The sequence below is a fragment of the Piscinibacter gummiphilus genome, from assembly GCF_002116905.1.
Taxonomy (GTDB): Bacteria; Pseudomonadota; Gammaproteobacteria; order Burkholderiales; family Burkholderiaceae_C; genus Rhizobacter; species Rhizobacter gummiphilus.
Genome location: NZ_CP015118.1, coordinates 4,718,827 through 5,163,189 on the forward strand (window position 1 = coordinate 4,718,827; position 444,363 = coordinate 5,163,189).

General features: G+C 69.2%; 447 protein-coding genes, 2 tRNA genes, 3 pseudogenes and 2 riboswitches (2 of these 454 cut by a window edge). Of the genes and pseudogenes, 191 read left to right on the top strand and 261 right to left on the bottom strand.

Annotation, left to right across the window (positions count from 1 at the left end; genetic code table 11):
* From A4W93_RS21415 to A4W93_RS21455, 10 genes are all read right to left on the bottom strand, one after another.
* Nucleotides 1-198 carry the beginning of a TIGR03016 family PEP-CTERM system-associated outer membrane protein gene (locus tag A4W93_RS21415; RefSeq protein WP_085752534.1) on the bottom strand. Its footprint begins 1,524 nt before the window's first position, so only the first 198 of its 1,722 coding nucleotides appear in the window; its start codon is at nt 196-198; its stop codon lies off the left edge, out of view.
* Nucleotides 195-1,184 (bottom strand): XrtA-associated tyrosine autokinase, encoded by a 990-nt coding sequence (locus tag A4W93_RS21420; RefSeq protein WP_085752535.1) that lies wholly within the window; start codon nt 1,182-1,184, stop codon nt 195-197. The genes A4W93_RS21415 and A4W93_RS21420 overlap by 4 nt, the downstream gene beginning before the upstream one ends.
* Before the next feature lie 13 nt (nt 1,185-1,197).
* On the bottom strand, nt 1,198-2,742 hold the full coding sequence (locus A4W93_RS21425; protein ID WP_085752536.1) for an XrtA system polysaccharide chain length determinant: 1,545 nt from the start codon (nt 2,740-2,742) through the stop codon (nt 1,198-1,200).
* A gap of 205 nt (nt 2,743-2,947) precedes the next feature.
* Nucleotides 2,948-3,565, bottom strand: coding sequence for an XrtA/PEP-CTERM system exopolysaccharide export protein (locus tag A4W93_RS21430; protein ID WP_085752537.1), 618 nt, complete (start codon nt 3,563-3,565; stop codon nt 2,948-2,950).
* 44 nt (nt 3,566-3,609) lie between these two features.
* Nucleotides 3,610-5,013: a TIGR03013 family XrtA/PEP-CTERM system glycosyltransferase gene (locus A4W93_RS21435; RefSeq protein ID WP_085752538.1), complete on the bottom strand. Its 1,404-nt coding sequence runs from the start codon at nt 5,011-5,013 to the stop codon at nt 3,610-3,612.
* Between the two features lie 218 nt (nt 5,014-5,231).
* Entirely contained in the window at nt 5,232-5,369 is a 138-nt protein-coding gene (locus A4W93_RS29820) for a hypothetical protein (protein ID WP_157131728.1), read from the bottom strand.
* 53 nt (nt 5,370-5,422) lie between these two features.
* Nucleotides 5,423-6,154, bottom strand: a complete 732-nt coding sequence (ubiE, locus tag A4W93_RS21440; RefSeq protein WP_085752539.1) for a bifunctional demethylmenaquinone methyltransferase/2-methoxy-6-polyprenyl-1,4-benzoquinol methylase UbiE — start codon at nt 6,152-6,154, stop codon at nt 5,423-5,425.
* Between the two features lie 23 nt (nt 6,155-6,177).
* On the bottom strand, nt 6,178-6,594 hold the full coding sequence (locus A4W93_RS21445) for a gamma-butyrobetaine hydroxylase family protein (protein ID WP_085752540.1): 417 nt from the start codon (nt 6,592-6,594) through the stop codon (nt 6,178-6,180).
* A 5-nt stretch (nt 6,595-6,599) separates the two neighbouring features.
* The gene (locus tag A4W93_RS21450) at nt 6,600-7,028 is read right to left on the bottom strand and encodes an HIT family protein (protein ID WP_085752541.1); all 429 of its coding nucleotides are present in this window, start codon (nt 7,026-7,028) and stop codon (nt 6,600-6,602) included.
* Nucleotides 7,028-10,924, bottom strand: coding sequence for a DUF3683 domain-containing protein (locus tag A4W93_RS21455; RefSeq protein WP_085752542.1), 3,897 nt, complete (start codon nt 10,922-10,924; stop codon nt 7,028-7,030). The genes A4W93_RS21450 and A4W93_RS21455 overlap by 1 nt, the downstream gene beginning before the upstream one ends.
* Before the next feature lie 262 nt (nt 10,925-11,186).
* On the opposite strand from A4W93_RS21455, the gene ugpB reads away from it, so the two are divergent.
* The 5 genes from ugpB to ugpQ are packed head-to-tail and all read left to right on the top strand — an operon-like array spanning nt 11,187 to nt 16,111.
* Nucleotides 11,187-12,509: a sn-glycerol-3-phosphate ABC transporter substrate-binding protein UgpB gene (gene ugpB, locus A4W93_RS21460; RefSeq protein WP_085752543.1), complete on the top strand. Its 1,323-nt coding sequence runs from the start codon at nt 11,187-11,189 to the stop codon at nt 12,507-12,509.
* A 9-nt stretch (nt 12,510-12,518) separates the two neighbouring features.
* The gene (gene ugpA, locus A4W93_RS21465) at nt 12,519-13,400 is read left to right on the top strand and encodes a sn-glycerol-3-phosphate ABC transporter permease UgpA (protein WP_085752544.1); all 882 of its coding nucleotides are present in this window, start codon (nt 12,519-12,521) and stop codon (nt 13,398-13,400) included.
* Complete coding sequence (gene ugpE / locus A4W93_RS21470) at nt 13,400-14,251, top strand: sn-glycerol-3-phosphate ABC transporter permease UgpE (protein WP_085752545.1); 852 nt, start codon at nt 13,400-13,402, stop codon at nt 14,249-14,251. Before ugpA ends, ugpE begins: the two co-directional genes overlap by 1 nt.
* Before the next feature lie 24 nt (nt 14,252-14,275).
* Nucleotides 14,276-15,343 (top strand): sn-glycerol-3-phosphate import ATP-binding protein UgpC, encoded by a 1,068-nt coding sequence (locus A4W93_RS21475; RefSeq protein WP_085752546.1) that lies wholly within the window; start codon nt 14,276-14,278, stop codon nt 15,341-15,343.
* 9 nt (nt 15,344-15,352) lie between these two features.
* On the top strand, nt 15,353-16,111 hold the full coding sequence (gene ugpQ / locus A4W93_RS21480) for a glycerophosphodiester phosphodiesterase (protein ID WP_085752547.1): 759 nt from the start codon (nt 15,353-15,355) through the stop codon (nt 16,109-16,111).
* A 9-nt stretch (nt 16,112-16,120) separates the two neighbouring features.
* Here the strand turns inward: ugpQ and A4W93_RS21485 are convergent, their stop codons facing one another.
* Both A4W93_RS21485 and A4W93_RS21490 read right to left on the bottom strand, forming a co-directional pair.
* On the bottom strand, nt 16,121-16,786 hold the full coding sequence (locus tag A4W93_RS21485; protein WP_099959957.1) for a tetratricopeptide repeat protein: 666 nt from the start codon (nt 16,784-16,786) through the stop codon (nt 16,121-16,123).
* Nucleotides 16,787-16,860: 74 nt separating this feature from the next.
* Nucleotides 16,861-18,822 carry a phosphatase PAP2 family protein gene (locus tag A4W93_RS21490; RefSeq protein ID WP_085752549.1) on the bottom strand — a complete coding sequence of 654 codons (1,962 nt, stop codon included), beginning with the start codon at nt 18,820-18,822 and terminating at the stop codon, nt 16,861-16,863.
* Nucleotides 18,823-19,049: 227 nt separating this feature from the next.
* On the opposite strand from A4W93_RS21490, the gene A4W93_RS21495 reads away from it, so the two are divergent.
* Nucleotides 19,050-21,137, top strand: coding sequence for an Ig-like domain-containing protein (locus A4W93_RS21495; protein ID WP_085752550.1), 2,088 nt, complete (start codon nt 19,050-19,052; stop codon nt 21,135-21,137).
* Nucleotides 21,138-21,156: 19 nt separating this feature from the next.
* On the opposite strand, the gene A4W93_RS21500 is transcribed toward A4W93_RS21495, so the two are convergent.
* The 3 genes from A4W93_RS21500 to A4W93_RS21510 are packed head-to-tail and all read right to left on the bottom strand — an operon-like array spanning nt 21,157 to nt 22,738.
* Nucleotides 21,157-22,068 carry a cation diffusion facilitator family transporter gene (locus A4W93_RS21500; protein ID WP_085752551.1) on the bottom strand — a complete coding sequence of 304 codons (912 nt, stop codon included), beginning with the start codon at nt 22,066-22,068 and terminating at the stop codon, nt 21,157-21,159.
* A 4-nt stretch (nt 22,069-22,072) separates the two neighbouring features.
* Nucleotides 22,073-22,378 (bottom strand): DUF1330 domain-containing protein, encoded by a 306-nt coding sequence (locus tag A4W93_RS21505; RefSeq protein WP_085752552.1) that lies wholly within the window; start codon nt 22,376-22,378, stop codon nt 22,073-22,075.
* 54 nt (nt 22,379-22,432) lie between these two features.
* Nucleotides 22,433-22,738 (bottom strand): hypothetical protein, encoded by a 306-nt coding sequence (locus A4W93_RS21510; protein WP_157131729.1) that lies wholly within the window; start codon nt 22,736-22,738, stop codon nt 22,433-22,435.
* A 176-nt stretch (nt 22,739-22,914) separates the two neighbouring features.
* Between A4W93_RS21510 and A4W93_RS21515 the strand changes: the two genes are divergently transcribed.
* Entirely contained in the window at nt 22,915-23,313 is a 399-nt protein-coding gene (locus tag A4W93_RS21515; RefSeq protein ID WP_085752554.1) for a nuclear transport factor 2 family protein, read from the top strand.
* Here A4W93_RS21515 and A4W93_RS21520 read toward each other — a convergent pair.
* Both A4W93_RS21520 and A4W93_RS21525 read right to left on the bottom strand, forming a co-directional pair.
* Nucleotides 23,310-24,005, bottom strand: a complete 696-nt coding sequence (locus tag A4W93_RS21520) for an aspartate/glutamate racemase family protein (protein ID WP_085754274.1) — start codon at nt 24,003-24,005, stop codon at nt 23,310-23,312. The two genes, A4W93_RS21515 and A4W93_RS21520, sit on opposite strands and share 4 nt — an antisense overlap.
* A gap of 17 nt (nt 24,006-24,022) precedes the next feature.
* Nucleotides 24,023-24,313 carry a hypothetical protein gene (locus A4W93_RS21525; RefSeq protein WP_157131730.1) on the bottom strand — a complete coding sequence of 97 codons (291 nt, stop codon included), beginning with the start codon at nt 24,311-24,313 and terminating at the stop codon, nt 24,023-24,025.
* Between the two features lie 131 nt (nt 24,314-24,444).
* On the opposite strand from A4W93_RS21525, the gene A4W93_RS21530 reads away from it, so the two are divergent.
* Nucleotides 24,445-24,831: a VOC family protein gene (locus tag A4W93_RS21530; protein ID WP_085752556.1), complete on the top strand. Its 387-nt coding sequence runs from the start codon at nt 24,445-24,447 to the stop codon at nt 24,829-24,831.
* 674 nt (nt 24,832-25,505) lie between these two features.
* Here the strand turns inward: A4W93_RS21530 and A4W93_RS21535 are convergent.
* The 27 genes from A4W93_RS21535 to A4W93_RS21665 form a co-directional block, all read right to left on the bottom strand.
* On the bottom strand, nt 25,506-25,793 hold the full coding sequence (locus A4W93_RS21535; RefSeq protein ID WP_085752557.1) for a hypothetical protein: 288 nt from the start codon (nt 25,791-25,793) through the stop codon (nt 25,506-25,508).
* Nucleotides 25,790-26,191 (bottom strand): GFA family protein, encoded by a 402-nt coding sequence (locus A4W93_RS21540; RefSeq protein ID WP_085752558.1) that lies wholly within the window; start codon nt 26,189-26,191, stop codon nt 25,790-25,792. The genes A4W93_RS21535 and A4W93_RS21540 overlap by 4 nt, the downstream gene beginning before the upstream one ends.
* 52 nt (nt 26,192-26,243) lie before the next feature.
* Nucleotides 26,244-26,558: an NIPSNAP family protein gene (locus A4W93_RS21545; RefSeq protein WP_085752559.1), complete on the bottom strand. Its 315-nt coding sequence runs from the start codon at nt 26,556-26,558 to the stop codon at nt 26,244-26,246.
* Nucleotides 26,555-27,109: a DUF2867 domain-containing protein gene (locus tag A4W93_RS21550; RefSeq protein WP_085754275.1), complete on the bottom strand. Its 555-nt coding sequence runs from the start codon at nt 27,107-27,109 to the stop codon at nt 26,555-26,557. Before A4W93_RS21550 ends, A4W93_RS21545 begins: the two co-directional genes overlap by 4 nt.
* A 36-nt stretch (nt 27,110-27,145) precedes the next feature.
* Entirely contained in the window at nt 27,146-27,787 is a 642-nt protein-coding gene (locus A4W93_RS21555; protein WP_085752560.1) for a DJ-1/PfpI family protein, read from the bottom strand.
* A gap of 27 nt (nt 27,788-27,814) precedes the next feature.
* Nucleotides 27,815-28,399, bottom strand: a complete 585-nt coding sequence (locus A4W93_RS21560; protein ID WP_085752561.1) for a DUF1877 family protein — start codon at nt 28,397-28,399, stop codon at nt 27,815-27,817.
* Between the two features lie 68 nt (nt 28,400-28,467).
* Nucleotides 28,468-28,872 (bottom strand): VOC family protein, encoded by a 405-nt coding sequence (locus tag A4W93_RS21565; protein WP_085752562.1) that lies wholly within the window; start codon nt 28,870-28,872, stop codon nt 28,468-28,470.
* Nucleotides 28,873-28,881: 9 nt separating this feature from the next.
* Nucleotides 28,882-29,349, bottom strand: coding sequence for a helix-turn-helix transcriptional regulator (locus tag A4W93_RS21570; RefSeq protein WP_085752563.1), 468 nt, complete (start codon nt 29,347-29,349; stop codon nt 28,882-28,884).
* On the bottom strand, nt 29,346-29,822 hold the full coding sequence (locus A4W93_RS21575; protein ID WP_085752564.1) for a RidA family protein: 477 nt from the start codon (nt 29,820-29,822) through the stop codon (nt 29,346-29,348). The genes A4W93_RS21570 and A4W93_RS21575 overlap by 4 nt, the downstream gene beginning before the upstream one ends.
* A 34-nt stretch (nt 29,823-29,856) precedes the next feature.
* Nucleotides 29,857-30,603, bottom strand: coding sequence for a type I methionyl aminopeptidase (map, locus tag A4W93_RS21580; protein WP_085752565.1), 747 nt, complete (start codon nt 30,601-30,603; stop codon nt 29,857-29,859).
* Between the two features lie 28 nt (nt 30,604-30,631).
* Nucleotides 30,632-30,988 (bottom strand): ankyrin repeat domain-containing protein, encoded by a 357-nt coding sequence (locus A4W93_RS21585; RefSeq protein WP_085752566.1) that lies wholly within the window; start codon nt 30,986-30,988, stop codon nt 30,632-30,634.
* Between the two features lie 160 nt (nt 30,989-31,148).
* Entirely contained in the window at nt 31,149-31,640 is a 492-nt protein-coding gene (locus A4W93_RS21590) for a GNAT family N-acetyltransferase (protein ID WP_218919158.1), read from the bottom strand.
* Nucleotides 31,625-32,056 carry a GNAT family N-acetyltransferase gene (locus A4W93_RS21595; protein ID WP_085752567.1) on the bottom strand — a complete coding sequence of 144 codons (432 nt, stop codon included), beginning with the start codon at nt 32,054-32,056 and terminating at the stop codon, nt 31,625-31,627. Before A4W93_RS21595 ends, A4W93_RS21590 begins: the two co-directional genes overlap by 16 nt.
* A gap of 19 nt (nt 32,057-32,075) precedes the next feature.
* Nucleotides 32,076-32,588 (bottom strand): ASCH domain-containing protein, encoded by a 513-nt coding sequence (locus A4W93_RS21600; protein ID WP_237357595.1) that lies wholly within the window; start codon nt 32,586-32,588, stop codon nt 32,076-32,078.
* Nucleotides 32,589-32,614: 26 nt separating this feature from the next.
* The gene (locus A4W93_RS21605; protein ID WP_085752569.1) at nt 32,615-32,902 is read right to left on the bottom strand and encodes a hypothetical protein; all 288 of its coding nucleotides are present in this window, start codon (nt 32,900-32,902) and stop codon (nt 32,615-32,617) included.
* A gap of 88 nt (nt 32,903-32,990) precedes the next feature.
* Complete coding sequence (locus A4W93_RS30240; protein WP_237357596.1) at nt 32,991-33,833, bottom strand: GNAT family N-acetyltransferase; 843 nt, start codon at nt 33,831-33,833, stop codon at nt 32,991-32,993.
* A 45-nt stretch (nt 33,834-33,878) separates the two neighbouring features.
* Nucleotides 33,879-34,262, bottom strand: coding sequence for a DUF6841 family protein (locus A4W93_RS21615; protein ID WP_099959958.1), 384 nt, complete (start codon nt 34,260-34,262; stop codon nt 33,879-33,881).
* 81 nt (nt 34,263-34,343) lie between these two features.
* Nucleotides 34,344-34,637, bottom strand: coding sequence for a hypothetical protein (locus A4W93_RS21620; RefSeq protein ID WP_085752572.1), 294 nt, complete (start codon nt 34,635-34,637; stop codon nt 34,344-34,346).
* A 46-nt stretch (nt 34,638-34,683) separates the two neighbouring features.
* On the bottom strand, nt 34,684-35,001 hold the full coding sequence (locus A4W93_RS21625) for a hypothetical protein (protein ID WP_085752573.1): 318 nt from the start codon (nt 34,999-35,001) through the stop codon (nt 34,684-34,686).
* 1 nt (nt 35,002) lies between these two features.
* A complete protein-coding gene (locus A4W93_RS21630) occupies nt 35,003-35,332 on the bottom strand; it encodes an antibiotic biosynthesis monooxygenase family protein (RefSeq protein WP_085752574.1) in 330 nt (109 codons plus the stop codon).
* Nucleotides 35,333-35,394: 62 nt separating this feature from the next.
* Nucleotides 35,395-35,769: a nuclear transport factor 2 family protein gene (locus A4W93_RS21635; RefSeq protein WP_157782210.1), complete on the bottom strand. Its 375-nt coding sequence runs from the start codon at nt 35,767-35,769 to the stop codon at nt 35,395-35,397.
* Nucleotides 35,770-35,782: 13 nt separating this feature from the next.
* Nucleotides 35,783-36,226 (bottom strand): PaaI family thioesterase, encoded by a 444-nt coding sequence (locus A4W93_RS21640; protein WP_085752576.1) that lies wholly within the window; start codon nt 36,224-36,226, stop codon nt 35,783-35,785.
* Nucleotides 36,227-36,266: 40 nt separating this feature from the next.
* On the bottom strand, nt 36,267-36,821 hold the full coding sequence (locus A4W93_RS21645; RefSeq protein ID WP_085752577.1) for a dihydrofolate reductase family protein: 555 nt from the start codon (nt 36,819-36,821) through the stop codon (nt 36,267-36,269).
* Nucleotides 36,822-36,918: 97 nt separating this feature from the next.
* Nucleotides 36,919-37,227: a hypothetical protein gene (locus A4W93_RS21650; RefSeq protein WP_085752578.1), complete on the bottom strand. Its 309-nt coding sequence runs from the start codon at nt 37,225-37,227 to the stop codon at nt 36,919-36,921.
* A 4-nt stretch (nt 37,228-37,231) separates the two neighbouring features.
* Nucleotides 37,232-37,738 carry a DUF3806 domain-containing protein gene (locus tag A4W93_RS21655; protein ID WP_237357597.1) on the bottom strand — a complete coding sequence of 169 codons (507 nt, stop codon included), beginning with the start codon at nt 37,736-37,738 and terminating at the stop codon, nt 37,232-37,234.
* 33 nt (nt 37,739-37,771) lie between these two features.
* Nucleotides 37,772-38,203 carry a nuclear transport factor 2 family protein gene (locus tag A4W93_RS30130; protein WP_157782211.1) on the bottom strand — a complete coding sequence of 144 codons (432 nt, stop codon included), beginning with the start codon at nt 38,201-38,203 and terminating at the stop codon, nt 37,772-37,774.
* Between the two features lie 382 nt (nt 38,204-38,585).
* Nucleotides 38,586-39,038 carry a VOC family protein gene (locus tag A4W93_RS21665; RefSeq protein ID WP_085752580.1) on the bottom strand — a complete coding sequence of 151 codons (453 nt, stop codon included), beginning with the start codon at nt 39,036-39,038 and terminating at the stop codon, nt 38,586-38,588.
* A gap of 155 nt (nt 39,039-39,193) precedes the next feature.
* On the opposite strand from A4W93_RS21665, the gene A4W93_RS21670 reads away from it, so the two are divergent.
* The gene (locus A4W93_RS21670; RefSeq protein WP_085752581.1) at nt 39,194-39,526 is read left to right on the top strand and encodes a YciI family protein; all 333 of its coding nucleotides are present in this window, start codon (nt 39,194-39,196) and stop codon (nt 39,524-39,526) included.
* A 61-nt stretch (nt 39,527-39,587) separates the two neighbouring features.
* Here A4W93_RS21670 and A4W93_RS21675 read toward each other — a convergent pair whose 3' ends face one another.
* The 26 genes and pseudogenes from A4W93_RS21675 to A4W93_RS30795 form a co-directional block, all read right to left on the bottom strand.
* Nucleotides 39,588-40,019 (bottom strand): cupin domain-containing protein, encoded by a 432-nt coding sequence (locus A4W93_RS21675; RefSeq protein ID WP_085752582.1) that lies wholly within the window; start codon nt 40,017-40,019, stop codon nt 39,588-39,590.
* Nucleotides 40,020-40,124: 105 nt separating this feature from the next.
* Nucleotides 40,125-40,496, bottom strand: coding sequence for a hypothetical protein (locus A4W93_RS21680; protein ID WP_157131731.1), 372 nt, complete (start codon nt 40,494-40,496; stop codon nt 40,125-40,127).
* 12 nt (nt 40,497-40,508) lie between these two features.
* Nucleotides 40,509-40,949 (bottom strand): hypothetical protein, encoded by a 441-nt coding sequence (locus A4W93_RS21685; RefSeq protein WP_085752584.1) that lies wholly within the window; start codon nt 40,947-40,949, stop codon nt 40,509-40,511.
* 65 nt (nt 40,950-41,014) lie between these two features.
* Nucleotides 41,015-41,764, bottom strand: a complete 750-nt coding sequence (locus tag A4W93_RS21690; RefSeq protein WP_085752585.1) for an AAA family ATPase — start codon at nt 41,762-41,764, stop codon at nt 41,015-41,017.
* Between the two features lie 60 nt (nt 41,765-41,824).
* A complete protein-coding gene (locus A4W93_RS21695; protein WP_085752586.1) occupies nt 41,825-42,721 on the bottom strand; it encodes a DUF4262 domain-containing protein in 897 nt (298 codons plus the stop codon).
* Between the two features lie 102 nt (nt 42,722-42,823).
* A complete protein-coding gene (locus A4W93_RS21700; RefSeq protein ID WP_085752587.1) occupies nt 42,824-43,396 on the bottom strand; it encodes an RNA 2'-phosphotransferase in 573 nt (190 codons plus the stop codon).
* Nucleotides 43,397-43,417: 21 nt separating this feature from the next.
* Nucleotides 43,418-43,813, bottom strand: a complete 396-nt coding sequence (locus tag A4W93_RS21705) for a hypothetical protein (RefSeq protein ID WP_085752588.1) — start codon at nt 43,811-43,813, stop codon at nt 43,418-43,420.
* Between the two features lie 4 nt (nt 43,814-43,817).
* Nucleotides 43,818-44,186, bottom strand: coding sequence for a hypothetical protein (locus A4W93_RS21710; protein ID WP_085752589.1), 369 nt, complete (start codon nt 44,184-44,186; stop codon nt 43,818-43,820).
* Between the two features lie 82 nt (nt 44,187-44,268).
* A complete protein-coding gene (locus tag A4W93_RS21715; protein WP_157131732.1) occupies nt 44,269-44,676 on the bottom strand; it encodes a hypothetical protein in 408 nt (135 codons plus the stop codon).
* A gap of 202 nt (nt 44,677-44,878) precedes the next feature.
* Nucleotides 44,879-45,442, bottom strand: a complete 564-nt coding sequence (locus tag A4W93_RS21720; protein WP_085752591.1) for a GNAT family N-acetyltransferase — start codon at nt 45,440-45,442, stop codon at nt 44,879-44,881.
* 82 nt (nt 45,443-45,524) lie between these two features.
* Nucleotides 45,525-45,989, bottom strand: coding sequence for a GNAT family N-acetyltransferase (locus tag A4W93_RS21725; protein WP_085752592.1), 465 nt, complete (start codon nt 45,987-45,989; stop codon nt 45,525-45,527).
* Nucleotides 45,990-45,991: 2 nt separating this feature from the next.
* Nucleotides 45,992-46,414, bottom strand: coding sequence for a hypothetical protein (locus A4W93_RS21730; protein ID WP_085752593.1), 423 nt, complete (start codon nt 46,412-46,414; stop codon nt 45,992-45,994).
* 6 nt (nt 46,415-46,420) lie between these two features.
* Entirely contained in the window at nt 46,421-46,984 is a 564-nt protein-coding gene (locus A4W93_RS29825) for an SEL1-like repeat protein (RefSeq protein ID WP_157131733.1), read from the bottom strand.
* Between the two features lie 37 nt (nt 46,985-47,021).
* Entirely contained in the window at nt 47,022-47,564 is a 543-nt protein-coding gene (locus A4W93_RS21735; protein ID WP_157131734.1) for a hypothetical protein, read from the bottom strand.
* 90 nt (nt 47,565-47,654) lie between these two features.
* A complete protein-coding gene (locus tag A4W93_RS21740; protein WP_085752595.1) occupies nt 47,655-48,104 on the bottom strand; it encodes a hypothetical protein in 450 nt (149 codons plus the stop codon).
* A 42-nt stretch (nt 48,105-48,146) separates the two neighbouring features.
* Nucleotides 48,147-48,740 carry a 3'-5' exoribonuclease domain-containing protein gene (locus A4W93_RS21745; protein WP_085752596.1) on the bottom strand — a complete coding sequence of 198 codons (594 nt, stop codon included), beginning with the start codon at nt 48,738-48,740 and terminating at the stop codon, nt 48,147-48,149.
* A gap of 40 nt (nt 48,741-48,780) precedes the next feature.
* Complete coding sequence (locus A4W93_RS21750; protein WP_085752597.1) at nt 48,781-49,302, bottom strand: SEL1-like repeat protein; 522 nt, start codon at nt 49,300-49,302, stop codon at nt 48,781-48,783.
* Nucleotides 49,303-49,377: 75 nt separating this feature from the next.
* Nucleotides 49,378-49,566 (bottom strand): hypothetical protein, encoded by a 189-nt coding sequence (locus A4W93_RS21755; RefSeq protein ID WP_157131735.1) that lies wholly within the window; start codon nt 49,564-49,566, stop codon nt 49,378-49,380.
* A 418-nt stretch (nt 49,567-49,984) separates the two neighbouring features.
* Nucleotides 49,985-50,392: an ankyrin repeat domain-containing protein gene (locus A4W93_RS21760; RefSeq protein ID WP_218919159.1), complete on the bottom strand. Its 408-nt coding sequence runs from the start codon at nt 50,390-50,392 to the stop codon at nt 49,985-49,987.
* Nucleotides 50,393-50,407: 15 nt separating this feature from the next.
* Complete coding sequence (locus A4W93_RS21765) at nt 50,408-50,815, bottom strand: DUF2251 domain-containing protein (protein WP_085754279.1); 408 nt, start codon at nt 50,813-50,815, stop codon at nt 50,408-50,410.
* Between the two features lie 198 nt (nt 50,816-51,013).
* Nucleotides 51,014-51,613 carry a hypothetical protein gene (locus A4W93_RS21770; protein ID WP_218919160.1) on the bottom strand — a complete coding sequence of 200 codons (600 nt, stop codon included), beginning with the start codon at nt 51,611-51,613 and terminating at the stop codon, nt 51,014-51,016.
* Nucleotides 51,589-52,050 carry an SseB family protein gene (locus A4W93_RS21775; RefSeq protein WP_085752599.1) on the bottom strand — a complete coding sequence of 154 codons (462 nt, stop codon included), beginning with the start codon at nt 52,048-52,050 and terminating at the stop codon, nt 51,589-51,591. The genes A4W93_RS21770 and A4W93_RS21775 overlap by 25 nt, the downstream gene beginning before the upstream one ends.
* 177 nt (nt 52,051-52,227) lie before the next feature.
* On the bottom strand, nt 52,228-52,566 hold the full coding sequence (locus A4W93_RS21780; RefSeq protein ID WP_085752600.1) for an aminoacyl-tRNA hydrolase: 339 nt from the start codon (nt 52,564-52,566) through the stop codon (nt 52,228-52,230).
* Between the two features lie 161 nt (nt 52,567-52,727).
* The gene (locus A4W93_RS21785; RefSeq protein ID WP_157131736.1) at nt 52,728-53,231 is read right to left on the bottom strand and encodes a hypothetical protein; all 504 of its coding nucleotides are present in this window, start codon (nt 53,229-53,231) and stop codon (nt 52,728-52,730) included.
* A 97-nt stretch (nt 53,232-53,328) separates the two neighbouring features.
* The gene (locus tag A4W93_RS21790) at nt 53,329-53,883 is read right to left on the bottom strand and encodes a YdeI/OmpD-associated family protein (RefSeq protein WP_085752602.1); all 555 of its coding nucleotides are present in this window, start codon (nt 53,881-53,883) and stop codon (nt 53,329-53,331) included.
* A 60-nt stretch (nt 53,884-53,943) separates the two neighbouring features.
* Nucleotides 53,944-54,237, bottom strand: a pseudogene (locus A4W93_RS30795) (ankyrin repeat domain-containing protein); the annotation flags it as partial.
* A gap of 702 nt (nt 54,238-54,939) precedes the next feature.
* Here A4W93_RS30795 and A4W93_RS29830 point away from each other — a divergent pair.
* On the top strand, nt 54,940-55,089 hold the full coding sequence (locus A4W93_RS29830) for a hypothetical protein (protein WP_157131737.1): 150 nt from the start codon (nt 54,940-54,942) through the stop codon (nt 55,087-55,089).
* A 54-nt stretch (nt 55,090-55,143) separates the two neighbouring features.
* On the opposite strand, the gene A4W93_RS29835 is transcribed toward A4W93_RS29830, so the two are convergent.
* The 9 genes from A4W93_RS29835 to A4W93_RS21835 all read right to left on the bottom strand — a co-directional run bounded on the left by A4W93_RS29835 (nt 55,144) and on the right by A4W93_RS21835 (nt 62,459).
* Nucleotides 55,144-55,932 (bottom strand): hypothetical protein, encoded by a 789-nt coding sequence (locus A4W93_RS29835; RefSeq protein WP_157131738.1) that lies wholly within the window; start codon nt 55,930-55,932, stop codon nt 55,144-55,146.
* 180 nt (nt 55,933-56,112) lie between these two features.
* Nucleotides 56,113-56,559, bottom strand: coding sequence for a hypothetical protein (locus A4W93_RS21805; RefSeq protein WP_085752605.1), 447 nt, complete (start codon nt 56,557-56,559; stop codon nt 56,113-56,115).
* A 1,450-nt stretch (nt 56,560-58,009) separates the two neighbouring features.
* Complete coding sequence (locus A4W93_RS21810) at nt 58,010-58,504, bottom strand: rod shape-determining protein (protein WP_085754281.1); 495 nt, start codon at nt 58,502-58,504, stop codon at nt 58,010-58,012.
* 47 nt (nt 58,505-58,551) lie between these two features.
* Complete coding sequence (locus A4W93_RS21815; protein WP_085752606.1) at nt 58,552-59,088, bottom strand: hypothetical protein; 537 nt, start codon at nt 59,086-59,088, stop codon at nt 58,552-58,554.
* Nucleotides 59,089-59,199: 111 nt separating this feature from the next.
* Nucleotides 59,200-59,643 carry a DUF4826 family protein gene (locus A4W93_RS21820; RefSeq protein WP_085752607.1) on the bottom strand — a complete coding sequence of 148 codons (444 nt, stop codon included), beginning with the start codon at nt 59,641-59,643 and terminating at the stop codon, nt 59,200-59,202.
* A gap of 74 nt (nt 59,644-59,717) precedes the next feature.
* Nucleotides 59,718-60,242, bottom strand: coding sequence for a hypothetical protein (locus A4W93_RS21825; RefSeq protein ID WP_157131739.1), 525 nt, complete (start codon nt 60,240-60,242; stop codon nt 59,718-59,720).
* A 72-nt stretch (nt 60,243-60,314) separates the two neighbouring features.
* Complete coding sequence (locus A4W93_RS29840) at nt 60,315-60,818, bottom strand: hypothetical protein (RefSeq protein ID WP_157131740.1); 504 nt, start codon at nt 60,816-60,818, stop codon at nt 60,315-60,317.
* A gap of 134 nt (nt 60,819-60,952) precedes the next feature.
* Nucleotides 60,953-61,459 (bottom strand): zinc-ribbon domain-containing protein, encoded by a 507-nt coding sequence (locus A4W93_RS30800; protein ID WP_407081691.1) that lies wholly within the window; start codon nt 61,457-61,459, stop codon nt 60,953-60,955.
* Nucleotides 61,460-62,072: 613 nt separating this feature from the next.
* Nucleotides 62,073-62,459 carry a hypothetical protein gene (locus A4W93_RS21835; RefSeq protein ID WP_085752610.1) on the bottom strand — a complete coding sequence of 129 codons (387 nt, stop codon included), beginning with the start codon at nt 62,457-62,459 and terminating at the stop codon, nt 62,073-62,075.
* A 660-nt stretch (nt 62,460-63,119) separates the two neighbouring features.
* On the opposite strand from A4W93_RS21835, the gene A4W93_RS21845 reads away from it, so the two are divergent.
* A complete protein-coding gene (locus tag A4W93_RS21845; protein ID WP_085752612.1) occupies nt 63,120-64,073 on the top strand; it encodes an IS110 family RNA-guided transposase in 954 nt (317 codons plus the stop codon).
* A gap of 411 nt (nt 64,074-64,484) precedes the next feature.
* Here the strand turns inward: A4W93_RS21845 and A4W93_RS29845 are convergent, their stop codons facing one another.
* Nucleotides 64,485-64,784, bottom strand: coding sequence for a hypothetical protein (locus A4W93_RS29845; RefSeq protein ID WP_157131741.1), 300 nt, complete (start codon nt 64,782-64,784; stop codon nt 64,485-64,487).
* An 81-nt stretch (nt 64,785-64,865) separates the two neighbouring features.
* Here A4W93_RS29845 and A4W93_RS29850 point away from each other — a divergent pair, with 81 nt between their 5' ends.
* Nucleotides 64,866-65,141: a hypothetical protein gene (locus A4W93_RS29850; protein ID WP_157131742.1), complete on the top strand. Its 276-nt coding sequence runs from the start codon at nt 64,866-64,868 to the stop codon at nt 65,139-65,141.
* Nucleotides 65,142-66,124: 983 nt separating this feature from the next.
* Here the strand turns inward: A4W93_RS29850 and A4W93_RS30805 are convergent.
* Nucleotides 66,125-66,622 (bottom strand): HNH endonuclease, encoded by a 498-nt coding sequence (locus A4W93_RS30805; RefSeq protein WP_085752613.1) that lies wholly within the window; start codon nt 66,620-66,622, stop codon nt 66,125-66,127.
* Nucleotides 66,623-66,704: 82 nt separating this feature from the next.
* Nucleotides 66,705-67,157, bottom strand: a complete 453-nt coding sequence (locus tag A4W93_RS21855; RefSeq protein WP_085752614.1) for a DUF4279 domain-containing protein — start codon at nt 67,155-67,157, stop codon at nt 66,705-66,707.
* Nucleotides 67,158-68,794: 1,637 nt separating this feature from the next.
* On the opposite strand from A4W93_RS21855, the gene A4W93_RS29855 reads away from it, so the two are divergent.
* A complete protein-coding gene (locus A4W93_RS29855) occupies nt 68,795-68,995 on the top strand; it encodes a hypothetical protein (protein ID WP_157131743.1) in 201 nt (66 codons plus the stop codon).
* Between the two features lie 214 nt (nt 68,996-69,209).
* Here A4W93_RS29855 and A4W93_RS21860 read toward each other — a convergent pair whose 3' ends face one another.
* On the bottom strand, nt 69,210-69,695 hold the full coding sequence (locus A4W93_RS21860; RefSeq protein WP_085752615.1) for a YfbM family protein: 486 nt from the start codon (nt 69,693-69,695) through the stop codon (nt 69,210-69,212).
* Nucleotides 69,696-69,924: 229 nt separating this feature from the next.
* Between A4W93_RS21860 and A4W93_RS21865 the strand changes: the two genes are divergently transcribed.
* Nucleotides 69,925-70,878 (top strand): IS110 family RNA-guided transposase, encoded by a 954-nt coding sequence (locus A4W93_RS21865; protein WP_085752616.1) that lies wholly within the window; start codon nt 69,925-69,927, stop codon nt 70,876-70,878.
* A gap of 106 nt (nt 70,879-70,984) precedes the next feature.
* On the opposite strand, the gene A4W93_RS29860 is transcribed toward A4W93_RS21865, so the two are convergent.
* The 5 genes from A4W93_RS29860 to A4W93_RS30135 form a co-directional block, all read right to left on the bottom strand.
* Entirely contained in the window at nt 70,985-71,335 is a 351-nt protein-coding gene (locus A4W93_RS29860) for a hypothetical protein (RefSeq protein ID WP_157131744.1), read from the bottom strand.
* Between the two features lie 110 nt (nt 71,336-71,445).
* Entirely contained in the window at nt 71,446-71,763 is a 318-nt protein-coding gene (locus A4W93_RS29865) for a hypothetical protein (RefSeq protein ID WP_157131745.1), read from the bottom strand.
* A 565-nt stretch (nt 71,764-72,328) separates the two neighbouring features.
* Nucleotides 72,329-72,727, bottom strand: a complete 399-nt coding sequence (locus A4W93_RS29870; RefSeq protein ID WP_157131746.1) for a hypothetical protein — start codon at nt 72,725-72,727, stop codon at nt 72,329-72,331.
* A gap of 404 nt (nt 72,728-73,131) precedes the next feature.
* Nucleotides 73,132-73,518: a hypothetical protein gene (locus A4W93_RS29875; RefSeq protein WP_157131747.1), complete on the bottom strand. Its 387-nt coding sequence runs from the start codon at nt 73,516-73,518 to the stop codon at nt 73,132-73,134.
* Nucleotides 73,519-75,162: 1,644 nt separating this feature from the next.
* Nucleotides 75,163-75,573: a DUF2314 domain-containing protein gene (locus A4W93_RS30135; protein WP_157782213.1), complete on the bottom strand. Its 411-nt coding sequence runs from the start codon at nt 75,571-75,573 to the stop codon at nt 75,163-75,165.
* An 818-nt stretch (nt 75,574-76,391) separates the two neighbouring features.
* On the opposite strand from A4W93_RS30135, the gene A4W93_RS21880 reads away from it, so the two are divergent.
* Entirely contained in the window at nt 76,392-77,399 is a 1,008-nt protein-coding gene (locus tag A4W93_RS21880; RefSeq protein ID WP_085752619.1) for an integron integrase, read from the top strand.
* Nucleotides 77,400-77,413: 14 nt separating this feature from the next.
* Here the strand turns inward: A4W93_RS21880 and A4W93_RS21885 are convergent, their stop codons facing one another.
* The 5 genes from A4W93_RS21885 to A4W93_RS21905 all read right to left on the bottom strand — a co-directional run bounded on the left by A4W93_RS21885 (nt 77,414) and on the right by A4W93_RS21905 (nt 84,296).
* Nucleotides 77,414-77,953, bottom strand: a complete 540-nt coding sequence (locus A4W93_RS21885; protein ID WP_085752620.1) for a BON domain-containing protein — start codon at nt 77,951-77,953, stop codon at nt 77,414-77,416.
* 27 nt (nt 77,954-77,980) lie between these two features.
* Nucleotides 77,981-78,862, bottom strand: coding sequence for a pirin family protein (locus A4W93_RS21890; RefSeq protein ID WP_085752621.1), 882 nt, complete (start codon nt 78,860-78,862; stop codon nt 77,981-77,983).
* Nucleotides 78,863-78,889: 27 nt separating this feature from the next.
* Nucleotides 78,890-80,119 (bottom strand): bifunctional glutamate N-acetyltransferase/amino-acid acetyltransferase ArgJ, encoded by a 1,230-nt coding sequence (argJ, locus tag A4W93_RS21895; RefSeq protein ID WP_085752622.1) that lies wholly within the window; start codon nt 80,117-80,119, stop codon nt 78,890-78,892.
* 238 nt (nt 80,120-80,357) lie between these two features.
* Entirely contained in the window at nt 80,358-83,105 is a 2,748-nt protein-coding gene (gene secA / locus A4W93_RS21900) for a preprotein translocase subunit SecA (RefSeq protein WP_085752623.1), read from the bottom strand.
* 222 nt (nt 83,106-83,327) lie between these two features.
* Nucleotides 83,328-84,296: a M23 family metallopeptidase gene (locus A4W93_RS21905; RefSeq protein ID WP_085752624.1), complete on the bottom strand. Its 969-nt coding sequence runs from the start codon at nt 84,294-84,296 to the stop codon at nt 83,328-83,330.
* Between the two features lie 37 nt (nt 84,297-84,333).
* On the opposite strand from A4W93_RS21905, the gene A4W93_RS21910 reads away from it, so the two are divergent.
* Nucleotides 84,334-84,624 carry a DciA family protein gene (locus A4W93_RS21910; protein ID WP_085752625.1) on the top strand — a complete coding sequence of 97 codons (291 nt, stop codon included), beginning with the start codon at nt 84,334-84,336 and terminating at the stop codon, nt 84,622-84,624.
* A gap of 116 nt (nt 84,625-84,740) precedes the next feature.
* On the opposite strand, the gene A4W93_RS21915 is transcribed toward A4W93_RS21910, so the two are convergent.
* The 6 genes from A4W93_RS21915 to petA all read right to left on the bottom strand — a co-directional run bounded on the left by A4W93_RS21915 (nt 84,741) and on the right by petA (nt 89,064).
* Nucleotides 84,741-84,816: transfer RNA gene (locus A4W93_RS21915), tRNA-Thr, on the bottom strand.
* 65 nt (nt 84,817-84,881) lie between these two features.
* Nucleotides 84,882-85,427 carry a ClpXP protease specificity-enhancing factor gene (locus tag A4W93_RS21920; protein WP_085752626.1) on the bottom strand — a complete coding sequence of 182 codons (546 nt, stop codon included), beginning with the start codon at nt 85,425-85,427 and terminating at the stop codon, nt 84,882-84,884.
* Between the two features lie 46 nt (nt 85,428-85,473).
* The gene (locus tag A4W93_RS21925) at nt 85,474-86,085 is read right to left on the bottom strand and encodes a glutathione S-transferase N-terminal domain-containing protein (protein ID WP_085752627.1); all 612 of its coding nucleotides are present in this window, start codon (nt 86,083-86,085) and stop codon (nt 85,474-85,476) included.
* A gap of 144 nt (nt 86,086-86,229) precedes the next feature.
* Entirely contained in the window at nt 86,230-87,003 is a 774-nt protein-coding gene (locus tag A4W93_RS21930) for a cytochrome c1 (RefSeq protein ID WP_085752628.1), read from the bottom strand.
* A 23-nt stretch (nt 87,004-87,026) separates the two neighbouring features.
* Entirely contained in the window at nt 87,027-88,427 is a 1,401-nt protein-coding gene (locus A4W93_RS21935; RefSeq protein ID WP_085752629.1) for a cytochrome b, read from the bottom strand.
* A gap of 37 nt (nt 88,428-88,464) precedes the next feature.
* Entirely contained in the window at nt 88,465-89,064 is a 600-nt protein-coding gene (petA, locus tag A4W93_RS21940) for a ubiquinol-cytochrome c reductase iron-sulfur subunit (protein WP_085752630.1), read from the bottom strand.
* Between the two features lie 250 nt (nt 89,065-89,314).
* On the opposite strand from petA, the gene mscL reads away from it, so the two are divergent.
* Together mscL and A4W93_RS21950 are read left to right on the top strand one after the other, a co-directional pair.
* A complete protein-coding gene (gene mscL / locus A4W93_RS21945) occupies nt 89,315-89,743 on the top strand; it encodes a large conductance mechanosensitive channel protein MscL (RefSeq protein ID WP_085752631.1) in 429 nt (142 codons plus the stop codon).
* Nucleotides 89,744-89,909: 166 nt separating this feature from the next.
* On the top strand, nt 89,910-92,519 hold the full coding sequence (locus tag A4W93_RS21950; RefSeq protein ID WP_085754282.1) for a DUF1631 family protein: 2,610 nt from the start codon (nt 89,910-89,912) through the stop codon (nt 92,517-92,519).
* Here the strand turns inward: A4W93_RS21950 and pdxA are convergent.
* Together pdxA and A4W93_RS21960 are read right to left on the bottom strand one after the other, a co-directional pair.
* A complete protein-coding gene (gene pdxA, locus A4W93_RS21955; RefSeq protein ID WP_237357598.1) occupies nt 92,516-93,520 on the bottom strand; it encodes a 4-hydroxythreonine-4-phosphate dehydrogenase PdxA in 1,005 nt (334 codons plus the stop codon). The genes A4W93_RS21950 and pdxA overlap by 4 nt on opposite strands.
* Nucleotides 93,517-94,269: a Nif3-like dinuclear metal center hexameric protein gene (locus A4W93_RS21960; protein WP_085752632.1), complete on the bottom strand. Its 753-nt coding sequence runs from the start codon at nt 94,267-94,269 to the stop codon at nt 93,517-93,519. Before A4W93_RS21960 ends, pdxA begins: the two co-directional genes overlap by 4 nt.
* Nucleotides 94,270-94,286: 17 nt before the next feature.
* Between A4W93_RS21960 and A4W93_RS21965 the strand changes: the two genes are divergently transcribed.
* A complete protein-coding gene (locus A4W93_RS21965; protein ID WP_085752633.1) occupies nt 94,287-95,462 on the top strand; it encodes a S1C family serine protease in 1,176 nt (391 codons plus the stop codon).
* Between the two features lie 119 nt (nt 95,463-95,581).
* Here A4W93_RS21965 and tatC read toward each other — a convergent pair whose 3' ends face one another.
* The 10 genes and pseudogenes from tatC to A4W93_RS22010 form a co-directional block, all read right to left on the bottom strand.
* A complete protein-coding gene (gene tatC / locus A4W93_RS21970; RefSeq protein WP_085752634.1) occupies nt 95,582-96,364 on the bottom strand; it encodes a twin-arginine translocase subunit TatC in 783 nt (260 codons plus the stop codon).
* Nucleotides 96,365-96,376: 12 nt separating this feature from the next.
* Nucleotides 96,377-96,544, bottom strand: a pseudogene (gene tatB / locus A4W93_RS30810) (Sec-independent protein translocase protein TatB); the annotation flags it as partial.
* Between the two features lie 83 nt (nt 96,545-96,627).
* Nucleotides 96,628-96,856, bottom strand: a pseudogene (tatB, locus tag A4W93_RS30815) (Sec-independent protein translocase protein TatB); the annotation flags it as partial.
* An 83-nt stretch (nt 96,857-96,939) separates the two neighbouring features.
* Nucleotides 96,940-97,176, bottom strand: coding sequence for a Sec-independent protein translocase subunit TatA (gene tatA / locus A4W93_RS21980; protein ID WP_085752636.1), 237 nt, complete (start codon nt 97,174-97,176; stop codon nt 96,940-96,942).
* A 53-nt stretch (nt 97,177-97,229) separates the two neighbouring features.
* A complete protein-coding gene (locus A4W93_RS21985; RefSeq protein ID WP_085752637.1) occupies nt 97,230-97,580 on the bottom strand; it encodes a histidine triad nucleotide-binding protein in 351 nt (116 codons plus the stop codon).
* 1 nt (nt 97,581) lies between these two features.
* On the bottom strand, nt 97,582-97,959 hold the full coding sequence (locus A4W93_RS21990; protein ID WP_085752638.1) for a DUF4870 family protein: 378 nt from the start codon (nt 97,957-97,959) through the stop codon (nt 97,582-97,584).
* On the bottom strand, nt 97,956-98,306 hold the full coding sequence (locus A4W93_RS21995) for a phosphoribosyl-ATP diphosphatase (RefSeq protein ID WP_085752639.1): 351 nt from the start codon (nt 98,304-98,306) through the stop codon (nt 97,956-97,958). The genes A4W93_RS21990 and A4W93_RS21995 overlap by 4 nt, the downstream gene beginning before the upstream one ends.
* Entirely contained in the window at nt 98,303-98,692 is a 390-nt protein-coding gene (hisI, locus tag A4W93_RS22000) for a phosphoribosyl-AMP cyclohydrolase (protein ID WP_085752640.1), read from the bottom strand. Before hisI ends, A4W93_RS21995 begins: the two co-directional genes overlap by 4 nt.
* Before the next feature lie 26 nt (nt 98,693-98,718).
* On the bottom strand, nt 98,719-99,168 hold the full coding sequence (locus A4W93_RS22005; RefSeq protein ID WP_085752641.1) for an NUDIX domain-containing protein: 450 nt from the start codon (nt 99,166-99,168) through the stop codon (nt 98,719-98,721).
* Between the two features lie 74 nt (nt 99,169-99,242).
* Entirely contained in the window at nt 99,243-100,118 is an 876-nt protein-coding gene (locus A4W93_RS22010) for an ATP-binding protein (protein ID WP_085752642.1), read from the bottom strand.
* A 238-nt stretch (nt 100,119-100,356) separates the two neighbouring features.
* On the opposite strand from A4W93_RS22010, the gene A4W93_RS22015 reads away from it, so the two are divergent.
* The 3 genes from A4W93_RS22015 (at nt 100,357) to A4W93_RS22025 (ending at nt 103,721) form a co-directional block, all read left to right on the top strand.
* Nucleotides 100,357-100,986 carry an esterase/lipase family protein gene (locus A4W93_RS22015; RefSeq protein ID WP_157782214.1) on the top strand — a complete coding sequence of 210 codons (630 nt, stop codon included), beginning with the start codon at nt 100,357-100,359 and terminating at the stop codon, nt 100,984-100,986.
* A 120-nt stretch (nt 100,987-101,106) separates the two neighbouring features.
* On the top strand, nt 101,107-102,714 hold the full coding sequence (locus A4W93_RS22020; protein WP_085752644.1) for a peptidylprolyl isomerase: 1,608 nt from the start codon (nt 101,107-101,109) through the stop codon (nt 102,712-102,714).
* Nucleotides 102,711-103,721, top strand: coding sequence for a lipase secretion chaperone (locus A4W93_RS22025; RefSeq protein ID WP_085752645.1), 1,011 nt, complete (start codon nt 102,711-102,713; stop codon nt 103,719-103,721). The genes A4W93_RS22020 and A4W93_RS22025 overlap by 4 nt, the downstream gene beginning before the upstream one ends.
* Before the next feature lie 666 nt (nt 103,722-104,387).
* On the opposite strand, the gene slmA is transcribed toward A4W93_RS22025, so the two are convergent.
* Genes slmA through argB form a run of 3 tightly spaced genes read right to left on the bottom strand, consistent with a single transcriptional unit; the run spans nt 104,388 to nt 106,668 of the window.
* The gene (gene slmA, locus A4W93_RS22030; RefSeq protein ID WP_085752646.1) at nt 104,388-105,041 is read right to left on the bottom strand and encodes a nucleoid occlusion factor SlmA; all 654 of its coding nucleotides are present in this window, start codon (nt 105,039-105,041) and stop codon (nt 104,388-104,390) included.
* A gap of 29 nt (nt 105,042-105,070) precedes the next feature.
* Nucleotides 105,071-105,760, bottom strand: coding sequence for a pyrimidine 5'-nucleotidase (locus A4W93_RS22035; protein WP_085752647.1), 690 nt, complete (start codon nt 105,758-105,760; stop codon nt 105,071-105,073).
* Complete coding sequence (argB, locus tag A4W93_RS22040; RefSeq protein WP_085752648.1) at nt 105,757-106,668, bottom strand: acetylglutamate kinase; 912 nt, start codon at nt 106,666-106,668, stop codon at nt 105,757-105,759. Before argB ends, A4W93_RS22035 begins: the two co-directional genes overlap by 4 nt.
* Before the next feature lie 134 nt (nt 106,669-106,802).
* Between argB and A4W93_RS22045 the strand changes: the two genes are divergently transcribed.
* Nucleotides 106,803-107,300: a phasin family protein gene (locus A4W93_RS22045; RefSeq protein WP_085752649.1), complete on the top strand. Its 498-nt coding sequence runs from the start codon at nt 106,803-106,805 to the stop codon at nt 107,298-107,300.
* Between the two features lie 15 nt (nt 107,301-107,315).
* On the opposite strand, the gene A4W93_RS22050 is transcribed toward A4W93_RS22045, so the two are convergent.
* Both A4W93_RS22050 and A4W93_RS22055 read right to left on the bottom strand, forming a co-directional pair.
* Nucleotides 107,316-107,921: a hypothetical protein gene (locus tag A4W93_RS22050; protein WP_085752650.1), complete on the bottom strand. Its 606-nt coding sequence runs from the start codon at nt 107,919-107,921 to the stop codon at nt 107,316-107,318.
* Nucleotides 107,922-107,979: 58 nt separating this feature from the next.
* Nucleotides 107,980-108,465, bottom strand: coding sequence for a YqaA family protein (locus A4W93_RS22055; RefSeq protein WP_085752651.1), 486 nt, complete (start codon nt 108,463-108,465; stop codon nt 107,980-107,982).
* A gap of 110 nt (nt 108,466-108,575) precedes the next feature.
* Between A4W93_RS22055 and dusB the strand changes: the two genes are divergently transcribed.
* From dusB to A4W93_RS22095, 8 genes are all read left to right on the top strand, one after another.
* Complete coding sequence (dusB, locus tag A4W93_RS22060) at nt 108,576-109,622, top strand: tRNA dihydrouridine synthase DusB (RefSeq protein WP_085752652.1); 1,047 nt, start codon at nt 108,576-108,578, stop codon at nt 109,620-109,622.
* Between the two features lie 43 nt (nt 109,623-109,665).
* Nucleotides 109,666-109,902 carry a helix-turn-helix domain-containing protein gene (locus A4W93_RS22065; RefSeq protein ID WP_085752653.1) on the top strand — a complete coding sequence of 79 codons (237 nt, stop codon included), beginning with the start codon at nt 109,666-109,668 and terminating at the stop codon, nt 109,900-109,902.
* An 87-nt stretch (nt 109,903-109,989) separates the two neighbouring features.
* A complete protein-coding gene (purH, locus tag A4W93_RS22070; protein WP_085752654.1) occupies nt 109,990-111,579 on the top strand; it encodes a bifunctional phosphoribosylaminoimidazolecarboxamide formyltransferase/IMP cyclohydrolase in 1,590 nt (529 codons plus the stop codon).
* Between the two features lie 22 nt (nt 111,580-111,601).
* Nucleotides 111,602-112,222 (top strand): lysophospholipid acyltransferase family protein, encoded by a 621-nt coding sequence (locus tag A4W93_RS22075; protein WP_085752655.1) that lies wholly within the window; start codon nt 111,602-111,604, stop codon nt 112,220-112,222.
* Nucleotides 112,222-113,190 carry a phosphatidate cytidylyltransferase gene (locus A4W93_RS22080; RefSeq protein WP_085752656.1) on the top strand — a complete coding sequence of 323 codons (969 nt, stop codon included), beginning with the start codon at nt 112,222-112,224 and terminating at the stop codon, nt 113,188-113,190. The genes A4W93_RS22075 and A4W93_RS22080 overlap by 1 nt, the downstream gene beginning before the upstream one ends.
* Nucleotides 113,191-113,195: 5 nt before the next feature.
* Nucleotides 113,196-113,744 (top strand): crossover junction endodeoxyribonuclease RuvC, encoded by a 549-nt coding sequence (gene ruvC, locus A4W93_RS22085; protein WP_085752657.1) that lies wholly within the window; start codon nt 113,196-113,198, stop codon nt 113,742-113,744.
* A gap of 58 nt (nt 113,745-113,802) precedes the next feature.
* Nucleotides 113,803-114,231 (top strand): response regulator, encoded by a 429-nt coding sequence (locus A4W93_RS22090; RefSeq protein WP_085752658.1) that lies wholly within the window; start codon nt 113,803-113,805, stop codon nt 114,229-114,231.
* Between the two features lie 135 nt (nt 114,232-114,366).
* Nucleotides 114,367-115,305: a PEP-CTERM sorting domain-containing protein gene (locus tag A4W93_RS22095; protein WP_085752659.1), complete on the top strand. Its 939-nt coding sequence runs from the start codon at nt 114,367-114,369 to the stop codon at nt 115,303-115,305.
* A gap of 4 nt (nt 115,306-115,309) precedes the next feature.
* Here the strand turns inward: A4W93_RS22095 and A4W93_RS22100 are convergent, their stop codons facing one another.
* The 5 genes from A4W93_RS22100 to A4W93_RS22120 all read right to left on the bottom strand — a co-directional run bounded on the left by A4W93_RS22100 (nt 115,310) and on the right by A4W93_RS22120 (nt 121,252).
* A complete protein-coding gene (locus A4W93_RS22100; RefSeq protein WP_085752660.1) occupies nt 115,310-116,413 on the bottom strand; it encodes a DUF2855 family protein in 1,104 nt (367 codons plus the stop codon).
* A 129-nt stretch (nt 116,414-116,542) separates the two neighbouring features.
* Complete coding sequence (locus A4W93_RS22105; protein WP_085752661.1) at nt 116,543-117,766, bottom strand: M20 family metallopeptidase; 1,224 nt, start codon at nt 117,764-117,766, stop codon at nt 116,543-116,545.
* An 8-nt stretch (nt 117,767-117,774) separates the two neighbouring features.
* Complete coding sequence (gene uraD / locus A4W93_RS22110) at nt 117,775-119,550, bottom strand: 2-oxo-4-hydroxy-4-carboxy-5-ureidoimidazoline decarboxylase (RefSeq protein WP_085752662.1); 1,776 nt, start codon at nt 119,548-119,550, stop codon at nt 117,775-117,777.
* On the bottom strand, nt 119,547-120,491 hold the full coding sequence (puuE, locus tag A4W93_RS22115) for an allantoinase PuuE (protein ID WP_085752663.1): 945 nt from the start codon (nt 120,489-120,491) through the stop codon (nt 119,547-119,549). Before puuE ends, uraD begins: the two co-directional genes overlap by 4 nt.
* A 5-nt stretch (nt 120,492-120,496) precedes the next feature.
* The gene (locus A4W93_RS22120) at nt 120,497-121,252 is read right to left on the bottom strand and encodes a GntR family transcriptional regulator (RefSeq protein WP_085752664.1); all 756 of its coding nucleotides are present in this window, start codon (nt 121,250-121,252) and stop codon (nt 120,497-120,499) included.
* Nucleotides 121,253-121,327: 75 nt separating this feature from the next.
* Here A4W93_RS22120 and uraH point away from each other — a divergent pair, with 75 nt between their 5' ends.
* Together uraH and A4W93_RS22130 are read left to right on the top strand one after the other, a co-directional pair.
* Nucleotides 121,328-121,681: a hydroxyisourate hydrolase gene (uraH, locus tag A4W93_RS22125; protein ID WP_085752665.1), complete on the top strand. Its 354-nt coding sequence runs from the start codon at nt 121,328-121,330 to the stop codon at nt 121,679-121,681.
* 27 nt (nt 121,682-121,708) lie between these two features.
* Nucleotides 121,709-122,917, top strand: coding sequence for a urate hydroxylase PuuD (locus A4W93_RS22130; RefSeq protein ID WP_085752666.1), 1,209 nt, complete (start codon nt 121,709-121,711; stop codon nt 122,915-122,917).
* Between the two features lie 138 nt (nt 122,918-123,055).
* Here the strand turns inward: A4W93_RS22130 and A4W93_RS22135 are convergent, their stop codons facing one another.
* The 3 genes from A4W93_RS22135 to A4W93_RS22145 are packed head-to-tail and all read right to left on the bottom strand — an operon-like array spanning nt 123,056 to nt 124,985.
* Nucleotides 123,056-123,454 (bottom strand): group II truncated hemoglobin, encoded by a 399-nt coding sequence (locus tag A4W93_RS22135; RefSeq protein WP_099959962.1) that lies wholly within the window; start codon nt 123,452-123,454, stop codon nt 123,056-123,058.
* The gene (locus A4W93_RS22140) at nt 123,451-124,266 is read right to left on the bottom strand and encodes a MinD/ParA family protein (RefSeq protein WP_085752667.1); all 816 of its coding nucleotides are present in this window, start codon (nt 124,264-124,266) and stop codon (nt 123,451-123,453) included. Before A4W93_RS22140 ends, A4W93_RS22135 begins: the two co-directional genes overlap by 4 nt.
* Nucleotides 124,263-124,985 (bottom strand): GGDEF domain-containing protein, encoded by a 723-nt coding sequence (locus tag A4W93_RS22145; RefSeq protein WP_407081718.1) that lies wholly within the window; start codon nt 124,983-124,985, stop codon nt 124,263-124,265. Before A4W93_RS22145 ends, A4W93_RS22140 begins: the two co-directional genes overlap by 4 nt.
* A gap of 229 nt (nt 124,986-125,214) precedes the next feature.
* Between A4W93_RS22145 and A4W93_RS22150 the strand changes: the two genes are divergently transcribed.
* The 3 genes from A4W93_RS22150 to A4W93_RS22160 are packed head-to-tail and all read left to right on the top strand — an operon-like array spanning nt 125,215 to nt 127,880.
* Entirely contained in the window at nt 125,215-126,087 is an 873-nt protein-coding gene (locus A4W93_RS22150; protein ID WP_085752669.1) for a CheR family methyltransferase, read from the top strand.
* A gap of 34 nt (nt 126,088-126,121) precedes the next feature.
* Nucleotides 126,122-126,760, top strand: coding sequence for a chemoreceptor glutamine deamidase CheD (gene cheD, locus A4W93_RS22155; RefSeq protein WP_085752670.1), 639 nt, complete (start codon nt 126,122-126,124; stop codon nt 126,758-126,760).
* 31 nt (nt 126,761-126,791) lie between these two features.
* On the top strand, nt 126,792-127,880 hold the full coding sequence (locus A4W93_RS22160) for a protein-glutamate methylesterase/protein-glutamine glutaminase (protein WP_085752671.1): 1,089 nt from the start codon (nt 126,792-126,794) through the stop codon (nt 127,878-127,880).
* Nucleotides 127,881-127,984: 104 nt separating this feature from the next.
* Here A4W93_RS22160 and hemW read toward each other — a convergent pair whose 3' ends face one another.
* The 5 genes from hemW to A4W93_RS22185 all read right to left on the bottom strand — a co-directional run bounded on the left by hemW (nt 127,985) and on the right by A4W93_RS22185 (nt 132,516).
* Complete coding sequence (gene hemW / locus A4W93_RS22165; RefSeq protein ID WP_085752672.1) at nt 127,985-129,157, bottom strand: radical SAM family heme chaperone HemW; 1,173 nt, start codon at nt 129,155-129,157, stop codon at nt 127,985-127,987.
* Between the two features lie 52 nt (nt 129,158-129,209).
* Entirely contained in the window at nt 129,210-129,815 is a 606-nt protein-coding gene (gene rdgB / locus A4W93_RS22170; protein ID WP_085752673.1) for an RdgB/HAM1 family non-canonical purine NTP pyrophosphatase, read from the bottom strand.
* Nucleotides 129,816-129,820: 5 nt separating this feature from the next.
* A complete protein-coding gene (gene rph / locus A4W93_RS22175; RefSeq protein ID WP_085752674.1) occupies nt 129,821-130,549 on the bottom strand; it encodes a ribonuclease PH in 729 nt (242 codons plus the stop codon).
* A gap of 86 nt (nt 130,550-130,635) precedes the next feature.
* Nucleotides 130,636-131,550 (bottom strand): PP2C family protein-serine/threonine phosphatase, encoded by a 915-nt coding sequence (locus A4W93_RS22180; RefSeq protein ID WP_085752675.1) that lies wholly within the window; start codon nt 131,548-131,550, stop codon nt 130,636-130,638.
* A 3-nt stretch (nt 131,551-131,553) separates the two neighbouring features.
* Complete coding sequence (locus A4W93_RS22185) at nt 131,554-132,516, bottom strand: serine/threonine protein kinase (RefSeq protein WP_056671489.1); 963 nt, start codon at nt 132,514-132,516, stop codon at nt 131,554-131,556.
* 28 nt (nt 132,517-132,544) lie between these two features.
* Here A4W93_RS22185 and A4W93_RS22190 point away from each other — a divergent pair, with 28 nt between their 5' ends.
* The 4 genes from A4W93_RS22190 (at nt 132,545) to A4W93_RS22205 (ending at nt 136,744) form a co-directional block, all read left to right on the top strand.
* The gene (locus tag A4W93_RS22190; protein ID WP_085752676.1) at nt 132,545-133,489 is read left to right on the top strand and encodes a YicC/YloC family endoribonuclease; all 945 of its coding nucleotides are present in this window, start codon (nt 132,545-132,547) and stop codon (nt 133,487-133,489) included.
* Between the two features lie 13 nt (nt 133,490-133,502).
* Nucleotides 133,503-134,123 (top strand): guanylate kinase, encoded by a 621-nt coding sequence (gene gmk / locus A4W93_RS22195; protein ID WP_085752677.1) that lies wholly within the window; start codon nt 133,503-133,505, stop codon nt 134,121-134,123.
* 31 nt (nt 134,124-134,154) lie between these two features.
* The gene (gene rpoZ, locus A4W93_RS22200; protein WP_056462407.1) at nt 134,155-134,358 is read left to right on the top strand and encodes a DNA-directed RNA polymerase subunit omega; all 204 of its coding nucleotides are present in this window, start codon (nt 134,155-134,157) and stop codon (nt 134,356-134,358) included.
* Nucleotides 134,359-134,461: 103 nt separating this feature from the next.
* Entirely contained in the window at nt 134,462-136,744 is a 2,283-nt protein-coding gene (locus A4W93_RS22205; RefSeq protein WP_085752678.1) for a RelA/SpoT family protein, read from the top strand.
* Here the strand turns inward: A4W93_RS22205 and greB are convergent, their stop codons facing one another.
* Nucleotides 136,745-137,296 carry a transcription elongation factor GreB gene (gene greB, locus A4W93_RS22210; protein WP_085752679.1) on the bottom strand — a complete coding sequence of 184 codons (552 nt, stop codon included), beginning with the start codon at nt 137,294-137,296 and terminating at the stop codon, nt 136,745-136,747.
* A 102-nt stretch (nt 137,297-137,398) separates the two neighbouring features.
* Between greB and A4W93_RS22215 the strand changes: the two genes are divergently transcribed.
* On the top strand, nt 137,399-138,523 hold the full coding sequence (locus A4W93_RS22215) for a GGDEF domain-containing protein (protein WP_085752680.1): 1,125 nt from the start codon (nt 137,399-137,401) through the stop codon (nt 138,521-138,523).
* Between the two features lie 148 nt (nt 138,524-138,671).
* Nucleotides 138,672-140,768 carry a putative bifunctional diguanylate cyclase/phosphodiesterase gene (locus tag A4W93_RS22220; RefSeq protein WP_085752681.1) on the top strand — a complete coding sequence of 699 codons (2,097 nt, stop codon included), beginning with the start codon at nt 138,672-138,674 and terminating at the stop codon, nt 140,766-140,768.
* A 13-nt stretch (nt 140,769-140,781) separates the two neighbouring features.
* Here the strand turns inward: A4W93_RS22220 and A4W93_RS22225 are convergent, their stop codons facing one another.
* From A4W93_RS22225 to A4W93_RS22250, 6 genes are all read right to left on the bottom strand, one after another.
* On the bottom strand, nt 140,782-142,434 hold the full coding sequence (locus A4W93_RS22225; RefSeq protein WP_237357599.1) for a glycoside hydrolase family 43 protein: 1,653 nt from the start codon (nt 142,432-142,434) through the stop codon (nt 140,782-140,784).
* Between the two features lie 14 nt (nt 142,435-142,448).
* Complete coding sequence (gene xylA, locus A4W93_RS22230; protein ID WP_085752682.1) at nt 142,449-143,762, bottom strand: xylose isomerase; 1,314 nt, start codon at nt 143,760-143,762, stop codon at nt 142,449-142,451.
* A gap of 14 nt (nt 143,763-143,776) precedes the next feature.
* The gene (gene xylB / locus A4W93_RS22235; protein WP_085752683.1) at nt 143,777-145,246 is read right to left on the bottom strand and encodes a xylulokinase; all 1,470 of its coding nucleotides are present in this window, start codon (nt 145,244-145,246) and stop codon (nt 143,777-143,779) included.
* Between the two features lie 95 nt (nt 145,247-145,341).
* Complete coding sequence (locus A4W93_RS22240; protein WP_085752684.1) at nt 145,342-146,334, bottom strand: Gfo/Idh/MocA family protein; 993 nt, start codon at nt 146,332-146,334, stop codon at nt 145,342-145,344.
* Nucleotides 146,335-146,379: 45 nt separating this feature from the next.
* Nucleotides 146,380-147,633, bottom strand: coding sequence for an ROK family transcriptional regulator (locus tag A4W93_RS22245; RefSeq protein WP_237357600.1), 1,254 nt, complete (start codon nt 147,631-147,633; stop codon nt 146,380-146,382).
* 61 nt (nt 147,634-147,694) lie between these two features.
* Nucleotides 147,695-148,954: an extracellular solute-binding protein gene (locus A4W93_RS22250; protein ID WP_085752686.1), complete on the bottom strand. Its 1,260-nt coding sequence runs from the start codon at nt 148,952-148,954 to the stop codon at nt 147,695-147,697.
* A 149-nt stretch (nt 148,955-149,103) separates the two neighbouring features.
* Here A4W93_RS22250 and A4W93_RS22255 point away from each other — a divergent pair, with 149 nt between their 5' ends.
* Together A4W93_RS22255 and A4W93_RS22260 are read left to right on the top strand one after the other, a co-directional pair.
* Nucleotides 149,104-150,588 (top strand): S8 family serine peptidase, encoded by a 1,485-nt coding sequence (locus A4W93_RS22255; RefSeq protein WP_099959963.1) that lies wholly within the window; start codon nt 149,104-149,106, stop codon nt 150,586-150,588.
* A 7-nt stretch (nt 150,589-150,595) separates the two neighbouring features.
* Nucleotides 150,596-150,859: a hypothetical protein gene (locus tag A4W93_RS22260; RefSeq protein WP_085752688.1), complete on the top strand. Its 264-nt coding sequence runs from the start codon at nt 150,596-150,598 to the stop codon at nt 150,857-150,859.
* 51 nt (nt 150,860-150,910) lie between these two features.
* Here the strand turns inward: A4W93_RS22260 and A4W93_RS22265 are convergent, their stop codons facing one another.
* Complete coding sequence (locus A4W93_RS22265) at nt 150,911-153,181, bottom strand: carbohydrate-binding module family 20 domain-containing protein (protein WP_218919161.1); 2,271 nt, start codon at nt 153,179-153,181, stop codon at nt 150,911-150,913.
* Nucleotides 153,182-153,389: 208 nt separating this feature from the next.
* On the opposite strand from A4W93_RS22265, the gene A4W93_RS22270 reads away from it, so the two are divergent.
* Complete coding sequence (locus A4W93_RS22270) at nt 153,390-154,043, top strand: hypothetical protein (protein WP_157131748.1); 654 nt, start codon at nt 153,390-153,392, stop codon at nt 154,041-154,043.
* 15 nt (nt 154,044-154,058) lie between these two features.
* On the opposite strand, the gene A4W93_RS22275 is transcribed toward A4W93_RS22270, so the two are convergent.
* The 4 genes from A4W93_RS22275 to A4W93_RS22290 form a co-directional block, all read right to left on the bottom strand.
* Nucleotides 154,059-154,499: a response regulator gene (locus A4W93_RS22275; RefSeq protein ID WP_085752691.1), complete on the bottom strand. Its 441-nt coding sequence runs from the start codon at nt 154,497-154,499 to the stop codon at nt 154,059-154,061.
* 22 nt (nt 154,500-154,521) lie between these two features.
* On the bottom strand, nt 154,522-155,895 hold the full coding sequence (locus A4W93_RS22280; protein ID WP_085752692.1) for an RAD55 family ATPase: 1,374 nt from the start codon (nt 155,893-155,895) through the stop codon (nt 154,522-154,524).
* A gap of 104 nt (nt 155,896-155,999) precedes the next feature.
* Nucleotides 156,000-157,463, bottom strand: a complete 1,464-nt coding sequence (locus A4W93_RS22285) for a sensor histidine kinase (RefSeq protein ID WP_085752693.1) — start codon at nt 157,461-157,463, stop codon at nt 156,000-156,002.
* On the bottom strand, nt 157,460-158,176 hold the full coding sequence (locus A4W93_RS22290; protein WP_085752694.1) for a response regulator transcription factor: 717 nt from the start codon (nt 158,174-158,176) through the stop codon (nt 157,460-157,462). Before A4W93_RS22290 ends, A4W93_RS22285 begins: the two co-directional genes overlap by 4 nt.
* 145 nt (nt 158,177-158,321) lie before the next feature.
* Between A4W93_RS22290 and msrB the strand changes: the two genes are divergently transcribed.
* The 4 genes from msrB (at nt 158,322) to A4W93_RS22310 (ending at nt 161,960) form a co-directional block, all read left to right on the top strand.
* A complete protein-coding gene (msrB, locus tag A4W93_RS22295) occupies nt 158,322-158,801 on the top strand; it encodes a peptide-methionine (R)-S-oxide reductase MsrB (RefSeq protein WP_085752695.1) in 480 nt (159 codons plus the stop codon).
* Nucleotides 158,802-158,826: 25 nt separating this feature from the next.
* The gene (locus A4W93_RS22300; protein ID WP_085752696.1) at nt 158,827-160,629 is read left to right on the top strand and encodes a cytochrome c biogenesis protein DipZ; all 1,803 of its coding nucleotides are present in this window, start codon (nt 158,827-158,829) and stop codon (nt 160,627-160,629) included.
* 28 nt (nt 160,630-160,657) lie between these two features.
* Nucleotides 160,658-161,386 (top strand): peptide-methionine (S)-S-oxide reductase MsrA, encoded by a 729-nt coding sequence (msrA, locus tag A4W93_RS22305; RefSeq protein ID WP_085752697.1) that lies wholly within the window; start codon nt 160,658-160,660, stop codon nt 161,384-161,386.
* Nucleotides 161,387-161,492: 106 nt separating this feature from the next.
* Nucleotides 161,493-161,960, top strand: a complete 468-nt coding sequence (locus tag A4W93_RS22310) for a DUF4124 domain-containing protein (RefSeq protein ID WP_085752698.1) — start codon at nt 161,493-161,495, stop codon at nt 161,958-161,960.
* Here A4W93_RS22310 and A4W93_RS22315 read toward each other — a convergent pair.
* Both A4W93_RS22315 and prpR read right to left on the bottom strand, forming a co-directional pair.
* Nucleotides 161,945-162,751: a TetR family transcriptional regulator gene (locus A4W93_RS22315; RefSeq protein WP_085752699.1), complete on the bottom strand. Its 807-nt coding sequence runs from the start codon at nt 162,749-162,751 to the stop codon at nt 161,945-161,947. The two genes, A4W93_RS22310 and A4W93_RS22315, sit on opposite strands and share 16 nt — an antisense overlap.
* Nucleotides 162,748-164,625 (bottom strand): propionate catabolism operon regulatory protein PrpR, encoded by a 1,878-nt coding sequence (gene prpR / locus A4W93_RS22320; RefSeq protein WP_085754286.1) that lies wholly within the window; start codon nt 164,623-164,625, stop codon nt 162,748-162,750. Before prpR ends, A4W93_RS22315 begins: the two co-directional genes overlap by 4 nt.
* A 26-nt stretch (nt 164,626-164,651) precedes the next feature.
* On the opposite strand from prpR, the gene A4W93_RS30650 reads away from it, so the two are divergent.
* The 15 genes from A4W93_RS30650 to A4W93_RS22390 all read left to right on the top strand — a co-directional run bounded on the left by A4W93_RS30650 (nt 164,652) and on the right by A4W93_RS22390 (nt 180,372).
* Nucleotides 164,652-164,786 (top strand): hypothetical protein, encoded by a 135-nt coding sequence (locus A4W93_RS30650; RefSeq protein ID WP_257790065.1) that lies wholly within the window; start codon nt 164,652-164,654, stop codon nt 164,784-164,786.
* A complete protein-coding gene (prpB, locus tag A4W93_RS22325) occupies nt 164,783-165,685 on the top strand; it encodes a methylisocitrate lyase (RefSeq protein ID WP_085752700.1) in 903 nt (300 codons plus the stop codon). Before A4W93_RS30650 ends, prpB begins: the two co-directional genes overlap by 4 nt.
* Nucleotides 165,686-165,705: 20 nt before the next feature.
* Nucleotides 165,706-166,866, top strand: coding sequence for a bifunctional 2-methylcitrate synthase/citrate synthase (gene prpC, locus A4W93_RS22330; protein ID WP_085752701.1), 1,161 nt, complete (start codon nt 165,706-165,708; stop codon nt 166,864-166,866).
* Entirely contained in the window at nt 166,866-169,460 is a 2,595-nt protein-coding gene (gene acnD, locus A4W93_RS22335) for a Fe/S-dependent 2-methylisocitrate dehydratase AcnD (protein WP_085752702.1), read from the top strand. The genes prpC and acnD overlap by 1 nt, the downstream gene beginning before the upstream one ends.
* A 17-nt stretch (nt 169,461-169,477) precedes the next feature.
* Nucleotides 169,478-170,668 carry a 2-methylaconitate cis-trans isomerase PrpF gene (gene prpF / locus A4W93_RS22340; RefSeq protein ID WP_085752703.1) on the top strand — a complete coding sequence of 397 codons (1,191 nt, stop codon included), beginning with the start codon at nt 169,478-169,480 and terminating at the stop codon, nt 170,666-170,668.
* A 246-nt stretch (nt 170,669-170,914) separates the two neighbouring features.
* Nucleotides 170,915-171,334, top strand: a complete 420-nt coding sequence (locus A4W93_RS22345) for a response regulator transcription factor (protein WP_218919162.1) — start codon at nt 170,915-170,917, stop codon at nt 171,332-171,334.
* A gap of 85 nt (nt 171,335-171,419) precedes the next feature.
* Nucleotides 171,420-172,100 (top strand): response regulator transcription factor, encoded by a 681-nt coding sequence (locus A4W93_RS22350; protein ID WP_085752705.1) that lies wholly within the window; start codon nt 171,420-171,422, stop codon nt 172,098-172,100.
* 97 nt (nt 172,101-172,197) lie between these two features.
* Nucleotides 172,198-172,929, top strand: a complete 732-nt coding sequence (locus A4W93_RS22355; RefSeq protein ID WP_085752706.1) for a response regulator transcription factor — start codon at nt 172,198-172,200, stop codon at nt 172,927-172,929.
* A 183-nt stretch (nt 172,930-173,112) separates the two neighbouring features.
* A complete protein-coding gene (locus A4W93_RS22360) occupies nt 173,113-174,105 on the top strand; it encodes an alpha/beta fold hydrolase (RefSeq protein ID WP_218919163.1) in 993 nt (330 codons plus the stop codon).
* A 66-nt stretch (nt 174,106-174,171) separates the two neighbouring features.
* Nucleotides 174,172-174,927: an SDR family NAD(P)-dependent oxidoreductase gene (locus A4W93_RS22365; RefSeq protein ID WP_085752708.1), complete on the top strand. Its 756-nt coding sequence runs from the start codon at nt 174,172-174,174 to the stop codon at nt 174,925-174,927.
* 148 nt (nt 174,928-175,075) lie between these two features.
* On the top strand, nt 175,076-175,906 hold the full coding sequence (locus A4W93_RS22370) for an alpha/beta fold hydrolase (protein ID WP_157782215.1): 831 nt from the start codon (nt 175,076-175,078) through the stop codon (nt 175,904-175,906).
* A gap of 8 nt (nt 175,907-175,914) precedes the next feature.
* On the top strand, nt 175,915-177,204 hold the full coding sequence (locus A4W93_RS22375; protein ID WP_085752710.1) for a sensor histidine kinase: 1,290 nt from the start codon (nt 175,915-175,917) through the stop codon (nt 177,202-177,204).
* Between the two features lie 2 nt (nt 177,205-177,206).
* Nucleotides 177,207-178,478 (top strand): sensor histidine kinase, encoded by a 1,272-nt coding sequence (locus tag A4W93_RS22380; protein WP_085752711.1) that lies wholly within the window; start codon nt 177,207-177,209, stop codon nt 178,476-178,478.
* An 86-nt stretch (nt 178,479-178,564) separates the two neighbouring features.
* Nucleotides 178,565-179,857, top strand: coding sequence for an epoxide hydrolase family protein (locus tag A4W93_RS22385; RefSeq protein WP_085752712.1), 1,293 nt, complete (start codon nt 178,565-178,567; stop codon nt 179,855-179,857).
* Between the two features lie 47 nt (nt 179,858-179,904).
* On the top strand, nt 179,905-180,372 hold the full coding sequence (locus tag A4W93_RS22390; protein WP_085752713.1) for a nuclear transport factor 2 family protein: 468 nt from the start codon (nt 179,905-179,907) through the stop codon (nt 180,370-180,372).
* A gap of 18 nt (nt 180,373-180,390) precedes the next feature.
* On the opposite strand, the gene A4W93_RS22395 is transcribed toward A4W93_RS22390, so the two are convergent.
* On the bottom strand, nt 180,391-181,281 hold the full coding sequence (locus tag A4W93_RS22395; protein ID WP_085752714.1) for a LysR family transcriptional regulator: 891 nt from the start codon (nt 181,279-181,281) through the stop codon (nt 180,391-180,393).
* A 133-nt stretch (nt 181,282-181,414) separates the two neighbouring features.
* On the opposite strand from A4W93_RS22395, the gene A4W93_RS22400 reads away from it, so the two are divergent.
* Both A4W93_RS22400 and A4W93_RS22405 read left to right on the top strand, forming a co-directional pair.
* Complete coding sequence (locus tag A4W93_RS22400) at nt 181,415-181,924, top strand: universal stress protein (protein ID WP_085752715.1); 510 nt, start codon at nt 181,415-181,417, stop codon at nt 181,922-181,924.
* Nucleotides 181,925-181,930: 6 nt separating this feature from the next.
* Complete coding sequence (locus A4W93_RS22405; RefSeq protein WP_085752716.1) at nt 181,931-182,893, top strand: TerC family protein; 963 nt, start codon at nt 181,931-181,933, stop codon at nt 182,891-182,893.
* Here A4W93_RS22405 and A4W93_RS22410 read toward each other — a convergent pair whose 3' ends face one another.
* Nucleotides 182,894-183,817: a LysR substrate-binding domain-containing protein gene (locus A4W93_RS22410; protein WP_099959965.1), complete on the bottom strand. Its 924-nt coding sequence runs from the start codon at nt 183,815-183,817 to the stop codon at nt 182,894-182,896. It lies immediately after the preceding gene.
* Between the two features lie 145 nt (nt 183,818-183,962).
* Between A4W93_RS22410 and A4W93_RS22415 the strand changes: the two genes are divergently transcribed.
* Complete coding sequence (locus A4W93_RS22415; RefSeq protein ID WP_157782216.1) at nt 183,963-184,262, top strand: DUF2917 domain-containing protein; 300 nt, start codon at nt 183,963-183,965, stop codon at nt 184,260-184,262.
* Nucleotides 184,263-184,297: 35 nt separating this feature from the next.
* The gene (locus A4W93_RS22420) at nt 184,298-184,768 is read left to right on the top strand and encodes a DUF4275 family protein (protein ID WP_157131750.1); all 471 of its coding nucleotides are present in this window, start codon (nt 184,298-184,300) and stop codon (nt 184,766-184,768) included.
* A 34-nt stretch (nt 184,769-184,802) separates the two neighbouring features.
* Here A4W93_RS22420 and A4W93_RS22425 read toward each other — a convergent pair whose 3' ends face one another.
* Nucleotides 184,803-185,366: an RNA ligase family protein gene (locus A4W93_RS22425; RefSeq protein WP_085752720.1), complete on the bottom strand. Its 564-nt coding sequence runs from the start codon at nt 185,364-185,366 to the stop codon at nt 184,803-184,805.
* Nucleotides 185,367-185,755: 389 nt separating this feature from the next.
* On the opposite strand from A4W93_RS22425, the gene truD reads away from it, so the two are divergent.
* A complete protein-coding gene (gene truD / locus A4W93_RS22430) occupies nt 185,756-186,769 on the top strand; it encodes a tRNA pseudouridine(13) synthase TruD (protein WP_085752721.1) in 1,014 nt (337 codons plus the stop codon).
* Between the two features lie 56 nt (nt 186,770-186,825).
* Here the strand turns inward: truD and A4W93_RS22435 are convergent, their stop codons facing one another.
* Nucleotides 186,826-187,734 (bottom strand): LysR family transcriptional regulator, encoded by a 909-nt coding sequence (locus A4W93_RS22435; protein ID WP_085752722.1) that lies wholly within the window; start codon nt 187,732-187,734, stop codon nt 186,826-186,828.
* An 83-nt stretch (nt 187,735-187,817) separates the two neighbouring features.
* On the opposite strand from A4W93_RS22435, the gene A4W93_RS22440 reads away from it, so the two are divergent.
* Genes A4W93_RS22440 through leuD form a run of 3 tightly spaced genes read left to right on the top strand, consistent with a single transcriptional unit; the run spans nt 187,818 to nt 190,779 of the window.
* Nucleotides 187,818-188,732, top strand: a complete 915-nt coding sequence (locus A4W93_RS22440) for an alpha/beta fold hydrolase (RefSeq protein WP_085752723.1) — start codon at nt 187,818-187,820, stop codon at nt 188,730-188,732.
* Complete coding sequence (leuC, locus tag A4W93_RS22445) at nt 188,729-190,132, top strand: 3-isopropylmalate dehydratase large subunit (protein WP_085752724.1); 1,404 nt, start codon at nt 188,729-188,731, stop codon at nt 190,130-190,132. Before A4W93_RS22440 ends, leuC begins: the two co-directional genes overlap by 4 nt.
* On the top strand, nt 190,129-190,779 hold the full coding sequence (gene leuD, locus A4W93_RS22450; protein ID WP_085752725.1) for a 3-isopropylmalate dehydratase small subunit: 651 nt from the start codon (nt 190,129-190,131) through the stop codon (nt 190,777-190,779). Before leuC ends, leuD begins: the two co-directional genes overlap by 4 nt.
* Nucleotides 190,780-190,782: 3 nt before the next feature.
* Here leuD and A4W93_RS22455 read toward each other — a convergent pair whose 3' ends face one another.
* The 6 genes from A4W93_RS22455 to A4W93_RS22480 form a co-directional block, all read right to left on the bottom strand.
* Nucleotides 190,783-191,400 (bottom strand): PEP-CTERM sorting domain-containing protein, encoded by a 618-nt coding sequence (locus A4W93_RS22455; RefSeq protein ID WP_085752726.1) that lies wholly within the window; start codon nt 191,398-191,400, stop codon nt 190,783-190,785.
* A 100-nt stretch (nt 191,401-191,500) separates the two neighbouring features.
* On the bottom strand, nt 191,501-192,100 hold the full coding sequence (locus A4W93_RS22460) for a YdeI/OmpD-associated family protein (RefSeq protein WP_085752727.1): 600 nt from the start codon (nt 192,098-192,100) through the stop codon (nt 191,501-191,503).
* Between the two features lie 41 nt (nt 192,101-192,141).
* Nucleotides 192,142-193,503: a DUF2403 domain-containing lipoprotein gene (locus A4W93_RS22465; RefSeq protein ID WP_085752728.1), complete on the bottom strand. Its 1,362-nt coding sequence runs from the start codon at nt 193,501-193,503 to the stop codon at nt 192,142-192,144.
* Between the two features lie 155 nt (nt 193,504-193,658).
* Nucleotides 193,659-194,459: a hypothetical protein gene (locus tag A4W93_RS22470; protein WP_157131751.1), complete on the bottom strand. Its 801-nt coding sequence runs from the start codon at nt 194,457-194,459 to the stop codon at nt 193,659-193,661.
* A gap of 56 nt (nt 194,460-194,515) precedes the next feature.
* Nucleotides 194,516-195,190: an SDR family NAD(P)-dependent oxidoreductase gene (locus A4W93_RS22475; protein ID WP_085752730.1), complete on the bottom strand. Its 675-nt coding sequence runs from the start codon at nt 195,188-195,190 to the stop codon at nt 194,516-194,518.
* Nucleotides 195,191-195,264: 74 nt separating this feature from the next.
* The gene (locus A4W93_RS22480) at nt 195,265-197,214 is read right to left on the bottom strand and encodes a PAS domain-containing hybrid sensor histidine kinase/response regulator (protein ID WP_169726577.1); all 1,950 of its coding nucleotides are present in this window, start codon (nt 197,212-197,214) and stop codon (nt 195,265-195,267) included.
* Between the two features lie 144 nt (nt 197,215-197,358).
* Here A4W93_RS22480 and A4W93_RS30140 point away from each other — a divergent pair, with 144 nt between their 5' ends.
* Complete coding sequence (locus tag A4W93_RS30140; RefSeq protein WP_169726578.1) at nt 197,359-198,735, top strand: hypothetical protein; 1,377 nt, start codon at nt 197,359-197,361, stop codon at nt 198,733-198,735.
* A 7-nt stretch (nt 198,736-198,742) separates the two neighbouring features.
* Here A4W93_RS30140 and A4W93_RS22485 read toward each other — a convergent pair whose 3' ends face one another.
* The 4 genes from A4W93_RS22485 to A4W93_RS22500 are packed head-to-tail and all read right to left on the bottom strand — an operon-like array spanning nt 198,743 to nt 202,274.
* Nucleotides 198,743-199,459, bottom strand: a complete 717-nt coding sequence (locus tag A4W93_RS22485; protein WP_169726579.1) for an ABC transporter ATP-binding protein — start codon at nt 199,457-199,459, stop codon at nt 198,743-198,745.
* On the bottom strand, nt 199,456-200,244 hold the full coding sequence (locus A4W93_RS22490; RefSeq protein WP_085752732.1) for an ABC transporter ATP-binding protein: 789 nt from the start codon (nt 200,242-200,244) through the stop codon (nt 199,456-199,458). The genes A4W93_RS22485 and A4W93_RS22490 overlap by 4 nt, the downstream gene beginning before the upstream one ends.
* Nucleotides 200,241-201,335 (bottom strand): branched-chain amino acid ABC transporter permease, encoded by a 1,095-nt coding sequence (locus tag A4W93_RS22495; RefSeq protein WP_085752733.1) that lies wholly within the window; start codon nt 201,333-201,335, stop codon nt 200,241-200,243. The genes A4W93_RS22490 and A4W93_RS22495 overlap by 4 nt, the downstream gene beginning before the upstream one ends.
* Nucleotides 201,336-201,350: 15 nt before the next feature.
* On the bottom strand, nt 201,351-202,274 hold the full coding sequence (locus tag A4W93_RS22500) for a branched-chain amino acid ABC transporter permease (RefSeq protein ID WP_085752734.1): 924 nt from the start codon (nt 202,272-202,274) through the stop codon (nt 201,351-201,353).
* 325 nt (nt 202,275-202,599) lie between these two features.
* Here A4W93_RS22500 and A4W93_RS22505 point away from each other — a divergent pair, with 325 nt between their 5' ends.
* The 6 genes from A4W93_RS22505 to A4W93_RS22530 are packed head-to-tail and all read left to right on the top strand — an operon-like array spanning nt 202,600 to nt 208,320.
* Complete coding sequence (locus A4W93_RS22505) at nt 202,600-203,205, top strand: CDP-alcohol phosphatidyltransferase family protein (RefSeq protein ID WP_085752735.1); 606 nt, start codon at nt 202,600-202,602, stop codon at nt 203,203-203,205.
* Nucleotides 203,202-204,974 (top strand): bifunctional alpha/beta hydrolase/class I SAM-dependent methyltransferase, encoded by a 1,773-nt coding sequence (locus A4W93_RS22510; protein ID WP_085752736.1) that lies wholly within the window; start codon nt 203,202-203,204, stop codon nt 204,972-204,974. Before A4W93_RS22505 ends, A4W93_RS22510 begins: the two co-directional genes overlap by 4 nt.
* On the top strand, nt 204,971-206,275 hold the full coding sequence (locus A4W93_RS22515; protein ID WP_085752737.1) for a phosphatase PAP2/dual specificity phosphatase family protein: 1,305 nt from the start codon (nt 204,971-204,973) through the stop codon (nt 206,273-206,275). The genes A4W93_RS22510 and A4W93_RS22515 overlap by 4 nt, the downstream gene beginning before the upstream one ends.
* Nucleotides 206,272-206,688, top strand: coding sequence for a hypothetical protein (locus tag A4W93_RS22520; protein WP_085752738.1), 417 nt, complete (start codon nt 206,272-206,274; stop codon nt 206,686-206,688). Before A4W93_RS22515 ends, A4W93_RS22520 begins: the two co-directional genes overlap by 4 nt.
* Nucleotides 206,689-206,704: 16 nt before the next feature.
* Nucleotides 206,705-207,355, top strand: coding sequence for a lysophospholipid acyltransferase family protein (locus A4W93_RS22525; RefSeq protein WP_085752739.1), 651 nt, complete (start codon nt 206,705-206,707; stop codon nt 207,353-207,355).
* Nucleotides 207,352-208,320 (top strand): phosphatidate cytidylyltransferase, encoded by a 969-nt coding sequence (locus A4W93_RS22530; RefSeq protein WP_085752740.1) that lies wholly within the window; start codon nt 207,352-207,354, stop codon nt 208,318-208,320. Before A4W93_RS22525 ends, A4W93_RS22530 begins: the two co-directional genes overlap by 4 nt.
* Before the next feature lie 18 nt (nt 208,321-208,338).
* Here A4W93_RS22530 and A4W93_RS29885 read toward each other — a convergent pair whose 3' ends face one another.
* The 6 genes from A4W93_RS29885 to A4W93_RS22555 form a co-directional block, all read right to left on the bottom strand.
* Entirely contained in the window at nt 208,339-208,665 is a 327-nt protein-coding gene (locus A4W93_RS29885; protein ID WP_157131753.1) for a hypothetical protein, read from the bottom strand.
* Between the two features lie 595 nt (nt 208,666-209,260).
* Complete coding sequence (locus tag A4W93_RS22535) at nt 209,261-209,515, bottom strand: helix-turn-helix domain-containing protein (RefSeq protein WP_085752741.1); 255 nt, start codon at nt 209,513-209,515, stop codon at nt 209,261-209,263.
* Between the two features lie 85 nt (nt 209,516-209,600).
* Nucleotides 209,601-210,914 (bottom strand): replication-associated recombination protein A, encoded by a 1,314-nt coding sequence (locus tag A4W93_RS22540; protein WP_085752742.1) that lies wholly within the window; start codon nt 210,912-210,914, stop codon nt 209,601-209,603.
* Between the two features lie 7 nt (nt 210,915-210,921).
* Entirely contained in the window at nt 210,922-211,542 is a 621-nt protein-coding gene (lolA, locus tag A4W93_RS22545) for an outer membrane lipoprotein periplasmic chaperone LolA (protein WP_174694892.1), read from the bottom strand.
* Between the two features lie 20 nt (nt 211,543-211,562).
* Nucleotides 211,563-213,953: a DNA translocase FtsK gene (locus tag A4W93_RS22550; protein ID WP_085752743.1), complete on the bottom strand. Its 2,391-nt coding sequence runs from the start codon at nt 213,951-213,953 to the stop codon at nt 211,563-211,565.
* Nucleotides 213,954-214,097: 144 nt separating this feature from the next.
* The gene (locus tag A4W93_RS22555) at nt 214,098-214,763 is read right to left on the bottom strand and encodes a Crp/Fnr family transcriptional regulator (RefSeq protein ID WP_085752744.1); all 666 of its coding nucleotides are present in this window, start codon (nt 214,761-214,763) and stop codon (nt 214,098-214,100) included.
* 188 nt (nt 214,764-214,951) lie between these two features.
* Between A4W93_RS22555 and trxB the strand changes: the two genes are divergently transcribed.
* The 4 genes from trxB to A4W93_RS22575 all read left to right on the top strand — a co-directional run bounded on the left by trxB (nt 214,952) and on the right by A4W93_RS22575 (nt 217,106).
* A complete protein-coding gene (gene trxB / locus A4W93_RS22560) occupies nt 214,952-215,914 on the top strand; it encodes a thioredoxin-disulfide reductase (protein ID WP_085752745.1) in 963 nt (320 codons plus the stop codon).
* A 209-nt stretch (nt 215,915-216,123) separates the two neighbouring features.
* Nucleotides 216,124-216,357: a 50S ribosomal protein L28 gene (rpmB, locus tag A4W93_RS22565; protein WP_085752746.1), complete on the top strand. Its 234-nt coding sequence runs from the start codon at nt 216,124-216,126 to the stop codon at nt 216,355-216,357.
* A 15-nt stretch (nt 216,358-216,372) separates the two neighbouring features.
* The gene (gene rpmG / locus A4W93_RS22570; protein WP_056664409.1) at nt 216,373-216,540 is read left to right on the top strand and encodes a 50S ribosomal protein L33; all 168 of its coding nucleotides are present in this window, start codon (nt 216,373-216,375) and stop codon (nt 216,538-216,540) included.
* Nucleotides 216,541-216,749: 209 nt separating this feature from the next.
* On the top strand, nt 216,750-217,106 hold the full coding sequence (locus tag A4W93_RS22575; protein ID WP_085752747.1) for a hypothetical protein: 357 nt from the start codon (nt 216,750-216,752) through the stop codon (nt 217,104-217,106).
* Between the two features lie 122 nt (nt 217,107-217,228).
* Here the strand turns inward: A4W93_RS22575 and A4W93_RS22580 are convergent, their stop codons facing one another.
* Both A4W93_RS22580 and A4W93_RS22585 read right to left on the bottom strand, forming a co-directional pair.
* Complete coding sequence (locus A4W93_RS22580; RefSeq protein WP_085752748.1) at nt 217,229-218,452, bottom strand: DesA family fatty acid desaturase; 1,224 nt, start codon at nt 218,450-218,452, stop codon at nt 217,229-217,231.
* A gap of 163 nt (nt 218,453-218,615) precedes the next feature.
* Nucleotides 218,616-219,875 (bottom strand): RsmB/NOP family class I SAM-dependent RNA methyltransferase, encoded by a 1,260-nt coding sequence (locus A4W93_RS22585; RefSeq protein WP_085752749.1) that lies wholly within the window; start codon nt 219,873-219,875, stop codon nt 218,616-218,618.
* Nucleotides 219,876-219,898: 23 nt separating this feature from the next.
* Between A4W93_RS22585 and A4W93_RS22590 the strand changes: the two genes are divergently transcribed.
* Nucleotides 219,899-220,144 (top strand): DUF1653 domain-containing protein, encoded by a 246-nt coding sequence (locus A4W93_RS22590; protein ID WP_085752750.1) that lies wholly within the window; start codon nt 219,899-219,901, stop codon nt 220,142-220,144.
* Here A4W93_RS22590 and purN read toward each other — a convergent pair.
* Nucleotides 220,132-220,758 (bottom strand): phosphoribosylglycinamide formyltransferase, encoded by a 627-nt coding sequence (gene purN, locus A4W93_RS22595; protein WP_085752751.1) that lies wholly within the window; start codon nt 220,756-220,758, stop codon nt 220,132-220,134. The genes A4W93_RS22590 and purN overlap by 13 nt on opposite strands.
* Before the next feature lie 75 nt (nt 220,759-220,833).
* Here purN and A4W93_RS22600 point away from each other — a divergent pair, with 75 nt between their 5' ends.
* From A4W93_RS22600 to A4W93_RS22610, 3 genes are read left to right on the top strand one after another with little or no spacing between them, the layout of a single operon-like run.
* Nucleotides 220,834-222,135 (top strand): tryptophan--tRNA ligase, encoded by a 1,302-nt coding sequence (locus tag A4W93_RS22600; RefSeq protein WP_085752752.1) that lies wholly within the window; start codon nt 220,834-220,836, stop codon nt 222,133-222,135.
* Nucleotides 222,136-222,152: 17 nt separating this feature from the next.
* A complete protein-coding gene (locus tag A4W93_RS22605; RefSeq protein WP_085752753.1) occupies nt 222,153-222,608 on the top strand; it encodes a DUF3717 domain-containing protein in 456 nt (151 codons plus the stop codon).
* On the top strand, nt 222,605-223,978 hold the full coding sequence (locus A4W93_RS22610; RefSeq protein WP_085752754.1) for an MATE family efflux transporter: 1,374 nt from the start codon (nt 222,605-222,607) through the stop codon (nt 223,976-223,978). Before A4W93_RS22605 ends, A4W93_RS22610 begins: the two co-directional genes overlap by 4 nt.
* Nucleotides 223,979-223,987: 9 nt before the next feature.
* Here A4W93_RS22610 and A4W93_RS22615 read toward each other — a convergent pair whose 3' ends face one another.
* The 3 genes from A4W93_RS22615 to A4W93_RS22625 all read right to left on the bottom strand — a co-directional run bounded on the left by A4W93_RS22615 (nt 223,988) and on the right by A4W93_RS22625 (nt 226,692).
* Nucleotides 223,988-225,343, bottom strand: coding sequence for a sensor histidine kinase (locus A4W93_RS22615; RefSeq protein ID WP_320409203.1), 1,356 nt, complete (start codon nt 225,341-225,343; stop codon nt 223,988-223,990).
* Nucleotides 225,340-226,053: a response regulator gene (locus A4W93_RS22620; RefSeq protein WP_085752755.1), complete on the bottom strand. Its 714-nt coding sequence runs from the start codon at nt 226,051-226,053 to the stop codon at nt 225,340-225,342. Before A4W93_RS22620 ends, A4W93_RS22615 begins: the two co-directional genes overlap by 4 nt.
* An 81-nt stretch (nt 226,054-226,134) precedes the next feature.
* On the bottom strand, nt 226,135-226,692 hold the full coding sequence (locus A4W93_RS22625) for a Spy/CpxP family protein refolding chaperone (RefSeq protein WP_085752756.1): 558 nt from the start codon (nt 226,690-226,692) through the stop codon (nt 226,135-226,137).
* A 296-nt stretch (nt 226,693-226,988) separates the two neighbouring features.
* Between A4W93_RS22625 and A4W93_RS22630 the strand changes: the two genes are divergently transcribed.
* The 13 genes from A4W93_RS22630 to A4W93_RS22685 all read left to right on the top strand — a co-directional run bounded on the left by A4W93_RS22630 (nt 226,989) and on the right by A4W93_RS22685 (nt 245,896).
* Nucleotides 226,989-228,203: an EAL domain-containing protein gene (locus A4W93_RS22630; RefSeq protein WP_169726580.1), complete on the top strand. Its 1,215-nt coding sequence runs from the start codon at nt 226,989-226,991 to the stop codon at nt 228,201-228,203.
* On the top strand, nt 228,200-229,393 hold the full coding sequence (locus A4W93_RS22635; RefSeq protein WP_157782217.1) for a GGDEF domain-containing protein: 1,194 nt from the start codon (nt 228,200-228,202) through the stop codon (nt 229,391-229,393). Before A4W93_RS22630 ends, A4W93_RS22635 begins: the two co-directional genes overlap by 4 nt.
* Nucleotides 229,362-230,483 (top strand): GGDEF domain-containing protein, encoded by a 1,122-nt coding sequence (locus tag A4W93_RS22640; RefSeq protein WP_157782218.1) that lies wholly within the window; start codon nt 229,362-229,364, stop codon nt 230,481-230,483. The genes A4W93_RS22635 and A4W93_RS22640 overlap by 32 nt, the downstream gene beginning before the upstream one ends.
* Before the next feature lie 76 nt (nt 230,484-230,559).
* Nucleotides 230,560-231,630, top strand: a complete 1,071-nt coding sequence (locus tag A4W93_RS22645) for a flavodoxin family protein (protein WP_085752760.1) — start codon at nt 230,560-230,562, stop codon at nt 231,628-231,630.
* 24 nt (nt 231,631-231,654) lie between these two features.
* Nucleotides 231,655-232,092, top strand: coding sequence for an OsmC family protein (locus tag A4W93_RS22650; protein WP_085752761.1), 438 nt, complete (start codon nt 231,655-231,657; stop codon nt 232,090-232,092).
* Between the two features lie 20 nt (nt 232,093-232,112).
* Nucleotides 232,113-232,286, top strand: a complete 174-nt coding sequence (locus A4W93_RS29890) for a hypothetical protein (protein ID WP_157131754.1) — start codon at nt 232,113-232,115, stop codon at nt 232,284-232,286.
* Nucleotides 232,287-232,420: 134 nt separating this feature from the next.
* Nucleotides 232,421-233,818 carry a CHASE3 domain-containing protein gene (locus A4W93_RS22655; protein WP_157131755.1) on the top strand — a complete coding sequence of 466 codons (1,398 nt, stop codon included), beginning with the start codon at nt 232,421-232,423 and terminating at the stop codon, nt 233,816-233,818.
* Nucleotides 233,815-234,456, top strand: a complete 642-nt coding sequence (locus A4W93_RS22660) for a response regulator (protein ID WP_085752763.1) — start codon at nt 233,815-233,817, stop codon at nt 234,454-234,456. The genes A4W93_RS22655 and A4W93_RS22660 overlap by 4 nt, the downstream gene beginning before the upstream one ends.
* Nucleotides 234,457-234,569: 113 nt before the next feature.
* Nucleotides 234,570-234,953 (top strand): response regulator, encoded by a 384-nt coding sequence (locus A4W93_RS22665; RefSeq protein ID WP_085752764.1) that lies wholly within the window; start codon nt 234,570-234,572, stop codon nt 234,951-234,953.
* Nucleotides 234,954-235,140: 187 nt separating this feature from the next.
* Nucleotides 235,141-235,644: a DUF11 domain-containing protein gene (locus A4W93_RS22670; RefSeq protein ID WP_085752765.1), complete on the top strand. Its 504-nt coding sequence runs from the start codon at nt 235,141-235,143 to the stop codon at nt 235,642-235,644.
* Nucleotides 235,645-235,655: 11 nt separating this feature from the next.
* Nucleotides 235,656-238,271 carry a beta strand repeat-containing protein gene (locus A4W93_RS22675; protein WP_085752766.1) on the top strand — a complete coding sequence of 872 codons (2,616 nt, stop codon included), beginning with the start codon at nt 235,656-235,658 and terminating at the stop codon, nt 238,269-238,271.
* A 21-nt stretch (nt 238,272-238,292) separates the two neighbouring features.
* Nucleotides 238,293-243,197 carry a DUF11 domain-containing protein gene (locus A4W93_RS22680; protein WP_085752767.1) on the top strand — a complete coding sequence of 1,635 codons (4,905 nt, stop codon included), beginning with the start codon at nt 238,293-238,295 and terminating at the stop codon, nt 243,195-243,197.
* Nucleotides 243,194-245,896 (top strand): DUF11 domain-containing protein, encoded by a 2,703-nt coding sequence (locus A4W93_RS22685; RefSeq protein ID WP_085752768.1) that lies wholly within the window; start codon nt 243,194-243,196, stop codon nt 245,894-245,896. Before A4W93_RS22680 ends, A4W93_RS22685 begins: the two co-directional genes overlap by 4 nt.
* Here A4W93_RS22685 and A4W93_RS22690 read toward each other — a convergent pair.
* From A4W93_RS22690 to A4W93_RS22720, 7 genes are all read right to left on the bottom strand, one after another.
* Nucleotides 245,877-247,826, bottom strand: coding sequence for an ATP-binding response regulator (locus A4W93_RS22690; protein ID WP_085752769.1), 1,950 nt, complete (start codon nt 247,824-247,826; stop codon nt 245,877-245,879). The two genes, A4W93_RS22685 and A4W93_RS22690, sit on opposite strands and share 20 nt — an antisense overlap.
* A complete protein-coding gene (locus tag A4W93_RS22695) occupies nt 247,823-248,698 on the bottom strand; it encodes an ATP-binding protein (RefSeq protein WP_085752770.1) in 876 nt (291 codons plus the stop codon). The genes A4W93_RS22690 and A4W93_RS22695 overlap by 4 nt, the downstream gene beginning before the upstream one ends.
* 1 nt (nt 248,699) lies before the next feature.
* A complete protein-coding gene (locus A4W93_RS22700; RefSeq protein ID WP_099959966.1) occupies nt 248,700-249,716 on the bottom strand; it encodes an ATP-binding protein in 1,017 nt (338 codons plus the stop codon).
* A 2-nt stretch (nt 249,717-249,718) separates the two neighbouring features.
* A complete protein-coding gene (locus A4W93_RS22705) occupies nt 249,719-250,099 on the bottom strand; it encodes an anti-sigma regulatory factor (protein ID WP_237357601.1) in 381 nt (126 codons plus the stop codon).
* Nucleotides 250,100-250,106: 7 nt separating this feature from the next.
* A complete protein-coding gene (locus tag A4W93_RS22710) occupies nt 250,107-250,487 on the bottom strand; it encodes an STAS domain-containing protein (RefSeq protein ID WP_085752773.1) in 381 nt (126 codons plus the stop codon).
* A 7-nt stretch (nt 250,488-250,494) separates the two neighbouring features.
* A complete protein-coding gene (locus A4W93_RS22715) occupies nt 250,495-251,349 on the bottom strand; it encodes an STAS domain-containing protein (protein WP_085752774.1) in 855 nt (284 codons plus the stop codon).
* A 90-nt stretch (nt 251,350-251,439) separates the two neighbouring features.
* Entirely contained in the window at nt 251,440-251,700 is a 261-nt protein-coding gene (locus tag A4W93_RS22720; RefSeq protein WP_085752775.1) for a hypothetical protein, read from the bottom strand.
* 231 nt (nt 251,701-251,931) lie between these two features.
* Here A4W93_RS22720 and A4W93_RS22725 point away from each other — a divergent pair, with 231 nt between their 5' ends.
* The gene (locus A4W93_RS22725; protein WP_085752776.1) at nt 251,932-252,231 is read left to right on the top strand and encodes a hypothetical protein; all 300 of its coding nucleotides are present in this window, start codon (nt 251,932-251,934) and stop codon (nt 252,229-252,231) included.
* On the opposite strand, the gene A4W93_RS22730 is transcribed toward A4W93_RS22725, so the two are convergent.
* Nucleotides 252,210-253,091, bottom strand: coding sequence for a LysR family transcriptional regulator (locus A4W93_RS22730; protein ID WP_085752777.1), 882 nt, complete (start codon nt 253,089-253,091; stop codon nt 252,210-252,212). The two genes, A4W93_RS22725 and A4W93_RS22730, sit on opposite strands and share 22 nt — an antisense overlap.
* 96 nt (nt 253,092-253,187) lie before the next feature.
* On the opposite strand from A4W93_RS22730, the gene A4W93_RS22735 reads away from it, so the two are divergent.
* Entirely contained in the window at nt 253,188-253,946 is a 759-nt protein-coding gene (locus A4W93_RS22735; RefSeq protein WP_085752778.1) for a sulfite exporter TauE/SafE family protein, read from the top strand.
* On the opposite strand, the gene A4W93_RS22740 is transcribed toward A4W93_RS22735, so the two are convergent.
* From A4W93_RS22740 to baeS, 11 genes are all read right to left on the bottom strand, one after another.
* On the bottom strand, nt 253,943-255,310 hold the full coding sequence (locus A4W93_RS22740) for an efflux transporter outer membrane subunit (RefSeq protein WP_085752779.1): 1,368 nt from the start codon (nt 255,308-255,310) through the stop codon (nt 253,943-253,945). The two genes, A4W93_RS22735 and A4W93_RS22740, sit on opposite strands and share 4 nt — an antisense overlap.
* On the bottom strand, nt 255,307-258,324 hold the full coding sequence (locus tag A4W93_RS22745; RefSeq protein WP_085754290.1) for an efflux RND transporter permease subunit: 3,018 nt from the start codon (nt 258,322-258,324) through the stop codon (nt 255,307-255,309). Before A4W93_RS22745 ends, A4W93_RS22740 begins: the two co-directional genes overlap by 4 nt.
* Complete coding sequence (locus A4W93_RS22750; protein WP_085752780.1) at nt 258,321-261,392, bottom strand: efflux RND transporter permease subunit; 3,072 nt, start codon at nt 261,390-261,392, stop codon at nt 258,321-258,323. The genes A4W93_RS22745 and A4W93_RS22750 overlap by 4 nt, the downstream gene beginning before the upstream one ends.
* A gap of 2 nt (nt 261,393-261,394) precedes the next feature.
* Nucleotides 261,395-262,573 carry an efflux RND transporter periplasmic adaptor subunit gene (locus tag A4W93_RS22755; protein ID WP_085752781.1) on the bottom strand — a complete coding sequence of 393 codons (1,179 nt, stop codon included), beginning with the start codon at nt 262,571-262,573 and terminating at the stop codon, nt 261,395-261,397.
* A 167-nt stretch (nt 262,574-262,740) separates the two neighbouring features.
* The gene (locus A4W93_RS22760) at nt 262,741-265,065 is read right to left on the bottom strand and encodes a TonB-dependent receptor (RefSeq protein ID WP_085752782.1); all 2,325 of its coding nucleotides are present in this window, start codon (nt 265,063-265,065) and stop codon (nt 262,741-262,743) included.
* A gap of 103 nt (nt 265,066-265,168) precedes the next feature.
* Nucleotides 265,169-265,594 (bottom strand): Fur family transcriptional regulator, encoded by a 426-nt coding sequence (locus tag A4W93_RS22765; RefSeq protein ID WP_085752783.1) that lies wholly within the window; start codon nt 265,592-265,594, stop codon nt 265,169-265,171.
* Complete coding sequence (locus A4W93_RS22770; RefSeq protein WP_085752784.1) at nt 265,594-267,966, bottom strand: TonB-dependent siderophore receptor; 2,373 nt, start codon at nt 267,964-267,966, stop codon at nt 265,594-265,596. The genes A4W93_RS22765 and A4W93_RS22770 overlap by 1 nt, the downstream gene beginning before the upstream one ends.
* 86 nt (nt 267,967-268,052) lie before the next feature.
* Entirely contained in the window at nt 268,053-269,015 is a 963-nt protein-coding gene (locus A4W93_RS22775; protein WP_085752785.1) for a FecR domain-containing protein, read from the bottom strand.
* Nucleotides 269,008-269,505 (bottom strand): sigma-70 family RNA polymerase sigma factor, encoded by a 498-nt coding sequence (locus tag A4W93_RS22780; RefSeq protein WP_085752786.1) that lies wholly within the window; start codon nt 269,503-269,505, stop codon nt 269,008-269,010. Before A4W93_RS22780 ends, A4W93_RS22775 begins: the two co-directional genes overlap by 8 nt.
* A 99-nt stretch (nt 269,506-269,604) precedes the next feature.
* Nucleotides 269,605-270,291 (bottom strand): response regulator, encoded by a 687-nt coding sequence (locus tag A4W93_RS22785; protein ID WP_085752787.1) that lies wholly within the window; start codon nt 270,289-270,291, stop codon nt 269,605-269,607.
* On the bottom strand, nt 270,288-271,688 hold the full coding sequence (gene baeS / locus A4W93_RS22790; RefSeq protein ID WP_085752788.1) for a sensor histidine kinase efflux regulator BaeS: 1,401 nt from the start codon (nt 271,686-271,688) through the stop codon (nt 270,288-270,290). The genes A4W93_RS22785 and baeS overlap by 4 nt, the downstream gene beginning before the upstream one ends.
* 130 nt (nt 271,689-271,818) lie before the next feature.
* Between baeS and A4W93_RS22795 the strand changes: the two genes are divergently transcribed.
* The 3 genes from A4W93_RS22795 to A4W93_RS22805 are packed head-to-tail and all read left to right on the top strand — an operon-like array spanning nt 271,819 to nt 277,527.
* On the top strand, nt 271,819-273,003 hold the full coding sequence (locus A4W93_RS22795; protein ID WP_085752789.1) for an efflux RND transporter periplasmic adaptor subunit: 1,185 nt from the start codon (nt 271,819-271,821) through the stop codon (nt 273,001-273,003).
* 10 nt (nt 273,004-273,013) lie between these two features.
* The gene (locus A4W93_RS22800) at nt 273,014-276,154 is read left to right on the top strand and encodes an efflux RND transporter permease subunit (protein WP_085752790.1); all 3,141 of its coding nucleotides are present in this window, start codon (nt 273,014-273,016) and stop codon (nt 276,152-276,154) included.
* Nucleotides 276,151-277,527, top strand: coding sequence for an efflux transporter outer membrane subunit (locus A4W93_RS22805; protein WP_085752791.1), 1,377 nt, complete (start codon nt 276,151-276,153; stop codon nt 277,525-277,527). Before A4W93_RS22800 ends, A4W93_RS22805 begins: the two co-directional genes overlap by 4 nt.
* Before the next feature lie 421 nt (nt 277,528-277,948).
* On the opposite strand, the gene A4W93_RS22810 is transcribed toward A4W93_RS22805, so the two are convergent.
* From A4W93_RS22810 to A4W93_RS22830, 5 genes are all read right to left on the bottom strand, one after another.
* The gene (locus A4W93_RS22810; RefSeq protein ID WP_157131756.1) at nt 277,949-278,821 is read right to left on the bottom strand and encodes a DUF1444 domain-containing protein; all 873 of its coding nucleotides are present in this window, start codon (nt 278,819-278,821) and stop codon (nt 277,949-277,951) included.
* Between the two features lie 70 nt (nt 278,822-278,891).
* The gene (locus A4W93_RS22815) at nt 278,892-279,461 is read right to left on the bottom strand and encodes a TMEM165/GDT1 family protein (RefSeq protein WP_085752793.1); all 570 of its coding nucleotides are present in this window, start codon (nt 279,459-279,461) and stop codon (nt 278,892-278,894) included.
* Nucleotides 279,462-279,651, bottom strand: a riboswitch (yybP-ykoY riboswitch).
* Nucleotides 279,652-279,668: 17 nt separating this feature from the next.
* Complete coding sequence (locus A4W93_RS22820; protein ID WP_085752794.1) at nt 279,669-280,385, bottom strand: LrgB family protein; 717 nt, start codon at nt 280,383-280,385, stop codon at nt 279,669-279,671.
* The gene (locus tag A4W93_RS22825) at nt 280,378-280,731 is read right to left on the bottom strand and encodes a CidA/LrgA family protein (RefSeq protein WP_085752795.1); all 354 of its coding nucleotides are present in this window, start codon (nt 280,729-280,731) and stop codon (nt 280,378-280,380) included. Before A4W93_RS22825 ends, A4W93_RS22820 begins: the two co-directional genes overlap by 8 nt.
* Before the next feature lie 54 nt (nt 280,732-280,785).
* A complete protein-coding gene (locus A4W93_RS22830) occupies nt 280,786-281,187 on the bottom strand; it encodes a heme-binding protein (RefSeq protein WP_085752796.1) in 402 nt (133 codons plus the stop codon).
* An 84-nt stretch (nt 281,188-281,271) separates the two neighbouring features.
* A riboswitch (cobalamin riboswitch) is annotated at nt 281,272-281,519 on the top strand.
* 121 nt (nt 281,520-281,640) lie between these two features.
* Between A4W93_RS22830 and A4W93_RS22835 the strand changes: the two genes are divergently transcribed.
* The 9 genes from A4W93_RS22835 (at nt 281,641) to A4W93_RS22875 (ending at nt 294,310) form a co-directional block, all read left to right on the top strand.
* Complete coding sequence (locus tag A4W93_RS22835) at nt 281,641-282,270, top strand: HupE/UreJ family protein (RefSeq protein WP_085752797.1); 630 nt, start codon at nt 281,641-281,643, stop codon at nt 282,268-282,270.
* Between the two features lie 10 nt (nt 282,271-282,280).
* A complete protein-coding gene (gene cobW / locus A4W93_RS22840; protein ID WP_085752798.1) occupies nt 282,281-283,330 on the top strand; it encodes a cobalamin biosynthesis protein CobW in 1,050 nt (349 codons plus the stop codon).
* A 3-nt stretch (nt 283,331-283,333) separates the two neighbouring features.
* Complete coding sequence (gene cobN / locus A4W93_RS22845; RefSeq protein ID WP_085752799.1) at nt 283,334-287,071, top strand: cobaltochelatase subunit CobN; 3,738 nt, start codon at nt 283,334-283,336, stop codon at nt 287,069-287,071.
* A complete protein-coding gene (locus A4W93_RS22850; protein ID WP_085752800.1) occupies nt 287,068-288,084 on the top strand; it encodes a magnesium chelatase ATPase subunit I in 1,017 nt (338 codons plus the stop codon). The genes cobN and A4W93_RS22850 overlap by 4 nt, the downstream gene beginning before the upstream one ends.
* Nucleotides 288,085-288,146: 62 nt before the next feature.
* Entirely contained in the window at nt 288,147-288,701 is a 555-nt protein-coding gene (locus A4W93_RS22855; RefSeq protein WP_085752801.1) for a vWA domain-containing protein, read from the top strand.
* 90 nt (nt 288,702-288,791) lie between these two features.
* Nucleotides 288,792-290,339, top strand: a complete 1,548-nt coding sequence (locus A4W93_RS22860) for a carboxylesterase/lipase family protein (protein WP_157782219.1) — start codon at nt 288,792-288,794, stop codon at nt 290,337-290,339.
* Nucleotides 290,324-291,517 (top strand): ABC transporter substrate-binding protein, encoded by a 1,194-nt coding sequence (locus tag A4W93_RS22865; protein WP_218919164.1) that lies wholly within the window; start codon nt 290,324-290,326, stop codon nt 291,515-291,517. Before A4W93_RS22860 ends, A4W93_RS22865 begins: the two co-directional genes overlap by 16 nt.
* A 5-nt stretch (nt 291,518-291,522) precedes the next feature.
* Nucleotides 291,523-293,634, top strand: coding sequence for a hybrid sensor histidine kinase/response regulator (locus A4W93_RS22870; RefSeq protein ID WP_085752803.1), 2,112 nt, complete (start codon nt 291,523-291,525; stop codon nt 293,632-293,634).
* Nucleotides 293,635-293,701: 67 nt separating this feature from the next.
* Nucleotides 293,702-294,310, top strand: coding sequence for a mechanosensitive ion channel family protein (locus tag A4W93_RS22875; protein WP_085752804.1), 609 nt, complete (start codon nt 293,702-293,704; stop codon nt 294,308-294,310).
* On the opposite strand, the gene A4W93_RS22880 is transcribed toward A4W93_RS22875, so the two are convergent.
* From A4W93_RS22880 to A4W93_RS22905, 6 genes are all read right to left on the bottom strand, one after another.
* Nucleotides 294,307-294,951, bottom strand: a complete 645-nt coding sequence (locus A4W93_RS22880; RefSeq protein WP_085752805.1) for a glutathione S-transferase family protein — start codon at nt 294,949-294,951, stop codon at nt 294,307-294,309. The genes A4W93_RS22875 and A4W93_RS22880 overlap by 4 nt on opposite strands.
* Before the next feature lie 79 nt (nt 294,952-295,030).
* On the bottom strand, nt 295,031-295,513 hold the full coding sequence (locus A4W93_RS22885) for a GreA/GreB family elongation factor (protein ID WP_085752806.1): 483 nt from the start codon (nt 295,511-295,513) through the stop codon (nt 295,031-295,033).
* Between the two features lie 215 nt (nt 295,514-295,728).
* Nucleotides 295,729-296,706 (bottom strand): hypothetical protein, encoded by a 978-nt coding sequence (locus tag A4W93_RS22890; protein ID WP_085752807.1) that lies wholly within the window; start codon nt 296,704-296,706, stop codon nt 295,729-295,731.
* Nucleotides 296,707-296,934: 228 nt separating this feature from the next.
* Nucleotides 296,935-297,396 (bottom strand): hypothetical protein, encoded by a 462-nt coding sequence (locus tag A4W93_RS22895; RefSeq protein WP_085752808.1) that lies wholly within the window; start codon nt 297,394-297,396, stop codon nt 296,935-296,937.
* Between the two features lie 104 nt (nt 297,397-297,500).
* The gene (locus tag A4W93_RS22900) at nt 297,501-298,868 is read right to left on the bottom strand and encodes a sigma-54-dependent transcriptional regulator (RefSeq protein ID WP_085752809.1); all 1,368 of its coding nucleotides are present in this window, start codon (nt 298,866-298,868) and stop codon (nt 297,501-297,503) included.
* Nucleotides 298,865-300,649: a sensor histidine kinase gene (locus tag A4W93_RS22905; protein WP_085752810.1), complete on the bottom strand. Its 1,785-nt coding sequence runs from the start codon at nt 300,647-300,649 to the stop codon at nt 298,865-298,867. Before A4W93_RS22905 ends, A4W93_RS22900 begins: the two co-directional genes overlap by 4 nt.
* 120 nt (nt 300,650-300,769) lie before the next feature.
* On the opposite strand from A4W93_RS22905, the gene A4W93_RS22910 reads away from it, so the two are divergent.
* The 3 genes from A4W93_RS22910 (at nt 300,770) to A4W93_RS22920 (ending at nt 304,374) form a co-directional block, all read left to right on the top strand.
* Nucleotides 300,770-301,390, top strand: a complete 621-nt coding sequence (locus A4W93_RS22910) for a DUF4166 domain-containing protein (protein ID WP_085752811.1) — start codon at nt 300,770-300,772, stop codon at nt 301,388-301,390.
* Nucleotide 301,391: 1 nt separating this feature from the next.
* Nucleotides 301,392-302,888 (top strand): TIGR01777 family oxidoreductase, encoded by a 1,497-nt coding sequence (locus tag A4W93_RS22915; protein WP_085752812.1) that lies wholly within the window; start codon nt 301,392-301,394, stop codon nt 302,886-302,888.
* A gap of 124 nt (nt 302,889-303,012) precedes the next feature.
* On the top strand, nt 303,013-304,374 hold the full coding sequence (locus tag A4W93_RS22920; protein WP_169726581.1) for a HipA domain-containing protein: 1,362 nt from the start codon (nt 303,013-303,015) through the stop codon (nt 304,372-304,374).
* 41 nt (nt 304,375-304,415) lie between these two features.
* On the opposite strand, the gene mmsB is transcribed toward A4W93_RS22920, so the two are convergent.
* The 3 genes from mmsB to A4W93_RS22935 are packed head-to-tail and all read right to left on the bottom strand — an operon-like array spanning nt 304,416 to nt 308,057.
* Nucleotides 304,416-305,294, bottom strand: a complete 879-nt coding sequence (gene mmsB / locus A4W93_RS22925; protein ID WP_085752814.1) for a 3-hydroxyisobutyrate dehydrogenase — start codon at nt 305,292-305,294, stop codon at nt 304,416-304,418.
* 16 nt (nt 305,295-305,310) lie between these two features.
* Complete coding sequence (locus A4W93_RS22930) at nt 305,311-306,813, bottom strand: CoA-acylating methylmalonate-semialdehyde dehydrogenase (RefSeq protein WP_085752815.1); 1,503 nt, start codon at nt 306,811-306,813, stop codon at nt 305,311-305,313.
* Between the two features lie 23 nt (nt 306,814-306,836).
* A complete protein-coding gene (locus A4W93_RS22935) occupies nt 306,837-308,057 on the bottom strand; it encodes an ABC transporter substrate-binding protein (RefSeq protein WP_085752816.1) in 1,221 nt (406 codons plus the stop codon).
* Nucleotides 308,058-308,226: 169 nt separating this feature from the next.
* Between A4W93_RS22935 and A4W93_RS22940 the strand changes: the two genes are divergently transcribed.
* The 3 genes from A4W93_RS22940 to A4W93_RS22950 all read left to right on the top strand — a co-directional run bounded on the left by A4W93_RS22940 (nt 308,227) and on the right by A4W93_RS22950 (nt 311,258).
* Nucleotides 308,227-309,126: a LysR family transcriptional regulator gene (locus A4W93_RS22940; protein WP_085752817.1), complete on the top strand. Its 900-nt coding sequence runs from the start codon at nt 308,227-308,229 to the stop codon at nt 309,124-309,126.
* A 111-nt stretch (nt 309,127-309,237) separates the two neighbouring features.
* Nucleotides 309,238-309,810 carry a superoxide dismutase family protein gene (locus tag A4W93_RS22945; RefSeq protein WP_085752818.1) on the top strand — a complete coding sequence of 191 codons (573 nt, stop codon included), beginning with the start codon at nt 309,238-309,240 and terminating at the stop codon, nt 309,808-309,810.
* Between the two features lie 146 nt (nt 309,811-309,956).
* The gene (locus A4W93_RS22950; protein ID WP_099959967.1) at nt 309,957-311,258 is read left to right on the top strand and encodes a response regulator; all 1,302 of its coding nucleotides are present in this window, start codon (nt 309,957-309,959) and stop codon (nt 311,256-311,258) included.
* 9 nt (nt 311,259-311,267) lie between these two features.
* On the opposite strand, the gene A4W93_RS22955 is transcribed toward A4W93_RS22950, so the two are convergent.
* Nucleotides 311,268-311,828: a YqcI/YcgG family protein gene (locus A4W93_RS22955; protein ID WP_085752820.1), complete on the bottom strand. Its 561-nt coding sequence runs from the start codon at nt 311,826-311,828 to the stop codon at nt 311,268-311,270.
* 118 nt (nt 311,829-311,946) lie between these two features.
* Nucleotides 311,947-313,845 carry a PAS domain-containing hybrid sensor histidine kinase/response regulator gene (locus A4W93_RS22960; protein WP_085752821.1) on the bottom strand — a complete coding sequence of 633 codons (1,899 nt, stop codon included), beginning with the start codon at nt 313,843-313,845 and terminating at the stop codon, nt 311,947-311,949.
* Nucleotides 313,846-314,001: 156 nt separating this feature from the next.
* On the opposite strand from A4W93_RS22960, the gene A4W93_RS22965 reads away from it, so the two are divergent.
* From A4W93_RS22965 to A4W93_RS22995, 7 genes are all read left to right on the top strand, one after another.
* Nucleotides 314,002-314,367 carry a response regulator gene (locus A4W93_RS22965; RefSeq protein ID WP_085752822.1) on the top strand — a complete coding sequence of 122 codons (366 nt, stop codon included), beginning with the start codon at nt 314,002-314,004 and terminating at the stop codon, nt 314,365-314,367.
* An 84-nt stretch (nt 314,368-314,451) separates the two neighbouring features.
* Nucleotides 314,452-315,921, top strand: a complete 1,470-nt coding sequence (locus tag A4W93_RS22970; protein WP_085752823.1) for an alkaline phosphatase — start codon at nt 314,452-314,454, stop codon at nt 315,919-315,921.
* Between the two features lie 26 nt (nt 315,922-315,947).
* Complete coding sequence (locus tag A4W93_RS22975) at nt 315,948-317,384, top strand: alkaline phosphatase (protein ID WP_085752824.1); 1,437 nt, start codon at nt 315,948-315,950, stop codon at nt 317,382-317,384.
* 1 nt (nt 317,385) lies between these two features.
* Nucleotides 317,386-318,093, top strand: a complete 708-nt coding sequence (locus tag A4W93_RS22980; protein ID WP_085752825.1) for a hypothetical protein — start codon at nt 317,386-317,388, stop codon at nt 318,091-318,093.
* A gap of 201 nt (nt 318,094-318,294) precedes the next feature.
* Nucleotides 318,295-319,434, top strand: a complete 1,140-nt coding sequence (locus A4W93_RS22985; protein ID WP_085752826.1) for a zinc-binding metallopeptidase family protein — start codon at nt 318,295-318,297, stop codon at nt 319,432-319,434.
* Entirely contained in the window at nt 319,431-320,063 is a 633-nt protein-coding gene (locus A4W93_RS22990; RefSeq protein ID WP_085752827.1) for a response regulator, read from the top strand. Before A4W93_RS22985 ends, A4W93_RS22990 begins: the two co-directional genes overlap by 4 nt.
* Nucleotides 320,063-322,201 (top strand): acyl-CoA dehydrogenase, encoded by a 2,139-nt coding sequence (locus A4W93_RS22995; RefSeq protein WP_085752828.1) that lies wholly within the window; start codon nt 320,063-320,065, stop codon nt 322,199-322,201. The genes A4W93_RS22990 and A4W93_RS22995 overlap by 1 nt, the downstream gene beginning before the upstream one ends.
* 3 nt (nt 322,202-322,204) lie before the next feature.
* Here A4W93_RS22995 and A4W93_RS23000 read toward each other — a convergent pair whose 3' ends face one another.
* Entirely contained in the window at nt 322,205-323,473 is a 1,269-nt protein-coding gene (locus tag A4W93_RS23000; protein ID WP_085752829.1) for an ANTAR domain-containing protein, read from the bottom strand.
* 264 nt (nt 323,474-323,737) lie between these two features.
* Here A4W93_RS23000 and A4W93_RS23005 point away from each other — a divergent pair, with 264 nt between their 5' ends.
* Nucleotides 323,738-324,196, top strand: a complete 459-nt coding sequence (locus A4W93_RS23005; RefSeq protein WP_085752830.1) for a nitrate reductase associated protein — start codon at nt 323,738-323,740, stop codon at nt 324,194-324,196.
* Nucleotides 324,197-324,209: 13 nt separating this feature from the next.
* Here A4W93_RS23005 and A4W93_RS23010 read toward each other — a convergent pair whose 3' ends face one another.
* Nucleotides 324,210-324,881 (bottom strand): M24 family metallopeptidase, encoded by a 672-nt coding sequence (locus A4W93_RS23010; protein WP_085752831.1) that lies wholly within the window; start codon nt 324,879-324,881, stop codon nt 324,210-324,212.
* A gap of 135 nt (nt 324,882-325,016) precedes the next feature.
* On the opposite strand from A4W93_RS23010, the gene modA reads away from it, so the two are divergent.
* Genes modA through A4W93_RS23030 form a run of 4 tightly spaced genes read left to right on the top strand, consistent with a single transcriptional unit; the run spans nt 325,017 to nt 327,995 of the window.
* On the top strand, nt 325,017-325,769 hold the full coding sequence (modA, locus tag A4W93_RS23015) for a molybdate ABC transporter substrate-binding protein (protein ID WP_085752832.1): 753 nt from the start codon (nt 325,017-325,019) through the stop codon (nt 325,767-325,769).
* Nucleotides 325,770-325,772: 3 nt separating this feature from the next.
* A complete protein-coding gene (gene modB / locus A4W93_RS23020; RefSeq protein ID WP_085752833.1) occupies nt 325,773-326,447 on the top strand; it encodes a molybdate ABC transporter permease subunit in 675 nt (224 codons plus the stop codon).
* Between the two features lies 1 nt (nt 326,448).
* The gene (locus tag A4W93_RS23025; RefSeq protein ID WP_085752834.1) at nt 326,449-327,135 is read left to right on the top strand and encodes an ABC transporter ATP-binding protein; all 687 of its coding nucleotides are present in this window, start codon (nt 326,449-326,451) and stop codon (nt 327,133-327,135) included.
* Between the two features lie 35 nt (nt 327,136-327,170).
* Nucleotides 327,171-327,995, top strand: a complete 825-nt coding sequence (locus A4W93_RS23030) for a TOBE domain-containing protein (RefSeq protein ID WP_085752835.1) — start codon at nt 327,171-327,173, stop codon at nt 327,993-327,995.
* Between the two features lie 21 nt (nt 327,996-328,016).
* Here the strand turns inward: A4W93_RS23030 and ggt are convergent, their stop codons facing one another.
* Nucleotides 328,017-330,041 (bottom strand): gamma-glutamyltransferase, encoded by a 2,025-nt coding sequence (gene ggt, locus A4W93_RS23035; RefSeq protein WP_085752836.1) that lies wholly within the window; start codon nt 330,039-330,041, stop codon nt 328,017-328,019.
* Nucleotides 330,042-330,205: 164 nt separating this feature from the next.
* Between ggt and A4W93_RS23040 the strand changes: the two genes are divergently transcribed.
* Together A4W93_RS23040 and A4W93_RS23045 are read left to right on the top strand one after the other, a co-directional pair.
* Nucleotides 330,206-331,462 (top strand): hypothetical protein, encoded by a 1,257-nt coding sequence (locus A4W93_RS23040; RefSeq protein WP_085752837.1) that lies wholly within the window; start codon nt 330,206-330,208, stop codon nt 331,460-331,462.
* 48 nt (nt 331,463-331,510) lie between these two features.
* Nucleotides 331,511-332,344, top strand: a complete 834-nt coding sequence (locus tag A4W93_RS23045) for a hypothetical protein (RefSeq protein ID WP_157131757.1) — start codon at nt 331,511-331,513, stop codon at nt 332,342-332,344.
* A 23-nt stretch (nt 332,345-332,367) separates the two neighbouring features.
* On the opposite strand, the gene A4W93_RS23050 is transcribed toward A4W93_RS23045, so the two are convergent.
* On the bottom strand, nt 332,368-333,387 hold the full coding sequence (locus tag A4W93_RS23050; RefSeq protein WP_085752839.1) for an AraC family transcriptional regulator: 1,020 nt from the start codon (nt 333,385-333,387) through the stop codon (nt 332,368-332,370).
* 142 nt (nt 333,388-333,529) lie between these two features.
* On the opposite strand from A4W93_RS23050, the gene A4W93_RS23055 reads away from it, so the two are divergent.
* The 6 genes from A4W93_RS23055 (at nt 333,530) to A4W93_RS23080 (ending at nt 337,294) form a co-directional block, all read left to right on the top strand.
* Nucleotides 333,530-334,363: a class I SAM-dependent methyltransferase gene (locus tag A4W93_RS23055; protein ID WP_085752840.1), complete on the top strand. Its 834-nt coding sequence runs from the start codon at nt 333,530-333,532 to the stop codon at nt 334,361-334,363.
* 4 nt (nt 334,364-334,367) lie between these two features.
* Complete coding sequence (locus A4W93_RS23060; RefSeq protein ID WP_085752841.1) at nt 334,368-334,910, top strand: DUF3455 domain-containing protein; 543 nt, start codon at nt 334,368-334,370, stop codon at nt 334,908-334,910.
* A complete protein-coding gene (locus tag A4W93_RS23065; protein ID WP_085752842.1) occupies nt 334,907-335,515 on the top strand; it encodes a LysE family translocator in 609 nt (202 codons plus the stop codon). The genes A4W93_RS23060 and A4W93_RS23065 overlap by 4 nt, the downstream gene beginning before the upstream one ends.
* 72 nt (nt 335,516-335,587) lie before the next feature.
* Nucleotides 335,588-336,349: a CPBP family intramembrane glutamic endopeptidase gene (locus A4W93_RS23070; RefSeq protein ID WP_085752843.1), complete on the top strand. Its 762-nt coding sequence runs from the start codon at nt 335,588-335,590 to the stop codon at nt 336,347-336,349.
* A 4-nt stretch (nt 336,350-336,353) separates the two neighbouring features.
* A complete protein-coding gene (locus A4W93_RS23075; protein WP_085752844.1) occupies nt 336,354-336,917 on the top strand; it encodes a nucleotidyltransferase family protein in 564 nt (187 codons plus the stop codon).
* Complete coding sequence (locus A4W93_RS23080) at nt 336,914-337,294, top strand: c-type cytochrome (RefSeq protein WP_237357602.1); 381 nt, start codon at nt 336,914-336,916, stop codon at nt 337,292-337,294. Before A4W93_RS23075 ends, A4W93_RS23080 begins: the two co-directional genes overlap by 4 nt.
* Nucleotides 337,295-337,364: 70 nt before the next feature.
* Here A4W93_RS23080 and A4W93_RS23085 read toward each other — a convergent pair whose 3' ends face one another.
* The 6 genes from A4W93_RS23085 to A4W93_RS23110 form a co-directional block, all read right to left on the bottom strand.
* The gene (locus A4W93_RS23085; RefSeq protein WP_085752845.1) at nt 337,365-337,637 is read right to left on the bottom strand and encodes a hypothetical protein; all 273 of its coding nucleotides are present in this window, start codon (nt 337,635-337,637) and stop codon (nt 337,365-337,367) included.
* A 210-nt stretch (nt 337,638-337,847) separates the two neighbouring features.
* A complete protein-coding gene (locus tag A4W93_RS23090; protein ID WP_085752846.1) occupies nt 337,848-338,525 on the bottom strand; it encodes a nitroreductase in 678 nt (225 codons plus the stop codon).
* Nucleotides 338,526-338,801: 276 nt separating this feature from the next.
* Nucleotides 338,802-338,889, bottom strand: a tRNA-Ser gene (locus A4W93_RS23095).
* Nucleotides 338,890-338,951: 62 nt separating this feature from the next.
* A complete protein-coding gene (gene serS / locus A4W93_RS23100; RefSeq protein WP_085752847.1) occupies nt 338,952-340,247 on the bottom strand; it encodes a serine--tRNA ligase in 1,296 nt (431 codons plus the stop codon).
* A gap of 38 nt (nt 340,248-340,285) precedes the next feature.
* Entirely contained in the window at nt 340,286-341,263 is a 978-nt protein-coding gene (gene ispH / locus A4W93_RS23105; RefSeq protein WP_085752848.1) for a 4-hydroxy-3-methylbut-2-enyl diphosphate reductase, read from the bottom strand.
* Entirely contained in the window at nt 341,263-341,706 is a 444-nt protein-coding gene (locus A4W93_RS23110) for an FKBP-type peptidyl-prolyl cis-trans isomerase (RefSeq protein WP_237357603.1), read from the bottom strand. The genes ispH and A4W93_RS23110 overlap by 1 nt, the downstream gene beginning before the upstream one ends.
* Before the next feature lie 87 nt (nt 341,707-341,793).
* Here A4W93_RS23110 and radC point away from each other — a divergent pair, with 87 nt between their 5' ends.
* Genes radC through A4W93_RS23125 form a run of 3 tightly spaced genes read left to right on the top strand, consistent with a single transcriptional unit; the run spans nt 341,794 to nt 344,046 of the window.
* Nucleotides 341,794-342,465, top strand: a complete 672-nt coding sequence (gene radC, locus A4W93_RS23115; protein ID WP_085752850.1) for a RadC family protein — start codon at nt 341,794-341,796, stop codon at nt 342,463-342,465.
* Between the two features lie 22 nt (nt 342,466-342,487).
* Nucleotides 342,488-343,219 carry a Smr/MutS family protein gene (locus A4W93_RS23120; protein ID WP_085752851.1) on the top strand — a complete coding sequence of 244 codons (732 nt, stop codon included), beginning with the start codon at nt 342,488-342,490 and terminating at the stop codon, nt 343,217-343,219.
* A complete protein-coding gene (locus A4W93_RS23125) occupies nt 343,216-344,046 on the top strand; it encodes an urease accessory protein UreD (RefSeq protein ID WP_085752852.1) in 831 nt (276 codons plus the stop codon). The genes A4W93_RS23120 and A4W93_RS23125 overlap by 4 nt, the downstream gene beginning before the upstream one ends.
* A gap of 73 nt (nt 344,047-344,119) precedes the next feature.
* Here the strand turns inward: A4W93_RS23125 and A4W93_RS23130 are convergent, their stop codons facing one another.
* Complete coding sequence (locus A4W93_RS23130; RefSeq protein ID WP_085752853.1) at nt 344,120-344,542, bottom strand: DUF4148 domain-containing protein; 423 nt, start codon at nt 344,540-344,542, stop codon at nt 344,120-344,122.
* Between the two features lie 237 nt (nt 344,543-344,779).
* Nucleotides 344,780-345,454 (bottom strand): glutathione S-transferase family protein, encoded by a 675-nt coding sequence (locus A4W93_RS23135; protein WP_085752854.1) that lies wholly within the window; start codon nt 345,452-345,454, stop codon nt 344,780-344,782.
* A 225-nt stretch (nt 345,455-345,679) separates the two neighbouring features.
* On the opposite strand from A4W93_RS23135, the gene A4W93_RS23140 reads away from it, so the two are divergent.
* On the top strand, nt 345,680-346,429 hold the full coding sequence (locus A4W93_RS23140) for a DUF4397 domain-containing protein (protein ID WP_085752855.1): 750 nt from the start codon (nt 345,680-345,682) through the stop codon (nt 346,427-346,429).
* 58 nt (nt 346,430-346,487) lie between these two features.
* Here the strand turns inward: A4W93_RS23140 and urtE are convergent, their stop codons facing one another.
* From urtE to A4W93_RS23175, 7 genes are all read right to left on the bottom strand, one after another.
* Nucleotides 346,488-347,180: an urea ABC transporter ATP-binding subunit UrtE gene (gene urtE, locus A4W93_RS23145; RefSeq protein WP_085752856.1), complete on the bottom strand. Its 693-nt coding sequence runs from the start codon at nt 347,178-347,180 to the stop codon at nt 346,488-346,490.
* 15 nt (nt 347,181-347,195) lie between these two features.
* Entirely contained in the window at nt 347,196-348,080 is an 885-nt protein-coding gene (gene urtD / locus A4W93_RS23150; protein WP_085752857.1) for an urea ABC transporter ATP-binding protein UrtD, read from the bottom strand.
* The gene (urtC, locus tag A4W93_RS23155) at nt 348,077-349,219 is read right to left on the bottom strand and encodes an urea ABC transporter permease subunit UrtC (RefSeq protein WP_085754293.1); all 1,143 of its coding nucleotides are present in this window, start codon (nt 349,217-349,219) and stop codon (nt 348,077-348,079) included. The genes urtD and urtC overlap by 4 nt, the downstream gene beginning before the upstream one ends.
* A gap of 23 nt (nt 349,220-349,242) precedes the next feature.
* Nucleotides 349,243-350,844: an urea ABC transporter permease subunit UrtB gene (gene urtB, locus A4W93_RS23160; RefSeq protein ID WP_085752858.1), complete on the bottom strand. Its 1,602-nt coding sequence runs from the start codon at nt 350,842-350,844 to the stop codon at nt 349,243-349,245.
* Between the two features lie 93 nt (nt 350,845-350,937).
* Entirely contained in the window at nt 350,938-352,209 is a 1,272-nt protein-coding gene (urtA, locus tag A4W93_RS23165) for an urea ABC transporter substrate-binding protein (RefSeq protein ID WP_085752859.1), read from the bottom strand.
* A gap of 118 nt (nt 352,210-352,327) precedes the next feature.
* Nucleotides 352,328-353,395, bottom strand: a complete 1,068-nt coding sequence (locus tag A4W93_RS23170; protein WP_085752860.1) for an FAD-dependent oxidoreductase — start codon at nt 353,393-353,395, stop codon at nt 352,328-352,330.
* Between the two features lie 90 nt (nt 353,396-353,485).
* A complete protein-coding gene (locus tag A4W93_RS23175) occupies nt 353,486-354,379 on the bottom strand; it encodes a LysR family transcriptional regulator (RefSeq protein WP_085752861.1) in 894 nt (297 codons plus the stop codon).
* 117 nt (nt 354,380-354,496) lie between these two features.
* Here A4W93_RS23175 and A4W93_RS23180 point away from each other — a divergent pair, with 117 nt between their 5' ends.
* The 7 genes from A4W93_RS23180 (at nt 354,497) to A4W93_RS23210 (ending at nt 364,338) form a co-directional block, all read left to right on the top strand.
* Entirely contained in the window at nt 354,497-356,050 is a 1,554-nt protein-coding gene (locus tag A4W93_RS23180; RefSeq protein ID WP_085752862.1) for an AMP-binding protein, read from the top strand.
* 16 nt (nt 356,051-356,066) lie between these two features.
* Entirely contained in the window at nt 356,067-357,230 is a 1,164-nt protein-coding gene (locus tag A4W93_RS23185) for an acyl-CoA dehydrogenase family protein (protein WP_085752863.1), read from the top strand.
* Nucleotides 357,231-357,249: 19 nt separating this feature from the next.
* On the top strand, nt 357,250-358,524 hold the full coding sequence (locus A4W93_RS23190) for an MFS transporter (protein WP_085752864.1): 1,275 nt from the start codon (nt 357,250-357,252) through the stop codon (nt 358,522-358,524).
* Nucleotides 358,521-359,138, top strand: coding sequence for a DUF599 domain-containing protein (locus A4W93_RS23195; RefSeq protein WP_085752865.1), 618 nt, complete (start codon nt 358,521-358,523; stop codon nt 359,136-359,138). The genes A4W93_RS23190 and A4W93_RS23195 overlap by 4 nt, the downstream gene beginning before the upstream one ends.
* A 25-nt stretch (nt 359,139-359,163) precedes the next feature.
* Nucleotides 359,164-361,122 (top strand): alkyl/aryl-sulfatase, encoded by a 1,959-nt coding sequence (locus tag A4W93_RS23200; RefSeq protein WP_085752866.1) that lies wholly within the window; start codon nt 359,164-359,166, stop codon nt 361,120-361,122.
* A 70-nt stretch (nt 361,123-361,192) separates the two neighbouring features.
* Nucleotides 361,193-363,028: a hypothetical protein gene (locus tag A4W93_RS23205; protein WP_099959968.1), complete on the top strand. Its 1,836-nt coding sequence runs from the start codon at nt 361,193-361,195 to the stop codon at nt 363,026-363,028.
* A 131-nt stretch (nt 363,029-363,159) separates the two neighbouring features.
* Nucleotides 363,160-364,338, top strand: coding sequence for an IS4 family transposase (locus A4W93_RS23210; protein WP_085752868.1), 1,179 nt, complete (start codon nt 363,160-363,162; stop codon nt 364,336-364,338).
* Nucleotides 364,339-364,405: 67 nt separating this feature from the next.
* Here A4W93_RS23210 and A4W93_RS23215 read toward each other — a convergent pair whose 3' ends face one another.
* Entirely contained in the window at nt 364,406-365,338 is a 933-nt protein-coding gene (locus A4W93_RS23215) for a response regulator transcription factor (protein ID WP_085752869.1), read from the bottom strand.
* Nucleotides 365,319-368,780 (bottom strand): ATP-binding protein, encoded by a 3,462-nt coding sequence (locus A4W93_RS23220; RefSeq protein WP_099959969.1) that lies wholly within the window; start codon nt 368,778-368,780, stop codon nt 365,319-365,321. Before A4W93_RS23220 ends, A4W93_RS23215 begins: the two co-directional genes overlap by 20 nt.
* A 59-nt stretch (nt 368,781-368,839) precedes the next feature.
* On the opposite strand from A4W93_RS23220, the gene ureA reads away from it, so the two are divergent.
* Genes ureA through ureC form a run of 4 tightly spaced genes read left to right on the top strand, consistent with a single transcriptional unit; the run spans nt 368,840 to nt 371,808 of the window.
* The gene (ureA, locus tag A4W93_RS23225; protein WP_085752870.1) at nt 368,840-369,142 is read left to right on the top strand and encodes an urease subunit gamma; all 303 of its coding nucleotides are present in this window, start codon (nt 368,840-368,842) and stop codon (nt 369,140-369,142) included.
* A 28-nt stretch (nt 369,143-369,170) separates the two neighbouring features.
* Nucleotides 369,171-369,764 carry a HupE/UreJ family protein gene (locus tag A4W93_RS23230; RefSeq protein ID WP_085752871.1) on the top strand — a complete coding sequence of 198 codons (594 nt, stop codon included), beginning with the start codon at nt 369,171-369,173 and terminating at the stop codon, nt 369,762-369,764.
* 9 nt (nt 369,765-369,773) lie between these two features.
* A complete protein-coding gene (locus A4W93_RS23235) occupies nt 369,774-370,079 on the top strand; it encodes an urease subunit beta (RefSeq protein ID WP_085752872.1) in 306 nt (101 codons plus the stop codon).
* A 13-nt stretch (nt 370,080-370,092) separates the two neighbouring features.
* Entirely contained in the window at nt 370,093-371,808 is a 1,716-nt protein-coding gene (gene ureC, locus A4W93_RS23240; RefSeq protein ID WP_085752873.1) for an urease subunit alpha, read from the top strand.
* A 36-nt stretch (nt 371,809-371,844) separates the two neighbouring features.
* On the opposite strand, the gene A4W93_RS23245 is transcribed toward ureC, so the two are convergent.
* Entirely contained in the window at nt 371,845-372,411 is a 567-nt protein-coding gene (locus A4W93_RS23245) for a hypothetical protein (protein WP_085752874.1), read from the bottom strand.
* A gap of 203 nt (nt 372,412-372,614) precedes the next feature.
* Here A4W93_RS23245 and ureE point away from each other — a divergent pair, with 203 nt between their 5' ends.
* The 14 genes from ureE to A4W93_RS23315 all read left to right on the top strand — a co-directional run bounded on the left by ureE (nt 372,615) and on the right by A4W93_RS23315 (nt 386,463).
* The gene (gene ureE, locus A4W93_RS23250; protein ID WP_085752875.1) at nt 372,615-373,283 is read left to right on the top strand and encodes an urease accessory protein UreE; all 669 of its coding nucleotides are present in this window, start codon (nt 372,615-372,617) and stop codon (nt 373,281-373,283) included.
* A complete protein-coding gene (locus A4W93_RS30740) occupies nt 373,283-373,840 on the top strand; it encodes an acyltransferase (RefSeq protein ID WP_085752876.1) in 558 nt (185 codons plus the stop codon). The genes ureE and A4W93_RS30740 overlap by 1 nt, the downstream gene beginning before the upstream one ends.
* 58 nt (nt 373,841-373,898) lie before the next feature.
* Nucleotides 373,899-374,600: an urease accessory protein UreF gene (locus A4W93_RS23260; RefSeq protein WP_407081692.1), complete on the top strand. Its 702-nt coding sequence runs from the start codon at nt 373,899-373,901 to the stop codon at nt 374,598-374,600.
* 173 nt (nt 374,601-374,773) lie between these two features.
* Entirely contained in the window at nt 374,774-376,171 is a 1,398-nt protein-coding gene (locus A4W93_RS23265; RefSeq protein WP_157131758.1) for a lipopolysaccharide biosynthesis protein, read from the top strand.
* A 4-nt stretch (nt 376,172-376,175) separates the two neighbouring features.
* On the top strand, nt 376,176-377,285 hold the full coding sequence (locus tag A4W93_RS23270) for a polysaccharide pyruvyl transferase family protein (protein WP_085752878.1): 1,110 nt from the start codon (nt 376,176-376,178) through the stop codon (nt 377,283-377,285).
* A 16-nt stretch (nt 377,286-377,301) separates the two neighbouring features.
* The gene (locus A4W93_RS23275; RefSeq protein WP_157782220.1) at nt 377,302-378,444 is read left to right on the top strand and encodes an acyltransferase family protein; all 1,143 of its coding nucleotides are present in this window, start codon (nt 377,302-377,304) and stop codon (nt 378,442-378,444) included.
* A gap of 180 nt (nt 378,445-378,624) precedes the next feature.
* Entirely contained in the window at nt 378,625-379,836 is a 1,212-nt protein-coding gene (locus A4W93_RS23280; RefSeq protein ID WP_085752880.1) for a glycosyltransferase family 4 protein, read from the top strand.
* 14 nt (nt 379,837-379,850) lie between these two features.
* Entirely contained in the window at nt 379,851-380,594 is a 744-nt protein-coding gene (locus tag A4W93_RS23285) for a GDSL-type esterase/lipase family protein (protein ID WP_085752881.1), read from the top strand.
* Between the two features lie 6 nt (nt 380,595-380,600).
* Nucleotides 380,601-382,037 (top strand): MBOAT family O-acyltransferase, encoded by a 1,437-nt coding sequence (locus A4W93_RS23290; protein WP_085752882.1) that lies wholly within the window; start codon nt 380,601-380,603, stop codon nt 382,035-382,037.
* 1 nt (nt 382,038) lies between these two features.
* Nucleotides 382,039-383,127 carry a hypothetical protein gene (locus tag A4W93_RS23295; RefSeq protein ID WP_085752883.1) on the top strand — a complete coding sequence of 363 codons (1,089 nt, stop codon included), beginning with the start codon at nt 382,039-382,041 and terminating at the stop codon, nt 383,125-383,127.
* Between the two features lie 34 nt (nt 383,128-383,161).
* Nucleotides 383,162-383,410 carry an acyl carrier protein gene (locus A4W93_RS23300; RefSeq protein WP_085752884.1) on the top strand — a complete coding sequence of 83 codons (249 nt, stop codon included), beginning with the start codon at nt 383,162-383,164 and terminating at the stop codon, nt 383,408-383,410.
* On the top strand, nt 383,407-383,856 hold the full coding sequence (locus A4W93_RS23305) for a MaoC/PaaZ C-terminal domain-containing protein (protein ID WP_157131759.1): 450 nt from the start codon (nt 383,407-383,409) through the stop codon (nt 383,854-383,856). The genes A4W93_RS23300 and A4W93_RS23305 overlap by 4 nt, the downstream gene beginning before the upstream one ends.
* A complete protein-coding gene (locus A4W93_RS23310) occupies nt 383,846-384,538 on the top strand; it encodes an SDR family oxidoreductase (protein WP_157782221.1) in 693 nt (230 codons plus the stop codon). Before A4W93_RS23305 ends, A4W93_RS23310 begins: the two co-directional genes overlap by 11 nt.
* The gene (locus tag A4W93_RS23315) at nt 384,535-386,463 is read left to right on the top strand and encodes an HAD-IIIC family phosphatase (protein WP_085752887.1); all 1,929 of its coding nucleotides are present in this window, start codon (nt 384,535-384,537) and stop codon (nt 386,461-386,463) included. Before A4W93_RS23310 ends, A4W93_RS23315 begins: the two co-directional genes overlap by 4 nt.
* A 106-nt stretch (nt 386,464-386,569) precedes the next feature.
* Here the strand turns inward: A4W93_RS23315 and A4W93_RS23320 are convergent, their stop codons facing one another.
* From A4W93_RS23320 to epsF, 8 genes are read right to left on the bottom strand one after another with little or no spacing between them, the layout of a single operon-like run.
* Entirely contained in the window at nt 386,570-387,628 is a 1,059-nt protein-coding gene (locus A4W93_RS23320; protein WP_085752888.1) for a glycosyltransferase family 2 protein, read from the bottom strand.
* 4 nt (nt 387,629-387,632) lie between these two features.
* Nucleotides 387,633-388,682 carry a glycosyltransferase family 2 protein gene (locus A4W93_RS23325; RefSeq protein ID WP_085752889.1) on the bottom strand — a complete coding sequence of 350 codons (1,050 nt, stop codon included), beginning with the start codon at nt 388,680-388,682 and terminating at the stop codon, nt 387,633-387,635.
* Nucleotides 388,679-390,046 (bottom strand): hypothetical protein, encoded by a 1,368-nt coding sequence (locus tag A4W93_RS23330; protein WP_085752890.1) that lies wholly within the window; start codon nt 390,044-390,046, stop codon nt 388,679-388,681. The genes A4W93_RS23325 and A4W93_RS23330 overlap by 4 nt, the downstream gene beginning before the upstream one ends.
* The gene (locus A4W93_RS23335; RefSeq protein WP_157782222.1) at nt 390,043-390,885 is read right to left on the bottom strand and encodes a glycoside hydrolase family 16 protein; all 843 of its coding nucleotides are present in this window, start codon (nt 390,883-390,885) and stop codon (nt 390,043-390,045) included. The genes A4W93_RS23330 and A4W93_RS23335 overlap by 4 nt, the downstream gene beginning before the upstream one ends.
* A 5-nt stretch (nt 390,886-390,890) precedes the next feature.
* Nucleotides 390,891-392,075 (bottom strand): glycosyltransferase, encoded by a 1,185-nt coding sequence (locus A4W93_RS23340; protein ID WP_085752892.1) that lies wholly within the window; start codon nt 392,073-392,075, stop codon nt 390,891-390,893.
* Nucleotides 392,072-393,079, bottom strand: coding sequence for a glycosyltransferase family 2 protein (locus A4W93_RS23345; protein ID WP_085752893.1), 1,008 nt, complete (start codon nt 393,077-393,079; stop codon nt 392,072-392,074). Before A4W93_RS23345 ends, A4W93_RS23340 begins: the two co-directional genes overlap by 4 nt.
* A 7-nt stretch (nt 393,080-393,086) precedes the next feature.
* Nucleotides 393,087-394,004 (bottom strand): polysaccharide biosynthesis tyrosine autokinase, encoded by a 918-nt coding sequence (locus A4W93_RS23350; protein ID WP_085752894.1) that lies wholly within the window; start codon nt 394,002-394,004, stop codon nt 393,087-393,089.
* Nucleotides 394,005-394,027: 23 nt separating this feature from the next.
* Nucleotides 394,028-395,455 (bottom strand): chain length determinant protein EpsF, encoded by a 1,428-nt coding sequence (epsF, locus tag A4W93_RS23355; protein WP_085752895.1) that lies wholly within the window; start codon nt 395,453-395,455, stop codon nt 394,028-394,030.
* A gap of 276 nt (nt 395,456-395,731) precedes the next feature.
* Here epsF and A4W93_RS23360 point away from each other — a divergent pair, with 276 nt between their 5' ends.
* The 6 genes from A4W93_RS23360 (at nt 395,732) to ureG (ending at nt 401,000) form a co-directional block, all read left to right on the top strand.
* Nucleotides 395,732-396,340: a sugar transferase gene (locus A4W93_RS23360; protein ID WP_237357605.1), complete on the top strand. Its 609-nt coding sequence runs from the start codon at nt 395,732-395,734 to the stop codon at nt 396,338-396,340.
* Nucleotides 396,341-396,451: 111 nt separating this feature from the next.
* A complete protein-coding gene (locus tag A4W93_RS23365; RefSeq protein WP_157782223.1) occupies nt 396,452-397,525 on the top strand; it encodes a glycosyltransferase in 1,074 nt (357 codons plus the stop codon).
* Between the two features lie 44 nt (nt 397,526-397,569).
* Nucleotides 397,570-398,280 (top strand): response regulator, encoded by a 711-nt coding sequence (locus A4W93_RS23370; RefSeq protein WP_085752898.1) that lies wholly within the window; start codon nt 397,570-397,572, stop codon nt 398,278-398,280.
* Nucleotide 398,281: 1 nt separating this feature from the next.
* The gene (locus A4W93_RS23375) at nt 398,282-399,454 is read left to right on the top strand and encodes an ATP-binding protein (RefSeq protein WP_099959972.1); all 1,173 of its coding nucleotides are present in this window, start codon (nt 398,282-398,284) and stop codon (nt 399,452-399,454) included.
* Nucleotides 399,455-399,471: 17 nt separating this feature from the next.
* A complete protein-coding gene (locus A4W93_RS23380; RefSeq protein ID WP_085752900.1) occupies nt 399,472-400,329 on the top strand; it encodes a dioxygenase family protein in 858 nt (285 codons plus the stop codon).
* 17 nt (nt 400,330-400,346) lie between these two features.
* A complete protein-coding gene (gene ureG / locus A4W93_RS23385) occupies nt 400,347-401,000 on the top strand; it encodes an urease accessory protein UreG (RefSeq protein WP_085752901.1) in 654 nt (217 codons plus the stop codon).
* A gap of 82 nt (nt 401,001-401,082) precedes the next feature.
* Here the strand turns inward: ureG and A4W93_RS23390 are convergent, their stop codons facing one another.
* Genes A4W93_RS23390 through A4W93_RS23405 form a run of 4 tightly spaced genes read right to left on the bottom strand, consistent with a single transcriptional unit; the run spans nt 401,083 to nt 404,100 of the window.
* The gene (locus tag A4W93_RS23390; protein WP_085752902.1) at nt 401,083-402,087 is read right to left on the bottom strand and encodes a S49 family peptidase; all 1,005 of its coding nucleotides are present in this window, start codon (nt 402,085-402,087) and stop codon (nt 401,083-401,085) included.
* A 9-nt stretch (nt 402,088-402,096) separates the two neighbouring features.
* A complete protein-coding gene (locus A4W93_RS23395; RefSeq protein WP_237357606.1) occupies nt 402,097-402,510 on the bottom strand; it encodes a Rieske (2Fe-2S) protein in 414 nt (137 codons plus the stop codon).
* Nucleotides 402,503-403,165, bottom strand: a complete 663-nt coding sequence (locus tag A4W93_RS23400) for an HAD family hydrolase (protein WP_237357607.1) — start codon at nt 403,163-403,165, stop codon at nt 402,503-402,505. The genes A4W93_RS23395 and A4W93_RS23400 overlap by 8 nt, the downstream gene beginning before the upstream one ends.
* On the bottom strand, nt 403,162-404,100 hold the full coding sequence (locus tag A4W93_RS23405; RefSeq protein WP_237357608.1) for an RluA family pseudouridine synthase: 939 nt from the start codon (nt 404,098-404,100) through the stop codon (nt 403,162-403,164). The genes A4W93_RS23400 and A4W93_RS23405 overlap by 4 nt, the downstream gene beginning before the upstream one ends.
* Nucleotides 404,101-404,748: 648 nt before the next feature.
* Between A4W93_RS23405 and A4W93_RS23410 the strand changes: the two genes are divergently transcribed.
* Entirely contained in the window at nt 404,749-407,835 is a 3,087-nt protein-coding gene (locus tag A4W93_RS23410) for an Rne/Rng family ribonuclease (RefSeq protein WP_085752906.1), read from the top strand.
* A gap of 505 nt (nt 407,836-408,340) precedes the next feature.
* Here A4W93_RS23410 and nagZ read toward each other — a convergent pair.
* The 22 genes from nagZ to A4W93_RS23520 all read right to left on the bottom strand — a co-directional run bounded on the left by nagZ (nt 408,341) and on the right by A4W93_RS23520 (nt 427,995).
* Nucleotides 408,341-409,423 carry a beta-N-acetylhexosaminidase gene (gene nagZ / locus A4W93_RS23415; RefSeq protein WP_085752907.1) on the bottom strand — a complete coding sequence of 361 codons (1,083 nt, stop codon included), beginning with the start codon at nt 409,421-409,423 and terminating at the stop codon, nt 408,341-408,343.
* On the bottom strand, nt 409,420-409,836 hold the full coding sequence (acpS, locus tag A4W93_RS23420; RefSeq protein WP_085752908.1) for a holo-ACP synthase: 417 nt from the start codon (nt 409,834-409,836) through the stop codon (nt 409,420-409,422). The genes nagZ and acpS overlap by 4 nt, the downstream gene beginning before the upstream one ends.
* On the bottom strand, nt 409,833-410,636 hold the full coding sequence (locus A4W93_RS23425) for a pyridoxine 5'-phosphate synthase (protein ID WP_085752909.1): 804 nt from the start codon (nt 410,634-410,636) through the stop codon (nt 409,833-409,835). Before A4W93_RS23425 ends, acpS begins: the two co-directional genes overlap by 4 nt.
* Before the next feature lie 12 nt (nt 410,637-410,648).
* Complete coding sequence (gene recO / locus A4W93_RS23430; protein WP_237357609.1) at nt 410,649-411,455, bottom strand: DNA repair protein RecO; 807 nt, start codon at nt 411,453-411,455, stop codon at nt 410,649-410,651.
* Nucleotides 411,456-411,468: 13 nt separating this feature from the next.
* Complete coding sequence (gene era / locus A4W93_RS23435) at nt 411,469-412,449, bottom strand: GTPase Era (protein ID WP_085752911.1); 981 nt, start codon at nt 412,447-412,449, stop codon at nt 411,469-411,471.
* A gap of 2 nt (nt 412,450-412,451) precedes the next feature.
* The gene (gene rnc, locus A4W93_RS23440) at nt 412,452-413,156 is read right to left on the bottom strand and encodes a ribonuclease III (protein ID WP_085752912.1); all 705 of its coding nucleotides are present in this window, start codon (nt 413,154-413,156) and stop codon (nt 412,452-412,454) included.
* Nucleotides 413,157-413,187: 31 nt separating this feature from the next.
* The gene (locus tag A4W93_RS23445; protein WP_085752913.1) at nt 413,188-413,556 is read right to left on the bottom strand and encodes a DUF4845 domain-containing protein; all 369 of its coding nucleotides are present in this window, start codon (nt 413,554-413,556) and stop codon (nt 413,188-413,190) included.
* Between the two features lie 52 nt (nt 413,557-413,608).
* Nucleotides 413,609-414,592, bottom strand: coding sequence for a signal peptidase I (gene lepB / locus A4W93_RS23450; protein ID WP_085752914.1), 984 nt, complete (start codon nt 414,590-414,592; stop codon nt 413,609-413,611).
* Nucleotides 414,592-416,400 (bottom strand): translation elongation factor 4, encoded by a 1,809-nt coding sequence (gene lepA / locus A4W93_RS23455; protein WP_085752915.1) that lies wholly within the window; start codon nt 416,398-416,400, stop codon nt 414,592-414,594. The genes lepB and lepA overlap by 1 nt, the downstream gene beginning before the upstream one ends.
* Nucleotides 416,401-416,963: 563 nt before the next feature.
* Nucleotides 416,964-418,394, bottom strand: coding sequence for a Do family serine endopeptidase (locus tag A4W93_RS23460; protein ID WP_085752916.1), 1,431 nt, complete (start codon nt 418,392-418,394; stop codon nt 416,964-416,966).
* 132 nt (nt 418,395-418,526) lie between these two features.
* Nucleotides 418,527-419,573, bottom strand: a complete 1,047-nt coding sequence (locus A4W93_RS23465; RefSeq protein ID WP_085752917.1) for a MucB/RseB C-terminal domain-containing protein — start codon at nt 419,571-419,573, stop codon at nt 418,527-418,529.
* Between the two features lie 3 nt (nt 419,574-419,576).
* Nucleotides 419,577-420,275, bottom strand: a complete 699-nt coding sequence (locus A4W93_RS23470; protein ID WP_237357610.1) for a sigma-E factor negative regulatory protein — start codon at nt 420,273-420,275, stop codon at nt 419,577-419,579.
* Between the two features lie 90 nt (nt 420,276-420,365).
* Nucleotides 420,366-420,974, bottom strand: coding sequence for an RNA polymerase sigma factor RpoE (gene rpoE / locus A4W93_RS23475; RefSeq protein WP_085752918.1), 609 nt, complete (start codon nt 420,972-420,974; stop codon nt 420,366-420,368).
* A gap of 10 nt (nt 420,975-420,984) precedes the next feature.
* Entirely contained in the window at nt 420,985-421,413 is a 429-nt protein-coding gene (locus tag A4W93_RS23480; RefSeq protein ID WP_085752919.1) for a hypothetical protein, read from the bottom strand.
* 21 nt (nt 421,414-421,434) lie between these two features.
* Nucleotides 421,435-422,679, bottom strand: a complete 1,245-nt coding sequence (gene fabF, locus A4W93_RS23485) for a beta-ketoacyl-ACP synthase II (RefSeq protein ID WP_085752920.1) — start codon at nt 422,677-422,679, stop codon at nt 421,435-421,437.
* A 32-nt stretch (nt 422,680-422,711) separates the two neighbouring features.
* Nucleotides 422,712-422,951, bottom strand: coding sequence for an acyl carrier protein (acpP, locus tag A4W93_RS23490; protein ID WP_056664864.1), 240 nt, complete (start codon nt 422,949-422,951; stop codon nt 422,712-422,714).
* A gap of 133 nt (nt 422,952-423,084) precedes the next feature.
* On the bottom strand, nt 423,085-423,834 hold the full coding sequence (fabG, locus tag A4W93_RS23495) for a 3-oxoacyl-ACP reductase FabG (RefSeq protein WP_085752921.1): 750 nt from the start codon (nt 423,832-423,834) through the stop codon (nt 423,085-423,087).
* Nucleotides 423,831-424,769 (bottom strand): ACP S-malonyltransferase, encoded by a 939-nt coding sequence (gene fabD / locus A4W93_RS23500; RefSeq protein WP_085752922.1) that lies wholly within the window; start codon nt 424,767-424,769, stop codon nt 423,831-423,833. Before fabD ends, fabG begins: the two co-directional genes overlap by 4 nt.
* Before the next feature lie 67 nt (nt 424,770-424,836).
* On the bottom strand, nt 424,837-425,829 hold the full coding sequence (locus tag A4W93_RS23505; RefSeq protein ID WP_085752923.1) for a beta-ketoacyl-ACP synthase III: 993 nt from the start codon (nt 425,827-425,829) through the stop codon (nt 424,837-424,839).
* A complete protein-coding gene (gene plsX, locus A4W93_RS23510) occupies nt 425,826-426,938 on the bottom strand; it encodes a phosphate acyltransferase PlsX (protein ID WP_085752924.1) in 1,113 nt (370 codons plus the stop codon). The genes A4W93_RS23505 and plsX overlap by 4 nt, the downstream gene beginning before the upstream one ends.
* Before the next feature lie 152 nt (nt 426,939-427,090).
* Nucleotides 427,091-427,273, bottom strand: a complete 183-nt coding sequence (gene rpmF / locus A4W93_RS23515) for a 50S ribosomal protein L32 (RefSeq protein WP_085752925.1) — start codon at nt 427,271-427,273, stop codon at nt 427,091-427,093.
* 173 nt (nt 427,274-427,446) lie between these two features.
* Nucleotides 427,447-427,995: a YceD family protein gene (locus A4W93_RS23520; protein ID WP_085754297.1), complete on the bottom strand. Its 549-nt coding sequence runs from the start codon at nt 427,993-427,995 to the stop codon at nt 427,447-427,449.
* A 65-nt stretch (nt 427,996-428,060) separates the two neighbouring features.
* Between A4W93_RS23520 and A4W93_RS23525 the strand changes: the two genes are divergently transcribed.
* From A4W93_RS23525 to A4W93_RS23540, 4 genes are all read left to right on the top strand, one after another.
* The gene (locus tag A4W93_RS23525) at nt 428,061-428,654 is read left to right on the top strand and encodes a Maf family nucleotide pyrophosphatase (RefSeq protein ID WP_085752926.1); all 594 of its coding nucleotides are present in this window, start codon (nt 428,061-428,063) and stop codon (nt 428,652-428,654) included.
* Nucleotides 428,655-428,664: 10 nt separating this feature from the next.
* Nucleotides 428,665-429,465, top strand: a complete 801-nt coding sequence (locus tag A4W93_RS23530; protein ID WP_085752927.1) for an SAM-dependent methyltransferase — start codon at nt 428,665-428,667, stop codon at nt 429,463-429,465.
* A 102-nt stretch (nt 429,466-429,567) separates the two neighbouring features.
* Complete coding sequence (locus A4W93_RS23535) at nt 429,568-430,338, top strand: hypothetical protein (protein WP_085752928.1); 771 nt, start codon at nt 429,568-429,570, stop codon at nt 430,336-430,338.
* A gap of 74 nt (nt 430,339-430,412) precedes the next feature.
* Nucleotides 430,413-431,249, top strand: coding sequence for an aldo/keto reductase (locus tag A4W93_RS23540; RefSeq protein WP_157782224.1), 837 nt, complete (start codon nt 430,413-430,415; stop codon nt 431,247-431,249).
* 39 nt (nt 431,250-431,288) lie between these two features.
* Here the strand turns inward: A4W93_RS23540 and A4W93_RS23545 are convergent, their stop codons facing one another.
* Nucleotides 431,289-432,755, bottom strand: a complete 1,467-nt coding sequence (locus tag A4W93_RS23545) for a DEAD/DEAH box helicase (RefSeq protein WP_085752930.1) — start codon at nt 432,753-432,755, stop codon at nt 431,289-431,291.
* 87 nt (nt 432,756-432,842) lie between these two features.
* Here A4W93_RS23545 and rfbB point away from each other — a divergent pair, with 87 nt between their 5' ends.
* From rfbB to A4W93_RS23600, 11 genes are all read left to right on the top strand, one after another.
* Nucleotides 432,843-433,898 carry a dTDP-glucose 4,6-dehydratase gene (gene rfbB / locus A4W93_RS23550; RefSeq protein ID WP_085752931.1) on the top strand — a complete coding sequence of 352 codons (1,056 nt, stop codon included), beginning with the start codon at nt 432,843-432,845 and terminating at the stop codon, nt 433,896-433,898.
* Nucleotides 433,895-434,788, top strand: coding sequence for a dTDP-4-dehydrorhamnose reductase (gene rfbD / locus A4W93_RS23555; RefSeq protein WP_085752932.1), 894 nt, complete (start codon nt 433,895-433,897; stop codon nt 434,786-434,788). The genes rfbB and rfbD overlap by 4 nt, the downstream gene beginning before the upstream one ends.
* A 13-nt stretch (nt 434,789-434,801) precedes the next feature.
* Nucleotides 434,802-435,686: a glucose-1-phosphate thymidylyltransferase RfbA gene (gene rfbA / locus A4W93_RS23560; protein WP_085752933.1), complete on the top strand. Its 885-nt coding sequence runs from the start codon at nt 434,802-434,804 to the stop codon at nt 435,684-435,686.
* Nucleotides 435,686-436,237 (top strand): dTDP-4-dehydrorhamnose 3,5-epimerase, encoded by a 552-nt coding sequence (gene rfbC, locus A4W93_RS23565; RefSeq protein ID WP_085752934.1) that lies wholly within the window; start codon nt 435,686-435,688, stop codon nt 436,235-436,237. Before rfbA ends, rfbC begins: the two co-directional genes overlap by 1 nt.
* Before the next feature lie 171 nt (nt 436,238-436,408).
* Nucleotides 436,409-437,851, top strand: coding sequence for a mannose-1-phosphate guanylyltransferase/mannose-6-phosphate isomerase (locus A4W93_RS23570; protein ID WP_237357611.1), 1,443 nt, complete (start codon nt 436,409-436,411; stop codon nt 437,849-437,851).
* A gap of 9 nt (nt 437,852-437,860) precedes the next feature.
* Nucleotides 437,861-438,787 carry a GDP-L-fucose synthase family protein gene (locus A4W93_RS23575; protein ID WP_085752935.1) on the top strand — a complete coding sequence of 309 codons (927 nt, stop codon included), beginning with the start codon at nt 437,861-437,863 and terminating at the stop codon, nt 438,785-438,787.
* Between the two features lie 31 nt (nt 438,788-438,818).
* Nucleotides 438,819-439,940, top strand: coding sequence for a GDP-mannose 4,6-dehydratase (gmd, locus tag A4W93_RS23580; protein ID WP_085752936.1), 1,122 nt, complete (start codon nt 438,819-438,821; stop codon nt 439,938-439,940).
* Between the two features lie 6 nt (nt 439,941-439,946).
* Nucleotides 439,947-441,272, top strand: a complete 1,326-nt coding sequence (locus A4W93_RS23585; protein WP_085752937.1) for a UDP-glucose dehydrogenase family protein — start codon at nt 439,947-439,949, stop codon at nt 441,270-441,272.
* On the top strand, nt 441,269-442,273 hold the full coding sequence (locus A4W93_RS23590; protein ID WP_174694893.1) for a GDP-mannose 4,6-dehydratase: 1,005 nt from the start codon (nt 441,269-441,271) through the stop codon (nt 442,271-442,273). Before A4W93_RS23585 ends, A4W93_RS23590 begins: the two co-directional genes overlap by 4 nt.
* Nucleotides 442,273-443,622: a flippase gene (locus tag A4W93_RS23595; RefSeq protein WP_157131760.1), complete on the top strand. Its 1,350-nt coding sequence runs from the start codon at nt 442,273-442,275 to the stop codon at nt 443,620-443,622. The genes A4W93_RS23590 and A4W93_RS23595 overlap by 1 nt, the downstream gene beginning before the upstream one ends.
* 25 nt (nt 443,623-443,647) lie before the next feature.
* A protein-coding gene (locus A4W93_RS23600; protein ID WP_085752939.1) for an FkbM family methyltransferase crosses the window boundary here: on the top strand, nt 443,648-444,363 show its 5' portion. The gene runs 46 nt beyond the window's last position; 716 of the gene's 762 nt are visible here — the first part of the coding sequence; its start codon is at nt 443,648-443,650; its stop codon lies off the right edge, out of view.

A 444,363-nucleotide genomic window follows, 5' to 3' on the forward strand; every position in this document is an offset into this window, starting at 1 on the left:
CACCGCGGGCACGCCGGGCGTTTGCACGGGGTCCGGGACGACCGGCAGCGGTACGTCGCCGGGCACGGGCATCTCGCCGGGAATGCGGACGCCCTGGGCCTGGACGGAACACACCCCGGCCAGCAGCAGCGCTGCCAGCGTGCCGCGGCGAAGTGCCGCGGGCCGGTGGTGGAGACTGCCCGGCCGGTGTCCGATCACGCAACCCCCTGGGCTTCGGCGTACATCGAGTCGGCGTTGTAGCCGTAGACCATGTTGGTGTTCGATTCCTTGCTCTTGTTGAGCGCGGTCATGACCACGGGGCAGGATTCGAGCGTGTCCATCGCCTGCGCGAAGGCGGCGGCCGACGTGCGGCCGGCTTCCACCACCACCACCACCTGGCCGGCGCGGGCGGCCAGCACCTGGGCCTCGCTGGTCTGCAGCAGCGGCGGGGCATCGAACACGATGATGCGGTCGCGGTAGCGCGTGGCCAGTTCGTCGAGGAACTCGCCCATGCGGGCGCTGGCGAGCAGTTCGGTGGACTGCATCGAGCGGCTGCCGGCCGGCAGCAGGCTCAGCTTCGGGATGTTGGTGCGCAGCATCACTTCCGACGCGTCGATCTTCGGGTCGGTCAGCATGTCGAGCAGGCCGCGGCGCTGGGGCAGGCCCATGCGGGACATCACGGCCGGCTTCAGGATGTCGGCTTCGACCAGCAGCGCGGAGGCGTCGAGCTCCATCGCGATGCTGAGCGCGAGGTTCATCGCGAAGAAGGTCTTGCCCTCGCCCGCGAGCGAGCTGGTCACCACGATGAGGTTGCCGTGGTGCACGGGCGCGGCGCCCTTGCCCTGGGCGTTGCGGATCAGCGGACGCTTGATGACGCGGAACTCCTCGCCCAGCTGCGTGCTGGAGTGCCCCGGCACGAGGTAGCCTTCCTCGGCCAGCTTGACGAGGTCGAGGTTCACCAGTTCGGACTGTCGGCCGCTCGGCGTGTGCACGGCCGGCATGGTGGGCATGGCCGGCATCACGGGCATCGGCAGCGGCTGGGATTGCGCCTGCAGCGCGCCGGGTTCGGCCGGCGGGACATCGCCCGATTCGGCCAGCGCGGCGGCACGGGCCTTGGCCTCGGCGTCGTCGGCTTCCCAGGGGATGGCGACGCCCGCGCGGCGCAGTTCCTCGAGGCGTTTGGCGGCTTGCTGGATGGTGCTCATGGGTACTCCGGAGTCACAGGCCGTGGCGGGCGATCAGCACGACCCACACCACGTGAAGCGCGAGGAAGACCCCCATCACGCCGGCGAAGCGGTAGATGTCGCGCTTGCGGCGCGAGCGCTGCTCGGGGCCGCGGATCAGCGACACGGAACCGAGGATCGGGCGGTCGGACAACTGCTGCAGCACCGCAAGGGAATCGACGGTGGGACGCAGGCGGCCGAGGCCGAACACCGCGGCACCGGCGAGCGCCAGCGAGGCGAACATCGCCAGCACGGCCAGCACCTTGCGGCTCGGGAACACCGGCGTGGGCGCCACGCGGGGCGGTTCCACGATGCGGAAGTCGGCGAGCTGCGACGACTGGTCGATCTTGACGCCGAGCGAGGCGGCCTCGCGGCGCGACACCAGCTGCTCGTAGTTCTTGCGCACGATGTCGTAGTCGCGGTTGAGCTGGGCGAGGTCGGCCTCGACCTGCGGCATGCGGTTGGCGAGCGCCCGGACCTGCTCGAGGCGGCCCTGCTGCACGGTCAGCTGCGAGCGCAGCGATGCGATGTTGGCCTCGGCCTCGGCGAGCGACACCCGCAGGCGCTGGTACACCGGGTTCGTGGCCGCGGCGCCACGGCCCCGGCCGTTGCCCTTGGCCTTGCCCTCGGCCTCTTCCTTGATCTGGCGTTCGATGGACGCGATCATGCGGCGCGCGCTGATCACGTCGGGGTGGTCGTCGGTGTAGCGGCGCAGCAATTCGTCGAGCACACGGTACTGCGCCTGCAGGCGCTGCTCCAGCTCGCTCGGCTGGGCGGCCACGCTCGGCAGCGATTCGGGGGGCAGCTGCGGGTCTTCGTTCTGCAGTTCGCGCTTGAGGGCGTCGCGCGACTGCTCGGCCGACGACAGCTCCAGGCGCAGCTTCGCCACCTCGTCCGACAGCGAGGCCAGGCGCGTGAAGTGGTCCTGGTTGGCCGTGCCGGTGACGCCGAAGTTCTGGATCTTGAAGTCCTTCAGGCGGTTTTCCGCGTGGACCAGCTTCGCTTCATAGTCCTTGATCTGTTCCTCGATGAAGCGGCTGGCTTCGGTGGAGTCGCGCTTCTTGGTGTCGGCGCTCGACTCCACGAAGATGGACACCAGCGCCTCGACCAGCCGCTGCGCCCGGGCCGGGTCGCTGTCGCGGTAGGTGATGGCGAAGAGGTTGCCGGAACCGCTCGGGGACACCTTGATGGAATCCTTGAGCTTCTCGAGCTGCCGGTCGTACTGGCTGGCCTCGGGCTGCTCCAGGCCGATGTGCGGGTTCTGGAACAGGCGTTCGACGTTCGGCCGCGAGATCAGCGTGCGGGCCAGCATGCGCACCTGCTGGTCGATGTCGGGCTGGAACGCGAGGCCGGCCATCAGCGGCTTCAGCACGGTCTGGGTGTCGACGTAGATGCGCGCGGACGCCTCGTAGCGGTCGCGGACGAGGAACACCAGGAGCCCGAGCACCAGCGCGAGGCCCCAGGCGATGGTCGCGGCGAGCCAGCGGCGATCCCACATCCGCCTCACGTCGTACCGCAGCATCGTCAAGAATATTTGCATGGCCTGTCTGGTCTACAGCTGGAAGGAACCGGCAGCCGCCGGGACGACCGCCGCGGCACGGAACCGCGCCCGGAAGCCGGGCGACGACCCGTGCCGAGGGGAATGATGCACCGCCGGCTTGACGTCTGCGCGTTGGGCCGGTCTCGGGGGTGGAGATTCCGACGTCAGGATCCGGGGCCCGGGAAGGCGGGCCACGGCGCCGGGGTCAGAACCAGCTCTGCGGGACGATCACGATGTCGCCCGGCAGCACCGGCACGTTGGCGGAGATGTCGCCGCGCTTGAGCAGGTCTTTCAGGCGGACGGAGTACTGCTTGCCGTTCTCGGAGCCCCGCACGAGCACGGCGCCGTTGCCGTCGGCGTAGTCGGTGAGGCCGCCCACCTGGATCATCACGTCGAGCACCGTCATGTTCTGGCGGTACGCCACCGACTGCGGGCGCGCGGCCTCGCCGACGATGCGGATCTGCTCGGAATAGATGCCCTGGAAGGTGTTGACCACCACGGTCACGACCGGGTCGCGCACGTACTTGCCGAGCACCCCCTCCACCTCGCGGGCGAGGTCGACCGGGCTGCGGCCCGCGGCCACCAGGTCTTCCACCAGCGGGGTGGAGATGCGGCCGTCGGGCCGCACCGTGACGATGGAGGACAGCTCGGGGTTGCGCCACACCACGATGTTGAGGGTGTCCAGGGGGCCGATGCGGTAACGCGCCTCGGCTGACACGGTGGCCTGGGGGGCCTGCGGGTAGTTGCCCATCGACCCGCAGGCCGACAGGAACACAGCCGACAGCAGCACGCTGCACAGCATCACGACACGCTTGGCACTCATTTGAATTTCCCTTTGCAATCCACTGAAACTGAACCGCACGTCATTCAATGAGCACCTTCGCGGAAGAGCACCACGCTCACCGTTTCAATCAACACCAGGATGTCCAACAACAGGGAGTTGTTCTTGACGTAGTAGAGGTCGTACTGGTGCTTCTTGCGTGCGTCATCGACGGATGCGCCGTAACTGTAACGAACCTGCGCCCAGCCGGTGACACCCGGCTTGATGCTGTGCCGCACATCATAGAACGGGATCACTTCCTTGAGTTCCTTCACGAACGTGGGACGTTCGGGGCGCGGACCCACCATGCTCATCTCGCCCTTGAGGACACTGATCAGCTGGGGCAGTTCATCGATGCGGGTCTTTCGGATGAAGGCGCCCACGCGCGTCACCCGGGTGTCGTTCTTCTGGGCCCAGACGGCCTTGCCATCCTTCTCGGCGTCGGTGCGCATGCTGCGGAACTTCAGGCACATGAAGCCCTTGCCACCCAGGCCCACGCGTTCCTGGCTGTAGAGCACCGGGCCCTTGCTGTCGAGCTTGATGGCCAGCATCGTGAACAGCATGATCGGCGAGGCGATCAGCAGCAGCACCGACGAGCTGACGATGTCGAACGTGCGCTTGGCGATCTTGCGGGCGCGGCCCTGCACGAAGCCGTGGCCGTACACGAGCCAGCTGGCCTTCAGGCTGTCGATGGGCACTTCCGACTTGGCGCGCTCGTAGAAGCCAGCCAGGTCGAGCACGGGGATGCCGCGGATGCGGCAGGCGAGCAGCTGGTCCATCGGGACGCCGCCGCCGCGCTGCTCGCGCACCGCGACGATGATTTCATCGACCTGGTTGGCGTCGACGATGTCCTCGATGGACTGGTCGCCGGCGAACACCGGGTGGCCGCGCATCGTGCCGCTCTGGGCCGCTTCCGGGTCGGTGGCGAAGAAGCCCACCACGTCGCGCTCGACGCGCTTGAGGGTCATCAGGTCGGTGGCCACGCTCTGGGCTTCCGGGCCGGTGCCGACGATCAGCACGCGCGGGGTGGTGGCCAGGCGGCGCATGGCGAACAGCGCGCCGCGCACGACGACCAGGCCGACGAGCAGGTACAGCACCACCGACAGCATCAGTTGCTCGGCGTACTCGCGCTGGGCGAGCTGGTTCAGCACCAGGTAGGTCAGGTAGCCGCCGACGAGCAGCGCCACGAGCGTGCGACGGAGCATGGCACCGAAGGCGATGGGCGTGGGGCGGTACAGGCCGACGAAGGCGTACAGCAGCGACATCACCATCGCGAAGCCGCTCGCGAACAGGAAGATGTGCGGCGTGGTGAGGGCGGCCTGCGCCGACGAGCCCGGGACGAGGTGCAAGGACGAGGCGGCCATGAGGACCGCGAAGAAGCACAGCAACCCGTCGGCGATCATGCCGGCGAAGGTGGCGATGGAAACGTGGAGCTGGAACACTTTTAGCATTTGGCTCATCCTTGTTGGGCTTGCACCCTCGTCGACCGGACCGGGAAATGCCCGGCCGTCACGCAACGATTCGATGGCCGCAATTTTCGTTGGCGCCCCCCCTGGCACCATCCTCCAATTGAGGGTTCCCCCCCGTGATCGGGGGGGCCGAAAGGGAGGAATCCACACTTGTCATCGCCCTGGAAAAACACCCCTTCGAGGCCCCCTTGAACGCACGTTCAGCGCATCGCCTGCCACAGGTCGATGGCACGCGACACCGCCCATCGGCGGCGCACGGCGGCGCTTCCGTGAACCAGGTCACGGATGGTGGCGAAACGGAGGATGAAGTTGGACGCCGAGGTTCCGGACGAGGCCATCGGCGCGCGGGCGGCATCCCGCCGCCGCGTGCGATCGGCGGATCAGCCGGAGATCAGCACTTGATGCCGACGTGCAACGCCACCACACCCGCACTGAGGTTGTGGACATCGACGTGGGCGAACCCGGCGGTCTTCATCATCGCCTTGAGTTCCTGCTGGCCCGGGTGCATGCGGATCGATTCCGCCAGGTAGCGGTAGCTCTCGGCATCACCCGCCACCACCTGCCCGATGCGGGGCAGCACCTTGAAGGAATACCAGTCGTACGCCTTCTCGAGGGGCTTGGCCACCTTCGAGAACTCGAGCACCAGCAGCTTGCCGCCCGGGCGCAGCACCCGGTTCATCTCGGCGAGCGCGCGATCCTTGTGGGTCATGTTGCGCAGGCCGAAGGCCACGCTGACGAGGTCGAAGCTCGCGTCCGGGAACGGCAGGGCCTCGGCGTCGCAGGTCATCGTGGGCAGCACGAGGCCTTCGTCGAGCAGGCGGTCGCGGCCCTGGCGCAGCATCGCCTCGTTGATGTCGGTGTGCACCACGAGACCGCGGGCACCCACCTTCTTCGCGAACGCGCGGGACAGGTCGCCCGTGCCGCCGGCGATGTCGAGCACGCGGTCGCCTTCGCGCAGGCCGGCCACCGTGACGGTGTAGGCCTTCCACAGCCGGTGCAGGCCCATCGACATCAGGTCGTTCATCACGTCGTACTTCGACGCGACGGAATCGAACACGCCCCGCACGCGGCCGGACTTCTCCTTCTCGTCGACGGTCTGGAAACCGAAGTGGGTGTTGCTCATGGCGGAACCTCTTCTTGTCTGGGTCAGTGCGAATGTCCGCAGCCGGGGGCGGCGGGCGGGGGCATCTCGGTGTCGCGGGTGGCGCCGGCGGCGGCGAGGCGCGCCTCGTAGTCTCGCCACAACTCGTCCTGCTTCTCGCCGAGGAAGTACAGGTACTCCCACGTGAAGATGCCCGAGTCGTGACCGTCGGAGAACCGGGGCTGGATGGCGTAGTGCCCCACCTGGGACAGGTCGTCGAGGCCGACGCCGCGCTTGCCGGTCTGCAGCACCTCCTGGCCGGGCCCGTGGCCCTGCACCTCGGCGGACGGCGAGTACACGCGCATCAGCTCGAAGGGGATGCGGAACTGCTTGCCGTCGGCAAAACCGATCTCGAGCACGCGCGACTGCTGGTGCACGACGATCGACGTCGGCGCGGGCGTGTCCTTCGTGAGGCCGGCCATGGCGGTCAGCTCGCGGCGACAGCGGCCCGCACCGCGTCGTCCAGCACCTCGAGCGGCAGCTTGAGCCGCGCGGCGGCGGCCGGCGCCACCTCGCGCTGGCGAGCGCCCCACACGGGATTGGGGAAGTGGCTGTCCCAGTCGAACCGGGCGATCACGTGCCAGTGCAGGTGCGGCACCATGTTGCCCAGCGACGCGAGGTTGATCTTCGTGGGCGACAGCCGCCCGCGCAGCACCGACTCGACCCGCGCGACCACGTCCAGGCAGGTGGCGCGATCGGCCGGGGACAGGTCGGTGAACTCGGCCACATGGGCGGTCCACACCACGCGGTAGAACGCCGGGAAGTCGGCGTCGGCCACGCGGATCACGCGCCACGTCGGGCCGGACGCGACGGGCACGCCGCCCGGCTGCTCGCAGAGCTCGCAGGCGACCGGCATCAGACCAGCACCCGTTCGATGCCGCCGTCGTTCGCACGGCGCACATAGTCGGGCATCCAGTCGGGGCCGAGGATCTTGTTGGCCATCTCGACGACGATGTAGTCGGCCTCGAGCAGGCCGTTGTTCAGGTCGTTGCCGTAGCGGCTCAGGCCCTGCAGGCAGGACGGGCAGCTCGTGAGGATCTTCACGTCGCCCTGGGCGCCCACCTCGCTGCTGGCACGCAGCGCGGCCTCGTTCTTCTTCAGCTCTTCTTCCTTGCGGAAGCGGATCTGCGTCGAGATGTCGGGGCGCGTCACGCCGAGCGTGCCGCTTTCGCCGCAGCATCGTTCGCTCTTGAGCACGTTGTCGCCCACGAGCGCCTTGACCGTCTTCATCGGGTCCTGGAGCTTCATCGGCGTGTGGCACGGGTCGTGGTACAGGTACCCGCCCTGCCCGCCGAGCGTGATGCCCTTCTCGAGCAGGTACTCGTGGATGTCGATGATGCGGCAGCCCGGGAAGATCTTGTCGAACTGGTAGCCCTGCAGCTGGTCGTAGCACGTGCCGCAGCTGACCACCACCGTCTTGATGTCGAGGTAGTTCAGCGTGTTGGCCACGCGGTGGAACAGCACGCGGTTGTCCGTGATGATCTTGTCGGCCTTGTCGAACTGGCCGCTGCCGCGCTGCGGGTAGCCGCAGCACAGGTAGCCCGGCGGCAGCACCGTCTGCACGCCCGCGTGCCACAGCATCGCCTGCGTGGCGAGGCCCACCTGCGAGAACAGGCGTTCCGAGCCGCAGCCGGGGAAGTAGAACACCGCCTCGGTCTCGGCCGTGGTGGCCTTCGGGTCGCGGATGATCGGGACGTAGTCCTTGTCCTCGATGTCGAGCAGCGCACGCGCCGTCTTCTTCGGCAGCCCGCCCGGCAGCTTCTTGTTGATGAAGTGGATCACCTGCTCCTTGATGGGCGCGGTGCCCACCGAGGAGCGCGGGGCGGCGGTCTGCTTCTTCGCGAGGCCGCGCAGCAGGTTGTTCGCGAGACGCTGCGCCTTGAAGCCCACGTCCACCATGCCCATGCGCAGCAGCTTGATGGTCTCGGGATTCGTGGCGTTGAGCATCATCATGGCCATCTTGTTGCCCGGACGGAAGCTCTTCTTCCCCATCTTGGTCAACAGGTTGCGCATGTTCATCGACACGTCGCCGAAGTCGATCTTGACCGGGCACGGCGTGAGGCACTTGTGGCACACGGTGCAGTGGTCGGCCACGTCCTCGAACTCGGCCCAGTGCTTGATGCTGACGCCGCGGCGGGTCTGCTCCTCGTAGAGGAACGCCTCGACGAGCAGCGACGTGGCGAGGATCTTGTTGCGCGGGCTGTAGAGCAGGTTCGCGCGCGGCACGTGCGTGGCGCACACGGGCTTGCACTTGCCGCAGCGCAGGCAGTCCTTCATCGAGTTGGCGATGTCGCCGATGTCGCTCTGCTGCATGATGAGCGACTCGTGCCCCATCAGGCCGAAGCTGGGCGTGTAGGCGTTGGTCAGGTCGGCCTTGAGGCCGTCGAACGCGGCGCCGCGCAGCAGCTTGCCCTTGTTGAAGCGGCCTTCGGGGTCGATGCGCTGCTTGTAGTCGCTGAAGTCGCGCAGCTCGGCGTCGCTCAGGAACTCGAGCTTCGTGATGCCGATGCCGTGTTCGCCCGAGATCACGCCGTCGAGCGAGCGGGCCAGCACCATGATGCGCGCCACGGCCTCGTGGGCCGTCTGCAGCATCTCGTAGTTGTCGCTGTTGACCGGGATGTTCGTGTGCACGTTGCCGTCGCCGGCGTGCATGTGCAGCGCCACCCACACGCGGCCGCGCAGCACGTCCTTGTGGATGCGCACGCACTCGTCGACGATGGGCGACAGCGCCGAACCCGCGAAGATCTGCTGCAGCGGGCCGCGGATCTGCGTCTTCCACGATGCGCGCAGCGTGTGGTCCTGCAGGTCGAAGAAGTAGCTGCGGCCGACGTCGGGCTGGATCACGTCCAGCTGCTGAAGCCACTGCGACCACAGGTCGCGCACCTCGCGCAGCAGCGTCAGGGCCTGCTGCACGCGGTCTTCCAGCAGTTCGGCCGAGGCGATCTCGCCGGCGTCGTCGCTCTTGCCCAGCGGCAGGTTGCCGCGCAGGAAGAAGCTCTCCAGCGCGTCCACCAGCGCCAGCTTGTTGCGCAGGCTCAGCTCGATGTTGATGCGCTCGATGCCGTTGGTGTACTCGCCCATCCGCGGCAGCGGGATCACCACGTCCTCGTTGATCTTGAAGGCGTTGGTGTGCTTGCTGATGGCGGCGGTGCGCTTGCGGTCGAGCCAGAACTTCTTGCGGGCGTCGGCGCTCACCGCGACGAACCCTTCGCCGGCACGGCCGTTGGCCAGGCGCACCACCTCGCTGGTGGCGCGGGCCACGGCGTCGGGGTCGTCGCCGGCGATGTCGCCGATCAGCACCATCTTCGGCAGGCCGCCGCGCTTGCTCTTCGTGGCGTAGCCCACGGCCTTCAGGTAGCGGTCGTCGAGGTGCTCGAGGCCGGCCAGGATGGCGCCGCCGGCCTTGGCCTCGGCGAACATGAAGTCCTTGATCTCGACGATGGACGGCACGGCGTCCTTCGCGTTGCCGAAGAACTCCAGGCACACGGTGCGCGTGTGGGCGGGCATCTTGTGCACGACCCAGCGGCAGCTGGTGATCAGGCCGTCGCAGCCTTCCTTCTGGATGCCGGGCAGGCCGGCCAGGAACTTGTCGGTGACGTCCTTGCCGAGGCCTTCCTTGCGGAAGGTGCGGCCCGGGACCACGAGGCGCTCGGTGCGCTCGACGGTCTTGCCGGAGGCGTCGAAGTACTTCAGCTCGAACGTGGCCGTTTCCACGTCGTGGATCTTGCCGAGGTTGTGGTCGAGGCGGGTGACCTCGAGCCACTTGGCTTCCGGCGTGACCATGCGCCACGAGGCCAGGTTGTCGAGCGCGGTGCCCCACAGCACGGCCTTCTTGCCGCCGGCGTTCATGGCCACGTTGCCGCCGACGCACGAGGCTTCGGCCGAGGTCGGGTCCACCGCGAAGACGAAACCGGCCCGCTCGGCGGCGTCGGCCACGCGCTGGGTGACCACGCCCGCTTCGGTCCAGATGGTGGCGACGTCGCGGTCGAGGCCCGGCAGGCGGACGTGCTCCACCTCGGTCATGGCCTCGAGCTTCTCGGTGTTGATGACCGCGCTGTTCCACGTGAGCGGCACGGCGCCGCCGGTGTAGCCGGTGCCGCCCCCGCGCGGGATGATGGTGAGGCCCAGCTCGATGCAGTGCTTCACCAGCGAGGCCATCTCGGCCTCGGTGTCCGGGGTCAGCACGACGAACGGGTACTCGACGCGCCAGTCGGTCGCGTCGGTCACGTGGGCCACGCGCGAGAGGCCGTCGAACTTGATGTTGTCCTTGGCCGTGTGGCGGCCGAGCACCTTCGTGGCCCGGCGGCGCAGCTCGGCGACCTGCTCGAACTGCTCGGCGAAGGCGGTCACGGCCCGGCCGGCGGCGTCCAGCAGTTCACCCACGGAGGCGTCGCGGGCGGCGTCGGACGCCGGGTCGCGGCGGTGCTGCACCTCGTTCAGCCGGTGGTGCAGCGCCTCGATGAGCAGGCGGCGGCGCTTCGGGTTGTCGAGCAGGTCGTCCTGCAGGTACGGGTTGCGCTGGACGACCCAGATGTCGCCGATCACCTCGTACAACATGCGGGCGGATCGGCCCGTCTGGCGTTCCTCGCGGAGTCGGTCCAGCAGTTCCCAGGCGCGGGGGCCCAGGATGCGGATCACGATCTCGCGGTCGGAGAACGAGGTGTAGTTGTACGGGATCTCGCGCAACCGGGGCGCATGGTGGGCAGCGTCGACCGCGGCGGCGATGTGATTGAGCGGGAGGGGTGCGTTCATGGACTCCAGGTGGCGCATGCACCTGTATGGCACTTGAAGGCGAATGTTACCCCAAGCCCCGGGCGCGCCCCGGGCTTGGGGTAACCCCGGCGGAGGCCGGGGTCCTGGGCGGCGAAAAGCGAAAACAAGCGAAAAACAAGGAACCGTTGTGGTTATCCCGAATGCCCTTGACCGTTTCGGAAGGTGATAAACCAGCCTGTCACATCCGTTTGGCCTACTCGGCGGTTTTTCCCGCCGCCCGCCGGCACCCTGGAGTCCCACCATGCAACACAAGAACACCGCCGCCGCTCTCGCCGCCGGCCTGCTCGCGCTCGCCGCCCACCCCGCCGCCCACGCCCAGATCGAGATCCAGTGGTGGCACTCGATGACCGCCGTGAACGGCGAATGGGTCAACGACCTGGCCCGCGACTTCAACGCGAGCCAGAAGGACTACAAGGTCGTGCCCACGTTCAAGGGCAGCTACGAGGAATCGATGCCGGGCGCGGTGGCCGCGTTCCGCGCCGGCACCGCGCCGCACATCCTGCAGGTCTACGAGGTGGGCACCGCCACGATGATGGCCAGCAAGGGCGTCGCGATCCCCGTGGGCCAGGTCATGAAGGAGGCCGGGCTGCCGTTCGATCAGTCGGTGTACATCCCCGCCGTGGCGAGCTACTACACCGCCCCGAACGGCCAGATGATCAGCCTGCCGTTCAACAGCTCCACCACGGTCTTCTACTACAACAAGGACGCCTTCAAGGCCGCCGGCCTCGACCCGAACAAGGGCCCGACGACCTGGCCCGAGGTGGTCAGCGCCGCCGCGAAGCTGAAGGCTTCCGGCCACAAGTGCCCGTTCACCACGGCCTGGCAGGGCTGGACCCAGCTCGAGAGCTTCTCGGCCTGGCACAACGTCGAGTACGCCAGCAAGCGCAACGGCCTGGCCGGCATGGACGCCCGCCTGATGATCGACTCGCCGCTGCACCTGCGCCACATCGAGAACCTCGCCAACATGTCCAAGCAGGGCCTGTTCGTCTACAAGGGCCGCGGCAACGTGCCCGAGGCCTCGTTCGTGTCCGGCGAATGCGCGATGGTGACCACGTCGTCGGGCTTCCTCGGCAACGTGCGCAAGAACGCCAAGTTCGGCTATGGCGTCTCGGCGCTGCCGTACTACCCGGACGTGCCGGGTGCCCCGCAGAACACCGTGATCGGCGGCGCGAGCCTGTGGGTCATCTCCGGCAAGAAGCCGGCCGAGTACAAGGGCGTGGCCACGTTCTTCAAGTACATCTCGTCGCCCGAGGTGCAGGCCAAGAGCCACCAGCGCACGGGCTACCTGCCCGTCACCACCGCGGCGTACGAGCTCACCGAGAAGTCGGGCTTCTACAAGGAGAACCCGGGCTCCGACGTGGCCGTGACGCAGATGGTGCGCAAGGTGACCGACAAGAGCCGCGGCATCCGCCTGGGCAACTACCCGCAGATCCGCACCATCGAGGACGAGGAACTCGAACAGGTGTGGGGCGGCAAGAAGACCGCCAAGGAAGCCCTGGTGGCCATCGTCAAGCGCGGCAACGAACTGCTCGAGAAGTTCGAGCGCGCGAACAAGGGCCGCTGATCCCCTCGCATGGAAAAGCGCGTCGTCTTCCGTTCGGCCTGGCTCCCGTGGGCGCTTCTGGCGCCCCAGATCGTGATCATCACGGTCTTCTTCTTCTGGCCGGCGGCCCAGGCCCTGCTGCAGTCCCTGCAGCAGGCCGACGCGTTCGGCACCTCCGTCGAATGGGTGGGCCTCGACAATTTCCGTGCGCTCTTCGATGACCCGAGCTACCTCGCGTCGTTCAAGACCACGGCGATCTTCTCGGTGCTGGTGGCGGGGCTCGGCATCGCGCTGTCGCTGATGCTCGCGGTCTTCGCCGACCGCATCGTCAAGGGCACCACCCTGTACCGCACGCTGCTGATCTGGCCGTACGCAGTCGCCCCGGCCGTGGCCGGGGTGCTGTGGCTCTTCCTGTTCGCGCCCAGCATCGGCATCGTGTCGTACGGCCTCCAGGCGATCGGCTTCGCCTGGAACCACCTGCTCGACAGCGACCACGCGATGGCCCTCATCGTCGTGGCCGCCGTGTGGAAGCAGATCTCCTACAACTTCTTGTTCTTCGTGGCCGGCCTGCAGAGCATCCCGAAGTCGCTGATCGAGGCCGCGGCCATCGACGGCGCCCGCCCGTGGCGGCGCTTCTGGACGATCCAGTTCCCCCTGCTCTCGCCCACCACGTTCTTCCTGCTCGTGATCAACGTCGTCTACGCCTTCTTCGAGACCTTCGCCATCGTGGACGCGTCCACGCAGGGCGGCCCGGGGCGCGACACGGCCATCCTCGTCTACAAGGTCTACTACGACGGGTTCAAGGCGATGGACCTGGGCGGCTCGGCCGCGCAGTCGGTGGTGCTGATGTTCATCGTCGTGGCGCTCACCGTCATTCAATTCCGGTTCGTCGAGAAGAAGGTCAACTACTGATGGTCGAGCGCCGCCCAACCCTCGGGATCCTCGCCCACGTCGTGCTGATCCTCGGCGTGATCATCGTCGCCTTCCCGCTGTACGTGACCTTCGTCGCGTCCACGCAGACGGCGCAGGACATCGTCAACGCCCCCATGTCGCTGTGGCCCGGCAGCCACCTGGTCGAGAACTACACCGCCGCGATCCAGGGCCGCAGCAGCGGCGCCGGGTCCACCGCGCCGGTGGGCCGCATGATGTTCGTGAGCCTGGTGTCGGCCCTCGTCATCGCCATCGGCAAGATCGCGATCTCGCTGCTGTCGGCCTTCGCCATCGTCTACTTCCGGTTCCGCTTCCGCATGGTGGCCTTCTGGGCCATCTTCATGACGCTGATGCTGCCGGTGGAGGTGCGCATCTCGCCCACCTACAAGGTGGTGGCCGACCTCGGCATGCTCAACACGTTCGCGGGCCTGACCGTGCCGCTGATCGCCTCCGCCACGGCCACCTTCCTGTTCCGCCAGTTCTTCCTGACCGTGCCCGACGAACTGCTGGAGGCCGCGCGCATCGACGGCGCCGGCCCCATGCGCTTCTTCAAGGACATGCTGCTGCCGCTGTCGCGCACCAGCATGGCCGCGCTCTTCGTGATCCAGTTCATCTACGGCTGGAACCAGTACCTGTGGCCGCTGCTCGTGACCACCGACGAATCGATGTACCCCGTGGTGATCGGCATCAAGCGGATGATCGCCGGCGGCGAGGCGGCCAACGAATGGAACCTCGTGATGGCGACCGCGGTGCTCGCGATGATCCCGCCCGCGCTCGTCGTCATGCTGATGCAGAAGTGGTTCGTCAAGGGCCTCGTGGACACCGAAAAGTAAAAGACTCCGGAAGAACAAGACACCATGGGTTCCATTTCCATCCGCAACGTCACCAAGCAGTACGGCCTGCCGGGCAAGGGCACGCCCGTGCTCCACGGCATCGACGCCGAGATCGCCGACGGCGAGTTCATCGTCATCGTGGGGCCGTCCGGCTGCGGCAAGAGCACGCTGCTGCGCATGGTGGCCGGCCTCGAGGAGATCTCGGGCGGCCAGATCGCCATCAGCGGGCGGGTCGTCAACGACATCGAGCCGTCCGAACGCGACATCGCGATGGTGTTCCAGAACTACGCGCTCTACCCGCACATGAGCGTGTTCGACAACATGGCCTACGGGCTCAAGATCGCGGGTGTGCCGAAGGCCGAGATCCAGCAGCGGGTCGACAAGGCCGCAGGCATCCTGCAGCTGGGCGCGCTGCTGCAGCGCCGTCCGCGCGAACTCTCCGGCGGCCAGCGCCAGCGGGTCGCGATGGGCCGCGCCATCGTGCGCCAGCCGCAGGTGTTCCTGTTCGACGAACCGCTGTCGAACCTCGACGCCAAGCTGCGTGCGCAGACCCGCATCGAGATCCGCAAGCTGCACGCCGAGCTCGGTGTCACCTCGCTGTTCGTCACGCACGACCAGGTCGAGGCCATGACACTCGCGCAGCGCATGATCGTGATGAACGCCGGGCGCGTGGAACAGATCGGCTCGCCCGAGGCCGTGTACGCACGGCCGGCCACCACGTTCGTCGCCGGTTTCATCGGCTCGCCGCCCATGAACCTGCTGCGCGGCCGCGCCGAGGGCGCCACCTTCCACCTCGGCGGCCAGGTGCTGCCGCTCACGCACCGTGCCCCGCGCGACGGCGACATCATCCTCGGGCTGCGGCCCGAACACGCGGCCATCGGCGAATCCGTCGGCTGGCCGCTGCAGGTGGAGCTGCTCGAGATGCTGGGCGCTGAACGACTGGTACACGGCAAGCTGGGCGGCGCGGAATTCACGCTTCGCCTGGACGGCACGCTGACGCCGCCCGCGGAAGGTCACACGGTGCCGCTACAGTGGTCGCGTGACCATCTGCACTGGTTCGACGCCACGACCGGTGCCCGCATCGAAAGCTGAACCGCCATCATGTCCCTGCCGACCTGGCCCTACCCGCTCTGGATCGCCCACCGCGGCGCCGGCCACCTCGCACCCGAGAACACGCTCGCGGCCTTCCGCGTGGGCGCGTCCCACGGCTACCGCGCCTTCGAGTGCGACGTGAAGCTGAGCGCCGATGGCGTGCCCTTCCTGATCCATGACGCCACGCTCCAGCGCACCACGCCCGGCCACGGCCCGGCCGCGGAACTCACCTGGGCCGAACTCTCGCGCACCGACGCGGGCGGCTGGCACGGCCGCACCTGGGCGGGCGAGCCCATCCCGTCGTTCGAGGCCATCGCGCGCTACTGCCTGCGCAACGGCTTCGCGCTGAACATCGAGCTGAAGCCGCCCACCCCCGAGGTGGAACACGAGACCGGCCGCGCGGTGGCCGAACTCGCAGCAACCCTGTGGGCCGGCGAGACGGTGCCTCCACTGTTCAGTTCGTTCAAGCCCGAGGCCCTCGCGGGCGCGCGGGCCGGCGCGCCCGACCTGCCGCGCGCGCTGCTGCTCGACCAGTTGCGCGACGGCTGGCTGGAGGAAGCGCTGGGCCTGGGCTGCGTGGCCGTGGTGTGCCACTACCCGCTGCTGGACGCCGCCGTGATCGGCCGCATCCACGAGGCGGGGCTGCGCGCGCTGTCGTTCACCATCAACGACCCGGCGGAAGTGCGCCGGCTGGTGGCCGCCGGCGTGGACGGGCTCATCACCGACGCCGTCGAGAAGTTCTCGCCCGGCGTCGGCGTGTTCGACTGATCCGGGTCTTCAGGACACCTTCACACCGAGGTACTCCCGCCCGGCACCCGGCAGGTACTTCAGCGCGAGGCTCATGTCGATCCGGCCGCTGATGGTGTCGCCGGCCGCCTGCCGGGCCAAGCCGCGCCCGAACAACGCCCGCATGTGGTTGGCCTGGACCAGCAGCGCCTCGTTGAACGCCGCGACGGCCTCCGCGTGGCGGCCGAGCAGCAGCTGGGCCTGCCCCTTCGACGTCCAGGCATTGGCCTTCGACCCGGGCAGGGTCAGCGCGCGATCGCAGTCGGCCAGGCCGGCGTCGCTCCGTTCGGCGGCGACACGGATCACGCACAGCGCCCCCACGGTGCGCATGTCGTCGGGCTTCAGTTCCGCCGCGAGCTTGATGTCGGCGAGGGCCTCGGCCTGACGGCCGGCGGCGTGCAGCAGGATCGCGCGGTCGCGCAGGGCCAGCTGCTGCCGCGGGTCCAGTGCCAGGGCCCGGGAGAGTTCGGCCATCGCCTCGTCCACCCGGTTGGCCTCGGCCAGCTGGTGGCCGCGGCGGGCCAGCGCTTCAGCGGTCTCCGCGGGCGGGGTCGCCTGGGCGGGCGGCGCCGGCTCGACCACGGTGACGGTGGAACAGGCGGCGAGGCCCAGCAGGGCCAGCACGGGCACGCAACGCAGCAACGGGTTCAAGGTCAAGGCGGACTCGTCAAAAAGAAATGAAGGGAGCGCGAGCATAGGCCCGCCCTCCCCGCCCCGCCATCCCTACCCGCTCAACCGTCGATGTGCAGCTGCAGGCCCGTCGCCGTGTAGTTCGGCGTGACCTTGTAGCCGTCCACCGTGATGGTGGTGAACTTGCCGAGCAGGCGCGTGCCCGAGATCAGCTGGAGCGTATCGCCCACCGACGGCGTCTGGCCCGCCTTGAAGCGCACGTTCAGCGTGCCGCCGGCGATCGTCGCGGTGCCCGCGACCGCCAGGCGGCCCGCACCACCACCGCCCACCACGAGGTCGAGCGTGGTGCCCGGCAACTGCGTGTAGGCGCCCGAGACGGCCACGGCCGACTCGATCACCAGGCGGCCACCGGCCACGTGCACGTCCCCCTTGCCGAGGGCCGACGACGACGCGGCCTGCAGCGTGCCGGCGCTCAGCGCCACGCCGCCGGTGAACGTGTTCGCGCCGGCCAGGCGCAGCGCGCCCGTGCCGAGCTTCGCGAGGCGGCCCGCGCCGGCGATGTCGTTCCACCACACGTCCTGGGCGTTGTAGCCGCCGAGCGAGGCGTCCATCGTCACGGCCACGTCGCCGTCGAAGCGGCCGTAGCCGTCGGCGGCGTCGAAGAGGTTCAGGCGGCCCCAGCCTTCGGCGTCGTCCATCGCGGGGAAGCCCGACGGCAGCGCCGTGGTCTTCAGCACCACGCGGCGCTGGTCGGCGGTGAGGTAAGGCAGGCGCGTCTCCAGCAGCACCTCGGCGCCCTTCGGCACCACGGCGGGCTTGTTGGTCGCGGCGATGGCCGTGAAGCCGAACGTCATCAGGCGGCGGTGCGTCGCCTTGTTCGCGGCGTGATCGGCGTACGGGTCCTGGGCCGTGGTCTGCGAGTGCGCGAAGGCGATCAGCGCGGCGTCGTTCGCGGAGCCGGTCGCGGTCATCAGCGTGCTGCGCGCCTGGGCGCGGGCCGCCACGCGGGCATCCTTGTTCTGGCCGGTCGAGAGACTGGCCGCGGCCACGGCGAGGCCCTGGATGCGGCCGCCGATCACGTCGAGCGGCGAGTGCATGCCGGCGAGGATGCGGTTCTCGCCGAGCACGAGAGACCGCGTGAGCATCTCCTGGTAGCGCTCGGGCACGACGTAGGCCATGGCCAGACCCTTGCGCACGGCCTCGGCGGTGTGACCGCTGACGAAGCCGCCGTCGGTGCCGGGCGTGGTGCTCTTGGCCGGCTCGAGCGCGGGCACGACCTTCACGCTCGTGCTCCAGCGCCACGGACGGGCGTACTTGTAGAAGCGCTTGGCGGGTTCGGTGGAGCCGTTCTCGCCGATGTTGCCGATGAGGTCGACCACCTGGCCGAACTCGGCGTTGGCCGAGCCGCCCACGCCGTTCTCGATGCCGCCGTCGTCGTACTTGACGGTGGTGGCGTCCGCGGGAATACCGGTGATCGTGGTGGTCTGGCGGCTGGCCGAACGCCAGGCGGCGGTCAGCGGGCCCATGCCGTCGGCGATGCTGTAGGTCTTGCCCCGGCGGTCGTCGAGGTAGGCGGCGAGCGCCTGGGCTTCGGTGCGGTTCGTCGTCGCCTGCACGACGTAGGCGATGTTGGCGTCGTGCACGGCTGCGTTCAGCACCTTGCCGTCGGTGGCATCTCCCGGGATGCCCGTCCAGGTGGACGCGGCCACGGCGGGGAAACCGTCGCGCGCCGGCGCGGCGGCGCCGGCGTCGACCAGCAGCGTCGACGGCTGCCAGATGTCCAGGAACCCGGCCACGAGGCGCACGCCGGCGTTGGTCTCCTTCGTCGCGTAGCGGGCGTCGCCGCGCTGGTTCGTCGCGCTGTTGTCGACGTACGGCGGCGTCGTGGCCTCGGCCGCGACGGGAGCGGTGTCGGCGGTGCCCAGACCCTTGGGCGCCTCGGGAACGGTGACGACGTCGTTCGACGGCGCGACGGTGTCGTCGTCACCGCCGCAGGCGGTCAGCGACAGCGCGGCGGCCAGCGCGAGGGACAGGGGGTGGCGGACAAGGGGAAGAGACTTCATGGGCCGGAAAGAGGATGCGAAAGCGGCGGACTCTAGAGATGGCGGATGTCAGCCGCATGACCGATCAAGACGGCCAAACCGGACGCCCGTGCGGCCATCCAGGCCACCAAGGCTGGTTTCGTGCCCGCAGCACCCAGGAGAACGGGTGGGCAAGCCCGAATGTGAACGGACGTGCAATTTTCGTACGATCAGGACGGCTTCAGACCATCACAAGGGAGAGAACACACATGACGACGCCTTCGGCGGCCGGGCGCGGCCGCCTGTCCCCTGCCACGCCCGTGCGCCTCGCCGCACTCGGTTCCCTGTTCGTGCTGGCCGCCTGCGGCGGCGGTAGCGACGACAGCGCCCCGCCGGCACCCGCCCCCGCGCCAGCCGCGACCACCACCACCGTGAGCGGCGTGGCCGCCTCGGGCGCGGCCTTCACCGGCGCCACGGTCACCGTCACCGACAGCCGTGGCACCGTCGTCGGCACCACCGCTGCCCCCGTGGGCGACACGGGCACCTACAGCATCACGCTGGCCGCCGGCGCGGTGCCGCCCTTCGTGCTGACGGCCACCCGCACCATGGCGAACGGCGCGACCGATTCGCTCGTCAGCGTGCTGCCCGCGGCCGGCACCGCCACCGTCAACCTGACACCGCTCACCACCCTCGTCGCCTCGCGCCTGAGCGCGAGCGGCAACCCGCTGTCCCTCGCCGCCGAGGTGCAGGCGAAGACGGCCACCGTGGATGCGACCACCGTCGCCGCGAAGACCGCCGAGGTGCGGCAGATCGTCGCGCCGGTCCTGGCCGCCACGAACACCACGAACGTCGACCTGCTCAACGGCACCTTCGCCGTCGACGGCACCGGGCACGACCGCCTGCTCGACACCCTCACGGTCAACATCATCCCGGCCAGCGGCACCACCGCGAACATCGAGGTCGGCCTCAAGGTGCAGGGCGCCGCGGGCGCGCAGCCGCCGGTGATCCGCTTCACCAACGCCGACAACCTCGCGGCCATCGCCGCCGCCAACGCCGCGGTGCTCGGCACGCAGATCGACCCGGCCACCGTGGTGGCGTCGGGCACCAATGTGCGCGTCCAGGAGTTCCTCGCCCGGCTGACCGCCTGCCATGCGCTGCCGCTCGCCGAACGCGTGGGCGGAACCGCGACCGTGGCCGCCGACGTGGCCGCACCCGCATGCCGCTCGCTGTTCCTCGGCGACAACCCCGCGAACTACCTGTCCGACGGCAACCCCGTGGGCCGCTTCTACGCACTGCCCTCGCTGTTCCTGCCCACCGGCAACGGCCTGGTGTTCGGCCAGGGCTCGTACGAGTACACCCTCGCCAACGGCGACATCGCCATCGGCTACACGAGCCGCACGCCCGGCGGCGCGGAAGCGGTCGACACGCTCGTCGTGCGCCTCGTGGGCTCGGCGTTCAAGCTCGTGGGCAACGGCCACGTCTACCCGGGCCACGTGTACCCGTTCATGCAGCACCGCCGCTTCGACGTGACGGGCACGCCGACGTACAACTACCGCAGCACCGGCTACGTGACGCAGGTGATCAACCGCGTGAACCCGCAGACCGGCGTGCCGATCTTCGACCGCGTCGAGGTCGTGACCCCCGGGGGAGCCACGCTCGTGATGCGCCCCGCTGCCGCCACGCAGACGCTCGTGCTGATGCGCGGCGACCAGCGCACCAACACGAGCTACGTCCGCCTGCGTTCCGCCTTCGACGACACCGCCACCGCCGGCACGCCAGCCGCCATCGAGTCGCCGAACATCTTCTTCCTGAGCCAGGACCTGTCCGACGCCGACGTCGCGGCGATCCCGGCCCGGTCGGTGTGGACGTACCGGTACTACCTCGCGTCGAACCCGACCGTGCTCGCCGCCACGCAGTACTACCGCACGCGGGCCCGCGCGCTCACGATCCCGGAACTGCGCACCAAGCCGCTCGCGGCCTTCGGTCCGCAGACCCTGGCCGGCTTCCAGACGGCGGCCGCCGACGGTGTCGTCGACCTCGCGGGCCAGGCCGGCGTGAGCCTCGGCTGGACGGTGCCGGACGGCGGGTTGCCACCGGTCCAGGCCATCCTGTTCGGCACGGTGCCGAGCGGCAATGGCACGGCCCCGTTCACCGACTACGTCGACGTCGCGTCGACCGCGCGGCAGACCACCATCCCGTGCGCCGCCGCCACGGTGGCCGACACGCACTGCACCAACGAGACGCCGCGGAAGTTCGCGGCCGGCACGGTGGCCACGGGGGCCTACCTGCTCGCGCGGGAACGCAGCGGGCGCGAGTTCGCCACGTACTACGCCACCTACAAGGTGCCGGTGAACTGAGCGGCACCTCCCCGCGCGCTCAGCGCGCGGGGGGCGCCCGCCACGGGTCCAGGTGGGTCATCACGTCGAGCACGCGGTGGTGGCCCATGACCCGTTCGCGGGCCGCCACCGAGATCGCGTGGCCGGCCTCGACGGTGAGGTCGGCGTCGACGTCGAGGTGGGCATCCACCACGATCATGTCGCCCATCTTGCGCGTGCGCACCGCATGCACACCCACCACGCCGGGCGTGCCGGCCAGCGTGGCCTCGATGGCCACCACCTCGTCGTGGTCGGCCGCGCTGTCCATCAGGTCGCTCAGGGCCGACCACGTGAACGTGGCGCCCATGCGCCCCACGAGGAAGCCGACGATGGCCGCCGCGATGGGGTCGAACAGCGGGTACCCGAGCAGGTTGCCGACGATGCCGAGGCTCACGACGAGCGACGACGCGGCGTCCGAGCGCGCATGCCACGCGTTGGCGATCAGCATGCTCGAGCGCACGCGCTTGCCCACCGCGAGCATGTAGCGGAACAGCGCCTCCTTCGCGACCATGGTGCCGCAGGCGACCCACAGCGCGGCCACGTGCACCGTGGGCACCGGGGCGCCGCTGGCGAGGTTGCCCACCGCGGACCACAGCATGCCCGCGGCCACCGAGAGCAGCAGCAGGCCCAGCACGAGCGACGCGGCGGTCTCGAAGCGCTGGTGGCCGTACGGGTGGTCCTCGTCCGGGTCCTTGCGGCCGTGGCGGTTCGCCACCAGCACGACGAAGTCGGCGAACAAGTCGGACATCGAGTGCAGGCCGTCGGCGACCAGCGCCTTCGAATGGGTCTGCCAGCCCACGACGATCTGCACCACCGACAGCACGACGTTGACCACGACGCTGGTCCACGTGCTGCGCGCCGCGGCGGCGGCCCGTTCTTCGGGGCCGATGGGCGCCTCGGGGCGGGACACCATCGCCTCAGGCCGACGGCGGTGCGTCGTAGCCCTCGACGATGATCACGTCAGCGGTGGAATGCGGCAGGCGCAGGTCGCGTGCCCGCTGGTAGGCCGGCGAGTTCCAGCAGTCGAGCGCCCGCTGGTAGCTCTCGAACTCGATCACGACGTTGCGCGCACGGCTGCCACCCTCGACGTTCTGGAAGGTACCGCCGCGCACGAGGAACCGCGCGCCGAACTGACGGAACGGCTCGGCGTTCGCCGCCACGTAGGCCTTGTAGCCCTCGGGGTCGGCCACATCGACCCGCGCGATCCAGTATCCCTTGGCCATCGTCGGCTCCTGAGTTTCCGTGAGACGGGGAACTCTACGCGAAGCCGCAAGCCTTCACCTGGCCGGGGCCGGACGGCGACACCACCGCGCCACGAGCGCCACCGGGATCGCCCACATCACGCTCCACGCCACGAGCAGCATGACCCAGCCCGCGGCGTTCGGCCCGGGCCAGCCGCCCGAGGGTGCCGGACCGAAGACCGGCACGCCCACGGCCGACAGCGGCCACAGCGGCAGGTAGACGGTGGCTGCGAGGGCGGGCGCCCAGGCGTCCGGCAGCGCCCCGACGAACGCCACGGCGCCGGCATGGAGCGCCACGAGGGCGGCGATCGCGAGGATCGCGAACACACGATTCGATTGCACGCTTCTCCCTGCGGTCGTTGCCTTGCTGGCCGGTACTCTACGGCAGGCCCGTGCCCGTTTCGCCCGCCCTTTCGGGGGTGCGTAGGAAGGTGCCTACCGCCCCCATGAAACTTGTCCGATGGCACTGGAAAGCCGCAGGCGCAACATCGCTCTTTTCACCCTGACGGAGATCCACCATGCCGACAGCAAGCAAGACACTCGTCGACCTCGAAACGAAGTTCTGGCAATCGATGGTCGACCAGGACACCCCCGCAGCGCTCGCGATGCTGAACGAACCCGCGATGATGGTCAGCTCACACGGCGCGATGAAGTTCGACCATGCGGGCTACCGCCGGATGGCCGAACAGGGCCCGATGGTCATCACGTCGTTCGAGCTCAGCGACATGGAGGTCGTGTTCCCGAACGACACCACGGCGATCCTGACCTACCACGTGAAGCAGGAAGTCGCATCGCGCGGCGATGGCGACGTGGAAGGCGCGACGCAGGAGATGAACGACACGTCGACCTGGGTGCAGACCGCCGGCGGCTGGCGGTGCGTGATGCACACCGAGACACCTTCCGAAGTGCGGCACTAAGCCCGCAATGCTTCTTCCGCGGCGGCCTTCGCGTGCAGCGCCGTGGTGTCGAACAGCGGCACCTCGGCGTCGTCCGGACCCACGAGCAGCGAGATCTCGGTGCACCCGAGGATGACGGCCTGCGCGCCGCGGGCCACCAGGTCCGCGATGATCCGCCGGTACGCGGCCCGCGAGGCCGGCTCGATCGCGCCGAGGCACAGTTCTTCGTAGATGACGCGGTGCACCACGTCCCGGTCCTCGTCGCCCGGCACCAGCACCTGGAGGCCGTGGCGTTCGACGAGGCGGTCCCGGTAGAAGGCCTGCTCCATCGTGAAGCGGGTGCCCAGCAGTCCGACGGTGGACAGCCCCGCGCGCCGGATCTCCGCCGCCGTGGGGTCGGCGATGTGGAACAGCGGGAGGCCCGCGGCTGCCTCGATGTCGGCGGCCACCTTGTGCATCGTGTTCGTGCAGAGCACGAGGAAATCGGCACCCGCCGCCTTCAGCGCGCGCGCCGCATCGCCCAGCAGCCGGCCCGCGGCCGCCCAGTCGCCCGACCGCTGCAGCGCCTCGATCTCGTGGAAGTCGACGCTGTAGAGGACGATGCGGGCCGAGTGCAGGCCACCCAGGCGTGCCTTCACGGCCTCGTTGATCTGCCGGTAGTACGGCACGGTCGACTCCCAGCTCATGCCGCCGAGGAGACCGATCGTCTTCATGCGGGTTTCGGGCGCCATCAGCAGGCCCTCGCGGTGAACGACAGCGTCATCTTCGCCTTCAGCTGGGTCTCGAGCTCGTGGTGGAACTGCGAGACCCGCGCGGGCGGCGTGGACGAGCAGGTGTGGACATGGACCTCGTGCGGCCGCCGCCGCACCACCTCCGAGACGACCGGGGCCGGCACGGCCGACACCACGTCGCCCACCCGGTACTCGTGCGGCAGGATCGTCACGTCCACCGTGGTGTGGCCCGACGTGCAGGCGGCCGCCAGCGCCACGGCCATCGGCAGGAAACCCGTTCGAAATCCCATGGCGCGTCTCCCTGTCGTTGTCTCGTGGCCCGGCCGTCGTCTGCCATAGCCTAACGGATGTTGAAGACGTCGGCGCCGAGGCGTAAGCTGGCAATCGTCCGGCCCCGTCCGGCCGGGTGAAAGGACTGCATATGCTCTCCCATGCATCCGTCACCACCATGCTGCCCGTCGTCGACCTGGCCCGCGCCCGGCGCTTCTACGAGGGCTGCCTCGGCCTCGAGCCCGGCGGCCTCCAGCCCGACGGCAAGTTCGTCTACGCCGTGGGCGGCACCACCCTCGCCCTTTTCCCGAAACCCGAAGGCACGAAGGCCGACCACACCGCCATCAGCTTCAAGGTCGACGACATCGGCGCCAGCATCGCCGAACTCGAACGCGCCGGCGTCCGGTTCGAGGACTACGACTTCCCCGACCTGAAGACCGTGGACCACGTGTGCGTGCTGGGGGCCGAGAAGGCGGCGTGGTTCAAGGACACGGAGGGGAACTACCTCTGTCTGCACGAAGACTTGCCGAACGCCTGATCGGCCCGAGGCCGAAGGATTCCGGTGACCCCGAAGCACTCGTCATCCCGGCGAATGTCCATTGCTGTCCGGGGAAAATCGAAGCGCCAGGGGACTGACCCGATCGGAAGCTGCATGCAGCGGACTTGCCGATCTGCCGACTCGATCGCGTTGCAAAAGCAAGTTGTCGTCCCGGCGCAGGCCGGGACCCTGGGCCTGGCCCGAAGCGAGGACACCAGCTTCGGCTTACTCGGCTCTGCTGCTCCTGCTCCGCGGGACTCGCGCGTCGAACGCCGAGAACTCGATGACGCCAGGACTTCTCGCCAGGCTCTGACTCGCGGGGTCTGCCTTCGCGAGCGCTCGGTTCAATCGAGCCACTCGCGTCGTTCCGCGCAGGGCGGAACATCCTGCCGCGCGCAGGCGCAGGCGCCTGCGCGCGGCGGCATCGGGTTCTGCGATGACGCTGTGTTCGCGCGCCCGGTCCAGGGTCCCGGCCTGCGCCGGGACGACAGTTTTGTTCTTTGCGGCGCGATCGAGTCGGGAGACCGGCAGCAGTGGGCCCCGGCGTTCGCCAGGGTGACCATGGCTCCGATCTGCTCCTGGATCTCGTCTGCAACCGTCGGTCGCAGGCGATCCGGGAGACCCCGTCCGCGGCGAACCCGAGAGAGACCGCGATGGCAGGTCCCCCATGGGGTTCATGTGCCTCCGCCCATGCCGAAGACCGAAAAGGGAAAGCACACCAGCGTGGTGACCTTCGGAAACGCGATCCCCAGCAACAGCCCGGAGACCGCGGAGGCGAGACCTGCGAGCCCCACGGTGGAGAACGACACGGGCGAGGGCATGAGCGAGACGCTCAGCAGGACACCGATCCAGAAGCCCCCCAGGGCCCCGACGAACGCCCCCAGGGTGCGATCCCTCCTCGACGATGGCGCTCGCCACCAGCCCGAGAAGGCTCGAACGCGCCGGGCAACGAACGTCGTCACTCGCCTTCCCGCCCCGGCAGGCCCGTGAGGTCCCCGGTCCACTTCAGCGCCGACCGGCACCACTTCTGCGCCGTCGGCACCAGCGCCTCGCGCTCGTCGATGCAGCCCACGCGCAGCCCGTAGACCTTGGGATGATCCGCATCGTGCGCGTACAGCGGCGAGCCGCACGTGGCGCAGAACGCGAGGGCGCGCCGCGAGCCGCTGTCGGCCACCTTGATGTAGACCGACGGCGTGCCCGACACGAGCCGGAACGAGCCCTCGCGGGCCGGCACCGACACGCGGTAGGCCGTGCCGGTGAGCTTCTGGCAATCGGTGCAATGGCAGAGGGTGGTGCGCGCCGGGTCGACCTCGGCCTCGTACCGGATGGCGCCGCAGTGGCAACCGCCGTGGATCTGCATGAAGGTTCTCGATTCGTGAACGGAGGGACGGAAAGGAACGATCGACCGCGTGTCAGTGGCCACCCGGAAACACCGGTCGGAAGAAGCTGCGCTCGTAGCTCACGATGCAGCGCGTCTCCTTCGCATACGCGAACGCGGCCTGGCACTCGGCGTCCTGGAACGAGCGGGTGCGGTAGTCCTCGTAGGCCGCGAACGACGGGAAGGAGAACAGCGCCAGCGCGATGTTGTTCGCGCCCTCGGACGGCATGAAGTAGCCGTGGTGCGTGCCGCCGAACTTCGCGACAAGCGGCAGCCACAGCTTGCCGTAGTGCTCGAACTCGCGGGTCTTGTCGGGGTCGATGACGTAGCGCAGGTAGCAGGTGATCATGCGGTGTCTCCGTGGGCATGGGCCGGCGGCCATCCGACACGGGCCGCCCGGCCGAGGCTCGCCTTGACCACCAGGCGGTGGAACGGCGCGATGACGCGGAGGTAGGTGCGGCCCAGCAGGTTGTGGCAGTGGACCACGGTGGAAACGGTGAGCCGGCGCTGCGCCGTCCCGGGCCCCGCGGTGCACAGCACCGACAGGCGGAAGTCGAGGTGCTTGTCGTCCTCGCCCAGCACCACCTCGTGGCCCGTCGAGCCGTAGACCCTGAAGATCCCGATGCGCGCGGGCTGGCCTTCACCACCCAGCGTCGCCAGGTGCACCGCGGTCTTGAGGCCGAAGCCCGCGACGAGGACGTCGCGCAACCGCGTGAGCGCCCCGATCCAGGCCGGCTGGTGTGCGACGAGGTGGCGTGCCAGCACGCCGGGGTCGCCGGACGCCTGGGCGGGCAGGCGGATCGAGAACGCGTCCGCGAGGTTCAGGGAGGGGTAGATGCCGACGACGGCGGACGTGGCGGGCAGCGCCACCTCGGTGGCGCGGCTGAATTCGAGGGACATCGGCATCGGCTCCAGGGCTTCCGGCACGAGCCTACCTCAGGCGGTGACCGTGTGCACGCCGCGCACGTACGCGGGCGCCTTCGGATGCCGCTCGAAGCCACCGTAGCGGTGCGTGCCGGGGTAGTACTCGGCGCCGGCCTGCACCTTGCCCGCGGCCTCGTCGCCCGCTTCGCCGGCGATGAAGGCGAGCAGCATGTCGGTGCCGGCGGACACCCCGGCCGACGACCAGACGTTGCCATCCTGCACGTGGCGCTCCTCCACCACCTGCACGTCGCCGAGCGCGCGCAGCCGGTCGAGCGAGCCCCAGTGCGTGGTGGCCCGCCGACCGGACAGCAGGCCCGCGGCATGCAGCACGAACGAACCCGTGCACACGGACAGCACGGCCTTGCAGGACCGGGCCCGTTCCGAGACGAACGCGATCAGCGCGGGGTTGTCGACCTCGCGGCGGGTGCCCTCGCCACCCGGCACCAGCAGGTAGTCGAGCGGCGGACAGGTCTCGAACGAGACGTGCGGGTTCACCGACATGCCCTTGGCACAGGCGACCGGCGCCAGGCGCTGCGCCACGAGCACGCAGTCCTTCGGCCCGCCGGCGAACCTGCTCCACATCGTGGCCATCTCCCAGGGCCCGACGAAGTCGAGCTCCTCCACTTGATCGAACAGCACGATCCCGAATGTCATCCTCGTCTCCTGAAGTGTTCTTCTGTGTCAAGTGAACCGCAGCACCACCCCGAGCGAGTGCTGCGCCGCATGCTGCAGGAACGCCCGCAGCACCAGGAAGTTGTCCACGAGGTACGCATCCACCTCGTCGTCCTGCCGCTGCCACAAGCCCTTGGGGTACAGGCCGGCGTGATCGAGCGAGCGGTACGTGTCGAGCAGTGCCGCTTCGGACACCGGCGCATGCGCCCGGCCGATGCGCTGCACCGTCTCGCCCAGGTGGTACAGCGCGGGGCCGTAGCCGACCTCCACCTCGCCGATGGGCCCGCTGCCCTCGAAGAAGTCCGGCACGTCCGGCGCCAGCCGCTTCAGGCAGGCCCGCAGGCCGTCCCAGGACTTGTCGAGGTCGGCCTCGTGCAGCTCGGGTGCGGAGAACCTCAGCGTGCGCGCCTCCGGCTTCGGGCCGCCCTTGCCGAACAGCCGCGCGAGCAGCGGCACCTTCGACTGCGAGGCCAGTTCGTCGAGGTAGGCGCTTTCGTCCTCGGCCTCGACGACCCGCCAGACCAGCGGCGGATCCGCCAGGCACTGAGCGATGTTCTCATCGCTCACGGCGTACAGGACACAGCAGACACCCATGGGACCTCCCCGGCCTTCGATGCGGATGGGCGCCACTCTACGCGATCGCCCGCGGCCGGGACCGGCCTTCAGGCACCCTCGATCATCTTCCAGCCGTTGCCCGAAGGATCACGGAAACCCGCGTCCACCTTGCCGTAGCGGTCCACCGGCTCCTGCGTGAACTCCACGCCTCGGGCGCTCAGGCGGTCGTACTCGGCGCGGCAGTTGGTGACGGACAGCACGAGCGGCGGCATCGCCCCCTTGGCCACCATCTCGCGCAGCGTCTGCGCCGTGGCGGCATCGTGCACCGGCGGGCCGGGCACGTACAGGCCGAGCTGGAACGACGGCTGGTCGGGGTGCTGCACCGTCAGCCAGCGGTAGGGGCCGTTGCGCACGTCGGTGTGGACGACGAAGCCCAGCTTCTCGACGTAGAACGCGAGCGCCTCGTCCTGGTCACGCACATACACGCCGGCGACGTTGACACCTTGGGTCATGGAATCTCCTCAGTTGGTTGGGAAGTCCACTGTGCCAGCGGGCTTCGTCCGGCGCTTCTCCGAAACTGCGGTGTTGAGGTCGGGCCGGGCCGCGGCGCGCGCGACACACTCGGGCACGTGCTCGCGCACCGGCGGAGCCGCCCGCTCGACCGTTCGCACGTCCCCCGGGCTCGCCCCGGTGATGTCCTTGAAGATGCGCCCGAAGGTGCCGATGCTGTTCCAGCCGGTCTGCAGCGCCACCTCGATCACGGGCAGGTCCGTGTCACGCAGCAGCGCGGCGGCGCGCTCGATGCGGCGGGTCAGCAGGTAGCGGTGGGGCGGCAGGCCGAAGGCCTTCTTGAACTCGCGCGCGAAATGGGCTTCCGACACGGCGCTCACCTCGGCCAGCCGCGCCACCGGCCAGTCCTGGTCGGGGGCACCGTCCATGCGGTCCTTGGCACGCAGCAGGCGACGCAGCAGTTCGGGGGGCTGGCTCATCGCGCCGACGGCGAGAACTCGACCACGGCCTCGATCTCGACGGCGAACCCCTTGGGCAACGACCCGACACCGATGGCGGAGCGGGCGTGTTCCCCCCTCTCGCCGAGCACCGCCACGAAGAGATCGGAACACCCGTTGATCACCTCGGTATGGGCCGTGAAGTCGGGGTGGGCGTTGACCATGCCGAAGACCTTCACGACCCGGGTCACGCGGTCGAGGTCACCCAGAGCGTCCTTGATGCCGGCGAGCAGGTACAGGCCCACGTCCCGCGCGTGGATCCGGGCCTGTTCCACCGTGACCTCCCGACCGACCTTCGGCACCGGGGGGCCGTCCTCGCGCAAGGGGGCGCCCTTTCCCGAGAGGTAGAGCATCGAACCGGACACGACGTACGAGCGGAAGTTGCCGCGCGGCGCCGTCACCGCGGGCAGTTCCAGGCCGAGGTCGCGAAGGCGTTGTTCAGGAGAGGTGTTCATGGCGTCGGAACGTGAAGGATGCTGGAGAGACGCGTCACGGCCTCGTCACCACGATGGGCTCGCCCTTCGTGATGATCATCGTGTGCTCGTACTGCGCCGACAGGTTGCCCGGCACACCCACCAGCGTCCATCCGTCGGCCGCCTCGTTCACCACGCGGCTCTTCGTCGACAGGAAAGGCTCGATGGTGATCACCATGCCCTCGTGCAGCACGCGGCGGTCCGACGGGTCGAAGTACCCCGCGATGTGCTCGGGTTCCTCGTGCAGCGCCCGGCCCACGCCGTGGCTGCCGAGGTTCTCGATGACCTTGAAACCGTAGGTCTTCGCGGTGCGTTCGATGGCCGCGCCGATGCCGTTGAGGGGCTGGCCCGCGCGGGCGCCTTTCATGGCCGCCTCGAGGGCCGTGCGCGTGGCGTGGCACAGGCGTGTCTTCTGCGGATTGCCTGGGGGCACCACCCGCGTGCCGCCGGTGTCGGCGAAGTAGCCGTCCCGTTCGGCGGACACGTCGATGTTCAGCACGTCACCGGGACGGATCACGCGGTCGCCCGGGATGCCGTGCGCGGCCTCCTCGTTGATGCTGATGCAGGTGGCGCCGGGGAAGTCGTACGTGAGCTGCGGTGCCGACCGGGCCCCGTGTTCGGCCAGCCACCGTGCCCCGAGCGCATCCAGTTCGCGCGTCGTCATGCCGGGTTCGGCGGCGTCCAGCATCCGGTGCAGCACGGACGACACGATGCGGCCGATGCGCTGCAGCGCGACGACGTCGTCTTCGGTTTCGATGGTCATGGCGGCTCCTGGGGATCGACCCCGGAGACTACCTTGAAATCGATTCCCCGCGAACGCCGAACCATCGCTGCCAGAACGGCCGCGCCGGTTCCTTCGCGCCCATGGCCTCCAGGAGCTCGACGAGCGGGACTCGGCCGTGCCGCCGGGCGGCCTGCAGGGGCGTGAGGTTGTCCATCTCCGACAGCAGGTCCGGGTCCGCGCCATGCGCCAGCAGGTGGCGGGCGACGTCGTCGTGCCCGTTCACCAGGCTGGCCACCAGCGGGGTGCAGAGGATCTCGGGATGCTGGTAGTTCGGGTCCACGCCCTCGTCGAGGTGATGGCGCACGAGCGGCAGGTTGCCCGACGTGGCCGCTTGGTAGAGGTCTTTCCAGTCTCCTGCCGACATTCGTGTCTTCCTTGACGGTCTCTCGATGTGCGCCGACTCTACGGGTTTGCGGGCAGCCGGGGCATCGGGATTGCCAGCAAGTGTCCGACCCGCCTCAGCCCCGGAGAACGTGATGGACATCAGAAGCACAGGCATGGTGGTGAATGGAACCTCGTCGGGCTCAACGAAACTCGAAGAGCACGTCCGGGCAGCGCTCCTCGTTCGCCTGACCATCGGTGAACGCGACGGCCCGGAACCCGTGCCGCTCGTAGAAGCGCCGCGCGCCGAGGTTGGCCTGGAAGCAATGGAGCCTCAAGGGCCGGCGACACGACACCATCGCATGGCCCAGCAGCGTCGCGCCGATGCCCCGGCCCGTGAATCCGGGTGCCACGTACAACTGGTCGACCCAAGCGCTACCGTCCGACTCCGACGTCGCCAGCACCCCGGCCACGGCCTCCGCCACGCAGGCGACCGTGACACCGCCGGAGGGAACGAGGACTTCTCGCACCCACCGGCGCACGTCCGCTGGGTCGTGGGCCATCGGCGCGTACGGCATGAAGGCGCGTCGCGTGGCGATGAGCACGTCGGCGACCGCCGGTGCGTCGGCATCGGTCGCGGGACGCAGCACGGCCGCGTCCCGCGCTTCGAGCGCCCCGATCACGGCAGCTGCCACTCCCAGACCGTGCCGTCCTCGGGGTGCATGGTGGCGCCGGCCCACCGGAAACCGAGCTTCTCGAGGATGCGCGTGGAGGCGTTCGGCTCGGGCAGGGTCTGCGCACGGATCTGCGCCGCACCGTGCTCGCGGGCCAGGGCCACGAGCTCCCGCGCCATGCGTGCCGCGTGGCCGCGTCCCTCGTGCCCTGGGAACGTGAAGTACGCGATCTCGACGGCGCCGTCCACCGGCGGCGACTTGAACGCGCAGCTGCCGACCCACTCGCCGTCGACCTCCGCGAGGTAGCCGATCCAGGGCATCACGGGACCGCCCGGCGGATAGATCGCCATGGTGGACGAGCACACGCCGGTCACGAACTCGGACCCGGCCACGCGCGCCGTGGCCACCAGGTCGGGCAGGATGGGGATGAGCTTCATGCGATGGGTCGGGCCTTGGTCAGGCACCGAGCGTAGCTGAAGCCGGGGCGCGGTAGACGACCTCGAACCGTTCGCACAGCACGGGCATGTCCTCGCTGAACGTGCGTCCCCCTCGCTCGCACTCGCGCGTGAAGTACCGCCGATGTCCCTCCCGCCACGATGCCAGCGAACCGTCGCCCTCCGCTTCCGCCGCGGCGAAGTCGGCCGGGACCTCGTCGAACGGACGCACCACCGCCTCGATCGTCTCGATCACGCAGAGCGGTTCGCCCGACCACGTGGTGACGATGCTCAGGTCCCCGGGCGCGGGCAGGCGCAGGCCGCGGCGCTCGAACGACCACACCGATCCGGCGGTAGCTCGCTTGGCGCCGTGCAGCACGAGGGCGGCCAGTTCCCGCGCCAGAGGTTCGCTGTCGCCGAAGGCGAAAGCTTCGTGGAAACGCGTCGGATCGACGCCACCGCGGCTCGCGGCGAAGCGCTGCCAGAAGGCTTCGAGGTGGGATGGGACGGGGTGATGCTGCTGCATGGAATCCATGGCCGAGGAACCTCGGGTGTGCCCGATCAGCGGGAGATCTTGCGCTCGATGTTGGAGACCACTCCCGCATGGAAGGTGATGATCGTGAGCGTCTGCGGATCCCTCGGGTCGGGCAGGTACGACCACGTCTTCTCTTCCTCCTGGCCCCGTGCGCTCCGGATGACGGCTTCGTGGTCGGGTTTGCCGATGCGGTTCAGCACCTCCGCCTCGTGCATGCCCTTGCTGATGAAGCTGCGTTCGCGCGCATCGGCTGCGGCCGCCAGGGCGCAACTCACGGAAAGCAGGGAAAAGACGAACGTCTTGAAGAAGACCACGGGGTGCTCCTGGAACTCGAAACGGAATGATAGGCAGCCGGTGGGGACGTGTCGATGGGAACGGCCGGCGTCATGCGCAGGGGCGGCCTCATCGGGCGCCGCCCACGAACCGCAACGCCTCCCGGGCCAGCGCGAGCCGGTCCTGCGAAGACCCTGGATCGAGCGCCAGCCATTCCTTCATGAGGCGGCCGTGCCCCGGATCGAAACGTCGGCCCTGCCCCGCCGCCTCGAGTTCGTCGACACGCCCTTTCGGCAGCTTGACCACGAAGGCCCCGTCGGACGACACCATGGCGAAGATCTTGCCGCCCACCTTGAGTGCGGACGCGCCGAACCCCTTCTTCCCGTCGGCCCCGATCGAGACGCCAGGGTCCTCGGCTGCCAGCGTGCGGGCGATGACCATGAACTGCGCCGGCAAGGTCGTTCGAGCTTCGGTCATGGAGTCTCCAAGGCATGAATCGCTCACGCGGCCCGGGGGGGGCGGCCGATCCGGTTCGCCCGAGTTCCTCAACGCATAGTCATAGCGGATGAATCCAGCATGCCTGGCGACTTGGTCGTACAGGCGCCGCGCCTCGGCATTGTCCTCGTGCGTCGACCAGTAGCAGCGGGTCGCTCCGGCCGCTTTCGCCGCACCACCCACCGCGTGGATCAGTTCGCGAGCCGCCCCCTTTCCGCGGGCAGGCGGCGAAACGAACAGGTCTTCCAGGTAGCACACCCGGACCGCCCACGGGCTCGTGTGGAACAGGTAGTGCGCGATGCCCACCAACCTGCCCTCGAACTCCGCGCCGAGGCCGTGCACCCCGTCACCGGCCAGGAGGCGGGACCAGGCCACGTCGTATTTCCCGGCGGGCAGCGGCGTGTTGTAGAACGCCTTGTAGCCCTCGGCAAGGGACAGCCACTCGGCCTTGTCGGCTTCGCGCAGGGGACGAATCAAGCAAACCATCGAACGCATCTCCTCGAGCAGGGGGCCGCGCGGCGATCACTCGGCATGGTCGGTCGACGCGAACACGCGCAAGCCACCGTCCACGAGGCACAGGTTGTAGGACTCCCGCCAGACGCTGATCACCGACCGGTCTTGCGCGAGCAGTTCCCACGTCACCGTGGCCAGCACGCAGTCCCGGCCGAGCGGCACCACCGCCAGGTCCTCGTAGCGGCAGGACCGGCAGCCCCGCCCGTGGTAGTCGGTGACGATGCGCTGGAAGTACGCGGCGATGTCGGCGCCGGTGGCGAACACCTGGACCGAACCGGGCGCGTGGAAGGCCAGGTATGGCGGCAGGTAGCGCGACGCGATGACCCCGCCGTCGAAGGTCCGGAACGCCTCGACGAACGCGTCGAAGAACTCGCGGACGCGATCGTGGGACACAGGGGCCGGCCGGCTCAACGCGAGCCTCCGTCGAAGCGATGGGTCATGTAAATCCTCTCGACGAAGGGCGTGGGTCCGAGATCACGACGACGTCGATCCTGCGAACCACAGGATCCCGCACGGCCGGCAATGGTGAAGGATGGGCTCGCCCTCCTCGATGCTGTTTTCCAGGGCCGGGGGCAACGGGCAGCGGCACTCGGGGCACACCTTCGTGTCGCGCTCACGCGGCCCGGCGCGCCACAGCACGATGCCGAAAGGCAGGAGCGCGAGAGACGAGACGCCCACGGCGACAAGGCGGTCGCCGAGGAGCGCGAACGCCGCCACGGACACGATGCCGCCGGCGAGTGCACAGGCGAACGCGGGGACGTCCAGCATGGAACGGTGTCTCGGCAGGGTTCGAACGCGAAGCATCGTGCCCTCCTCAGACCGCGGACAGCCACCGGAGCAACGCCGGCAGCAGCACGGACTTGCTCAGCGCGGCATAGGCCACGAACAGCGCCACCCCCACCAGGCCGAGCCGGGAGGACGACGCAACGGCCGGGCGGGACGCCTGCGTCGACAGCAGCCCGACGCACATCGGCGGGAGCACCAGGATGCAGGTCGCGAGGAAGGCCACGCCGAGAGGCGCATCGATCCACCACGCGCCCAGGGCCACCAGCCCACACGCGGCCACGAGGACGACCCCGAGCCGGTCCTTGCGATGCAGCGGAATGCCGAGGCTGCGAGGTTCGAGTTCCACCTCAGCCCCCCCCCGCGAGCGGCAAACGCGAGTCGAACGCGAGCGCCAGGATGCGTGGCGTGCCCACCGTGACGGCCCCGAGCGCCGCGGCCTCGTCGCGGGCCTCGCGGGCCGTGTCACCACTGGCGTCCAGGGCCTCGCGGCTCGCCCAGAACGACAGGCCCACATAGCAGCCGCTGTCGCGGTCCGTGAAGGCCTCGTAGCCCAGGAACCCGTCGTGCCGCGAGAACGCGGGCACGACCCGGTCGCGGAAGAGCGCGACGACCTCGTCGAGGGCCGCCGGCGGCACCTCGAACGTGCCCATGCGGGCGTGAGAACGACCTTCGACCATGCGACCTCCCCAGGTGCTGTTTGGGTTCTTGTTCAGGCCGCTACTTTACGGCATGGGTCCGCTCACGGCTCATACGGCGTCCCCTGGTGAAATCGCATGACCCACGCGCCTTCCGTCCACGTCCACAGCGAACTCCGTCGGGCATGCTCCACGACCCCCTCGTACTCGACGTGGCTGTTGTAGGTCACCTGGATGGTGTGCGTGTCCAGCCGACGGAACGCCAGCGCATCCAGCGGCAGGCGGGCGCGGATGACCTCCCTCGCGCTTTCGGGAAGGATTGCTTGCGCTCGGGCGTAGGTCCGACCCGAGCGGCCGAACTCGAAGAAGTCGTCGGCGAAACGCCGTTCCTGGAAGGCCGCGTCGTACCGGCTCGCTTCCGACCACATGGCCTCTTCGAGCCGGGTCAGTTCGTCGATCTCCAGGGGACTCAGGGACATGGCGGGTATCACGTCACGGTGCCGCGGCACCGGCTTCGGAGATCGCATAGACGGCACGCGCCTTGGCGATGAGCTTGCCGTCGTGGCGCCGGACCGTGGCCTCGATGTGGTACATGCGCCGGCTCTGGTTGACCACCTCCGCCTCGAGGGTCACGGCCCCGTCCTCCGGGAAGCAGGGCCGGAAGTAGCTCACCGACAGCTCCGCGGTCGAGCAGACCTTGTCGTCCGGCAGCAGGGTCATCGCCGCATGGGCGGTGACGTCGTCGAGCAAGGCGGACAGGTAGCCTCCGAACACGGCCCCGCTCGAGTTGGCGAAGCGGCCCTCGATGACGTGGGAACACCGCACATGGCCTGCACGGTACGCGTTCACCAGCGGGAGGTTCATGGACTCTCCGCAGCGGGACCGTTCGTGGGTCCCGGCGATCATGCGGTCGAGCTTGTCGGTCCCTCGGGTCATGAACACTCCTGGTCGTCGGACATGGGTGGGTGCGTGGATGTCACTGGGGTTCGTACCGCAACGACACCGCCCCCGAGCCGAACTCCTTGCGACCCACGAGCTTCAGGTCCAGGTACTTCGACAAGCCGGCGAACGGCGTCGGCCCGTGGCCGGCCAGCCGGGGGGTCACCACGAACTCGTATTCGTCGATCAGGCCCAGTTCGGCCAGCGCCAGCGGAAGTGTCACGCCGCCGACGAACAGCCCCTTGCCCGGCTGCTGCTTGAGGGCCCGGACCGCGGTCCCCAGGTCGCCGCGCACCAGCTCCGAGTTCCAGTCGACCCGCTCCAGGGTGCTCGACACGACGTACTTCTTCGCCGCGTCGATCGTCTCGGCGAAGGGCTTCATCCAGTCGCTCATCCAGTCGGGCCACGCACCCGACGCCGGCCGCCGCCACGCCGACTCCATCATTCCGTAGGTGACGCGGCCGAACAGCAGCGCGTCGGCCTGCGCGAGGCGGTCGGCGAAGTGGCGGTGCCGCTCCTCGTCCGCGGTGCCCGCGAGGTGGTCGCAGCATCCGTCCAGCGTGACGTTGATGGAAAACCGAAGAGGTCGCATGGCGTGCTCCTGGGGTGGTCCGGTGGCCGGAAGCTTAGCGGCATTCGGGCACCGGCCCTTCCTGCCCCTGGGGCACGCACCCGCGCCCGCGGCCTCGTCAATCGCTGCGGCACCGGATGTCCTGACCCGTGCGATGCGCCGCGCCGAAGAATGCCGCGAGCCGCAGCACCACGGTGGCCAATGGCTTGTTGCCCGCGCCACCGTTCGAGACAAGCAGCTCGATCAGCTCATGCACGAGGCGGTTCGCCCGGGCCGCGGAGATCCGAGGGTCGTCGTGGAACTCGCGCGCGAGTGCCACCAGCTCGGGATACCGCGCCTCGTCGCCCTGGGCCAGGGGAAAGATGAACTCCTCGTGGTGGCCGATGCCGTCGCGCCCACCCTCGCCCAGGAACATGTCGAAGGCCATCGGATCACGCGTCCGCGTCGATCTCTCGCCGGATCGACTCGAGCTGGCTCTGCATCACGTCATAGAGCGACTCGACATCGACGCTCTCGCCCGCCTCCACCCGCTTGGAGATCATCGTTTTCGGGAACACGCGGATGGAGGTCTCCTTGTAGCGGATCGCGGCGACTCGCCCGTACTCGTCGTCCACCATGCACCAGTCGTAGCCCGCGTTGTTCCGGACGAAGACCCGGCCGAAGGCGACCCCGAGCGACTGAAGCGAGTAGGTCGCCTCCGGCTCGACCTGCCTCGAATCCAGGACCTTCTGGATCGACCGCAGGTCGTGCAGCTCGCCGGCCAGCTTGCCGACCCCGCCAGCGGCGCGGGAGAGCTCCTCCGCATGCATCACCTGCAGGGCGAGTTCGCGGAGATCGTCCCTCTTCGGCGCCTCGATGAGGACCGGTCTCTTCGGCGTCGGCCGTGCCTTCTCGGCGGGGGCTTTCGAGCCAAAGACGGAAGCGAGCAGCTTTTTCATGTGATGCGTGGAGGTGAGGAGCGCGTTGGCCGTTCAGCCCGCCTTCGGCATCGACTTCGCCGCGATGCGATCGGGCAGCACGCGCTCGATCAGCGCCGTGTCGCAGTACTCCTCGTACCGGACGATCTTCCCGTCCTGGAAGTGGATCACGAAGACATAGTCGTTGTCGTAGCGCTGGCCGTCGCGCGTGAGGTTCCGGCCCCGGGCCTGGACGACGACGATGTCGCCACCATCGATCACGCGGGTGGGCACGGTGGCACGTTCGACGAGGGCGCGGTTCAGCGGGCGGAACACCTCGTCGATCACGGTCTGCTTGCCGGCGAACTCGCCGCTCCAGGACCCGGTCCCGATGGTGCGCCACACCAGGTCGTCGTGGCACGACTCCCAGAAGGGAACGCCGTTGCCCTTGGCGATTTCATCGAAGATGGCGGTGACGAGCCGGGCATTGGGTGAAAGGATGCTCATGGGAGAGAACCTCGTGATACGGCTTCCGCCTTGCGATCCGCATCCGCCTTCCAGCAGGGATCGCAGAGAACCCGTCGTTGATGAATGGACCGTTTCCGGACCTCGCAGGCATCGCGCTGCTGCTCCGCCGTGAACACCGCGGGCGCCGCACACCGCCGGCACCAGTAGTACTCGTTGGTGTAGCTCTGGCCCGGCTCGCCGCTGAAGCTCCGCGAGCGTTTGCTCGACTCGGACCATGCCTCCGGGTTCACCGGGACCTTCGGCTCCGAGGTGCGGTGCCGCCACCGAAGCGCGCACAGCAGGCATCGGCCGCGACTGAAGGCTGAGAACCCGCGGAACGTCGGATCGCCACAGTTCCTGCACCCCGTGCGGAAGAACAACGTCATGGGGCGGCACGCTCCGGGAGTTCCTGGGCCAGCCCGATCAGGATTCCTTCCGGCCCGCGGATGTAGCAGAGGCGATACGTGTCTTCGTACTGGACCACGTCGCCGACCAGGGTGGCGCCGTGCTGCCGGAGCCGGGCCAGCGTCTCGTCGATGTCCTGCACGGTGAACATGACACGCAGGTAGCCGAGTGCGTTCACCGGCGCCACGCGGTGGTCGGCCACCACAGGGGGTGCGAGGAAACGCGAGAGTTCGAGGCGTCCGTGGCCATCCGGCGTGCGCATCATCGCGATCTCCACACGCATGTCCTTCAGGCCCGTGACCCCATCCGCCCAGTCCCCTTCGATCGGGGCACGCCCCTCGAGCTCGAGGCCCAGCTCGATGAAGAAGCCGATGGCCGCCTCGAGGTCGGCCACCACGATGCCGATGTTGTCCATACGCTTGACCGTCACGATCGCTCCCTGGGGTCCACGTGCCTGTGTTGGTTCCCGCGCCTCGACGGCCCGGGGACGTGCCATGGGGTCATCTTAGTGGGCGTCCGGGATCGCCGGCACGGGAGCGCCGATTGCCTCCACGCACGGCGTGTTCCTCGAACAGGAGAGCCGACATGGCGAAGTTCATCACGATCGGATATGGCGATGAGGCCGGCTACCAGCGCACGGCCGAGCCCGTGCGCGCGGCAGCCCACGCCCAGGACGCCCGGCTGCGCGACAGCGGCGCGTTGATCGGCATCGCCGGCCCCCCGGTGCAGGTCAGAAACCACGACGATGCCGGGGTCCAGGTGACCCAGGGTGCCTTCCTGCGCAGCGACCTGCCGATCGCGGGGTTCGCCGTGATCGACGCCAAGGACCTGCAGGAAGCCATCGCCCAGGTGTCGAAGTCGCCCTGCGCGGTTGCGCAGGGGGTCGTCGACGTCTGGCCGCTGCAGGAGATGCCCTGACCCGACCCCCCTCCCGCAGTCATGGCGCAACGCCGATCCGGGCGTTTCGAGAGGATGCCGATCAGGCATCGGTGGCATGCCATGCACCCGCCGGCCCGGCTGGCCGGAGGAAGGGCTCGACCAGGTCCTGCTCCGCGGGATGGTTCCTCGCCACCACGGCCCGTGCCGGTGCCGTGGCACTGAGGTTGATGGCTTCGTGCGGCACACCGGGCGGCACGAAGAGGAAGTCACCCGCCTCGCTGACGACCTCGTTCTCCAGCGCCGGCCCCCAGCGCGTGAGCACCTTGCCTTCCAGCACGTAGATGCCCGTCTCGTACCCGACGTGGAGGTGCGGGTCGGCCCGCGCGCCCGGCGAAATCACGACGAGGTGCATCGACAGGCCGGTGGCACCCACCGTGTCGCCCGAGATGCCCACGAAGTACGGCAGGCGCTGCCGGGTCAGGACTTCGCGGTCGGGCCTCAGGCCTCGTACTTCGCGTGTGGCGTCGTTCATGGCACCTCCCCGGAGAGGGAATCACCCCGAAATCGGCAACGGCTGCCGATGGGCCACTACTCTACGCCATCGACAGGGAACTCCCGCTCATGACGATCGCGACGCTCACCTGGACAGGAGGCCGACGAAGAGTGCCAGCAACGAGGCCGACCAGGACAGCTTCAGGGCCGAGTCCCTCTGGCCTGCGGAGATCCTGGTCAGCGGGGCCGAGTGCCAGCGCCACACGTAGAACCCCAGGACCGCCACCGTAAACAGCCAGAAGCACACCGACGACTTGAGGGCCACCGCAAGAAAGCCGCCCGCAGTGAGCATCAGCGCGCTCGCAGCCAGGATGCCGCTCGCGTTGACGACCGGTACGGCAACGAGGCCGCCGCACCTCCTGCATTCGGCGGGCGTCCGGATGCTCGATGCCCACTTGTGCAGCCCATGGATACCGGGTTCGTTGCAGTAGGGGCATGGGTACATGGTCGTCGTCACCTGGGTGTGGGTTCAGATGTTGCCGAGAAACGCCTCGGCATCGCCGGCTTCGCATTTCCAGTCCGCGAAGACCCCCGTGAGCTGGCATCGCGAGCAGTGGCAACCGATGTAGTACCAGCGCACATCGTTGCTGCCGTCGTACAGGGCGACGCCCGACAGCAACTCGAACGCCTCGCCCCCGCACACGCATTCATGGGCCTCCAGATTCGCCCCATCGGCGTACTGCTCGCCATCGCCCATGAGGTGAAGACTCCCGCAGGCCGTGCAGGTTCGCCGGGCCACACCTTCGTCCTCATCCGTCTCGAGCTTGAACGTCCTGTTGTTGCAGGCACAAGCGGATGCCGCGAACTTCACCGCCTCGTGCGCATTGAGCTTGCTGTATCGGCCGACCTCGGTCCGCGTGTCCTCCGGGGTGGTCCCGTACCAGTACTTGCCCTTCTTCTTCAGTGTCATCAGTCCTCCTTCACCACAGGGTCAACTCCCCAAGTTCACTCGCCCGCGACCGGGCGCGACGGGGCTCAGATGTCGGGCTCATCCTGCAGCAGCTGCTCGAGGCGCCGAGGGTAGTGATTGAGAAAGTCCCGCGTGACGGCGTAGTGCTCGGTGTCCTCGTATGCGACTTCGGTCACCCCCGTCTTGTCCAGCAGGAAGATCTTCGCGTGGGGATACGACAGCAGGATCGGCGAATGCGTCGCGATGATGAACTGGGAATGGTCCTCGACCAGCTGGTGGATCGCACTGAGTGCGGCCAACTGGCGATTGGGTGACAGTGCCGCCTCCGGTTCGTCCAGCAGGTAGATGCCGTTGCCGCGCAGCTTGTTCAGCAGCACGGCCGTGAAGGACTCCCCGTGGGACTGCGAGTGCAACGACTTTCCGCCGTAGCTGTCGAGGTATCCCGTCCCGTCCATGTAGCTCGCCACGTTGAAGAAGCTCTCGGCGCGGAGAAAGTATTCGTCGCGTGGTTTGGGAATGCCCCGGATCAGCCGCAGGTGGTCGTGCAGGGCGGAGATGGCGCCCGCCGACTGGAACTGCACGTTCCTCGTTCCGCCCTCCGGTCCGAAGCCGAGGGCCACGGCGATGCCTTCCATGACCGTCGACTTGCCGGCGCCGTTCTCACCCACCAGGAAGGTGACGTTCGGATGGAAGTCGATGCTCTCGATCTCCCGCACGGCGGGGATGCTGAACGGCCAGGTGTCGTAGTCCACGTCGGTGTCGTCGTCGGGACGAATCGACGCCCGGATCAGATACGGCTTGGTTCGTCTGGTCATCTGAAGTGCTCCGAACACCTGGCGTTCGACATGGGCGGCCTGCCCGATGGGTGGAAGGGGTCAGGTTGCCGCGGCGACCTGGAACGTGCCCATCGCCGGCTGCCCCGTTGCACGAAGCGGCGCCCGGGTGCTGTATGCCATGGGGAACACGGCAGCATGCGGCAAACCGAGCTGCTTCAGCGTGGCCTTCACTGCCGCCTTCGAATCCGCCACGGTGAACAGGACTCGCCCTTCGAGCGTCAGCAGGGCGACCCCATTGAAATCGCCCACCTCACCAAAGAGAACCGCCGGATAGACGAGGCCATTGGCCAGGCGGACGGCGGCCCCGGCACAGAGGGAAAAACGCTCGTGGATCACGGCCTCGTCGATCGGACGAACCCAGGTCTCGTCCTGCTCGTCGCTGCCCTCTTCATCCCATGCGAACTCCCAGACGGGATAGGTCTCCAGGTCCTCGACCGACATGTCTTCGACGGGCTTGCGTGTGGCCAGTGTGGGCTTCATGGAAAAGGCGGGGTTGGACGTGAGGATGGGTTGCCATGACTTGAACCAGGCGCTCGCTTCCGGCTGCCAGGGCCAGACACCCGACGTGTTGGGGTAGACGAGCTGCACGACCTCGAAGGACGGCCCCTCGTTGAACCAGAGGTTGTAGCCGAAGTACTCTTCGTAGAACGATGGATCCACCTTCTCGGCCGCGAGGTCGAACCCCTGGACGAAGCCCGAATGCATCCTGCCGGGCAAGACGGGCTCACCGGCTCGGACCCTCCGGTTGTATTCGTTCACGACGAAGTGGGCCATCGGTTGCTTGAGTCCGATGACCACCACTTCGGGAGCCGAAGCACTCTTCGTGATGCCGACGGAGTAGGCGAACGGCGGAAGATCACCTTCCGCGGCGATGTGCAGCACCGAGCAACCGTAGGTCTCGATGTCCTGGCGAACCTTGCGATCGAATTCTTCCACTGCGAGCCCTGATGTTCAAGGTAGGGTACTGCCTTCGGTCCTGCTCAGGCATCGACTCTACGACATGGTCACGGGGGACCGATCCGGCGGGCAACGAAGGGGTCAGGCCGCATGCCCGCCCTCGCCCAGCGTCCGCATGTACCGAGGCGGCACGGCCGAGGTCAGCCACACGCCGTTCTCCGAAAGGTGGAAGCGATGCCCGTCGCGCTGCATGCCCTTGGCATCCACCACGAGGATGACCGGCCGGCCATGGCGCGCGCCTACCGAGCGCGCCACCTCGACGCTGGAAGACAGATGCACGTGCTGCCGCGACTGCGAGTTGACGCCGGTCGACAGGATCGATGCGAGGAACCGGTCTGCCGTGCCATGGAACAGGATGTCGGGTGGCTCCTTCGCCTCCAGCCCGAGGTCGACCTCGACGGAGTGGCCCTGGTTGGCTCGAATGCGCGAGCGATCGGCGCTCAAGGCGAAGCGCTTCTTGTCGCTGGTCTCCACGATCTCCTCGACGAGAGCCCGGCTCAGCGCCTGTCCGTGAGCGTTCGCCAGCGAAATCAGTTCATCGACGTTCGCCCACCCCGAGCCGTCGAGGGTGAGCCCGATGGTCTCCGGCGCATGCCGCAGCACGAGGCTGAGGAACTTGCTGAACTTCTCGATCTGCTTGCCTTGGGTTGTCATGGGTTCATTCCCTGCATGGGGTCATTCGTTGGCAGACACGCTTCTGCGGCGGCGCGCGGTCGATCCGGCGGCGCCCCTCCGGACATGGAGCCAGGCGAGGCCGAGAAGACCGGTGATTGAAACGCCCAGGAGCAGACAGCCCCAAAGGCGCGTTGTTCTTGCCGCCTGTTCGCTCTGCTGCAGCGACCCGGGCACTTCCCGTTCGGTTGCGACCAGCGCCAGGACGGCGAGGGCCTCTGCGAACGATGGGTCCGTTTCCGCGGTGCGACCCGTCTGCAGATGCCGTTTCGCCAACACGGTGGCCTGCAGCGAGAAGTTCGCTTCCGCCACCGTCTTCGCTCCCAGGAGCGCGCCGAACACGGCGGCCACGGCCAGAACCTTGATCACGGTGAGCCCGGAGCCCGATGCAGCGCCCATGGTGTCAGCCCAGCACGAGCTTCGAGGCGACGAACAGACCCGCCACGAGAATGCCCGGGATCAGCAAGGCACCGATCGCGGTGATGAAGACACCCCGAACAAACGTCGTTCCCAACACGAAGCGATTCGTGAGGCCGGACACCAGGGCGACGATCGCCAGCGACAGCAGGCCTTGTGTTTTTCCGAAGAACGCCATCGTCAGGCCGCCCCCGAACACACCCGAGACGCCACCGCCCAGGACACCCGCGATGAGCACGGCGAAGAAACATGACACCCAATCGTTGCGATCGGCATCCAGCCAGCCCGCCGCCAGCTTGAACGGAAAGACGACGAACACGGTGTAGATGACCACCGCGATGACGATCGATTCCATGAGCTCCCCCTTCTGTTCTTGATGTGATGACTCGCTGATCCTGCCGGTTGCCGATGAGTGCCCGGGAGCACTTTCCGCACGGCTACTTTCGCACGCGTGCAAGGAAGCCCTTGCCGAGAATGAGCGGCGAATCGCCCATGGGCGCCCCTGCCCGGACTTCTTCGGAAGTCTCCCAGTCAAGCCCACCGCCCTTCAGCGTCGCACGACCTTTGACCACGGTCCCGGTCCGGCCGCTCGTGACGAACAGCAGCGCGTGGTCTCCGTCCACTTCCCCGTGGACCGAGCCTTCGCCGCCTTCGTTGATCCGACCGCAACCGGCGGTCGCCATGGTGTGAGCGCCGGTGATCCGGCGGCCCGTCTGCTCGAGGACGAACGAGGCTTCTCCACACCCGGCACGCTGCGCGCGTTGCGCGGGCGTGCGCAGGTCGATCGACCATGCGCCGGAGAACCCCTCGTCCGCGGCGTGCGCGCTGTGCATGGCCAACGCCATGAGCGACACGAGAAGGCGTGCCCGGGGACGCGCCATGGACCGGTGGTCGCCCCCCCGGCGTCCCACGCGAACCGCTTCGGACCACCCGGCTCTGTGCCGATGCGAACTGCCTTCGACCATGCGACCTCCCCAGGTGCTGCGTTCGTTCTTGTTCGGGCTCTACTCTAAGGCACAACGCGTCCGATCGACGAAAGGGTGCGTGTCACGATGCCAAGGCAATCCGAAAGCGCAGGCAGGGCTTGCCGCCGAACTGCGGCGGCTTGTCGAACCGCTCATGAAGGGCTCCACCTGCGGCCAGGATGACTTTCTGCGAAGGCAGGTTGTCCACGTCCGCCGTGATCTCCACGTAGGGAAGTCCCAGTCTGCGAGCTTCGTCCAACATGCTCAGGAGCGCCGACGTGGCATGGCCCCGCCGCCGCATCCATGGGGCAACGGAGTACCCGATGTGGCCCAGGCAATAGGGCGGAAGCTCGACCGTCCCGCGCTTCCATCGGAAGCCGATGCTTCCGACGACCTCCCCGTCCCACATCCAGCGCCTGAAACCCGGCAGGCGGGGCACCATCGATCCATCGGGCATCTTGACGGGAGCGCCGCGCCCGTCCATGTCATCGAGGGACGCGACAAAGGCGGCAGGATCGGTTTCGATCTGGGCGAGCTCTTCGAGCGCCGCGGCCGCACCGCGCTCGTTGTTCGGCGACCAGCCGCGGCGGAGTGCCGCTGCATAGCTGGGCAGATACTGCTCGGAGGGAACGACGAGTTGGAGCATTGAATGGACACCCGACATCTTGAAATGAGCGACGGAATCGCAGTGGCAGCGGCTGATCGGTCGCGTGCGTTCCACGTGCAGGTCAGACACCTGCGGCAGAGAGCAACTTGGCAAAGCAAGCAGCTTCGATGTTGCCCACATACTTTCCGAAGTTTGAAATACGAGCGTAGCCGTTCCTCTCATAGAACGCGACTGCGCGCACGTTCACGAGACGCGTTTCCAACCACAGCTCGGAATAGCCCAGCGCCTGCGCCTCGGCCTCCAAGTGGGCCAGTACGGCACTCCCCGCACCCGACATGCCCGGCACCGCGTACATGCGCTTGACCTCCGCAACGGACGCCTCGAGCGGGCGGAACGCACCACAGCCCGCGGGTACCCCTGCAGTCGTGCGTGCGACAACAAAGCGTGCCCTCTCCCCCCGAACGTCACCTGGATCGAAGGATGACTTTCCGCTGTCACCGGTGATTCTGGCGAGTGTCTCCGAGAGCGCGTCCATCAGGCTCGCAGCCACCGGCGATTCAGGATCCTCTCGATTCACGGTATACATGGTCAATGCGCTTCAGGCACCCGCGTTCCATTCGACAGTACACACCAACCTCCATCGTGGTTGATCGCAAGCCCGAGGCGCCCCGGCACAACGGAAACGAAGCCCTCGAACACAGCCAATTCCCCGAGCAGTGCGTCTTGAAGCCTCTGCCGCGAAAGACCTGGCCGTTCATGACCGCAGCGCAGAACGGTCACCTCGGACTCAGCGTGAGCGGCGAACTTCACCGCCGCCAGCAGTTCCTGCGCACTCCCATTCCACTCGGACACCGTGGGGTGGTCCAGGTAATGCCACACCCGCCACGGGTCGAGCTTGCTCCACCGACTCGGCTTGAAGCCGAGCAGTTCCGAGAACCGACCGGCCAGGTCCGCTGGCAGCGTCGCAGTGAACAAGGCACACAACTCGGCTTTCATCGAATCGACGGGCATGGAGTCTCACGTACGGCGTGAACGGCGGAGTGCGCCGGGATGGTTCCGCTCGATCGAAGCGCCGGGAGCCACATGCCACGAGACCATTTCTTGAGCACGCTCGTGGCCCAGCGCGGCCGCGCAGTAGAGCCAGTCGAGTGCGACCGCATGGTCACCAGGAACACCGATTCGCCCCGCCAAGTAGTTCATTGCGACAGCGAAGACAGCCTGCACGTCTTCAGACAGGACGGCATACGCCTCCAAGTGCCGAAGAACCCGCCGAGACTTCTCCTCGTAGTCACATTCCCCAAGAAGAAGTTCATGCGCGCCTCGCAATGCCCAATGCAACGTGACGTCATCACCTGCGATTCGCTCCGCGGCCTCCACGATCCGCCCAGCCTCCCCATCAGAAACTCCAGCCTCTTCGCCGAACATCGCGAGCCGAACCCGTGCGGCGACACTCCCGGCTTCCGCTGCGCGCTGCGTCACAAGAATGGCTTCACCGTGCTTCCCGGAAGCCATCAGGTGAACCACCAGCCCCCACCATGCTTCCATGTTGAACGCCCGATGTTCGAGATGAGATGTGGACATGAGCCGAAGGCCATGGTGCCCCGGTTCGGCGGAAGCGTCATGAATCGCGGCACTCGACGCCTCTGAGGCCCAGCATCTTGCAGATGGCATCCAGCCGGAACTCCGTATCGTCTTCGGTCACGAAGTATTGCCCCGCGTTCAACGCGCTCAGCGCGGATTCGAACGCGAAAACTTCCGGATCGTGGTTCTGGACAGAGCCCTCGAGGTAGTACGAGAACGGGTTGATCTTGCGCTTGTTGCTGTAGACGCACTCCTGCGTGGAAAGCCACTTCGAGAATGCGGTACTGATCTTGTGAACCGCCGGGAATCGCTCCCGCAACGGCGTGGCGAGGAAATGCACCTCGCCGACGGTCCACAGCGCTCCGCGTCGAATGCGCGGAAGAAAGATGCTGGCAACTGGAGACGCCTTCGCGTCGACTCGACCGTCTGCGTTGAAGTTCACGGGACCAGCTTCCTGGAAATGCAGCGTGAGTCCCCTCTCCGATTTCACCTCTCTGGGCGGAGCCTCGAGGTTTCGAAACCAGCCGAGCACGCTGGATGAAGCGGCTGGATCTTCCATGAAGCGAAATGTCGTGCCCATTGCGATGCCTGTCGTTTCACATGAACGAGACCCCGAAGCCCAAGGCTTCTGGGCGACCGATCGATGGATGGGCCGGATCTCCCGCGCCCATCAGGTGTCGTACTCGCCGCTGTCCCAAGGCTCGAAGAATGCCATGTAGTTTCCCGGCTGAGCCTCCACCGCCCAGTCATCGTCTTCGTCCTCGGGTGTCCGGAGGACCAGGCCGAAGACGGTGCCGAATTTCTCGACCGAGAACGGCGCGATCTTGATCCGCTGAGACTTCACCGGCTCGATCTCGGACAGGCGTCGCTCGTGGAGTTGCTGTCGCGCGGCTTCATCCATCGAGTCCCGAGGCCCGAGGCTGTCGATCCGTGCTTCCAAGAGCGCGCCCTTCTTGTCAAACAGATACAGCGCGACGAACTCCTCTCCGGCCTTATCTCCGATGGCGGGCTCGAATGGGGTCGTCAAGAAAAACTGGCGACCGTCGACGGTCTTTCCGACGAACTCCGCGTGGTAGTCGTCGTGATCGATGGCGATGAGCTTGGGGGGCTTGTTTGGCATGTTCTGTCGAGGTCTGACGTTCGGGATGAGCGGCGCCGCAGGTCATCGGCTCGAATGCGGCGGAGTTTCGGACCAGGCACCGCTCTTCGACTGATTCGCCTTGAGCATGTTGCAGAACAGCGCCCCCTGTTCGATCGCATCATCGAGTGCGACGTGCGTGTGGGGAAACTTGTCGAACCATTGCTTCGGCATGTTGCGCTTGGTGCTCTCGCGATACTCGGTCTTCATGACCGCCATCGCATACGACTTCATGTCCAGTGCCGAATGGCTGAAGGGGCTCTCGCCCACGAAGCGCATGAGATACCAGTAGACGAAGAGGAAGTCGAAGCCTGCGGGATAGGCGACGAACACGGGCTTCCCTTTGAGCGACTTGATCCAGTCGACATAGGCCCGCATGGCGCTTTCGGGGTTCTGCAGGTCTTTCCTGCATGCAGCCCATGCCGCGGGCTGTGTCGCCCACCACTCGGCCGTCTTGGGATGAGGGGCGGCCCCCTCCAGCGTTTCCAGGTTGGCGGAGAAAGTCGAGACGAGCTGCTTGTCCGAGGTGTAGGCGGCGGAACCGAAGCTCAACATGGAGTGAGGGCCGGGGATCGGGCCATCGGTCTCGACATCGGTGCTGAGGTAGATCTCGCTCATGGGGATGTCCGTGTGGGCATGTCGATGGACGGGGCAGGCATCACCTCCCCTCCAGGTGCGAAATGTAGCGGCGCAACTGGGCGACCACTGCGGCATCGCCCTCGTCGGTCTCGCCGAGCCTGCCATAGCGGCGAAGTGCCTCCCGGCAATAGCCCAGCGCGACGTTCCGATTCTCTTCGGCATACGCGTGGCACAGGTGATAGGCCGCCTCTTCGTGGCCGGCCTTCTCAGCCGGCAGCCAGTACTGCTGGATCGCGAGCTCCGTGTTCTTCCGGACACCCAGCCCCATGTAGTAGAGGTAGCCCAGGTTGTTCTGGGCGTTGAGTCGCAGGTACTCGAGCTCCTTCGGCAGTTCCTTGGCCTCCATGACGGCGAGCCATTCCTGCAAGGCTGCCTGATAGTCCTTCTCCCGGAAATGCCTGGTTCCCTTGTAGAAGTGGCACTCCGGGTCGTCGCTGGCCACCGACTCCAGTTCGGGCTCCTGGCACGGCGCGGCGGCCGCGGCGGTTGCCGACGAAGCGACGGCCAGTGCAGCGAGCGGGACAGCGATGGAGAAACGCATGGGATACCTCACGATGACAGGAGCGGAGGAGTGAAGCGGGCGGGGTCCACTGGCCCCGTCCGCTCGACCGACGGGTCACGCGGTGGCATGGAGCGGCCCCAGTTCCACCCCTTTGAGCGCGGCCGATTCAAGCGCTGCGCCGGTGCTTTCACCCACGACAACGCCGAACGATTTCAGGGGCACCGAGCCGAACTCCATGCTGGAGCGGTACACCCCGGGTGACAGCGGCTGGGCCAGCTGCGCCAGGAACAGCGGCACCGGCACCACGGCATCCGCGAACTGCCCACATGAATCGCAGCGCCGCAGGCACTCCTCACCGAGTAGCTCAGCACGGCCGTCGGACGGAGCCAGAAGTACCCCGGGTCAGCCGGCAGCGCCACGAAATCGGCGGCGTCGGCACCGCTCTCTTTCAGGACCTCGCACAGGCGCACCGAAGCCAGGAGGTACCCGTCGTACGTCGCCGTGAGATCCCTTCGCCGCTTCTTCACCCGGTAGTGCGGATTCACGTAGCCGGCATCGATCTTCCCGCCACACGCGGTGCAGGTGGCCGGATGCGGAAGCCCTTCACGTCCGAAGCGCCAATCCCCTGGGGCCGATGCCGGCTCGAAGGTCTCTTCGCCCAGCATGTACGAGTCATCGTCCTGGCCGGTCAGCTCGTACGCGAGGATGGTTCGTGCTTTGCTCATCTTCTGTTCTGGCGCTCTCCACGGCGAACGGGAACGAGCTTGGCGAAGATCCCGCCGACTCGCTGTGCAATGTCTTGAGCCGTCTCGCCGAATCCGGAGCGGATCGTCGTGCGCGCCCCCGCCTCCACGAACAGGCGGACCAGCGCTTCGTTCTGCTGATTCAGCGCGACATGCAGCGGTGTTTCACCCATGTCGCCCGCGGCATTCACGTCGGCCGCAGCTTCGACAAGCACCCTCGCCGACGCCACGTCACCTCGCCAGACGAACACGTGCAGCGGTGTGTCGCCGTCAAGGCTTCTGGAATTCACATCGATCGAACCGTCATCGTCTTCGGCCGGGAACATGCTTTGCGCCGCAGAACGGAGCACCTCCTGCAGCTTCTCCGGTTGATCGCTCGTGGACATGATCGAACGGCCCCGTCACACGAACAGCTGCAGCGCCGCGTCGTCCCACCGATGGCCCCCCACGGACCAGGGTCCCTCCCCGGACGGTGGCGGGAATCCCGTCCTGCAAAAGCCCCGCTTCGACTCGAAGTCGAAGACGGCGTGCGGGTGGCCGTTGATGAGCAGAACGACTTTCCTCGAATCGGCGGACCAGCCGATCTGGACGACCGAAGGTGCGTCCCGATCCGCCACGTTCGCCACGTTGTAGATGTGGACGGCATCCTGGATCGGGTTGCCTCCGGCGGACGGGTCGACCGCATAGAAATAGCCCGTGTCGCCGTCGTCTTCAAAGACGGCAACGCAACGTCCCTCGGGCGCGGGCCCCTCGACAACGGCGGACGCTCCGATGGAGATCGTCTCTTCGGCGGTGACCTGGATCGGCATGGATGCGATGCACTCCGACTGAAATGGGGTTGCCTGCTGCTCGCCGGAAGCTCTCGACATCCGAGCCTCCTCGCCGTGCATCCTACTGTGAACGCAGCGTCGCGGGCGCTGGTGCCATCCGGCGGTGCGGCGGCCTTCCGCCTTCGTCGGGTTCAGCCACGAGATCGATCCTTCCTGGCGGCGGGTCGGACCGCCGGGTCATTGTTCATCTCCGTCCCGCAATGGCGTGTGACGCCACGCGAACGCCTGGAGGACCCGGGACGCCTCTTCATCGAACTCCGCGCGGTAGTGATGCTGGTGCGGAGAAGGCACCTGCACACGTCCCCGCTCGAAACCAAGACGCTGAAGGACGAACTCGAAACGCGTGAGCGGGCCATACGCGAAGACCTGGTTGTGGCGATCCCAAACCACCGTGGCGCCGTCATCCGGTGAGTGGGCCCAGATATCGAAGCGGGCATCCGCAGAAAGGAACTCCGAGAACCTCGTCAGAAACGCCTGGACATCTTCCGAACTGATCGCCGGACTTTGGTAACGACCCGCCTCCCCTTCGCCTCTCGGGGTGTGAAGCACATACAGCAGATGGAACGGAGGTGTCAGCGAAGCGACCAGACTGCCGAAAACCTCCGGGTTTCCGCGCGGAACTCCGGCAACGATGCGCTGATTCGAGCCCCCAGGCGGGGAAACTTCATACACGGCCGGATGCACGTGTTCAACCCACTCGTCACTTTCAAAATGTCCCAGCTTGTGCATGTTCTCGGGGAATGGGCCCGGCTTCATCTCTTCCAAGGCTTCCACCATGGACGTTTCGCAGGACCATCCTGGCCTGGCGGGGCGGACTGCAGAAACCGTTGAATGTCGACTCGTTCCATCGGAAGGCTGATGGGCGCTTCGGCACTGTTCAGCAGGATGCCGTCACAAGTCTGGTTGTGAAGCGCGACCTTGAAGACATCTTCACCCAGCATCTCGCCGTTGAACCGCGGGCCGAAGTTGGCAATGAACTCCTTGGGGTCGGCGAAGGCCAGGACGCGGGACTTGCCGTCACCGTGTCGGGACGACCCCAGTGAAATTCGCTCGCCATCCGCCTTCAACGTTCCGCCCGGGTTCCCCTCAGGCGCACCGATGACCACCACTCCCACCGAGGACTGGCTGAAGATGGAGAGAAAGTGTTCGTACTTCTCCCCGCCTGGCTGCGCTTGCAGGGCCTCGATGAGCATCGAAAGAGAGGGCTGGCTCATGGACGTCCCGGCTGCGATGCTTGATGTTCGACATGAGAGACCTGGCCTGGCATCCCAGGGCGGATCCTCTCGATGAAAAGGTCCGTGCGCATTCTCGCCGCCAGCAACGAACCACCGAACGGCCACCATGGCGCCGCCCAGGGCGCCAAGGACACGGCGGGCCAGATGCAGAGTGTGTCAGGCATCCCCGGTGCCTGGCGCGGCCGAAGGCGCATCGCGGTAGAGCCTCAGGAATCTGAACATCTTGGGCCATTCCGCTCGTGGCTTGAAAACGATCGCGACTTCCTGGTTGCCAAGTGCCGACTCCGTGAGGACGACATGGTCCGGCACGCGCTTGGCGTTGTCGAACTCCTTCGGGTTGGCTTTGCAGATCGCCTTGAAGAACGGACCGGCGAGCCACTCTTTCGTTTCCGGCGCATCCTGGAACTTCAGGTACCCAGCGAGGGATGCGTGTGCGACCGCGACCATGGCGAAGCCGAGCGGGATGTCGTCTCGGACCAGGATGTACATCTTCATGCCGATTCGCCTACGAGTTGGACGCGCCTGAACGTCAGCGGTCCAGCAGGAATGCGGATGAGCCGATTCAGTGACATCGTGTCCAGACTGTGCGTGATGACTGACGTTTGACAGGAGAGGCGGCGGCCGGATTGCCGGCCGACGCCCTTTCGATGGGAGGGTCAGGCTTCTCGATGGGAGCGCGCACCGGAGAGCCAAAGGGGCTTGATCTTGTGCAACTTCACCAGATACGGAACCTGAAGCAGCAACTCCAGGCGGATGGTGAGGGTGCCTTGCGAGGCAACTGAGTGGACCATCGAGCCAAGGCAGATGGCAACACCACCATACCCGGTGACCAGGCACGCAGCGAGCCCCCACGACTTCCCGAAGAGCAAGCCATACGCTGATGCTGCCAACGACAGAATGATCGCAGAGATGGCGAGCGCCATGGGGTCGAACGGAGCGCCTTGATGGTGAAGGCCGAAGATCTCGTAAGTCGCAGGCTTGCCAAGAACGGGCGCCGCCATCGGCAGAACGAAGCTCGCGATCCCCAGGGCCATGAAAATCCACCCAAAAATCTTGATCCAGAGCGGAACGAGCTTCTTGCGCTCGGTTGCCGCGTCAGAGGTCGCCGCCGAATCTGCGACTTCGGCCCATGGTGGGTTGCGAGGTTTCGAATTGCTCATGCTGGATGGTGCCGAGGTTGGGTCTGGGAGATCTGACGTTTGACACGACCGGCGGGCGAAGGGCGCAGCCCCCTGGGACGTCAGCTCGATGGATGCGTCAGTCGCGCCTGGAGTCCACCGGGTCGTGGGGTGGACTTGTGCCGCCTCCAACGTTCCCTTTGTCTGCGAGCTCCTCCCTCCGCTGGTATGCAGCCATCACGACATCCGTGATTCGCTTCTCGCGCGTCTTGGGGCCGACCGCCTCGTCGATTCGCCGGATCATGAAATTCTGCTTTCCGGGCGGCAGTGACTTGAATGCCTCCACCACATGTTCGGCTTGAAGCGCACGGAGCAGGTCGTCAGGAATCGTGACACTTGCCCGATCGAGGACCGTCATGCGCAACCGGATGAGATCACCGGTCTTGGTGTTCGTCTCCTGACGCACTTTCGCCTTGATGCGAATGTAGTGCTGGCCGCCGCCGACCGGAAAGAGGCTGACCTGGAAGGGCTCCGAGTCGTTCACGCGCGCGAGGACCAGCACCGGCCCCGTCGTCCCCAGAGCCTGGGTGATCTCGGCGGGAACCGGAACGGCGCAGTAGTCCATTCCTTCGGCCCAGTTCTCCAACTCGGCTTCGAACGAAAGTTTCCGTCCTGGGGTGGGTGTGTTCTTCATGCTCTGATACTTCGGTACCTGCAGATTGTGCGGGCTTCGCCTTTGACATGCATGGACGACCTAGGCATTGCCGAGGTACGAAGCAATCTCATGCTTGCCACGCTCCCTCGCGACCTGTTCAGGCGTTGAACCCGCCTCGTTCAAGGCCTGTGCGTCTGCCCCGGCCTGGACCAGCAACCTCACCGTTTCCAGGTTGCCCCAACCCGCCGCCCGGTGGAGGGGTGATGAGCGGTTCGGCATTGAAGCGCCGAGCTCCGCGCCTGCATCGATCAGGTATCGGACCATCTCGGCGTGCCCCCATTCAACGGCACGATAGATCGCGGTTTCTCCAATGGAGTCTCTTTCGTTGACCTTGGCCCCCCTCGAACGAGCGACCTCGCTCGTTCAACATCGCCACTCCACGCGGCCAGATGCAAGGGTGGATCGGCTGAGCCCTCCTTGACAGGTCGTCGACTCGACGGACGTTTCGCAGCGGAGGAACCTGACAACGCGGCCCCAACCACCACGACCACGAAGCGAATTGCCCACGAAGCGAAAAAAATGGCACCGACAGCGAGCAGATGGAAACCTATTCCAAAAGCTGCCGGGCCCTCCCCTCGTTTGGTATGGGCCAGGCTCACCACTACGCACACCAGGAAAACGAGCAACCCGACCACGAATCCGGCGAGGGACAGCGAGAACCCGCGCAACGACGTCGAACACGCTGGAAGCATGGCCAGCACAGGCAACGCGAAGAACAGAACCGCTGCCAACGTACCGAGCACCTGGACGTAGAAGAACTCCACGATGCCACCTAATCTTCGACATGAGCTGCGGCCCGCGGGCGTGGCCCGCTGGACATCGGCTCGACGGAAGCGTTGGAGCGCTGACTCGATGCACACGTCCAGGACGGCGGTGCCCCGACGGTATGGCGCGCGAGCCCTTGCGGACCGCCCTGCCCTTGCTCGCATGAATTGCCTTCGACCACGCGACCTCCCCAGGCCTTTGGTTCTTGATTGACCGCTACTCTACGCCATTGCCGGTAGCGGCTCCGCATGTGCCACCTCCGTTGCCATCATGCGGATCAACACCACCCACTTCGGTATCGATGACGTCGGCGCGGAACTCGGACTTCAGCATCTGCCCTTCGACGTGATGTGTGCCGCGACCAAGGTCTTGGAGAAACGCGACGGGGAGAGCGTCAGCGACACCCAACGTTCCATGTGACGGGTGTGACGCAGCGGGTGAAGCCTGCTGTGGTGCGTCCACTCGGTGGAAGGGTCAGGCCTCATCTGCCTCATGGGGATTGCGGATGACGGACGCCTTCCCCTGGAGAAGCGACTCGATCGAGACGACAAAGGAGGACACATTGTTCAGCTTTGCGTAATACCTCCCTTGGCTGGATGCCGCTGGCCTCGCGATGACATTTCCATCGATGATCTTGACTTTCCCTCCGACAAATCCGCATTCATCACTGAGCTTGCTTTCGAAGAGCACGCAAGTCCCATGAACAAGGCTGGAACGATCAGTCACGGTCAACAACAAGCGAGCCATACCGGGCCACGTCGGCATTGTGTAGGCGAGTTCGGCCAAGTGGGTCTTTGTCTTTGCCGACGCGAGCGGGAATCGAAGGTCTTCGCCGCCCGCTTCTACGAGGCTCGCCGCCTCGTCAACGGATTCGATTTGCTCTGAGGGGACGATCTCCCGCAAAGACTGGAGAGTGGCCATCCACACGCGCTCGACCCTGGACTCTTCGTCGCCCTGATTGAAGCTCAAAGGAAGGCCATACATCACATAGCGCTGCCATACTTCACGGCGAAAATCTGTCAGGCGGACAACGCCATCGGGAAGGGCGGGAGTGAAGCAAAGGTACAAACAGCTTTTCGTGATGCTCACTTTTCTCCGGTAGCAGAGCGTCGCAAGGCGATTCGCACGCGCCACGGCCAAACTCGGAACCTGAAACAGCCGGCCTGTGTAGTGATCGTATGAGCCGTCATCGACGACACCTTCGCACTCGAAGTAGCGAATGTCATCAAGCGGGATTGGCCGAGCGTGGGTGTTCCGGTTCATGCGAGCCTCACGTTTCAATGACCTGCATGACCCGGTTTGCCTGGGCATGTCAGCTCGATGGAAGGGCCAGGCACCCCGTTACCAAAGGACCTGGTCTGTTTGCTTTCAGTTGCCCGTGCCAGAACGAGTGACGCCATATGAAGCCCTCATGTTCTGATGGAAGGACGAGGCCTCTGCGAACTAGCCAAACCGAATGCTGATTCCGTTGTTGTCTCCATCGTCATCGCCTTTCAGCCAGCCGATCCCTACCGCGATGAGCATGGCTCCACCGAGAAGTGCGAACCACTTCCAGTGCTTGTAGTGGTCGATTTGTTCACCCTCTCGCATGATGCGAGTGCACATCTGGAAAATCTTTGTGGACTGCACCTCAATGGAGTCGCCGTCTCTCAGCATTGCGTACACGGAGTAGCCAACTGAGCAAGACGACAAAGTTCCGCCTATCAAGTGGATCTTGTAGCTTGTATCTGCCCACCTGCCATCACCACTGCGGGTTGATCGCTGGTCGGTCTGCGTTTGGCTTGTGTGTTGATCAACCCGCAACTGCTCGGTGCGAATGGGTAGCAAGACATCGAGGATGAGCGCCACCCCGGCAATGAAGAACACGCAGCGGATCAGGAATTTGAGCAAAGTGACTCCTCAGACGCCAGACGTTGGACATGAGAATGGTTAGACCGCATCGCCACAACGATGCTCGGAAAGTCCAGTTGGGCCTCCTCGCGGCGACTCGCCAGTGCGCCTTGACCGGGCAACCGCTTGACAGCCCTGAAAGCCAGAAATCCAGTGGCAAGAACTGCTGCAATGGAAGCGAATCTTGCCGCCATCACTGTGCGTTGGGAACCGAATCAGGCGCTCGGTCGATGCAGGCGCATTGAGTTTCTCTGCGTCTGGCAGCCTGGTTTGAGGTCGCGCGCTGACGTCAAACAACGCCATCTCGCCAACGTCCGTTCCGGCAGGCAGTCGATGTTGTGCCATGCCGTCTAACGTCGGACTTGAACGGCCGGACGGACATGACGAAGCGAGCCTTGGCACGTCCGCCCGAAGGACGGGTTGGACCGGTGGTTCGCAGCGCAAGACCCAGTCGACGCCGCACATGCGGGCCGCCCGCGGCATGATGCCGATGCTCGCTGCTGGATGTGAGAACAACCTTCGACCACGCGACCTCCCCAGGTGCTGTTTCGTTCTTTCTCAGGACCCTACTCTACGGCACGGCCCGAACACGCTCCACCGCTCCACGTTCGCTGCGAACGACCGCACGTGCAGTGCGTCACGCCGCTCGCCCGCAGACCGCCGCGGGACGGGCAGCCCACGCCGATGCAGGAACGCAGAGCCTGTCCGACGCGAGGCCCTTGAGCGCGATCTCGCGAAGCCCGGCGCAGACCCCGCAAGGTTTCCACGCTCCGTATCAGAGAGCGGCCCTGACAGCGCAGCTCGTGCTCTGCTCATCTCCTGCGCTTTCGGCGTATAGCAAGACTCCAATTGCCACCGGGCTGGCCACCAGCAGGGAGCCGACTGCGCGCAGGACCGTGCGTGGAAGCGATGCGCCCACCGGCGCTGCGAACAACGCTGCAAACAGCGAAAGGCCGGGAAGCATGAGCCACACGGACACCAACTGATGGCCAACGGACGCGGCCGTACTCCCCGCCCCATTCTGCCCACAACCTGCCAGGTAGGAAATGACTACGGCACCTGCAACCAGCACGAAGGCAACTAGAGCGATCGACATCGCCATTGCAATGGAAGCGCTCCGAAATCTCACGGCGCCCAAGGACGGTCTGCACAACGTGACGACAGGCGGAACACAGGCGACTTCGTCGGTACACAAGGGGCGTTCTTTGCGAGTGGGCCATGTACCCGAGTTGGGGAAGCGCTCAGGCTGGTCGCCCAGCCGCACTTCTCGCGCATTGCAAACGCACTCATCTCTTGGCTCCCATCAATTCTCGCCTCGCCATCCACAGATTCGACAGCGCGAACAGCGTGACGATCTGCGCCGTGTTCTTCGCCAGCCCGACATTTGGCATGAGCGTCATGACCTGGCTTGCCGGAGCATGTCAGCTCGATGGACCGGTCAGGCATTGTTCTACTCATGGAGGCAACCTGTACTTGGAAACTGCCCTCGCATGATTTGCTCATCTGTGAGATCAGGACCTTCCCAGAGGCGAACCTTCGACGCACCCGCGCCAAGGCCGAGCTCACGCATTGCCCGGAGTTCGATCTGGGTCAGGCCGCCTGCCTGCTCGCCGAGCGGATGCATCACCACAACAGGTGCTGGAACAAGAATGGCGTTTCCGCGCAGGCGCAGCATGAAAGCCTTGAGCAGCAGTTCTGCAACGGTGAAGTCGGAGATCAGTGATCGTGGATGGGCGAAGGGGTTGTGAACGGCCGTGTGCGGCTCGGATCCGGCGAGACGAGCGGCTGATCCGACGGCGGCGACGCGCGCTTTCTCACCCGGAGTCTTGCGGATCGCGATTTCAGGCACCTCCGATATCGAGACCTGTTTGACCGGATCTCGGACCGCGAGCCGCTGCGGGGAAAGCTGTACGTAGACGAACTGTTTGAAGAGATTCGCGAACATGAAGTTGCCAAAAGCGCATCTGGCGATGCCTGACATTGAAGGATGGGTCAGACTTCGTCGCGCGCAGTGCGCCTGACCGACTGACGCCTGAGGTAGAAGACCGCTGCGACGACACCGACCGCTGTGAAGAAGATTGCCACACCAGCAAGTGAGCTGAAGATGGGAGAGAGGAGCACCAACAGATAACCGCTTGTTCCGAGGAACGCCGCACCCAGCTGAAGCCAGAAGCGAGCACGACTCTCTCTGCCAACGAATCGAGGCAGAACCATCGAAAGTGCGATGAAGCTGGTGCCGGAAAGATAAGCCCATGCGGCCAGCCAACTGACGCTTGGCCGCGGGTAACGCCTGACCCCAGGCAAGGAAACGGTGCCTTGCTGCACGGCGCTGACAGCCGCCTCGGCCAGGGCCCAAAGCGCCGCGCCTCCCATGAGCAACCCGAACACGAGCCAGAAGCCTCGAGTAGCAAGCAGCGGCAGCCGTTCCGCCACCTCGACTTTGCGGTACCTGCGGCCAGACTCCGTGAAGCCGTACTCAGGCTTTGCTTTCACAGAGAAGAAGACAGCGAGCAGCAAGCTGATTGGCATGAAGCCGATCAGGGTTTCCGCTGTTGTTAGAGATGACGGCACTGAGCCCCCCGACGTTTGACATGAGAGGAATGACCCGGCATGCGGTGGCGTGCCCTCCCGCTGGAAGGGTCAGGCCCCATCTTCGACCCAAGCCTCATCGTCATCGACCCACTCAAGAAGAAGCCCGGCTCTGGATGCCAACATGGGGCCGAGTTCTTCATCCTGATGCCCTGATCCGATGCTGAACGACGGATGCCTCTCACCACGCGCCATGCATTCCGCTGCTTCCTGCCAAAGCGAGGCGATGGCTCGAACCGCCTCGCGAGGAGACTTTGCATCGCTCGATGAGACATGGTCACTCGGCAGATCTCCAGAGATGGCCCACCAACCGACAGCCCCTGGATGCGATAGGCTCTCGATCGCCCAAACAGAGACGTATGGGCAAACCTGCCAAGCCGGCCACTCACCAACCCGGCCATGCGCAAGCCCCTCGCCGCGGAGATAGTCGCTGACTTCTTGACGCCGTTCCGCGCACCATTGAGCCTCTGTCTCGGGATCGTCGTAGTCACTCATGATGGGTCCTGACGTTTGACCTGAACTGCGGACAGCGGGCGCAGCGCCCGTTGGACCTCAGCTTGATGAAAGGGTTAGATTCGCCGCTCCACGGCGCCAATGAAGTCTTCGGTGGTTGCAGCGGGGCCATCACCAAAGTTGCGATGTGCACCGTCGGCCCACTCGCACATGACTGTTCTTGTCGATCCGTCGAGGTTCTTTCCATACTCGAGCGTGAAGTAGCGGAACTGAGCTCGACTCGCTTCGTTCCCGGCGTCCCCGGGCTCGGGACTGCTGGTGAGAAGCACCGCGACGAAATGCGCTTCCGCCGAGGCCTCAGGAGGTGGCATTCTGAAGATGATCGCCGGGCAGTCCTTGACTCTGCCCGTCGTCACGCTCAATTCCGCCGTGTTGACCTCCGAGACCGGCGCTCCAATCCGCTTGGCAGTGAGCTCCCAAAGCCAGGCCAGGAACTTGGGTTGCTCTGGCGACCCGACGATGGAGAAGAACTGCAATGGATCTTGCTCACAGACCTCTCTGACGGTGTAGTGTGCGAAGACGTAGTGGTGCTCCCTCGGCTCTGTGCGAACGCTTCGAGCTTTCTTGCGATTCCAGAACATGGCGCCTCTGAACATCTGACGTTGGAGTTCAGCGACTGCCGAAGGCAGTTCGCCGCAATGACGGGTTGGGCATCACTTGATCGCCTCGCTTTCGCAAACCATGTCCACGTACCCCTTCTCCCACGTCCAGTCGCTGGCAGTGCAGCGCTCCAGTACGACTTCAGCCCCCACCTGCCTGGCTGCCAGCCTGGTGACCACGGGCGCTCTCCCCATGCAAGGCCAATTGAATGGCTGAGGGGAAACGTCGAGGAAGACTTCTTTCCTTCCGCCGACCTCGAACCGAGAGAGCGCAACGTGACCCGCGCCCATGCACTCTCCATTCGAGGCCGGATAGACCTTGACGGTCGCTGTGACGCGACGCCCACCCACGTTGCATCGTAACGCGTGATCGCCATAGGGAAGGCGGCTGGCATGCCCCTGACGTCGCGTGATGACAGTGACTTGATCGCTTGTTTCGACAACGCCCGCAATCTCGAATTCGTTGGTTTCGCACCGGTAGGCGGCACCGAATTCAATGCTGTCGGCATGAGCAACGGGCGGGTGAAGAACGCCAGAACTCATGGCAATCGCAAGCATTCTTCGAACGAGTAGCCCCCAACGTTTGTCAGGAGCGGCGGGACACAGCGGGCGAAGCCCGCTGAGGCACGTCCGCTCGATGGATGGGTTAGGCATTCTCGAGGCGGAGTTCTGGTCGCGAGTTGCGAACAACCTCACAGCCGACGAACTCCACACGAGCCACAGTGCCAATCGGGTTGATCCAAGAGTGGTACTTCGCAGTACGGGCATGACGTGTCTGTTGTGGGTTCAGCATCACTTGATGCAACGCGAGTCGACTGCTTCGACCTAATCCGCACCAAATGGAAAGCAGTGGCCACGAGCCCGACCGGAAGCGCCAAACGCATGACCCAGGCGATTGCTTCATCCCCCGGCTCGATCGGTGTGAACCAAATCGCAAACGATCCGAAAGCAAGCAGGAGAAGTCCTGCGATCTTGAACGAGTACCTGGTCCTTTGAATTCCATGCGGAGCCTTCCCACACGTCGTGCAAGACCAAGTCTCGTGATCACCGATAGGGATCAGCGGGATCCAGAAGAGGTGGAGGAAGTCGCTCGTCACCGTGCTCTCTACCCGGCGAGATGCGTTGCAGTGCGTGCAGAACTCGTTTCGAAAGCCATATCGCCTCGGTGAGAACCGATAACGGCCGAAGAAGAAGATCATTTCGACATCCCGAAATTCCTAACGTTTGACATGAGCGGAGGCGTGACCGCGTAGCCGGCAAGACGTCCGCTCGATGGAAGGGTTAGGCGTTTGCATGCAATTGCTTGGCAGTTCTTGTCACCGAAGGAGCTTCATTTCTCTAACGAGAGAACTATTGCACCTTCTACAAATGCTGCCTTGACAATGATTTCCAGCTCTTCCTTGACTACGAAGTGAAGCGTGTTTGATTCTTGTCGGTCTTTCTTCGTATGGTCTTCTTCTCGTACAACGATGCGATGTTCACCTTGAGGCAGAGTCGCGTACCACTTCAGAGGGTCTATTCTTGTAGATCCTGGCCCGCGCCGATGAACGCTCCCATCGATATAGACACTCCAAGACCAAAGTTCCCCAGGAATCTTCTCTTCGCGCAGCATCAACTGGCATAGGTGATCGCCCCTCTCTGCTAGAGCGGTGGCGCACAAGTTGTCTGTAGTCAACGTTGGTTCCTCCGGGGACAGGTGGCGAAATGATCTCGCGTAGCTTTCGCGCACCGTACAAAAACGCCTAACGTTTGACATGAGCGGCGGGACGCGGCGGGCGAAGCCCGCCGTGGCACGTCCGCTCGATAGATGGGTTAGGCATTTCCATTCCGCCAAGAGTCTGCAGACAACGATTCAAGCGCCGCATTCAATCTCACCTGCATCGACTGCGCTTTCTCGGGCGTTGTGTTGAATCCTTCGTGCACGAAGTCCATCACGACTGAACCAATGGCATGTACGGCATCGTGCCGCGACAACCCCTGTTTCTGCAATCGCACCAACGCTCGGCAACTTGGTCCGAAACCCATAGCGAGTTGATTCTCCACCACGACATGAATGACAGCATGAAGCTTCAGGCGAGGCACGCGAATCTTGCGATTCACGTGAAAACTCTGCGCGAGCCGAATTCGTTCACCCTCATCAAGCGCTAACCATTCGCCGGGCTCCGGCGCAGCCTCTGCATCGTAGTGGGTCTGCGACATTCTGCGGCCTAACGTTTGACATGAGAGGCGTCACAAGGGCGTAGCCCTTGTGACGTCCTCTCGATGGAAGGGTTAGGCATCTGCTGCCGGCGCGTTGATTCTCTCTCTAAGCCTTTGGCAACCAACATCTTGGCCTCGTGCACTTGCGGAAGTTAAACCGCTGACTTTCTTCGAACCCACGGTTGTTCTCTACTACTTCTAGAGGCTTCCCATCCGATAGGTAGATCAGCAAGCTCAAGGAGGCTCGAATCCAGGGCTACTGCGTTCTTCAGTGCGACCACCAGACCATCGGCGACATTAAACGGGCCGCCGGTAAGGAACTGCCAGCCTCCGTCCTCTTCGTCATGCAGGACAAGAAGTATTGGATGCTTGTCGTAAACAATCTGCCTCACGGTTATGGCTGCGACGTTTTCAGGATCGTGGAATGGCCAGGTGCTCATTTTTTGCGGATGCCTTGTATGTTCAAACCACCGATTCCGCAGAAGAATCGGCACCTGAGCAGGCGGCAGTTGCACCTGCGGTTGCCGACCCGGCAGCCCGTTGAAGCCTTGGGCCAACCAGCCCGCACGTTAGCGCGGGGCGCCGGGTCGGATGTTCTTGTAACCCGAACAGTTGATCGGGCCCTCTGGAGCCCGGATTCTTGCAAGGCAGGGTACCTGAATGAACAACCCAGATTCTTTCCTCGGCATCGACATCGCCAAGGACTGGCTCGATGTCGCCTGGCTCTCGGGGCAAACGCTTCGCATCGACTACACCGACGAGGCCGTGGCCGGCCTCACCGAGCGACTGCTGGCCGATCCCCCTTCCCTCGTGGTGATGGAAGCCACCGGCGGCCTGGAAACCGCTGTGGCCAGCGCGCTCGCCGCCGCCGGCCTGCCCGTGGCCGTCGTCAACCCACGTCAGGTGCGTGACTATGCGAAGGCCCGTGGCCGACTGGCCAAGACCGATCGCATCGACGCCCTCATTCTGGCCGCCTTCGCAGCGGCCATCCGTCCACAGGTGCGCGAACTCCCGGACGAGCACACCCGTGCCCTCGGTGAACTGCTGGCTCGCCGTCGCCAGCTCGTCGAGATGCGCGTGCAGGAAAAACTGCGCATCCAACGCGCCTCCGCGCTCCAGAAAGCCAGCTTGCGCGAGCACATCGCTTGGCTGGACGAGCGCATCAGCCGTCTCGACATCGACCTCACCCACGCGCTCCGAACGTCGGACGCCTGGCGCGACAAAGACGATCTGCTCAAGGCCATCCCCGGCGTGGGCTCGCTCACGCGTGCCACCCTGGTGGCCCTGCGCCCTGAACTCGGAACGCTCACCCGAAGGCAAATCGCCGCGCTGGTCGGCGTGGCGCCCTTCAACCGCGACAGCGGCAAGCACCAGGGCGATCGCGTCATCTGGGGTGGCCGTGCCCAAGTACGCCGAACGCTCTATATGGCCGCCGTCAGCGCCATGCGCTGCAACCCCGTCATCCGGGCCTTCTACAAACACCTGCGCAGCCAAGGTAAACCCGCCAAGGTCGCCCTCACCGCCTGCATGCGCAAGCTCCTCGTGATCATGAACGCCATGCTCAAGCATCACTCCCCCTGGTCTCCGGAGCTTGACTTGCAACACAGTTGCTAACGTTTGACATGAGCGGCGGGACGCGGCGGGCGAAGCCCGCCGTGGCACGTCCGCTCGATGGATGGGTTAGGCAGCATTGAGGCAGCGACTGAGCACTTGCGCACGATCGTATGGGCCGTCATCGCTGAGGTCATGCTGCGGAGTATCGAACTTCACCCAATACAAGTGCTCTTCGCCCTGCACAGTTTCTACTTTCTCGGCAGTGCTGATGACAACGCCCAGACAATCCTGCCGCCAACCCGCACATGTTGCGGCCACGATCACCCGCGCACCCAACGCGAACGATTGGAGCGATGGGTACGGGTTGTAAGGGTCAGTCATGCGTCCTCGCCTGTAACGGCCTAACGTTTGACATGAGCGGCGGGACACGGTGGGCGAAGCCCGCCGTGGCACGTCCGCTCGATGGATGGGTTAGGCAGCATTCTGCTCGTGGCGGCCGAACAGAAGGCGGACACCAGCCAAGCAAACCGGCAACGCAACCAGTAGCGCCGCAAAACAGCACAGCCATATGGCAACAAATTCTGCGTCAGCGACTTCCTCTTGGCTGATCGGATTCCAGGCTTCTACGACGTAGAACAGCAACTTCTGCGGCACGAGCGACCACAGGAGTTCATGTCGAACTACGACGGCTGCTGCCAGCATCGCGACGAAAGCTGTCGCCATCGCGACAAGCACCCATTTTCCGAAAGTCCGCGTGAACAGAGAACGCACGGTCGGCCTAACGTTGTACTTGAGCGGCGGGACGAAGCTGGCGAAGCCAGGTTTGGCACGTCCGCTCGAAGGACGGGTTAGATGGATTCGTTGCTACAGCGCCCACTTCTTTTCCGCCAATACTGGATGGGGCTCCCCCCTCTTCTTTACGTGCAAGCGATTGATGATCCTGCGAAGCCAAAAGAACAGGAGTCCAGCAATCACTATCACGATGATCTTGATAGTGACCACCGCAAGAACAGAACCCACGCCTGGACTTGGGCCGCCTTGCTTAAGCAACCAAGCTACCGCCTCCACCACATGAATGGCCTGCAGCGCGAAGACAAAGCCGCATATCCCTCTGACAACTCGCAGTAGAACGAACATTGAACCCTCGACTTTGAAATCAACGAAGACAGCCTAAAGGTGAAGCCAAGCGCCGAAGGATGACAACGCCTACTCGTCCTTTTTCTCAATCGCCTGAGTCATGCCAACCACCACAACAGTTCCTAGTAGGCCTCCGACGACGCGGCCTACATCACCTTCACCGAACAGCGCTCCGGAAATGGCGAATGCGACGAAGTAAATCGCAAGGACCCCAAAGAGAAACGCAACTGTCTTCATCCTGGGGCGAGCTCTCTTGATCCATCTAACGTACTACATGAGCGGCGGGACGCAGCTGGCGAAGCCTGCTGCGGCACGTCCGCTCGATGGACGGGTTAGGGTGCATCGCCCGCATGTACGCGTACCCGCATAGGAAGACCTGCGCCAAGCGCAAACCCCAACGAAACCACGACAAGAAGCGTAACGCTACTTGCAATGGAGAACAGCAGGGCCGTGAGTGGTTGCGGCCGAGCGAGAGCTGCAAGAGCGCCGACCAACACACCCACACCGCCGGACAACGCGAGAAGCAGCATCCCGTGCGCTCGACCTTTCGCCCCCAGCCACGCGGCAACGGGACTTGAAAAGCAAGCCGCGACGGCCCAACCGACGAGGCTACCGACAAAGAATGTGTACTCGAGAGATACCCGAGACAAAAGCAAAGCACCCCCGATGGGAACGGCCTCGATCCAAGGGCGTACTCCCGCTAGGTGGGCACCGATCAATGAAAAGTTTGCCGCCGCAACGCCAACGAAATATCCGGCCCACCGGCGCCGACCTCCCAATGCTGCAAGCGCAGTCGGATATGAAACGCGCAGTGAAAGGCGCGGAAGTAGGAGAACGAATGCAAGGAGCACCGCGCCCCACGGGCTGTCAGTTAGAGCAGACTCATTGACCTGCATCGTACGACCTAACGTACTACTTGAGCGGCGGGACGAAGCTGGCGAAGCCAGCTTTGGCACGTCCGCTCGAAGGACGGGTTAGGCGCCATTGCGTAGCTCATGCTCTACTTGCTGCAGAACCCAGGCGATAGTTGACGGATTGAGTTCTCCTTGTCCCCAGTGAGTACTCGCCCGTCGCATGTACCTGGAAAGCGCATCCTCTATCGCCGGCATCGCGTTCTCGATGTTCATGCCAGCGAATGGCATCCTACCGAATAGAAACTCGTACTCTCTGAATCCTCGCTGCCGCCAGTACGTGCCATAGAACGGGGCCCCATGCGCTCGCAACCAGGCCCACATGAATGTTGGATCTTCAACGTTGGGGGCTTCTGCATGACACTGCGCACAGAGAAGCACAAGATTGCTCGGAAGCTCTGACCCTCCGAGTGCGCGGGGAACAATATGGCAACGCTGCAACTGTCGGCCCTGCGCGCATCGCCAGCACAGCCTCTCGGCTTCGGCCCAATCTACAGAGAGGCCGCATTCGTCAGCATTAGCGGACCAGTAGCCAACGACTTCGCCATGAGTTGTGTCCATGGGGCCTAACGTTGGACTTGAGCGGCGGGACGAAGCTGGCGAAGCCAGCTTTGGCACGTCCGCTCGAAGGATGGGTTAGGCATCACTCGTCAAGTTCCAAGTATGGATCGATGAGCAGCGCAAGCCCGCGTCTTGAAAGCTCGTTTGCCGCAAGCGGCCCCAGCTTGAACTCAGCGTTCATCTGATCGGTGTACAGCACCAGACGTACCCGTGGCTCGTAGCTTTGAAGTGACTTCCAAACCGTTGCTTCGCTTGGGAGCGATACAAGCAAGTCGTGGAGACGCTTGTCGCCTTCACCATCGGCAAGTTGCAACTCTCCTGAGTCAAGAATCCAGCCGCCAGTCCTATAGTGCTGAGCCCCCCTCGGACGCTCATCGCCCTTGCGATAGCTCTTCGTCGGGACAATCCCCAAAATCTCGGTGACTGCTTGTGGATCCAAGTCATCCCCAAACATCTCCAGCAGGAAGAATGCGCGATTAAAGCTGCCCCCCATGCGGGCAAAGAGGCCGGTCTTGTGGTCTTTCAAACGATGCATGCCAGTGTAGATTTTGTGAGGCCTAACGTTCTACATGAGCGGCGGGACGCAGCGGGCGCAGCCCGCTGGGGCACGTCCGCTCGATGGACGGGGTAGGCAATGCTATTGGCACAAAGCAACTTCCAACGCCGGCGGAGCCTCTCCGATGTACTCGGCACTAGGCGCGCAAGAGGATCGCATATTCAAGTTGATGGCGACAAAGCCAAAGAAGCCAAGCACGACAAAACCAAACAACACCTTCCCAAGGGCCGCAATTCTCGAACGCCACAGCAGCACGATGACCAACGCTCCGAAGAACAGTGTTGCTGTCGTAGCAGCTGCACGCCAAGCGCTTACCGTGACTTGACCTGGCCAAAGTGCACCGAGAAGCTGATGCGTGGCGCTGGCCCAAAGGAGTGGCGCCGCGAGTAGCGCGACAACCTTGATCACGGACACCAATGCGGGACGAGAATTCAATTACACGGCTCCCTGTGCGGCCTAACGTACTACTTGAGCGGCGGGACGAAGCTGGCGAAGCCAGCTTTGGCACGTCCGCTCGAAGGACGGGTTAGACCGGTGGCTTGCAGCACAAGACTCAGGCAACGCCGACCATGCGCACCGCGGCAGGCATGACACCGATGCCGCTGCTGAATGTGAGAACAATCTTCGACCACGCGACCTCCCCAGGTGCTGTTTCGTTCTTGCTCAGACCCCTACTCTACGGCACGGCCCGAACACTCTCCACTGCTCCACGTTTGCAGCGAGCCACCTCACGTGCAGCGCGTCACGCCGCCCGCCCGCTGACCGCCGAAGGACGGGCAGCCCGCGCCGATTCATGCATGCCCAGCCTGGCCGGAGCGAGGCCTTTTGTATTCATTGCTCCCGTCTCCTGAGCGTGACGCGGAACACGCCGTTTCACCGCATCGACAAGCACACGAGCATAGGCATGGCACGGCCCCACTGGCTCGCGGGCTCTAACGTTTGACATGAGCGGCGGCACAAAGCCGAAGGCTTTGGGACGTCCGCTCGATGGAGGGGTTAGGCTTCAAATCGGCGCCCACCCGACCGCATGACCACTCCGAGATTTCAAGAGTGCCTCGGAGAATGGCACCAACGATTCGTTCATGTGCATGGATTTCAAACACCAGATGCCATTTCGACGCGACTCGGCGGCACCCGAGGGAACGGCCACCAAGCCAACGGCATGCGCATCACGGCGGTACAACACCGACGGCGTGAGGGGTTGAATCTCCACATGAACTCCCGCGTCAGGCTCGTAACCGGCAGGAACAATGCAATGTTGCAGCACCGCCCCCGAAGTGATGATGACTTGACGGCTCCCGTCTCGAAGATGGTGATACTGCGCCGCCCACCTGTGTTTGGTCTCCCACTTCGGGGATTTTCCCCAGCACATCTCATTCCTGAACCAAGCGAATAGAAGGAGCTTCGTCGGGACCTCGAAGGTGAAGTCACCTGCGAGGGACCTGCGTCCCCATTCGTCTTCGAACAACCTCAGTTCTGCTTTCACGGCAAGCCTAACGTTCTACATGAGCGGCGGGACGCAGCGGGCGCAGCCCGCTGGGACACGTCCGCTCGATGGCCGGGTTAGGCAATGCTATTGGCACGAAGCAACTTCCGCCGCCCGCGGAGCCTCTCCGATGTACTCGGCGCTGGGCGCACAAGAGGACCGCAAATTCAAGTTGATGGCGACAACGCCAAAGAAGCCGAGCACGACCAAACCAAACAACACCTTCCCAAATGCCGTGATTCTCGAACGCCACAGCAGCACGATGACCAACGCTCCGAAGACCAGTGTTGCTGCCGTAGCAGCTGCACGCCAAGCGTTGACCGTGACTTGACCTGGCCAAAGTGCACCGAGACGCTGATGCGTGGCGCCGGCCCAAAGGAGTGGCGCCGCGAGTAGCGCGACAACCTTGATCACGGCCACCAATGCGGGACTAGGATTCAACTGCGCGGCTCCCTTGTGCGGCCTAACGTTGGAGTTGAGCGGCGGGACGCAGTGGGCGAAGCCCACTGCGGCACGTCCGCTCGAATGACGGGTTAGGCGGCACTCTATGAAAGGTGCAGAAGCATTGCTTTGCCAGCAGCAGCGGCCTCGGAGAAATATGTTCGGAGCGGTTCGTAGTTCTCCGACACGTACTCGAATTGCATCTCATCGCCAATCCATCCATAGATCTCGGCAACCTCATCGTCCTCTGGGATGAACCGTACCCACAAGTCAGCTGGTGAGATTTCAGCTAGAGCCTTGGCTGTTGACTGAACTTCATCTGGAGTTAGGTAGCGGAATGGCCCATATCCAGCATCAGTTCCGGGCAGTTCGGTTCCACCCAGAACTGCGTTGCACAACGGATACTCGCCACCCCACACCTCGCCAGTAAGCAAGAAGTGGATTACGTGCCAAGTCTTATCTATGTCGAGTGGCTCGGCCGGGTAGTTCCCGTCTTCCGGCCACACGAGATCACTGACATCAACGGATTCGCTGATGACGGCCTCAAGTTGCTCAGCCGAGAGCTTTAAGTACCTTCCGGTCATCGACATATCTGGGAATTCCTTGTGACACCTTGTATGTTCAAACCACCGATTCCGCAGAAGAATCGGCACTTGAGCAGGCGGCAGTTGCACCTGCGGTTGCCGACCCGGCAGCCCGTTGAAGCCTTGGGCCAACCAGCCCGCACGTTAGCGCGGGGCGCCGGGTCGGATTTTCTTGTAACCCGAACAGTTGATCGGGCCCTCTGGAGCCCGGATTCTTGCAAGGCAGGGTACCTGAATGAACAACCCAGATTCTTTCCTCGGCATCGACATCGCCAAGGACTGGCTCGATGTCGCCTGGCTCTCGGGGCAAACGCTTCGCATCGACTACACCGACGAGGCCGTGGCCGGCCTCACCGAGCGACTGCTGGCCGATCCCCCTTCCCTCGTGGTGATGGAAGCCACCGGCGGCCTGGAAACCGCTGTGGCCAGCGCGCTCGCCGCCGCTGGCCTGCCCGTGGCCGTCGTCAACCCACGCCAGGTGCGTGACTATGCGAAGGCCCGTGGCCGACTGGCCAAGACCGATCGCATCGACGCCCTCATCCTGGCCGCCTTCGCCGCGGCCATCCGTCCACAGGTGCGCGAACTCCCGGACGAGCACACCCGTGCCCTCGGTGAACTGCTGGCTCGCCGTCGCCAGCTCGTCGAGATGCGCGTGCAGGAAAAACTGCGCATCCAACGCGCCTCCGCGCTCCAGAAAGCCAGCTTGCGCGAGCACATCGCTTGGCTGGACGAGCGCATCAGCCGTCTCGACATCGACCTCACCCACGCGCTCCGAACGTCGGACGCCTGGCGCGACAAAGACGATCTGCTCAAGGCCATCCCCGGCGTGGGCTCGCTCACGCGTGCCACCCTGGTGGCCCTGCTCCCTGAACTCGGAACGCTCACCCGAAGGCAAATCGCCGCGCTGGTCGGCGTGGCGCCCTTCAACCGCGACAGCGGCAAGCACCAGGGCGATCGCGTCATCTGGGGTGGCCGTGCCCAAGTACGCCGAGCGCTCTATATGGCCGCCGTCAGCGCCATGCGCTGCAACCCCGTCATCCGGGCCTTCTACAAACACCTGCGCAGCCAAGGTAAACCCGCCAAGGTCGCCCTCACCGCCTGCATGCGCAAGCTCCTCGTGATCATGAACGCCATGCTCAAGCATCACTCCCCCTGGTCTCCGGAGCTTGACTTGCAACACAGTTGCTAACGTTTGACATGAGCGGCGGGCCGCGGTGGGCGAAGCCCGCCGTGGCACGTCCCCTCGATGGATGGGTTAGACATCGGTAGCGCCTCGAACGTTGACGTGGGTGAACTCATGGAGGGGCCGCAAGCACAGCTTCAACCTCGACAGACGACGCAACCAGAAAGAACACTTGCCGATCGAACGACGCCATAGTCTCCGCTTCGATTGCAAGCACGGCGTCCTCTGGATCGACTGGCACTACCTTTTCGATCTTTTCTCGTTCAACGAGGCTCGCAATACGAAACTTCGGATGACTAAATTCAAATGGAAGCGAGACATATGAAACGCCAATGAATGCTGCAACTGGCGTGGCGTATTCGACGGATGTGCCACTCGAGAGACTGAGGCGCCAGCCATCGTAAGACTTGATCACGCAGTCCCACCCACAGCGGGAGTTCAGAGCGTCGAGCAGTTGCTTCATCTGCGATGCCTAACGTTTGACATGAGCGGTGGCACAAAGCCGAAGGCTTTGGGACATCCGCTCGATGGAAGGGTTAGGCCCCAGCGCAGAGGTCCCGTACATGGGTCGCGTCATTCTTCTCCCTGCCATTCCTTGTGCTGCGGAATCATGCGTTTGACTCGCCACTCTTCAAGACTCGAATAGATTGATGAGGCAGGCCAGGGTGGCTTCTGCCTCCCTTGCCAGACAAGGTGCACCTCGGCAACGCGACCCGTTCCATCGAGCATTTCGAACAATGCGTCGTCTCCGTCACCTCGACCGATAAGCAGCACCTTAACGCCATGAAGCTCATGGCCGCGCCGAGTTTCGCGCTCAAGCTGTTCGGCAAAGGTGTGGAGGTACGAAGACTCTTCGCCTTCAGTTGATCCCCACGGATCGAGCCACTCCATAGCAGTTCTTCTGCGGCCTAACGTACTACTTGAGCGGCGGGACGAAGCTGGCGAAGCCAGCTTTGGCACGTCCGCTCGAAGGACGGGTTAGACCGGTGGGTTGCAGCACAAGGCCCAGACGACGCAGACCGTGCGAGCCGCGGCCGGCATGACGCCGACGCCAACTGCTGGATGTGAGAACAACCTTCGACCACGCGACCTCCCCAGGTGCTGTTTCGTTCTTGCTCAGGCCCCTACTCTACGGCACGGCCCGAACACTCTCCACCGCCCCACGTTCGCAGCGAGCGCCTGCACGTGCAACGCGTCACGCCGCTCGCCCGCTGACCGCCGAAGGACGGGCAGCCCGCGCCGAAGCATGCATGCCCAACTTGGCCGGAGCGAGGCCTTCTGTATTCATCGTTCCCGCCTCCTGAGCTTGACGCGGAACACGCCGGTTCATCGCATCGATAAGCACACGAGCGAAGGCATGGCTCGGCCCCACTGGCTCGTGGGCTCTAACGTTGGACATGAGCGGACGTCACCAAAGTGGCGAAGCCGCTTTGGTGACGTCCGCTCGATGGATGGGTTAGGCCGATCCATCATCGGACATTGGATCGCCGATACTAAAGCGTACGCGACGGGCCTTACTCGTAAGTTTGTGCCGCTTGTTAAATGCCATGCACCCACAGACAAGAGCAAGCAAACCAAACACAAAGGTAATTGCAACGTATCGACTCCTATCGCTCTCTGCGGCCTGAACGATAGCGACGAGAAATCCTGTGACGGCTGAGGAAAGGATTGAGGTTAGAAATATCCAGACTTCGTAGTCACCTAACGCACTGGCATCGACCAGCTTTACCTCTACTGAGTCTGGTACAGATAGGGTGATGCTCGCCGACTGAGCGAACGGATTCGAGGTGGGCGGCTTCTTCGATGGATGGGCAACGAGATCTTGGCTGGATGCGGACGATTCCGTGGTGTTCATCACATCGTCCTTTCATTGATCTTTGCCCAATTGTCCGCGGGAAGGTAGCCCTGATATTGACCACCGACCATTGCTGGCGTTATAAGGAAGTGAACTGTTGCTCCAGCGGACTTGGCGACAGATGTCATGGAATTTAAGATCTGTGTTCGGTCGGCCTCGCTGTAGATCTTGACGACGTAGAAGGTTGATAGGGGGCGTATCCACGGATACGCTTGAATTACCCCTCGCAGGCGCTCATCAATCTGAGCCCACTGAGCTCCGCTCGCGGTGATATCCCATGAAACTGCTATGTGCATTCGTCCTCCCGAACTTCGGTGATATGTCAGATGTGGTTGCAGAGCGGCCTAGCGTTTGACATTGCTGCGTGACCTGGCTTGCCGGAGCACGTCAACTCGATGGAAAGGTTAGGCCTCGCCGCCATCGCCGGCGAGAAGCCTCTCATATCGTTCCTTTTCTTCGACCGAGGACACATCAATAAACGGATGAGGTTCGAACCCCTGATCTACTTCGTGCGGAGCTAGGTACTTGCCGCTCAAGTGAATGGCGCCGCCGATTCGCAGTTGATCAGATATCAATCTTTTCATCTGTTCCGAAGACTGAAGGGCGTAGAAGTTCTTTTTGAACTGGACTTTTTCAACTCCGCCCGGAAAACGATAGACGACTCGTTGAATCGAATCGTGGAGATACCACGTGCATCCTTTTGTCCCGCACGCCAGCTCCGCGACGTAGCACTTTACGGAGCGATGCACACGATATCGGTTGTCCGGCTGCGGAGGTCTCTGGATTGCCATGTCAGTGAGGCCTAACGTACTACTTGAGCGGCGGGACGAAGCTGGCGAAGCCAGCTTTGGCACGTCCGCTCGAAGGACGGGTTAGACCGGTGGCTTGCAGCACAAGACTCACGCAACGCCGACCATGCGCACCGCGGCAGGCATGACGCCGATGCCCGCTGCTGAATGTGAGAACAACCCTCGACCACGCGACCTCCCCAGGTGCTGTTTCGTTCTTGCTCAGACCCCTACTCTACGGCACGGCCCGAACACTCTCCACCGTCCCACGTTCGCAGCGAGCGCCCGCACGTGCAGCGCGTCACACCGGCCGCCCGCTGACCGCCGAAGGACGGGCAGCCCACGCCAATGCGTGCATGCCCAACTTGACCGTAGCGAGGCTTTTTGTATTCATCGTTCCCGCCTCCTGAGCTTGACGCGGAACACGCCGGTTCATCGCATCGACAAGCACACGAGCGAAGGCATAGCTCGGCCCCACTGGCTCGTGGGCTCTAACGTTGGAGTTGAGCGGCGGGACGCAGTGGGCGAAGCCCACTGTGGCACGTCCGCTCGAATGACGGGTTAGACCGGTGGTTTGCAGCACAAGGCCCAGACGACGCAGACCATGCGCACCGCGGCTGGCATGACGCCGATGCCTGCTGCTGGATGTGAGAACAACCTTCGACCACGCGACCTCCCCAGGTGCTGTTTCGTTCTTGCTCAGGCCCCTACTCTACGGCACGGCCCGAACACTCTCCACGGCTCCACGTTTGCAGCGAGCGACCTCACATGCAGCGCGTCACACCGGCCGCCCGCTGACCGCCGAAGGACGGGCAGCCCGCGCCGATGCAGAAACGCAGAGCCTGGCCGTAGCGAGGCCTTTGAACACGACCTCGGACAGCGCCGAGCAGACCATGCGCGACCTCAGCTCGCACGCCTGAGCGGGCTGTGGCATTCGGTATTTCGCTGCCCGCACCTCGCTGACCAGACGCGGAACACGCCGGTTCACCGCAACGACAAGCACGCGGGCGCAGGCATGGCACGGCCCTACTGGCTCGCGGGCTCTAACGTTGGAGTTGAGCGGCGGGACGCAGTGGGCGAAGCCCACTGTGGCACGTCCGCTCGAATGACGGGTTAGACCGGTGGTTTGCAGCACAAGGCCCAGACAGCGCAGACCATGCGCGCCGCGGCCGGCATGACGCCGACTCCTGCTGCTGGATGTGAGAACAACCTTCGACCACGCGACCTCCCCAGGTGCTGTTTCGTTCTTGCTCAGGCCCCCACTCTACGGCACGGCCCGAACACTCTCCACTACTCCACATTTGCAGCGAGCGACCTCACGTGCAGCGCGTCACACCGGCCGCCCGCTGACCGTCGAAGGACGGGCAGCCCGCGCCAATGCAGAAACGCAGAGCCTGGCCGCAGCGAGGCCCTTGAACGCTGCATCGCGAAACACGGCGCCGACCATGCGCAAGGGTTCCACGCCCCGTTCTAGCGAGCGCGGCTGACAGCGCGGAGCGCATCTGCAAGCACGCGAGCGCTGGCATGACGCGGCCCCACTGGTTCGTGGGCTCTAACGTTGGACTTGAGCGGCGGGACGAAGCTGGCGCAGCCAGCTTTGGCGCGTCCGCTCGAAGGACGGGTTAGGGGCTGCCCGCAAGGAAGAACTCACTGCTTTGGTTTGCATGCCACTCCCCAGTAGGTCATCTGTTCCTTCGCTTCCTTCTTGGACATGGCTTTGAACTCAGAACATACGTTGTAGTGACCGTAGATGACGCGGCTCTCCCTGTCTTGGTAGGTCCAGTCAAGCACATCTTTGCCTTGCACCCGTACTTCTTGTCCGAACTGAAGGCTAGAGACCTCTCTTGGGATTGCCTCCAGCCTACCGACATACTCCTTACCGTCTAAGCGCGCGTGATTGAGCCAGAACCTTTCGGTCTTCTTGTCTTCTCGAATCTCGACTAGTACACGCGGCAGGGTTGCACGCTTCGGATCCGCTATGGCTTCGTTGAAGTAGTGAAGCTCCGCTTGCGCCGCCGCATATGGGTTTGGCTCTTCGGCGATGGCATGGAGAGCCATGGCAAGCCCACAGGCGGACAAGCAAAGTCTCGTGGTTGCAGAGGCTATGGGCATGCAGCGCCTAACGTTTGACATGAGAGGCGCTTGGAGGCCGAAGGCCGGAGAGCGTCCTCTCGATGGAAGGGTTAGGCATCGCGAAACTCTCTTCTGAGCCGTGCAGAGAGTTCTCTGCGAACCCATGCACGCGCCGCGCCCCCTAATGCGGCTACAGCCGTCCCGACGGCTGCGATAGTTAGGCCTAGGCTCAACCCTGGATGAACAATGATGATGTCTATCACGATGAAAATTGCCGAGAGGACGGCGCTGCCAAGGAAGGCTTGAAGCCACCCCCGGACAGACCGCGGTGTGCTCTGTTCTCCGGCCTTGTTGCCAAACAAACGGCCACGCCACATGGTCACTGAAATTGGGACGGTAAACAATGAAGCAGCGCCCGCGACTCCCCAGTACGCCTTTCCCTGCATGAAGAGCGCGGTGGCACCAAAGATGACGGCGAGGATGGTGGCAATTCCGGCCACATACGCAACCAGTTCCCTTCGCCATCGCTGTGCGAGCACAGTGCGCATAGTGATGCCTAACGTGAGATAGACATATTGTTTTGCTTCCGCCCGCGTCACCTAGTCAGTCCATCCGTCACCTAACGCATCCGGCACAGACTTTTAGGGCGACACCCGGGCTCTCAGGCAAAGACACCCTCAACTCCCCAGCACCGCGTATCTCGCCCTCCTCGAATCCTACAGGCCAATGCCGCCCTAAACAACGCGGCGATACCTCCCGGCCCGCATAGGGCGTGCGAATTGGGGCGGCCGAAAAATTGCCGGATGGAAGCTCCCGTCCCTGAAGCGGAATTCGTCGGCCCGCCCCGCCCGGCCAAACTGCTGACCCAATTGCGCGCCCACCTTCGCACGCGCCACTACAGCATCCGCACGGAGCAGGTCTACGTCGACTGGGTGCGTCGGTTCATCCAGTTCCATGGCCTGCGGCACCCTTCCGAGCTGGGTCCCGCCGAGGTCGGTGCGTTCCTGTCGCACCTTGCGGTGGAGCGTCACGTGGCCGCCTCTACGCAGAACCAGGCGAAGTCGGCCCTGCTCTACTTCTACAAGAACGTGCTCGAGCTCAACTTGCCCTGGCTCGACGAGGTGGTGCAGGCGAAGGCGCCCCGGCGACTGCCGCTCGTGCTCACCGAACGCGAGGTGCGTGCACTGCTGGAAGCGATGCACGGTCCGATGTGGCTGATCGCGAGCCTGCTCTACGGCACCGGCATGCGCCTGCTGGAATGCCTGCGGCTGCGCGTGAAGGACATCGAGTTCAACCGCCGCGAGATCATCGTGCGCGAGGGCAAGGGCCACAAGGACCGGGTGACGGTGCTGCCGGACAACCTCGTGCAGCCCATGCGCGATCAACTGTCCCGGACACAGGCACTCCACCGCAAGGACTTGTCCGAGGGTTTCGGGCAGGTCTACCTGCCGAACGCACTGGCGGTGAAGTTCCCGCACAGCGACCGCGCCTGGGGCTGGCAGTACGCGTTCCCGGCAGCGTCACGCTCCCGCGACCCGCGCGAGGATGTCCCTCGCGAACACCGGCATCACGTGCTGCCCGAGTCCGTGCAACGCGCCGTGCGCGAGGCCGCCCGCCGCAGCGGCTGCGTGAAGCCGGTGACGCCGCACGTGTTGCGCCATTCGTTCGCCACCCACCTGCTGCACGCAGGCTACGACATCCGCACGGTACAGGAGCTGCTGGGCCATGCCGACGTCAGCACGACGATGATCTACACCCACGTGCTCAACCGCGGCGGGCGCGGCATCCGCAGTCCGCTCGACGCGCTCTGACGGAGCACTCCCTCTCAACGCCGACGGCCTGCATCACTCCCTGAAGCCGCAGCCAGCACCGGGTACGGCACCTCACCCTTCGCCCCGACACGCACCCGGACGATCACGTGGCCGACGTCCGGCACCGTCCACGTGAAGTCTTCCAGCGCGGCCACCGTGGCCGCACGGGTCACGCAGCCCTCCACGAACACGATCCGCCCCTGCACGGTCACCCACAGCGCGGTGCCCTTGAACAGGGCCGGAAACCGGGCGGCCTGGGCACGGAAGGCCAGGGCAATGTCCTGGTCGTAGTGGAAGGCATTGGGCCGACTGCAGGTGCCGGCCAGCCAGCAGGTGGTGCCTCGCTCGGCGCGGTTGTGGGACTGCACGTCGCGCTGCTGTGCGGTGCGGAATGGCCCCCGAGGCAACGGGCAACCGGGGCCTTGGGCGGACACCTGAAAGAACGGGTCGCCGAACCAGTTGCGCTGTTCGGTGGGCGGCTCCTCGCCATGGCACGGCAGGCTGGTGGACCCGGCCGCCAGGATGACGACAAGGACGCGGGCAAGCGGGACCATGCACACGCCCGCCCCGCCCGCCGCCGGTCACACCTTCAGCGGCGGCCCCGGGATGAACTCGGTCTCACCCTCGACGTGCCCCATGCGCTGCGCCTCCCAGTCGGCCGCGGCCTCCGCGATGCGCTCCTTGCGGCTGGACACGAAGTTCCACCACATGAATCGATGACCCAGCGGCTTGCCGCCGACGAGCACGACACGCGCGGCCTGCGGCGCCGACAGCACCGGCTCGCGGCCGGCGGGCAGCACCACCATGGTCTGGGGCGCCACCTCGATCCCATCGACGGTGAAGGCTGCATCCACGCCGTACAACGCCCGCTCCTCGGCCACATCGGGCACGGTGACGGAAGCACCGGCCTGCAGCGCGAAGTCGACGTACAGCGTGGGCGACAGCGTGGGCGTGGGCGAGGTGGCGCCGAAGGCGCTGCCGATCATCACGCGCACCTGGACGCCGGGCAGGTCCACCTTCGGCACGTCGGCCGCGGCCGTGTGGTGGAAGCTCGGCGCGTCTTCCTCGTGTTCAGCCGGCAGCGCGGCCCACAGCTGCAGGCCGTGGCTGCGGCGTTCCACGCCGCGCAGGTCGTCGGGGGTGCGCTCGGAGTGCACCACGCCGCGGCCGGCCGTCATCCAGTTGATGGCGCCGGGTTCGATGCGCTGGGTCACGCCCGTGCTGTCACGGTGCATCATCGCGCCCTCGAACAGGTACGTGACGGTGGCCAGGCCGATGTGCGGGTGCGGCCGCACGTCGTGGTTGTCGGTGGGCTTCGCGGTGATGGGGCCGAAGTGGTCGAAGAAGATGAACGGGCCCACCGACTGCTTCTGCACCGCGGGCAGCGTGCGGCGCACGACGAAGCCGCCACCGAGGTCCTTCGTGTGGGGCTTGAGTTGCAGGAAGTCGGGGGTCTCGGCCATGGGGACGGTCCTTCGGGAACAGGGGGATCAGCTGCGGTAGTCCGCGTTGATCTTCACGTATTCGTAGCTGAGGTCACACGTCCAGACGGTAGAGGACGCGCCCCCCCGTTTGAGGTTGACCCGCACCGTGATTTCGGCCTGCTTCATGACCCGCGCGCCGTCCTCTTCACGGTACGCCGGGTTGCGCCCGCCGTCCACCGCCACCGACACGTCGTCGAGGTGCAGATCGATCTTCGTCTGGTCGAGGTCGGTGATGCCGGCGTAGCCCACCGCGGCGAGGATGCGGCCGAGGTTCGGGTCGCTGGCGAAGAAAGCGGTCTTCACGAGCGGCGAGTGGGCGATGGCGTACGCCACCTGGCGGCACTCGTCTTCGGTGCGGCCGCCGTCGACCTGCACGGCGATGAACTTGGTGGCGCCCTCGCCGTCCCGCACGATGGCCTGGGCCAGCTTCTCGGCCACATCGATGACGGCCGCCTTCAGCACGGCGCCGTCGCCGCTGTCGAACGACGTGATGGGCGTGTTGCCGGCCTGGCCGGTCGCCACGATCACGAACGAGTCGTTCGTGGAGGTGTCGCCGTCGATGGTGATGCGGTTGAACGAGCGGTTGGCCGCGTCGGTGACCAGGGACTGCACGAGGCCCGGAGCCAGCGCGGCGTCGGTGGCGAGGAAGCCGAGCATGGTGGCCATATTCGGGCGGATCATGCCGGCGCCCTTGCTGATGCCGGTGATGGTGACGGTCTTGCCGCCGAGGGTGATGCGCTTGGACGCGGCCTTGGGCAGCGTGTCCGTCGTCATGATGGCCTCGGCGGCCACGGCCCAGTTGCCCTCCTTCAGGTCGTCCAGCGCGGCCGGCAGGCCCGCGGCGATGCGGTCGTGGGGCAGCGGCTCCATGATGACACCGGTGGAGAACGGCAGCACCTGCTCGGGCGCCAGCTCGAGGTGGCGGCCCAGCGCCACGCAGGTGGAGAAGGCGCGCACGAGGCCGTCTTCACCCGTGCCCGCGTTCGCGTTGCCGGTGTTGATGACAAGGGCGCGCGTGCCCACGTTGGCGGCCAGGTGCTTCTGGCACAGCTGCACGGGCGCCGCGCAGAAGCGGTTGGTGGTGAACACGCCGGCCACCTGCGAGCCCTCGGACACGGTGATCACCGTGAGGTCGCGCCGGTTGGCCTTTCGCACGCCCGCCATCGCGATGCCGAGCTTCACGCCGGGCACGGGGAACAGGTCAGCGGGGTTCGGGGCTTGCAGGTTGACGGGCATCTCGGGGCTCGCTTTGGGAAAGGGGACTGGTGGTCGATTGTAGGAACAACGGGGGGCGGAATGGTGAAATCCGCTTCGTCATCCCGGCGCAGGCCGGGACCCTGGGCGGTCGCTCGAAGCACTGCTCTGCGAGCCCACGCCCGGGGTCCCGGCCTGCGCCGGGATGACGGCGTTTTCTTTTGCGTGCGCACCATGAAAAACGGAGCCCGAAGGCTCCGTTTTTCATGGCATCACACGCTCAGCTCAGCTTGCCGTGGCACTGCTTGTACTTCTTGCCGCTGCCGCACGGGCACGGGTCGTTGCGGCCCACCTTCGGCAGGCCGCCGTCGGGCATCGTGGCGGGGTCGGTCTCCTGCGCGATGCTGCCGTCCTCGTTCGGGTGCGTGTAGGTGATGTTGCTGATGGCCTCGGCGCGGTCCTCGATGGCTTCGGCGGCCTGGGCCACCTGTTCCTGGCTCTGGATGCGCACGGTCAACAGGATGCGCGTGACGTCCATCTTGACGACGTCGAGCAGCTGGCTGAACAGCTCGAAGGCCTCGCGCTTGTACTCCTGTTTCGGGTTCTTCTGCGCGTAGCCGCGCAGGTGGATGCCCTGGCGCAGGTAGTCGAGCGCGGCGAGGTGTTCGCGCCAGTGCTGGTCGATGGACTGCAGGAAGATCATGCGCTCGAACGGCAGGAACTGCTCGGCGCCCACGCGCTGCAGCTTGTCGTCGAACGCGGCGTGGCCGGCCTTGACGACCTGCTCCAGCACGTCGTCGTCGGTGATGGCGTTGCTCTTCTCGACCGTGGCCTGCAGGGGCACGTCGAGCTGCCATTCGTCGCGCAGCACCTTCTCGAGCCCGGGGAGGTCCCACTGCTCTTCGAGGCTCTCGGCAGGCACGTACGTGCGCACCACGTCGTTCAGCGTGCTGGCGCGCAGGTTGGTGATCTGCTCGTCGAGCGACGAGGCCTCGAGGATCTCGTTGCGCTGCTGGTAGATGACCTTGCGCTGGTCGTTCGACACGTCGTCGTACTCGAGCAGCTGCTTGCGCACGTCGAAGTTGCGGGCCTCGACCTTGCGCTGCGCGCTCTCGATGCTGCGCGAGACGATGCCGGCCTCGATGGCCTCGCCCTCGGGCATCTTCAGGCGGTCCATGATGGCGCGCACGCGGTCGCCGGCGAAGATGCGCATCAGCGAGTCTTCGAGGGACAGGTAGAAGCGCGAGGAGCCCGGGTCGCCCTGGCGGCCCGAACGGCCGCGCAGCTGGTTGTCGATGCGGCGCGACTCGTGGCGTTCGGTGGCGATGATGCGCAGGCCGCCGGCGGCCTTGACCTGCTCGTGCAGGCCCTGCCATTCGTCGTGCAGCTGCTTGATGCGCGCGGCCTTGTCGGCCTCGGGCAGCTCGGTGTCGGCCTCGAGCACCTGCACCTGCTTCTCGACGTTGCCGCCCAGAACGATGTCGGTGCCGCGGCCCGCCATGTTGGTGGCGATGGTGATCACGCCCGGGCGGCCGGCCTGGGCCACGATCTCGGCTTCCTTCGCGTGCTGCTTGGCGTTCAGCACCTGGTGCGGCAGGTTCACCTTCTTGAGCTTCTCGGAGATGAGTTCCGAGTTTTCGATGGAGGTGGTGCCCACCAGCACGGGCTGGCCGCGCTCGTGGCAGTCGCGGATGTCCTGGATGACGGCGTCGAACTTTTCCTTGTCGGTCTTGTAGACGAGGTCGAGTTCGTCCTTGCGGGCCGTGGGCTTGTTCGGCGGCACGATCACGGTTTCCAGGTTGTAGATCTCCTGGAATTCGTAGGCCTCGGTGTCGGCCGTGCCGGTCATGCCGCCCAGCTTGCCGTACATGCGGAAGTAGTTCTGGAACGTGATGGACGCGAGCGTCTGGTTCTCGCTCTGGATCTTCACGCCTTCCTTCGCCTCGACGGCCTGGTGCAGGCCGTCGGACCAGCGGCGGCCCGTCATCAGGCGGCCGGTGAACTCGTCGACGATGACCACCTCGCCGTCCTGCACCACGTAGTGCTGGTCGCGGTTGTAGAGGTGGCGGGCGCGCAGCGCCGCGTACACGTGGTGCATCAGCGAGATGTTCGCCGCGTCGTACAGGCTGGCGCCCTCGGCCAGCAGGCCGGCCTCGGCGAGGATGCGCTCGGCGTTCTCGTGGCCGTCCTCGGTCAGGTAGACCTGGTGCGACTTCTCGTCGACGGTGAAATCGCCCGGATCGATCACGCCTTCGCCCGTGCGCAGGTCGAGTTCACCGATCTGCTTCTTGAGCTTCGGCACCACGGCGTTGATGCGCACGTAGAGCTCGGTGTGGTCTTCCGCCTGGCCGCTGATGATCAGCGGCGTGCGGGCCTCGTCGATCAGGATGGAGTCGACCTCGTCGACGATGGCGTACGTGAGGCCCCGCTGCACGCGGTCGGCCGTTTCGTAGACCATGTTGTCGCGCAGGTAGTCGAAGCCGAACTCGTTGTTCGTGCCGTACGTGACGTCGGCAGCGTAGGCGGCCTGCTTCTGCTCGCGCGGCATCTGGGGCAGGTTCACGCCCACGGTCAGGCCGAGGAAGTTGTAGAGCTTGCCCATCCACTCGGCATCGCGCCGGGCGAGGTAGTCGTTGACCGTGACGACGTGCACGCCCTGGCCCGTCAGCGCGTTCAGGTACACCGGCAGCGTGGCCATCAGCGTCTTGCCTTCGCCGGTGCGCATCTCGGCGATCTTGCCGCCGGTGAGCGCCATGCCGCCGATCAGCTGCACGTCGAAGTGGCGCATCTTCAGCACGCGCTTGCCGCCCTCGCGCACCACCGCGAAGGCTTCGGGCAGCAGCGCGTCGAGCGACTCGCCCTTGGCGATGCGGTCCTTGAACTCGGCGGTCTTGGCCTTCAGCGCCTCGTCGTCGAGCGACTCGAACTGCGGTTCCAGCGCATTGATCCGCTGCACCACCTGACGGTACTGCTTGAGCAGCCGGTCGTTGCGGCTACCGAAAATCTGGGTGAGAAGCTTGGGCAACATGCAGCGTCGGGAAAATAGGGGCTGGGGTCAGCGGGACGAACATGCGAAAGGGCCGCGCAACGGCACGACCCGCACACACGCAAGCAGGGGAACAACCGCGGTCAGATGGGAGTCGCCCCGCGGATTGCAAGGCACCTCTTCCCCGTACCGGCGGCAAAAGCCGCGGATTTTAGCACCGGGGTGGAGCACGTCCGCCCGGCAGCGGAACAGGGTTGACCCTTCTCAGTGGCCCTTCGTTCCGCCGGCGTCGGCCTGGTCGAACGGCACGTTGCCCTTGCCGGCCAGGAACTTGGCCGGATCCTGGGGCACGCCCTCCACCAGCACCTCGAAGTGGAGGTGCGGGCCGGTGGAGCGCCCCGTGGTGCCCACTTCGGCCACCACCTGGCCGCGCTTGACCAGGTCGCCGGCCTTCACGAGGATGCGCGACGTGTGCGCATAGCGGGTCACGAGGCCGTTGCCGTGGTCCACCTCCAGCAGGTTGCCGTAGGCCGGGTGGTAGTCGGTGGACCGCACCACGCCACCGGCCGCGGCCATGATGGACGTGCCCGTGTCGGCGGGGAAGTCGAGGCCCGTGTGCAGCGCGGCGCGGCTCGTGAACGGGTCGCTGCGGAAGCCGAAGCCGGAGCCCACCGGGCCGTTCAGCGGACGGGAGTTGGGCACCATCAGCGACGACAGGCGCCGCTCGAACAGGCGGGACTCGACGAGCGTGAAGAGGTCGGTGTTCAGGTCGGCCGAGGAGTCCAGCGACGTGACCAGGTCGTTGAGCTGCTGCATGGACGGCGTCTTGGCCGGCACGAACGGCCCGCCCTGCCCGCCGCCCTTGGCCGGCGGCGCGGTCATCTGGCGCAGTTCCTCGGGTTTCACGCCAGCCAGGCCCGAGACCCGTTCACCCATGGCTTCCAGGCGCACGAGCTTGGCCTGCATCTCGCCCACCTTCTGCGCCATGGCGTCGAGGTTCTCGCGCATGAACCGGTCGCGCTGGGCGAACTCGTCGCGCACCACCAGGCGCACCACCTGGCTTACCACGGGCCAGCCTTCGCGGGCGGCCTTCAGGAACACCGCATGGTAGATGGTGCCGGACAGCGCCATCAGCACGATCACCAGCCCCACGAGGGCCGCGGCCAGCTGCAGGCGGTTGAAGCTCAGCACGCGCGTGCGGGCCAGCGAGCCGTGGGTGATCAGGATCTGCATCGTCGTTAAACTCCTCGCGGTGAAACCTCGTCGCCCCATGACCCCGGACGCCCTGCCCATCGAGCAGGCCATCCAGCGCAGCTCGCCACTCGCACGGCTGCAGCACCTGTTGAAGGAGTCCGAGGCGCGCCTCGCCGTGGTCCGGTCGGTCGTGCCTTCGGCCCTGGCCCCTCACCTGAGACCCGGTCCCCTCGACGAAGACGGCTGGACGCTCCTGGTGGCCAATGCCGCCGTCGGCTCGAAGCTGCGCCAGCTCGCCCCGCGGCTGGAGGAAGCCCTCCGAGCCAAGGGAATGCAGGTTAAGGCAATCCGCATCAAGGTTCAATGAGGCGGCGCCCGCCGATCGCACGAGCGAAACCCGGTCTCGCGGACCTCGGCGGATGTGAAAAAGGCTCCAGCCGGTGAATGGCGTGGAGCCTTGGAAAGCCTCGAAAGGCCCATGGATGGTGCCCCCGGCAGGGATCGAACCCGCGACCTTCGGTTTACAAAACCGCTGCTCTACCAGCTGAGCTACAAGGGCTGAATCTGTGATTCTAGCGACGCAACTGTCACGCTTTGATGCGCTTCGGTGCGTCTTGCGAACGCTTACTTGATGCGCTTGAGCGACGGGCGGCCGCCGCCCGGGGCCGGCGGCTCCGGCGCCGGGTCCGTGGGCCCCGACGACTCGGCCGTGCCCTCGCCCGCCGGAGCGGACTGGGGCTGGCCATCGGTGCTCGCCAGGCGCAGGCCGCCCGAGGCGCCCGGCCGTTCGGACGCGCCGGCCTCGGCCGCGTCGCCCTCGGCGGGCACGTGGGCCTCGGTGGGCGCCGGGAAGGCCATGCCCTGGCCGTTCTCGCGTGCGTAGATGGCGATCACGTGGTCGACGGGGACGATGATGTCGCGCGAGGTGCCGCCGAAGCGGGCCTTGAACTCGATGTACTCGTTGCCGAGCTTCATCCCCGTGGTGGCCTCGAACCCCACGTTCAGCACGATCTCGTTGTTCTTCACGTACTCCATCGGCACCTTGACGCTGGCGTCGACGAACACCGCGATGTACGGCGTGAAGCCGTTGTCGGTGCACCAGTCGTGCAGCGCACGGATCAGGTACGGGCGCGTCGAGGTGCCGCTGTTGCCGGGTGTGGATGGAATCATGGTGAAACGGGAGTTCTCGTGCCGGGACGCGGGCGTCGTCGCGCTCTTACTTGCGCATGACCTTTTCGGAAGGCGTCAGCGCCTCGATGTAGGCCGGGCGCGAGAAGATGCGCTCGGCGTACTTCAGCAGCGGCACGGCGTTCTTCGACATGTCGATGCCGTAGTAGTCGAGGCGCCACAGCAGCGGGGCGATGGCCACGTCGAGCATCGAGAAGTCGTCGCCCAGCATGAACTTGTTCTTCAGGAAGATCGGGGCGAGCTGGGTCAGGCGGTCGCGGATCTGGGCGCGGGCCTTCTCGAGCTGCTTGTCGTTCGGCTTGATGTTGCGCGACTCGAGCACGTTGACGTGGGCGAACAGCTCCTTCTCGAAGTTGAGCAGGAACAGGCGCACGCGGGCGCGGGCCACCGGGTCGCCCGGCATCAGCTGCGGGTGCGGGAAGCGCTCGTCGATGTACTCGTTGATGATGTGCGACTCGTACAGGATCAGGTCGCGTTCGACGAGGATGGGCACCTCGTTGTACGGGTTCATCAGCGCGATGTCTTCGGGCTTGGCGAACAGGTCGACGTCGCGGATCTCGAAGTCCATGCCCTTTTCGAACAGAACGAAGCGGCAACGGTGCGAGTAAGGGCAGGTCGTTCCGGAGTAAAGCACCATCATGGTGGCGGCTCCTTATGGGCAGAGAAAAAACAGTAAAAGCACAAACGGAGCAGACAGCCGCCGGGGCGGCCTCCACTCCGTTGCAACACGGACAAACTGCGGACGGGCGGGCACCGAGCGGCACCCTGCCCGACCGGCGGGTTGTTATTTGATGTCTTTCCAGTACGCGGCGTTCAGTCGCCACGTGATCACGGAGAAGAACGCCAGGAAAATCAGCACCCAGACGCCGAGGCGCACGCGGTGGTTCTGGGCCGGCTCGCCCATCCACTGCATGTAGGCCACGAGGTCGGCGACGGTGTCGTCGAACTGCACCGGGGTCAGCGTGCCGGGGGTCACCTGCTCGAAGCCGGCGAAGCGGTGGACCACCTCACCGTGGTGATGCGGATCCTTCTCTTCGACGTACTTGGCGGTGCGCTGGCCCTGCAGCTCCCACAGCACGTTGGGCATGCCCACGCTCGGGAAGGCCAGGTTGTTCCAGCCGGTGGCCTTCGTCTCGTCACGGTAGTACGAGCGCAGGTAGGTGTAGAGGTAGTCGGCGCCGGAGCCCTTGCCGATGTCGGCGCGCGAGCGGGCGATCACGGTCAGGTCGGGCGGGGTGCCGCCGAACCATTCCTTGGCCTGCTTCGGATCGAGCGCGATCTTCATGGTGTCGCCGACCTTCTCGGTCGTGAACATCAGGTTCTGCTTGATCTGGTCTTCGGTGAGGTTCAGGTCGCGCAGGCGGTTGTAGCGCATGAACGCGGCCGAGTGGCAGTTCAGGCAGTAGTTGACGAAGAGCTTCGCGCCGTTCTGGAGCGAGGCCACGTCGGTCAGCTTCGCGCTCGGGAACTTGTCCCACGCGACGCCGCCTTCGGACGCCTGAACCTGCGTCGACAGCACGCTCAGCGACGCCAGGAGGATGAGGATCAGTTTCTTCATGGTGTGGTTTCCGTGGCGGCGGCTCAGTGGGCGTGGAACACGACTCGGTCGGGCACGGGGCGCGACTGGCCGATCCGGCTCCACCAGGGCATCAGCAGGAAGAAGCCGAAGTAGAACAGCGTGCCGACCTGCGACACCCGCTCACCCACCGGCGACGGCGGCTGCACGCCGAGGTAGCCCAGCACGGCGAACACGAACACGAAGATCGCGTACATCCACTTGTGCCACGTGGGGCGGTAGCGGATGGACTTGGCTTCGGCGTGGTCCAGCCACGGCAGGAAGAACATGATCACGACGGCACCGCCCATCACCACCACGCCCCAGAACTTGGGCTCGAAGGTGAGCAGCAGGGCCGCGGCCACGACGGCCGCCACCGCGATGGCGCCCTTGATGGCGCCGGAGAAGCGGCCCTTCAGGATGGCGAGCGCGGCGCCCAGGCCGATCAGCGCGACGAACACGTACACCAGCTCGGTGGTGGTGGCGCGCAGCATCGAGTAGTACGGCGTGAAGTACCAGACCGGGGCGATGTGCGCCGGGGTCTTCAGCGGGTCGGCCGGGATGAAGTTGTTGTACTCGAGGAAGTAGCCGCCGAACTCGGGCATGAAGAACAGCACGGTCGAGAACACGAACAGGAACACGGTGACGCCGAAGATGTCGTGCACGGTGTAGTACGGGTGGAACGGGATGCCGTCGAGCGGGCGGCCGAGGGCGTCCTTCTTCGACTTGATCTCGACGCCGTCCGGGTTGTTGGAACCCACTTCGTGCAGCGCGATGATGTGCGCGACGACGAGGCCCAGCAGCACGAGCGGCACGGCGATCACGTGGAAGCTGAAGAAGCGGTTCAGCGTGGCGTCGGACACGACGTAGTCGCCGCGGATCAGCAGCGCCAGGTCCGGGCCGATGAACGGCACGGAGGCGAACAGGTTCACGATCACCTGGGCACCCCAGTACGACATCTGGCCCCAGGGCAGCAGGTAGCCCATGAAGGCCTCGGCCATCAGGCACAGGAAGATCGCGCAGCCGAAGATCCAGACGAGCTCGCGCGGCTTGCGGTAGCTGCCGTAGATCATGCCGCGGAACATGTGCAGGTACACGACCACGAAGAACGCCGAGGCGCCGGTGGAGTGCATGTAGCGGATGAGCCAGCCCCACGGCACGTCGCGCATGATGTACTCGACCGAGGCGAAGGCGAGGTTCGCGTCGGGCTTGTAGTGCATCACGAGGAAGATGCCCGTGACGATCTGGATGACGAGGACGAGCAGCGCGAGCGAACCGAAGATGTACCAGAAGTTGAAGTTCTTCGGAGCGTAGTACTCGCTCATGTGCTCTTTGTAGAGCTTGCTCGCCGGGAACCGGTTGTCGACCCAGTTCAGCAGTTTCTCGGCCACCGGCGCGTTGGCGGCGACTTGTTTGAATTCAGCCATGGATTGATTGCTCCTGGAATACCGTGACTGACTGCCGTCAGGCCTTCTTGTCTTCGCCGATGATCAATCGGGTGTCGGACAGGTACATGTGGGGCGGGATCTCGAGGTTGTCCGGCGCCGGCTTGTTCTTGAACACGCGGCCGGCCATGTCGAACGTCGAGCCGTGGCACGGGCAGAGGAAACCGCCCGCCCAGTCGCTCGGCAGCGAGGGCTGCGGGCCCGGCACGAACTTGTCGGACGGGGAGCAGCCGAGGTGGGTGCAGATGCCCACGGTGACCAGGAATTCAGGCTTGATCGAGCGCCATTCGTTGCGGGCGTACTCAGGGGTCAGTTCCGAGGGCTTGCGCTCCGACTTCGGGTCGGCGAGCTGGCCGTCGAGCTTCGGGAGGGCCTCGAGCTGGGCCTTCGTGCGGCGCACGATCCAGACCGGCTTGCCGCGCCATTCCACCGTGAGCTTTTCCCCTTCCTTGAGGCCGCTGATGTCGACCTCCACCGCTGCACCCGCCGCGCGGGCGCGTTCGGAGGGCTGGAACGTGCTCACGAAGGGGACGGCGACGGCCGCACCACCCACCACACCGGCGCAACTGGAGGCAATGAGCCAGGTGCGTTTACCGCTGTCGACTTGCTGGTCACTCATGGGATTCCTCAGACGAAGACTTCTGATCTTGGGTAACCCGGCATTCTAACGGAGGTGTCAAGGGGGTCCGCCAGCCTCGACTGCCCCAGTTGCGCGAGGTCCACAGGGTATGCACGCTCCCGGACAGGCCGCCTTCCGAGAAAAACGTCACGCGGCCTGCCGGGACGCCCCGGGAGCGATGACAATAGCCCGCAGCGGCACGCCGCGCCACCGAGGCGCGCAAGACAACACGTCAACAAGGAGCGGATCCATGGGTTTCATGACAGAGTTCAAGCAGTTCGCAATGAAGGGCAACGTGGTCGACCTCGCCGTGGGCGTGATCATCGGTGCGGCCTTCGGCAAGATCGTCGACTCGGTGGTCAAGGACCTGATCATGCCCATCGTGGGCAAGGCCGTGGGCGGCCTCGACTTCTCGAACTACTTCTTCCTGCTGTCGAACCCGCCGGCGGGCTACAACGGCCCGATGACCTACGAGGCGCTCACCAAGGCGGGCGTGCCCCTGTTCGCCTACGGCAACTTCCTGACCGTGGCCCTGAACTTCGTGATCCTCGCCTTCATCATCTTCGTGATGGTCAAGCAGATCAACCGCCTGAAGAAGGACGAGCCGGCCCCGCCGCCCGCCGAGACCCCGGAAGACACCGTGCTGCTGCGCGAGATCCGCGACTCGCTGAAGAAGTGATCCCCGACGCCCAGCGCCCACCCACCGTCGCCGGCGCCCCACGGTCGCCGGCACCGATGTTGCAGTGCCGCACTGGCGGAATTCGTTTGGGGCCATACTTGCGGAACCTGCGCGCCGGTCCAGCCCCCCGGCGCGTCTCCTGGCGCGCCCCGCGGCTTTGTTCGACATGAACCTGACCGATCCCCGATCACAGGCTGCCTTCGATGCAGCGATCAACCACATCCGGACGACCACCGCGGCCGTCGCGGATCGCGTGGCCACCCACCTCGGGGTGCTGGCTTCGGCGGCCACGCGCATCTTCGAACGCGACGCGCTGATCAACGCCCAGCTCGACCTGCGCCGCAACATGAGCACGTACGTGCTGCTGCTGGGCGACACCCTCAGCAAGCGCGTCACCCGCGAGATCAACCCGCAGAGCGAACCCGGCCGCCGCCTGGCCGAGACCGACTGGCAGTCCCTCAGCCTCGTCAACGACGCCGAGGTGGAAGAGCGCATGTTCGCCGACCGCATCAGCCAGGCCATCACGCACGGCTGCGAGTGGGAGCTGCGCGACCTGTCCGCCTACACCGGCGCCATGCTGGGCATCGGCCGCGCCGACCACGACCGCAACCCGCTGCGCCCGGAGGTGCTGGGCGCCGCCGTCTACCGCGCCATCAGCGGCATCACGAACGACCAGGAGAGCCGCAAGCTGCTCGCCCGCGAACTGGGCGCGGCCCTCGCGAAGGTGATGCCCGGCTGCTACCGCGACATCGTCACCGACCTGCGCGCCCGGGGCGTCACCCCCGTCAGCCTGACCGTGCGCGGGGTCGAGGGCCCCGGCAACGAATTCGCCCGCGACCGCGTCATCTCGGGCTACGACACGCTGCACCACGACACCGGCATGTCCACCCGTGCGGGCGGTTTCGCCGGCAGTACGGGCTCGGAGTTCGACTCCGGCGCCCTGCCCAACCACACCGGCCCGGGCGGCCACCCGTCCACCATGGGGACTGGCGGCGCGCGCAGCAGCTGGAGCACGCAGTCCGGCCCAGGCCGCGGCCCCGGCCAGACGGGTGCCGGGCGGTTCACGCCCCGCCCGGGTGTGAACCCGCAGGCCGACGCCGAGCTGATGGCGCTGATCCGCCGGCTCACGTTCCTCGCCAGCCGTCCGGCCGACCTGACCGACATGCAGGCGGTGCCGGGGTCCGGATCCGTGTCCGGAGCGGCCACCGGTTTCGGCGGCGGCGCCGACAGCGGGGTCACGCCGTTCTCGGCCAGCCGCCCCGGCCCGCCGGCCATGATGGCGGTCAACATGATCCGGGCGCACCGCGACGAGTTGCGCCAGGCCTCCACCGGCACGCTCGACCACATGGTCATCGACGTGGTCGGCAGCCTGTTCGACCAGATCCTGTCCGACCCGCGCGTGCCGCCCCAGATGGCGCGCCAGATCGCCCGGCTGCAGCTGCCCGTGCTGCGCGTTGCGCTGGCCGACCAGACCTTCTTCTCGTCGCGCAAGCACCCGGTGCGGCGCTTCGTCAACCGCATCGCGTCGCTCGCGCTCGCCTTCGAGGACTTCGAAAGCGGCTCCGGCAAGCAGTTCCTCGCCCGCGTGCGCGACCTGGTCCAGGAGATCGTCGAAGGCGACTTCGACCAGATGGAGGTCTACAACGCCAAGGTCGCGGCGCTCGAGGCCTTCATCGCCCAGCAGGCGAAGGAGGACGTGTCGCAGGCCTCCGAGGCCGTGGCCGTCGTCAACAACAAGGAATCCGACCTGCGGGTGCAGCAGCGCTACATGCTGCAGCTGCAGACGGCCCTCGCGCCGCTCTCGCTGCAGGAATACCTGCGCAACTTCCTCGCCCAGGTGTGGAGCCAGGCGCTCGCGCTCGCCTCGCGCAAGGAAGGCCCGCAGTCGGAGCTGGTGCAGCGCCTGCGCCGTGTCGGCCGCGACCTCGTGATGAGCGTGCAGCCCAAGGGCTCGCCCGCGCTGCGCAAGAAGTTCCTGATGCAGCTGCCGCCGCTGATGAAGGACCTGAACGAGGGCCTTCGCCTGATCGGCTGGCCCGAGGCCGCGCAGAAGGAGTTCTTCGGGCATCTGCTGCCCGCGCACGCCGAGTCCCTCAAGGGCCAGCCCATGACGGAGCTGGAGTACAACCTGCTCGCCAAGCAGCTCGAGGCCGTCTTCAACACGCCGGTGCCCGAGAACGACACGCTGCTGCGCGACGTGCCCATGAGCAGCACCGGCTCGGCGCCCATCGAGCCGCAGTTCACGCCCGAGGAGGCGCAGCGCATCGGCCTCGTCGAGGAGAGCGCGGTCAACTGGTCGGGCGAGATCGACATCGACCTCTCCGCCGGCCCCGAGGTGGAGCCCGTCTCGAGCGACCCGAACACCGCGCCGGCGGACCTCGACATCGACCTGTCCGCCATCGGCCTCGACATCAACCTCGACGCCGCGCCGGACCCCACCGAGGCCCCCACGCAGGGTGCCCACCTCATCGACCACGTGCGCCTCGGCTTCGCGTACCAGATGAACCTGAACGACGAGTGGCAGAAGGTGCGCCTGAGCTACGTCAGCCCGGGGCGTGCGTTCTTCGTGTTCACGCGCGGCAAGCGCCACACCGAGACCGTGTCGCTGACGTCGCGCATGCTGTCGCGCATGTGCGAGACCGGGCGCTTCCGTGCGTTCGAGAGCGCCTACCTGATGGAACGCGCCACCGCGCGCGCCCGCAAGCAGCTGGCGGCGCTGTCGAAGGGCGGCAAGGAGCGCGGCAACACCGACCGGGCGCCGCTGGGCAAGCGTTAGTCCGGCGTCAGCAGACGGGCCATCTTCACCGCGGCCACGAGGCTGGCCGCGTCGGCCCGCCCGGTGCCGGCCAGGTCGAAGGCCGTGCCATGGTCCGGGCTCGTCCGCACGAACGGCAGGCCCAGCGTCACGTTGACGCCCTGCTCCACCCCGAGGTATTTCACGGGGATCAGCCCGTGGTCGTGCACCATGGCCACCACCACGTCGAACTCGCCGGGGTGGCCCGGGACGTCGCGGGCGCGCATGAACACCGTGTCGGGCGCGTAAGGGCCGCTGGCGTCGATGCCGTCGGCGCGTGCCGCCGCGATGGCCGGGGCGATGACCCGGACCTCCTCGTCGCCGAACAGCCCGCCCTCCCCCGCATGGGGATTGAGCCCCGCCACCGCCACGCGCGGGCGGGCGATGCCCATGGCCCGCAGCGAGCGGTCGGCGATGCGCACGGTCTCCAGCACGGCGTCGAACGTGACCGCGTCGATCGCTCGGCGCAGCGACACGTGGATGGTGACCAGCACCGTGCGCAGTTCGTCGTTGGCCAGCATCATGCGCACGGGTGGCGGCTCTCCCGTGTCCACCGACAGTGCCTGCAGCATCTCGGTGTGCCCGGGGAACGGCACGCCCGCGGCCGACAGCGCTTCCTTGTGGATCGGGGCGGTGACGATGGCCCGCCCCTCGCCGGACCGCACGAGACGCACGGCCTCGGTGATGCAGGCCGCGGCGGCCGCGCCGGCGCGGGCGTCGATGCGGCCGAAGGGGACGTCGGCGACGTCGGACGGGAGGCTCGCGGGCTGCAGCACCGGCAGCGCGCCGGGCGCGGCGGACCGGACCGGACCATCGATCGGCTGTACCGTCACGCGCCCGCCGAGCAGGGCCGCGGCGCGGCGCATCACGGCGACGTCGCCCAGCACCACCGTGTCGTCCAGCTGCCCCGCCTCGAACGCCTTCACGATGATCTCGGGCCCGATGCCGGCGGCGTCGCCCATGGTGAGCAGCAGCGGCTTCATGCCGGGTTGTCGATCTCGATGAATTCGTGCTCGAGCCCGAACTTCTCCGCCAGGTGAGCACCGAGCGCCGGCGCGCCGTAGCGTTCGCTGGCGTGGTGGCCGCAGGCCAGGAAGGCGACCCCGGTCTCGCGCGCGAGGTGCGCCTGCGGCTCGGAGATCTCGCCGGTGATGTACGCGTCGGCGCCCGCCGCGATCGCGGCCTCGAAGTAGCCCTGCGCGCCGCCCGTGCACCAGGCCACGCGCTTGATCGGGCGGCCCGGCGCCCCGTCGGCCACGACGGGGTCGCGCCCGAGCCGGAACTTCAGCAAGGCCGCCAGCGCCGCGGTGGTGAGCGGCTGCGACGGCGAACCGATGAAGCCGAGGTCCTGGTCGCCGAAGCGGGCATCGGCCGTGAACTTCAAGCGCTGCCCGAACTGCGCGTTGTTGCCGAGCAGCGGGTGCGCGTCGAGCGGCAGGTGGTAGGCGAACAGGGTGATGTCGTTGGCGATGAGCCGCTCGATGCGCTGCTTGAGCCAGCCCGTGATGCGCCCCTCGTACCCCTTCCAGAAGAGGCCGTGGTGCACCAGCACCGCGTCGGCCTTCTTTTCGATGGCGGCCTCGATGAAGGCGAGGCTCGCGGTGACGCCGGAGACGAGGCGGCCGACCCCGGCCTTGCCCTCGACCTGCACGCCGTTCGGCCCATAATCCCGGAACTTCCCCACGTCGAGCAAGGTGTTCAGGTACGACTCGATTTCAGTGCGTGGGGTCATGGAACAGGATCTCGGTGATGCGCAGAACGTGGCTCATTTTCTCCCAAGCGGTCACCGTGTCGGTGGCAGTGTTGTTCGTGGTCGCCACGCTCAAGCCCGACTGGCTCCGCAAGGGCAACCGCCAGGGGGTGCTGCCGAACATCGTGTCGATCATCGAGGCCGCGCCGGCGGTCGAGGGGGCGGCCAGTGGCGCGGTGACGAGCTACAGCGCCGCGGCCAAGCGCGCCACGCCCGCGGTGGTCAGCATCACCGCCAGCAAGGCCCCGTCCCGCAGCCCGCATGCCGACGACCCGTGGTTCCGCTTCTTCTTCGGCGAACAGGGCCAGGGCCGCCAGCAGCAGCCGCAGATGGGCCTCGGCTCCGGCGTGATCGTCTCGCCCGAGGGCTACCTGCTCACGAACAACCACGTGATCGAAGGCGCCGACGACATCGAGGTGCAGCTGCCCGACCGCCGCCAGGTGCGCGCCAAGGTCGTGGGCACCGACCCCGAGACCGACGTGGCCGTGCTGAAGATCGAGCTCGACAAGCTGCCCGTCATCGCGTTCGGCAGCGCCGACACGCTGGAGGTGGGCGACGTGGTGCTTGCCATCGGCAACCCGTTCGGCGTGGGCCAGACGGTCACGTCGGGCATCGTCAGCGCACTCGGGCGCAACCAGCTGGGCATCAACACGTTCGAGAACTTCATCCAGACCGACGCCGCCATCAACCCCGGCAACTCGGGCGGCGCGCTGGTCGACGCCCAGGGCAACCTGCTCGGCATCAACACGGCCATCTACTCGCGCAGCGGCGGCAGCCTGGGCATCGGCTTCGCGATCCCGGTCACCACGGCGCGCCAGGTGATGGAGGGCCTGATCCGCGACGGCCAGGTCACGCGCGGCTGGATCGGCGTCGAACCCCGCGACCTCACCCCCGAGATCGCCGAGACGTTCAACCTGCCCATCCGCCAGGGCGTGCTGATCACCGGCGTGCTGCAGAACGGCCCGGCGAGCGCCGGCGGCCTGCGCCCGGGCGACGTGGTGGTGAAGGTGGCCGACACCCCGGTGGTCAACGTGTCGCAGCTGCTGACCGCGGTGGCGGCGCTCAAGCCGCAGGAGAAGGCGGTGATCGGGGTGCAGCGGGGGGACAAGGCGATGGAACTGACCGTGACGGTGGCCCAGCGCCCGAAGGTCTCGCCCAAGCGATCCATCGAATAGAAACCAGGATGTCATCCCGGCGAAGGCCGGGACCCTGGGCGTTCACCCGAGGCACTGTCCCGCCAATCCACACCCGGGGACCCGGCCTTCGCCGGGATGACGGGCGCGGGTGGTGCGGATCAGGCGGCGGGCGGCGCTTGCTCCGGAGGAGCTTCCTCCGGTGCCTTCGTGTGGCGGATGAAGAGCACGGCCGCCCAGATCCCCAGTTCGTACAGCAGGCACATCGGAATCGCCAGCGCCAGCTGCGACACCACGTCGGGCGGCGTGATGACCGCCGCGATGATGAAGGCGATCACGACGAAGTAGCCGCGGAAGGCCTTGAGCTTGTCGATGGGCACGAGGCCCATGCGTGCGAGCACCACCACCACCACCGGCACCTCGAACGCGGCGCCGAAGGCGATGAACATGCTCATCACGAAGCTGAGGTAGGCCTCGACGTCCGGCGCGGCCGTGATGGCCTTCGGCGCGAAACTCTGGATGAAGTGGAACACCTGCCCGAACACGAAGAAATAGCAGAACGCCACGCCCACGATGAAGAGGACGGTGCTCGAGACCACGAGCGGCAGCACGAGCTTCTTCTCGTGGATGTAGAGGCCCGGTGCGACGAACGCCCACACCTGGTACAGCACGACCGGCAGCGCCAGCAGGAAGGCCGTCATCAGCGTGACCTTCAGCGGCACCATGAACGGCGAGATCACACTGGTGGCGATCATGGCGCCGCCCGAGGGCAGGCTCGCGATCATCGGGTGCGCCAGCAGCTCGAAGAGGGCCGCCGGGCCGGGGTACAGCGCCAGCGCGCCGAAACACACGCCGATGGCGATCACGGACCGGATCAGGCGGTCACGCAGTTCGATGAGGTGCGAGACGAAGGGCTGCTCGGTCCCTTCCAGTTCGTCGTTCATGGGGAGGTGGGGTCAGGTCGACGAACGGGGCGGGCGGAAGCGGGAGACCCGCGCGGCGCCGGACAGCGCCTTGCTGCGCACGCCGTGGCGTTGCTTGTACCACTGCGGCATGGCCGAGCGGCGCAGGCGCCAGTGCTTCTTGGGGTGCTTGTACTCGGGGACGGGCGTGAGGCCATCGTGCAACCCGCCACTGAACGGGGCCGGCTCGGCGTCGTTCCAGGCGTTGTTCAGGTCGCTGGTGGTCTGGTGGATCTGCTCGTTGACGGACTGCTCGACACCGCGCGCCGCGTCCTCGAACTCGCCCTTCATCTTCTTGAGCTCGTCGAGCTCGATGGAGCGGTTCACCTCGGCCTTCACGTCGGCCACGTAGCGCTGCGCCTTGCCGATCAGGTGGCCCACGGTGCGGGCCACGCGGGGCAGCTTTTCCGGGCCGATCACGATGAGGGCGACAGCGCCGATGAGGGCGATCTTGTCGAAGCCGAAGTCGATCATGCTGGAGGGTCAGGAAGGTGCGAAGGCACCGGCGAGGCCAAGCGGCCCGCCGGAACGCTCCCGGAGCGGGAGCGTGACATCGTTCACGACTTGGACTTGGCTTCCACGTCGACCGTGTTCGGGTCGGTGGCCTTGTTGGTGGTGACCTGCTGGTTGGGGGCGGACGCGTCGGCGGACGAGGAACCGTCCTTCACGCCGTCCTTGAAGCCCTTGACCGCGCCGCCGAGGTCGGAGCCGATGTTCTTCAGCTTTTTCGTGCCGAACACCAACACCACGATGACCAGCACGATGAGCCAGTGCCAAATGCTGAAGGAACCCATGATCTATCTCCTGAAGGAATGTGAGGATTTTAGGCGATGCGCGGACCCGCGAATCAGCCTTTCGCCCAGGGGCGGGGCCCGCCGATCACGTGCATGTGGAGGTGGTACACCTCCTGCCCGCCGTCGGAGCCGGTGTTGATGACGGTGCGGAAGCCATTGTGGGCCCCCTGCTCTTTCGCCAGCCGGGGCGCGAGCGCGAGCATCCGCCCGAGCATGCCAGCATGCTGTGACGGGTCGGTGTCGGCCAGCGTGGGGATGTGGTCTTTGGGAATGACCAGCACGTGCACCGGCGCCCACGGCGCGATGTCGTGGAAGGCGAGGAACTCGTCGTCCTCGTAGGCCTTGCGGCTCGGGATCTGGCCCGCGACGATCTTGCAGAAGATGCAGTTGTGGTCGGTGTTCATGTCATTCCGGCATCGGCGTGTTGGAGTTGAGGTTCACCCAGCCGCGCACCACGCGGTACAGGAACCACAGCGAGATCAGGCCCCAGGCGATGGCGCCGGGGAAGTAGAACAGCAGGAAGAGCCACGAGGTGACCACGTAGAGCCCGAAGGCCCACAGCACCGAGCGGATGCGCCAGGCGAAGTGGCCCGCCTGCCAGGTGCCGGCGGCTTCGTCCTTCTTGACGAGGTCGAGCACGAACGCCACGAGCAGCAGGACGATGCTGGGCTGGGCGCCCGGCAGCACGGCGGCCACGGCCACCACCGCATGCAGCGCGTAGCTGATGTGGCCGATGGTCTTGAGACCCTGATCCTTTTCGCTGAGCGTGACGAGATCGTTCATGACCCTTCTCCCTCGCGTTGCTGGAGCTTGCGGGCTGCAAACTCCTCCAGTCCTGAGAGCCCCTCGCGCCGCTCCAGTTCCGCCAGCACGTCGGCCGGCTTGAGGCCGTACGCGGCGAGCGCGAGCATGGAGTGGAACCACAGGTCGGCCACCTCGTAGACGATCTTCTTCGGATCGCCGTCCTTGGCCGCCATGACGGTCTCGGTGGCTTCCTCGCCGATCTTCTTCAGGATGGCGTCGTTGCCCTTGTGGAACAGGCGGGCGACGTAGCTCTTGTCCGGGTCGCCACCGCGGCGCGACTCGATGACCTCGGCCAGCCGGGCCAGGGTGTCGTTGCTGCTGCTCATTTGTAGATGCGCTCCGGGTCCTTCAGGACGGGCTCGACCGTGGTCCACGCGCCGTCCTGGTATTTCTGGAAGAAGCAGCTGTGCCGGCCGGTGTGGCACGCGATGCCGGGCTCGTGCCCGTTCTGCGTGACCTTCAGCAGCACGACGTCGTTGTCGCAGTCCATGCGGATCTCGTGCACGGTCTGGGTGTGGCCGGACTCCTCGCCCTTGTGCCACAGGCGCTTGCGCGACCGGCTCCAGTACACGGCCTCGCCCAGCTCGGCGGTCTTCGCGAGGGCCTCGCGGTTCATGAACGCGAACATCAGCACGTCGTTCGTGCCGACTTCCTGCGCGATCACGGGCACGAGCCCCTGCGCGTCCCATTGGATGTCTTCAAGCCACTTCATGGGGTCAGTGTAACCATCCACCGGGGTCAACCCGCGTGCGTGGCGCCCGTGAATCCACGTTCCTCGGCGAACCACTGCAGCACGGGCACCGTGCCCGGCAGCACCGGCTGTTCCGCCACCGGCAGGGTCTGCCAGGACATGGACTGGCGCTCGCGCATCTCGAAGTCGCCGGACCAGGCGAACACCTTGCAGAAATTCAGCTTCACGCGGGCGTGCGGGTAGTCGACGAGCTCGATGCGCCACGGCACGGCCGCGCCGATGGTGATGCCCAGCTCCTCGTGCAGCTCGCGGCGCAGTGCCTGCTCCACCGTCTCGCCGGCCTCGAGCTTGCCGCCCGGGAACTCCCAGTAGCCGGCGTACACCTTGCCCTCGGGGCGCGACGTGAGCAGGAAGCGGCCGTCGCCGTCGATCAGCACGCCCACGGCCACGTCCACCACCGGGCGGTCCTCGGCCAGGTCGGCGAGGCTCGTGCCCATCTCGTGCGCGGTCCCTGGAGTACCTTCGCCCTGTCGGGCTGCGGTGCGAGCACCTTCGGGCGGCCGGGCGGTGCTCATGCCAACCTCCCGCTGAGGTCCTTCGCGTACTGGAAGGCCACGCGGCCCGATCGCGAGCCACGCTCCAGCGCCCACACGAGGCTCTCCTGGCGGTGGGCGGCGATGTGCTCCTCGGAGACGCCGAAGCCCCGCAGCCACTGGGCCACGATGGCGAGGTACTCGTCCTGGCTGAACGGGTAGAAGCTCACCCACAGGCCGAAGCGTTCGCTGAGCGAGATCTTCTCCTCGACCACCTCGCCCGGGTGCACCTCGCCGTCCTCCGTGTGCTTGTACGTGAGGTTCTCCTTCATGTACTCGGGCAGCAGGTGGCGGCGGTTGCTGGTGGCGTAGATCAGCACGTTGTCGGCCGACTGCGAGACGGTGCCGTCGAGGATGGACTTGAGCTCCTTGTAGCCGGGCTCGCCCTCGTCGAAGCTCAGGTCGTCGCAGAACACGATGAAGCGCTCGGACCGGTCGGTGACCAGATCGAGAATGTCGGGCAGGTCGACGAGGTCGTGCTTGTCGATCTCGATCAGCCGCAGGCCCTGCGGCGCGTATTCGTTGAGGCAGGCCTTCACGAGCGAGCTCTTGCCCGTGCCGCGCGCGCCCGTGAGCAGCACGTTGTTGGCCGAGTGGCCCGTGACGAACTGCAGCGTGTTGCGCACGAGGCGCTCCTTCTGCGGGTCGACCTCCACGATGTCGTCGAGGCGGATGCGCGCCACGTGGCGCACCGGCTCGATGCGGCTGCCACCCGAGCGCTTGCGGTAGCGGAAGGCCGTCGAGGCCGACCAGTCGGGCGCTTCCAGCGGGTGCGGCAGCACGGCCTCGAGGCGGGTGATCAGCGCCTCGGCGCGCGTGATGAGGTGTTGCAGGGCGTCGGGAGCGAGGGGCATGGGAAGTGGGTGTCGGACCGGAACCAGCGGCCAGTTTACCGGCCGGCGGCTTCCGATCATTTCGCAGCGGATTGGCGTTCCGGCCTTTGAAACGCAAGGGATTTCTCTATGTTGCCTTGCCTTTACTTTCAGCAACACTGGGCCCGCGCCGGTCGGTCGACCGGACGCAACCCGGGTGACCTGCCCGTCCACGCAGACAGCAGGCGCCCTCCATGTTCACAACATCGGAGACAAAGCCATGAAGATCAATGCAAAGTGGATTGCAGCCGCGGCGCTGACCGTCTGTTCCGTGGGCTCGGCCCTCGCGCAATCCGAACCCGTCGTGTTCGTGCACGGCTACAGCGGCAACTCGAGCAATTTCAGCTCGATCATGGGCCGCATGACCGCCAGCGGCTACCCGGCCAACAAGCTCTACGGCTTCAACTACAGCTCGCTGCTGGTCAGCGACACGGCCAGCGGCCGTGAACTCGCCTCGTACGTGCGCAACGTGCGCGCCGCGAACGGCAACGCCAAGGTCGCCATCGTCGCGCACTCCAACGGCGGCCTCGTGACCCGTTCGTTCCTCGTGAACGAAGGCGGCCAGGCGGCCACGCGCCGCTTCGTGAGCCTCGGCTCGCCGCACTCGGGCACCACGTCGGCCTGGGCCTGCTTCAGCCCCGCCTGTTTCGACATGCGCGCCGGTTCGCTGTTCCTGCTGCAGCTGGCCGGCCGCGGCTGCGACCGCTCGCTGTGGTCGTCGGTCGACGGCGTGATCCTGCCCGCCTCCAGCGCGCGCTGCGGCAGCAGCACGCAGGTGGCGAGCGTGGACCACCTGACGCTGCTGACGAACCAGAGCGTCTACAACAGCCTGCGCACCGCACTGCGGTGATCCGCGGGGGGGCTGGGATGGCCCCCTTGCGCAGGGTTTTCGGTTCGGTGCACAGTGCCGGACACCGGGTCCGCCGTCACGGACGGGCCCGGTCATGAAAACACCGACGGAGACGAACCCATGCTGTACCCCCGCACCCGCACCTGGCGGCGCGGTCTGGCCGCGTGCGCCCTGCTCGCGGCCGGCATCGCCGGCGCCGCCCACAAGGTCCAGAACACCCCCGTGGCCTGGGTCAACGGCCAGGCCATCCAGCGCACCACCCTCGTGGAACTGCTGAACCTGCGCAACGGCTCCGGAGACAACACCGGCCGGCCGCTGCCACCGGTCACGCTCGAAGACCGCCAGCGTGCGCTCGACGACATCATCCAGATGGAACTCATCGCGCAGAAGGCGCGCGACCAGGGCCTCACCGCCACGCCCGAGGCAGCCAGCGAACTCGCGTACCAGCGCGACCAGGTGCTGAGCCAGCGGCTGCTGCGCCTGCTGACGCAGGAGACCGTGGTCGACGAGGCCGCAGTGCGCGAACGGCATGCCGCGATCCCCACCGAACACGAGGTGAGCGTGCGCCACATCGTGCTCGCCGACGAGGCCGCCGCCCGCGACACCATCGTGCGGCTCGACGCCGGCGCCTCGTTCGCCGACCTCGCCCGCAAGCGGTCGATCGACAAGGAGTCCCGCCGCCAGGGCGGGCTGCTGCCCACGATGAAGACCACGTCGTTCGTACCGCCCTTCGCCGCGGCGGCGATCGCGCAGGCGCCCGGGCGCCACAGCGCCGAGCCGGTGCACACCGAGTTCGGCTGGCACGTCATCCGCGTCGAATCGCGCCGCGAGATCCCGCCGCCGTCCTTCGAGGAGGCGCGCGGCTGGCTCGGACCGCAGTGGGTCAACGAAAAGGTGGACGAGCAGGTCACCGCCTGGCGCCGGGCGGCCGACGTGAAGGTGCTGCAGCCGCTCGGCGACGGCCCGCTCGCCGACACGAGCGGGGTCGTCGCCACCGTCGACGGCCGACCCATTCCGCGTGTCATGCTCGAGCAGCTGGTGAAGGCCCGCAACGGCATCGAGAACCCGTACGACCCCGTGGATCCGAACCAGCCGGCGCGCCCGCTGGCGGGCCGGGAAGCCACGCTCGAGGAACTCGTGATGACCGAGGTCCTCGCGCACCAGGCCCGCGAGCGCAAGCTCGACGAGAACCCGTCGGTGCTGGCCGAGGCGGACCTGCAGGAGAAGACGATCGCGGGGCGCATGTACGTGCGCTGGCTGATCTCGCAGACCCGCATCGGCACCGACGAACTGAAGGCGCTGTACCGCAGCGACGTGCCCGTGCACGACTTCAAGGTGAGCCAGATCGTCGTGGCCGAGGAGGCGCAGGCCACCGCGCTGATCGCCCGGCTCGACCAGGGCGCCCGCTTCCCGGTGCTGGCGCGCGAGTTCTCGCTCGACGACGGCACGAAGAAGCAGGGCGGCTCGATGGGCTGGCTGCTGAACAACCAGATGCCCACGGCGGTCTCGGCCGTCGTGCGGCCGCTCAAGCCCGGACGCCATGCCGCGAAGCCGGTGCGCACCGAGGCCGGCTGGGTCATCGTGCGGCTCGATGCCGTGCGGCCCACGGCGCGCCGCCCCGGCCTCGACGAGGCCACGGCGTGGCTGTACCCGAAGCTGATGAACGACAAGGTGCAGGTGCGGCTGCAGCAGCTGCGCGCCAGCGCCGACATCCAGCTCGTCCAATGATCACCGTCGACCGCCCCTCCCCCGCGCGCCGGCCACTCCTGGCGGCCGCGGCCTGCGCGGGCCTCGCCGCGCTGGTGTGGCTCGCCTGGCCGTCGGTGGATCCCGTCGACCTGCCGTCCGCACCCACGGCCGCCGGTGCCGCGGGCGCGTCGACCGTGACGGGCCCGGGTTCGCGCCCCCGCGTGCTGCCCGTGCCGGGCAGCAGCGAGCCGGTCGACCCCGCCCGCATGTTCGACCTGGGCGTGGCGGGTGACCTGCGCGTCGACCTGGAGACCAAGACTGCGCTCGACCTGATCGTGGCCGAACTCGGCGACAACCCGTCGGCCGAGGCGCTGGCGAAGCTCGAACGGTCGCTGCGCGGCGGGCTGCCCCGCGAGGCGGCCGAGCAGGTGCTGGCGATGGTGCAGTCCTACCGCGGCTACACGCAGGCCCTCGCGAGGTCGACGGCGCTGCAGCGCCCGCCGCAGACCCCGGAGGAGATGCGGCAGCTGCTGGCACAGGACGCCGCGCTGCGCCGCCAGCACTTCGACGCGGCCACGTCGAACGCGCTGTTCGGCGTGCAGGAGGCCTACTCGCGCTACACGCTCGACGCCCAGGCCATCGAGTCGGACCCGCGGCTCAGCGCCGTCGAGAAGGCCCGCCAGATCCACGCACTGCGCGCGGCGCTGCCGGGCGAGGTGGCCGAACTCGAACCGGCCCTGTCGCCGAAGGCGAGCGAACTCGCCCTGCGCATCGCCGAACTGCGCGAACGGGGCGGCACCGAGGCGCAGGTGCAGGCGCTGCGCACGCAGTACATGGGTTCGGACGCCGCGTCGAGCATCGGCGAGATGGACGCGCAGAACGCCCAGTGGGCCGAGCGGCACCAGGCCTTCCGGCAGCAGCGCGATGCGCTGCTGGCCACGTCACCGGCCGACCCGCAGGCGGCGGTGGAGCAGCTGATGGCGCAGCATTTCTCGGCGGAGGAGTTGCCCGGCGCCCGGGCCTACGATCAGCAGGCGAAGCGCTGATCCCCCAAACGAAATGTCATCCCGGCGAAGGCCCACTACTGTCCGGGGAAAATCGAGGCGTCGGCCAACAGGCCCGATCCAAAGCGGGATGCGCTGAATTTGCTGATTTCCCGACTCGATCGCATCGCAAGAACCAAGATGTCACCCCGGCGCAGGCCGGGGCCCTGGGCCTGGCGCGCGAACAGCCCGTCATCGCAGAGCCCGACGCGATCGCGTGCAGGCGCCAGCGCCTGCGCTCAGCAGGATGTTCCGCCCTGCGCGGAACGACGCGAGTGGCTCGATTGAACCGAGCGCTCGCGAAGGCAGACCCCGCGAGTCAGAGCCTGGCGAGAAGTCCTGGCGTCATCGAGTTCTCGGCGTTCGACGCGCGAGTCCCGCGGAGCAGGAGCAGCAGAGCCGCATAAGCCGAAGCTGGTGTTCAGGTGCTTTGTTGGTTACTTATTTGCACCAGCAAATAAGTGACTCGCCCGCCGGGGCGAACTCCCGGCGCGGTCCCACTCACGAGGGGAACGGTGGCGCGCGCAGCCGGCACGGCCTGACCGAGCATGGCCATCCGCGCTTCGGGTCAGGCCCAGGGTCCCGGCCTGCGCCGGGATGACGGGTGTTTTGAAGGCGTCTCGATTTTCCCCGGACAGTAGTGGGCGAAGGCCGGGATCACGGCTTATTTCAGCCCGCGACCAGCAGGTCCAGCGCCGCGTCGAGGTGCTCGACCGGGCTGCGCTTGAAGCCCGACCGGGCGTAGCGCTGCAGGCGCCCCACCACGAAGCCGGTCAGCACCGAGGCCTGGGCGTTGGCGTCCACCGTGGGGGTGCTGGAGCCGTTCGACTCGGCAACACCGCGCAGGCTCTGGCGCAGCTGCGATTCGATGCGGTCGAAGAACTGGTTCATGCGCGCCACGAGGCGTTCGTTCTCGAACACCAGGGCATCGCCCACCATCACGCGGGTCATGCCGGGGTTCTTCTCGCTGAACTGCAGCACCACGGTGAGGATCTGGCGGGCCTGGACCGCGCCCGAGTCACCACGTTCGGTGATCTGGTTCACGAGGGAGAAGACGCTCTGCTCGATGAACTCGATGAGCCCCTCGAACATCTGGGCCTTGCTGGCGAAATGGCGGTAGAGGGCCGCTTCGGACACCTCCAGCCGGCCGGCCAGCGCGGCCGTGGTGATGCGTTCGGCGCCGGGCTGCTCGAGCATGGCGGCGAGGGTCTGGAGGATCTGGACGCGGCGCTCGCCCGGCTTCGGGCGCTTGCGCACCGGCGCTTCCGCGCCTTCCGCGGGGGCAACGACCGAGTCTTCAGGGGTGGGCGTGGTGTCGGTCATTGCAAAGTCCGGCGCTGGTCTAGGGATTGTCAAAGCCTGTAGAGCATCCTCAGCGACCGGATTCTTGCACACACATAGGGGGGCGTCGGACAAGGGTGTCTACCGACTTCCGTGCGGGATTCCGCACGCTTCAGGTAGCGCTGCATCCACACCGTGCGCATTCCGAGGCCCCGGGCGGCGCGCTGGTGCTGCAGGGTGTCCTCCACCAGCACGCACCGCGACGGCCGGACCTTGAGCCGGGCGGCCACCGAACGGAGCATCCGCCGGTCCGGCTTCGGGCGGTGTTCGCCGAACATCTCCATGTCCTCGATGCACAGGATGCCGTCGAACTCCGACGTGAGCTGCAGCGTGTCGAGCACCCGCATCGCGTACGCCCGCGGGGCGTTCGTCAGGATGTACTTGCGGCCGGGCAACCGCCGCAGCGCGGCGCGGTCGTGGCTGCTGGTTCGCAGCCGTTCCTCCAGGCCCGGCAGGCGGTGCGTCACCTCGAGGAAGTGGTGCGGCCGCACGCCGTGGTGCCGCACCAGCCCGAGCAGCGTGGCCCCGTACCGGTCCCAGTAGCGCTGCCGCAGCAGCGCCGCCTCGGCCTCGGTCACCTCCACGTGTTCGACGATGTAGTCGTTCATGGCCTGGTTCGTGGGGCCGAAGGCCGCGAACGAGGCGTCGTGCAGGGTGTTGTCGAGGTCGAAGAGCCAGACCGGCAGGGGACGCTTCTTCAATGGCTTCTGATCATCGTGCCGTAGGCTTGCTCGGAGAGAATTTCGAGCAGCATCGAGTGCGGCACGCGGCCGTCGATGATGTGCACCGCGGTCACGCCGTTCTTCGCGGCCTCGAGCGCCGAGGCGATCTTCGGCAGCATGCCGCCGCTGATGGTGCCGTCGGCGAAGAGCTCGTCGATCTCGCGCGCCGACAGGTTGGTCAGCAGGTTGCCGGCCTTGTCGAGCACGCCCGGGATGTTCGTCAGCATCATCAGCTTCTCGGCCTTGAGCACCTCGGCCAGCTTGCCGGCCACGACGTCGGCGTTGATGTTGTAGTTCTCGTTGTTCGCGCCGAAGCCCAGCGGCGAGATCACGGGGATGAACTGGTCGTCCTGCAACGCCTTGACCACCGACGGGTCGATGGATTCGATCTCGCCGACCTGGCCCACGTCGTGCACGACGCTCGGGTCCTTGTGGTCCACCATGCGCAGCTTGCGCGCGCGGATCAGGCCGCCGTCACGCCCCGTCAGGCCCACGGCCTTGCCGCCCGCGACGTTGATCAGGCCCACGATGTCCTGCTGCACCTGGCCGGCGAGCACCCATTCGACGACTTCCATCGTCTCCTCGTCGGTGACGCGCATGCCCTGGATGAACGTGCCCTTCTTGCCGATCTTCGCGAGGGCGTCCTCGATCTGCGGGCCGCCACCGTGCACCACCACCGGGTTCATGCCGACGAGCTTGAGCAGCACCACGTCTTCGGCGAAGTCCTGCTGCAGCGCCGGATCGGTCATCGCGTTGCCGCCGTACTTGATCACGATGGTCTTGCCGTGGAACTTGCGGATGTACGGCAGGGCCTCGGCCAGGATCTCGGCCTTGTCACGGGGCGCGATGTGGGTCAGGTCGTGGGCAGCAGGGGGCTCGTGGCTCATGGCGGGGGGCTTTCCGGGAACGATGAATGCGGCAAATTGTAGAGGCGCGCACCCGATTCCGTAGGGGTGGGCCCCTAAAAGCGGCGCGGGGCGGCCCGTATAGTCAGTCATCTTCCCTTCACCGAAAGGCGATCATGGTCAAGAAGACGGACAACCCGAACCCCGATTTCGTCAACACGGTCCGCGAGTCGGCCCAGCAGATCTGGCTGGCCGGCCTCGGGGCTTTCGCGAAGGCGCAGGCCGAGGGTGGCAAGGTGTTCGAGACCCTCGTCCAGGAAGGCACCACCATCCAGCGCAAGACCCAGGCCGCCGCCGAGGAGAAGTTCGGCGAGATGGGCTCGCGCTGGAGCGGCCTGGCCGGCGACATGACGTCGAAGGCGGGCCAGCAGTGGGACAAGCTGGAGTCGATCTTCGAGGACCGCACGGCCCGCGCCCTCACCCGCCTGGGCGTGCCCAGCGCGAAGCAGGTGGAAGACCTCGAGGCCCGCGTGGCCGAGCTGGCCGAGCAGGTGGCGAAGCTGCAGAAGGCGGCGGCACCGGCCCGTCCGGCGGCGGCGAAGCGGTCCGCCGCGCGGTCGGCCACGCCCACCGCGGGCACGAAGCCGTCGGCACGCAAGCGCGCCTCGCCCTGAGCGTTCCCGAGGGGGTCAGCGCTCGGCCGGGGGCGCCGCCTTCGGATCGGGCGCTTCGTCGAGCGGCGCGCGGTCGGTGTTGCCGGTGAACGAACGTTCCCACTCCTCGTTCGCCTGCATGAACGTGGTGACACTCGCCTCCTCGACCTCCACGTCGCCGTGGCCCGCGGCCGCCCGCCGGTTCTCCTGCCGCTGGGCTTCGGCCCGCTCGCGGCCGGCGATGGCCACCGCGGCCTTCGAGCGCAGCGTGGAGAGTCCTTCGACGGACCAGTCGGTGACGAGCGTGTCGAGCTGCTCGAGCGCGCAGCGGATGGTTTCGACCGGCATGTCGTCGAGCGCGAAGCGGCCCTTCTTCTGCAGGCCGTGTTCGAGGGCGCGCGCGTAACGCATCACCTTGCGGGACTGCGGGTGCTGGTCGAGCACCTCGCCCAGGTGGCGGCGCACCACCTCCAGTTCGGCCTTGTCGAGCGTGGACGTGCGGGCGGGCGGCACGCGCTTGACCGGCGGCTCGGGCGCGCGGCCCAGCAGCCGGCCGATCCAGCGCCGTGCGCGCGCGAGCGTGCCCGGGGCACGGGCGGCTCCGCGGGAGGTCTTCTTGTCGGCGGGGGAACGCGTCAGCACGGCAGTCTCGGGAACGGTGGGAACGCACATCCTGCCACACGCCCGCCGCCGCAGTGCCTTACCCCGGCATCGCGGTTGGCATCGACGCCCCCACGAACAGCGCGGTCAAGGCCGCATAACGCAGGAACTTGCCGAGGGCCATCCACGCGAGGCACGGCCAGAACGGCAGCCGCAGCCAACCGGCCACCGCGCACAGCGGGTCGCCCACCACCGGCAGCCACGCGAACACGCAGGCCATCGGGCCGAAGCGCGTGAGCCAGCGCCTACCCCGGTCGTGGTGCGGCGACGTGCCCAGGCGTTCGTACAGCTGCTCGGCGCCACGTCCCATCCACCAGGTGACCGCGCCACCCAAGGTGTTGCCCAGCGTGGCCACGAGCACCGCGGGCACCATCAGCGAACGGTCGGCGGCGAGCACCGCGTAGAGCAGCGCCTCGGACCCGAGCGGCAGCAGCGTGGCCGACAGGAAGGCAGCCACGAACAGGCCGCCGAGGCCGACACCGGGCAAGGCGAGCAGGGCCTTCACCGACTCGATCCAGGCATCCATCGATTGCATTATGCGCATCGGGAAAAAGTCAGTCGGCGGCCTCCCGCCAGCGGCTATACTCTGCCTCTTTTTTCGGCAGCGCTGCCCCGTCTCCGCCCCCTTCCCGCGCCATGAACATCGGCCCCATCACCCTGCCGAACCGGTTGTTCGCCGCCCCCATGGCCGGCGTCACGGACCGCCCGTTCCGCCAGCTGTGCAAGCGGCTGGGGGCCGGCTACGCGGTGAGCGAGATGGTGACGTCGCGGCGCGAACTGTGGAACAGCCTGAAGACCTCGCGCCGGGCCAACCACGACGGTGAAGTGGCGCCCATCTCCGTGCAGATCGCCGGCACCGAGCCCGGCATGATGGCCGAGGCCGCCGCGTACAACATCGACAACGGCGCCCAGATCATCGACATCAACATGGGCTGCCCGGCCAAGAAGGTGTGCACGAAGTGGGCGGGTTCCGCGCTGATGCAGGACGAACCGCTCGCGTTGCAGATCGTGGAAGCCGTGGTGGCCGCCGCCGCGCCGCGCGGCGTGCCGGTCACGCTCAAGATGCGCACCGGCTGGTGCAACACCGAACGCAACGCCGTGGCCATCGCCCGCGCCGCCGAACAGGCCGGCGTCGCGATGGTGACCGTGCACGGCCGCACGCGCGAGCAGGGCTACAGCGGCCACGCCGAGTACGACACCATCGCCGCGGTGAAGGCCGCGCTGCGCATCCCCGTGGTGGCCAACGGCGACATCGACTCGCCCGAAAAGGCCCGCCTCGTGCTGGACCGCACCGGCGCCGACGCCCTGATGATCGGCCGTGCGGCACAGGGCCGCCCATGGATCTTCCGCGAGATCGGCCACTTCCTCGAGACCGGCGAACACCTGCCCGCGCCCGAGACGGCCGAGGCGAAGGCCTGGCTGCTCGAACACCTGATGGACCACTACGGCCTCTACGGCGAATACGCCGGCGTGCGCACCGCGCGCAAGCACATCGGCTGGGCCGTGCGCGCCCTGCCCGGCGGCGAGGCCTTCCGCAAATTCATGAACACGCTCGAGACCTGCGACACGCAGGTCCGGGCCGTGACCGACTGGTTCGACGAACTGGCCGGCCACCACCCCCGCCTGCCCACCCTCGAGGCCGGCGGTGACGACTCAACCGAAGAAGAACTGACGACCACATGAACCAACCAGAACAACATCGGGGAGCGGGCCCCGTGGAGGCGCGATGAGCAAGAAGCACATCGAGGAATGCATCCGCGACAGCCTGGAGGTCTATTTCAAGGACCTGCGCGGCGTCGAGCCCACCGCCATGTACGACATGATGCTCAAGGTCACCGAGCGCCCGCTGCTCGACGTGGTGATGAAACACGCCGACGGGAACCAGAGCAAGGCGGCCGAGTGGCTCGGCATCAACCGCAACACCCTGCGACGCAAGCTGCTCGACCACAAGATGATCAAGTGACGCGCAGACGAAGTCCCCGCGTCATCCCGGCGAAGGCCGGGATCCTGTGCCTGCAACAGCGCACCCCCGAATAGAAAGAACCTCCCCATGCAAGCCCTCCTCTCCGTCTCCGACAAGACCGGCGTCCTCGACTTCGCCCGCGAACTCAACGCCCTCGGCGTCAAGCTGCTCTCCACCGGCGGCACCGCGAAGCTCCTGGCCGACGCCGGCCTGCCCGTCACCGAAGTCGCCGACCACACCGGCTTTCCCGAGATGCTCGACGGCCGCGTGAAGACGCTGCACCCGACCATCCACGGCGGCCTGCTGGCCCGCCGCGACGTGCCCGAGCACATGGCCGCGCTGACGAAGCACAACATCGCCACCATCGACCTGCTGGTCGTGAACCTGTACCCGTTCGAGGCCACCGTGGCCAAGGCCGGCTGCACGGTGGAAGACGCCATCGAGAACATCGACATCGGCGGCCCGGCCATGGTGCGTTCGGCCGCGAAGAACTGGAAGGACGTGGCCGTGCTGACCGACGCGTCGCAGTACGCCGGCGTGCTGGCCGAACTGAAGAAGGACAAGGCCGTGAGCCGCGCCACGAAGTTCGCGCTGTCGGTGGCCGCGTTCAACCGCATCTCGAACTACGACGCCGCCATCAGCGACTACCTGTCGTCGCTGCAGGTCGACGGCGACGTGACCGGCGTGCCGGCGCGCAGCGAGTTCCCCGCCCAGAGCAACGCCCGCTTCGTCAAGCTCCAGGACCTTCGCTACGGCGAAAACCCGCACCAGGCCGCCGCGTTCTACCGCGACCTGCACCCGGCCCCCGGCTCGCTCGTCACCGCGAAGCAGCTGCAGGGCAAGGAACTCTCGTACAACAACATCGCCGACGCCGACGCCGCGTGGGAATGCGTGAAGAGCTTCGACACGCCCGCCTGCGTGATCGTCAAGCACGCCAACCCGTGCGGCGTGGCCATCGGCGCCAACGCGGCCGAGGCCTACGGCAAGGCCTTCAAGACCGACTCCACGTCGGCCTTCGGCGGCATCATCGCCTTCAACACCGAGGTGGACGTGGCCGCGGCCACCGCCGTGTCGAAGCAGTTCGTCGAGGTGCTGATCGCCCCGAGCTTCTCGGCCGAGGCCCTCGCCCTCTTCGCCGCCAAGCCCAACGCCCGCGTGCTGCAGATCGCGCTGCCGCCGGGTGGCGCCACCGCGTGGGAACAGGGCCGCAACCTGCAGGACGTCAAGCGCGTCGGTTCGGGCCTGCTGATCCAGACCGCCGACAACCGCGAGCTCGACAAGTCCGAACTGAAGGTCGTGAGCGCCAAGCAGCCCACGCCCACCGAACTGGAAGACCTGCTGTTCGCGTGGAAGGTCGCCAAGTACGTCAAGAGCAACGCCATCGTCTTCTGCGGCGGCGGCATGACCCTCGGCGTGGGCGCCGGCCAGATGAGCCGCATCGACTCGGCCCGCATCGCCAGCATCAAGGCCGAGAACGCCGGCCTCACGCTCAAGGGTTCGGCCGTCGCGAGCGACGCCTTCTTCCCGTTCCGTGACGGCCTCGACGTCGTGGTCGACGCCGGCGCCACCGCCGTCATCCAGCCGGGTGGCAGCATGCGCGACGACGAGGTGATCGCCGCCGCGAACGAACGCGGCATCGTGATGGTGCTGACCGGCGTCCGTCACTTCCGCCACTGACCCGCCGGGTTACGATGGCTTCATGACTCGTCCTGAAGCCGTCGGCCTCGCCCTGTCGTTCCTCGCGCGCCTGATCACGGGCGCGCAGGGGCACTGGTACGGTTGTCCGCCGAAAGCGGAGCAGCGCATCTACTTCGCGAACCACCAGAGCCACTTCGACTGGGTGCTGATCTGGGCGTCGCTGCCGCGCGACCTGCGCGCGCAGACACGCCCCATCGCCGCCCGCGACTACTGGACGGCCACGAAGCTCAAGCACTGGATCACCCGCGAGGTGTTCAACGCCGTCTACGTGAGCCGCGTGCGCACCGAGGACGAAGACCCGCTGGAGCCGCTCGCCGAGGCGCTGCGCAACGGCGATTCGCTGGTGATCTTCCCCGAGGGCACCCGCGGCAACAAGGGCGACCCCGCCGCGTTCAAGGCGGGCCTCTTCCACCTCGCCGAACAGTTCCCCGACGTGCAGCTCATCCCCACCTGGATCGACAACGTGCAGCGCGTGATGCCCAAGGGCGAGGTCGTGCCCGTGCCCATCCTGTGTTCGGTCACGTTCGGCGCGCCGATGCAGCTGGCCAGGGACGAGGACAAGCGCACCTTCCTCACCCGCGCGCGCGACGCCGTGGTGGCCCTGCGGAGCGTGGCCGCCTGATGGGCTCGCTGCGCGCCCTCACCGTCTCCCAGCAGATCGGCCTGCTGTTCGTCGCCATCTTCGGGCTGCTGATCCTCGCCACCGTGCTGGCGTTCTGGCGGTCGCTGAAGGAGATGACCCCGCGGCAGGCCGCGCTGCACCACCGCTTCGTGCTGGACCTGCGCGCGGTGTGGATCGGCACCGTGCTGTTCTGGATCTCCTGGGCGCTCGGCGCGGCCGTCGCCACGCTGCTGTTCGCGGTGGTGTCCTTCCTCGCGCTGCGCGAGTTCATCACGCTGACCCACACGCGGCGGGCCGACCACCGCGCGCTGCTGGCCGTCTTCTTCGTCGTGCTGCCGCTGCAGTACGTGCTGGCCGCGGGCCGCGCGTTCAACCTGTTCTCGGTCTTCATCCCCGTGTACGCGTTCGCCGTGCTGCCCATCCTGGCCGCGCTCGGCAACGACGCCACCCGTTTCCTCGAACGCACCGCGAAGATCCAGTGGGGCACGATGGTGTGCGTGTACGGCATGAGCCACGCGCCCGCACTGCTGCTGCTCAGCTTCCCGCGGTACGAGGAGCGCGGCGCGTTCCTCGTGCTCTACATCGTGATCGTGGTGGCCGTCGCGCAGATCACGCACGAACTCGTGGCCCGCCGCCTGCGCCGCCGCCCCATCGCGCGCCACATCAACCGCAACCTGTCGTGGCGCACGTGGCTCGCCTCGGCGCTGGCCGGCGGCCTCGCGGGCGGCCTGCTGTACTGGATCACGCCGTTCAAGCCACCGCAGTCCTTCCTGATCGCGTTCATCGCCGCCGGCTGCGCCATCTTCGGCGACCTCGTGATGAAGGCGATGAAACGCGACGCCGGCATCCAGCGCCAGGGCAGCACGGGTTCGGTCACCGGCGCCGTGGGCCTGCTCGACCGCGTCGCGCCGATGTGTTTCGCGGCGCCCGTCTTCTTCCATTCGGTGCGCTGGTACTTCGGCGCGTGATCCCCATGCGAGTCCTCGGCATCGACCCCGCATTGCGCACCACCGGCTTCGGCGTCATCGACGTCGAGGGGCCGCACCTGCACTACGTGGCCAGCGGCACCATCAAGACCGAAGCCGTCGACACCGGCCACCTGCCCGGTCGCCTGAAAGTCATCTACGACGGCATCCGCGAGATCACCACGCGCTACAGCCCCACCTGCGCGTCCATCGAGATCGTGTTCGTCAACGTCAACCCGCAGAGCACGCTGCTGCTGGGCCAGGCCCGCGGCGCGGCCATCACCGGCCTCGTGGCCGCGGGGCTCGACGTGTCCGAGTACACCGCGCTGCAGATGAAGAAGTCCATCGTGGGCCACGGCCACGCGAAGAAAGAGCAGATCCAGGAGATGGTGATGCGCCTGCTGCACCTGCCGGGGCTGCCGGGCAAGGACGCGGCAGATGCACTGGGGCTCGCGATCTGCCATGCGCATGCGTCGAAGTCGTTCGCGGCGATCGAGAAGGCGACGCAGCGGGAGCGCAGTGTCACGGCGCAGTACAAGGGCGGGCGGGTTCGCTGAGCGGTTGCCTGCCGGCAGGGCGTAGACTCCGCGCATCCTCAGTCTCGATCACGAATTCATGGCCGCCGATTCACAGGTTTCGCCCCAGACGCAAGTGGACGTCCTCGTGGTGGACGATGATCGAGACAGCGCGGACACCCTGGGCCTCGTGCTCTCCGCCAGGGGCCACACGGTCCAGTGCGCCTACGGCGGCGTTGCGGCGCTCGAGCTGATCTTCAAGCTGCGCCCCGCGGTCATCGTGACCGACATCGCCATGCCCAGCTTCGACGGCATGACCGTGGCCGCGTCGGTGAACCGCATGGCCCTGGAACGCCCGCCCACCCTGATCGCCTACTCGGCGCTCATCGCCAGTCCCGACGTTCTTCGCGCATCGATCGAGTGCGGCATCGTCGACAGTTTCCTGAAGCCGGACCAGCTGGACGAACTTTGCGCTCGCGTCGATGAGGCCCTGGCAGACCCGGACGTGACGCGCCCCGTCGGCCCCTGAGCCCGGGCACGGCGCCGTGCGCCACCCGGCGGACCATCCGCAAGCCGCCCGTACTGGCGTCCTCCGAGGGGGCATGTCCCCCGACGCGAACCTCGGCTCCTAGACTGGGCGACCCGTTGCTCCCGGAGGTTCGTCATGGTGCCTGCCCCCTCGCTCTCCGGCGTCCCGACGTGGGCGCGGCGCGCCGCGCTGCTGGTCCTGGCGACCGCGCCGATGTGGGCCCACGCCCAGTCGGCGCTCGGCGATGTCGATGCCATGGCCGACGTGTTCGAGGGCCCCACGCCATCGCCCGTGACGGCCAGCGACGAGCAGTTGCAGCCGTCGGGCGTGTCGGTCCTGGCCATCGCGCAGACGGCCCATGAACAACGCCAGGCCCACGGATTCGCCCAGGTCAATGCCGACCCTGCGGGAGCCGGTTCCGGCACCTTCGCACGGGCCCGCGGGGACGCGGGCGCGGGTGCCACGGCGGAGGCCACCGCACGCTGGGCCTTCTCCGACGGTCTCACCATCGACCGCGCCGACCTCACCGGCCGCGCCGGTGTCGTCACGGTCGCCATCCGCTATGGGGGCCACGCCACCGCCGATGCCGTCGGAGACAACACGGCGTGGTCGTCGGCCTCGCTGGTCGCCCGCTTCGGCGGGGACTCGGCCGAAGCGTCGGCCTCGGCGTCCGTGCGCGACGGGGTCCGCACCGAGGACCCGCTGACGGACGTGCCAGGTGCCACGAGGGGGGAGTTCCTGCTCACCACGTCGTTCACATGGGGCGAGGCGATCGACCTGTCGCTCGACAGCTTCTCGAGCGTCGCGAGCTACACCTCCGGCCTGGCAGAGAGCTACGCGACGGCCGGGGTGTCCGGTTTCTGGGACCGCATCCGGTCCGTGTCCGTCGACGGCGTCGCCGTGCGCGACTATCAGCTGAGTTCGCTGTCCGGGTACGACTACCGCTGGCCATTCGGGCAGCTGCCGCCCCCCGTGCCGGAACCCGGCATGGCCGCCGCGATGGCGCTGGGCGCCGTGCTGGCCGCGCTCGGGGCAAGGCGTCGGCGCCCGCCCCGTCAGGGCCCGGAGGCCTGAGACGTCAGAGCACCACCACGTGCCCGAGTTGCGGGTCCACGCGGCCCGACCCCAGCGCATCCACGAGGTCCTGCGCTGCCGCGAACCCCTTGTGCTCCTGCACCCGCATCCACGGGTTCTGCGCATCGCCCACGCGCCGGATGAACGCCAGCTGGGCCTCGTTGAACTTGCGCGTCACCTCGGCGCCACCCCAGTCGGCATTGCGCTTCTTGATCTGGTTCGGCGCGAAGTAGGCCTGCGGCTTCGGACCCGGGAAGTCCTGCGGCGCGGTGCTGATGTGGTCGTGCGTGTGGGCCGAGCCGGCGTAGCAGTCGTGCACCAGCGAGGCGCCGAAGTGCTCGTGCACGCGTCGGCGCAGGTCCACGTCGCCGGAGAAGTCGACGTACAGCGTGGGCACGGCCGGATCGAGCGACGTGACGTCGGCGTAGTTGACGCTGCGGTCGTACGCGCCCAGGCCGTCGACGAACGCGCGGTTGCCCGGCGACGTGAGGCCCACGAGCGTGATGCCGGGGCGGTCCTGCAGGCAGAAGACGGTGCCGTAGGCGGTCTTGCTCGACGCGCTGGAGACCACGATCTGCTTCGCGCCGAAGAACTGGTTGTCCTCCAGGAAGTCGGCCAGCATGAACGACGTGATGAAGAGCGGGCGCACGAGCATCTGGTAGTTCTCGTCGGCGGCGCGGTACGCCGCGTCGGTGCGGGTGCGCTGGTACTGGTTGTAGGCCGAGGTCAGGTCGAGGCGGTGCGGGGTGCCGTCGTAGAAGCCGCGGTCGGTCACGCGCACGGGCTGCACCACGAGGTGGCTGGCGATGGGCCAGTAGCCGTAGAAGCGTTCGCCGGCTTCGATGCCGTCCACGGTGCTTTCGACCACGTCGGCGAAGCCCCAGGCGGGCATGTGGCCCCAGGCCGCGTCGCCGGTGGGGAAGAAGCTCCAGTAGCGCAGGTGCGGCGTGTCGCCGAACGCGGCGTACGTGATGTTGTTCGTGGTGACGGCCAGGCGGTCGATCTTCAGCAGCGCTTCGCCGGGCTGCAGCGGGGGCAGCGGTTGCGATTCGACGCGGGTGCGGTGCAGCGCGGTCTTGTCGGTCTGCAGGCGGCTGAGGGTGGTCATGGGGGCGTCTCCTTTGTGTTTGGGTCTGTGCCCTCACTGTAGAAGCGGCCCCGTCGGCGCGGGTTCGGAAACGCCCTGTCCTGGGCGAACACGCCGCCACCGGGGATTCGGCGGCGAAGTGTTCGGATTTCAGCGCAGCAGGTCGAGCAGCGTCCGCGCCACCACCTTCGTGGCCTTGCGCAGGTCGTCGAGCACCACGTGTTCGTCGGACCGCTTCGCGTTGGACTCCAGCAGCGTGCGTGGCCCGGCGCCGTAGATCACGGCCGGGATGCCGCGTTCGCCGTAGAGGCGCGCGTCGGCGTACAGCGGCGTGCCGCACTCGGCGATGGGCTCGCCGAAGACGGACTCGCCGTGGCGCTTCAGCGCATCGACCAGCGGCCGGTTGCCCGGCAGCGGTTTCAGCGGGTTCGCGAGGAGGATTCGCCGCACGTCCACGGACACACCGGGGCAGCGCGCGGCGGCCTCGGCGATCACGCGGCGCACGTCGGCCTCGACGTCGGCCGGAACCTCCTCGGGGATCATGCGGCGATCGAGCTTGAGCACGACCTTGCCAGGGACCACGTTGGTGTTGGTGCCGCCGTCGATGCGGCCCACGTTCAGGTACGGGTGGGTGATGCCGGCGACCGCGGAGGTCACCTGCCTGTACTTGTCGTTCTGGGCGTACAGCGCCTGCAGCAGCGTGACCGCCGCCTGCAGTGCGTCGATGCCGGTGTCGGGGATCGCCGCATGCGCCGCGCGCCCGTGCACCGTCACCTCGAATTGCAGGCAGCCGTTGTGGCCGGTGACCACCTGATAGCTGAAGCCGGCGGCCACCACGAGGTCGGGCTTCGTCAGGCCCTGGGCCAGCAGCCAGCCGGGGCCCATCTCGCCGCCGAATTCCTCGTCGTACGTGAAATGCAGTTCGACGCCGCCCTTCAGCGCGAGGCCGAGTGATTCGAGGGCGCGCACCGCGAACGTGAACGTGGAGAAGTCGCTCTTGCTGACGGCCGCGGCGCGGCCGTACAGCTTGCCGTCGGCCACCTCGCCGCCGTACGGGTCGTGCGTCCAGCCCTCGCCCGGCGGCACCACGTCGCCGTGGGCGTTCAGCGCGACGGTGCGGCCTTCGCCGTAGCGGCGGCGCACGATCAGGTTGGTGATGGCTTCGAGGCCGTAGGCGCGCACCTCGGCTTCGGGCACGGCGTGGCGTTCGGCGTCGAAGCCGAAGGGGGCGAGCAGTGCGGCGGTGCGCTCCGCGTGCGGGGCGTTGTTGCCGGGCGGGGTGTCGGTGGGGACGCGGACGAGCTGCTGCAGGAACTGCACCTGTTCGTCGAAGTGCGCGTCGACCCACGCGTCGAGTCGGTCGTGGTCGGTCATGGGTTCGCTCAGGGGGTCGGCATCGCTTCGGCCAGCTGGTCGACGAGGTGCAGGAACGCCTCGACGCTCAGTTGGGCATCGTCGCTGGTGATGGTCTCGAGGGGGTTGTGGCTGATGCCGCCGTTGCCGCCGCGCACGAACAGCATGGCCTGCGGCATCACCTCGTGCAGCTTCATCGCGTCGTGGCCCGCGCCGCTCGGCAGCCGGAACACCGGCACGCCGGTCGCGACCACGGCCGATTCCCAGCGCAGCTGCCAGGCGGGGGCGCTGGGTGCGGCGGACGCGCGCATCGTCTCCTCCAGCGAGTACAGCACGCCACGGCGTTCGGCGATGCGTTCGAGCGCGGCCAGCACGTCGTTCATCAGCGCGTCGCGCAGTTCGTCGCTGCCGGCGCGCAGGTCCAGGCTGAACTGGCAGCGGCCGGGCACGACGTTGATGGAGCCGTCGGGCACGGTGAGCATGCCCACGGTGCCCACCACGCCGGGTTGTGTGGCGGCGCGCAGCTCCACGTACAGCGCGAGTTCGGCGACCGCGGTGGCCGCGTCGCGGCGGCGGTCCATCGGCGTGGTGCCGGCATGGCTCGCGACACCGGTCACCTCGCCCACGAAGCGCACGCTGCCGTTGATGGAGGTCACGACGCCGAGCGGCAGGTCGAGTTCGGTGAGCACCGGGCCCTGCTCGATGTGCACCTCGACGAAACCGAGGTACTTCGACGGGTCGCGCTTCAGCGAGGGCACGAGCGAGGGGTCGCGGCCGGCCTCGGCCATGGCCTCGCGCATCGTGATGCCACCGGCGTCGCGCTGGTCGAGCCAGGCGGTGTCGAACTGGCCGATGAGCGCGCCCGAGCCGAGGAACGTGGCCTTGTAGCGCTGCCCCTCCTCTTCCGCGAAGCCGACGACCTCGATGGCGAACGGCAGGCGGCGGCCCTGCTGGTGCAGCTCGCGCACGGCCACCATCGGCACGAAGATGCCCAGGCGGCCGTCGTACTTGCCGCCGTTGCGCACGGTGTCGTAGTGGCTGCCGGTGAGCAGGCGCGGCGCGTCGGGCGATTTCCCGTGGTACACGCCCACCACGTTGCCCACGGCGTCGACGGTCACCTCGTCGAAGCCGCAGTCGTTCATCCAGCGCTGCAGCTGCACCTGGCAGGCCTGGTGGGCCGGGGTGAGGTACGTGACGGTGAGCTGGCCCAGCGTGTCGAAGCCGGCGTCGGTGTGCTGGGCCAGCAGTTCGGCGCAGTCCCACACCTGGTTGCCGAGCACGGGTTCGAGGCCCAGCTTGTCGTTGAGTCGCAGCTCGGCGATGCGGTGCACGTTGCGCAGGCACTCGCCGAACTCGGCGTCCGGCAGCGCCAGCAGGCGGCGTTCGAACGTGGCGATGATCTCGGCGCGCGTGAGGCCGGTGCCTCGCGGGCCGCGCACCGCCACGATGAACGGCCAGCCGAACTTCTCGAGGTAGGCGGCGTTGAGTTCGCGCAGGCGGGCCAGCTCCTCGGGCGAACAGGCCTTCAGGCCCGCGCGAAGCTGCTCGCTGGTGGACTCGGCCGTCAGTTCACCGCGTTCGGCGAGTTTGCCGGCCAGTTCCGGGTGGGCGCGCAGCAGCGCCAGCTGCAGGTCGCGCGGGGCCTCGCGCACGGTCTGCGCCATCGCGTTCCTGAGTTGCGCCGCGCTCGCGTACGGGCGGCGGTCGACCACCGCCTCGGCGACCCACGGCGAGTGTTCGTACAGGCCGTGCAGCCAGGTCAGCGCGTCCTCGCGGGACGCCAGGTTCAGCGTGTCGAGGCTCATGCGGTCTCCGGGGCGGGATGGTGTTCGCGCCAGTGGCGCGCGATGTCGATGCGCCGGCACACCCACACGTCGGGGTGTGCGGCCACATGGTCGAGGAACCGCACCAGCGACTGGAACCGCCCCGGGCGGCCCAGCAGGCGCGAGTGCATGCCGATGCTGAGCATCTTCGGACGGTCGAGGCCGGCCGGGTCGCCCTCCGCGTACAGCACGTCGAACGCGTCCTTCAGGTACTGAAAGAAGTGCTCGCCGGTGTTGAAACCCTGCGGGGCGGCGAAGCGCATGTCGTTGGTGTCGAGCGTGTAGGGCACGACGAGGCGTTGCAGGGTGCTGCCGTCGCTCTTCGTCACGGGCATCCAGAACGGCAGGTCGTCGCCGTAGTGGTCGCTGTCGTACTCGTAGCCGCCATGGTCGGCCACGAGCCGCTTGGTGTTGGGGCTGTCGCGGCCGGTGTACCAGCCGAGGGGCCACTGGCCGCCGGTCATCTCGCGGATGATCTGCGTGCCGCGGGCGATGTGCTCGCGCTCCTCGGCCTCCGGCATGTGCTGGTAGTGGATCCAGCGCCACTGGTGGTTGGCGATCTCGTGGCCGGCGTCGAGGAAGGCCTGCGTGAGTTCGGGGTGGCGCTGCAGCGCCATGCCCACGCCGAAGATGGTGAGCGGCAGGCCGCGGCGCTCGAACTCGCGCAGCAGGCGCCACACGCCGGCACGCGAGCCGTACTCGTAGATGCTCTCCATGCTGAGGTGGCGCGTGGCGTAGCTCTGCGCGCCGATGATCTCGGACAGGAAGGTCTCGGAGCCGGCGTCCCCGTGGAGCACGTTGTTCTCGCCGCCCTCCTCGTGGTTCAGCACGAACTGCACGGCGATGCGGGCGCCGCCGGGCCAGCGGGCGTGCGGGGGGTTGCGGCCGTAGCCGACGAGGTCGCGGGGGTAGTCGGGGGTCATGGGGGTCACTTCTCCGGCCGCAGCACGGATTCGAGGTCGGGGATGCGGGGCAGCGTCTGCAGGTTGTGTTCCACGTGCTGCAGGTGCTCGCCCATCAGCTGCACGGCGGCGCGCGCGTCGCGGCGTTCGAGGGCGTCGACGATGGCCACGTGTTCCGCGTACGAATGTTCCGCCGAATGGGCGCTCTGGTACATCAGCGAGATCAACGAGCTGCGCGACAGCAGGTCGCGCAGGATGTCGGCGAGCGTGTCGTTGCCGAGCATGGAGGCCAGCACCACGTGGAAGTCGGCCAGCAGCCGCGTGCGGCCCGACACGTCGGTGCGCTGCACCGCCGAGCGTTCATCTTCGAGATGGGCGCGCAGGCGCACGATGTGGGCCGGCGTGAGTTCGAGCGCGGCGCGGCGGATCATCGAGCTCTCGAGCATGTGCCGCACCTCGAACACCTGGCGGGCCTCTTCGACGCTGGGCTGGGCCACGCGGGCGCCGCGCGCCTTCTCGAGCGTGATGAGCTTGTCGCGGCTCAACTGGTGCAGCGCCTGCCGCACGATGGTGCGCGAGACCTGGAAGATGTCGGCGATCTTCTGCTCGGCGAGCTTGGTGCCGGGCATCAGGCGCCGCTCGACGATGGCGGTCGTGATGGATTCGATGATGCGCTGGGCCGTGTCGACCGGCGTGGCCGGCGCGGCCGGGACTGCGCGCGGAACTTGCTTCCGTGTCGGACGGATCGATTGCAGGGCGGGCGTGGAACGCGGGGGCGGCATGGCTCGAAGCTTGCGTGAATGGCTAAACTGTATACACTTTTGCCTGTCCTGCAACTTCTTTCTCGGCCTCGCCCCATGGGAAAACTCACCACGCACGTGCTCGACACCATGAACGGCTGCCCGGCGGCCGGCATGCTCATCGGCCTGTACAGGGTGCAGGACGGCCAGCCCGTGCTCGTGCGCCAGGCCGTGCTCAACCACGACGGCCGCACCGACGGTCCGCTGCTCGACGACACCACCTTCGCCACCGGCCGCTACCGCCTCGTGTTCGAGGTGGCGGCGTACTTCCGGGGCCGCGGCGTCGAACTGCCCGAGCCTCCGTTCCTCGAGGCGGTGCCCATCGACTTCGGCCTCGCCAACCCGCTCCAGCACTACCACGTGCCTCTGCTCACGAGCCCGTGGGCCTACTCCACGTACCGCGGCAGCTGACCCTCCTGTTGTATACACATTTCCCCCATGGATCTCTACCTGCTGGACTGGCTCAACCTGCTGCTGCGCTGGGCCCACGTGATCACGGCCGTGGCCTGGATCGGTGCGTCCTTCCACTTCGTCGCCCTCGACAACAGCCTCACCCCGCCGGAAGACCCGGCCGAACGCGGCAAGGGCATCGGCGGTGAACTGTGGGCGGTGCACGGCGGCGGCTTCTACCACCAGCAGAAGTACCCGGTCTCGCCGAAGAACCTGCCGGAGAAGCTGCACTGGTCCATGTGGGAGAGCTACTCCACGTGGCTCACCGGCTTCGCGCTGTTCACGGTGCTGTACCTCTTCAACGCCAGCACCTTCCTGATCGACAAGAGCCTGTTCGACTGGTCCCCCGCCGCGGCCATCGCCACCGCGCTCGGCTTCCTCGCCGCGTTCTGGGTGATCTACGACGGCATCTGCCGGCTCTTCGGTGAACGGAAGAACGGCGACGTGATCGTGGGCGCGCTGGTGTTCGTGTTCGTGGTGTTCGCCGCGTGGCTCTCGTGCCAGCTGTTCGCCGGCCGCGCCGCGTACCTGCTGGTGGGCGCGATGCTCGCCACGACGATGAGCGGCAACGTGTTCTTCTGGATCATCCCCGGCCAGCGCAAGGTGGTGGTCAGCCTGCGCGCCGGCACGCCGGTGGACCCGGTCCACGGCAAGCGCGGCAAGCAGCGCAGCTTCCACAACACCTTCTTCACCCTGCCGGTGCTGATCGCGATGCTCAGCAACCACTTCGGCTTCCTGTACGCCGCGCCGTTCAACTGGTTCTGGCTGATCCTCGTGATGCTGGCGGGTGCCCTGATCCGGCTGTCCTTCGTGCTGCGGCACAAGGCGCTGGCGTACGGTCATCCCGTGCCGTGGCGGTACGCGGCGATCGGCACGGCGATGCTCGCGGGCGTGATCGTGGCGATGGCGCCGTCACCGAAACCGGCGGCGGCGCCCGCCGCCGTCGCCCCGCCGGCACCCACCTTCGCCGAGGTCAACGCGGTGATCACGCAACGCTGCGCGATGTGCCACAACGAAGGCCTGGCCAACAAGGGCGTGATGCTGCACACACCGGCCCTGGTGGTGCAGCACGCGAAGCAGATCTACCAGCAGGCCACGCTGCTGAAGGCGATGCCGCTGAACAACGCGACGCAGATGACGGAGGCGGAGCGGGAGTTGATCGGGCGGTGGGTGGAGGCGGGGGCGAAAGGGCCCTGAGCACATCACACAGACATCACACATGCCTCTGTCATCCCGGCGCAGGCCGGGAGCTTGGGCGGCGGCTCACGCAACGGCGCATCGAACGAAGCCCAGGGTCCCGGCCTTCGTCGGGATGACCACTTTTCTCGAGAGGCGTCAGCCTCCCTTGTTGCGCATGAAGTCAGCGGTCTGGAAGAACGACTTGTCCAGACGCTCGACCAGCTCCGGGTCGAGCTGAAGCTCGACTATCGCCTGGTGCATGCACGCCAGCCACTGATCCCGCTCCTTGATGCCGATGGCGAACGGCATGTGCCGCATCCGCAGCCGCGGATGACCGAAACGCTCGACGTAGTACTGCGGCCCGCCGAGCCAGCCGCACAGGAACCAGAAGAACTTCTCCCGGGTGGTCTCGAGCGTGGTGGGGTGCATGGCCCGGAGTTCGGCGTAGGCCGGCTCCAGGTCCATCAGGTCGTAGAAGCGGTCGGACAGCGCCCGCACCTTCTCCTCACCCCCGACCCATTCGAACGGGGTGTCGAACGGCTTGCCGGACATCATGGCGCGGCGAGGCGCATCGCCACGGCGGTGATGCCCTTGGCAGCCTCGCTGCCCGGGTAGGCCTCGAGCAGCAGGTGGCGCTTCTGCACCGCCTCGCGCACCGCGGTGTCGGCGGGCACCTCGCCCACCAGGTCGAGCTTGAACGGCACGGCCGGGTCGGGCAGGGACGGCGTGACGAAGCGGTCGACGACCTGCTGCAGCTGGCCGCGGATGACCCGGCCCTCGCCGATGCGGCTCACCTGGTTGACGACGAGCGACACCGCGCTGCGCTGCTGCTGCGTGGCCAGCACCTTGATGGTGGCGTAGGCATCGGTCAGCGACGTGGGTTCGGGCGTGGCGACCACGAGCACCTCGTGGGCCAGCGACACGGCGTAGAGCACCACGTCGGAGATGCCGGCGCCGGTGTCGATCAGGATGCGGTCGAAGCGCGGGGACACGGTCTCGATGATCTCGAGCAGCTTGTCGCGCACCTCGGGCGTGAGGCGCGAGTACTCGACGAGGCCGGACCCGGCCAGCAGCACGGAGAACCCGCCCGGTGCGGGCAGGATGGCGTCTTCGAGCGGCGCCTTGCCGGTGAAGACGTCGTGCAGCGTGATCTTCGGGAACAGGTTCAGGACGACGTCGAGGTTCGCGAGGCCCAGGTCGGCATCGAGCACGAGCACACGCTCGCCCATGCGTGCGAGGGCCGCGGCCAGGTTGGCCGAGACGAAGGTCTTGCCCACCCCGCCCTTGCCGCTCGTGACGGCGACGATGCGCGCCCGCTTCGGCGAGGGCGACCCGGGAGGTGGCGTGGAGGAGATCGGCGTGCTCATGGAAGGGGTTCGATGTCCTGGAATTGGGAGGTCCCGAACAGCAGACCCTTTTCTTCGGCGCTGACCATCGACACCGTGGGCTGCTCCAGACAGGCGCGGTTGCGGCCTTCGGCCTTCGCCCGGTAGAGCTGCTGGTCGGCGCGTTCGATCCACAGCGTGGCCGACGAGCGGACCCACTGCGGGGCGTACGCTCCCCCGAGGCTGATTGTCACCGACAGTTGCTGCTGGCCCGCGACAGTGACCCCACCGGTCTCGACCTTTCGGCGGATGCGCTCGGCCACGGTGGCGCCGAAGGCCGGCGGGCAGTTGGGCAGGATGACGGCGAATTCCTCGCCGCCGAAGCGGGCCACGGTGTCCATCGGGCGGACGCAATCCATCAGCGCCTCGGCGACGAACTGGATGACGAGGTCGCCCGCGGCATGGCCGTGGGTGTCGTTGACGGACTTGAAGCGGTCGATGTCGACCATCAGCACCAGCGCCGGCTCGCCGACGCGGGCGACGCGGTCGATTTCGCGGGCCAGGGCCAGTTCGAAGTGGCGGCGGTTCGCGAGGCCGGTGAGGGGGTCGCGGCTGGAGAGGTCGCACAGCGCGTCGATGACGGCCTGCAGCCACACGGTGGAGCCGGCCTCCTCGAGGGTGGGCAGCCGGTGGCCGGACTGGGCCAGCAACTGCAGCGCGGCGCCGAGTTTCAGCGTCGCCGGGGCGTCGCCGGGCGTCACCGGGGTCTGGGGGTCGGGGGTTGCGGGGCTCGTCACGGGAAAAGGCCTGTTGCGACTCAGTCTAGCAGCGCCCCTCCCGGCCGAAGGGTCGAGTTGGATGCCCAATCCGGCGCATCTTGCACGTTCGGGGCGCCTCAAGCCCCGCAGACTGGCGGCCGATATACCCCCCATGCACCACCCGGCTGGCCTGCCCGGCCGGATTCGTGCCCCAAGATTGACTGGAGACTTCATGAGCGCCGCATCTCCTGCCGAACTGGCCGCCCTGCGCACCATCGCCCAGCCCGCCAGCGAGCAGGAATTCACCTTCGGCAAGGACGACTTCGAGCGCGTCCGCGAGCTGATCTACCAGCGTGCCGGCATCAGCCTGCACGCGGGCAAGCAGGCCATGGTCTACAGCCGCCTGTCGCGCCGCCTGCGCGAGACGGGCCAGACCTCGTTCAGCCGCTACCTCCAGTGGCTGCAGAGCGCCTCGGGCGCGGCGGCCGACGCCGAGTGGCAGGAGTTCATCAACTGCCTGACCACCAACCTCACGTCGTTCTTCCGCGAGGAACACCACTTCGTCTCGCTGCTGAGCGACCTGAAGGCCCGCGCGGGGCATCCCCAGCGCATCTGGTGCAACGCGGCGTCCACCGGCGAAGAGCCGTACACCATCGCGATGACCTGCGTCGAGGCGCTCGGTGCCACCGCGCCGGTGAAGATCGTCGCGAGCGACATCGACACCAAGGTGCTCGCCACCGCGAGCCGGGGCATCTACCCGGCGGATTCGCGCGGCCTGTCACCGGAACGCCTGCGCGCGCACTTCCTGCGCGGCAAGGGCGACAACGCCGGCTCGATCCGCGTGAAGCCCGAACTGGCGAAGCTCATCGAGTTCCGCACGCACAACCTGATGGACACGCGCTGGTCGCTCGGCGATCCGTTCGACATCGTGTTCTGCCGCAACGTGATGATCTATTTCGACGCTCCCACCCAGCGCAAGGTGCTGGAGCGCATCCATGCGGTGATGAAGCCGAAGAGCCTGCTGTTCGTGGGCCACTCGGAGAACTTCACCGAATCCAAGGATCTGTTCCGCCTGCGTGGCAAGACGATCTACGAGCGCGTCTGACCCGACACGCTCACCCCTGCCACACGGAGTCGCCATGGCACTGACCACCTCCCCCGCACCGGTTTCCCGCCTCGACAAGCTCAAGGCCGCGCCGCGCAAGCCGGGTGAAGCCTCGTTCTTCTTCTACGACGCGCACTTCAAGAACGATGCCGTCAAGATCCTGCCCGGCGAGTACTTCGTGCACCACGAGGACATGCTGATCATGACCACGCTCGGGTCGTGCATCGCCGCGTGCATCTACGACCGCAACGCGAAGGTCGGCGGCATGAACCACTTCATGCTGCCCGACGGCGCCGGCGACTCGGGCCGCTACGGCTCGTACGCGATGGAACTGCTGATCAACGAGATGATGAAGCGCGGCGCCAGCCGCCTCACGATGGAGGCGAAGGTGTTCGGTGGCGGCCAGGTGGTCAGCGGCATGACGACCATGAACGTCGGCGAGCGCAACACCGCCTTCGTGATGGACTACCTGAAGACCGAACGCATCCCCGTGGTCTCGAAGGACGTGCTCGACGTGTACCCGCGCAAAGTGTGTTTCCTTCCGGGAAGCGGCAAGGCGATGGTCAAGCGGCTCGCGCCCACCAACACCGACACGCTGGTGGCGCAGGACCGCGCCGCGGCGCAACGGGCCGTCCCGGCCGCCACGGGCGGTGGTTCGGTCGATCTGTTCTGAAGACAAGTCTCCGGGCAAGGAGCAAGACAACATGGCAAAGACACGTGTCATCGTGGTGGACGACTCGGCGCTCGTGCGCAGTCTCCTCACCGAAATCATCAACCGGCAGCCCGACATGGTCTGCATCGGCGCCGCGGCCGACCCGCTCGTCGCGCGCGAGATGATCCGCGAACTCAACCCGGACGTCATCACGCTCGACGTGGAAATGCCCCGCATGGACGGCATCGACTTCCTGAGCAAGCTGATGCGCCTGCGCCCGATGCCGGTCGTGATGGTCTCCACGCTGACCGAACGCGGCGCCGAGGTGACGATGAAGGCGCTCGAACTGGGCGCCGTGGACTTCGTCGCGAAACCGAAGATCGGCATCGCCGACGGCCTCCGCCTGCTGGCCGAGGACATCACGGACAAGGTGCGCATCGCATCGAAGGCCACCATCCGCAAGCACCATGCGCCCGCCCCCGCGGCGCCCGGCACCCCGGCCGCCGCGAAGCCCGCGGTGCCGGCCTCGGTGGGCCGCCTGTCCACCGAAAAGATCATCTTCATCGGCGCCTCCACCGGCGGCACGGAAGCCACGAAGGAAGTGCTGATCAACCTGCCGCCGGACTGCCCGGCCGTCGTGATCACGCAGCACATGCCGCCGGGTTTCACGAAGAGCTATGCCGCGCGCCTGGACGGCCTGTGCCGCATCAGCGTGAAGGAAGCGCAGGACGGCGAACGCATCCTGCCCGGCCACGCGTACATCGCGCCGGGCGGCCTGCACCTCAGCGTGGAGCGCAGCGGCGCGAACTACATCGCCCGCGTGCAGGAAGGCGAACCCGTCAACCGCCACCGGCCGTCGGTCGAGGTGCTGTTCAAGTCGGCGGCCCGCGTGGTCGGTCCCAACGCACTGGGCATCATGCTCACCGGCATGGGCGCCGACGGCGCGAAGGCCATGAAGGAACTGCGCGACGCGGGCAGCTACAACTACGTGCAGGACGAAGCGAGCTGCGTGGTGTTCGGGATGCCGCGCGAGGCCATCAATGCAGGCGCGGCGCACGAGGTGCTGCCGCTCACGCAGATCGCGCCGAAGCTGATCGAGCGGTTGCGGTCCACTGCGGGTATGTCGACCAACCGCGTCTGATCCCATCACACACCGTCATCCCGGCGAACGCCGGGATCCACCGTGGCCGCAGCGCACTGGCGACCGGTGGGCCCCGACATTCGTCGGGGTGACACGTTTTCTTGCTACAGAAAGAGTTCCTGCAGGTCGTTGAGGAAATCGAACCCGCGCGCCGTGGGTTCGACCCGCGCCATGTCGCGCGTGATCCACCCCTTCGCCTCGGCCTCGTCGAGCGCCTTGCGGATGCTCGTGACGGGCAGCCCCGTGCGCTCGGTGAACCGCATCAGCTCGAACCCCTCCCGCAACCGCAGCCCGTTCAGCATGAACTCGAACGGCAGGTCCTTCCGGCCCACCTCCTCGTCCTTCGCGACCGCGCGCCCGGCCATCGCCTGCGCCATGTACTTCGCCGGGTCGCGGTAGCGCACCTGGCGCACCACGCGGTGCGGGAACGACAGCTTCGAATGGGCGCCCGCGCCGATGCCGAGGTAGTCGCCGAACTGCCAGTAGTTGAGGTTGTGCTGGCAGCGGTGGCCCGGCTTCGCGAATGCGGAGACCTCGTAGCGCTCCAGCCCCGCCGCGCCCGTGCGCGCGGTGATCACGTCGAGCATCTCGAAGGCCGTGTCGTCGTCGGGCACCTTCGGCGGGTACTTCGCGAAGTAGGTGTTGGGCTCGATGGTGAGGTGGTAGACGGACAGGTGCGGCGGCGCGTGCGCGAGCGCCTGGTCCAGGTCGGCCTCGAACTGCGCCACCGACTGGCCCGGCAGCGCGTACATCAGGTCGAGGTTGAACGTCTCGAAATGCTCGCGCGCCTCGGCGACGGCGGCATGCGCCTGCGCGGCGTCGTGCACGCGGCCCAGCGCCTTCAGCATCGTGTCGTCGAAGCTCTGCACGCCGATCGACAGGCGCGTGACACCGGCGGCCCGGAAGGCCTTGAAGCGGTCGCGCTCGAACGTGCCCGGGTTGGCCTCGAGCGTGACCTCGCAGCCGGGCTCGAACGGCAGGCGGGCGCGCAGGTCGGTGACCAGCTGGTCGATGGCGGCCGGGGAGAACAGGCTGGGGGTGCCGCCGCCGATGAACACGCTGTGGATGCGCCGGCCCCACACGAGCGGCAGCGCCGCCTCCAGGTCGGCGCGCAGGGCGGCCAGGTACTCGTCCTCGGGCACGCCGCCGCGCTGCTCGTGCGAGTTGAAGTCGCAGTACGGGCACTTCTTCAGGCACCACGGCAGGTGCACGTACAGCGCGAGCGGCGGCAGCGCCCCGAGGGTCATGATGCCCGGGCGCATGTACCGCGACACCATGTCCTCCGGTGCCACGCCGGCTTCGTCAGGCGAAGCCGGAACGATCGGGATCTCAGCCAAGGCGCCACACCTCTTGCATCAGCCCGAGCATCTGCCGCGAGGCGATGGCACGGTGGCTGACGCGGTTCTTCTCGGCCGCCGGCAGCTCGGCGACGCTCGCCGACAGCGACGGGATCCACAGCAGCGGGTCATAGCCGAAGCCGCCCTCGCCCTTCGGGGCCTGCAGCACCTCGCCGTCCCAGCGGCCGAAGGCGATCAGCGGCTCGGGGTCTTCGGCCGAGCGCACGGCCACCAGCGCGCACACGAAGCGCCCGCGGCGGTCGGGGTGCGGCAGCAGCTTCTCGAGCAGCACGCGGTTGTTGTCCTCGTCCGACTTCGGCTGGCCGAACAATGTGGCGTAGCGGGCCGACAGCACGCCCGGCGCGCCACCGAGCGCGTCGACGCACAGGCCCGAGTCGTCGGCGATGGCGGCGCCACCGGCCGCGCGCGCCGCGTGGCGCGCCTTCTCGAGCGCGTTCTCGACGAACGTGCCGTGCGGTTCCTCGGCCTCGCCGATGCCGAGCGAGCCCTGTGTCACCAGGTCGAGGCCCAGCGGCGCGAAGAGCGCCTGCAGCTCGACGAGCTTCTTCGCGTTGTTGGAGGCGAGGACGAGGCGCATGGCGGTCAGTCCTGCGCCAGGGCCGCGGCCTGCGCGACGATCAGTTCGCGGATGCCCTTGTCGGCCAGGCCCAGCATGGTGGCCATCTCGGCGCTCGAGAACGGTTTGCCTTCGGCGGTGCCCTGCACCTCCACGAAGCCGCCGTCGGCCGTCATCACGACGTTCATGTCGGTGTCGCAGGCCGAGTCTTCCACGTACTCGAGATCGAGCACCGGTGTGCCCTCGACGATGCCCACCGAGATCGCGGCCACGGCCTGGAGGATGGGCGAGGCCGAGATCTTGCCAGCCTTCTGGATGGACCGCACGGCGTCGACGGCCGCCACGTAGGCGCCGGTGATGGCCGCGGTGCGGGTGCCGCCGTCGGCCTGCAGCACGTCGCAGTCGAGGTGGATGGTGCGTTCGCCGAGCGCCTTCAGGTCGAACACGGCGCGCAGCGAGCGGCCGATCAGGCGCTGGATCTCCTGCGTGCGGCCGCTCTGCTTGCCGCGTGCGGCCTCGCGGTCGCTGCGGGTGTGGGTGGCACGCGGCAGCATGCCGTACTCGGCCGTGACCCAGCCCTCGCCCGAACCCTTCTTGTGGCCGGGCACCTTCTCCTCGACGGACGCGGTGCACAGCACCTTCGTGTCGCCGAACGCGATCAGCACCGAACCCTCGGCGTGTTTGGTGTAGTGGCGCGTGATGGTGACGGGGCGCAGGCTGTCGGCGGCGCGACCGAGGGGGCGGATGAAGGTCATGGAGGGGTCCTGTCGAAAGGCAAAACGCCCCGCGGGCGACCGCGGGGCGTGGGGGGATTATCGCAGCGGAGCGGTGACCCGGGGGTTCAGGGCTTCTTCTGGGACGACCGCTTGATGGCTTCGTTGATCTCGCGGATGGAGCGCTCGATCTCGGCGTCGTCGAGTTCGTCGGCCGGCGCCTCGCCCAGCACGCTGGCCTGGATGGTGGACGCGAAGACTTCCTCGCCGAGCGACTGCGTGGACACGCCGCCGCTGCTGTCGTTGTCTTCCGCCGACTCCCATTCCATCGCGAGCACCGTGACGTTGTCGCTCTTGGCCCCGCCATTGCGCAGCGCCTGCTCGACGAGTTCGGGCACCGCGTCGGCGATGCCGTTGCGCGAGAGCTGTTCGGTGATGACGGTGTCGCTCACCGTGCCCCACAGGCCGTCGGAGCACAGCAGCAGGCGGTCACCGCTCTGCAGCAGCAGCGGGCCCACGGTGTCGACCACGGGCTTGCCCGGGCTGCCGAGGCACGTGAACAGCACGTTGCGGTTGAAGCGTTCGGGCATGGGCACCACGTGGCTCATGGTCTCCTGGAGTTCGGAGTACGAGTGGTCACGGGTGCGGGCGATGAGCTTGTCGCCTCGAACGAGGTACAGGCGCGAGTCGCCGCAGTGGGCCCAGTAGGCCGAGTTGCCCTGCAACACACACGCCACGACGGTGGTGCGGGGCGTGTCGATGAGGGCCTTCTGCGTGGCGTAGCGCAACAGCTGGTGGTGGCCGGCGATGATGGCCTCGTGCAGGAACCGCATGGGTTCCTTCAGCGTGGGCTTGGCATCGCGCTGGAACATGGCAGCGAGGGTCTGCAGCGCGAGCTGCGAGGCGACCTCCCCCTCGGGGTGGCCACCCATGCCGTCGGCGAGGGCGAAAAGGCCCGAATCGCGCGTGTAGCAATAGCCCATGCGGTCTTCGTTCTTCTCGCGGCCGCCCCTGCGACTGACCTGATACACGGAAAATCGCATCGTTCAACTCTTGGCGGTCAGGTTTTCGAGCTGCAGCTTCAGGCGTTCGCTGAAGCTGAGCTTGGTATAGCGCCGTTCGGTCTCGCGCGCCAGTTCTTTTTGCAGAGAGAACACGCTCTGCGGACGGGACAGCGGATCGAGCGACATGCACCACTCGGTGACTTCGATCAGGTTGTCGGAGTACACGTTGCGCAGCCGGGACAGGCTCAGCGCGAGCCGGTCCTTCTCGATGCGCTGGGGTGAATCGTTGGGCGGGTAGCCCTGCATGCACGCGTAGATGCACGCGCCGATGGCGTAGATGTCGGTCCACGGGCCCAGCGTGCCGTCGCGGCGGTACATCTCGGGGGCCGCGAAGCCCGGCGTGTACATCGGGCGGATGAAGTTGCCTTCCTTGCTCAGCACCTCGCGCGCCGCGCCGAAGTCGAGCAGCACCGCCTTGTTCTCGTTCGTGATGAAGATGTTGGCCGGCTTGATGTCCAGGTGGAGCATCTTGTGCTGGTGCACGATGCGCAGGCCGCGGAGGATCTCGTCGAACAGGGAGCGGATGGTGGACTCGCGGAAGACCTTGTCCCGCTTGAGGTCGCGCGCCGTCACGATGAAGTCCTGCAGGGTGTCACCCTGCAGGTAGTTCATCACCATGTAGACGGTCTCGTTCTCGCGGAAGAAGTTCAGCACGCTCACCACGCTCGGGTGGCTGATCTGCGCGAGCGAACGCCCTTCCTCGAAGAAGCTTTTCAGCCCGAGGCGGTACAGTGGCTGCTTCTCGGGCTTGACCCGGGGAGTGAGTTCGCCCGGGGCCCGTTCGGCCAGCGACGACGGCAGGTATTCCTTGACCGCCACGAGGTGGCGTTCGGCGTCTTCGGCGAGATACACCACGCCAAAGCCCCCGGCCGCCAACTTCTTGATGATCTGGTAACCGCCGACCACAGTGCCGGAAGGCAGTGGCGCAGGCTTCGGCTTTGACATAATCGGATTTTGCAATGCGATAAATTGAATGCCAGTCTACAGCATGACCGGGTATGCCAGCGCCACCTCCGGGGCGCAAACTGCGGCAGATACCACAGCAGGCGGTGAAGGGACTCCGGCGCGCAACGGCGCGGCGTCCAACGCCAGCGTGCTGGTGGAGCTGCGTTCTGTCAACGGCCGGTTCCTCGACCTGGGCTTCCGGCTGCCGGACGAATTCCGGGCCCTCGAACCCGCGCTGCGCGACCTCATCTCCGGCACGTTCCGCCGCGGCAAGATCGAACTGCGCCTGAACACGCACCACGTGAGCGAGGTGAACTGGCCCCAGCCCCAGCCCGACCAGCTCAACCGCCTGAGCCGGCTCGAGAGCACGGTGCAGGGCTGGCTGCCGAAGGCGCAGCCGCTGTCGGTGCACGAGGTGCTGCAATGGTGCAAGGGCAGCGCGCCCAGCGAGAAGCTCGACGACGTCGCCCTCGACGCCGCCAAACGGGCCGTGGCCGGCCTGCTGGAAGCCCGGGAGCGTGAAGGCGCCAAGCTCGTCGCCGTGCTGATGGACCGCGTCAAGCGCCTGCGCGAACTCGCGAACGAGGCCGAACCTCTCGTGCCAGCCGCCGTCGAACGCCAGCGCCAGAAGTTCATCGAACGCTGGAACGAGGCCCTGGTGGCCACCAACGCGTCGCAGTCGATCTCGCAGGAACAGCTGCAGGAGCGCGCCGTCAACGAGGCCGCCGCCTTCTCGATCCGCATCGACGTGGCCGAGGAACTGGCCCGCCTGCGCGCCCACCTCGAGGAAATCGCCCGCCTGCTCACGAAGGGCGGCGAGGTCGGCAAGCGCCTCGACTTCCTGATCCAGGAGCTGCTGCGCGAGGCCAACACGCTCGGATCGAAGGCGTCGTCCCTTGAGTTGACGAACATTTCGGTCGAAATGAAGGTCGCGATCGAGCAGCTGCGCGAGCAGGTGCAGAACCTGGAGTAACGGAACCAATTCGATGGACTACCCCGGCAACCTCTTCGTCGTCGCCGCCCCGAGCGGCGCCGGCAAGTCGAGCCTCGTGAAGGCGCTGCTCGAACTCGATTCGCACCTCGTCGTGTCGGTCTCCCACACCACGCGCAAGCCGCGCGGGCAGGAGCAGCACGGGCGGGAATACCTGTTCGTGGACCCCGCCACGTTCCAGTCCATGATCGACGCGGAAGACTTCGTCGAATGGGCGGAGGTGCACGGCAACCGCTACGGCACGTCGCGCGCGGCCATCATGGAACGCGTGGCCGTGGGCCAGGACGTGGTGCTCGAGATCGACTACCAGGGCGCCCTGCAGATCAAGAAGCTGTACCCGAACGCCATCCTGATCTTCATCCTGCCCCCGAGCTGGGAAGAGCTGGCCCAGCGCCTGGCCCGCCGTGGCGAGGACGCCGACGACGTGATCGCCCAGCGCCTCGTGAACGCCCGCACGGAGGTCGACCAGGCCCGGCACTTCGACTTCGTTATAATCAACGCCCTGTTCGAAACCGCGCTGTTCGATCTGAAAGCGATCGTCCATGCGCAGCGGCTCAAGTACGCGGTGCAGAAGAAGGCCAAGCCTTCGGTGTTCGCAGCCCTCGGACTGAACTGATCTTTCTTTTCGCTTTCCCCGGAGTGACCCCATGGCCCGCATCACCGTCGAAGACTGCCTGACCAAGATCCCGAACCGCTTCCAGCTGGTTCTGGCCGCCACGTACCGTGCGCGCATGCTGAGCCAGGGCCACGCCCCGAAGATCGAGACGAAGAACAAGCCCGGCGTGACCGCGCTGCGCGAGATCGCCGCCGGCGAGATCGGCATCGAGATGCTGCGCAAGGTCCCGGTCTGATCGAACCGGCTCCTGCGTGAACGACGGCCCTTCGGGGCCGTTTTGTTTTGTGGCGGACAACCCTGCGAGGTACGCTCCCCGGCAATCGGGGTAAATTAGGGGGATGGGCGCCCCCTCCTCCTCGCTGCGAAAACCTGAAGTTTCCGGTTCCGGCCGTCGGAACCCGCCCCCGTCGTTGCCTGCGGCCGCCACCGACGCGGCCGCTGCCTCGTTTGCCGCGCTGACGCACAAGCTCGACTACCTCGACCCGGCCGACATCAAGCGCGTGCGCGACGCGTACCGTTTCGCCGACGAGGCCCACCTGGGCCAGTTCCGCGCCAGCGGCGAGCCGTACATCACCCACCCCATCGCCGTCGCCGGCATGTGCGCCGAGTGGAAGCTCGACGCCCAGGCGATCATGGCCGCGCTGATGCACGACGCCATGGAGGACTGCGGCGTCACGAAGGTGGAACTGATCGAGCGCTTCGGCGCCCCCACCGCCGACCTGGTCGACGGACTCACGAAGCTCGACAAGCTGCAGTTCTCCACGAAGGAGGAATCGCAGGCCGAGTCGTTCCGCAAGATGCTGCTGGCGATGGCGCGCGACGTGCGGGTCATCCTGATCAAGCTGGCCGACCGCCTGCACAACATGCGCACGATGTCGGCCATGGCCGCGTCGAAGAGCGTGCGCATCGCCCGCGAGACGCTCGAGATCTACGCCCCCATCGCGCACCGCCTGGGCCTGAACCAGACCTACCGCGAGCTGCAGGAGCTGTCCTTCCAGTACCTGCGCCGCTGGCGCCACGCCGCGCTGTCGAAGGCCGTGCTGCGCGCGCGGGGCTACCGCCGCGACATCGTCGACCGCATCCAGCGCGAGGTGGAGAAGGCCTTCGCCGACCAGGGCGCCAAGGCGCAGGTGTACGGTCGCGAGAAGACGCTCTACTCGATCTACACGAAGATGCGCGAGAAGCACCTGAGCTTCGCGCAGGTCAACGACATCTTCGGTTTCCGCATCGTGGTGGCCACGCTCCCGGAGTGCTACCTCGCGCTCGGCGTGCTGCACCAGCTCTACAAGCCGCTGCCCGGCCGCTTCAAGGACTACATCGCGATCCCGAAGGCCAACGGCTACCAGTCGCTGCACACCACGCTCGTCAGCCCGCTCGGCACCGCGGTCGAGTTCCAGATCCGCACCGACGCCATGCACGCCGTGGCCGAGAAAGGCATCGCGGCGCACTGGATGTACAAGGCCGGCGGCGGCCAGGTGCAGGACGCACAGCGCCTGGGCGCCCTGTGGCTGCAATCGCTCGTCGACATCCAGGACGAGACCCGCGACGCCAGCGAGTTCCTCGAACACGTCAAGATCGACCTGTTCCCGGACGCGGTCTACGTGTTCACGCCCAAGTCGAAGATCATGGCGCTGCCCCGCGGCGCCACGCCGGTCGACTTCGCCTACGCCATCCACTCCGACATCGGCGACCACTGCGTGGCGGCCAAGGTCAACGGCGACCCGGTGGCGCTGCGCACCGAGCTGCGCAGCGGCGACGTCGTGGAGGTCATCACCGCGCCGGGCGCCCGCCCGAACCCGGGCTGGCTCAACTTCGTGCGCACGGGCCGCGCCCGCTCGAAGATCCGGCACTACCTGAAGAACATGGAGCAGGAGGAGTCGCAGCAGCTCGGCGAGAAGCTCCTCGCGCAGGCGCTGCGGGCCGAGGGCCTCACGCTGCCGCCGGCCGACGCCCCCGACGCCCCGGCGGGAAGCCTCTGGCAGCAGCTCACGCGCTGGAGCGGCAACCGCACGCGCGCCGACCTGCTGATCGACGTGGGCCTCGGCCGCAAGATCGCCACCATCGTGGCCAAGCGCCTGGCCCAGCTGATGGTGGAACACGGCGTCAAGCCCGACGCGCTCACGCTCACGATGGGCCGCTACGCCGCCGCCGACGACGCCACGCCCACCCAGGGCCTCGTGGTCATCGACGGTGCCGAGGGCGCGTCGGTGCAGCTCGCCACCTGCTGCCGCCCCATCCCGGGCGACCCGATCGTGGGCTACCTGGGCCGCGGCGAGGGCCTGATGGTGCACACCGCCGAATGCGGCGTCGGCAAGCGCCTGTTCGAACGCGACAGCGAACGCTGGATGACGGTCGACTGGGCGGAGGAACCCACCCGTGCCTTCGAGACCGGCGTCACCATCCTGCTGAAGAACGGCAAGGGCGTGCTCGCCCAGATCGCGGCGGCGGTGAGTTCGGCCGAGGCCGACATCACGCACATCGAGATGGGGAACGAGCCGGCGTCCGAGACGGCGGAGCTGCAACTGCTGATCAGCGTGCGGGACCGGCTGCACCTGGCCGACGTGATGCGCACGTTGCGGCGGGCGAGTGCGGTGCTGCGGGTGACCCGCGTGCGGCCGTGATCAGGGCGCCGGGTACTTCACCTCCAGCACTTCCACCCGCTCCACCCCACCCGGCGTCATCAGCTGCACCTCGTCCCCCACGTGCGCCTTCAGCAGCGCACGCGCGATGGGGGCGATCCAGCTGACCTCACCGACCGTGCTGTCGGCCTCGTCGATGCCCTTGATGGTGATGGTCTTCTCCTCGCCGCGCTGGTTCTCGTAGGTGACGGTGGCGCCGAAGAACACCTGGTCGCGGCCGTGGTGCAGCGACGGGTCGGTGACTTCGGCGATGTCGAGCCGCTTCGTGAGGAAGCGGATGCGCCGGTCGATCTCGCGCAGGCGCTTCTTGCCGTAGAGGTAGTCGCCGTTCTCCGAGCGGTCGCCGTTCTTGGCGGCCCAGGACACCACCTCGACCACCTTCGGGCGCTCGACGTCGAGCAGCGAGATCAGTTCCTCGCGCAGCCGCCGGTAGCCAGCGGGCGTGATGTAGTTCTTCCCGCCCGCGGGCAGGGCCGGCAGCGCGAGGTCGTCGTCGTCGTCGCCGTCGGATTCCTTCGTGAAAGCCTTGCTCATGCACGAATCCTCTCACTTTTTGGCAGCCGTCACGGAACCGGGGACAGGTTTTGGGCATCATGGGCCAACGCTCACTTCGTGCCGATCCGAACGTTCCTGCCGATGACCCTCGACATCCAGACCATCCTCGTGGTGCTGCTCGCCAACGTCATCGGCACGGCCGTCGCCCTGCCGGTGCTGATGGGATGGCGCGTCAGCCGCGCCGCCCGTGCCTTCCAGGGCGCGGCGGTGGCGCAGGCCGTGGGCTGGACCGCCTTCCTGGTGGCGCCCCGCATCGGCGACCGGTGGGTCTCCACGCTGTCGATGGCGTGCCTGGCCGCGAGCTTCGTGCTGCTCTGGACCGCGCTCGACACCTGGCTGGGCAAGCGGCGCGGACACCGCCTGATGCTCGCGCTCGCGGTGGCCGTGCCGGCCGGCTACGGCCTCGGCTTCGCGTCGTACCCGTTCCGCGTGGGCTGGTCCAACGCCGGTTTCGCGCTTCAGCTCGCCCTGCTGTGTTTCGCCCTCGCCAGCCCCGCCCCGCACGCCAGCCGGCGCTGGCGCGGCCTCGTGCTGCTGTGCCTGCTGGCGCTGGCCGTCGTGACCCTGTGGCGCGGTGTGCTGGGCGCCTTCTTCACCGAGGCCTACCCGTTCTACCGCGCCACGCATCCCGTCAACGTGGCGGCCGCACTGCTGTACCACGTGGCGCTGGCGCTCTCCACCATCGGCTTCCTCGTCGCCTGGCGCGAGGAGGCGGAGCGCGAACTCCGGGTGCAGGCCAGCACCGACGGGCTCACCGGACTGCTCAACCGCCAGGCCTTCGCCGGGCGGGCGGGCGACGTCATCGCCGCGGCGCAACGCTACCGCGAACCGCTGGCGCTCCTGATGATCGACATCGACCACTTCAAGCGCATCAACGACACCCGAGGCCACGCCGCCGGCGACGAGGCGCTGCGCACCGTCGCCCGGGCGCTGAAAGCCAGCGCTCGCCGTGGCGACCTGGTCTCGCGCCACGGCGGCGAGGAGTTCTGCGTGTTGATGACCCACGCCGGCATGGCCGAGGCCGCCGCATTCGACCGCCGCCTGCGGGAACGGCTCGCCCGCGAACCGGACGGCGCGCCGGGGCTCAGCGCGGGCGCGGCCACCCTCCTCCCCGACGACACCCTCGACCAGTTGGTGCACCGCGCGGACCAGGCGCTGTACCGGGCCAAGGCGGAAGGCCGGGGACGCCTGGTGCACGCCGCGTGAGGTATCGCACGGCACCTCCGGCCGCGGTGGCCGATCGGCCGGGTTCCCGCTCAATCGTGACCGGAAACATCCGATAGTCAGCCGGGGACGGCACATTCGCCGCCCTGTCACCCCTCCCCCCCCCGCACCGAGGTCCGTTGCGCCCAAGATGAACACCGAGAGCCGCGATCTCCCTTCGCTCGTTCCGTCCACCGGCGACCGCCGCTGGGCGGGGCTGCGGGATGCGCTCCAGGTGGTGGGCCGGATTCGCTGGTCCGCGAAGGACGAGCGCATCGAAGCGTGCGCCGACACCCGCCGGCTGCTGCGCCTGCCCGCGGGCGACCGCCTCGAACTCGTCCCCCTCGTCTCGCTGATCCGCCGCGGCCGCCTCGGCGCGCTGCGCAAGGCCTGGCTCGACGCCGTCTCGGCCCGCCAGCCCCAGGTGGTGATCGACGTGCCGCTCGTCCACGACGGGGGCGTGCACCAGCACGTGCGCATCGCCGTCGCGATCGACTACGGCCCGAACGGCGAGCCGCTCGACTGCGAAGGGGCGCTGCACGACATCACCGAACACCAACTCCTGATCGAGCGGCTGCAGATCGCCGAGCGGCGCCTCGACGAAGCCCAGGAACTGGCCCACGTGGGCCACTGGGAATGGGACTTCGCCCGCAGCCGGGCCAAGTACTCCGACCAGGCCCGCCGCATCATCGGCCTCCCGGACGGCGCCGCCCCCGACCTGCAGCAGTTCGCGCGCACCATCCCCGACGAGCAGCGTCCGGCCATCGTCGACGGCTTCACGGCCGCGCTGGCGCAGCGCCAGCCCACCTTCCGCTACGCGTACCACGCGACCGGCACCGATGGCCGGCGGCGCGACTTCCACGGCGTGGTCAAGGTGCTCTACAACCGCGGCCGTGCGCCGCGCCAACTGCTCGGCACCATCCAGGACGTGACCGAGCTGAGCGCCTACCGGGAGCGGCTGCACGCCCTCTCCAACTACGACCCGCTCACGCAGCTGCCCAACCGCTCGATGTTCGTCGACCGCACCCGCACCGCGATGGCCGACGCCGCCCGCGACGGCAAGGTGCTCGGGGTGCTGATGCTCGACCTCGACCAGTTCAAGCACGTCAACGAATCGCTCGGCCACGCGAGCGGGGACGAGCTGATCAAGCAGGCCGCGCAACGCCTCACCAGCGCGCTGCGCGACCATGACACGGTGGCCCGCCCCGGCGGTGACGAGTTCGCCGTGCTGCTGCCCGCCGTGCGCGCCGCGGTTGACCTGGACCTGATCGCCAACAAGCTGCTGCGGGCCTTCGAGTCGCCCTTCCGCCTGCTGAACCGCGACGTGTTCGTCACGACCAGCATCGGCGCCGCGCTGTTCCCGGCAGATGCGGACCACCCCGACCAGCTGGTGCTGCATGCCGACGCGGCGCTGTCGGAAGCCAAGGCGCGCGGCCGCAACAACGTCCGCTTCTACTCGCCGCAGCTGACCGCCCAGGCCTCGGCCCGCCTCGCGCTCGAGACCGAGCTGCGCCAGGCCGTCGACCAGGACCAACTCGTGCTGCACTTCCAGCCCAAGTTCGACCTCGCGAGTGGCGACCTCGTGGGCGCCGAGGCGCTGATGCGCTGGAACCATCCCGCACGCGGCATGGTGTCGCCGGTGCAGTTCATCCCCGTGGCCGAGGAGACCGGCCTGATCGTGCCGATGGGCGCGTGGGCGCTGCACCAGGCGTGCCGGGCAGCGGTCACATGGAACCAGCGTCCCGCCGCGCGCCAGGTGAAGGTCGCGGTGAACCTGTCGGCCCGCCAGTTCGCCACGGGTCAGCTCGTGGAGACCGTGTGCGAGGCCCTGTCCAGCACCGGCTGCCTGCCCCAGTGGCTCGAGCTCGAGATCACCGAAAGCCTGCTGATCGACAAGCGCAGCAACGTCCGCGAAGACCTCGAAACCCTGGCCGCGCTGGGCGTGACCATCGCGCTCGACGACTTCGGCACGGGCTACTCCGCGCTCAGCTACCTCACGCACTTCCCCGTGCACACGCTGAAGATCGACCGGTCCTTCGTGAAGGACCTGCCGGGCGACCGCCAGAGCGGCGAACTCGTGAAGGCGATCGTGTCGCTCGGCCGCAGCCTGAACATGGAGCTGGTGGCCGAGGGGGTCGAGACCGACGAACAGTCCCGCCTGCTCGCCGCCATCGGCTGCCACATGGCCCAGGGTTTCCTGCTCGGCCGGCCGGTACCGCAGGACCAGTTCGAGGCCCTGCTCGGCTGACCGGTCGGTCCGCTCAGTCGGTCAGTTCGCGGTACCCGAAGTGGTCGAAGTCGGCGTGCCGACGGCCACCGCCCAGGTCCTGGCAGGCCACCCCCACGTAGTTGCCCGTGAACCCGAAGCCGCGGGCGATGCCGTCCTCGAACCGGGTCGCGTGTTCGTCGGACAGCATGGCCGTCCGCAGGTCGCCGCCGATGTCCGTCCAGGCGCCGTCGTCGAGCGCGTAGGCGAAGCGGAACACCGGGCCATCGAAACGCACCTTCAATGCCACGCGCTTCGCCGAGCCCAGAGGCACCGGCGCGGCCGGTTCCGACGGCAGCCCGGAGTCGTTGACCGACAGCCGCAGCACGCGCCCGCCCGCGGTCTCGTCGAACGTGACGTGCAGGTACGCGTGGTTCTGCGTGTTGTAGTACGCGACGAGGCCGGCCATCTGCTGGAAGCCGTCCGGCGCGAACTCGACCACCGTGTCGGCCTCGCAGCGGAAGTGCTGCTGGCGCCGGGCCACGAGGCTCTGGTCGAACTGGGACATCAGCGATTCGCGGCCGCGCAGGCGCAGGAAGCCCGGGCGTTCCGACAGCGTGATCCACGACGGATCGAACGGCACGCGCAGCGAGTTGAAATGGCCCGACAGCACCCCCTCGTCGAACGTGTCGCGCTCGGGTTCGGGTTCGACCGGTGCGAGCGGCAGCGCCGGCGGCGGCAGCTCCGACACGGGCGCGGGTCCGCCCGACGCGAGCCGCGGCCAGCCCTCGGTGGTCCACGTCACCCGCTGCAGCGCGGTCTCGCGGCCCAGCGGGCAGTGCAGGCCTTCGTAGGCCTCGGGGGCCGACGCGGGCGGCTGCTCGCGCCATTCGAGCGGGCGGCCGCACAGGTGCGCGAGGTACCACTCGCCGTTGCCGGCGTCCACGAGGCTGCCGTGGCCCGCACGCTGCAGGCCGGCCGGTGATTCGTGATGAGCGGTCAGCAGCGGATGGTGCGGACTCACCGCATAGGGACCGTCGATGGACCGCGACCGCGCGATGGTGATGGCGTGTTCGTAGAACGTGCCGCCTTCCGCGGTCAGCAGGTAGTACCACCCGTCCTTCTTGTAGAGGTGCGGACCCTCGACCACGCCGAGGTCGGTGCCGAGGAAGATGCGCCGGACCGGGCCCTTCAGGCGCTGCGTCTCGCGGTCCCACTCCTGCATCAGGATGCCGCAGAACGGGTTGTGCCCGGCGCGGTGGTCCCACTGCATGTTGAGGAACCAGCTGCGCCCGTCGTCGTCATGGAACAGCGACGGGTCGAAGCCGCTGCTGTTCACGTACACCGGCTCCGACCACGGCCCCGCCGGGTGCGGCGCGGTGACGATGTAGTTGTGCGTGTCCTTGTACGTGCCGATGGTGCTGCGCACGTTCGTGTAGACCATGTAGAACACGCCGTCGTGGTGGCTCAGGCACGGGGCCCAGATGCCGCACGAGTCGGGGTTCCCGCGCAGGTCGAGCTGGCTCTTCCGCGTGCACGCGTACGACAGGTGCTGCCAGTTCACGAGGTCGCGCGAGTGGTGGATGCGCACGCCCGGCCACCACTCGAACGTGGACGTCGCGATGTAGAAGTCGCGGCCCACGCGCAGGATCGACGGGTCGGGGTGGAACCCCGGCAGCACCGGGTTGCGGATCATCGTCTCGGACATGCTCGGGGCGCTCGTCAGATGAAGCGGTTGAGCCAGTTCTCCAGCGCCTCCTGGCGGCCGGAGACGGGGCGGGTGTCGGTGTTGCGGTTCAGCGTGCGGTCGGCCAGCGCGTCGAGGCTCAGCGTGCCGCCGCGGATGTCGCGGCCCAGTTCGCCCTCCCAGCCGGCGTAGCGCGCCTTCACGCGGGCGGCGAGGCCGCCGTCCTCGATCATCGCGGCGGCGATCAGCAGCGCGCGCGCGGACACGTCCATGCCGCCGATGTGGCCCATGAACAGGTCCTCGGGGTCGATCGACTGGCGGCGCACCTTCGCGTCGAAGTTCAGGCCGCCGGACGTGAAGCCGCCGCCCTGGAGGATGTGGTACATCGCGAGCGCCGTGTCGGGGATGTTGTTCGGGAACTGGTCGGTGTCCCACCCGCACTGCATGTCGCCGCGGTTCATGTCGATGGAGCCGAAGATGCCGAGGGCCACGGCCGTGGCGATCTCGTGCTCGAAGCTGTGGCCCGCGAGCGTGGCGTGGTTGGCCTCGATGTTGACCTTCACGTCGTTCTCGAGGCCGCGCGCCTTCAGGAAGCCGTAGACCGTGGCCACGTCGAAGTCGTACTGGTGCTTCGTGGGCTCGCGCGGCTTCGGCTCGATCAGGATCGGGCCCTTCAGGCCGATCTTGTGCTTGTGCTCCACGGCCATCGACAGGAAGCGGCCGAGGTTGTCCAGCTCGAGCTTCATGTCGGTGTTGAGCAGCGTCTCGTAGCCCTCGCGGCCGCCCCAGATCACGTAGTTCTCGCCGTCGAGCGCCTTCGTGGCGTTCATCGCCTCGCGCACCTGCAGCGCGGCGAGCGCGAAGATCTCGGGGTCGGGGTTCGTGGCCGCGCCACTCATGAAGCGGCGGTGGCTGAAGACGTTCGCCGTGCCCCACAGGAGCTTCAGCCCCGTGCGCTGCTGGTGTTCACCGAGCACACCCACCATGCGGCGCAGGTTCTCGACGCTCTCGCGCGGCGTCGCGCCTTCGGGGGCCACGTCGCGGTCGTGGAAGCAGTAGTAGGGCACGCCCAGCTTCGAGAAGAAGTCGAACGCGGCGTCGGCCTTCGCCTTCGCGGCTTCCATCGGGTCGGCCATGTGCTGCCACGGGCGCTCGAAGGTGCCGTCGTACCCGAACGGATCGAAGCCGTTCCAGCAGAACGTGTGCCAGTAGCAGGCGGCGAACCGCAGGTGCTCTTCCATGCGCTTGCCGAGCACCACGCGGTCCTTGTCGTACCAGCGGAAGGCGAGTTCGTCCGTGGTGGTCGGGCCTTGGTGGCGGATCGGTTCGATCTTGTCGAAGTAGCTCATCGGGGTCTCCGGATTCAGCGGGGGGGGAAGCTCGGTCGCAGCGTCGTGTACAGCGCACGGAAGCGGTCGAGGCGCTCGCCCAGGCGGGCTGCGCGGGCGGGGTCGGGGGAAAAGGTCTGGCGCACCGGGGGCAGGCGGCACACGTCGTCCTCGGGGGCGCCGTCGGCCAGCCACGCGAGGCGCGCGGCGCCGAGTGCGCCGCCGGTCTCGCCACCATCGAGGGTGACGAGTTCGACGCCGAAGAGATCGGCATGCAGCTGCACCCAGAAGGCGCTGCGGGCGCCACCGCCCACGACCGCGAGGCGGCCGGGTTCGGTGCCGGCGGCACGCAGCGCGTCGAGGCCGTCGCGCATGCCGAAGGCCACGCCTTCGAGCACCGACCAGGCGAGCACGGCCGGGTCGGTGTCGTGCGTGAGGCCGAACAGCACGCCGCGGGCATTCGCGTCGTTGTGGGGCGTGCGTTCGCCCGACAGGTACGGCAGGAACAGCGGCGCGTCGAGGCGGGCCGCCTCGGGCAGCGCTTCCATGCGGGCCAGCAGGTCGGCCTCGCCGGACGAGCCCGTGAGCTTCGTGGCCCACGCGAGGCTGGACGCGGCCGACAGCATCACCGACATCTGGTGCCAGCGGCCGGGCACCGCATGGCAGAACGCGTGCACGGCCGAGGCCGGGTTCGGGCGGAAGCGGTCGTTGACGACGAACACCACGCCGCTCGTGCCGAGCGAGACGAAGCCCTCGCCCGGACGCACGGCACCGATGCCCACGGCACTGGCTGCGTTGTCACCGCCGCCACCGGCCACGACCACGCCCCGGGGCAGGCCCCACGCGGCGGCGATGTCGTCGCGCACCGTGCCGCTGACGGCGCTGCCTTCGACCAGTTCGGGCATGTGCGAACGCGTGAGCCCCGTGAGCGCGAGCAGTTCGTCGGACCAGCGCCGCGCCGCGACGTCGAGCCACAGCGTGCCGGCCGCGTCGGACATCTCGCCGACGAAGGTGCCGCACAGGCGGTACCGCAGGTAGTCCTTCGGCAGCAGCACCTTGGCCGTGCGCGCGAAGATGGCCGGTTCGTGCTTGCGGACCCACGCGAGCTTCGGCGCGGTGAAGCCGGGCATCGCGAGGTTGCCGGCGATGTCCGGCAGCGATGGCAGCGTGGCCATCATCTCGCCGCATTCGGCCGCCGACCGCACGTCGTTCCAGAGGATGGCCGGGCGTTGCACCTCGCCCGCCGCGTCGAGCAGCACGGCCCCGTGCATCTGGCCGGACAGGCCCACCGCCCTCACCTTCGCCCACGCGGCCGGGTGTTCGGCGCGCAGCCGCGACGCGGCGCTCACGGTGGCCGCCCACCAGGCCTGCGGATCCTGCTCGCTCCAGCCCGGGTGGGGGCGGGAGATGTCGAGCCGCACGCCGGCCGACGCGGCGATCGCGCCGCGGTCGTCCAGCAGCAGGAGTTTCACTTCGGACGTGCCGAGGTCGATGCCGAGGTACATGCTCACCCTTTCGTTGCGGTGAATGTATGTTAGTTCGACGGTCGAAATAAATCAGGGTTTGTGCGCGGTCGGGCCGACCGCACACGCCCGACCGTTCACTCGAACGGGTAACGCACCCCCACGGCCGCCCGGATCTCGTCCATGCAGCGCATCACCGCCAGCGTGTCGGCCCAGGGCACCACGTCGCTCTGCAGCAGGCCCGCCTGCATGCATCGTTGCACTTCCCGCACCTGGTACTCGAAGCCGTTGACCACGTACGGCGCATGGGAGGCGACCGGCGCCTCGCCGCGCCGCAGCAGGATGGCCTGCCCCGAGTCCCAGAACGGTTCGGTGACGAGGATCTCGCCCTCGCTGCCCTCGATGCGGAAGCTGTTGTAGAACTTCTGGGTCATGCTCGCGTGCATGCGCAGCTCGACGGCCAGCTCGCCCACCGCGATGCGTGCGCGCAGGTCCTCGTCGACGCCCGTCGCGCCCACCGTCGCCGAGGTCTCCAGCACCCGCAGCGGGCCCTTGAAGAGGTGGTGCGACATCGAGATGCAGTAGATGCCCACGTCGAGCAGCGCGCCACCGGCCAGGTCGGCGCGGAACAGGCGGTCGTCGAGGTTGCGCGGCTGCGCGTAGCCGAAGAAGGATTCGATGCCGGTGACCTTCCCCACGCGGCCCTCGTCGAGCCAGCGGCGCACCTGCGCGAATACGGGCAGGAACCGCGTCCAGAAGGCCTCCATCACGAAGCGGTCGGCCGCCTTCGCCGCGGCGAACACCCGCTCGGCCTGGGGCGCGTTCACGGTGAGCGGCTTCTCGCACAGCACGGCCTTGCCCGCCTGCAGCGCCTGGATGGCGACGTCGGCGTGCTGCGCGTGGGGCGTGGCGACGTAGATGGCGTCGACCCCGTCGTCGCGGAAGAGCGAGGCGTAGTCGCCGTGGTGGCGCTCGCCGCCGTGCCGCGCGACGAAGTCACGGGCGCGTTCGGCATCGCGGCTGGCGGCCGCGACGAGGCGCGCGCCGGGCACGGCGGTGAGGCATTCGGCAAAGCGGTTCGCGATGCGGCCGGGGCCGATCACGCCCCAGCGGACGGTGGTGTCTGGCATGACGGGAAACTCCAGGAAGGAAAGGCCCGGACGGCGGGTCGCCGTTCAGGCCGTGACCGGCGCGGATGACGCCGGCAAGGTGCCCGCGCGCGCGGTGGGCGCGTGCGAGTAGGGTCTCAGCAGCGAGTGCAGCGCGTAGGCGGCACCGCCCACGGCGGTGGCCAGCTCCGCGTACTTCGCCACACGCACCTCGGGGCACGACAGCCCCGCCTGCGCGGCGAACTGCTCGAGCCGGCCGATGGCGGCTTCGAGGAAGTGTTCACCGCCCAGCACGGCGGAGGCGCCGCCGACCACGATCACCTGCGGGTTGAAGGTGGTCCACACGTTCTGCAGCAGCACCCCCAGCACGTCGCCGGCCGCGGCGAACGCGCCGCGGGCCTTGGGCGCACGGCGGCCCACGAGGGCCTTCAGCGCGGGCTGGTCGATGCTGCCGTCCTCGCGCAGGCAGCCGGCCTCGTCGGCCACGGCCTTGAGGCCCGCATAGGCTTCGGCGCAGCCGAGGCGACCGCACGAACACGGGCGGCCGTCGATGAACAGCGTGGTGTGACCGATCTCGCCGGCCGAGCCGGTGGCGCCGGTGAAGAGCGAATCGTTGAGGATGATGCCGGAACCCACGCCGACGCCGCAGCTCACGTAGACGAGCGGGTCCTCGACCGGGCGCGCGCCGAACTCGGCCTCGCCCACGGCCGCGAGGTCGGCCTCGTTCTGGTAGTACACGGGCACCGCGCCGAGGCCGGCCGCGGCCAACTCGGCGCCCAGGCGGCGGCCCACCTCGACACCGCGCCAGCCGATGTTGGGAGCGAACTGCAGCACACCCGAGACGGTGTCCACCGCACCGGGCAGGCCCACGCCGATGCCCAGCAGCGAAGCCCCCGCCGACGCCACCTTGGCCGACTGCGCGGTGACCATCTGCACGAGCTGGTGGCACGCGGCGTCCGGGTCCTTCGACTTGAGCGCGGCCTGGTTCATCTCGAGCACCTCGCCGCGGATGGACACGGCCACGACGCGGATGGTGTCGATGTCGAGCTCGGCGCCCATCAGCACGAGGTGGCGGCCGTCGAGGCGCAGCGGCGTGGGGCGCCGGCCGAGCGCGCCGGTGACGAGCGCACCGTCCTCGACCAGCCAGCCCTCGTCGATCAGTTCCTTGGTGATCAGGCTGACGGTGGACTTCGTCAGGCCGCTGCGGTTCGCGAGGTCGGCCCGCGAGAGGCCCGATTCGTCGCGCAGGAGGCGCAGCAGCGCCATGCGGTTGAGGTTCTTGACGAAGCGCTGGTCACCCGTCATCGGGGCTGTGGGCATGGCTCACCTTCTCCGGAGTTCCCGGCCGCATCCATTCGGCCGGGTTCCGAATCATTGCACATCAACGCCGGGTGCGGCGCTTGAGCTGGTCGTTCGCGGCCTTGAGGGCCTCGTCGACCGGCTTGCCGCGTTCGAGCACGTCGTCGAGCGCGGCGTTCATGATCTCGAGCGCGGTGCCGTCGAAGCGGTCCGGCTTCATCGCGGGAATCTTCGCGGCGGCGTCGGCCCACAGCAGGCGGGCCGGCTGCCCGCCGAGGTAGGCGATGGGCTCGTTCAGGAAGGCCTTGTCCTGCGCCTCGACGATGGCCGGGTACGCGCCCATCTTGCGGAAGGACAGCGTCTGCATCTCCTTGTTCGTGGTCATGAACTTCACGAACTCCCATGCTTCCTTCTTCTGCTTGCCCACCTTCGGGATCGCGTAGAACGACCCACCCCACGACGCGAACGCGCCGTTGGGTAGCGGCGCGGCGCGCCACTGGCCCGCGGCCTCGGGGTTGAGCCAGTCGGTGAGGTGGCCGGCGAGCCACGCGCCCATCATCTGCGAGGCGAGGCTGCCGCGGCGGAAGGCCTCGCGCCACTCGTTGCTCCACGGCGCGATCTTGCCGTCGATGTCGGCCTTGCGCGCGGCCACGGCCAGTTCGAAGGCCTTCTTGAAGCGCGGGGTGTCCAGCTGCGGCTTGCCGGCCTTGTCGAAGTACAGGCCCTCGCCCGGCTTGATGGTGGCGCGGATGTAGATGTTGACGATGTCGGCGGCGCTCGTGAGCATGTAGGCGCCGGTCTTCTCGCGCACCGTCTTGCTGGCGGCGATGAAGGACTCCCACGACTTGGTGAGGTCGGCTTCGGTGACGCCGGCCTTGTCGAGGATGTCCTTGCGGTAGAACAGCGTGCCCGGGCCCACGTCGGCGGGGATCGCGGCCACCGCGCCGTTCGCGTCCATGCCCTGCGGGAACGCGAAGGCGTGGAACAGCTTCTGCATCTGCTTCGCGTTGTAGGGCGGCTGGCCCAGGTCCTCCAGGCCCTTCGACTCGGCGAACTTGCCGATGTAGTTGATCTCGAGGCCCATCACGTCAGGCAGGTTCGAGCCCGTGGCCAGCGCCGTCGTCATGGCGGTGTGGTGGTCCGGGTAGGCGAGGCTCACCAGCTTGATCTCGACGTCCGGATGCAGCTTCTTGTAGAGCGGGATCGCGAGCTTGACCGACTCGTCGAAGCTCGGGAACGAGGCCACGGTCAGGGTCGTGACGGCCAGGGCGCCCTGCGCGGCGGCGAGGCCCAGGGCCCCCAGCAGGAGGGCTCGGCGGACGGGGTGGGCGGGGGTGTTCATCGGCACTCCTTCGTAGGGGACGTTCGGGCATCGAACGAGCGGGAGTGTCCGGGCAGCGCATTAATTCGTGCACTAGGGAAACTAATTAAGTGGTGACCGCCGGTGACGAGGCTCACGCCCTGATCCTCCCGGCCACCACAATGGGCCTCATGACCCCGCAGACCCACGATCCCCTGCCCCGCCTGATCCTCATTCCGAAGGACGCCTCGCTCGCCGAGTCCGGTGCCGTGCCGCACACCCTGCGTGCCGTGGCGGCCGCGGTGCGCGCGGCGAATGCCTCGCGCCCGACGGTACGCGGGCTGCATGTCGTGGACCGCTCGCGGCCCGACGGGGCGGTGCTCGTGGAGCCGGGCGGGCTCACGGTCGACGACGTGAAGGCGGTGGCGCCCGACATGAAGGTGTTCGAGGAGCAGTGGTACGAGCTGGAGCGCTTCGACCTGATGCTGCCGCGCCTGGCGCGCTCGCGTTCGAAGGCGGGCGCGGGTGCCGAGCGGCTCTGGACCGTGGTCGTGCGCGCGGACGGCGCACCGCTGAAGGACGTGCGCATCACGGCCGTCGTCGACGCCGACACCGGCGTGGTCACCGAGGCCGTCACCGACCGCCACGGCCGCGCCGCGCTGAAGCTCGGCGCGCGGGTGACCGGCGTGCAGGCGCTGCACGTCGACCCGCTGCATGGGGCGTGGCCCGTGATGCTGCCGGACGTCGATGCCCGCGGCGAGGTGTTCGAGGTCGCGCTGCCGCCCATCGTGGCCTCCGCCGCCGATGCGCGCGGCCTCGTCTACGGCAAGCCGAAGGCGGGCGCCGGCCGGCGCGTGACCGTCGCCGTCGTCGACACCGGCGTGGGCCGCCACGACCTGCTGCGCGTGGCCGGCGGCCGCAACACCACCGGTGAATCCCCGCGCCGCCTGAGCGACTGGCATGGCCACGGCACCCACGTGGCCGGCGTGATCGCCGCACGGGCGAACGGCTGGCGCCGGGGCGAGGCGGCCTCGGCCACGCTGCGGGCGTACCGCGTGTTCGCCGAGCAGGCAGACCACGCGTCCACCTTCGCGATCAGCACCGCGATCAAGCAGGCCGCCGTCGACGGCTGCGACCTGATCAACCTGAGCCTGGGCGGGGGCCCGGCCGATGGCGCCATCCGCGACGCGGTGGACCAGGCCTGGCAGCTCGGCTGCGTGTGCGTGGCCGCCGCCGGCAACGACGGCCGCGGCCAGGTCGACTACCCCGCGCGGTACCCGCGCACCCTCGCCGTCTCGGCCATCGGGCTCGACGGCAGCTGGCCCGAGGGCGCGTCGCAGGCGCTGCACCGGGGCCGCGCCCGCGGAAAGGCGATCGACGGCCGCGAGGTCTTCCTCGCGACGTTCTCGAACCGCGGCGCGAAGGTGGCGCTCACCGCGCCCGGGGTCGGCATCGTCTCGACGATCTTCAACAACCGCTGGGGCGTGATGGACGGCACGTCGATGGCCGCCCCGGTGGCGACGGGCGTGCTGGCGCGGCGGCTGGCCGCCACGCCCGCGGTGCGCGACCTGCCCCGCGACGCGGCCCGGTCCGAGGCCATCGTGGCGCTGGCCCGGGCCCACGCCGAGGACGTCGGACTCCCCCGGGAGTTGCAGGGAGACGGCCTGGCGCGATAATCGGGCCATGGACCGCTACGTCTTCTACGCGAAGGACTCGCTCGACGCGAAAACCGTGCGCGCCGCCCGCGCCACGGCGAGCGCGCTCGGCGCCACCGTCGTGCGCACGGGCGTGGGCACCCTGCTGCTCGAGATCGCCGCCGGCGACGTGCGCAAGCTCGCCCGCGCCCTGCCCGACTGGCGCTACAGCGCCGAGCGCCACGCCACGCGCATTCCCGAACGATCCCCCGCCGAACGCGTGCGCCGCACGGTGGCCAGCGCGGCGCGCTGAGCTTCTCCCGAAAAGTCATCCCGGCGCATGCCGGGATGACGGGTCAGTGGTTCACTTCCACACGTCGGTGAAGGTCTGCACCCCGCCCGAGGACGTGGTGGTCGCAGCCCGGTTCCCCCCGCTCTCCCACGTGGTGTTCCCCGCCGCATCCTTCTTGATGTACTTGTACTGGATGGCGGTACCGGACGGCAGCGAGAACGTCGCACTCCACTGGTTCTGCTGGCCCGACCCGGTGCCCGGCACCACCGACAGCGCCTTCGCGTTCGTCGGCGTCCAGACCCCCAGCGCCGTGTGGTCGCCCACCACGTAGAGGTTCTGGCCCACCACCGTGCTGGCGGTGACCTTGAACGTGACGCTCGCGGTGCCCGGCGTGGTCGGGGTCGTCGGATCGGTGGGCGTCGTCGGGGCCGTGGTGGAACACGTCGCCGTGCTGCCGAACACACCGCACACGCTCGACCCCGAGGCCGACGTGGTCAGCGACCGGTTGCCGCCGCTCTCCCACGTGGTGCTGCCGCAGGTCTGGTACTTGATGAACTTGTACTGGACCGCGGTGGACGCCGGCAGGTTCACCGAGCCCTTGAACTGCGTGCCGTCGGCGGCGAGCGCCACGGCCTTGCACGGGTCCCAGCCGCCCAGCAGCGCGTGGTCGCCCACCACGTAGACGGACTGGCCGCTCGACGGCGCCGCGCCCTGCACCGTGAAGGTGGTCGTGGGGGACGTGCCCGGGTCGGTCGGGGTCGTGGTGGACCCGGACTTCGCGTTGACGTGGATCGCCGCGGCCGAGAACGCGGCCACCGTGATGTTGGCCATGCCGCCCGAGGCCACCGTGACCAGGTTGCCGCCGCAGACGCCGTTGACCACGTCGCCACCGATCACGTCGCAGTACTGGCCGGCCGGCAGGCCCGTCTGGAAGCTGCGCGACAGCGTCGAGGCCTCCTTGTTGATGACGACGAAGCCCTTGTCGCCGCGGCCGAACGCGATCTGGTTGTTGCCGTTGTCCCACCAGTTGTTGACGGTCCAGTTCGCCGCGGTGGCGTTGCGGAAGCCCACCATGTTCGCGATGGGGCGGAAGCGGTGTTCGCACACCCAGCCGCCACGCGTCTGGTTCAGGCAGGCCGGCGTGGTGACACCGCCGTCCCACGGCCCCTTCGTCGAGCCGTCGCTGTTGTACGGCGGGCCGTAGCTCGAGTCGTACAGCGTGCCGGAGTTGTTGAAGGCGTAGCTCGACATCACCTGCGGGTAGCCATACGGCCACGCGAGCATGAACACGTTCGCGAGGTCGTACTGCGCGCCCCAGTGGTACGTCATGTACGTGCCACCGCCGCCGTGGCCGCGCTGCTTGTCGTGGTTGTCGATGAACGCCACGCCCTTGCTGCTGGGTGAGAGGCCCCAGCTTTCACCGAAGGTCTTCAGCTCCGAGATCCTGCCGCTGAACTTGCTCGCGACCGACGAGCCGTACTTGAACTCGAGCACATTGACCAGCCCGTCGCCGAGGCCGAAGTACTGGTTCGGCTGCACGGCCTCGCCGTCGGCCTGGATCACCTCCAGGTACCAGTACGGCTTGGTGGCCAGGCGGCCGTTGACGGCGCTGATGATGGCGCCGAGGTCGCCCGGCGAGATGTGCTTGGCCGCGTCCACGCGGAAGCCCTTCACGCCGATGTTCGCGAGGTCGACGAGGTAGTCGGCGATCTTGCCCTGCACGTAGGGGCTGCCGGTGTTCAGGTCCTGCAGGCCCGACAGCTCGCAGCCCCACACGCGGCCGGCGTCGCTGCGGTAGTCGGCGTCACCGATGCCGCACACGGGCTGGTGGAAGTCGTTGCTGCCATACGGCACGCGCGGGTAGCTGTGATGGCCCCAGCCGTTGCCGGCGCTGGACGTGCCGCCGTTGCCGCCCGACATGTGGTTGATCACCGCGTCGACGTAGATGCCGACGCCCACCGCGTTGCAGCGCTGGACCATGTTGACGAACTCGGCGCGCGTGCCGCTGCGGCTGCGGTCGAGGCTGTAGCTCACGGGCTGGTACCGCATCCACCACGGGAAGGGTGCACCGTCGCCCACCGACACCCAGTTGTGTTCGTTGGGCGGCGACACCTGCACCGCGGCGAAGCCCTTCGGACCGAGGTGGGCCTCGCACTCCTTCGCGATGTCGGTCCACTTCCATTCGAGCAGGTGGACGAACGCGGTGCGGGGGGTGGTCTGCGCGTGGCCCGCGCAGGTGGCGGCGAGCAGCGACAGCGCCGCCACGCCCTTCAGGCCCTTCATCAGGCGCGAGCGGATCCGGGCAGGCGCATGCGCGCCGGCCGATGGGTCAACGGGTTTCATCGGAACGGGACTCCTGGGTCGGGACGCACGCGGCGCCCATGGGGTTACGGCATGCGCCCACGTTCCGGACCGCGGCGCCGGGGTGCATTCTGAATCGGTAAAGAGATTGGCGCCAGGGTCTCGGTCTCAGGACTTTCCCGCGGCTGCCATGCAAGGAGCGGGCATTCCGCTTGCCGCAAGGTCCGGTACCGCCCCTCGGGCATCACCCATGTCATCATCGAAGCGGCCCGACGACGGCCTGCCACCCTTCCAGCCCGTGACACGCACGCCGACCTCCCGCCGCATCGCCGCCGCCCGGCTGCTCTCCCTCGTCGGGCATCCCGCGCTGCTCGTGCCGTCGGCGGTCGTCTGTTCCGTCGTGGGGGCCGGCCGGGAGGCGCCCGGCCTCTGGCTGGCCGGCGTGGCGGCGGTGGCGCTCGCGGGGTGTGTCGTCGCCTACAGCCTGTTCAAGGTGCGCCGAGGCCGCTGGCGGGATGCCGATGCCTCGCTCCCTGCCGAACGCGCCCAGCTCACGGCGTTCCTCTTCCCGCTGATGGCCGCGGGCGCGCTCGCGATGGGCCTCGTCGGCCTGCCGGTGGCCGCGGTCGCGGGCCTCGGGTTCGGCGCGGCGATGGTGGCCGTGGCCCACGCCACCGGGCCGTGGATGAAGCTGTCGCTGCATGCCGCGTTCGCGGTGTATGCGGCGGCCCTGTTGTGGTCGTGGCCGGCGGTGGTGGCCGCCTGCCTGCTGCTGGCGGCGGGCGTGGCGTGGTCGCGCGTGGTGCTCGGCCGGCACACGGTGCTCGAGGCGCGGCTCGGCCTGGCGCTGGGTGCGGCGGGTGGCATGGCCCTGCATGCCGTGGCCGCCGCGGCGCCGCACTGAACGGCCCGCGCCGGCTCAGGTGGGGGGCAGCTTCACGCCCCGCAGCAACTGCCGCATCGACCGTTCGATCTCCGGATCCCGCTTGCCGGCCACACGGCCCTTCTCGACGAGGTGGGCCAGCAGCCGCAGCAGGCCCGCCGCCACGAAGGGTTTCTGCACGAACGCGTCGTAGTCCTTGAAGACGTCCTGCACGAGCGACTCGGCGCTCGCGCTCATGATCACGATGGGAATGTCGGCGAGCGCCGGATCGGCCCGCACCGCCACGCCCAGCTCGGCCCCGGTCATGTGCGGCATCATGAAGTCGGTGACGATGGCCGCGGGCTTCTCTCCCGACAGCAGGTCGAGCGCGGCCTTGCCGTTGGCGGCTGCGGCGACGCGGTAGCCCTCGGCTTCGAGCAGCATCTGCAGCACTTCGGCATTGCCGTACTCGTCTTCGACCATCAGGACCAGTTTCATCGTCAACGATCTTCCCGGAGGGTTACGTTCGTGGCGTGGCGAAGGCCTCGAGGCCCAGCCGGAACCGGTTGCGATCGAGGCGCACGCCGCGCATCTTCCTCACGACCAGTTCACGGGCATCCACCGCGTCGCCCGCATCGGACAGTTCGAGCACGTTGTCGAACCAGGCGACGAGGCCCTCGCCGGAGACCCCGCCCGCCGCCGAGGCGAGTGCCGCCGGGTCGAGCGTGAACACCGACGTTATGCCCCGCGCCCGGAATTCCCGCAGCAGCCGCCCGATAAACCGGTATCCCCGCTCGGGAAATGCCACCGTGTCGGCGAGCGCGGCGAGGCCGTCGATCACCAGGCGCCGCGAGCCGAACTCGTCGACCAGGCGCAGCAGCCGGTGCCCGATCTCGTCCATGCTCTCGTCCTCCTGCGGCTCCCAGTGGACCTCCAGCGCCCCGCTGTGGATGCCCTCCTCGATCGGCAGACCGAACTCGGCCCCGAAGCGGGCCAGGCCACCGGGCGAAGCGGCGCTGGTCAGCAGCAGGCAGCGGTCCTCCAGCGTGGCCTGCGCGGCGAAGGCCAGCGCCAGCAGGGTCTTGCCGGCGCCGCTGTCGCCCACGACCACCGTGCTGCTGCCCTGCGGGAACCCGCCGAGCCGGCTGGCCTCGTCGAGCGGACGCACCCCGGTGGGCACGCCGGTGTCGCCCGGCTCCGGTTCGGGACGGGTCCACGGCAGGCCCTCCAGGCGCGGGAAGAACCGCAGGCCGTCGTCGGTGATGCAGAACGTGTGCTTGCCGCGTTCGACGGCGCTGCCGCGGAACTTGCGGATCTGGACGCGCCGTTCGGCACGCCACTGGAACATGTAGTCCTCGAACGTGAAGATGCCGTCGACCATGGTCTGCTCGGCGTTCAGCGAGCGGTTGCCGCCGCTGGTCAGCAGCAGGCCCGTGCAGCCCATCGCGGAGGCGAGGCTCTGCAGGCCGTGCACGAACTGGCGCACGCGCTCGTCGGGCCCCAGTTCGTGGTTCTCGAGCACGAGACCGTCCACCACGAACAGGGTCGCCTGGTGCCGCGCCACCTCGCCGCGCACCAGGTCGATCACGGCCTTGAGGCCCTGCTGCTCGAGTTCGCGGTAGGCGCTGACGTAGATCACCGCCGAGTCCACGGCCTGGGGCCGGAAGTACGTCTGGTCGCGCATGTGCTGGATCATTCGCGCGTGCGATTCGGCCAGCAGCGTCACGTAGAGGGTCTTCGTGCCGTCGTGCGTGTTCGCCTGGTAGGCGATCTGGTTCGCCAGCGTGGTCTTGCCGACACCGGGCGGGCCTTCGAGGATGTAGACGCCGCCCTCGAACAGACCGCCGTGCAATATCTCGTCCAGGCCTGGTACGGCCGTCGCCCGCCTTTTCATCGCAGTCACCTCGTCTCCCACGTCATCGCGATCACTTCCGGTTCACCTCTCGTCTCGAAGACGCCGATCTTGCGCCTTCCCACCGGAGTATCGCCGCTGGATCATCACGCGCCAGCCGCCGGGAGCGAGAAGCGGAAGCGCGCCCCGGCCCCGTCCCCGTCCAGCAATTCGATGCGGGCGCCATGCAGTTCGAGGATGCGGTGCACGATGCGCAGGCCCAGCCCGCCATCACGGCGTGCGCCGCCCACCGTGAACGGCTTCTGGAACAGGCCCTCGCGCAGCTCCGGCGGAATGCCCGGCCCGGTGTCGGCCACCGTCACGTCCACCGCCACGTCCCGTCGCGCGAGCGCGACTTCGATGGACCCGCCCTCCGGCGTGTACCGCAACGCGTTGTCGAGCAGGTTGCCCAGCACCCGCTCGATCAGCCCCAGGTCGCCATCCACGGCCGGCAGCTGCGGCGGGAACGTCGCCTTCAGCGCGACCTGCCGGGCCTCGGCCGCGAGTTCGAACTTCTGGAAGACGTCCTGCACGAGGTCGGTCATCGAGAACGCCTCGCGCTCGGGCGTGACGAAGCCGTACTCCAGCCGCGCCAGTTCGAAGAGGCTCTGCGCGAGCGCCCCCACCTTGCGGCTCTGTTCCAGCGCGATGCCGAGGTAGCGGCGGCGCTCCGGCGGCGCGAGGGTGTCGTCCTTCAGCAGCAGGGTCTCGAGGTAGCCGTGCAGCGAGGACAGCGGCGTGCGCAGGTCGTGCGACACGTTGGCGATCAGCTCGCGGCGCTCCTGGTCCTGGCGCGAGAGCGCCTGCCACTGCTCGTCGATGCGCGCCACCATCTGGCGGTACGCGCCGTCGAGCACCGCGATCTCGTCGCCGCCATGACCCTCCGCCAGGGGCGGCACGGTCCGCGGCGCGCCGCCCACGTCGAAGTGGCGCACCGCGTCGGTCAGCCGGCGCAGCGGCCGCGTGATCAGCGTGAACGCGACCAGGCCCGCGGCGAGGCACAGCACCGCCACCATCCCGATGGACCACAGCGCCGTCTTCAGCACCGCGTTGGCGGAGCCGCGCGCCGCGTACTGGTCGTGGTCCTCGCCCAGCAGCACCACGTAGATGTAGCCGACCTCGCGTCCGTCGACGCGCAGCGGCGCCACGCTGAACACCTTGCGGCCGTCCGCGCTGCGCGGGTCGTCACCCAGGATGGGCAGTGCCGCGCCGTCGATCATCCGCCGCACGGGTGCGAGGTCGACCCGGTCGCGCCGCAGCCGGCCTTCCGGCGCGGCGTGGCCCGCGATGCGGCCGTCGGGCTCCAGCAGGTACACCTCCACGCTCGGGTTGACCATCATCAGCTGGTTGAACAGGGTGCGCACGGCGCCCGGCATCAGCCCGTGGGCGTCGGTGAGCTGCACGTCGCGGGCGATGCTCTCGGCGACGTCGCGCGACAGGCCCTGCACCACCTCCAGCTCGTGCATGCGGTTCGCCCGCAGCTGCAGCCACGCCGACGTGCCGCTGCACAGCAGCAGCAGCCCGGCGAACACCAGCGAGAGCCGCTGCGTCAGCGTCAGCCTCGCCATCATGCGGCCCCCTCCGGCTCCGCGAACTTGTAGCCGCGGCCCCAGACCGTGAGGATGCGTGCGGGCTGGGCCGGGTCCGGCTCGATCTTCGCGCGCAGGCGGTTGATGTGCGTGTTGACGGTGTGCTCGTACCCCTCGTGCTGGTAGCCCCACACCGCGTTGAGCAGGTCCATGCGCGAGAACACCTTGCCCGGCTGGCGGGCGAAGAAGTACAGCAGGTCGAATTCGCGCGGGGTGAGGTCGACACGGCGACCGTCCAGCTTCACCTCGCGGGCGATCGGGTCGACGGACAGGCCCGCGACCGAGAGGCTGCCGGTGTCCAGTTGCGCGTTCCGGGCCAGGGCATCGACCCGCCGCAGCAGCGCCTTCACGCGCGCCACCAGTTCCAGCACCGAGAACGGCTTCGCGAGGTAGTCGTCCGCCCCGAGCTCCAGGCCCAGGATGCGGTGCACCTCGCTCGACCGGGCGCTGATGATGATGATGGGCGTGTAGCGGGTCATCGCGCGGGCGCGTCGGCAGATCTCCAGGCCGTCGACGCCGGGCAGCATCAGGTCCAGCACCAGCGCGTCCCATCCGCCGCGCTCGAGTTCGCGCAGGCCGTCGTCGCCCCGCGCGCAGTGGACGACCTCCAGGCCCTCGTCACGCAGGTGCAGGGACAGCAGGTCGGCGATGTGGGCGTCGTCTTCGACCAGCAGGACGCGGCGCGGGGAGGTCATCGAGGGGAACCAGGGGGACAGGGAGTTTCCATTGTGCGCAATCCCGGCCGGCCGAGTTGTCACGATTCCTTGAACTTTGCGTGAGGACTTCGGGAACGCCGCTGCCTAAGCTTCGTTCATCGCACCACCGCACCCCGAGGATTCCATGCCAACCCGACGCCACCTCCTGCTGGCCAGCACCGCCGCCGGCCTGTTCGCCCGCCACGCCGCGGCCGCCCAACCGGCCGAGGTCTTCGAAGTCACGTTCACCGACGCGCAATGGCGCGAACGGCTGACGCCGCAGCAGTACGCCGTGCTCCGCCAGCAAGGCACCGAGCGGCCCGGCTCGAGCCCGCTCGAACGCGAGCACCGCGCCGGCACGTTCACCTGCGCGGGCTGCGCCCTGCCGCTGTTCTCGTCCACCACCAAGTTCGAGAGCGGCACCGGCTGGCCCAGCTTCTGGAAGCCGCTGGACGGCGCCGTGGCCACCCACCAGGACCGCGCCTACGGCATGGTGCGCACCGAGGTGCACTGCCGCCGCTGCGGCGGCCACCTGGGCCACGTGTTCGACGACGGCCCCAAGCCCACCGGCCTGCGCTACTGCATGAACGGCGTGTCGCTGAACTTCGCGCCCAAGGCCTCCTGACTCCCTTCGCCACGGGAACCTCCCCATGCTGCTCATCGTCCTCGCCTACCTCGGCGGGGTGCTGACCATCCTCAGCCCCTGCATCCTCCCGGTGCTGCCGTTCGTGTTCTCGCGCGCCCGCCAGCCCTTCACGCGCAGCGGGCTGCCGCTGCTCGCCGGCATGGCGCTGACCTTCGCCGCCGTCGCATCGCTCGCCGCCGTCGGCGGCGGCTGGGTCGTCGCCGCCAACCAGTACGGCCGGTGGGTGGCCCTGGCACTGGTGGCCGTGTTCTCGCTGACGCTGCTGTGGCCCGGCCTGGCCGAGCGCCTCACCCGGCCGCTCGTGGCCCTGGGCGGCCGGCTGTCGGAGACCTCGGGCGGCGGCGACACGCCCCGCCCCGGCGCCTCGCTGCTGCTGGGGGTCGCCACCGGCCTGCTGTGGGCGCCGTGCGCCGGCCCCATCCTCGGGCTGATCCTGACCGGCGCCGCGCTGCAGGGCGCGAGCATCGGCACCACGCTGCTGCTGTTCGCCTACGCCGCGGGCGCGGCCACGTCGATGGCGGCAGCCCTGCTGCTCGGCGGCAAGGTGTTCGCCGCGCTCAAGCGATCGCTCGGCGTGGGCGAATGGGTGCGACGTGGCCTCGGCGCGGCGATGCTCGCCGGCGTGGCCGCCATCGCGACCGGGCTCGACACCGGCGTGCTGGCGCAGCTGTCCACGGCCTCCACGGGCGCCCTCGAACAGGCGCTGGTGGACCGCCTCGGCGCGCCCCGCCCGGACGGCGGCGCGATGGCGATGCGCGGCGAGCCCGCGATGATGATGCAGGGCGGCCCCGCCATGATGGCCGCCGGCGCCGCGATGCGCGGCCCCGAGGCCGGCGCCCTGCCCGACGAGGGCGAGGTGCCGCCGCTCGACGGTGCCACGCAGTGGCTCAACTCGCCCCCGCTGACCACGGCCGGCCTGCGCGGCAAGGTGGTGCTGGTGGACTTCTGGACCTACTCGTGCATCAACTGCCTGCGCACGCTGCCGTACGTCAAGGCGTGGGCCGGGAAGTACCGCGACCAGGGCCTCGTGGTGGTCGGCGTGCACGCCCCCGAGTTCGCCTTCGAGCGCGACCTCGCCAACGTGAAGAAGGCCGTGTCGGACCTGGGCATCACGTACCCCGTCGCCATCGACAACCAGTACGCCATCTGGCGCGCCTTCCGCAACCAGTACTGGCCGGCCCACTACCTGATCGACGCCCAGGGCCGCGTGCGCCACCACCACTTCGGCGAAGGCGACGAGGCCGGGACGGAGCGCGTGATCCAGCAGCTGCTGCGCGAAGCCGGTGCGGCGCAGGTCTCCGCCGGGCTCACGGAGGTGGACGCGAAAGGCGTGCAGCAGGCCGCGGACATGGCCGCCGTGCGCTCCCCCGAGACCTACCTCGGCTACGAGCGTGCGGAGAACTTCGTGTCCACCCCGAACGCGCGCCATGACGAAGCGGCCGCCTACGCCACGCCCGCGCGCCTCGCGCTCAACGACTGGGGCCTGGCCGGCCACTGGAAGGTCGGCCCCGAGAGCGCGACACTCGCGGCGACGTCCGGCCGCATCGTCTACCGCTTCCAGGCCCGCGACCTGCACCTCGTGCTGGGCCCGGGCCCCGACGGCAAGCCCGTGCGCTTCAAGGTGCGTGTCGACGGCCAGGACCCCGGCGACGCACGCGGCGTCGACGTGGCCCCCGACGGCAGCGGCACCGTGACCTCGCAGCGCCTCTACCAGCTGGTGCGCCAGCCCGGCGACGTGCGCGAGCGCACCTTCAGCATCGAGTTCCTCGACCCCGGCGTGTCGGCCTATGCCTTCACGTTCGGCTGACCCCCATCCCCTCCGGAGACCCTCCATCATGACCACTTCGTCATCCCCCGCCGTTCGCCGCCGCGGCATGCTGTTCCTCGCCGCAGGCGCCGCCGTGCTCGCCGCAGGCCTCGCGTGGCAGGGCCCGGCCCTCCACGCCGCCGAGGCGGCCGTGCAACTCCCCGCACCGCTGCAGGACGTGCCGGCCGACGGCCCCCGCCTGCAGAAAGCGGTGTTCGCCGGCGGCTGCTTCTGGGGCGTGCAGGGTGTCTTCCAGCACGTGAAGGGCGTGCAGCGCGCGGTCTCCGGGTACAGCGGCGGCTCGGCGGCCACCGCGTCGTACGACGCGGTGAGCAGCGGCCGCACGTCCCACGCCGAAGCGGTGGAGGTCACCTTCGATCCCACCCAGGTCAGCTACGGCGCGCTGCTGCAGATCTTCTTCTCGGTGGCCCACGACCCCACGCAGCTCAACCGCCAGGGCCCGGACCGCGGCACCCAGTACCGCTCCGCGATCTTCACGCAGGACCCGGCGCAGGTGAAGGTGGCCCAGGCCTACATCGCCCAGCTGGACGCGGCCCGGGCATTCGGCGCCCCGATCGTCACGCGCGTGGAACCGGGCCCGGCGTTCTACCCGGCCGAGGTCTACCACCAGGACTACCTGACCGAAAACCCGCGCGCGCCGTACATCGTCGTCCACGACCTGCCCAAGCTGGACAACCTGAAGAAGATGTTCCCGCAGCGCTGGCGCCAGGAGCCGGTGCTGGTGAAGCGGACCTGAAGTCCGGACGGCCGCAGGGCCGTTCGGCGCCGCCGTTGCAAGGGCCGGCCGCACGTCGTCCAATGGACGCCGAGGCCGGCATCGCACCGGCTGCCAGGAGACTGTCGTGAAACCTCGACGCGCGTGGCCCGTTTTCGTGTGTTGCCTGCTGGCCGCCGCCGGCGCCCGGTCCGCCGAGGTGTACCGGTGGACCGACGCCAACGGCCGGGTGTTCTACGGCGACCGCGCGCCCGAGGGGCGCCGCACCTCGGCGAAGGTCATCCCCATCGACCCGCCGCCGCCGGTGCGCGTGAACACCGCGGAGCCCATGGAATCGCCCCGGCCCGCCGTGACGGCGAACACGCGGCCGGCCCCACCCATGCAGACCGCCCCGGCCGTGATCGGCCCTTCACAGTCGCTGGCGCCGCTCGAGGACAAGGCCACGCGGTGCGCGGCCGCGTGGCGCCGGTTCGACGAAAGCAGTGCCTGCTTCGCGGCGTTCCGCGTGGACGGCGGCCGGGTGCTGGCGCAGGCGTACCAGCGGTGCGAGTCCGTGGCGATGCCCACCGACTGCGGGGTTCACCCCGGCCAGTAGGCCCCGCCGTACCCGCGGTGCGGGTTGCCGTACACCTGCCGCCCCGCGGCTTCGTGCGCGGCCATGAAGGCTTCGACGGCCTCGGGCGTGCCGCCCTTGAACATCTCCTTGACCTGCCCGTCGGGCAGCCACGCGCGGTAGCGCACCGGCACGCCGGCATAGGCCGCGCCCTCGGCGAGGTCCATGGGCACGCGTGTCGGGTCGAGGAAACGCGCCTCGCCGGAGGCGTGGTCGAAGCGCTGCTTCACGTGCCGTGCGGCGTCGAGGATGCCGGTCATCACCTCGGTCAGCGACCGCTTCGCGATGAACGCCTTCCACGACGCGCGCAGGAACAGCAGCTCGTCGGGATCGACGCCGGGGCATTCGCCCTGGTAGGCCGCGGTGAGGCAGTGGTCGCTCGCCGCGAGCAGCCGCTGCGTGGGCGTGGGCTCGCGGGCGAGCAGGGCCAGCACCTGGCCGAGCGACGAGCCGCGCAGGTAGTCGGCCGGCGGCGCGGTGAAGCCCGGGTCGCCGGGGTGATGGTGGTCGACGCGCACGAGCGGCTCGCGGCCGGCGATGCGGCACTCGACCCACACGGTGGGCGCGGTGGGTCGCAGCACCGCGGCGCGCACGATGCCGTCGGCCCCGGCACGCGCGACCCCGTCGGCCTCGTACGCCGTCTGAGGCGTGCACCGCAGCCCGTTCGACGCGGCATGGAAGACGGCGTGGCCCGCCGCGGTGGCCACCCGCTCGATCTCGCGCATCTCGGGGTCCTGCGCGCCCAGCACGAACACGGCGTCGCGGTCGATCATGAATCCTCCTGCAGGCGGCGCCACAGCGTCGTGCGGCTGATGCCCAGGCGCTCGCACGCGAGCGTTCGGTCGCCGCCGCACGCGGCCAGCACCTCGTGCACGTGGCGCAGGTCGGCGGCACGGCGCTGGTCCGACAGCGAGGGCGCTGGAGCGGACTCGAACCATTCCGGCACCAGCGCCCGCAGCGCCTCGCGCCCACCCGACAGCTCCGACCCGTGCACCACGAGCCGCTCGACGATGTTCTCCAGCTCGCGCACGTTGCCCGGCCAGCCGTACGCCCCGCCGAGCGCCAGCAGGTCGGGCCACACGGCCTCCAGCGGCGCGGGCGACAGGCCCACGCGCGACGAGACCTTGTCGAGCAGGTGGGCGAACAGCAGCGGCAGGTCCTGCAGCCGCTCGCGCAGCGGCGGCAGCGACAGGCCGAGGATGTTCAGCCGGTAGTACAGGTCGTTGCGGAAGCCGCCGCCGGCCACCTGCGCCTTCAGGTCGCGGTGCGTGGCCGCGATCACGCGCACGTCGATCGGGATGGGTTCCGTGGCGCCGATGCGCACGATCTCGCGCTCCTGCAGCACGCGCAGCAGCCGCGTCTGCAGCGACACGGGCATCTCGCCCACCTCGTCGAGGAAGATGGTGCCGGTGTGCGCGGCCTCGAACAGCCCCGCGCGGCCGCCACGGCGCGCGCCGGTGAAGGCCCCTTCCTCGTGGCCGAACAGTTCGCCTTCGAGCAGCGATTCGGGGAAGGCCGCGCAGTTGATCGCCACGAAGGGCTGGCGCCGCCGGCTGCCCGCGTTGTGGATGCCCTGCGCGAGCAGCTCCTTGCCGGTGCCGCTCTCGCCGGTGATCAGCACCGTGGCCTGGCTGCGCGCGCAGTGTTCGGCCCGGGCCTTCGCCGACACCACCGCCGCACTGGTGCCGATCAGGTGGCCCAGTTCATAGCGCGCCTGCGCCTCGCGCGGCGCCTGGCGCGCGCGCAGGTGGCGGTCCACGCGGTGGATGGAGACGGCGTCCTGGCACGTCAGCACCGCGCCCGTGAGCCGGCCCTGTTCCAGGATGGGCATGCGGCTCGCGACCAGGGTGCGGTTGCCGTGGCGGTGGATCTGCTCGGGTTCGTCGCGCGCGTCGCGCAGCGTGTGGCGCAGGCTCAGCTCGGGCGCCACCTCGCTCAGCGGCCGCCCCAGCAGCGCTTCGGCGGGCGCACCGAGGAACTTCGCCATCGCCGGGTTCACCGTGTCGATGCACTCCTTCAGGTCCACCGCCACCACGCCGTCGGTGAGCTGGCCCAGCACGGTGTTGAGCCGCTCGCGCTTGGCGAGTTCGATGCGGCCGATGCGGGCCATCTCGATGGCGTCGTCGAGGGCCTCGCGCACCGCGTCCTGCGAATACAGGAACACACCCACCATGCCGGCCTCGTCGGCGAGGTCGGCGACCAGCCCCGGCGCCACCACGGCCTCGGTGCCCAGCGCCTTCAGCTCGCGCACCACGTCGCGGGCGTCCTCTTCCGTGGTGTACGCGCGCTGCACGATGCCGAGGCCGAACAGGCGGTCGAACTGCTGCACCTCGTCGGGCACGTCGCCATAGGTCACGAGGGCGATGCGCGTGGCCACGCCGCGAGCCCGGCCCAGGGCCCGCATCACGTCGAAGCCGCCCACCTTGACCAGCACCACCGGCACGTCGAGCTGCTGGCGCAGGAAGGCGCCGTTGGAGCCGGCGGCCACCACCACGTCGGCGGGTCGGGCGCGCAGTTCGGCCACGGCCTCGTCGAAGCCCTTGTCGAGCACCTCGACGTCGGCCACGGCCTTGTACATGGGCGCCAGCGCCTGCAGCAGGCCCTTGAGCCGGTGGAAGCCGACGGCGACGATGCGCGTTTCACTCATGTTCCACATTGGAACACAAGCGTTTCATGAATGAAACATCAACCGCCGCAAAAGCCTTGCTCCGCAAGCGCTTTTCCTTTGAAATCAAGGTCTTGCGTGCGCCGCCCCGACCCGGCACGCGCCTTGCGCTGGAAGACCCATCACAGGAGAACCCCGCATGACGACTTCCCAGATGCCCACCAGCGCCGGCGCCCGCTTCCGGCAGGCCCTGAAGGACGAATCCCCGCTGCAGGTGATCGGTGCCATCAACGCCAACCACGCCCTGCTGGCCAAGCGTGCGGGCTACCGCGCCATCTACCTGTCGGGGGGTGGCGTCGCCGCCGGCTCGCTGGGCCTGCCCGACCTGGGCATCAACACCCTCGACGACGTGCTGACCGACGTGCGCCGCATCACCGACGTGTGCGACGTGCCGCTGATGGTCGACATCGACACCGGCTTCGGCCCGAGCGCGTTCAACATCGCCCGCACCGTCAAGAGCCTGATCAAGTTCGGCGCCGCCGCCTGCCACATCGAGGACCAGGTGGGCGCCAAGCGCTGCGGCCACCGCCCGGGCAAGGAGATCGTCACCGCCGACGAGATGGTCGACCGCGTGAAGGCCGCCGCCGACGCGCGCACCGACGCGAACTTCTTCCTGATCGCCCGCACCGACGCCATCCAGGTGGACGGCGTGGACGCCGCCATCGAACGCGCCGTGCGCTGCGTCGAGGCCGGCGCCGACGGCATCTTCGCCGAGGCCGCGTACGACCTGCCCACCTACCGCCGCTTCGTCGACGCCGTGAAGGTGCCGGTGCTGGCCAACATCACCGAGTTCGGCAAGACCCCGCTGTTCACGGTCGACGAGCTGCGCTCGGCCGGCTGCGGCATGGTGCTGTACCCGCTCAGCGCGTTCCGCGCGATGAACAAGGCGGCCGAGGCCGTCTACACGGCGATCCGCCGCGACGGCCACCAGAAGAACGTCGTCGACCTGATGCAGACCCGCGAAGAGCTCTACGATCGCATCGGTTACCACGAGTTCGAGGCCCACCTCGACCAGCTGTTCGCCAGCCGCAAGTCCAACTGACCCCGACAGGAGACACACGCATGTCCACCACCGACACCACCCTCCCCGGCTTCAAGCCGAAGAAGTCCGTCGCCCTGTCGGGCACCACGGCCGGCAACACCGCCCTCTGCACGGTGGGCCGCACCGGCAACGACCTGCACTACCGCGGCTACGACATCCTCGACCTGGCCACCGCCTGCGAGTTCGAGGAAGTGGCCCACCTGCTCGTGCACGGCAAGCTGCCGAACGCCCCCGAACTGTTCGCCTACAAGGCCAAGCTGCGCGGCCTGCGCGGCCTGCCGGCCGCCCTGCGCAACGTGCTGGAGCAGCTGCCCGCGTCCACCCACCCGATGGACGTGATGCGCACGGCCGTCTCCACCCTCGGCTGCGTGCTGCCCGAGAAGGACGACCACAACCACCCCGGCGCGCGCGACATCGCCGACCGCCTGATGGCCAGCCTCGGCTCGGCCCTGCTGTACTGGTACCACTTCAGCGTCAACGGCCGCCGCATCGACGTCGAGACCGACGACGACGGCATCGCCGGCCACTTCCTGCACCTGCTGCACGGCAAGAAGCCCATCGACGCCTGGGTGCGTGCGATGAACATCTCGCTGAACCTGTACGCCGAACACGAGTTCAACGCGTCCACGTTCGCCTGCCGCGTGGTGGCGGGCACGGGCAGCGACTTCTACTCGGCCATCACCGGCGGCATCGGCGCGCTGCGCGGCCCGAAACACGGTGGTGCCAACGAGGTGGCCCTCGAGATCCAGGCCCGCTACGACAACCCGGACGAGGCCGAGGCCGACATCCGCGCCCGCGTCGAGCGCAAGGAAGTGGTGATCGGCTTCGGCCACCCGGTCTACACGGTCAGCGACCCGCGCAACGTGGTCATCAAGACCGTCGCCCGCGACCTGTCGAAGGCCGCCGGCAACACGAAGCTGTTCGACATCGCCGAGCGCCTCGAGTCCGTGATGGCCGACGCCAAGAAGATGTTCCCGAACCTCGACTGGTTCAGCGCCGTCAGCTACCACCTGATGGGCGTGCCCACCGCGATGTTCACGCCGCTGTTCGTCATCTCGCGCATGAGCGGCTGGAGCGCCCACGTCATCGAGCAGCGCATCGACGGCAAGATCATCCGTCCGAGCGCAAACTACACGGGTCCGGAGGACCAGACCTTCGTGCCACTGAACAAGCGTCCGTGATGAACACCGCCCACCGCAAACCCCTGCCCGGCACCGCGCTGGACCACTTCGACGCGCGTGCCGCCGTCGACGCGCTCCAGCCCGGCGCCTTCGACCGCCTGCCCTACACCTCGCGCGTGCTGGCCGAGAACCTCGTGCGCCGGTGCGATCCGGCCACGCTGGACGACTCGCTGCGCCAGCTGATCGAGCGCCGGCGCGACCTCGACTTCCCGTGGTTCCCGGCCCGGGTCGTCTGCCACGACATCCTCGGCCAGACCGCCCTCGTCGACCTGGCCGGCCTGCGCGACGCCATCACGGCCCAGGGCGGCGACGCCTCGCTGGTCAACCCGGTGGTGCCCACGCAGCTGGTGGTGGACCACTCGCTGGCCGTCGAGTGCGGTGGTTTCGACCCCGATGCGTTCGCGAAGAACCGCGCGATCGAGGACCGCCGCAACGAGGACCGCTTCGACTTCATCAACTGGACCAAGAAGGCGTTCAAGAACGTCGACGTGATCCCCCCGGGCAACGGCATCCTGCACCAGATCAACCTGGAGCACATGTCGCCGGTGGTGCAGGTGACCGACGGCGTGGCGTACCCCGACACGCTGGTGGGCACCGACAGCCACACGCCCATGGTCGACGCGCTCGGCGTGATCGCCATCGGCGTGGGCGGGCTGGAAGCCGAGACGGTGATGCTGGGCCGCGCGTCGTGGATGCGCCTGCCCGACATCGTGGGCGTCAAGCTCACCGGCAAGCCGCAGCCGGGCATCACCGCCACCGACACCGTGCTCGCGCTCACCGAGTTCCTGCGCCAGCAGAAGGTGGTGTCGGCGTACCTCGAGTTCTTCGGCGAAGGCGCCTCGGCCCTCACGCTGGGCGACCGCGCCACCATCGCCAACATGGCGCCCGAATTCGGCGCCACGGCCGCGATGTTCTACATCGACGAACAGACCATCAAGTACCTGCGGCTCACCGGCCGCGAGGACCAGCAGGTCGCGCTCGTCGAGGCGTACGCGAAACACACGGGCCTCTGGGCCGACAGCCTCGTGAACGCCGAGTACGAACGTGTGCTGGAGTTCGACCTGTCCTCCGTCGTGCGCAACATGGCCGGTCCGAGCAACCCGCACAAGCGGCTGCCCGTCTCCGACCTGGCCGCCCGCGGCATCGCCGCCCCGTGGACCGAAACGCCGGGGCAGATGCCCGACGGCGCCGTGATCATCGCCGCCATCACCAGCTGCACGAACACCAACAACCCGCGCAACATGGTGGCGGCCGGCCTGCTGGCCCGCAACGCCAACCGCGCGGGCCTGACCCGCAAGCCGTGGGTCAAGAGTTCGCTCGCCCCCGGCTCGAAGGCCGTGACGCTGTACATGGAAGAGGCCGACCTGCTGCCCGAGCTGGAACAGCTGGGCTTCGGCGTGGTGGCGTACGCCTGCACGTCGTGCAACGGCATGTCGGGCGCCCTCGACCCGGTGCTGCAGCAGGAGATCATCGACCGCGACCTGTACGCCACCGCCGTCCTCTCGGGCAACCGCAACTTCGACGGCCGCATCCACCCGTACGCGAAGCAGGCCTTCCTCGCCTCGCCGCCGCTCGTGGTGGCCTACGCCATCGCCGGCACGATCCGCTTCGACATCGAGAAGGACGTGCTGGGCACCGATGCGCAGGGCAAGCCCGTGATGCTCAAGGACATCTGGCCCACCGACGCGGAGATCGACGCCGTCGTCGCCGCCAGCGTGAAGCCCGAGCAGTTCCGCAAGGTCTACATCCCGATGTTCGCGCGCGGCGCGGACGACGGCGAGAAGGTCAAACCGCTGTACGACTGGCGCCCGCAGAGCACCTACATCCGCCGCCCGCCCTACTGGGAAGGCGCGCTGGCAGGCGTTCGCACGCTGCGCGGCATGCGGCCGCTGGCGGTGCTGGGTGACAACATCACCACCGACCACCTCTCGCCGTCGAACGCGATCCTGCTCGACAGCGCGGCTGGCGAGTACCTCGCGAAGATGGGCCTGCCGGAGGAGGACTTCAACTCCTACGCCACCCACCGCGGTGACCACCTGACGGCGCAGCGCGCCACGTTCGCGAACCCCACGCTGCAGAACGAGATGGCGGTGGTGGACGGCAAGGTCAAGGCCGGCTCGCTCGCGCGCATCGAACCCGAGGGGAAGGTGACGCGCATGTGGGAAGCCATCGAGACCTACATGGCCCGCAAGCAGCCGCTGATCATCATCGCCGGCGCCGACTACGGCCAGGGTTCCTCGCGCGACTGGGCCGCCAAGGGCGTTCGCCTGGCCGGTGTCGAGGCCATCGTGGCCGAGGGCTTCGAACGCATCCACCGCACGAACCTCGTCGGCATGGGCGCGCTGCCGCTCGAGTTCAAGCCCGGCGTGAACCGCAAGACGCTCGGCATCGACGGCACCGAGACCTTCGACGTGGTGGGCGAACGCACGCCGCGCGCGACGCTGACGCTCGTGATCCACCGCCGCAACGGCGAACGTGTGGAGGTGCCGGTCACGTGCCGCCTCGACACCGCCGAAGAGGTGTCGATCTACGAGGCTGGCGGCGTGCTGCAGCGCTTCGCGCAGGACTTCCTCGAATCGGCGCAGGCCGCCTGAGGCTCACAGGAATCCCCATGGCCCACGTTCCGCAAGTCAAGATCCCCGCCACGTACATCCGTGGCGGCACCAGCAAGGGCGTGTTCTTCCGCCGCGAGGACCTCCCGGCCCGCGCCCGCGAACCGGGCGCCGCGCGCGACGCCCTGCTGCTGCGCGTGATCGGCAGCCCCGACCCCTATGCCAAGCAGATCGACGGCATGGGCGGGGCCACGTCCAGCACCAGCAAGACGGTGATCGTGGACCGCAGCGCCCGCGACGGCCACGACGTCGACTACCTCTTCGGCCAGGTGTCGATCGACTCGGCCTTCGTCGACTGGAGCGGCAACTGCGGCAACCTGTCGGCGGCCGTGGGCCCGTTCGCGATCAGCAACGGCCTCGTCGACCCGGCCCGCGTGCCGCGGGACGGTGTCGCCGTCGTGCGCATCTGGCAGGCCAACATCGGCAAGACCATCGTCGCGCACGTGCCGATGACGAACGGCGAGGTGCAGGAAACCGGCGACTTCGAACTCGACGGTGTCACCTTCCCCGCCGCCGAGGTCCAGCTGGAATTCATGGACCCCGCCGCCGAGGAAGAAGGCGCCGGCGGCTCGATGTTCCCCACCGGCAACCTCGTCGACGACCTGGAGGTGCCGGGCCTCGGCACCCTCAAGGCCACGATGATCAACGCCGGCATCCCCACGATCTTCGTGAACGCCGAGGCCATCGGCTACAAGGGCACCGAGCTGCAGGACGCCATCAACGGCGACCCCAAGGCGCTGGCGATGTTCGAATCGCTGCGCGCCCACGGCGCCGTGCGCATGGGCCTGATCAAGTCCATCGACGAAGCTGCGAAGCGCCAGCACACCCCGAAGATCGCATTCGTCGCGAAGCCGGTCGGCTACACCGCGTCGAGCGGCAAGCCGGTGGCCGCGGGCGACGTCGACCTGCTCGTGCGCGCGCTGTCGATGGGCAAGCTGCACCACGCGATGATGGGCACCGCGGCGGTGGCCATCGGCACGGCGGCGGCCATTCCGGGCACGCTCGTGAACCTCGCGGCGGGCGGTGGTGAACGCCAGGCCGTGCGCTTCGGCCACCCGTCCGGCACCCTGCGGGTCGGTGCCGAAGCGGTGAAGGTCGAGGGCGAATGGAGCGTGGCCAAGGCCATCATGAGCCGCAGTGCGCGGGTGTTGATGGAGGGGTGGGTGCGGGTGCCGGGCGACAGCTTCTGACGAAGCCAGGCAAGAATCTAGACGAAGGTCTAGTACCCACCCGGAAGGCGTGTCGGTACACTGGCCCGCAGGTCGTCCGTTCGCGACCTGGCGCGCGAGGCGAACGCGTTCGCTGCCTCTCGGACAGCCACGCTCATCAAGGCATTGAATGAATCGCCAAAACCCTCCTGGGTTTTTCGGCGACGGATTTGTCGAGCGCACACGTGCGACATACAGGTCACGGGCCGGAACCTCGAGTTCTCCCCCGTGCGGTACGTCGAATTGAGTTCCCCGCGCGAGGCAAGACTTGCTTTGACCAGACCCCCTCTCACCGCATTGGTCGATGACGACGAGGCAATACGCGAGGCGGTCATCGACCTCCTGGAGTCCGTGGGGCTCCACTGCATCTCGTTCGAATCTGCGGAACAGTACCTCGTGGATCCCCGGCGCACGGACGTCAGATGCTTGATCCTGGACGTCAACCTTCCCGGCATGAGCGGACTCGAACTGCATCGGCGCCTCGTGGAAGCGCATGACGGAACGCCCGTGCTGTTCCTCACGTCCGTCGATGACCCTCCCGTGCGAGAGCGAGCGATGCAATTGGGGGCCAGGACCTTCTTCTCGAAGCCCGTCGACAGTGCACTGCTGCTCTCGGGCATCCAGGATTGCCTGATGGGTGGCTGCTGAAACGGGCATCGGCACCCGCACGCGCCTTGTCGACGTCACGCACACCCCACGCATACACTCTCTTCTGCCTCAAGGCGTGAAGCTCATGGATTTCCAGACCGATCCCACTGCGTCCGCGGACGCACCTCCGCTGGTTCATGTCGTCGACGACGACGAGAACATGCGGGACGCGCTGTCGGATCTTCTGGCCAGCGTGGACCTCGAGTGCCGCGTCTACGCCTCCACGGAAGACCTGCTCTCGGCCCCGCTGCCCGAACGTCCGAGCTGTTTGATCCTGGATGTTCGCCTGCCGGGAGACAGTGGGCTGGACCTGCAGGCGCAGCTCGCCGGGCGGGGCCGGCATCTTCCGATCATCTTCATCACCGGCCACGGCGACGTGGAAACCTGCGCGCGCGCCATGAAGCGCGGTGCGCTCGAATTCCTCACGAAACCGTTCCGTGACCAGGACATGCTCGACGCGATCGCATCGGCCCTCGCGAAAGACCGGACCTGGAGGGCGCAGGAGGCCCGCATCGCCGGCATCGCGCGGCTGGCGGCGTCGCTGACGCGGCGCGAAACCGAGGTCATGGGCTTCGTGGTCGAAGGGCTCGCCAACAAGCAGATCGCGGCGAAGATGGGCATCACCGAAGTGACCGTGAAACTCCACCGCGGCAACGTCATGCACAAGATGGAAGCCACATCGCTCGCCGACCTCGTGCGCAAGGCCGGCAGCCTCACGGGCAGCGAAGGGAGCGGGTTCCCGGCCAAAAGCTCTACTTCAGTCTAGTAGATACGGCGCAGGGCAAAACGTAGAGTTGCGTTCATCGCGAACGCCTGCGCATCTTCGGAACAGGTCGATCGCCTGACCCACTCGGAGATCCTCCATGTCCCTTCCCCCCAATCGTCCACGGCTTGTCCGGGTGCTGATCTCCGAGATGAACCCGCTGATCTCATCCGGCATCGCCGCAGCCCTGACGAGCTGCAGCTCGTTCGAGGTCCGGTCGGGTCGCCTCGACGAACTCCTCGAGGGGCATTCGGACGGACTGGATTCGATCGACGTGGTGGTGATCGATTGGCAGGCGGGCCTGCGCCTCGCGGCCGAACGCTCGCGGCCCGATGCACGCGCACGCGTCAGGGCCGTTCGAATCTTCGCGATCAACCAGGCCTGTGGCGAACGTGACATCCGCAGGGCATTGGAAGCAGGCGTGCACGGGTACGCGACCCTCAGCCTGGGCCTGGAAGAGTTCCAGGACGGCGTCAGATCGGTGGCCCATGGGCTTCGGTATGTCTGCCCCCGTTCGGCACAGCGCCTGGCGAACAGCATGACACACGAGCAATTGACGCCGCGCGAAGTAGAGGTGCTGGCCCGGCTGTCGCAGGGGAGCTGCAACAAGGTCATCGCCAGCGAGCTCGCGATGGCGCTCGGCACGGTCAAGGCGCACGTCAAGTCCCTGATGGCCAAGCTGGACGCGAGGACCCGCACCCAGGTGGTCAGCGTGGCGATCTCGCGCGGCCTCGTCGACACCGCCTCCGGCTTCGACAGCGCCCGGGCGAACGGCAGCCGTGCCACCGGTTCGCGCTCCCGCGCGGACGAACTCGCGCTCGCGGCCGGCTGAGCCGCGGCGCGGCGCGGCGTGCCGTGCGCCGTGTCCGAATGGACGAGCGATGTGTGTCCACTCGCCGGATTGTTCGCCGCGTGCGCGAGTGGTCTCATCGATGCATCAAGAACGTCTGTCGGCCTCGATCGCGGATGCCCCGTCCGCGGCACCACGGCCCAGCCCCTGCACATGGAGCTTTCAGTGATCCCTCGTCGCCTGCTTTCCCTGACGCTCTTCCTGGCGTCCCTGCTCATCGCGGCCGGGTCCCGCGCCGCCCTGCCGGAACCTCCCGCCGGATCCTCCGACGAGGCGCTCGTGTCCGAACTTCCGGGATTCGAGAACGGCGTGGCCGCGGTCAACGGCATCCAGCTGCACTACGTGATTGGCGGTCGCGGGCCGTTGCTGGTCTTGCTGCCAGGCTGGCCCCAGAACTGGTGGGAGTACCACAAGGTCATGCCCGCCCTCGCCCAGAGCTACCGTGTGGTGTCGGTCGACCTGCGTGGCATGGGGACGTCCGACAAGCCCGAGGCCGGCTACGACAAGAAGACCATGGCGAAGGACATCGCCGATCTGATTCGCCACCTCGGCGCGAAGGAGGCACACGTGGTGGGTCACGACATCGGCGCCCAAGTGGCCTTCGCCGTGGCCCAGAACCACCCCGAGGTCACCCGCCGGCTCGTGATGATCGACGTCGTCCATCCCGACGACGGGTTCGCGAAGCTCGCGCTCCTGCCCGAGGTCGGCCAGTTCGGCGACAAGGTAGGCGACGCGAGCCACCAGTACCTGTGGTGGTTCGCGTTCCATCAGGTCAAGGGTGTGCCCGAGCGGCTGATGGCCGGCGGCGGCATCCGCGTGGAGCAGGACTGGTTCTTCCACTACCTCACGGTGGACGACCGGTCCATCGACGCGCGGTCCCGTGATGTCTACGCCCGCGCGTACTGGACGGCCGACGCCATCCGGGCGGGCAACGCGTGGTACCAGGCGTTCCCGCAGGACATCGTCGACGCGCGCAGCCACGGGGTTCTGCGCATGCCGGTGCTCGGCATTGGGGGCCCGGGTCACGACTACCTCAAGCTTCGACTGACCGCGCAGGCCGCCGACCTCGAGATGGTGAAGGTCGAGAACTCCGGCCACTTCATTCCGGAAGAACAGCCCGCCGTGCTCATCCGGAGCCTGAAGAAGTTCCTCCAGTAGCAAGCACCCTCGCCTCGATTCCTCATGCCGGCACATCGGGCCGGCAAGCCAACGAAAGTGAAAACCATGGCAAATCGTCTCAACGGAAAAGTCGTCCTCGTGACGGGCGGTACCAGCGGCATCGGCTTCGGCGCGGCCCAGGCCCTCGCGGCCGAGGGCGCGAAGGTCTTCATCACCGGACGCCGGCAGGCCGAACTGGATGCGGCCACCCAGGCGATCGGAGACGGCTGCATCGGCGTTCGCGGCGACGTCACCAAGCTCGCCGATCTGGACGCACTGTTCGATCAGATCAAGCGCACCTCCGGCCATCTCGACGCCGTCTTCGCGAATGCGGGTGGCGGCACGATGCTCCCACTCGGCGAGATCACGGAGCAGCACTACGCGGACACCTTCGACCGCAACGTCAAGGGGGTCGTGTTCACGGTCCAGAAGGCCCTCCCGCTGCTCAAGGATGGCGGTTCGATCATCCTCACCGGCTCCACAGCGGGCAGCAAGGGAACGGCATCCTTCAGCATGTACAGCGCCTCCAAGGCGGCCGTGCGCAACTTCGCACGCAGCTGGGTGCTCGATCTCAAAGAGCGGAAGATCCGCGTGAACGTGGTCAGCCCGGGCCCGATCCGCACAGCGGGCCTCGCGGACCTCGCAGGCGACAGCAAGGAGGCGCAGGAAGGTTTGCTGGGATACCTCGCATCGCTGGTTCCCAGCGGGCGCCTCGGAGAACCCTCCGAGGTGGGCCAGGCCGTCGTGTTCCTTGCGTCGGACCAGTCGAGTTTCATCAATGGCGCCGAACTCTTCGTGGACGGAGGCCTGGCCCAGGTCTGAGACCTGCCGCATCGTGGGTCCCTTTCCGTCCATGCGCCAGCACGAACGAACGGCCTCCCGTATAGTCACCCGCACAGTGGTGTTTCGTGAGCAGGATCGCGCGGCGACTTTCCCGGACCACCCTGCCAGGTCCCCCGGAGAGCCGTTCGTGAGCGAAGTTGAAGAAGCAGTCCATCCCTCGGCTCACCGACAAGGCGAGGCGTTGGCGCACGACGGCAGGCGCATTGCCTGGACCGAGGTCGGAGCAGGCGAAACAGCGCTTCTGTTCCTGCACGGCTGGTGCTGCGACCAGTCGAGCTGGCGGCACCAGATGGCCGCATTCGCCGACCGCTTCCGATGTGTCAGCCTGGACCTCGCCGGCCATGGCAGGACTTCCGCCATCGCCCCCGCGGAGACGACCCTCGTGGCCATGGCCTCCGACGTACACCTCGTGCGCGAGGCGCTCGGCCTGGTCAACGTCTTCCTGGTGGGTCACTCGATGGGGGGCCCGGTGGCGGTCGAGGCCGCGCGCCACAACCCGGATGGCGTTCTGGGCATCGTCGGTGTCGACACCCTGACGGATGCACGCATGTACGCACGCCGCCCCGAAGAGGAGATCGCCACGCGCCTGGAGCCGCTCGAGGCCGACCTGCCAGGGTCGATCGCCGGACTGGTGCGGATGATCACCCTCGTCGACCGGAATGGCGCCGGTGTCGTCGACGAACTGACCGCCACGATGGCATCGGTGCCGCCGTCGGTGGCGATCCCGTCCATGCGCGCGCTGCTGGCGTGGGACATCGATGAACGGTGGCCGCGGGCGGGTGTGTCGGTCCAGGCGATCAACTCTCGAGCGCTCATTCCCTTGATCGAGGAGCTGCCGCGTCGCGAACGGTTGACGGTTCGAACAATGGCGGACGTCGGGCACTTCCCCATGCTGGAGGACCCCGACGCGTTCAACGCCGAGCTCTCGGCCTTGCTGGGCGAATTGCCTTGGCCGTAGCCTCGGCCATGGCCCTGTTGGCAGGGTTGCTCGCATGCTGGGGTGCGTGGGCATGGCTTCGGCGTCTGCTGCACCGCGTGCACGCCGCCGAGGCACGCGCGGAGCAGCTCTACCGCACGCACTTCGACGACGCGCCCATCGCCATGCTCCAGGAGGACTGGTCGGGTGTGAAGGCCCTGGTCGACCAGCTCGTCGCATCGGGCGTCGAAGACCTGGAGGGGTACCTGAAGGACCACCCGGACTTCTTCTTCGAGGCGCGCAAGACCCACGTCTTCCTCGACGCCAACCGGGCGACCGTGGCCCTGTTCGGCGCGAAGGACAAGGCGGACTTCCTCGCCCGGGCCCCCACGCTGCTCCCCGGCTCGCCGGAAAGCAACATCCACGTCATCCGCGCGTTCGCAAAGGGGCACGGGTTCGCGCAGGGCGAGCGCATTCTTCACACGATGGATGGCCGCAAGGTGCCGATCCTCTGGCAGGTCAACATCCCCGCAGGCCGCGCGGATCGCTTGGTTTTCCTCGCCACGAACGTCACCTCGCTGAAGGAGGCCGAGGAGGCGCTGATGACGGCGCAGGCGGAGCTGGCACACGCCGCGCGGGTCGCCGTGCTGGGAGAGCTGGCCGCGTCGATCACCCATGAGGTCAACCAACCCCTCGGAGCCATCCAGTTGTTCGCCGACACGGCCTTGCGGTGGATCGACCGTCCCGAACCCAATCTCACGCGCGCCCGGGCCAGCATCGGGCGCATCGCACGCAGCGCGGAGCAGGCCTCGAACGTCATCCGCAAGATGCATCAGTTCGTCCGGAAGACCCCGCCCGAGACCACGGCCCTCGACGTCCGCGAGGTGCTCTCCGACACGCTGCTCCTGGTCGAACGCGCCGCGGCCAAGCACCAGGTCACCCTGGATCTGGTGATCGCGCCGGACCTGCCCCCGGCCCGCGGCGATCGCGTGCAGCTCCAGCAGGTGCTGGTGAACCTGACCATGAACGCCATCCATTCGGTGGCGGTTCAACCGGCGAGCGAGCGCGAGGTGAGATTGCGAGCCGAACTCGACCCGGAAGGCCGGCTGCGGTTCTCTTGCGAGGACACCGGCCCCGGCGTCGCACCTCACCACCTTCCGAAGATCTTCGAGCCCTTCTTCTCGACCCGAACAGGAGGACTGGGGCTCGGGCTCGCGATCTGCAGGTCCATCGTGGAGGCGCACGGGGGTGCGTTGCGTGCCGAGAATCGATCGGCAGGCGGTGCGCGGTTCCAGTTCGAACTTCCGGTTCACGAATCCGGAAGCGGCGCCGCGCCTTGACGATGACCGAGCATCCCTCTCCCAGTCCGGCCATCGCAGAAGCGCTGGATGCAGCCGATGCGAGGCGCGAACTCGAGTACCACAAGGTTCTTCATCGCGCCTTGTTCGACGATGCCCCCGTTCCGATGATGCTGGAGGACTGGACCGGCATCAAGGCCATGGTGCGGGAACTTCGAGCTGCCGGCGTCGAGGACTGGGAGGCGTACTTCGCCACCCACCCCGAGTTTTTCGTCCGTGCGCAGCAGCACCTCGTCTACCTCGATGCCAACAAGGCCACCATCGCGCTGTTCGGCGCCGAGAGCAAGGAGAAGTTCTTCCACGCGGTGCGGGAGCTGCTTCCGAAGGACCCGGGCAGCGACAGCGAGATCGTGCGGGCCATGGCCCGGGGCGATCGGGTCGCGCGGGGGGAGCGCCACATCCGGACGTTCGACGGGCGGAGACTCGCCATCATGTGGCAGGTGGACGTGTCGCTGGATTCGTCGGACCCCATGCTCTTCATCGCCATCGACATCACGGAGCGGATGAACACGGAGGAAGCGCTGCTGAAGGCACAGGCCGAGCTGACGCACGCGGCGCGGGCCGCGGTCCTCGGTGAGATGGCCGCGTCGATCGCTCACGAGGTGAACCAGCCGCTGGCCGCGATCTCGATCAACGCGGACTCGGCGCTTCGGTGGCTGGAACGAGACGTGCCGGACCTCGCCCGGGCACGTGCGAGCCTGCAGAAGATCGTCAGGAGCGCTCGCCATGCCGGAGACGTGGTGCGCAAGATCAAGGGTTTCGTGCGCAAGGAGCCACCCGAGTACGGCACCTTGAACATCGGGGACGTGCTCATCGACGCCGAACTCATCGTCCAGCGCGAAGCCCGCGACAGCCACGTCGTGCTGAAGTTCGAGGTCGACTCCGGCGTACCCGGTGTAAGGGGCGTCAAGGTGCAGGTCCAGCAAGTCCTGGTCAACCTCGTCATGAACGCGATCCATGCGCTGGCCGAGCACGCCGGACCGGCGCGTCGGGTGAACGTCCTCGTCAGGGCCGGGAGCGCCGGCAAGGTCGAGTTCGAGGTGCGCGACAGCGGGCCCGGCATCCCTCACGCGGATCTCGATCGCATCTTCGAACCCTTCTTCTCCACGAAATCGGAAGGCCTCGGCCTCGGGCTGTCGATCTGCCGGTCGATCGTCGAAGCGCACGGGGGGTCGATCCGTGCGTTCAACCACGCATCGGGCGCGGCATTCGTGTTCGAACTCGTGGGCGTGTCCGAAAGACCATTCGATCGCTGATCGAACGGGTGTTCCGCGCGGCAGCGGGTCTTCATAGCATTTGCACAGGCGAATGCGAGACCGCGAGCCGTACACAAGGAACCCCGATGTCCGAAGAATCGAATCTGTTGTCCTCCCACGGCATCGCACGTCGTGACGTCGTGCGTGCCCTGGCCCGCGGCGCCTCCGCCGTGGCCCTGTCTTCCACCCTCTGGTCCCGAGGTGTCCTGGCGGCGGAGCCGGCAGCGCCGGGCGAGGCGATCACGCCCTTCCGCGTGGCCGTGCCACAAGCTGCGATCAACGACCTCAAGCGCCGGCTGGCCGCCACGCGGTGGCCCGAGCGGAGCACGGTGAACGACTGGTCCCAGGGCGTGCCGCTCGAATCGGCGAAGGCGCTGGTGACCTACTGGCACGACCGCCACGACTGGCGGCGATTCGAGCGCACCCTCAACAGCCATCCCCAGTTCCGCACGCGGATCGACGGGCTCGGCATCCACTTCATCCACGTCAAGTCGAGGCACGAGAACGCGTTGCCGATCATCCTGACGCACGGGTGGCCCGGCTCCGTCGCGGAGTTCATCCGGGTCATCGCCCCGCTGACCGATCCGACCGCCCACGGCGGACGTGCCGAAGACGCGTTCCACGTCGTGATCCCGTCGCTGCCGGGCTTCGGGTGGTCCGACAAGCCGGCGGAGACCGGGTGGGACGTGGTCCGAACGGCGAAGGCCTGGGGTGTCCTGATGAAACGCCTCGGCTACTCGCGCTGGGTGGCGCAAGGGGGCGACTGGGGCGCGGGCGTGACCCACGCGCTCGCCCACCTGAAGCCGGAGGGCTTGATCGCGGCGCACGTCAACTGGCAGTTCGTGTTCCCCGCCAAGATGCCCGAGAACCCCACACCGGAGGAGAAGGCCGCGATGGAGGCTGTGGGGCGTTTCGCCAACGACCAGTTCGGCTACTTCAAGCAGCAGGCCACGCGGCCACAGACCCTCGGATACGCCCTCGCCGACTCCCCCGCGGGACAGGCGACCTGGATCTACGAGAAGTTCCAGGCGTGGACGGACAACCAGGGGCGGCCCGAGGACGCGTTGTCGATGGACGCGATGCTCGACGACATCTCCGTCTACTGGTTCACCAACTCGGCGGCATCGTCCGCCCGGATCTACTGGGAGAACACGCAGAAGGGCAACACCGGCTTCGATGGCGGGATCATCGATCTCCCGATGGCCGCGACCGTGTTTCCCAAGGAGATCTTCCGCGCGCCGAAGGCGTGGGCCCAGGCGCACTGGCCGAACCTCATCTACTGGAACGAGGTGGATCGCGGCGGGCACTTCGCCGCATTCGAACAGCCGCAGCTGTTCTCGGAAGAGATGCGCAAGGCGTTTCGTTCCGTCCGCACCTGATGCCCTCTCTTCCCATCCCACGTCGTCAACAGGAAACGAACATGCCCATGGCCCCCACCGCGACCGCGAGCCTGAACGAGCAGGTGATTCGCGAACTCTACGAAGCTGCCGAGGTCCAGGACGTCGAGCGTTTTGTCTCGCTCTTCGCACCGAACGGCTATTTCTGGGACGTGTCCGCCGGGGCCAAATACTTCGGCGACGACATCGGCCGCACGGTCTCGATCTACGCAGCCGCCTTCCCCGACATGCATCGCGCACTCGACAAGTTCTACGTGGTCGGCGACGTCGTCGTGGTCGAACTGTCCCTCAACGGCACGCACCGCGGCCCCCTGTCGCTGCCCGCGGGGACGATCCAGCGGACCGGCAAGGAAATCCATGCGCCGTGCTGCGACGTCTTCCACCTCGAGGATGGCAAGGTCACGTCGTTCCACTGCTACACCGCGGCGACGATCCTGCTGGGGCAGTTGGACGTGCTCGGCAACCTCGGGGCGGCCTTCGCGGCCACGCCGACCTGAGCGCCGGATGCGAAGGTTTCACTGCACCACTTTCTGCATGAGCAACGTCCGGATCAGCGGATCCTCGATCTTGCGCTCCGCACTGATCGCATAGATCTGCTCCGACACCTCGGGCGAACGGCCCAGCAGCTTCAGGCCCTGCCGGCGGGTCAGGTCGGCATGGGACCAGCCCGTCGCCGGGAAGGCGCCCATGCCGTACGCACCGAACGTCGCGATCATGCCGCTGTCGGCGAACTCGCCGATGACGTTCGGCCGGATCGACTGCCGTTCGAACCAGAGGCCGATGCGCTCTCGCAGCGCCATGTCCGGCGTGGGCAGCAGCAGCGGCAGTTCACCCAGGCACTCGGGAAAGCGCGCGCTCGTCGAGGCCTTCAGCGCGGGCGTCGCGTACCACCGGATCGAGGCCTCGCCCAGGTGGTGGTTGAACACCTTGAGGTTGGGGTTGGCCGGGGCCGCGCGGTCGGCCAGCACCAGGTCGAGCCGGTGCAGGGCCAGCGCGGCCAGCATGTCGTGGAAGCCGTACTCCCAGGCCTGCAGGTGCACACCGGGCACGCGCGCCACCGGTTCCAGCAGGCGCTCCACCGCGGCCTTCGGCAGCCCGTTGGTGATGCCCACCGCGAAGCGCCGGGACGTCGACGTCGCCACCTCGCGCACCGACGCGGCCAGCTGCGTCCCGAGCTGGAAGATCGCGTCCGCATGCCGGAAGGCCTCCTGACCGGCCTCGGTGAGTTCGAGGCTGCGCCCCGACGACTTGAACAGCGCGAAGCCCAGGGCGCCTTCGAGTTCGCGCACCTGCCCGCTGACGGTCTGCACCGCCATGCCCAGCCGCTCGGCGGCCCGGGCGATGCCACCTTCCTTGACCACCACCCAGAAGTAGTGGAGGTGCCGGTAGTTGAAGGGCAGGTTCATCTCGAATCTCCAAGTCCCCGGTGCGGTCGTGGTTCGAAAAAACCGAAGTTGAACGACTGTAAGTTCACCTTCCTCGACGTGCACGGGTGGCCTAGATTTCTCCCCACGGAGATGTCGCCGAAGGAGCCACACCATGTCGACCATCCTGCTGCCATTCGATGGATCCACCAACGCGCGGCTCGGCGTGCAGCACGTCATCGACCTCTCGCGCAAGGACGCAGACCTGCAGGTCCATGTGCTCAACGTCCAGACGCCCCTGCCGGGCCACGTGGCGAGCCACATCGGCCACCAGGCCTGCACCGACTTCCACCGTGAGCAGGCGGTCCCGGTGCTCGCCGGTGCGAGCCGTTCGCTCGACGCCGCGGGGGTGCGCCACACCGTGCACTGGGAGGTCGGCGACCGCGCGTCGTGCATCGCCGAGGCCGCACGGCGATTCCGGTGCGACCGCATCGTCATCGGCACCACGCGCAAGAACCTGCTGCTCCGGATGGTCGAAGGGTCGGTCGTCAACCGGGTGATCGCGCTGACCTCCGTGCCGGTCGAGGTGATCGCGGGGGACGTGCCCTCGCGGCTCGAACGCTTCGGCATTCCGGCGGGCATCGGCACCGGCCTCACGGCGCTGTGGGTCGCCACGGCGGACTGAACGACGATGAACATCGAATCCCTCGCCACCGCCCCGATGTGGGCCGGCTTCATCGCCTTCGTGCTGGCGATGCTGGCCCTGGACCTGTTCGTCTTCGGCGGCAACAAGGCCCACCGCGTGTCGGTGCGGGAAGCCGGGGCGTGGGTGACGGCCTGGGTGCTGCTGGCCTTCGCGTTCGCGGGCCTGCTGTGGTGGTACGTCGACACCACCGTGGACCGGCCGACGGCCCACCGCATCGCGCTGGAGTTCGTCACGGGCTACCTGATCGAGCAGTCCCTCTCGGTCGACAACATGTTCGTCTTCGTGATGATCTTCGGCTACTTCGCGGTGCCGCCGCACCTGCAGCGCCGGGTGCTGCTCTACGGCGTGCTCGGTGCCATCGTCATGCGCGCCGCGATGATCCTGGCCGGCGTGTGGCTCGTGACCGAGTTCGAGTGGGTGCTCTACGTCTTCGGCGCGTTCCTCGTGATCACCGGCATCAAGATGCTGGCCTTCGCCGAACAGCAGCCCGACCTCGGCAAGAACCCGCTGCTGCGCTGGCTGCGAAGCCACATGCGCATCACCCCGGAGTTCCAGGAGGAGAAGTTCTTCGTGATGCGGGACGGCCGCCGCTGGGCCACGCCGATGTTCCTCGTGCTCGTGATGATCGAGGCCAGCGACCTCGTGTTCGCGGTGGACAGCATCCCGGCCATCTTCGCGGTCACCACCGACCCGTTCATCGTCTTCACGTCCAACATCTTCGCCATCATGGGCCTGCGCGCCCTGTACTTCCTGCTCGCCGACATGGCGCAGCGATTCCACCTGCTCAAGTACGGCCTGGCGATCGTGCTCGTGTTCATCGGCGGCAAGATGCTGATCGGACCGTGGTTCCACATGCCGGTGCAGTGGTCGCTGCTGGTGGTGGGGGCGATCGTCGCGGGATCCGTGGTCCTCAGCCTGAAGCGCTCGCCGGGCAAGCCCGCGCCCTGATCACCGGTCGGTGGTGACGCGGCACGCCCGCGCCTCCGCCTCGAGCCAGTCGGCCACGACCCGCACGTCTTCGCGCGGGTGCTCGTCGGCTCGCACCAGCCAGTACGCATGATCCGATGCGTGGCTCGGCCGGGTGGGACCCACTTGCTCGAGGCGGCCCTCGTCGAGCAGCGGCTGGATCAGTTCGAGGCGCCCGAGCGCGACGCCCTGGCCGTCGGCGGCCGCCTGGATGACCTGGTCGTACTGGTTGAAGTGCTGCACGCTCCGGGGTGTGGCGGGGCCCCATCCGACCGAGATCAGCCAGTCGGACCATTGCAGCCACGGGTAGGTCGAGTCGTCGTACGCCAGCAGAGAGCAGGCCGACAGCGCCTGCGCGGAAGACAGCCGCCGGAGCCCCAGCGACGGATGGGCCACCGGCGCGATCGAATGACCGAACAGGCGGGTGCTGCCCTCGGCGGCCAGCGCCGGCGCGGTGTACCGGATCGCGAGGTCGATGCCTTCACGCCGCAGGTCCAGCACGCCGTTGTGAGCCGAGATGCGAAGGTCCACCCCGGGACGCAACTGCTGGAAGTTCTTCAGGCGCGGCACCAGCCACAGCCCCGTCACGCCGATGCTGGCCGTCAGCCGCACGGGTTGCGCCGCCGCGGACGCGCCGATGTCGCCGAGGACCTCCTGCAACTGCCCGATGACGTCGTCGGCCACGCGGAACAGCTTTTCTCCCGCCGGGGTCAGCGCAATCGAGCGGTAGCCGCGCTCCAGCAGCAGCGTGCCCACGCGTTCCTCCAACGCGAGGACCTGACGGCTCACCGCGGACTGGGTGAGGTGCAGGTCCTTCGCGGCGAGCGTGATGCTCATGCGCCGGCCCACCGCCACGAAACCGCGGAGCAGGTCCAGGTAGGAAAGTTGAGCAAGCGGGATCGGCACGCGTCGAGTTTTAGCACAGGGCCGGGGCCCCACGAACCGCATTCCGCGAGCGCATGCCTGCATTCGAAATGTCCGTTTGACCCCCATGGGACGGACGTTTGGAATCACGGTCATCGTGACTCGAAACGCTTCCGGGCGCCCTCGCATGAACATCCCGAACATGGCGCCGATCTCGTCGGCGCGTCCGCAGGCCGATGGCTGGAGCCAACTCTTCACCATGGAACCCGGCACACCGGTGCGCCTCGTGTGCACCGCCGAGGTCTCCGTGACCTGCCTCTCGGGCACCGCGTGGATCACGACGGCCTCGGACACGCGGGATGTCGTGCTGACACCCGGCCAGCGGCACGTCGCGGCACGGCGCGACCGGCTGTTCATCAACGGCATGCCCCGTTGCGTTCTCCGCTTCGACTCGTCGGATGAACACCAGCCCATCCCCGTGCCGTGACCCCGAGCCCGAGCCCGGGGGGCATACTGCCGGGCATGGCCCGACCCGAATCCCCTCTCGTCCGACCCGGCCGCGCGTTGCGCGTGCTGCCGGAGGCAGAAGCCTCGGCGCTTGCCACTGCCTGGATCGGCGTGTACGGCCACCAGGGCTTCAACATGAAGGCCTACCTGTGGCACGTGTTCAGCGGCGGCGGCTACGACTGCCTCCGGGGCAAGGCCGCGCTGGCGGCCTACGCGGCACGTGAAGCGCCGGAGTACCTGGTGCTGTCGAACGACCGCCGCTTCGCCCTCGCGACCGACGTGCGACCCGACGAGGTCGACCTGTCCGATGCCCTCGTCTTTCCGCCGAACCTCGCGTGGACCATGGCCTTCACCCACGAGGACGGTTGGCTGGACGGTCCCTTCTTCGCGACGCACCCGGACGTGATGCGCCTGGACGCGGCCAACCTCGTTCAGATCCGCAAGAGGCGGGAGATCGAGGCGGCCAGGGCCAAGGGTTGGACTTAGGCGATCGCCCATCCGAAACGCATCACGGCCGCGCTCATCCTTTCGTCCCGACCTCGTAGAGCACCTCGTGAGCCTCCCACGGCAGCGGCACCTCCCACCGGTGCAGCATCCGCTCGAGGTCCTTCTGCCTCAGCGTGGTGTCGCGCGCGGCGTTGCGCTCGACGCGGTCGTAGATGTCGAACTCGCAGAACCAGTGCGGCAGCTGGTCGTAGCTGACCGAGTGCTTGGCGTACAGCCATTCGCCGTACATCACGTAGCGGTCCTCGAGCCGTTCGAGCAGGCAAGCCTCGTGGGCCGTCGCCCACTGCTTGAACGGTCCGAACTGCCGCTCGCGGCCGCCGCCGACGAGGTAGTGCCCGCGGGATTGCAGCAGCAGCTCGCCACCCGAGGTGAACGAGATGCCGGCATTGGCGCCGTCGAGCTTTTCCTCGATGACGGCATGCCGGCCCGCGAGCGAGGCGATTCGAACGTGCTCGTGGCCTTCGTCGCCGGGTTGCAGGCGCGAGCCTTCGAGGTGCGGAGTCCTGGGGTACTTCAGGATCTCCAGCGAGGGGATGTGGGGGTCGACGGACGTCGCCGACCCGATGTGCGCAGACATGGTCGTCTCCTGGTTCGTGGGAACGAACCGACGACGGGGCATGCGCGGTGCTTGGCTGGCTGGGCGTCCGCCGTCCGCATGGCGTGGACGGGGGAGGCACGGAGAGTGGCTGCAGCGGCCGTGCTCATGGCGGGCATGAGACGGATGGCGGTCGACGGCTCAGAGGGCGGCGGTGCGGCAGGACACGATGGACTCCGTGTGGGCGAGCGGGTGGGAAAGGTGCGCAGTCTAGGGATGAGGTGAAGCGCGCGCAAGGCTGTGTGTGTCGTCGCGGCACCGCGGTGTCCCGGTCAGGCCGCATTGCCGAGGCGGCCATGAGAGGAGCGGCCGGCCGCAGGCGGCTGCTCGACGGTGGGGAGAGAATCACGGCCTGGACTCTCGTACCGCCCATGACCGACGCCCGATACACGACCTTGCCGCAGTGGCCCCACGCTTACCCGGCCAGTGGTGCCAGCGGCACCCTGAAACTCCTCAACGAGGATTTCATCGTGACCGAACTGCCGCTGCAGCTGCCCTCCGGTGAGGGCGAACACGTCTGGCTGGACGTCGAGAAGAACGGTGCCAACACCGCCTTCGTGGCCCAACAACTGGCCGAGGCCGCCGGCGTGCAGGAACGGGACGTGGGCTATGCCGGCCTGAAGGACCGCTACGCCATCACCCGCCAGTGGTTCAGCATCTACCTGCCCAAGGGCGAGACGCCCGACCTGACCCGGCTTCAGCATCCGGAGTTCCGGGTACTGGGTCAGAGCCGCCACGTGAAGAAGCTGCGGCCCGGTGACCTGCAGGGCAACCGGTTCCGCATCGTGCTGCGGGAGGTAGCCGGCGACCGCGATGCCATCGAGGCCAACCTCGAGGCCGTGGCGTCGCAGGGCGCGCCCAACTACTTCGGCGCCCAGCGTTTCGGCTTCGACGGCGGCAACGTCGAGCAGGGCCGGGCCATGCTCGCGCGCGAGATCCGCGTGCGCAACCCGAAGAAAAAGGGCATCTACCTGTCGGCGGTGCGCTCCTTCGTCTTCAATGAAGTGCTGGCGCTGCGGATCCAGCAGGGGCTCTGGGGCAAGACGCTGCCCGGTGACGTGATGGACGAGGCGGGCCGACCCACCGGACCACTCTGGGGACGGGGCCGCGTGAGCGCCACCGACCAGGCCCAGGCCCTGGAGAACGGCGTGGCGGAACGTCACGCCACCTTGTGCGACGGCATGGAACACGCCGGTCTGGATCAGGAGCGCCGCGCCCTGGCGGCGAGCCCGCGGGACATGTCATGGGAATGGCCCCAAGCCGATCAACTGGTGCTCACCTTCTCCCTGCCCGCCGGGAACTACGCCACGTCCGTCCTGAACGAGATCCTCCGCACCACGGAGCCTGACCGGCACGCGGAGAGCGAATCCGCGGCGGTCGAATGACGAGGACCTGAGGAGACGCCGCCAACCGGCCGTGGACCGCCCACGCCCCGCAGCACCTACCAACCCTCCCCGGCCCGACGTTCCGCGAAGCGCTCCAGCAGGAACTCCACGAACGCGCGGGTCTTCGCCGACAGGTTCTCCTTCGTCGGGAAGACGATGTGGATGTCGGCCGGAGGCGGGGTCCAGTCGCCCAGCACTTCGACGAGGCGGCCCGAGCGCAGGAACGGTGCCGCATCCCACTCCGACCGCATCGCGATGCCATGCCCGTCGAGCGCCCACGACAGCACGCTGTCGCCGTCGTTGCTGCTCAGCGGGCCGCGCACCTTCACCGTCTCGTGGCGCGTGCCCGCACGCAGGTGCCAAGTGCCGAAGGTCTCGTCGCCTTCACGCAGGAAGAGGCACGGGTGCCGCGCCAGCTCGCGTGGTGCGGCGGGAACGCCGGCTCGGCGAAGGTAGGCCGGCGAGGCGCACAGCAGCCGGCGGTTCGGTGCCAGCAGGCGCGCCGTGAGGCGTGCATCGGGCAGTTCGCCGAAGCGGATCCCCACGTCGACCCCCTGCTCCACGAGGTTCACCGGCCGGTCGTCGAGGTGCAGTTGCACCTCCACGCCGGGATGCACGCGCGCGAACTTCGACAGCGCCGGGGCCACGTGCCGCCGGCCGAAGCCGAGCGTGGCGCCCACCCGCAGCAGGCCCTGCGGCACGGCCTTCGCACCGGCCACGGTGCGTTCCAGCGCGTCGAGGTCCGCCAGCAGCTTCGTGCCCTCGCCCAGGTAGGTCTCGCCCTCAGGCGTCAGGCTCATGCGACGTGTGGTGCGGTGGAGCAGGCGCACGCCCAGGCGCGCCTCCAGCGCGGCGAGCCGCTTGCTCACCGAGGGCGGCGTGACCCCCAGTTCCTGGGCTGCGGCGGCCAGTTGCCCGTGGGCCACCAGCAGCTTGAAGAAGGCGAGGTCGGAGAAGGCATCCATCGCATCAATTCGGTCGTTGAAGGCAAGAATGAAGTGTCTCACCGGCCATTCATCTTTGCAGGCACGCCGCCTACGATGACACCATGGCGACCCCTTCCCCCCTCCACGCGCTGTTCCCCGGCTTCGAGCACCGCACCGTCGACGTCGGTGGCGGCGTCGAGATCGCCGCCACCGTCGGCGGCTCGGGCCCCCCGATGCTGCTGTTGCACGGCCACCCGCAGACCCGCGCGATCTGGCACCAGGTCGCACCCCGCCTGGCCGAACGCCACACGCTGGTGATCCCCGACCTGCGCGGCTACGGCGATTCGTCGAAGCCCGCCGGCACGGAGCCGCTGATCTACAGCAAGCGCACGATGGCCCGCGACCAGGTGGCACTGATGGCCCACCTCGGCTTCGAACGGTTCGACGTGATGGCCCACGACCGCGGCGCCCGCGTGGCCCACCGGCTCGCGATGGACCACCCCGCCGCCGTGCGCCGCCTGGTGCTGCTGGACGTGGCGCCCACGCTCGCGATGTACGAGCAGACCGGCGAGGCGTTCGCCCGCGCCTACTGGCACTGGTTCTTCCTGATCCAGCCGGCCCCGCTGCCCGAGCGGCTCATCGAGGCCGACCCCGGCGCCTACGTGCTGGAGGTGATGGGCCGCCGCAGCGCGGGCCTCGCGCCCTTCGATCCGCGCGCCCTCGCCGAGTACCAGCGCGGCGTGGCCCAGCCCGGCGCGGCCCACGGGCTGTGCGAGGACTACCGGGCCTCGGCCGGCATCGACCTGAAACACGACCACGAAGATCGCGATGCGGGCCGCATGCTCGGCATGCCGCTGCTCGTGCTGTGGGGCGAACAGGGCGTGGTGCACCGTTGTTTCCACCCGCTCGCCGAGTGGCGCCGCGTCGCAGCACACGTCGAGGGCCATCCGCTGCCGTGCGGCCACTACATCGCCGAGGAAGCCCCCGAGGTGCTGCTCGAACGCGTGACCCCCTTCTTCTCGCGGGAGATCGCATGACCGCCCGCACGCTCTACCGCAAGCTGGTCGACTCGCACACCGTCGTCGAACTCGACCCCGACAACGTGCTGCTGTTCTGCGACCTGCACCTGATGAACGAGTACACCAGCCCTCAGGCCTTCGCCGGGCTGCACGACCAGGGCCGCGAGGTGCTGATGCCCGGCCAGAACGTCGCGGTGGTGAGCCACATCATCCCGACGCACCCGGGCGCGTTTCGCGTGATCCAGGACCCTGCCTCGGCGCTGCAGGCCAGCAACCTCAAGCGCAACTGCGACCGCCACGGCATCGCCCTCTTCGACACGAACGACACGCTGCAGGGCATCGAGCACATCATCGCGCCCGAACACGGGATGATCCGCCCCGGCATGGTGGTGATCTGCGGCGACAGCCACACCACCACCTACGGCGCGCTCGGCGCCCTGGGCTTCGGCATCGGCACCTCCGAGGTCGAGCACGTGCTGGCGACACAGACGCTCGTCTACCGGCTCGCGCGCGACATGCGCATCCGCATCGACGGCCGACTGCCCGTGGGCACCACGTCGAAGGACCTCGTCCTGATGGTGATCGGCCGCATCGGCGCGCAGGGTGCGCGCGGCTGCGTGGTGGAGTTCTGCGGCAGCGCGATCGAGGCGCTGTCGGTCGAGGCGCGCTTCACGCTGTGCAACATGGCGGTGGAGGCCGGCGCCCGCGGCGCGCTGATCGCCCCCGATGCCGCGGCCATCGACTACGTGCTCGCCCGCGCCCCCGACATCACCGGCGAACAGCGCACCGCCGCCCTTGCCCACTGGGCCACGCTGTTCACCGACGACGGCGCCCCCTTCGACATCGAACACCGCTTCGACGCCGCCGACGTCGTGCCCTACGTCACCTGGGGCACGAGCCCCGACCAGGCCGTGCCGGTCACCGGCCGCGTGCCCGCCGCGAACGGCGAGCAGCGCACGAGCCTGCTGCAGGCGATGCGCTACACGGGCCTCGCCGAAGGCACCCCGCTCGAAGGCCTGCCCGTGCAGCACGTGTTCATCGGCTCGTGCACCAACGCCCGCATCGAGGACCTGCGCGCCGCCGCCGCGGTGGTGAAGGGACGCCACGTCGCCCCCGGCCTGCGTGCGATGGTGGTGCCCGGCTCGGGTGCGGTGAAGCGGCAGGCGGAGTCCGAAGGGGTCGCCCAGGTGCTGATCGACGCCGGCTTCGAGTGGCGCCAGCCGGGCTGCTCGATGTGTCTCGCGATGAACGACGACGTGCTCGCGCCCGGCCAGCGCTGCGCGTCGACCACCAACCGCAACTTCGAGGGCCGCCAGGGCCGCGGCGCCATCACCCACCTGATGAGCCCGGCGATGGCCGCCGCCGCGGCCGTGACCGGCCACATCACCGACGTGCGCCAGCTGGAGCCCCTCGCATGAACGACACCGCCCGTGGCCCCGTCGCCGGCATCGCCGCCGCGCTGGACATCGCCAACCTCGACACCGACCAGATCATGCCGAAGCAGTTCCTGCGCGGCATCGACAAGGCGGGCCTCGACCGCGGCCTGCTGTGGGACCTGCGCTTCGACGGCGACGGCCGCCCGCGCCCGGACTTCGTGCTGAACCGCCCCGCGTGGACCGGCACCCGCGTGCTCGTCGCGGGCCCGAACTTCGGCTGCGGCTCGAGCCGCGAGCATGCGGTGTGGGGCCTGCAGCAGTACGGCATCGAGGCCGTGGTGGCCCCGGGCTTCGGCGAGATCTTCTACTCGAACGCGCTGAACAACGGCCTGCTGGTGGCGGCGGTGTCCCCCGAGGACGGCCTCGCGCTGCTGAACGAGGCGAACGCGGACGAACCGCTGCACATCGAGGTCGATGCCGTGTCGATGACGGTGCGCACGCCCACGCGGTCCGTGCCGTTCACGCTGTCGGAGCGGCACCGCCGCATGGTGCTGGACGGGCTGGACCTGATCGGCGCGTCGCTCGCGTACCGCGACCGCATCGAGGCCTTCGCGGCGACCCACCACGCGACGCACCCCTGGGTGAAGGACGTGGCGCGGCGCACGCGCCAGCGGCTCGGCCGCACCTGAGGTTCAGCACCGCCGTTTCGCCGCGAGGGCGAGCAGCCCGATGCCGAACAGCGCCCAGGTGGCCGGCTCGGGCACCGGCCCGGCGAACGGCGCGTTGTTCAGCCACGTCTGCCATCCGATGCCGGTCACCACGTCGGCGGTGCGGTCGTTGAACACGTCGCCGTAGCCCCAGTGGAAGCCCTCCGGTGGGAGGCCGTCGCCGAAGTTCCACGCGGGCGGCATCAAGGGTGCGTCGCGGAGTTCCATCCGATAGTGCGCCGGTCCGTCCGCGGTGACCGCGCCGAAGGCGATCGACACCGACAACGGCGTGCACCTCGTGTCGAGGCAGTTGCCGAGGGTGTCGACAGTTCCCGATTGCGCCCGCACGACGATCGACCCGCCCAGCCCGTCGACCAGGTAGAAGCGGGTCGCCGGGTTGTTCCAGCCCCCGAAGTGATAGCGGTAGAGGGATGCGTCGTACACCCCCACCCCGGGATCCGGATCGCGGTCGACCGCGTCGTGGTTGTACGTGAAATCGCCCCAGCCCCACCGGGCGTTCCATTCCAGTTCGAAGAGCTGGGCCTGAACCGGCGCGGCGAGGCACAAGGCCAGCAGGGACGCAGACAGCGAACGGATGTCCATGGTCCTCCTCCTTCATGACCGGAGGACTCTATGCAGCGCCGTCCCTGCTTTCAACCGCTGGCCGACCAACGGTCGCCGCCGTCGTGCAACGGCCGGGCGCCTATCCTTTTCGCTGCGGGTAGAGGGTCTCGCCCCGCTTGAGCATCTCGACGAAGGCCGTGATCTTCCGCTGGCGCCCGGCCTCGGTCTTCAGCTGGTGCACCCGGAACGCCAGCGCGAAGCGGTTCTGCGCGGTCAGGCGCGCCAGCATGGCCTTCGCCTCCGGTTCGGCGTCGATCGCCGCCTGCAGGTCCGCGGGGATCTTCATCTCCTTGCTGCCACCGTAGGCCTTGTCCCAGCGCCCGTCGGCCTTCGCGGCCTCGACTTCCGCGAGGCCGTGCGGGGTCATCCGGCCGGCCTCGACGAGGCGGGCCACGTTGCCGACGTTGATCTGGCTCCACACACTGGTCTTGCGCCGGCGCGTGTAGCGCTGCAGGTAGCTCGTGTCGTCGAAGCCCTTGCGGATCGCGTCGATCCAGCCCCAGCACAGCACCACGTCGATGGCCTGCTTCGGCGTGATCGACGGCAGGCCCGACCCCAGCTTGTGGATCTTGATCCACACCTCGTCCTCCACGTCGTGGTGGCGCGAGAGCCAGTCGTGGAAGGCCTGCTCGTCGACGAACTCGTGGACCTTGCGGGGGTCGACCGTGACCGGTGCCATGCGGGTGCTCCTGTGGGTGTGCACCCGCACTGTAGCTGCCGCTACTTCGGCAGGCGCAGCGCCATCAGGCCGTCGACGGCGCTCCGGGTCAGCGTGTTCGGCAAGGCCGGAACGATCGTCCGCGCCGCGGCCGGGACGCTGCCCGGATGGATGACCGCGACCTGCACCGCGCGGGACTGCTCGTCGAGCAGCACGAGGTAGTAGCGGTCGTCGGTGGCACGGCGCCACACGGGCCCCGCGGCGCCGGCGCGGTTGTTCGCGTCGATGACCGCGGCCTGGGTCATCACGGTGCGGCTGTTGGCGTCCAGCAGGTCGGCATTGCCCGCGAAGTTCTCGATGCCGCAGCCCTGGATGCCACAGGTCGAGCCGCCGAGCGAGCCCACCTGGAACGAACGGATGCCGGTGCTGACGATGTCGCGGTTGCCGTACTGGCGGCCCTGCGATTCGGCCACCACCTCCAGCAGGTTGATCTGGCCGCAGCCGTCGCCGAGGCCCGCGTTGTTGGAGTTGCTGAAGCAGTGGCACGGGCTGTACCCGGACCAGCCGTCGCGGAACAGTTCCGACGGCGCGATGCCGAGCCACGGCGAGTCCTCCGCGCGTTCGTCCTTGCCGCCGGTCACGCAGCTCAGCGGCTTAATCGACGGGTCGTCCGCATACGGCATCGAGGCCAGCATCACGACGAGCTTCGAGCCCTTCCAGCCGGTGAAGTCGAGGTCCGAGCCCGGGCAGTACGGGTCGCTGCCGGGGCCGCACTTGAACGGCTTCTGCTGCATCGCGTACACGGTGCAGCTGTTGCCGAGGTCGGCGGGCAGCACGGTGGTCTTGTTGGGGCCGGAGAAGTGGAAGTTGTAGGTCTTCTCGGGCATGCGGCGGTCCCAGAACGAGCGGATCGCCCAGTCGCCGTCGTTCGCGGCCAGCGGCTGGTAGACCACCAGCTGCTTGAGGCGCAGCGGGCCGTCGAGCACGAGCGCGAGTTCCTCGTTGAACGGGCTCAGCTTGTCGTTCGTGACCTCGTGCGGCACGCGGCAGCACGACTCGGTGCCCCACGGGTACTTGATGACCTCCGACTGCACGGTGCAGCTGGCGTCGCCGGCCGGGGTCTCGACCCGCCGGCCCCAGTACCCCTTGGCGCCGATGTTCGTGAAGGTGAGCGTGCCGCCGGGCGACGGCGAGCCGGTGTTCACCGGCGTGGCCGCCGCGTGGGCCGGGGCCTGCGTGTTGCCGAGGTCGGACCAGGTGCCGTTGCCATTGCCGTTGCCACCACTGCCCGTCTCGGGCGCAGGCGCGGGCGCCGGGGTCGGTGCGGGACTGGCCGCACCACCGCCGCCGCCACAGGCGGTCAAGGCCGCGGTGAGTGCCACGGCCAGCAGCGCGACACGCGCGAGGGAAGACGTTTCGTTCATGGGATCAGGGGGAGTGGGCAGCGCCGCCTGGCGCAAGTTGCGGACCACGCGCCTTCACCCCGTCCAGCCCCTCATGCCGGACCGTTCGTGGCGCCTTCCCGGACAATTTCCCGCCCCGGATGCCGCGATTCGTCAGATGGAGGCGTGGTCCCGGTTCAGCGCTGCAGCGCCGCCCGCAGCGCGAGGCGCCGCCGCTCCGCCGGCAAGCGGGCCACCGCGCCGTAGAACGCGCCCATGGCCTCGCACCGGGCGCCGCCCGAGGCCCGGACCTCGCCGGCGGACCGGAGCAGCGCCACCTGCGCCGGCGTCAGCGCGAGCAACACCGGCTGCAGCGCGCGGAACACGGCGCCGGGAGACAGCGGCTTGCCGCGCCGGGCCGGGGTCGATGCCAGCAGCACCTTGAAGGTGGCGTCGGCCTTCACCAGTGGCGCGGGCAGCAGCACCGCGAGGTCGAGCGAGCCGTCGAGGGCGGCCCGGCACACGAGCGGGCCGGCCTCGGACGCGATCGCGAGCGTGCGGCGGGTCAGTTCGGCGTGCTGTTCGAGCAGCGGGTCGGGCGCCGTCGCGAGCGCGATGCCCACGAGGCCGTGCTGCACCTGGCGGGCGGCCGCCATCATGTCGCGGTCGTCGGCGCCCCGCTGCCGCGCGGCCCAGGCCGCGTCGGCGGCCTGGCGGGTGGCACCGGGGAACCGCAGGTCGAACGCGCGCCAGACCGTGTCGGTGGCGAAGGAGTGCGCCAGCGCGTCGACCGAGGCGTAGGCCGAGGGGCCGAGCGGACGCGGATCGGCAAGCGTGTGGCGGCCCGAAGGCCATGCCGCCACGGCGAATGCCAGCACCGCGGCAGCCGCCACGAGGACGGCCTCGCCAGGACGCTGCGCGATCCAGCCTTGCAGGGCGGCCGTGACCCGGGTGACCCGCGCGTTCATCTCCCGGCGCCCGCGGTTGGCGCTCCCCATCCTGGTCTCATGGGGCGAGCTTAGCCGCCCGGGTCACTTGCCGACGTGAGCAAATGTCAGCCGAGCACCACGTGGCGCCCGGTCACCGCCCGGCCCGCGTCCGAGAGCAGGAAGGCGATGGCCCGGGCCGCGTCGGGCAGCGGGGTCCAGCCCGCGGGATCGGCATCGGGCATCGCGGCGCGGTTGGCCGGGGTGTCGAGCACGGTGGGCGCGACGCTGTTGACCCGGATGCCCTCCCCGCGCAACTCCGCGGCCTGCGACTCCACGAGCCGTTGCAGCGCGGCCTTCGAGGCCGCGTAGGCGCCCTTGTACGCATCGCCCGCCGCGGCGGACGCCGCCGACACCGCGACGATGCTGCCGCCCGAGCCGCCGCGGATCAGCGGCACGAGGTGTTTCGTCACGGTCACGAAGGACCACGCGTTGAGGTCCATCAGGCGGTCCCACGTGGCGCGCGACAGCTCGTTCACCGGCTCGCCCATCTCGAACCCGCCGGCCGTGTGCACGAGCATCTCGACGCTGCCGAAGCGGCGGGCGATCAGGCTCGCGGCATGGGCCATGGCCGTGTCCGAGGTCACGTCGGCCGCGAGCGACAGCACGCCGTGCGGTGCCTCGGCGAGGTGGCGGTTGATCAGCACGAGGTTGTTGCCGGGGCCCAGCTCGGCGGCCACCGCCTGGCCCAGGGCGCCGGCAGCGCCGGTGATCACGACGGTGCGGGGCGCGGCGTTGGGCATGGTGGGCGGCTGCAGGGTGGCGATGCCCTCATTCTCGCCGCGTGCAGCGGCGTGTCCAGCCCGCCTGGCGTGGATCAGCCCACGATGCCGGCCACGCGCCGCAGCAGCTCCGCCTTCGTGAACGGCTTGTCGAGGCTCGCGCAGCCCGAGACCATCAGCGTCTCGTGGGCCTCGGCCGACAGCGTGTCACCGGTGGTGAACAGCACACGGCGCGCGAGGTGGGGATGGCGGCGCGCGATCTCGCGCCACAGCGCGCGGCCGTCCATGTCGGGCATGCGCAGGTCGCACAGCACGGCGTCGAAGCGGGCGTGGTCGAGCAGCGCGAGCGCGACGGCACCCGATTCGGCCGTGGCCACCTCGTGGCCACCGGACTCGAGCATGTCGCGCACCATCGACCCGATCTCCGATTCGTCGTCGACCACCAGCACGCGGGTGCAGGCCGGTTCGTCACCCGCGGCCTCCGGGGGTTCGGGCTGGGCCGCGATCACCTGCTCCGGCGCCGCCAGCGTCAGGCGGAAGCTCGCGCCGCCGAGCGCCGACGGGTCACCGAGCACCAGGTCGCCGCCGTGTTCCCGCGCGACCGACCGCGACACCGACAGCCCGAGGCCCGTGCCCACGCCTTCGGCCTTCGTCGTGAAGAACGGTTCGAAGAGGCGCGCGGCCACGTCCGGCGGCACGCCCGGCCCGCTGTCGTCGACCTGCAGCCTCACGGTGGGGCCATCGCTGGCGGTGCTCACCCGCACGACGCGGGGGGCCGGCGCCATCGACACGGCATGCTGGGCGTTGACCAGCAGGTTCAGCACCACCTGGCACAACTGATCGGGGTCGCCGCTGAATTCGGGCAGCGCGGGGTCGAGCGCGAGCGCCAGGTCCACGCCACTGCTGCGGTACGCGTACCCCAGCATCTCGGCCGCGCCGCGCACCACCTGGTTCAGGTCGACCGGCTGGCGGTCGGCCGGGCGGCTGCGGGCCATGTTCAGGAAGGTGCGCACGATGCGCGCGCAGCGGTCGGTGGCGTCGTGGATGCGGCGGGCCTCCTGCACGAGGTCGGGCCGGTCGGCCGCGCGTTCCTGCAGCAGCAGCGCGCGGCCCATCGCCACGGCCAGCGGGTTGTTCAGCTCGTGGGCCACGCCGGCCAGCAGGCTGCCCATCATCGTGAGTTTCTCGCCCTGGCGCAGCGCCTCGCGCTGCTGCTCGATCTGGCGGGCCGCCGCGTAGCGCTCGGACAGGTCGGCGAAGGACGCCGTGAAGAACACCGTGCCGTCGGCCTCGGTGCGCCACATCACCATCTCGATGGGGAACTCGCGGCCGTCGGCGCGCCGGGCCTCCAGCTCCACGCGCCGGCCCAGCATGCCGGGGATCTCGTTCCAGTAGGTACGGCGGTGGCGTTCGGGAATGAGCAGCTCGCCCACCTTGCGCCCGATCACGTCGGCACGCCGCCAGCCGAACATGGTCTCGGCCGCGGGGTTGAACTCGACGATGCTGCCGGTGTGGTCCGTGGAGACCAGCGCCGCCAGCGCGTTGTCGAACACCGCGGCCTTGAGCGCCTCGCTCGCCTTGAGCTGGCGCTGCTTCTCCGCGAGCTGCAGCTCGCCGATGCGCGCCTCGGTGTGGTCGAGCCCGCAGACCACGACGAGCACCACCTCGCCCTCCTCGTCCACGTACGGCACCAGGTCCTGCTCGCGGTAGCGGCGGCCCTGGCGCTCGTAGTCGACCCAGCCCTCGAGGTGCAGCGACTCGCCGGCGAACAGCCGTTCGAAGAGCGGCACGAAGCTTTCGTAGAGTGCCGGATCGAGCACCTCGGACAGGTGGTGCCCGATCACCTCCTCCTCCGGCAGTTCCATGAAGGCGAGGGCCTGGGCGTTGGCCCAGACGTAGCGGAGGTCGCGGTCGACGACGGCCACGCGCGTGGCGATGTGCTGCAGCAGCTGGCTCATCAGCCGCGGGTCGAGCGGCAGCGTCGGCGCGAGCGACGCGTGCCACGGCGCCTTGGACCAGCTCAGGACTCGACCAGCTTCGCTCATGGGTGCGGTGGAATGGGGGACGTCGGAATGCGCCGCGCGGATGCATCGTAGCGCAGCCCGCGGCCTCCCCCATCGGGGTGGAGGACGCCGCCACGATCCGGCCCTAAGCTCCGCGGGGCCCATTCGCTCTGAATCGATCCCGCCATGACTCAGCCCCATCACCCCACGCGGCGAGACGTCCTCGCCACCCTGCTGGCCGTTGGCCTCGCCGGTTGCGGCGGCGGCGAGCCCGACCCGCCGGCCGCGTACGAACACGCCGTCACCGGCCGGGCCGCCGTGAAGGTGCGCCGGGGCGGCCCCGGCCTGGTGGTGCTGGAGGAGCGGCTCGTGTCCATCCACGAGCAGGGGCCGCAGCGCCAGGTGGTGCTGCTGACGCCCGACTGGGGCGTCATGGGGCGCTACACCGCGCCGGCGGACTGGTCCATCGTCGATGCCGCGGCCCACCCGTCCGGCGAGACCTCCGTGGTGCTGACCCAGCGCAAGACCGTGCGCCTCGTGCGCCTCGACGTCCGCGCGGTCGTCGTCGCCGACCAGCCGTTCACCGATGCGGCCGCGGCCACCGACCCGTACTTCGACCTCGGTGGCATCGAGGACCCCACCTCGCTGCAGCCGTACCTGATGCGCGACGCCGCCCGACTCGCGCCCCTCGGCGAGGACCTGGCCCTCGTGCTGCGCACCGGGCGCAACGCCGTGGTGGCCTACCGCCTCGCCCGCTCGGCCACCGGCTGGACGACGGCGTGGCGCACCCTCGTCGAACCGGGCAGCACCGCGATGGGCCGGTTCCTGTCCGGGGGCAGCTTCGACACCTTCGGACAGCTGGAGAACCACCTGCGCGTGCACGTCGACGTGGCCACCGACGGCGGCGTGGTCGTCGGCGTGGCCGGGGTCGGCGGCCACAACGCGGTGATGGAGGCGCATGCCTGGCATTTCGGAGAACCCGTGACCGCACGGCACGGCGTGCTCATCACCCGCCTCACCGCGGACGGGCAGCGCGTGGGCACCACCGTGGTGGACACGGGGCAGATCACCGAACTGCACGCGCTGCGGTGGTCGGCGGGCGAGGTGGCCGTGGCCGGGCGCGTGCGTTCCGCCGTGGTGGCGGACGGCTCCGGCTGGAACGCCTTCGCGGCCTTCGCGGGCCCCTCCGCCCTCACCGCCGCGCCGGTGCTCGTCGACGTCGACCGCGGCGAGGTGCTGTTCGACATCGCTCCGCTGCCGAACCGCCGGTGGCTCGCCTGCGGCACGGCGGGCTACGTGCAGAACCCAGCGGGCGCGAGCATCTCGGAGGTGACCACACCGCTGCTCGTGACCATCGATGCCGACAGCGGGCAGGTCGGCCGGCTGAACGCGTGGGCCGACGGCCCGCGGCAGCTGCAGCTGCGCTCGCTGGTGGTCGAAGGCGGCCGGTGGCTGGCCGCCGGCATCACCAACGGACCGGGCACCCACTCACACGATGCCGACCCCCTCGGCCTCACGGCCGACGGGTTCGTGCACCGCGCCGATCGCCCGCCGGAGGGCTGAACCCGGCCTACTCGCCGAGGTAGGCCGCGCGCACCTTCGGGTCGACCAGCAGCGCCTTCGCGTCGCCCTTCATCGTGATCTCGCCGGACTCCATCACGTAGGCGCGGTCGGCCAGCTGCAGCGCGCGGCTCGCGTTCTGCTCGACGAGCAGCACGGTCACGCCCTGCTTCGCGATGGACTCGACCACCTCGAAGATCTTGTCGACCATGATGGGCGAGAGGCCCATCGACGGTTCGTCGAGCAGCAGCAGCTTCGGACGGGACATCAGCGCGCGGCCCATCGCGAGCATCTGCTGCTCGCCGCCGGACAGCGTGCCGGCGAGCTGCTTGCGGCGCTCCTTCAGGCGGGGAAACAGCGCGAAGACCTTGTCGATGTCGGCGTCGACGTCCGCGTCCTTGCGGATGAACGCGCCCATCAGCAGGTTCTCCTCGATGCTCATGCGCGTGAACGTGCCACGGCCTTCCGGCACCATGACGAGCCCCTGGGGCACGAGGTTCCACGCGCCCTGCCCGCCGATGGCCCGGCCGAGGTAGGTGGCCGAGCCCGACTTGATGGGCTGCAGGCCGGTGACGGCCTTCAGCGTGGTGCTCTTGCCGGCGCCGTTGGCGCCGATCAGGCTCACCACCTCGTTCTCGAAGACCTCGAACGAGATGCCCTTGACCGCCTGGATGCCGCCGTACGAGACGTGCAGGTCATCCACCTTCATCAGCAGCGTGCCGCTCATGGCGCCACCGCCTTCTGGCCGTGGCCGGAGCCCAGGTAGGCCTCGATCACCGCCTCGTTCGACTGCACCTGCGCTGGCGTGCCCTCGGCGATCTGCTTGCCGTGGTCGAGCACCGTGACCCCGTCGCACAGGCCCATCACGAGCTTCACGTCATGTTCGATCAGCAGCACCGACCTCCCGTCGTTGCGGATGCGGTCGATGAGCTGGCGCAGCACCACCTTCTCGGTGGCGTTCATGCCGGCCGCGGGCTCGTCGAGCGCCAGCAGCTTCGGATCGGTGGCCAGCGCCCGGGCGATCTCGAGCCGGCGCTGGTCGCCGTAGCTCAGCGTGCGGGCCTTGTACTCGGCGAAGGCCTCGATGCCGACGTAGGCCAGCAGTTCGCGGGCGCGGGCCTCGATGGCGGCTTCCTCGTCCTTGAAGGTCTTCGTGCGGAACACGGCGCCGATCAGGCCCGAGTGGGTGCGCGCGTGGCGCCCCACCATCACGTTCTCGAGAGCGGTCATGTCGGCGAAAAGGCGGATGTTCTGGAACGTGCGCGCGATGCCCGCTTTCGCGACCTCGTGCACCGCGGTGGGTTCGTAGGTTTGGCCGCCCAGCAGGAACTTGCCGCTGTCGGGCGTGTAGAGGCCGGTGATGACGTTGAAGAACGTGGTCTTGCCGGCGCCGTTGGGGCCGATCAGGCCATACACCTGGCCGGGCTGGATGCGGATGCTGACGTCCGACAGGGCCTGCAGGCCGCCGAACCGCTTCGAGACACCCGAGACTTCGAGGACGGCGTTGCTCATGCCTGGCCTCCCTTCGGCGCACCCTTGCGTCCGTGTTCGGGGGCCGGCCACAACCCTCGCGGCCTCGACAGCATGATGCCGATCATCGCGAGCGAGATCAGCAGCTGCCGCAGGATGGAAGCGTCCAGGCGCCCGCCGCTCATCTCCTGCAGCGGGCCGGCGACGTAGCGCAGCGTCTCGGGCAGTGCGGCGAGCAGCAGCGCACCGACGATCACGCCGGGGATGTGGCCCATGCCGCCCAGCACCACCATCGCGACGATCATCACCGACTCGTTCAGTGCGAACGATTCCGGCGACACGAACCGCTGGAAGGTGGCGAACATCACGCCCGACACGCCGCCGAAGGTGGCGCCCATGCCGAAGGCGAGCAGTTTCATGTTGCGGGTGTTGATGCCCATGGCCTTCGCGGCCACTTCGTCTTCCCGGATGGCCATCCACGCACGGCCGATGCGCGAGCGCTCGAGCCGGTAGCAGATGAACACGCTGATCAGCACCAGCACCAGGAACATGTAGTAGTACTGCGTGACGCCCGGGATCTCGATGCCGAAGATCTCCTTCGTCTTGTTCAGGTCCGAGCCGAAGAACCGGGCCGAATCGATGTCGGACAGGCCCTGCGCGCCGTTCGTGAAGTTGATGGGCTTGTTCAGGTTGGTGACGATCTCGCGGATGATCTCGCCGAAGCCGAGGGTCACGATGGCGAGGTAGTCACCGCGCAGCTTCAGCGTGGGCGCCCCGAGCAGCACGCCCAGCACGCCGGCCACGAAGGCCCCGAGCGGAATCGCGATCCAGAGCGAGGTGTGCAGGCCGTTCGGGAAGTATTCCTTGAGGGCCGGGAACTGGTTCGTCAGGTGTGGCGACGCGAGCAGCGCGAACAGGTAGGCGCCCACCGCGTAGAACGCGACGTAGCCGAGGTCGAGCAGGCCGGCGTAGCCCACCACGATGTTGAGCCCGAGGGCCAGCAGCACGTACAGCAGTGCGCTGTCGATGATGCGCACCCAGCCGGGGCCGAAGGGTTGCACGATCAGGGGCAGGATGAACAGCGCGATGGCGGCGCCGACGAAGGTCAGCAGGGTCTGGTTGCGGAGTTGCATGGTGTGGAACTCCGGTCAGGCGCGGTCGGCCACGCGTTCGCCGAGCAGGCCCTGCGGGCGCAGCGTCAGCACGAGGATCAGCACGACGAAGGCGGTGACGTCCTTGTAGTCGCTGCCGATCACGCCGCCGGTCAGCACGCCCATGTAGCCGGCGGCCAGGGCCTCGATGACCCCGATCAGCACGCCGCCCACCATGGCGCCGGCCAGGTTGCCGATGCCGCCGAACACGGCCGCCGTGAAGGCCTTGAGGCCGGGCAGGAAGCCCATGGTGTGCTGCACCGTGCCGAGGTTCGCGGCGTACATCACACCGGCGAGCGCAGCGAGCACCGCGCCGATCACGAACGTGAAGGAAATCACCGTGTCAGGGTTCACGCCCATCAGCGCGGCGGCCTTCGGGTTCTCGGCCGTGGCGCGCATGGCGCGGCCGATGCGGGTCTTGTTGACCAGGAACATCAGGCCGAACAGCGTGATGACCGTGACCACGAGGATCAGGATCTGGACCGTGTTGATGACGGCACCGCCGATGTTGTAGAGGTGCGCGTCGAGCAGGATCGGGAACGGCTTCGGGCTCGGCTTCCAGATGATCATGGCGAGGGTCTGCAGCAGCAGCGACATGCCCATGGCGGTGATCAGCGGGGCCAGGCGCGGCGCGTTGCGCAGCGGCCGGTAGGCCAGCTTCTCGATGACGAAGTTGAGGATGGCGCAGACCACCATGGCGGCGAGCAGCGCGATGAGCATCAGGAGCCACCCCGGCCAGCCGGTGCCCGAGAGGGCCGTGACCACGGTCCAGGCCGTGACGGCCCCGATCATGAGGACCTCTCCGTGCGCGAAGTTGATCAGGTTGATCACGCCGTACACCATGGTGTACCCGAGGGCGATGAGGGCGTAGACGCTGCCTAGCACCAGCCCGTTGATCATCTGCTGAATGAAGGTGTCCATCGAATGTGTGTTTTCCTGCGAATCAAGTGTGGGCGCCCGAGGGCGGTCGGCTTCTTGTAGCAAAAACACTGCCATGGCTGCGTTTCGGCACTAAAGAACGGCCGAACGCTCCTCATTGGCGGCGGATTCTAGTGGGGACACCGGGCCGCGGAGTAAGCAGAAACACCACGGCGGGCTCCCCCTCATCCCAAGGGACTATGCGCATGCTCCCCTCTTAGGGAGGACATGTCCAGCGCATGAACCCGGGTATTCTCCGGCCACGAATACACACGGGGAAACGGGGATCACGACGCGGTTCGATACGCAGCCGCGCGATCCCGATACGATGGCACTCTCGATCTACCAGCTCAAGCCGGCCTTCCAGAACCTGCTCCGCCCCCTGGCCGGCGCCCTGTTCCGGGCCGGCGTCACCGCCAACCAGGTGACCCTGTTCGCCTGCGCGGTCTCCGTGGCCTTGGGGCTCGGCCTCTACCTGGTGCCGGATTCCCGCGCTTTTGCGCTTTTGCCCGTCTGGTTTTTCGTTCGCATGGCCTTCAACGCCCTCGACGGCATGCTCGCCCGCGAGTTCGGCCAGCGCTCGAACCTCGGCGCCTACCTGAACGAGTTGACCGACGTGGTGTCCGACGCCGCGCTGTACCTGCCGTTCGCGCACCTCGCGCCGTTCGATCCGTTCTGGGTCGGCGCCTTCATCCTCGCTGCCGCGCTGTCGGAGATGGCCGGCATCCTCGGGCAGACGGTCGGCGCCTCGCGCCGCTACGACGGCCCCTTCGGCAAGAGCGACCGGGCCGTGCTGATCGGCACCCTCGGCCTCGCCGTGGCGCTGTGGCATCCCCTGCCGGCCTGGATGGGCTGGCTGATTCCCCTGGCGGTCGGGTTGACCGCTTTCACCGTGGTCCGGCGCGTGCGTTCGGGCCTCCAGGAAATCCGATGAGTGTTGCCGCGCTGACGCGCCGACCGGTGCAGGAGCACCAGTTCAAGACCCACGATGGCGTCGACCTGTTCTACCGCCACTGGCCCGCCACCGACGGACCGCGCCGCGGCGTGGTCGTGCTGTTCCACCGCGGCCACGAGCACTCGGGCCGCATGGCCCACCTCGTCGACGAACTCGACCTGCCCGGCTTCGACTTCTTCGCGTGGGACGCCCGCGGCCACGGCCGCTCGCCCGGCGCGCGCGGGTTCAGCCCGAGCTTCGGCACCTCGGTGCGCGACATCCAGACCTTCATGGCCCACCTCGGGGCCGACCACCAGGTGCGCCCGGAAGACACGTACGTGGTCGCGCAGAGCGTGGGCGCGGTGCTCGTGTCCACCTGGCTGCACGACTACGCGCCGCAGGTGCGCGGCGTGACGCTCGCGTCGCCGGCCTTCAAGGTGAAGCTGTACGTGCCGTTCGCGCGCACCGGCATCAAGCTGATGATGGCGCTGCGCGGCAACTTCTTCGTCAACAGCTACGTGAAGGCGAAGTTCCTCACGCACGACCCCGAGCGCATCGCGAGCTACGACACCGACCCGCTGATCACGCGCCCCATCTCGTCGAACATCCTGCTGGGCCTGTATGAAGCCGCCGAACGTGTGGTGGCCGACGCGGGCGCCATCACGGTGCCGCTGCAGCTGCTGATCTCGGGCGCCGACTGGGTGGTGCACGCGAAACCCCAGCACCAGTTCTTCGAGCGCCTCGGCAGCCCCGTCAAGGAATGCCACGAGCTGCCGGGCTTCTACCACGACACCCTCGGCGAACGCGACCGCGCGCCGGCCGTCGCGAAGATCCGCACGTTCATCGAGCAGCGTTTCGCCGAGGCCCCGCGGGTCGTCGACGTGCGCGATGCCCATGAGCGCGGCTTCACGTTCGACGAATCCCGTGCGCTCGCCGAACCGCTCTCCCCGCTGAGCCCGCGCGGCATCTACTGGAACACCACCCGCGCCAGCCTGAAGTGGGCGGCACCCTTGTCGAAGGGCCTGCAGATCGGCCGTGACACGGGCCACGACTCGGGCAGCACGCTCGACTACGTGTACCGCAACACGCCGCAGGGCGCGGGCCCCATCGGCCGGCTGATGGACCGCCAGTACCTGAACTCGATCGGCTGGCGTGGCATCCGCCAGCGCAAGGTCCACGTCGAGGAGCTGCTGCAGCTGGCGATGCAGACCACGCGCGACAACGGCCTGCCGCTCAACCTCATCGACATCGCCGCCGGCCACGGCCGCTACGTGCTCGACGCGGTGAACCAGAGCCCGATCCAGCCCGATTCGGTGCGTCTGCGCGACTACAGCGACATCAACGTGCGCGACGGCGCCACGCTGATCGTCAGCCGCGGCCTGCAGGAGATCGCCACGTTCGAGAAGGCCGACGCCTTCGACCGCGCGAGCCTTGCACGCGCGAAGCCCACGCCCACGGTCGCCGTGGTGTCGGGCCTGTACGAACTGTTCCCCGACAACGCGATGCTCGAGCGTTCGCTCGCCGGCCTCGCCGACGCGATGCCGGCCGGTGGCTGCCTCGTCTACACGGGCCAGCCGTGGCACCCGCAGCTGGAGCTCATCGCGCGAGCACTGACGAGCCACCGCGACGGCGTGGCCTGGGTGATGCGCCGCCGCACCCAGCAGGAGATGGACCAGCTCGTGGCCGCCGCGGGCTTCCGCAAGGTCACGCAGCGCATCGACGAGTGGGGCATCTTCACGGTCTCGATGGCCGTGCGCGAACCCCGATGACCCTGCCGCCGCTCTGGAAGCCGGGGCTCGTCTGGCTGCTCGTCCTCGGGCCGCTGTTCTTCCTGACCTACGGCTTCGCGAACCACCAGGCCGCCGCGCACGCGGTGGTGCCGAGCATCGTGTTCGACTGGGAGCGGCACATCCCGCTGTGGCCGTGGACCATCCTGCCGTACTGGTCCATCGACTTCTTCTACGGGCTGTCGCTGCTCGTGTGCCGCACGCGGCTCGAGCTGAACCGCCAGGGCCTGCGGCTGCTGACGGCGCAGGTGATCTGCGTCGTGTGTTTCCTGCTGTTCCCGCTGAAGTTCTCCACGCCGCGCCCGCCGGTGGACGGCTGGGCCGGCCAGCTGTTCGACGCCCTCGCCGGTTTCGACCTGCCCTACAACCAGGCCCCGTCGCTGCACATCGTGCTGCTGCTGATCCTGTGGGACTTCTACCGGCAGCGCCTGCACGGCGCGTGGAAGATGGTGCTGCACGTGTGGAGCGCGCTGATCGGCATCTCGGTTCTCACCACCTACCAGCACCACTTCATCGACATCCCCACCGGCCTGCTGGCCGGCGCGCTGTGCCTGTGGCTGTGGCCGCTCGAGGGCGAGCGGCCGATGTGGCAGTGGGGCGTGTCGGCGCAGCGGCGCCGCATCGCGTTCTTCTACGCCCTCGGCGCGTTCGCCTGCGTGCTGCTCGCCGGGCTCGGACGGGCCTGGTGGTGGTTCTACTGGCCGGCCGCGTCGCTCACGCTCGTGGCGCTGTGCTACGCCGCGCTCGGCGAACAGGGTTTCCAGAAACGCGAGAACGGCCACCACAGCATCGCCGCGCGGCTGCTGTTCTGGCCGTACCGCGTGGCCGCGTGGCTCAACGCGCGCGCCTGGACCATCGGGCTGCCCGGCAGCAACCAGGTGGGTGACCGCGACGTGTGGCTCGGCCGCCTGCCGCTGCCGTGGGACGGCGACCACCGCCGCTTCGGGCAGGTGGTGGACGTCACCGCCGAACTCGGCTTCCACCACAAGGGCGCCCGCTCGCACGGCTGGCTCGACCTGACCGACCCGAGCCCCGAGCACCTGCTGAACGCCGCGCGGTCGGTGGAGAAGGCCTCGCGCAACGGGCCGGTGCTGGTCAGCTGCGCGCTCGGTTTCTCGCGCAGCTCGGCCGTCGTGGCCACGTGGCTCTGCGTGTACGGCCATTGCCGCACGGTCGACGAAGCCGTGGCGCTGCTGCGCCAGGTGCGGCCCCAGGTGGTGCTACGGCCCGGGCTGCTCGCGGTGATCTCGCAAGCCGTCGACCAGGGAAAGGACGTGCGATGAGTTCCCAGCCCCTGACCCCGGCCGAACGGGCGGCCTGCGCCGTGTGTGCCGACTGGCTCGCCACGTCGACGGCCGTCGGCATCGTCGCGTGGTTCGCGGTGGCCGCGGCACTGGCCGGCCTCGCCACCGGTGGCGCACCGCACCCGGTGCTGCTGCTCGTGCCGCTCGCCGTGTTCGAACGGTTCCTCGCGGTGCGGGTCGCGCTCGACGCGCGGCTGTTCGACCGACTGGCCACCGGGTCGCTCGCGAGCCTCGACGACCTCGACGCCGGCCTGCGGCAGACCCTGTCCGTGCCGGCCTCGAAGGCCGGCCGGCCCCTCGCGCCTCGCCTCGCCGGCGCGCGGCGGCTCTACCGGTGGCAGACCGTGGCCACCGCCCTGATCGTCCTGCTGGCGATCCTCGCGTGGTGCTGAACGGAGACTTCCTCGAATGACGACCCTGAAACGGCTGCCCGGCGTGGTGGTCGGTGAGCTGATCATGTTCTTCGCGCGCGCGCTGACCGGCGTGCGCCCCATCTGGCGCGGCACGCTGCCCCGCCAGACCCAGCGCATCTACTTCGGCAACCACGGCAGCCACGGCGACTTCGTGCTGATCTGGACCACGCTGCCCGGCCCGATCCGCGACATCACGCGGCCGGTGGCCGGCCAGGACTACTGGCTTGCCTCGGCGCTGCGCCGCTTCATCGGCCGCAGCGTGTTCAACGCGCTGCTGATCGACCGGCAACCCAAGCCCGGTGAACCGACGCCGGTGGACCTGATGGCCGAATCGCTGAGCCACGGCGAGTCGCTGATCATCTTCCCCGAAGGCACGCGCAACACCACCGACGCGCCGCTGCTGCCGTTCAAGAGCGGCCTGTTCCACCTGGGCCGCCGCTCGCCCGGTGTCGAACTGGTCCCGCTGTGGATCGACAACATCCGCCGCGTGATCCCGAAGGGGCAGTGGCTGCCCGTACCGATGGTGTGCAGCGTCACCTACGGCGAACCGCTCTCGGTCGGGGCCGACGAGGACAAGGACACCTTCCTGCGCCGTGCCGAAGCCGCGGTGCTGGCCCTTCGCCCCGCCGAAAGCATCGACGCATGAGCTACTCTCCCTCGCAGACGGCGCCGTTCGAGGCCCAGACCCAGTGGCTCTTCGTCGCCGTGCTCGGCGTGCTGATCGTCGCGTCCGTCATCGGCGGCCTGCTGAAGTGGCGCGTGGCCCACGGCCAGCCGCACGGGGTCATCGACAACCTCAACAGCCGCATCAAGGCGTGGTGGGTGATGGTGCTGCTGGTCAGCCTGTCGTTCGCGTTCGGCAAGACCGGCGTGATCCTGCTGTTCCTGTTCATGTCGTTCGCCGCGCTGCGCGAGTACGTCACGCTGACCTACACCCGCACGGCCGACCACCTCGTGCTCGCGCTGATGTTCTACGTCGCGCTGCCGCTGCAGTACTACCTGATCTGGATCGAGTGGTACGGGCTGTACTCGATCTTCATCCCGGTGCACGTGTTCCTGATCATGCCGATCCTCGCGAGCTTCGGCGGCGACACCAACCGCTTCCTCGAACGCACGGCGAAGATGCAGTGGGGGCTGATGATCTGCGTGTTCTGCCTGTCCCACCTGCCCGCGCTGCTCACGCTCGACATCCCCGGCTACGAGGGCCGCAACCTGCTGCTGATCGCGTACCTGATCATGGTCGTTCAGGGCAGCGACGTGCTGCAGTACGTGTGGGGCAAGCTGATCGGCAAGCGCAAGGTGGCGCCCACGCTGTCGCCGTCGAAGACGGTGGGCGGGCTCGTGGGCGGCATCGCGTCGGCCACCGCGCTCGGCTCGGCGCTCTACTGGTGCACGCCGTTCAACCCGTGGCAGGCGGCGCTCGTGTCGCTGGGCATCTGCCTGATGGGGTTCCTCGGCGGGCTCGTGATGTCGGCCATCAAGCGGGACCGCGGGGTGAAGGACTGGGGCGCGATGATCGAGGGGCACGGCGGGATGCTGGACCGGCTCGACTCGGTGGTGTTCGCGGCGCCGATGTTCTTCCACGTGGTGCGGTACTGGTGGACGCCGTGACAAAGAATGGGGCTTCTCTCACTGAACCAGACGCCATTGCTGCCAGGGAAAACCGGCTCGGTCGCAGACATCCCTGATGAACAGGGCCAGCCGGGCCGATCGAGCTCCCGTCGACTCGATCGGCAGCGCAGCCTGGCCACCTCGAATTCGATTGTGGGGCTGCACATCGCCGCAGGCGATGTGCGCCTCATCAAGCACGATGCGAAGCGAGCCGGCGCTGTTGAATCCCCCGTTGGAGGCGTCGAGAAGCGCAGCGGCTTGGGGTTGCCGCCGCGTAGCGGCGGTCGAGCCCACTTGTTTGAGCCCGAAGGGCGAGTTGTGGGCGAAGCCCCAAGCCGCGAGCATCGCAGAGCAGTCCTGGCCGGCGAAGCCGGGCAGGACCGCCGGATCGGGGGCGCTCTTTGCCCACTTTCTCGCGTGAGAAAGTGGGTCGGCTGCCGGGCCGAGACCCGGCGCGGCCTCACCCGAAGAGAAAACTCCACGCCAGATCACTCGACACCACGCACGTTCGACGCCTGCAGTGGGTCCCGGCCTTCGCCCATTGCTGTTCGGGGAAAACCAGACGCCCTCAAAATACTTGTCATCCCGGCGCAGGCCGGGACCCTCGGCCTTGTCGGATGCGCGGCGTTGAACATCGAGACACTGCGCCTCGGCACGAGGGCAGCAAGCCATCGCGGAGGACTTTCTGGAGCCTGAGCGGGGTACAGCGCCCAGGGTCCCGGCCTGCGCCGGGATGACAGCTTGTTTTTGCGATGCGATCGAGTCACGACATCGGCAGATGCGTTGCATCCCGCTCGGGATCGGGCCTGTCGCCGATCTCCCGTTTTTTCCCCGGACAGCAATGTGCCTTCGCCGGGATGACGAGTGTTTTGAGTTCGTCTCGTTTTCCCCAAACGCCAGAGCCCACGGCCGTCACTTCCGCAACCGCGGTCTCACAACATCACCCCAGAAGTTCGGCGATTTCTTCCAGCGTGGGGCGTTGGGCCGGAATCACCTGAAGTTGTCCACCCAGCGCGGCAGCCACCCGCGCGTATGAGGAGGCTGCCACTCCCGGACGGCCAGACTCCACATGGATGACCTTGAGGCGGGGCAACCCAGCCATTGCCGCCACGTCGACCAAGCGCAAGCCACGCTCCTGACGCATCGCCTTGAGGCGACGTCCCAGGACTACAAGATTGGATTCGAAGTCACCCATGGCAAAAGTATTGAATGTGATACTTCGAGTCGCCAGGGTATCACATTCGATACCTTCTCCCCGCCGAAGAGGCAAGAGCCTCGCCTTAGTCTTCCCCCACCCCTCGCGCCCGATCGTCCAGGTCCCGCAAGTGCGCCAGCTTCTCCGCGATCTTGACCTCGAGCCCGCGCGGCACCGGCTGGTACCACCCGGGTTCCGCCATGCCGTCCGGCAGGTAGGTTTCGCCCGCGGCATACGCCCCCGGCTCGTCGTGCGCGTACCGGTACGCCTTCCCGTGCCCCAGCTCCTTCATGAGCTTCGTGGGTGCGTTGCGCAGGTGGATGGGCACCTCACGCGACTTGTCGCGCTTGATGAAGGCCCGCGCCGCGTTGTACGCGTTGTACCCGGCGTTGCTCTTCGGCGCGATGGCGAGGTAGATCACGGCCTGCGCGAGGGCCAGTTCGCCCTCGGGTGACCCGAGCCGTTCGTACGTGGTGGCCGCGTCGTTGGCGAGCTGCATGGCCCGCGGGTCGGCAAGCCCGATGTCTTCCCACGCCATGCGCACGATGCGGCGCGACAGGTACTTCGCGTCGGCCCCGCCGTCGAGCATGCGCGTGAGCCAGTACAGCGCGGCATCGGGGTTGGACCCGCGCACCGACTTGTGCAGTGCGGAGATCTGGTCGTAGAAGTTGTCGCCGCCCTTGTCGAAGCGCCGGGCGTTGAGCGTCAGCGCGTTCTGCAGGAAAGCCGGGTCGATCACGTCGACCTTCGCCGCGCGGGCGGCCGTGCCCGTCTGTTCGAGCAGATTGAGCAGGCGGCGGGCGTCGCCGTCGGCGTAACCCACCAGCGTGTCGATGGCGGCGCCCTCGAACGTGAGGTGGGTCAGCACCGTCTCGCGGGCGCGTTCGACGAGCTGCTTCAGCTCGTCGTCGGTCAGCGCCTGCAGCACGTAGACCTGGGCGCGCGACAACAGCGCGGAGTTGACCTCGAACGACGGGTTTTCGGTGGTGGCGCCCACGAAGGTCACGAGGCCCGACTCGACGAACGGCAGCAGGCCGTCCTGCTGGCTCTTGTTGAAGCGGTGGATCTCGTCGACGAACAGGATGGTCTTCTTGCCGAGCGCGAGGTTGTGCTCGGCCTGTTCCATCGACGCGCGGATGTCCTTCACGCCCGAGAACACAGCGGACAGCGCGATGAACTCGTAGCCGAAGGCGCTGGCGGTCAGCCGCGCGAGCGTGGTCTTGCCGACGCCCGGCGGCCCCCAGAGGATCATCGAATGCGGCTTGCCCGACTCGAACGCGAGGCGCAGCGGCTTGCCGGGGCCGATCAGGTGCGACTGGCCGATCACCTCGTCGAGGTTGGCCGGGCGCAGCGCCTCGGCCAGCGGCGCCGCCGGGGCGGAGTCGAACAGGTCGGCCATGAAGGGCTTATTGCTCCAGCACGTCGGCGCCGGCCGGCGGCACGAAGCGGAAGTGCGCGGGGTCGACCGCGACGTTGGTCTGCAGGTCGGTGAAGGTCAGGTCGGAGCGCTGCCCGAAGCTGTCGACGATCTCGATGGCCGCGAGCTGCTTGCCCTTGAAGCCGATCTGGATGGACTGGAACTGCCCGTCCTTCGAACGCGGCAGTGCCTGGGCCCACGACAGGCCGTTGCGGTCGGGCTGGGGCTTCAGGTCGAAGTCCTTGTCGAGGTCGCCGCCGGCGAGCAGCGCGGCCGGCGTGGCGCCGATGGCCGCGCTCATCTTGCGGGAGCTCGCCTGGTTCAGGTCCTTGTCGTAGATCCACACCTTCTGGCCATCGGCCACGATGGCCTGGTCGAAGGGCTTCAGGTACGCGAAGCGGAAGCGGTTCGGGCGCTGGAACTCGAACTCGCCGGACGACGTCTTTTTCTTCTTGCCGTCAGGCGACGTGACGACCTGCGAGAACGCGGACTTGCCGGACTTCACGTCGCGCACGAACTCGCGCAGCGTGTCGACGGCATCGGCGCGGGCGGCCATGCTGGCCAGCAGCAGGCCGGCCGCGGCCAGGGACTTCAGGAACGGTGTGTTCATGCGGGGCGGGGGCTGGCGGGTCACTCGTCGCGCTTGGGCACGATGAGGTCGCGGTTGCCGTTGGTGGCCATGCTCGTTACGAGTCCGGACTTTTCCATTTGTTCCAGCAGGCGCGCGGCGCGGTTGTAGCCGATGCGCAGGTGGCGCTGCACGAGCGAGATGGACGCGCGGCGGTGCTGCAGCACGACGGCCACGGCCTGGTCGTACATCGCGTCGCCCTCGCCGCCGCCCTCACCCACCGGCACTTCGCCGTCGGCGCCGCCGTCACCCAGCACCCCGCCCTCGAGGATGCCTTCGATGTAGTTGGGTTCGCCGCCCTGTTCCTTCAAGTAGTCGACGACACGGTGCACCTCGTCGTCGCTGACGAAGGCGCCGTGCACCCGCACCGGCAGGCCGGTGCCGGAGGCCATGTAGAGCATGTCGCCCATGCCCAGCAGGGCTTCCGCGCCCATCTGGTCGAGGATGGTGCGGCTGTCGATCTTGCTGCTGACCTGGAAGCTCAGGCGGGTCGGGATGTTGGCCTTGATCAGGCCGGTGATCACGTCGACGCTCGGACGCTGCGTGGCGAGGATCAGGTGGATGCCGGCCGCCCGCGCCTTCTGCGCGAGGCGGGCGATCAGTTCCTCGATCTTCTTGCCCACCACCATCATCAGGTCGGCGAGTTCGTCGATCACCACGACGATGAACGGCAGGCGCTCGAGCGGCTCGGGCTGTTCCGGCGTCAGGCTGAACGGGTTCGGAATGCTCTCGCCCCGCTCGACGGCGTCGGCGATCTTCTTGTTGTAGCCGGCGAGGTTGCGCACGCCCAGCTTGCTCATCAGCTTGTAGCGGCGTTCCATCTCGCCGACACACCAGTTGAGCGCGTTCGACGCCTGCTTCATGTCGGTGACGACCGGCGCCAGCAGGTGCGGGATGCCCTCGTAGACGCTCATCTCGAGCATCTTCGGGTCGATGAGGATGAGGCGCACGTCGCGCGCCTCGGCCTTGTAGAGCAGGCTGAGGATCATCGCGTTGATGCCCACCGACTTGCCCGAACCGGTGGTGCCGGCCACGAGGCAGTGCGGCATCTTCGCGAGGTCGGCCACGACCGGAGCACCGACGATGTCCTTGCCGAGGCCCATGGTGAGCTGCGACGACGCGTCGTTGTAGACGGCCGAGCCCAGGATCTCCGACAGGCGGATCATCTGGCGGCGCGCGTTCGGCAGCTCGAGCGCCATGTAGTTCTTGCCCGGGATCACCTCGACCACGCGGATGCTGATCAGGCTGAGCGACCGGGCCAGGTCCTTCGCGAGGCCCACGATCTGCGAGCCCTTCACGCCGGTGGCGGGTTCGATCTCGTAGCGCGTGATCACGGGGCCGGGCGAGGCCGCCACGACCCGCACCTCGACACCGAAGTCCTTGAGCTTCTTCTCGATGAGGCGCGAGGTCATCTCGAGCGTCTCGGGCGTCACGGTCTCCTGGCGGCCCGGGGGCGCGTCGAGCAGGTCCACCTGCGGGAGCTTCGTGTCGGTGAGTTCGGTGAACAGCGGCTTCTGCCGCTCCTTCACGATCCGCTCGGACTTGGGCACCTCGATGACCGGCGCCTCGATCAGGATGGGCGCGTGGTCTTCCTGCAGCTGGTGCTCGACCTCGACCACCAGCTCACGCTCACGCGTGGCCTTCTCGCCGATGCGGTGGTCTTCCGCGCGTTCGATGCGCTCGACACGTTTCTCGCGCCACGACTCGACCCACGCGCCGATGTTCTCGGCGAGGTGCAGCCACGAGAAGCGGAAGGCGAGCGCGACGCCGGCGACGAGGCCGGTGATCCACAGCACGCCCGAGCCGGCGAAGCCCAGCAGCTTCATGCTGAGGGGGCCGAGCAGGTAGCCCAGCACACCACCGGCGTGGCCGCCGGCGAGGGACGCCTCCCAGTGGTACAGGCGGGTCCATTCGAGTGCGGCGCTGGAGCACAGCAGCAGCGCCGTGCCCGCCCAGATCCACCAGCGCGGCTGCGCGGGCGGCGCGTGGTCGGCGTGTTCGGCGCCGCGCAGCAGGCGCGCGAGCGAACCCAGCCAAACGCGCAGCGCGATCAGCAACGTCCACCAGGACGAGTAGCCGAGCAGCACGAAGGCGAGGTCGGAGAACCAGGCGCCCAGCGCCCCGACCTTGTTCAGCGGCAGCGCGTTGCTGCCGGACGTGGAGAACGCGGCGTCGCCCGCATGGTGCGTGGCGAGGGCGAGGAGTGCGAGCAGCCACAGCACGCCGCCGACGATCACGGCGAACTGCGTGCGCAGCGACGCGACCGAGACGGGCGTCGCGAGCGGCGGCGCGGCGACCTTCTCGGCCTTGGGCTTGCGGGGTTTGGGGGCCTTGGCCGGCGGCGGCACGACGCCGTCTTCGTCTGCCTGCAACGAACCGAGCGGAAAAGTCATTCCGTCATTGTCGCGCATCTGCACCGGACTGCTGCAAGCAAGTGCACCGAGCGCCGGCGAGCGGTGGGCCCCGACTTTCGTCGGGGTGACACACACGTCCGGTCATCCCGGCGAACGCCGGGATCCACCGACCGCCGAAGCGAATCAGCCCGTCAGGCGTTCCTTGATGATGACGGACCCGTTTTCCTGGGTCTCCACCATCCCGCGGTCTTCCAGGTCCTTCATCACCCGGCTGACCATCTCGCGGGACGCGCCCACGATCTTGGCCAGATCCTGGCGGGAGACCTTGTTGCGGATGATCTTGACCTCGCCGTCGTCCTCGGCCATGTCGAGCAGCGAACGGGCCACGCGGCCGTACACGTCCAGCAGGGCCAGGGACTCGATCTGGCGGTCGGCGCTGCGCAGGCGCTGCACGAGGCCGCGCATGATCGCGTAGGACAGACTGGAGTTCTCGGGCAGGCAGCGGGCGAACTCCGCGCGACCGAGGATCAGCATGTCGGTCTGCACCTCGGCACGCACCGTCGCCGAGTGGGGTTCGTTGTCGATCAGGCTCATCTCGCCGACGTAGTGCCCCGGGTGCAGCACGGCGAGGATCACCTCGCGGCCGCGGGAGTCGGACGTCAGCACCCGGGCGCGCCCGGTGAGCAGGATGAACAGGGCGTTGGACTTCTTGCCGTGTTCCACCACGATTTCACCACGCCGGAAACGGCGCTTCACCACGCTGTCGGCAATGGCCGTCGCCTGCTCGTTGGTGAGCAGGGAAAACAGCGGCACACGCCGGATCAGGTCCAAGTTGGACAACATGGCCATCGAAGTCACTCCTTCTTTGTCGGTCTATCTGCCAGGGTATCGGACTCAAGCGTGAAAACTTAACGCTTGGAAAAATTTTGCGTATTGTCACCATTAGCGGATTTGACGCCAATGGGTTTGGCCCCCATGTCAAACTCCCGGTCCGGAAAAACATTCGCCGATCCTCCCGCGACGTCCCTGAGAACGCCATGAGCACCACCCCGAAGCACGCCCAAGTCCTGATCCTCGGCTCCGGCCCCGCCGGCTACACCGCCGCCATCTACGCGGCCCGCGCCAACCTGAAGCCCATGCTCGTGACCGGCATCGCCCAGGGCGGGCAGCTGATGACCACCACCGAGGTGGACAACTGGCCGGCGGACGTGATGGGCGTCCAGGGCCCCGAGCTGATGCAGCGTTTCCTCGAGCACGCCGAGCGTTTCAAGACCGAGATCGTGTTCGACCACATCAACCAGGTCGACTTCTCGCAGCGCCCGTTCACCCTCAAGGGCGACTCCGGCACCTACACCTGCGACGCCCTGATCATCGCCACCGGCGCCAGCGCCAAGTACATCGGCCTGCCGTCCGAGGAAGCCTTCATGGGCCGTGGCGTGAGCGGCTGCGCCACCTGCGACGGCTTCTTCTACCGCGACCAGGAGGTCTGCGTGGTGGGCGGCGGCAACACGGCCGTCGAGGAAGCCCTCTACCTGTCGAACATCGCCGCCAAGGTGCACCTGATCCACCGCCGCGACAAGTTCCGCGCCGAAGCCATCCTCGTCGACAAGCTCCACGACAAGGTCGCCGCCGGCAAGATGCAGCTGCACGTGTTCAACACGCTCGACGAAGTGCTGGGCGACCAGACCGGCGTCACCGGTGTGCGCCTGAAGAGCACCACCGACGGCAGCACGAAGGACCTGGCCGTGAAGGGTTGCTTCATCGCCATCGGCCACCAGCCCAACACGGACATCTTCAAGGGCCAGATCGAGATGAAGGACGGCTACATCGTCACGCGCAGCGGCCTCAACGGCTTCGCCACGATGACCACCGTGCCGGGCGTCTTCGCCGCGGGCGACGTGCAGGACCACGTGTACCGCCAGGCCATCACCAGCGCCGGCACGGGCTGCATGGCTGCCCTCGACGCCCAGCGTTTCCTGGAGCAGGCCGGGGCGGTCTGATCGGTCCGGCAAAGACACGCTTGGCTTGACGCCAAAAAGCAGTCTATAATCAGCGTCTTTGCCGAAAACGGTTCGGATGTTTGCGGGTCATCGCGGGTGTTGCATCCCCTGCTGACTCGATCGGCCCGACCTTCGAAGGGCGCCCACCAAGTGCGAAAACACTTGCTCTAGGCGCTATGCCTGAAACGAGATACACACGGAGAAGCGTCATGGCACGCGTCTGTCAAGTCACGGGTAAGCGCCCGATGTCGGGGAACAATGTTTCCCACGCCAACAACAAGACCAAGCGTCGTTTCCTCCCGAACCTGCACTACCGTCGGTTCTGGCTGGAAACCGAAAACCGTTGGGTGCGCCTGCGCATCTCGAACGCTGCGCTGCGCCTGATCGACAAGGTGGGCATCGACCAGGTCGTCGCCGACCTGCGTGCTCGCGGCGAACTCTGAAACTAGGAGCAGATCATGGCTAAAGGCGGACGCGAAAAAATCAAGCTCGAATCTTCTGCGGGCACCGGTCACTTCTACACGACCGACAAGAACAAGAAGACCACGCCCGAAAAGATCGAAATCATGAAGTTCGATCCCAAGGCGCGCAAGCACGTGATGTACAAGGAAACGAAGCTGCGGTAATCCGCGCTCGGTCCTCGCACCACACCCAGAAAGCCCACCCGGCGAAAGCCCGGTGGGTTTTTTGTTGTCCGGACGCAGGAGCCTGGGCGACAGAGCCTAGGGTTCCTCCGACACGAACCCCGTGGAAGTCCCGGGTGCAGCAGCGTGCGGTGCATCACAGAATCGGGATCGGTCAAGGGCATGGTGCCCCTGCCCCCTCCGGAGACCCCATGTCGATTCGCATCCCCCGCCCGCTGCACACCGCCGCGCGTCTCGCGTCCCTGCTGGTCACCGTGGGTGCACTCGCGGCCTGCCACGCCGAGGCCGCCTCGAGCATGGGCCGCCAGGCCAGCTCGTCCAGCAGCGCGGGTGCCAACGGTTCAGTGGCCTCGGGTTCGTTCAAGGGCCTCAACGGCACGGTCCACGCCGCCGGCCACGAGCTGCGCGCACAGGACGGCCAGCTGACCCTCGACGGCAAGCCCTACGGCACGGTCGACGACCGCGCGGTCGCCCAGCTGCTGGTGCGCGAGGGTCAGGCACCCATGGTGACCGTCAACGCCCTCGTGCGGTACGCCACCACGAACTGAGCGCACACCCGCCCGCCAGGCACTCCGGCGGGCAGCGCAGAGGCCAGACGCAGGCGCAAGAAAAGACGCAGCCAAGAAAAAGCCCGCTCGAAGCGGGCTTTGTCGTTTCTGCCGGAAGGGCCTCAGGCGTGCGCCGCCTTCAGCTTCAGCGAGAACTCCTGCAGCGCGGCGATGCCACTTTCTTCGGCCTTGCGGCACCAGGCCTGCAGGTCGACCACGAGCTGTTCGGCCGACACGTTCGTGCGGGTCCACAGCTGGCGCAGTTCCTCGCGCATGGTCACGAGCTTCTCGAGGGCCGGCGTCTGCGCCATCGCGCTGGCGACCTGGGCCTTCAGGTGCGCGGGGATCTTGTCCTCGTCGCGGTGCAGCCAGCGCTTGGCGAGCTGCATGTTCGCGAGCGACGCGGCGCTGGCGGCGCCGTCGGCCTTCAGGCGCTTGATCTCGCCGCCGCAGGCTTCACGCAGGTTGCGCGCGTACTTGGCCATGACCTCGTAGCGGTTGGCGATGATGGCCTCGAGCGTCTTCGAGTCAGCCACGGGCTTGATGGCGCCCGTGCGCAGCACCGGCGCGGTCTTGCGGACCTTGGCCAGGCCCACCATTTCCATGGCGCGGATGTAGCCCCAGCAGATGTCGAACTCGTACGGCTTGATCGAGAACTTGGCCGACGTGGGGTACGTGTGGTGGTTGTTGTGCAGCTCTTCGCCGCCGATGATGATGCCCCACGGCGTCAGGTTCGTGCTGCCGTCCGGCGCCTCGAAGTTGCGGTAGCCCCACCAGTGGCCGAGGCCGTTGATGATGCCGGCGGCGGTGACGGGGATCCAGGCCATCTGCACGGCCCACACGGTCAGGCCCACGGCGCCGAACAGGGCCAGGTCGATGATGAGCATGAGGCCCACGCCCTGCCAGGTGTAGCGGCTGTAGAGATTGCGCTCGATCCAGTCGTCGGGCGTGCCGTGGCCGAACTTGTCCTTGGTTTCCTGGACCTTGGCTTCGGCGCGGTACAGCTCGGCGCCTTCCGTCAGCACCTTCTTGATGCCGTACGTGTAGGGGCTGTGCGGGTCGTCCTTGGTCTCGCACTTCGCGTGGTGCTTGCGGTGGATGGAGACCCACTCCTTCGTGACCTGGCCGGTGGCGAGCCACAGCCAGAAGCGGAAGAAGTGCGACGGAATCGCGTGCAGGTCGAGCGAGCGGTGGGCTTGCGACCGGTGCAGGAAGATCGTGACGGACGCGATGGTGATGTGGGTCAGCACGAGGGTGATCACCACGAGCTGCCACCACGTGGTCTGGATCAGGCCGTTGGCCAGCCAGTCCACCAGGGCGTCCTTCAAGGTCAACAAAACGTTCATCAAAAGTCTTTCAAACCGCCAAACCGGGCGGGGTGGGCCATTGTAAAGGACACAGGCAGTGCCAACCCACTGAAAACAAAGGGTTTCCAGGGGGCCACTTCACCGGATCCAGCCCCGGTTTGATGCAGGTCAAGGCGGTTGGTTCGCCGCTTTTGAACGATTTTCAGCGACGTTCCCAGACGGCCGCGAAAAACGCGTCCGTGCCGTGCCGATGCGGCCAGAGCCGCAGGTAGGGGCCGCGCACCAGGTCGCCGGCGCCGCCCGCATGGGCCTTTTCCAGGGCCTCGACGGCCGGAACGGGTGTGAAATCGCGGGCGTGGGCGGCGGTGAAGGCGTCGGCGATGCCCTCGTTTTCGCTGTCCAGCAGGCTGCAGGTGGCATACACCAGCCGGCCGCCGGGCTTGAGCAGCCGGGCCGCGCTGGCGAGGATGGCCTCCTGCTTGGCCTGCAGCTCGGCCACCGACTGGGGCGACTGGCGCCACTTCATGTCGGGGTTGCGCCGCAGGGTGCCGAGGCCGGAGCACGGGGCGTCCACCAGCACCCGGTCGATCTTGCCGGCTAGGCGCTTGATGCGGTCGTCGCGCTCGTGGGCGATCTGGATCGGGTAGACGTTCGACAGCCCGCTGCGGGCCAGACGCGGCTTCAGGGCCGCCAGGCGGTGCCCGGAGGTGTCGAAGGCGTAGAGGCGGCCGGTGTTGCGCATCGAGGCGCCGAGCGCCAGCGTCTTGCCGCCCGCGCCCGCGCAGAAGTCCACCACCATCTCGCCGCGCTTGGCGTCGGTCAGCAGCGCGAGCAGCTGGCTGCCCTCGTCCTGCACCTCGACCTCGCCCTTCGTGAACGTGTCGGCCTTGTTCAGCGCCGGCTTGCCCTGCACGCGCAGGCCCCAAGGCGAATGTGGCGTGGCCTCGGACTCGATGCCGCCGGCCTTCAACGCCGCCTGCACGTCCTCGCGCTTCGCCTTGAACGTGTTGACGCGCAGGTCGAGCGGGGCGGAACTGTTCAGCGCGTCGACCAGGGGCCAGAACTCCTCGCCCAGCGCGGCCTGCAGCGGCTCGGCCAGCCAGTCGGGCAGGTTGTGCCGCAGGCGCTCGGGCAGCGCGGCCGTGTCGACCTGGCGCACCTTCTCGAGCCACTGCTGCTCCTGCTCGGACATCGCCGCCTTCAGGAAACCATCGTTGCCCTGCCAGCCGAGCAGCGCGAGGCGCCGTTCCATCTCGCCCTTGCCCGACTGGGCCAGGTGCTGGAACAGCAGGCGCTGGCGCAGGACGCCGTACGTGGTCTCGGCGAGCGTGTGCCGCTCGCGGGAACCGAGCTCGCGGTGGGTGCGGAAGAAGTCGGACACCACGCGGTCGGCGGGGGCCTGGAACTGGAGCACCTGGTGCAGCAGATCGGTGGAAAGTTCAAGCAGGGCATTCGGGTGCATGGGAGCGATTATCCTTGGTCGCCATGAGCGATGCCGATCTTCCCCCCCTGCCCCCGACGCCGACGGGCCGATACCGCCACTACAAGGGCGGCGAATACGAGGTGCTGGGCGCCGCGCGCCACAGCGAGACGCTGGAGCCGCTGGTGGTGTACCGCCCGCTCTACAACGCCTCGGGCCTGTGGGTGCGGCCGCACGCGATGTTCTTCGAGCGCGTGACCATCGACGGCGTCGAACGCCTGCGCTTCGAGCCGATGGATCAGAAGAGCTGAGACACGCCGCCGGCGTGGGTCACCACGCCGTTCGGGTCCACCCGCAGCGCGCCTTCGACGATCCAGCGCACCGCGCGCGGGTACATCTGGTGCTCGCGCTCCAGTACACGCGCCGAGAGCGTGGCTTCGGTGTCCCCCGCCAGGACCGGCACCACGGCCTGGGCAATGATGGGCCCATGGTCCAGCTCCGCCGTCACGAAGTGCACCGTCGCCCCCGCCGCCTTGCAGCCGGCCTCGATGGCGCGGCGGTGCGTGTGCAGCCCGGTGAAGGCCGGCAGCAGCGACGGGTGCACGTTGACCAGGCGGCCCGCGAAGCGGTTCACGAAGCCGTCCGTCAGGATGCGCATGAAGCCGGCCAGCACCACCACGTCGGGCGACAGCGCCTCGATGGCATCGCCCAGCGCGGTGTCGAAGGACTCCCGGCCGTCGAAGGCCTTGTGGTCGATCGCCTGCGTGGCGACCCCGCGCGCCTGAGCCCAGGCCAGCCCGGCCGCATCGGGCCGGTTCGAGATCACACCGGCCACCTCGGCGGGCCACCCTTCGGCGGCGCAGGCCTCGACGATGGCCTCCATGTTCGAACCACGGCCGGAAATCAGGATCACGATGCGCTTCATCGGCGGGCAGTGTAGCGGGCCGGTCCTTACAATGCCCGACTCCCCTGCTCCGCCGTTCGTCAACACCCTTTCGCCATGACTCAACGCGTCCTCACCGGCATCACCACCACCGGCACCCCGCACCTGGGCAACTACGTGGGCGCCATCCGCCCGGCGATCCTGGCCAGCCGCGCGCCCGGGGTCGAGAGCTTCTTCTTCATGGCGAACTACCACGCGCTGATCAAGTGCGACGACCCGGAGCGTGTCGCGCGCTCCACGCTCGAGATCGCCGCCACCTTCCTGGCCTCGGGCCTCGACACGAACCGGGTGGTGTTCTACCGGCAGAGCGACATCCCCGAGATCCCCGAACTCACCTGGCTGCTGACCTGCGTCACCGCCAAGGGCCAGATGAACCGCGCCCACGCCTACAAGGCCGCCGCCGACGCGAACGTGGCCGCCGGCGAGGACATCGACGCCAACATCTCGATGGGCCTCTACAGCTACCCCATCCTGATGGCCGCCGACATCCTGATGTTCAACGCCCACCGCGTGCCGGTCGGCAAGGACCAGGTGCAGCACATCGAGATGGCCCGCGACGTGGCCCAGCGCTTCAACCACCTCTACGGCCAGGGCCGCGAGCTGTTCGTGCTGCCGCAGGCCGAGGTCGAGGAGGACGTGGCCACGCTGCCCGGCCTCGACGGCCGCAAGATGTCGAAGAGCTACGACAACACCGTGCCGCTGTTCGAGGGCGGCGCGAAGGGCCTGAAGGACGCGGTCGCGCGCATCGTCACCGACTCGCGCCTGCCCGGCGAGTCGAAGGACCCCGAGAGCACGAGCCTCGTGACCATCCACGACGCCTTCGCCACGCCCGCGCAGCGCGAGGCCTTCCGCGCCGACCTGAAGGGCGGCCTCGGCTGGGGCGACGCCAAGCAGCGCACCGTCGAGCTGATCGAATCGCACATCGGCCCGCTGCGCGGCACGTACGCCGACCTGATCGCCCACCCCGAGCGGGTGGAAGAGGTGCTGCAGGAAGGCGCCCGCAAGGCCCGCGCCACCGCGAAGCCGCTGCTCGCGGAGCTGCGCCACGCCGTGGGCCTGCGCCCGATGGTGGCCGTGGCCACGTCCGGCACCAAGGCGGCGAAGTCCTCCGCCGCGCGCCTGCCCGAGTTCAAGCAGTACCGCGAGGCCGACGGCCGCTTCTTCTTCAAGCTGACCGGCACCGACGGCACCGAGCTGCTGCAGAGCGACGGCCTCGCCGAAGGCAAGGCCGCCGGGGCGTGGGTCAAGCGCCTGAAGACCGAAGGCAGCGCCGCGCTGGCCGAGGCGCCGGTGCAGCTCGTGGCGGACCGCGCCGCGGTCGAGGCGGCCCTGGCCGCCCTCGTGGCCGCGCAGGAGTGAACGTGGCGGGACCGCCCATGGCCGGCATCCACATCACCGACATCGAAGCCGCCATCAACTGGTGGCGCGAGCGGGAGCCTTCGCCCGACGGCATCACCGCCTGCCGCGAGGTGCTCGCGCTCGCCGAGGTGTACGCGCTGATGGTGTACTTCCACGAGAACGAGTGCGACGAGGACACCATGCCGCCGCGCGCCCGCGACGCCTGGCTCGCGTGGTACGCCACGATGCCCGACGCGCCGTGCATCGCCATCTGCTCCACCAGCCAGGGCGACGACCTCTGCAAGGGCTGCGGCCGCACGTTCGACGAGGTGCAGCACTGGCCCGTGATGACCCCGGGCGAGAAGCGCGCCACCTGGCGGCGCATCACGATGGAAGGCACGGCCTGGCGCTTCAACCGCTACGCCGAACGCGCGCTCGAGGACCCCAGGCCCGCGTCCGAGCCCGCCACGCCCTCGCCAGAGAACCCCGCGTGACCCCGAGCCTGCGGCACAGCGCGGGCCGCATCCTCCCCCTCGCGTGGCCCGTGCTCGTGGGCCAGCTCGCCGTGCTCGCCTTCGGCACGGTCGACACCGTGCTCGTCGCCCGCGCCTCCGCCACCGACCTCGCGGCGCTCGCCATCGGCGGCGCGGCCTACATCACCGTGTTCATCGGCCTGATGGGCGTCGTGCTCGCCATCGGTCCCATCGCCGGCCAGCTGTTCGGCGCGAAGCAGCTGCGCGACGCGGGCCGGCAGCTGCACCAGGCCGGCTGGCTCGCGCTCGCGCTGTCGGTCGTGGGGTGTGCCGTGATGCTGTTCCCGCAGCCGTTCCTCGCGCTCTCGCGCGCCTCGCCCGAGGTGGGCGAGAAGGTGCGCGGGTACCTGGCCGCACTCGCCTTCGCGCTGCCGCCTGCGCTGCTGTTCACCGCGTTCCGCGGCTTCAACACGTCGGTGTCGCGCCCGAAGATCGTGATGGCCGTGCAGCTGGGCGGCCTCGCGATGAAGGTGCCGCTCAGCGCCTGGCTCGTGTTCGGAGGCCTCGGCCTGCAGCCGCTCGGCGCGGTGGGCTGCGGCATCGCCACCGCCATCGTGATGTGGGGTCAGCTCGCCATCGCATGGTGGGTGATCCACCGCGACCCGTTCTACGCGCCGTTCGGCCTGCACGACGGCGGCATCGCCCGGCCCGACAGGGAGAGCCAGAAGGCCCTCGTGCGCCTGGGCGTGCCGATGGGCCTGTCGGTGCTGATCGAGGTCACCGGGTTCACGTTCATGGCCTTCTTCATCGCACGCATGGGCACCACGGCCGTCGCCGGCCACCAGCTCGCCGCGAACCTGATCGCCATGCTGTTCATGGTGCCGCTGTCGCTCGGCAACGCCACGGCCACGCTCGTCGCGCAGCGCATCGGCGCCGCGGACATGCCCGACGCGCGCCGCCTCGGCTGGCACGGCCTGCAGATCGCGCTGCTGGTCGCCGCGCTGCTGGGCAGCGGCGTGTACCTCGCCCGCGAGGGCGTGCTGGGCCTCTACACCAGCGATGCGGCCATCATCGCCGCGGCACTGCCGCTGCTCGCGTGGGTCGCGGTGTTCCACATCGCGGACGCGGGCCAGGCCCTGACCTCGTTCGTGCTGCGCGCCCACCGGGTCACCACCGTGCCGCTGCTGATCTACGCGTTCGCGATCTGGGGCGTGGGCCTGGCCGGCGGCTACGTGCTGGCGTTCGACACCTTCGGCAGCACCCCGCCGGCGCTGCTCGGCGCGCGCGGCTTCTGGGCGGCGGCCACCGCGGGCCTCGCCGTGGCCGCGCTGGGGCTCGGGGCCTTCCTGCAGTGGGTGCTGCGCCAGCGAGCCGCCGACGCGGCGGCCTGACCCCCGGGATCAGGCCGTCGGCAGGTCCAGCTGGAACGTGCAGCCGCCACCGTCGCGCGGCAGGCAACGCACGGTGCCCCCGTGCCCCTCCGCAATCTGCTTGACGAGGCTCAGCCCCAACCCCACGCCACCCGCCTGTTCGGCGTGCCCGGGCAGGCGGTAGAACGGCTCGAAGATGCGCGTGCGCTGGTCGGCCGGCACGCCGGGGCCGCGATCGTTCACCTGCACGACGGCGGTGCCGCCGCGGGACGACACGGTGACACCCACGTCGCCGCCGCCATAGCGGCGGGCGTTCTCCAGCAGGTTGCGCAGCGCGCGGCGCAGCAGGCGTTCGTCGCCGAACACCGAGGCGGGTTCGCCACCGGCCTGCGCGTCGACACGCGCGGCCTCCTCGGCGGCCAGCGCCAGCATTTCCACCGGCTCGCGCAGGCCCATCTGCGGGGCCGCGTCGAGCCGGCTCGCGAGCAGCACCTCCTCGACGAGTGCATCGAGTTCGGCGACGTTGGTGTCGATCTCGCGCTTGAGGCGCTCGCGCTGGACGGGGGGCGCTTCGTCGAGCATCGACACGGCCATCTTCATGCGGGCGAGCGGCGAGCGCAGTTCATGGCTGGCGTTCGCGAGCAGCGAGCGGTGCGACTGCACGAGCGCCTCGATGCGCCCCGCGGCCTGGTTGAAGCTGGCGGCCACGGCGGCCACCTCGTCCCGGCCGGACACCTCGACGCGCTGGCCGAGGTTGCCCGCACCGAAGTTCTCGACCCCGTGCTGCAGCGCCTTGAGCCGCCGCGTGAGCCGGCGCACCGCGGGCCAGGCCCCGGCGGCCACCGCGAAGAACAGCAGCACCAGCACCACGACGAGGCTCACGCTGCGGCGCAGCACCGTCTCGCCCCAGGGCCAGTCGACCGGGCCCCGGTCGTCGTCGGCACCTTCGCGCGGGGGCGGCGGCAACCCGCGCGGCGGCGGACCCACCGGGCGGTTGCCCGGGCGCATCACCCACAGCGTGCGGCCGTCTTCCAGCCGCATGGCCATGCCGTGGGCCGTGCCCTCGGCCTGCCGGCGCAGGAAGCTGTCGGATGCGGCGATGCGCTGGCCCTTCACGTCGTCGAGCGCCAGCGGCAGGCGCAGGCGGTGCGACCACGCATGCAGCGCGGCGGCCTGCTGCTCCACGGGCTCCTCGGTGCCGGGCAGCGAACGCTGGATCAGGTCGGCCCACGCCGCCACGCGCTCGGCGAGCATCGAGTTCGCCTGCACCCGCTCTTCCTCGATGTGCCGCTGGAACAGCCAGCCGGAGCTGAAGGCGAACAGCAGCAGCACCGCCACCACGGTCAGGTAGATCCGCAGCGTGAGGGTGTGCATGCGGTCGATCACGGTCCGTTCTCGGCGTCTTGCTTCTTCGCGAACACGTAGCCGGCGCCCCGCACCGTCAACACGCGGCGCGGGTTCTTCGGATCGTCCTCGATGACCGCGCGGATGCGCGAGATGTGGACGTCGATGGAGCGGTCGAACGCTTCCATCGGGTGGCCCTTGAGCAGGTCCATGATCTGGTCGCGCGACAGCACGCGGCCCGGGCTCTGCGCCATCACCACGAGCAGGTCGAACTGGTGGCTGGTGAGGTCGCACACCTTGCCGTCGAGGCGCGCGGCGCGTTCGCCGAGGTCGATCTCGAGGCGGCCGAACCGCAGCACCTCGTCGCCCGCGGGCGTGGGCGAGGCGCGGCGAAGCAGGGCCTTCACGCGGGCGAGCAACTCGCGCGGCTCGAACGGCTTGGGCAGGTAGTCGTCGGCGCCCATCTCGAGGCCCACGATGCGGTCCATCGGCTCGCCGCGGGCGGTCAGCATCAGCAGCGGCAGCTGGCGGGTGCGCGGGTTCGCGCGCAGTTCTCGGCACAGGTCGAGCCCGTCGCCGTCGGGCAGCATCAGGTCGAGCACCAGGGCGTCGTGGACAGACGAGGCGAGCTGCTCGCGTCCTTCGGCGAGCGAGCCGGCCACGGTCACCTCGTAGCCAGACCCGCGCAGGTAGTCGGCCACCATGGCGGAGAGTCGGGCGTCGTCGTCGATCAGGAGGAGGCGGATGGTCATGGCGGTATCAAATGACAAAAGCCCCGGGGCCGGAACCCCGGGGCGGACGTCGTGTGGTCCGTGTGTCAATCAGAACACAATTCAGGTCAGCGGAAACGTCGAAGGCACCGCGCTCTGCTCGCGGTCATGGCGCATCGGCGGACGGTGGCGCTTCTCCAGCCGGGCGGCCAGCGTGGCGCGCTGCTTCGGGTTCAGCACCTTGGCGGCGTCGACCATCGCCTGCGTCACGCGGCGGCTGACGGCCTCGTGCGCCTGAGCCTGCTGCTGGCGCAGCGCCTCCACGGCGGCCTCGTCGATGGTGGGTGCCGTGAACAATTCACGGCCCTTCTCGCGCAGGCCCTTCCCGGCGTCCAGCTGCGCCTTCACGTCCTTCGCCGCCGCCTGGGCGATCTGGCGGATCTGCGTGCGCTGGGCGTCGGTGGCATCCAGTCCGTCGAGCAAACGGTCCACCATGCGGTCGATGCGCTCGGGCGGGGCCATCAGCAGCAAGCCCGGGCCGCCCATCGAGGGCGGGCCGCGGTGCCCCGGGCCCGGGCCGGGTTCGGCCCAGCTCGTGATCGCCACGGTGCCCAGCACCGCCACCACCACACCCGCCAGCAGGCCCTTCAGGCCGCGGCTCCGGGTCGTCGTTTGTTCCATGTCGGTCTCCTGTCATCGGGCTCGTTGCCCATGACGAGATGGTCCCGCCGGGCGGTGAATCACCGGTGGCCCAGGGGTAAAGATCTGTGAACCCCATCACGCGCCGCGGGCCCTCAAGCCACGGCCGCTTCGGCCGATAACCACCGTACAGGCAACATCAGGCCGCACTCCGGCCGGCGTCAGAAGAACATCTGGGGACCGACGACATGCTTTCCGAGACGAGCCGTCTCTCACACCTGCTATCCCACCTGGACCAGGCCGACGGACGTACCGTGGGACGCCTGGAGCCGTGGACGTTGTCGAGTCATTTCCAACCCATCTACAGCCTGTCGCACGGACGGGTCGTGGGCCACGAGGCGCTGCTGCGCGCGACCGGCCCCGAGGGGCAATTCGTGCCGCCGCCCGAGGTGTTCCGGTCCTGCCGATCCAACGACGAACTGGCCGACTGCGACAGCATCAGCCGCCTGGTCCACCTGCGCAACTTCGTCACGCAGGGGCCGCAGTCGCAATGGGTGTTCCTCAACATCCATCCCGAGGTGTTCCAGCGCCTGGCCCGCCGGCCCGACGGCGGCGAGGCCTACCTGCGCGGCGTGTCCGAGCGCGTCGGCGTGCCCGGCGACCGCATGGTGCTCGAGGTGCTCGAGACCGACATCTCCGACCTGCCCGCGATGGAAGCCGCGATGGCGGCGGCTCGCCGCCACGGCTGCCTGATCGCGATCGACGACTTCGGCGCGGGCCAGTCCAACTTCGACCGCGTCTGGCGCATGCAGCCCGACATCGTGAAGCTCGATCGCAACCTGATCGCCCGCGCGGCCCAGGACCGGCGCACGCAGCGCGTGGTCTCGCAGATGGCCTCGCTGCTGCACGAATGCGGCGCGATGGTGCTGATGGAGGGGGTCGAGACACTCGACGAGGCCTACATCGCGATGGAGTCCGACGCGGACATGGTGCAGGGCTACTACTTCGGCCGCCCGCAGCCCGCCCTCGTGCCCAACGGCCACGCGCCGCAGACCATCTCGGGCCTGTACCCCGGCCTCGGCGTCCGCCGCGACCGCCAGCGCCACGAACACCGCATCAAGCTCGCCCCGTACCAGCACGCGATCGGCAACGCCGGCGTGCTGATGAGCGCGGGCGTGTCGGCCGAGGACGCCTGCCGCGACTTCCTCGCGCTCACCGGCGCCGACATCGCCTACGTGCTCGACGCCGAGGGCTACCAGATCGGCACGCACCTGCACCCGCCCGGCCGTGGCGACTCGCCCCGCGCCGGCTTCGAGCCGCTCGCCCGCAGCGACGGCGCCTGCTGGGCGCGCCGCCCGTACTTCCGCCGCGCCACCGAGGCGATCGGCAAGGTGCAGACCACGCGGCCCTACCGCACGCTGCACGGCAAGCTCGTGTGCGTGACGGTCTCGTACGCCTTCCACCACCAGGAGAACGGCCGGCGCGAACTGCGCGTCGTGTGCGGCGACATGGAATGGAACGAATCGGCCCCCGAGTCCGGAGAGGCCGCATGACCACGAAACCCCGAAGCGCGCAAGTCATCGCCCTGCCCGGCCTCGCACCGGACCGGCTGCCGGCCGAACCGGCCGGCCCCTCGGAGGCCGACGAGGCCGCGGCCCGCGAGTCCGCCGAACGCGCGCAGCGGCGGCGCGTGCTGTGGATCCGCGAGTCCAAGGTGATCGCCACCAGCTACGCCATCAACGGCGTGTGCCTCGCCCTCTTCGCGCTCACGGGCACCGTGCACTGGAGCGCCGCGCTGCTCTACGCCGTGCCGGGCTGGATCGTCTGCGCGATCGCCTGCGCGCTGATCTCGAGCGGGTACTCGCAGCGCTGGTCGGACCCGAGCATGTCGGCCGCCCAGTCCATCGCGGGCATGGTGATCTGCGGGCTCGGCATCGCGGTCTTCCCGGTGATGACGTTCCTGTACGTGCTGATCCTGTTCACGATCTTCCTCAGCGCCACGTATCGCATGCCGCGGTCGCAGGCGACGCTCGCGTGGTTCATCGTCAGCGCCGTGATCGGCGCGGCCACGCTGACCGGCAGCCGTTCGCTGCAGATCCCGTCGCACACCGCGGCAGAGCAGTTCACGGCCTGGGCCTGCTTCACGGCCACGCTCGCACGGTGCGTGCTGCTGAGCATCATCAACAGCGGGCACAACCAGCTGCTGCGCCAGCGCGGCGAGCAGATGGCCGCCACGCTCGCGCAGATCGAACGCCTCGCGAACTACGACGAACTCACGGGCCTGCTCAACCGCCGCAGCATCCTGCGCGTGCTGGACGAGGAGATCGAGCGCGCCGAACGCGACGGCACCCCGCTCGCGGTGGCGCTGCTCGACATCGACCACTTCAAGGCCGTCAACGACCAGCACGGCCACCTGACCGGCGACCGCACACTGCAGACGTTCGCCGAGGCCGTGCAGACCCGCCAGCGCGCCACCGACCGCTTCGGCCGCCACGGCGGCGAGGAGTTCCTGCTGATCCTGCCCGACACCGACGCCGCCGAGGCCGCCCGAGCGCTCGACCGGCTGAGGGACGGTGTGTCCGCGGCCGACTGGGCCTCGCTCGCCCCGGGCCTGTCGGTCAGCTTCTCCGCCGGCATGGCCGTCCACCAGGCCGGGGAATCCGTCGAACAACTGCTGAGCCGCGCGGACCGCGGCCTCTATGGAGCCAAGGATGCAGGCCGCAACTGCCACCGCGCCGGGTGATCGCCAGGACGTGGCCGCGCGCCAGGCCACGTTCACGAAACACGCGCTGCGCAACGTGCGCATCATCTCGTACAGCTACCTGATCGACGGGGCGATGCTGGGCCTCTTCGCGTTCCTCGGCACGGTGCACTGGGTGCCCGTCGCGGCTTACACGCTGATGGGGCTGATGATCGGGACCTTCTGGACCGTGGTGTTCCAGAACGGCTGGTCGCTCGGATTCAAGGACCCCCACCTGCCGATGACCCTGTCGCTGACGCACCAGGTGCTGCAGCTGGTGGGCATGCTGCTGATGCCGCAGCTGAGTTTCGTCTTCCTGCTCGTGCTGTTCATCGTCTTCACGTCGCTCGCGATGCGCGTGGCGCTGCGCCAGGCCGTGACCGCGTGCGTGACCGTCTGCCTGGGTGCGGGCATCGTGCTGTGGGGGGTGCCGGGGCCCATGCGCATCCCGGACGCCAACATCGCCGAGCAGGTGGTGTCGTGGGCCTTCATCTCGCTGACGCTGTGGCAGTGCATCTGGATCGGCTCGTTCAACGGCGCGATGACGGCGCTGCTGAAGAAGCGCAGCCGCGAGCTGGCCGCGCTCACCCGCAAGGTGCAGCACCTGGCGCAGCACGACGAGCTCACCGGCCTCATCAACCGCCGCACGCTGATGACCGTGCTCGCCGACGAGCAGCGCCGCAGCGACCGCACCGGCAAGTCCCTCGTCGTGGCCCTGCTGGACCTGGACCATTTCAAGGCCATCAACGACACGCTGGGCCACCCGGCCGGCGACCGCACGCTCAAGCGCTTCGCCTCCACCGTGCAGCAGCTGGCCCGCAACACCGACCGGTTCGGCCGCTATGGCGGCGAGGAGTTCCTCGCCGTGCTGACCGGCACCACTGTGGCCGACGCCCACATCCCCATCGAGCGCTTCCGCGCGGCGCTGGCCGCGCAGGGCTGGGACGAGATCGCACCCGGCCTCGAGGTGCACTTTTCGTGCGGCCTCGCCCAGTACCGTTCCGGCGAGTCGACCGAGGACCTGCTCAAGCGCGCGGACGACGCGCTGTACCAGGCCAAGCGCGACGGGCGCCGCTGCACGCGCGTGGGCTGAGTTGTAGGACGGCGACCCGCCCCGGGTCGCGCCCGCGTCCGATGGCCGTCCCGGCGCGGCTGACCATACTGGGGACATGACCCCCGTCCGCACCGGCCAGGCCCCCGATCCGCTGACCCGCGAGGCCTTCGGCGAGCGCTACCGTCGCCGGTTCACCGACCCGGCCTTCGACCCCGAACGCGAGGCCATCGCCCGCCTGGAGGCCATCGCCTGGGACGCCTACCAGGAGGGCCGCAAGGCCCCCCACACCCGCAAGGCCGGCCCGGAGTTCGCCGATCCCTCGTACGACCTGTCGGTCGAATGGCTCGACACCCGCGACCGACTGCGTGCCGCCCAGGCCCGCTGGCACGACCCCGCGGCGCCGTCCCGCGTGCTGCTGGTCAACGGCAGCGCCCGCAACGACGGCACCTGCCCGGGCGAGATTTCCAAGACCTGGCGCCTGACCCGGGCCGTGCGGGACACGCTGGCGTCCGACGGCATCGAGACCGACGTGCTCGACCTGAGCCTCGTCACCTCCGAATTCGGCCGCCAGATCCACCCCTGCAAGGGCTGCGTCGCGACCGCCATGCCACTGTGCCACTGGCCGTGCAGCTGCTACCCCAACCACGCGCTGGGCCAGGCGGATGACTGGATGGCCGAGATCTACGAGCGCTGGGTGGCGGCCCACGGCGTGATCCTGCTGGCGCCCACGTACTGGTACCAGTCGCCAGGACAGCTCAAGCAGATGATCGACCGCCTCGTCTGCGCCGATGGCGGCAACCCCGACCCCACCACCACCCACGGGAAAAAGCCCGAAGAGGCCAAGCAGCTCGAGCTGGCCGGCTGGGGCTACCCGAAACACCTGGCCGGCCGGGTCTACGGCGTGGTGGTGCACGGCGACGTGGCCGGCATCGAGGGCCACCGCCGCAACCTCACCGACTGGCTCGACTGGATGGGCCTCGTGGACGCGGGCGACAAGGCCCGCCTCGACCGCTACGTGGGCTACTACGGGCCCTACGCCACGAGCCACGAATCGCTCGACCAGGACACCGCCTTCCTCGCGGAAGTGCACAACGCCGCCAGGGCTGTCGCCCTCGCGGTGCGCGAATTGCGCGAACATCAGCTTTCCGATCCGGGTGCGCAGCTCGCGGACCCGCGGCCCAAGTGATCCCCACCGCCCAAGGAGTTGCCCATGACCGAAAAGACCGCCACCGTCCACTGGGAGGGCCCTGGCAAGAAGGGGCAAGGCCAGATCAGCACCGAAACCGCGGCGCTGAAGGCCTATCCCTATGGCTTCGGCAGCCGCTTCGGCGACGACCGCACCGGATCGAACCCGGAGGAACTGCTGGGGGCCGCCCATGCCGCCTGCTTCACGATGGCGTTCTCGTTCGCCTGCGAAAAGGCGGGTTTCGCCACCGTCTCGGTGGACACGCGGGCCAGCGTGCGCCTGGCCCAGCAGGGCGACGGCTTCCTGATCGACCGCATCGCCCTCACGCTGTCGGCCAAGGTGCCCGGCCTCGACGAGGCGCAGTTCCAGCAGCTGGCCGCCGGCGCCAAGCAGAACTGCCCGCTGTCCAAGGCCCTGGCCTCGGTCCCCAACATCACGCTGTCGGCCACCCTGCTCGACTGACCCACCCGGAGGAAGCGCGCATGAACACGAACGCCGAACACGCCCAGGAGATCGAGGACATCTACCGCCTGCTGCTGAAGGGCATCGGCCACGAGCGGGTCACCGAACACAACGTCTTCGCACTGATCCGCCGTGCCGAGATGGACAACCACCCGGTGCTGGTGGAGGAACTGCGGGAGTGGCGCGCCGACTGACGGGCGCCCGGCCCGGCGGAAATCCCCGGGATTGACAGGTCTTGCCGACTCCATAAAGTTCGAGGAAGAGCCCTTGCCGTGCGTGTATGGCGAGGGCCCGTCAACCGACAGCGTTGCCAGGGAGGTGACCGGGTTTGGCAACGAGCAGCTACCTCGCGCGGGTCGCCCGACGATTCCGCTTTTCCGCACTGGCCTTCACGCTTTTCGCGATGGCCGCGGTGGCCTACGCCATCACGGCCTATGCGGGATATCGCGGCGTGCGCGAGATGGCCGCGCTGGACGACGCGCGCCAGCACGAGTCCACCACCCTGCTGCTGCTCCAGCGCACCCTCGGCACCCTCGTCGACCTGGAGACCGGGCAGCGCGGCTTCATCCTCAGCGGCCGCGACGAATTCCTGCAGCCCTTCGTCACCGCCCGGGCCGAACTGCAGCGCCTGCAGCCCTCTCTGGGCGCCTACATCGACGGATCCGGGTCGGCCCCCGTGCGCACGATGCGGCCCGCCATCGACCGGCTGATCGCGCAGCGCGTGGCCGCGGCGGAGGAAACGATCGCGCACCGCCGCGAGAACGACTACGAACCGCGGCGCGACCTCGTCGACCACATCAAGGCCAAGCAGCTGATGGACGAACTGCGCAGCGAGTTCGCCACGCTCGAGGCCTACCAGACCGCGGTGCTCGAACGCCGCCGCAACGACAGCGAGGATGTGGCCGCCGTCACGTCGACGCTGGTCGGGGCCCTGACCGCCGGCGGTTCGGTGCTGATGGGGGGAGCGCTGTGGCTGCTGTGGCGCGAGCGGCGCCTGCGCGACGAGGCCGATGCCGCCGTGCGGGTCGCGCGCGAACGCCTCGAGCACCAGGTGACGGAACGCACCGAGGCGCTCAGCGAGGCCATGGTGCGCATCCAGTCGTTCGCGGGCCAGCTCGACCACCGCATCGAGGAGGAGCGCCGGCGCCTCTCGCGCGAGGTGCACGATCAGCTGGGCCAGATCGCCACGGTTGCCAAGCTGGTCGTCGGCGACCTCGCCCGCGCGCACCCCGAGCTGCCCGAGGAGCACGTGGGCCAGATCACCGGCCTGCTCGACGAGGCCATCCGCATCACCCGGCGCATCGCCGGCGAGCTGCGCCCCCCGATGCTCGACGACCTCGGCCTCGGCGCCGCCGCGTCGCACCATGTGCGCTCGGTGGCCGCGCTCGGCAAGCTCGAGACCCGGGTCGAGATCGCCGGCGACGAACACCTGCCGCCGGACCGCGCCAACCAGATCTTCCGCATCCTGCAGGAGGCCACCACCAACGTGCTGCGCCACGCGGGGGCCACGCACCTCGCCGTGCGTGGCCGGGTGGAGGGACGCCACTACCGCTTCGACGTCGAGGACGACGGCGTGGGCCCGGTGGACATGCGCGCCGACGCGAGCGGCGTGCGCAACATGCGCGAGCGGGCCGCGCTGGTCGGCGGGTCGCTGCAGTTCGGCCCGAGGCCGCACGGCGGCACCCGCGTCACGGTTCGGGTTCCCCTGGAGACGGTGCCACGATGAGATTCCTGCTGGTCGAAGACCACCCCATCATGCGGCTCGGCGAGCGGCAGCTGATCCTCAACGCCTGGCCCGACGCGGTCGTCGCCGAGGGCGCCACGCTCGCCGAGGGGCTGGCCCGGCTGGCCGAGACCGGCCCGTTCGACGCCATCGTGATGGACCTCGCCCTGCCCGACACCACCGGCACCGACGGCGTGACCACGATGCTGCGCGCCGCGCCCGGCACGCCGATGCTGGTGCTCAGTTTCAACGCCGAATCCGCCTACGCCGCTCGGCTGCTGCAGCTGGGCGTGGCCGGCTACCTGCCGAAGGACCGGGCCGGCGACGAGCTGGTGGAGGCCCTGCTGCGCCTGGTGCAGGGCCGCCGCTACGTCACCGCGTCGATGGCGGACCACCTCGTCGACCTGCTGGGTGGCCGGGCCAGCCACAGCCTGCCGCACCAGACGCTGTCCGAGCAGGAGTACCGCGTGATGCTGGCCATCGCCTCGGGCCAGGCCCCGGCCCAGACGGCCTCGACGATGGGGGTGTCCGTGAAGACGATCGGCACGTACCGCACCCGGCTGCTCAACAAGATGAAGGTCCGCACCAACGTCGAACTCGCGAAGTACTGCCTGCAGCACGGCCTGACCGACGAGGTGTGAAGCAGCCCGATCCGACACACGTGTCGGTGGATTGCCCACACCGCACACGGGTCGGCGCCGGCTGTCCGGGAAACGTTGGATCCCGTAAGCTCCCATCTCAAGCGGTACCTCCCATGAACATCGTCGTCGTCGAAGACTCTCCCGTGATGCAGCGCGTGCTGCTCTCCCAGCTGGCCCGCGTGCCCGGCCTGAACGTCGTCGGCCTCGCCAGCGGCGAACCCGAAGCCATCGAACTCATCGGGCGCGTGCGCCCCGACCTCGTGCTGCTCGATCTGTTCCTCTCGCCGGGCCACGGGCTCAAGGTGCTCGAGGCCGTCCGCCGCGCGGACAACCCCGTCAAGGTGCTCGTGCTCTCCAACGAGATGATCCACGAGGAGTACCGCCAGCTCGGCGAGAAACTCGACGTGCTCGCCTTCCACGACAAGGGCGAGGGCCTCGGCCGCCTGCTGGCCGACCTGCACCGCGTGGTGGCCGAACACACGCTGCCGCCGGCCTGAACGACCGCCCGGACCGCTGTCGGCGAATCACCGACACGCCGCATCGATCACCGCACGCGTACACGGCCAAACCCGTTCACGGCGCACCGAATCGCGCCAGCTTCGCGAAACGCCCCGCCTCGACACACTCCCGACCATCTGAAAAAACACGCGCCCGGCGAGGGGCGCGGATGGCAAGGAGTCTGCGATGAACAAGGTTTGGGTCACGGCCCTGATCACCTTCCTGATGGGCCTCTTCGGCTCGACCGCCGACGCGGCCGGCGCACCCGACGTGGTGCTGGCCGCGTACCGCGTCGTGGCGCTGCCCGCCCCGGTCGACGGCAGGCCCGCCGAACGGCTGCAGCCGCTCGGTGACGTGCGCCCCGGCGACACCGTCGAGTACGAGGCCGTCTACCGCAACCCGACCGCCGCCCCCGCACGCGACGTGAAGCTCACGCTGCCGGTGCCCGCCGGCGGCCTGCAGTACCTGGCCACCACCGCCACGCCGGCCGCCACCAGCGCCAGCCTCGACGGCCGCACCTTCGAACCCCTGCCCCTCGTGCGCACCGTGACGCTGCCGGACGGCCGCACGGCGCGCCGCGAGGTGCCCGCTTCCGAGTACCGCTTCCTGCGCTGGAACCTCGGCGACCTGCCCGCGGGCAGCACCCGCACCGTGCGCGCGCGCATGCAACTGCCCGCCGTCGCCCGCTGAGATCCACCACCATGCTGAACTTCCGCATTCCTTCCCTGCTGCTGGCCGTGGTGCTGGTGGCCGCGTCCGCCGCGCTTCCGGCCCTCGCCGCCGCCCCGGCCGGATCGCAGATCGGCAACCAGGCGTCGGCCACCTACGCCGACGGCGCCGCGGTCACCCGCACCGTCACGTCGAACACCGTGATCACCACGGTGCAGCAGGTCGCGAGCCTGAGCTTCACCGCCAACGGCACGAAGACCGTCTCGGCCGGCGGCCAGGTCTACTACCCGCACACAATCACCAACACCGGCAACGGCCCCGACACGTTCACGCTCGCCGCCACCCCGCAGGCGAGCACCTTCTCGTTCGCCACGTTCGTCTACTACGCCGATGCCAACGGCGACGGCGTGCCCGACAACGCCGTGCCCATCACCACGACGGGCCAGCTCGCCGCCGGCCAGGTCTTCCACCTGGTCGCGGCCGGTGTGGTGCCGCCCACCGCGGTCGCCGGCAACACCAACACCATGCTGCTGACCGCCACGAGCGGCTTCGCCGGCGCCACGAACGCCACCGTCACCGACGTGACCACGGTGACCGGCCAGGCCGTCGTGCACACGACGCAATCGATCGACCTCGCCGCCGGTCCGTCGCCGTCGACCAGCTCGCGCACCATCACGATCACGTACACCAACACCGGCAACACCACCGCGACGAACGTCGTGCTGACCGACCTGATCCCGTCCGGCATGACGTACGTGGCCAACTCCGGCCGCTGGAGCGTGACCGGCGCGGGCACGCAGCTGAGCGACGCCGACAGCACCGACAACCAGAGCGGCATCGTCTACGACCAGGGCGTGACCGTGGCCAACCGCGTGACCGCGAAGATCGCCTCGGTGGCCCCGGGCGCGAGCGGCACGGTGTCCTTCAAGGTCAACGTGAACGGCAGCCTGCCTGCCGGCGCGAACGCCGCCACCCTGGTCACCGGCACCTTCGCGTACCACGACGGCGCCGCCCCGGTGACGGCCTCGGCCGTCAATCCCGTGCAGTACACCGTGCTGGGCGCGGCGGCCGTCTCGCTGACCGGCGGTGCCGCGGTGCCCACCGCCACGCAGGGCGGCACCGTGGTCTTCACGAACACGGTGACCAACCTCGGCAACACCACCGACAGCTTCGACCTCACCACCAGCGGCTCGACCTTCCCGGCCGGCACCACGTTCCAGTTCTTCCAGGCCGACGGCGTGACCCCGCTCGTCGACACCAACGGCAACGGCACACCCGACAGCGGCCCGCTCGCCGCCGGCGCCTCGGTCAACGTGGTGATCCGTGCGACGCTGCCGCCCGGCGCCTCCGGCAGCGCGGGCTACGCAGTGCAGTCCAACGCGCGCTCGAAGCTCGATGCCACGCAAGTCGCCACGGCCGCCAACACGCTCACCGCCATCTCGGGCAACACGCTCGACCTGACGAACGACACCGCCGGCCCCGGCGCGCTCGGCTACGGCCCCGGCGCCGAGGCGCTGCCGGTCGCCACGCTGCCCGTGCAGCCCGGCGCCACGGTGCGCTTCACGCTCGTGACCGCCAACGGCGCCGGTTCGCCCGACACCTTCGGCCTGCAGGCCAGCACCGACGTGAACTTCGCATCGCAGACCCTGCCCGCCGGCTGGACCGTGGTGTTCCGGGACGCGGGCAACGCCGTCATCGACAACACCGGCGTGGTAGGCGCCAGCAGCCAGAAGACCGTCTACGCCGACGTCACCGTGCCAGCCGGCGCCGCCGCGGGCACGACGCAGCTGTACTTCCGCGCGCTGTCGGCCGCCACCGGCGTCTCCGACAAGCTCCACGACGCCGTCACCGTGGGCACGGTCCGCGCGCTGACGCTGTCGCCGAACCACAGCGGCCAGGTCGTCGCGGCCGGCACCGTCGTGTACGTGCACACGATGACCAACGCGGGCAACGTGCTCGAAGGCGACGGGGTCGCCAGCACCGGCGCGCTCGCCGCCGTCGATGCGGGCCCGGGCTTCTCGTCGGTCGTCTACTGGGACCGCAACAACGACGGCACGCTCGACCCGACCGACCCGGTCGTCACGTCGCTCGCCGCACTCACGGGCGGCACGAACGGCGCCAGCACCGCCGCCGGCCTGGAGCCGGGCGAGACGGCCCGCCTGTTCGTCAAGGTCACCGCGCCCGCCTCGGCCGTGCCGTCGACGTCCAACGTGACGACGCTGACCGCCACGCTCACCGGCACGATCGGCGGCATCGCCGCCCCGGCCGCGACCGCGGTCACCGACAGCACGAACGTGATCGCCTCGCAGGTCACCCTGGTCAAGACGCAGGCCCTCGACGCCGGCTGCGACGGCACGGCGGACACCGCGTACGCGGTCAGCGCCATCCTGTCCGGCGCGGCGCCTGGCGGCTGCATCCGCTACGAGATCACCGCGACGAACGTGGGCCCGGTGACCGTCACCGGCCTCGTGCTGAACGACGCCACGCCCGCGTGGACCGTCTACAGCGCGACCGTGCCCGCCGCCGTGACCTCGGGTTCGGTGACCGCACCCGCCAACGGGGCCGCCGGTTCCGTGCAGGCCACGGTGGGTTCGCTGGCCCCGGGGGCAAGCGTGGTGCTGCGCTTCGGCGTGCGCATCACGCCGTGACGGGGCGGAGGCGGGACCGCGATGAGCCGGCTCGTCCAGCGCCTCCTCCGGGAGGCGGGGAGAACCCTGGCCGCGAGTTTCGCCGCCCTGTGCCTCGCAGCCCCCGCCGCGAGCGCCATGCGCACCATCCAGCGTGACGCCTCGCTGAACTACCTCGACCCGCTGACCGGCAGCCAGGCCTCGGTGTGGTCCAACGAGGTGATGGCCGAGGTGCCCGCCGCCCCCGCCACGATCCGCTTCTTCACCGACCGCACCTTCGCCCGCCAGGCCAGGGCCACGAGCGTCGGCGCCTCGCTGTTCCTGCAGGCGGACGCCGCGGCCTGCAACGCCGATCCGCACATCGCCGAGACCGCGACCATCGCGGTGCAATCGTGGACCACCGGCACCACGCACACCGTGACCGTGGTCGAGACGGCGCCGAACTCCGGCGTCTTCCGCACGGCCGCCCCGTCGCCGCAAGGGCCCGCGCTGCGCAGCGTCGCCGCCCCCTCGACCGGCATCGCCGACGACACCCTCACCGCGAGCCTCTCCGGCTGCGAGCTCGCGCCGAGCGAGGTCAAGGCCGACATCCTCGTCGACCCGAGCGGCATCGTCTTCAACCGTCTGCGCAACACGCCCATCCGCGGCGTCTGGGTCACGCTGATCGACGTGTCCGGCACCACCAACGGCGGACTCACCAACGACCCGGCGGTGATCTACGACCACGATGGGGTCACCCGCTCGCCGAGCACCGTGCAGACCGACGCGGAGGGCCGCTTCTCGTTCGGCCTCGTGCCCGCGGGCCGGTACCGCATCGAGGTCGGCGTGCCGCGCCAGTACCAGCGTTCGCCGGACACCGCGATGCCGGAGATGCCCGCGGGACGCCGCATCGCGGCGGACGCCTCGTTCGGCCAGCAGTTCGAAAGCACCTCCGACATGGGGGCCGTGCGCTTCGACGTGCCGCTCGATCCGCTGCCGATGGGCCTCAGCGTGCAGAAGACCGTCTCGCGCACCGCGGCCGAGGTGGCGGAGTCGGTCGACTACACCCTCGTCACGAAAAACGTGGGCCAGGTCGACCTCGACGACGTGGTGCTCCACGACACGCTGCCCGCCGGCTTCGCGCTCGTGCCCGGAAGCACCCGCATCGACGGCCGGCCCGCGGCGGACCCCGCCGGCCTGCCCGGCCGCGCCGTGCGATTCGACACGGGCCGGCTCGGCTCCGACCAGGGCCGCACCGTCCAGTACCGCACGGTGCTGCGCACCACCGCCCTGCGCGGCGACGGCATCAACCGCGTGGTGGCCCGCGCCACGAGTCCCGAGGTCGTCGCGAGCAACGAAGCCACCGCCACCGTCACCGTGCTGCCCGGCGTGTTCACCGAGGACACCACGGTGCTCGGCACCGTCTTCGCCGACTGCGATGCCAACGGCCTCAAGGGCGCGGACGAACCGGGCGTGCCAGGCGTGCGCCTGCTGATGGAGGACGGCACCTCGGTCGTCACCGACGGCCAGGGCCGCTACAGCCTCTACGGCATCAGCCCCAAGACCCACGTGCTGAAGATCGACCGCACGACACTGCCCCCGGGCGCCGAACCCCTGGCGACCTCGCAGCGCCATGCCGGCGACGGGTCGAGCCGATTCGTCGACCCGCGCAAGAGCGAACTGCAGCGCGCCGACTTCGCGCTGGGCGGCTGCGGCACGGCCCTGCGCGAGGCCATCGCGGCGCGGTCGGGTGCGTCGGCCACCGACCGCGAGCTGCGCCTGTCGCTGCGCACGGACCTGGCGCTCACTCGCGCCGCGAGCCCGGACGTCAAGGCACTGCCGGCGAGCGGCACCGTCGGCGACCTCGGTCCCGCCGCCGCCGCACCCGCGGCATCGCCCGCCAGCGCACCCGTCGCCGACCAGGCCGCTCCGCAGGGCCTCGCGATCCTCGGCCTCGCCGAGGGCGACGTGCTGCCCGGCAAACCGTTGTCGCTGCGGGTCCAGTCGCGCGCAGGGGCCCCGGCGAAGCTGCTCCTGAACGGCGTGGCCGTGGGCGAGGACCGCATCGGCGAACGGTCGGTCGACCCCGCGCGGGACACCGAGACCCGTGAATTCGTCGGCCTCGTGCTGCCGGCCGGCGCCACGACCCTCACGCTCGTGCAGTCGGACCCGTTCGGCAACGAACGCGAGCGCCGCGAGGTGCACGTGAAGGTGGCCGGTGCGCTCGCCGCCGTGAACCTGTCGCCGGCCCTGCCGAAGGCGCCCGCCGACGGCGAGACCTTCGTCCCGGTCACGCTGTCGCTCACGGACCGCGACGGCCTGCCCGTGGCCGAGCGCCACCCGGTCACGCTCGACACGACCCTCGGCGACTGGGACGTGCTGGACCTCGACCCGGTGCGCCCCGGTGTGCAGACCTTCGTCGACGGCCCGTCGGCCACGTTCCGGCTGCGCGCGCCGGCCTCGGCCGGCCGCGCCGACCTGCAGGCCGCCGTCGGCCTCTTCACGGCGACCGCCCGTGCGGACTTCACCGCGCCGCTGCGCCCGATGGTGATGGCCGGCATCGTCGAAGGGGTGCTGAACTTCCGCAAGCTCGACACGAAGTCGGTGGTGCCCGCGCTGCCCGGCGACGGCTTCGAGCAGGAGCTGCGCACGTACGCGACGAGCGGCGACACCACGCTCGACGGCCGCGCCGCCGTGTTCCTCAAGGGCAAGGTGCTCGGAGAACACCTGCTGACCCTCGGCTACGACTCCGACAAGGACAGCCACCAGCGCCTCTTCCGGGACATCCAGCCCGACACGTTCTACCCGGTCTACGGCGACGACGCGGTCAAGGGCTTCGACGCGCAGTCGACGAGCCGCCTCTACGTGAAGCTCGAGAAGGACAAGTCCTCGCTGCTGTACGGCGACTTCACGACGCAGGCGCCCGTGCCGGCCCGCCAGCTGGGCAGCTACCAGCGCAGCCTCACCGGCCTGCGCCAGCACCTCGAGACCGACCGCGTGACGGCCAACCTCTTCGCGAGCCGCGACAGCGCGCGCCAGGCCGTCGTCGAGCTCCTCGCCGTCGGCACCTCGGGCCCGTTCCTGCTCGGCAACGGCCGTGCGCTCGCGAACAGCGAACGCGTCGAGGTGCTCGTGCGCGACCGCAACCAGCCGGCCGTCGTGCTGTCGGTGACGCCGAAGGTGCGTTTCGCCGACTACGACTTCGAACCGCTCTCCGGCAGCCTGCTGTTCCATGCGCCCGTCCCGAGCGTCGACGCGAACCTGAACCCGGTGTCGATCCGCGTGACGTACGAGGTCGAGCAGGACGGCGAGAAGTTCCTCGTCGCCGGCGGCGACGTGCAGTTCGCGGTGACCGACACCGTCGAGGTGGGCGCGGCCGCCGTGCGCGACCTGAACCCGCTGCAGGCGCAGACGCTCTCCAGCGTCAACGGCACGTGGCGGGCCGGCCCGCGCACCACCGTCGTCGCCGAGGCCGCGCAGCTGCTCCACGACGACCTGGGCACGGGGGGCGCGCAGCGCGTCGAGGTCACGCACCAGGATCCCGCCGGCCTGCAGCTGCGCGCGTTCGCGGGCCGCAGCGACCTCGGCTTCACGAACCCGTCGTCGTCGCTCGCCGCCGGCCGCCGCGAAGCCGGCCTGAAGGCCAGCCAGCCGATCGACACCCGCACGCGGCTGACCGCCGACGTGCTGTCGAGCGGCGACGAGGCCGGCCACACCCGCCGCGACGGCGTGCTGGCCGGCGTCGAGCACAGCTTCGGCCAGGGCAGCAAGGTGGAGGCCGGCGTGCGCTGGGTCGAGGACCACCCGCTGCCCGGCGCGAAGGCCAACGACACCCGCAGCGTGCGCGTGAAGGCCGGCACTCTCGTGCCGGGCCTGCCGAAGGTCTCCGTGTACGGCGAGGCCGAGCAGGACGTGACCGACGGCGACAAGCGCCTGCTGGCCGTCGGCGGCGAGTACCAGTTGCCGAACCAGGGCCGCGTCTACGCGCGCCACGAGATCATCTCGTCGCTCGGCGGCCCGTTCCTGCTCGACCCCACGCAACGCCGCAACACCACCGTGATCGGGGTCGACGGCGACGTGATGACCGACGGCCGCCTGTTCGGCGAGTACCGCGGCCGCGACGCCTTCGGCGACCGCGAGACCGAGGCCGCGATCGGCCTGCGCAACCGCTGGCGCCTCGCCGAGGGCCTGCGCCTGAACACCTCGTTCGAACGGGTCAGCGCGCTCAGCGGCCCGGCCACGAACGACAGCGTCGCGCTCACCGGCGCCATCGAATACACCGCGAACCCGCTGTGGAAGGGCACCGCGCGCCTGGAGGCCCGCCACGCCACCGCCGGCGACACGTTCCTCTCGACGCTCGGCCTCGCCCGCAAGCTCGATGCCGACTGGACCGCGCTCGCGAAGAACACGTACGCCACCGCGCACACCGACGGCCAGCCCACCCGCATCCAGGAACGCTTCCAGATGGGCATGGCCTACCGCGACACCGCGACCAACCGCGCCAACGGCCTCGGCCGCTACGAGTTCCGCCGCGACAGCGGCCTCTCGGCCGGCGACCTCGCCCGCCGCGTGCACGTGGTGTCGACCCATGCCGACTGGCAGGCGGCACGCCACACGACCCTCACCGGCATGTTCGCCGCGAAGTGGGTGCAGGAGACCGGCGGCGGCCTCGCGCTCTCGCACCGCGCCCAGATGACCTCGCTGCGCGCCGGCCATGACCTCGGCGACCGCTGGGACCTCGGCGTGGCACTGCGCCTGCTGACCGACGGCACGTTCTCGAACCGGCAGCAGGGCGCGGGTGTCGAGGGCGGCTACCGTGTGCAGGACCAGACCTGGGTCTCGGTGGGCTGGAACGCGAGCGGCTTCCGCGACCGCGACCTTTCGGAGGACCGCAGCACGCAGCGCGGCGCCTACGTGCGGCTGCGCATGAAGTTCGACGAATCGCTGCTCGGCGGGGTGTCGCTGTGAAGCGCCTCTGGCACGTGTGGCTCCTCGCGCTGGCGCTGCTGGCGGGCACGCCCGCCTTCGCCTGCACCACGGGCGGCTGCGTCGCCGCGGGCCCGCGCCTCGCGAGCGTCGACTCCACCCGCGGCGCGCTGCTCAACGCGCTGCTGGGCCGCCTGACCAACTCCACGCTGAGCGTGTCGGCGCTGGACTGGAACAGCGTCGCCACCGGGACGGTGAGCCTCGCGAAGACGGTGGGCGCGCTGCAGGCCGACCTCGCGCTGTCGACGCCGGTGAACGCGCTGAACGCGAACACCACGCTCGCCAAGATCGTCGGCGCCGCGGCCACCGCCGCGACGCAGGACGGCAAGACCACGCTCGCCACATCGCTCGGGCAGGTGGCCACCGCGCTCACGCCCCTGTCGGGCCAGATCAAGCTCGGCGACCTGCTCACCTCGGACGGCGGCCTCGGCAACACCACGATCAACGCGCTGCAGCTCGTCACCGGTGCCATCCAGCTCTACAACAGCAAGAACGTGCTGACGACGCCCACGACGATCACGATCGCCGGCGCCGACCTCGGCCTGCTCGGGCTGAAGCTCGCGAACCTGTCGCTCGCGGCGCAGGTCGTCGAACCGCCGGTCTACGTGTGCGGTCCCACCGGGTCGGCCTTCCACACGGCCACGGTGCGCATCAAGCTCGGCATGGACCTGCTCGGCGTGAACCTCAACACCGGCCTGCTGGCGGCCATCCCGCTCGTCAACACGGTGTCGCTGAACGTCAACCGGCTGGACCTGTACCTCGAGGTGGCGCGGGGCGACGGCACGATCGGCGCCGTCGACGCGATCGCGAACGTGTTCGGCGTGCAGGCGAAGCCGGGCCTCGCCGACATCTACCTCGGCATCATCCCCGACAACGTCTTCTTCAACCGCGGCCGCGCGCTGCAGGCGAGCGACGTGACCCCCGGCAACATCGCCGCGCTCACCATCAACGGCAGCGCCGTGGCCATCAAGGCCAAGGCCGTCGCGAAGGGGCAGACGCCGGGCACCTCCGCGCTGCAGTTCACCGGCCCCTACCCGCAGACCCTGACCGCCTACACCCAGACCGGCTTCGTCTCGGGCCTGCTGACGAGCCTGGTCAACAACATGACCCTCTCGATGACCCCGACCCTGCTCGGCCTCGAGACGGTCGTGCTCGACACGCTGAAGACGCTCTTCCAGCAGCAGCTCGTGCCGACCCTGCTGGACCTCGTCGCGTCGGTCGTGGATCCCCTGCTCGAGACGCTGGGCGTGCGGCTGGGCGAGGTGGACGTGACGGCGGGCGGTACGATGAACCTGTGCTCGCTCAACGGCTGCGTGTACGCCGACGCCAACCACTCGGCCGTGCAGGACAGCGGCGAGTCGGGCACGGGGCTGACCCTCTACGCGAAGCTCGTCGACCCGGCCAAGCCCGCGGGCCCGGCCATCGCCGTCGTGCCGGTCAACACCAGCACCGGCGTCTTCACCTTCACCGGCGTGCAGGCGACGAACTGGACCCTGGTGGTCAATGGCGACGCCACGACGGCCGTCGTGGCCCCGGCCGTGCCAGCGGGCTGGGTCGCGACCCACGCACCGGCCCTCACCCTGCCGGTCTCGATGAACAACGACTCGACGTACGCCCGCTTCGGCCTCTACAACGGCAGCAAGGTGAGTGGTGCCGTGTTCAACGACAACGGCTCGGGGGGCGGCACCGCGAACAACGGCCTGAAGGAGAGCGGCGAGTCGCCGGTGGTGGGCGGGACCGTGAAGGCGATCGACGGCGCCAGCGCCGTCGTGCTGGACACCGCCACGACCGGCGACGCCGGCACGTACACGCTGTGGGTGCCGGCGACGGCGACGTCGGTGAAGGTCACGCAGGCCGCCGTCGCGACGTGGGTGTCGACCGGCGGCAGCCCTGGCACGTCGGGCGGCGCCTACGTGCTGGCCACCGACACCACGACGTTCTCGCACACCACCGCCGGCCAGACCGTGACCGGCGTGAACTTCGCCGACGTGCCGGCGAGCCGCCTCGAGACGGAAGGCCAGCAGTCGGCCGCGCCGGGTGGCGCGGTGTTCTACCCGCACAGCTTCACGGCGGGCACCGCCGGGTCGCTGACACTGTCGGCCTCACCCGCCTCGGCCACGCCAGGCTGGGGCCAGACGGTGTTCCGCGACACCAACTGCGACGGCAGGCTGGACGCCGGCGAGACGCAGGTCACCGCCCCCATCGCCGTCACCGCGGACCAGCGCGTGTGCGTGCTCGTGAAGGTCGCGGTGCCGGCCACGGCTAGCCAGGGGCAGAAGCAGACGCTGGACGTGGGCGCCTCGCTCGCGCTGTCGAACCACACGCTGGTGCTCGACCACCACCGCACGGACCTCACGCTGGTGGGCCAGCCGAACGACACCGGGCTGCGCCTCACGAAAACCGTGGACCGCAGCGCCGCGAAGACCGGCGACACGCTCGTCTACACGATCACGTACCTCAACCAGGGGCCGACACCGCTCAGCGGCCTCAAGGTGCACGACGCGACCCCGGCGTACACGCTGATGGCCACCGCGGCGTGTGGCACAAGCCCGTCGCCGCTCGTGTGTTCCGTGGCTGCCAAGCCCGCCCCCGGCGCCACCGGCGCGGTGCAGTGGACCTTCACCGGCGACCTGCCGAGCGGGGCCTCGGGCACCGTGACGTTCAGCGTCGTGGTGGATTGACCGGGCCCGTGAGGCGCAGGATCGCGGCCACCAGCGCATCCGGCCGCAACGGCTTGCCGCAGTGTTCGTCGAAGCCTGCGGCGAGCGCCGTTTCGCGGTCCTGCGGGCGCGCGAACGCGGTCAGCGCGATGACGGGGAGGTACGAGCCCGGCGCCTCCTGGCGGCGCAGCTCGCGCACGAACGCATAGCCGTCCTGGCCCGGCATGCCGATGTCGCTCACCAGCACGTGGGGCCTGGCGCCCGCGCGCAGGCGCTCCAGGCCGTCCGCGGCCGACGCAGCCGTGGTCACCCGTGCGCCCCGCTCGGAGAGGATCATCGTGAGCATCTCGCGCGCTTCCGGATCGTCGTCGACCACGAGCACCTCGAGTGCGGACAGCGCCTGCGTGGTGGGGTCGCGTTCGGGCACCACCCCCGGCATCGCGATGAGCCCGCTGGGCACCAGGCCTTCCGGGATCGTCACGGTGAACGTGGCGCCACGGCCCGGTCCTTCGCTGAAGGCCGTCACGCCGCCGCCGTGCAGTTCGGTGAGGTGCTTCACGATGGACAGGCCCAGGCCCAGGCCGCCGTGCGTGCGGTTGCTGCCCGAGTCGCCCTGCGTGAAGCGCTCGAAGAGCAGGTCGGCGAACTCGGACTTGATGCCGATGCCATCGTCGGCCACCGACAGCGTGAGGTTCTGGTCATCCTGCCTTGCGGCGACGCGGATGCGGCCACCCGCGTTCGAGAACTTGATGGCATTCGTGAGCAGGTTCCAGACGATCTGCTGCAGGCGGGACGCATCGGCGTTCACCCGGCGCGTCACCGTGTCCATCAAGATCTCGATCTCGAGCGACTTGTCGCGCGCCGAGGCGCCGAGCGCGCCGACCGCGGTCTGCACCAGCTCCGGCACGTCCACCGGTTCGATGAAGAGCTGCAACTTGCCGAGGTCCATGCGGGACATGTCGAGGATGTCGGACACGAGCCGCGTCTGCACGTGGGCGTTGCGCTCGATGGAGTCGAGCCCTCGCGCCATCGACGCGTCGGCGTCGAGGCGCTTGAGCACGTGCACCCAGCTGACGATGGCGTTGAGCGGCGTGCGCAGCTCGTGCGACAGCACGGCGATGAATTCGTCCTTCGAGCGGTTCAGGCGTTCGGCCGCGGCACGCGCCGCCTGCTCGCGCTCCAGCAGGTCCTCGCGCTGGCGCTGCAGCGCGACGCGGTCGGAGATGTCGGTCGCGATCGCGAGCACCTGGCCCGGTTCGGCGTGGGCCGACAGGGTCCACTCCATCGGCACGTCCACACCCTGCGCGGACTGCAGCGGGAAGTCGCCGCGCCAGGCACCCGTGCGGGACTGCGCGAGCGCCACGTCCAGCACGGAGCGTGCCTCGGCGGGCACGAAGTCGGCGAGCGCCTTGCCGGTCACGTCCGCGGCCTCGCGGCCGAGCAGGGACAGCATGGCGGGATTGCAGTCGACGAAACGGCCATCGGCGTCGATCAGCGCGATGCCGCTCGAGGCCTGGTGGTAGATGGCGCGGAACCGGGCCTCGCTGCGCCGCATGCCTTCCTCGGCGGTGCGCGCGCGGATCAAGGCCTGCAGCGTGGCGACCAGCAACGCCGGCTCGGCCGGGTGGGTCATGTACGCGTCGGCGCCGGAATGCAGGCCGCGCACCTTGTCGGTGTCGCCGATGTACGCGGCCGACAGGTGGATCACCGGGATGCGCAGCGTGGCCGGCCGTTCGCGAAGCAGCTTGCACACCTCGAAGCCGTTCATGTCGGGCAGGTGAACGTCGAGCACCACGCCGGCCACGTGTTCGTCCGCCAGGGCGAGGGCTTCCTCGCCGGTGCCGGCCTCGCGCACGGTGAACCCCGCCGCCCGCAGCACCCGCGACGTCGAGTAGCGGGTCGCGGGGTTGTCGTCCACCACCAGCAGCTCGTGCAGCGGAGGCCCGTTCATGCCAGGCCTTCCGCGCGTTCGGGAGGGGGTGCGTCCGGCGCCCGCAGGCGAGCCGGGAGGGTCACGGAAAACGTCGAACCCTGCCCCAGTCCGCTCTGCAGCGCCACGCTGCCGCCGAGCAATTCGGCCAGCCGCTTGCTGAGCGACAGGCCGAGGCCGGTGCCGCGCAGGCGCTTCTGGATCGGCGAATCGACCTGAACGAAGTCCTGGAAGATGGCGTGATGGAACTCGGGCGCGATGCCGACCCCGGTGTCGGCCACAGAAAAGGTCACCGTACCGTCGCCGTTGCCTCGCGCGGCCACGCGCACCTCGCCACGAGCGGTGAACTTCAGCGCATTCGAGATGAAGTTGCGCAGGATCTGCGCGAGCTTGCGGTCGTCGTTGAACAGGGCGGCCACGCCGTCCGGTTCCTCGAACACCAGCACCACGTCCGGAGATGTCAGCACCGGCTTGAACATGCCGCGCAGCGCCGAGAACAGATCGACCAGTTCGAACCAGGCGGGCGAAATGGTGACGCGGCCGGCCTCCACCTTCGCGAGGTCGAGCAGGTCGTTGACCATCTCGTCGAACTCGGCCGAGGTGTCCTGGATGAACCGCACCTGGCGCTCCTGCTCGGCCGTGAGCGGGCCGTCCACGCGGTCCATCAGCAGCCGCGAGATGCTGCGGATGGAGCCGATGGGCGTGCGGAACTCGTGGCTCATGTAGGCGAGGAACCGGCTCTTGAGTTCGGTGGCCTCGCGCAGCGCCTCGGCCTGCGCGTCGAGTTCGGCGTACAGCGCCAGCACGCCGCGGTTGGTTTCCTCGAGTTCGGCCGTCAGGTCGTGGAGCTGCTGGCGCAGCGACTCGACCTCGTCGGGCGTGCCATCCGCCATCTCAGCCTCCCCGCCGTTTCAGCACGACGATGGTCGCGTCGTCGCGGCCACGGATCTGGTCGCGGGCGACCCAGGCGGCGACCAGCGCCGGATGGTGTTGCACCAGGTCGGTGGCGTCGCCCAGGGCCCAGCGGGTGGCGAACCCGTCGGAATGCAGCACGAGGACCGCGTGGGGCGGCCACTCGTACGCCACGTCCTGCAGCTTGCGGATCTGCACACCCACCGTGCCGTGCTGGGACATCAGCGAGCGGTCTCCCAGGCCGGAGATGATGCGTCCGGCAATGTTGCCCACGCCGGCGAACGTGATCGTGCCGGCGCCGGGGTCCGCCTCGGCGAGCGCTGCCGCGGCGCCCCGGGTGGCCCTCAGCGCCTGGTGCATGCGTTCCAGGAGATGGCTCGGCGGTCCATCGGGTGCCCCGGCGAGCACCGCGACGGCGGCGTCGGCCGCTTCCATCGCCTGCGGCCCGTGGCCCAGGCCGTCGGCGACGAGGAGCAGCCATCGGCCGTCCCGTGGCACCAGCGACCAGTTGTCTCCGCACACATGCTCGCCCGGTGCCGGGATGCGCACCACGCCGGCCTCGACCGGTCCGGAGGCCCGCGGCGCGGCCCCATCGGCCGACAGCCGCGACAGCACCACGGTGCCACCCGGCGCGCGCGAGTAGATGTCGAACACCTGCGACAGGCGGCGCACCGCACCGAGCCCCTGGCCCGCCGTGCCGCCGGTGGAGAAACCATCGACAAGGCTCGCCCGGATGTCGCGGATCCCTGGCCCGACGTCCAGCGACATCACCTCCACCTGCACGCCCCCGTCATCGTCCTCGACGGCCCCCACGAGCAGCCGGCCCCCCTGGGCGTGCCGCACCAGGTTGTTGCCCAGTTCATTGACCACGAGCGCGACCCGTCCCGCGGCGACCTCGTCGAAACCGAACGACTCGGCCAGCCGCACCGCGTGGCGGCGCACTTCGCCGACACGGCTCGGCTCGGTGACGTCGAAGGCCGCGTGGCAATGGGATGCCATGTTCACTTCCATCGCGTGATCGACACGCAGGTGCCGACACCCACTTCGCTGCGGATCTCGAATTCGTTGACGAGGCGGCGGCTGCCCGAGAGCCCCACGCCCATGCCCGAGCCGGAGGTCCACCCGTCGGTGAGCGCGAGTTCCATGTCGGGGATGCCGGGGCCCTTGTCCTCGAAGTGCAGGCGCAGACCCTGGCGCACGCCGTTGACCACGATCTCCCAGCGCATCTCGCCGCCCCCGCCATAGACCACGGTGTTGCGCGACAGTTCGCTGGCCGCGGTGATCATCTTGGTCTGGTCGACGAGCGAGAACTTGAGCTCCTGGGTGAGCTTGCGCACGGCCTGCCGGCTCATCACGATGTCCTGCTCGTTGCGCAGGGCCATCGTGCCCTCACGCCCCGGCGTCGACATCGTGGTCCTGTTGTGCGGCGGACAGCAGCTTCATGCCACGTTCCACGTTGAGCGCGGTGCGGACACCTTCGAGCGACAGCCCCAGCTCGACGAGCGTGATGGCCACGGCGGGCTGCATGCCGACCACCACGGTGGTGGCGTCGAGCACGCGGGCGATGCCCGAGATGCTGGCGAGCATGCGGCCGATGAACGAGTCGACGATCTCGAGCGCCGAAATGTCGATCAGCACGCCGTTGGCGCCGGTGGCCTCGATCTTCGCCGACAGGTCGTCCTGCAGCTGCAGCGCCGTCTGGTCCTGCATGTCCACCTGGATGGTGACCAGCAGGTTGCGGCCCATCTGGAGAATCGGGATGCGGTCCATGGCGTCCTCAGACGGCCTTCGGGCGCGTCACGACGTAACCGGTCTGCTTCAGCGCGAGTGCCAGCGCGTCGGCGAGCGTCGCCTTCGTGACGATGCCCTGCAGGTCGATGCCCAGGTGCACGATGGTCTGCGCGATCTGCGGGCGGATGCCGCTGATGATGCAGTCCGCGCCCATCAGGCGGATCGCCGTGACGGTCTTCAGCAGGTGCTGGGCCACGAGCGTGTCGACGGTGGGCACGCCGGTGATGTCGACGATCGCGAGTTCGGAGCCGGTCTCGACGATGCGCTGCAGCAGCGTCTCCATCACGAGCTGCGTGCGGGCGCTGTCGAGCGTGCCGATCATCGGCACCGCGAGCACGCCGTCCCACAGCTTGACGACCGGGGTCGACAGCTCGAGCAGCTCCTGCTGCTGGCGGTTGATGATGTCCTCGCGGGTGCGCTGGTAGGCATCGGCCGTGTACTGGGCGGCGCGGTCCACGAGCAGCGAAACCCACCAGAGGTTGTCGGCCAGCGCCGCGGCGTCCTTGTTGAACTTGGCCTGCAGGCGATCGAAGACGGGCTTCTTCGAGGCGAGCACGAAGCGGCTGGTCTCGCCGCTCGTGGAGCCCTGCGCGGCACGCGAGGCCGACACCGCCTCGAGCGCGTCGCGCAGCGCGGCCCAGGCCTCCGTGTCGAACCGGGCCGGGTCCCCGTTGGCGACCACCCCCTTCGCCAGTGCATCGAGCACGGAGCGGGCCTCGGCCGTGAGGTGCGCGACGTTGCCCTTGGTCAGGTTGACCCTGAACTCGGCGACCCACTCGTCGACGATGGCGTCGCGATCGCCTTTCAAGAGGGCTTCGAGCGCGGTGTTCTGTGTGTTCATCGTGGCGTTCTCGTTCGTCGATTGGGGGGAAACCCAACGGATAGTATCAACATGTGCAGCCGGCGCCACGGCGCCCTCGTTGCGGGGGACTCAGGCGTTGCGGCCCACAGCGATGGCGATGACGTAGCACGCGGCGAGCGTCAGCACGGTCTCCACCGCGGCCACCGCCACCGGCCCGGCCCCGAGCGCCTCGGCGATCAGGTTGAAGCCGAACGCGAGCACCAGCACCAGGTGCACCAGCCCGACGGCCGCCAGCACGAAGGCGGTCGACTCGAACGTGATGTCCAGCAACCCCTCGCGGCGCTCGCGCTCGGAACGGACATGAGGAACGGTGCGGAGGATGTGGGGCATGGCGGGACTCCCGTTGCGGCGTGGACGACGAACCCGACGATACGGAGCGTGCCTCGCAGCGCACAGCGGCAGCCGCCTTGCACCCGTGTCGGACGACACCTCACGACCGCGCGTGCGGCCGGTACGCACAGGGCATGGCGCGTTGTCCTACAAGGAATCGCTGCGCCCTCCTGCCCCGGGCGGCGCGGACCGGCGCCGATGATCGACCCCGTCCCCCGATTCCGCCCCGCCATGAAACGCAGCACGAGCATCCAGCAGATCGATCGATTCATCGCCGTCGACGCCGCCGGCCGCCGGCACGGCGTGATGGTCTACGCCGAGGTGGTGGTCGAGCGGACGTTCTGGTGGATCCGGCGCACGCTGCGCGACCGCACGCTGCGCCTGGCGAACGGCACGCTGCTGGAACGGCAGCCCGACGGCACGCTGGTCAACGCGGCCCGCGGGATCTCGCTCACGCCGCTGGTCACGCCCACGGCCGCGAGCCCCGCTCCGGCCGCCCCGCCCCTCCGTCAGGACCCCGTGCCCGCCTGACCGTCCCCGGCCATGTGGTGCTTCAGGCGAAGCACCGCACCACTCGCCGCGCCGGGGCGCGAACACAGGTTCAGCGTGCGCAGCGCCCAGGGGTGGTCGAGCGCCAAGCTCTCCACGCCGAACCGCCGGGCCGCCGCCTGCGGCACGATCGCGACGCCCACGCCCGCCGCCGCCATGCGGCACGCGGCTTCGAAGCCCGGCGCGCGCACGCGCACCGGCAGGTCCACGCCCAGCGTCCGCGCCTGGGCGTCGAGGTGCTGCTGCAGCACCGAGGCCGCCGGCAGCGCGACGAACGGGCGGTCCGCGAGGTCACCCAGACGGACCGCAGCGCGGCCCTGCAGCACATCGCCGGCGGGCACCACGAGCACGAGCCGGTCCTCGCGGAACGGCACGGCGTCGAGCCCCTGCAGGTCGGCCCAGTCGGCCACGATGCCGAGGTCGCACCGCCCCGCGCGCAGCGCCGACGCGATGCCGTCGCTCGGCGCCTCCACCACGTCGATGGCCTCGCCCGGATGGCGAGCGAGAAAGGCCTCGAGCAGGCCCGGCAGGTGTTCACCGCAGGCCGCGGCGTTGGCCCACAGGCGCACCGGCGCCGCCCGGTGCGGGGCGAGCGCGGCCTCGAGCCGTTCGCACGCACCGATCACGTCGCGGGCATGGGCGAGCATCGCCTGCCCGGCGGCCGTGGGGCGCACACCCCGGCTGTGGCGTTCGAACAGCGGGGCGCCGAAGCGCACCTCCATCGTCCGGATGCGTTCGCTCGCCGACGCGAGCGTGAGGTGCGCACGCGCCGCGCCGCCGGTCAGGGAGCCCGCGTCGCACACGTGCAGGAACAGCTGGAGGTCGATGAGGTCGAAGCGCACCGGGGCAACGTACCACAGCGAGCCTCAGGCGGGTCCTGAGGCTCCCCGCGCCACTTCCGCATTCCCGGGGATCGCCCGGCATCCCACACTGCGGCCATGACCTCGGACCTGTTCTCTCCCACACTCGCCGCCGCGGCCGCGGTGTTCGTCCTGGCGGGCGCCGTCAAGGGCGTCGTGGGCCTCGGCCTGCCCACCGTCGCGATGGCGCTGCTCGCGCTGCTGGTCGCGCCCACGCACGCGGCGCTGCTGCTGATCGTGCCATCGCTCGTCACGAACGTTTGGCAGGCCGGCCCGTGGCGCACGCTCGCGCCGCTGCTGCCGCGCCTGGCCGTGCTGCAGGTCGGGGTGTGCCTCGGCACGTGGGCCGGCCTCGCGTGGTGGAATGCGCCCGGCGGCCCGGCGAGCCAGCTCGCGCTGGGGGCGGTGCTGGTCGCCTACGGCGTGTGGGGCTTCGCGGCCCGGCCGTGGCGGATGAACGAATCCGTGTCACGCCGCCTCGCCGCGCCGGCCGGCGTCGTGACCGGCCTGGTCACCGCCGCCACCGGGGTGTTCGTCGTGCCCGCCGTGCCGTGGCTGCAGGCGCTGGGTCTGAGCCGCGACGAGCTGGTGCAGGCGATGGGGCTGTCGTTCAGCGTGTCGACCGTCGCGCTGGCCGTGGGGCTGGGCGTCACGACGCCGGTGGGCTGGAACGAGGCCGCGGCCTCGACGCTGATGCTGCCCCCGGCGCTGGCCGGCATGGCGATCGGAGCGCGCCTGCGCCGGCGCCTGTCGCCACAGGCCTTCCGCACGGGGCTCTTCGCGGCGCTCGTCGTGCTCGGCGTGCACCTGCTGTGGCAGGCGGCGTGGGCGGCCTAACCTTCCCAGCCTCCGCCCAGCGCCGCCATCAACCGCAACGACGCGTCGAGCCGTTCGGCCGTGACGTCGAGCGCCGCGCGGCGGCTCTGCAGCGTGAGGTTCTGCGCCACCGCCACCTCCAGGAAGCTGACGAGGCCCGAGCGGTAGCGGTTGGTCACCACCCGCTCGTTCTCCTCGGCCAGCGCGACGAGGCGCGCCTGGTCGGTCGCTTTCGCGTCGAGGGCCTGCAGGCCCGCGAGGGCATCGTCCACCTCCTTCATCGCGGTGAGGACCGACAGGCGCCACGCGGCCGCCTGTTCGTCGGTGGCGGCGTCGGCCGCGTCGGCGGTGGCCTGGCGGGCGCCGGCGTCGAACAGCGTGGCGGCGAGTTGCGGTCCCACGGACCAGACGCGGGCGGGAGCCTCGAACAGGTCGGACCAGCGGGTGCTGCGCACACCCGCGGCGGCCGAGATCGTGATGTCGGGCAGCCAGGCGCGCCGCGCCGATCCGGCGCGCGCGCTGGCGGCCTCGAGCCGTTCCCGAGCCACGGCCACGTCGGGCCGGTGAACCAGCAGGGTCGAGGGCACGGTCGCCGGCACGGCGGGCACATCGGGCAACACCGCGACGGGCGCCAAGGTGCCGGTGACCGGCGCGCGCCCCGCCAGCACGGCGATGGTGTGCTCGTACAGCGCGCGCTGCAGCGTGAGGTCGTGCAGGCCGGCCCGCACGGACTGCGCCTGCACCTCGGCCTGGGTCACGTCGGAGCGGGCCACGAGGCCGGCCTCGTACTGGTTGCGCGTCAGGGTCAGCGACCGTTCGTACGCGCCGAGCGTCTGCTCCGACAGTTCGCGCTGGCGATCGAGCACGCGAAGCCGCAGGTAGGCCCGTGCGAGTTCGAGCCGCACCGCCAGCCGCACCGAGGCCACGTCGGCCTCGCTCGCACGCAGGTCGGCGCGGCCGGCCTGGCGTTCGAGTGCGACACGCCCCCACAGGTCGGGCTGCCAGCTCGCGAGCAGCGAGCCCTGCCACACCGTCGCGGTGACGCCGTCGGCACGGGCCCGTTCGGCGCCCGCGGTGGCCTTCAGCACGGGCTTGTCGGCCGCACCCGCGAGGCGCCACTGCGCCTCGGCCTGGCGCACCCGCGCGAGTGCCTGCTCGACGGTGCCGTTGGCCTCGCCGGCCTCGTTCATCAGGCGGTCGAGTTCCGCGTCGTCGAACCGGGTCCACCAGGCCTCGCCGCGCGGCGCCGCGTCGGCCGGTGCCGTGACCCAGCCCGACTGGAAGCGGAACTGGTCAGGCACCGGCGGCGGCTTCGGCGCGGGAGGCGGCGTGCCGCAGCCCACCATCGCGGCGATCACCGCGGCCATCGGCAGGAGTCGAATCATGTCGTTGTCGTCTTTCCTTGCAGACGCAGGAACACCACCGGCGTCGTGTAGAGCGTGAGCAGCTGGCTGGCCGCGAGGCCGCCGACGATGGCGATGCCGAGGGGCTGGCGCAGCGCCGCACCTTCGCCGAAGCCGATCGCGAGCGGCAGCGCGCCGAGCACGCCGGCCAGGTTGGTCATCAGGATCGGGCGCAGGCGCTGCAGCGCCACATGGTGGATGGCTTCGGCCGGCGCCACGCCCTTGCGGCACTCGACCAGCGCGAGGTCCACCATCAGGATCGCGTTTTTCATCACGAGGCCGATCAGCAGGAACAGCCCCAGCAGCGCGACGAGGTTGAACTCGGTGCCCGAGAGGCGCAGCGCGAGCAGCGCCCCGATGCCCGCCGACGGCAGTGTCGACAGGATCACGAGCGGGTGCCGCAGGCTCTCGTACAGCACGCCGAGCACGAGGTACACGGCCACGATCACGCCGAGCAGCAGCAGCGGCTGCCGGTGTTCCATGTCCCCGAACGCGGACCCCTCGCCGAACGTGCCGCGCATCACCGTCGACGGCATCATCAGCTTCGCGAGCATCGCGTCGATGGCGCGGCTGGCGTCCTCCAACCTCACGCCGGGCGCCACCTGGTAGCCGATCCAGCCGGCGGCGAACTGGCCGCTCTTGTAGACGCGGTCGCTCGACAGCTCGAAGCGCCACGTCGCGAACGACGACAGCGGCACGCGCCCGCCCGACGCGGTCACCACCTGCAGGTCCCCGAGCGATTCGGGCCGCTCGGCCTGGCGTGGCGCCACCTCCATCACCACGCGGTACTGGTTCATCGCCTCGTAGAGCGTCACCACCTGGCGCTGCGAGAAGGCGTTGCCCAGCAGCGCCGACACCGTGGCCATGTCGACACCCAGCCGCCGCGCGGCCTCGCGGTCGATCTCGAGCGTGACCTGCTGCGTGCCGCCGCCCGAACGGTCGACGTCGGCGATCTCGGGCAGCTCGCGCATCGCGTCGGCCGCGCGCCTCGACCACTCGCGCACCGTCGCGAAGTTGTCGGAGAGCAGCAGCAGGTCCTGCCCCACGCCGCCGAACGGCGAGCCGAGGCGGATGTCCTGGTCGACGTCGATCATCAGCAGGCCGCCCGGCACCAAGGGCGCCGCGCGGCGCAGTCGGTCCACCACCTCGTCTGACGACACGCCGCGTTCGGCCAGCGGCTTCAGGCGCACGCGGATCCAGCTGTTGCTGATGCCGCCCGTGCCGCCGCTCGTGCCAGTCACGTCGGCCACCGCCGGGTCGGCCAGCAGCAGTTGGCGATACGCCTCGATCTTCGGTTGCATGACCTGGAACGAGAAGCCGTCGTCGCCGCGCACGATGCCGCCCAACTGCCCGGTGTCCTGCCGAGGCAGCATGCCCTTCGGGATCACGACGTACTGCCACGCGGTGAGCGCGATGGCCACGGCCAGCACCACGAGCACCACGTTGCCGTGCCGCAGCGCCCACGCGAGGCTCGTGCCGTACACCGATCGCACGCGCTCGAACATCCCCGCGCGCGGCGCCGACGCGGTGGCACGCAGCCAGCGCCCGCACAGGCTCGGCGTGAGCGACAGCGACATCGCGAGCGAGATCAGCATCGCCGCGGCGAGCGTCAGCGAAAACTCGCGGAACAGGCGTTCGACGAGCCCGCCCATGAACAGGATGGACACGAAGACGACGAGCAGCGCGAGCGTCATCGCGACGAGCGTCGGGCCGATCTCGCGCGCACCGAGGGCGGCCGCCTGCGTCGGCGACAGGCCCTCCTCGACGTGGCGCGTGGTGTTCTCGTACACGACGATGGCGTCGTCGACCACGAGGCCCGCGGCGATCACGAGGGCCATGAGCGAGAGGTTGTTCAGCGAGAAGCCGGCGAGGTACATCACCGCGAAGGTGCCCACCACCGACACGGGGATCACCAGCGCCGGGATCAGCGCGGCGCGCCCGCCGCCGAGGAACGCCCACACCAGCACGGCCACCAACAATGCCGAGAGACCGAGCGTCAGCTGCGCGTCGAACAGCGTGGCGCGGATGCCGGGCGAACGGTCCATCACGACGGTGAGCGTGGTGTCGGCCGGCATCAGCGCACGCAGCGCGGGCAATGCGGCCTGGATGGCGTCGCTCGTCGCGACGATGTTCGCGCCACTGCGCCGGCTCACCTCCAGCACCACGGCGGGCGCGTGGTTGTGGAAGCCGGCGCTCCAGCGGTTCTCGGTGGCGTCGGTCACCGCGGCCACGTCGGACAGGCGCAGCACCGCACCGTCCTGCTCGCGCAGCACGAGCGGCGCGAAGTCGGCCGCGCGCCGCGACGTGTCGGCGAGGCGGATCTGCCAGCGCCGCGCGCCCTGCTCCACGCTGCCGAGCGGCTGCTCCGCCGTGGCCGCCGACAGCGCGGTGCGCACCGCCTCCAGGGGGAGACCGTGGGCCGCCAGGCGCTCCATGTCGACCTGCACGCGCACCGCCGGCAGCGAGGCACCGCCCACCTTCACCTCGCCCACGCCCTCGATGCGCGAGAGGCGCTGGGCCAGCACGGTGGAGGCCGCGTCGTACAGCGCGGCCGACGACAGCGTGGGGGACGCCAGCGCGAGCGCCATGATCGGCGTCTGCGACGCGCTGACCTTGCGGTACGTCGGGTGGCCTGGCATCCCGGACGGCAGCTGCGAGCGCGCGGTGTAGATCGCCGCCTGCACCTCGCGCGCGGCCTCGTCGAGGTCGCGGCCCAGTTCGAACTGCAGGTGGATCTCGGTGGCCCCCTGCGAACTCGACGAGCCGATCTCGTGGATGCCGGCGATGCCGCCGAGCGCCCGTTCGAGCGGCGTGGCCACGGTGGCCGCGATGCTCTCGGGGCTGGCGCCGGGCAGGTTCGCCGACACCACGATGGTGGGGAAGTCCACCTGCGGCAGGGGCGCGACGGGCAGCATGCGCCACCCGAGCATCCCGGCCAGCAGCACGGCCACCGCCATCAGCGCGGTGGCGACGGGCCGGTCGACGAAGCGTTTCATGTCGCGGCTGGCACCGCCGCGGCGGCGCGGGCGCGCGTGCGGCGGTCGAACCACAGGTACACCGCCGGCGTCGTGAAGAGCGTCAGCACCTGGCTCGTGATCAGTCCGCCCACCATCACGATGCCGAGCGGCTGGCGCAACTCGGCGCCGGACCCGCCCGCGAGCATCAGCGGCAGCGCGCCGAACAGCGCGGCGAGCGTGGTCATCAGGATGGGCCGGAAGCGCAGCAGCGCGGCGCGGCGGATGGCCTCCTGCGGCGACAGGCCCAGGCGGCGCTGCGCGTCGAGCGCGAAGTCCACCATCATGATGCCGTTCTTCTTCACGAGGCCGATCAGCAGCACGATGCCGATCACCGCGATCAGGTCGAGCGGGCGGCCGGCGATCATCAGCGACAGCAGCGCGCCCACCGCCGCCGACGGCAGCGTGGACAGGATCGTCAGCGGGTGGATGGTGCTCTCGTACAGCATGCCCAGCACGAGGTACATCACCACCACCGCCGCGAGGATCAGCCACAGGGTGTTCGACAGCGACGCGCGGAAGGCCTCGGCCGTGCCCGCGAAGCGCGCCTCCACCGAGGCCGGCAGGTCGAGCGACACGCGCGCGGACTCGATGGCCTTCACCGCGTCGCCGAGAGAAGCACCCGGCGCGAGGTCGAACGACACCGTCGCGGCGGGGAACTGCCCCTCGCGGCGCACCAGCAGCGGCGCGGCCCGTTCGGAGACGGTGGCCACCGCCGACAGCGGCACCGAACGGCCGCCGGCGAGCGGCACGCGCACGTCGCGCACCGCGTCGAGGCCGGACGAGGCCACCGCAGGGTCGGCCTCGAGCACCACGCGGTACTGGTTGGCCTGCGAGTACAGCGTCGCGATCTGCCGCTGGCCGTGGGCGTTCTGCAGCGCCGTGGCGATGTCCGACAGGTTCGCGCCGAGGCGCGCGGCCGCGTCGCGGTCCACCTCGACCCAGGCCTGGCGGCCCTCCTCCTGCAGGTCGCCCACCACACCGGTCAGCGACGGTTCGGCGCGCAGCCGCTCGACGAGCGCGGGCACCCAGCGCGCCAGCAGCGCGGCGTCGGGGGCCGTCAGCGTGTAGCGGTACGGCGTGCGGCTCACCGTGTCGTCGATGCTGAGCGACTGCACCGGCTGGAACCACGCGGAGATGCCGGGCACGTTCGCGATGCGTTCGGACAGCTGCGCGGCGATGGCCTGCGCCGACTGGTCGCGGTCACCGTGCGGCTTCAGGTTGATCAGCAACCGGCCGCTGTTGAGCGTGGTGTTGACACCGTCGATGCCGATGAACGACGACAGGCTCGCGACATCGGGGTGTTTCAGCAGTTCGCGGGCGAGCGCCTGCTGGCGGTCGGCCATCGCGCCGTACGAGGTGTTCTGCGGCGCCTGCGTGATGCCCTGGATCACGCCGCCGTCCTGCACCGGGAAGAAGCCCTTCGGCACCGCGAGGTACAGCGCGGCGGTGAGGCACAGCACGGCCAGCAGGCCGCCGAGGGCCAGGCGCTCGTGGCGCAGCGTCCAGTCGAGGCCGCGGGCGTAGCGGTCGATCACGCGGTCGAGCAGGCCCTGCTTCGTGGCGGCCGGCGCGGCGTCGAGCAGGCGCGCGCTCATCATCGGTGTGAGCGTGAGCGACACGGCCAGCGAGATCACGATGGCCACCGCGAGCGTCATCGCGAACTCGTGGAACATGCGGCCGGCGACGTCGCCCATGAACAGCAGCGGGATCAGCACGGCGATCAGCGACACCGTGAGCGAGACCAGGGTGAAGCCGATCTCCTTCGCGCCGGTCAGGGCCGCCTGCATCGGCGACGCGCCCTCCTCGCGGTGGCGCGCGATGTTCTCCACCATCACGATGGCGTCGTCGACGACGAAGCCGGTGGCGATGGTGAGTGCCATCAGACTGAGGTTGTTCAGCGAGTAGCCGGCCAGGTGCATGAAGCCGAAGGTGCCGACGATGGACAGCGGCACCGCGATGCTCGGGATCAGCGCGGCCTTCGGGCTGTGAAGGAAGGCCATCGTCACCGCCACCACGAGGCCCATCGCGATCAGCAGCTCGACCTGCACGTCGCGCACCGAGGCACGGATGCTTTCGGTGCGGTCGCCCAGCACGGCCACGTCAACCGTGCCCGGCAGCGTGGCCGTCAGCTGGGGCAGCAGCGCCCGCACGCGCGCAGCCACCTCGACCACGTTCGCGCCGGGCTGGTGCTGCACGTTGACGAGCACCGCGGGCACCTCGCCGCTCCATGCGCCGAGGTAGCGGTCCTCGGCGCCGTCGACGATGGTGGCGACGTCGCCGAGCCGCAGCGGTGCGTTGTCCTTGTACGCGACGATCAGCGCCCGGTAGTCCGCGGCGCTGCGGATCTGGTCGTTCGCGTCGAGCATCGTCATGCGCACCGGGCCGTCGAAGCTGCCCTTGGCCTGGTTGACGTTGGCCGCGGCCACCGCCTTGCGCACGTCCTCCATCGTCAGCCCGTGGGACGCCAGCACGTCGGGCTTGACCTGCACCCGCAGCGCGGGCCGCTGGCCGCCGGCCAGGCTCACGAGGCCCACGCCGGGCAGCTGCGCGATCTTCTGCGCCATGCGGGTGTCGACGAGGTCGTGCACCTGCGGCAGCGGCAGCGTGGCCGACGTGATCGCGAGCGTGACGATGGGCGCCTCGCCCGGGTTGACCTTGCGGTAGACGGGCGGGGACGGCAGGTCCGCGGGCAGCAGCCCCGCGGCCGTGGTCAGCGCGGCCTGCACCTCCTGCTCGGCCACGCCGAGGTCCACCTCGAGCGCGAACTGCAGCGTGATGACGGATGCGCCGGACGAACTGGACGACGACATGCGCAGCAGCCCGGGCACCTGGCCGAGCCGCCGCTCGAGCGGCGCGGTGACGGTGCGCGCGGTGATGTCCGGACTGGCGCCGGGCTGGAACGTGGTGACCTGGATGATCGGATATTCGACCTGCGGCAGCGCCGCGACCGGCAGCAGGCGCAACGCGAGCAGGCCCGACAGCAGCAGCGCGACGGTGAGCAGTGCGGTGGCGACGGGCCGTTCGATGAACGGGCGGGACAAGTCCACGGTCAGGCGCCCGAAGCGGGCTTCGCGGGCGGCACGACCAAGATCTCGCGCCCGTCCTTCAGGCGGTCGAGGCCTTCGAGCACCACGGCCTCGCCGTGGGCCACGCCCTTCAGCACCTCGATGCGGTCGTCCTGCGTGATGCCCAGCGACAGCTTGCGCAGCTGGGCCTTGCCATCCTTCACCACGTAGGCGAACGGGCCGCTCTCGCCGTACTGCACGGCGTCGCCCGGGATCGTCACCGCGTCGGGACGTTCACCGAGCGTGAGGCGCACCTTCACATACTGGTTCGGGAACAGCGCGTCGTCGCCGTTCTCGAATCGGGCCTTGAGCTTCAAGGTGCCGGTGGCGGTGTCGAGCTGGTTGTCGAACGTGGCGAGGCGGCCCTCGGCGAGGCGCGTGCGCTCCTCGCGGTCCCAGGCCTGCACGCCGAGCGGCTTGTCCCCTGCCGCCGCGGCACGCACGGCGGCGATGTTCGCCTCGGGCAGGCTGAACGTGACGGTGATGGGGCGCGTCTGCGCGATGGTGACGAGGCCCGTGGTGTCGGTCGCGCTGACGAGGTTGCCGGCATCGACCTTGCGCAGGCCCGCGCGGCCCGCGATCGGGGCGTCGATGCGGGTCCACGCGAGCTGCAGCTTCGCGTTGTCCACCGCGGCCTGGTCGGCCTGGCGCGTGCCGCGCAGCTGCAGCACGAGGGCCTTCTGCTTGTCGACCTGCTGGCGGGCGATGGAGTCCTGCGAGTGCAGGCGCTCGTACAGCACGAGGTCGTTCTCGGCGTTCGCGAGCAGCGCGGCGTTCTGCGCCTGCTGCCCTTCGGCCTGCGCGAGCCGCACGCGGTACACCGACGGATCGATCAGCGCGAGCGGCTGGCCGGCCTTCACGGCCTGGCCTTCCTCGAAGAACACCTTGTCGAGCGGACCGTCGACCCGCGGCCGCACCGTGACGAGGTTCAGCGGCGTGACGCTGCCGATGGCGCTGACGCGCAGCACGAGGGTCTCGCGGCGCACGTCCACCGTGCGCACGGGCACGGGGCCGGCCCACGGGTTCACGCCCTCGCGGGCTGCGGGTGCGGGGCGCAGCAGCCACCAGGCCGCACCGGCGAGAACGACGAGGGCCGCGAGCGCGGCCCCTCCCTTGCGGGAACGGAAAAAGGAGGGTTGAAGGGCGGCGTCGGGGGCGGTCATCGGGTCAGCAAATGAGAATCGTTCTCATCATAACCCGATCCACCCTCCGAACGCGAAGAGGCCAGCGACGCGCAGCCGGTCGATCAAGCCACACGCGAGGCCGGTTCTCCCGGGCGACCCGTGGCGCCTCCTGGGGGCAGGAGGCGCCCGCCGACTGGGAGGCCCGATCAATACTTGAAGTTGGCGCTCAGTTGGGCCGAACGTCCGGGGGCGATGCCCGCGTAGTGGGCCGTGTACGCCTTGTCGTAGTACACCTTGTCGGTCAGGTTCTGCACGTTCAGCTGGAACGAGATGTTCCGGTCGTACGCCCAGCTGGCCATCGCGTCGAAGCGCGTGTAGCCCGGGACGTACGTCTTCGAGACCGTGCGGCCGCCGTTGGCGTAGGCGTAGCCGCCGTAGACCTTGTCGACCGCGAACACGCCGCCGCCCACCGTCACCGACGGGATCACGCGGTACGTGGTCCACAGGCTCGCGCTGTGGCGCGGCGTGCTGTTGAACGGCTGGCCGGTGGCCGCTGCCGGAACCCAGTTCGGCGCCGCGGTGGTGCCGATGTTGGTCAGGCCGACGTTCTTCTGCTCGCTGTCGAGGAAGGTGTAGCCCCCGAAGACTTCCCAGGCGCGCGTGATGCGGCCCGCGACACCGACCTCGAAGCCGTTGATCACGCGGTCACCGGCCATCTCGGTGAGGCCGTCGACGGTGGTGATGCGCGCGTTCGTGGTCTCGAGGCGGAAGATCGACCCGCTCAGCGCCAGCTGGCCGTCGAGCACGTCCCACTTGGTGCCGAGTTCGAAGGCGAGGTTCTTCTCGGGGTCGAGGCTGTTCGCGTTCGCGACGGTGATGCTCTGCGTCTCGGTGCCCTGGCCGGCCGAGTTGCCGCCCGGCGTCGACGACGTGCCCACCGAGGCATACACGCTGCCGTTCTCCGCCGGCTTGTAGACGAGGCCGAGCTGGTAGTTGATCAGGTCGTCGTCCTGCGCGTAGCCGAGGCGCGTGGGCGTGCCGTTGACGGTCGAGATCGCGTTGAGCTGCGAGGTCTTGTAGCGGTCGAAGCGCAGGCCGGCGTTCAGCAGCCACTGCGGGTTGAAGCGGATCGTGTCGAACGCGTACAGCGACACCGTGCTGGTGGTGTAGTTGCTGGGTCCCGCGGCAGCGCCACGCACCATCTGGCCGATGAACGGGTCGTTCGGGTTCGGCGAGGTGAGGCTCGTGCACATGTAGTTCGACGGGGCGCCGACCACGGCCGGGGTGCACGCGGCCGTGCCGTTGTACGTGGTGTAGCCCGGCACGCCGATCTGCTGGTAGCTGTTGTTCTCGGCTTCCTCGCGCGACAGCTCGAGGCCGGCGGCGAACGAGTGCTTGATGCCGTCGTGGGCCAGCTCACCCGACAGCTCGGTCTGGTTCGCCATCACGTCGATGTCCCGGGCCGTGCTGTTGAAGCGGCGCCACACGGTGCCGTTGACCGTGACGTTGGTCTTGCTGTCGTCCGGCTGCGTCCACACGTAGTCCATCGAGGACTTCGAGGCGCGCGTGATGTTGCGGAACTTGAGCGTGGAGGTGATGTCGTGCTCGACGATCACGGTGCCCATGTCGGTCGCGTCCTTGCGGAAGTCGCGGCCGAACAGGCCGTAGAAGTTCTCGCGGTTGCCGCCGTTGTTCGGGCCGCGTTCGACCACGGCGCCCATCGTCGCGTAGGCCGCGGTGCTGTACTGGTTGTACGGGATGCCGCTGTCGGGCATGTCGTCGGTGCGCAGGCGGAAGTACTGCAGCGTCACGCGCGTGGGTGTGCCGAGGCCGAAGGCGAGCGACGGGGCGAAGCCGTAGCGGCTGTTGTCGGGGCCGTTGCGGCCGGCGACGTCGGCCTCGTGCACCATCGCGTTCAGGCGGAACGCACCGCTGTCGCCGAAGGCCCAGTTGCCGTCGGCCGTGACCCGCGTGTACTTGTCGGTGCCCACGCCGACACTGCCGGCCGCGAAGGTCTCGCGCTGGGGCTTCTTCGTCTGGAGGTTGATGCTGCCGCCGGCGCCGCCGCGGCCGCCGTACGCGGAGTCGGGCCCCTTGCTGACCTCGACGGACTCGAGGTTGAACACTTCGCGCGAGCTCGGCGCGAGGTCGCGCAGGCCGTCCACGTAGATGCTCGACTGCGTGTCGAAGCCGCGCAGGAACGGGCGGTCGCCCGCCGGATTGCCGCCTTCGCCGGCGCCGAGCGTGATGCCCGGGGTCATGCGCAGCGCGTCGGTGAGCGAGACCGCGGCGGTCTGCTGCATCACCTCGACGGGAATCACCGTCACGGTCTTCGGCGTGTCGATGAGCGGTGCCGTGAACTTGTTCGAGCTGGCCTTGTCGACCTTGACATCGCTCTCGGCGGCGCTGGTCACCTTGACCGTCGGGAGCACGGGCGCAGCGGCCGGTGCGGTCTGGGCCGCGACACCACCGGCGGCCATGGCGAGGCCGAGCGCGGCGACAGGGTGTTTTCGATGCTTGATGTACGACATGGGACAGCCTTCAACGTCAGGAGGTTGGAATGGACGGGCTGGCTGTCGCACACGGGCGTGGCTGGCTGGTCACGAAACGGAACAGGAAACGAACTCGGGGAAATCAGGGCGGCGAGCATCCCTTGCACAGGCCCAGCAGGCTCCAGCCCACCCGCTCGAGGGCGAAGCCGCGGGCCTCGCCCACGGCACGCAGGCGCGACGCGGCGCGGGCATCGCGCACCACCTCGACCGACCGGCAGCGGGTGCACAGCAGGTGCAGCACGTGGGCCCCGCGCTTGAGCGCGAACACGCTCGCGCCGGGCGCGGGCCGGAAGCGTTCGACGAGGCCGGCGTCGGTCAGCTCGACCAGCACGCGGTAGACCGACGGCAGGCTCGACCGGTGGCCTTGTTCGGCGAGCCGGCGGTGCAGGGCCTCGGGCGTGATCGAGCCGCCGTCCGCGGTGTGCTCGGTCAGCAGGCCGAGCACCCACTCGCGCGCCGCGGTGGGCCGCAGGTCGTGCTGGCGGAGGGTTTCGGCAGCGTTCGCCATCAGAACCTCGCCGTCACGCCGAGCCGCACTGCGCGTGGCGAGCCGGGCAGGATGTTGTTGTTGCTGTGCGCGGATGCGTAGTAGCGCGTGTCGAACACGTTCTCGACGTTCAGTTGCACGCGCCAGGCGGGGTCGAGGTTCGCGAACAGCGCGGCGTCCACGCGCGTGAACCCGGGCAGCTGCACGGTGTTGTCGGTCGAGGTGTAGACGGGGCCGCGGTAGAGCACGCCCAGCCCCGCGGCGAAGGTGCGGTCCAGCTCCACGCGGTTCCACCACGACAGCGAATGCCGTGGCACGTGCGGCATCGCCGCGCCCGCCGGGGCCATGGACGACAGCGACTCGCGCACGCGGCTGTCCTGGTACGCGTAGCCGCCGAACATGCGCCAGCGCGGCGACCACGTGCCGGACACGCCCACCTCGACCCCCTGCGACCGCTGTCCGTCGACCAGTGTCCCCTGGCCGCTGCCGTCGACCACGGCGACGTTCTCGCGGTCGAGCACGTACCACGCGAACGTGGCGTCGAACCCCGGGCGCACCGCCCACTTGGCACCGAGCTCACGGTTGACGAAGGTCTCGGGCGCGAGCGCCTGCGTGCCCGGCGTCAGCGAGCCGAGCTGCTCGCCGGCACGCGGCTGGTGGCCCACGGCGTAGCTCGCGTACAGCGACAGCGCCGGAACGGGCTGGTACACGACGCCCGCGCGCGGCGACCACAGGTCGTCCCGCGTGGCGAACGCAGTGGCCTGGCGGCGATCGTCGAGGTCCAGCGCGAGCCGGTCGTAGCGCAGCCCGCCGACCAGCAGCCACTGCGGCGACACGCGCAGCTGGTCCTGCACGAGGAGCGCGGCGAACCGTGCGGTGCCGCGGGTGTCCGGGTCCGTCGCCGTGGTGCGGTACACCACGGGCACGTCGAGTTCGGGGGCGGCCACGGGTGCCAGCATCGACGTGGAGCCGTCGCTGAAGAAGCCCGTCTGGCGGCGGGAGTCCGTGGCCTGTCGGCCCAGTTCGAGCCCCGCCGTCAGCGTGTGCACCACCTCGCCCTGGCGCAGCACGGCGGTGACGTCGGTCTGGTTGAAAAGGTTGTCGCGCCGCGTGCGGCTGTTGTGCGCGGAGACGTTGAACTCGGTGCCCGACGGGCTCACCGTTCCGCCGAAGGCGTTCTCGAAGTACTTGTCGTAGCGCGCGTAGCGGGTGCGGTTGCTGACCACGACGCCGTCGCCCGCGTCGTGTTCGACGAAGAGGTTGAGCGCGTCCACCCTCACCCACGTGCGGCTCGCCGACGGCACGCCGAAGAACGTGGCCGGGTCCGTCGGGAGCGGCGAGCCGCGCCAGGACGGCACGCCGCGGTCGTCGGTGCGTTCGTCCTCGAAGTGTTCGTAGCCGGCCGTGAGCCGCGTGCGTTCGGGCAGCCGCACCGACACCACCGGGTTGATGCCGCGGCGCCGCAGCTGGAAGGCATCGCGGTAGCCCGCCGAGTCCTCGTAGAGGCCGTTCAGCCGCAGCGCGGACTGCGCGTCGAGCGGCTGGTCGATGTCGAACGTGGCGCGGCGGTCCTGCCACGAGCCCAGCTGCACCTCCACCTCGCGCGACTGGGTGTGGGTGGGTACCTTCGAGATGCGGTTGATCGCCCCGCCCACCGCACCGTACCCGAAGGCCGTGGCGTTCGGGCCGCGCACGGCCTCGACGCGGTCGATGTTGTAGAGGTCGCGGTAGTACTGCACGTCGTCGCGCATGCCGTCGATCAGGAAGTCCGACGTGGACGACGCGCCGCGGAACACCGCCGTGTCCCGGTTGCCCTCGCCCTGGGCAATGCCCACGCCGGGCAGGTAGCGGACCACGTCGCCGAGGCTCTGCGCGCCCAGGTCGTCCATGGCGCCGCGCGTGATCACGGTCACCGACTGGGGTTCATCCTGCAGCGGCGTGTCGGTGCGGGAGACGGTGCGGCTGTGTGCCGCGAGGTACGTCGCCGGTTCGGGCACGGCGCGGGTGGTGACGACCGGCAGCGTGGCTTCGGCGGACATGGTGAGCGGCCGCAGCGTGTAGGCGCGGCCGTCGTACACCGCCTCGAGGCCGGTGCCGGCGAGCAGGCGGGCGAACCCGTCGGACAGTGAGTGGACACCGTCGAGGCCCGGGCTCGACTTGCCGTCGGTCAGCCGGCCGTCGGCGGCGAACAGGATGCCGGCGTCGGCGGCGAACCGGGCCAGCGTGCTGCTGAGCGGCCCGGGCGGGATGCGGTAGCTGCGTTCGGCCACCGCCACCGGCGCCGGCGCCGCGGGCCCCGCCGCCGCGGCCGCGAGCATCGACAGGCCCACCCACGCCGCGAGGACACCTCGGCGGATGTGGGTCTTCCAGGGAACGGGCGGACGGAACGGCATGGGGGGCGATCGGGCTCGCGAACGGGTCTTGCTCCCGTATGCCGAACGACCGGCCCGAAAGGGGAACCGCGGGACGAACTTTTTTTCTAGGTCGTCGAACGAGGTCCCACACGCACCCAGCCGGGCACCGGCCGCTGCACCCTCACCGGCAGCGTGCGCTCCAGCACGGCCAGCACCGCGTCGAGGTCGGCCAGCGGGAACGCGCCCACGAGGCGCAGCGCCGCGACCTCGTCGGCGCAGGTCATGACCCCCCGGTGGTGCGACGACAGCTCGGCGAGGAACTCGCCGAGGGTCAGGTTGTCGGCCAGCAGCATCCCGCGCGACCAGGCCTCGCGGCCGGCCGAGGCCGGGCGGACCGTGCCGGCACCGGTGCGGTCGAAGCTCAGCTGTTCGCCGACGGCCACCTGCCGGGGCGCACCGCCGCTCGCGGGCTGCACCTCGACCCGGCCGTCGAACACGGTGGCACCGCAACGGTCCCCTTCGTCGCGCACCGAGAAGCGTGTGCCGAGCGCGACGAGCCGCCCCTGCGGCACGTCGACCACGAAGGGCCGTGTGTCGAACGCAGCGGCGGTCTCGACCAGCACCTCGCCGGCCCGCAGCACCAGGCGGCGCAGCGACGGCCCGTGGGCCACGTCGATCGCGGACGCCGTGTTGAGCCACACGCGCGAGCCGTCGGGCAAGGCCATCGCTCGGGTCTCGCCGACCGAGGTGCGGGCGTCGGCCGTCAGCGTGCGCACGGCCTGCGACTCGGCGGCCATCCACCCCGCCAGCCCCACGCCGCCCGTGACGGCCAGCGCCTTCATCGCGCGCCGGCGGCCGCGCACCGCGACCAGGGCGTCCACGGCCGCGGCGCGGTCGGTGGCCGGCGGCAGGTGCGTGAACCGCTGGCGCATCTGCTCGACCCGCTGCCAGGCGCGGGCGTGCGACGGATCGGCGTCGCGCCACGCGAGCCAGCGCTGCCGGTCGACCTCGCTCACACGCTCGTCGTTCAGCACGGCGAACCAGCGGGCCGCCTCGCGCAGCACCGCGGCGTCGACCCCGTCAGGCATCGGCCAGCAGCAGTTCGTTCATCACCTGGGCCATGTACTTCTTCACCATGCGGTCGGAGACCCCCAGGCGTTCGGCGATCTCGGCATAGGTCAGGCCGTCGACCTGCGCCATCAGGAAGGCCATGCCGGCCTTGGCCGACAGGCGCGACAGCAGCGCGTCGATGCGCACCAGCGACTCGAGCACGAGCGCCCGGTCCTCCGGCGACGGCGCGAGGGCGGCCGGCTGCGCCTCGAGGGCAGCCGCGTAGGCCCGCTCGATCTCGAGGCGGCGCCAGTGGCTCACCACCAGCCCGTGGGCGATGGTGGTCAGGAAGGCGCGCGGCTCGCGCATCACCGCCGTGGCCTGGGTGGCGAGCACCTTCAGGAAAGTGTCCTGCGCCAGGTCCTCGGCCCGGTGGGCACAGCCCAGGCGCTGGCGCAGCACACCACGCAACCAGCCATGGTGCTCGGCGTACAGCGTGGAAAAGGCGGCGACGTGCTCGGTCTGCATCGGGGGGAACTCGCGGGTCCCGCGGATCGGACCCCGAGACAAATGAGAATGGCTAGCATTCCCATTGTAAAGAATCCGCCGGATCCTGTCCCGGAGCCGTCACAGATCGAAGCGATACCCCACGCCGTAGATGGACCGGATGCAGTCCGGCCCCGCCCCCGCCGCCTCCAGCTTGCGGCGCAGGTTCTTCACGTGGCTGTCCACCGCACGGTCGGTGACGGCGCGCTGGTCGGCGTGCAGCTTGTCGAGCAGCGCATCGCGCGAGAACACGCGGCCCGGCGTGGACGCCAGCGTCTTGAGCAGGCGGAACTCGATGGGCGTGAGGTCGAGGTCGCTGCCGGCGTACGACGCACGGAAGCCGTCCTCGTCGATGGACAGGGCCACCGGCTCGGCGAGGTCGGCCGCGCGGCTGCGCCGCAGGATCGCCTTCACGCGCGCGACGATCTCGCGCGGGCTGAACGGGGTCTTGCTGATGTAGTCGTCGGCACCCAGGTCGAGCCCGAGCAGTCGGTCGGCTTCCTCCACGCGCGCCGTCAGCATCACGATGGGCACGTCGCTGAACGCGCGCAGGTCGCGGCACACGTCGAGGCCGCTGCGGCCGGGCAGCATCAGGTCGAGCAGCACGAGGTCGTAGCGGTGGCGGCGGTAGGCGTCGACCACGTCGCGGCCATCGGCCAGGCACTCGGCCTCGTGGCCCGCCGCACGCAGGTAGTCGGCCACCAGCGCGGCCATCTTCGGTTCGTCCTCGACGACGAGGATGCGGGCGGGTGAACTCGTCCCGCTCATGCGGCCCCCTGCGGCAGTTCGATCGCGATCCACAGTCCCCCGAGCGGCGAGGCCTTCGCCTCGATGCGGCCGTCGTGGGCCTCGACGATGCGCTGGCAGATCGCGAGGCCGAGCCCGGCGCCGCCGCTCTGGCGGTTGCGGGATGCGTCGGTGCGGTAGAAGCGCTCGAAGAGGTGCGCACGCTGTTCGTCGGCCACGCCCGGCGCGGTGTCGGAGAAGTCGATGCAGACCCTCGCCCCGTCGAGACGCGCCGACACGCGCAGCATGCCCCCGGCATCGGTGTAGCGGCACGTGTTCTCGAGCAGGTTGTTGAACAGCTGCACGAGGCGGCGCTCGTCGACGAACGCCATCAGCGGCGCCTCGGGCAGCACCAGCGCGAGCTTGATGCCGCGTTCGGACAGCCGCTCGCGGAACGCCCCCGCGGCGAGGCGCAGCGTCTCGGCCACGTCGAGGTCGGCCTTGCGGTACGTGAGCGCGCCCACGTCGGCGAGCGACAGGTCGTACAGGTCGCTCACGAGCTTGTTGAGCGTCGCCACCTCGGCCTGCAGCGACCGCACCGACTCGCGGTCGAGGGTGCGCACCCCGTCCTCGATGGCCTCCAGTTCGCCGTGCAGCACCCCCAGCGGCGTGCGCAGTTCGTGGGACACGTCGGCCATGAACTCGCGGCGCATCTCCTCGTTGCGCTGCAGCGTGTGGGCGAGGCGGTTGAAGTCGACGGCCAGTTGGCCCACCTCGTCGCGCGCCTCGATGTGCACCCGGGTGCCGTACTCGCCCGCGGCAAGCCGGTGCGTGGCGGCCGCGACCTCCTTGACCGGCGTGAGGAGCGCCCGCGACACCCACACCGCGATGCCCGCGGCCAGCAGCATGGCACCGGCGCCGACAAGCCAGCGGGAGCGCCACTGCGCGTCCTCGAACCGGCGTTCGGCCGCGGAGCTGACCGCCTCGAAGCGGGCCATGGTCAGCCAGCCGACGGTGACACCGTCCACCACGATGGGCCGCTCGACCTCGGGCGCGGTGGAGCCCTCGAAGCCGGCGACGCGGCGGCGGTCGGTGTCGTAGAGAGCGAAGCGGCGCGTGGCGCCGGTGAGCTCGGACACGGTGGGCGGCGGGCGTTCACGGGGGTCGAGCGCGCGGCCTTCGTCGTCGGCCAGCGGGCGCAATTGCTTGTACCAGAGCTCCGGGTGCTCGCGCAGGAAGTTCCAGCTGTTGCCGTTGGCCCGGTAGCCCGCGGTCACGCCGGGCACGGCCGCCTCGAGGCGCAGCTCGCCCTGTTCGTTCAGGTAGCCGAGGAAACCGCGCTTGAGGTTGAGGTGCGCCGCCACGCCCATCGCGAGCGCGACGAGCAGCGCCGTCGCGAGGACGGCGGCGAACAACTTGGCGGTGATGCTGATCTTCATCGGAGAAGGGATTAGCGCCGATCGCCCGGCGGATGGCAACCGGGACGGACGGTTGCACAGGTTCTTCAATGTCTCTCCACAATTGGGTGCCAGGATCGCAGGCAACCGTCTTGCAGTCCGCCTTCCTCCCATGACTTCCCGATTCTCCCGTCTCGCCGCGCTGGTGTTCGTCGCCGCCCTGGCCGCCTGCTCGAAGAAGGAACCCCCTCCCCCTCCGAAGCCGGCCACGGTCGGCGTCTTCACCGTCACGGCCGGCAGCCAGGCCATCTCCACCGAACTGCCGGGCCGCACGAAGGCGCGTCTGATCGCCGAGATCCGGCCGCAGGTGGGCGGCATCGTGCTGCGCCGGCTGTTCGAGGAAGGCGCGCGGGTGAAGGCGGGCCAGGTGCTGTACGAGCTGGACCCCGCCACGTTCCGCGCCGCCGTCGCAAGCGCCGAGGCCGGTGTCTCGAAGGCCATGGCCACCCTCGGCACCGCCCGCACCACGGCCGCCCGCGACGCCGAACTGGTCAAGATCGACGCCATCAGCCAACAGCAGCGCGACACCAGCCAGGCCGCCGCGAAGCAGGCCGAGGCCGACCTGGAGGTGGCCCGCGCCGCGCTGCAGACCGCCCGCATCAACCTCGACCGCACGCGCATCGCTTCGCCCATCGACGGGTTCGTCTCGGTGTCCACCGTGACCCCGGGCGCCCTCGTCACCGCGAACCAGGACGCCGCCCTCACCACCGTGCAGCAGCTCGACCCCCTGTACGTCGACGTGGTGCAGTCCAGCGCCGAGCTGCTGCGCCTCAAGCGCGAGCTGGCGAACGGCACGCTGCAGCAGCGCAAGGGCAGCGCCGAAGCGCCCATCAAGCTCGTGCTGGAAGACGGCACGCCCTACGCGCACCCCGGCCGCCTGAAGTTCTCGGGCGTGGCCGTGAACCCCGCCACCGGCGCGGTCACGCTGCGCGGCGAGGTGCCCAACCCCGAAGGCATGCTGATGCCCGGCATGTACGTGCGCGCGCTGCTCGAAACGGGTGTCGCCGACCAGGCCATCCTCGTGCCGCAGCAGGGCATCACCCGCAACCCGGCCGGCGAGGCCGTGGCCTGGGTGATCGGCGCCGAGAACAAGGTCGAGGCCCGCAAGCTGACGGTCGACCGCGCGATCGGCGGCCGCTGGCAGGTCACCTCCGGCCTGAAGCCGGGTGACCGCGTGATCGTCGACGGCCTGCAGCGCACCCGCGTGGGTGCCACGGTGAACCCGGTGGATGCCTCGGCGTCGGCACCGGCGCGGTCCGCGTCGGCGCCGCGCGCCGCGTCGGCCGCCGCCCGCTGAGGGGCGCGCCATGGCACGTTTCTTCATCGACCGGCCCATATTCGCGTGGGTCATCGCGATCGTCATCATGCTCGCCGGCGCGGTGGCCATCCACACGCTGCCGCTCGAGCAGTACCCGGACATCGCCCCCACCACCATCTCGATCAACGCCACGTACACCGGCGCGTCGGCCAAGACCATCGAGGACTCGGTCACCCAGGTGATCGAGCAGCGCCTGAAGGGCCTCGACCGCCTGGTCTCGATGGCCAGCACCAGCAACTCGGCCGGCACCGCCAACGTGCGCCTGAGCTTCGAGGCCGGCACGAACCCCGACGTGGCGCAGATGCAGGTGCAGAACAAGCTGCAGCAGGCCATGTCGCAACTGCCCCAGGCCGTGCAGGCCCAGGGCGTGTCGGTGACGAAGGCCGGCACCGACCTGCTGATGGTCGTCTCGCTGATCTCGGAAGACGGCAGCATGTCCGCCACCGACCTCGGCGACTACATCTCCAGCAACCTGCAGGACGTCATCAGCCGCGTGGACGGCGTGGGCGACGTCAACATCCAGGGCACCGGCTACGCGATGCGCCTGTGGCTGGACCCGGCCAAGCTGAACCAGTACGGCCTGATGCCCGGTGACGTGCGCACCGCCATCGCGGCGCAGAACACCGAGGTGTCCGCCGGCCAGTTGGGCGCGCTGCCCGCCACGTCCGGCCAGCAACTCAACGCCACCGTGACGGCCCGCGGCAAGCTGCAGACGGTCGAGCAGTTCCGCAACGTGGTGGTGAAGTCGGCCGCCGACGGCTCGGTGGTGCGCGTGGGCGACGTGGCCCGCGTGGAACTCGGCAGCGACAACTACACCACCCGCGCGCGCCTGGGCGGCAACACGGCCTCGGGCATGGTGATCTTCCTCGCCACCGGCGCCAACGCGGTGGGCACGGCCAAGGCCGTGAAGGCCAAGCTCGACGAGCTCTCGCCCTTCTTCCCGCCGGGCATGAAGGCCATCGTGAGCTTCGACACCACGCCGTTCGTCGAGATCTCCATCGAGGGTGTGGTGCACACGCTGCTCGAGGCGATGGTGCTGGTCGTGCTGATCATGTACCTGTTCATGCAGAACCTGCGGGCCACGCTGATCCCGGCCATCGCGGTGCCGGTCGTGCTGCTGGGCACCTTCGGCATCCTCTCGGTGTTCGGCTACTCGATCAACACGCTGACGATGTTCGGGCTCGTGCTCGCCATCGGCCTGCTGGTGGACGACGCCATCGTGGTCGTCGAGAACGTCGAGCGGCTGATGAGCGAGGAGAAGCTCACGCCGCTGGAAGCCACGCGCAAGTCGATGGGCGAGATCACCGGGGCGCTCGTCGGCATCGCGCTCGTGCTCTCGGCGGTGTTCATCCCGATGGCCTTCTTCGGCGGGTCCACCGGCGTGATCTACCGGCAGTTCTCCATCACCGTGGTGTCGGCGATGGTGCTGTCGGTGCTGGTCGCGATGACCCTCACGCCCGCGCTGTGCGCCACGCTGCTGCACGAGGGCGACGAGCCCGGCCACACCGACCGGCCGGGACTGATGGGCCGCTTCTTCAACGGTTTCAACCGCTTCTTCGACCGCAACGCCGACCGCTACGAGCGCGGCGTCGCCGGGCTGCTCAAGCGCAACGCCCGCAGCATGCTGCTGTACGCGCTGCTGCTCGGCGTCGCCGCGTTCCTGTACGTGCGGCTGCCCACGTCGTTCCTGCCCGAGGAGGACCAGGGCACGCTGCAGGTGCAGGTGCGCATGCCGGCCGGAGCCACCGACGAGCGGCTCAAGCAGGCACTGTCGCGCATCGAGACGTACCTGTCGAAGGAGACCGACGTCGTCCGCTTCTACAACCTCGTGAGCGGCCAGGGCGGCAACCAGGGCACAGGCCAGGGCTACATCCGCCTGAAGGACTGGAGCGAGCGCACGGGCAAGGGCCAGAGCGCGGCCGAGCTGGCGCGGCGCTACACGAGCGACCTGCAGCGCGAGATCCGCGACGCGCAGGTCTTCATCCTGCTGCCGCCGGCCGTGCGCGGCCTCGGCGCGAACGCCGGCTTCTCGGTGCAGCTGCAGGACGTGGGCGGCATCGGGCCCCAGGCGCTCGCTGCCGCACGGGACCAGTTCCTCGACCTCGCGAACAGCCACCCCGAACTCTCGCGCGTGCGCAACAACAACCTCGTCGACACGCCGGAGTTCAACATCCGCATCGACGACCGCCGCGCCGGCGCGCTGGGCCTCACCACGGGGAACATCAACGACACACTGTCGGCCGCGATGGGCGGCAGCTACATCAACGACTTCATCGACCGCGGCCGCGTGAAGAAGGTCTACATGCAGGGCGACGCGCCGTTCCGCATGGACCCCGAGTCGTACAAGAACTGGTACGTGCGCAACACCACCGGCGACATGGTGCCGTTCTCGGCCTTCGCCACCAGCGGCTGGACCTTCGGCTCGCCGCAGCTCACGCGCTACAACGGGATGTCCTCGTACGAACTCATCGGCGACCCCGCACCGGGCGTCAGCTCGGGCACCGCGATGCGCATCATCGAGGACACCATGAAGCAGATGCCCACCGGTGTCGGCTACGAGTGGGCGGGGCGTTCGTTCCAGGAGCGTCTGTCGGGTGCGCAGGCACCGCTGCTGTACGCGGCCTCGGTGCTGTTCGTGTTCCTCTGCCTCGCCGCGCTGTACGAGAGCTGGTCGGTGCCGTTCTCGGTGATGCTGGTCGTGCCACTCGGCGTGCTCGGCGCGCTGGCCGCCACCACGCTCGCGGGGCAGACCAACGACGTGTACTTCCAGGTGGGGCTGCTGACCACCGTGGGCCTCTCCGCGAAAAACGCGATCCTGATCGTCGAGTTCGCGAAGGCCCTGGAGGAACAGGGCATGGCGCTGGTCGAGGCCACGCTGAAGGCCGTGCGCCAGCGGCTGCGTCCGATCCTGATGACCTCTCTCGCCTTCGGCTTCGGCGTGCTGCCGCTCGCCTTCAGCACCGGCGCCGGCGCCGGCAGCCGCCGCTCCATCGGCACCGGCGTGCTCGGCGGCATGATCACCGCCACGATCCTCGGAATCTTCTTCGTGCCCATCTTCTACGTCGTGGTCCGCAAGGTCTTCGGCCGCCGCAAGGTCCAGCCGGCGGCGCCCACGGAGGCCACGCCATGAGCCGCCTCGCCCTGAGCACCCTGTGCGCTGCGGCGCTGCTGGCCGGCTGCGTGAACCTCGCGCCCCCATACGAGCAGCCCGCCGCACCGGTGCCCGGTCAATGGACGGGCGCCCCGGCCACCGGCGGCCCCGCGCTGCCGGCCGACTGGCAGTCGTTCGTGTCGGATGAACGACTGCGCCAGGTCATTGCGCTCGCGCTCGCCAACAACCGCGACCTGCGCGTCGCCGCGCTGAACATCGAACGCGCGCAGGCGCAGTACCGTGTCGCCCGCGCCGACCTGTTCCCCACGGTCGACGGCTCGGTGGGCGGCGTGCGCCAGCGCAGCGCCACCACCGGCACCACCACCACGCAGTACACCGCCGAGCTGGGCCTCGCCCGTTACGAGATCGACTTCTTCGGCAAGATCCGCAACCTGAACGAATCGGCGCTGCAGGCCTTCTTCGCGGTGGAGGAGAACCGGCGCAGCGCGCAGATCAGCCTCGTCGCCGAGGTGGCCACCGCGTGGCTCACGCTCGCGGCCGACACCGAACGCCTCGCGCTCGTGCGCGACACGCTGAAGAACCAGGAGACCGCGTACGACCTCGTGCGCCGCACGCGCGAGCTGGGCGGCACGTCGGGCCTCGCATTGGCCCAGGCCCGCATGACGGTGGACGCCGCGCGGGTCGACGTGGGCACGTACACGAGCCGCGTCGGCGTCGACCGCAACGCCCTCGACCTGCTCGTGGGCGCGGCGGTGCCGGACGGCCTGCTGCCCGCACCGGGCGCCGGGGCCGGCGCGAGCCGCCTCGTCGACGTGCCGGCGGGCCTGCCGTCCGAGGTGCTGCTGAAGCGCCCCGACGTGATCGCCGCGGAGCATCGATTGAAGGCGTCCTACGCCGACGTGGGCGCCGTGCGCGCCGCGCTGTTCCCGAGCATCTCGCTGACGGCATCGGTGGGCACGCAGAGCCGCACGCTGTCGGGCCTGTTCGGCAGCGGCACGGGGGTCTGGAGCTTCGCACCGTCGATCGACATCCCGCTGTTCGACGCGGGCGCGCGGCAGGCCAACGTCACGGCCACCGAGGCCCAGCGCAAGATCGAGATCGCCACCTACGAGGCCACCGTGCAGGCCGCGTTCCGCGACGTCGCCGACGCCTTGGCCGAACGCGCCACGCTCGCCGACCGGCTCGCCGCGCAGGACTCGCTGGTCGAGTCCTCGCAGCGCGCGTTCGACCTGTCCACCGCGCTCTTCAAAGGCGGCGCCAGCAGCTACCTCGACGTGCTGGTGAACCAGCGCGCGCTGTATGCGTCGCAGCAGACGGCGATCTCGCTGCGGCTGCTGGAGGAGATCAACCGGGTGGATCTGTACCGCGCGTTGGGCGGCGGCGGGGACTGAGGCAGAACGAATCATCCCGGCGAAGGTCCACTGCTGTCCGGGAAAAAGAGATGTCCTCAAAACACTGGTCATCCCGGCGCAGGCCGGGACCCTGGGCCTTGCCGCAAGCGCGGTGTTGAACCTCGCGACACTGCATCCGGGCACGAGGGCGACAAGCCATCGCGGAGGACTGTCCAGAGCCTGAGCGGTGAACAACGCACAGGGTCCCGGCCTGCGCCGGGATGACTGCCTGTTTTTACGAGGCGATCGAGTCTCGACACCGGTGGATGCGTTGCATCCCGCGTGGGATGCGGCTCATCGCCGACCCCTCGATTTTCCCCGAACAGCGATGGTCCTTCGCCGGGATGACGAGTGTTCTGACGGTGTCTCAGTTTCCCGGCAGCAGTGAGAGGAGGCCGGGCTCCACTGCCGCTGCAACCCGTCACGGCACGAGCTGCCAACCCGTCGGCGCCCATCGCAGCACCATCTCCGGCGCGAGCGGGTTGGGCGCACGTCCCGCCATGCGGCGGGACTGCCCGCGCAGCGCTTCGATCGCCGCCGGTGTGGCTTCCGAGATGTACAGGACGACGTCGGTGGTCGGCAGGACCACGAGCAAGGTGCCGCCCTGGGCCACGGCGAGCTCCGTCCATTGCCCCACCAGTGCGAGACGGCCGACCTCGTACACGTCGCCGCCCACCACGCCGATCTTGCCGGCCCGCACCGGATCCGTGACATCGCCCAGCGGCCGCAGGGCAGCCACGAGGTTCGCCTCGGCCAGTTGGAACAACTCGCCGGCGGTCACGCCCAGTTTCGGCAGGTCGCCCGCCAGGATCGGCCGGAGGGCACGGGGCGTGTCGAGCACGACGACGGTGATCAGACCGTCGACCAGCGGACGCGTCTGCAGCGTCGAGCCACTCCCGTCGGCCGAGGGCGGCACCTGCCCGAGGTACTCGCGCGGGCGCACGACGAGGCGGATCGCCGCCTTGTCCATCGGCGCTTTGGCTTCGGTCAGCATCTCCTTCATCGCCTTGGCGAAGGTGGTCGCCTGGTCGGCGCAGTTCCCGCGGACCCGCAGGCAGTAGTTGTAGAGCCGATCGAGATTGACCTGCATGCGGTCGACCTCCAGCGTCAGCGGCTCGCCCGCCTTGACACGCACGGGGATGTCGCCCGCCTCGGCCTGGAACACCGTGGCCATGTGGGCGGTGAACGCAGGCTCGTCGCGCGGGAGCGGTTGCGCCGCAGCTGTGGCACGCGCCCCCACCAGCAACAGCAGGGCGGCAATCGGGTTCAGCCAACGAGACGAGGGTGGGGACATGGCGGCAGGGGCAGGCATCCGGGACGCCCCGGACGGGGCGCGCCATTCTGCCGCAGCGCCGCGCGCCCAGTCAGAACAGCTTGCCCACGTTGAACAACGTGAGCACCCCCAGCACCGCGAAGATCCCCGCCGCGATCGCATGCACGAGCTTCATCGGCACGCGCTTCGCGATCTTGTCGCCCACGAACACCGCGGGCACGTCGGCGATCAGCATGCCGAGCGTGGTGCCGGCGACCACGGCGAGCAGGTCGTTGTAGCGCGCGGCGAGCGCGACGGTGGCGATCTGCGTCTTGTCGCCCATCTCGGCCAGGAAGAACGCGACCACGGTGGTGAGGAACACGCCGTAGCGGGCCGACACGGCCTCGTCCTCGTCGATCTTGTCGGGGATCAGCATCCACCCGGCCATCGCGATGAACGAGATGCCGATGACCCAGCGCAACACGTCCGGGCCGAGCGCGGAGGCGACCCAGCCACCGACGGCACCGGCCGCGGCATGGTTGAAGAGGGTGGCGACGAGGATGCCCAGCACGATGGGGGCCGGCCGCTTGAAACGCACCGCCAGCAGCATGGCCAGCAATTGCGTCTTGTCGCCCATTTCACCCAGGGCGACCACGCCGGTCGAGATCAGAAACGCTTCCATGAACACTCCAGGGCCTGACAACCAAGACGACCGCACACCCGCCCGGCCCTTGTTCCGGAAGGCGTGCAGTCAAAGGTCTTGCCAGGTGGGTGTTCCACTGCCCGCGCCATGGCCGTGAGGGCCAAGTGTGTTGACGCGGGCCCCGCCACACGTTGCGCGTGGCGGTCAGCTACTCCCCAATGACGGGAAGCCACCATTGTAGCCGCGTCATGCCAGCCACCGCACGAACAGCGGAATGAGCAGCGCCGCCAGCAGCACCTGCAGGCCGAGCGCGATGCCGGCGTAGGCGCCGGCGTCGGGATGGACCTGCATCGCCCGCGCCGCGCCGATGCCGTGCGACGCGGTGCCGATCGCGAAGCCGCGCACGGCCATCGACTCGATGCGCAGCAGCGTGAACAGGTAGCGGCCGGTCAACGCGCCGACGAGGCCGGTCACCACGGCGAACACGGCGGCCAGCGCCGGCACGCCGCCGATGCGGTCGGCGATGCCCATCGCCACCGGCGCCGTGACCGACTTGGGCACGAGCGACCGGATCACTTCCTCCGGCAGGCCCACGGCCCACGCCATCGCCGCCGCGCTGCCGGCCGCGGCCAGGCCGCCGGCCAGCGCCGCGAGGGTGAGCGCCACGCCGCGCCGGCGCACTTCCGCGCGCCGCACCCACAGCGGCCAGCCGAGCGCGACCACCGCCGGGCCCAGCAGCACGTGCACGAACTGCGCCCCGGCGAAGTAGACGGGGTAGGCGGTGCCGGTCAGCACGAGCACCGCGCCCAGCACCAGCACCGACCACAGCACGGGGTTGGCCCAGGGTGCGCGTCCCACGCGGTCGTACACGGCCGAGCAGGTCACGTACGTGAGCAGCGTGGCGGTCAGGCCGAACAGCGGGCTCGAAGACAGGTAGACCCAGAGCTGGACGAAATCATTCATGGGCGCCGTCCTCCTTCAGCAGTCGGCGCAGCACGAGCGCGGTGACCGCCATGCCGATCCACGTCGACACCACGATCACGGCCATCAACTGCAGCCCGAACCGCGCGACGAGGTCCAGGTGCACGATGACCCCGACCCCCACCGGCACGAACAGCAGCGACAGGTGGGCGAGCAGCACGTCGGCCGCGGCCGACACCGGCTCGCGCACGAGCCGCCACGAGAGGCCGCCGAGCAGCAGCACGAGGCCAATCACCGGCCCGGGGAACGGCAGCGACAGGCCATGGGCCACGCCTTCACCGGCGGCCTGGAACAACAACAGGATCGCCAAACCGCGCAGCGCCTCCACCCTCGTCTCCTCGTTCGTCGAAACGAACGATTCTGGCAGCGTGCCGCCGGATCGTCAGGCGAACACCGAGGCGCCCGCCTTCGCCACTTGGGCATCCTGCTCAGGCTTGACACCGGACACGCCGATGGCCCCCACCACCTGGCCTTCCACGACGATGGGCACGCCCCCTTCGAGCAGCCCGGAGAGCGGAGCCGACAGGAACGCGAAACGCCCCTTGTTCACCATGTCCTCGTAGCCCTTGCTCTCGCGCCGGCCGAGCGCGGACGTGCGGGCCTTCTCGGTCGCGATGTACGCACCGACCGGCGCGCAGCCGTCGAGCCGTTCGAGGGCGAGCAGGTGGCCACCGTCGTCGGCGACGGCGAGGGTGACGGCCCAGCCGTTGGCGGTGGCTTCGGCCCGGGCGGCGTCGAGCACGCGGGCGACGTCGGACTGGGTGAGGACGGGTTTGGACTTCATGGGACGGATTCCTTGTGTTGCCCCGGCGCGGTGCGCGCCGGTCGTTTGGACATGTTGGACCGCAAGCGCCATGCCCGCCACCCTAGAATGGGCGATGACGAAGGTGTCGCGGGTCCCTGCCGGGGACGCCGCGGTGAAACGGGAAACAGGTGCGAAGCCTGTGCTGCCCCCGCAACGGTCAGCGGACCAGGACGTCTCGGGCAAGGCCATCCATCGGCCTTGCAGCCACTGCGCCTCGCGGCGCGGGAAGGCGAGTCGTCCGGCCACACGCGTTCCCCCACGCGTGCGGCCATTCCGCGAGCCCGGAGACCGGCCTTCGGAACCACTCGGTCGCTGCGGGCGTGCGGCATCCGGGCAGGCCGGCGCGTGCGCCGGCCGGCTCCGGTGCGTGTGCCCGATGCGACCGCCACCACCACGGACGGCCTGCGGGGACGCAGGCCCAGGAGCCCCACGATGACCCTTTCCCTCCGACGGCCGGCCGCCGTCCTCGCCACGTCGTTCCTCGCCGCCCCCGCCTTCGCGCACCACGCGATGGACGGCAAGACCCCGGTCACCTTCCTGCAGGGCCTGCTCTCGGGCATCGCCCACCCGGTCATCGGCCTCGACCATCTCGCGTTCGTGCTGGCCGCCGCGTGGGTGCTGTCCCGCGTCGCGACGGTGCCGCGCATCGCGCTGGCCGCGTCGTTCGTGGCCGCGGCCGTCGCCGGCACCGTGCTGCACCTGGCCCTCGTCAACGTGCCCCGGTCCGAACTGCTCGTGGCCCTGACGGTCGTGTTCGCCGGCCTCGCGGTGGCCTGGCGCCGCGCGTCGCCCGCCGCGCTGCTGTGGGCCGCGCTGCCGGTGGCCGGCGTGCTGCACGGCTATGCGTACGGCGAGTCGATCGTCGGCGCGGAACCCGCGCCACTGGCGGCCTACCTGCTCGGCTTCGCGCTCGTGCAGCTCGCCGTGATGCTCGGTGCCGCATCGCTGCTGTCGCGCCGCGATCCCGTCCGCGTGCGGCGCGCCGCGGTGCCCGCCGGCGCCCTCGTCGTGCTGGTCGGCGTGTACTTCGCCGCGCTGCAGCTCGTGCCGCAGGCCGCGTGAGGAGTCCGACATGAACCACGCCAAGATCCCCGCCACCGTCGTCACCGGTTTCCTCGGCAGCGGCAAGACCACGCTGCTGCGCCACATCCTCGAGAACGCGGGCGGGCGGCGCATCGCCGTGATCGTCAACGAGTTCGGCGAGCTCGGCATCGACGGCGAGATCCTGAAGGCCTGCGGCATCGGCTGCGACGAGGACGGCAACGAGGTCGAGGGCCAGCTCTACGAACTGGCCAACGGCTGCCTGTGCTGCACGGTGCAGGACGAGTTCCTGCCGGTGATGAAGCAGCTGGCCGCCCGCCGCGCCGACCTCGACCACGTGCTGATCGAAACCTCCGGCCTCGCGCTGCCCAAGCCCCTGGTGCAGGCCTTCAACTGGCCCGAGATCGCGACCGTCTTCACCGTCGACGCCGTGGTCACCGTGGTCGACGGGCCGGCCACCGCCGCCGGGCAGTTCGCGGAAGACCTCGAAGCGGTCGACGCGCAGCGACGCGCCGACCCCGAACTCGACCACGAGTCGCCGCTGCACGAACTGTTCGAGGACCAGCTGTCGGCCGCCGACCTCGTGGTGCTCAACAAGACCGACCTGATGGACGACGCCCAGCGCGCCGCGGCCGAGGCCGTCGTGCGCGCCGAACTGCCCGACAGCGTCAAGATCGTCCCGGCCCGCAGTGGCGCCCTGCCCGTGGACCTGCTGCTCGGCCAGCGCCGCGCGGCCGAGTCCACCATCCACCTGCGCGACAGCCACCACGACCACGAGGAGGACCACGACCACGACGAGTTCGATGCGTTCGTGATCGACCTGCCGGCCGTCGACCGCGACCGCCTGCTGGCGGCCCTCGCCGCGCTGGTCGAGGCCCACGCGATCTACCGCGTCAAGGGGTTCGCCCACGTGCCGGGCAAGCCGATGCGGCTGCTGGTGCAAGGGGTCGGCGCGCGGTTCGACAGCCACTACGACCGCAAGTGGTTCGCGACGGAGACCCCGGCCACCCGCCTCGTCTTCATCGGCGACGAACTCGACGAGGCCGTGCTGCGCCGTGGCCTCCAGGCCGCCATCGCCTGACACATGCACCTGCTGAACACCCGGCCGGGCGGATTCGTCGAGGACGAGGGCGCCGTCGTGCGCCTCGGCCAGACCCCGGCCGACATCGTGGTGCTCAGCTCCGCCGACACCACGCTCGCGCTGCTCGCCGCGGCGCAGGCGCGCGAACCCGCGCCGCCGTCGCTTCGGCTCGCGAACGTGATGTTCCTGAAACAGCCCGCGTCGCTCGACCTCTACATCGACGAGGTGCTGCGGCACGCGCGGGTCGTGGTGGTCGACCACCTCGGCGCCGAGTCGGCCTGGCCCTACGGCATCCGGCGGCTCGGTGAACTGGCGCGCGCCCGCGGCCAGCGCCTCGCGATGTTCTCGGGCGACCTGCAGGAGGATCCGAACCTGCTGCGCAAGGGCACGGCCCCCATCGACTGGTGCCGCACGCTGTGGCACTACCTGCGCGCCGGCGGGCCGGCGAACGCCACGCAGTTCCTGAGGAGCCTGGCCTTCCACGGCCTCGGGCAAGGCCCCGCGCCCGAACCGCCGCGCCCGGTGCCGCAGGTGGCCGTGCATGTGCCGGGCCGCACGGGCCTCTCGACCGTCGGCGACATCACCGCGGGCTGGACCGCCGGCGCGCCGGTCGTCGCGATCGTCTTCTACCGCTCGCACCTGCAGTCGGGCAACGTCGCGGCGTTCGATGCGCTGGCCGGCGCCCTGCGCGAGCGCGGCCTGAACCCGTTGCCCATCGCGCTCGATTCGCTGAAGGACCCGGTGTGCATCGCCACGCTGCGCCAGCTGTGCGCCGACCACGCGGTGTCGCTCGTGATGAACACGACGGCCTTCGCCGCACTCGCCGACGCCGCCGCCGAGCCGCTGGCAGGCGACGCCCCGGTGCTGCAGGTGATCGTGAGCGGCGCCGCGCGCGACGACTGGCTCGCCGACCCGCAAGGCCTGCGCCCGCGCGACATCGCGATGCAGGTGGCCCTGCCCGAGGTCGACGGCCGCATCGTCACGCGGGCCATCAGCTTCAAGGGCCTCGCATGGCGCTGTGAACTCACGCAGACCGACATCGCCGGCTACCAGCCCGATGCCGAACGCGTGGCCTTCGTGGCCGACCTCGCGCAGCGCTGGTGCCGTCTGCGCTCGCGGCCCGCAGCGCAGAAGCGCCTCGCGCTCGTGCTGGCGAACTACCCCGGCAGCGAGGGCCGCATCGGCAGCGGCGTGGGGCTCGACACACCCGCATCGGTCGTGAACATCCTGCGGCGGCTGGCCGCGGACGGGTACGCCGTGCACGATCTGCCCGAGGACGGCGACACACTGATGGCCACGCTGCAGCAAGGCATCGCGAACGACCCGGCGATGTGGGACCGGCGCCCCGCCTGGCAGAGCCTGCCGATGGCCGGCTACCGCAGGCGCCTCGCCGCCCTGCCCGCCGGTCTCGCCGACGCCATCGACGCACGCTGGGGCCCACCGGAACAGGATCCGATGGTGCGCCGCGGCCGCTTCATGGTGGCGGGCCTGCGCTGCGGCAACGTGTTCGTCGGCATCCAGCCGGCACGTTCACCCGGCCTGGACTCGTACGCGAGCTACCACGACGCCGACCTGGTGCCCCCGCACGGCTACCTCGCCTTCTACTTCTGGCTGCGCGACACCTTCGCGGTGGATGCGGTGGTGCACGTGGGCAAACACGGCAACCTCGAATGGCTGCCCGGCAAGAGCCTCGCGCTGTCCCAGTCATGCTGGCCCGACGCGGTGCTCGGCCCGATGCCGCACCTGTACCCCTTCATCGTGAACGACCCCGGCGAAGGTGCGCAGGCCAAGCGGCGCACGCAGGCCGTGATCGTCGACCACCTGATGCCGCCGCTCACCCGCGCCGAGAGCCACGGCCCGTTGCAGGACCTCGAACGCCAGGTCGACGAGTACTACGACGCGCTGCTCGTCGACCCGCGTCGCGCCGCGGTGCTGCGCGCGCAGATCGTCGCCCTCGTTCGCGAGCACCGGCTGCACGAGGAACTCGCGGCGCCTGCGGCCGACGACGACACGCTGCTGGCCCGCGTCGACGCGTACCTGTGCGAACTGAAGGAGACGCAGATCCGGGACGGCCTGCACGTGTTCGGCACATCGCCCGCGGGCCGGCAGCGCCGCGACACGCTCCTCGCGATGGCCCGTTACCCGGTGGGCGACGGCCAGGGCGAGCGGCGCGGGTTGACCCAGGCCCTGTCGGCCGACCTGCTGCCCGGCGAGGGGTTCGACCCGCTCGACATCAACCCCGCCACGCCGTGGACCGGCGACCGGCCGGCACGGCTCGCGGGCGAGGGGCCGTGGCGCCACCACGGCGACACGCGCGAGCGGCTCGAAGACCTCGCGCTGCGCCTGCTCGACGGCGAACCCGCCGACGGCCTGCCGCACACCCGCGCGGTACTGGACCGCATCGCGCGTCGCATCGCCCCCGACCTCGACGCGTGCGGGGCCGAGGAACTGGCCCAGCTGATGCGCGGCCTCGCAGGGCGTTTCGTGCCGCCGGGCCCGAGCGGTTCCCCGTCGCGCGGCCGGCCCGACGTGCTGCCCACCGGCCGCAACTTCTACGGCGTCGACACCCGCGCCATTCCCACCCGCACCGCGTACGACCTCGGCGTGAAGTCGGCCGCGCTGCTGCTCGAACGCCACCTGCAGGACCACGGCGACCATCCACGCGCCGTGGGCCTGTCGGTGTGGGGCACGGCCACCATGCGCACCGGCGGCGACGACCTCGCGCAGGCCTTCGCGCTGCTCGGCGTGCGCCCGAAGTGGGCCCCGGGCAGCCACCGCGTGACCGACTTCGAGGTGCTGCCCGTCGCCGTGCTCGGGCGCCCGCGCATCGACGTCGTGCTGCGCATCTCGGGCTTCTTCCGCGACGCCTTCCCGAACGCCGTGCAGATGTTCCATGCGGCCGTGCTGGCCGTGGCCGCGCAGGAAGACGAGGACGCGGACCAGAACCCGCTGCGCGCTCGCATCGTGGCCGAACGCGCGGCCCTCGCCGCCGCGGGCCGGGCGCCCGAGGCCGCGGACTGGCGCGTGTTCGGCTCCCCGCCGGGCCACTACGGTTCGGGCCTGCAGCCCCTGTTCGACCACGGACGCTGGCAGACCGACGGCGACCTCGCCGAAGCCTATGTGGGCTGGAGCGCGCACGCCTACGGCCCGACGGGCGACGGCGTGCCCGCGGCCGACGCGCTGCGGCGGCGCCTGCGCGACATCGACGCCGTGGCCCAGAACCAGGACAGCCGCGAACACGACCTGCTCGACTCGAACGACTACTACCAGTTCCAGGGTGGCATGGCCGCGGCCGTGCGCCACCTGGCGGGTGCGCAGCCGGCCCTGTACCACGGCGACCATGCGAACCCGCGCGCGCCGCGCGTGCGGTCCTTGAAGGAAGAGGTGTCGCGGGTCGTGCGCGCCCGCGTCGTCAACCCCAAGTGGATCGCCGGCGCCCGACGCCACGGCTACAAGGGCGCGTTCGAGATGGCCGCCACCGTCGACTACCTCTTCGGCTTCGACGCCACCACGCGCGTGGTGGGCGACCACCAGTACGCGATGGTGGCCGACGCCTACGTGATCGACGCGGCGAACCGCGCGTTCCTGCAACGCCACAACCCGCGCGCGCTCGGCGACATCCTCGACCGCCTGCTCGAAGCCATGCAGCGCGGCCTGTGGCAACACCCCGGCGCGCACCGCGAGGCGATCGAATCGCTGCGGCTCGCCCACGACAACGACCAGGAAGGACCCTCCTCATGACCCCCGCGCCCCTGCCGCCGGTGTTCCCGTTCTCCGCACTGGCCGGCCAGCCCGCGCTGCGGCTCGCGCTGCTGCTCGTCGCGATCGACCCGGGCATCGGCGGGGTGCTCGTCGAGGGACCGCGCGGCACGGCCAAGTCCACCGCCGCACGCGCGCTCGCCGAACTGCTGCCCGGCTCGGCCTTCGTGCCGCTGCCACTCGGCGCGAGCCTCGAGCACCTCGTGGGCACGCTGGACCTGGACGAGGCCCTCGCCGGCCATGCCGTGCGCTTCCGGCCGGGCCTGCTCGCGCGGGCCAACGGCGGCGTGCTGTACGTCGACGAGGTCAACCTGCTGCCCGACCTGCTCGTCGACGCACTGCTCGACGCCGCGGCGAGCGGCCTGCACGTGGTGGAGCGCGACGGTGTCTCGCAGGCGCACGCGGCCCGCTTCGCGCTCATCGGCACGATGAACCCGGAGGAAGGTGCGCTGCGGCCGCAACTGCTCGACCGGTTCGGGCTCGACGTGGTCCTCGACAACCTCACCGACCCGGCCGTGCGCGAGGCCGCGGTGCGCGACCGGCTCGCGTTCGACACCGACCCGGTGGCGTTCCGCGCGCGGCACGACGCGGCCCGGCGCGACCTCACGGAGCGGCTCGCCCGCGCCCGCGAACGGGCCCCGCGGCTCGACAGCGGCGACGCGGTCTTCGCACACGCGACCGGCCTGTGCCTCGCGGCACGCGTGGACGGCCTGCGGGCGGACCTCGTGCTGCTGCGGGCGGCACGGGCACTGGCCGCCTGGGAGGAGGCGCCGTCGGTGTCGCCAGCCCACGTGGACCAGGTCGCCGAACTGGTCCTGCGGCACCGCCGGCATCCCGACGTGGCCGCCGCGCCACCGCCCTCGTCCGAAGCGGCGGTGCCACGGCCTGCGGCCGACGACACCCCGTGGGGCGAGATGCCGCCCGAGCCCGTGGGCCTGACCCCCGTCAAGCCGCTGCGTCCGCTGGCCGGAGCGCCCACCGCAAAAAAAGCCTGAGCGCCCCGCAGGCCCGCGCGAGCCGCTCGGGCCTGCGGCGGCGCGATGGCGGCATCGACTGGGTGCGGACCCTCGCCGCGCGGGGCGGCTCACCGCTCGACCGCCGCCACCTTCGCCAGCGTGACCTCGTCGCGGGCGCACCGGCGCTGCACTGCATCGTGATCGACGCCTCCGGCTCGATGGTGGGTGGCGGGCGGCTCGCGAAGGCCAAGGGCATCGCCGCCGCACTCGCGGACGCGGCCTGGCGGCGGCGCGACGAAGTCGCGGTGCTGTCGTTCTCGGGCGGGCACACCCTGGTGCACGTGCCACCCGGCCGCGCGCGCCCGCGCAGCGGTGTCCGCTTCGCCACGCTCGGCGGCGGCGGTGGCACGTCGCTCGCGCGCGGCCTCGCCGACGCGGACGCGCTGCTCACGCGCGCCGCCCGCCGGCACCCGCACCAGGTCCGCTGGCTGTGGCTGCTGACCGACGGCCGCAGCGCGCAGGAACCCGGACGCCCGCACGCGGCGGACCACGTGCGGATCGTCGACCTCGAAGGCGGCCGCGTGAACCTGGGCCGCAACGCGGCGCTGGCGGCGCGCTGGGGCGCCGGATACCTGGCGGCGGCCGACTTCGGATGACCGGAGCACCGGGGCGACGACTTCATCATCGCCACGGAATTCGTGCCCATAATGCATGACGTTCACACGACCCCAGGGGAGCGCATTCGAATGGCCTTCAAGACCATCGCAACCGGAGTCGCCACGATCGCCTTGCTGGCGATGGCCGTGGCCTGTTCGTCGATCGAGCCGCCCCCGCCGTGCGCGGGCGGTGACCCGGCCGTGGTCTGCACGGCCGAGGGGCCGGTGCGGGGTTCGCTGGAAGGCGGACTGCTCGCGGTGCGCGGCATCCCGTACGCCGCGCCGCCGGTGGGCCCGAAACGGTGGCAGCCGCCCGCCAAGGCCGCGCCATGGTCCGGCACCCGCGACGGCACCCGCTTCGGCAACGTCTGCCCGCAGCTCGCCGGCCCCGACGTCGTGGGCGACGAGGACTGCCTCACCGTCAACGTCTGGGCCCCGCGCCCGGCACCGGCCAAGCCGCTGCCCGTGATGGTGTTCTTCACCGGCGGCGGCAACCACGGCTTCTCCGGCCAGGGGGCCGGTGTGTTCGGCGGCGTGAAGTACGACGGCTCCCGCCTCGCGCCCGAGGGCGCGGTGTTCGTGAGCTTCAACTACCGGCTGGGCGCCCTCGGCTTCCTCACCACCGACACGCTCGCCGGCAACTACGGCAGCCTCGACCAGATCGCGATGCTGCAGTGGCTGCAACGGAACATCGCGGCGTTCGGCGGTGATCCGAAGCGCGTGTTCCTGTTCGGCACGTCGGCCGGCGGCGGCAACCTCTGCGCGCTGATGACGGCCCCCGCGGCACGCGGCCTGTTCCATGGCGTCTCGATGCAGTCGAGCGTGCCCACCGGCTGCGAGATCGCCACCGCCGCCGACCTGCGCGCCGGCAGCGGGCAGCGGGTCGCCCAGGCGCTCGGCTGCACCGACGAAGCCTGCCTGCGCTCCAAGACCACCGCCGAGGTCGTGAAGGCGCTGCCCGGCACCTTCGGCCTGTCGCCGCGCCTCTACGGCCCGAACGTCGACGGCCGCGTGTTCCCCGAACAGCCCCTCGCCGTGATCCGCCGCGGCGCCCATGCCCACATGCCGGTGATCGTCGGCAACTCGACACTGGAGACGATGCAGTTCGTGGGTTCGGCCGGCCCCGTGCCCGACGCCGCCGCATACGCCGCCGCGGTGCGCAAGCTGTTCGGCGCGGACGGCGACCGCGTCCTCGCCACCTACCCCGCGTCGGCCCACGCCACGCCACGCGACGCCCTCGTGCGCCTGACCACCGACGGCCTCTTCACGTGCCAGGCCCGCCGAGTGGCCCGCACGCTGGCTGCCGTGCAGCGCGAACCGGTGTACCGCTACCTGTTCGACCACCGCCTCGAGAACGACCCAGAGCAGCGTGCGCTCGGCGCCGTGCACACCATCGAGCACCCGTTCTTCTTCGGCTGGGCCGGCACGTACCGCCCCACTGCCGACGACCTCGCCGTGCAGCGACTGCTCGTGTCCCACTGGACCGGCGTCGCCCGCGATGGCGCCACCACCGCCTGGCCCGCCGCCTTCCCCGGAGACACCTGGCTGTGGGTGACGCCCACGCCCGACGTCCGGTCCGACGACCCGGCGCAGTGCGCGTTCTGGGACACGGTGACACTGCCATGGCCGCACCTCTGACCCCGGACCTCGGCCGCCGCGCGTTCCAGGCCTCGCTGCTCGCGGCCCCGCTGCCCACCCTCGCCGCCGGCGGGCCGCCCGTGCTGCTGGGCATCGACGGCGAGTTCGGGCTGCAGAACAGCACGTCGGCACAGGCCATCGAGCTGGGCGTGCGCATCGCGGTGGACCAGGTCAACGCACGCGGCGGCGTGCTGGGTGGCCGGCCGCTGTCCATCGTCACGCGCGACCACCGCTCCATCCCCGCGCGCGGCATCCAGAACATCGCCGAGTTCGCCGCGATGCCCGACCTCGTCGCGTTGTTCGGCGGGCGATTCAGCCCTGTCGTGATCGAGCAACTGCCCGCGCTGAAGGCCGCGAAGGTGCCGTTCCTCGCGGTGTGGTCCGCGGCGGACGCGATCGTCGACAACGGCAGCACGCCCAACTACGCCTTCCGCCTGTCGCTGCGCGACAGCCTGGCGATGCCGTTCATGATGACCCGCGCGAAGGCGCGCGGCGTGTTGCGCGTGGGCCTGCTGCTGACCAACACCGCCTGGGGCCGCAGCAACCTCGCCGCCGTGCAGAAGTACGAGGCCACGTCGAAGCTGCCGAAGGTGGTGGGGACGGCCTGGTACAACTGGCAGGAGAAGTCGCTCGTCGAGCCCTACCTGCGCCTCGTGCGCCTCGGCGCCCAGGCCATCCTGCTCGTCGCGAACGACGACGAGGCCGCCACGCTCGTGCGCGAGATGGCCCGGCTCGAACCCACGCAGCGCGTGCCGGTGCTGAGCCACTGGGGCATCACCGGCGGCCGTTTCTTCAGCGGAGCGGGCGACGCCCTGCCCCAGGTCGACTTCAGCGTCGTGCAGACCTTCAGCTTCTTCCGCGCGCCACCCGCCCAGCTCGCGACGTTCCTCGCCTCGGCGAAGGCCCACCGCATCCAGCGCATCGAGGACATCGAAAGTCCCGTCGGCACCGCCCACGCGTACGACATGACCCACATCCTCGCGAAGGCCATCGACCTCGCCGGCACCACCGACCGGCCGGCGGTACGCGATGCGCTGGAGCGCGTGAAGTTCCACGACGGACTCGTCCGCCGCTACGCCCCGCCGTTCACGCCGACTCGGCACGAGGCCCTCGGCACGGCGCAGCTGCTGATGGCCCGCTACCGCGACGACGGCGTCCTCGTGCCGGCCGAACGCTGACACCGATGCGCACGGCCAGCTGGCTGCCTTCGAGCCTGGTCCGCCGGTACGCCCTGGCCACCGCGGGCCTCGCGGCGGCCGCGCTCGTGATGACGTCGCTCGCGTCGTGGTGGCTGATCCGCCAGCAGCACCACGAGGCCGTGATCCAGCTCGCGAACGGTGAACGCCAGCACCAGGCCGCGGCCGTCGGCAACGACCTGCGGGCGATTTCCACCCGCATGGCCGAGATCGCGGCCAGCACCATCCTCGCCACGGGCCTGGTCGACAGCGCGGGCCGCGAGACCTACCTCGGCCCGTTCCTCAACGGCATCCGCCAGGTCAACGGCATCCCGGTGCAGCTGAGCTTCACCGACTACCGCGGCACCGAGATCGCGAGCAACGACAACAGCTCCTTCAACGCGGACCAGCTTGCCTGGCTGCGCGAGAACATCGAGCAGGCCCGCCCGGTGGCCACCATCTTCCCGTCGCCCAACGGCGACGAACTGGTGGCGCTCGAGCCCATGCGGTACGCCCGCACGTCGTCGCCCGAGGGCGCCGTCCTCTACAAGGTGAAGCTGCCGGACCTCGACGCCGGCCCCACCGCGCGGCTGATGTGGGGGCCTCGCGTGCTGGAAGGCGACAGCCCGGACGTCACGGCCGACGTGCCCTCGCCGCCCGTCTTCCGCCACCTCGCCTTCCGTGTGCGCGACCGCGCGGGCGCCCGCATCGCGGCCGACTCGCCGGACCCGCCGTACTTCCACATCGCGGTCGTGAGCGGCGCGCTGATGGCCATCGTCGTGATCGCCGGGCTCAACCTCGCCCGCGTGCTGACGAAGGACCTGCGGCGCCTCGAGTCGTTCTCCACCCAGCTGCTCGACGGCGACCTCGGCACGGGACGGGCGCCCGAAGGCGGCAGCGCGGAGGTCGATGCGCTCGCCCGCTCCATCAACGGCATGCTGGACCGGCTGAGCCAGCAGCGCGTGGCGCTGCTCGGCGAACAGGACAAGCTGACGAGGCTCACCTCCGAACTTCAGGCGGCCAACCGCCGCAAGGACGACTTCCTCGCGATGCTGGGCCACGAACTGCGCAACCCGCTCGCGCCCATCAGCGCGGGCGCGCAGCTGCTCGAGAAGCTGCCGCCCGGCGACCCGCGCGTGAAGCGCACGAGCGAGGTGATCACGCGGCAGGTCGGCCAGATGACGAAGATCGTCAACGACCTGCTCGACGTGTCGCGCGTGACCCGCGGCCTGATCACGCTCGAACGCACGCCGCTCGACCTCGCATCGGTGGTGGCTGCGGCGACGGAGCAGGCGCGGCCGCTGATCGAATCCCGCGGGCACGTGCTGAAGACGTTCCTGCCCGTCGAACCCGTTCGGGTCATCGGTGACACCGCGCGGCTCGTGCAGGTGCTCGGCAACCTGCTCACCAATGCGGCCAAGTACACGCCCAACGGCGGCCGGATCGACGTGCGGGTGGCCGCCGACGGCACCGACGCGCTGCTGCAGGTGAGCGACAACGGCATGGGCATCACGCCCGAGCTGATGCCCGAGATCTTCGACCTCTTCACGCAGGGGTCACGGGGCGTCGACCGCGGCCAGGGCGGCCTGGGCCTCGGCCTCGCGCTGGTCAAGAGCCTCGTCGAACTCCACGGCGGTTCGGTGCGGGCCGACAGCGCGGGCACGGACCGCGGCGCCACGCTGTCGGTGCGCCTGCCGCGTCTGAACGCACCGGCGTCCGCCGAGCCCGCCCACCCGATCCCCGCCGCGCCGGTGCCCCCGAGGCGCATCGTCCTCGTCGACGACAACGCCGACGCGGCCCGCACGCTGTCCGACTGCCTGGCCCTCGAAGGCCATTCGGTGGAGATCTTCAACGACGGCCCGAGCGCCCTCGACTTCGCCGCACGCGAAGCCGTCGACGCCTTCGTGCTCGACATCGGCCTGCCCGGCATGGACGGCAACGAACTCGCCCGCCGCCTGCGCGCGCGGCCGGCCACCGCGCACACGCTGATGATCGCGCTCAGCGGGTACGGGCAGGCGGCGGACCTCGAACGTTCGACCGCCGCGGGCTTCGACCACCACCTGGTCAAACCCGCGGACCCCGACGTGCTGAACGGCCTGCTGGCCGACGTGCGAGGGTGATTCGACACGGGCACGCCCGAGTCTGCGAACATCGGCCCTTTCGACTGGTTCCGATCGCCCCGTTTCCATGAACAAGCTGACCCAAGCCCTCCACCAGCGCCTGCCCGCCTGGGCGGCCGAGTGGCTGGACATCCTCGTGCCCACGATCGAGGTGGTGCTCATCGTCGTCGGCGCCTGGCTGCTGATGCGCGTCGCCCGCCGCCTCACGCGCCGCCTCACGGCGGCCTACTCGCTGCCCGTGCGGTTCACGTCGATCTTCCTGCGCACCGTGGGGGTCATCGTCTACCTCGGCGCGCTGCTGTGGGCCCTGGAACGGCTGGGCGTCTCCGGCGCCGTGCTGTGGACCGCATTCACCGGCTTCGCCACCGTCGGCGCCGTCGCCTTCTTCGCCGCATGGAGCGTGCTGTCGAACCTCTTCTGCGCGCTGCTGATCTACGTCACCCGCGCGTTCCGCATCGGCGACGTGGTGGAGCTGCTGGAGTCGGGCGACAAGCCGGGGCTCAGGGGCCAGGTGGTGGACATCAACCCGGTCTACACCACGCTGCACGAAAGCGGCGATGCGGAGAGCGGCACGAGCCTGCAGCTGCCGAACAGCCTGTTCTTCCAGCGCGCGCTGCGGCGCTGGCATGGGGCGGCGGCCACCGAGGCGATGGCTCAGCCGCGCAAGATCGACTAGGAGCCGCTCGCCGTGAACACCGCCAGCTGGTCGGCGAACGCCCGCTGGTACGCGGGCCGCGCCTCGCCCCGCGCGATGTAGGCGGCGACGTTCGGGAACGCCTCCACGAGGCCTGAACCACCCAGCCGGCGCAGCACGGTGATCATCATCAGGTCGCCGGCGCTGAAGGCCCCGTCGAGCCAGTCGGCCTCGCCGAGCGCGCGGGACAGTTCGCCCAGCCGCACGCGGATCCGGTCCTCGATCATCGCCAGCCGCTCGACGTGCCACGGCTTGTCGCGTTCGAACAGGACCGCCATGCTGCGCTCGACGATCGACGGCTCGACCGTGCTGAGCGCCGCGAACATCCATGCGATGGCCCGCGACCGCGCGTTCGCGTCGGCCGGCAGCAGCCCCGGATGGTGTTCGGCGATGTGGAGAACGATCGCCCCCGACTCGAACAGCACGAGGCCCCCGTCCTCATACGTGGGGATCTGGCCGAACGGATGGCGCGCGCGGTGCGCGGGCGCCTTCATCTCGGGGAACGAGACGAGCCTCACGTCGTACGGCTGGCCCACCTCCTCGAAGGCCCAGCGCACGCGCATGTCGCGCGCGAGGCCCCGGCCGCGGTCGGGGGATCGTTCGAAGGCGGTGAGGATGGGCATGCAAGGCTCCGGGTCGTTCAACCGGCGCCCAGTGTCCACCATCCCCGGCGTCACATCCAGACCTGCCGCCAGGGGCGGCTCAGTGAACCCACAGCACCTCGAACTGCTGCCGGCCCGGGGCGACCTCGATCGACACCGCATCACCCTCGCATTTCCCCAGCATGGCCCTGCCCAACGGAGCATCGCTGCTGACGACCTGAACGAGCTGAGTGCCGCTGGTCAACTTCATGCTGCCACCACCCGGGCCGAGAAAGAGCTGTTGCTCCCTGTCGTCGGAACCGACCAGGCAGACCAGCGCGCCGAGCTGAATGCCTTTGCTGGCGTCGTAGGGGAGCGGGCGGAACTGGCGCCAGTGGGCGATCGCCTGGCGGATGGCGTCGGCACGACGGGCCTGGCCGGTGGCCAGGTAGGCCGCTTCGAGACCCAACGTGTCGTACTTGTTTTCGGCGATGTTCTCTTCGTGAGTCGCCATTTCATGGGCCACCCGGGCGGCCTGTTCGGCTTGCAGCAGGTCTTCGGCGAGCCGTTCCAGGACCTGCTGCTGCAGCAAGAATTTATCCATGATGAAAGACAGGCATCTCGAACACGCGGGGGGCAGGTCTTGAGCCTGAAGGGAGCCGGTTGAGGCAGGAGCAAGAGCTTACCCTTCTCCACGGAGATGATCATCTGCACGGCGCCCATGCCCAGCGCGGTCATGCGCGGGGAGCCTGCTTGAACTGCGCTTCAGGGCGGGGTTGCCACATCCGCTTCCGCTGCGCAGCGCGTGGCAACGAGACCTCAGCCGAGCACCAGTGTCTCCTGCGCCCGTGACGCGCGATCGTGCAGCGCGACGACATCGCGCAGCGCGAGGTGCACGACCCCGCTGCCCAGTGTGTCGATGAAACGGCATGCGGCATGCTGCGCCGCCTTCGGCTCGTAGGCCGCGATCCAGGCCTCGCGCAGCCCGCGCCGCTCGGCCGCCACCGGCCAGATGCCGGGCCGCGGCCGCATGCGCGACGGCATGCCGATGCGCCAGGGCTTGGCCGTCAGGCGTGCGCGGAAGCAGCGCTGGTTCCGGCACATGCGCACGTAGAGCGGGTCGGCCCCCACGGCCGCGAAAAAGGCTGCCACCTCCGGCGACGTGGGGTCGAAGGTCGCGTGGGTCGCCAGCAGGCGCAGCCCGTTCGGCGTGCGATACAGCCGCAGGCTCCAGGCCGGATGCGCCGCGACGAAGGCGTCGATCTTCCGCCGCGCCACCACCTCGGGCCCGCCGCGCGATGCCGTCGATGCGCGCAGCGCAAGCTGCACCAGCAGGTGCGACAGGGCGAGCGCCGCGAAGGCGGCCACCGCGGTCCAGAGCCATCGGCCCGTCGCGGCACTGGCCAGCCCGCCGACCAGCAGGATGGCCGCCGCGACCCCTGCGACAGGACGCCCACCGGTTGCCGTGTCGAAATCCACGTCCGCGAACAACGCCCGCGGCGAATTGAGACAGTGCGCCCCGTACCCGTTGCGGGTGACGACCTCCTCGCCGTGGCGGGCCAGCACCTCCTCGCGGATCGGCACGCCGATGGCGCCGTTGTAGGCCGCCTTGCGTTCGCGGCGGTCCACCGCCTCGCCGGAAAGGATGCGGCGCAACGCGTCGTTCGCGCGCTGTTCCGCCATCGCCTGCGCGTCGGCCGCGGTGGTCTCGGACCAGCCGAAGCGGCGCACCGTCACCTGCCGCCGGCCCTCGCGATGCTGCACACGGGCTTCGGCCCAATGGTCGGGAACGATCATCGTGGAAATTCTCTCGGGTCGGGATCTGCGGGAATCGGGGCGGGCGGCCGGGCGCCCGGACCGCAGGCACTGTACGTCAGCGCGTCGGCCCGGCCCTCGGCGCTTCAGTCGCGGAACCGCGCGTGCGCGACCAGCGTCTCCAGTTCAACGCGACGATGCCACTGGGCAAGCAGTCGTCGGCTTCAGGCACGAAGCGGTCCTTCCGGATCGTGCGCAATTCCCCATGCCTCACCGCCCGAACACTTCCTCGATCAACTGCTCCAGCTGATCGGCACCCTCACGTGTCTTCGCCCAGTCGATCGGCATCACGTCCGGCAGGCTCTCCTGCCCCCGCACGGCGGCGATCCAGTTCCGCACCTCATACAGGTAGGCATCCACGGCGCTGTCCGGGTCCGGGGCATCGTCGAGCACCAGGTAAGCGGCCGGCACGTCGCCCCACACGATCCAGTGAAAGCGATCCACACCCCGCTTCACCGGGACCGTTTCGTAGAGAAACACCGCCGCTCGGTCGCCGAAGACGCGGCCGACGAAGATCTGCTGGACCCGCTTGACCCAAGCCAGCGAACACACGTACTCGCGGGCGCCGTGGGACAATTTCAAGAAGCCCGGCGTGCCAACGTCGGCCACGGCCGCGTACTCATTTATGTTCTTGACCTTCGAACGATCAAACTGCACGGCGAGAGACCTCATGGCTGAATTTCATTGTGTCGCCCCGGGCATGACGCTTCCGCTGCGACAAGCCCTTGGGATTCCTCGGGAGGGCGGGCGTGAGGACTGCATGAGCCGCACCCCAATCAGCGCAACCCGAGCCGCGTGAGCTTCTTGATCAGCCCGACCCGCGAGACCCCGAGCCGCCGCGCCGCCTCCGACTGGTTCCCGCCCGCCGCCTGCATCGCCTCGCTGATCATGCGGCGTTCCAGTTCCACCAGCGCGCGGTCGAGCAGGCCGTCGGCCTCGTCGGCGGCGGGTGCCGTCTCGGTGATCGGCACGCCGGCGGCGAGTGCGAGGGTCTCCGCGTCCAGGTCGCGCTGCCCGGGCAGCAGCAACGCGGCCGCGGCGTCGACCACGGCCTTCAGCTCGCGCACGTTGCCGGGCCACTCGCCCGCGGCGAGCCACGCGAGCGCGCCGGCGGACAGGCCCGCGCCGCGCCGCTGCGCGAAACACGCGGCCAGCAGCGGCACGTCCTGCCGCCGCTCTGCGAGGGCCGGCGTGCGCAGCACGATGCCCTTGAGCCGGTAGTACAGGTCCTCCCGGAAGGTGCCCGCGCGCACCATGGCCTCCAGGTCGCGGTGCGTGGCGGCCACCACGCGCACCTCGCTGCGTTGCGTGACGCGGCCGCCCACCGGCATGTAGCTGCCCTCCTGCAGGAAGCGCAGCAGCTTGACCTGCATCGGCGGCGGCATCTCCCCGACCTCGTCGAGGAACAGCGTGCCGCCGCGCGCCACTTCCACCAGGCCGGCCTGGTCGCGGTAGGCGCCGGTGAAGCTGCCCTTCACGTGGCCGAACAGCTCGCTCTCCAGCAACTCGGCCGACAGCGCGCCGCAATGCACCGGCACGAACGGGCCGCTCGCGAGCGGGCCGTGGTCGTGCAGCGCGCGCGCGACAAGTTCCTTGCCGGTGCCGGTGGGGCCCAGCACCAGCACGTTGACCCGCGTGGGCGCGACACGCCGCACCATCGCGCGCAGCGACTGGATCGCCGGGGCCTGCCCGACGAGCCCCATGGCGTCGTCGCCCTGCTGCGCCCGCAGCCGGGCCACCTCGGCATCGAGCTTGCGCTTGCGCAGCGCCCGCGTAACGACGAAGCGGAGCAGGTCGGGGTCGATCGGCTTCGACAGGAAGTCCCAGGCGCCGAGTTCGGCCGCACGCAGCGCGAGTTCGTGTTCCGCGTGCCCGGTGAGCACCACCACCGGCACCCCCGCGAACCGCGGGATCAGCGCGAGCCCCTGCTCCGGGTCCATGCTGGGCGGCATCGCGAGGTCGAGCAGCACCAGGTCCGGGTGGTCGTCCGCGTACGCGGCGAGCGCCGACTCGCCGTCGCCGGCCAGCAGCACCTCGTGGCCCAGGTTGCGCAGGAAGGCGCCGCCCAGGCGCTGGAACGCCGGTTCGTCGTCGACGAGCAGCACGCGGCCGGGCTCGGCGGGCGAGGTGGTGTCGGGGGTCATCGGGGCATCTCCAGCGTGAAGCAGGTGCGCCAGCCGGCGCGTTCGGTCAGGTGGGCGCGGCCGCCGTGGGCCTCGGCGATGCGCGCGACGATCGCGAGCCCGAGGCCCGTGCCGCCCTGGCTGCGCGACGCGAAGGGCTGGAACAGCCGCTCGCGCAGGTCGTCCGGTACACCCCGGCCGTTGTCGCAGACGTGCAGGGCGACCCGTCCGTCGGCCACGTCGACGTCGAGCGTGCAGCCGTCCGGCGCGGCCCCCCGCGCGTTCTCGACGAGGTTCACGAGCGCCTGCTCCATGCGCCGCGCGTCGGCCTCGACCCACAGCGCCTCCGGCCACGCCGGCGACAGGCGAAGGCCCGGTTCGCGCAGCGCGAGGCGGTCGGCGAGCGCGCGCAGGTCGGTGCGCTCGCGCTGGAGGCGCCACGGCTTCGCGTAGTCGAGCAGGTCGTTCGTCAGGTGGGCGATGCGGGACACCTGGGCCGCCACTTCGGCCCGTGTCTCCTGGGGCGCCAGCGCGACGGCCATGCCGATGATGTTGAGGGGGTTGCGGATGTCGTGCGCCACGGTGGCGGCCAGCGCGCCCAGTTCGGCGAGGCGGGCCTGCAGCTGGCGCTCGCGTTCGCGGGCGGCGAGCTGCTGGCCTTGTTCGACGCGCAGCGTGGCGTCCGCGAGCACGGTGGCGAACAGTTCGGCCGCGTGGCGCGGGCCGGGCGGCGCGGCCTCCCAGCCGATCCACTCGGGTGTCCAGCCGGCCGCGGACGAACGCATCGCGAGGGTCGGGATGGACGCGGCGGCATCGCCGTCGATCACGACCCGCGCCGGCATGCCGAGGCGCCGCGAGAGCAGGTCCGAGGCCGTCGCGGCCAGCGCGTCGAACGTGTCGGCGTCGGCGAGCGCGCGGCGCCACGCGCCGAGGTCGGACGCACTCACCTCCCCGCCCGGGTACACGAGCCGCTGCACGAAGCCGCGCACCGGCCCGGCGAGCGCGAGGCAGCTGGCGGCCACCGCGAGGCCGCTCAGCCAGCGCGACTCGAAGGGCAGCAGCAGCGGCATCACCGCGACGATGGCCGCGCCCACCGCGAGCAGCAGGGTCCAGACGAGCGCGCGGCCGGCCCACGCATTCGCGACGAACACCCCGTAGCGCAGGATGCCGTACACGAGGATCAGCGGGTACAACGGCAGCAGGAGCAGGGGGAACGGATAGACGGGCCACCGCAGCAGCGCGATGCCGTAGCCGCACAGGCACACGAGGCCCCACAGGCACGAGGCGGTGACCGCGGCGACCTGGGCCCGGGCCGGCACCGCCCCCTCGGGCCGCGCCCGGAACAGCGTGTGCAGCAGCACGGACACACCGGCCACCCCGAGCACCACCCACGAGATGCTGGTGACCCACGCGGCCGGCAGCGCCCAGGCGATGCGGCCCACGTGGGGATGGTCCACGAAGTAGGCCGGCAGCAGGCCCTGCGACACCAGCACCGCGGCCAGGCCCAGCACGTAGGCCGCGCGGATCCAGCCCGTGCCCACGGGCGCCCGGCAGAACACCACGCAGAAATGGAAGAACAGCGCGGACGTGAGCGGCGCGGTGCCGAGCAGGTGCAGCGCGAGCGTCTCGACCCCGGGCCCGAACCAGTTCGGCAGTTCGTTGCCGACGATCCACACCGCGATCGCCGCGAGGAAGGCCGCGAGCAGGCGGCCGCCCGCCACCCGGTCGGCCCAGGCGAGGAGCACGCCGGCCAGCACCAGCGTCTCCACCAGCGAAAACCCCATCGCGACACGCAGCAGCATCTGTATACGTCGTTGACAGCCCTCGGGAACCGGACTGTAAACGATGGCGACAGGTACGGATCACTTCTTCAATGAAATCAACGACTTAGCGCCTGGCCCGCTTCTCGCAAAAGCAGGCTCATGAACACCCTCGCCCACACCCGCCGTCAACACCCCGCCGAACCGCTGGACCTCGCCGCGATGGTGGGTCCGGGCTGGGCCCGCCTCCCCGCCGCGGTCCGCCGCCGCTTCGGCGCCCATGCGGCCCGGGTCACCTACGCCGGCCGCATGGACCTGCGCTGCTCGCCGCTCGGCCGCGTGATCGCGTGGCTCGCCTGGCCGCTGCGCGGTCCGCTGGTGCCGCACTGCGTCACGGACGTGCCCGCGTCCGTCGAGGTCTACCCGGACGGCCACGGCGGTGTCGTGTGGTCCCGCCAGCTCGGCGGCCAGCTGGTGTCGTCGACCAAGCTCGCCCACCCGGACGGGAATGGCGTGCTGGAGCGCACCGCCGGCGGCCTCGCGATGGCCCTCGACGTGCTCGAGGACGACGGCGCGCTCGTCTTCCGGAGCCGCCGCTACGCGTGGTGTGTCGGCTCCCTCGTGCTGAACCTGCCCCGGTGGCTGAGCCCCGGCCAGTGCCGCGTCGAGCACCGCGACCTCGGCGCCAACCGCTTCCGCTTCACCCTGACGATGACCCACCCCTGGTGGGGCGTCACCTTCGAACAGACCGGCGAGTTCATCGACCCGGTCGAGGAGAACTGAGATGCTGCTGATCGACACGATCCTGATCTGCCAGGCGCTGCTGGGCGCCTTCGACAACCTGTGGCACCACGAGTGGCAGGCCCGCCTGCCGCAGCAGCGGGGCGCACGCCGCGAGCTCGCGCTGCACGCGGCGCGCGAGGCCCTGTACGGCGCGCTGTTCCTGGGCCTCGCGTGGTGGGCCTGGCACGGGCTCTTCGCGCTGGCCATCGCCATCGTGCTCGCGGTCGAGGTGGTCATCACGCTCGCCGACTTCCTCGAGGAAGACCGCACCCGCCAGCTGCCCCCCTTCGAACGCTGGCTGCACACGGTGCTGACGGTGAGCTACGGCCTCTTCGTGGGTGTGATGGGGCCGGTGCTGCTGGACTGGGCCGCCGAACCCACCGCGCTGGTGGCGAACGGACGCGGCCTGGTCTCGTGGTGGTTCACCGCGATGGCCGCCGGCGTGTGGGCCTGGAGCGTGCGCAACGCGCTCGCGGTGCGGCGGCTGGGCGAGGTCCCCGCGCCAGCCGTGCTGCCGGTGCCGCGCGGTGCCGAGGCCGTGCTCGTGACCGGCGGCACCGGCTTCGTGGGCCGCGCCCTGGTCGCCCGGCTGAGGGCCGAAGGCCGCCGCGTGATCGTGTTGACGCGCGACGTGCGCCAGGCCCGGCTGCAGTTCGATCCGGCGGTCACCTCGGTGGGCTCGTTCGACGAGATCGCCCCCGAGACCCGCATCGGCGCGATCGTCCACCTGGCCGGCGCGCGTGTGCTGGGCCGCCCGTGGACGGCGGCGCGCCGCCGCGAGCTGGTCGAGAGCCGCACCCGCCTGAGCGAGGCCCTGCACGCCCTCGTGCGCCGGCTGGAGCAGCGTCCCCGCGTGCTCGTGGCGGCCTCCGCCGTGGGCTACTACGGCGTGCCCGAGGCCGGCACACGCTGCGACGAAGGCACGCCGCCCCAGCCGGGCGTGTTCCAGTCGGACCTGTGCGCCGCCGCCGAACACGAGGCGCGCCGGCTGGAAGGCCTGGGGCTGCGGGTGGTGCGGCTGCGCTTCGGTGTCGTCCTCGGCACGGAGGATGGGGCGTACCCGATGCAGGCGCTGGCGGCGCGCCTGGGATTCGGCGCGGTGCTCGGCAACGGGCGGCAGCCGGTGCCGTGGGTGCACCTGGAGGACGCGGTGGGCCTCGTGCGCTGGGCAATGGCCGACCCCGCCGTGCAAGGGGCCGTCAACGCGGTGGCACCGGAACACTGCGACCAGGCCGGGTTCTCCCGTGCGCTTGCTGCGTCGTTCGGGCGCCGGGTGTGGCTCCGCATGCCGGGCGCACCGCTGCGCGCCGTGGCTGGGGAGATGGCGACGCTGCTGCTCGACGGGCAGGCGGTGTGGCCGCGGCGTGCGCTGGCGGGTGGGTACCGCTTCCGGTATGCGACGCTGCGCCAGGCCTTGCCGGCGTTGGCTGCGGCCTCCTCGGGGCGGCCCGCGGCGGCCTGCGTCGAGCCGTCGCCCTCCACCACCGTTCGACGTTGAAGCGCCAGATCGAACCCGCCTGTCGCAGAGCGATGGCTGGCTTCACAAGGATCCTGAGAATGCCATTGAAGAATCCGAACTGGCATCGACATACAATGCTCCGAACTATTCACAAGCAATTCCAGTGAGCGTCACCCACCGTCCATCGAAAGCCGACCTCCCTCAGGAGATCGAGAGACAGCTTCTGTATGGGAGTCGCTCGGCCGCGCAACTCATTGCCGCGCTCGGAATCAGTCAACCCACGCTCTCGCGAACTATTCAGGTCCTGTCACGCACGGTGACGAGTTTCCGTGTGCGTGGGGTCCGAACGCCGATGTACGGCCTCCTGCGCCAGCTTCCCATGGGCCTGAGTCCCCGCCAGCGGATCTACCGGCACATGCGCGGAGGCAACATCGAGCCCTTTGCCGACGTGGAGTTCCTGGCTGGCGGCGCCACCGTCGAGCGGATCGGCGACGTGACGCGCCTCTATGAAGGCTTGCCGCCGTACATGCTCTTCGCAGCACCCTCGGGCTTCCTGGGGCGGCAACTGGCACATGAGGCCGCGCGAAACCAGCCATTCCCGACCAGCCTCAAGGACTGGGGCGACGACCACCGGGTCGCATACCTCTTCACGCAGGGCCTGAACCTGCCCGGCAACCTCGTCTTCGGCGACGCCCCCCTTGAAAGGGAACTCGCCTTCCTGGCCGCCAAGCCAACGCCAGCCGAGGACAAGGTCGACGACTACGTCGGCATGGCCTCAGCTCTGCGGGGTGCCGCATACGGCTCCAGTGCAGGTGGCGAACAGCCGAAGTTCCTCTGGCTGACGGAGGACACCGGGCACGTCATCGTCAAGTTCGCCAAGGTCGGCAGCCGCATGGCCGAACTCCTGCCGCTGGAACACCTGGCCCTGCGGTCTCTGGCCGAGATCGGCGTTCCTGCAAGCAGCACTCGGCTGCTCGCAGGGGGCGACTATGTTTTCCTGGAGGTGCAACGCTTCGACCGCATCGGCTTGAATGGCCGAGTCGGCATGCTTTCAGCCGGCTCCGTCGACGACGAGTTTTTCGGAAGGAGGGATTCCTGGTCCGAGTTCGCAGCACGCTGCGAGCAAGAGCGCTACCTCACGGCCGAAGACGCCAGGAACATCGATGCCATGGCCGCCTTCAGCGAGCTGATCGGCAACAACGATCGGCACTTCGAGAACATCTCGCTGCTGATCCGCGAGGATGGTGAGTACCAAGGCGTCGCGCCGGCCTACGACATCCTCCCGATGCGCTACGCCTCGCTGGGCGGCGGCGTGGACCCGGACCTGGCTCCCATCGAGCCCAAGGTCGGCACCATCGGCGCGCGCCCCGCGGTGTGGGCGCGCGCGGCCGCGGCGGCTGAACGGTTCTGGATGGCTGCAATGAAAGAGGACCTGCCGGCACCTCTGTCGCACGAGATGCGTCAGGCAGCCCACGAGAATCTGAAGGTCGCCAAAGCGTTTGTGGCCCCACTCCTTCCGCGCTGAGATCAGCGGGGAGCCGCCCCTCCAGCCGGGCCGCGGGTGGTTCAACCAGGGCCCAGTTTCTCGAACGCGCTCGAAAAGTCCAGCCCCCCGTGGCCGGATGCGCTCAAGCGTTCGTACAACCGCCGCGCCTGCTCCCCCATCGGCACGGGCTCGCCGCTCGCCTCGGCGTTCTCGACGGCCAGCCCCAGGTCCTTGAGCATCAGATCGACCGCGAAGCCACCGGTGTAGCCGCGCGAGGACGGCACGTCGGGCATCACGCCGGGGCACGGGTTGTAGACCTGCAGCGCCCAGTTCGAGCCCGAGCTCTTGCCCATGACCTCAGACAGCACCGCGGGGTCGACGCCGTTGGCGACCCCGAGCCGCAGTGCCTCGCAGGTGCCGAGCATCAGCACGCCGAGCAGCATGTTGTTGCAGACCTTCACGGTCTGCCCCGCTCCGCTCGGGCCCGCGTGCAGGATGTTGCGGCCCATCGCCGCGAGCACGGGCCGCGCGCGTTCGACGTCGGCCGCGGCGCCGCCGACCATGAAGGTCAGCGTGCCGGCGCGTGCACCGTTGGTGCCGCCCGAGACGGGCGCGTCGATCATCGCGAAGCCCCTCGCTGCCGCGTCGGCCGCCACCTCGCGGGCCACCGTGGGCGCGATGGTGGAGCAGTCGACGAGCAGCGCGGTCCTCGGTGCGTGGTCGAACACACCCGTGCCGTACAACGACTGCACGTGTTTCGACGCAGGCAGCATCGTGATCACGAGGTCGGCGCCGTCCACCGCCTCCGCGACGGACGACACTCGCCGGCCGCCCGCCTCGGCCAGCACCTGCCGCGGCGCCTCCGCGAGGTCGAGGCCCCTGACCGCGTGCCCGGCCTTGACGAGGTTCAGCGCCATCGGCAGGCCCATGTTGCCGAGCCCGATGAATGCGATCTGCATGGCGTCTCCCGGCGCGTCAGAGCGCGATGGTGGTGTTGATGCGGCGCGACTCGCTGCCGGGCTCGTACCACCGCGCCGTCACGGTCTTCGTCTGCGTCCAGAACTGCACGGCCTGCTTGCCGTTCGGGCCCAGGTCGCCGAGCTTCGAGCCGCGCGAGCCGGTGAAGCTGAAGTACGCGACCGGCACCGGGATGGGCACGTTGATGCCCACCTGGCCCACGTCGATGTCGGCCTGGAACTTCCGCGCAGCCCAGCCGCTGCCGGTGAAGATCGACGTGCCGTTGCCGTTCGGGTTCGCGTTGACGAACGCGATGGCGTCGTCGAGGGTCTCCACGCCCACCACGCACAGCACGGGGCCGAAGATCTCCTGGGTGTAGACCTCCATCTTCGCCGTCACGCCGCCGAACACCGTGGGGCCGACGAAGTTGCCCGACTCGTAGCCGGGCACCTTGCAGCCGCGGCCGTCGAGCAGCAGCTTCGCACCTTCCTCGACGCCCTTGCCGATCAGCCCCACCACGCGGTCGCGCGCCCTTGCGCTCACGAGCGGCCCGAGGTCCGCCGTGCGGTCGGTGCCCGGGCCCACCTTCATCGCCTTGCTCTTCTCGACGATCTCGGGCAGCCAGTCGCGTGCCTCGCCCACCAGCACCACCACCGAGTTCGCCATGCAGCGCTGGCCGGCCGCGCCGAAGGCGGAACCGAGCAGGTTGTTGATGGCCTGCTCCTTGTTCGCGTCGGCCAGCACCACGCAGTGGTTCTTCGCGCCCATCATCGCCTGCACGCGCTTGCCCGCGGCGCCCGCGCGCTCGTGGATGTGGGTGCCGACGTGGGTGGAGCCGATGAACGAGATGGCCTTGATGTCCGGGTGGTCGCACAGCATGTCGGCCACCTCGGCCCCGCCGTGCACGACGTTCAGCACACCCGGCGGCAGGCCGGCCTCGTGGGCCAGCTCCACCAGCAGCATCGTCGAGCTCGGGTCCTGCTCGGACGGCTTGAGCACGAAGGTGTTGCCGGTGGCGATGGCCATCGGGAACATGAAACAGGGCAGCATGACGGGGAAGTTGAAGGCGGTGATGCCCGCGCCCACGCCCAGCGGCTGCTGCAGGCTGTAGACCTCGACGCCGGTGGCGGCGTTCTCGGCGATCTCGCCCAGCTGCAGCGACGGGATCGCGCAGGCGTGTTCGATCACTTCCAGGCCACGCCCCACCTCGCCCTCGGCGTCGGGCAGCGTCTTGCCGTGCTCGCGGGTGATGAGTTCGGCGAGGCGCGCGGTGTTCTCGCGCACGAGATGCTGCAGCCGCAGCATCACGCGCATGCGAGCGCCGAGCGGCGTGCTGCGCCACGTGGCGAACGCGCGCTTCGCGTCGGCCACGGCGCGGTCCACCTCGTCGCGCGTGGCCATCGGCACGCGGGCCACCACCTCCTGGGTGGCGGGGTTGAGCACGTCGCGCCATTCGGTGCTGGCCGAGCGCACGCGCTGGCCGCCGATGACGAGGTCGAGGGTGGGGATGTCGGTGGCCATGGCGGCTCCTTTCAGGGGACGGTTCACTTCTTCGCGACCAGGTCGCACGTGGACTGGTCGAGCGGCTTGAAGGCGGTGGCTGCGGGCACCGTGCCCAGCAGGTTGTAGTAGTCCCACGCGCCCTTCGACTCGGAGGGTTTTTTCACCTGGAACAGGTACATGTCGTGGATCACGCGGCCGTCGGGGCGGATGCTGGCGTTGCGCATCACGGCGTCCTCGATCGGCAGCTCGCGCATCTTCTGGGCGACGACCTTGGCATCGTCGGTCTTCGCGGCGGCCACGGCCTTCAGGTAGTGCAGCACGCTCGAGTAGACGCCCGCCTGCACCATCGTCGGCTTGGCGCCCTTGTGTTTCGCGGCGAAGCGTTCGGAGAAGGCGCGGGTCTGCGGATCGAGGTCCCAGTAGAAGCCGTCGGTGAAGGTCAGGCCCTGCGCGGTCTCGAGGCCGAGGGCGTGCACGTCGGTCAGGAACATCAGCAGCGCCGACAGCGTCTGGTCCTTCGTGCCGACGCCGAACTCGCGCGCCGACTTGATCGCGTTGACCGTGTCGGCCGCGCCGTTGGCGAGGCCCACCACCTGCGCCTTCGACGCCTGGGCCTGCAGCATGAACGACGAGAAGTCGGACGCGCCGAGCGGGTGGCGCACGGACCCGACCACGGTGCCGCCGTTGGCCTTGACCATGTCGCCGCCCTCTTTCTCGAGCGAGTGGCCGAACGCGTAGTCGACGGTCACGAAGTACCAGTTCTTCTTGCCGCTCTTCGTCAGCGTGGTGGCCGCGCCGTTGGCCATCGCGTACGTGTCGAACATCCAGTGGAAGCCGGTGGCCGAACACTCCTCGTTCGTGAGCCGCGTGGTGGCCGGGCCGCTGTAGAGCGCGATGCCGCCCTTCTCCTTCACGAGCTTCTGCACGGCCAGTGCCCCGGCGGAGTTCGTGAGGTCGGCCATCGCGTCGACCTTGTCGCGGTCGAGCCACTCGCGCGCCTTGCTGGAGGCGATGTCGGCCTTGTTCTGGTGGTCGGCGTAGACCACCTCGATCTTCAGACCCTTGCACGGGCCCTTCAGGCAGTCCTCCACCGCGAGCTGCGTCGCGGCCACGGAACCCGCGCCGCCCATGCCCGAGTACGGGCCGGCCATGTCGGTCAGCACGCCGATCTTGACGACGTTGTCGGAGATCTGGGCATGGGCGCTGGCGAGGCCCGACAGGGCGGCGGCGAACACGCAGGCGGAGCGGGAAAGGCGGGTCATGGGGTCTCCTGGAAAGCCGGTGCGGAAGGCCCCGGGCTTTGCGTTGCTGCACGAGGCGTTCAGAATGTACGACTGCATTTGTGCAACACGTTCGGGCATCGGCGCCAAGCCGCTGTGCAATCGCGCACATCGTGTCGAACCCTTACGGGCAACCCCTGAGACCTCACCGATGGACATCAACTGGGACAACCTGCGCGTCTTCCTCGCCGTGGCCCGCAGCCGCTCGGCGCTCGAATCCGCCGCCGCGCTGAGGCTCGACCACTCCACCGTCACGCGCCGGCTGAAGAAGCTCGAGTCGGACATCGGCAGCCAGCTGTTCGACCGCAGCCCGCAGGGCCACGTGCTCACGCCCATCGGCCAGCGGCTGCTGGAGTCGGTGGAGGACATCGAACGCACGCTCGCGCGGGTCGACTCGCGCATCGCCGGCGACAACCAGGTGCTGACCGGCCACGTGCGGCTGGGCGGCACCGAAGGTTTCGGCAGCGCGTTCCTGGCCCCGCACCTCGCCGACTTCTGCGCCCGCCACCCGTCGATCGAGGTGGACCTGCTGGCCGTGCCCCGCTTCGTGAACCTCTCCAAGCGCGAGGCGGACCTCGCGGTGAGCATCGAACGGCCTCGCGCCGGCTCCTTCGTCGTGTGCAAGCTGTCGGACTACCGGCTCGCCGTGTACGGCACCCGCGAGTACCTGCGCCGCCACCCGCCCATCCGCCAGCTCGCGGACCTGGCCGCGCACCGCTTCATCGGCTACGTCGACGAACTCTCGTTCAGCGCCGAGCTGCGCTACCTGCAGAAGATCACCCCGGGCGCCCACGTGGCGCTGCGCAGCACCAGCATCGTGGCGCAGATGCACGCGGTGCGGCGCGGCCATGCGCTGGGCGTGCTGCCGTGTTTCCTCGCGGCGGGCCACGACGACCTGGTGCGGGTGCTCGACGACGACGCGTCCGTCGTCCGCACCTTCTGGATGTACGCCCCGAAGGAGCAGCGCGAGATCGCCCGGGTGCGCGCGCTGTGGGACTACCTGCGGGAGGCGGCCCGCGTGCAGCAGGACTTCCTGCTCGGGACCGCCTGATCGATCGACGCTTTTCGGGTAGCCCCTCGTCCTACAGCCGCACGGCGTGATGTCCTGCATCCGCGCACACGGCCCCTTCGTACGCTCGCGGATTCCCCTGGAGAAACCACGATGCGTGTCCTGCCCGTCCTCGCCGCCCTGCCCTTCGCCACGCTCCTGGCCTGCAGCCAGCCCGCCCCCGACCGCGCCGCGGCCGGTCCCGTGGCGGCGGAGGTCACCCTGCGCACGGCCGAGGGCCAGTCCGCCGGCCGCGCCACGTTGACCGACACCGGCGCGGGCGTGTCGATGAAGATCGAGGCCGCCGGCCTCACCCCCGGACCGCACGGTTTCCACATCCACCTGAACGGCGCGTGCGCCCCGGCCCCCGACGCCGCCACCGGCAAGACCGTGGCCTTCGGCGCCGCCGGCGGGCACTTCGACCCGGGCATGTCCAAGCATCACGGCGCGCCGGGGGGCATGCCCACCGCCAACCACGCAGGCGACCAGCCCAACCTCGTGGCCGATGCCGGCGGCCGGGCCTCGCTCGAGTACACGAACCCGAACGTCACGCTGTCCCCGGGGCAGGGTTCGGTGATGGGCCGGGCGCTGGTGGTGCACGCCGACCCGGACGACTACAAGACCGACCCCGCGGGCAACTCCGGGCCGCGGGTGCTGTGCGGCGTGATCGAAGCAAAGGCCCGTTGAGCACTGGCCCGCGAAGCGGTAGATTTCCTACACGCGCCGACGGTGCCCTGCGCCACCATCATCGAGCCTCGTTGCAGTCGGACGCGGGCGACGACCGAAGAGGGCGTTCCATCCCTCCTGTTGTGCTGATGCCCGGAGCCCATCCCGTGAGTGTCCAGTCCTTCGATTTCGGCGAACTCTTCACCCTGAGTGCCCGGCCCGTGATCGCCGGTGCGGTGCAGCGCGGCCTCGAGTTCTACTTCGACTACGGCAGCCCGCCGAACCGCGTGGCGGGCGACGCCCAGGCCTTCCGCCGGGGCATCTACCGCATCCTCTCGGCGGCCAGCCAGGTGCTGGAGGCCGGGGTGCTGATCCTCTCCGGCGAGATCGGCCCCGGGCCCGAGCCCGGCACGGTGAGCCTGCGGGTGGATGCCGCCGCATCGGGCCTGCGCTCGGACGATGCCGGCATCGACGCCGTGCTGGCCGGGCTCGAACTCGAGAAGGACGCGGCCGACCCTTCGCTGCCCCACGTCGTCACCGCCCGCGGCACCTGCCCGGTGCTCGGTGGCGACGTCCTCTACCGCTGCGTGCCGAGCGCCGGGGTGCTGTTCAGCCTGCTGATGACCTGCGAGGGCGAGGTGCGCGAGGAGTTGCGCCCCCCCGACGCCCACGGGTGTTCCGCGCTCATCCTCCATGGTGGAGACCAGTCCGCGCACGGACTGAGCCGCCGGCTCCAGCGGTTCGGGTGGCACGTGCACCAGTTCGAGTCCGTCGAGGCCTTCGCCGACGCCGTGGCGTCGGACACGTGCCCTCACCGGCTGGCCGTGGCCATCGCGTCGGAGGGCGTGGACGTCGACACGCTCGTGCGCCTGAACGCCCTGACCGCCTCGGTCACGCCGGGCAGCGTCGACCTGATCCACGCCGTGCGTGCCGGGTCGCCGGTGCTCGGGGCCACACCGCCGTCCGGCTGGGACTTCCGCGTCGTCCCCTTCCTGCCGTCCGAGATCTGGGACTTCACCCGCCGCGCCGACCCCGACGCGTCCGGCGTCCACCAGGAGTCCCGCCCCACGCCGCTCGCGTCGACGAGCCGGCCGCGGGTGCTGGTGGTGGACGACGACGAGGTCAACCGCATCATCGCGTCCGGACTGCTGCAGATGATCGGCTACGACACGCTGTCCGCGTGCAGCGGCGACGAGGCCATCGCGATGTGCCGGCGGGTCTCGCCCGATGCGGTGCTGATGGACATCAACATGCCCGGCCTCGACGGCTACCAGGCCACGGCCGTGCTCAAGCGCCTGCAGAAGGCCGGCGGCATCCCGCCATTCCCCATCATCGCGGCCACCGCGGCCGGCACCCAGGCCCGGTCGATGGAACAGGGACTCGACGGCCACCTGTCCAAGCCGCTGCTGGCCGACGACCTGCGCCTGCAGCTGCACCGCGCGCTCAAGGGCCTGGCAACCGGGCTCTGAGCCCGCCGATCACACGCAGCGGAACCGTGCGCCCACGGCATCCGGCCGGGCGGGGGTGTCGTGCGCGGCGATGGTGGGCAGGAAGTCGAGCACCAGCAGGTCGTCCAGCCCCCGCAGGCCCACCGCGACACACGGGCGGCCACCGAAGCTGGCCGCCAGGCCGGGCGCCTGCACCGCGGACCTCGGGTACTGCAGCCGGTCGAGTTCCAGCATCGCCTGCAGCTGGCCCCACAGCAGCGCGTCGAACAGGTCCTGGGAGGCTGCCGGCGAGCGGAACGCGGCGACGAAGGCCAGCGAGTCCCGCGAGCCGGACGCCGCCTCGCGGAGGAACCGGTGCAGCGCCGACCACACCGGCCCGATGGCGTCGCGCGTGCCCAGTTCCTCGAACAGCCCGAACCGGTAGCGCCCGCCCATCAGCGCGGCGCGCACCTCCGGCCGCGGGAAGCCGGGACGGCGCGCGGCCGCCAGGAACCGGGTGTGTGCCGCGGCCCACGCCGACGGATCGGCCCCCACGTTCGGCCGGAGGTGGCGCGTGGGGCCCGGATCGGTGAGGGGGTGCTCGTGGGACATGGGTCAGGGCGGCTCGTGTCGACCCGTCGACGATAGCGGACGATCGTGGCAGGCGCTGTCACCCTCGGGCGCGAAGGCGTGTAGGCCGTTTCGGACATCCAGGGATGCCCGGGGCACCTCACCCGAGCAGCGCGAGCAGGCTGTCCACATCCACCGGCTTCGTCAGGTGCCGCTCGAACCCGGCGGCCGCGGTGGCCTGCCGGTCCCGGGCCTGGCCGTAGCCGGTGATGGCGATCAGCCGGGTGGCCGCGAGTTCCGGCCGGGCCCGCAGCCGCCGCGCGACCTCGAACCCGTCCATGCCCGGCAGGCCGAGGTCCAGCAGCACCACCTGCGGCCGGAACGTGCCGGCCAGGGCCAGCGCGGACTCGCCGTTGGCCGCCACCTCCACCTCGTGGCCGGACATGCGCAGCAGCATGGCCAGGCTCTCGGACGCGTCCGCGTTGTCGTCGACGACCATCACGGACTTCGGCGCGGCCGCCTCGCCCGCCGGACCGACCGGCTCGGCGACCGGTTCCCAGGCGGCCAGCGGCAGCGTCACGGTGAACGTGGCCCCGTGCCCGAGGCCCGGGCTCTCGGCCCACACCGCCCCTCCGTGCAACTCGGCGATGCGCCGCACGAGGGTGAGCCCGATGCCCAGCCCACCCTCGGAACGGTCGAGCGTGCGTTCGCCCTGCACGAAGGGTTCGAACACCTGCTGCAGCATCGGGGGCGACAGGCCGATGCCGTTGTCGCTCACCCGCAGCACCGCCTGGCCATCCTCGGATTCGAGCGACACCACGATGCGGCCACCCCGGGGGGTGTACTTCGCGGCGTTGGTGAGCAGGTTCACCACCACCTGGGTCAGCCGGGTGGTGTCGCCCGACAGCGGCACGGGGTGGTCGGGCAGGTCGAGTTCCAGCACGTGGCCGTAGGACTGCACGACGGGCCGCTGCGAGTCGGCGGCCATGCGCACGAGCGTGTTCAGTTCGAGGGCCGCGCTTTCCAGGCGGATCTTGCCGCTGGTGATGCGGCTGACGTCCAGCAGGTCGTCCACCAGCCGCGCCAGGTGCGTGACCTGCCGCCCGATCACGTCGGCGGCCCACGAGGCGACCGGCGTGCCGCCGGAGCGGTCGAGCACCGCGACGGCGTTGCGGATGGGGGCCAGCGGGTTGCGCAGCTCGTGGGACAGCATCGCGATGAACTCGCCGATGCGCTTGCCTTCGGACTCCAGCACCTCGACCCGGCGGCGTTCGCTGAGGTCGTGCACGATGAGCGTGAAGCCGCGCAGCGCGCCCTCGGCGTCCCGCAGCACCGTGGTGGCGACCCGGGCCCAGAACGGCGTGCCGTCGGCCCGCTGGCGCCAGACCTCCTGCTGGCTGAAGCCGAGGTTCAGCGCCATCGACAGTTCGGCCCGGGGCCGGCCCGCGGCGCGGTCCTCCGTGGTGAACAGCACCGCGCCTTCCTGGCCCAGCACCTCGTCGGACGTCCAGCCGAACACCCGCTCGGCCCCGGCGTTCCACGAGCGCACGACCCCGTCGCCGTCGAGCAGGAACATGGCGTGGTCGCGCACCCCCTCGACCAGCAGGCGCAGGTTCTCCTCGCGCTCGCGCAGCGCCTCCTCGTGGCGGCGGCGCTCGGTCAGGTCGCGGGTGACCTTGGAGAAGCCCAGCAGCCGGCCCTCCTCGTCCTCGATGGCGGTGATGACGACGTTCGCCCAGATGGCCGTGCCGTCCTTGCACACGCGCCAGCCCTCGTCCTCGTAGCGCGACAGCGCGCGGGCGCGTTGGAGTTCCTCCTGGGGCCAGCCCCGGGCGATGGCCTCGGGCTGGTAGAACATCGAGAAGTGGCGGCCGACCGCCTCCTCGGCGCTGTAACCCTTGATGCGCTGGGCGCCGAGGTTCCAGCTGGTGATGTAGCCATCGGGGTCCAGCATGAAGATGGCGTAGTCGCGCACGGTCTCCACCAGGCGGCGGAAAGCCTCCTCGTGCCCGCTGGCCGGGAGGGAGACGTCACGTGCATCGGGTCGGTCGATGGCCATGGGGCGGGAAGGCGGGACGGAGCCGGTGGATGGGCAACTTTAATCCCTTCCGCCAGGGCGCCGCCCCGGGGTTGACCAGAACCGCGCCCCCACTGGCCTCCACCCCCCTGCCGGGAGATAATCCGGGTACCACACGAATCGGTGCAGGGGAGTGCCATGGAGAAGGAAGAGGTGCGGGTGGTGATCGTCGAGGACGACGACGACATCCGGGAACTGTTGACGACGCTCATCGAGCTCGACGGCTACCTGGTCCGCTCCGTCCCCGACGGCGAGACCGCGCTCGCGCTTGTCTCCGAGTTCCGTCCGGCCTGCGTGCTGGTCGACCTGACCCTCCCCGGCATCGACGGCGCCGAAGTCACCCGCCAGTTGCGCGCCGAGATCGGCACCGAGCTGGTCATCATCGCCGTCACCGGCTCCCCGTCCACCTCCGAACACGAGCGGCTCGAGCTCGCCGGGGTCGACTTCGTGCTCGCCAAACCCCTGGCCGAGAACGAACTGCGGCGCTTCCTGCCGCCGCTTTGAATTTCTTTACAAACCACGCCCTGATCGATTCACGGCGTCGTCACGCGCCCTGCCTAACGTGCGCCTCTTCACAGAGGAGCACCCATGCATTCCAAGTTGTTGACCGCCCTGGCGGTCACCGCCCTGATCTCGGCCTGCAATTCGAGCGACGACACCACGACGCCCCCGGCCGCCACCACCCCGAAGAACGTCATCTTCTTCCTCGGCGACGGCTACGGCATCGTCCCGATGACCGCCACCCGCATCTACGCCGCCGGCGAAGAGGGTGACCTGACGATCGACACCTTCCCCGAGACCGCGTTCGTCAAGACGTACTCGCTCGACGCCCAGGTGACCGACAGCGCGCCCTCGATGGCGGCCTACATGACGGGCGTGAAGACCCGCAACGAAGTGCTCGGCATGAACGGCGACACCATCGCCTACTCGCCGGCCAAGGACACCGAGACGGGTGTTTCCTCCTCCGTGGACAAGTGCCCGGCCACCGGCAACGGCGCCGCCTCCACCACGCTGCTCGAGCTGGCCATCGCCGCCGGCCGCGCCACCGGCGTCGTGACCACCGCCCGCCTGACGCACGCGACCCCCGCCGCCACGTACGCCCACACCTGCCACCGCAACGCCGAATACGAGATCGCCCGCCAGGCCGTGCCCGGCGGCGCCGGCTACAACGCGGCCCTCGGCACCGGCGTCGACGTGCTGATGGGCGGCGTGAGCCAGTACTGGCTGCCGTACAACGCGACGACCAACCCGGCCGGCCGCCCCGACAAGCGCGACCTCGTCGCCGAACTGAAGGCCAAGGGCTACACCTCGGTCACCGACCTCGACACGCTGAAGGCCGCGCCCACCGCCGCCGGCACGAAGCTGATCGGCCTCTTCGACCAGGCCAAGGCCGAAGGCCACATGTCGTACGAACTCGACCGCGACGCGACGAAGGAACCGAGCCTCGCCGAGATGACCACGAAGTCGATCGACATCCTGTCCAAGCGTGACAAGGGCTACTTCCTGATGGTGGAAGGCGGCCGCATCGACCACGCGCTGCACGGCACCAACGCCCGCCGCGCGCTGTCCGACGCGAAGGCCTTCGACGACGCGATCAAGGCCGCCATCGCCAAGGTCAAGGAAACCGACCCCGAGCTGAAGAACACGCTCATCGTCGTCACCGCCGACCACGACCACACAATGGTGATGAACGGCTACGCCGCCATCACCGGCAAGACCACGGACGCGAACCCCGGCATCCTGGGCCTGATGCGCGACTACACGGCCCCGGCCACCCCGGCGCTCGACGCCGACGGCAAGCCGTTCACCACGCTCGTGTTCGGCAACGGCGAGAACCGCGTCGCCGGCAGCCGCGCGCTGATGACCACGCTGACCGACGCCGCCGTCTACGACAAGAACTACCACCAGGAAGCCGCGATCCAGATGGGCATCGGTGGCGAGACCCACGGCGGCTCCGACGTCTTCCTCGGCGCGATGGGCCTGGGTGCCGACACCTTCCACGGCACGATCGACAACACCGAAGTCTTCTCGCTGGTCCGCAAGGCCGTCGGCCTCTGATCCCCGACGTCACCGGAATCATCCACATGAACAAGCTCAACACCCTGGCACTCGCCCTTTCCGTCGCCGCCTTCGCGTCGCCCGCCCTCGCGGCCGGTGAAGCCAAGAACGTGATCTTCTTCCTCGGCGACGGGATGGGCCCGGTCACCACGACCGCCACCCGCGTCAAGTACTACGACGTCGTCACCGGCGACAAGGTCGTCATGGGCTCGATGGCGATGGACAAGCTGCCGTACGCCGCGCGCATCAAGACCTTCTCGAAGGACGGCCAGACCACCGACAGCGCCCCGTCGATGGCCGCCTACATGACCGGCGTGAAGACCCGCAACGAGACGCTCGGTCTCGACGGCACCACCGTCGCGGTGTCGCCGGGCACCGATCCGGTCACCGGCGTCGGCAGCTCGATCGACAAGTGCCCGGCCACCGGCAACGGCTCGGCCTCGGTCACGCTGCTCGAGCTCGCGATCGCCAAGGGCAAGTCCACCGGCGCCGTCAGCACGGCCCGCCTGACCCACGCCACGCCGGCCGCCACATACGCCCACACCTGCCACCGCAACGCCGAGTACGAGATCGCCCGCCAGGCCGTGCCCGGTGGCGCCGGCTACAACGCGGCCCTCGGTGCCGGCGTGACGGTGCTGCTCGGCGGTGTCAGCCAGTACTGGCGTCCGTACGACGCGACGAACCAGCCGAAGGGCCGCCCGGACGGCCGCGACCTCGTCGCCGAACTGCAGGCCAAGGGCTACACCTCGGTCACCGACCTCACCACGCTGAACGCCGCGCCCAGCACGGCCACCACGCGCCTGATCGGCCTGTTCGACCAGGCCAAGGCCGAAGGCCACATGTCGTACGACGCCGACCGCGACCCGACGAAGGAGCCGAGCCTCGCGCAGATGTCCGTGAAGGCGGTCGACATCCTGTCGAAGAACGCCAACGGCTTCTTCCTGATGGTGGAAGGCGGCCGCATCGACCACGCGCTGCACGGCAACAACGCCTCGCGCGCGCTGAGCGACACGAAGGCCTTCGACGACGCCATCCAGGCCGTGATCGACAAGGTCAAGACCTTCGACCCCGAACTCACCAACACCCTGATCGTCGTCACCGCCGACCACGACCACGGCATGGCGTTCAACGGGTACGGCAAGCGCGGCACCGACATCCTCGGCCCGAACATCAGCTACGCCACCGGCACGGCCAGCAAGGACGCCAACGGCGTCACGTACCCGAACCTCGTGTTCGCGAACGGCTCCAACCGCCCGGACGTGCGTGCCGACATCGACCCGACGGTGATGGCCGCGAAGGCCTACCTGCAGGAATCGGTGATCCGCAAGGGTGGCGTGGGCAGCGAGACCCACGGTGGCGGCGACGTCAAGCTGCTGGCCGCCGGCGCCGGCGCGAAGACCTTCAAGGGCACGATCGACAACACGAAGGTCTTCGGCCTCGTGAAGACGGCGGCGGGGTACTGAGATGGTGACATTCCTCCGCGTCACGGCAGCCGCACTGGCCGTGATCGGGGCGTCCGCCGGCGCGAACACGCCGGCGGCGGCGCCGGCCGCGCCCGCGCCCGACGTCGAAGCCATCGTCAGCTACGAGACCCGGCACGTGATGTCCTCGGGCATCACCCGCGTCGACACCTGGCAGGAACGCCTGGTGCGCCGCGGCGACCAGGTCTGGACCGAACGCATCCTGCCGGCCGCCGTCCAGGACCATGACGACGACCACGACAAGAAGCCCGAGCACATCGGCCACAAGCACTTCAACGGCGACACCGCCGCCCGCTGGCTTCGCCTGCAGGCCGACGGCAAGGTCGACGTCAAGTACGTGGACCGCGAACACAAGGCGGTGGTCGCCATCCCGCGCGCCGAGTACGGCACCGTCGGCTTCGACGGCAGCTGGGCCGGTGCCGCGAACATCGTTCCGGCCGTGCTGGCGAAGTCGATGAAGGCCGGCGCCTCGTCCGGTGAGGCCCAGTGGCGCACCGACCGGCGCGATGGCTGGTCGCATCGCGTGCTGTGGTCGGAGTCGCGGCAGATCGCGATGAAGGTGGAGTCGGTGAAGGACGATGGCACCGTGCGCCGTCTGGTGACCGTGCAGCTGAAGCCCGTGGCGGCGAAGGCGCCGTGGGATCTGCTCGCGGGCTACGCGCAAAAGCGCTACGACGACTTCATGGATTGAATGGAGCCCCCCAGTCGGCTGGCGCCTCCTGCCCCCAGGGGGCGCCACGGGTCGGCCGGGAAACCCGTCCTCGCGTGTGGCTTGAAGGGCGGCTTCGCTTCGCTCGCCTGAGGCGTCCTCCTACAACGGATTGCGCCACCGTTCCGTCGACGGTGGTGGGGCCGGCTCCTACGATGGCGTCTCTTTCCCAAGGGACAGCCCGTGAAAGCCCACGCCTGCGAACGTTGCGGTCAACGCATCTTCTTCGAGAACACCCGCTGCGAGAACTGCGGCGCCGTGCTCGGCTTCGACGCCGACGCGCTGTGCATGCGCGCGTTCGAGGTGGATGCCGAGGGCGCCTGGACGTCGGTCGCCGCGTCCGGTGACGTGCCGCCGCTGCGCCCCTGCGCGCACTACACGACCGGGAACGTGTGCAACTGGCTGGTGGCCGCGGACGACCCGAATCCGCTGTGCCGCTCGTGCCGCACCACCCGCGTGCTGCCCGACCTGGGCAAGCCCGGGAACCTGGTGTACTGGGCCGCCATCGAGACCGCCAAGCGCCGCATGGTCTACAGCCTGTTCGCCCTCGGCCTGCCGCTGCCGGGCAAGGGGGAGGACCCGGACCACGGCGTCGCCTTCGAATTCCTCGAGCAGCTGGAGCCCACCTTCAAGGTGCTGACCGGCCACGACGACGGGGTCATCACGCTCAACATCGCCGAGGCCGACGACGCGCAGCGCGAACACCTGCGCCACCACCTGCATGAGCCCGCGCGCACGCTGCTCGGCCACTTCCGCCACGAGATCGGCCACTACTACTGGGACCGCCTCGTGCGCGGCACGGCGTGGGAGGAGCCCTTCCGCCAGCTGTTCGGCGACGAACGCCAGGACTACACCGCCGCGCTGCAGGCGCACTACCAGTCGCCGCGGGCGGACTGGATGTCGGGCTTCGTCAGCGTGTACGCGAGCTCCCACCCGTGGGAGGACTGGGCCGAATGCTGGGCCCACTACCTGCACATGCTGGACGGCCTGGAGACCGCCGAGGCCTGGGGCCTCGAGTTGCGCAACGCCGTGCCGGGCATGCCGCCCGTGAAGGCCCGCGCGCTGACCCCGGGCTCGAAGCACCTCGAACGCAACCTCGTGCAGAACTGGCTGCCGGTCTCGCAGTTCGTCAACGCGATGGCGCGCAGCCTCGGTGCGCGCGACAGCTACCCCTTCGTCGTTCCCACCCCGGTGATCGACAAGCTCTCGTTCATCCACGACGTCATCCGCGCCGCCGTGCGCGGCGACGTGCCGATGAACTTCACCCCGGCGGTCCCCGCCGCCGTCCCCGAACCTTCCTCCACGGAGCCCAGCCCAGCATGATCCGCATCGCCATCGTCGACGACCACGCCCTCGTCCGCGCGGGCCTTCGCAAGTACCTCGCCGAACAGGTCGACTTCAAGGTCGTGGCCGAAGCCGCCAACGGCAGCGAGGCGCTCGACATCGTCCGCGGCGGCGAAGTCGACGTGCTCGTGCTCGACCTGTCCATGCCCGGCCAGAGCGGCGTCGACGCGCTCGCCGCGATCCGCGCCCGCGCGCCCGAACTGCCCGTGCTCATCCTCAGCGGCTTCCCCGAGGCCCACTACGCCGCGACCCTGCTCAAGCAGGGCGCGAGCGGCTACCTCAACAAGGAGTGCGAGCCGGAGGAGATCGTCTCGGCCATCCACACGCTGGCCCGCGGCCGCCGCTACATCACGCCGCGCGTGGCCGAGCTCATCGCCGACCAGCTCGGCGACAAGTCCAACCTCGCGCTGCACGAGACCCTCTCGGAACGCGAGTTCCAGGTCTTCCTGCGGCTCGCCAAGGGCGAGACCGTGGGCGCCATCAGCGACAGCCTGTGCCTGAGCGTGAAGACCGTGAGCACCTACCGGACACGGGTGATGGAAAAGATGAAGCTCGAGTCCAACAGCGACCTCACCTACTACGCGCTCAAGAGCGGCCTGATCCAGTGATGGGTTGGCTCGCGAAGCTCGTCGGCAATGCGGCCTTCGCGCCGTTCTCGAAGGCCCTGCCCGCGATGGGCGACACCGAACGTGCCGCGCTCGAGGCGGGCACGGTGGGCTTCGAGGGCGACCTGTTCTCGGGCCGCCCCGACTTCGACGCACTGAACGCGCGTGGCCCCAACCGGCTCACCGAAGCCGAGAGCCGCTTCATCGACCACGAGGTGCGCGAGCTCAACGCGATGCTCGACGACTTCGCGATCGACGAGGCCGGCGACCTGCCACCCGAGGTGTGGCGCTTCCTGCGCGAGAAGAAGTTCTTCGGGATGATCATCCCGACCGGCTACGGCGGCCTCGGCTTCGGCCACTTCGCCCACGCGGCGGTGGTCACACGCATCGCCTCCGTCAACGTGGCCACCGCGGTGACCGCCATGGTGCCGAACTCGCTCGGCCCCGCCGAGCTGCTGCTGCGCTACGGCACCGACGCGCAGAAGCAGCACTACCTGCCCCGCCTGGCCGACGGCCGCGAGCTGCCCTGCTTCGGTCTCACATCGCCCCACGCCGGATCGGACGCGGCTTCGATCCCCGACACCGGCGTGCTGTGCGAGCGCGAGATCGACGGCCGCAAGGTCCGCGGCTTCCGCGTCACGTTCGACAAGCGCTACATCACGCTCGCCCCGGTCGCCACCGTGGTGGGCCTCGCGTTCCAGGCCGTCGACCCGGCCAGGCCCGAAGGGCAGCAGCACCTCGGCATCACCTGCGCGCTGATCCCCGTGCCCACGCCGGGCATGACGATCGGCCGGCGCCACCACCCGATGGACTCGGCGTTCATGAACGGCCCCATCCAGGGCGAGGACGTGTTCGTGCCGATGGACTGGGTCATCGGCGGCGAGGAACGCGTGGGCCAGGGCTGGCGCATGCTCATGGAGTGCCTGGCCGCGGGCCGCTCCATCTCGCTGCCCGCGCTGGGCTCGGCGATGCAGCAGACGGCGCTGTTCGTCGTCACCGGCTACGGCCGCATCCGCGAGCAGTTCGGGCTGCCCATCGGGCGCTTCCACGCCATCGCGGCCCTGGCCGGGCGCATCGCTGTCGACCTCTACGCGACCGACGCGGCGCGCCGCTTCACCGCGGCCGCGCTCGACGCGGGCGAACAGCCGAGCCTCGCGGGCGCCATCCTGAAGGTGCAGCTCACCGAGGCCGGTCGCCGCGCGGTGATCGACGGCATGGACATCCTCGGCGGCAAGGGCATCATCCGCGGACCGAAGAACCTGCTGGGCGTGTCGTACCGGCACGCGCCCATCGCGATCACGGTCGAAGGCGCCAACCTGCTGTCGCGTGCGCTGATCATCTTCGGGCAGGGCGCGGTGCGCTGCCACCCGCACGTGCTCGACGAGATGAAGGCCGTGGAGGCCGGCGACCGCGAAGCCCTCGGCGAGGCGCTGCTGGCCCACGGCGGGCACATGGCGCGCAACCTGTGGGGTGCGCTGTTCGGGCTCGGCGTGCGCGGCACGCCGCCGGCGGAGCTGCGTGCCGAGGCCGCGATGATCGCCCGGCTGTCGGCCGCGTTCGCGTTCACCACCGACCTCGCGATGGGGCTACTGGGCGGCAAGCTCAAGCGGCTCGAACTGTTGTCGGCCCGGCTGGGCGACGTGCTGTCGAACCTCTACCTCGCGAGCGGGGCGCTGTGGCGCCACCAGGTCGAGGGCGACCCGGCGCTGCTGCCCTTCGTCCGCGCGGCGATCCGCGTGCAGGTGGCGCGAGGCGCCGACACGCTGCACGAGCTGTACGCGAACCTGCCGTCGGCCGCCGCCCGCGGTCTCGCGCCGCTGCTGCTGCGCGGCACGCGCCAGCGGCGCCCGCTGCGCGACCGGCAGGTGCTGGAACTCGCCGACCTGCTGCGCGACGAGCCCGCGCTGATCCATGCGCTGTGCCCCGACATCGGCACGCCGAAGTCCGGCGGCCTGCTCGACCTGATGCAGGCGCTCGAACTGTCGAAGCCGGTGATGGGGGAGCTGGACGAACTCGACAAGGTGCTGCGGCGCACGCGGTCGTTCGAGCAAGCGGCGGCGCGGTCGAAGGATCCGGCCGCGGCGCTCGCCTACCTGCGGGCGGCGGACAAGGTCATCCAGGTGGACGACTTCCCGCCCTGACCCTCACGACATCAGCACGTGCAGGCTGTGCTCGTAGAGCCCGGTCAGCCGGTCGAACCCTTCCAGCAGGTTCTCGCTCGCGCGGCTGAGCGCGAGGCGCCCCTCGCCGCGGTCGATGGACCGCAGGCCGTGCAGCAGCTTGAGCCACTCGTCCCGCGCGGCCTGGAGCGCCTCGCGGATCTCCGCGTTCGACAGCGGCGCGGCCTCCAGCTCGGCCAGCGCCGATTCGAAGCGCTGCTGCAACGGCACGAGCCGCGTGTGGCGTTCGGCATCGCCCAGCAGTTCGGCGAGCAGCGCCTCCTTCACGAGGCGCTGGCTCAGCATGCGCTGGCGCCCGCACAGGTTGACCACCTGCAACGCATGCCGCCCCGCCGTGGCCTCGAGCGTCTCGACGAGCGCCTCGGCACGGGACAACAGCACCTCGGCCAGCGTGTCGACGTGGCCCAGCCAGCCGGGCACGTTGCGGTGGGCCAAGGCGTCGGCCAGCATCGTCCAGGCCTCCTGCGTGGCGGCCACCGCGGCCAGCGGCCCGTCGCCCGGCATGCCCGCGGGCCGCAGCGCCATCAGGTGGCTGAGCAGTTCCACCGCCCGGGCCTCGCACGCCTGCTGCAACCGCCGCGTGCGGTGCACGTCGACCCCGGCCGCGTGCTGGGCCGCGAGCTTGACGACCCGCTGCGACAGCATGCGCAACTGCCCCGCCTGGTTCAGCGCCTCGGCCCACGTGGCCGCCTCGATGACCGAGCGCGACACGTCGCCGATCTTCAGCTTGGCCTGCATCGCCGCGCCACGCAACAGGCGGAAGGCCTCGTCCTCGTCGAGCCCGCGCGCAGCGGCGAGCACGCCCTTCGCCCGGTCCACCCACTTGCGTTCGTCGAACCGTGACTTCACGTCGGCGAGTTCACGGCGCACCGCCGCCTCGCGCGCCCAGCGCAGCCGGTCGAGGGCCAGGCCGGCGCTCAGCGCGGTGGGGTCCGGCCACCAGCCGGCGAGTCCCAGTTCCATCAGGCGGGCCAGCAGGTTCCCGGCCGGCATCTCGCCCACCCCGCTGACCGGGCACGGCGGCTCGCCACCCCACCCTGCCAGGGCCTCGGCCAGGTCCGCCGCCGGGGCGGCCACCACGACCTGATCCGGTGCATGCGTGGCCACCTGCCGCACCAGATCGCGGCAGCCTTCCCCGTCGATGGGCACGAGGTCCGGCACCCCGCGCAAGGCCTCGCGCATCGGGTCGAGGGAGGCTCCGGGCGATGACAACAGCAGCAGCACGAGGGACATGGGGCGTGGTCGGGGCAAGAATCGGGGGGCGCCGGGGCCGCCATTTTGACGGGCCGCGCCGGTGGCCTGCATATTGCATCAGCGTCGGCGCGGTGCAACGACGCACCAGCAAGAACCTCGCCTGCCGCCTGCCTTTCGCAGGCCACCCCGCCTCCCGGGGTGCGCGCCCGGCCCTCCCCCTTTTTGTCTCACACGCCCCCGACGGGTTCGCCATGCGAGCCCTTCGGGCCCGTTCGTTTGTATCCCGCATTGGAAAGGTGAATCATGGAAGCCCCGTTTTTCGAGTTCGAAGCCGAGTTCGTGCGATCGCTGCGCTGCGTGCCGATGGTCGTTCGCTTCAAGCTGGACCAGTGCGGCCTGAAGCTGTCGCTGCGGGCATGGAACCTGTTCGACGACAGCGTGCGCGGCCGCCTGGTCGTGCTGCCCACCACGACCCCGGCCGACACCGCGCGCTACCGCGACTTCGTGGTGGCGGCGCTCGAGGCCGTCGAGCAGCCGGTGGTGCAGGTCGAGGTGGAGCCGCTGCCGGCATGGATGAACCGCTCCGCGGTGCCCCAGCCGGTGGCGCGCAAGGCCCGGTCGCTGGACCTGGGCGAGCCCGAGCCGGCGCTGTGGTCGAACCTGAACCCGCTGCAGCGCTTCGCGCTGACGAAGCTCACGCGCGGCAGCAACGAGAACAGCAAGTTCCTGCCGGCGCTGCGCGAGTTCGGCCTGACGGTTTGACCGTCAGCGCGCGTCAGGCGCGTTCGATCAGCAGGTCTTCGTAGAACGCGCCGAAGGGCCGTTCCGGGTGGGCGATCTGGATCTCGAGGATCCACAGGCCCGCGGCCGGGCAACCGGCGTAGTCGCCCAGGTCGCCCGCCTTGTAGATGGCGTGCGGGAAGTCGCTGACGCGGTGGCCCTTGATGTCGTGGTTGAGCCGCCAGCCCATCGCCTGCGCCTGCGCGTCGGCGAAGCTGTAGAGGCCCTGCCCCGTCAGTTCGCCCTTGTCCCACTCGGCCTTGACCACGTGCCACAGGGCGCGCGCCGCCTCGGCGCACGCGTGCATCTCGGGGTCGTCGCCCACCACGAAGGTGTCGCCGGCGTCGCCCTCGTGGCCGTCCCACACCGGACCGATGTCGATGAAGAAAATGTCGGAGTGGCCGAGCACGCGGTCCGGGTCGGACCGTTCGTTGTACTTCTTCAGCGTCGCTTCGCCGAAGCGCACGATCACCGGGTGCCAGATGCGCTGCATGCCCATGCCGTCGAGCACGGCCCGCGCATGGACGTTGGCCTGCTGCTCCGTCATGCCCGGCACGATGCCGGCGGCGATGCGCCGCACCGCGGCGTTGGACTGCTCACGGGCGTGGGCCATCGCGGCCAGGGAGTACTTCGGGCCGACGGCCTCGCGGGAAACGGGAGTGGACATGGGGGAACGGAAAGGCAGGTGACAGCGCCGTCGGAATCGGCATATAGAATGATACATAGCGACGATTCCACACCTCGTTGTTCGGTTATATAAGCCGACATACACCGAGCCCTCCCCTCCGACTTCGAACGCACCATGTCCCGTACCCCTGCCCGCCTCGCCGCCGCCCTCGGCCTCCTCGTCTGCTGGCCGGTGTGGGCCGCCGACCTCACCGTCTCGGCCGCCGCGAGCCTGACGAACGCCTTCAAGGAGATCGCCCCGCTGTTCGAGGCGCAGAACCCGGACACGAAGGTGCAGCTGAACTTCGGCGCCTCGGGCGCGCTGCTGCAGCAGATCGCCAAGGGCGCGCCGGCCGACGTGTTCGCCAGCGCCGACCAGGAGTCGATGGACCAGGCCCAGGCCCAGTCGCTCGTGAAGCCGGCCGAACGCCGCAACTTCGTCTCCAACAGCCTCGTGGTGATCGTGCCCGCCACCGGCGCCCCGTCGCCCAAGGCCCTCGCCGACCTGGGCCAGCCCGCGTACGGCCGCATCGCCATCGGCCTGCCGGCCAGCGTGCCGGTGGGCCGCTACACCAAGGGTGTGCTCGAGAAGGCGGGCCTCTGGACCACCATCGAGCCGAAGATGATCGGCGCGCAGAACGTGCGCCAGGCCCTCGACTACGTGGCCCGCGGCGAGGTCGACGCCGGCTTCGTGTACGGCACCGACGCCGCCGTGATGGCCGACAAGGTGAAGGTGGCCCTGACCGTGCCCACCGAGGTGCCCGTGCTGTACCCCATCGCCCCCGTGGCCTCCGGCCCGAACGCGGCCGCCGCGCGGAAGTTCGTGGCCTTCGTGCTGACCCCGCCGGCCCAGGCCGTGCTCGCGAAGTACGGCTTCGGCAAGCCCTGAGCCATGGATGGCGCCTGGGTGCCCCTGGCCCTGACGCTGAAGGTCGCCGGCTGGGCCACGTTCCTCAACCTGCTGCTGGGCGTGGGCACGGGCTTCCTGCTCGCACGCAAGCGCTTCTTCGGCCGCGAGCTGCTCGACGCCGTGCTCACGCTGCCGATGGTGATGCCGCCCACGGTGCTCGGCTACTACCTGCTCGTGCTGATCGGGCGCCGCGGCCCGCTCGGCGAGTGGCTGCAGTCCACGTTCGGCATCAGCCTGATCTTCACGTGGCAGGGCGCGGTGATCGCGTCCACCATCGTCGCGTTCCCGCTCGTCTTCAAGGCCGCTCGGGCCGCATTCGAATCGGTGGACCCGCAGCTCGAGCAGGCCGCGCGTGTGCTGGGCCTCGGTGAAGCCGCGGTGTTCCTGCGCGTGACGCTGCCCCTCGCCTGGCGCGGCATCATGGCCGGCCTGCTGCTCGCGTTCGCGCGCGCCACCGGCGAGTTCGGCGCCACGCTGATGGTGGCCGGCAGCATCCCCGGGAAGACGCAGACGCTGTCCATCGCCGTCTACGAAGCCGTGCAGGCGGGGCAGGACGACCTCGCCAACTTCCTCGTGCTCGTGACCTCGGTGACGTGCATCGCGGTGCTGTTGACGGCCGGGCGGCTCGCCCCGGGCCGGGTGGCGGGACAGGCCTGACATGGACCACTCGACCCGGCCCACCTGGGACCTCGACGTCCGCCGCCGCCTCGAACACGCGGGGCGCCGCTTCGACCTCGACATCCGCTTCACCAGCGACGCCCGCCGCCTCGTGCTGTTCGGCCCGTCGGGCGCGGGCAAGAGCCAGACGCTCAAGCTCATCGCCGGCCTCGCCGGGCCCGACTCGGGGCACGTGCGCCTCGCGGGCGACACGCTGGTCGACCGCACCACCGGCATCGACGTGCCGCCACGCGCCCGCCGCCTCGGCTACGTGTTCCAGGACTATGCGCTGTTCCCGCACCTCACCGTCGCGCAGAACATCGCGTTCGGCCTCGACCGCGGGCTGCTGAACCCGCGCCGGTCCGCGCGCGACCCCGCGGTGCTGCGCTGGATGGAGGCGTTCGAGCTGACCCCGCTCGCGGCCCACCACCCCGAGCAGCTCTCCGGCGGCCAGCGCCAGCGCACGGCCCTCGCGCGCGCGCTCGTCACCGAACCGCGCGCGCTGCTGCTCGACGAACCGTTCGCGGCCCTCGACGGCACGCTGCGCGCGAAGCTGCGCGGCGAACTCGTCGACCTGCAGGAGCGCCTCGCGATCCCGATGGTCGTCATCACGCACGACCCCGCCGACGTGGAGGTGCTCGGAGACGAGGTGCTGCAACTCGCGGACGGGCGCATCGCCGGCAAGTGATGGCGTATGCTCGCGCGCACACGAGACGGGCAACCATGGCGACCAGGCGCGGCAGACAGGCAGAGGCGATCGAACTCCAGGGCGCGCTGCGCATGACGATCGGCGGCGCCGACCTCGGCGGCGCCAACCGGGTCGAGCTGCTGCGCGCCGTGGGCGAACAAGGCTCCATCACCCATGCCGCGAAGGCCGTGGGCATGAGCTACAAGGGCGCGTGGGACGCCATCGACGCGATGAACACGCTGGCCGGCGAGCCCCTCGTCGAACGCGCCACCGGCGGCCGCGGCGGCGGCTCCACCCGCCTCACGGCACGCGGCGAGCAGCTCGTCGAGCGCTTCGCCCAGGTCGAGGCCGTGCACGCACGCTTCGTGCGGCTGCTGAGCGACGAAGGCATCGACCTGGCCCAGGAATTCGACCTGTTGAAGATGTTGAACATGAAGACCAGTGCACGCAACCAGCTCACCGGCACCGTCAGCGGCTACAAGGCCGGCGCGGTGAACGACGAGATCGAACTCACGCTCGCCGGCGGCGCCAAGGTCGTCGCCGTGGTCACGCGCGACAGCACCGAACAGCTGGGCCTGCGGCCCGGTGCCACGGCCTTCGCGCTCATCAAGGCCTCGTCGGTGATGCTGGCCACCGACCTCGGCGACGTGCGCCTCTCGGCCCGCAACCAGCTGCACGGCACCATCACCGCGGTGAGCCCCGGTGCCGTCAACACCGAGGTGGTGCTCGACATCGGCGGCGGCGCCAGCGTGGCCGCCGTGGTGACGCAGGCGAGCGCCCAGGCGCTGGGGCTGAAGGTGGGCGGCTCGGCCACCGCCCTGTTCAAGGCCTCCAGCGTGATCCTGGGCACGATGGTCTGAACCACCGCCGCCGCGCCGTCCTCACGGCGTGAACGCGTCCCCCAGCACCAGCCCTTCGCGCCGCGGGTCCGCCCCGCCCACCAGCGCGGGCGCGCCGTTGACGGTCTTGCGCACCACCGTGCCCGTGCCGCTCGACTGCGCCGCGACGCTGACCGTGTGCCCGAGCCCGCGCAGGCCCGTCACGAGCGTGTCGCCCGCGCCATTGTTGGCGGCCACCACGTTCGGGTGTTCACCGCCGACCCCCGTGGTGGGGCTGTTGCTCGCGCCGAAGTTGATCATCGACGTGGCCTGCTGCGCGTTCATGTTCCAATCGAGCACGCCCACGAGCGTCTTCGTGACGAACTGGATGATGCTCGCGCCGCCCGGCGAGCCGGTGCCCATCGCGAAGTCGCCGCGCGAGCCGTCGGTCGCCTTCTCGAACACGAGCGTGGGCGCCATCGAGCTTCGCGGGCGCTTGGACGGGCCGACGCGGTTCGCGATGGGGCCGTTCGTGTCGCTCGGCGAGAACGAGAAGTCGGTCAGCTGGTTGTTCAGCACGAAGCCGCGCACGAACCGGAACGAACCCATCGAGCTTTCCACCGTGGTCGTCATCACCACCACGTTGCCCCGCGCGTCGACGATGGTCATGTGCGTGGTGCCATGGCCCTCCTGTGCGCTGGTGCCCAGGCGCGTCACGCCGGGGAACGTGCCGGCCGCGGCCGTGCCCATGCTGGCGGTGAGCGAGATCCGTGCCGCGCGGTCGCGCAGGTAGTCCTTCGACAGCATCGCGTCGGGGCTGCCGCCGGGCAGCGGCACGAAGTCGGTGTCGGCCACGTACATGTTGCGGTCGGCGTACGCGAGCCGCTCGGCCTCGGCCACGAGGTGCACGCCCAGCACCGCCGGCTTGCCGCCCTCGTCGTCCATCGACGTGGGTGCATGGGCGGCCACGTCGAAGTTCTCGAGGATGCCCAGCGCCTGCAGCACCGCGATGCCGCCGGACGACGGCGGCGGCATGCCGCAGATCCAGTGCGTGCGGTACGTCGCGCACACCGGCGTGCGCTTGACGGCGGTGTAGGCCGCGAGGTCGCTCACCTCGGTGAGGCCGGGCGTCAGCGCGACCGGCGTGTCCACGCCACCCGACGTGGCCTTGATCTCGTCGACGATGGCCTGGGCCACCGGCCCCTTGTAGAACCCGTCGGGGCCCTGCGTGGCGATCAGCGAGAGCGTGTCCGCGTAGTCGGGGTTCAGCAGTTTCGTGCCGAGCGGCTTGGCCGTGCGGGCCGGCGCCGCGCCGAGGAAGTACGCCGCGGCATCGGGGTCGACCAGCAGGCTCGTGCGGTTGGCCGCGATGGCGTCGGCGAGGCGCCCGCTGATCTGGAAGCCGTCGCGGGACAGCTTGATCGCGGGCTGGAACAGGTCGGCCCACGGCAGCTTGCCCTTCTCGCCGTGCGCGAGCGCGAGCAGCTTCACCGCGCCCGGCGTGCCCACCGCACGGCCGCTCGCGCGCACGCCGCTGAAGGCCGCGCCGTCGGTCGTGACCGTGGGCGCCGTGGGCAGCGGGTACGCGGTGTTGGTGTCGCTGATGTGGCGCAGGTAGTTCTCGGTGGCCGCGGCCGGCGCCTGCTCGCGCCCGTCGTAGCTCTCGACCGCCTTCGTGGCCGCGTCGTAGTGCAGCATGAAGGCCCCGCCGCCGATGCCCGACGACTGGGGCTCCACGAGCCCCAGCACCATCTGCACGGCCACCGCGGCGTCCACCGCCGAGCCGCCCTTCTTGAGCACCTCGCACCCCGCCTGGCTGGCGAGCGGGTTCGCGGTGACCACCATGTAGCGCTTGGCGGTCACGGGCTTCAGGCCCAGCTTGTAGCCCGACGACGGCTCGGGCAGCGCCGGGTCGCCCGGCACGCCGGAGCCCACCACCACGCCGCCGTTCGCCGAGGTCTGGCAGGCGCTGTCGACGGCCACCGGCGGATCGTCATCGCTGCCACACGCGGACAGGAAAACGGCGACCAGGGCCAGCGACGCGGCCCTCCAGTGGCCGTGCGGCGGCCTCGTTCCGATCGGGTTCATGGGCGGCTCCTTGGGGAATTCGGACAGGCAGTCCGGAAGGGACCATAGCCGGATGAAAACGGCCTCACACGCGAGGGGTCTTGGCACGTCGGGTCCACAGAGTTGACGACGCGCACGCTGCCCCGTCTTCCTAGGATCCGCACATCCCATACCGGAGATCGCCCATGGACCTGCACACGCGCCCCCGTCGATGCCACCTCGTGCTGGTGGCCGCAGCCGCCCTCGCCGGCATCCGCCCGGCCTCGGCCGCGGACACCGAACTGCAGCAGCGCGCGGCGTTCTACAGCCAGTACGCCGCGCTGGCCGCGGACGTCTACATCACGGGTGGGCGCGTGGACAAGCTCGTGCCGATGGCGCTGGCATCCCCATGGCTGCGCCGGCAGATCAAGGAGTCCCAGGATGCCGGCGCCGCGGAACGCTACGAGGCCCTCGCCGTCACCGCTCGGCAGGCGCAGCGGGACGAGCGTGCCGACGAGATGCCCGCGTTCGCGACCCGCGCCGGGACGCCGGCCGCACCGGCGCGCCCGTCGTCCTCCGCCTCGGAACCCGCGCCCCTGATGAGCCTCGCGACACCCGGCACGTACGAGGCGCCGCGCAACCCCGAGGACTGCAACCGCGAGGACGCGCCCATCGCCCTCGTGCCGTTGAAGACGCGGTCGGGCTGGGAGCGCATTCCCGAACTGCACCGCGAGACCTCGGCCCGGGGCTGGTCGATGTTCGTGCCCGACCTCGCGATGGACGTCTGGCGCCGCGCGCGGGCACCCGAGGGCGGACGCGCCGTCATCGAGTACGCCATCGTGTACCGGGGCACCGACGGTGCGGGTGGTTGGTTCTCCAACATGCGGGGGCTGTTCGCGAACACCCCGATGGTGTGGGACCAGTACCGGCAGGCCCGGGACGTCACCAGCGACACACTCCTGCTGATCGACAAGCTGCACGCACTCACCGACAACATCTTCGGGAGAACGGCCGACGGCACGGGCACGAAGCTGCTGATCACGACCGTCGGGCATTCGCTCGGTGCCGGCATCGCCCGGTACATCTACCTGCGCGACAAGCGGGTGACCCGCGTGGTGGGATTCAACCCGTCGCCCATCGATGGGTCGTCGCAGATCCTCGTCGACGATCGGGACCAGGTCGACGTGGGCCGGGCCACGATCGACGGCGATGCACGAGCGCCCGGTGCGGCGATGTTCATGCTCTACGAACACGGCGAGGTGCTGAACGTCGTCTCGGGCGGCTGCCCCACGGGTCCGGTGTGGGGGGACGGCGGCGGGCCGCACATGCACTGCGAAAGCGTCAACCTGAGCCACGGCAACTGGGTCCGCCAGCACGGCATGCGGCAGCTCGCGTGCAAGCTGCAGATCGCCGCCTGGGGCATCGCCCCCGCGCCCGCGACCACCGCGGCACGCGCGCCCTGACACACCGGCCACGTCCGGCCCGAATCTCAACGTCCCCGGGAGGGAAACATGTCCATCGAACCGTCGGCGCATCGCGCCGTGAGCAAACTCGTCCTTTCGTTTGTCGCGCTGTCCCTGTGCCTGGGTGTCGCGAACGCCCAGTCCGCCGGCAACGGGGCGCCAACGGCGCCACCACCACCAGCACCACCCAAGCCGGCGGCGGCAACGCCCGAAGCCCCGACCGTCCCCAGTGACAACGACCGCATGGACGGCGACCACCTGACGCTGAACAACACGGTCTGGGGCTTCGTGGAAGTGGGGCGGGGAGACGACCTGCGGCGGCGCTGTGCACCGGCCCAGGCCAAGTTCGTCGTGGTGCGTGAGGTCAACGGGTCGCTGACGGTCCGCTTTCTCAAGTTCGACCCGGCCCTGGCCGGGCTGTGCCCCGCCGACCAGATCGTCGCGACACACACCCTCTACCGCATCCAGCGGACCGAGCTGGCCGTGCACGATTTCAAGCGGACCGGCTTCGCGTTCGGTGCGCTGGTCGTGCCGTTCAAGTTCCGCCTGGGCGACAACGAACTCGTCACCTCCTCCACCATCGCGCCCTACGTGGGCTGGCGCATGGGATTCCTCCAATCGACGGGCCTGACGTTCACCCCGGTCCTGTCGGCGGGGCTGGCCCTGGTGCCCGTGGCCGATCCGCAGACGTCGAAGACGGAAACCAAGTCCGCGCTGTCGTTGTCCGCCGGACTCGTGCTGGGCAGCTCGAAGAACGATCAGTTCCAGGCGGGCGTGCTGTTCGGCAAGGACTTCGCGAACCAGTCCGACCGCGAGAAGGACCCCGGGGTCAAGAAGCCCTGGGTCTCGGTCTACATCGGCTACAACATGTCGTCGCACTGAGGCCGGCGGGGCCGGCGAACCCGTCAGGCCGGCTGGGCAACCTGCTGCTGCAACTGCGCCCGCCGCCACGCCGCCGGCGGCAGGCCGGTGGCGCGCTTGAACGCGCGGGCGAACGCCGCCTCGGAGTCGTAACCCACGTCGGCCGCCACCGCCGCGACGTTGGCGTGGCCTTCGCGCAGCAGGCGTGCGCCGCACTGCATGCGCCAACTGGTGAGGTACTGCATCGGAGGCATCCCCGTGAGCGCGACGAACCGCTCGTGCAACGCCGAGCGGGACAGTCCCACACGCCGGCCCAGTTCCTCGAGCGTCCAGTCCTCCGCGGGCTCGGCGTGCAGCAGCGTGATCGCGCGGCCCACCTGGCGGTCGCGCAACGCGCCCAGCCACCCCTGCGATTCGGGCGGCAGTGAATCGAGGTAGCGCCGCGCGCCGTCGACGAACACCATCTCGCTCACCCGCTGCAGCAGCGCCGCGGTGCCCGCGCGCCGCGTCCCCGATTCGGTGACCGCGTGCCGCAGCATCGGCGCCACCCAGTCGCTCACGCCGTCGGCGGGCAGGTGCATCAGGCGCGGCAGCGCGTCGATCAGCGGGTTGAACGGCCGCAGGTCGCATGCGATGAAACCACACACGATGACCGTGCTGGCGTCGTGATCGGGCAACAGGCCCCGCTCGACCATGTTGCCGCGGTACGTCACGGGGATGGGCTTCGGGTCGTCCACCATCCGGAACAGCCAGTCGTCACCGGGCACCGGGTGCAGGCCGGGTGCGCTCGACACCACGTGGGCGTCGCCGTGCGGGAGCATGACGATGTCGCCCTCGCCCAGCTTCAGCGGCGGCTCGCCGTCCACCGCGACCCAGCCGCCGCCCTTCACGAACAGGTGGTACTCGATGATGTGTTCGGCGCCGGGCATCACGGCGGGCGCCACCTCGCTCGACGCGGGCGCGAGCGCCGCCCACTGGTCACGACAGCTGACGTGGAAGAACACGGACCCGCGCAAGCGGACGCTGCGGAGCACGTCGGACAACGGGTCGAAGCTGGTTGTCATGGGTGTTTGTGACGATCGGTTCGGCGGACGTTCGAGCAAGCCGGGACGACGACAGGTGAAGCGCCGGAAGGTGCTGCGGCGAATCATAAGTGCACCGGTTCTTCAGAAACCGGCTCATCCACACACAAGAGGATCAAGCACCATGAACACCGTCATCACCAAGCCCACCACCACCCCCGACTACGCGGCGATCAAACAGCGCCAGCAAGCCACCTGGGCCAGCGGCGACTTCGCCGTCATCGGCACCACGCTGCAGATCGTCGGCGAGATGCTGGCCGAGGCCGCCGACATCCGCTCCGGCGAACGCGTGCTGGATGTCGCCGCCGGCAACGGCAACGCCACGCTCGCCGCGGCGCGCCGCTTCGCCGACGTCACGTCCACCGACTACGTCCCCGCGCTGCTCGACAAGGGCCGCGGCCGTGCGGAGGCCGAAGGCCTCGCCGTGAAGTTCCAGGTCGCCGACGCCGAGGCGCTGCCCTTCGAGGACCACGGCTTCGATGTCGTGCTCTCCACGTTCGGCGTGATGTTCACGCCGAACCAGGCCCAGGCCGCGCGCGAGATGCTGCGCGTCGTGCGCCCGGGCGGCCGCATCGGCCTGGCGAACTGGACGCCGGAAGGCCTCATCGGCCGCCTGTTCAAGATCGTCGGTGCCCACGTGCCGCCGCCGGCCGGGCTGAGCTCGCCCGCGCTGTGGGGCACCGAGGCGCACCTCGTCTCGCTGTTCGGCCCCAAGGCGCGGGACCTGCAGGTGCAGCGCAAGATGTTCCCGTTCCGCTACCGCTCGGCCGAACACTTCGTTCAGGTCTTCCGCGACCTGTACGGCCCGACGCACAAGGCCTTCGCGGCCCTGGACGCGGCCGGCCAGGCCTCGCTCGAACGCCAGATCCTCGCGCTGCTGAACGAGGTCGACATCGGCGGCGGCCACGGCCTCGTCGCGCCGAGCGAGTACGCCGAGATCGTGATCACGGTGGGCTGACGCGATGGCACGGCATCCTTTCACCCTCGGGTTCGCCGCCGTGCTGCTGGGCACGGCCGCCGGCTGCGCCACGCCCCGCGTGGACGCGCCGGCCGGCGACGTCCCGCTGATGACCCTGGCCGCGCAGGGCGTGCAGCTGTACGAGTGCCGTGCCGCGGCGGGCGCGGCACCCGCCTGGGCCTTCGTCGCGCCGGAGGCCGACCTGTTCGACACCGATGGACGCCGCGTGGGCCGGCACGGCGCCGGACCGTCGTGGACCCACGGCGACGGCAGCGGCTTCACGGGCACCGTGCGCACGCGTGCGGATGCGCCTCGGGCCGATGCCATCCCGTGGCTGCTGCTGGCGGCCACGCCGAAGGGGCCGGAGGGCACGTTCTCCGGTGTCAGCAGCGTGCAGCGCATCCACACGGTCGGTGGCCTGCCGCCGGCCGGCGGGTGCACTGCGGCGACGCTCGGGAGCCGCGTGGGCATGGCGTACCGCGCCGACTACGTGCTGTTCGTGCCGCCGGGTTCGCCGGCGCGGGCCGCACGGGCGGCCGTGCCATGAGCGCCGCGGCGCAGGCGCCCCTCGTGGCGTACACGCTGGCGCTCACGCTGGTGCCCGGTCCATCCTCGCTGCTGATCGCCGCATCGGGCGCCCGGTTCGGCGTGGCCCGCTGCGTGCCGCACCTCGCGGGCGCATGGCTCGGCTACGAGTTGCAGCTGCTCGCCGCCGCGGTGGGCCACGGCGTGCCGGTGCTGAACGAGCCGGTGCTGCACACGGCGATGCAGGTGGCCTGCACCGTGTGGCTGCTGTGGCTGGGCTGGCGCGTGCTGGGCGTGCGCGGCGGTGCCCGCACGCCACCACCCGCACCACTCGCATGGACGTCGGCCGCGGTGCTGCAGCTGGCCAACCCGAGGCCGTGGCTGTCGGCCGCCGCCAGCGCCGGGCTGTTCCTGCCGCCCGCCGCGGAGGTGGCCGAACAGGGCGCCTTCCTGCTGTGTGCCGGCGGGGCCGGCGTGACGGGCCTGGCCGCATGGGCCATCGCGGGCGCGGCGCTGCAGCGCTGGCTCGGCCGGCCGCACGTGCAGCAGGCGATGAACCGGACGATGGCCGCGGCGATGGCACTCACCGCGCTGTGGGGATTGCGCGGGGCCTTCCCGCCCGCGTGAGACGACGGGGGAGGCGTTCGGGGATACTGCGGGCTCGGCGGCGCATCGGGCGCCTCCCCCGGAGCGCCCCGCTTGAACGCCATCCCCCTCCCCGGTTCCCGCTTCACCTGGTTCGAACAGGCCGGCCGCGACTTCCCGTTCAACGACGGCGCGGCCGTCCGCCTCACCGGCCCGCAATGGGCCTTCGTGCTGGCGATGCTGGCGCTCGGCTTCGCCGCACTCGTGGCACCCATCCCGTTCTTCGAGACCCGGTACGGCCAGATCGTGCCCGCGCTGCTGTTCGTCGCGCTGCCGCTGTGCGCGCTGGGCCACGTGGCGCCGGGCCATGCCACGGCGCTGTTCCGGCGCGTGCGTGGCGGCGATGTCGCATGGATGGGCGTGTTCGCGGCGCTCGCGCTGGTGGTCAGCGCGGGCATGGCCGTGGTGGTCGAGCACCTGTCGACTGTCGCGGAGAACCCCGCCGCGCAGGCGGTCGAGCACATGGATGGCGCCGACGTCGCGTGGCTGTTCGCGCGCACCGTCCCGCAGCTGATCGGCGAGGAACTGCTGACGATGCTGCCATTCCTCGCGACCCTCTCGTTCGCCCACATGAAGGTCGGCCTGGCGCGGCGCACCGCGGTGTGGTGGGCCGGCGGCGTGTCGACCCTGCTCTTCAGCGCGGCCCACCTGCCCACGTACGACTGGAACGTGGCCCAGTGCTTCTTCGTCATCGGCGCCGCACGGGTCGCGCTCACGCTCGCCTACGTCAAGACGAAGAACCTGTGGGTGCCGGTGGGTGCGCACGTGCTGATGGACTGGACCGCGCTCGGGGCCACGTGGGCCGCGGCGCAGTAGGCCGATGATCGAGCAGCGCTTCCTGCGGGACACCCTCGCGAACCGGAACAACCGGGCCATCCTCGACCGCTGGGCCACGCTCGACCTGCCTGATGGCTGGCTCGTCGCGGGCTGCCTGTTCCAGACCGTGTGGAACCTGCAGGCGGGGCGAACCGCCGAGGCGGACATCAAGGACTACGACCTCTTCTACTTCGATGGCGGCGACCTGGGGGCCGAGGCGGAGCGGCACGTGCAGGCGCGCGCGGACGAAGTGCTCGGCGACCTCGGCATCACGGTCGAGGCCGCCAATCAGGCGCGCGTGCACCTCTGGTACGAGGCGCACTTCGGCGAGCCCTATCCCACCGTGCTGCGCAACGCCCGCGATGGCATCGAGCGCTTCCTCGTGCCAGCCACGTGCGTGGGCATTCGCCCGGGCGAGGTGTGTGCGCCATACGGCCTCGACGGCCTCTATGCGGGCGTGATGACGATGAACCCGCTGGTGCCGCACCGGGCGTTGTTCGAGCGGAAGGTGGCGTCGTACCGGGCGAGGTGGCCGTGGTTGCGGGTCGTCGAAGGATCGCCCGTTTGAGTCCTCGCTCGATCGCCCTGGTTCTCGCCGTGGTCCTCGCGGCCTGCGATCGGCCGGAGGCGCCCGCGGCACCCGATCCAGTGGCGGGCGAGGTGGCCTTCCGGCAATGCGCGTCGTGCCACCAGGTGGGGCCGTCGGCGCGCGCGGGGTTCGGACCGCAGCTCAACGGCATCGTCGGTCGCAGGGCCGCGGCGACGGCCGACTACAACTACTCGTCCGCGCTCCGGAACAGCGGGATCGTGTGGTCGGACGAGACGCTCGCGGCGTACATCCGCGATCCCGATGCGGCGGTGCCAGGAACGAAGATGCGGTTCCTGTGCCTGGGGTGCAGTGATCGGACGGTGGCGGATCTGCTGGCGTACCTGCGGACCTTGTGATCGGAGGGAAGGCGTTTGCTCCTTTGCCGCGCCGGAGGAGCGTCTGGCGGCGCAGATCGTCCGGCCACCCTCACGCCGGACCCGGCCCGCGGCTGCGACTCCGTCCGAGACGGAGGCACAACACGACGATGAAGCCCACCACGGAGAACAGCAATCCATGGAGGACGGCCGCACCGATCGTGGCCCGAAGCACCACGACACCGAATGAGAATCCGAAGGCGAAGCCGTAGGCAATGGGCAGGTAGCGATACAGCCCCTTCTCGTTCCACCAGCGCAACGCCAGCCAAGCCGCCAGGCCGAGGCCGCTCAGGAAGACGAGCGCGAAGATCCCCGGAGTCTTCATCAGGTACAATCCTGCCAGTTGACTTGCATCGACGAGTCAGCGCCTGTACAGGCAAAGCCGCTTGCGTCGGCGCGTCGAGTGTTCGAACGACGAGAAAAACAACAAGAGCACACGCAATGTGCCGTAAACGTGGGCCGCGAAAGAGCCCACGACCAAATCTCCTGCTGATGAAGCCCGCCTCGAGCGGGCTTTTTCATGGGCGCGCCGAGCTCAGGCGTCGAAGCCGACAAAGACAGCCGCTTCGTCCACGGACTTCCGCATCGACACGACCGCATTCGCCGGGAAGCTGTCGTCCGGCCAGCCCATCGCCACACAGGTCTGGATGACCTGGTCCTCCGCGATGCCCGCCTCGGCGCGCACGACCGGCGACTGCATGATGCCCTGGCTGTTGATGACACAGCCCAGGCCCCGCGCCCATGCTGCATTGACGAGGCAGTTGACCACCCCGCCGCAGTCGAACGGGGCCACGTCGCTTCCGTGGATCGAGCGGTCGTAGGTGACGACGATCGACACGGGCGCGTCGAATTGGCGGAAGCCGCGGAGCACCCATTCCTGGCGCCGTTCCTTGTCGTCGCGTTCGATGCCCATCGCGCCGAAGAGCTGCTTGGCCACGCCGATCTGGCGTTCGCGGTGGACGCCGGCGTAGTCGGGGCCGACGCGGAATTCTCTCGAATGCGGTACCCCGGCGAGGTTGCGTTCCACGTTGCCGGCGCGGATGCGGTCGAGGGCGTCGCCCGTCACCACGTAGAAGTTCCAGGGTTGGGTGTTGTAGGACGTGGGGGCGCGCATGGCCAGCGAGAGGATCTCGCGGATCAATTCCTTCGAGACGGGCTTGGGGAGGAAGCCGCGGATGCTTCGGCGGGACTGAATCACTTCATCGAACTGCATCGGTGCCTCGCGTTGGTCAGAATCCTGCGCAGTCTAGGGGCGGATCGTTCGGTGGTTCGTCGCGGTGGTGACTCGACCGCTGGCCGAAGCCTCCGGCTTCGTCGGAGGAGGGTTTGGCTCAGAATCGCTTGAGCGATTCTTCGGGGCTTCGCCCCGCGGGCCGATGGCCCGCGCCCAAACAGTCCACCGGACTGTTTGAACGAACCCTGTGAGGGTTCTCGACCCTCCCACTCGAACGCCAATGAAAAGAGCCCGCACATGGCGGGCTCTTTGCATTGGCGGAGAGGGAGGGATTCGAACCCTCGGTACGTTGCCGTACGCCTGATTTCGAGTCAGGTACAATCGACCACTCTGCCACCTCTCCTGGTGTCACTGCTGGCAGGTCGCTGCCAAGCCGCAGATTCTAGCCGAGAAATGGAAAGCAACTCAAGCTTTCAACACCTCGAGCCCACCGAGGTACGAACGCAGAGCCTCCGGAACCGTGACGGATCCATCAGCGTTCTGGTAATTCTCGAGCACGGCCACCAGCGTGCGACCCACCGCCAGGCCCGAACCGTTCAGCGTGTGCACGAGTTCGTTCTTGCCCTGGGCGTTCTTGAAGCGGGCCTGCATGCGGCGGGCCTGGAAGCCTTCGGTGTTCGAGACCGAGCTGATCTCGCGGTAGGTGTCCTGCGCGGGCACCCACACTTCGAGGTCGTGTGTCTTCGTCGAACCGAAGCCCATGTCGCCGCTGCACAGCAGCACCACGCGGTACGGGAGGCCGAGCTTCTGCAGCACGGCTTCGGCGTGGCCGGTCATCTCGTCGAGGGCCTCGTAGCTCTTCTCCGGGTGAACGATCTGCACCATCTCGACCTTGTCGAACTGGTGCTGGCGGATCATGCCGCGCGTGTCGCGGCCGGCGCTGCCCGCTTCCGAGCGGAAGCACGGGCTGTGGGCGGTGAGCTTGATGGGCAGGGCGTCGGCGGCCAGCACGGTCTCGCGCACGCTGTTGGTCAGCGAGATCTCCGAGGTGGAGATGAGGTACTGCTCCGGCTGGTTCTCGTCGCCGCCGCGGCTCACCCAGAACATGTCTTCCTTGAACTTCGGCAGCTGGCCGGTGCCTTCCAGCACCTCGCGGTTGACGATGTACGGGGTGTAGCACTCGGTGTAGCCGTGCTCGACCGTCTGCATGTCCAGCATGAACTGCGCGAGGGCGCGGTGCAGGCGGGCGATGGGGCCCTTCAGGAACGAGAAGCGCGAGCCCGAGAGCTTCGCACCGGTGTCGAAGTCGAGGCCGAGCGGCGCGCCGAGGTCGACGTGGTCGCGCACCGGGAAGTCGAACACGCGCGGGGTGCCCCAGCGGCGCAGTTCGACGTTGGCGTTTTCGTCCGAGCCGGTGGGCACGCTCTCGTGCGGGAGGTTCGGCACGTTCATCAGCAGCGTGGCGAGTTCGCTCTGGATCACGTCCAGGCGGTCGGCCGAGTTCTTCAGTTCGTCGCCCAGGCCACCCACCTCGGCCATCACGGCGGTGGTGTCCTCGCCCCGGCCCTTCATGCCGCCGATCTGCTTCGAGAGGCTGTTGCGCTTGGCCTGCAGTTCCTCGGTGCGGGTCTGGATGGCCTTGCGTTCGTTCTCCAGCGACTGGAACCGGTCCACGTCGAGGTAGGGCTGGGGCGACTTGCGCCGCTCCAGCGCGGCGACGACGCTCGGGAGGTCTTTGCGCAGCAGGGTGATGTCGAGCATGGTGTCGGTCTTCTTGTCTGAGAACGAAAGGGAAAAGTTCAGCGCGGCGCGACGCCGGCCATGGCCTTGTCGCCGAGGCCCATCGGGAGCGGGAAGTGCACGGTCTCCTCGACACCGGGCATCTTGCGCACCGACACGGCGCCGAGCGCACGCAGGCGTTCGATGACTTCGGTGACGAGGATCTCCGGCGCGGACGCACCCGCGGTGAGGCCCACCCGGCGGCGGCCCTCGAACCATTCGGACTTCAGGTCGTCGGCCTTGTCGACCATGTAGGCGTCGGCACCCAGGCGTTCGCCCAGCTCGCGCAGGCGGTTGCTGTTGGAGCTGGTGGGGCTGCCCACCACGATCAGCACGTCGACCTGCGGGGCCAGCACCTTGACCGCGTCCTGGCGGTTCTGGGTGGCGTAGCAGATGTCCTGCTGCTTCGGTTCGCGCACGTTGGGGAAGCGGCGCTTCACGGCGGCGAGGATCTCGGCGGCGTCGTCGACCGACAGCGTGGTCTGGGTGACCACCGCGAGCTTGTCGCTCTGGGCCACCTGCACGCTGTCGACGTCGGCCACGTCCTCCACGAGGTAGATGCCCTCGTTGAGCTGGCCCATCGTGCCTTCCACTTCGGGGTGCCCCTTGTGGCCGATCATGATGAAGTCGTAGCCTTCCTTGTGCAGCTTGGCCACCTCCACGTGCACCTTGGTGACGAGCGGACAGGTGGCGTCGAAGATGCTGAAGCCGCGGGCCTGGGCCTCGCGCCGCACTTCCTGCGAGACGCCGTGCGCGCTGAACACCAGCGTGGCGCCAGGCGGCACGTCGGCCAGGTCCTCGATGAAGATGGCGCCCTTGGCCTTCAGGTCGTTCACGACATAGGTGTTGTGGACGATCTCGTGGCGCACGTAGATGGGCGCGCCGAACTTGCGGATGGCGCGCTCGACGATCTCGATGGCGCGGTCGACCCCTGCGCAGAAGCCGCGGGGTTCGGCCAGCAGCACCTCGTCGAGGCCGGTGGGTTGTGCTTCAGCCATCACAGCACCCCGATCAGGTGGACTTCGAACGTGACCGGCTGGCCGGCCAGCGGGTGGTTGAAGTCGAAGAGGAGCCAGTCGGTGCCCTTCTCGCGCACGACACCGGCGTACGAGGCCTGGCCGTCGGGCGTGGGGAACTGCACCACGTCGCCGACGTGGTACTCGGCGTCGGGGTCGCCCAGCTCGTGCAGCAGCGAGACCTTCACCTTCTGCAGCATCTCGGGGTTGCGCTCGCCGAAGGCTTCGCCCGGGGCGAGCGTGAAGGACGTGCGCGTGCCCTCCGGCAGGCCCAGCAGGCGGGCCTCCATGGCGGGGGCGAGTTCACCCGTGCCGAGCGACAGCGTGGCCGGCTTCTCGTTGAAAGTGTTGATCAGGTCGGCGCCGTCGGGCCCCGCCAGGCGGTAGTGCAGGGTCAGGAACGAGCCCTGTTGAACGTGGTTCAAGGAATATCCCGGTTCGATGGACTGAGGGGCAATTTTAGGTGCCCGGGCGAACCCGGTCCCGGAAATGCCCTGAAATAGCATTTTCCTGTGCTCAAAGACCTCCCTCCCGACGCCCGCCCGCGCGAAAAACTGCTCGCCCGCGGCCCCGCCGCGCTCGCCGACACCGAACTGCTCGCCCTGCTGCTGCGCACCGGGGTGCGGGGCACGCCGGTCATGCAGCTGGCGCGCAACCTCCTCGACCAGTTCGCCGGCCTGCCGGCCCTGCTGCAGGCCAGCCCCGACGAACTGAAGCAGGTGCGCGGCCTCGGCCCCGCCAAGCGGGCCGAACTGGGCGCCGTGCTCGAACTCGCCCGCCGGTCCCTGACCCAGGAACTGGCCGAACGCCCGGTGTTCGACAGCCCCGCCCGCGTGAAGCAGCACCTGCGCCTCACCCTCGGCCACCTGCCCCACGAGGTGTTCGCCGTGCTGTTCCTCGACGCCCAGAACCGCCTGATGCGCCTGGAGGAAATGTTCCGAGGCACCCTCACGCAAACGAGCGTGTACCCCAGGGAAGTGGTGCGCCGCGCACTGGAGCTGCACGCGGCGGCCGTGGTGCTGGCCCACAACCACCCGTCGGGCCTGGCCGAGCCCTCGCGGGCCGACGAGTTCCTCACCACGGCGTTGAAGAACGCGCTGAACCTGGTCGACGTGCGGGTGCTCGACCACCTGGTGGTGGGGCGCACCGAGGTCGTGTCGTTCGCGGAACGGGGATTGCTTTGACCGCCCGGCGGCCCTCCCGCACATGCCCGACAATCGAGCCACCGTGACCAAGATCAAGAGCCTCCATGACCTCGCCGACCTGCGCGTCGCCTTGAAAAAGGCCGAGCAGGAGGCCGCCGAACGCGCCGAACGCGAGCGGGTCGAGGCGGCGCGCCTCGAGCGCGAGCGCAACCTGTTCTCGCACGCCGTGGGCCGCGTCAGCGCGCTGCCGTCCACGGGACGCGTGGAGCCCGTGCGCGCGCGGGTCGAACCCGAGCCGCGCCAGCGCGAGCAGGACGAGCAGGCCGTGCTGCGCGAGGCCATCTCCGACGAGTTCGACGTCGAGACCCTGCTCGACACCGACGAGGCCCTGTCGTTCCGCCGCCCCGACATCGGCATCAACGTCGTGCGCAAGCTGCGCCGCGGCGGCTGGACCATCCAGGCCCAGATCGACCTGCACGGCCTGCGCCGCGACGAGGCCCGCGAGCAGCTCGCGGCCTTCCTGCGCGACGTGGTGCGCCGCGGCCTGCGCTGCGTGCGCGTGGTCCACGGCAAGGGCAACGGCTCGCCCGGCCGCGAACCCGTGCTCAAGGGCAAGGTGCGCACGTGGCTCGTGCAGAAGCAGGAAGTGATCGCCTTCGTGCAGGCCCGCGCCTCCGAGGGCGGCCACGGGGCGCTGATCGTGCTGCTGAACGCCACGTCGGGCCCGTCGTCCTCGGCCACCACCCTCGCCTCCCCCTTGTCCCCTTCGCCCGAGACGAAACGCCCCCGATGAGCTGGCACGGCCACCTGACCCTGAACTACCGCCGCGACGGCGCCCGCACCACCGTCGCCGACCGCCACACCGGCCCGCTGCGCATCCTGCAGAGCCTCTACCCCGAGGGCCCCGGCATCTGCCACAACGTGCTGGTGCATCCGCCCGCGGGCATCGCCGGTGGCGACGTGCTGGGCATCGACACCACCGTGGGCGCCGGGGCGCACGCGTTCATCACCACGCCGGGCGCCACGCGCTTCTACAAGAGCAACGGGCAACCCGCGCTGCAGACGGTGTCGGTGCAGGTCGAGGACCACGCCCGCCTCGAATGGCTGCCGCTCGAGACGTTGTGCTACCCGCGCCTGCTCGCGGAGAACCGCATGGCGTTTTCACTCGCGCCGCAGGCCGAGATGATCGGCTGGGACGTGCTGGCCCTCGGCCTGCCGGCCAGCGGCGCGCCGTTCGACGCCGGCCGCTTCACGCAGGAAATCCGCCTCGGCGACGCGTGGCTCGAACGGGGCACGGTCGACGGCGGCGACCACCGGCTGCTGCAGTCCCCGCTCGGCTGGGCGGGCCGCAGCGTGATGGCCACGATGTGGTTCGCCGCGGGTTCGGCCCTCTCCACCGAACGACGCGACCGGCTGCTCGCAGGGGCACGCGAAGCCTTCGAGGGCCACGCCCTCGCCCACGTCGCCGGGGCCACGTCCCCCCATGGGCAGGTGGTGGTGGTGCGCACGCTCGCGCACCGGGTCGAGCCGGCGATGGGCCTGCTCACCGCGGTGTGGTCGCGCTGGCGCCGCGACGTGTGGCAGCTCGGCGCCACGGTGCCGCGCGTGTGGCGCACCTGAAACGAAAAAAAGGGCCGCCCAGCGGCGGCCCAAGAGGAGTCGAAGCGAATGGAAGCGAAGTCGTCGTCGCGGCTCAGGAGCCGCTGAAGGTCGAGCGGCCGCGTTGCTGCGAACGCAGCGCCGTGCGGGTTTCCTCACGCACCTGCTCGCGGGTCAGGGTCGACTCGACCTTCGGGGCGCGGGCGTATTCGGCGCGGGTGCTGTAGTCCTCGATCGAACCGTCGGCGATCGCGGCGGCCACCTCGGCCTTGACCTGGGCGCGGGTCAGGCTGGAACCGGCGATGTCCTGCACGAACAGGCGGTCGTCGCGGTCGCTGCGCAGCAGTTCGCCGGAGGCGCGGGCACGGGCCACGTCGGCCTTCACCTCGGCGCGGGTCAGCGTCGACTGCACGGTGGGCAGGCTGTAGTCACGGAGGGGGTCGAACTCGCCGCCGGCGAAGGCGGAGGAACCGGCAACGGCGAGGAGGGCGGCGGCGAACAGGGTCTTGCGGGTCATGATGATCTTCCTTGGTGTCAGAGGTTGCGCTTTGCACTGGGCAATGGCGGCGGGATTGCCGTCTTGTCCACCTCGGTGAGTCGTCGTGTTGAATCGCTCATCGATGGGGTGAACTTTAGGGATTACCCTGGACCGGAAAAAGCATGCGGCGGCCAATAGGTTGTTCCATGGCTCGCAACAATGAGCAGCCAAAAGAAAGGCCGCCCGAGGGCGGCCTGCTGCGGAACCGGATCCCGTTCAGTCGTTTGCGAAGCTGTACGGCCCGCCCCGCTCCAGCGCCCGTTTGTACGCCGGCCGCGCATGGATGCGCGCGAGCCACGCCAGCGCCTTCGGCCGCCGTTCGTCGAGGCCCGCGCGCTGCCGCGAGGCTTCGAGCGGGAAGCTCATCTGGATGTCGGCCGCGGTGAACTCGGGGCCCGCGAACCATTCGCTCTTCTGCAGTTCGCCTTCGATGAAGTCGAGCTGGCGAGACAGGTTCGGGTCCACCAGCGTGCCGAGCACCTTGTCGGCGATGCCGCGGGCAATGGGCTTGATGAAGAACGGCATCTTCGTGTGCTTGATGCGTTCGAAGATGAGCTTCAGCAGCAGCGGCGGCATCGCCGAACCTTCGGCGAAGTGCATCCAGTAGCGATGGCGCAAGGCCTCGGGCGTTCCCGCGGCCGGGGCCAGGCGGCCCTGCGCATACCGCTCCATCAGGTAGTCGATGATCGCGCCCGACTCCGCCACCGTGACGTCGCCGTCGGTGATCACCGGCGACTTGCCGAGCGGGTGCACCTGGCGCAACTCGGGCGGGGCCAGCATGGTCTTCGGATCGCGCTGGTAGTGCTTGATCTCGTACGGCACGCCGAGCTCTTCGAGCAGCCACAACACACGCTGCGAACGGGAATTGTTGAGGTGGTGGACGGTGATCATCGCGGGCGGATGGTTGGAGAGGAAGGTCGGGCATTGTGACTCAAGGCCCCTCCCCCCGCATGGCGGCCTTGTCCGACACGACAGTCAGGCGGGACCGACACCACGTCGCCCCCTCGCCCGACAGGGCGCGCACCCGCCGCTCCCTACAGTCATCTCACTTGCCGCGCCTCACGGTGCGGAAGGAAAACACGCTGTCCATCACGCCATTCACACTGAGGTGACACCATGAACAAGACCTTCAAGCTCCTGCTCGCCTGCGTTCCCGCCCTCTTCATCGCAGCCTGCGGCGGCGACGACGACATCGACGACAAGCTGGACATCGCCGACCCGCAAGTGCGCCTCGTGCACGCGGTGCCCGCCGGCCCCAACGTCTCGCTCTTCCGCGACAACGTGGCCCAGTCCGCCGCGGTGACGAACGTGCCGTACGCCGGCGCGTCGAACTACTTCGACGTGGACACGAGCTCGGCCACGTGGTCCGTGCGCACCACGGTGGGCAACGTGGACATCGGCTCGTCGCTGTTCGAGGCCACGCGCGGCAACCGCTACACGCTGATGGCCGTGCCGGGCGCCGGCGCCACCACCGAAGTGCTGAACATCCGTGACCCGTACAACAAGAACCTGACGTCGGACAAGGGCCGCGTGCGCGTGGTGAACGCGGCGTTCAACCAGATCAACATCGATGCCTACATCTTCGAGCCCACCGTCGACACCGGCGCCTCCACGGTGACGCCGAACTTCCCGGCGGTCGCCTACCGTGCGGCCTACCCCGCCACCGGCAACGACTCGGTCGAGTTCGAAGCCGGCAACAAGGCCTACAGCCTGACGCTGACCGCCGCCGGCACGAAGACCCCGGTGTTCCGCGCGCCGATCACGATGGCCAACGACGCCGACCTGCTCGTCGTGGTGCTGCCGGACCGCGTGCTGCTGGTGACGAACGCGGCCACCCCCGCCACGGAACTGACGAACACGCTCTGATCGATCATCTGCTCGATGACCCTCGTTGGGCCCGCTTCGGCGGGCCCTTTTTTGCCCGTCAGATGGACATCTTCTGGCGCACGCCGTCCGCCTCCATGTCGGCGCCCCGCCCCCGCTGGATCACCTCGCCCCGCTCCATCACGAGGTACTGGTCCGCGAGTTCCGCCGCGAAGTCGTAGAACTGCTCCACGAGCACGATGGCCATCGTGCCGCGGTCGGCCAGCATGCGGATCACGCGGCCGATGTCCTTGATGATGCTGGGCTGGATGCCCTCGGTGGGTTCGTCGAGGATCAGCAGCTTCGGCCCCGCTGCAAGCGCACGCGCGATCGCGAGCTGTTGCTGCTGGCCGCCCGACAGGTCGCCGCCGCGCCGGTGCAGCATCTGCTTGAGCACCGGGAACAGTTCGAACAGCTCCGCGGGAATGGGTGTGCTGGCCGGCTTGTAGGCCAGGCCCATGCGCAGGTTCTCCTCCACCGTCAGGCGCCCGAAGATCTCGCGGCCCTGCGGCACGTAGCCCACGCCCTTGCGCACGCGCGTGTACGGCGTGTCGTTCGTGATGGGCGCGCCGTCGAGCTGGATGGTGCCCGTCTTGACCGGCACCACGCCCATCAGGCTCTTGAGCAGCGTCGTCTTGCCGACGCCGTTGCGCCCGAGCACGACCGTGACCTCGCCGAGCTTCGCCTCGAAACCGACGTTGCGCAGGATGTGCGAGCCGCCGTAGTACTGGTTGATGCCTTCGACCTTGAGCATGTTCCTGTTCCCTGTTCAGCGGCCGAGGTAGACCTCGACGACCTTCTCGTTGGCCTGCACGTCCGCGAGCGTGCCCTCGGCGAGCACGCTGCCCTCGTGCAGCACGGTGACCTTCTTGCCGTTCTTGCCGCCCTGGGTGAGTTCGCCGATGAACTTCATGTCGTGTTCGACGACCACGAGCGAGTGGTTGCCCTCGAGCGACAGGAACAGCTCGGCGGTGCGTTCGGTCTCCTCGTCCGTCATGCCGGCCACCGGTTCGTCGAGCAGCAGCAGCTTCGGGTCCTGCATGAGCAGCATGCCGATCTCGAGCCACTGCTTCTGGCCGTGGGACAGCAGCCCCGCCACACGCTGCGCGCTCGGGCGCAGGTGGATCAGCGTGAGGATCTCGCCGATGCGGTCGAGCTGCTCGCCCGTCAGGCGGAAGAACATCGACGAGCGCACGCCGCGGTCGGCCTTCAGCGCGAGTTCCAGGTTCTCGAACACGGTGAGGTGCTCGAACACCGTGGGCTTCTGGAACTTGCGGCCGATGCCGATGGAGGCGATCTCGTTCTCGCGCAGGCGCAGCAGGTCGATGGTGGAGCCGAAGAAGGCCTTGCCCACGTCGGGCCGGGTCTTGCCGGTGATGACGTCCATCATCGTCGTCTTGCCGGCGCCGTTCGGGCCGATGATGCAGCGCATCTCGCCGGCGCTGATGTTCAGGTTCAGCGCGTTCAGGGCCTTGAAGCCGTCGAAGCTCACGGTGATGTCGTCGAGGTACAGGATCGCCCCGTGCGTCACGTCCACTTCGCCGGGCGTCACCACGCGGCCGTAACTCGCGCCGCCGCTGCCCTGGCGGGCGGCCACGAGTTCCTCGTGGTGTTTCAGCGCCTCGACACCGGCTTCCATCAGGTCGGGGGTCATGCCTTCGTCTCCTCGGTCTTGGCGTTGCGGGTGAACTTGCGGGCCAGGCCCACGATGCCGTTGGGCAGGAACAGGGTGACGGCGATGAAGAGGCCGCCGAGGAAGTAGAGCCAGAACTCGGGGAAGGCCTGGGTGAACCAGCTCTTCGCGCCGTTCACGAAGAAGGCGCCCACGATCGGGCCCACCAGCGTGCCGCGCCCGCCCACCGCGGCCCAGATCGCGATCTCGATGCTGGCCGACGGCGCCATCTCGCCCGGGTTGATGATGCCCACCTGCGGCACGTACAGGGCGCCCGCGATGCCGCACATCACGGCCGAAATCACCCAGATCGACAGCTTGTAGCGCAGCGGGTCGTAGCCCGTGAACATCACGCGGCTCTCGGCGTCGCGGATGGCCTGCAGCACACGGCCGTACTTGCTGCCCACGAGCCACTTGGCCAGCAGGAAGAAGCCGATCAGCGTGAGGCCGGTCAGCACGAACAGGGTCATGCGCATCGACGGCGTGGCGATGGGCGTGTCGAGGATGCGCTTGAAGTCGGTGAAGCCGTTGTTGCCGCCGAAGCCCGTCTCGTTGCGGAAGAACAGCAGCATCGCGGCGTACGTCATCGCCTGCGTGATGATCGAGAAGTACACGCCCTTGATGCGCGAGCGGAACGCGAAGTAGCCGAACACGAAGGCGAGCAGGCCGGGCACCAGCACCACCAGCAGCAGCGTGGCGACGAAGCTGTCGCTCACGGCCCAGTGCCACGGCAGCTCCTTCCAGTCGAGGAACACCATGAAGTCGGGCAGGTCGCTCTGGTAGTTGCCGTCGCGGCCGATCTGCCGCATCAGGTACATGCCCATCGCGTAGCCGCCCAGCGCGAAGAACACGCCGTGGCCCAGCGACAGGATGCCGGTGTAGCCCCAGATCAGGTCCATCGCCAGCGCGCAGATCGCGTAGCACATGATCTTGCCCACGAGTTGCACCGCGTAGTCGCTCAGGTGGAACGGGTTGCCTTCGGGCACCGCCAGGTTGAACAGGGGCACCAGCACCAGCACGGCGGCCAGGGCGATGAACACGCCAGTCCAGGCCTTCGGCGACAGCAGCCGGGTCTTCGGGCCGAACGACGGCGACTCGGGGGGGGTGAGAACGGCGCTCATGTCTTTCAGGTTCGAAGTCGTGTTCATGCTTCGGCGCTCCGGCCCTTCATCGCGAAGATGCCTTGCGGGCGCTTCTGGATGAAGATGACGATGAAGACGAGCACCATGATCTTGGCGAGCACCGCGCCCTGCCAGCCCTCGAGCAGCTTGTTCAGCACACCCAGGCCCAGCGCCGCGTACACGGTGCCGGCGAGTTGGCCCACGCCACCCAGCACCACCACCATGAAGGAGTCGACGATGTAGCCCTGGCCCAGGTCGGGGCCCACGTTGCCCACCTGGGACAGCGCGCAGCCCGCGAGGCCGGCGATGCCGGAGCCGAGCGCGAAGGCGTAGGTATCGATGCGCGCGGTGTCCACGCCCACGCAGGCGGCCATCTTGCGGTTCTGCGTCACGCCGCGCACGAAGAGGCCCAGGCGCGTGCGGGCGATCAGCAGCGAGACGCCGGCCAGCACGATGGCCGCGAAGATCACGATGGCGATGCGGTTGTACGGCAGCGTCAGGTTGCTCATCACCTGCACCCCGCCCGACAGCCAGGCGGGGTTCTCGACCGGCACGTTCTGCGCGCCGAAGATCGAACGCACCGCCTGCATCAGCACGAGGCTGATGCCCCAGGTGGCCAGCAGCGTCTCGAGCGGGCGGCCGTACAGCCAGCGGATCACGCTGCGTTCCAGCACCGCGCCCACGAGGGCCGCGGTGAAGAAGGACACGGGGATCGCGATCAGCACGTAGTAGTCGAACGCACCCGGCAGGTAGGTGCGGAACACGTTCTGCACGATGAAGGTGGCGTACGCGCCGATCATCATCAGCTCGCCGTGGGCCATGTTGATCACGCCCATCAGGCCGTACGTGATGGCGAGGCCCAGTGCCACGAGCAGCAGGATGCTGCCGAGGCTCACGCCGGTGAACAGCACGCCCAGGCGTTCACCCCAGGCGAGGCGGCTGTCGATGGCCTTCAAGGCGATGCCGAGCTGGCTGCGCACGGCCGCGTCGTCCTCGCCGCCTTCGGCGGCGGGCTTCAGGCGTTCGGTGATCAGCGACTTGGTGGCCGGGGTCAGGCTCGTCGCGAGGGTCTTCGCGGCCTCCAGGCGGCGGGCCACGTCGGGCGAGGCCACCTGGATCGCGGCGCGGATCTGTTCGAGCTGGGCCTTCAGCCCCTCGTCGGTCTCGGACGCGAGCGCCTTCTCGATCAGCGGCAGGCGCGATTCGTCGGCGTCGTCCTTCAGGGCCTGGGCCGCGGCGCGGCGTTCGCCCAGGTCCTTGGAAAAGAGTTTCAGTGCGGCCAGCGCACCTTCGAGCTCGCGGCGCATCTGGTTGCTGTTGATGACGTCTTCCGCGTCTTCGGGGAGCGTCGCGGCGGCGCCGGTGGCGGCGTCCGTGGCCTCCTCGCCCTTCATCACGAACACCTTGTCGCCCGTGACCTTGACGCTGTCGTCGAGCATCGCCTGCACGAAGGCGGCCAGGCCCTCGTCGCCGCGTTCGAGCGACTTCGCGAGGGCTTCGATGCGTTCGTCGTTTTCACCGGCGGCGAGGCCGCGGGCCTGGTCGGCCGTGAGCGCGTGGCTCGACAGCGAGGCGAACGCCAGCGCGAGCGCGGCGCAGGTCTGGAGGAAGAAGCGGGGCAGCATGCCGTGAATCCTTGGAGTTCCAACAACAACCGGGGTGACGCGATGCACCCCGGTGTGTCTAGCATCGAGAAGGTCCCCGGAGGGACCCGGGGATCACTTCTTCTCGGGCTCGTCCTTCTTCTTGTCGTTGCCTTCGATGAACGGGCTCCACGGCTTGGCCTTGACCGGCGCCGGGGTCTTCCAGACCACGTTGAACTGGCCGTCGGCCTTCACTTCGCCGATGAACACCGGCTTGTGCAGGTGGTGGTTCTTCTCGTCCATCTTCGCCACGAAACCGCTCGGGGCCTTGAAGGTCTGGCCGGCCATCGCGGCGATGACCTTGTCGGTGTCGGTGCTCTTGGCCTTCTCGACGGCCTGGGCCCACATGTGGATGCCGATGTAGGTGGCTTCCATCGGGTCGTTGGTCAGCGGCTTGTCGGCGCCCGGCAGCTTCTTGGCCTTGGCGTAGGCGGCCCATTGCTTCTTGAACGCGTCGTTCGTCGGATTCTTCAGGCTCATGAAGTAATTCCAGGCGGCCAGGTGGCCCACCAGCGGCTTGGTGTCGACGCCGCGGAGCTCTTCCTCACCCACCGAGAACGCGACGACGGGCACGTCGGTCGCCTTCAGGCCCTGGTTGCCCAGTTCCTTGTAGAACGGCACGTTCGAGTCGCCGTTGATCGTCGAGATCACGGCCGTCTTGCCACCGGCGGCGAACTTCTTCACGTCGGCGACGATGGTCTGGTAGTCGCTGTGGCCGAACGGGGTGTACTTCTCGTCGATGTCCTTGTCGGCGACACCCTTGCTCTTCAGGAAGGCGCGCAGGATCTTGTTGGTGGTGCGCGGGTAGACGTAGTCGGTGCCCAGCAGCACGAAGCGCTTGGCGCCGCCACCGGCCTTGCTCATCAGGTATTCCACGGCGGGGATGGCCTGCTGGTTCGGGGCCGCACCCGTGTAGAACACGTTCTTGCTCAGTTCCTCACCCTCGTACTGCACGGGGTAGAACAGCAGGCCGTTGAGTTCCTCGACGACCGGCAGCACCGACTTGCGCGACACGCTGGTCCAGCAGCCGAACATCACGGCGACCTTGTCCTGCGAGATCAGCTGCTTGGCCTTCTCGGCGAACAGGGGCCAGTTGGAGGCCGGGTCCACCACCACCGGCTCGAGCTTCTTGCCGAGCACGCCACCCTTGGCGTTGATCTCGTCGATCGCCATCAGCGCGGTGTCCTTCAGGACGGTCTCGGAGATGGCCATCGTGCCCGACAGCGAGTGCAGCACACCCACCTTGATGGTGTCGGCGGCCTGGGCGAACACCGGCAGGCCGAGGGCGGCGACGCCCAGTGCCACGGCCGACAGGGATTGCGCGAAATTGCGGCGGCTTGCTTTCATGAACGAACGCTCCTTGGTTGAGTCTTGGTGCCCCGGGGGACGACAGAACCAAGGTTACGGACGGGCCCTCGAACGGGCCATACGACAGACGGCGTAGGCGGTGGCGTAGACCGTGGCGTCAGCGGGCGGACGGGGGGCCGAAGACCCGCCGCGCCACCTCCCGCGCCGCGAACACCCCGGCCCGGGCCGCCGCCTCGCGGGCGCCCACGTACCGCCCGAGCGCGTCGTTCAGCGTCTCGAAGGCGGGAGACCGGGGCAGCAGTCCGGCGAGGGTCGAGGCGTCCATCAGGGCCTCGGCGGCGCCCTGCCCCGTGGTGGGCAAGCTCGCGTGGGCGGCGTCGCCCACCAGCACCAGCCGCCCGAGGTGCCAGGGGCCGCCCGGTTCCAGGTCGAAGAGGTCGTGGCGGTGCACGGCGTCCTCCGGGGTCGCGGCCAGCACGTCGCGGACGAGGCCGTCCCGGCCCGGCAGCAACGACTGCACGGTCTCGCGCCAGGGGCGGGTGGCCGGCACGAGGTCCGCGCGGGCCGTGGCCGCCCAGTACACACCGCCGCCACCGCACGGCACGACGCCGAGGCGGGCGCCCGGCCCCCACAGGTCCACCGCCACCTGCCCCAGCCTGTCGCCGAGGGACGGTGCGGAAGCGACCCACGTGACGAGGCCCTGGTCCACGCGCGCGATGCCCCGCACCCGGGCCCCGACGACCGAGTTCATGCGGCCATCGGCGCCCACGACGAGGTCGGCCTCGACCCGCCGGCCGTCGCCGAGGGCCAGCACCGCCGGAGCGTCGACCCCGCCCTCGGCGAGCACCGAGACCGCCGGCAGGTCGAAGGCCAGGGTCACGCCCCGCTGACGCGCGGCAGCCGTCATCGCATCCACCAGGTGGACACGGCGCACCGCCAGCGCCGCGAAGGCGTTGCCGCCGCCGCGGAAGTCGAAGGTGTCGATCGCGGCACCGTCCAGCTGCCGGCGAACCAGCCCGTGCAGCACCTCGGCCCGCGGCGCCACCGAGTCGAGCAGGCCCAGCCCGTCGAGCACGCGGCAGGCGCGGTCCCAGAGGATCACGCCCGCACCTTCGGACCGGCCCTCGGGCCGCCGCTCGGCCAGGTCCACCGCATGGCCGCGGTCGGCCATCGCGATGGCGCAGGCCAGACCGGCGATGCCGGCGCCGACCACGGCGATCTTCATGCGGGGCGCCCCGGGCGGGCGGGAATCATCGAGGTCATGGGGAAGCCTTGCTCGTTCCGGATGGGCCGCGAGCTTACCTGCCCGGAGCGGTCAGGCCCCGAACTCGCCCACGAGCAATTCCCGCAGCCGGTGGGCCAGCGGCGAGACGTGGGCATGCCGCCTTGTCAGCAGCCCGATGCGCCGCCGCAGCGCCGGCAGCGCGATGGGCAGCGGGCGCAGACCGACGCCCGCCATGGCCTCCATCGACCACTGGCTGCCGAGGGTCAGCATCGGGGTGCCGGTCACGAGGCGCAGGGTGTTGATGCCGGTGGCGGCCGCCTCCACGCGCACGTTCAGCGTCGGCAGCCCGGCCTGCTGCACCACCCGCTCCAGCTCCCGGCGCATGCGGGTGTCGGGGGGCGGCAGCAGCCAGGGCTGGTCCACCAGGTCGGCGAGTTGCAGCGAGCGACGCTGCTGTAACGGGTGGCCCACGTCGGCGACCACGTGCAGCACGTCGTCGTACAGCGGCGTCGCCTCCAGCTCGGGAGGCAGCGGCTGCGGGGTCGGCACGACGACGGCGTCCAGTTCACCGTCCAGCAGCATCTGCACGAGGTAGTGCATCAGGCGTTCGGTCAGGTGGATGCGGGCGGCCGGCCGCTCGACCAGCAAGCGCCGCACCACACCCATCAGCCGTTCGGTGTCGAGCGTGGGCGTGAGCCCCACCCGCAGGATGCCCAGCTCGCCGGTCTTCATCTGGTGCATCTCGGAGAGGGCGTCGTCGTACTCCATGCGGATGCGTTCGGCCCGGCGCAGGAAGGCCTCGCCGGCCGGCGTGAGCACAACGCCCTTCGGATGGCGCTCGAACAGCGGCATGCCGGCCAGCGCCTCCAGCCGCGCGATGGCGCGGGTGAGCGCGGGCTGGGTGAGGCCCAGCGCCTCGGCGGCGCGGCCCACGTGCTGGTGGGCCGCCACCGTGGCGAGGTACTCGATGTCGTTCAGGTTCACGGGCTGATCTTGATTACTTCAAGTCATCAGGATGAACCTTTTCGTGCATTGCGTGAATGGTGGTCGACCCTGAGACTGCGGACCTTCCATCCCCATTCCAACGACAGGAGACACTCCGTGGACATCTGCAGGCACATCCGCCTCGGCGCGCGTTACTGGCCCCAACAGGAGGCGGTGGTCTGCGGCACGAGCGTCCTGACCTTCGCCCAGCTCGACGACCACAGCAACCGCCTGGCCAACGCGCTGCTCGCGCTCGGGCTTGTCAAGGGCGACCGCGTGGCGGTCCAGTCGCGCAACGCCACCGGCCTCGTCGTGCTGGAAGTGGCCCTGCTGCGCGCCGGGCTCGTGAAGGCGGCGCTGAACGCCCGGTTCACCGCCTCCGAGGCCCGCGACGTGGTGACCAACGCGCAGCCGGCCGCCTTCGTCGCCGGCCGCGGCTTCACCCACCACGGCCCGGACACCCCGGGCTTCGAGGGCGTGCGCCACTTCATCAGCCTGGATGGCCCGGCCGAAGGCCGGCTCGACATGAACGCGCTGATCGCGGCCGCGTCGCCCGCGCCGGTGGCGATCGAGGCCGATGCGGACGACCTCGCGGTGCTGCACTTCTCGTCCGGCTCCACCGGTGCCATCAAGGCGGCGATGCAGACCTACGGGAACCGCATGGCCTGCATCCGCAAGGTGCTGTTCCGCAACGAGTCGGCGCCGCGCCCCGGCGACCGCATCGCGCTGCTGGGCCCCGTGACCCACGCGAGCGGCATGCTGATGCAGCCGTTCCTCTACGCCGGCGCCACGCTGCACCTGTTCGAGAAGTTTGACCCGGCCGAATTCCTGGCCGCCGTCGCGAAGTACCGCGTCACCCACACCTTCATGGTGCCGGCGATGATCAACGCGCTGCTGCAGGAGCCGAGCCTCGAGGCGAGCGACCTGTCGACGCTGCGGCAGCTGACCTACGGCGCAGCGCCGATGGCGCCCGCGCGCGTCGAGGAGGCCTGGCGGCGCATCGGCCCCATCCTGGCCCAGGGCTACGGCCTGAGCGAATCCACGTCGGCCGTGGCCTCGCTCTCGACCCGCGATCACGCCGAGGCGCTGCGCAACGCGCCCGAACGCCTCGCCTCCTGCGGCCGCCCGTACGGCGAGACCGAGGTGAAGGTGGTGGACGAACACGGCCACGAGGTGACCGGCGAGGCCATCGGCGAGATCGTCGTGCGCGGCCCGGACATCTTCAAGGGCTACTGGGGTGAACCGGGCCTCACCGCCGAGGCGGTGGTGGACGGCTGGCTGCGCACCGGCGACCTCGCGCGCACCGATGCCCAGGGCTTCATCTACATCGTCGACCGCAAGAAGGACATGATCGTCTCGGGCGGCTTCAACGTGTACCCGAACGAGGTCGAGGCGGTGCTGTACCGCCACCCCGCGGTGTACGAGGCCTGCGTGATCGGCGTGCCCGACGACCGCTGGGGCGAGGCCGTGCGCGCGGTGGTCGTGCCGCGCGCGGGGGCCGCCGTCAGCGAGGCCGACATCGTCGCCCACTGCCGCACCCACCTCGCCGACTACAAGGCCCCGCGCGCGGTCGACTTCGCCCCCGCCCTCCCCAAGAACCCCAACGGCAAGCTCGCCCGCAAGGACGTGCGAACGCCCTACTGGGCCGGCCAGCAACGCCAGGTCAACTGATCCGAAGGACCCCGCCATGAACCACCTCACCGGCCCCGCCTACGCCGACCTGCGCGAGCGTGCGCTGCGCTACATCCGCGAGGAACTGCTGCCCCTCGAGAGGGAACTGGGCCTCGGCCCCGAGGACCCGGCCCCGCGCAACGTGCTGCGCGGCATCTGGCAGCGCTCCCACGCCCTGGGCCTGCTGACCGGCGCGATGCCGAAGGCGCTGGGCGGCCCCGGCCTCACCACGGTGGAGCTGTGCCTGCTGAAGGCCGAGATCGCCGAAACCGGCGCCCTCTTCGCGATGCACGTGCTGGGCGAGCTGAGCGGCCCGCCGCGCATCGGCAGCCTGATGCAGTTCGCCACGCCCGACCACCTCGAGCGCTTCTTCCAGCCGGTGATGACGGGGAAGAAGGGCATCTGCTTCGCGATGACCGAACCGCACTCCGGCTCGGACGCCGCCAGCCTCAAGACGAGCGCCGTGCGCGACGGCGACGACCTCGTCCTCAACGGCCACAAGCACTTCATCACCGGCAGCCCGTTCGCGGACATCGCGATCGTGCTGTGCGTGACCGACCCCGCCGCCGGCCCGAAGGGCATCTCCGCGGTGTTCGTCGAACTCGACGCGCCGGGCGTGCGGGTGGACGACACCTACGTGCCGATGTCGGGCCAGCACATCGATGCCGACATCCTGTTCGAGAACGTGCGCGTGCCGGCCACCAACATCATCGGCGGCCCGGGCAACGGCCTGCGCCTCGGCATGGCCCGCATCAACCTGAACCGCCTGCTGCACACCGCGACGATGATCGGCGCGGCGCGCAAGGTCTTCAAGATGTCGATCGCGTACGCGCAGACGCGCCAGCAGTTCGGCGGCCCCATCGCCCGCTTCCAGGCCATCCAGCACATGCTGGCCGACATGGCCGCCTCGCTGTTCGCGTGCGAGGGGATGATGCTGCACGCCGCCGCGAAGGCCGACGCCGGCGAGGAGTTGCGCATGGAGGCGTCCGCGTGCAAGCTCTTCATCTCGGAGCGCTGCTTCGAGGTGGCCGACAAGGCGGTGCAGATCCACGGCAACCTGGGCGTCACGCACAACCACCCGGTGGAGCTGACCTTCCGCCAGCTGCGCATGATGCGCATCCTGACGGGCACGAGCGAGATCCAGCGCAACACGATCGCGCGCGAGATCCTGCAGGCCTGACCCGGCGCCGGAGCACCCCATGAGCACGTCCTACCAGCCCGCCCGCGCCTGGACCATCGCCAGCCTCCTCGCGCTGATGATGACCACCAACTTCCTCGACAAGGTCGTGATCGGCCTCGTCGCGGTGCCGATGATGCAGGAGCTCGACCTCACGCCCACCGAGTTCGGCCTGCTGGGCGGCAGCTTCTACTGGCTCTTCGCCCTCGGGGCGGTGGTGGGCGGCTTCATCTCCAACCGAGTGCCGGCGCGCCGCGTGCTGCTGGTGATGGCGCTCGCGTGGGCGCTGATCCAGCTGCCGCTCGCGCTCTCGGGCTCGTTCCTGGCCTTCGTGGTGTGCCGCGCGCTGCTGGGCCTGATGGAAGGTCCCGCGTCGCCGGTCGCCACCCACGCGCTCTACAAGTGGTTCCCGAACGACCGGCGCAGCCTGCCGGTCGCGCTGCTGCACCAGGGCAGCTCCGCCGGGCTGCTGATCGCCGGGCTCGTGATCCCGGTGGTCACCGCGCACTGGGGCTGGCGCGCCAACTTCTACCTGCTGACGGCACTGGGCGCGCTGTGGTGCCTCGCGTGGTTCGCGTTCGGCGCCGAGGGGCAGGTGGAGACGCCGGCCACCACGCAGGCCGAGCCGCGCGTGCCGTACGCGCGGCTGCTGACGGACCCCACCGTGCTGGGCAATTTCGCCGCGCACTTCGTCGCGCACTGGGTGCTGGCGGCCTCGCTGACGTGGCTGAACCGCTACTTCCAGACCGGCCTCGGTTTCGAACCGATCCAGGCCGGCCGGATGTTCGCGCTGTTCATCCTCGTCACGGCGCCGGTGAGCCTGGGCCTCGCCTGGTTCTCGCAGGTGCTGATGGCGCGCGGCATGGCGTCGCGGCATGCGCGGGGTGCGTTCGTCGGCCTCGCGCTGATCGCGTCGGGCCTGCTGAATTGCGCGCTGCAGTGGATCCCGATGTCGAACCTCGAGAAGTTCTTCACCCTCGCGGTGGCCGGCGGCCTGATGCTGACGATGAACTCGATCGGCCCCGCCATCCTCGGGGAGATCGTGCCGCGCGCCCAGCGGGGAGGCATCCTGGCCATCGGCAACGCGGTCGCGTCCCTGGGCGGCCTGGCCGCGCCGGTGGTCATGGGCTGGCTGATCCAGCGGTCCGGCGGGGTCGCGGCCCACGGCTACGAGCAGGGCTTTTTCGTCGGCGGGTTGCTGCTCGTGGCGGGGGGCCTGATCGGGATCGCGACGATGAACCCGCAGCGCTCCAGCGCGCGGCTGGCCCCCGCCGCGCTGGAACGCGCGCCGGCATGACGCGCGAGTTGCTGGCCGCCGCGCTGTGTGGCGCGGTCGTGGCGGCCTACCTGCTCCACCTGGTGTTCGGTCCCGGCTCCGCGGCCCACCGGCACCACCGCCACACCCGCCTGCTGTGGGTGCGCGGCGTGATGGCCGAACGCAGCCAGGCGGTGATGGCGGTGCAGAGCCTGCGCAACTACGTGATGGCCGCGAGCTTCAAGGCCTCGTCGGCGCTGCTGCTGGCGATCGGCACGGTGACGCTGTCGGCCCAGGCAGAAGGCCTCGCGCGGGCGTGGCACCCGGCCGGCGGCGTGCCCTGGGGACCGAAGGTCCTGCTCCTGCTCGGCGCGCTCGCCCTCGCCTTCGTCGCGTTCGCCCTCACCGTGCGCCACCTGAACCACGTGCTGTTCGGGGTCGGGCTGAACGCCGTCGACGCCACCGGGCCACGCACCGCGGAGAACGTCTCCGCCCAGTTGAACCGCGCCGGCATCTGCTACACCCTCGGCATGCGCGCGCTGCTGCTGGCCGTGCCGGTGGCCGCGTGGCTCGCCGGACCGGTCCCGCTCGTGGTCGCCACCGCCCTCGCGGTGGGCCTGTGCCTCTCCCTGGACCGCCTGCCCGCGCCGCATTGACCCCATGTCTTCAGGAAACGCCCCCATGGCCCGACTGCCCCTCGCCGCCGCCCTCGCCCTCGTCCTCGCTGGCTGTGCCAACACCCCCGCCGCCCCGATGGCGGCCGGCGGCGTGACCGCCACCACCGCCGCGCGCCAGGCGGCCGCGGCGTCCGCCCTCGACCTCGCCGCCCCCCGATCCTTCGAGGCCGCCCGCCGCGGCCTGGTCGCGAAGCCGACGGGCCAGGTGCGCGACGAGACCGGCCGCGTGGTGTGGGACTACGACGGCTTCGCCTTCGTGCAGGGCGAAGCGCCCGCCACCGTCAACCCGAGCCTGTGGCGCCAGGCGAAGCTCAACAACGAGGCGGGCCTGTTCAAGGTGACCGAGGGCGTGTGGCAGCTGCGCGGCTTCGACCTCGCGAACGTCACGCTGATCCAGGGCCGCACCGGCTGGATCGTCGTCGACCCGCTCACCACCCGCGAGACGGCCGCGGCCGCGCTCGCGTTCGCGCGCCAGCACCTGGGCGACCGCCCGGTCAGCGCCGTCGTCTACACCCACAGCCACGTGGACCACTTCGGCGGTGTGCTGGGCGTGCTGACCGCCGAGGACGCTGCGGCCCGCAAGGTGCCGGTGGTGGCCCCGGTCGGTTTCATGGACGAGGCCACGAGCGAGAACCTGCTGGTCGGCACCGCGATGTCGCGCCGCGCCGGCTACATGTACGGCGCCCTGCTGCCGCGGCGCGCCGACGGCGCGGTGGACACGGGCCTCGGCAAGGCCGTGGCCGCCGGTCGCGTGGGCATCCTGCCACCCACCGTGGTGGTGGACCAGCCGCACCAGGCGATGACCCTCGACGGCGTGAAGTTCGTGTTCCACAACGCGCCCGGCACGGAAGCCCCGGCCGAGATGACCTTCACGCTGCCGGACCTGCGTGCGTTCGGTGCGGCGGAACTCGTGTCGCAGACCCTGCACAACCTCTACACCCTGCGCGGCGCCAAGGTGCGCGACTCGCTCGCGTGGGCGAAGTACATCGACGAGGCGCTCGGCTACGCCGGCGACAGCGACGTGATGTTCCTGCAGCACGGCTGGCCCGTGTGGGGTCACGACGACGTGATCGCCTTCCTGAAGACCCAGCGCGACACGTACCGCTACCTGCACGACCAGACCGTGCGGATGATCAACGCGGGCCTGACCGGCCCCGAGATCGCCGAGGCGATGGTGCTGCCGAAGTCGCTGGAGACGGTGTGGAGCTCGCGCGGCTACTACGGCACCGTGCGGCACAACACCCGCGCCATCTACCAGCACTACATGGGCTGGTTCGACGCCAACCCGGCCAACCTCGACCCGCTGCCGCCGGTGGATGCGGCGAAGAAGTACGTGGCGCTCGCGGGCGGCGCCGACGCCGCGGTGGCCGCCGCGCAGAAGGCCTTCGACGCGGGCGACTACCGCTGGGCGGCCGAGTTGCTGAAGCACGTGGTGCTGACCGATGCGACGAACACCGGCGCCCGGGAGCTGCAGGCCAAGGCCTTCGAGCAGCTGGGCTACGTGGCCGAGTCGGCTCCATGGCGCAACTTCTACCTGAGCGGAGCGAAGGAACTGCGCGAAGGCCCGCCGCCGCCCGCCCTCGCCCGCGGTGTGCCGGTCGACCTGCTGCGCCAGATCCCGATCGACACGTTCCTCGATGCCATGTCAGCCCGACTGAACGGACCGCGCGCCGATGGGGTGGACCTGCGCGTCGACCTGCGCTTCTCCGACCTCGGCCAGACGCATGGGCTGTGGATCGAGAACGCCGTGCTGCACCACCGGCCCAAGCCGGTCGAGGGGCGTGCGGATGCGACGCTCACGCTGACCCACGACCTGTTCCTGCGGCTGGCGACGGGGCGCGCGACGGCCGGTGAACTGGTGGCGTCGAAAGATGCGCGCATCGACGGCAACCCCTTGGCACTCGCGAAGCTGTTCGGGCTGCTGGACAAGACGCCGGGGAACTTCCCGATCGTGACGCGCTGACAGCGACAGGGTCACCCCGGCGGACGCCGGGATGATGGTGTTGGTGTGGGGGCGGCTATGCTTCGCCCCCATGCGACCGACCCCGCCCCAGGACCTCCCGCACCCGCAAGCCAACGAGGCCACGGCCTTGTTCTTCGAACGGGTCGCCGCCCAACTCGCACCGCTCGGTGCCGACCGCGCGACCGCCCTGCTGGCCCACCTCGCCACCGGCGAGCCGGCGGACGTCCCGGTGGACCCGGCGCTCTTCGAGGCCCTGAGGCTGGAGGGCTTCGACCGGCGCCACGACCCCACGCTGTACCAGCACGCCGACCAGCTGCCGGTGGCCGTGCTCCTGCGGTGGGCGAAGCTGCTCGCGGCCGCGCTGGCACCCCACGCGTCGTCGTTCCACATGGTGTTCCCGGACGGTCGCCATTGGCCCGAAGCGCTGCTGACGTACTCGGCTGGCGGCACCGTCCTCGGCCACATCGGGTCCGCGACAGCGGACAAGGTGCCGGCCGCCACCTTCGAAGCCTTGCTCGCCGCCGACGACCTGGCGCCTTCGGCCCTGCTCGTGGCCGCCCTGACGCCACCGGTCGGAGAAGACGACGACCTCGATTTCGCCCGCTTCCGCCAGCGCCTGGTGAAACACATGCCGGGATACGCGGACCACCTGGACCGGCACCTCGAGACGGTGCGCCCCTCGCTGTCCCCGGCCGACGAGGACGTTCGCCTGCACGTGCTGCGGCTGCTGGACACGGCCCACGACACGACCCTCTCGCGGGTCGCGACCGAGATCGCGCAGATGGCCGTCGCGAAACAACGCCGCGTGCGCAGCAAGGCGGAGGACCTGGTCCGCCGCAGCCTCGACACTGCGGTGCCTGCACTGCGGGTGCTCGCTGCCAGCGGCAAGTCCACCGGGCGGGGCCTCGCCTTGCGCCTGCTGGGATCGATCGCCCAGGAGCACGGATGGGCCGACCTGTGGACGTTCACGTGGCAGACGGCGCACGCGCAACCGAGCCAGGCTGCCGAGGACCTCCGCGCGGAGTGGCGGGCTGCGGGTTTCGGTGAAGTGATCGCACCCGCGCCCCTACCGGTCGAACCCGCGACGGTGCCCTTTCGTTCGGACGCTCCCACCGACGAGGCCCTCGCCCGCTTCTGGTCGCTCGTGCAACGGGACATCGAGGCCCACAACGACGATGCGCGTGAATCCCAGGAGGAGTTCGAGGAGGACGGCCATGACGTCGCGCTGAATCTCCTGGCCCAGCCGGACAGGCGGACGATGGATGCGCTGCACCACTGCCTTCGCAACCGCGACTGGCGGACGGGCCCGCAGGCCGGCATCGACCGCTTCACCGCCTGGAACCTCGTCGGCCCGCAGATCGCCGCGCTGGCCGAGGCCGGCGACCTGTCGCCGGGCGCCGCGCTGCGCATGCTGTGGTTCTTCGACGTGCTCGCGGACGACGACAGCCTGCTGCGGCCCGTCTGGGACGTGTTCACCGCGCTGCGGCGCGGCACGGGTGAACCCACGCTGCGCGGCCTGCGGTCGATCGTCGAATCCGCCAGAGTCCCGGGAGAATCGCTCAATTCCTGGCCTTGGTACGCTGCCAGCACCGAGGCGGATTGGCCGGGCGAAGTGGTCTGGCCCTACCTTCGGGCCCACATGCACGAGGTGATCCGCGACATGGACGCGCGGGCCGGGGAGCGGGGTGTGCTGTACCGGGCGATCGCCTCGATGCCGGCACCACCCGAGCCGTTGCTGGCGGCCCTGTTCGAGGTGGCGCTCGGCAGCGGGAAGGCCCGGGCGAAGGAGGCGCAGGACGCATTGGCCGGGCATCCGGACCTGGCGCGACGGCTCGAGGCGGCGCGCACGGACACCCGCGCGGCCGTGCGCAAGAACGCGGAGGCCTGGGCGGCACGGCTCGGGTGAGCCGCAGTGGGTCCCGGCGTTCTCCCATTGCTGTCCGGGGAAAGTTTGAGTGCTGAGCGGTAAGTTGTTGCGAGGGTTGGTGATTTGGGATAAATCCCAGAGCGCCAACTCGATCAACAAACCCCCGCAACATGCAAAGCATAAGCCGGTTCCACCAGTTCCTGAAGCTGCTCCCACGCGGGGCGTTCGACAAGGCAGTCGAGAGATACAACGCTGATCGGTACTGCAAGAGCTTCGACAGCTGGGGGCACTTGGTGGCGATGGTCTATGCCCAGGTGTCCAAGTCGAGTTCGCTGCGGGACATCGCGACCGGCTTCAACGCTCAGAGCAACCACCACTACCACTTGGGCGCGGGACGCCTGACGCACTCGACGCTGGGCGACGCCAACAAGCGCCGTGACTGGCGAGTGTTCGGCGACACGGCTCGAGCGTTGATGAACATGCTCAAGCCGAAGGTGCGCAGGGAGTACAGCGACCTGCTATTCCTGATCGACTCGACGACGGTGAGCCTGAAGGGACGCGGCTTCGACGAGTGGGCGGCTCCGACGAAGGTGCGCTCCACGCAGGGCCTGAAGCTGCACATGGTGTACGAGCACGGGAGTGCAACGCCCTGGTGGCAGAGCATGACGGCCACCAACGTCAACGATCTGACGGCGGCGCTGCCCGTACCGATCGAGCGGGACGCCACCTACGTCTTCGACAAGGGGTACTACGACTTCAATTGGTGGCACGACATCGACGCTGAGGGCGCGCGGTTCGTGACCCGGTTCAAGATGAACGTGAAGTTGGAAGTGGTGGCGGAGCGGGAGATCGTAGAGGCAGACGAGGGCGTCATCCTCAAGGATCAAGTTGTTCGATTGACCAACCGCAGGCCCGGCGGTGGCCGATACAACCGCTACGTCGAACCGCTGCGTCGGATCGAAGTGCACCGGCCCGGCGACACGCCGCTGGTGTTCGCCAGCAACGATCTGAACGCACCCGCCGCAGAGATCGCAGCGCTCTACAAGGAGCGCTGGGCGGTGGAACTGTTCTTCAAGTGGATCAAGCAGAACCTGAACATCAAGAAGTTCTGCGCGCGAACAGAGAATGCTGTTCGGATCCAGGTGATGACGGCACTGATCACCTACCTGCTCCTGGTGCTGGAGCAGGCAGGAAAGCAGGGCGAGAGCAGCTTGCGAACGCGGTTGAACGAGTTGACAGCAACACTGTTCGAGCGAGTCGGGCGGCGCGAGAAAACCACCGAGAGCCGACGACGACGAACCGAGCTACGAGCCTTCAAGGCGGGCCAGATGGATCTGGCCTTCGCTTGATACAAGTTCCCCGGACAGCAATGGGCGTTCTCCGGGATGACATGCTGGTGGCCGGGGCCGACCGCCCTCAGGCCAGCAACCTCACCTTCGAGATCGCCAGCGACGCCGCCGCATTGCGCGTCTCCACCCCGAGCTTCTCGAACACGTGCTCGAGGTGCTTCTTCACCGTGGCCGGGCTGCTGCCGAGGATGTCGCCGATGTCCCGGTTGGTCTTGCCCTTGGCCACCCAGTACAGCACCTCGGCCTCCTTCATCGTCAGCTTGAAGGTCTGCTGCAGCGACTGCACGACGGCCGCGTCGGAGACCTCGCGCATCACCACCAGCCAGTCGTCGTCCGCGGTGCGCTGCTGCAGCGACAGCACGAGCTGGCGTTCGTCGTGCGCCACCGTCAGCGGCCGCGGTTCGCCGGCGGTCTGCGAACGCAGCCACTCCAGCACCTCCGGCGGCACCTGCCCCACCGGGGCCTCGAAGTAGCGCAGCATCAGGTCGCGCGCGAGCGGGGTCTGCCACACCGCCTTGCCCACCGTCAGCGCGTCGTCCGCATGGATGGCCATGGTCGCGTGCCCGAACGCGTCGAGCGCGTTGCGGGCCTGGCGTGCCTGGCGGGCACTCTGCAGGTGCACCGTCATGCGGGCCAGCACCTCCATCGGCCGGATGGGTTTGGTGACGTAGTCGACCCCACCCGCGCCGTAGGCGGCCACCACGTGTTCGGTTTCGGTGAGGCCCGTCATGAAGATGACCGGGATGTGGGCCGTCTCCGAATGCGCCTTCAGCCGGCGCGCCACCTCGAAGCCGTCCATGCCCGGCATCATCGCGTCGAGCAGCACGATGTCGGGCAGGGCCTGCGCGGCGCGCTGCAGCGCCTGTTCGCCGTTGGTGGCCACGAGCACGGTGTAGCCGGCCTCGTCCAGCGCGTCGTGCAGCACCGACAGGTTGTCGGGCATGTCGTCGACGACCAGCACGAGGTCGGAGGTGCTGCGGTCAGGAAGCTTGCCGGTCATGGATCGACTTCGTCAGGATGGCGGTCAGGGCGTCGAGCTGGAAGTTGCGGGCGAGGCCGCGCAGGTGTGCGACGAAACTGCCGTGGGCGGCATTTTCGCCTTCGATCTCGTCGAGCTTGCGCTGGATGCCGCGCAGGTAGCCCAGCGCGACCAGTTCCTGCAAGCCCTGCAGCTGGGCGAGCGACGGCAGCACCCAGTGCGGCATCACGGCCGGCGCCGGCTGTTCGGTGGCGGACTCGATCCAGTCGAGGCCCAGGCGCGCGCCCAGCCAGTCGAGCAGCTCGTTCACGCGCACGGGCTTGAGCACGAAGTCCTCCGGCCGCACGCCCACGTCGTTGTCGAGTTCCTTGTCGAAGGCGTTGCCGGACACGATGGCCACCGGCGCGTCGGTGAGGCGCTGGGCCCGCATCGCGCGGATGGTGGCCCAGCCGTCGATGCCGGGCATGGCCAGGTCCATCAGCACCGCGTCGGGCCGGAAGGCGGAAACGATCTCCAGGCACTGGTGGCCCGAGGCGGCCTGCAGCAGCTCGAAGCCGAGGGGCTCCAGCACGCTCGCGAGCAGCGCGCGGTCGACCTCCTCGTTGTCGACGACGAGGATGCGCCGGCGCGGGCCGCGGTAGCCCACACGGGCCGCCCGGGTCACCTCCTGCGCCACGGCCACGCCGCGTGCACCGGGCAGGAACAGGCGGATGCGGAACAGCGTGCCCTCGCCCACGGTGCTCGACACCGACATCTCGCCCCCCATCAGGTCGGTCAGCATCTTGCTGATCGTGAGGCCGAGTCCCGTGCCGCTGCCCGTGGTCTCGGTGCCGCGCGCGAACGGCTCGAAGATGTGCTCCAGCTGGTCGGCCGGAATGCCGGGGCCCGTGTCCTCGACCTCGAACACCGCCATCTCGCGCACGTAGCGCACGCGGAACGTCACCCGCCCGGTGTGGGTGAACTTGACGGCGTTGCCGAGCACGTTGATCAGGATCTGGCGCAGGCGCTTCTCGTCGCAGCGCACCACCTCGGGCAGCGTGTCGGCGATGTCGTGGCTGAACGCGATGCCCTTGTCGGCCGCCTGCAGCTCGAAGAGCCGCACGATCTGCTGCACGCCGTCGCGGAACCGCATGGGCTTCGATTCGAGCCTCAGCTTGCCGCCCTCGATGCGGGCGATGTCGAGCGTGCCCTCGATCAGCGACAGCAGGTGGTCGCCACCGCGGCGGATCACGCTGACGGCCTGCTTACGGTTGGCCGGGATGGCCGCGTCCTGCTCCAGCAGCTGGGCGTAGCCGAGGATGCTGTTGAGCGGCGTGCGCAGCTCGTGGCTCACCGTGGTGATGTACCGGCTCTTCGCCTGGTTCGCGAGTTCGGCCTGCCGCTTGGCCTGCTGCAGCTGCTCGTCGGTGCGGCGGTGCGAGTCGATCTCGCGGCGCAGCGCCAGCGTCTGCTCGTGCGCCGCCTGCGTCTGCCGGTTCGATTCCTCCTGTGCCACCTGCCGGCTCTTGTGCGTCAGCACCAGCCACCACGCCACGATGCCGCTCACGAGCAGCAGCGCCGCGAAGGCCTTGACGAACCCGATGCGCAGCGACGGCGCGAGCGATGCGGCCTGCTCGCCCAACGCCCGCAGTTCCTGCTGGTACAACAGCCCGAACAGGCCCGCGAGCACCGGCACCACCACCGCCATCAGCAACAGGTAGTGGCCGAGGCCGGTCTCGAGGAACGGCCACGTGCGACGCGGCAGCACCGCGTGCAGCAGGCGGGTCCACTGCGCCGACAGGCGGGCGTCGGGCTTGCACAGGTCGTTGCATCGCGCGTCGAGCGAACAGCACAGCGAACAGATCTGGCCCAGGTACGCGGGGCAGTGGGCGAGGTCGTCGACCTCGTACTCGCGCTCGCACACCACACACTGGCGCAGCCCGGTGAACAGGCCCCGGGGCTGCGGGGCACGGGCGATGTAGTAACGGCCGCGCGTGGCCCACGCGATCAGCGGCGCGGTGACGAACGCGGTGACGAGCGCGATGAGCGCCGAGAACGCCTGCGCCAGCGGCCCGAAGAAACCGAGGTGGGCCGCCACCGACAGCACCGACGCCGCGCCCATCGCGCCCACGCCCACCGGGTTCACGTCGAACAGGTGGGCCCGCTTGAACTCGATGCCCTTCGGCGACAGGCCCAGCGGCTTGTTGATCACGAGGTCGGCCACCACGGCCATGATCCACGAGATGGCGACGTTGGCGTACAGGCCCAGCACGCCGCCGATGGCGCGGAACACGTCGAGTTCCATCAGCATCAGCGCGATCAGCGTGTTGAACACCACCCACACCACGCGCCCCGGGTGGCTGTGCGTGAGCCGCGCGAAGAAGTTGGACCAGGCCAGCGACCCGGCGTACGCGTTCGTCACGTTGATCTTCAGCTGCGACACCACGACGAACAGGGCGGTGGCCGCGATGGCCCAGCCCGTGTACGGGAACACGTACTCGTACGCGGCGAGGTACATCTGGTTCGGGTCGACCGCGCGGTCGGCGGGCACCATGTGGCTGATGGCGAGGTACGCGAGCAGCGCGCCGCCCAGCATCTTCAGCACGCCCAGCACCACCCAGCCCGGGCCGCCCACGAACACGCCGAGCCACCACCGCTTGCGGTTGGCCGCGGTGCGCTCCGGCATGAAGCGCAGGTAGTCGGCCTGCTCGCCCATCTGCGTGATGAGGGCGATGCCCACGGTCATCGCCGCGCCGAAGAGGTACACGTTGAACTGCGAGCCCTGTCCGCCGTCGCCGCCGTAGTTCACGAGGCCCTTGAGCACGTCCGGGTTGTTGCGGAACACGTAGACGTACGGGACCACCAGCAGCACCAGCCACAGCGGCTGGGTCCACACCTGCAGCCGGCTGATGGCGGTGACACCGTGGGTCACGAGCGGGATCACCACCAGCGCGCAGATCAGGTAGCCCCACGCGGGCGGGATGTCGAACGCGAGCTCGAGCGCGTAGGCCATGATGGCCGCCTCGAGCGCGAAGAAGATGAACGTGAACGTCGCATAGATCAGCGACGTGATGGTGGACCCGATGTAGCCGAAGCCGGCGCCGCGGGTCAGCAGGTCCATGTCGAGGCCGTAGCGGGCGGCGTACACGCTGATGGGCAGGCCGGCCAGGAAGATGATCAGGCCGGTGGCGAGGATGGCCCAGAACGCGTTGACGAAGCCGTACTCGACGAGCAGCGTGGCGCCCACGGCCTCCAGCACGAGGAACGACGCGGCGCCGAACGCGGTGTTGGCCACCCGCAGCTCCGACCACTTGCGGAAGCTGCGCGGCGTGAAGCGCAGCGCGTAGTCTTCCATGGTTTCGCGGGCGACCCACTCGTTGTAGTCGCGCCGCACCTTGACGACCCGCTGGACGGCATCTCCCGCCGCCTCGTCGGTGGACGGCAGCACGGCCGGGCCGAGCGGGGGCATGGTGGAACGCTTCATGCTCGCATTATCCCGTCCCGCCTTAAGATACCGGCCACCGAACCCAGCCCCCCATCCCCATGGAACTCACCCCGCGCGAGAAGGACAAGCTCCTGATCTTCACCGCGTCGCTGCTCGCCGAGCGCCGCAAGGCCCGCGGCCTGAAGCTCAACTACCCCGAGGCCGTGGCGCTGATCACGGCCACCATCATGGAAGGCGCCCGCGACGGCAAGACCGTGGCCGCGCTGATGAGCGAGGGCAAGACCGTGCTCACCCGCGCCGACGTGATGGACGGGGTGCCCGAAATGATCCCCGACATCCAGGTGGAAGCCACCTTCCCCGACGGCACCAAACTGGTGACCGTGCACCAGCCGATCGCCTGATCCGACCCTCTTTCCCCAGGAGCTCCCCATGACCCGCCCCTCCACCGCCCGGCTCGTGGCCCTCGCCGCCTGCGCCGCCCCGCTGCTGGCCGCCGCCCACACCGGCGGCGCCCCGCATGACCACGGCACCTCGGCCTTCGTCGCCGGCTTCACCCACCCGTTCACCGGGCTCGACCACCTCGCGGCCATGGTGGCCCTGGGCGTCTGGAGCGCGATGACCACCCGCCGCGTCTGGCTGGCACCGGCCGCGTTCGCCGGCACGCTGCTGGTCGGCGCGCTGCTGGGCCTGGCCGGCCTCCAGCTGCCGGCGGTCGAACCGATGATCGCCGCGTCGCTGCTCGTGCTGGGCCTGCTGGTCGCCACCGGCCGGCAACTGCCCGCCGCGGCCGGCGCCGCGCTGGCCGCCGTCTTCGCGCTGTTCCACGGCGCGGCCCACGGCAACGAACTCGCAGGTCCCGGTGCCGCCGCCGCGCTCGCCGGCATGGTGCTCGCCACCGCGCTGCTGCACGGCGCCGGCATCGGCCTGGGCCTCGCGCTGAAAAACGCGAACCGCTGGCTGCCCCGCGTCGCCGGTGCCGCGGTCGCCGTGTTCGGCATCGCGCTGCTCGCCCCCCTCGCCTGAGGCGCTGCCATGATCCCCGGCGAACTGCTCACCGACGGCCCGGACCACCCGATCAACACGGGCCGGCGCACGCTCACCCTCGTCATCGAGAACTCCGGCGACCGCCCCGTGCAGGTCGGTTCGCACTACCACTTCGCCGAGACCAACCCGGCGCTGGTGTTCGACCGCGACGCCGCGCGCGGCATGCGGCTGAACATCGCCTCGGGCACCGCGGTGCGCTTCGAGCCGGGCCAGCAGCGCACGGTCGAACTCGTGGACTTCGCCGGCGACCGCCGCGTGTTCGGCTTCCGCGCGGCCGTCCAAGGCCCGCTCTGATTACTGACGACCCATGGCAACCATCAACCGACGCGCGTATGCCGAGATGTTCGGCCCCACCACCGGTGACCGGCTGCGGCTGGCCGACACCGGGCTGATCGTGGAGGTCGAGAAGGACTACACCCTGCTCGCCGGCAGCTACGGCGAGGAAGTGAAGTTCGGCGGCGGCAAGACCATCCGGGACGGCATGGGCCAGAGCCAGCGGCTCGCGGCCGAGGTGGCCGACACCGTGATCACGAACGCGCTGATCATCGACCACTGGGGCATCGTGAAGGCCGACATCGGCCTGAAGAACGGCCTGATCACCGGCATCGGCAAGGCGGGCAACCCCGACGTGCAGCCGGGTGTGGACATCGTGATCGGCCCGGGCACCGAGATCATCGCGGGCGAAGGCAACATCGTCACGGCCGGCGGCATCGACTCGCACATCCACTACATCTGCCCGCAGCAGATCGAGGAGGCGCTGATGAGCGGCGTCACCACGATGCTGGGCGGCGGCACCGGGCCGGCCACCGGCACCTTCGCCACCACCTGCACGCCGGGCCCGTGGCACATCCACTCGATGCTCAAGGCCGCCGAGAGCTTCCCGATGAACCTCGGCTTCCAGGGCAAGGGCAACGCGAGCCAGACGCGCCCGCTCGAGGAGCAGATCGAGGCCGGCGCCTACGGCCTGAAGCTGCACGAGGACTGGGGCACCACGCCGTCGGCCATCGACACGTGCCTGACCGTCGCGGACAAGCACGACGTGCAGGTCACCATCCACACCGACACGCTGAACGAATCGGGCTTCCTGGAGAGCACCATCGACGCGTTCAAGGGCCGCACCATCGCCACCTTCCACACCGAAGGTGCGGGCGGCGGGCACGCGCCGGACATCATCCGCGCGGCCGGCCTGTCGAACGTGCTGCCGTCGTCCACGAACCCGACGATGCCGTACACCGTCAACACGGTGGACGAGCACCTCGACATGCTGATGGTGTGCCACCACCTCGACCCGGCCATCGCGGAAGACCTGGCCTTCGCCGAGAGCCGCATCCGCCGCGAGACCATCGCGGCCGAGGACATCCTGCACGACATGGGCGTGTTCTCGATGATGTCGTCCGACAGCCAGGCCATGGGCCGCGTGGGCGAGGTCATCATCCGCACGTGGCAGACCGCCCACAAGATGAAGGCGCAGCGCGGCAGCCTGTCGGAGGACAACGCTCGACACGACAACTTCCGCGTGAAGCGCTACGTGGCGAAGTACACGATCAACCCGGCCGTGACGCAGGGCATCGCCCACATCGTGGGGTCGGTGGAGGTGGGCAAGTTCGCCGACCTCGTGGTGTGGAAGCCCGCGCTGTTCGGCGTGAAGCCGTCGCTGATCCTCAAGGGCGGCATGATCGCGGCCGCCGCGATGGGCGATCCGAACGCGTCCATCCCCACGCCGCAGCCCGTGCACTACCGGCCCATGTTCGGCGCCTACGGCTCGGCCATGGACAACACCTGCCTCACGTTCGTGTCGCAGGCGTCGGTGGACCTGGGTGTGCCGGAAAAGCTGGGGTTGAAGCGCCGCGTGGAGCCGGTGCGCAACACGCGCAAGATCAGCAAGGCCGACATGGTCCACAACGGCTTCACCCCGAACATCGAGGTGGACCCGCAGACCTACGAGGTGCGGGCCGACGGCGTGCTGCTCACGTGCGAGCCAGCCACCGAACTGCCGATGGCGCAGCGCTACTTCCTGTTCTGACCGCGAAGGGGCCGCTCACGCGGCCCCGGCCGGAACTCAGACGCAGGTGACCTGGATGGCCGTGGCCGTGCCGGACGTGTAGGTGCCGGTGCCCTTGGTCACCGTGCAGGTCTGCCCGATCGGCTGGGCCTTGACCGTGACGTTGTAGGTGGTGCCCGACGCCACCGTGCCCGCGAACGACCAGGCGCCGTCCTTCGGCACGATCAGCTCGGTGGTGCCATTGTTCAGCAGCGTGAGGTTCAGGCCGCTGGCCAGGCCGGTCACCGTGCCGGAGATGGACGAAGTGGCCGTGCAGGTGACCACCACCGAGGTGATGCTGGTCGACGAGGACTCCGACACCGTGCCCGAACCGCTGGTGACCGTGCAGGTGGCCCCCACCGGCTGGGTCAGCACCGTGACCGAGTAGGACTCGCCGTCGCCGATGGCATCGGCGAACGTGAACGAACCGTCGGCGGTGAGCGTCAGGTTGTCGGTGCCGTTGTTCTGCAGCGTGACCGAGGACCCCGAGGGCAGGCCGCTCAGCGTGCCGCCGATGTCGACGGAACCGAGGCAGGCCGTGAGCGCGGCGGCGAGAAGCACGGCGAGCGGGCGGCGGAAGGTCATGGTGGAGTCCCCTGAATGTTGTACCGAGATTAAACCTCAAAACCCCCGCCGGCATCGGGGCCGGCGGGGCGTCGTGGCATTTGGCACGGACCGTGCGTCGGGGGCGTGTCCCGCGGGCAAAGTCCGGTGAACCCGCCGTCACGGGACGGACACACGCCGGCGATGTCACACTCACGCCTGGATCCAACCCCATCCGCTCCACCATGCTGACCGTCAACAAGCTCATCTCCCGCGGCCAGGGCCTGGCCAAGGCCCTCGTGAACCGCGCGCCCACCGTCTCCCTCGACTGGGACACGCGCCAGAAAAGCCGCTTCGACGCGACCGACTCCGACGGCCGCACGCTGGGCGTGTTCCTGCCCCGTGGCACCGTGGTGCGCGGCGGCGACGTGCTGGTGGCCGAGGACGGTACCCTCGTGAAGGTGAACGCCACGCCGCAGCCGGTGCTGGTCGTGCGCACGTGCCCCGAACACGGCGCCCCGGTGGACCTGGTGCGTGCCGCGTACCACCTGGGCAACCGCCACATCCAGCTGGAAGTGACGCCGGACCACCTGCACCTCGAACCCGACCATGTCCTCGCGGACATGCTGCGGCAGATGCACCTGATCGTCACCGAGGAGACCGCGCCGTTCGAACCGGAAGGCGGGGCGTACGCGGCCGGGGGGCACGGGTCCCACGGCCATGGACACGGGCATGGCGCCCATGACCACGGACATGATCACGGGCACGACCACGGCCATGCCCACGCCCCGGCGCCGGCCCGCAAGGCCATCTCGATCCCGGTGAACGCCGCGCCGGCACCGCACGTGCACGGCCCGGGCTGCAACCACGGACACGATCACGACCACGGCCACGGCCACGGGCATTCCCACTGATGGGAGCGCGTTCGCTGCTCCGCGGGATCGCCCGCGCGGTTCGCCGCGCCCGCTTCCGGCTGCAGGGCCGGTCGTTCGCCCACGTCCCGGGCGTGATCGGCGGCCTGCCCAACCTGGGCGGCGACGGCGCGCTGTCGTTCGGCCCCGGGGTCGTGTTCCGCAGCACCCGTTCGCCGGCCCGCCTGCGTTGTGAAACCGGTGCCGAACTGGCGATCGGCGACGACGTGTTCATCAACGACGCCGTCACCATCGTGGCCGCCCGCCGCGTCACGGTCGGGGCCCACACGAAGATCGGCGACGGGGCGATGGTCTACGACACGGACTTCCATCCGGTGAGTCCCGACCTGCCGACGCGTGTCGCCCCCGTGTCGATCGGCCGCAACGTGTGGATCGGTGCGCGCGCGATGGTGCTGGCCGGCGCCGAGGTCGGCGACCACGCGGTGATCGCCGCGGGCGCCGTCGTGCGCGGCCGCGTGCCGCCCCGTTCGGTGGTGGCCGGCTCGCCCGCCAAGGTGGTCCGCACCTTCGAGTGCGCCGACGACTGGGTGCGGCCATGAGTCCCGTCCGGCCGTCCGAAGGGGCTCGCACCGCAGTGCGAAGCACGGAGGTTACCCGGTGAGGCATCGCGACACCGCACCATTGCCCGCGCCCTCGCTGCTGAAGCTGATGTGGCTCGCCTCACCGGCCCTGCCGGTGGGCGGGTTCAGCTACTCCGAAGGGCTGGAAGCCGCCGTCGAGGCCGGGCTCGTCACCGACGACACCACGGCATCGGCCTGGCTCGTCGACCAGTTGCACCTCGCCCTGGTCCGCTGCGACCTTGCCGTGGCCGCGAAGGCGTTCGGCGCCTGGCGGCGTGGCGACCTCGACACGGTCGCTGAGCTGAACGACTGGGTGGCCCGCACGCGGGAGACCCACGAGATGCGGCTGCAGACCGAGCAGATGGGCCGGTCGCTGGCCGTGTGGCTCACCCACGAGGACGCCGACGACCACGCGGCCGCGCTGACCGCGCTGGCGCCGGCGCCCACGTGGCCGGTGGCCTTCGCGCTCGCGGCCTCGCGCACCGGCGCGCCCGTGCGCGACGCGATGGTCAGCTTCACGTTCGGCTGGGCCGAGAACATGGTCCAGGCCGCCCTGAAGGCCGTGCCGCTGGGCCAGGTCGCCGGCCAGCGGCTGCTGTCGGCCCTGGTCGACGCGATCCCCGGGGCGGTCGATGCGGCCATCGCGCTGCCTGGCAGCGAACGCCAGGCGTTCACGCCGATGCTGGCGATCCTGTCGGCACGGCACGAGGTGCAGTACTCGCGGCTGTTCCGGTCCTGACGGGGCGACCGGTAAGACGTACGGGTAAACCCAGGCCGGCGGCCGGCCGCCGCCGGGATTTCAGACCGATTTCCCCCCCGCAGAAGCCGGTAAACGGCAGGTGAACCCGCTGGCACGGTCGCTGCATTGCAGCAACGCCCTTTTGCCAGCGGACTGCCTTGTCGACCCCCACCGTGCCCCTTCCCTCCGCGTTCGCGAACGTCGCCGCCAAGGCCCGGAAGATCGGGAAGGCCTTCGCGTCGAACGCGGCCGGGACCGTGCTCGGCCAGCTGGTGCAGCTGGTCGCCATCCCGCTGCAGCTGCATCACCTCGGCGCCGCACAGTTCGGGCTGCTCGTGCTGTTCAACTCGCTGGTCGCGGCGGGCTCGCTGACCGACGGCGGCATCGGCCCCACGGTGCTGCGCTTCGTCGCCCGCGCCCACCACCTGCCCCGCGCGCTCGAGCACGTGGTCGCGTCGAGCTTCACCGTCATCCTGATGATCTCGGTGGCCGTGGCCGCCCTCGCGGTGGGCGGCACCTGGGCGTGGGTCGAATGGCACGGCACCGGCCCCGTGGCGGGCACGGTGGACCCGCTGCTGCTGTCGGCGCTGCTGGCCGCGGCGGTGGCGTCGTCGATGATCTCGTGGCTCGGCCTGAACACCCTGCGCGGTCTGCGGCACTACGGCGTGTTCGCGATGTGCGAAAGCATCCAGCGCGTGGTGCTGCCCCTCGTCTGCACGGGCATCGCCATCGTCACCCACGACGTGGGCGCGGTGCTGATCGCCCTGTGCGCATGGACGGCCGTCTCCGCCGTCGTCACCCTCGCGATCGCGGTGCGCCGCGCGCGGATCCGCCTGCACGTCACCACGAACCTGCGCTACTTCCGCCGGCACATGTTCGCCTTCAGCCGCTGGGTCTGGGCCCAGTCGATCTTCTCGTACGCCGGCACGCAGGCCGACCGCCTGATCGTCGCGGGCGCCATGAGCCTGTCGGCGCTCGGCATCTACGCCGTCGCGCTGAGCGCGGCCAACGCGCTCAGCGCCGCGCTCACCGCCGGCGCGGCCTTCCTGATGCCCGAGGCCGCGAGCCGCCTGAGCGACCGCGCCTGGCTCGCGAAGGCCTTCATGCGCTACACGCTGCTGTTCTCGGCCGTGTCCGCGGGCATCGTCGTGGCCTTCACCCCCGTCGCGCACCTGGCCCTCGACCTCTGGGTGGGCGCGCCGGTGGCCGTGCAGGTGCTGCCGATCCTGCTGCCGCTGCTGTGGACCATCAGCAACGCCGTGGCCAGCACCCCGAGCGGCCACATCCTGAACGCGATGGGCCACTCCAAGTACGTCGCCGTGACCGCCGCGGGCGCGAACACCTTCGTGCTGGCCGCGATGCTCGCGGGCGGCACCCTGTACGGCCTGTGGGGCGTGGTGGGCGCGAAGCTCTGCGCGATGCCCATCGGCTTCGCCATCCGCGCCTACACCGCGCGCCGCATCTTCGGCCTGCCGCACCCCGTGCTCGTCGCACTGAAGATGGTGTGGCCCACGCTGCTCGGCGCGCTCGTGATCCTTCCCCTCTCCTGGCAACTGCTGATCGGACACTGACACCATGGGCTACGGCATCAAGTCCCACCTCCGCGGACACCGCCTCTACAGCTACCTGCGCGGCCGCGACGACTACGCGGCGGCCCTCGACGCGAACAAGCCGCTGCTGCGCTACATCGGCTGGCTCGGGCACAACAACGTGGGCGACGAGGCGCTGTACGCCGCGTTCAAGAGCCCGCTGTTCCCGAACTGCCTCGTCACGCCCTTCTACGACCTGTCGGCACTGTCGCTGCTGTCGTCGTTCAAGCCGCACAAGCTCGTGGTGCTCGGCGGCGGCACGCTGATCAACGACGTGAGCTACCTCGAACCCCTGGAGCGCTCGCAGCGCCGCGGCAGCCGCACCTTCGTGTTCGGCACCGGCGTGGGCGACCTCGACTACTGGGCCAAGCACCCCGGCGCCTCCGAGCGTGGCCACTCCGCCCGCTGGCTGGCCGCGCTCGCGAAGGCCGACTACGTGGGCGTGCGCGGCCCGCGGTCGCTCAAGTGGCTGCACGACAACGGCATCGAGAAGGCCGAGATCCTCGGCGACCCGGCGCTGTGCCTCACGCGGCCCCGCCCCGCGGCCACCACCGACGACCGCGTGCTCGGCGTGAACCTCGGCAGCCACGACCCGCCGGAGGGTGGCATCGACCGCCCGTACGAGGCGCTCAAGACCCTCGTGCGCCACGCGCTCGACGAGGGCCAGCAGGTGCGCTTCATCTCGCTCCACGACATCGACGCCGAGATCGGCGCGAAGATGGTCGCCGAGGTGAACCACCCGCGCTTCGCGTGCGCGCCCTTCGACGGCGACGTGAACCGTGCGCTCGACCAGATCGGCGCCTGCCACCTCGCGGTGGGACAGCGCCTGCACTTCACGGTGCTCGCCTGCGCGCTCGGCGTGCCGAACCTCTCGCTGAGCTACCAGCCGAAGTGCCTCGACTTCCTCGAATCCATCGCCCGCGCCGACCTCGCCGTGGCCACCGACCAGGTGACGCCGCAGCTGCTGGTCGAGCGCTTCGAATGGCTGCGCCAGCAGGCCGTGCCGCTCGCCGCGCACATCGATGCGGCCTGCGACGAACTGCGTGCCTTCCAGCGCCGGCGAGCCACCGAGGTGGTGGCCCGCCTCACCGCCTGATCTTCCCGGAGGCCCCATGGAAAAGATCCACCAACTCGACGGACTGCGCGGCTGGATGTCGCTGTGGGTCTGGTTCGCCCATGGCCTCACGCTCGCGTCGCTCGACCTGCACAAGGACGCCGGCATCGGCCGGCTGCTCGCCAACGGCGGCACGCCGGTGGCCGTGTTCATCCTGCTCAGCGGCTTCGTCTGCGCGTTGATGCTCACGCGCGACGACAGCACCGGCTACCGCGGCTGGCTCACGCGCCGGTTCTTCCGGCTGTTCCCGGTCTACCTGCTCGCGCTGGCCCTCAGCGTGATGGCGCTCGACCTCTCCATCTCGGCGCTGACCGACAACCCGTGGCCGAGCCCGCGCACCGAGGACCGCATCGACTACCTGCTGGCCTCGCGCGAGAACTTCTGGCCCCACCTGCTGCTGCACGTCGGCCTGCTGCACGGTCTCGTTCCCGAGAGCATGCTGCCCTACACGTCGCTCGCGTTCATGGGGCAGGCCTGGAGCCTGTCCCTCGAATGGCAGTTCTACCTCGTGGTGCCCTTCCTGATCGGCTGGATCACCCGGCCGCGTTCGCTGGTGGTGGTGCCGGCCGTCACCGTCGCGGCACTGCTGCTGCTCGCGCGCCTCACCCCGCAGGACTCCTTCCTCGGATCGCACCTGTACCTCTTCGCCATCGGGGCATACACGCTGGCGCGCATGAAGGCCTGGCGCGCAGGCCAGTTCTCCACGCGGGAATGGGTCGTGGCCATGGCCATCGACACCGTGCTCGTGCTCGGTCTGGCCGGCGGCACGAAGGGCCTCGGCATGCTGATCTGGGCCGCCACCGTGTTCGCGATGCTGAACGTCGGCGGCGACCACGCCGCGTGGCGCGCCGTCAACGGATTCCTGAACCACCGGGTGTCGCAGTTCCTCGCACGGGTCTCGTACAGCGTCTACTGCCTGCACATGGTGGTGCTGCTGTCGTTCAGCTGGCTGCTGATCCACGTCGTCGGCTTCGAGGCGCGGTGGCAGTACGCCACGGCCCTGATCGTCACGGCCCTGCCGGCCACGTTGCTCGTCGCATGGGCCGTGACCTCGCGCCTCGAGGAGCCGATGATCGCCCTCGGCCGCCGCCTCGCGAGCGGCACGCGAACGGTTCGGCCGGTGGTCGCCGCCACGCGCTGACCCCGGTCCGCATGGCCCGAGTTTTGCTGCTGCATCGCAACAAAACCGACAGCACGCCCGGGTCCGCCTGAATTTGCAAACCCGGCGCGCCGCCGGGAATTTTTTACCGGCAGTCTTGCGCCGAAGCCACCGCGACCCGCGGGGGTTCGCGGCCCGTCAGACAACAACCCGATCCACGGTATGGCCCGTCCCGCGATCCTCTTCATCACCTACATCTCGCCCCTCCAGAAATGGGGATCGGCCCAGCGCTCACGGCTGCTGATCGAGGCCCTCGCCCGCCACGGTACGGTGGAGGTGCTCGCGCTGAGCTTCGGCGCGTCGGAAGCCGACCATGGCAAGGTGTCGGAGGACCGCCTCGGCCAAACGCGCGTGATCGACCTGCAGGTCCACAGCCGCGGCCTTGCCCGCGCACCGCGCTTCGACATCGTCTCGCACGAGCTCACGCGCGAAGTGCGCAAGCTCGTCGACCTCGACCGCTACGACCTCATCCTGAGCCGCTACGTGCGTCCGGCGATGAAACTCGCGCTCCCCGCCCACGTGCCGGTGATCGTCGATTTCGACGACGCGCTGTACGAGCCGCCCTGGGCCGCGCTGACCGGACCCAAGCAATGGGTCGGTGCGCTGCTGCGCCTGTTCAACGACCGCGTGATCGCCCGCGCGCGCCTGCACACCGCGCCGCACCGGCACCGCCACTACTTCTTCTGCCGCCACGTCGAACGCAAGGCCTTCCCGTCGCTGCAGGGATCGGTGCTGCCCAACCTGCCGCCGCGCCCGTCCCGCCAGGGCCTGCCCGACTACCGGCAGCCGGCCACGCCCGCGCTGATGTTCATCGGCCTGCTCGACTACATGCCCAACGAGGACGCGGTCGACTGGTTCCTCGGCCACGTGTGGGGCCGCGTGCGTGCCGCGGTGCCCGCCGCGCGCTTCCTGCTCGCCGGCACCGCATCCGACGACCGGCGCGCGCGCTGGTCGCAGGTCGAGGGGGTCGACGTGCTCGGTTTCGTCGACGACCTCGCCGCCACCTACGCCCGCGCGTCCGCCAGCGTGGTGCCCATGCGCTCGGGTGCCGGCACCAACGTCAAGGCACTCGAGCCGCTGCTGTACGGCAGGCCCGTGGTCGCCACGCCGCTCGTGCTCAGCGGCTACCAGGGCGTGGTCGAACTGGGTGACGTGATCCCCACCGCCGACGACGCCGAGACCTTCGCGGCCCATTGCATCGCGGTGCTGAAGGACCCCGCCCACGCGGAGGACCTCGCCCGCCGCGGCCACGCGCGCATCGACGCGCAGCTCGACTTCCCGATGTTCGCGTCCATCGTCGACCACGCCGTGGACCAGGCGCTCGCGCCGCGCAACGCCGGCCGCTCCACTCCGGTGGCCGACCGGGCGGCCTGAAGGAACGACACGCCATGAACCGCCTGCTGACGCTCCTCCTCGCCGCGTGCCTGGGCACCGCCGCGGTCGCCGCGCCGCCGCCCGACACGGCCGCCTCCGGCCCCACACCCTATCCCGGCGACGCGAAGGACTGGCCCGGCCAGGGCGCCATCCGTGTGTTCGGCTGGATGACCGACAACCGCAAGGCGTTCTGGACCGAACGGGAGCGCAAGCAGGGCGCCGTGGTGTTCGCCGGCGACTCGCTGATCGGCGGCTGGCGCACCATGGCGAAGGACTTCCCCGACCTGAACGTCGCCAACCGCGGCATCGGCGGCGAACCCACCCGCGGCCTGCTCTTCCGCTTCCAGGAGGACGTGCTCGACCTGCACCCGAAGGCCATCGTGCTGCTGAGCGGCAGCAACGACCTGAGCGCCCAGCAGGACCCGAAGCAGAGCCGCGCGAACCTCGCCGCGATGCTCGACCAGGCCGCCAAGGCCGCGCCGGGCGTGCCCATCGTGCTGTGCACGGTGCCGCCGCGGCAGGACCCGAAGGCGCCGGTGGACCCGGCCAGGGTGCGCGAACTCAACCGGCAGATCGCCTCGCTGGCCGAGGGCCGCAAGAACGTCGTGGTGCTCGACCTGCACGCGCTGCTCGCCGGCCCCGACGGCAACCCGGTGCCCGAACTGTTCGGCGCCGACCGCCTGCACATCTCCGCCGCCGGCTTCGAGCGCTTCCGCGACGCGCTGGCCCCGGTGCTCAAGCAACTGAACGTCGGCTGACCCACCATGGCCTTCACCTCACCGACCTTCATCGCCTTCATCCTGGCCGTCGTGCTGCTGACGAGCCTGGCGCCCTCGCCCGCGGGCCGCGCCACGGTGCTGTTCGTCGCGAACCTCGTGTTCATCGGCAGCTACGTCACCAGCCCGCTGCAGGTGGCCCCGCTCGCCGTGTTCCTCGCCCTGTGCTGGGCGCTCGTGGAGGCCGTGCGCCGCACACGCTCCGGCGCCGTGCTGGCCGGCGGCCTCGTGGCCGTGATCGCCACCTTCGTCGTGCTGAAGAAGTTCAGCTTCCTCGGCGACGGGCTCGTGCTGCCGTTCCCGTACCTGCTCGTGGGCCTGTCGTACATCCTCTTCCGCGTGCTGCACCTGATGGTGGACGCGAAGCAGGGCGAGCTGCCGGGGGCGGTGTCGCCGTTCCGCTTCTTCAACTACACCTGCAACTTCCTGTCGTTCACGGCCGGCCCGATCCAGCGCTACGCCGACCACGCCGAGCAGTCGCAACGGCCGCTCGTGCTCGACGAGGACACCGTCTACCGCGCCTTCGCCCGCACCATCGTCGGTTTCGTGAAGGTGGGCGTGGTCTCGGCCATCTTCAACTACCTGTTCGACAACCTGTCGACCCGCATCCTGGCCGACGTGGCGCCGTCGTGGCCCGTCTTCTGCGCCATCTACGTGGCCGCCGCGGTGGCCTACACCGTGTACCTGTACGCCAACTTCTCGGGCTACATGGACATCGTGATCGGCGTGGGCCGCCTGATGGGCCAGGACCTGCCCGAGAACTTCAACCAACCCTTCCTCGCGCGCAACTTCCTCGACTTCTGGGCGCGCTGGCACATGACCCTGTCCGACTGGTTCAAGACCTACGTCTTCAACCCGCTGCTCAAGGTGCTGGCCACGCGCTTCACGTCGGCGAAGGCCGGCCCGTACCTCGGTGTCGTGGCGTTCTTCGTGACCTTCCTGATCATGGGCGTGTGGCACGGCACCACGGCCATCTTCGTGGTGTACGGCCTGCTGATGGGTGCGGGCGCCAGCCTCAACAAGCTGTGGCAGGTGATGGCGGTCAAGCGCTTCGGCAAGAAGGCCTACAAGGCCTTCTGCGAACGCACGGCGGTGATCTGCTTCTCGCGCGGGCTCACCCTCGCCTACTTCGCGTTCGCGCTCACGTGCCTGTGGACGGACCTGAACCAGATGACGTCGCTGCTGCGCCACCTGGGCGCCACGGGTGTGGTGGCCAGCTACGTCGGGCTGGCCGCCGCCGCGGGCCTCGCCTTCTTCGTGTGGGACACGGTCACCGCGTGGGCCGCGCCGCTGCGCGCGGGTGCCGCCTCGGTGTCGGGCGGGGTGGTGGCCCGCAACATCGTGCTCGCGCTGCAGATCCTCCTCATCGTGACGGTCGCCTCGTTCTTCCACAAGGCGCCCGAGTTCGTCTACCGGGCCTTCTGACATGACGCTGATCCTCAAGCAGATCGCCACCCTCGCCGCCTCGCTGCTGGCGCTCTACGGCATCGCGCTCGCGGTGACCCTCGTGCTCGTGCCCGGCACCGACGTGGGCCGGCAGCTCGACGCGGGCCAGGCCCGCTCGTCGCTGTTCATGACCGAGCCGAAGTACGTCTTCCTCGCACGCTCGTCGCTCGACACGACCGACGACAAGGTCATCCTGCTCGGGGCGTCGAACATGCAGGTGGGCTTCCGCCAGGCCCAGGTGCAGGCCCTCGTGCCCGGCGCCGAGGTGCACAACCTCTCGGTGGGCGGCTCCAACATCACGCAGGTGTCCCAGATCGTCGACCTCGTGCGCGAGGTGCAGTCGCCCGAGGCGCGCCGCCACAACACGTACGTGATCGGCCTCTGGTACGGCCTGTTCGCCGACGACAGCGTGCGGTGGCACACCGACGACCGCCACGCGGGCGACACCGACATCGACATCGAGCGCTACCGCTACGGCTTCTACCGCCGCACGGAACACGGCCCCGAGCCGCTGCTGCCGCCCGACCGCCTCGACACCGGCGTGCTGCTGATCCACCCGTACCTCGTGCTGGACCGCACCGCACGGGACCTGACCCGCTCGCTGCGCGGCTTCCTCAACGCGAAGCCGAAGGACATCACCGACGACGAACGCAACGCGGTCGTGCTGAGCGAGGAACAGAAGCAGAAGTACCTCGCCTTCTGGCGCGACTACATGGGCAACACGAAGACGCTGTCCGAGAAGCCGTTCGAGACGCTGCAGCACACCATCGACGGCATCCTCGCCGAAGGCGGCCGCGTGGTGCTCGTCGACCTGCCCATCCCGCCGTGGCACGCGCAGGGCGCCGTGCTGGCGTCCGACTACACGCGCCGCACCGCGCCGCTCTTCGCGCAGCTGCAGACCCGGCCGGGCGTGACCGTGGTGGCCGCCATCGACGGCCCCGAGGCCGACTTCAGCGACGAAGTTCACCCGAAGCCCCGTGTCACCGAACGCTGGGCGCAGCGGCTGGCCACCGCGGTGACGGCCAGCACCGGTGTCGCGCTCACCACGCGTTCGGCCAGTGCGCAATGACCCCTTTCCCTTTGAACGACCCGAGGACGACGACATGAGCCAGGACACCACCTACGCCAAGCTGACCGAAATCTTCCACGACGTGTTCGACGACGACAGCATCGCCGTCACGCCCGAACTCACCGCCGACGACGTCGACGAATGGGACAGCCTGAGCCACATCCGCCTCGTGCTCGCCGTCGAGAAGAAGTTCGGCCTCAAGTTCTCGGCCGCCGAAGTGGGCCGCCTGAAGAACGTGGGGGAGTTCGTCTCGCTGATCGAGGCGAAGGCCACGACGGCGTGAGCGACGCCATGACCGTGCTGGAACACGAACCGGTCGAGGTCCTGGCCCTCGCGGACCTGCGCGAAGGTGTGTCCGCCACCGTGGACTTCACCGTCACGCCGGAACAGATGCGGGCCTTCGCCGAGTTGTCCGGCGACTTCAACCCGCTGCACGTCGACGACACGTTCGCCCGCGGCAAGAAGTTCGACGGCGCCGTCGTGTACGGCGCGCTGCTCGTCGCGAAGGTCTCGCGGCTGATCGGCATGCGGCTGCCCGGGCGCGACAGCGTGTGGGCCAGCATCGCGATGGACTTCAAGAAGCCGCTGTACGTGAACCAGCCGGCGGAGGTGGAGGGCACGGTGGCCGAGGTGTCGGAATCCACCGGGCTCGTGGTGCTGCGGCTCGCGGTGCGGGCCGGCGGCAAGGTGCTGGCCAAGGGCCGTGCGGAGGTGCTTCTTGTCGGTTGATTCCGTTCATTTCCTGGTGTCCGGCGGTTCGGGGGGCATCGGCGCGGCCGTGTGCGACGCGCTCGCCGCCCGCGGCGTCGTGCCCGTCGTGGGCTATGCCCGCAACGCCGAGGCGGCCGCGGTCGTGGCCACGCGCACCGGCGGCTTTTCGCTGCAGCTCGACCTCACCGACGAGGACGGCGTGGCCGCGGCCGTCGAACGCCTGGAGCAACTGCCCCGGCTCGGCGGCATCGTGCTGGCCGGGTCGCCCGCCCTCGCGCCGATGCCCTTCGGCAAGATCACCCCGGACGACATGGCCGCGCAATGGCTCGTCAACGTGCTGGGCCCGCAACAGCTGCTCGCCGAACTCGTGCGCCGCTGCTTCCGCCGCCACAAGCAGGGCGCGGTGGTGGGCGTGCTGACCCAGGCGATGGGCAGTGGTGCAAGCGGCATCGAGGGCGCGTCGTCCGGCATGGGCGCCTACGTGATCGCCAAGCACGGCCTGGCCGGCGTGCTCGCGATGGCCGCCGCCGACTACCCCTGGCTGCGCGTGCGCGCCGTGCGCCCCGGCTACACCGAGACCCGCATGCTCGAGGCGTTCGACGAACGGTTCCTCGACCTGCAACGCGAGAAGGCTCCGTTCTCCACTCCCGAGGACGTGGCCGCGACGATTCTTCACGAGGCATTGGAGGAGACCCCATGAGCAACGCGCTGTACGCCGGCCTGGCCTGGCTGCCCGAGCCCCCCGCCGATTTTTCCACCCGCGTGCGCGCCCTGCCCGACGCCGGCGCCGACCTCGGCCGCCAGCTGCAGCACCTCGCCACGCACCGGCTCGACGAGAACCAGCTGCACAAGCTCGCGAAGGCCGTCACGAAGGCGCAGGCCGCGAAACAGTCGTTCGCGCCGCTGACGCCGTTCCGACTCGGCATCGTCAGCAACGCCACGTCGCACTTCATCGTGCCCGCGCTCGTCGCCACCGCGGCGCGGCACGGCATCGCGCTCGAGTGCATCGAGGCCGACTACGACCAGGTGATGCAGTCCGCGCTGTCGCCCGATTCGGAGATCAACCGCGCGCAGTGCGACGCCGTGTTGATCGCGGTGGATCACCGCGGCCTGCCGCTGTCGCCCACGCCGGGCGATGCCGAGGCGGCCGAACGCACGGTCGAGACGGCCCTCGCCCACCTGAACATGATCCGCAGCGGACTGCGTTCGAACGGCAAGGCCATCGCCATCGTGCAGACGGTGCCGCGCCCGGTCGAGTCGGCCTTCGGCAGTTTCGACCTCGCGCTCGCGGGCACGCAGCGCCAGGTGATCGACGACCTGAACCGCGCCATCGGCCGCAGCATCCCCGGCAGCGAGGACCTGCTGTTCGACGTCGCGAACCTCGCCGAGACGGTGGGCCTCGCCGACTGGCACGACACCACGCTCTGGAACATGGCCAAGCTGCCGTTCGCCAGTGCCTTCCTGCCGCTGTACGCCGACCAGGTGTGCCGACTCGTCGCCGCGCTGCGGGGCAAGAGCCGCAAGTGCCTGATCCTCGACCTCGACAACACCGTGTGGGGCGGCGTGATCGGCGACGACGGCCTGGAGGGCATCGTGATCGGCCAGGGCGACGCCACCGGCGAAGCGCACCTGTCGGTACAGCGCACGGCCCTCGCGCTGCGCGACCGCGGCATCGTGCTCGCAGTGTCCAGCAAGAACACCGACGAGGTGGCCCGCAAGCCGTTCCGCGAGCACCCCGAGATGCTGCTGCGCGAGGACCACCTCGCCGTCTTCCAGGCCAACTGGAACGACAAGGCGACCAACATCAAGGCCATCGCCGAGGAGCTGTCGCTCGGCCTCGACGCCATGGTGTTCCTCGACGACAACCCGATGGAACGCGACCTCGTGCGCCGCATGCTGCCGCAAGTGGCCGTGCCCGAGCTGCCGGCCGACCCGGCGCTGTACGCCCGCACGCTGCTGGCCGCCGGCTACTTCGAGGCCATCGCCTACTCCGGCGAGGACCGCCAGCGCGCCGCGTTCTACCAGGACAACGCCCGCCGCGTGAACCTGCAGAAGCAGGCCGGGGACGTCGACGCCTACCTCGCCTCGCTCGACATGCGCATGACGCTGCAACCCTTCGACGACACCGGCCGCGCCCGCATCGCGCAGCTGATCAACAAGTCGAACCAGTTCAACCTCACCACGCGCCGCTACACCGAGGCCGACGTGGCCGACGCGCAGGCCGACGCAGACGCCTTCACGCTGCAGGTTCGCCTGGCCGACACCTTCGGCGACAACGGCATGATCAGCGTGATCCTGTGCCGCCGCACCGGCAACGACTGGGACATCGACACCTGGCTGATGAGCTGCCGCGTGCTCGGCCGCAAGGTCGAGCAGGCCGTGCTGCAGGAACTCGTGCAGCAGGCGAAGGCCCGCGGCCTGCGCCGCCTCGTGGGCACCTACCTGCCCACCGAGAAGAACAAGCTGGTCGAGGGGCACTACGAGAAGCTCGGGTTCACGAAGGTGCACGACCTGGCGGGCGGCGGGACCGTCTGGTCGCTGGACGTGGGGTCGGTGGCCGTGGTGGAACTGCCGATCGCGATCGAGCGGATCGGGTTCGGCGAAGCGATGGCCGAAGCGGCCTGACTTTCACCAACAACACTGTCACCCCGGCGCAGGCCGGGGCCCTCGGCCTCGGGCAAGCGCCCAGGGTCCCGGCCTGCGCCGGGATGACCTGTGTTTCATGTGTGGCTCAGCGGATCACGCGCAACCGCATCAACGCCGTCTTCAATGCCTTCGGCCGCGCCCCCGGCGCGAAGCGCCACAGGATCAGCGTGCGGGCCAGCGAGGCGGGCGCCAACGCCACCATCGTCGACCACACCACCAACACCAGCCGGCCCTTGGTCGACACCCCCTGCGGCCAGGAGGCTGCGGCGACCGCGTCCCGCAACACCTTGAAGCGGTTGTCGCGCGCGATGGGATGCGCCTCGGGCGCCAGCCGCAGCGACGCGAGCCGGTACGGCAGGTACGACAGGCTGCGGTCGAGCACCCGATCGGGCATCTCGAACCCCGCCCCGCGCGCGATGCGCTGCGCATAGGCGAACCGCGCCTGCGTGCGCACCACCTCGCGCGCGAACTTCGCACCGTTCACGTCCGACATCGCGCCGTCGTTGCTGCCGTGCACGCGGTACGACACCAGCGGCTTCGGCACCGTCACCACGTCGCCGAGGAACGGCGCGGCCGCGAGCGGGGCCGAGTCGGCGATGCGGAACAGGCTGTCGTCCTGCGGCAGGATCTTCGAGAGGAACGTGTGCGAGTAGGCATTGCCCGAGCCAGGCGGGGTGGGATACGCGCTGGTGGTGAGCGACCAGCGGGTGATCTCTTCCGGGGTGGGCGTCGCGGCCGGGTACTGCGGGAACGTGCCCCCCAGCGGCCGGCCCTGCGCGTCGATGCTGCGCATCTGGAACTGCACCTTGCTGACCCGGGGCGTCCACAGCGGCGCGAGCGCGCGCACGATGTCCGGGGCCAGCACGTCGTCGGAGTCGAGCAGGAACACCACCTCGCCGCGGGCCCGCGCGAAGCCGGCGTTGCAGGCCGCGGCCTGGCCCGCATTGGGCTGCAGCACGGCCTCGATGCGGTCGCCGTAGCGGGCGATGACGTCCCGCGAGGCGTCGGTGGAGCCGTCGTCGACGACGACCACCTGCACGCGCGGCCAGTCGAGCGCGAGCGCGCTGTCGATCGCGTCGCCGACGTACGCCGCGTAGTTGTAGTTCGGGATGACGACGGAGACGAGCGCGTTCGGATCGAGCATGGGATCAGGCGGGAGTCAGGGGCGCGGGAGCAGGCCGGCGTGTGCGCTTGAACAGCTCGGCCCGGTTGAAACGCAGGGTGATCAGCGCACGGGCCACCGCCTTCGGCGAGATGGCGAGCGCCGTGGCCCAGACCAGCCGCGCCACCCGCACGGTGAAGCGGAACGGGCGGCCGAACAGCAGCGCGACCGACTTGCGCCACAACGAGGCGACGGTGTCCTGGTGGTCGTCGGCGTAGCGGCCACCGAGCTTTTTCACCATCAGGCGATAGTTCAGGAACACCAATTCGCGGTCGAGCAGGTTGCCCGCCGGCAGCGTCGCGCCGGCGCGGCGCGCGTGTTCGCGCAGGGCCTCGAACTCACCGCGCCGCAGCGCGATCTGCTTCGCGAAGCGAACGTCCATGCGGTTGGCGCCGGTGCCGTGCATGCTCTGGTTCTGGCCGTGCAGGCGGTAGCGGCCCAGCACACGCGGCACCACGATCACGGGGCCGTACAGCGGGGCCACGGTGTTGAGCAGGCCGTCGGGGGCGGCCGGCACGGACAGCGGCATCATCGCCTCGAGGAAGGCACGCGCGTAGGCGTTGCCGGTGCACACGGGCCACACGTAGGTGGCATGGCGCTGGAACTCGTCGCGCACGGTGTCGGCGCCGTAGCCCTCGGGGTAGTTGCAGAAGACGCGGCCGGTCCAGTCGCCCTCCCCGTCGATCACCTTCAACTCGTACTGCAGCTTGGCCGCGCCCGGCTGCCAGTGGCCCACAATGTCGGCGATGGCATCGGGTTCCAGCAGGTCGTCGGCATCGAGGAACAGCACGATGTCGCCGCGGGACTCGGCGTAGCCGCGGTTGAACGCAGCCACGTGGCCCGCGTTGTCCTGCCGCACGTAGCGCACACCCGGGAACGACTGGATCACGCGGGCCGAGCCGTCGGTGGAGCCGTCGTCGACCACGATGACCTCGAGCGGCGCGACCCGCTGGCGCTGCACACTCTCGAGCGCAAGGCCCACGTAGCGCTCGTAGTTGTAGCAGGGGATCACGACGCTGACGGTGGGGTTCATCATTCTCGGTGCCTTTCGTCGTCGAAGGGGGTGGTCATCGGCATCGTGCTGCCGCTGAAGACGCGGCGGTCGGAGCCGGGGGCCGGCCAGATGGCCAGCAGCACGTAGATCAGCAGCACGTTCTCCGGGGTCAGCAGGTGGCCGCCCTGGATCAGCCAGCAGAAGAACAGCGTCGCACGAACCTGCACCGGCGCGTGCGAGCGGCTCATCGCGTACACCATCAGCATCAGGCAGCCCGCGAAGCCGAGCAGGCCGTACTCGTAGACGAGCTTGGCCCAGGTGGGGTCGTGGAACTCGTACGAACGCGCCGCGTGGAAGATCGTGCCGGGGCCGTGGCCGAGCAGCGCGGTCCAGGTGTCGGAGTCGATCAGCTCGAAGATGAGCCGCATCGGGGCGACGTAGCGGATGTAGCCGCTGCTGCGTTCGGCGCTGAACTCGCCGATGCGACCGAGCGTGAACGAGAGGTTCAGTGCGTCACCGAACAGCACGAACACGAGCAGCCCCACCACCGCGATGGCGCCCACACGCACCGCCGTCTTGAAGCCGAACGGGAACAGCAGGCCGAAGCCCAGCGCCAGCAGGCCGGTGCCCGAGTACGACAGCAGCAGGCCCGTGGCGAACAGCACCATGCGGCTCCAGCGCTTGAACAGCGCCATCTCGCAGATCAGCGCGAACGCCATCAGGAACGAGAACGCCGACGGCTCGCGCAGGAAGAAGCCGTTCGACTTGAAGGCCGAGCCGGTGGAGATCTCCGAGTTGAACAGGATGTCCACGCTCAGGGCCTTCGGGATCAGCGGGCTGAAGTCGAAGAGCCACGGCGGGTGCCACACGAACTGCAGGCTGAACTGCAGGATGCCGGCGACCGCGACGAACGCCGCGATGTTGCTGAACGCGCGCATGGTCCACGTCCACGCCTCGCGCGACATCGGGAACGGCTTGAGCACGAACACGAACGGCAGGTACAGCGAGGCCAGCAGGATCAGCGAGGCCGGTGAACCACCCGCGTCGAACGGCAGGTTCAGGTTCACGCCCAGGCTCAGCGCGCCGATGCTCATGAAGAACACGAACAGCAGCATGCCGGGCAGGTCGAGGTTGATGCGGTCCCTCCACAGGCCCACGAAGATCAGCAGGTAGAGGATGGGCACGCCGAAGTTCAGGCCGTAGGCGCCGGTGTTGACTCCGAAGCGGGTCAGCACGATGAGCGAGACCATCGCGGCCACCAGCCCCACCTTCAGCGCCCGCGGCATCACCTCGGGCACCTTCGGGGTCACCTCTTCGACCCACTCGACGCCGCGAGGGGTGTCCTCGCGACCGAGGAACGGGCCTTCCGGCGGACGCAGCACGGGCAGTCGCAACGTGAAACTCATTTCTGCCAGACCCGGATGTAGTCGACCTGCAGCCGCGCGGGGAACGCGGTGGCCGCGGACGGGGCGCCGGGCCAGCCGCCGCCCACCGCGAGGTTCATCAGCACGTGCGCGGGCCCGGCATCACGTCCGTCGTTGTGCTGCCACACGTAGGCGCGGTCGACCACCATCACGTCGTCGACGAAGTGCCGCACGCGGTCTTCCGTCCATTCGACCGCGAAGGTGTGGAAGCCGTCGGCGTAGTCGACACCCGGGCGGTACGAGCCCGACTTGTCGAGCTTCGATTCCATGTTGCGCGTCTTCTTCGGGCCGTAGCCGTGGACGTAGTGGAAGCTGTTGCGCGTGGTGTCACGGCCGTTGTCGACGATCTCCATGATGTCGATCTCGGGCGGCCACACCTGGTCCTCGGGGTTCAGCCAGAACGCCGGCCACAGGCCCCGGCCGGCCGGCACCTTCACGCGGGCCTCGTAGTAGCCGTACTGGCCGGTCCACTTCGAGCGCAGCATGCCGCTCTCGATGCCGCCGGGCTTCAGGCCGCCCGTGACACGCGCGACGAGCGAGAGCCCGCCGTCGTCGAACACGTGGTTCTCGTTGTCGCGGTAGCGCTGCCACTCGTCCTTCAGGCGGTCGAGCTTGCCGTTCTCGTAGATGTAGCGGGTGTGGAATTCGCGGCGCAGCGCGGCCTCGTCGCGGATGTTCTTCCCGAAGTCCCAGTCCTTCACGAGGCGGTAGCCCTGGCCGTCGATGGCCTTGGGCACCGGCACGCCGTTGGCCAGCACCACCGGCACGGGCGAGGCGAGCACCAGCACCAGCAGCAGCAGTCGGCGGGAGACGCGGTTCATCGTCGTCATGCGCGCGGCGACGGGCTCAGGCCCTTCTCCCGGGCGTGGCGCGTGCTCTCGTACAAGGCCCGCGTCTCGTGCCCGATGGCCGACCAGCTGTCGGACGCGAGCGGCGTGGCGCCGGCGGGGCGGGTCTCGATGGCATGGGCCAGCGCGTCGGTGAGCGCCGCCACGTCGCCCACCGGGATCAGGCGGCCGTCGACCTCCTCGCGCATGTCCTCCGCGAAGATGCCCACGCGGCTCGCGATCATCCACTTGGAAAACGCCTTGGTGAGGAAGTACACGCCGCTCGCGTCGATCTGGTGGTACGGGAAGACGAAGCTGTCGGCCTGCGCGAACAGCAGTGCCATCTCCTCCTCGCTCTGGCGGCGGCCGCGGATCTCGATGGTGTCGCCGAGGCCCAGCTCGGCGATGCGGGCCTCGATGGGTGCCATGTCCATGCGCGGGCGTCCGGCCACCACGAGCCGCGCCTTGCGGCGCGTGGGTTCGGGCAGCTGCGCCAGCGCCTCGACGAGCAGGTCGAGGCCCTTGTACGGCTTGATCTCGCCGAAGAGCACGAAGGTCCAGCGCGGATCGCGGTCGGCGACCTGCTCGGGCGTGGGCGGGGTCACGTGCAGCTTCAGCGGGCCGTGCGGGATCACCGCGATCTTGGCCGCCGGCACGCCGCGCTCGATCAGCGTCTGCTTGCCCGTGCGGGTGTGGACGATCAGGCGGTCGGCCAGGCGGATGGGCCAGTCGAAGCCGAGGTTCTGGAACCACGAGATGCGTTCGCCGTTGAAGGCCACCGTGTCGTGCACGGTCAGCACCACGGGACGGAACAGGCGGATGACCGCGATCGCGATGCCGTCGACCGGTGGCACCACGGTCCACTGGAAGTGCACGACGTCGGGCTTGCGCAGGATCACCCGCGCGACCAGCCCGCACAGGCCGGCGACGTGCGACAGGCCCTTCGCGACGATGCGAAGCTTGCCGGGCAGCGGCATCGCCTCGTCGACGTGGCGGTAGAAGAACGGGTCCACGCGTTCGGCGGGGATCTCCTGGCGGTCGTTCTGGCGCTGGGGCCGCGTGGCCCACTGCGGCTCGACGCCCGCGGACACAAGGCCGCTGGTGAGCGCGGCGTCGTACGGGGCGGTGAACAGCGACGGGTCGACCAGCAGCGAACGGAGGGGGCGCGCGCAGGGACCGGTCATGCGAGGCCCTCCGCGCCGGGCGTGGCCATGCCGGGGCGCCACGGGGTCTCGCGCAACGACAGCAGGCCGCCGAAGAAACCCATGGCCCAGGCCGTGTGCATCACGAAGGCGGCAGGGCCACCCAGCAGGCCGCAGGCCGATCGGTGTTTCACCGCCAGTGCCACGGACACCGCGGCCAGCGCCGCGAGGTACGCCGCGGGCCACACCAACAGCCACGGCGCCCAGGCGGCCAGCACCAGCGCCGCCGCCGAGAGGGCGAGGTGCACGGGCACCGCGAGCTGCCGCGCGCGCATCGAGCCCGGGTGGCGGCGCACGGTGCGCGAGCGGCCGCGGCCGTAGCCCCTGTACTGCTTCCACAGGCCGGTGAACGTGTCGCGCGGGTGGTATTCGAGGCGGATGTCGGCGTCGAGCCAGACCTTCGAGCCGAGGGCCCGCTGGCGGCAGTCGAGTTCGGCGTCCTCGTTGTGCGTGAAGGTCTCGTCGTAGCCGCCGGCGCGGCGGAAGGACGCCATGCGGAAAGCCGCGTGGTGGCCGTGGTCGACGAAGCCGCTGCGGCGTCCGCCGCGGTGGGCCGAACCGCCCGAGCCCACCGGCGTGTCGGACACCCACGCCGTGGCCTTCTGCAGGCACGAGTGGCCCACCGAGTCCATGGGCACCACGACGGCGTCGGCGCCGTTGCGGTCGAGGGACTCGACGAGCTGGCGGACGAAGCCCGGCGGGTACACCGCGTGGGCGTCGCAGCGGATCAGCACATCGGCATCGCCACCATGCGTGCGGGCGGCGAGGTTGACGGCGGCGCTCTGGATGCGGCGCGGATTGCGGAGCAACTGCACGCCCGGCCAGGAGCTCACCCGCTCGGCGGTGCCGTCGGTGCTGCCGCCATCGGCCACCACGAAGGTGGTGGTGCAGCCCGCGGGCAGGTCCTTGGAGAGCGCCGACAGCACGCCGTCGATCGTGCGCGCCTCGTTCAGCGTGGGGATCACCACGAGGATGGAACGGGTCATGGGCGTGTCAGTACTGGTTGAACATCACGCCGGCGAGCCTGGTCGGCGTCGTGTGGATCGCGCTGATCAGCTTCTGCGTGGGCTTGACCCGTGTCTTGCCCGGCCGCGTGAGGATGATCGCGGCACCGCACTTCGACGCGACGACCCGGGCGTCGGCCCCGTGCGTGTCGGCCGGCGTGTCCACCACCACGTGGTCGAACTTGCTCAGCAACTCCTGCATCAGCAGGCCGAAGCCGGCGCGCTGCACGAGTTCCAGCGGGTTCGGCGGCGTGGTGCCCACGGGCAGCACGTGCAGCGACGGCAGGTCGCGCACCTGGTGGATCACGTTCGCCTCGGCGCGGCCGGCGAGGATGCCGCTCAGGCCGTTCTGGTTCGGCACGTTGAACAGCTCGTGCTGGCGCGGCGTGCGCATGTCGGCGTCGACCAGCAGCGTGCGGCCGCCCAGCTGGCTGAACGTGATGGCCATGTTGCTCGCGAAGAAGCTCTTGCCGTCGCCGCTGTCGGGGCTCATCACGGCGAGCGCGCGGCGCGGCTTGTCGTTGGCCATCACGCCCATCATCAGCTGGCTGCGCACCTCGCGGAAGGCTTCCGCCTGGTCGCAGAACGGGTCGATGGCGGCCACCAGTTCCTCGTGGAAGTGGGCGTTTTCGCTCGGCGCATACGGGTAGTGGAACTGCTGGGACAGCGCCCACAGCACGTCCTCGCGCGACGCGAGTTTCAGCGCGATGGCAGCCTCGCCGAAGCGCAGGTCGTTCGCGTGCTGGTGGTCGATGATGGCCTGCACCTGCTGGTCCGACAGGTCGCACGCTTCACGGATGTAGTCGCCGATGTAGCGGTCGAGCACCTGCGGTTCGACGTCCTGGCGGGCGTCGTGCGGCGAGAAGGACGAGGTGGCGAAGGAGGGGCGGGGGATGCGGCGGTTCATGGGATCCGATCGAAGACGGGGCCTTACTTGGCCAGGCGCGGCATGCCGCCGCCGAACATCCCGGCCTTCGACAGGCCGAGGCGCAGCCGGCCGTTCGGCCGCGCGCGGTTGTCCACGGGCAGCGAGCCGAGCAGCGGCTGCCGCAGGTACGCGATGACGTCGGCCTCGGTGCGCAGGCGCTGGTCGAGCGTCTCGCGGACGATGACCACGCCCACCGCGAGCAGCGTGCCCACCACCAGCGCGATGGCGAGGTTGAGCTTCGTGCGCGGCGACGACGGGTCGAGCGGCATCGAGGCGTTCTTCAGCACCGAGACGTTGGTCTGCGTGGTCTGGCTCTCGAGCGCGGTCTGGCTCATGCGCGCCTGCACCGCGTCGTAGTTGCGCTGCGCGTTCTCGACGTCGCGCATCAGCACGGCGGCCTCGTCGCGCTGGCCCTTGAGGAACATCATCTTCGCGCGCTGCTCCTCGATGGAGGTGCGCAGCTGCGCGAGGCGCTGCTGGTTCACGCTGTTGTTGGCCGTCACCGAGCCGCTCACCCGGCGCACCTCGGTGTCGATCTTCTGCTTGATCTGGGCGATGCTGGCCTTGGCCTCGAGCACCTGCGGGTGCTGGTCGCCGAACTTCGAGCTCATCTCGTCGAGCTTCGCTTCCTGGCGCGCCAGGTCACCCTTGAGCGACGAGATCAGCGCGTTGTTGAGCACCTCGCTCATCTGGTTCGGGTTGCCGCCCATCTGGCCCTGGCGGCCCGCGGACTCGCTGGCCACGGCCTGCAGCGCGACGAGCTGCGTGGACAGTTCGGTGAGGCGGGCGTTCTCGACGTCGTACTTCTCGTCGGTGGCCATCAGCCCCTTCTGCTGCTGGTATGCGGACAGCTTGCCCTGCGCCGACTCCAGCGCGTCACGGGCGTGTTTTGCGCGTTCGTCGAAAAAATTGCTGTACTGCTTGGCAGGTTCCGTCCGCAGGTCGAGCGTGGTGCCCACGTAGGCGGAGACGAACGCGTTGGCGATGCGGGCCGCGTTGCGCGGGTCGGCCGTCGTGTAGGTGACGGCCAGCACGTTCGACTCACGCCCGGGGCGCACGTCGAGGCCGCGCAGCAGCACGTCGGCGAGCCACGAGTTGTAGTCGCCCACGCCCTGCGTGACGTCGCGCCACATGCGCTGCAGGTCGGCGTCCTTGTCCATCCCCAGTTCACGCGCAGCGCGCTGCGCGACCCGTTCGCTGCGGAACACGTCGGCCTGCGTGGCCATGTAGCCCGAGGTGTTCGCCCCGGGCAGCACCACCCCGGCGATGGGGTCGGGCGACTTCACGTCGAGCACGACCATCGCGGTGGCCGAGTAGCGCTTGGGCAGCAGCAGGTTGGCCGCCACCGCGAGGGCCGCGGCACAGGCGAGCACGACCACGAACGAGATCCAGCGAGCCCTCAGGACGATTAGTAATTGCGTCAGCGTCATGTAATTCCTACCTCTCTGATCGGCACATTCTTCTCAGCACAACCGCCTGAGAAACACACGGGCGGAAACCCTGATGCCAGGGGTTTGCGTGTGCGGGTTTCCATGGAAGCGGACACCTCCTTGCACTCCCTGTGCCAATGCTGCGGTGCCGCATTGGCACAGGAGTTGCACTTGCAGCGTCACCGAACGTCAAGGAGTACCCCGATGGTTCCGACTGCTGCACACGAACTCCTCCTAGCAATGCGCAGGCCAAAGAGCGGCCGTGGGCAGGCGCTGGTGAACCAGCTTCACCTGCGTTTGAACCAGCTCGCCGCGGCCGTGCTGCTGCTGCTGCTCGGGCCGCTGATGCTCGTCATCGCCGCGCTCATCGCGCGCAGGGACGGCGCGCCCATCCTGTTCGGCCACTACCGCGTGGGGCATCAGGGCAAGCTGTTCCGCTGCCTGAAGTTCCGCAGCATGTACCGCAACTCCGAGCAGATGCTGTCGGACCTGCTGCGCACCGACCCCGCGGCGAAGGCCGAGTGGGACCGCGACCAGAAGCTCGAGAACGACCCGCGGGTCACGCCCGTGGGCCACTTCCTGCGCAAGACCAGCCTCGACGAGCTGCCGCAGCTGATCAACGTGCTGCGCGGCGAAATGAGCCTCGTGGGGCCCCGTCCCATCACCGTCGGAGAACTGACGCGCTACGGCCGCGTGCGCTGGCACTACCTGAGCGTGCGCCCCGGCATGACGGGCCTCTGGCAGGTCAGCGGCCGCAACAACACGACGTACGCCGAACGCGTGGCGCTCGACGAGGCGTACATCGACAGCCGCACGCTGCTCGGCGACATCTCCATCCTGTTCAAGACCGTGAAGGTCGTGCTGTACCGCGACGGCGCACGCTGAGCGCGCCGTCCGGGACCGGGGCTGCCCGACGCTGCTGTCCACCCTCCGGCCATCTCGACCATGGCCAACTTTCTTTCTCGTTTTCCACCGTTCGCCCCGAAGGAGTCATGGATGGACAGGGCTCATGCGGCCATCTCGCTCACCAACGACGAGGCCGTCGTGCATGTGATCGGCAAGCTCACCGACTCGGCGTTCGCCTTCGTCGGCAGCACCAGCCAGGCGCTCGGCGACACCGGCGTGCCGCAGACGGTGATCCTGCTCCAGGATCCCCCGAACCGGTCGCTTCTGGCCAAGTTCCACCCCGCCGTGCGGCTCGAACTGCTGCCGGCCGGCATCGGTCCCGTGCGGCGTTTCCTCGCGGGGGTCAAGGTGCTGTGCCACGAGGCCAGCGCCCGGCCCGTCGCGGCGATCCACCTCCACGGCGTGGTGCCGTCGCTCACGGCGGTGTACGCCGCGTGGTTCTGCGGCCTGTCGCCCAAGCTGTTCCTGCTGCCCCACGGCTCGCGCCTGCAGTGGCTCGTGCGCAAGGCCGCCGCGGCGGTCCGCCGCCCGAGGGCCGTGTCGCCACCCCACGCCGAAACGCCGACCCACACCGCGGCCGACGACGTGGCCAAGGTGATCCGGCTCGTCGAACATCCTGTCGACGCGCAATTCTTCGGCCATGACCGCCACGAGTCGCGCCGTCCGCTGATCGTGGCGGGCAGTGCCTCCGTGGACCCGGTGGGTGCCGCGCAGTTCGCGCAGATGGCCGTGCTGCTGGGCGAGGACGCCACGGCGCTCAGCTTCAACTGGGTGGGCCGCGTCGACAACGAATCGCGCGCGCGCCTGAAGGCCGCGAACGTGGGCATCTTCGACGAGGACGATCCGGCGGCGCGTGCCGCGAGGCTCGCCGGCGCGTGGATGTACGTCGCCTACGCCGGCACCTCCGACTTCCCGCTGCGCCTGGCCGAGGCCATGGCCCTGGGCCTGCCCTGCGTGGCCTGGGACTCGCCGCAGGCGCGCTCGGTGCTGCGCCACGGCGAGACCGGGCTGCTGTGCAGCACCCCGAGCCAGCTGCTCGCCACCATCGCGCAGCTGATCGACTCGCCGGAGCTGCGGCACAACATGGGCCGGGCCGCGCAGGAAGAGGCCACGCGGCGCTTCCATCCGGCGAAGGTGCGGGACCTGCTGCAGACGGCGGCCTGAGCCCCGCGGGGATGACGGGGCCGCTCCGGCCTATCATCCCTTTCATGATTCGCGTACTGCTCGTCGACGACGACCCCGAGTTGCGGACCCTGGTCAGCGACTACCTGTCCCGCTACCGCATGCAGGTCACCACCGTGTCCGACGGCGCCGGCCTGCGGCGCGCGCTGGCGGCCGCCGGATCGCCCCCGGCGTTCGACGTGCTGCTGCTCGACCTGATGCTGCCCGATGCCAACGGCCTCGACCTCTGCCGCTTCGTGCGCCAGACCTCGGCGCTGCCCATCGTGATGCTCACCGCCCAGGGCGATCCGGCCAGCCGCGTCGTGGGCCTCGAGCTCGGCGCCGACGACTACCTCCCCAAACCCTTCGAGCCGCGCGAACTCGTCGCCCGCATCAACGCCGTGCTGCGGCGCACGGGCGGCACCGCGGCCGCCGCGCCGGCCGCCGAGGCCGCGGTGCTGCGCTTCAACGGCTGGACCTTCGACCGTGTGCGCCGGCAGCTGACCTCGCCCGACCAGGTGGTGCTCGCGCTGTCGTCGGCCGAGTTCCGCCTGCTCTCGGCCTTCGTCGACCACCCGCGCCGCGTGCTGAGCCGCGAGCGCCTGCTGGAACTCACCCGCACGCCGGGCGCCGACATCACCGACCGCGCGATCGACCTCGCCATCTCGCGCCTGCGGCAGAAGCTCGCCGACCCGTCGCTGATCCGCACGGTGCGTGGCGAAGGCTATGCGTTCGAGATCGACCCGCCCGCGGCATGACATGAAGCGCTGGTTCGGCGACACCCTGTTCAGGCGCCTCTTCGTGCTGATGTGGGTGGCGCTCGTCGCGAGCCACCTGCTCGGCTACACCGCGGCCCACCAGGGCGCACCCGCCGGCGTGCGCGGCGCGGGGATGCCGCCACCGATGCCGTCGCTGCCGCCGATGGGCGGGCCGCCGCATCCCGGGCCGGCGCCCGGCATGGACCGAGGCCCACCGCCACAAGGCCCCCACGGCCCGCGCCCGTCGCCCACGCTGTGGCTCGACTACCTCGTGCGCGCGCTCGCCATCGCCGCGTTCGCCGCCTGGGGCGCGCGCTGGCTGTCGGCGCCCATCCGAAGGCTCGGCACCGCGTCGCGGCAACTCGCCGAATCGCTGCGGCTCGGGCGCCCGCCGGCGCCGCTCGACGAGACCCGTGGCACGGTCGAGGTCCGCGAGACGGCCCACGTCTTCAACACGATGGCCTCGCAGCTCCAGGACCAGTTCGCGGCCCAGCAGTTGCTGATGGCCGCGATCTCGCACGACCTGCGCACGCCGCTCGCGCGCCTGCGGCTGCGGGTCGAGCAGATGCCGCCGGGGGACCTCGCCGACCGGTGCGTCGCCGACATCCGCGAGATGGACACGCTGGTCGACGGCGCGCTGTCGCTGCTGCGCGAGCAGCACGACCCGTCGGCCCGCACCCGCGTCGACCTCGTGTCGCTGCTGCAGGCCCTGGCCGACGACGAGGCCGAGCAGGGGCACGCCGTGACCTTCGAGGGCGGGCCCGCGGTGGTCGAGGGCCAGCCGGCCGCGCTGAAGCGGCTGTTCGGCAACCTCGTGGGCAACGCGGTCCGCCACGGCGGCTCGGCCGACGTGCAGCTCGCGGTGGCCGGACACGAGGTGCGGGTCACCGTCGACGACCACGGCCCGGGCATCCCGGCCGACCGGCTCGACGCCGTGTTCCACCCGTTCTACCGGCTCGACACGCCGGGCGCGGCCCCGGGCGCCGGGCTCGGCCTGCACATCGCACGCGATCTCGCACGCCAGCATGGCGGCACCGTCGCGCTGGCCAATCGCCCGGAGGGCGGGCTGCGGGCCACCGTGACGCTGACCCTCGCGTCCGACGCAACCTTGTCCGCGAGGACACAAACCAGCGAAACGCAGGACACAGCCGATCCGCACACTGGCGCCGTCTGAAACACGGAGGCGGCGAGATGCCCAATGAATCCCACGACCACGGCCTGTCCCATGACCTGAACACGCTGGCCGGGCCGTTCGCACGGCGCCGCGCGCTGCTGTGGCTCGCCGGCGCGACCGCACTGCCCCTCCTCGCGTGCGGCGGCGGCGGCGACGACGAGGCCGGCAGCAGCACCACGGGCTCGTCGTCCACCGGCTCCACCGGGAGCGGCTCGTCGTCCAGCGGCACCTGCTCGGTGATCCCCGAGGAGACGGCCGGCCCCTACCCTGGCGACGGCTCCAACACGAACGGCAGCGGCATCGCCAACGCCCTCGCGCTGTCGGGCATCGTGCGCAGCGACATCCGCCCGAGCTTCGCGGGCGCCACCGGCGTCGCCGCGGGCGTGCCGCTGATCGTGAACCTGCGCCTCGTCAACACGAACAACAGCTGCGCCGACCTGTCGGGCTACGCGATCTACCTGTGGCACTGCGACCGCGAGGGGCGCTACTCGATGTACTCGTCGGGCGTGACCGCCGAGAACTACCTGCGCGGCGTGCAGGCCACCGACAGCGCGGGCGAGGCCACGTTCACGACGATCTTCCCCGGCTGCTACTCGGGCCGCATGCCGCACATCCACTTCGAGGTGTTCCGCAGCACGGCGACCGCCACCAGTTCGGTCAACAAGCTGCGCACCTCGCAGCTCGCGTTCCCGGACGCGGTGTGCGACGCCGTCTACGCCACCACCGGCTACACGGCGAGCGTGTCCAACTACTCGCGCATCACCTTCGCCACCGACAACGTGTTCAGCGACGGCGTGACACTTCAGGTGGCCGAGGTGTCGGGCAGCGTGGACACGGGCTACATCGCGGCGCTGACCGTGGGCATCGCGGTCTGAGCCGTATCATCGGGGGCATGAGCCCCCTGCACACGATCCCCCGCCGCACCAAGAAACTGCCGCCGCTGCGAGTCGGCGTCGGCGGCCCCGTCGGTTCCGGCAAGACCACCCTCGTCGAGATGCTGTGCAAGACCATGCGCACGCAGTACGACCTCGTGGTGGTCACGAACGACATCTACACGAAGGAAGACCAGCGCCTGCTCACCGTGGCCGGCGCGCTGGAGGCCGAGCGCATCGTCGGCGTGGAGACGGGCGGCTGTCCGCACACCGCGATCCGCGAGGACGCCTCCATCAACCTCGAGGCGGTGGACCGCATGCTCGAGAAGTTCCCCGATGCCGACATCGTGTTCATCGAGTCCGGCGGCGACAACCTCGCGGCCACGTTCAGCCCCGAGCTGAGCGACCTGACGATCTACGTGATCGACGTGGCGGCCGGCGAGAAGATCCCGCGCAAGGGCGGGCCCGGCATCACGAAGAGCGACCTCTTCGTCATCAACAAGACCGACCTCGCGCCCTACGTGGGCGCCGACCTCGACGTGATGGCGGCGGACACCACGCGCATGCGCACCAACGCGCAGGGGCTGAAGCCGTTCGTGATGACGAACCTGAAGACACACGCCGGGCTGGCCGACGTGATCGCGTTCATCGAGAAAAAAGGCCTTCTCAAATGACGTCATCCCGGCGGAGGCCGGGACCCTGGGCGGATGCCGAAGGTCCCGGCCTTCGCCGGGATGACAGTGTTGTTGTGGCGGTTCAGTGGATGGAGCCCACGCTCCGCAGCGCCTTCACCGCCCCCGCCCCCACCGACGCCCCGAAGCGCTTGGCCAGCCGTTCGGCCACGTTCTCCTTCGGGGTGTAGTCGATGATCTCGGCGGCCTGCACCACCTCGCGGGCCACGTAGTCGAGGCTGCCCAGGTGATCGGCCAGGCCCATCGCGATGGCCTGCTCGCCGTTCCAGTACAGGCCCGAGAACGTGTCGGGGCCCACCTTCAGGCGCGGGCCGCGGCCCTGCTTCACCACGTCGATGAACTGCTGGTGGATCTGGTCGAGCATCACCTGCGTGTAGGCGCGCTGCTTCTCGGTCATGGGCGAGAACGGGTCGCCGATGCCCTTGTTCTCGCCCGCGGTCAGCATGCGCCGCTCGACGCCGAGCTTCTCCATCGTGCCGGTGAAGCCGAAGCCGTCCATCAGCACGCCGATGGAGCCGACGATGCTCGCCTTGTCGGTGTAGATCTCGTCGGCGGCCACCGCGATGTAGTACGCACCGGAGGCACAGGCCTCCTCGATCACGGCGTACACCTTCTTCTTGTGCAGGGCCTTCAGGCGCTGGATCTCGTCGTTGATCAGGCCGGCCTGCACCGGGCTGCCGCCGGGCGAGTTGAAGCGCAGCACCACGGCCTGCGCGCCCTCGTCCTCGAACGCGGCCCGCAGCGCGGCCACGACGTTCTCGGCGCTGGCCTCGCCGTCGGGCGAGATCTCGCCGCGCACCTCGACCAGGGCCGTGTGCGGGCCGCTGGGGGCCGACGTGGTGTTGCGCGCGGCGAACGAGGCCCACACGACCAGCGCGATCAGCAGCAGCCACGACAGCCGGAAGAACACGCGCCAGCGGCGTTCGCTGCGGCGGTCCTTCATGTAGTCGCGGGCGAACTGTTCCAGCGCGCCGGCCCAGGCGGGCGGCGGGGCCACGGCGGGCGCGGCGGGCGCGGCGAAGGAGGACGGCGGGGACGCCGGGGTGGTGATCTCGTCTTGCGGATTCATGGGGATCTTTCAGCTGCCCGCCGCGGAAGGTGCGCCGGGCTCGTCGAACACCACGGGACGGGTGTCCCGGGAAGGATACCAATACACGCCACCGTCCCGCTCCTCGACCTTGAGCGCGGTCAGGCTTCCGCGGCCGCACGGGCCGCCGGCGCAGCGGCCGGTGCGGGGCTCGTACTCGGCGCCGTGGATCGAGCAGACGATGAACTCGCGGTCCTGGTCGAGGAACTCGCCCTCCTGCCAGTCCATCTCGGCGGGCACGTGCACGCAGCGGTTCAGGTAGGCCACCACCTTGCCGTCGAAGCGCAGCGCGAAGGCCCGCGCGGGCTGGCGCCACTGAAGCACGTCGAACACGAAGGCCTTGCCCCGGTCGGCCAGGTCGGCCGCGGGGCACAGGTACACGGCGTCGTCGCCGGTGTCAGGCATGTTCGGCGAGCCAGGCATTCAGGTCGGCGACCGAGTGCGCCACGTGCAGCGTGGGGTAGGCATCGAAGGCGGCCGGCTCGTGGGCACCGTAGCTGACGCCGATGGCGGCGGTGCCGGCGTTCTGGGCCATCAGCAGGTCATGGGTGGTGTCGCCGATCATCAGCGTGCGCTCGGGCTCCACGCCGAAGTGGTCCATCAGCTCGAGCAGCATCTGCGGGTGCGGCTTGGACGCGGTTTCATCGGCCGTGCGGCTGCCGTCGAAGACGCCGCGCAGCTCGACGGTCTCGAGCGCCTCGTCGAGCCCCCGGCGCGACTTGCCCGTGGCCACGGTGAGCCAGTGCCCGCGCGCCTTGAGCGCCTGCAGCATGGCCACCGTGCCCTCGAACAGCACGATCTCGTGCTGGCGGGCGAAGTAGTGCTTGCGGTAGCGGTCGCCCAGCTCCGGGTAGCGCTCGCGGGGCAGGCCGGGCGCGGCGTGCTGCAGGGCCTCGACGAGGCCCATGCCGATCACGTAGCTCGCGTCGCGGTCGCTCGGCACCGGCACGCCGAGGTCGGCGCAGGCGGACTGGATGCAGCGCGCGATCAGGGCGGTGGAGTCGAACAGGGTGCCGTCCCAGTCGAAGGCGATGAGGTCGAACCGGCGGGGTCGTGTCATTTCGAGAGCGCTTCCACGAGTTTCTGGCATTCAGGGGGCAAGGGTGCCGCCAGTTCGATCGTCTCGCCCGTGGAGGGGTGATCGAAGCGGAGGCGGCGGGCGTGCAGGAACATGCGGTCGAACCGGTGGCCCGGCACGGCCTCGCCCTTGCCCAGGGCCTTGTTGATGGCGAAGTCGCCGTATTTCTCGTCACCGGCGATGGGATGGCCCTCGTGGGCCAGGTGCACGCGGATCTGGTGGGTGCGGCCGGTCTTGATGGTCACGTCGAGCAGCGCGAAGTCCGTGAACTGCGTCACGACCTTGACCAGCGTGATGGACCGGCGACCGTCGTCGTGGTCGGCGTCCACCGTGCGCACGCGGCGTTCGCCCTCGGCGGTCAGGAACTTGTGCAGCGGCACGTCGATCACCTTGCGGGACACGGGCCAGGTGCCGTTGACCAGTGCGGCGTAGGTCTTGCCGGTCTCGCGGCTGCGGAACTGCTCCTGCAGGGCGACGAGCGCCGACCGCCGCTTGGCGATCAACAGCAGGCCCGAGGTTTCCTTGTCGAGCCGGTGCACGAGTTCCAGGAACTTCGCCTGCGGGCGGGCCCGGCGCAGCTGCTCGATCACCCCGGAGCTGACCCCGCTGCCGCCGTGCACGGCCACGCCGGCCGGCTTGTTCACGGCCATCAGGTGGTCGTCCTCGAAGACGATGGGGAATTCACGGGCGGGGGCTTTCGGGGCCTCGTCGCGCTCGGCCACCCGGACCGGCGGCACCCGCACCTGGTCGCCCAGGGCGAGCCGCGTGTCGGCCGCCGCACGGCCCTTGTTCACGCGCACCTCGCCCGAACGGATCACGCGGTAGACGTGCGTCTTGGGCACGCCCTTCAGCAGCTTCAGCAGGAAATTGTCGAGGCGCTGCCCCTCGGAACCCTCGTCCACGACGACGTTCAGCACGGCCGGGCGGGCGCTTGTGGGGGGCGCCGTTTTGGCCTCTATAATGCGATGCACCACGTTCACGTCGTAAGTGTTTGATTTTCCAGAGTTTAACGTCGCACCTGCGGCGTGACGCGGCGGCCGGCAGTATTCCGGCCACAAGGTGATGCAACGTGCCCGGCGCGCGACAGGCCCTGTCCCCATGTGACAGGGCGGCGCGAGGCCCGGCATGGCAGAGAAACAAGAACGAACCCCTGCAAAAAGGTTTCCAAGGCGGTAGACGAAGAACCAGAGGGACGGCGCCGAAAACAGCGGCTGCGCCCCTCGGCAATACGGTCTCGATGTCTTCCGTCCGCGTCCAGTGAATGAAGCGGATGAAGTTCCCGGCCCCCACCCCCTCCTGCCTCGCGCGTCGCCGACGTGCTGGCGGCGCCGTGGATGGCCCAGGAGCCGCACCGATGCGGCCCGCTTCGACCTCCACCACGCATGCGCCAACGCTGCCCGAGCGGCCGATCGACTGATCGGCATCCCACGTTCAGACAGTCCAGGGCGATTCCTTCCGGTTCAGCAACGTTTCTCGTGCATCGATCCGCCGCCCCCGATTGACGTCGGAGGCGGCATGTTGATGGATGCCATGGCCCGTTCCACGGGCGTGGCGAAGGAGTGCACATGAAACGCATGCTGATCAATGCGACGCAGGCCGAGGAACGCCGCCTGGCGATCGTCGACGGCCAGAAGCTGCTCGATTTCGAAACCGAGATCGAAGGCCGCGAGCAACGCAAGGGCAACATCTACAAGGCCGTCGTCACGCGCGTCGAGCCTTCGCTGGAAGCCTGTTTCGTCGACTACGGCGAAGACCGCCACGGCTTCCTGCCGTTCAAGGAAATCTCCCGCAACTACTTCCGCGACGGCGTGGACGTGCGCAACGCACGCATCCAGGACGCCATCAAGGAAGGCGACCAGCTGCTCGTGCAGGTCGAGAAGGAAGAGCGCGGCAACAAGGGCGCCGCCCTCACCACGTTCGTCTCGCTGGCCGGCCGCTACCTCGTGCTGATGCCGAACAACCCGCGCGGCGGTGGCGTGTCGCGCCGCATCGAGGGCGAGGACCGCGAAGAGCTGAAGGAAAACCTCGACCAGCTCGAGTACCCGAAGGGCATGAGCCTGATCGCGCGCACCGCCGGCATCGGCCGCACCGCGAACGAGTTGCAGTGGGACCTGAACTACATGCTCACGCTGTGGAAGGCCATCGACGGCGCTTCCCAGGCGGGCAAGGGCGCCTTCCTGATCTACCAGGAATCGTCGCTGGTCATCCGTGCCATCCGCGACTACTTCACCGCGGACGTCGGCGAGATCCTGATCGACACCGACGACATCTACGACCAGGCCCAGCAGTTCATGAGCCACGTGATGCCCGAGGCGGCATCCAAGGTCAAGCGCTACCGCGACGACGCACCGCTGTTCAGCCGCTTCCAGATCGAGCACCAGATCGAGACCGCGTTCTCGCGCACGGTGAACCTGCCCTCGGGCGGCGCCATCGTGATCGACCACACCGAAGCCCTCGTGTCGGTCGACGTCAACAGCGCCCGCTCCACCCGCGGCAGCGACATCGAGGAAACGGCCACCCGCACGAACCTCGAAGCCGCCGATGAAATCGCCCGCCAGATGCGCCTGCGCGACCTGGGCGGCCTGATCGTCGTCGACTTCATCGACATGGAAGAGTCGAAGAACCGCCGCGACGTGGAAAACCGCCTGCGCGACGCCCTTCGCCAGGACCGCGCCCGCGTGCAGTTCAGCTCCATCAGCAAGTTCGGCCTGCTCGAACTCAGCCGCCAGCGCCTGCGCCCCGCCCTCTCCGAAGGCAGCCACATCACCTGCCCGCGCTGCAACGGCACCGGCCACATCCGCGACACCGAATCCAGCGCGCTGCAGATCCTGCGCATGGTGCAGGAAGAGTCGATGAAGGAAAACACCGCTGCCGTGCACGTGCAGGTGCCGGTGGAGGTGACCTCGTTCCTGCTGAACGAGAAGCGCACCGAGATCGCCAAGATCGAGCTGAAGCAGCGCATCACCGTGCTGCTCGTGCCGAACAAGCACCTCGACACCCCGAACTACCGCCTCGAGCGCCTGCGCCACGACGACCCGCGCCTCGAGAACCTGCAGGTCAGCTACTCGATGATCGAGGAGCCGGACGACGAAGTCGGCATCACCCGCCGCGAGAAGTTCAAGGCCAAGCAGGAACCCGTGATCAAGGGCATCCTGCCCGACACGCCGGCCCCCGTGGCCGAGCCGAAGCCCGAACCCGCCCCGGCCCCGGTGGCCACACCGGCGCCCGCCCCCGTGGCCGCGCCGGCTGCATCCGGCGGCTTCTTCGGCTTCCTGAAGAAGCTGTTCGGCGGCGGTGAAACGCCCGCCCCCGTGGTGGCCGCGCCCGTCGAGGCGCCGGCGACCGAAACGAAGGAAAACCGCGGCGACCGCAAGGGCCGTGGCGAGCGCAACGGCCGTGGCGGCCGCGATGGCGGCAAGCGCGACGGCGAACGCGGTGAGCGCGGCGCCCGCGGTGAACGTGGCGAGCGCGGCGAAGGCCGTGGCGACCGCGCGGAACGCGGTGAGCGTGGTGACCGGGGCGAAGGCCGCGGCCGCCGTGGCGAACGCAGCGAGACGCCGGTGGAAGCCGGCGCCGAGACCGCCCGTCCGCCGCGCGAGCGTGGTGAACGCGGTGAACGTGGCGAACGTGGCCGTGGCCAGGAAGCCCGCGCCGAAGGCGCCCAGGGCGGCCGCGACGAAGCCCGCGCCGAACGTGGCGAGCGGGGTGAACGCGGCGAGCGTGGCGAAGGCCGCCGCAACCGCCCGGAACGCGAAGCCCGTCCCAACGCCGTGACCGAAGGCGCCGCCGACGAGGCCGTGCAGGCCCGCGCGTTCGTGGACACCGTGCCGGGTGGCGACACGCCGGAAGCCGGTGCCGAGACCGGTGAACGCACCGGCCGCCGCCGCAACCGCCGTGGCCGTGGTGGCCGCGACCGCGACGAGACCCGCGCCGCCGAAGGTGGTGAAGACACCGCGGTGGACAGCACCACCGCCGTCGCCGGCCTCGTGCCGGTGGCCGCCGGCAGCGATGCCGAGCTGGCCCCCACCGATGCCGTGGACGCGGCGCCGGTCGACGCCGAAGGCAACCCCACGGGCGAGCCGCAGGAACGCGAAGGCCGCCGCCGCAACCGCGGCCGTGGCCGTGACCGCCAGCGCCGCGAGGACGCCGGCGCCGATGGCCAGCAGGCCCTGCTGGAAGCCACCGGTGACGTCGCCGCCGACCTGACCCGTGCCGTCGAACCGGTGGAAGCCGCACCGGCTGCCCCGGTCGTCGCCGCCGCGCCGGTCGAGGCCCCGGCGCCTGCCGTGGAACCCGTCGTCGCCGAAGCCGCTCCGGTGGCCGAGGCCGTGGCGCCTGCACCGGCTCCGGTGCAGGCACCGGCCCCCGCGCCGGTCGCTGCCCCGGTGGTGGCTGCCGCGGCACCGGCTCCGGCCGCGTACCAGCTGCCCATCGGCGAACTGCAGGCCGTGGCCGAGCAGCATGGCCTGCAGTGGGTGAACTCGGACGCCGAGAAGATCCGCGCCGCGCAGATCGCCATCGCGAACGAGCCGAAGCCGGTCCACGTGCCGCGCGAGATCAAGCCGGTGGTGCTGCTGGACGAAGGCCCGCTGGTGCTCGTCGAGACGCGCAAGGACCTGTCGCAGGTCCGCCTGCCGTTCGAGACGAACTGATCGCCTGAACGGATCCGCAACGGCGCGCTTCGGCGCGCCGTTGTCGTTTCCGGGGGCAACTCCACGGGGCCCCTCGGACCCCGCCATCCCGGCGAACGCCCATTGCTGTCCGGGGAAAAAACGGAAGATCGGTGACAGGCCCGACCCCGAGCGGGATGCAACGGATCTGCCGATGTCGTGACTCGATCGCATCGCGAAAACACGCTGTCATCCCGGCGCAGGCCGAGACCCTGAGCGTTGTGCCCCGCTCAGGCGCCAGAAAGTCCTCCGCGATGGCTCGCTGCCCTCGTGCCGAGGTGCAGTGTCTGGAGGTTCAACGCCGCGCTTCCGGCAAGGCCCAGGGTCCTGGCCTGCGCCGGGATGACGAGTGTTTTGAGTTCGTCTCGTTTTCCCCGGACAGCAATGGGCGGACGCCGGGGCCCACGGTCTGCTGACGCACCTCGGGCGGAGTGGATCCCGGCGTTCGCCGGAGCGACGAGGGGTGGCGGGACGGGCCCGCTGAAACTCAGGGCAGGCGTTCCAGCGCCCGCTGGTAGGCCGGATGGTGCATCAGCGCATCCCACGTCAGCGGCGCCGCCTGCGGCAGCAGCGCCACGCGGCGCGCTTCGCTGTCAGGGTCGGGCGTCCAGCCACCCTGGGTGAGCGATTCCGCCAGACCATCGAGCAGGTCGTCCACCGGGCGGCCGTCGCCCGTGGACTGGTTGCACAGCAACACCAGGTCGCAACCCGCATTCAGCGCCACCTTGGCCGCATCCGCGTACGACACGAGCGTGCCGTCGATGCGGCGTGCACCCTCCATGCTGAGGTCGTCGCTGAAGACCGCGCCGGTGAAACCGAGCTGCAGGCGCAGGATGTCCTTCAGCCAACGGTCGGAGAAGCCCGCCGGGCGTTCGTCCACCTTCGGGTAGATCACGTGGGCCGGCATCACGCTCGTGAGGCTCGTGCTGAGCCATTCGTACGGGCGCGCGTCGTCGGCCAGGATGGCCTTCAGCGAGCGCTTGTCGACGGGCACCTCGGTGTGGCTGTCGGCCTTCACGAAGCCGTGGCCGGGGAAGTGCTTGCCGCAGTTGGCCATGCCGGACAGCAGCAGGCCGTGCATCAGGCTCTTGGCCAGCACGGTGGCCACGCGCGGGTCGCGGTGGAAGGCGCGGTCGCCGATGACCCCGGACGAGCCGTGGTCGAGGTCGAGCACCGGCGTGAAGCTCAGGTCCACGCCGCAGGCGCGCAGTTCGGCGCCCAGCACGTAGCCGGCGGCCGTGGCGGCGTCGGTGGCGGTCAGCGCGCCCGAGCCCGGGCCGCCGTTGCCGTCGGTGTGCCACAGCTCGCCCAGCACGCGCATGGGCGGCAGGTGCGTGAAGCCGTCGGTGCGGAAGCGTTGCACGCGGCCGCCTTCGTGGTCCACGCAGATGAGCACGTCGGGCCGGATCGACTTGATCTCGTGTGTCAGTTCGACGAGCTGGCGGCGGTCCGTCCAGTTGCGTGCGAAGAGGATCAGGCCACCGGTGAGCGGGTGCGCGAGGCGGCGGCGGTCGTCGGCGTTGAGCGTGGTGCCGGCGATGTCGAGGACGACGGGGGCGTGCGGGGTCATGGACGGAGTTCCTTGGAGGGGTCGAGGGCTTCCACCACGACGAAGCTGGAAGCGTAGTCTTGTTCGTCGGTCACCGTGACGTGGGCCTTCAGGCCGCGTTCGGTGAACCAGTCGGCGAGCGCGCCGTGCAACCGGATCTCGGGCTTGCCGCTGGGCGCGTTGAGGATCTCGCAGGCGCGCCAGGTCATCGGCATGTGCATGCCGAGGCCGATGGCCTTCGAGAAGGCCTCCTTCGCCGAGAAGCGGGTGGCGAGGTAGCTGAGGCCCCGGGCCTCGACCCGCGCGCGGCGGGCGCGGAACACGAGGATCTCGTTGGGACCCAGCACCTTCTCGGCGAAGCGGTCGCCACGGCGGGCCATCGACGCGGCGATGCGCCGGATGTCGCAGAGGTCGGTGCCGATGCCGTAGATCATGTGTTGCCCTCGCGCGTGCACTGCAGGTAGCGGCGCACGGTCTCGGCCATGCCGAACTCGAGGGCATCACCCACCAGCGCGTGGCCGATCGACACCTCCTGCACGCCGGGCACGGCCTTCAGGAAGTCCGTCAGGTTGTCGAGGTTGAGGTCATGGCCGGCGTTCACGCCCAGGCCTTCGCGCAGCGCCGCGCGGGCGGTGTCCGCGAACGCCGGCGTCACCTCGGCCAGACGGCCTTCCGCGTGGGCGCGGGCATAGGTCTCGGTGTAGAGCTCGACGCGGTCGGCGCCCACCGCGCGCACGGCGGGCATGGCCTCGGGTGTCGGGTCCATGAACAGGCTCACGCGCACGCCCAGCGCCTTCACGTCGGCGATCAGCGGGGCCAGCCGCGCGGCGTCCTCGGGGAAGCGCCAGCCATGGTCGGACGTGGACTGCTCGACGCTGTCGGGCACGAAGGTGCACTGGTGCAGCGGCAGGCCGCGCGCGACCACCTCGCGGGCCAGGTCCACCAGGTTGTGGAACGGGTTGCCCTCGATGTTGAACTCCGCGCCGGGCCAGGCCTTCAGCAGCTCGGCGAGGTCGAAGACGTCGTGGGCGCGGATGTGGCGCTCGTCGGGCCGCGGGTGCACCGTGATGCCGTCGGCCCCGGCTTCGAGGCACAGCGTGGCCGCGCGCACGACGCTCGGGATGCCGAGCGAGCGCGTGTTGCGCAGCAGGGCCACCTTGTTGACGTTGACCGACAGCGCGGTGCCGGCGCGTTGCGAATGGGAACCGGAGCCGCGGGACGTCAAGGGATTCATGGTTGGAGGGTTTCAGCCGAGGGATTGCACACCGATCATCACCTGCCGCGTGCGCAGCACGTTCGAGCCGAGATGATAGTGAAGCAGGGCCCGGAGTTGCGAACGCAGCGCAGGCAAGACCCTGCCGCAGGCCTGCTGGAGCGCGGGGATGCTGCCGTGCTCCAGCGCCGCCTGCACCCCCACGAGGTCGGTGCCGCTGATCGGGGTGTCCGACGGCCGGGCCGACACAAGCCCCACTTCGGGCAGCAGCGCGTAGCCGCCATCCAGCGCCACGGACTGCTGCGTGGCGGTGACCACGGTCAGGTCGGGCAGCAGGCCCAGGCGCAGCAGCAGGGTCAGCTCGAACGCCCGCAGCGCGGCCTGCGTCACGGCGTCGTCGGCCGAGGCAAGCGAGGGGAGCGTGGCCGCGTAGGCGTCGAACAGTTCGGGATGGGGGTCCTGGCGGGCGAGCAGCTTCATCAGCAACTCGTTCAGGTAGAAGCCGCTGAAGAGGGCCGCACCGGTCAGCATGGCCGACCCGCCGGCCCACTCGGCACCGCGCAGCAGGCGCACTTCGCCGCCCGCCTCCACCGCGTCGCCGGCCTCACCCGCCTTCGGAGGCTTGCCGAGCGTGACGAACAGGCGCTGGAACGGCAGCAGCACCGGGCGCAGCTGCGAATACGGCCGCTTGGCGCCCTTGGCGATGACGGGCAGGCGCCCCGACTCTCGAGTGAAGACGTCGAGCACGAGGCTCGACTCGCTCCAGTCGTAGCGGTGGAGCACGTAGGCGGCGAGGACGGAGGGGGCGCGCGCCTGGCGCACCGGGCGAGGGGCGGCCACGCTCAGCGGAGGCTCATTCGTAGCCGTAGCTGCGGAGGTGTTCCTCGTTGTCGGCCCAGCCCGAACGGACCTTGACCCACAGCTCCAGGAAGACCTTGCAGTCCATCAGGCGCTCGAGCTCCTGGCGCGTCTCGGAGCCGATGCGCTTGAGGCGTTCGCCATCGTGGCCGATCACCATGCCCTTGTGGGCATCGCGTTCGACGATGATGGTGGCGGCGATGCGCCGCAGGTTGCCCTCTTCCTCGAACTTGTCGATCACGACGGTGGAGGTGTAGGGAAGTTCGTCGCCGGTCAGGCGGAAGAGCTTCTCGCGGATGAGTTCGCTCGCGAGGAAACGGTCGGTGCGGTCGGTGAGCGCGTCTTCCTCGTAGAACCAGGGCTGCTGCGGCAGGTAGGGCTTCACGATGCCCAGCAGGCGCTCGACGTCGGCCGCCTTCTTGGCCGACAGCGGCACGAACTCGGCGAACGCGTGGCGGTCCTGCATGCCCTTGAGCCAGGGCATCAGGTCGGCGCGGCGCTGCACGGCGTCGAGCTTGTTGGCGATCAGGAACACCGGGCGGTCCTTCGGCATCAGCGCGAGCACCTTGGCGTCGTCCAGGCCGAAGCGGCCGGCTTCCACCAGGAACAGCACCACGTCGACGTCGTTCAGTACCCCGGTGACCGTGCGGTTCAGGTTGCGGTTGAGCGCGGCCGTGTGCTTGGTCTGGAAGCCGGGGGTGTCGACGAACACGAACTGGGTGTCGTCGACCGTGCGGATGCCGGTGATGCGGTGGCGCGTGGTCTGCGCCTTGTCGGAGGTGATGCTGACCTTCTGGCCGACCAGCGCGTTCAGCAGCGTGGACTTGCCGACGTTGGGCCGGCCCACGATGGCGACGAGGCCGCAGCGGGTGTCGCCGCCCCCGTCTTCGTCGTCGTGATCGGACGACAGCGGTTCGGAGTCCTGCGCCTCGGCGTTCTGCTCGGGCACATCGGGGTCTTGCTCGGGGTGGTTCATGCTCAGGAGCGCAAGGCGCTGCCGGGTTTGTCGCTCGCCTTCAGGGCGCGCAACATGCGGTTGGCGGCTTCCTGTTCGGCGTTTCGGCGGGACCGGCCTTCGCCGGCTTCGGTGAGGCCGAGCGCCGGGACGGCGCATTCGACCTCGAAGGTCTGGGCATGGGCCTGGCCACGGGTGCCCAGGATGCGGTAGGTGGGAACCGGCAGGCGGCGGGCCTGCAGCCATTCCTGGAGTTCGGTCTTCGCGTCCTTCGCCCAGCCGTCGATCTCGGTGGTGGCGATCACCTCGCCGAACAGCAGCTTGACGAGGCTGCGGGCGGCGTCGAAGCCGCCGTCGACGAAGGTGGCGCCGATGATGGCTTCCAGCGCGTCGGCCAGGATGGAGGGGCGCTGGGCGCCGCCGCCGCGGGCTTCGCCGTCGCTCAGGCGCAGCACGTCGGGCAGCCCGATCACGAGGGCCACGCGGTGCAGGCTGTCCTCGCGGACGAGGTGGGCCCGCACCCGGGTCAGGTCGCCCTCGTCGGAGCCGCTGAACCGCTCGTACAGCAGGCCGCTGATGGCCAGGCTGAGCACCGCGTCGCCCAGGAACTCGAGGCGCTCGTTGTGGTCGGCGCCGAAGCTGCGGTGCGTGATGGCACGGCTCAGCAACTCCGGCCGGGCGAACGTGTGTCCCAGACGTTGTTGGAGGGCGGTGAGGCGGTGGTCCACGGGTCGAAAGAGGCGCGATTCAGCCGACAGCTTACTTCGACTTGCCTTCGTATTTCAGCAACAGGTATACCGGGCCCATCAGCTCGATTTCCTTGTCGTAGGCGAACGAGATCACGAGCTTGTCGTTGACCTTGGTGACCGCGAGGTCGTTGCCGGTGACGGACTGGATCGAGTACTCGATCTCTTTCTGCCGCTCGAACGCCGCGCGGACCTCCGGCACGGTGGCCGGACTCGACGAGGCGATCTTGTCGATGGCGCGCTGGATCGTCAGGTATTCGTTGACCGTGGGCAGCACCTTCAGTGCGACCAGCGTGACGATGCCGATCAGGATGGCCCAGAACATCAGCCCGAACAAGGTCACACCGCGTTGACCGCGGGGCGAACGAAACGGGAGGGTCATGGTCGATGGCTCCTTGGGTGATGCTGACGAGAGCAAGGTCTGTGGATCGAACTCAGTTGAAAGAACCGAAGCGCTTGAAGTTGCCGAAGTTCATCCAGATGAAGAAGGCCTTGCCGACGATGTTCTCGTCGGGCACGAAGCCCCAGAACCGCGAGTCTTCCGAGTAGTCGCGGTTGTCACCCATCATGAAGTAATGACCCGCCGGCACCTTGCAGGTGATTCCCTCGGCACTGTAGCGGCAGTTTTCCTTGTAAGGGAAAGTGGCATGTGGCACGACGTAACTGGGGCGCTTCGGGTCGACGAGGATGCGGTGGTCCTTCTCGCCGAGCTTCTCGGAGAACTGCGCCCGGTAGCGCATGCCGTCACCCGCCTGCGTGCCATCCTCGTCGTAGAACTCGGGCAGCGTCTGGGTGGGCACGGGCTTGCCGTTCAGGTACAGCTTCTGGTTCAGATACGCCACCTCGTCGCCCGGCACGCCCACCACCCGCTTGATGTAGTCGATGGTGGGGTTGGCCGGGTAGCGGAACACCATCACGTCGCCGCGCTGCGGTTCGTTCAGCGGGATGATCTTCTTGTTGATCACCGGCAGGCGGATGCCGTAGTGGTACTTGTTGACGAGGATGAGGTCGCCGATCAGCAGCGTGGGCACCATCGACGCGGACGGGATCTTGAAGGGTTCGAACAGGAACGAGCGCAGCAGGAACACCACCAGGATCACCGGGAACAGCCCGGCCGTCCAGTCGAGCCACCAGGGCTGGGCGAGCAGCGCCTCGCGGGCCGACGAGATGTCGCCGTCGACCTTCGCGATGCCCTTGTCGGCCAGCTGCTGCCGGCGGGCCGCGTCCTGGGCTTCGAGGTTTCGCGCCGCGGCCTGGCGGGCGGGTGCGAAACGGAAGCGTTCGGCCAGCCAGTACACCAGCGTGACGACCGTCAGGATGAACAGGAGGAAGGAGAAGTTGCCGGGCCACTTCCCGAGGTACCAGCCCCCCAGGAACACCACGAGGCAGCCATACAGAACACCAGTCAGAGCACCCATCAATCTTCCACTTGGAGGATGGCCAGGAACGCTTCCTGCGGCACCTCGACGGAGCCGATCTGCTTCATGCGTTTCTTGCCGGCCTTTTGTTTTTCGAGGAGCTTGCGCTTGCGGGTGATGTCGCCCCCGTAGCACTTCGCGATCACGTTCTTTCTCAGGGCCTTGATTGTCTCACGGGCAATGATGTTGGCCCCGATGGCCGCCTGGATGGCGACGTCGAACTGCTGGCGCGAGATCAGTTCGCGCATCTTGGCGACGACGGCCCGAGAGCGGAACTGGCTCTGGCTGCGGTGCACGATGATCGACAGCGCGTCGACCCGATCGCCGTTCAGCATGATGTCGACCTTCACGACGTCGGCGGCGCGGTACTCCTTGAACTCGTAGTCCATGGACGCGTAGCCCCGCGACACGCTCTTCAGCTTGTCGAAGAAGTCGAGCACGATCTCGGCGAGCGGCATCTCGTAGGTGAGCATCACCTGGCGGCCGTGGTACGCCATGTTCATCTGCACGCCGCGCTTCTGGTTCGCGAGCGTCATGACCGGCCCCACGTAGTCCTGGGGCATGTACAGGTGCACCGTGACGATGGGCTCGCGGATCTCGGCGATGCGGCCCAGGTCGGGCATCTTCGACGGGTTCTCGACCTGGATGACTTCCTTGTTGCCCAGCTCCACCTCGTACACGACGGACGGCGCCGTGGTGATCAGGTCCTGGTCGAACTCGCGCTCCAGGCGCTCCTGCACGATCTCCATGTGCAGCAGGCCGAGGAAGCCGCAACGGAAGCCGAAGCCGAGCGCCTGCGACACCTCGGGCTCGTAGCGCAGCGACGAGTCGTTGAGCTTGAGCTTCTCGAGCGCGTCGCGGAGCTGGTCGTACTCGCTGGCCTCGGTGGGGTACAGGCCGGCGAACACCTGCGGCTGGATCTCCTTGAAGCCCGGCAGCGCCTCGGCCGCAGGGCCCAGGTTGTTCGGCAGCTTCTTTTCCATCGTGAGCGTGTCGCCCACCTTGGCCGCCTGCAGTTCCTTGATGCCGGCGATCACGAAGCCCACCTCGCCCGCCTTGAGCGCGTCGCGGGAGACCGACTTCGGCGTGAACACACCCAGCTGCTCGGCCGCGTAGGCCGCGCCGGACGCCATCATCTTGAAGCGTTCACCGCGCTTGAGCTGTCCGTCGACCACACGCACCAGCATCACGACGCCGACGTAGTTGTCGAACCAGGAGTCGATGATCATGGCGCGCAGCGGCGCGTCGGGCACGCCCTTCGGGGGCGGCATGCGGGTGATCACGGCCTCGAGGATGTCGTCGATGCCCATGCCCGTCTTGGCGCTGCACGGGATGGCGTTCTCGGCGTCGATGCCGATCACGTCCTCGATCTCTTCCTTCGCGCGCTCGGGATCGGCCTGCGGCAGGTCCATCTTGTTCAGGACCGGGATCACCTCGACGCCGAGGTCGAGCGCCGTGTAGCAGTTCGCCACGGTCTGCGCCTCGACGCCCTGGCTCGCGTCGACCACCAGCAGCGCGCCCTCGCAAGCCGACAGCGAGCGGCTCACTTCGTACGAGAAGTCGACGTGCCCGGGGGTGTCGATCAGGTTGAGCTGGTAGGTCTTGCCGTCACGCGCCACGTATTCGAGTGCGGCGGTCTGCGCCTTGATGGTGATGCCGCGCTCGCGCTCGATGTCCATCGAGTCGAGGACCTGCGCTTCCATCTCGCGATCGCTCAGCCCCCCGCAGCGGTGGATGAGGCGGTCGGCCAGCGTCGACTTGCCGTGGTCGATGTGGGCAATGATGGAGAAATTTCGGATGTGATCCATGAGGAGCGGCGACCGGTTCGAGGCGGGTGATGTCGCATCAGCGGGGAGCTGCGCGAAGGCACGCGATCACGGTGCGAAGAGAGGGCAGATGCCCGTGCGTTGAACAAAAAAAAGGCACGTCGAAGCTTTGACGCGCCTTCCAACAAAACGTATGGCAACTGCTTGTTGGGGTTTCATTGTAGCCAAAAGCACCCCGCTGAAAACCGCGCCATTGCTTGATTGTGCGTCGTTGCAAGTCACCAACAGCAAAATCCGTCCACAGTTTATCCACAAATGCTTGTGGGTAGCCTGGGGATAGTTGACGGGTCTGCGACTCCTTGCATCGGCCAGCAGTAAATGCCTGGCCGGGCGCTTCAATTGTATCGGATTGGCGGCTGAATTCCGGGCCGTTCAGTTCGGGTTAGTCACCGCAAACTTTCATGATGCGGGAATCGACGACCGATGGCCCGCCGACTTTTTTTTGTGACGACCCTGACCCCATTTCGTCTCGTGGCAAATCCGGGTAAAGCAGTCGGGTGCATGCCCTCACGGGTTCGGAGGGCATGCGCCACGACATGCCGGTGTCACTTCGAGGGCGGGATGCGCACGTACTGCGCCCACTCGTTGCGCAGCAGGGTCACCGACAGCGGCTTCGCCTTGTCCGACTTCCCGACCACGGCCTCGAACTGCTTCAGGTCGCCGAGTTCGGTGTCGCCGACCGCGAGGATCACGTCGCCCGCGCGCACGCCCACGGCCTCGGCGCCTCCGCTGACCGACACCACCTTCACGCCGCCGGACACACGCGCGGACTGCCGCTCGGTATCGCTCAGGCCCGAGACCACGAGGCCCCACGCACGCGCGGCCTGCGAGCCCTTCGACTCCGGCGGCTCGGCACGTTCGGCCGGCGCGGCGGCCTGCTGCGCGGGCATCTCGGCGAGCGTCGCCTTGATCTCGAGCGGCTTCCCGCGGCGGTTGATCTGCAGCACGATGGGCGTGCCCGGCTTGATGACGCCCAGCGCGCGGCGCAGCTCGACCGGGCCGTCGATGGGCTTGCCGTTGAGCGCGAGCACGATGTCGCCCAGGCGCAACCCCGCCTTCTCGGCCGGGCCGCCCTTGACCACCTGGCTCACGAACGCGCCGCGGTTCTTGGTCTTGCTCAGGCCGTACTCCTCGGCGGCCTCACGGGGCACCTCGGTGGGCAGGATGCCCAGGTAGCCGCGCACCACGCGGCCGCCGGACTTGAGCTGGTCGGCGATGCGCATGGCCTCGTCGATCGGGATGGCGAACGAGATGCCCACGTAGCTGCCCACGGGGCTGTAGATCTGCGAGTTCACGCCCACGGCCTCGCCGCGGATGTTGATCAGCGGGCCGCCCGAGTTGCCGGGGTTCACGGCCACGTCGGTCTGGATCAGCGCGACCTCGGAGCCGGTCTCGCGCGACTTGGCGCTGACGATGCCGGCGGTCACGGTGTTGTCGAAGCCGAACGGCGAGCCGATGGCGACGACCCATTCGCCCACCCGCAGGCGGCTCACGTCACCGATGCGCAGCACCGGCAGGCCGGTGGCGTCGATCTTGACGAGGGCGACGTCGGTGCGTTCGTCGGCGCCCACGATCTTCGCCTTGAACTCACGCTTGTCGGTCATGGTCACGTAGACCTCCGACGCACCGGCGATCACGTGCGCGTTGGTCATCACGTAGCCGTCGGCGCTCAGGATGAAGCCGGAGCCTTCGCCACGAGGCACCTCGTCGCTCTGCTGCAGCGACGGCGCGCGGCGGCGGAACGGCAGGCGCGCCCCGTCGGCGCTTCGTTCGGTGGTGCGGATGTTCACGACGGCCGGGCCGACCTTGTCGACCAGGTCCGCGAAATCGGGCAGTTCGCGCGCCTGCGCCTGGGCGCCGGATGGCAGCACCAGGGCCGACAGGCCGAGCACGGCCCCGCTGGCCAGCAGCAGGAGGCCGCGGCGCATCGACGCGAGGCCGGTCGACACCGAACCGGGGAAGGGGCTGGATGGCATGGATGAATCCTCGTGGCTCATGAAAACGAAACAACGGATCGAACGGACACGGCCGGGCGGTCACCCGCCCCTCGCCCTTGCCATTCCGCCGCGATGTTGCCCGAATTCCAGCGCCCGCCCGCGACCGGCGGATTACTTGCGGCGCTCGAGGGCTTCGGAGAACAGGCGCAGCGTCGGGGCCGGCACGTCGCCCATCAGCGTGACCCACCAGTCGGACTGGCGGTGCATCAGGGTCTGGGTGGCGCCGATGGCGGTGTTCATGGGGCGCGGATGGCGCTCGGGGTTGTACGGCTCGATGAAGATCGACACGGAGGTCAGTCCGTCGGTGAAGACGGCCTGCACGAGCTGGGGCTCATGCCCCGCGGCGGGCGACTGCGCCCGCAACGGTCCGTCCACGGGCCGCTTCACGCAGCTGACCAGGCGGAAGCCCGGCACCTTCGTCTCGAGGTGCCATCCCTCGGCCTCGAGGGTGGTGGATGCCGCGCCGGGCTGGAGCACCTTGTAGCCGTCGAGCTTGCGGATGGGCTGCATCATCGCGTCGACGGACGGGTGCACGCCGATGGCCACGTCGGAGAACGCGGAGGACTCGAGCACGCCGCCGCGCTCGCCGAGCACCTCGGTGCGCAGCAGCAGGCCCGTGGCCGCGTCGGACCACAGGCGGTAGCCATAACGGTGACCATCCTTCGGGCGCAGCGAGAGCACGTTCGCCTCGCGGCCGGCGACCCGCTCCTGCCCGACGGCGCGCAGGTCGTAGTACTCGGCCACGCGGTCACCACCGGCCTGCAGCAGGCCGGGGAAGGAGCTGAGCTGGTCACGCTGCTCGACCATCGCGATGCGGCGCTGGGGCCACACGGTGTGCACCTGTTCGTTGTGACGCACGATGTGGCGGGCCTGGCCATCGAGGGCATCGATGCGCTCGAACTGGTCGCGCCCTTCGCAGTAGTGCGTGATGCGCGAGCTGGCGACGGCGCCGCCGCTGCTGACGATCACGGTGCCCTGGTAGCTCCGCTTGTTCGCGGCTTCCTGGATGCGGTACAGCCAGGCCTTGGCCTCGCGCTTTTCCACGAGGGCATCGCCGCTGTTGAGCGCGCTCTGCGCGTGCACGAGGTGGGCGGGGAGCGCCGCCACCCAGAACAGGGTCAGCCAGGACAGTCGGAACCGCGCGGAAGGCGTCAGCATGAATCAGCGGCCCGCCGTCGCGGTGTTGTTGGTGATGGCAGCTGCATTGCGCAGGAAACCCGACGGCGCACCGGGGCCGGAGCTGCCACCGAACTTCTTGTGGGCGGCGAGGTATTCGTCGAGGCGCGCGTCCCGGATCAGCTTGCCGTCGAGCACGATCTGCGGGCTGTCGGACGGGAGATCGAAGCCCGGCACGTTGCTCGCGCCAGGCGACGCGGCCAGCGTGATGGACGACGGGGTGGAGCGGACGCCAGCCATCACGGTGCCGCCGGCATCGGCGCCACCGGGCAGGCGGGTGACGACGAGCACGCTCGCCACCACGGCGAAGCCCGCCATCACGGCCGCGGGCGTGCGCCAGTTGCGCCAGACGGCGTGGCCACCGGCCTGGGCATTGGCCACCGCCGGCAGCGGATGGGGTTCGGCCACCTCGGCAGCGGGCCGGGGCGCGAGCACCACCGGCTCCTCGGCCAGCTTCGTGCGCAGCGCGGCCAGGAAGTCGAGGTCGCGGGCCGCCGGCGCGGCGAGGTCGTCGGAGCGCAGCACGTCGCCGATCAACTGGTAGGTGTGCCACGTCTCTCGCGCGTCGGCATCGTCGCGCCAGCGCGCGCACGCGCGGGCCACCTCGGAGGCACCGAGTTCACCATCCATGAGCGCCGACAGATCGTCCATCGGCGGCAGATTGCCTTCAGAGCGTTGCGACATCACCATCTCCAACCATCAAACCACACCCAGCGGCCACCCGGAGGCGGCCCCCTTCATCTTTCGAGCCCATGACGGCCCCGGAGGGCGCCGTCACCAGCGCTCCCCTTCCCGCGTGTCGAGCAGCGGCCGCAACCGCTGCGCGATGGCCTCCCGTGCCCGGAAGATGCGCGAACGGACGGTGCCGATCGGGCAATCCATCAGTTCGGCGATCTCCTCGTAGCTCAGGCCCTCGATCTCGCGGAGCGTGATCGCCTGCCGGAGGTCGTCGGACAGCGCCTCGATCGCCGCGTTCACCGCGGCGGCGATCTCCTTGCTGGCCATGACTGCTTCGGGCGTCTCGCCGTCGGTTAGTTCATTCTCCACGCGGGAAGTTTCATCGTCGTCTTCCCGGGATGCGCGCGCGGATTCCGTCACGATCGGATCCCGCTTGAGGCCCACGAGGGCCTTTTTCGCGGTGTTGACCGCGATGCGGTAGAGCCAGGTGTAGAACTGGCTCTCACCGCGGAACTGCGGAATGGCCCGGTAGGCGCGGATGAAGGTCTCCTGGGCGATGTCCGGCACCAGGTCGACGTCGCGCACCATGCGGCCGATCAGGCGCTCGATGCGGCGCTGGTACTTCACGACCAGCATCTCGAACGCCTTCACGTCGCCGCGCTTGACTCGCTCGATGAGGGGGGCGTCTGCGTCAGGGGTGCTCATACAGGCGCAATCAGAAGTCGGCGGCCAGCCGCGGGGCGGACGGGCGGGCGGAATGGAGCGAGCAGCGCAGCGCGTGCCACACCGACTCGTGCCCGGCGCGCTGCACCGGCAGCCACCGGGCGAACCGGGCGCCCTCGGGAAGGAAACGCAGCAGCAGGCCGCTGCCCGCGTCGAGCGCGACCGTCACCGAACCGGGCTGGCCGTCGAGGAACCAGGCCTGCGAATCCCAGCGGAGGTGGAACGGCGCAGGCGAGCGGCAGGCCCACGCCGCAGCGGCCAGCGCCAGCATGACCCAGGCGAATCCGAAAGGTTCCATCGAAAAGCGGGCCCACGCCCAGGCGGCAGCCGCCCCGACGGCGGCCACGGCCGCCATCAGGCACAGGCCGCGCCAGACGCCGAAGCGGGACACGGAGAGGGAGACGGCCGGAGGCGCCTGCATGGGCCGCGCGCGGCGCCGCGCTCAGGCGCGCTTGAAGACCAGGGTGCCGTTCGTGCCGCCGAAACCGAAGTTGTTCTTCACGGCGTACTCGATCTTCATCTCCCGTGCGGTGTTCGCGCAGTAGTCCAGGTCGCACTCGGGGTCCTGGTTGAAGATGTTGATCGTGGGCGGGGCCACCTGGTGATGGAGGGCCAGCACGGTGAAGACCGATTCGATGCCACCGGCACCGCCGAGCAGGTGCCCGGTCATCGATTTCGTGGAACTCAGCACCATGTTCTTCGCATGGTCGCCGAAGGCGAGCTTCACCGCGTTCGTTTCGTTGACGTCGCCGAGCGGCGTGGAGGTGCCGTGGGCGTTCAGGTACTGGACCTGGTCGGCGTTGATGCCGGCGTTGCGCAGGGCAGCCTTCATCGACCGCTTGGGGCCGTCGACGTTCGGGGCGGTCATGTGGAACGCGTCACCGCCCATGCCGAAGCCCGAGAGCTCGGCGTAGATCTTGGCGCCACGCTTCTTCGCGTGTTCGTACTCTTCGAGCACCAGCACGCCGGCGCCCTCGCCCAGCACGAAGCCGTCGCGGTCCTTGTCCCACGGGCGCGACGCCGTCTTGGGATCGTCGTTGCGGGTGGACAGCGCCCGGGCCGCGGCGAAACCGCCCACGCCCAGCGGCGACACCGTGGATTCGGCGCCACCGGCGATCATCACGTCGGCATCGCCGTACTCGATGAGGCGGCCGGCCTCACCGATGGAGTGCAGCCCGGTGGTGCACGCCGTCACGATGGCGAGGTTCGGGCCCTGGAACCCGAACTTGATGGAGACGTGCCCGGAGATCATGTTGATGATCGAGGCGGGCACGAAGAAGGGGGACACGCGGCGCGGGCCGCGTGCCGTCAATTCGGCGTGGGTTTCCTCGATCATCGGCAGGCCGCCGATGCCCGAACCCACGATGCAGCCGATGCGCTCGGCTGCTTCCTCACTCAGCGCGTCGCCCGTGGGCAGACCCGCGTCCTGCACCGCCTGGATGGATGCCGCCAATCCGTAATGGATGAAGGTGTCCATGTGGCGGGCTTCCTTGGCCGGGAAGTAGTCCTCGACATTGAACCCCTTCACTTCGCCCGCGAAACGGCAGGCCAGGTTCGACGCATCGAACTTGGTGATGGAGTCAATGCCGGAACGCCCGGCCAGGATGTTGGCCCAGCCTTCGGCCACCGTGTTGCCCACGGGGCTGATGAGGCCGAGGCCAGTGACGACGACGCGACGACGGGTCATACGCTTGATGCAGTGATTGGAGGACGAGGCCCTCAGGCCTTCTGGTTCTTCAGCGCGTAGTCGATCGCGAGCTGGACGGTCGTGATCTTCTCCGCTTCTTCGTCGGGGATCTCGATGCCGAACTCGTCTTCCAGCGCCATCACCAGTTCCACGGTGTCGAGAGAGTCGGCGCCCAGATCGGCCACGAAGGCCTTCTCGTTGGACACATCGGCCTCAGGCACGCCGAGTTGCTCGGCAATGATTTTCTTCACACGTGCTTCGATATCGCTCATGACTCCTCCAGGAGGGTTTGCTTGGACAGCCCGAGATTCTACGGCTTGTGAGGTGTCTGCTTCGAGACACCCCCAGGACGTGCCGGTCGGGCTTGAAAACCGGATGAAACGGACGCCATTCCGGCGCCCGGGTTCAATTCATGTACATGCCACCGTTGACATGCAGTTCGCTGCCGGTGATGTAGCCGGCCTGCGGGGAAGCGAGGAACGCCACCGCATGGGCGATGTCCTGGGCCGAACCGAGCCGGCCGAGGGGGATCTGCCCGAGCAGGGAGGCGGTCTGCGCTTCCGACAATTCCTTGGTCATGTCCGTCTCGATGAACCCGGGGGCCACGCAGTTGACGGTGATGCCGCGGCTGCCCAGCTCGCGAGCGAGCGAACGGGTCATGCCGGCGACACCCGCCTTGGCGGCGGCGTAGTTCGCCTGGCCGGCGTTGCCGCTGGCCCCGACGACGGACGTGATGTTGACGATGCGGCCGTAGCGCTGCTTCATCATCGGCTTGATGGCGGCGCGGCTGGCGCGGAAGACGGCCTTCAGGTTGGTGTCGAGCACCGCGTCCCAGTCGTCGTCCTTCATGCGCATGGACAGCGTGTCGCGCGTGATGCCTGCGTTGTTCACCAGCACGTGCAGCGCGCCGAATTCCTTGACGATGCCGTCCACCGCGGCGTCGAGGCCGGCGGCGTCGTTGACGTTCAGCACGATGCCGCGCGAGCCTTCGTGGCCCGCGAGGCCCTGCGTGATGGCCTGCGCGCCGGCTTCGGTCGTGGCCGTGCCGATCACCTTCAGGCCCGCCTTGGCCAGCGCGACCGCGATGGCGCGGCCGATGCCGCGCGATGCGCCCGTGACCAGGGCCACCTGCCCCACCACCGAAACTTCACTCATGACAGCATCCCCTTTGCTTCGGCCAGCGAGGCCGGATCGAACAGCGGCGCTCCGGTGGCGTCCGCCTCGATGCGCTTGACCATGCCGGCGAGCACCTTGCCCGGACCGCACTCGATGACGTGGAGGATGCCACGGGCGCGGATCGCCTGGACCGTCTCCACCCACCGCACCGGGCCGAAGGCCTGGCGGTAGAGGGCGTCGCGGATGGCGGCCGGGTCGGTCTGCACCGCCACGTCGATGTTGTTGATCACGGGAATCACGGGCGTTGTGATCGCGGTGGCGGCCAGACGTTCCTTCAACCGGTCGGCCGCGGGCTTCATCAGGCTCGAATGGAACGGGGCGGACACCGACAGCAGCAGCGCGCGCTTGGCGCCCTTGGCCTTCAGCACCTCGCAGGCCTTCTCGACCGCGGCCTTGGTGCCGGCGATCACGATCTGCTTCGGGTCGTTGAAGTTCACGGCCTCGACCACTTCGCCCGCGGCGGCGGCCGCCTCGGCGCAGCCGTCGCGCACGGCCTGGGCGTCGAGCCCGAGGATGGCGGCCATGCCGCCCGCGCCCACCGGCACGGCTTCCTGCATCGCCTGGGCGCGGAAGCGCACGAGCGGCAGCGCGTCGGCCAGCGTCAGCGCGCCGGCGGCGACCAGCGCCGAGTACTCGCCGAGCGAGTGGCCGGCCACCACGGCGGGCTTCAGGCCGGTCTCGGCGAGCCACGCACGCAGGTTCGCCACCGCGGCCGTCAGCATGACGGGCTGCGTGTTGGTGGTGAGATCGAGGGTTTCCTTCGGGCCCTGGGCGATCAGGGCGCCGATGTCCTCGCCGAGGGCCGACGAGGCTTCGGCAAGGGTCTCACGGACGGCCGGGTGGTCGCCCCACGCGTCGAGCATGCCGACGGTCTGGGAGCCCTGGCCGGGAAAAACGAATGCAAACGGAGTCATGCCAACACTTCCTGTTGTGTGTTCTGGGTCACGCACGCGGCGGGACGGGTTCAGCAGTGAGTGGACGCTACAGGTCCAGCAGCACCGCACCCCAGGTGAAACCGCCACCCACACCTTCGAGCATCACGGTGTCGCCCGGCTTGATGGTGCCGGCCCGCACCGCCACGTCGAGGGCGAGCGGAATGGAGGCGGCCGACGTGTTGCCGTGTTCGTCGACGGTGACCACCACCTTCTCGAGCGGCAGCTTCAGCTTCTTGGCCGTGCCGTGCATGATCCGGATGTTGGCCTGGTGCGGCACCAGCCAGTCGATGTCTTCCTGGGCGCGGCCGGCCTTGGCCAGCACCGAGCGGGCCACGTCCTCCAGCACGCCCACGGCGAGCTTGAACACGGCCTGGCCGTCCATCTTGAGGAACGGATCGCCCAGCACCTGCCCGCCCGAGACGGTGCCCGGCGTGCAGAGGATGTCGGAGTGGCGGCCGTCGGCATGCAGCTCGGTGGCGAGGATGCCGGGGGTGTCGCTCGCCGACAGCACCACGGCGCCGGCGCCGTCGCCGAACAGCACGCAGGTGGTGCGGTCCTTGAAGTCGAGGATGCGCGAGAAGACTTCGGCGCCGATCACGAGCGCATGGCGCGCGGCGCCCGTGCGGATCATGGAATCGGCCACCGTCATCGCGTAGACGAAGCCCGAGCACACGGCCTGCACGTCGAACGCGGCGCAGCCCACGATGCCCAGCTTGCGCTGGACGATGCAGGCGGTGGACGGGAACACCATGTCCGGCGTGGACGTGGCGACGATGATCAGGTCGATGTCGGTGGCGGCGAGGCCAGCGGACTCGATGGCATGGCGCGCGGCTTCGACGGCGAGGTCGCTGCAGGCCACGTCGGCTTCGGCGAAGTGCCGCGCCTTGATGCCGGTGCGGGCGATGATCCACTCGTCGGACGTCTCGACACCGTCGGCGGCCAGTTGCTCGGCGAGCTGGGCGTTGCTCAGGCGCTTCGGCGGCAGGTAGCTGCCGGTGCCGGAAACGCGCGAATAGCGGGCAGAAGAAGATGAGGTCATGCAGCGAGGGCGTCGCCCGCGTCCGCGGGAGGCTCGGAGGAAGCGGCCGCGGCGGGCTGGCTCCGGAGCGTCTCGTGGATCTGGTCGTGCACCCGATCAAGCAAACGATTGCGGGCCGCATCATAAGCCCGATTCAAGGCCTGCTCGAACGAGAAGGCGTCGGCCGACCCGTGGCTCTTGAAGACGAGGCCCCTCAGGCCCAGCAGCGCGGCCCCGTTGTAGCGGCGGTGGTCGGCCCGGGCCTTGAACGCCTTGAGCACCGGCATCGCGATGACGGCGAGGGCCTTCGTGAACAGGCTGCGGCTGAATTCCTGCTTGATGAGGCTGACGATCAGGCTCGCCATGCCTTCGGCGGACTTCAGCGTCACGTTGCCCACGAAGCCGTCGCAGACGACCACGTCGGTGGTGCCCTTGAAGATGTCGTTGCCCTCCACGTTGCCGTGGAAGTTGATGTCGCCCCGCTCGCCGGCCGCGCGCAGCAGCTGGGCGGCGCGCTTGATGACCTCGCTGCCCTTGATGGCCTCCTCGCCGATGTTCAGCAGGCCCACTGTGGGATCGGACTTGCCTTCGACGGCGGAGACGAGCGCGCTGCCCATCACCGCGAACTGCAGCAGGTGCTCGGGCGTGGAGTCGACGTTGGCGCCCAGGTCGAGCACCGTGGTGAACCCGTCGCGGATGTTGGGCATCACCGTGGCGATGGCCGGGCGGTCGATGCCGTCCACCGTCTTGAGCAGGTAGCGGGCGACGGCCATCAGCGCGCCGGTGTTGCCGGCGGAGACGCAGACGTCGGCCGCGGCACGCAGGCCTTCCGCACCCGGCTTGACCTGGCTCAGGGCCACGCGCAGCGACGAATCCTTCTTGCGGCGCAGCGCCACCTCGACCGGGTCGTCCATCTCGACCACCTCGGTGGCGGGCACGACGCGGCAGCGCGGCCACGACGCAGCCTCGGCCAGCGCATCGGCGCGTCCGACGAGGATCAGTTCCGCATGGGGATGCGCGGCCAGGAAGGCGCGGCAGGCCGGGAGGGTGACGGATGGGCCGTGGTCGCCGCCCATGCAGTCGATGGACAGGCGGACGGTGTCGAGGGCTGTCAGCGCAGGCGAAGTCATCGGGGTGCGAGCGAAGGCGAGCGGCGAATCATCGTCACGGAAACACACAAGCCCGGCAAGGCGGTTCAGCGCAGGCCGGGCAAGTGGTGGGAATCAATCAGTTTGCCCGATCGCAAGCGCCGTGGCTTGCGGCCGGACAAGGGCGACTGCCTTCAGGCGTCCGCCTTGGTCTTGAGGACCTTGCGCCCACGGTAGAAACCGTTCGGGCTGATGTGGTGACGCAGGTGCGTCTCGCCCGTGGTGGGCTCGATCGCGGTGCCCGGGGTGACCAGGGCATTGTGCGAACGGTGCATACCGCGCTTGGAAGGCGACTTCTTGTTTTGCTGAACGGCCATGAAAAGCTCCTTTGGTCTCCTGATCTCTTTCGCAGGAGCCAGGGGGTTTGTTGCACACCGCGGCAATCATGTCGGCCCGGAACACTCCGGAGATCCGCTGCGCGCGTGTTGGAAAGCCCGAGATTCTAGCATGCCCGATCGGACCTGCGCGAATCCCGGATGCCAATGATTGATCAGTTGGGCAGGCCGCCGCGCTTGAGGGCGGCCAGCTTGGCGAACGGGTTCGGGGCCGCTTCCTCGGGGAGGTCGTCGGCGACCACCGGGATCGGGTCGGGGCAGACGTCGTGCCGCGGCACGATGGGCAGCTCGAGCAGCAGCTCGTCCTCCACCAGCTCCCGCGCATCGAGCGCGCGAGTGAGCGCCAACACGTCGTCCTCGCTGTCCGCGTCCAGGTCGGCCGCGGCGTCCTCGCCGTGGACGAACTGGAACGACCGCTCGGCAGCCAGCGCCTCGGTCATGGGTTTCAGGCAGCGCTGGCATTCCAGCTGCACGGTGGCGTGGGCGACGGCATGCAGCCACACCTGCGATTCGCCGCCCTGGGCGGCACGCAGTTCACCGGTGAGGCGCCAGGTGACGGCCGGCGCGGAGGCCACGGTGCCGGGCAGCACGGACTCGGCGAGGCGCTCCAGCTCGGCGAGGGGCCACTCGCCCTCGAGGGCGCCACCGTCCTTGGCGAAGGCCGCGACGTCGAGGCGCAGCGGGTCGAACTCTCGGGATTTCATGTCCGGCATTTTAGATCCCGCCCTCGCGACGGGGTCGCCCCGACCGGCGGTGGGACAATCCCCCGATGCAATCCCCTCACCGCCTGATCCTCGCGTCCACGTCGCGCTACCGCCGTGAACTGCTCGAGCGGTTGCGCCTCCCGTTCGACGTGGAGCCCCCGGACGTCGACGAGACCCCCCTCCCCGGCGAACAGCCCTCCACCCTCGCCCGCCGCCTGGCCCGCGCCAAGGCCGCCGAGGTGGCCGCGCGCTTCCCCGGCGCCATCGTGATCGGCTCCGACCAGGTCGCCGACCTCGACGGCCTGCCGCTCGGAAAACCCGGCACCCGCGAACGCGCCATCGAGCAGCTCTCGGCCATGCGCGGCCGCACGGTGCGCTTCCACACGGCCGTGGCCGTGCGCTGCGTGGCGAAGGCGGTCGACACGAACGAACTCGCCACCGTCACGGTGCGGTTCCGCGACCTGGGCGACGCCGAGATCGGCCGCTACCTCGACCTCGAACAGCCCTACGACTGTGCCGGCAGCGCCAAGGCCGAGGCCCTGGGCATCACGCTGCTGTCGGCCATCGAGTCCGACGACCCCACGGCCCTGATCGGACTGCCGCTGATCCGCACCTGCGCGCTGCTGCGCGAAGCCGGCCTCGACCCCCTGAACCCCTGATGTTTCCCACATGCCCACCGGCCGCCTGATCCTCGTCCCCAACACCCTCGACTTCGGCGTCTCCACCGACGGCGACGTGCAGGACGTGCTGCCCCTCGGCGCACTGCGCACGGCCGCGCGGCTCACCCACTGGGTCGCCGAAAACGCCAAGACCACGCGGGCCTTCCTGAAGCGGGTCGACGCCATCGTGCCGCTCGGGCAGCCGCTTCAGTCGCTGTCGATCGTCGAACTGCCCCGCCCGCAGAAGGGGGGCCGCGCGCCCGCAGCCGGCACCGACCTGAAGCCGCTGCTGCAACCCGCCCTCGACGGGCACGACGTGGGACTCATCTCCGAGGCGGGCCTGCCGGCCATCGCCGACCCCGGGGCCGCGCTCGTGCAGGCGGCCCATGCGCTGGGCATCGCGGTGCTGCCACTGTCGGGCCCCAGCTCGCTGCTGCTGGCCCTGGGCGCGAGCGGCCTCAACGGGCAGAGCTTCGCGTTCGTGGGCTACCTGCCGGTGGACGCGGGCGAACGCGCGGCACGCATCCGCGACCTGGAGGCCCTGTCGAAGCGGGCCGGGCAGACCCAGCTGATGATCGAGACGCCGTACCGCAACGAGGCGCTGCTGGCCGCGCTGGTGAACGGGCTGAAGGGGGACACCTGGCTGTCGGTCAGCAGCGGGCTGACGCTGGCGTCCGGATGGACCTGGTCTGCCCCTGTATCGCAATGGCGGGCCATGCCCCGGCCGGTGCCGAACGACGTGCCGGCGGTGTTCTCGTTGCTGGCCTCCGCCGCACCGCAGGTCACACCCGGCGGCGGGCCGAAACGCTGATCACCACCGTCTTACAATTCGCAAGTCAGCGCCAGGCTGCACCGCATCACATCTTTTCCGTGGCAGGTCCTTGCATCCCGCGAGGTCCGACAAGGATGCTCCATGACGTCACCCATCAACTTCATCGCGAACGACCAGAACCTCGACCAGCTCGCTCGGCGCCTCGACAGTGAGGGCATCGTGTGCGTCGAGGGCGCCGTACCGCCCGAAAGTCTCCAGCGTTGGCGCGACCAGCTCGATCGCCTCATCGAGAAGCAGGGGTTCCGCTACTTTTCGATCATCCAACCCTGGAAGGAACGAGGCTCGGCCTACGAGGAACTGGCAGCCGACGCCAACTTCCGAGCCCTGCTCACCGGGCTCACTTCCCGGGGCTGTCGCGGCCACGAGGCCGAGGGCGACATCTACAACGTGCTGCGAGTCATCGCAGGGCCGAACGGCAAGCAGAAGTCGTTCATGTTCCACTACGATGCCTCCGTCGTGACTGTGCTGATACCGCTCCAGATCCCGGAAGGCAAACCCGAGGATGCCGGCGACCTGATTGCCTGGCCCAACCGGCGGCCGGTTCGGGGCTCGTCGGTGATCAACGCCATCGAAAAGAGCCTGATCCAGAACCCCCTGTCGCGCTGGTGGTGGTCTCGCCGTGTGGTCAGGCGCCCGGACGACCGCAACATCTACCGCCTCAAGCCCGGGAACATGTATCTGTTCTGGGGATACCGCACCCTGCACGCCAACCTCGGCTGCAAGTCGAACAGCCTTCGTGCCACGCTGCTGTTCCACCACGGGGACCCGCACCAGGGGTCGCTGGTGACACGCGCCATCCGCTGGACCCGCCGCGTCCGGGAAGCGCGCAACGTCACCAAGATGCCGGCATGATCTCGCCACAACCGTTCCACCGCCCCCTTCCAGACGGCAGACTCATCAGCGCCGCATCGTTCGGGTGCTCGTCCATGTGGGCGAAACCCGAATTCCCCGAACCCCTCGCCATGGCGCTGCTGGAAGCCGCCGTGGGCGACGGACTGAACTACCTCGACACCGGTCCGAGCTATGCCAACGGCGAGGGCGAACGCCGCCTCGGCACATTCCTCCACCGGCAGTCGCTGCCCGACGTCATCGTCTCCACGAAGGTGGGCACGAATTTCGACGGGAGCGGGCGGCGCACCCGCTCGTTCGAGGTGCGCGACATGGAGCGAAGCTTCACGGACAGCCTCGCCCGGCTGGGCCGGGAGCAAGTCGACATCCTGTACCTGCACGGCCCGTCGCTGAAGGACCTTCGGGACGAGGTGTTCCGCTTCCTCGAAGCGGAGAAGTCCCGGGGGCGCATCGTGTGGTCCGGCGTGAACTCGTTCGAGATGGACGTGCTCGACGCCTGCGTCGACAGCCCGATCGACGCCCTGATGATCCAGTACAACGTCGCGGACTTGCGGGCCGAGCGGCTGCTGCCGCAGTTCCGCGCACGGGGGAAGATCGTGGTGTCGGGCACCGCGCTGGCGCGGGCGATCTACGACCCTCGAACCTTCCTGCCACGCGACCGGGCCGGGCTGTGGTATCTGCTGAGAGCACTGAAGGGTGACCCCCTGTTCATCGCCAGGGGCCGCCGCCTGAAGCGGGTCATCGAGCAGACGGGCGACACTGGCGCCCGGGCCGCGATGCGATTCGTCGCGGGACACCCACTGATCCATAGCGCCACGTTCGGCACCACCAAGCTGGATCACATGCGCAGCAACATCGAGGCCGCGCGCGCGCCGATGGAAGAGCGCCACCGGCGGCTGTTCTTCCCGGCCTGACACGTGGTGGCGCCTGGCGCCGCAGCCTCTGTGGGCCGGTCAGTCGGCCTTCTTGGCGCTGAACAGCGCCGCCACCTTGCGCTTGGGCTTGATGTTCGGCGACACGCGCCCGGCGGGCACCGCGGCCTTCTGCTCCCAGGCCGGTTCGGCGGCGCTGGACGGCTCGTAGGGCTTGTCGAAGAACGGGTCGCGCGGCGGGGCCTTCGGCGGCGAGTAGGCGCGGGCGGGTGCCGGGCCGTCGTCCCAGCCGCGGCGCGAGCCGCGTTCGCTGCGGTCCGGTCGGCCTTCGCGCGGCTCGAAGCGCGGGCGGCTCGTGTCGAGCTCCAGCGGCTCGAGCTCGAGCTTCTTCTTGATCAGCTTCTCGATGTCGCCCACGAGGCGGCTGTCGTCCTTCGTCACGAGCGTGATGGCCACGCCCGAGGCGCCGGCACGGCCCGTGCGGCCGATGCGGTGCACGTAGTCTTCCGCGTTGAACGGCACGTCGAAGTTGATCACGCACGGCAGGTCGGCGATGTCGAGGCCGCGGGCGGCCACGTCGGTGCAGACCAGCACGTCGGTCTCGCCGGCCTTGAACGAGGCGAGTGCCTTGAGGCGCTCATCCTGCGACTTGTCACCGTGCAGTGCGTTGGTCTTGAGGCCGTCGCGCTCCAGCGAGCGGGCGAGACGAGCGCAACCGAGCTTCGAGTTGACGAAGACGATGGCCTGCTTGATGCCGCGGTCGGCCAGCACCTTGACGACGGCCTGGCGCTTGTCGTCGGTGGAGACGCTGTAGAAGCGCTGCTCGACGGTGGAGGCCGTGGCGTTCGGGCGGGCCACCTCGACCAGCACCGGGTTCTGCAGGTAGCTTTCGGCGAGCTTCTTGATCTCACCGGAGAACGTGGCGGAGAACAGCAGCGTCTGGCGCGCCTTCGGCAGGTAGCTCAGGATGCGCTGCAGGTCGGGCAGGAAGCCGATGTCGAGCATGCGGTCGGCCTCGTCGAGCACCACGTACTCCACCTGGTTCAGCACGCAGTTCTTGGCCTCGATGTGGTCGAGCAGCCGGCCCGGCGTGGCGATCAGCACCTCGACGCCCTGCTTCAGCTCGAGCGTCTGGGGTTTCATGTCGACGCCGCCGAAGACCACGGCGACCCGCAGCTTGCTGTGCTTGGCGTACGCCTTGATGTTGTTGGCGACCTGGTCGGCCAGCTCCCGCGTGGGCGCGAGCACCAGCGCGCGCACCGGGTGGCGGGCCGGGGAGACGCTGCTCGTCTCGTGCTTGAGCATCTTCTGCAGCAGCGGCAGCGAAAACGCCGCCGTCTTGCCCGTGCCGGTCTGGGCGGCGCCCATCACGTCGCGGCCTTCGAGCACCAGCGGGATGGCCTTCGCCTGGATGGGCGTGGCCATCGTGTACCCGGAGTCGGCGATGGCCTTCTGGAGCATGGGCGCCAGGGGCAGGGAGGAGAATTCCACCGCGGGCGGCGGGGCGGCCGCGTCAGTGCGGGAGGGATCCTGGGTTGTATCGGTCATCCCCGGATTATCCTCCCTCCGGCGAAACCCGCATGACCGTCACATCCCGGCCCCTAGAATCAGAGGATTCGCACTCCGTTCCCAGCCATGATTCTCGTTACAGGCGGCGCCGGCTTCATCGGCGCGAACTTCGTCCTCGACTGGGTGGCCTCCACCGACGAACCCGTCGTCAACCTCGACGCGCTCACCTACGCCGGCAACCTCGAAAGCCTGACCTCGCTGCAGGGCAACCCGCGCCATGTCTTCGTGAAGGGCGACATCACCGACCGCGCGCTGCTCGACCGCCTGCTCGCCGAACACCGCCCCCGCGCCATCGTGCACTTCGCCGCGGAAAGCCACGTGGACCGCAGCATCCACGGCCCGGGCGACTTCATCCGCACCAACGTCAACGGCACGTTCACCCTGCTGGAGGCCGCGCGCGCCCACTGGCTGTCGCTCGACGCCGACGCGAAAGCCGCGTTCCGCTTCCATCACGTGAGCACCGACGAGGTCTATGGCTCGCTGTCGCCCACGGCCCCCGCGTTCACCGAAACCCATCCGTACGAGCCCAACAGCCCGTACTCGGCCAGCAAGGCCGCCAGCGACCACCTCGTGCGCGCGTGGTTCCACACCTACGGCATGCCGGTCGTCACCACGAACTGCAGCAACAACTACGGTCCGTACCACTTCCCCGAGAAGCTGATCCCGCTGATGATCGTCAACGCGCTGGCCGGCAAGCCGCTGCCCGTGTACGGCGACGGCCAGCAGGTGCGCGACTGGCTCTACGTGAAGGACCACTGCTCGGCCATCCGCGAGGTGCTCGCGCGCGGCACGCCCGGCGAGACCTACAACGTGGGCGGCTGGAACGAGAAGCCCAACCTCGAGATCGTGCACACCGTCTGCGCGCTGCTCGACGAGCTGAAGCCCGACCCGGCCGGCAGCTACAAGCGCCTGATCACCTTCGTCACCGACCGCCCGGGACACGACCGCCGCTACGCCATCGACGCCCGCAAGCTGGAACGCGAGCTCGGCTGGAAACCCGCCGAAACCTTCGAGACCGGCATCCGCAAGACGGTGCAGTGGTACCTCGAGAACGCGGCCTGGGTCGCCAACGTCCAGAGCGGCTCGTACCGCGACTGGGTGTCGAAGCAGTACGGCGCATGAAGATCCTCCTGCTCGGCAAGAACGGCCAGGTCGGCTGGGAACTGCAGCGCGCGCTGGCCCCGCTCGGCGACGTGATCGCGCTCGACCGCCGCACCACGCCGGCCGCCGACCTGTCCGACCCCGAATCGCTCGCCGCCCTCGTGCGCGACGTGCGACCCGACGCCATCGTCAACGCCGCGGCCCACACCGCGGTCGACAAGGCCGAAAGCGAGGCCGCGCTCGCCCGCGCCGTCAACACCACCGCCCCGGCCGTGCTCGCTCGCGAGGCGGCGGCGCTGGGCGCCTGGCTCGTGCACTACAGCACCGACTACGTCTTCGACGGCAGCGGCACCGCGCCGTGGACCGAGTCGGCGCCCGTGGCCCCGCTGAGCGTGTACGGCCAGACCAAGGCCGACGGCGAGGCCGCCATCCGCCTGAGCGGCTGCCGCCACCTCGTCTTCCGGACGAGCTGGGTGTACGCGGCGCGCGGCGGCAACTTCGCGAAGACGATGCTGCGCCTGGCACGCGAACGCGACCGCCTGACCGTGGTCGCCGACCAGTTCGGCGCGCCCACCGGGGCCGACCTGATCGCCGACGTCACGGCCCACGCGCTGCGCACCGCCGTGTCGCGCCCCGAGGTGTCCGGCACGTACCACCTGGTGGCCGCCGGCGAGACCAGCTGGCACGGCTACGCGCGGCACGTGATCGAACACGCCCGCGCGGCCGGCCAGGAGATCCGCGTGCCGGCCGACGCCATCGAGCCCGTGCCCACGAGCGCGTTCCCCACGCCGGCCCGCCGGCCCGCGAACTCGCGCCTCGACACCACGCGGCTGCGCAACACGTTCGGCCTGACCCTGCCCTCCTGGCAGTCGGGCGTCGACCGCCTCCTGGCCGAAGTCCTGGCCCCCTGAACCGAAGAGCACCATGAGCAATCGCAAAGGCATCATCCTCGCCGGCGGGTCGGGCACCCGCCTGCACCCGGCCACCCTCGCCATCAGCAAGCAGCTGCTGCCGGTGTACGACAAGCCCATGGTGTACTACCCGCTCAGCACGCTGATGCTGGCGGGCATCCGCGACATCCTGCTGATCAGCACCCCGCAGGACACCCCGCGCTTCGAGGCGCTGCTGGGCGACGGCACCAAGTGGGGCATCAACCTGAGCTACTGCGTGCAGCCGAGCCCGGACGGCCTCGCGCAGGCCTTCATCCTCGGCAAGGACTTCATCGGCGGCCACCCGAGCGCCCTCGTGCTCGGCGACAACATCTTCTACGGCCACGACCTGCAGCGGCAGCTGGAGTCGGCCACCGGCCGCGAGAAGGGTGCGTCGGTGTTCGCCTACCACGTGCACGACCCCGAGCGCTATGGCGTCGTCGAGTTCGACCGCGACCGCCGGGCCCTGAGCATCGAGGAAAAGCCGAAAGCCCCGAAAAGCAACTACGCCGTCACCGGCCTCTACTTCTACGACGAACAGGTCTGCGACATCGCCGCCAGCATCAAGCCCTCGCCGCGCGGCGAACTCGAGATCACCGACGTCAACGCCCGCTACCTCGCGCAGCAGCAGCTCAACGTCGAGATCATGGGCCGAGGCTACGCCTGGCTCGACACCGGCACCCACGACAGCCTGATGGAAGCCGGCCAGTTCATCGCGACGCTCGAGAAGCGGCAGGGCCTGAAGGTGGCCTGCCCCGAGGAGATCGCCTACCGCTCCGGCTGGATCACCGCCACGCAGCTCGAGCAGCTCGCCCAGCCGATGATCAAGAACGGGTACGGACAGTACCTGCTCAAGCTCCTCAAGGAACAGGTCTTCTGATGTTGATCACCCCCACCGCCCTTCCCGAGGTGCTGCTGATCGAGCCGAAGGTGTTCGGCGACGAGCGCGGCTTCTTCCTGGAAAGCTTCAGCCAGAAGACCTTCGACGCCGCCGTGGGCCGGCACGTCGACTTCGTGCAGGACAACCACTCCCGCTCGACGAAGGGCGTGCTGCGGGGCCTGCACTACCAGCTGCCGCCCCACGCGCAGGGCAAGCTCGTGCGGGCCGTCACCGGCGCGGTGTTCGACGTCGCCGTCGACCTGCGCCGCAGCAGCCCGAACTTCGGCAAGTGGGTGGGGTACGAGCTGAGCGCCGAGAACAAGCGCATGCTGTGGATTCCGCCGGGCTTCGCGCACGGGTTCCTCGTGCTCAGCGACACGGCCGACTTCCTCTACAAGACGACCGACTACTATGCGCCGCAGGCCGAGGGCGCGGTCCGTTTCGATGACCCCGCCGTGGGTGTCGCCTGGCCCGCCTCCACCGCGGACCTGCAGCTGTCCGGCAAGGACCGCGACGCCCCGCCGCTGGCCGGCGCACGCACCTTCGACTGACCACCTGTCGGGGAAATCCCGAAGGGTCCGCTCGGCTACACTTGAAAGCTTGCCGCCGGGGATCTGCGCCCGGGGGCAGGCAGGCAATCGCCGCGGCGTCCAATTTCCCTGCAGTGGTCAGTCCTGCACAGCTCTCCGTCACTGAAGCCCGCAAGCGGTTCACCCAAGCACATGACGTCCCAGTCCATCCAACCCGTGATCATGGCCGGCGGCAGCGGCACGCGCCTCTGGCCCCTGTCCCGCGCGGGTTTCCCGAAGCAGTTCCTCGTCCTTCAAGGCGACAGCAGCCTCTTCCAGGACGCGGTGCAACGTGTGGCGAAAGTCCGGCCCGCGGGGTTCGACACCCGCGCCCCGCTCGTCGTCGTGCACGAGGACCATCGCTTCCTCGCCACCGACCAGTTGCGTGAACTCCAGCTCGCGCCGCAGGCCCTGATCCTCGAACCGGTCGCCCGCAACACCGCGCCGGCCGTCTCGCTGGCCGCGCTGGCCGCGCTCGAGGGCGGCGCCGACCCCATCCTCGTCGTCACCCCGGCCGACCAGACCGCCACCGCCCCCGACGCCTTCACGGCCGCGCTCGGCAAGGCCGTCGAACTCGCGGACGGCGGCCTCATCGCGCTGATGGGCGTGCCGCCCACCCGCCCGGAAACGGGCTACGGCTACGTCCGCAGCCACACGGTCGGCGACGCCCACGCCGTGGTGCAGCAGTTCGTCGAGAAACCCGACCTCGCCACCGCCGAGCGGTACCTCGCCGAAGGCGGCTACCACTGGAACTCCGGCCTTTTCGTGATGCGGGCCTCGGTGTGGATGGCCGCGCTGGAACGCTTCCGCCCCGACATCGCCACCGCCTGCCGCGCAGCCTGGGCGGCGCGAAAGACCGACGCGAACTTCATCCGTCCCGGCAAGGCCGAGTTCGCCGCCGTGCCGGCCGAGTCGGTCGACTACGCGGTGCTCGAACGCTGCCCCGGCACGGAGTTCGGCATCGGCATGGTGCCCCTCGCCGCCGGCTGGAACGACCTCGGCGCGTGGGACAGCGTCTGGCAGGTGGCCGACAAGGACGCCGGCGGCAACGCCACCCGCGGCGACGTGCTGCTGCAGGACGCCGCCAACTGCCTCGTGCACGCCTCCGGCCGGCTCGTCAGCGTCGTCGGCCTGAACGACGTCGTGGTCGTCGAGACCCCCGACGCCGTGATGGTCAGCCACCGCGACCGCAGCCAGGACGTCAAGAAGATCGTCGGCGCGCTCGACTCCGGCGGCCGCGTGGAACACACGGCCCACCGCAAGGTCCACCGCCCCTGGGGCTGGTACGACAGCATCGATGCCGGCGCGCGCTTCCAGGTCAAACGCATCATGGTGAAGCCGGGCGCCTCGCTGAGCCTGCAGATGCACCACCACCGCGCCGAGCACTGGATCGTGGTGTCCGGCACCGCCGAAGTCACCTGCGGCGACAAGACGCTCGTGCTGACCGAGAACCAGAGCACCTACATCCCCCTCGGCGAAACCCATCGCCTCGCGAACCCGGGCAAGCTGCCGCTCGAGATCATCGAGGTCCAGTCGGGCTCCTACCTGGGCGAGGACGACATCGTCCGTTTCGAAGACACCTACGGCCGCAAGTAGGCCCGCAAGATGCAAAAGCAATCGAAGATCTTCGTCACCGGCCACCGCGGCATGGTCGGCAGCGCCATCGTGCGCCGGCTCGAGGCCGGGGGCTACACCAACGTCCTGACGCGCACGCACGCCGAACTCGACCTGCTCGACCAGGCCGCGGTCCACGCCTTCCTCGCGGCCGAGAAGCCCGACTACCTCTTCCTGGCCGCGGCCAAGGTGGGTGGCATCCAGGCCAACAACCTGTACCGCGCGGACTTCCTGTACCAGAACCTGCAGATGCAGGCGAACCTGATCCACGGCGCCCACCTCGCGGGCGTGCAGCGTCTCATGTTCCTCGGCTCGAGCTGCATCTATCCGCGCGACTGCCGCCAGCCCATCCGCGAGGACTACCTCCTCACCGGTCCGCTCGAGCCCACGAACGAGCCCTACGCCATCGCCAAGATCGCCGGCATCAAGATGTGCGAGAGCTACAACCAGCAATACGGGCGCGAGTACGTGAGCGTGATGCCCACGAACCTCTACGGCCCGAACGACAACTACGACCTGGCCAACAGCCACGTGCTGCCGGCCCTGATCCGCAAGGCGCACGAGGCGCGCCTGCGCGGCGACACCGAGTACGTCGTGTGGGGCACGGGCACGCCGAGACGCGAGTTCCTGTACGTGGACGACCTGGCAGACGCTTGCGTCTTCCTCTCGGAGCAAAGCTACAATGGCGCCCTCGTCAACATCGGCACGGGCGAGGATGTCACCATTCGCGAACTGGCTGAAACCGTCATGCGCGTGGTCGGCTTCGAAGGGCGCGTGGTCTACGACCAGACCAAGCCCGATGGCACACCCCGCAAGCTCCTCGACGTCGGCCGCCTGGCCAGCCTGGGCTGGCGCGCCAAGACGCCCCTGATCGAGGGCATCAGGAAGGCCTACGAGGCCGCTCCCTTCCGCCGCTAGCCCCCTCCCGAATCCCGATCCGAGAATTCACATGAGCCAAAACAAAGTCGCGTTGATCACCGGGGTGACCGGTCAGGACGGCGCCTACCTGTCGGAACTGCTGCTCGACAAGGGCTACGAAGTGCACGGCATCAAGCGCCGCGCGTCGCTGTTCAACACGGACCGCATCGACCACCTGTACCAGGATCCGCACGTCGATCATCAGCGCTTCAAGTTGCACTACGGTGACCTGACCGACTCGACCAACCTGATCCGCATCATCCAGCAGGTGCAGCCCGACGAAATCTACAACCTCGCCGCGATGAGCCACGTGGCGGTCAGCTTCGAGACCCCCGAATACACGGCCAACGCAGACGGCATCGGCACCCTGCGCATCCTCGAGGCCATCCGCATCCTCGGCCTGGAAAAGAAGACCCGCTTCTACCAGGCCAGCACGTCCGAGCTGTACGGCCTCGTGCAGGAAATCCCCCAGAAGGAAACCACGCCCTTCTACCCGCGCAGCCCGTACGCGGTCGCCAAGCTCTATGCCTACTGGATCACGGTCAACTACCGCGAGGCCTACGGCATGTACGCCTGCAACGGCGTGCTGTTCAACCACGAGAGCCCGCTGCGCGGCGAAACCTTCGTCACGCGCAAGATCACGCGCGCCATCGCCCGCATCGCGCTCGGCCTCCAGGACTGCCTGCACCTCGGCAACATGAGCGCCCTGCGCGACTGGGGCCATGCGAAGGACTACGTCGAGATGCAGTGGCTGATGCTGCAGCAGGACAAGCCGGAAGACTTCGTCATCGCCACCGGCGTGCAATACAGCGTGCGCCAGTTCGTCGAGTTCTCCGCGCGCGAACTTGGCATCACGCTCGCGTTCAGCGGCGAAGGTGAACGCGAAGTCGGTACCGTCGTGCAGGTCGAAGGCAACAAGGCCCGCTGCAAGGTCGGCGACGTCATCGTGCGCGTCGACCCGCGCTACTACCGCCCCACGGAAGTCGAGACCCTGCTCGGCGACCCCACAAAGGCCAAGCAGAAGCTCGGCTGGACGCCGAAGATCACGCTGCAGGAACTGGTCCGCGAGATGGTCGAAAGCGACTACGACTCCGCACGCCGCGACCACCTGGTCAAGGAAGCCGGCTTCCAGGCCTACGACTACAACGAATAGCAGCAGATGAAGGTCTCAGTCATTGGAACGGGCTACGTCGGGCTGGTCACCGGCGCCTGCCTCGCGGACATGGGCAACGACGTCGTCTGCCTCGACATCGACGCGCGCAAGATCGCGATCCTCCGCGAGGGCGGCATCCCCATCCACGAGCCCGGGCTCGACACGCTCGTCCAGCACAACGCGCAGGCGGGCCGCCTCCACTTCACGACGGACGCGCGTGAAGCAGCGCTGCATGCCGACATCCACTTCATCGCGGTGGGCACCCCGCCTGACGAGGACGGTTCCGCCGACATGAAGTACGTGCTGGCCGCCGCCCGCGAGGTCGGCCGTCACATGAACCGCTACTGCGTGATCGTCAACAAGAGCACCGTGCCCGTCGGCACCGCGCAGAAGGTCCGAGCCGCCGTCGCCGAAGAACTCGCGGCCCGGGGCGCCGACATCCGCTTCAGCGTGGTCTCGAACCCCGAGTTCCTGAAGGAAGGCGCGGCCATCGAGGACTTCATGCGGCCCGATCGCATCGTCGTAGGCTCGGACGACGAGCAGGCCACCCGCATCATGCGCGAGCTCTACGCGCCCTTCGAGCGCAACACGCCGAAGGTGCTCGTGATGGACATCGCGTCGGCCGAACTCACCAAGTACGCGGCCAACGCGATGCTCGCCACCCGCATCAGCTTCATGAACGAGATGGCGCTGCTGGCCGAAGTGCTCGGTGCCGACATCGACGCCGTCCGCCGCGGCGTCGGCAGCGACCCCCGCATCGGCAGCCATTTCCTCTATGCCGGCTGCGGCTACGGCGGCTCCTGCTTCCCGAAGGACGTGGCCGCGCTGTCGCGTGCCGCAGGGGATGCGGGCATCTCGATGGGCGTGCTCGATGCCGTCGAGGCTGCCAACGAGCGCCAGAAGGAACTGCTGATCGCCCGCATCGAGGCCCGCTTCGGCCATGACCTCGGCGGCCGGGTGTTCGCCCTGTGGGGCCTCGCCTTCAAACCTGGCACCGACGACATGCGCGAGGCGCCGAGCCAGGTGGTGGTGCGCGCACTCGTCAAACGGGGTGCCACCGTCCGAGCCTACGACCCGGTCGCCACGGACGAGGCACGCCGCGTGCTCGCCGACGTCGCGGGGTCGGTGGAGTACCAGTCGCACGCCATGGATGCGCTCAAGGGCGCCGACGCCCTCGTGGTCGTGACGGAGTGGAAGGAATTCCGCAGCCCGGACTTCGACCACATCAAGTCGCTCCTCCGCAAGCCCATCATCTTCGACGGCCGCAACATCTTCTCGCCCGAAGCCGCTCGCCAGGCGGGCTTCGAATACACGGGGATCGGCCGAGCGTGAGCGCCACCCGGAGCCCCTCGGCCACCACGCCGCGCCGCGCGCTCATCTGCGGCGTGGGCGGGCAGGATGGTGCCTACCTGACCCGTCTGCTGTTGGACAAGGGCTACGAGGTTTTCGGCACGTCGCGCGACGTCACCGGCATGCGGGGCGCCGGTCTGTCAGCCGTGGGCGCCCGGTCGCGAGTGCAACTCGTGTCGATGGCATCGAACGATTTCCGCAGCGTGCTGCAGACGATCACACGCACCGCCCCCGACGAGGTCTACAACCTGGCTGGCCAGAGTTCCGTCGGCCTGTCGTTCGAACAACCCGTCGAGACCATCGAGAGCATCGCGCTCGGCACGCTGAACCTCCTCGAAGCCATCCGCTTCGTCGACAAGCCGATCCGCTTCTACAACGCAGGGTCCAGCGAATGTTTCGGCGACACGGCGGACGCGGCCGCCTCCGAGGAGACCCCGTTCCGCCCTCGCAGTCCCTATGCGGTCGCCAAGGCCTGCGCGCACAACCTCGTCGCGAACTACCGGGATGCCTATGGCATGCACGCCTCCACCGGCATCCTGTTCAACCATGAATCGCCACTCCGTCCCGACCGGTTCGTCACGCAGAAGATCGTGCGCGCCGCCTGCCGCATCGCGGCAGGTGGCAACGAGGCGCTGACCCTCGGCAACCTCGACATCCACCGCGACTGGGGCTGGGCACCGGAGTACGTGGATGCCATGTGGCGCATGCTGCAGCAGGACCGGGCCGCCGACTTCGTCATCGCCACGGGACGCTCCGTCTCGCTCGAGCATTTCGTCGCCACGTCGTTCGCCCACTTCGGCCTGGACTGGCGGCAGCACGTCCGACATGATCCGTCGCTGCTGCGCCCGTCGGACATCCGCTTCGGCGCCGCCGATCCTTCCCTGGCGGAACGGCAACTCGGCTGGAAGGCCAGAGTCAGTGTCGAACAAGTGGTCGCCGAGATGTGCCGGGCCGCGCAGGCAGCCACGTCCTCGGGTGGCTGATGGCTGTTCCGTCCAAACCCACGCCGGAGCCCTTGCGGCAGCTGTTCGCCCTGATCGACAAGCTGCGGCACGCGACCACGGGATCGGCCGGGCGGCGCGCCGTCACCGCCAACTCGGGCTGGCTGCTCTTCGACAAGCTGACCCGCTCGCTACTGGGTCTCCTGGTCGGCGCGTGGGTGGCACGGCACCTGGGACCCACGCAGTTCGGCCTGCTCGCCTACGTGCTAGCGTTCATCGCACTGTTCCAGGCCATCGCCAACCTGGGCGCGGACGCCATCATCGTCCGTGACATTGCACAGCACCCTGACTCCGCCCCGGAGATCCTCGGCACGGCGCTGGGACTCCGCGCCGGTTTCGGCGTCTTGTGCTGGGCAGTCGCCGTCGGCTGTGTCGCGGCACTCAACGCGGACGCCCCACGCACGATCCTGATGGCGGCCATCGTCGGCAGCGTGCTGGTGTTTCAGGCATCCGACACGGTCGACCTCTGGTTCCAGAGCCAGAGCCGAAGCCGCCTCACCGTATTCGCAAAGCTGAGCGCGTACCTGCTGTCAAACGGCATCAAGGTGGGGCTGATCCTCTGCGACGCCCCCCTCGAAGCTTTCGCGGCCGTCACCGCGTTCGATGCCCTCGCCTGCACGGCTGGTCTGTTCATGGCGTACCGCCGGATGCGCACCCCGCAGCGCTGGCGGTTCGTACTGCCCCGCGCCACGCGACTCGCCGGGGAAGCGTGGCCGTTCATGCTGAGTGGGGTGTCGATCATGGTGTACGCCCGCATCGACCAGATCATGATCAAGGAGATCCTCGGCGATCACTCGCTGGGGATCTATGCAGCAGCGCTGCCGCTGTCGCAATTCTGGCAAGTCATTCCACTCACCCTTGCCACGAGCCTCGCACCCTTCATCGCCCGGCGAAAGATTGCAGACGAGCGCGACTACCAGCGTTCGCTCGTACTCGTGTTCCGCGCCTTCTTCTACATGGGTGTGGGCTGCGCGGCGTTCACCTGGCTCGTCTCGGGGATCCTGGTGATCCACCTGTTCGGCCCGGCATTCGCCGAAGCGACCCACACGCTGAACGTGCACGCGATCTCGAACGTGTTCTGCTTTCTCGGCGTGGCCCACGGGTTGTGGCTCGTCAACGAGCGCCGCTTCGCGGTACGCCTCTACGGTACCCTGCTCGCTGGATTGACCACCATCGCGATGAACATGCTGCTCCTCCCCCGCTTGGGCACGGTGGGTGCGGCCTACGCGGCCATCGCGGCCCAGTTCGTGGCGGCCGTCCTCATCAACCTCTTCCTCGACCCGCGAAGCTTCCGGATGCAATGCGACGCAATCTTCTTCAGAAAGGTGTGACAACGTGGTGAGACAAGTCGGAGACATGTACGCCTTGCTCCTCGGCTGGCCCGCCCTCGCCAGCCTGCACAAGGGACTGTTCTATCTGTCCGGCCGCGCGCTCGGGCTGTTCAACTACATCTCGCCTCGCATCTCGGGAGAGTCCCATGTGATCCGAACTTGCCTGGCGGACAAGAAGTCCCCCGTGGTATTCGACGTGGGCGCCAACGAGGGCCAGTGGACTGCGGATGTCATGGCCCTCGAGCCGACCGCACGTGTACACGCCTTCGAGCCGCAGTCGCGCTTGGCCAACCGCATCGCCGCGGAACAGCCGGGCGTGAAGGTGAACAACATGGCGCTCGGCGACGCGCCGGGCACCCTGGAGCTCGGTGACTACGCCGAGCATGCGGGCTCGCAGCACGCCAGCCTGCTCAAGGGCGTGATCGACGGCATCCACCACGGCGCGGTGACCTACACCTCCGTGGCTGTGGGCACGCTCGACGACTACTGTACCGAACACGGCATCGACCACATCGACCTGCTCAAGATCGATGTCGAAGGGTTCGAACTCAAGGTGTTGCAGGGCGCGAAACGCATGCTCGCGGAACGCCGCCTGGATGTGATCCAGTTCGAATTCAACGAGATGAACGTGATCGGCGGCACGTTCCTGAACGACTTCTTCGTGAGCCTGAACGACACGCACCTGCTGTTCCGCCTGCTGCCGCACGGCCTGCTGCCCTTGAAAGCCGGCAACCATTGGCT

Coding starts and splice junctions, on each gene's coding strand:
- A4W93_RS21420 (WP_085752535.1), bottom strand. CDS start 1,184: ATGAGCACCATCCAGCAAGCCGCCAAACGCCTCGAGGAACTGCGCCGC.
- A4W93_RS21425 (WP_085752536.1), bottom strand. CDS start 2,742: ATGCAAATATTCTTGACGATGCTGCGGTACGACGTGAGGCGGATGTGG.
- A4W93_RS21430 (WP_085752537.1), bottom strand. CDS start 3,565: ATGAGTGCCAAGCGTGTCGTGATGCTGTGCAGCGTGCTGCTGTCGGCT.
- A4W93_RS21435 (WP_085752538.1), bottom strand. CDS start 5,013: ATGCTAAAAGTGTTCCAGCTCCACGTTTCCATCGCCACCTTCGCCGGC.
- A4W93_RS29820 (WP_157131728.1), bottom strand. CDS start 5,369: ATGGCCTCGTCCGGAACCTCGGCGTCCAACTTCATCCTCCGTTTCGCC.
- ubiE (WP_085752539.1), bottom strand. CDS start 6,154: ATGAGCAACACCCACTTCGGTTTCCAGACCGTCGACGAGAAGGAGAAG.
- A4W93_RS21445 (WP_085752540.1), bottom strand. CDS start 6,594: ATGGCCGGCCTCACGAAGGACACGCCCGCGCCGACGTCGATCGTCGTG.
- A4W93_RS21450 (WP_085752541.1), bottom strand. CDS start 7,028: ATGCCGGTCGCCTGCGAGCTCTGCGAGCAGCCGGGCGGCGTGCCCGTC.
- A4W93_RS21455 (WP_085752542.1), bottom strand. CDS start 10,924: ATGAACGCACCCCTCCCGCTCAATCACATCGCCGCCGCGGTCGACGCT.
- ugpB (WP_085752543.1), top strand. CDS start 11,187: ATGCAACACAAGAACACCGCCGCCGCTCTCGCCGCCGGCCTGCTCGCG.
- ugpA (WP_085752544.1), top strand. CDS start 12,519: ATGGAAAAGCGCGTCGTCTTCCGTTCGGCCTGGCTCCCGTGGGCGCTT.
- ugpE (WP_085752545.1), top strand. CDS start 13,400: ATGGTCGAGCGCCGCCCAACCCTCGGGATCCTCGCCCACGTCGTGCTG.
- A4W93_RS21475 (WP_085752546.1), top strand. CDS start 14,276: ATGGGTTCCATTTCCATCCGCAACGTCACCAAGCAGTACGGCCTGCCG.
- ugpQ (WP_085752547.1), top strand. CDS start 15,353: ATGTCCCTGCCGACCTGGCCCTACCCGCTCTGGATCGCCCACCGCGGC.
- A4W93_RS21490 (WP_085752549.1), bottom strand. CDS start 18,822: ATGAAGTCTCTTCCCCTTGTCCGCCACCCCCTGTCCCTCGCGCTGGCC.
- A4W93_RS21495 (WP_085752550.1), top strand. CDS start 19,050: ATGACGACGCCTTCGGCGGCCGGGCGCGGCCGCCTGTCCCCTGCCACG.
- A4W93_RS21500 (WP_085752551.1), bottom strand. CDS start 22,068: ATGGTGTCCCGCCCCGAGGCGCCCATCGGCCCCGAAGAACGGGCCGCC.
- A4W93_RS21505 (WP_085752552.1), bottom strand. CDS start 22,378: ATGGCCAAGGGATACTGGATCGCGCGGGTCGATGTGGCCGACCCCGAG.
- A4W93_RS21515 (WP_085752554.1), top strand. CDS start 22,915: ATGCCGACAGCAAGCAAGACACTCGTCGACCTCGAAACGAAGTTCTGG.
- A4W93_RS21520 (WP_085754274.1), bottom strand. CDS start 24,005: ATGAAGACGATCGGTCTCCTCGGCGGCATGAGCTGGGAGTCGACCGTG.
- A4W93_RS21525 (WP_157131730.1), bottom strand. CDS start 24,313: ATGGGATTTCGAACGGGTTTCCTGCCGATGGCCGTGGCGCTGGCGGCC.
- A4W93_RS21530 (WP_085752556.1), top strand. CDS start 24,445: ATGCTCTCCCATGCATCCGTCACCACCATGCTGCCCGTCGTCGACCTG.
- A4W93_RS21540 (WP_085752558.1), bottom strand. CDS start 26,191: ATGCAGATCCACGGCGGTTGCCACTGCGGCGCCATCCGGTACGAGGCC.
- A4W93_RS21545 (WP_085752559.1), bottom strand. CDS start 26,558: ATGATCACCTGCTACCTGCGCTACGTCATCGACCCCGACAAGACCCGC.
- A4W93_RS21550 (WP_085754275.1), bottom strand. CDS start 27,109: ATGTCCCTCGAATTCAGCCGCGCCACCGAGGTGGCGCTGCCCGCCACG.
- A4W93_RS21555 (WP_085752560.1), bottom strand. CDS start 27,787: ATGACATTCGGGATCGTGCTGTTCGATCAAGTGGAGGAGCTCGACTTC.
- A4W93_RS21560 (WP_085752561.1), bottom strand. CDS start 28,399: ATGGGTGTCTGCTGTGTCCTGTACGCCGTGAGCGATGAGAACATCGCT.
- A4W93_RS21565 (WP_085752562.1), bottom strand. CDS start 28,872: ATGACCCAAGGTGTCAACGTCGCCGGCGTGTATGTGCGTGACCAGGAC.
- A4W93_RS21570 (WP_085752563.1), bottom strand. CDS start 29,349: ATGAGCCAGCCCCCCGAACTGCTGCGTCGCCTGCTGCGTGCCAAGGAC.
- A4W93_RS21575 (WP_085752564.1), bottom strand. CDS start 29,822: ATGAACACCTCTCCTGAACAACGCCTTCGCGACCTCGGCCTGGAACTG.
- map (WP_085752565.1), bottom strand. CDS start 30,603: ATGACCATCGAAACCGAAGACGACGTCGTCGCGCTGCAGCGCATCGGC.
- A4W93_RS21585 (WP_085752566.1), bottom strand. CDS start 30,988: ATGTCGGCAGGAGACTGGAAAGACCTCTACCAAGCGGCCACGTCGGGC.
- A4W93_RS21595 (WP_085752567.1), bottom strand. CDS start 32,056: ATGAAGCTCATCCCCATCCTGCCCGACCTGGTGGCCACGGCGCGCGTG.
- A4W93_RS21600 (WP_237357595.1), bottom strand. CDS start 32,588: ATGGATTCCATGCAGCAGCATCACCCCGTCCCATCCCACCTCGAAGCC.
- A4W93_RS21620 (WP_085752572.1), bottom strand. CDS start 34,637: ATGCTGGACGTCCCCGCGTTCGCCTGTGCACTCGCCGGCGGCATCGTG.
- A4W93_RS21630 (WP_085752574.1), bottom strand. CDS start 35,332: ATGGTCGAAGGTCGTTCTCACGCCCGCATGGGCACGTTCGAGGTGCCG.
- A4W93_RS21635 (WP_157782210.1), bottom strand. CDS start 35,769: ATGTCCCTGAGTCCCCTGGAGATCGACGAACTGACCCGGCTCGAAGAG.
- A4W93_RS21640 (WP_085752576.1), bottom strand. CDS start 36,226: ATGACCCGAGGGACCGACAAGCTCGACCGCATGATCGCCGGGACCCAC.
- A4W93_RS21645 (WP_085752577.1), bottom strand. CDS start 36,821: ATGCGACCTCTTCGGTTTTCCATCAACGTCACGCTGGACGGATGCTGC.
- A4W93_RS21650 (WP_085752578.1), bottom strand. CDS start 37,227: ATGGCCTTCGACATGTTCCTGGGCGAGGGTGGGCGCGACGGCATCGGC.
- A4W93_RS21655 (WP_237357597.1), bottom strand. CDS start 37,738: ATGAAAAAGCTGCTCGCTTCCGTCTTTGGCTCGAAAGCCCCCGCCGAG.
- A4W93_RS30130 (WP_157782211.1), bottom strand. CDS start 38,203: ATGAGCATCCTTTCACCCAATGCCCGGCTCGTCACCGCCATCTTCGAT.
- A4W93_RS21670 (WP_085752581.1), top strand. CDS start 39,194: ATGGCGAAGTTCATCACGATCGGATATGGCGATGAGGCCGGCTACCAG.
- A4W93_RS21675 (WP_085752582.1), bottom strand. CDS start 40,019: ATGAACGACGCCACACGCGAAGTACGAGGCCTGAGGCCCGACCGCGAA.
- A4W93_RS21685 (WP_085752584.1), bottom strand. CDS start 40,949: ATGACACTGAAGAAGAAGGGCAAGTACTGGTACGGGACCACCCCGGAG.
- A4W93_RS21690 (WP_085752585.1), bottom strand. CDS start 41,764: ATGACCAGACGAACCAAGCCGTATCTGATCCGGGCGTCGATTCGTCCC.
- A4W93_RS21700 (WP_085752587.1), bottom strand. CDS start 43,396: ATGACAACCCAAGGCAAGCAGATCGAGAAGTTCAGCAAGTTCCTCAGC.
- A4W93_RS21705 (WP_085752588.1), bottom strand. CDS start 43,813: ATGGGCGCTGCATCGGGCTCCGGGCTCACCGTGATCAAGGTTCTGGCC.
- A4W93_RS21710 (WP_085752589.1), bottom strand. CDS start 44,186: ATGGAATCGATCGTCATCGCGGTGGTCATCTACACCGTGTTCGTCGTC.
- A4W93_RS21715 (WP_157131732.1), bottom strand. CDS start 44,676: ATGGCGTTGGCCATGCACAGCGCGCACGCCGCGGACGAGGGGTTCTCC.
- A4W93_RS21720 (WP_085752591.1), bottom strand. CDS start 45,442: ATGCTCCAACTCGTCGTTCCCTCCGAGCAGTATCTGCCCAGCTATGCA.
- A4W93_RS21725 (WP_085752592.1), bottom strand. CDS start 45,989: ATGTATACCGTGAATCGAGAGGATCCTGAATCGCCGGTGGCTGCGAGC.
- A4W93_RS21730 (WP_085752593.1), bottom strand. CDS start 46,414: ATGCCCGTCGATTCGATGAAAGCCGAGTTGTGTGCCTTGTTCACTGCG.
- A4W93_RS29825 (WP_157131733.1), bottom strand. CDS start 46,984: ATGTCCACATCTCATCTCGAACATCGGGCGTTCAACATGGAAGCATGG.
- A4W93_RS21735 (WP_157131734.1), bottom strand. CDS start 47,564: ATGGGCACGACATTTCGCTTCATGGAAGATCCAGCCGCTTCATCCAGC.
- A4W93_RS21740 (WP_085752595.1), bottom strand. CDS start 48,104: ATGCCAAACAAGCCCCCCAAGCTCATCGCCATCGATCACGACGACTAC.
- A4W93_RS21745 (WP_085752596.1), bottom strand. CDS start 48,740: ATGAGCGAGATCTACCTCAGCACCGATGTCGAGACCGATGGCCCGATC.
- A4W93_RS21750 (WP_085752597.1), bottom strand. CDS start 49,302: ATGCGTTTCTCCATCGCTGTCCCGCTCGCTGCACTGGCCGTCGCTTCG.
- A4W93_RS21760 (WP_218919159.1), bottom strand. CDS start 50,392: ATGTCCACGAGCGATCAACCGGAGAAGCTGCAGGAGGTGCTCCGTTCT.
- A4W93_RS21765 (WP_085754279.1), bottom strand. CDS start 50,815: ATGCCGATCCAGGTCACCGCCGAAGAGACGATCTCCATCGGAGCGTCC.
- A4W93_RS21770 (WP_218919160.1), bottom strand. CDS start 51,613: ATGGTGGAAGCCTTGGAAGAGATGAAGCCGGGCCCATTCCCCGAGAAC.
- A4W93_RS21775 (WP_085752599.1), bottom strand. CDS start 52,050: ATGAGCCAGCCCTCTCTTTCGATGCTCATCGAGGCCCTGCAAGCGCAG.
- A4W93_RS21780 (WP_085752600.1), bottom strand. CDS start 52,566: ATGAAGATGTACATCCTGGTCCGAGACGACATCCCGCTCGGCTTCGCC.
- A4W93_RS21785 (WP_157131736.1), bottom strand. CDS start 53,231: ATGAGCAATTCGAAACCTCGCAACCCACCATGGGCCGAAGTCGCAGAT.
- A4W93_RS21790 (WP_085752602.1), bottom strand. CDS start 53,883: ATGAAGAACACACCCACCCCAGGACGGAAACTTTCGTTCGAAGCCGAG.
- A4W93_RS29830 (WP_157131737.1), top strand. CDS start 54,940: ATGCGGATCAACACCACCCACTTCGGTATCGATGACGTCGGCGCGGAA.
- A4W93_RS29835 (WP_157131738.1), bottom strand. CDS start 55,932: ATGAACCGGAACACCCACGCTCGGCCAATCCCGCTTGATGACATTCGC.
- A4W93_RS21810 (WP_085754281.1), bottom strand. CDS start 58,504: ATGTTCGCGAATCTCTTCAAACAGTTCGTCTACGTACAGCTTTCCCCG.
- A4W93_RS21815 (WP_085752606.1), bottom strand. CDS start 59,088: ATGCCAATCAGCTTGCTGCTCGCTGTCTTCTTCTCTGTGAAAGCAAAG.
- A4W93_RS21820 (WP_085752607.1), bottom strand. CDS start 59,643: ATGAGTGACTACGACGATCCCGAGACAGAGGCTCAATGGTGCGCGGAA.
- A4W93_RS21825 (WP_157131739.1), bottom strand. CDS start 60,242: ATGTTCTGGAATCGCAAGAAAGCTCGAAGCGTTCGCACAGAGCCGAGG.
- A4W93_RS29840 (WP_157131740.1), bottom strand. CDS start 60,818: ATGCTTGCGATTGCCATGAGTTCTGGCGTTCTTCACCCGCCCGTTGCT.
- A4W93_RS30800 (WP_407081691.1), bottom strand. CDS start 61,459: ATGATCTTCTTCTTCGGCCGTTATCGGTTCTCACCGAGGCGATATGGC.
- A4W93_RS21835 (WP_085752610.1), bottom strand. CDS start 62,459: ATGTCGCAGACCCACTACGATGCAGAGGCTGCGCCGGAGCCCGGCGAA.
- A4W93_RS21845 (WP_085752612.1), top strand. CDS start 63,120: ATGAACAACCCAGATTCTTTCCTCGGCATCGACATCGCCAAGGACTGG.
- A4W93_RS29850 (WP_157131742.1), top strand. CDS start 64,866: ATGGATTCGTTGCTACAGCGCCCACTTCTTTTCCGCCAATACTGGATG.
- A4W93_RS30805 (WP_085752613.1), bottom strand. CDS start 66,622: ATGGACACAACTCATGGCGAAGTCGTTGGCTACTGGTCCGCTAATGCT.
- A4W93_RS21855 (WP_085752614.1), bottom strand. CDS start 67,157: ATGCATCGTTTGAAAGACCACAAGACCGGCCTCTTTGCCCGCATGGGG.
- A4W93_RS29855 (WP_157131743.1), top strand. CDS start 68,795: ATGTACTCGGCGCTGGGCGCACAAGAGGACCGCAAATTCAAGTTGATG.
- A4W93_RS21860 (WP_085752615.1), bottom strand. CDS start 69,695: ATGTCGATGACCGGAAGGTACTTAAAGCTCTCGGCTGAGCAACTTGAG.
- A4W93_RS21865 (WP_085752616.1), top strand. CDS start 69,925: ATGAACAACCCAGATTCTTTCCTCGGCATCGACATCGCCAAGGACTGG.
- A4W93_RS29860 (WP_157131744.1), bottom strand. CDS start 71,335: ATGAAGCAACTGCTCGACGCTCTGAACTCCCGCTGTGGGTGGGACTGC.
- A4W93_RS29865 (WP_157131745.1), bottom strand. CDS start 71,763: ATGGAGTGGCTCGATCCGTGGGGATCAACTGAAGGCGAAGAGTCTTCG.
- A4W93_RS29870 (WP_157131746.1), bottom strand. CDS start 72,727: ATGAACACCACGGAATCGTCCGCATCCAGCCAAGATCTCGTTGCCCAT.
- A4W93_RS29875 (WP_157131747.1), bottom strand. CDS start 73,518: ATGGCAATCCAGAGACCTCCGCAGCCGGACAACCGATATCGTGTGCAT.
- A4W93_RS30135 (WP_157782213.1), bottom strand. CDS start 75,573: ATGGCTCTCCATGCCATCGCCGAAGAGCCAAACCCATATGCGGCGGCG.
- A4W93_RS21880 (WP_085752619.1), top strand. CDS start 76,392: ATGGAAGCTCCCGTCCCTGAAGCGGAATTCGTCGGCCCGCCCCGCCCG.
- A4W93_RS21885 (WP_085752620.1), bottom strand. CDS start 77,953: ATGGTCCCGCTTGCCCGCGTCCTTGTCGTCATCCTGGCGGCCGGGTCC.
- A4W93_RS21890 (WP_085752621.1), bottom strand. CDS start 78,862: ATGGCCGAGACCCCCGACTTCCTGCAACTCAAGCCCCACACGAAGGAC.
- argJ (WP_085752622.1), bottom strand. CDS start 80,119: ATGCCCGTCAACCTGCAAGCCCCGAACCCCGCTGACCTGTTCCCCGTG.
- secA (WP_085752623.1), bottom strand. CDS start 83,105: ATGTTGCCCAAGCTTCTCACCCAGATTTTCGGTAGCCGCAACGACCGG.
- A4W93_RS21905 (WP_085752624.1), bottom strand. CDS start 84,296: ATGCAGATCCTGATCACCCACGGCTCGCTGGCCCGCACGCGCGTGCTG.
- A4W93_RS21910 (WP_085752625.1), top strand. CDS start 84,334: ATGACCCCGGACGCCCTGCCCATCGAGCAGGCCATCCAGCGCAGCTCG.
- A4W93_RS21920 (WP_085752626.1), bottom strand. CDS start 85,427: ATGATTCCATCCACACCCGGCAACAGCGGCACCTCGACGCGCCCGTAC.
- A4W93_RS21925 (WP_085752627.1), bottom strand. CDS start 86,085: ATGATGGTGCTTTACTCCGGAACGACCTGCCCTTACTCGCACCGTTGC.
- A4W93_RS21930 (WP_085752628.1), bottom strand. CDS start 87,003: ATGAAGAAACTGATCCTCATCCTCCTGGCGTCGCTGAGCGTGCTGTCG.
- A4W93_RS21935 (WP_085752629.1), bottom strand. CDS start 88,427: ATGGCTGAATTCAAACAAGTCGCCGCCAACGCGCCGGTGGCCGAGAAA.
- petA (WP_085752630.1), bottom strand. CDS start 89,064: ATGAGTGACCAGCAAGTCGACAGCGGTAAACGCACCTGGCTCATTGCC.
- mscL (WP_085752631.1), top strand. CDS start 89,315: ATGGGTTTCATGACAGAGTTCAAGCAGTTCGCAATGAAGGGCAACGTG.
- A4W93_RS21950 (WP_085754282.1), top strand. CDS start 89,910: ATGAACCTGACCGATCCCCGATCACAGGCTGCCTTCGATGCAGCGATC.
- pdxA (WP_237357598.1), bottom strand. CDS start 93,520: ATGAAGCCGCTGCTGCTCACCATGGGCGACGCCGCCGGCATCGGGCCC.
- A4W93_RS21960 (WP_085752632.1), bottom strand. CDS start 94,269: ATGACCCCACGCACTGAAATCGAGTCGTACCTGAACACCTTGCTCGAC.
- A4W93_RS21965 (WP_085752633.1), top strand. CDS start 94,287: ATGCGCAGAACGTGGCTCATTTTCTCCCAAGCGGTCACCGTGTCGGTG.
- tatC (WP_085752634.1), bottom strand. CDS start 96,364: ATGAACGACGAACTGGAAGGGACCGAGCAGCCCTTCGTCTCGCACCTC.
- tatA (WP_085752636.1), bottom strand. CDS start 97,176: ATGGGTTCCTTCAGCATTTGGCACTGGCTCATCGTGCTGGTCATCGTG.
- A4W93_RS21985 (WP_085752637.1), bottom strand. CDS start 97,580: ATGAACACCGACCACAACTGCATCTTCTGCAAGATCGTCGCGGGCCAG.
- A4W93_RS21990 (WP_085752638.1), bottom strand. CDS start 97,959: ATGAACGATCTCGTCACGCTCAGCGAAAAGGATCAGGGTCTCAAGACC.
- A4W93_RS21995 (WP_085752639.1), bottom strand. CDS start 98,306: ATGAGCAGCAGCAACGACACCCTGGCCCGGCTGGCCGAGGTCATCGAG.
- hisI (WP_085752640.1), bottom strand. CDS start 98,692: ATGAAGTGGCTTGAAGACATCCAATGGGACGCGCAGGGGCTCGTGCCC.
- A4W93_RS22005 (WP_085752641.1), bottom strand. CDS start 99,168: ATGGGCACGAGCCTCGCCGACCTGGCCGAGGACCGCCCGGTGGTGGAC.
- A4W93_RS22010 (WP_085752642.1), bottom strand. CDS start 100,118: ATGCCCCTCGCTCCCGACGCCCTGCAACACCTCATCACGCGCGCCGAG.
- A4W93_RS22015 (WP_157782214.1), top strand. CDS start 100,357: ATGAAGATCAATGCAAAGTGGATTGCAGCCGCGGCGCTGACCGTCTGT.
- A4W93_RS22020 (WP_085752644.1), top strand. CDS start 101,107: ATGCTGTACCCCCGCACCCGCACCTGGCGGCGCGGTCTGGCCGCGTGC.
- A4W93_RS22025 (WP_085752645.1), top strand. CDS start 102,711: ATGATCACCGTCGACCGCCCCTCCCCCGCGCGCCGGCCACTCCTGGCG.
- slmA (WP_085752646.1), bottom strand. CDS start 105,041: ATGACCGACACCACGCCCACCCCTGAAGACTCGGTCGTTGCCCCCGCG.
- argB (WP_085752648.1), bottom strand. CDS start 106,668: ATGAGCCACGAGCCCCCTGCTGCCCACGACCTGACCCACATCGCGCCC.
- A4W93_RS22045 (WP_085752649.1), top strand. CDS start 106,803: ATGGTCAAGAAGACGGACAACCCGAACCCCGATTTCGTCAACACGGTC.
- A4W93_RS22055 (WP_085752651.1), bottom strand. CDS start 108,465: ATGGATGCCTGGATCGAGTCGGTGAAGGCCCTGCTCGCCTTGCCCGGT.
- dusB (WP_085752652.1), top strand. CDS start 108,576: ATGAACATCGGCCCCATCACCCTGCCGAACCGGTTGTTCGCCGCCCCC.
- A4W93_RS22065 (WP_085752653.1), top strand. CDS start 109,666: ATGAGCAAGAAGCACATCGAGGAATGCATCCGCGACAGCCTGGAGGTC.
- purH (WP_085752654.1), top strand. CDS start 109,990: ATGCAAGCCCTCCTCTCCGTCTCCGACAAGACCGGCGTCCTCGACTTC.
- A4W93_RS22075 (WP_085752655.1), top strand. CDS start 111,602: ATGACTCGTCCTGAAGCCGTCGGCCTCGCCCTGTCGTTCCTCGCGCGC.
- A4W93_RS22080 (WP_085752656.1), top strand. CDS start 112,222: ATGGGCTCGCTGCGCGCCCTCACCGTCTCCCAGCAGATCGGCCTGCTG.
- ruvC (WP_085752657.1), top strand. CDS start 113,196: ATGCGAGTCCTCGGCATCGACCCCGCATTGCGCACCACCGGCTTCGGC.
- A4W93_RS22090 (WP_085752658.1), top strand. CDS start 113,803: ATGGCCGCCGATTCACAGGTTTCGCCCCAGACGCAAGTGGACGTCCTC.
- A4W93_RS22095 (WP_085752659.1), top strand. CDS start 114,367: ATGGTGCCTGCCCCCTCGCTCTCCGGCGTCCCGACGTGGGCGCGGCGC.
- A4W93_RS22100 (WP_085752660.1), bottom strand. CDS start 116,413: ATGACCACCCTCAGCCGCCTGCAGACCGACAAGACCGCGCTGCACCGC.
- A4W93_RS22105 (WP_085752661.1), bottom strand. CDS start 117,766: ATGACCGACCACGACCGACTCGACGCGTGGGTCGACGCGCACTTCGAC.
- uraD (WP_085752662.1), bottom strand. CDS start 119,550: ATGAGCCTCGACACGCTGAACCTGGCGTCCCGCGAGGACGCGCTGACC.
- puuE (WP_085752663.1), bottom strand. CDS start 120,491: ATGACCCCCGACTACCCCCGCGACCTCGTCGGCTACGGCCGCAACCCC.
- A4W93_RS22120 (WP_085752664.1), bottom strand. CDS start 121,252: ATGCCGCCCCCGCGTTCCACGCCCGCCCTGCAATCGATCCGTCCGACA.
- uraH (WP_085752665.1), top strand. CDS start 121,328: ATGGGAAAACTCACCACGCACGTGCTCGACACCATGAACGGCTGCCCG.
- A4W93_RS22130 (WP_085752666.1), top strand. CDS start 121,709: ATGGATCTCTACCTGCTGGACTGGCTCAACCTGCTGCTGCGCTGGGCC.
- A4W93_RS22135 (WP_099959962.1), bottom strand. CDS start 123,454: ATGATGTCCGGCAAGCCGTTCGACACCCCGTTCGAATGGGTCGGGGGT.
- A4W93_RS22140 (WP_085752667.1), bottom strand. CDS start 124,266: ATGAGCACGCCGATCTCCTCCACGCCACCTCCCGGGTCGCCCTCGCCG.
- A4W93_RS22150 (WP_085752669.1), top strand. CDS start 125,215: ATGAGCGCCGCATCTCCTGCCGAACTGGCCGCCCTGCGCACCATCGCC.
- cheD (WP_085752670.1), top strand. CDS start 126,122: ATGGCACTGACCACCTCCCCCGCACCGGTTTCCCGCCTCGACAAGCTC.
- A4W93_RS22160 (WP_085752671.1), top strand. CDS start 126,792: ATGGCAAAGACACGTGTCATCGTGGTGGACGACTCGGCGCTCGTGCGC.
- hemW (WP_085752672.1), bottom strand. CDS start 129,157: ATGGTGTCGCGGTACATGCGCCCGGGCATCATGACCCTCGGGGCGCTG.
- rdgB (WP_085752673.1), bottom strand. CDS start 129,815: ATGCGCCTCGTCCTCGCCTCCAACAACGCGAAGAAGCTCGTCGAGCTG.
- rph (WP_085752674.1), bottom strand. CDS start 130,549: ATGACCTTCATCCGCCCCCTCGGTCGCGCCGCCGACAGCCTGCGCCCC.
- A4W93_RS22180 (WP_085752675.1), bottom strand. CDS start 131,550: ATGCGATTTTCCGTGTATCAGGTCAGTCGCAGGGGCGGCCGCGAGAAG.
- A4W93_RS22185 (WP_056671489.1), bottom strand. CDS start 132,516: ATGTCAAAGCCGAAGCCTGCGCCACTGCCTTCCGGCACTGTGGTCGGC.
- A4W93_RS22190 (WP_085752676.1), top strand. CDS start 132,545: ATGCCAGTCTACAGCATGACCGGGTATGCCAGCGCCACCTCCGGGGCG.
- gmk (WP_085752677.1), top strand. CDS start 133,503: ATGGACTACCCCGGCAACCTCTTCGTCGTCGCCGCCCCGAGCGGCGCC.
- rpoZ (WP_056462407.1), top strand. CDS start 134,155: ATGGCCCGCATCACCGTCGAAGACTGCCTGACCAAGATCCCGAACCGC.
- A4W93_RS22205 (WP_085752678.1), top strand. CDS start 134,462: ATGGGCGCCCCCTCCTCCTCGCTGCGAAAACCTGAAGTTTCCGGTTCC.
- greB (WP_085752679.1), bottom strand. CDS start 137,296: ATGAGCAAGGCTTTCACGAAGGAATCCGACGGCGACGACGACGACGAC.
- A4W93_RS22215 (WP_085752680.1), top strand. CDS start 137,399: ATGACCCTCGACATCCAGACCATCCTCGTGGTGCTGCTCGCCAACGTC.
- A4W93_RS22220 (WP_085752681.1), top strand. CDS start 138,672: ATGAACACCGAGAGCCGCGATCTCCCTTCGCTCGTTCCGTCCACCGGC.
- A4W93_RS22225 (WP_237357599.1), bottom strand. CDS start 142,434: ATGTCCGAGACGATGATCCGCAACCCGGTGCTGCCGGGGTTCCACCCC.
- xylA (WP_085752682.1), bottom strand. CDS start 143,762: ATGAGCTACTTCGACAAGATCGAACCGATCCGCCACCAAGGCCCGACC.
- xylB (WP_085752683.1), bottom strand. CDS start 145,246: ATGTACCTCGGCATCGACCTCGGCACGTCCGAAGTGAAACTCCTGCTG.
- A4W93_RS22240 (WP_085752684.1), bottom strand. CDS start 146,334: ATGCCAGACACCACCGTCCGCTGGGGCGTGATCGGCCCCGGCCGCATC.
- A4W93_RS22245 (WP_237357600.1), bottom strand. CDS start 147,633: ATGCCCACAGCCCCGATGACGGGTGACCAGCGCTTCGTCAAGAACCTC.
- A4W93_RS22250 (WP_085752686.1), bottom strand. CDS start 148,954: ATGAACACCCCCGCCCACCCCGTCCGCCGAGCCCTCCTGCTGGGGGCC.
- A4W93_RS22255 (WP_099959963.1), top strand. CDS start 149,104: ATGACCCCGCAGACCCACGATCCCCTGCCCCGCCTGATCCTCATTCCG.
- A4W93_RS22260 (WP_085752688.1), top strand. CDS start 150,596: ATGGACCGCTACGTCTTCTACGCGAAGGACTCGCTCGACGCGAAAACC.
- A4W93_RS22265 (WP_218919161.1), bottom strand. CDS start 153,181: ATGAAACCCGTTGACCCATCGGCCGGCGCGCATGCGCCTGCCCGGATC.
- A4W93_RS22270 (WP_157131748.1), top strand. CDS start 153,390: ATGTCATCATCGAAGCGGCCCGACGACGGCCTGCCACCCTTCCAGCCC.
- A4W93_RS22275 (WP_085752691.1), bottom strand. CDS start 154,499: ATGAAACTGGTCCTGATGGTCGAAGACGAGTACGGCAATGCCGAAGTG.
- A4W93_RS22280 (WP_085752692.1), bottom strand. CDS start 155,895: ATGAAAAGGCGGGCGACGGCCGTACCAGGCCTGGACGAGATATTGCAC.
- A4W93_RS22285 (WP_085752693.1), bottom strand. CDS start 157,463: ATGATGGCGAGGCTGACGCTGACGCAGCGGCTCTCGCTGGTGTTCGCC.
- A4W93_RS22290 (WP_085752694.1), bottom strand. CDS start 158,176: ATGACCTCCCCGCGCCGCGTCCTGCTGGTCGAAGACGACGCCCACATC.
- msrB (WP_085752695.1), top strand. CDS start 158,322: ATGCCAACCCGACGCCACCTCCTGCTGGCCAGCACCGCCGCCGGCCTG.
- A4W93_RS22300 (WP_085752696.1), top strand. CDS start 158,827: ATGCTGCTCATCGTCCTCGCCTACCTCGGCGGGGTGCTGACCATCCTC.
- msrA (WP_085752697.1), top strand. CDS start 160,658: ATGACCACTTCGTCATCCCCCGCCGTTCGCCGCCGCGGCATGCTGTTC.
- A4W93_RS22315 (WP_085752699.1), bottom strand. CDS start 162,751: ATGATCGACCGCGACGCCGTGTTCGTGCTGGGCGCGCAGGACCCCGAG.
- prpR (WP_085754286.1), bottom strand. CDS start 164,625: ATGAGTGAAACGCGCATCGTCGCCGTCGGCTTCCACCGGCTCAAGGGC.
- A4W93_RS30650 (WP_257790065.1), top strand. CDS start 164,652: ATGAATGAAACATCAACCGCCGCAAAAGCCTTGCTCCGCAAGCGCTTT.
- prpB (WP_085752700.1), top strand. CDS start 164,783: ATGACGACTTCCCAGATGCCCACCAGCGCCGGCGCCCGCTTCCGGCAG.
- prpC (WP_085752701.1), top strand. CDS start 165,706: ATGTCCACCACCGACACCACCCTCCCCGGCTTCAAGCCGAAGAAGTCC.
- acnD (WP_085752702.1), top strand. CDS start 166,866: ATGAACACCGCCCACCGCAAACCCCTGCCCGGCACCGCGCTGGACCAC.
- prpF (WP_085752703.1), top strand. CDS start 169,478: ATGGCCCACGTTCCGCAAGTCAAGATCCCCGCCACGTACATCCGTGGC.
- A4W93_RS22350 (WP_085752705.1), top strand. CDS start 171,420: ATGGATTTCCAGACCGATCCCACTGCGTCCGCGGACGCACCTCCGCTG.
- A4W93_RS22355 (WP_085752706.1), top strand. CDS start 172,198: ATGTCCCTTCCCCCCAATCGTCCACGGCTTGTCCGGGTGCTGATCTCC.
- A4W93_RS22365 (WP_085752708.1), top strand. CDS start 174,172: ATGGCAAATCGTCTCAACGGAAAAGTCGTCCTCGTGACGGGCGGTACC.
- A4W93_RS22375 (WP_085752710.1), top strand. CDS start 175,915: ATGGCCCTGTTGGCAGGGTTGCTCGCATGCTGGGGTGCGTGGGCATGG.
- A4W93_RS22380 (WP_085752711.1), top strand. CDS start 177,207: ATGACCGAGCATCCCTCTCCCAGTCCGGCCATCGCAGAAGCGCTGGAT.
- A4W93_RS22385 (WP_085752712.1), top strand. CDS start 178,565: ATGTCCGAAGAATCGAATCTGTTGTCCTCCCACGGCATCGCACGTCGT.
- A4W93_RS22390 (WP_085752713.1), top strand. CDS start 179,905: ATGGCCCCCACCGCGACCGCGAGCCTGAACGAGCAGGTGATTCGCGAA.
- A4W93_RS22395 (WP_085752714.1), bottom strand. CDS start 181,281: ATGAACCTGCCCTTCAACTACCGGCACCTCCACTACTTCTGGGTGGTG.
- A4W93_RS22400 (WP_085752715.1), top strand. CDS start 181,415: ATGTCGACCATCCTGCTGCCATTCGATGGATCCACCAACGCGCGGCTC.
- A4W93_RS22405 (WP_085752716.1), top strand. CDS start 181,931: ATGAACATCGAATCCCTCGCCACCGCCCCGATGTGGGCCGGCTTCATC.
- A4W93_RS22415 (WP_157782216.1), top strand. CDS start 183,963: ATGAACATCCCGAACATGGCGCCGATCTCGTCGGCGCGTCCGCAGGCC.
- A4W93_RS22420 (WP_157131750.1), top strand. CDS start 184,298: ATGGCCCGACCCGAATCCCCTCTCGTCCGACCCGGCCGCGCGTTGCGC.
- A4W93_RS22425 (WP_085752720.1), bottom strand. CDS start 185,366: ATGTCTGCGCACATCGGGTCGGCGACGTCCGTCGACCCCCACATCCCC.
- truD (WP_085752721.1), top strand. CDS start 185,756: ATGACCGACGCCCGATACACGACCTTGCCGCAGTGGCCCCACGCTTAC.
- A4W93_RS22435 (WP_085752722.1), bottom strand. CDS start 187,734: ATGGATGCCTTCTCCGACCTCGCCTTCTTCAAGCTGCTGGTGGCCCAC.
- A4W93_RS22440 (WP_085752723.1), top strand. CDS start 187,818: ATGGCGACCCCTTCCCCCCTCCACGCGCTGTTCCCCGGCTTCGAGCAC.
- leuC (WP_085752724.1), top strand. CDS start 188,729: ATGACCGCCCGCACGCTCTACCGCAAGCTGGTCGACTCGCACACCGTC.
- leuD (WP_085752725.1), top strand. CDS start 190,129: ATGAACGACACCGCCCGTGGCCCCGTCGCCGGCATCGCCGCCGCGCTG.
- A4W93_RS22455 (WP_085752726.1), bottom strand. CDS start 191,400: ATGGACATCCGTTCGCTGTCTGCGTCCCTGCTGGCCTTGTGCCTCGCC.
- A4W93_RS22460 (WP_085752727.1), bottom strand. CDS start 192,100: ATGGCACCGGTCACGGTCGACCCCCGCAAGGTCCACGAGTTCGTCGAC.
- A4W93_RS22465 (WP_085752728.1), bottom strand. CDS start 193,503: ATGAACGAAACGTCTTCCCTCGCGCGTGTCGCGCTGCTGGCCGTGGCA.
- A4W93_RS22470 (WP_157131751.1), bottom strand. CDS start 194,459: ATGGGGAGCGCCAACCGCGGGCGCCGGGAGATGAACGCGCGGGTCACC.
- A4W93_RS22475 (WP_085752730.1), bottom strand. CDS start 195,190: ATGCCCAACGCCGCGCCCCGCACCGTCGTGATCACCGGCGCTGCCGGC.
- A4W93_RS22480 (WP_169726577.1), bottom strand. CDS start 197,214: ATGAGCGAAGCTGGTCGAGTCCTGAGCTGGTCCAAGGCGCCGTGGCAC.
- A4W93_RS30140 (WP_169726578.1), top strand. CDS start 197,359: ATGACTCAGCCCCATCACCCCACGCGGCGAGACGTCCTCGCCACCCTG.
- A4W93_RS22485 (WP_169726579.1), bottom strand. CDS start 199,459: ATGAGCGGCACGCTGCTGATGAAGGTGGATGACCTGCACGTCTCGTAC.
- A4W93_RS22490 (WP_085752732.1), bottom strand. CDS start 200,244: ATGAGCAACGCCGTCCTCGAAGTCTCGGGTGTCTCGAAGCGGTTCGGC.
- A4W93_RS22495 (WP_085752733.1), bottom strand. CDS start 201,335: ATGCAACTCCGCAACCAGACCCTGCTGACCTTCGTCGGCGCCGCCATC.
- A4W93_RS22500 (WP_085752734.1), bottom strand. CDS start 202,274: ATGGACACCTTCATTCAGCAGATGATCAACGGGCTGGTGCTAGGCAGC.
- A4W93_RS22505 (WP_085752735.1), top strand. CDS start 202,600: ATGGCACTCTCGATCTACCAGCTCAAGCCGGCCTTCCAGAACCTGCTC.
- A4W93_RS22510 (WP_085752736.1), top strand. CDS start 203,202: ATGAGTGTTGCCGCGCTGACGCGCCGACCGGTGCAGGAGCACCAGTTC.
- A4W93_RS22515 (WP_085752737.1), top strand. CDS start 204,971: ATGACCCTGCCGCCGCTCTGGAAGCCGGGGCTCGTCTGGCTGCTCGTC.
- A4W93_RS22520 (WP_085752738.1), top strand. CDS start 206,272: ATGAGTTCCCAGCCCCTGACCCCGGCCGAACGGGCGGCCTGCGCCGTG.
- A4W93_RS22525 (WP_085752739.1), top strand. CDS start 206,705: ATGACGACCCTGAAACGGCTGCCCGGCGTGGTGGTCGGTGAGCTGATC.
- A4W93_RS22530 (WP_085752740.1), top strand. CDS start 207,352: ATGAGCTACTCTCCCTCGCAGACGGCGCCGTTCGAGGCCCAGACCCAG.
- A4W93_RS29885 (WP_157131753.1), bottom strand. CDS start 208,665: ATGCTCGCGGCTTGGGGCTTCGCCCACAACTCGCCCTTCGGGCTCAAA.
- A4W93_RS22535 (WP_085752741.1), bottom strand. CDS start 209,515: ATGGGTGACTTCGAATCCAATCTTGTAGTCCTGGGACGTCGCCTCAAG.
- A4W93_RS22540 (WP_085752742.1), bottom strand. CDS start 210,914: ATGGCCGACCTGTTCGACTCCGCCCCGGCGGCGCCGCTGGCCGAGGCG.
- lolA (WP_174694892.1), bottom strand. CDS start 211,542: ATGAACACACCGTTCCTGAAGTCCCTGGCCGCGGCCGGCCTGCTGCTG.
- A4W93_RS22550 (WP_085752743.1), bottom strand. CDS start 213,953: ATGACTTTTCCGCTCGGTTCGTTGCAGGCAGACGAAGACGGCGTCGTG.
- A4W93_RS22555 (WP_085752744.1), bottom strand. CDS start 214,763: ATGGCCATGTTGTCCAACTTGGACCTGATCCGGCGTGTGCCGCTGTTT.
- trxB (WP_085752745.1), top strand. CDS start 214,952: ATGAGCACCACCCCGAAGCACGCCCAAGTCCTGATCCTCGGCTCCGGC.
- rpmB (WP_085752746.1), top strand. CDS start 216,124: ATGGCACGCGTCTGTCAAGTCACGGGTAAGCGCCCGATGTCGGGGAAC.
- rpmG (WP_056664409.1), top strand. CDS start 216,373: ATGGCTAAAGGCGGACGCGAAAAAATCAAGCTCGAATCTTCTGCGGGC.
- A4W93_RS22575 (WP_085752747.1), top strand. CDS start 216,750: ATGTCGATTCGCATCCCCCGCCCGCTGCACACCGCCGCGCGTCTCGCG.
- A4W93_RS22580 (WP_085752748.1), bottom strand. CDS start 218,452: ATGAACGTTTTGTTGACCTTGAAGGACGCCCTGGTGGACTGGCTGGCC.
- A4W93_RS22585 (WP_085752749.1), bottom strand. CDS start 219,875: ATGCACCCGAATGCCCTGCTTGAACTTTCCACCGATCTGCTGCACCAG.
- A4W93_RS22590 (WP_085752750.1), top strand. CDS start 219,899: ATGAGCGATGCCGATCTTCCCCCCCTGCCCCCGACGCCGACGGGCCGA.
- purN (WP_085752751.1), bottom strand. CDS start 220,758: ATGAAGCGCATCGTGATCCTGATTTCCGGCCGTGGTTCGAACATGGAG.
- A4W93_RS22600 (WP_085752752.1), top strand. CDS start 220,834: ATGACTCAACGCGTCCTCACCGGCATCACCACCACCGGCACCCCGCAC.
- A4W93_RS22605 (WP_085752753.1), top strand. CDS start 222,153: ATGGCCGGCATCCACATCACCGACATCGAAGCCGCCATCAACTGGTGG.
- A4W93_RS22620 (WP_085752755.1), bottom strand. CDS start 226,053: ATGACCATCCGCCTCCTCCTGATCGACGACGACGCCCGACTCTCCGCC.
- A4W93_RS22625 (WP_085752756.1), bottom strand. CDS start 226,692: ATGGAACAAACGACGACCCGGAGCCGCGGCCTGAAGGGCCTGCTGGCG.
- A4W93_RS22635 (WP_157782217.1), top strand. CDS start 228,200: ATGACCACGAAACCCCGAAGCGCGCAAGTCATCGCCCTGCCCGGCCTC.
- A4W93_RS22640 (WP_157782218.1), top strand. CDS start 229,362: ATGCAGGCCGCAACTGCCACCGCGCCGGGTGATCGCCAGGACGTGGCC.
- A4W93_RS22645 (WP_085752760.1), top strand. CDS start 230,560: ATGACCCCCGTCCGCACCGGCCAGGCCCCCGATCCGCTGACCCGCGAG.
- A4W93_RS22650 (WP_085752761.1), top strand. CDS start 231,655: ATGACCGAAAAGACCGCCACCGTCCACTGGGAGGGCCCTGGCAAGAAG.
- A4W93_RS29890 (WP_157131754.1), top strand. CDS start 232,113: ATGAACACGAACGCCGAACACGCCCAGGAGATCGAGGACATCTACCGC.
- A4W93_RS22660 (WP_085752763.1), top strand. CDS start 233,815: ATGAGATTCCTGCTGGTCGAAGACCACCCCATCATGCGGCTCGGCGAG.
- A4W93_RS22665 (WP_085752764.1), top strand. CDS start 234,570: ATGAACATCGTCGTCGTCGAAGACTCTCCCGTGATGCAGCGCGTGCTG.
- A4W93_RS22670 (WP_085752765.1), top strand. CDS start 235,141: ATGAACAAGGTTTGGGTCACGGCCCTGATCACCTTCCTGATGGGCCTC.
- A4W93_RS22675 (WP_085752766.1), top strand. CDS start 235,656: ATGCTGAACTTCCGCATTCCTTCCCTGCTGCTGGCCGTGGTGCTGGTG.
- A4W93_RS22680 (WP_085752767.1), top strand. CDS start 238,293: ATGAGCCGGCTCGTCCAGCGCCTCCTCCGGGAGGCGGGGAGAACCCTG.
- A4W93_RS22690 (WP_085752769.1), bottom strand. CDS start 247,826: ATGAACGGGCCTCCGCTGCACGAGCTGCTGGTGGTGGACGACAACCCC.
- A4W93_RS22695 (WP_085752770.1), bottom strand. CDS start 248,698: ATGGCGGATGGCACGCCCGACGAGGTCGAGTCGCTGCGCCAGCAGCTC.
- A4W93_RS22700 (WP_099959966.1), bottom strand. CDS start 249,716: ATGGCATCCCATTGCCACGCGGCCTTCGACGTCACCGAGCCGAGCCGT.
- A4W93_RS22705 (WP_237357601.1), bottom strand. CDS start 250,099: ATGGCCCTGCGCAACGAGCAGGACATCGTGATGAGCCGGCAGGCCGTG.
- A4W93_RS22710 (WP_085752773.1), bottom strand. CDS start 250,487: ATGGACCGCATCCCGATTCTCCAGATGGGCCGCAACCTGCTGGTCACC.
- A4W93_RS22715 (WP_085752774.1), bottom strand. CDS start 251,349: ATGAACACACAGAACACCGCGCTCGAAGCCCTCTTGAAAGGCGATCGC.
- A4W93_RS22720 (WP_085752775.1), bottom strand. CDS start 251,700: ATGCCCCACATCCTCCGCACCGTTCCTCATGTCCGTTCCGAGCGCGAG.
- A4W93_RS22725 (WP_085752776.1), top strand. CDS start 251,932: ATGAAACGCAGCACGAGCATCCAGCAGATCGATCGATTCATCGCCGTC.
- A4W93_RS22735 (WP_085752778.1), top strand. CDS start 253,188: ATGACCTCGGACCTGTTCTCTCCCACACTCGCCGCCGCGGCCGCGGTG.
- A4W93_RS22740 (WP_085752779.1), bottom strand. CDS start 255,310: ATGATTCGACTCCTGCCGATGGCCGCGGTGATCGCCGCGATGGTGGGC.
- A4W93_RS22745 (WP_085754290.1), bottom strand. CDS start 258,324: ATGAAACGCTTCGTCGACCGGCCCGTCGCCACCGCGCTGATGGCGGTG.
- A4W93_RS22755 (WP_085752781.1), bottom strand. CDS start 262,573: ATGACCGCCCCCGACGCCGCCCTTCAACCCTCCTTTTTCCGTTCCCGC.
- A4W93_RS22760 (WP_085752782.1), bottom strand. CDS start 265,065: ATGTCGTACATCAAGCATCGAAAACACCCTGTCGCCGCGCTCGGCCTC.
- A4W93_RS22765 (WP_085752783.1), bottom strand. CDS start 265,594: ATGGCGAACGCTGCCGAAACCCTCCGCCAGCACGACCTGCGGCCCACC.
- A4W93_RS22770 (WP_085752784.1), bottom strand. CDS start 267,966: ATGCCGTTCCGTCCGCCCGTTCCCTGGAAGACCCACATCCGCCGAGGT.
- A4W93_RS22775 (WP_085752785.1), bottom strand. CDS start 269,015: ATGCCTGACGGGGTCGACGCCGCGGTGCTGCGCGAGGCGGCCCGCTGG.
- A4W93_RS22780 (WP_085752786.1), bottom strand. CDS start 269,505: ATGCAGACCGAGCACGTCGCCGCCTTTTCCACGCTGTACGCCGAGCAC.
- A4W93_RS22785 (WP_085752787.1), bottom strand. CDS start 270,291: ATGAGCGGGACGAGTTCACCCGCCCGCATCCTCGTCGTCGAGGACGAA.
- baeS (WP_085752788.1), bottom strand. CDS start 271,688: ATGAAGATCAGCATCACCGCCAAGTTGTTCGCCGCCGTCCTCGCGACG.
- A4W93_RS22795 (WP_085752789.1), top strand. CDS start 271,819: ATGACTTCCCGATTCTCCCGTCTCGCCGCGCTGGTGTTCGTCGCCGCC.
- A4W93_RS22800 (WP_085752790.1), top strand. CDS start 273,014: ATGGCACGTTTCTTCATCGACCGGCCCATATTCGCGTGGGTCATCGCG.
- A4W93_RS22805 (WP_085752791.1), top strand. CDS start 276,151: ATGAGCCGCCTCGCCCTGAGCACCCTGTGCGCTGCGGCGCTGCTGGCC.
- A4W93_RS22810 (WP_157131756.1), bottom strand. CDS start 278,821: ATGTCCCCACCCTCGTCTCGTTGGCTGAACCCGATTGCCGCCCTGCTG.
- A4W93_RS22815 (WP_085752793.1), bottom strand. CDS start 279,461: ATGGAAGCGTTTCTGATCTCGACCGGCGTGGTCGCCCTGGGTGAAATG.
- A4W93_RS22820 (WP_085752794.1), bottom strand. CDS start 280,385: ATGAATGATTTCGTCCAGCTCTGGGTCTACCTGTCTTCGAGCCCGCTG.
- A4W93_RS22830 (WP_085752796.1), bottom strand. CDS start 281,187: ATGAAGTCCAAACCCGTCCTCACCCAGTCCGACGTCGCCCGCGTGCTC.
- A4W93_RS22835 (WP_085752797.1), top strand. CDS start 281,641: ATGACCCTTTCCCTCCGACGGCCGGCCGCCGTCCTCGCCACGTCGTTC.
- cobW (WP_085752798.1), top strand. CDS start 282,281: ATGAACCACGCCAAGATCCCCGCCACCGTCGTCACCGGTTTCCTCGGC.
- cobN (WP_085752799.1), top strand. CDS start 283,334: ATGCACCTGCTGAACACCCGGCCGGGCGGATTCGTCGAGGACGAGGGC.
- A4W93_RS22850 (WP_085752800.1), top strand. CDS start 287,068: ATGACCCCCGCGCCCCTGCCGCCGGTGTTCCCGTTCTCCGCACTGGCC.
- A4W93_RS22860 (WP_157782219.1), top strand. CDS start 288,792: ATGGCCTTCAAGACCATCGCAACCGGAGTCGCCACGATCGCCTTGCTG.
- A4W93_RS22865 (WP_218919164.1), top strand. CDS start 290,324: ATGGCCGCACCTCTGACCCCGGACCTCGGCCGCCGCGCGTTCCAGGCC.
- A4W93_RS22870 (WP_085752803.1), top strand. CDS start 291,523: ATGCGCACGGCCAGCTGGCTGCCTTCGAGCCTGGTCCGCCGGTACGCC.
- A4W93_RS22875 (WP_085752804.1), top strand. CDS start 293,702: ATGAACAAGCTGACCCAAGCCCTCCACCAGCGCCTGCCCGCCTGGGCG.
- A4W93_RS22880 (WP_085752805.1), bottom strand. CDS start 294,951: ATGCCCATCCTCACCGCCTTCGAACGATCCCCCGACCGCGGCCGGGGC.
- A4W93_RS22885 (WP_085752806.1), bottom strand. CDS start 295,513: ATGGATAAATTCTTGCTGCAGCAGCAGGTCCTGGAACGGCTCGCCGAA.
- A4W93_RS22890 (WP_085752807.1), bottom strand. CDS start 296,706: ATGATCGTTCCCGACCATTGGGCCGAAGCCCGTGTGCAGCATCGCGAG.
- A4W93_RS22895 (WP_085752808.1), bottom strand. CDS start 297,396: ATGAGGTCTCTCGCCGTGCAGTTTGATCGTTCGAAGGTCAAGAACATA.
- A4W93_RS22900 (WP_085752809.1), bottom strand. CDS start 298,868: ATGACCCCCGACACCACCTCGCCCGCCGAGCCCGGCCGCGTGCTGCTC.
- A4W93_RS22905 (WP_085752810.1), bottom strand. CDS start 300,649: ATGCTGCTGCGTGTCGCGATGGGGTTTTCGCTGGTGGAGACGCTGGTG.
- A4W93_RS22910 (WP_085752811.1), top strand. CDS start 300,770: ATGAACACCCTCGCCCACACCCGCCGTCAACACCCCGCCGAACCGCTG.
- A4W93_RS22915 (WP_085752812.1), top strand. CDS start 301,392: ATGCTGCTGATCGACACGATCCTGATCTGCCAGGCGCTGCTGGGCGCC.
- mmsB (WP_085752814.1), bottom strand. CDS start 305,294: ATGCAGATCGCATTCATCGGGCTCGGCAACATGGGCCTGCCGATGGCG.
- A4W93_RS22930 (WP_085752815.1), bottom strand. CDS start 306,813: ATGGCCACCGACATCCCCACCCTCGACCTCGTCATCGGCGGCCAGCGC.
- A4W93_RS22935 (WP_085752816.1), bottom strand. CDS start 308,057: ATGACCCGCCTTTCCCGCTCCGCCTGCGTGTTCGCCGCCGCCCTGTCG.
- A4W93_RS22940 (WP_085752817.1), top strand. CDS start 308,227: ATGGACATCAACTGGGACAACCTGCGCGTCTTCCTCGCCGTGGCCCGC.
- A4W93_RS22945 (WP_085752818.1), top strand. CDS start 309,238: ATGCGTGTCCTGCCCGTCCTCGCCGCCCTGCCCTTCGCCACGCTCCTG.
- A4W93_RS22955 (WP_085752820.1), bottom strand. CDS start 311,828: ATGTCCCACGAGCACCCCCTCACCGATCCGGGCCCCACGCGCCACCTC.
- A4W93_RS22960 (WP_085752821.1), bottom strand. CDS start 313,845: ATGGCCATCGACCGACCCGATGCACGTGACGTCTCCCTCCCGGCCAGC.
- A4W93_RS22965 (WP_085752822.1), top strand. CDS start 314,002: ATGGAGAAGGAAGAGGTGCGGGTGGTGATCGTCGAGGACGACGACGAC.
- A4W93_RS22970 (WP_085752823.1), top strand. CDS start 314,452: ATGCATTCCAAGTTGTTGACCGCCCTGGCGGTCACCGCCCTGATCTCG.
- A4W93_RS22975 (WP_085752824.1), top strand. CDS start 315,948: ATGAACAAGCTCAACACCCTGGCACTCGCCCTTTCCGTCGCCGCCTTC.
- A4W93_RS22980 (WP_085752825.1), top strand. CDS start 317,386: ATGGTGACATTCCTCCGCGTCACGGCAGCCGCACTGGCCGTGATCGGG.
- A4W93_RS22990 (WP_085752827.1), top strand. CDS start 319,431: ATGATCCGCATCGCCATCGTCGACGACCACGCCCTCGTCCGCGCGGGC.
- A4W93_RS22995 (WP_085752828.1), top strand. CDS start 320,063: ATGGGTTGGCTCGCGAAGCTCGTCGGCAATGCGGCCTTCGCGCCGTTC.
- A4W93_RS23000 (WP_085752829.1), bottom strand. CDS start 323,473: ATGTCCCTCGTGCTGCTGCTGTTGTCATCGCCCGGAGCCTCCCTCGAC.
- A4W93_RS23005 (WP_085752830.1), top strand. CDS start 323,738: ATGGAAGCCCCGTTTTTCGAGTTCGAAGCCGAGTTCGTGCGATCGCTG.
- A4W93_RS23010 (WP_085752831.1), bottom strand. CDS start 324,881: ATGTCCACTCCCGTTTCCCGCGAGGCCGTCGGCCCGAAGTACTCCCTG.
- modA (WP_085752832.1), top strand. CDS start 325,017: ATGTCCCGTACCCCTGCCCGCCTCGCCGCCGCCCTCGGCCTCCTCGTC.
- modB (WP_085752833.1), top strand. CDS start 325,773: ATGGATGGCGCCTGGGTGCCCCTGGCCCTGACGCTGAAGGTCGCCGGC.
- A4W93_RS23025 (WP_085752834.1), top strand. CDS start 326,449: ATGGACCACTCGACCCGGCCCACCTGGGACCTCGACGTCCGCCGCCGC.
- A4W93_RS23030 (WP_085752835.1), top strand. CDS start 327,171: ATGGCGACCAGGCGCGGCAGACAGGCAGAGGCGATCGAACTCCAGGGC.
- ggt (WP_085752836.1), bottom strand. CDS start 330,041: ATGAACCCGATCGGAACGAGGCCGCCGCACGGCCACTGGAGGGCCGCG.
- A4W93_RS23040 (WP_085752837.1), top strand. CDS start 330,206: ATGGACCTGCACACGCGCCCCCGTCGATGCCACCTCGTGCTGGTGGCC.
- A4W93_RS23045 (WP_157131757.1), top strand. CDS start 331,511: ATGTCCATCGAACCGTCGGCGCATCGCGCCGTGAGCAAACTCGTCCTT.
- A4W93_RS23050 (WP_085752839.1), bottom strand. CDS start 333,387: ATGACAACCAGCTTCGACCCGTTGTCCGACGTGCTCCGCAGCGTCCGC.
- A4W93_RS23055 (WP_085752840.1), top strand. CDS start 333,530: ATGAACACCGTCATCACCAAGCCCACCACCACCCCCGACTACGCGGCG.
- A4W93_RS23060 (WP_085752841.1), top strand. CDS start 334,368: ATGGCACGGCATCCTTTCACCCTCGGGTTCGCCGCCGTGCTGCTGGGC.
- A4W93_RS23065 (WP_085752842.1), top strand. CDS start 334,907: ATGAGCGCCGCGGCGCAGGCGCCCCTCGTGGCGTACACGCTGGCGCTC.
- A4W93_RS23075 (WP_085752844.1), top strand. CDS start 336,354: ATGATCGAGCAGCGCTTCCTGCGGGACACCCTCGCGAACCGGAACAAC.
- A4W93_RS23085 (WP_085752845.1), bottom strand. CDS start 337,637: ATGAAGACTCCGGGGATCTTCGCGCTCGTCTTCCTGAGCGGCCTCGGC.
- A4W93_RS23090 (WP_085752846.1), bottom strand. CDS start 338,525: ATGCAGTTCGATGAAGTGATTCAGTCCCGCCGAAGCATCCGCGGCTTC.
- serS (WP_085752847.1), bottom strand. CDS start 340,247: ATGCTCGACATCACCCTGCTGCGCAAAGACCTCCCGAGCGTCGTCGCC.
- ispH (WP_085752848.1), bottom strand. CDS start 341,263: ATGGCTGAAGCACAACCCACCGGCCTCGACGAGGTGCTGCTGGCCGAA.
- A4W93_RS23120 (WP_085752851.1), top strand. CDS start 342,488: ATGCCCGACAATCGAGCCACCGTGACCAAGATCAAGAGCCTCCATGAC.
- A4W93_RS23125 (WP_085752852.1), top strand. CDS start 343,216: ATGAGCTGGCACGGCCACCTGACCCTGAACTACCGCCGCGACGGCGCC.
- A4W93_RS23130 (WP_085752853.1), bottom strand. CDS start 344,542: ATGACCCGCAAGACCCTGTTCGCCGCCGCCCTCCTCGCCGTTGCCGGT.
- A4W93_RS23135 (WP_085752854.1), bottom strand. CDS start 345,454: ATGATCACCGTCCACCACCTCAACAATTCCCGTTCGCAGCGTGTGTTG.
- A4W93_RS23140 (WP_085752855.1), top strand. CDS start 345,680: ATGAACAAGACCTTCAAGCTCCTGCTCGCCTGCGTTCCCGCCCTCTTC.
- urtE (WP_085752856.1), bottom strand. CDS start 347,180: ATGCTCAAGGTCGAAGGCATCAACCAGTACTACGGCGGCTCGCACATC.
- urtD (WP_085752857.1), bottom strand. CDS start 348,080: ATGACCCCCGACCTGATGGAAGCCGGTGTCGAGGCGCTGAAACACCAC.
- urtC (WP_085754293.1), bottom strand. CDS start 349,219: ATGAGCGCCGTTCTCACCCCCCCCGAGTCGCCGTCGTTCGGCCCGAAG.
- urtB (WP_085752858.1), bottom strand. CDS start 350,844: ATGCTGCCCCGCTTCTTCCTCCAGACCTGCGCCGCGCTCGCGCTGGCG.
- urtA (WP_085752859.1), bottom strand. CDS start 352,209: ATGAAAGCAAGCCGCCGCAATTTCGCGCAATCCCTGTCGGCCGTGGCA.
- A4W93_RS23170 (WP_085752860.1), bottom strand. CDS start 353,395: ATGAAGATCGCCGTGGTCGGCGCCGGCATCGCCGGTCTGGCCTGCGCC.
- A4W93_RS23185 (WP_085752863.1), top strand. CDS start 356,067: ATGAACCACCTCACCGGCCCCGCCTACGCCGACCTGCGCGAGCGTGCG.
- A4W93_RS23190 (WP_085752864.1), top strand. CDS start 357,250: ATGAGCACGTCCTACCAGCCCGCCCGCGCCTGGACCATCGCCAGCCTC.
- A4W93_RS23195 (WP_085752865.1), top strand. CDS start 358,521: ATGACGCGCGAGTTGCTGGCCGCCGCGCTGTGTGGCGCGGTCGTGGCG.
- A4W93_RS23200 (WP_085752866.1), top strand. CDS start 359,164: ATGGCCCGACTGCCCCTCGCCGCCGCCCTCGCCCTCGTCCTCGCTGGC.
- A4W93_RS23205 (WP_099959968.1), top strand. CDS start 361,193: ATGCGACCGACCCCGCCCCAGGACCTCCCGCACCCGCAAGCCAACGAG.
- A4W93_RS23210 (WP_085752868.1), top strand. CDS start 363,160: ATGCAAAGCATAAGCCGGTTCCACCAGTTCCTGAAGCTGCTCCCACGC.
- A4W93_RS23215 (WP_085752869.1), bottom strand. CDS start 365,338: ATGACCGGCAAGCTTCCTGACCGCAGCACCTCCGACCTCGTGCTGGTC.
- A4W93_RS23220 (WP_099959969.1), bottom strand. CDS start 368,780: ATGAAGCGTTCCACCATGCCCCCGCTCGGCCCGGCCGTGCTGCCGTCC.
- ureA (WP_085752870.1), top strand. CDS start 368,840: ATGGAACTCACCCCGCGCGAGAAGGACAAGCTCCTGATCTTCACCGCG.
- A4W93_RS23230 (WP_085752871.1), top strand. CDS start 369,171: ATGACCCGCCCCTCCACCGCCCGGCTCGTGGCCCTCGCCGCCTGCGCC.
- A4W93_RS23235 (WP_085752872.1), top strand. CDS start 369,774: ATGATCCCCGGCGAACTGCTCACCGACGGCCCGGACCACCCGATCAAC.
- ureC (WP_085752873.1), top strand. CDS start 370,093: ATGGCAACCATCAACCGACGCGCGTATGCCGAGATGTTCGGCCCCACC.
- A4W93_RS23245 (WP_085752874.1), bottom strand. CDS start 372,411: ATGACCTTCCGCCGCCCGCTCGCCGTGCTTCTCGCCGCCGCGCTCACG.
- ureE (WP_085752875.1), top strand. CDS start 372,615: ATGCTGACCGTCAACAAGCTCATCTCCCGCGGCCAGGGCCTGGCCAAG.
- A4W93_RS30740 (WP_085752876.1), top strand. CDS start 373,283: ATGGGAGCGCGTTCGCTGCTCCGCGGGATCGCCCGCGCGGTTCGCCGC.
- A4W93_RS23270 (WP_085752878.1), top strand. CDS start 376,176: ATGGGCTACGGCATCAAGTCCCACCTCCGCGGACACCGCCTCTACAGC.
- A4W93_RS23275 (WP_157782220.1), top strand. CDS start 377,302: ATGGAAAAGATCCACCAACTCGACGGACTGCGCGGCTGGATGTCGCTG.
- A4W93_RS23280 (WP_085752880.1), top strand. CDS start 378,625: ATGGCCCGTCCCGCGATCCTCTTCATCACCTACATCTCGCCCCTCCAG.
- A4W93_RS23285 (WP_085752881.1), top strand. CDS start 379,851: ATGAACCGCCTGCTGACGCTCCTCCTCGCCGCGTGCCTGGGCACCGCC.
- A4W93_RS23290 (WP_085752882.1), top strand. CDS start 380,601: ATGGCCTTCACCTCACCGACCTTCATCGCCTTCATCCTGGCCGTCGTG.
- A4W93_RS23295 (WP_085752883.1), top strand. CDS start 382,039: ATGACGCTGATCCTCAAGCAGATCGCCACCCTCGCCGCCTCGCTGCTG.
- A4W93_RS23300 (WP_085752884.1), top strand. CDS start 383,162: ATGAGCCAGGACACCACCTACGCCAAGCTGACCGAAATCTTCCACGAC.
- A4W93_RS23315 (WP_085752887.1), top strand. CDS start 384,535: ATGAGCAACGCGCTGTACGCCGGCCTGGCCTGGCTGCCCGAGCCCCCC.
- A4W93_RS23320 (WP_085752888.1), bottom strand. CDS start 387,628: ATGCTCGATCCGAACGCGCTCGTCTCCGTCGTCATCCCGAACTACAAC.
- A4W93_RS23325 (WP_085752889.1), bottom strand. CDS start 388,682: ATGATGAACCCCACCGTCAGCGTCGTGATCCCCTGCTACAACTACGAG.
- A4W93_RS23330 (WP_085752890.1), bottom strand. CDS start 390,046: ATGAGTTTCACGTTGCGACTGCCCGTGCTGCGTCCGCCGGAAGGCCCG.
- A4W93_RS23335 (WP_157782222.1), bottom strand. CDS start 390,885: ATGAACCGCGTCTCCCGCCGACTGCTGCTGCTGGTGCTGGTGCTCGCC.
- A4W93_RS23340 (WP_085752892.1), bottom strand. CDS start 392,075: ATGACCGGTCCCTGCGCGCGCCCCCTCCGTTCGCTGCTGGTCGACCCG.
- A4W93_RS23345 (WP_085752893.1), bottom strand. CDS start 393,079: ATGACCCGTTCCATCCTCGTGGTGATCCCCACGCTGAACGAGGCGCGC.
- A4W93_RS23350 (WP_085752894.1), bottom strand. CDS start 394,004: ATGAACCGCCGCATCCCCCGCCCCTCCTTCGCCACCTCGTCCTTCTCG.
- epsF (WP_085752895.1), bottom strand. CDS start 395,455: ATGACGCTGACGCAATTACTAATCGTCCTGAGGGCTCGCTGGATCTCG.
- A4W93_RS23365 (WP_157782223.1), top strand. CDS start 396,452: ATGGACAGGGCTCATGCGGCCATCTCGCTCACCAACGACGAGGCCGTC.
- A4W93_RS23370 (WP_085752898.1), top strand. CDS start 397,570: ATGATTCGCGTACTGCTCGTCGACGACGACCCCGAGTTGCGGACCCTG.
- A4W93_RS23375 (WP_099959972.1), top strand. CDS start 398,282: ATGAAGCGCTGGTTCGGCGACACCCTGTTCAGGCGCCTCTTCGTGCTG.
- A4W93_RS23380 (WP_085752900.1), top strand. CDS start 399,472: ATGCCCAATGAATCCCACGACCACGGCCTGTCCCATGACCTGAACACG.
- ureG (WP_085752901.1), top strand. CDS start 400,347: ATGAGCCCCCTGCACACGATCCCCCGCCGCACCAAGAAACTGCCGCCG.
- A4W93_RS23390 (WP_085752902.1), bottom strand. CDS start 402,087: ATGAATCCGCAAGACGAGATCACCACCCCGGCGTCCCCGCCGTCCTCC.
- A4W93_RS23395 (WP_237357606.1), bottom strand. CDS start 402,510: ATGCCTGACACCGGCGACGACGCCGTGTACCTGTGCCCCGCGGCCGAC.
- A4W93_RS23400 (WP_237357607.1), bottom strand. CDS start 403,165: ATGACACGACCCCGCCGGTTCGACCTCATCGCCTTCGACTGGGACGGC.
- A4W93_RS23410 (WP_085752906.1), top strand. CDS start 404,749: ATGAAACGCATGCTGATCAATGCGACGCAGGCCGAGGAACGCCGCCTG.
- nagZ (WP_085752907.1), bottom strand. CDS start 409,423: ATGACCCCGCACGCCCCCGTCGTCCTCGACATCGCCGGCACCACGCTC.
- acpS (WP_085752908.1), bottom strand. CDS start 409,836: ATGATCTACGGCATCGGCACCGACCTCTGCGACATCCGGCGCATCGCC.
- A4W93_RS23425 (WP_085752909.1), bottom strand. CDS start 410,636: ATGAATCCCTTGACGTCCCGCGGCTCCGGTTCCCATTCGCAACGCGCC.
- era (WP_085752911.1), bottom strand. CDS start 412,449: ATGAACCACCCCGAGCAAGACCCCGATGTGCCCGAGCAGAACGCCGAG.
- A4W93_RS23445 (WP_085752913.1), bottom strand. CDS start 413,556: ATGACCCTCCCGTTTCGTTCGCCCCGCGGTCAACGCGGTGTGACCTTG.
- lepB (WP_085752914.1), bottom strand. CDS start 414,592: ATGGGTGCTCTGACTGGTGTTCTGTATGGCTGCCTCGTGGTGTTCCTG.
- lepA (WP_085752915.1), bottom strand. CDS start 416,400: ATGGATCACATCCGAAATTTCTCCATCATTGCCCACATCGACCACGGC.
- A4W93_RS23460 (WP_085752916.1), bottom strand. CDS start 418,394: ATGCCATCCAGCCCCTTCCCCGGTTCGGTGTCGACCGGCCTCGCGTCG.
- A4W93_RS23465 (WP_085752917.1), bottom strand. CDS start 419,573: ATGCTGACGCCTTCCGCGCGGTTCCGACTGTCCTGGCTGACCCTGTTC.
- A4W93_RS23470 (WP_237357610.1), bottom strand. CDS start 420,275: ATGTCGCAACGCTCTGAAGGCAATCTGCCGCCGATGGACGATCTGTCG.
- rpoE (WP_085752918.1), bottom strand. CDS start 420,974: ATGAGCACCCCTGACGCAGACGCCCCCCTCATCGAGCGAGTCAAGCGC.
- A4W93_RS23480 (WP_085752919.1), bottom strand. CDS start 421,413: ATGCAGGCGCCTCCGGCCGTCTCCCTCTCCGTGTCCCGCTTCGGCGTC.
- fabF (WP_085752920.1), bottom strand. CDS start 422,679: ATGACCCGTCGTCGCGTCGTCGTCACTGGCCTCGGCCTCATCAGCCCC.
- acpP (WP_056664864.1), bottom strand. CDS start 422,951: ATGAGCGATATCGAAGCACGTGTGAAGAAAATCATTGCCGAGCAACTC.
- fabG (WP_085752921.1), bottom strand. CDS start 423,834: ATGAGTGAAGTTTCGGTGGTGGGGCAGGTGGCCCTGGTCACGGGCGCA.
- fabD (WP_085752922.1), bottom strand. CDS start 424,769: ATGACTCCGTTTGCATTCGTTTTTCCCGGCCAGGGCTCCCAGACCGTC.
- A4W93_RS23505 (WP_085752923.1), bottom strand. CDS start 425,829: ATGACCTCATCTTCTTCTGCCCGCTATTCGCGCGTTTCCGGCACCGGC.
- plsX (WP_085752924.1), bottom strand. CDS start 426,938: ATGACTTCGCCTGCGCTGACAGCCCTCGACACCGTCCGCCTGTCCATC.
- rpmF (WP_085752925.1), bottom strand. CDS start 427,273: ATGGCCGTTCAGCAAAACAAGAAGTCGCCTTCCAAGCGCGGTATGCAC.
- A4W93_RS23520 (WP_085754297.1), bottom strand. CDS start 427,995: ATGAAATCCCGAGAGTTCGACCCGCTGCGCCTCGACGTCGCGGCCTTC.
- A4W93_RS23525 (WP_085752926.1), top strand. CDS start 428,061: ATGCAATCCCCTCACCGCCTGATCCTCGCGTCCACGTCGCGCTACCGC.
- A4W93_RS23530 (WP_085752927.1), top strand. CDS start 428,665: ATGCCCACCGGCCGCCTGATCCTCGTCCCCAACACCCTCGACTTCGGC.
- A4W93_RS23535 (WP_085752928.1), top strand. CDS start 429,568: ATGACGTCACCCATCAACTTCATCGCGAACGACCAGAACCTCGACCAG.
- A4W93_RS23540 (WP_157782224.1), top strand. CDS start 430,413: ATGTGGGCGAAACCCGAATTCCCCGAACCCCTCGCCATGGCGCTGCTG.
- A4W93_RS23545 (WP_085752930.1), bottom strand. CDS start 432,755: ATGACCGATACAACCCAGGATCCCTCCCGCACTGACGCGGCCGCCCCG.
- rfbB (WP_085752931.1), top strand. CDS start 432,843: ATGATTCTCGTTACAGGCGGCGCCGGCTTCATCGGCGCGAACTTCGTC.
- rfbD (WP_085752932.1), top strand. CDS start 433,895: ATGAAGATCCTCCTGCTCGGCAAGAACGGCCAGGTCGGCTGGGAACTG.
- rfbA (WP_085752933.1), top strand. CDS start 434,802: ATGAGCAATCGCAAAGGCATCATCCTCGCCGGCGGGTCGGGCACCCGC.
- rfbC (WP_085752934.1), top strand. CDS start 435,686: ATGTTGATCACCCCCACCGCCCTTCCCGAGGTGCTGCTGATCGAGCCG.
- A4W93_RS23570 (WP_237357611.1), top strand. CDS start 436,409: ATGACGTCCCAGTCCATCCAACCCGTGATCATGGCCGGCGGCAGCGGC.
- A4W93_RS23575 (WP_085752935.1), top strand. CDS start 437,861: ATGCAAAAGCAATCGAAGATCTTCGTCACCGGCCACCGCGGCATGGTC.
- gmd (WP_085752936.1), top strand. CDS start 438,819: ATGAGCCAAAACAAAGTCGCGTTGATCACCGGGGTGACCGGTCAGGAC.
- A4W93_RS23585 (WP_085752937.1), top strand. CDS start 439,947: ATGAAGGTCTCAGTCATTGGAACGGGCTACGTCGGGCTGGTCACCGGC.
- A4W93_RS23595 (WP_157131760.1), top strand. CDS start 442,273: ATGGCTGTTCCGTCCAAACCCACGCCGGAGCCCTTGCGGCAGCTGTTC.